Origin of the sequence: Pseudomonas sp. TH21 (assembly GCF_016651025.1) — a bacterium.
In the GTDB taxonomy this organism is placed as follows: Bacteria; Pseudomonadota; Gammaproteobacteria; order Pseudomonadales; family Pseudomonadaceae; genus Aquipseudomonas; species Aquipseudomonas aylmerensis.
Window position 1 is genome coordinate 3,610,101 of record NZ_JAEKEQ010000001.1, and the last position, 461,373, is coordinate 4,071,473.

A 461,373-nucleotide genomic window follows, 5' to 3' on the forward strand; every position below is an offset into this window, starting at 1 on the left:
TCGCGCAGGATGCCGCCGGAGTGTTCGAGGTAATCGCGGGGCGCGAGGCCGGGGTCGCGGCTGGTGATGATGACCTGGCGCACTGCGCCGATCTGCCCGGCGTCGAGGGCCTGGCGCAGGCGCAGCATGTCGGGGTCGAAGCGCCGGTTGAAGCCGAGCATCACCTTGCCGCCCTGGCGCTCCACCGCTTGGGCGGCGCTGCGGGCCTTGGCGATATCAAGATCGATGGGCTTCTCGCAGAGCACCGCCTTGCCTTCGGCGACCGCCGCCAGCAGCAGATCGACATGGGTGTCGGTGGGCGTGCCGATCACCACGGCGTCGATGTCCTTGCGCGTCAGCGCGGCGGCGCAATCGTAGGCCGCCTCGCAGCCCAGTTGCGCGCTGAGCGCATCGACGCCTTCGCGCCAGGGATCAGCCACCAGCACCAGCGTGGCATTGGGATGGGCGGCGACGTTGGCGGCGTGGATCTTGGCGATGCGCCCGGCACCCAGAACGGCGATACGTAGCATGGTCGAACTCCTGATGTTGTTATTGAGGGAGATTCAGTCCGGCAGGTTGAACGGCGTGACGATCTGCACCTGTGACGGCGCGATCGGGCCGGCCTTCCATAACCGGTGGTAGTGCAGGATGTGCAGGAACACATGGCGGGCATCGATCTGCAGGTTGTGATCGATGATCGCGGCGATTTTTTCGTCGAGCAGCAACTGGCGGTTTTCCTGGTCGAGGTCGTGGCCGATAAACACCTCCAGCGGGCGATCAAGCGCGGCGAAGGCATCGACAATCGCGCGGTTGCCGCCGCCGACGCTGTACACCGCCTTGAGGTCGGGATGCTGTTGCAGCGCCTGGGTGACCCGCTCGAACGTGCGCGCATACACGCCGTAGCCCCCGCTGATATCGAGCACGCGCAAGTGCGGGGCACGCCCGCGCAGCCAGGCACGAAAGCCCATCTCGCGTTCTTCTTCGCCGCGAAACAGCTCGCTGCCGATCACCACCGCGACGTCCTGGGGCTGCGTCGGCAACCAGCGCGACATCAGGTAGGCGGCAGTCTGGCCGGCGGTGCGGTTGTCCATGCCGACGTAGCCGATACGCTCGCTTTGCGGCAGGTCCGTGACCAGGGTCACCACCGGAATCCCCGCCGCGATCAGTTGCTTGACCGCCTGGTTCACAGCCGGCTCATCGGCCGCCTTGAGCACCACGCCCTGGCTGCCGGTGTCGAGGCAACGCAGCAGTTGGTCGTGCATGGCCTGCGGCTCGATTTCTTCGAACAGGTGAAAACGCGGGGCAATCCGAAACGGCGCCAGGCTCGCCAGCTGCGCGGTGATTGCTGCCTGCACCGCCGCGCTGAAGCGTTGCGGGGTGTGCATGATCACGTCGACATGAAACGTGCGCCCCACCGCCAGGCCGTTTTTCTCCTGGGCCTCCAATTCCTCCAGCGCCTGCTCGATCCGCCGCCGGGTCTGCGCGTGCACGCTGCCGCGCTGGTGCAGCACGCGGTCGACCGTGGCTTTGCTCACCCCGGCCTGGGTGGCGAGTTGCTTGATGGAGAAATGTTTTGCGCGTTCGAGCATGGGTTTCGCCTGAGGTGTTTTTGAGGTCTTTTTTGGGCGTTACTGAGGTTTTGCAATGCTAGTCTCAGTTTTGCCCGGCGTCGAGCCGGACGATCCACAACAACAAGAATCCAGGAGAAACTGCATGCCCTCTACCGATCTCGCCACCTCGTTTTCAGGCCAATACTTTGTCGTCACCGGCAGCACCCAGGGCCTCGGCGCGGCGGTCGCCCACACCTTGGCGCGCCGTGGCGCCGCCGGGCTGATCATCTGCGGGCGCCGCCGCGCCCAGGGCGAAGAGCAGGTGCGACTGCTGGCTCAACTCGATTGCCCGGCGTTCTTTGTCGAGGCCGACCTTGAGAAAGTCGAGGATTGTCGCGCGATCATCGAGGCGGCACGCACCCACTTCGGCACCTTGCACGGGCTGGTGAACTGCGCGGGCATGTCGGATCGCGGCACCATTCTCGACACCTCGCCGCAGCTGTTTGATCGGTTGATGGCGGTGAACGTGCGCGCACCGTTCTTCCTGATGCAGGACGCATTGAAACTGATGATCAGCAACGGCGTGGAAGGCGCCGTGGTGAATATCCAAAGCGTGACCGGGCATGGCGGGCAGTCGTTCCTCAGTGCTTACGCGGCGTCCAAGGGCGCGCTGGCGATTCTGACCAAGAACGTCGCGTTCAGCGCGCTGCGCAACCGCATCCGCGTCAATGGCCTGAATATCGGCTGGATGGACACGCCCCACGAGGATGAAATCCAGCGCCACTACCACGGTGCCGAGGATGGCTGGCTGGCCAAGGCCGAAAGCGCGCAGCCGTTCGGGCGCCTGCTCAAGCCCGAGGAGGTCGCGCAAAGCGTGGCGTTTTTGCTGTCACGCGAGTCGGGGATGATGACCGGCTCGATCATCGACCTGGAACAAGGCGTGGTCGGTTGCACCGACGGCGGCAGCCCGCAACCGCACCAGGCGCTGAGCCTGCCAGGAGGTGCGTGATGTCCGCATTCGTGACCGAAGAGGCCGTGCGCCTGGCTGACTTCAGCCGCGTCTGTGCGCAGAAGGCGCATGCCGAGGACTATCCGCTGGCCGCTGAAGTGGTCAGCAACGTGCCGATCTACCAGGCGCAGACCTTGCGCAACAGCGACCGCCTTGCGGTCATGAACGAACTGCATCGCCTGTTTCGCGACGGGCCGGGAGTGATGGTGGTGCGCCGCGCCTATGAAGACCTGGAGGTGGTGGATCGGCACAGCCAGGTGTTCGACGCGATCTTCGCGCATGAGGCCGCGCAAGGTGTGGCCGCCGACCACTTTGCCAAGGCCGGCAGCAACGGGCGCATCTGGAACGCGTTGCAAAAGGCCGCGTTGCAGTCGCCGGAATCGTTTGTCGAGTACTACGCCAACCCGTTGCTGGGGCTGATCGCCGAGGCGTGGCTGGGTCCGAGTTACCAGGTCACGGCGCAGGTAAACGTGGTGCACCCCGGCGGCCAGGCGCAACAGCCGCACCGCGATTATCACTTGGGTTTCCAGACCGTAGAGGTGGTGGAGCGCTTCCCCCTGCCCTTGCACCTGCTGTCGCAGTACCTGACGTTGCAGGGCGCGGTGGCTCACTCGGACATGCCACTGGAAACCGGCCCGACCCAGCTGCTGCCGTTTTCCCAGCAATACGCCCTGGGCTACCTGGCCTGGCGCCGCGCAGAGTTTATCGACTACTTCCAGCAACATGCGGTGCAACTGCCGCTGAACAAGGGCGACCTGCTGTTCTTCAATCCGGCGCTGTTCCATGCCGCCGGCACCAACCGCACCGCCGACTGCCAGCGCATGGCCAATCTGCTGCAAATCTCTTCGGCATTCGGCAAGCCCATGGAAGCCCTCGACCGTGACCGCATGATGCTGGCGGTGTACCCGGCATTGCTGGCCAATACCGGCCTGGACGCGCAGGCGGTTGCTGCGGTGGTGGCCTGCACCGCCGACGGCTATGCCTTCCCGACCAACCTCGACACCGACCCACCCTTGCACGGCCTGGCCCCGCAAACCGGACAGGAACTGATGCTGCAAGCCCTCGACGAACGCTGGACGCCTGCAGACTTCGCGGCGGCCGTCGCGCAGCTGCGGGCCAAGCGACAGGCGTGATGCTTTAACAACAACAAAAACAACGGAGCAATATCATGAAGAAACACCTCCTTGCGGCATTCTTCACCCTCGCCATCAGCCCCTGGGCACTCGCCGATATCCGTATCGGCGTGAGCATCGCCCAGGTCGACGACGTATTCCTCGCGCAGATGCGTGACTACATGGCCGCCCACGCCAAGGAGCTGCCGGGCGTGACCTTGCAATTCGAAGACGCCCAGGGCGATGTGGTCCGCCAGCTCAACCAGGTGCAAAACTTCAGCGCCCAGGGCATGGACGCGATTATCGTCAACGCCGTCGACACCGCCGCCACGCAGAAAATGACCCTGAATGCGCAGCAGGCCAAGATCCCGCTGGTGTACGTCAACCGCCGTCCCGAGTTCAAGGAGGTGCCACCGGGGGTGGGCTATGTCGGCTCGGATGAGATCAAGGCGGGCGAGATCCAGATGCGCTACCTGGCCGAGAAAATGGGCGGCAAGGGCAACCTCGCGATCATGCTCGGGCTGCTGTCCAACAACGCCACGCACAACCGCACGCAGGGCGTGAAAAACGTGCTCAAGGACTACCCCGGCATCAAGATTGTCGAGGAGCAAAGCGCGGAGTGGCAGCGCAGCAAGGCGATTGACCTGATGAACAACTGGATCGTGTCCGGACGCAAGATCGACGCAGTGGCGGCGAATGCCGATGAGATGGCGATTGGCGCGGCCATGGCCATCAGCCAGGCGGGCATGCAACCGGGCAAGGACATCCTGGTCGCCGGCAGCGATGGCGGCGCGGCCGGGCTGGATGCCGTGAAGAAAGGCCAGTTGCTGGTGACGGCGTATCAGGACAACAAGGGGCAGGCCGTGGGCGCAATTGACCTGGCAGTGAAGATGGTCAAGCAAGAGCCCTACGTGGCTGAGCTGACCATCCCTTATCAGCAGATCACCAAGGACAACTACCAGGCCTTCCTCAACCCTTGACTCTCCTCAACCTCCGTGGCGAGCGGGCTTGCCCCGCGTTGGGCCGCGCAGCAGCCCCAAAACCTGACACCTCTGTCTATCTGAAGAAACGAGGTGGCGATGACTGGGGCTGCTGCGCAGCCCAACGCGGGGCAAGCCCGCTCGCCACAAGGAATTGCGTCAGACCGGGGGCTGTGCGCGTCGCGAACACTGGTTGACGACGATATACAGCAGCGGCCCCACCGACACGAACACCGCCGTCAGCAAAAAATACGGCAACACCGACGCCAGCGACCGCCCTCGCCCGCGGGCATCGCGGTACATCCACACGCAGGCGAGTACTGCCATCAGGTACAGGTCAATCACCACCTGCGCGGTGTCCGGGCGCGAGATCAATTCCAATCCAAACGCCATGAGCGACTGCTCGGCCATGAGCATCGTAGCCAGGGTATACAGCGAAAACCCGAGCAAGGCGGCCAGGGCGATAGAGGGTCTGAGCATGGTTTCTTCCTTGTAGTGATCGAGCCGTCACCCTAGTGATAAGGTGGGCGCCATCGCAATGACCTCGGAGGTCATGAACACGCCATGGATACGCCTGTTACCGCCGGCGCCTACCTGCGCCAACTGCGTCGGCACGCCAAGCTGAGCCAGCTCGACCTGGCGCTGATCACCGGTGTTTCCCAGCGCCACCTCAGTTGCCTCGAAACCGGCCGCGCCAAGCCGAGCCCCGCCACCCTGCATAACTTGCTGACCGCACTGGAAGTGCCGCTGGACGAATGCAACCGCGTATTCCTCGCCGCCGGCTTCGCGCCGCGCTACACCGCCACGCCACTCGCCGCACCCGGCATGGCGGCGATTCGCGAGGCGGTCAGCCATGTGCTGCACGCCAACAACCCGGCCCCGGCGATCCTGCTGGGCAGCGAATGGCAGGTGCTGGCCGCCAACGCCAGCACCGCGGTGCTGTTCGAGCTGGTGGGCATCCCGCCGCAGGCCAGCGACGGCTTGAACCTGCTGGCCACCTTGCTGGAACCGTGCGGCCTCGGCGATCACCTGATCAATGCCGACGAAATCCGCACCCTGGCCTGGCAGCGCGCCAGCCGGGAGGCGCTGGGCAATCCGACACTGGCGGCGTTGCTGGCCTCTCTGCCGGCGCCGGCCAGCACCGAGCGGTCCGAGGCGCTGCCGCCGTTGGTGCTCACCCGCGTGCGCTCGACCCGTGGCGAACTGAACTTCCTGTCGACCTTCACCACCTTCGGCATGCCTCAGGACATCACCCTTGCCTCGCTGCGCATCGAACATCTGATTCCCGCTGACGACGCCACCTGGCAGGTGATGCGCGGCGCCCATGCGGATTATGCGGCGCTGGTTTTGTGAAATATCTGTACGTAGACTGCCGCCATACCCCCACTTGAAGGCGGCGAAAAAAATCTGATGCAAGTTACCGAAGTCTCCATTGCCCAATTGCGCGCGGCGCTTGAAACCGGCCAGACCACGGCCGTTGAACTGGTCCAGGCGTACCTGGCGCGGATCGATGCCTATGACGGTGCGCAGACCGCTACCGCACTCAATGCCGTGGTGGTGCGCAACCCTCAGGCCCTGAAAGAGGCCGAGGCGTCCGATGCGCGCCGGGCCAAGGGCGAAACCTTGGGGCCATTGGACGGTATTCCCTACACCGCCAAGGACAGTTACCTGGTCAAGGGGCTGACGGCTGCGTCGGGCAGCCCGGCCTTTGCCAAGCTGGTCGCCCAGCGTGACGCCTTCACCATCGAGCGCCTGCGCGCCGGTGGCGCCATCTGCCTGGGCAAGACCAATATGCCGCCGATGGCCAATGGCGGCATGCAACGCGGTGTGTATGGCCGCGCAGAAAGCCCGTACAACGCCGACTACCTGACCGCGCCATTCGCCTCCGGCTCGTCCAACGGTGCCGGCACCGCGACCGCCGCGAGCTTCGCGGCTTTCGGCCTGGCGGAAGAGACCTGGTCGAGCGGGCGTGGCCCGGCGTCCAACAATGGCCTGTGCGCCTACACGCCGTCGCGGGGGGTGATTTCGGTGCGCGGCAACTGGCCGCTGACGCCCACCATGGACGTGGTCGTGCCCTACGCCCGCACCATGGCCGACCTGCTGGAAGTGCTTGACGTGGTGGTGGCCGACGATCCGGACACGCGCGGCGACCTGTGGCGCCTGCAGCCCTGGGTGCCGATTCCGAGCGCCACTTCGGTACGCCCGGCGTCTTACGCGCAACTGGCGGTGACGGCCGAATCCCTCGTGGGTAAACGCTTCGGCGTGCCGCGCATGTACATCAACGCCGACCCGGACGCCGGCACCAGCGAAAAACCCGGCATCGGCGGGCCGACCGGGCAAAAGATCAACACCCGCGCCAGCGTGATCGACCTGTGGCAGTCCGCGCGCCAGGCCCTCGAAGCTGCTGGCGCGGAAGTCATCGAGGTGGATTTCCCGCTAGTGTCCAACTGCGAAGGCGACCGCCCCGGCGCGCCGACCGTGTTTACCCGTGGGCTGGTGTCCAAGGAATTCCTGCACGATGAACTGTGGGAGCTTTCCGCGTGGGCCTTCGATGATTTCCTGCGCGCCAACAACGACCCGGCGCTGAACCGCCTGGCGGATGTCGACGGCCCGCAGATCTTCCCGCACGACCCCGGCACCCTGCCCAACCGTGAAGATGACCTGGCCGCCGGCATGGACGAATACGTGCGCATGGCCGAGCGTGGCATCACCCCCTGGAACGAAATCAGCACCGTCCCCGATGGCCTGCGCGGTCTTGAGCAAACCCGCCGGATCGACCTGGAAGACTGGATGGACACACTGGGGCTCGACGCGGTGCTGTTCCCCACCGTGGCCGATGTCGGCCCGGCGGATGCCGACGTCAACGAAGCCAGCGCCGACATCGCCTGGAGCAACGGCGTGTGGGTGGCCAACGGCAACCTTGCGATTCGCCACCTCGGCGTGCCCACCGTCACCGTGCCGATGGGCGTGATGGCGGATATCGGCATGCCGGTCGGGCTGACGTTCGCCGGGCGCGCGTACGATGACTCGGCGTTGCTGCGCTTTGCGGCGGCCTATGAAGCGACGGGCAGCAAACGCCAGATTCCACCGCGCACCCCGCCATTGCCCAGCGCGTAAGCCGGTGGGAACGGAAAACGCTGGCTCGCCTGCGATTCCGTCCTGTGCCCACTGACTCGCCAGCAATATCGGTCCTGTAGGAGCCGGCAAGCCAGCTCCTACAGGCGGTGTTACACCATCGGCACGGCAATCAGCAGGATCGCCGTGCCGTGGGTCAACGTCGCGGCCAGCACGCCGTAACGCATGCGCACCAGCGCACAGGCCAGCCCCTCGATCAGGGTAAACAGCAACACCGGCCAGCCCAACTGGGTGACGCTCAAGCCCAGAAAGGCATGGCAGGCGGCAAACGCCACGCCGCTGAGCAAGGCCGCGCGCAACGGCGTGACCTGTTGTTCCAGGTAGCCCTGCAAGAACCCGCGAAACAACACTTCCTCAAGCGCATTGGCGCCATACGCCAGCACCAGCATGCCCGGCAGCCACGCCCAATAGCCGGGGATCGCCTGCACCTCAATCCCTTGATAGAGCCGCAACGGCACCCCGATCAGGCCGCCGACACCCAGCCCGACCACAAGCCCGATTGCACGCGGCCCCTTGACCCACACCACCCACCGCCATAGCTCGGGGGCGACATAGGCCAGCCCCCCGACCAGCACCAGCGACAACCCACCCAAGGCGGCCAGCACCAACGCATTGTCGGTGAAGGCGATGCTTACCGCATCGCTCAATGCCCACAGGCCCAAGGGCGTCATGGCATCGCGCATCAGCACAAATGCCGCCAGCAGGATCAGGATGCGCATCGCCGCAAGCGACCTGGGCGTCAGCGCGAACCACAGGCCAAACAGCAACAGCCCCGGCGCCAGGTAGGCACCGTAATTGACCAGAACCGCGATGCCCTGGGTGATCATCGGTTCAGTCGTGGGCAACGGCGATCATGTCGATCTCCACCGCTGCCGACTTCGGCAACTGCATCACACCGACCGACGTGCGCGTATGCACCCCGGCGCTGCCCAGAATCTCGTGCAGCAAGTCGGAGGCGCCATTGGCGACTTCACTCTGCTGATCAAAGTCCTCGGCGCTGCGCACATACACGGTAATGCGAGGGATGGCCTTGACCCGGTCCAGCGAACCCAAGGCTTGCTTGAGCAGCCCCAGGCAACGCAAGGCGCTGATGCCGGCGGCGATTTGCGCCTGGGCCAGGGTGATGCTGTCGCCAACCTTGCCCGGCAGCACGATGGTGTCGCCTACACGTGGAATCTGGCCACTGATGTACAAGTGGTTGCCGTCACGGACCAGCGGCGTGTAGTTGCCGCCCACCTTGAATTCGTCCAACTGATAGCCGAGGCGTTGCTGGGCTGCCTGGTATTTCTCATCGGGGGTCATGCGCGTGCTTCCTCGTGGCGACGTCGCCATTCATCCACGACATCGCCCAGGGTCTTGGGCACGTCGTTGCGAATCCAGGCCATAAAAGGCCGGTCGAACTTGAACCCCGGACCACAGTGTTCAAGCATGAAACGGCGAACGTTCTGGGTGTTTTTATAGTGGCGGGTGACGGGTGTGGCACGCGTGATGGGATCGCTGTGCCAATCAAAATCCATGTTGTCGTCTCCGGGCAATCAGGGTGTCCGGGCGTAGCATAGCGATGTGCTACCTGCACAGGAAGAGTCGGTAAGGATTAGCCTTGTGTTGAGACGTCGTATAAGTCGCCCAGGTTTTTTAAAGCGTCTTCAAGGCTAATCTTTTCAAGATATTTCAAAATTTCACTTTCCTTCAGCGCAGGAAATATTGCATGGTTGTACGACGACTTAACCGGTCGTGCCAGCCCCCAACAACAATAAGGAAACACCCATGCAAAACGTCAAAGTGCTGATCGGTTTTCTGTGCCTGTTCAGCGGTTATGTCGCCGCCGCGCCGGCTGCCGCCGAAAAGGATGTGGCCCAAGCGGTCGACCAACTGACCCAGGCCATGCTGCACCTGGACCTCAAGCAACTGCACGCGCTGACCGCCGATAAACTCACCTACGGCCACTCCAGCGGCAAGGTGCAGAACAAGGACCAATTCATCGCCGACCTGGAAACCCACACCAGCGCGTTCAAGACCCTGGAAATGCAAAACCAGACCATCACCCTCAACGGCGACACCGCGCTGGTGCGCAACCACTTCCACGCGCTGGCGGTGAACAGCGGCGTCGAAGTACCGACCGATATCGACAACTTCCAGGTCTGGCAGAAACAAAAAGGCAAGTGGCTGCTGATCGGGCGCCAGGCTTACAAATATTGATCGCCCGTGACTGAGGAACACTCTGCGCGAAGGTGAGGATCGGGTTAGCATCAGCACTCCGAAACTCACCGAGCCTGAATATGGACACTCACTCGATCCTGGCCTTTACCCTCGTTGCCGCTATCGCCATTGCCAGCCCAGGCCCGGCCATCCTGATGGCCCTGAACAACAGCCTGGCCTATGGCGCGCGCTCCACGTTGTGGTCAACCGCAGGCAATGCCAGTGGGTTGTTCTGCATGTCGGCGGCAGCGATGCTGGGATTGGGTGCGTTGATCATCAGCTCCGAGTGGGTCTTCAATGCCGTGAAGGTGCTCGGCGCCGGCTACCTGTTCTACCTGGGCGCCAGCAACCTGCTGAAAAAATCCGGCACACTCGCGCCCGGCTCGCAGGGCCCCGCCCGCGTCAATCCACCAAGTCGCTGGAAGCTTTACAAGCTGGCGTTCCTGACCGCAGTGACCAACCCCAAGGCGGTGCTGTTTTTCACCGCACTGTTTCCACAGTTCCTCAACCAGCACGCCCCGCTGGTGCCGCAGTTCCTGGTGTTGACCCTGATTTTCATCCTGCTCTCGGCGTTGTCGTTGAGCCTGTATGCCCTGCTGGCTTCGCAGGCCAAGGGCTGGCTGGCGCGCCCGGTGTTTTCCAGGTGGGTCAACCGCGTGGTGGGGGCGACGTTTATCGGCTTCGGCGCCGCGCTGCTGAGCCTGCGACGCCAGACGCTCTAGTACGGCCCGACAACCCGGCGCACGGTCAGCAAGGCTTCGCGCAGTGCAGGCATGTCCACCGACCCCAAGGCCAGGCGCAACGCATGTGGCACATGGGCGGAGACGGCAAACGGCTCGGCCGTCGACACGCTGACGCCCTCGCGCTGCAGGGTCATGGCGACCTGGTCGGCGCGAACCTCTTCCGCCAGGGGCAACCATAGAAAGTACGACGTGGGATGGCTGATGATCGCCAGCCCTTTTAGCACCTGCGCGGCCAGGGCTTGCCGGGCGCGGGCATCCTGGCGTTTCTGCGCTTCGAGTTGCGCCACCGTGCCGTCCTCGATCCACGCCACGGCGATGGCACTCATCACGCCGGGCACGTTCCAGGTGGTGGCCATGATGGTGCGCTCCAGCACCTTGACCCACGCCGGCGGTGCGGCAATAAAACCCACGCGCAAGCCGGTGGCGATGCTCTTGGACAGCCCACCGACATACACCGTGCGCTCGGGTGCCAATGTCGCCAGCGGTGGTGGCGGGTTTTCGACCAGAAACGCGTAGGCCGCATCCTCGATGAGCATCAGATTGTGCTGACGGGCAATGCTCACCAACTGCTCGCGCTGCGACATTTCCATCACCCAGCCCAGCGGGTTATGCAGGGTCGGCATGCAGTACACGGCCCGCACCGGGCGCTGGCGACACAACGTTTGCAGCGCCTGCAGGTCGGGCCCGGCGGGGGTGACCGGCACGGCGAGTATTTCCAGGTGCAGGGTCTCGGCCAGCACCTTGAAGCCCGAATACGTCAGCGCGTCGACGGCGATCACATCCCCCGGCTTGAGCAATCCCATCAGGGTCACCGCCAAGCCGTGCTGGGCGCCACTGACCACCAGCACCTGCTCGGCCTCGACCGTCAGCCCACGGTTGAGCAGGTGCCGCGCGACGGCAGCGCGTTCGTGCAGGCGGCCGGCGTGCGGCTGGTAACGCAGCAGCGCCTCAAGGTCGCCGGACAGCGCCAGCTGCCGCAAGGCGGTGCGCAGCAAATCGGCCTGGCCCGGCAATGAGGGGTAGTTGAAATTGAGATCGAGCAGGCCGGCCGCGACGTTCATCTGCCCACTGCCCTGCCCCGGCGGCAACGCGATTTCGCGCACGAAGGTGCCACGCCCGGTCTCGCCGCTGACCAGCCCCATCGCTTCCAACTCGGTGTACACGCGACTGGCCGTGACCAGCGCCAGGCCATGGTCGGCGGCGAGTTGCCGGTGAGTCGGCAGGCGCGTGCCGGGGGCCAGCCTGCCGCTGCGGATGTCGTCGGCAAAGGTATCGACCAGGAATTTATAACGCGCGCGCGGCATAGGTGATGTATCCATGACAATTTTTTGATTGTCCTAATACTCGCCTCTAGGATGGCGCGAACGCAACCGCAGTTTTCTTGGATACCCCTCATGGAACGCACAACCCCCTTCAGCAACCTGGACACCCGTACCCAAGGCTGGATCAACGGCTTTATCGGCGTGGTGATTTTCAGCGGCTCGCTGCCGGCCACGCGCCTGGCGGTGATGGAATTCGACCCGGTGTTCCTGACCCTGCTGCGCGCCACCATTGCCGCCGTGCTGGGCCTGCTGTTGCTCCGGCTGTTCAAGGAGAAACGCCCTGCGCGCCACCAATGGGCGCCCCTGGCGGTCGTCTCGCTGGGCGTGGTGATCGGCTTCCCTTTGCTCACGGCCCTGGCACTGCAATACGTGACCTCGGCGCACTCCATCGTGTTTATCGGCCTGCTGCCTTTGGCCACGGCGGTGTTCGGCGTGCTGCGCGGTGGCGAGCGACCCCGCCCGGTGTTCTGGCTGTTTTCGGTCCTCGGCAGTGTGCTGGTGATGGGCTATGCCGTGGCCCAGGGCTTGAGCGCCGCCCCGGCGGGTGACCTGCTGATGCTGCTGGCCGTGCTGGTGTGCGGCCTGGGGTATGCCGAGGGCGCCACCTTGTCGCGCAGCCTCGGCGGTTGGCAGGTGATCTGCTGGGCGCTGGTGGTGGCGCTGCCGGTGGTGGCGCCGCTGAGCCTGCTGCTGGCGCCGTCGACCTTGAGCGGGATCAGCCTGCCGGCCTGGTTGAGCCTGGGTTATGTGGCGCTGTTCAGCATGTTGATCGGCTTCGTGTTCTGGTACCGCGGGCTGGCCCAGGGTGGCATCGCCGCCGTCGGCCAGTTGCAACTGCTGCAGCCGTTCTTCGGCCTGGCGCTGGCGGCGGGACTGCTGCATGAACAGGTGAGCCTGGGCATGGTGCTGGTGACGCTGGCGGTGATCGGTTGCGTCGCAGGCGCCAAGCGCTTCGCCCGCTAGCGCTGTGGCGCGACCATCTTGAACTTGATGTCGATGCCGTCGGAGACCACGCTGTTGCCGGCCCACTCACCCTCGCCGATCTTGAAATCGCTGCGCTTGAGGATGAATTTGCCGTCGAACACGCCAATGCCGCCTTGCTCCTTGAGCACCACGTCGACCTCCACCTGGCGCGTGGTGCCCTTGATTGTCAGGTTGCCACTGATCTTGAAGCGGTTACCTCCCAGGGGCGTGACGGCGGTGGATTCATACACACCCACCGGGTAAGTCGCAGTGTCGAACCAGGATGCGCGTTGCAGCTCGTCGTTGGCGTCGGGGCTGCCGGCGTCGATGCTCGCCAACTGGATCTTCAGCAACGCATGCCCGGCCTCGGGCTTTTGCGTGTCAAAGCTCAGCGTGCCCTCGAAATCACCGAAGGTGCCATACACGCTCTGCCCCAATTGCTGGTAGGTAAAGCTGATCTGGCTGGCGGTGCGGTTGACGTCCGTGTACTCCACCGCCTGGGCGCTGGCGCAAACACCGAGGAGGACAGCCAGGTAAATGAAAGGCTTCATGCAACGCTCCGCAAGAGGACAGGACACAGTACTGAGCTAACACCTCATGCCACGGATTTATTCCCATCCGGCGCGCGCCCTGCTAAATAGAGTAGTCGCCCCAGAATAATAAGGACGTTGCATGCACTCCCCTTCGCTACAGGACATCACCGCGCCGCAAGGCATCTGTTACGGCTGCGGCAGCAGCAACCCACACGGCTTGCACATCAAGAGCCGCTGGGATGCCGACGGCGTCCACGTGGTCGCCGAGCACCTGCCCGACGCCCAATACAGCGGCTGGCCCGACCTGGTCTACGGCGGCCTGATCGCGATGCTGGTGGACTGCCATTCCAACTGGACCGCCATGGCCTATCACTACCGCACCGAACACCGCGAGCCCGGCAGCCTGCCGCGCATCGACTGCGTGACCGGCAACCTGGGGATCAAATTCATCAAGCCCACGCCGATGGGCGTGACGCTGACCTTGCGCGCCCGCGTCGAGGGCGAGGTGGGACGTAAGACCCGCGTGGTCTGCGAGGTCTACGCCGGCGACGTGCTCACGGCCATCGGCGACTCGCTGTTCGTGCGGGTCGACACCGGTCAATTGGCCGCCGCCGCCCATGGCCGCGCAGACTGAGGCTGGTCTACAGTGTCTGTCACCGCTAATCGAGGATTGCACCGATGACTCGTCTCACCGCGAAAGACTTTGCCCCCGAACTGCTGGAACTCTACGACGGCTACGCCCACGGCAAGATCAACCGCCGTGAATTCCTCGACCGCGCCGCGCTGTTCACCTTCGGCGGCCTCACCGCCTCCGCCCTGCTCGCCGCCCTGAGCCCCAACTATGCGTTGGCCGAGCAAGTGAAGTTCACCGACCCGGACATCGTCGCCGACTACATCACCTACCCCTCGCCCAAGGGCAATGGCAACGTGCGCGGCTACCTGGTGCGCCCGGCAAAAGCCGCCGGCAAGTTGCCAGCGGTGGTGGTCGTGCACGAAAACCGTGGCCTCAATCCCTATATCGAAGACGTCGCGCGGCGCTTGGCCAAGGCCGGGTTTATCGCGCTCGCGCCGGATGGCCTGACCTCGGTCGGCGGCTACCCCGGCAACGATGAAAAAGGCGTGGAATTGCAGCAGAAAGTCGACCCGACCAAGCTGATGAACGACTTCTTCGCCGCCATCGAATGGCTGATGCACCACGACAGCAGCACCGGCAAAGTCGGCATCACCGGCTTCTGCTACGGCGGCGGCGTGACCAATGCGGCCGCAGTCGCCTACCCGGAACTGGGCGCGGCGGTGTCGTTCTATGGGCGCCAGCCGGAGGCCAAGGACGTGCCGCGCATCAAGGCACCGATCATGCTGCACTACGGCGAGTTGGACACGCGGATCAACGCGGGTTGGCCGGCCTATGAGCAGGCGTTGAAGGCGGCCGGCACTACGTACGAAGCCTATATCTACAAGGGCGCCAACCACGGTTTCCACAATGATTCGACGCCGCGTTATGACGAGGCGGCGGCGAACCTGGCGTGGGAACGCACACTGGGCTGGTTCAACAAATACCTGGCCTGACCACGCCATGGCCGGCGATCACGGTGTGTCAGGCAGACCGCGATCGCCGAGCAAGCCGGCGCCTGCAAGAGATCAATGTTCCAGTGCGTAGCGCCGGCAATGGTTGAGATAGCCCTGCTCATGGCTCCCCACCAGTTGCACCACACTGGTCCATAACCAGGACGGTGCATCCAGCTGCTTGGAGCGATTCTCCTGCAACACTGCCATCCAGTCCTTGCGCGCGTCACGGTCCATCTGCCGGGCATGCGCGATGCCGACGACCCGCGCCAGGTAGCCGGCGGCATGCATCGCATCGGTCTCGCTCAACTCATCCAGCTCCAGCTTCATGTCCTGGGGCAGCAGTTCCCGGATAAAAAACCCATGGTCGAGAAACCGCGTCGCCACCATGCGTTCGCCCAGGCTCGGTGACAGCTGGCGCGCGCCCTCCACCACCCGACGCCCGTTATCCCGCGGCATCTTGGCACGTGCCGCACGCGGTGCTGCGGCGCCGACGGCTTCCTTGATATCGATCAGGCAATATTCCTGGTCGTCCTTGTCCCCCACCCCCAGCAACGCCGCGTAACGCAGCAGGCCCAGCGAACTGCAGCCCTTGACCCAATAGGCCGAGTCCAGCAACTCAACCTTGGCATCCTTGGGCCGCCCTTTGAGCGAGGTGACCAACTGGTGGATTTCATCGGAGGCGCAGACGCTTTCCAGCGCGGTTTTTTCGGCGCGCGACAACGACCAGAAATGCTTGCCGAGTGGAATCGTCGGCCGCGCATTTTCAATGCGCTCACGCGCAAGATTCTTCCAGGTGCGCGCCACTGCGCTGCGCATCCCGGCCTTGACCTGGGACGGACGCGGCGGCGCCTCGTCGGGCTTGTCCTTGAACGCCTGTTCGTAGCCGATCATCATTTCTTCGAGCATGCGCGCGGTGGTCACTCCGGGCAGGTCCGAGCCCCGTGCGGCGGTGGCCAGGGACAGGGCCAGGCGCACCAGGTCATGGGCCGGGTTGCCGATCACCGCCTGGTCCAGGTCGCGGATATGCATGTCGATGCGGCCCTTGGTATCGCCGGTCGGGCCCAGATTGCCGGCGTGGCAATCGCCGCAGATCCAGATGGCCGGCCCCTGCGGCAGGCGCCTGCCCATCTGGCTGTGCAGCCACTCGTAGAACTGCACGGTGCTGCCGCGCACATAGGCGTGGGCTGAGCGCGCCATCTTCAGGTTGCGCAATTGGGTGAGGTGCGGCATGCGGGCGGAGGGACGCGGTATTTTCATGGAAGAACTCAGTGCAGGTGTAGCGGTAGAGCCTCGTCCCCGGGAGAATGTTTCATTATGTTTCAAAAATAAATGGCATAACGCCGCCACCATTCATAAGCCACACCAAACAATCCCACCCCAATCGGTCTTTCTAATCGCCGTCCCCTGCGCGCTAGCATCGGTCTCACTCGATGCAGCGAGTCATAACCCTAACTGCACACATCCACAAACACTGCCGCCCTAATAAAAGAGATAACGCAGATGAATGACGTGATGAACACCGCACCCCAGGCGTCCGCCAAGATCAATCTGGTCAAGGCCCGTGGCTCGCTGGTATGGGACGACCAAGGCAAGGAATACATCGACTGCACCGCCCAGGCGTGGTCGAACAACCTGGGGGCCAATGACCCTCGCGTCGTGGAGGCGGCGATCGCGCAACTGCGCGACATGACCCACATCCGCCCCAACTTCGGCTCGCCGGCCCACACCCGGCTGGTGGCCAAGTTGCGCGAAGTCTCGCCGGCCTCCCTCAACCAGATGGGTTTCGCCCTGCATGGCAGCCTCGCCGGTGAAATGGCGATGAAGCTGGCGTTCAAGAACCGCCCCGGCGCGCAGAACCTGCTGGTGCTGCAGGACGGTTACCACGGCCGTTCCCTGGCCACGCTCGGCGCCAGCTGGCCGCACCCGAACAACCCGTTCCTGGCGATCCAGCCACGCTTCACCCGCGTGCCGCACCCCAACCCCTACCGCACCCGCTTGGGCCTGGACCCGGAAACCGAATCCCAGCTGTGCCTCGGCCTGCTCGAAGACACCATCCTCAAGGGCGTCGACGGCGGCGTGGCGGCGGTGATGATGGAGCCGATCCAGGGCAATGGCGGGCATATCGAGTTCCCGCGTTCGTACTACAAGGGCGTGCGCGAAATCTGTGATCGCCTCGGCGTGCTGTTGATTTTCGATGAAGTGCAAACCGGGTTCGGGCGCATGGGCACCATGTGGGCCGCGGACTATTACGACGTACTGCCCGACATCATTGTGTTCGGCAAGGGCGTGGGCGGTGGCTTCCCGCTGGCCGGGATCCTCGCCGATGACAAGCTCAAGTGGTTCGACGAAGGCGAAGAAGCACTGACCTTCGGCCACTTCCCGGTCTCGCTGGCCGCCGGCTACGCGGCCGTGGAGGCCATCGTCGCCGACAACCTGTGCGAGAAGGCGCGCGATTCCGGCGACTACATCACCGCGCGGCTCAAGGAGATGCAGAACCGCCATCCGCTGATCGGCGATGTGCGCTGCCCGGGCCTGATGGCGTCCATCGAGCTGGTCAAGGATCGCACCACCAAGGAGCCGGCGTGCCGTGAATCCCAGGAGGTGTATCGCCTTGGGGTGGAACGCGGCGTATTGTTCGGCGAGAGCCGCTACGCCGGCCTTGGTAACCTGATCAAGGTCAAGCCGCCGCTGGACATCGAGCGCCCGCTGCTGGCCAAGGCCCTGGATGTGCTGGACGACGTCATCGGCATCCTCGAGGAGCAACGGTCATGAGCACGATTGTCGACACCCCGGTGACCGCCCCACCGAATGCGCAGGCACCGCTGTCCGGCGACGATGCCGACCTGGCGAGCCTCGGCTACGAGCAAAAAATGCACCGCACCATGAGTGCCTTCACCTCGTTTGCGCTGGCCTTTTCCATGGTCTCGATCAACACCGGCGTGGTCACGCTGTTTGCCGACCCGTTCAACCGGGTCGGCGGTATTGGCATCCTCCTGTGGCTGCTGGTGATCCCGTTGGTGTGCTGCATCGTCATGGTCTACTGCCACCTGGCCGGGCGCATTCCGCTGACCGGCTACGCCTATCAATGGTCGAGCCGCCTGGCCGGCAATCACTTCGGCTGGTTCACCGGCTGGGTGGCGTTCACCTCGTTTGTCGCCGGCACCGCCGCCACCTCGGCGGCGATCGGCACGGTGTTCGCGCCGGAGATCTGGGCCAATCCCACGCAAGGCCAGATCCAGGGCCTGAGTATCGGCGCCACGCTGGTGGTGGGCCTGCTGAACATCTGCGGGATTCGCCTCGCCACGCGGATCAATGACATCGGCGCGATCATCGAAATCATCGGCACGGTGCTGCTGGCCATTGCCTTGTTCCTGGGAGTGCTGTTCTTCTTCGAGCACACCCAGGGCGTGGCGATCCTGACCTCGGCGCAACCGGTCAGCGGTGGCGAGATCAGCTTCACCACCCTCGCCCTCGCGACCCTGCTGCCGGTATCGGTGCTGCTGGGCTGGGAAGGCGCGGCGGACCTTTCCGAAGAAACCAAGGACCCACGCCGCGCGGCGCCCCGGGCGATGATCCGTGCGGTGCTGGTGTCCAGCGTGCTGGGCTTCGTGGTGTTCGCGCTGCTGAGCATTGCCATCCCCGGCTCGGTCAGCGACCTGCTCAGCCACAGCGAAAACCCGGTGATCAATATCGTGCGCCTGCAACTGGGCAACGCAGCGGGGGTGGGCATGATCGTGATCGCGTTCGCGTCGATCCTCGCGTGCCTGATCGCCAATATGGCGGTGGCCACGCGCATGACCTTCGCCCTGTCGCGCGACAACATGCTGCCGGGCTCCAAGGTGCTGGCGAAGATCAACCCGCACTTCGGCACGCCGGTGGCCGCCATCGTGCTGATCACCGCCATTGCCGTGCTGCTCAATCTGGCGAGCGGCGGGTTTGTCACCGCGATCTACTCGATGGTCGGGCTGACCTACTACTGCACCTACCTGCTGACGCTGATCGCGGCGTTCCTGGCCTACCGCAGCGGACGCATGCCCGGCGCGCCCGAGGGCGTCTTCAGCCTCGGCCGCTGGCTGCTGCCGATGATCCTGCTGGGCGGCGCCTGGGCCATCGCGGTAATCCTCACCCTCAGCGTGCCCGAAGAAAGCCACACCGGCGCCCTCACCACCGGCGTTACACTGGGCGTCGGTGTGCTGTGGTGGCTGTTCTCGCTGCGCACGCGCCTCAACAATGGCAGTGCCGGGCCGAGCAGCAAATTGCTGGACCACTAACCCGCACCAGGCCCTGCATAAAACCCCGTACGCGGGGTTTTGTGTTGTCACCCTCAAGGAGATTGACCGATGTTTGCACAGGCCACCTGGCTCAACCCGCCGCAACAATGGACGCGGCAGGCTGACCACCTGACCGTCGTCACCGATGCCCACACTGACTTCTGGCGTGCAACCCACTATGGATTTGTCCGCGACAACGGCCACTTCCTGCATGTGCAAACCGCCGGCGCATTCACCGCCCAGGTGAAAGTCGAAGGTGCCTTCGCCGAGCTTTACGACCAGGCCGGCTTGATGGTGCGGGTGGATGAAGCGCATTGGGTGAAGATCGGCGCCGAGCTGTCGGATGGCGTGACGCTGCTCAGCAGCGTGCTGACCGACGAGGTCTCGGACTGGGCCACTGGTGTCTTTCCCGGTGACCCGCAGGCATTCTGGATTCGCGCCACGGTGGCCAATGGCGTGCTGCGGGTGCAAGTGTCGGTGGACGGCGTGCACTGGCCGCTGGTGCGCCTGGCGCCCTTCCCGGTCGCCGCGTCCTACCAGGTGGGCCCCTACTGCTGCACACCGGAACGCGCAGGGCTGCAGGTGCGGTTTTCCGAATGGCAGGTGGGCGCGCCCAACGGCAAGTCGCTGCACGACCTGTCCTGACTAGCCCCGGCTGCGGGCGACTTCCAGCGCCAATTCGGCAAAGTTGCGCGCGGCCACGCTGGGATGTGGCGGCAAGGCCACCGCGACGGCGCACATCGGCATATCAGCGATCACCGGAAACGCCAGCCCCGGCCGCGCGTAGAAGCGTGCCGTGGACAGCGCGGTGATGCTGATGCCGCGCTCGGCGGCGACTGCCTGCAATTCGGTTTCCACCGTCGAGGCTTCGTGCACGATGCGCGCCGGCTGGCCATTGCGATAGGCGTCGGCGGTCCAGTAGCTGCGCCATACACCGCTGCCCGGCGCGGCGATGATCGGCTCGTCGAGCAGGTCATGAATGCTCACGCGACTCTCCCCGGCCAAGCGATGCCCGGACGCCAGGCAGGCCACGCACGGCTCGGTGACCAGCGTGTGCAACTCGATCTCCGCCAGGCCCAGCGGCGGGCGCAACACCGCGACGTCCATGCCGTCGTCGATGCCGGCGTGGGGCGAAGCGAAATCGTATTCACGCACCACCAGTTCAATCTCGGGATAACGCCTGGCGAACACGCTGAGGATCTGTGGCATCAGGTCAACACCCGCGCCGATCAAGAAACCGATATTCAGGGAACCGCGTACCCCGCGTGCATGTTCCTGGGCGGTGCGCACCAGGCGACTGACACCGTTGACGATGTCTCGCGCTTCCACCAGCAACGCCAAGCCCGCCGCGGTCAGTGCGACGTTGCGGGTGTTGCGCTGGAACAGCTGCACATCCAGCAGCGCCTCGAACTGGCGGATCGTCTGGGACAGCGCCGGTTGCGAGACATGCAGGCGAGTCGCGGCGCGCACAAAACTGAGCTCCTCGGCCACCACCACAAAGGCCTTGAGTTGACGGATGTCCACGCCGGAAGTTTGCATCGAGGCTCCTTGTGATAAGCCTTTGGGCCAAGGGTGAGAATCGCATGAGGCGTGACACCAAGGACAGCACAAATACTGTGGGGGGGGGTTGTCCTGGGCAGAGGGGTTGTCCTATGGCAAGGGCGCTTGTTCTGGGCAGAAGGGTTGTCCTGTGGCATGGGGACTTGTTCTGGGTAGAAGGGCTTGTCCTGTGGTGAGGGGCTTGTCCCCCGTTGGGCTGCGAAGCGGCCCCAAAAAAGCGGGAGCGCTTCGCACTCCAACGGGGGACAAGCCCCCTCGCCACAGGACAAGCCCCCTCACCACAGGACAAGCCCCATGACCACAAGAGTAGCCCCATCACCAGAGGACTAGCCCCATCACACAGGACTAGCCCCATCACCACAGGACTAGCGCCATCACCACAAGACTAGCCCCATCACCACAGGACAAAGCCCTTGCCACAGGACAAGCCCCTCACCACAGGTCGACCCAACTTCAGTGATCAGGCACTTCGCACAACCATGCCTTGAACGCCGCCATCGCCGGTGTTTCAGCCCGCGACTGCAAACGCGTCAACCAATAACTGCCCGTGGTAATGCCCACCGCGAACGGCTGGCGAATCGCATCACTCTCCAGTTGCCGCGAGAACATCATCGCCGGTGCCAGTGCCACGCCGATGCCTTGCAGCGCCGCCTCCATCATCGCCAGCGACGAGTCGAACACAATGCTGCGCGGTACCAGGGTGTCGGCGGGCAGCCCGGCGGCCTGGAACCACAGGTTCCACTCATCGGCGCGGTAGGAGCGCAGCAGCGTGTGCTTCAACAGGTCGGCCGGCGCGTGCAGTTGCTCGGCGATCTGCGGGACGCACAACACGGTCAAGGGGGCTTCGAGCAGTTGGCATGCATCGGTGCCGTGCCAGGCACCGGCGCCGAAGCGGATCGCGTAATCCAGGCCTTCGGCAGCTACGTCGACGCGGTTGTTGTGGGTCGACAGGCGCAGGTCGATAAACGGGTAGCGGCTCTGGAAGTCCGGCAGGCGTGGCAGCAGCCAGCCGACGGCAAAGGTGCCGACCGCGCCGACCGTGAGGACCTCGCGGTAATGCCCGCCCTCGAACTGGCCTAAGGTATGTGCAATGCGGTCGAACGATTCACGCACCACCGGCAGCAGGGTCTCGCCTTCGCGGGTGAGCATCAGCCCGCGTGGCAGGCGCTTGAACAAGGTGACATTGAGCTGCGCCTCGAGGCTCTTGACCTGATGGCTGACCGCCGCTTGGGTCACGCACAGTTCGATGGCGGCGCGGGTAAAGCTCAGGTGCCGGGCGGCGGCTTCGAAGGCGCGCAAGGCATTCAGCGGCAGATGGGAGCGAAGCATATTGACCCCAGAATTTCTAATGGCTGCTGCGAGATATCATCGTTTGCCCAAGGTTAGCGAACTGCATACATTTGCCTCGCCCGCGCAGGCTCTCATCAATCGATCATTCTCATGGAAGCGTTATCATGCCCAAACATTTACGGTCTGGCGTGCTTAATTTCACCGCCATCGCGGCCTTTTTCAGTGCCAGCCACTGCCTGGCCGCCGCCGACCTGCAGGCCGTAGCCGACGCCAGCATCAAACCCCTGATGCAGCAGCAGTCTATTTCCGGCCTGGTCGTCGGCGTGATCAAGGACGGCAAGGCGCAATACTTTAACTACGGCGTCGCCAGCAAAGACACGCAGCAAGCCGTCAGTGAAGACACCCTGTTTGAAGTCGGTTCGGTGAGCAAGACTTTCGCCGCGACCCTCGCCGGTTATGCGGTGGCCAGCGGCACACTCACGCTCTCCGACAAAGCCAGCCACTATTTGCCCGCACTCGCCGGCGGCACGTTCGATCACGTCAGCGTGCTCAACCTCGGCACCTACACCGCTGGCGGCCTGCCCTTGCTGTTCCCCGCCGAGGCGGATAACAACCAGCGCATGCTCAGCTACTTCCAGCACTGGAAACCCGACTTCGCGCCTGGCACCCAGCGTTTGTACTCCAACCCGAGCCTGGGCCTGTTCGGCTACCTCGCGGCACAAAGCCTGAAGCAGCCGTTCGATCAACTGATGGAAAAAACCCTGCTGCCCCAACTCGGTCTCAAGCACACCTTCATCAACGTGCCGAAAAGCCAAATGAGCCTCTACGCCCAAGGCTATGGCAAGGACGGCAAACCGGTACGCGTCAGCCCCGGCGCCCTGGACAGCGAAGCCTACGGGATCAAGACCAGTGCCGCTGACCTGCTGCACTACGTTGAAGTGAACATGCACCCGACACGCCTGAGTAAAACCTTGCAGCAGGCGATAGGCGCCACTCACACCGGCTATTACACCGTGGACGGCATGACCCAGGGGCTCGGCTGGGAAATGTACCCCTACCCGGTCCCGCTTCAGGTATTGCTCGACGGTAACTCCACAAAAATGGCCATGCAGCCGCACCCGGTCAACTGGCTGACCCCGCCACGAGCGCCGCACGCCGATACGTGGGTGAACAAGACCGGTTCCACCAATGGCTTTGGCGCCTATGTGGCCTACGTACCGAGCAAGGGGCTGGGGGTGGTGATCCTGGCGAACAAGAACTACCCGAATGGTGAGCGCGTGAAAGTCGCGCATGCGCTTTTGAGCGCGATGGATAACTGAGATCCGACATAAAACTGAACTGTGGGAGCGGCGGTGCGACTCGCCCGGCTCCCACAGGGTATTGCAGTGTTTTCCCGGGTTACATGCCCAGCCAGTGTGGCAACGCCAGTGAGATGAACGGCAGGTACGTGACCATGATCAGGAACACCAGCAGGATCATCAGCCACGGCAACGCCGCGCGAATCGTCTGCCCGAGGCTCAGGCCGGTCACCGCCGAGGTCACGAACAGGTTCAACCCGACCGGTGGGTGGACCAGGCCGATTTCCATGTTGACCACCATCACGATCCCCAGGTGAATCGGGTCAATGCCCAGCTTCATCGCAATCGGGAAAAAGATCGGCGCCAGGATCAGCACAATCGCCGACGGCTCCATGAAGCTCCCCGCCACCAGCAACACAATATTGACCATGATCAGAAAGCCGATCGGCGTCAGCCCTTCGGAGATCACCCACGCGGTGATTTCCTGCGGGATCTGCTCGGTGGTCAGCACATGCGCAAAGAGCATGGCGTTGGCGATGATGAACATCAGCATGATCGCCAGGCGCCCGGACTCCAGCAGCACCTTGGGGCAGTCGCGAAACGTCATGTCCTTGTAGATGAACAGCGCGACAAACGCCGAGTACACCGCCGCCACCGCCGCCGCTTCGGTCGGGGTGAACATGCCGCTGTAGATGCCGCCGAGGATAATCACCAGCAGCAACAGGCCCCAGAATGCACGGCGTGCGCAGGTCAGCCACTCACGAAAGGTCGCGCGCGGTTGCGCCGGCAGCTTCTTGATGCGCGCGACAATGTAGATCGCGACCATCAGCATCAGCCCCAGCAGCAGGCCGGGAACCACCCCGGCCATGAACAGCTTGCCCACCGAGGTTTCCGTCGCCGCCGAGTACACCACCATCACGATCGACGGCGGAATCAGGATACCCAGGGTGCCGGCGTTGCAGATGATCCCCGCGCCGAATTCCTTCGGGTAACCGGAGCGCACCATTCCCGCCACGGCAATCGAGCCCACCGCTGCCACCGTCGCCGGTGACGAGCCGGACAGCGCTGCGAACAGCATGCACGCCAGCACCGCCGCAATCGCCAGCCCGCCACGAATATGCCCGACACAGGCGTTGGCGAAGTCGATCAGGCGCTGCGCCACACCGCCCGTGGTCATGAATGCACCGGACAGCAGGAAGAACGGAATTGCCAGGAAGGTGTAGGCGTCCGAGGTTTCGAACAGTTTGATCGCCAGCGAACTCACCGAGTCCTGGCTGAACATCAGGATCGACACCGCGCCGGACAGGCCCAGGGAAATCGCGATGGGCACGCCGAGGAACATGAACACGAACAACAGCAGGAATAGACAGAGCACGGCCATCAGTGACGCTCCTCATGGCTGCCAGCCAACTTGCTGGCCTCACCGGCCTCGTCGGCCAGGCCCAACCCGACCTGACGGTGGGTAAAGATGCGGTAGAAAATTTCCAGGTAGCGGATAAACACCAGGGCAAAGCCGATCGGCACGATGATCACGATGTCGCCGACGTCGACGCCGTACTGGTCGAGGTCCTCGGCGCCGATATGGGCCGTCATCACCGCGCTGACCCACTTGTAGCTGGCGACCATGAACAGCCCGGCGTAGGCCAGGCAGCACAGGCACGCGAGCATCCCGAGCACGCGTTGCACCGGGCGCTTGGTCAGCTTGACCAAGGCGTCCACACCCAGATGGCCGGCGGTGCGCACGCCGTAGGAAATGCCAAAGAAGATCAACCAGCCGAACATCGCCTTGGTCAGCGCCACGCTCCAGGTCATGTCCTGGGCCCAGGTCATGGTGTGGTCGCCCAGGGCATTGAAGAAATTGCTGCTCAAGGCCCACTTGTCGGCCAGGGAGAAGAACAGCGTGTAGATGTTGTTGAGCATGACGTAGACGAACGTCACCAGGGTCATGGCGGCCAGCAGGAAGGCAATAAAGCCTTCCTCCAGGTGCTCCCAGACGCGCCTTAGCGTTTGCATGGCAAAACCTCGCGAAACTGGACGGGGGTATTCACGACAAGTCACTGACGAAACCGGATCAATGTGGGAGCTGGCTTGCCTGCGATGCGGGCGACTCGGTCTTTGAGGAACACCGAGGTGATGCCATCGCGGGCAAGCCCGCTCCCACAGGAGTCGGGTTTGTTTCAGCAATCAATTACTGGTTGGAAGCGTCGGCTGCCTTGATCAGGTCAGCCCCGATCTCACCCTCGAACTTCTGCCACACCGGACGCATGGCTTCGCGCCACAGCTGGCGTTGCTCGGGGGTCAGCTCGATGATCTCGCTGGTCTTGGCGTCGACGATCTTCTGCTTGGCCGACTGGTTCAGCGCCTCGGCCTGTTTGTTCACCTCGACGGTGACCTCGACCATGATCTGCTCCAGCGTGCTGCGGATGTCCGGCGGCAGGCCGTTCCAGAAAGTGGCGTTGGTGATCACCATGTAGTCGATCAGGCCATGATTGGACTCGGTGAAGTACTTCTGCACCTCGTTGACCTTCTGGCTCTCATAGTTCGACCAGGTGTTCTCGGTGCCATTCACGGTGCCGGTCTGCAAGCCCTGGTACACCTCGGCGAAGCTCATCTTGCGCGGGTTGGCGCGGATCGCCTTGAACTGCTCTTCAAGCACACTGGAGGCCTGCACGCGGAACTTCAGGCCACGGGCGTCCTTGGGTTCATGCAGGGCCTTGTTGGACGAGAGTTGCTTGAGGCCGTTGTGCCAATAGGCCAGGCCGAGGATGTTCTTGTCCTGCATCGAGGTCAGCAGGGCCTTGCCCTGGGCAGCCTGGAAACGGTCGACGGCAGCGAGATCGTTGAACAGGAACGGCAGGTCATAGATCTGCACTTGCTTGGTGTATTGCTCGAACTTGGCCAGCGACGGCGCCAGCATCTGCACGTCGCCCAGCAGCAGCGCCTCCATCTCCTTGCCATCGCCGAACAGCGACGAGTTGGGGTACACCTCGACCTTGACCTTGCCCGGCAGGCGTTCTTCGGCGAGTTTCTTGAACAGCAACGCGCCCTGGCCCTTGGGAGTGTTTTCGGCGACCACGTGGGCGAACTTGATGACAATCGGATCCGCCGCCTGGGCCAGGCCCGCAGCGAACAAGGTGGCGGCGCACAGCAGCGCCCGGGAAAGCTTGAGCATGGGAAATCACCTTTTTATTGTTGTGTTGTAGGGCAAGGTGCCTGATGTCATGCGTGTAGTGAATTTCGAATTTTAGATACCTGCGTTCGGCGTGGACGAACGCGGCTCCGGCACACAACGGAGATCCAATCTGGGCGCTGGCTGGCCGGCGCCTGCAGCTGGGGTTGTGTGAGTTATTTATGCGCAGCCAGCAGTCGCTGCGCACGCAACAGCACCGGCGCATCGACCATCTGCCCATCGACTTGATAGGCCCCTGCCCCGTCGGCGCCGCCGTCTACCACGCGCTTGGCCCAGGCCAGGTCTGCCGCGCTCGGCGCCAGCGCCTCGTGGATCACTGCCACCTGCCGGGGATGAATGCACAGCGCGCCGGCAAAGCCCATTTCATACGCATGCCGGATCGAACGGCGCAGGCCCTCGGGGTCATCGATGGCCGGGTGCACGCCATCCAGCGGCGCCACCAAACCCGCCGCGCGCGAATGCACGATCAACGCCAGGCGCGCCTGGTCGAGGGCGAACTGCGCGGCCGGCGAATGGCTGCTCAGGTTCAAGTCCAGCGCCAGGTCCAGGCCACCGAACGACAGGCGTTGCACCTGCGGCGCACGGGCGATTTCAGCCACCGCCAACAAACCGCGCGCACTCTCGATAATCGGCCAGATCACTTTCCCGGTGGCGGCTACCACGGCGACCTGGGCGGCACTTTCCACCTTCGGCAACAACACGCCGGCCACATTTGCATGGGCTTTGCAGAACGCCACATCTTCGAAGTGCTCGGCATGCTCCGGCGCGTTGATGCGCACCCAGACCTGGGCGCTGGGATTGGCGGTCAAAAACGCCGCGAGGTTATCCCGCGCCTGGCGCTTGAGGGGTTCTTCCACCGCATCTTCAAAATCCACGATCACTGCGTCGGCACCACTGGCCAGCGCTTTGGAAAAGCGCTCCGGTCGGCTACCGGGAACAAACAGCGCCGAGCGCACAAGAGGGTTTGGCATCACACAATTTCCTTGTTATCGCCCCCCGGTAGGCGCTGGCTGGCCAGCGATAGCGGCCCAGAGGTCAAACCAAGACTCAAGGACGCCATCGCCGGCACGCCGGCGCCTACAAAGGGTGCGGGGTCAAATGACGCCGCGTGTTTTCAGGGTTTCAATGGCTTTGGCGCTGAAGCCGAGCTGGTCGAGAATGGCTTGGCTGTGCTGGCCCAACGCAGGAACGGCATCCATGCGCGGGGTAAACGCCGCATTGCGCCCCGGTGGCAGCAACGACGGCAGCGGACCGGCCGGGCTGTCGACTTCACGCCAGCGATCGCGCGCCTTGAGTTGCGGGTGGTCCCACACACCTTGCATGTCGTTGACGCGCGCACTGGCGATCTGCGCGTCTTCCAGGCGCTGGATCAGCGCCTCGGCATCCAGCTGCGCAAAACTGTCGACGATGATCTGGCGCAGTACCTCACGGTTGGCCGAGCGCTTGAAGTTGGCGCTGAAGCGCTCGTCCATGGCCAATTGCGGGGTGAGCAGCACTTTGTCGCAGAACGCCGCCCATTCGCGCTCGTTCTGCAGGCCGAGCATCACCGTGCCGCCGTCGCCGGTGGGAAACGGCCCATACGGGTAGATCGTCGAATGCGCCGCGCCGGCACGGGGTGGCTGCGGTGCGCCGTCAAACGCGTAATACATCGGGTAGCCCATCCACTCAACCAGGCTTTCGAGCATGCTCACGTCAATGCGGCTGCCCTTGCCGGTCTTGCCACGCAGCAGCAGCGCCGAGAGGATGCCGCTGTAGGCGTACATGCCGGCGGAGATATCGGCGATGGAGCAACCAGCCTTGGCCATCTGCTCTTCACCAGGGCCACCGGTGACTGACAAAAAGCCGCCTTCGCTCTGGATCAGCAGGTCGTAGGCTTTCTTCTTCTCGTAGGGCCCGCCTTCGCCATAGCCGGAAATATCGCAGACGATCAGCCGAGGAAAACGCTCGTGCAGCGCCTCGAACGACAAGCCCATGCGCGCCGCCGCACCGGGTGCAAGGTTCTGCACCAGCACGTCGGCATCCGCCAACAGGGCTTCGAGGATATCGCCGGCCTCGTCCTGCTTGAGGTCCAGGGTCAGGCTTTCCTTGGAGCGGTTGGTCCACACGAAATGCGAGGCCAGCCCACGCACGCGTTCGTCGTAGCCACGGGCAAAATCACCGGCCCCGGGGCGTTCGATCTTGATCACGCGGGCGCCGAGGTCCGCCAGCTGGCGGGTACAGAATGGCGCGGCAATCGCATGTTCCAGGCTGACAACGGTGATGCCGTCCAGCGGTCGTTGGTTGCTCATGACAGTTCCTTCCTCAAAGCCAATCGGCCATGGACGCGGCGTTGCGCAAATCCCAGACCTTGGCGATCAATGCGTCGGCCTGGGCCGGTGTGCGCGCGGCGCTGAACTGGGTGAGGCGCTGGAATTTGTCGGCCAGTTCCGCGCGACTCAAGGTGTTGCCCGGGTCGCCCTTGGGCTCATCGATGGCGCCGTGCAGCGTGCGGCCGTCCACGGTGGTGACGGTGACGCGGCCCAGCCAGCGCTGCGGATAGGTGCGGTCGACTTCGGGATCGAGGGTCATGCTGACCTTGTCGCGAAACGCCGCCACGCCAGGATCAGTCAACGCCCGTTCGTGGAATTCGGTGAGCCCGGCCTTGCCATGCACGGCGATCAATCCCAGCACGGTGCCCATGGAGAACTTGGCCTGGTGCACGCTGGTGGGCACGTTCACTCGCCCGAGCACATCGATGGCGCCCTGGTGCACACGCGTTTGCACGTGGCTGATGTCGGCGGCGCTGAGGCCTTCGCGCTGCATCAGATCCAACAGCGCATCGGCGGCAGGATGGGTATGCCGGCACGAGGCGTGGAACTTGAACGAGGTTTCCAGCAGCGCCCAGCGGCGGCCCAGGCCGGCCGACAACTTGCTCGGCTCGGCGTCCGTGGACATGCCCGCTGCCAGGCCTTGGTCGCCTTCCAGGATATTGCGCGCGCCGGTCAGCCCATCCGCCGTCAGGTAAGCGGCGAGCAATCCGTCTGCTGCAGCCTTGGCCGTGTGCAGTTGCTTGGAGTCGGCGGCGTCGCGCAAAAACTCCCACAGCCCGGCGGCCTGGGTGCCGGCGCTGCCGAGCAGGTTGATGAATTGTTCTTGGTTGAACGCCAACAACTTGCCCACCGCCACGGCCGCCGCCAGCGTGCCGACGGTGGCCGTGGTGTGGAAGATGCGGTAGTGGGAACGGCCCATGAATTCGCCGATGCGGATCCCGGCCTCATAACCGGCCACCGCGGCCAGCAGCAACTCGCGGCCGGATTTGCCGAGGTCCTGCGCCGCGGCCAAGGCGGCGGGAAACACCACCGTTGCCGGGTGCAGCACCGAGCTGTTATGCAGGTCGTCCTGCTCCACCAGATGCGACGCGGCGCCGTTGACCAGCGCGGCGAAATACGCACTGCTGCTGCCACCGTTGACGATCACCTGCGCCGGGCCGCTGCTCGGTCCCATCTTTTGCGCATAGCGCTCGAACAACGGAATCGGGTGTGCGCCCTGGCTGGCCAGCGCCGACGCCAGCCAATCCAGGAACAGGTCTTCGGTGCGCGCCAACACCGGCTCGGGCAAGTGTTCGTAGTGCAACTCGGCAAGGAACCGACACAGGGCTTGGGTATGGCTCATGGTCAGGGCCTCAGAAGCTGCGTGGCAGTTCGAGCAAGTGCTCGGCCACGTAGGACAGGATCAGGTTGGTCGAGATCGGCGCCACCTGGTACAGGCGGGTTTCGCGGAATTTGCGCTCGACGTCGTACTCGCAGGCAAAACCGAAGCCGCCGTGGGTTTGCAGGCAGGCGTTGGCCGCCTCCCAGGACGCCTTGGCCGCCAGGTACTTGGCCATATTGGCGCTGGCCCCGGCGTTCTGGCCGCTGTCGTATTCCTCGCAGGCGCGCCAGCGCATCAGGTCGGCCGCTTCGATTTCGATATGCGCTTCGGCAATCGGGAATTGCACGCCCTGGTTCTGCCCGATGGGCCGGCCAAACACCACGCGGTCGCGGGCATACGCACTGGCCTTTTCGATGAACCAGCGGCCGTCGCCGATGCATTCGGCGGCGATCAGCGTGCGCTCGGCGTTGAGGCCGTCGAGAATGTATTTGAAGCCCTTGCCCTCCTCGCCAATCAGGCTATCGAGGGGCAGTTCCAGGTTGTCGAAAAACAGCTCATTGGTCTCGTGGTTGACCATGTTGGCGATGGGCTGCACGGTCAGGCCGTTGCCGATGGCCTCGCGCAGATCGACCAGAAAGATCGACATGCCCTCGGACTTTTTCTTCACCTCGGCCAGGGGCGTGGTGCGCGCCAAGAGGATCATCAGGTCGGAATGCTGCACCCGCGAGATCCAGACCTTCTGGCCATTGATCACGTATTTGTCGCCGCGCTTGATCGCGGTGGTCTTGATCTTGGTGGTGTCGGTGCCGGTGGTGGGCTCGGTCACGCCCATCGACTGCAGGCGCAATTCGCCGCTGGCGAGCTTGGGCAGGTAGAAGCGTTTTTGCGCCTCGCTGCCGTGTCGCAGCAAGGTGAACATGTTGTACATCTGGCCGTGCACGGTGCCGGAGTTGCCGCCGCAGCGGTTGACCTCCTCGAGGATCACCGAGGCTTCCGCCAGGCCCAGGCCGGAGCCCCCGTATTCTTCAGGGATCATTGCCGACAGCCAGCCGGCGTCGGTCAGCGCCTTGACGAAGGCTTCGGGGAAGCCCTTTTCTTCATCGATCTTGCGCCAGTAAGCGGCGTCGAATTCGGCGCACAAGGCGCGCACACCGTCGCGGATAGCATTCAGTTCTTCGTTGTCATTGGGGTGCATGTCACGGCTCTCCGCCTGTTGTTCTTGGATTATTCGAAACGTACTTCGGCGGTCTGCGCGAGGCCGTCCGCATTGCCCGCCCATAGCGCGGCGACACCCTCTGCGGTCACGCGCCCGCCGACTTCAAACGGCTGCGGCGCAATCAACGGGCGTACGCCGCGATAGGCAAAATGGCGCAAGGTCGCGTCCGGATGCGCACGGCAAAAGGCTCGCAAGCTCAAGGTGGCGATCAGCGGACCATGCACCACCAGCCCGGCATAGCCTTCGGTGCCGGTGACGTAGGGGTAGTCGTAGTGAATGCGATGGCCGTTGAAGGTCACGGCGCTGTAGCGAAACAGCAGGGTCGGCGTCGGGTCGACCGCCTCTTTCCACTCGCCCCGGGCCAGGGCATCGCCGCTGCCGGCCTTGGGTGGCGTCGGTTCGCGGTAGACGATGTCCTGTTCTTCGCGGATGGCCAGGCGGCCGTCCTGGGAGTAGTCGTGGCGCACGGTAACGAACAGCAGCGAACCGGTGCGGCCGGTCTTTTCTTCGACCTGGGTGATGGTCGACACGCGCGTCGCCGCCTCACCGGCACGCAAGGCGTGCAGGAACTCGATACGCCCACCGGCCCACATGCGATTGCGATTGTCGGCCGGCGGCAGGAAACCGCCCCGGGCCGGATGGCCGTCGGTGCCCAGGGCAGTCTCCGGCAGCGGGTCCTGGAAAAAGCACCATTGCCACAACGGTGGCAGGTCAGCACCCTGCTCTGGCACGGGTTCGCCGAAGGTGGCGGCGATTCGCCTGAGCAGGTTGGGGCTCAGGTGATCGTGGGCGGTTTCGCTTCGGCCGATCCAATCAGTGGCGCTCATCGGGTGCAGGTCCTCGGGCAGTGAGTGTCTGCCCCGGATCATGCAAGCGCGTGCCCGTTCTGAGAATTTGCATTTCAATAAACCAGCGTTCGGTTATGCTGAACGCCAGCCTCAATTACAAGCGTGTTCCTTGTAGGCGCTGGCTTGCCAGCGCCCAGTTGCCATCACCATTGCCCGAATAGGTGTCTTGCATGCACTTTGATCTCGCCGACCTGCGCCTGTTTATCCATATCGCCGAATCCCCCAGCCTGACCCAGGGCGCCAAGCGTGCGTTTCTCTCGCCGGCTGCCGCGAGTGCGCGGATCAAAGCCCTGGAGGGCCAACTCGACACGCGCCTGCTGTACCGCGACAGCCGTGGCGTGGAGATCACCCCGGCGGGCGAACGGCTGCTGCACCATGCGCGGTTGATCATGCGCCAGGTCGACTACCTGAAGAGTGAGTTCACCCAGTACGGCGTCGATTCTGCCGGGCATATCCGCATCTTCGCCAACACCACGGCGGTCACCGAGTTCCTCCCGGAGGTACTCGCGGGTTTCCTGTCGCAGCGCCCCGGTGTGACCGTGGACCTGCAGGAACGCCTGTCCCGCGATATCGTGCGCGGCGTGCTTGATGGCACCAGCGACATGGGCATCATCGCCGGCCCCGTGGAGGCCGCGGGTCTGCAGGTGCTGCACTTCAGCACCGATGAACTGGTGCTGATGGTACCGGTCGACCACCCGCTGGCGCAGTTGCCCTCGGTGACCCTGGAGCAAACGCTCGCCTACCAGCATATCGGCCTGCATGAAGGCAGCACGTTGTTGAGTTTCCTGCGTGAGCACGTGGAACGCCTGGGCAAACATTTGTCGCTGCGCATCCAGGTGTCGAGCTTCGAGGCGATCTGCCGGATGGTCGAGGCCGGGGTCGGGATCGGCATCATTCCCGAGTCGGCCGCCGTGCGGCACAGTCGCACCATGCAGTTGGTGGCGGTGAAGCTGGATGAGCCCTGGGCGATTCGCGAGCGCAGCATCCTGGTACGCGAGCTGGAAGCACTGCCGGGGACCATTCGTGCATTGATTGCCACGCTGATGCCGCAGAGCGCCTAAGCTCAGCAGTCACCTTGCCAGAGGAGACGCCCCATGCAACTCGAAGGATCCTGCCATTGCGGCGCCGTGACGTTCAGCCTGAACAGTGCCCACCCCTACCCTTATCAGCGTTGCTATTGCTCGATCTGCCGCAAGACCCAAGGCGGTGGCGGCTACGCGATCAACCTTGCCGGGGACACCCAGAGCTTGAAGGTCCAAGGCCGCAAACAGATTTCGATCTATCACGCGCGGCTCAAGCCCGAGGGCGCCAGTCGCGCCCACGCCAGCACCGCCGAGCGGCACTTCTGCTCGCAGTGCGGCAGCGCCCTGTGGCTGTTCAGCCCGGAATGGCCGGAACTGATCCACCCGTTCGCCTCGGCCATCGACACGCCCTTGCCGGTACCGCCGCAACACACGCACCTGATGCTCGGTTCGAAGGCGCCCTGGGTCGAGGTCAGCGTGCGCAAGGGCGACCTGCAGTTCGAGGAATACCCCGAGGAATCCATCGCCCAATGGCATGAGCGCCTGGGGTTGACCCGTTAACAGTCTTTGACAGTTTCCCGACAAAGCTCGCAAAGATTGTCGGACCGCGCTTCCCTAGCATTCGAGCATCCAAACGGCCATCCGGGTGCTCTTCATGTTTCGCACATTGCGCGGTATTCCGCTGTTGGGTTGCCTGCTCGGCAGTCTCGGTTGCCAAGGGCAATCGCCGGCCCCGCCGCCGATTCCCAAGGGTGACTACGGCGCCGTCATTCGCTACCTGCAGGCGCGTATCCCGCGCGACATGGCGCGCGACAATGTGGCCGGCCTCTCGATTGCCCTGGTCAATGGCCAGGAACTGATCTGGGCGCGCGGCTTCGGCCTGGCCGACAAGGCGCGGGGCGTGCCGGTCACGCCGAACACGGCGTTTCGCGCCGGCGGCATTTCCAAACTGCTGACCGCCACGGCAGCCTTGCAACTGGTCGAGCAACAGCGGCTGGCCCTGGATGCCCCGATCCAGCAGACCCTGCGCGAGTTCCATGTGCGTTCGCGCTTTCATGCCGACCCGGCCGCCGCCGACCGCGATATCACCTTGCGGCGGTTGCTCAGCCACCAATCCGGCCTGCCCAGCGAACACCTGCGCGACCTGCGCAGCGACTTCGCCATGGGCCAGATGCCGATGCGCGTCTCCGGCGTGTGGTTGAGCAGTCCACCGGGCTCTCAAGTGGCCTATTCCAACCTTGCTTATGCGCTGGTCGGGGCCGCCATCGAACGCGCCAGCGGCAACAGCTTCGAAGCCCAGTTGCAGCACAGCCTGCTCAAGCCGCTGGAGATGAACCAGTCGGGGTTTATCGGCACCCGCAGCGCGCAGGACTACCGCGCCCAAGGCTACGAGGACGGCATTGCCAGCCCCGATGCCCAGGTGCGCGACCTCGCCGCAGGCGGTTTGTGGACCAGTCCCAAGGACCTCGCGCGCTACCTGCAGATGCTGTTTGCCCACGGCATCTACAAAGATCAGCGGCTGCTGCGCAGTGCCTCGATTGAGCAAATGTTCACCCAGCAAAACACCGGCAACGCGCTGGACTTCGACTGCCAGATGGGCCTGGCCTGGTTCCTCGCGCCCTGCGGTGACGAACCGGTCGGCCCCGCCATACGCACCTACCAGCACAGCGGTGGAGGGGATGATTTTGCTGCACAGTTGACCCTGCTGCCGGACCAGCAACTGGGCGTGATCATCATGGCCAATGACAGCCATGCCGAGGAACTGGTCGCCACGCTGGCCACCGACACCCTGCGCCTGATGCTGCAGGCACAAACCGGCCAGGCAGTCTGCGCCGATGACTGCCAGGCGCCCAGCCATGGCCTCAAGTTGCGCCACGTGCCGGCGGCCATCGACCGCAAGCGCCTGGCCGGGTTCTACGCGACCGCCTGGGGCGTGTTTCGCATCAAGGATGGCCACAGCCGGCTGGCAGGCGAGCTGGCCGGCTTCGATTTCGAGCTGCTGCGCGACGACGAAGGCTGGTTGCGCGCGCAGAAAAAAGTCCTTGGCTTCTGGCTCAAGGACCTCGGCGAACTCAGCCGCATCCAGTTGGACGTTGTCACGGTGCAAGGCCGCCAGATGCTCACCGCACGCAGCCACGGCCAACGCATTGCCGTCGGCGAGCGCATCGAGCCGCCGCCCTTGCCCCTGGCCTGGGCCGACACCATCGGCACGTATCAAGTGCTCAACACCCATGAGCCCGACGCACCGTTGAGCGGTGTCAGCGTGCGCCTGGAAGACGGCTTCCTGGTGATGCGCGGCCAACGACACGACGAACCGCTGACCGACTACATCCTGCTGCCGGTCGACAACGCCCACGCGGTGCTGGCCGGTAACGGCTATGGCCTGGGCGACACCGTGAGCCGCCAGGTCAACGGCCTCAGCGCCTCGGGCTACGCCTTCAAACGCACGCAATCCCCTCATAAACCCCTGGTTCTCTAACCCCCTGGATGGACATTCTTATGCGCTCGACAACCCTGTGCCTGTCGCTCTCCTCACTGTGCCTGCTGGCCGGTGCCGACCGCGCCCTGGCCGAAGACTGGCAATACAGCCTCAAGGCCGGCGTGGCCAACGCGCCGCGCTACAGCGGCAGCGACCAGCGCATGAGCGCGCCGCTGCTGGGCGGCAAAGTCGTCAGCCCGTGGGGGATTTTCCTCGACACCGACAAAGGCCTGGGCTGGGGGTATGAAGGCAACGCCTTGAGCTTCAGCACCTACGTGGGCGCCAGCAGTTCGCGTAAAGACAAGAACGAAAGCCTGCACGCCGGCTCCAAGCGACTCAAGGGCATGGGCGAGATCAAGGCCCGCCCGCAAGTGGGGGTAAGCGCAAGCTACAACTTGGGCGGCGTAATCGTCGGCGCGACCCTGGAGCACGCGCTCAAGGAAGACGACCACAAGGACAGCGGCAAGGCCTTCACCCACCTGGAACTGAGCCTGGGCACCAACCTCTATGACGGCCGCTACGGTTCGGTCGACGCCAGCCTCAGCAGCCATTTTGGTGACCGCAACTACCTGCAGACCTGGTACGGCGTGACCACCGGCCAAGCGGCGCAAAGCCGCTTCCAGGCCTACAAGGCCGGTGCAGGCAACATCAGCAACGGCCTGAACCTGGTGTGGAGCGTGCCGATCAGCGAACACACCGAATTCTCGACCCTGCTCGATGTGCAGTACCTGGCGGATGAAGCGGGCAAGAGCCCGATTGTCGAGCGCAGGCTACAAACGTCGGTGATGGGCGTGCTTGAGTACACGTTCTAATGAGGTAGCCCCATCAACCTGTGAGAGCAAGCCCCCTCCCAGCGGTGAGTTCTGCACGATGGACGCTTGTTACTCGGCATACGCCCAGGTCATCCGGAACGACGCCCCGCCCCACTCTGAATCCAATACTTGCACCTGCCCGCCATGCCACTGCGAAACCCGCTGCACCAGCGCCAGGCCGAGGCCGAAGCCACCGGTGCGGCGGTCGCGGCTGGCGTCCAGGCGCATGAACGGCTGGAAGATCTTCGCGCGACCGTCCTCGGGCACACCGGGGCCGTCGTCGCACACGCGCACTTCATAGCCGCTGCCGAACTTGACCAGCGACACTTCGACCCGGCGCTCGGCGTAGCGGATGGCATTGCGCAGCAGGTTGATCACCGCACGTGCCATGAAGCGCGGTTCGATCTGGATAAAGTCCACCTCGCAGGTGCGCAGCGACAGCTGGATGCCAGCCGCCTCAGCCTCCAGCGCCACGCTGCCGATCACGCTGTCGAGCCAGCTGTGGGCCTCGATGCGCTCGCGGGTCACCTGGGTGGCGCCGCGCTCCAGGCTGGCATAGGTGAGCAGTTCGGAGACCATTTCTTCCAGCTCGCCGAGGTCGGCGTACATGTCGGCGATCAACGCGCGGCTCTCGCGTGGGTCGGCCTGTTGCTTGAGCTGGTCGAGCTCGAACGACAACCGCGCAATCGGCGTGCGCAGCTCGTGGGACACCGCGTTGGTGAGTTCACGCTGATTGGCGATCAGGCTTTCGATGCGTTCGGCCATCTGGTTGAAGTGCCCGGCCAGCTCACGCACGGTGGAGCGTCGCGGCAGCAGGATGCGCGAGCCGAGGTCGTTGTCGCCAAAGCGTTGCGCGGCCAGGCGGATGTGCTCCAGGTCCCGCCAGTGCGGGCGCACCCAGAAGTACAGGACGATGGCCAGGCACAACCCGAGAAACCCATAGGCCCACAGGTACAGCCATTTGGGTTCTTCCGGCAGCTTGATTTCCAGCAACTGCGGGCCACCGTCGATGCTGGTGAGAAATTCCCGGAAGTCGCCACGCACCACCAGCAACCCTTCGGCCAGCAGTTGTTGTTCACGCGCGCTCAGCGCCTGGGTGTCTTTGGGCACCAGCTTGAGGCGCAGGCCATAATGCACTTGCAGCTCGTCCAGCCGGGCCTGGCGCTCGTCCCCGCGCAGCGGCCGTAATTGCTCTACCAGCCCATAGGCCGGACCGCGCAGGGCTTCGCGGTTATAGGTTTCATTGGCCTCGGGCAACAGCTCGTCGAAGGTGTAGTTGACCAGCCAGATCGCCGCCGCCAGGCCGATCGCCAGAATCACATACAGGCGCAGAAACAGCCGCAGCATCTAGACCTCCCACGCAAACGGATTGAACAGATAGCCCTTGCCCCAGATGGTCTTGATGCACACCGGCTCGCGGGGATTGTCATTGAGCTTGCTGCGCAACTTGCTGATGTACACGTCGACGCTGCGGTTAAGGCCATCGAAGGCGATGCCGCGCATGCGGTTGAGGATGTCGTCGCGCGAGAGGATCTTGCCGGCGCTGCTGGCCAGCAACCACAGCAGTTCGAACTCCATGGTGGTGAGGTCGACCTGCTCCTCCCCAAGGCTGACCACCCGGCAACTGCGGTCGATCGCCAGCCGCCCAAAGGCGATGGAGCCGCGCACCGTCGGCTCCGGCGCCTGCCGACGCTGCAGCGCGCGCAGGCGCGCGAGCAGCACCGGGGGCTTGATCGGCTTGATCACATAGTCGTCGGCTCCGGACTCCAGGCCGAGGATGTGGTCCAGGTCATCTTCCTTGGCGGTGAGGATCACAATCGGCGTGTCAGACACAGTGCGAATCTCGCGGCACACATGCAGGCCGCTCTGCCCCGGCAGCATCAGGTCGAGCACGACGATTTTCGGCTTGAACTCGAGAAACGCCGCCAGGGCTTCGTCGCCCCGGTGCACCACGCGCACCTCGAAGCCATGCTGCGACAGAAAGTGCGCAATCAGCCCTGCCAGCTTCTCGTCGTCCTCAACGAGCAGGACCTTGCCCAGACCCAGGTTTTCCATAAGTTCTCAGTGTGCAAAGGCGGATTGAAGAGTGGGCATTATAGGTGGCAAGCTGGGCCTCTGACCCCACTGGTCAACGGCGGCTGACGAAGCTTCATGCTTTTAAGAGTTTTTAACAAATAGCCCGCACTCTTTAACGCCATTCACAGGGAGTTGTATGCGCAAGGATTACCTGGCGTTCTTCGTTTCACTGTTCCTGTCACGGCTGGCAGACCAGATCCTGCTGTTTATCGTGCCGTTGATCGTGTTTCAGACCACCCAGAGTGTGTCGTGGGCCGGGCTGGCATTTTTCGTCGAGTCACTGCCACGCTTTCTCGCCTTCCCGGTGTGCGGCGCATTGTGTGACAAGTTTTCCCCGGTGCGCATCCTGCATATCAGCCAGGTCTACCGGGCGCTGGCGTGTGGGGTGGCGGTGGCACTGTACGCGGTGTTCGAAGGCATTTATTGGATCGTGGGGCTTTCCGCGCTGTGCGGGGTGCTGACCACCCAGGGCATCATGGCCCGTGAAGTACTGATGCCGCATGTTTTCCAGCAATACAGTTATGCCAAGACCCTCTCCTACTCGCAGATCGCCGACCAGAGCGGCCTGGTGCTGGGGCCGCTGATTGCCGCACTGATGCTGCAAGTGTGGGCCTGGCATTGGGTGGTACTGGGCATCGCCGGCCTGTTTGTGCTGGCGGACCTGGCCATGTGGGCCTGGCAGCGCAGCAATACAGTGACGCTTGCACACCATGCGCAGCACCGGGATATCTGGGTGCAACCGCTGCGCATTGCCTTCGGGCATATCCAGCAGTTGGCGGGGCTCAAGCGCTTGATTGCGCTGACGGTCGGGGTCAACTTGATCATCGGGGTCACGCTGGCCACGTCCGCCGCCATGGTCATCGGTCTCTACGCGGCAGACAAGGATGCCTACGCCCTGCTGCAAGCCGCCGGCGCCCTGGTGACCATCGCGATTCTGTTTTACCTGGCGCGCAGCGCACTGCCGCTGAAAGTGCTGGGTGGCCTGTCGTACGTGTTGATCGCCGTCGGCGCATTGATCACCGCCCTCAGCCCGACGCTGTGGGCTTACACCCTGGGCTTTTTGCTGGTGATCGGCTTCGACAAGATGTACAGCGTGTACATGCGCAGCGTCCGGCAAAAAGTCATCCCGGTGCAGGACTTCGGCAAGACCGTCGGTGTGATCACCCTGCTCAACAACCTGCCACAACCACTGGCCGGCCTGGCCGTGGCGCTGCTTGCCAGCCCGTTGGGCACGCAAACGGTGATCCTGCTGCTGACCGCGATCACCGCGTTGATCGGCGTGGCCGTGGCCTCAGGCTGGTACGCCACTGTGAAAGCGGAACTCGATGTCGGGTGACTCGATCAGTTCCTGCTCGGCCGCCCGCACCCGCTCGATCACCTGGGCGATGTCCTTGGCGTCGCCGTACTGGTAGGCCAGCTTGAGGTAACCCTGGAAGTGCCGCGCCTCGCTTTTCAGCAGGCCGAAGTAGAACTTGCCGAGTTCCTCGTCCAAATGCGGCACCAGGGCTTCGAAACGCTCGCAACTGCGCGCTTCGATAAATGCGCCGACCACCAGCGTATCCACCAACTTGACCGGTTCGTGGCTGCGCACCACCTTGCGCAAACCGGAGGCATAACGCCCGGCGTGCAACTGGCGCAGTTCAACCTTGCGCTTTTTCATCAGGCGCATGACTTGTTCGTGGTGCACCAGCTCTTCGCGGGCCAGGCGCGACATCATGTTGATCAGGTCAACATGGCCGTGGTACTTGGCAATCAGGCTGAGGGCGGTGCTGGCGGCCTTGAATTCGCAGTTCTTGTGGTCGATCAGCAGGGTGTCCTGATCGGCCAGCGCGGCCTGGACCCAGGCGTCGGGGGTGCGGCAGCCGAGGAATTCGTGGATTTCGGGCAGGTTCATCGGGCTCACGGGTAAAGGATCACAAAAGGGCGCCGATTATACCGACCGCGCCGCAGACCACCAGCCACCGGCCTTGATGTGCATCAACATGACGTCCGGCGAGCAGCAACTATAGTTGTTCCAGCCCGCCCCTTTTTGGAGATCCCGATCATGCAAGCCATTCGCAGCATCCTGGTGGTCATCGAGCCCGAGCATTCGGAAAGCCTGGCCCTCAAGCGCGCGAAGTTGATCGCCGGGGTCACCGGCGCGCACCTGCACCTGCTGGTGTGCGACCGCAAGCACGAGCACTCGGCGCTGTTGAGCCTGCTTAAATCCTCCCTGCAAGAGGATGGCTACAGCGTCACCACCGAGCAGGCCTGGAATGAGAGCCTGCACGAAACCATCATCGACGTGCAGCAGGCTGAAGGCTGTGGCCTGGTGATCAAGCAGCATTTCCCCGACAGCCCGTTGAAAAAGGCCCTGTTGACCCCGGCGGACTGGAAGTTGCTGCGCTACTGCCCAACGGCCGTGCTGCTGGTCAAGACCGCTACGCCGTGGGCTGGCGGGGTGATCCTGGCCGCAATTGATGTGGGCAACACCGATGGCGAGCACCGTTCGCTGCACAATTCGATCATCGATCATGGCTTTGATATCGCCAGCCTGGCCAAGGCGCAGCTGCATGTGATCAGCGCGCATCCGTCGCCCATGCTGTCGGCGGCGGACCCGACCTTCCAGCTCAAGGAGACCATCGAGGCGCGCTATCGCGAGCAATGCAAGGCTTTCCAGGCTGAGTTCGATGTGGACGATGCGCACCTGCATATCGAGGAAGGCCCGGCGGATGTGCTGATCCCGTTCGCGGCGCATAAATGGCAGGCGGCGGTAACCATCATCGGCACCGTGGCGCGCACCGGGCTTTCCGGGGCGCTGATCGGCAATACGGCGGAGGTGGTGCTGGATGAGGTGGAGAGCGACGTGCTGGTGCTCAAGCCGCAGGAGCTGATGGATCACTTGGAGGAACTGGCCACCCAGGCCTGACACGCAGGCCGGTGCAGGCTGGCTTCAAAGGTGGGAGCTTCATCAGTGCCCAAACGCGTCCTTGAGGAACCCCGGGGCGATATAGCGCTGGTAGTGGGCCTCGGACAAGATAAAGAACTCGCGGTCGATGGCGTCGCGCAAGTCCGGCAGGTTCCAGTCACGAAATTCCGGCAACAGCACCATGCCATAGGCTTCCAGGTTGGAAATCACCCGCGCGCCCCGGGCAATCAACTGATAGGCCCAGCAGTACTCGGATTGGTGCGGCACGAAGCGAATCTTGCGCTGCTCCAGCTGGCCGCGCAGGGTCTTGGGGTCGAAAATCTCCAGTTTGCCGGCCATCACCTGCACCAACAGCTGCTCCAGGCGCAGCCACACTGCCCGTTTTTCTTCTTCGTTATAGCCATTCCACTGGATCACTTCGTGGTGGAAACGCTTGCAGCCACGGCACACGAGATCGCCGTAAACCGTGGAGCACAGGCCGACGCAGGGGGTCTTGATGGTTTGGTTGGACATGGGCAACGACACGCAAATCAGCGAAACAGTGCGCCATGTTAGCCCTTTGTCTAACCTTCATCACCCTGCAAACTTGGCGAGGCAACTTACCTTTAGAAATTTTTTGCCGTAGAATCATCCGGCCTTGTAAGGCGCCAATAATCCGCTGGAAGCTGTTTTCAAAGCGTCACGAGCACAGTCGTTCCTTCAGAACGGTGTTGGCGTGGGTTCGACCCGGTAGGTCAGGACCCTCGCCAACCCTCATCAGCTCCGTTCTGCAGGCGTAAAACTTTGAAAGCAGCTTCTGTGAGGAATGCCGGCAGCGCTGGCTTTGCGGCCCAAAAAGCCCCCGAGCGCATGCGTGCCGATCATTTCTGGATGAGCGTCCCGTGGGACCACTGATGAGGGTAATAACTGTGCTTGAAGCCTACCGCAAACATATCGAAGAGCGTGCCGCCCTGGGTATCGTTCCCCAGCCGCTTAACGCCGAACAAACCGCAGGCCTGGTCGAGCTGCTGAAAAATCCTCCGGCTGGCGAAGAAGAATTCCTCGTTGACCTGATCACCAACCGTATTCCACCAGGTGTTGACGAAGCTGCCTACGTCAAGGCCGGTTTCCTGTCTGCCCTGGCCAAGGGCGAAGCCACTTCCCCCCTGATCAGCAAGCAACGCGCTGTTGAACTGCTTGGCACCATGCAAGGCGGCTACAACATCGTGACGTTGGTCGAGCTGCTGGACGACGCCACCCTGGCACCTGTCGCCGCCGCCCAACTCAAGCACACCCTGTTGATGTTCGATGCGTTCCACGACGTCGCTGAAAAAGCCCGTAACGGCAACGAACACGCCAAGGCCGTAATCCAGTCCTGGGCCGACGGCGAGTGGTTCAAGAACCGTCCGACCCTGGCCGACAAGATCAGCCTGCGCGTGTTCAAGGTCACCGGCGAAACCAACACCGACGACCTGTCCCCTGCCCCGGACGCCTGGTCGCGCCCTGACATCCCGCTGCACGCCCTGGCCATGCTGAAAATGGCTCGCGAAGGCATCGTGCCGGACGAGCAAGGCAAGACCGGCCCGATGAAGCAGATCGAAGAGATGCGCGGCCAAGGCTTCCCGATCGCCTACGTCGGTGACGTGGTCGGTACCGGTTCGTCGCGTAAATCGGCGACCAACTCGGTACTGTGGTTCTTCGGCGACGACGTTCCCTACGTGCCGAACAAGCGCGCTGGCGGCTTCTGCTTCGGCAGCAAGATCGCTCCAATCTTCTACAACACCATGGAAGATGCCGGCGCCCTGCCGATCGAATTCGACGTCACCAACATGAACATGGGCGACGTGATCGACCTGTACCCACATGCTGGCAAAGTCACCAAGCACAACAGCGACGAAGTACTGACCACCTTCGAAATGAAGACGCCAGTACTGTTGGACGAAGTCCGTGCCGGCGGTCGTATCCCGCTGATCATCGGCCGTGGCCTGACCGAGAAGGCTCGCGCCGAGCTGGGCCTGCCGCCTTCGACCCTGTTCAAGCTGCCGGAAGCACCGGCTGAAAGCACCAAGGGCTTCACCCTGGCGCAGAAAATGGTCGGCCGTGCCTGCGGCCTGGCAGAAGGCAAAGGCGTTCGTCCTGGCACCTACTGCGAACCGAAGATGACCACCGTGGGTTCCCAGGACACCACCGGTCCAATGACCCGTGACGAACTGAAAGACCTGGCGTGCCTGGGCTTCTCGACCGATCTGGTAATGCAGTCCTTCTGCCACACCGCGGCTTACCCCAAGCCGATCGACGTGACCACCCACCACACCCTGCCTGACTTCATCATGACCCGTGGCGGTGTATCGCTGCGTCCAGGCGACGGCATCATCCACAGCTGGCTGAACCGCATGCTGCTGCCGGACACCGTCGGTACCGGTGGTGACTCCCACACCCGTTTCCCGATGGGCATCTCGTTCCCGGCCGGTTCTGGTCTGGTCGCGTTCGCCGCAGCCACTGGCGTAATGCCACTGGACATGCCGGAATCGATCCTGGTGCGCTTCAAAGGCAAAATGCAACCTGGCATCACCCTGCGTGACCTGGTGCACGCCATTCCTTACTACGCGATCCAGGCTGGCCTGCTGACCGTAGAGAAGAAAGGCAAGAAAAACGCCTTCTCCGGCCGCATCCTGGAGATCGAAGGCCTGAACGACCTGACCCTGGAGCAGGCTTTCGAGCTGTCCGACGCCTCGGCGGAACGTTCGGCTGCCGGTTGCACCATCAAGCTGTCCAAGGACTCCGTCACCGAGTACCTGAACTCCAACATCACCCTGCTTCGCTGGATGATCGGCGAAGGCTACGGCGATGCACGCACCCTGGAACGTCGTGCTCAAGCGATGGAAGCCTGGGTTGCCAACCCGGAGCTGATGGAAGCCGATGCCGACGCCGAATACGCCGAAATCATCGAGATCGACCTGGCCGAAATCAACGAGCCGATCCTCTGCGCACCGAACGACCCGGACGATGCCCGTCTGCTGTCGAGCGTTGCCGGCGAGAAGATCGACGAAGTGTTCATCGGTTCGTGCATGACCAACATCGGTCACTTCCGCGCTGCCGGCAAGTTGCTGGAACAGGTCAAGGGTCAGCTGCCAACCCGTCTGTGGCTGTCGCCGCCGACCAAGATGGACGCTCACCAACTGACCGAAGAAGGCTACTACGGCATCTACGGCAAGGCTGGCGCGCGCATGGAAATGCCGGGCTGCTCGCTGTGCATGGGTAACCAGGCACGTGTAGAACCGAACTCGACCGTAGTGTCGACGTCGACCCGTAACTTCCCGAACCGTCTGGGTGACGGCGCGAACGTCTACCTGGCGTCCGCTGAGCTGGCGGCAGTTGCCTCCACGCTGGGTCGCCTGCCGACGGTTGAAGAGTACATGGGCTACGCAGCGAAACTGGACACCATGGCCAGTGACGTTTACCGCTACCTGAACTTCGACCAGATCGCTGAGTTCCGCAAGATCGCAGCCAGCGCCAACATCCCGGTGATTCAAGCCTAAGGGTGTGTTGACGTAAAAAGACGCCGCGTACCGCAAGGTACGCGGCGTTTTTTTTGCAAGCTGCAAGCTGCAAGCCTCAAGCCTCAAGCCTCAAGCCTCAAGCCTCAAGCCTCAAGCTTAGAGCTTAGAGCTTGTCGCTTGTAGCTTGTAGCTTGTAGCTTTTAGCTTTTAGCTTTTAGCTTGTAGCTTTTAGCTTGTAGCTTGTAGCTTGTAGCTTGTAGCTTGTAGCTTGCAGCTTGCAGCTTGCAGCTTGCAGCTTGCAGCTTAGAGCTTCTAGCTTGTGCTGGCCTCCAGCGCCAGTTGCACCGCGCCGTCGACGCTCAGGCCGCTGAGCAGCACCTGCGGCGCCAACGCCTCGGGCAGTCCCTGCAGCACCTCGCGGGCGTCATGCCGCACACGGGCCAGCACCAGGCGCTTGCCCTCCCCGCGCACCTGGGCAAAAAAACCTGCCAGTGCTTCGATACTGGTGCCATCAAGGTCCGGTGACTCTTCCAGGCTCAGCACCACTGCGTCGACCGGAGACTGACGCATCAAGCGCAACGCCGCGCCCAGGATGCGCTCGGCATTCGCAAAAAACAGCGCCTCACTGGGCCGCACGATCAATACCCCGGGCACTGCCACGGCATCGGGATGGTGCAGGCGATCGACAAAGTCGTGACTGTCGCCCAGGCGCCCGAGCACCTGGAGGTCGGCTGAGGACATCTGGCGCAACATCAGCATCACGCTGATTGCAACCGACACCAGCAAGCCATCCAGCACGCCGAGCACCAGCACGGCCGCCACCGCGCAGACCACCAGCAGCCGATCGCGCCGCCAGATGAAATAACGCCCCAGGGGTTGCAGGCTCAAGCCTCGGCCCAAGGCATAGATGACGACGGCCGCCAGCACCGGCTCCGGGGTGAGCGCGACATACGGCAACACCGTCAGCACAATCACCAGGATCACCAGCGCGGCGAAGATTCCCGCCAAGCGCGAGTAGGCACCGGCCGCCTCATTGGCCGAAGTCGCCGAGTAACCGGCACCCGCCGGCATGCCGTGGAACAGCCCGGAGACCAGGTTGGCCGCACCGAGCGCGAGCAGATCACGGTTGGGTGACACCCGGTCGCCATGCTTGAGGGCGAATGAGCTGATGGAACCGTAGGACTCGGCGTACAGGATCATCACCAGCGCAAACGCCAATTCCCCCAGGCGCAGCCAGTCGGCGAACGGCAACACCGGCAAATGCCCCAGCTCCAGGCGCAGGTCGATCATACCGATCAGGGCCACGCCGTGGGCCTGCAGGTTCAGGTATTGCCCGGCCGCGATGCCAAGCACCACGACCACCAGCCCGCCGGGCACGCGCGGCATGCGTGCACACACCCAGAGCAGCAGCAACGCCACCCCGGCCACCATGGCCGCCTGCCAGTTCCACTGTGGCAGTTGCTCGAGCAATTGCGGCAGGAAGCGGACCAGGTTGTTATCGGTCAGGTGCACGCCCACCACACTCGCCAACTGCTTGAGGATGATGGTCAGCGCCAGGCCGAAGGCAAAGCCACGCAACACCGGCTTGGCGATAAACGAGGTGACGCCGCCGAGCTTGAACAGCCCGGCCAGCAGGAAAAACACCCCGGTGACCAGCACCAGCCCGAACGCCAGGGACAGCCGCAGCGCCGGGTCATCTGCGGCCAGGCTGGACGTTGCGGCCGCCAACACCGCCGCCGAAGACGAGGTGGCCGAGACAATCGCAAAACGGCTGGTGCCGAACAGGCCGTAGCACACCAGGCCGGCGAACAAGGCAATCACCCCGGCCTGGGGCGGCAGCGCGGCGATGCTCGAATAGGCCACGGCTTCCGGCAGCAGCAGGCCGGCAATCGATAAGCCGGCGAGCAGGTCCTGGGTACGGGTGGGCGGCGCAGCCACGGGAGTAGCAGGTTCAGTGTTCAAGCGGCCCGACCATCCTGGCAAATGAGGTGCGTCAGCTTAGCCTGCATTGAGGTTTTTCGAGCGCAAAAAAAAGCCGATTCGCGGTCTGCGCGAATCGGCTTTTTGGCGTGAGTCCCGCGGTCAGGACAGCAGCGAGTAAATCAACGCGGTAATCGCCACCAGGCCGACCGCCGTGACAAACACGTTGGACGCCTGCCCACGGTACTTGGCCATCGCCGGTACCTTGCGGATCGCGTACATCGGCATCAGGAACAGGATCGACGCGATGATCGGGCCGCCCAGGGTCTCGATCATGCCGAGGATGCTCGGGTTGAGCGTGGCGACGATCCAGCACACCACCAGCATGAACGCGGCGGTGATGCGGTCCAGGGTCTTCGCAGCCGGGCGCCGGCCGCTCTTGAGCACCAGGCCCTTGAGGCCTTCGCTGGCACCGATGTAGTGACCGAGGAACGACTTGGCAATCGCCACGAACGCGATCAACGGCGCGGCGAACTCGATGGTCGGGTTGTTGAAGTGGTTGGCCAGGTACGACAGGATCGACAGGTTCTGCGCTTTCGCTTCGGCCAGTTGCGCCGGCGACAGGGTCAGCACGCAGCTGAACACGAAGAACAGCACCATCACCACCATCAACAGGTGCGCGCGGGACAGGATCTGCGAGCTGCGCTCATCGGCGTGGGCACCGTACTGGCGCTTCTGGTCCACCGCGAAGGCCGAGATGATCGGCGAGTGGTTGAACGAAAACACCATCACCGGGATTGCCAGCCACAGCGTATTGAGCAGCGCGGACGGCGCCGGCACCACACTGGCGGTGCTGAGGATGCCGCCCGTCCAGTGAGGGATCAGGTACACCGCCAGGAACAGCAAGGCGACGATAAACGGGTACACCATCAGGCTCATGGCCTTGACGATTACCTGCTCGCCGCACCGCACCACAGCCAGCAGGCCGAGGATCAGCACCAACGACAGGATCGCGCGTGGCGGCGGCATGATATGCAGTTGATGCTCCATGAAGCTGCCGACGGTGTTGGTCAGCGCCACGCTGTAGATCAGCAGGATCGGGAAGATTGCGAAGAAGTACAGCAAGGTGATCAGCGCACCGGCGCGAATGCCGAAGTGCTCCTCGACCACGTCGGTGATGTCGGAGCCTTCGCGGCCGGACAATACGAAACGGGTCAGGCCACGGTGGGCAAAGAACGTCATCGGGAAGGCCAGCACCGCCAGGATCACCAGGGGCCAGAAGCCGCCCAGGCCGGCATTGATCGGCAGGAACAAGGTACCGGCGCCAATGGCGGTGCCGAACAGGCCAAGCATCCAGGTGGTGTCCTGGCGGCTCCAGCTTGTGAGGGTTGCAGGTGTCGTTGCATAGCGTTCGTCGACGCTATTGGCCTGATCATTCATCCGGTCGGATCTCCGCATTTACATAGCCGGGACGAGTCAGAAAAACCTGACAGGCAGCGCCCCGACCATAGAAGGGGCGTGATTGTCCGGGATTCTCTTGAATAAGCAAAGACTTAGCTGAGGAACGGTTTGCCGGTGCAGCCGCTCCAGGGCCGCCCTGGGCGATGGTTGCCGGGAATGTTGAAACCGTTTCGAGCGATTGCAGCGTGCTATTCGTGAATGCAGCCAAGTCTTGGCGTATTAACTGGACTCGACGTATTTAGAGAACCTACCTACAACTCAATCAGACACTAACGACTATCTAAATAAAATAATAAGCACACCACCGCGACAATTGTTACATAAGCCTACACAGCCATTGAGTCACCGCCAAACTTGAAACTAATATCGCCCGCAGCCGACCCGAAGAAAAACAACAACACCGCTCATTTAAAACAACAGGAGTTCGACCATGCGAAGACTTAACGCTGTATTTACCAGCCTGTTACTCAGCTGTTTTCTCATCCCGCACGCCAGTGCCACAGAACACGTGTTACCTGAAGCGGACATTCACGCGCTGGCGTCTTCGCCGCAATGGCTAACCACCAAAGTCTATATCGAAGGCGAGCCGGACAACGACGTCAAGGCCAACTACCCCGGCGTCGTCGGCCTATCCATGTGGGACCCACTGCGCAATCGCTATGAGTTCTTCTACACCGACACCGGCCGCTCAAAGCATGCCGATGGCGGCGGCGGATACTTCATGGTCACGGGCGACCGCAAGACGCATATCCTGATCCCGGACCTCGGCCCGAACCGAACCATCGTCAGGCGCCTGGAGAAACTTGATAACAGCGAATTCACTTACTCTCGCGAAGTTCCGCGCGACATGATCCCCACACAACCTCCCGTACGCATTTATGTAGTACACGCTCCGTATAAAGGCCCAATCAAGACAGCCATGTCGAATTAATTAAACATTGATGTTTAGCACTCTTCCAAACAACAAAGAACAAGGTGCCCGACCATGAATAGACGCAACCCTCTTCGTTTGCTGTTAATACCTGCTCTGCTGGCCGCCGCGCTGTTGCCCGCTGCAGCGACCGTTGCTGCGCCGCCAGAAAAAAATACGGCCATCACTGCCGATAACGCGGTCATGTTGACCGTGTTTCTTAAACACGATCAATCGCGCCCTCTGGGCGAGCTGAAGACGCAACTGGCCAAACAAGCGTTTCACGCCGTATTCCCACCCGCCGGGGTGGAGGTGCTGAGTTGGAACATCACCATGGGCATCGGCCAGGTCGTCGTGCTGCGCCTGCCGGCCTCGCGCCTGGCAGAGGTTAACCTCGCAATCGAAAACAGCGCGTGGGGGGTGTACACCACGGAATTTTTCCCCACCTACAATTTCATGCCCATCGCACAAGCCGAGCAGGACAAGGCGCGACGCAGCGCCCCGCAGTGATCGCCTGAGCGCTGCTGCGCCCCGAATGCGGCCAGGGGCGCAACACGTGCGGCCTCTGGGGACTAATACATTCCCGCACAAATCTATTTTAGAATGGCGCCCGTTGCTGTAGTTTTCATACAGCACCCGCCATTCTTCCTGTGAGCCCCGCCATGCCTCGCGTCTCCCGCAAACAAGCCGAACTCAACCGTGAAATCATCGTCGAGGCCGCCACGCACCTGTTTCGTGAGCGTGGGTTGCACGGCATCACCCTGTCGGATGTGATGGCCGCGGCCGGCCTGACCCACGGCGGCTTCTACGGCCACTTCGCGTCCAAGGAAGCATTGGCCACGGAGGCCTGCCAGCAGGCCTTCGAGCACGCGAACCTGGGCTGGCAGGAAAAGATCCGCACCAGCGAAGATCAGCAAGCGGCGCGCCAGGCAGTCCTGGCCCCCTATCTGTCGGCGGCCCACCGCGACAACCCGGGTGACGGCTGCCCGATCTCGGCGTTCACCCCGGATATGTGCCACGAGCCCGCCGACACAGCGCTGCAGCACACGTTCATAGACGGGGTCGAAAAGTCGCTGGAGATCTTTGCCCAGCTTCAGGATGAGGATCGCCAGGCGATGCTGGCGAAATACGCGATGATGATCGGCGCCGTCACCCTCGCCCGTGCGACACGCGGCAATCAGCTGTCGGACGAGTTCCTAGAGGCCGTACGAAACACCTTGTTGCCCGTTGACAGCCCCGCGCCTGTCCCAGCATGATCAGGCCATGAACCTGATTGCGCAGTACCTCACCCGTACCACCGCCACGACCGCTCAAGGCGGGTCGCGCGGTGGCTGTGGGTGCTTGAACTAAACATCCGCAGATTCAACCCAAGGCCCCGCCAGCAATGGACGGGGCCTTTTTATTGCTCCGCCACCTGGCAATCACAAGGAGCAACACCATGGCTGACGCCCTGCTGATCATCGATATGCAAACCGGCCTGTACGATGGCCCGGAAAAACCCTTCGAACGCGAGCGGGTGCTGGATACCATCAATCAACTGATCCAGCGCGCACGCGCGGCCCACGCGCCGATCTTCGTGGCACGCCACACCGGTCCGGCGGGTTCTCCAATCGCCGCAGGCAGCCCGTTCTGGCAGCTGTGGCCTGCGCTGGACGTCGATGCGGCCCGCGATCAGCTCTTCGACAAGACTCGCCCGAGTTGCTTCCTCGGCACCGACCTGGCGCAGCAACTGCACGCCGCGCAGGTCAAGCAACTGGTGATCGCCGGGATGAAGACCCAATTCTGCATCGACACCACGTGCCGGGTGGCCGTGGAGCTGGGCTTCGGCGTGGTACTGCCGGAAGACGCGCACACTTGCATGGACACCCCGGCGCTGAAGGCCGAGGCGATTATCGAGCACCACAACGCCACGCTGGCGGGCGCCTTTGTACAGCGGGTGAAAGCGGCCGAGGTCAGTTTCTGAACCGGCACGCGCTCGCCTTCGACCCTGCATTTTTTCTGACGCGGCGAAACGATATTACTTACAAATCGCGCATACTCGTCCCTTCAAACCCTTCAGGAAGAGCGTTCCGATGACCACCACTGTTCTGGTCCTGGTTGAAACCATCAACGAATACCTGCAAATCATCGAGAGCAATGACTTTCATGTGATCCTCGCGCCGACGCCGGCCGAACGCGCCCAGGCCATCAAGGCCCATGGTGGACAGATTAAGGCGGTGCTGACGCGCGGCCCACTGGGGTTGTATGCCGAGGAAATCGCCGCCCTGCCGCTGCTGGAGATCATCTGCGTGATCGGCGCCGGCTACGAACACGTGGACCTGCAGGCCGCGAGCAACCGCGGCATCGTGGTAACCAACGGCGCCGGGGTCAACGCGCCGTCGGTGGCCGACCACGCCATGGCGCTGCTGCTGTCGCTGGTACGCGGCATCCCGCAGACCGATGCGGCGGTGCGGCGCAGCGAGTGGCCCAAGGTGATGCGCCCGTCCCTGGGTGGCAAGCAACTGGGGATTCTCGGGCTCGGCGCCGTAGGCCTGGAAATCGCCAAGCGCGCAGCCCTGGGTTTCGGCATGGAAGTGAGTTACCACAACCGCCAGCCGCGTGATGATGTCGACTACACCTACTGCGCCACCGCAGTGGAACTGGCGCGCAACTCGGACTTCCTGATCCTGGCCACGCCCGGCGGCGCCAGCACTCGCCACCTGATCGACCGCAATGCCCTCGACGCCCTGGGCCCCAACGGTTACCTGGTGAATATCGGCCGCGGCAGCGTGGTGGTCACCGCCGACCTGGTCGCGGCCCTTGAGCAACGCCGTATCGGTGGCGCCGCGCTGGACGTGTTCGACGACGAGCCGAAGGTGCCCGACGCCCTCAAGCGCCTGAGCAATACCGTGCTCACCTCGCACGTGGCCGGCCTGTCGCCCGAAGCCGCCCACGACACCGTGCAGCGCGTGGCCGACAACCTGGTGGAATACTTTGCCGGCCGCCCGGTGCTCACGCCGGTGACCCTGCCAGCGCCCGAAAAATGACCGATCAGGCACGCTGATTATCGTCCAACACGCTAACCTATTAAGCCGCCCCGACCTTGTCGCTGGGCGGTGGTGCGCATTAGATTAGGAAATAGTCCGAGGCCTTTAGAATAAGCAGAAGGGATAAGCATGGCGCTGAACGACCAATCGACCCAGATTCGCCCAGGCGAAGAACTTGATGCCAGCCTGATCGATCCCTACCTCAAGGCCCATATCCCGGGCCTGAGCGGCACGCCCACGATCAGCCAGTTTCCGGGTGGTGCGTCGAACCTGACCTACCTGCTGGAATACCCAGGCCAGGAATTCGTGCTGCGCCGTCCACCGTTTGGCCACAAAGCCAAGTCCGCCCATGACATGGGCCGCGAATACCGCATTCTCAACCAGCTCAAAGACGGCTTCCCGTATTGCCCCAAGGCTTATGTGCATTGCACCGACGAGGCGGTGATCGGTGCCGAGTTCTACGTGATGGAGCGCGTCAACGGCATCATCCTGCGTTCCGACCTGCCAGCCGAACTGGGCCTGGACGCGACCAGGACCGAAGCACTGTGCAAGAGTTTTATCGACAAGTTCGTCGAACTCCACCAGGTCGACTACAACGCCTGTGGCCTGGCCGACCTCGGCAAACCCGAAGGCTACGTCGAGCGGCAGATCCGTGGCTGGAGCGACCGCTACGAAAAAGCCCTGACCCCCGACGCGCCGAGCTGGGAGAAAGTCCGCGCCTGGCTCAACGACAAGATGCCGGCCGACCACCCGACCTCGAGCATCGTGCACAACGACTACCGCTTCGATAACGTGATCCTCGACCCTCATAACCCGATGCAGATCATCGGCGTGCTGGACTGGGAACTGACCACCCTCGGCGACCCGCTGATGGACCTGGGCAACACCCTCGCCTACTGGATCGAGGCCGGCGACCCGGCGCCCGTGCAACTGATGCGCCGCCAGCCGAGCAATGCCCCCGGCATGCTTACCCGCCGCGAGTTCGTCGATTACTACGCTGAACGCGCCGGGATCCAGATCGACAATTTCGATTTCTACTACACCTACGGCCTGTTCCGCCTGGCCGGCATCGTGCAGCAGATCTACTACCGCTTCTTCCATGGCCAGACCCAGGACAAACGCTTTGCGCAGTTCATCCACATGAACAAGCTGCTGGAGCAGATGAGCCTGAATGTCATCGGCAAATCCGCGCTCTGATTGCACATAACAAGGAATCCCCATGTCCAAGACCAACCTGTTCGACCTCGACGGCAAGATCGCTTTTGTGTCCGGCGCCAGCCGTGGCATCGGCGAGGCCATCGCCAAGTTGCTGGCCCAGCAAGGCGCCCACGTGATCGTCTCCAGCCGCAAGCTGGAGGGCTGCCAACACGTGGCGGACGCGATCATCGCCGATGGCGGCAAGGCCACGGCCATTGCCTGCCACATCGGTGAAATGGAGCAGATCACCCAGGTCTTCGCCGGCATTCGCGAGCAGTTCGGGCGCCTGGATATCCTGGTGAACAACGCCGCCACCAACCCACAGTTCTGCAACGTGCTGGACACCGACCTCGGCGCGTTCCAGAAGACCGTCGACGTGAACATTCGCGGCTACTTCTTCATGTCGGTGGAAGCCGGCAAGCTGATGCGCGAAAACGGTGGCGGCAGCATCATCAACGTGGCGTCGATCAACGGCATTTCGCCGGGCGTGTTCCAGGGCATCTACTCGGTGACCAAGGCCGCCGTGATCAACATGACCAAGGTGTTCGCCAAGGAGTGCGCGGCGTTCGGCATTCGCTGCAACGCCCTGCTGCCGGGCTTGACCGACACCAAGTTCGCCTCGGCGCTGGTGAAAAACGATTCGATCCTGAAGATGGCCCTGGCGCAGATCCCGCTCAAGCGCGTGGCGGCCCCCAGCGAAATGGCCGGCGCGGTGCTGTACCTGGCCAGCGATGCCTCCAGCTACACCACCGGCGTGTCGCTGAATGTGGACGGCGGTTTCCTGTCCTGATCAAGCATTCGGCGGTTGCTGCCGAAAACTCACCGCCAGGCGGTTCCAGCCACTGATGCTGGACACCGCCATGGTCAGGTCCACCAGTTCCTGCTCGCTGAATTCCAGACGCACTGCCGCGAACAGCTCATCTGAAACGCTGGAGGTCGGCAGCGACGCCACCGACTCGCTCCAGGCCAACGCGGCCTTCTCCCGCGCCGTGAAAAACGGCGAATCGCGCCACACGCACAGGGCGAACAGACGTCGCTCAGTCTCACCGCGCTGACGCGCCGCCATCGAATGCATGTCGGTGCAAAACCCACAGTGGTTGAGCTGCGAGACGCGAATCTTGATCAGCTCCAGCAACGACTGTTCGATGGACAGGCCAAAGATCGCTGCCTCCAGCACGAGCATGCCCTTGAGCGCTTGCGGCGAAGCGGTGTAGTAATCCAGACGAGGTTCCATGGGGTGGCTCTCAGGCAGCGAATGCAATCACAACCTAGCCTAGAGTCCTCAAGGCATAAGCCCTATAGCCAATCCGGTGGTTTACGCAGAGACCATTTTGAGCGCGCCCCGCGAGCGAGTAGTCTTGGCGCAGATTGAATGCTCCTGGGTGAAACATGGAACTGCACATCGTGATCCACGGCCGCAAGGATCTGGCCGAACAGTTGTACCAGCAGTTGCGTGAAGCCATCGGTTCCGGACGCCTGGCCGCCGGTGCGCAATTGCCGCCCAGCCGCTTGCTCGCCGAACAATTGGGCGTGTCCCGCAAGACCGTCTCGGACACCTACGCGACCCTGACCTACGAAGGCCTGCTGGTCGGCAAAACCGGCCGTGGCACCTTCGTCAACGCCCGCGCACCGCAGACCGAACGCCTGCAAACCGGCGCCGACCTGGCCTGCGCTGCCAACCTGGCGACCTGGCAGGCGCTGCCCTCGCCCATGCGCCACCCCACGCGCGACAGCACCTTGCGCTACGAATTTATCGGCGGCGCCACCAGCCGCCATCAGTTCCCGCAGGATGAATGGCGACGTTGCACCCAGGACGCGCTGCGGCGCATCGCGCAGAACAGTGGGTTCTACAGCCAGCCCGAAGGCTTGCCGGCACTGCGCAGTGCCATCGCCGGGCACATTGCGTTTTCACGCGGGGTCAACTGCCGTGACACCGACATCATCGTCACCAATGGCGCGCAGCAGGCCCTGGACCTGATCGCGCGGGTGGTGCTGGAACCGGGCAGCATTGTCGCCATGGAAGACCCCGGCTACAGCCCCGCGCGCCAGTTGTTCATGGCCATGGGCGCGAGCGTCGCGAGTGTGCCGGTGGATGCGCAGGGGATTCAGGTCGAGCAGATCCCGGCCGGCACGCGGCTGATCTACGTCACGCCGTCGCACCAATTCCCGCTGGGCATGCCCATGAGCCTGCCGCGCCGGGAAGCCTTGTTGGCACGGGCGCTGGAGCTGGGCGCGATCATCATCGAGGACGACTACGACAGCGAATTCCGCTACGAAGGCCGCCCCACCGATTCGCTGCAGAGCATGGACACCCGTGGCCTGGTGACTTACGTCGGGACCTTCTCGAAAACCCTGTTGCCGGAGCTGCGCCTGGGTTATGCGGTGCTGCCACCGGCGATCTACGGCGCGGTGCTCAAGGCCAAGCAATTGACCGACCAGCACAGCTCGACCCTGCCCCAGTGGGCGCTGGCCAAGTTCATCAGCGAAGGCTACCTGCTCAAGCACATTCGCCGCTGCCACACGGTGTACGCCGGGCGCCGCGAACGCATCCTGCAACGCCTGGCGGGCGACCTGTCGCCGTGGTTCGAAGCAGTGCCGACCGTGGCCGGGTTCCACATGGCGGCGCTGTGCAAAGTGCCGGTGAATATTGCGCTGCTGATGCAGTTGGCGCGCCAGGTGGAAGTGGGCCTGTACCCGCTCGACGTGTTCTTCCACGACGCGCCGGTACGCCCGGGCCTGATCATCGGTTTTGGGGCGATCGAGACGCTGGACATCGACCCGGCACTGGACAAGGTGCGCGACATTCTCCAGCAGATTGGCTAGCGGCTTTTCCGCCGGATTGGACATTGGTGCTGGCGCAAACAGGCTCTAGCCTGTGCACTCCCCCAGATTCTGGAGACCCTCGCCATGACCGAATGCGCCTTCAACACTGTTCATGTCCGCGCGGCTGCCGGGCGCTCGACGCAACTGGGCCAGCGCCTGGGGCAGATCGCCGAAGCCGTGCGCAGCGCTCCCGGTTGCCTCGACTATGCCGTACAACGCAGCCAGCAAGACCCCGACCTGTGGACCGTCAAGGGCCGCTGGGCGTGTGCTGCGCAGCTCTTGGCGCACTTCGAGCTGCCGGCCCTGCAAGGCTTTATCGCGCTCACCGCTGAACAACTGGCCAGCCGCCTGCATTTCGACCATTGAGCGATTGGTCTCCTGGCCTTTTCCAGGATTGGTCATTGGTCACCCGGGGCACGCGGCGTAGGGTGAAGAGGTCTCGAACTTCTCGGAAACTTCGCCATGAAACGACTGCTCGCCACCACCCTGATGCTCGCCTCCTTCAGCGCCTTCGCCCATGAACCCGTGTACAACCAGGAATCGATCAAGGTGCTGCAGGAGCACGCCCTGACCAATGTGCCCGGCAAGAAAACCATCATGCTCACCGTCGACTACGCCCCCGGCCAGGCCACCGTGCCGCATAGCCACACCGGCACCGCCGTGGCCTACGTGCTGGAAGGCGCGATCACCTCGCGGGTGAATGATGAGAAGGCCGTGACCTACAAGGTTGGCGAGTCGTTCTACGAGCCGGCCGGCTCGCGGCACTTTGAATCGAGCAATGCCAGCCAGACCCAGCCGGCCAAGCTGCTGGTGGTGATGGTGCTGGATGACAAGGCCGAGGTGCTGACGCCGCTGAAGCAATAATCCGCCCCGCCACTGCAGGCGCAGGCGTGCCGGCGCCTACAGCTTTAACCGAGCTCAGGGGCGTTTGAACTGGCGGCGCAGGTCTTCAATTCGGGTCCGGCACGCGCAGCCTTCGAGGTGGTCGTTGACCATGCCCATCGCCTGCATCAGCGCGTACATCGTGGTCGGCCCGACGAAGGTCCAGCCGCGTTTCTTCAGCGCCTTGGACAAACGCACCGATGCCGGTGAAGTCGGGTTGCCGGTCCAGTACGCCATGTCGACCACGGCCGGACGCTCCGTCTCGTCGGGCTCGAATGCCCACAACCAGCGCGCCAGCGAACCGGTCTCGTCGACCAGTTCACACGCCCTGCGCGCATTGTTGATGGTCGAGACGATCTTCGCGCGATTGCGCACGATTCCTGGGTCCTGCATCAGTCGCTCGATATCGGCCTCGCCATACTGCGCCACCCGGCGAAAATCAAAGCCTTCGAATGCCACGCGAAACTGCTCGCGCTTGCGCAGGATGGTGATCCAGGCCATGCCCGCCTGAAAGCCTTCCAGGCAGATTTTTTCATACAGCTGGATGTCATCCGCCACCGGCACGCCCCACTCATGGTCGTGGTAACGCGGGTACTGCGGCGCAGCCGTGCGCCAACTGCAGTGGGTCTGCCCGGTTGCATCCGTGGTCAGTCCGGGTTTATCCATCCATCACCTCCAAAGCCAAGCGGCGGATGATAAGCGAAAAAAATTCCCCTCCGCCAACCGCTCAAGCATCGGTGTTGGCGACCAACTGGTCAGACCGGGACTTGTCAACCGCCCAAGAATGACTTGTTATTTCAAAAAAACCCGGCGTAGACTGGCCGCGCACTGGACTTACCGGTATGACCACAACAATTAAGCCCTGGAACCACCAGGGCACCGAATAGAGATCCCTCCCATGCTCAGATGGTGCTCGCGTTCGATTTTCCTGCAAGTCGTGATTGGCCTGGCTCTAGGCATAATCTGCGGCCTGGCCCTTCCCGAATTCTCCTCGCAACTCAAACCCCTGGGTGACGGCTTTATCAAGCTGATCAAAATGCTGATCGGCCTGATCGTATTCTGCGTGGTGGTCAGCGGTATTTCCGGTGCCGGCGACTTGAAGAAAGTCGGGCGCATCGGCCTCAAGTCGGTGATCTACTTTGAAGTCCTCACCACGGTCGCGTTGGTGATCGGCCTGATCATGGCCTTCAGTACCGGGATCGGCACCGGTGCCAATATCCACCTGGAGCAGTTGTCCTCCGCCGGCCTCAATGAACTGGCGGACAAGGGCCAGCATATCCGTGGCACCAGCCAGTTCCTGATGGACCTGATCCCCAACTCGGTGATCGGCGCCTTCGCAGACAATAATGTGCTGCAGGTGCTGCTGTTTTCGGTGTTGTTCGGCAGCGCCCTGAACCTGGTTGGCGAAGCCGCTTCCGGCATCTCGCGGCTGATCAACGAGCTGAGCCATATCATCTTCCGCATCATGGGCATGATCGTGCGCCTGGCCCCCATCGGCGTATTCGGCGCGATCGCCTTCACCACCAGCACCTACGGCCTCGATTCCCTGCAACACCTGGGCAGCCTGGTCGGCCTGTTCTACCTGACGTGCTTTGCCTTCGTCGCCGTGATCCTCGGCCTGGTCATGCGCCTGTCGGGGCTGCGCATGCTGCCGCTGCTCAAGTACCTGCGCGAAGAGCTGCTGATCGTGATGGGCACCGCCTCCTCCGACGCCGTGCTGCCACAGATCATGCGCAAGCTCGAGCACTTGGGCATCGGCAGCTCCACCGTGGGCCTGGTGATTCCGACCGGGTACTCGTTCAACCTTGACGGTTTCTCGATCTACCTGACCCTGGCCATCGTGTTTATCGCCAACGCCACCGGCACGCCGCTGTCGATGACCGACTTGCTGACCATCCTGCTGGTGTCGCTGATCACCTCCAAGGGCGCCCACGGCATCCCCGGCTCTGCGCTGGTAATCCTCGCTGCGACGCTGACGGCGATCCCGGCGATTCCGGTGGTCGGCCTGGTGCTGGTGCTGGCGGTGGACTGGTTCATGGGCATCGGCCGCGCACTGACCAACCTGATCGGCAACTGCGTCGCCACCGTGGCCATTGCCCGTTGGGAAAAAGACATCGATATCCAGCGTGCCAACAAGGTCCTGGATGGCCAGCAAGGCTATGCCTTCCAGGCCAAGAAGCCGGTATTGCCCGCGCACCAGGAGTTCTGACCGATTTCATCAGCGGCACCGCTCAAATGTGGGAGCGGGCTTGCTCGCGAAAGCGCTGGGTCAGTCACAGATGTATCGACTGAATAACCGCTGTCGCGAGCAAGCCCGCTCCCACAGTCAAGAGTCGCCATGCTCGCTAATGTATTCGCAACATAAAGGAGAGGTAGAAGTGATCAGCACCTCAACCGTCGTCAATTCAGTCGTCGAAAAACTTCGCGCCGCCCTGGCGCGGGGCCAGTGGCGCCGGGGCGAAATGCTCCCCGGCCAGCGTGAACTGGCCGAACAGATGGGCATCAGTCGCCCGAGCCTGCGTGAAGCCGTGATCGTGCTGGAAACCCTCGGCCTGGTGCGTTCCATGCCCGGCAAAGGCGTGGTCGTGCTGGAAACCAGCGTCAGCGATCCACAGTCCAGTGACGCCGTGGCCGACGCCAGCCTCGAAGACATCCTGCAACTGCGCTACACCCTCGAACCCTTCATCGTCGGCCTGGTGGCGCAGTCGATCAGCAGCAAAGAAGTCGGGCAACTGCGCCTGACGCTGATGGACATGCGCGAAGCCCTCGATGCCGGTGACGCCGAAGCGGGCATGAACGCCTACATCGGCTTCCACGAGGAATTGTTCGCCCTCACCTCCAACCCGATCTTCCAGAACGTGGTGCAGCAAACCAGCAACGCGCTCAAGCAAAGCGCCCAGGTGCTGCGCAACTCGCCGGAACACCTGGCCGAACGCCTGCAGGAAAACGAGGCCGTGGTGCGCGCCATCCGCAACAAGAACAGTGCCCTGGCCAGCGCCGAAATGCGCCGGCATATCCTGCAGGAAGGCCTGCGCATGGGCATTCGCCTGAACATCCCGGACGACCACCTGGGCAGTTGATTTTTGGAGACCGGCCATGAACGCCCACGCCTTGCAACGCGACCCCGTCCTGCCCACCCTGCGCCTGGTGGCCGGCAAGAAGCCCTCGGTGGATGACATCTACCCACGGCTGTTCGATGCCATCCTCCAGCAACGCATCGCCCCGTCCAGCCGCTTTACCGAAGAAGGCCTGGGCGAGACCTTTGGCGTGAGCCGCAGCGTGATTCGCCGGGTGCTGGCCAAGCTGTCCCACCAGCAAGTGATCATCCTGCGCCCCAACCAGCGCGCCCAGGTCGCCGCACCGGATGGCCAGCAGACCCGGCAAATCCTCGAAGCCCGGCGCATGACCGAAATCACCGTGGTGCAACTGGCCTGCGCCCAGGCAACGCCTGGACAAATCCGCCAGCTGCGCGAGCTGATTGCGCGCGAGCGCGACTGTATCGAGCGTGATCAACGGGGGCCGGCGATTCGTTTGTCCGGCGAGTTTCACCTGCAATTGGCTGCGATGGCCGGTAATGCGCCGTTGGCGCAGTTCCTCAACAGCCTCGTGCCGTTGACGTCGTTGATCATCGCCCAGTACGAAGCGCAGGCCTGTACGTACTGCGCGTGGCAGGAGCATGTAGCGATTGTCGATGCAATTGAGCAACGCGACACGGACACGGCAGTGCGCTTGATGACCGAGCATCTGGATCACCTGGAAACCAAGCTGCTGCAACTCAACTGAACGCGGCGAGCGGCTGAACACATGGCTGGCCGATGGCAGCCACCGGGTACTCGATGCACAAAGCGCGATGGATATCGATTGGCGCGCGGACGAACACCGGCTGGCGCTTGCGGTATCAGGTTTGCTCGCGCTCAATCCACTTGGCCACGGTAGGCGCCGTATAGTCGCGCACTGCCGCCAGTAAACGCTCCACGTTCGGCTCGACAATCAACATGTCGCGGTGCACCGGCTTCAAAAACGCCTCGCCGACCACATTGTCGAGGAAGGCGGCCAAGCCATCGTAGAACCCGTTGATGTTCAACAGTGCGCAAGGCTTGGCGTGCTGGCCCAGTTGCGCCCACGTCCACACCTCAAACAACTCTTCAAACGTGCCGATGCCGCCAGGCAATGCGATAAAGCCGTCGGACAGATCCGCCATCAGCGCCTTGCGCTCGTGCATGGAACCGACGATCCGCAGGTCTGCCAGGCCGGTGTGGGCCAGCTCCTTATCGGCCAGGAACGCCGGCATGACACCAATCACTTCACCGCCACTGGCCAGCGCCGCGTCGGCCACCGCGCCCATCAAACCCACCGAGGCGCCGCCGTAGACCAGGCCGATACCGGCCTTGGCGAGCGCCTGACCCAATTGAGTGGCCATTTCGGCATACACCGGCAACCGGCCTGGGCTTGAGCCGGAAAAAATACACAGTCGCATAGACCCTCGCTTGCTGAGTGTTGTTGAGTACCCGGTTGATTAAACCACGCCAGGTTCTTTGCGTATTGACTGACAGCCCTGTGGGCGAACAATCGGCAGAATGGGTGGCCGTATTATCAACATTCCTTTGCCGATGAGTGCCCCTATGCGACCCCTTATCCGTACCCTGATCGCCAGCGCTTTTATTCCAGCACTCAATGCGCATGCCCATCTCGGTGACGACGCCACGCAAGTGATCACCCCGGCACACCCCGTCTGGTTGCTTGAGCAACCTTACGCCGACGCTCCGATGCTGACGGCCCGCACCTATGGTGCAAGTGCCTATGACGGGTATAGCGTCAAGGCCAACCTGGCGATCAGCTGTCACCCGCAGAACCCATCGGCGGGTATTGAACTGGAGATCTCCCCACAATCGCTGGGCTTCGACGTCGCGCCTTTTGAAGGCAAGGGTGCCGCCAAAGACGGACCACTGCGCATCACGACGGGAGCCCGCGCCAGCGTCGATCACTCGATCAATGGCGTGTGGACCCACGGCGGGGTTTTCCAGGTCAGCACGATTTTTGTACTCCGCGGCTCCGTGCCCCGCGACGAGCTCGCCTACTGGGCCAGTGATGCCTCACGGGGTCAAAGCCTGACACTGTCATTGGTGCCGGCCCAGGAGGGGGGCAAGCCACTGACCGCAACGTTTGTACTGCCAGCCAATAACACCGGGCTGAAAAAAGTTATCCAGCCGTGCCTGGGGACTGCAACGCCATAAAAAAAGCCCCGCATCTTACGATGCGGGGCTTTCTGTCCAGCGGTTGGATCAAGCCGGTTGCAGCACCGACTGACCGCTCAACGCCAGGTCCAGCAGTTCACGGTTGGCGACCGCGTACATGGCGTAGTCCGTGCCGACCGCAGCACGAATTTCCACCATCATCGCGCGCCAGCGATCCGCCATGTCCTGGTGCTGCTCAAGCCACAGGGCCACGCGGGCTTCCATGTCTTGTGGCGCATCGGCCATTTGCAGTACCGCGATGGTGATCGCGCGTTGCTGCCAGTCCACGTCGTCGCGGAACGCTTCGCGCGCCTGGGCCTGCCAGTTGTTGGCCACTGGCAGATCGCTGATCTGCTGCAGGTACCACGGCAAATCGAGGGCGCTGCCCACGGCGAAGTAGGCTTTCGCCACTTCGGCGGCATCGTGACCGGTCACGTCAGCGGCTTCGATGATCGGCAGCAGCGTGTACAGGTGCGTCGTGCCGGCCACCATGCGTGCCAACAACTCCGGCACGCCGGCTTCGGTGTAGGCCTGGTAGCGGGTCTGCCAGCCTTCGCGGGTCGGGCCTTCCAGCAGTTCGTCGAGCTTGAGGCCCAGCGCGGCCAGGTGTGGACCGAAGTGCGCGGTATCACGCCCGGCATCCTGCTCGTTGCGACGGCTGCGCAGGAACCAGCGTGTCGCACGGCGGCCCAGGCGCATCAGCTCGTCCATCAGCTCCAGTTGCACGTCGGCAGAGACCTGGTGGTCCAGGGCTTCGATCTGACGGAACCAGTGCGGGAGATGGAAAATGTCACGCACGATCACATAGGCGCCAGCCACGTTCGCCGGGCTCATGCCGGTCGACTCCTTGAGGCGCTGCACGAAGGTGATGCCCATGTGGTTGACCAGGTCGTTGGCGATCTGGGTGCTGACGATCTCGCGCTTCAGGCGATGACGACGCATGGCCTCGGAGAACTTGGCGACCAGGCTCGGTGGGAACGCGGTCTCCATGTCACGGGTCAGGTACTCGTCGTCCGGCACCAGCGACTTGAGCAGCGCTTCCTTGAGGTCGATCTTGCTGTAGGAGATCAATACCGACAGCTCTGGACGCGTCAGGCCCTTGCCGTTGGACGCGCGCTCGGTGAGCTGCTCCTCGGTCGGCAGGTACTCGATGGCGCGGTCCAGCTTGCCACGGCCTTCCAGGTCGCTCATCAGGCGCTTGTACTCGGCTGCGCGCTCGTAGGCCTTGCGGGCGGCCAGGGACAGGGCCTGGGTCTGCTTGTAGTTGTTGCCCAACACCAGGTGGCCGACTTCGTCGGTCATGCTCGCCAGCAGCTGGTTGCGCTGCTTGTCGGTCATGTCACCGGCCTGCACCACTTCGTTGAGCAGGATCTTGATGTTCACTTCGTGGTCGGAGCAGTCCACGCCACCGGCGTTGTCGATGAAGTCGGTGTTGGAACCGCCGCCATTGAGGCCGAATTCCACACGACCCAATTGGGTCATGCCGAGGTTACCGCCCTCGCCCACCACCTTGCAGCGCAGCTCGTTGCCGTTGACACGCAGTGCGTCGTTGGCCTTGTCGCCGACGTCGGCATGGCTTTCGGTGCTGGCCTTGACGTACGTACCGATACCGCCGTTCCACAACAGGTCTACCGGCGCCTTGAGCAAGGCGTTCAGCAGTTCGGTCGGGGTCAGTTTGTCGGCCGAAATGTCGAAGCGCTCTTTCATCTGTGGCGAGATGGCAATGCTCTTCGCGCTGCGCGAGAAGATCCCGCCGCCTTCGGACATGATGCTGGTGTCGTAGTCGGTCCACGCCGAACGCGGCAGTTCGAACATGCGCTGGCGCTCGACGAAGCTGGTCGCCGGGTTCGGGTTTGGATCGATGAAGATGTGCAGGTGGTTGAAGGCCGCGACCAGTTGCAGCTTGTCGGACATCAACAGGCCGTTACCGAACACGTCACCGGCCATGTCGCCGACGCCGACCACCGTGATGCTGTCTTCCTGCACATTGATGCCGCGCTCACGGAAGTGACGCTGCACGCCGACCCACGCGCCCTTGGCGGTGATGCCCATTTTCTTGTGGTCGTAACCGGCGGAACCACCGGAGGCGAATGCATCGCCCAGCCAGAAGCCGTAGTCGATGGCGATGCCGTTGGCGATGTCGGAGAAGGTCGCGGTGCCTTTGTCCGCCGCCACTACCAGGTACGGGTCATCGTCGTCATGACGCACGACGTTGGCCGGTGGTACCAGGGCGCCGTCTTTCAGGTTGTCGGTGATGTCCAGCAGGCCGGAAATGAAGATGCGGTAGCAGGCGATGCCCTCGGCCGCGATCTCGTCGCGGCTGCCGCCCAGTGGCAGGCGACGCGGCAGGAAGCCGCCCTTCGCACCCACCGGCACGATCACCGAGTTCTTCACTTGCTGGGCTTTTACCAGGCCGAGCACTTCGGTACGGAAGTCTTCTTCACGGTCGGACCAGCGCAGGCCGCCGCGCGCAACGTTGCCAAAGCGCAGGTGCACGCCTTCGACACGCGGCGAGTAGACGAAGATCTCGAACTTCGGCACCGGCTTGGGCAGCTCAGGAATCGCACGCGGGTCGAACTTGAAGCTGAAGTACGACTTGTTCTGGCCGTTGGCGTCGGTCTGGTAGAAGTTGGTACGCAGGGTGGCCTTGATCAGGTCCAGGTAGCGACGCAGGATGCGGTCTTCGTTGAGCACCTGGACGTCGTCCAGCGCGGTGAGGATCGCTTGCTCCAGGCGTTGCTGCTTGTCTTCCAGGTCGTCGGCGGTGAGCTTGCGCGCCAGGTAGAAACGGGTCTTGAACAACCGGGTCAACTCGCGGGCGATGTCGGTGTGGTTGTTCAGGGTGCTGGCGATGTAGCCGAGGTCGAAGCCCAGGCGGATCTGCTTTAGGTAACGCGCGTAGGCACGCAGCAGCGCCACGTCGCGCCACGGCAGGCCGGCGGTGAGTACCAGGCGGTTGAACGCATCGTTCTCGGCGTCGCCATGCACGATGTGCACGAACGCGTCCTGCAGCGTGTCGTTGAGTTGCTGGATATCCAGGTTCACGCCTTCGGCGGCGATGAACGCAAAGTCATGGATCCAGAACTCACGGCCATTGGCGTGACGCAGGCGGTACGGGAATTCACCCAGCACGCGCAGGCCGAGGTTTTCCAGGATCGGCAGCACGTCGGAGAGTGCCAGCGGGGTATCGGCGTGGTAGAGCTTGCAATGCAGCTCGCGCTGGCCGGAGACCTGGCCCAGCGGCTGGTAGAAGCTCATCACCAGCGGGTTGGCTTCGGTGAGGCTGTTGAGGTGCTGCATGTCGACCACGGCCGAATGCGCAGCAAAACGCTCGCGGTAACCGGCTGGGAAGCCTTTCGGGAAGTCGGCCAGCACGTTGGTGCCCTGGGCTTCGCCGAAGCTTTCGACGACCAGGCTGGAGTAGTCGTCCTGCCAACTGCGGCAGGCCTGTACCACTTCTTTTTCCAGTTGCAGCGGGTCGATGTCCAGGCGGTTCTTCGGGTCGACCCGCAGAATCAGCTGCACGCGCGCCAGCACCGACTCGGAGAAGAAGGTCCAGAACTCGCAATCCGAAGCCTTCAGGCGATCCATCAGCACTTGCTGGATTTTCTGGCGCACTTCGGTGGAATAGATGTCACGCGGCACGTAGGCCAGGCAGTAGCAGAAACGACCGTACGGGTCTTTGCGCAGGAATACGCGGATCTTGTTGCGTTCCTGGATCTGCACGATCGACATCACGGTGCTGAACAGCTCGTCAACCGGGGTCTGGAACAGATCGTCACGCGGCAGTACTTCGACCACCTGGGCGAGTTCCTTGCCCAAATGCGCCTTGGGCTGGAAGCCCGAGCGGCGTTCGATTTCGGCGACCTTGCGACGGATATACGGGATCACCCGCACGCTTTCGCCGTACACCGAGGAGGTGTACAGGCCCATGAAGCGGTGTTCCTTGATGACCTTGCCGTCGGCATCGATCTCGCGGATCGACACGTAGTCCGGGTAGGCCGGGCGGTGCACGCGGCTTGGGTGCGCGGCCTTGGCGAACGACAGCACGGTCGGTTCACGCAGGTAGGCAACGGCATAGTCTTCGATGCGCAGGTCATCGGCGGTGAGGCCGGCGCGCAGCAGCTTGGTCAGACCGAGGAAGGAATTGGCGTCATATTCGATATGACCGCCGTCCGCCTCGTCACGTACCACGAATTCTTCATAGCCGAGGAAGGTGAAGTGGTTGCCCACCAGCCATTCCAGGAAGTTCTTGATCTCGGCTTTTTCTTCGCCGTCGATGACAAACTGGCTGGCGTCGATACCGGCCAGCAGGTCCTGGACCTTGGCTTTCATCGGTTCGAAATCGGCCACGGCCACACGCACTTCGCCGAGTACCTGCTCAAGCTCTTTGCTCAGCACGTTCAGTTCGGCGGCGTTGGCGCAGCGGTCGATTTCCAGGTACATCAGCGATTCTTGCTGGATGCCTTCGCCCTGGGTGCCCTTGGGCAGGATTTCCAGCAGCTCGCCCTTGCTGCCACGGCGTACGCTGAGCACGGTGGTCTGCAGGGTGTGGATGCTGTAGCCGCGGCGGTTCAGCTCGGTACGTACCGAGTCGACCAGGAACGGCAGGTCATGGTGCAGCACTTCGACCGCGGTGTGGGTCGACTGCCAGCCATGACGTTCGTAATCGGGGTTGTAGACCCGCACTTGCGGTTGGGTGTGATCAAAGCGCTCAAGCAGGCGCCAGGCAGACAGGGTGCAACCGGCCAGGTCGGAAAGGCGACGCTGGGTCAGTTCGTCCAGGGAAATGATGCCGAAGAATTGTTCAGCGAACAGCGCCACTTGTGGCAGTGCCTGTTCACTGATGTGCTGCGCCAGTGCCGCTTGCAGTTGATGCTGGAAGTCGGCCTTGCTGGCTGCGGTGAAGAACGCCATCTGTGGTACTCCGCTTGGGCTTGTTATTGATGGAAGCGTCGCGTGTTATCCCCTTGCGGGGAGACCGTCAGCTCTGTTCGTCGATACAAGTGGATAAGTACCTTAAACGAATCAGGGTGACAGGTGGGTGAAGCTGGACAAGACAATGAGGTCACATACAACTTCCATAAGATGCGCACCTTGCCAGGTGACGGTACGACGGGCAGGTCAGGCGCCTGGCACATGCACATCCGTTGCGCAGCTTAACGACTGTAGGAAGACAGCTGCTTGCGACGCTGCGACATATTCGGTCATCGGTAAGCAGGCCAGTGGTTGCGACTTGGGCAACCCGGTTTTTTTCGCGAAAAAACAGGGGTTTTCCCCGTCCGCGAGTACCAGAAATGACTGATTCAGCCCGTCAGGTCATGCACTGGGTCTGACACGGGATGCAGCACAAAATTCGCTGCAATGGCACAATTGCCCGCGCAACGCCCTACCCCAGACAGGATTCCCCATGCTGCAAATCAAGACCGACGCCCTGATGGCCACTCCGTGCGACGAAGAAGAAGACAACATGGCCATGCTCTGCTGCCACGGCAAAAACGGCGAGATGTTCATGCTCACCCGTTACCCCGACGAAGACGAAGTGGAGCTGACCTGGGACTACGAGCCGTCGACCCTGGACGGCCTGAAAGTCACCCTGAGTGACACGGCATTGCTGGTCGAACTCGCTGCCGGCGATGCCGATGCACTGGGTGGCAAGGATCAACTGCAGATCAGCCATGGCACTGCTGCCTCGGACCTGGCCGAAGTTGAAGCGACCTTGCAGAACATCCTCAAAGGCACGGGTACGTTTATCCGGACGTAGTGGCCGGGCAAGCGGGCTTGTTGTGATGAGCGCGCTTGTTGTGCGGTGAGCGGGCCTGTTGTGATGAGCGCGCTTGCTGTGCGGTGAGCGGGCCTGTTGTGGTGAGCGCGCTTGTTGTGTGGTGAACGGGCCTGTTGTGGTGAGCGCGCTTGTTGTGTGGTGAACGGGCCTGTTGTGGTGAGCGGGCTTGCCCCGCGTTGGGCTGCGCAGCAGCCCCATCAAGATCACCGCATTCCCCCAGGGGGACCGCGTTCTCTGGTTTTAGGGCCGCTCCGCAGCCCAACGCGGGGCAAGCCCGCTCACCACAAAGAGCCCTATTGCCACAAGAAGCCCTATTGCCACAGCAAGCTCTATTGCCACAAGAAGCCATTGCCGCAAAGAGCCTATTGCCACAGGAAGCATGCTCGCCAACGGAAGCTCGCTTGGGCCGCAAGTGCCGAGGCACTGAGTAATAACCTGGCGAAGTGCTGAAGGTGCAGCGGCCCAACACCCTTGTGGTGAGCGTGCTTATTGTGGCAATGGGGCTCTTTGTGGTGAGCGGGCTTGCCCCGCGTTGGGCTGCGCAGCAGCCCCATCAAGATCGCCGCGTTCATCCAGGGGGACCGCGTTCTCTGGTTTTAGGGCCGCTTCGCAGCCCAACGCGGGGCAAGCCCGCTCACCACAAAGAGCCCTATTGCCACAATAAGCCCTATTGCCAGAGGAAGCTCTATTGCCACAAGAAGCTATTGCCACAAAGAGCCTATTGCCACAGGAAGCATGCTCGCCAACGGAAGCTCGCTTGGGCCGCAAGTGCCGAGGCACTGAGTAATAACCTGGCGAAGTGCTGAAGGTGCAGCGGCCCAATACCCTTGTGGTGAGCGCGCTTGTTGTGGCAATGGGGCTCTTTGTGGTGAGCGGGCTTGCCCCGCGTTGGGCTGCGTAGCAGCCCCATCAAGATCGCCGCATTCCTCCAGTGGGACCGCGTTCTCTGGTTTTAGGGCCGCTCCGCAGCCCAACGCGGGGCAAGCCCACTCACCACAAAAAAAGCCCTATTACCACAAGAGACCCTATTGCCAGATAAGCCCTATTGCCACAGCACAAAGGAGCAATTTGCGCGCCCACACAAAATTCCTACAAGTTTTCCCAAAAATACTCGTCACGCCGTTAGTCGCCGCCCCCTGCCATGCATTAAAGTAGGCGCCCCAGGCTGTCGTTTGTTGCAAGACGTACAGGCTCATCTCTCCAGGAACCGTCATCGATGGAACATCGTGAAGCGCTGCTCGCGCTGCGAACCTTTCTTTCTACGCAGATTCTCGGCCAGGAAAAACTCATCGATCGCCTGCTGATCGCCCTGCTCGCCGACGGCCATATGCTGGTCGAGGGCGCACCGGGCCTGGCCAAAACCAAGGCGATCAAAGAGCTGGCCGAAGGCATCGAAGCGCAGTTCCATCGTATCCAGTTCACCCCCGATCTATTGCCCGCCGACATCACCGGCACCGAAATCTATCGCCCGGAAACCGGCAGCTTCGTGTTCCAGCAAGGCCCGATCTTCCACAACCTGGTGCTGGCCGACGAAATCAACCGTGCGCCCGCCAAGGTGCAGTCGGCGTTGCTGGAGGCCATGGCCGAGCGCCAGGTCAGCGTCGGGCGCAGCACGTACGAGCTGTCGCCGCTGTTTCTGGTGATGGCAACGCAAAACCCTATCGAGCAGGAAGGCACCTACCCGTTGCCCGAAGCCCAGCTCGACCGCTTCCTGATGCACGTCAAGATCGGCTTCCCCGACGCCGCCGTCGAACGGCGCATCCTGCAGCAGGCGCGCGGCGAGGCGCTCAACGGCGAGACCAAGCCCGAGCGCCGCGTCAGCCAGCAGGCGATCTTCGCCGCGCGCAAGGAAATCCTCGGCCTGTACATGGCCGATGCGGTGGAGGAATACCTGGTGCAACTGGTCATGGCCACGCGCACCCCGGCCAAGTTCGATCCGGAGATGGCCGAGTGGATCGCCTACGGCGCCAGCCCGCGTGGTTCCATCGCCCTCGACCGCTGCGCACGCGCCCATGCCTGGCTGGCCGGGCGCGACTTTGTCAGCCCGGAGGATATCCAGGCGGTGCTGTTCGACGTGCTGCGCCACCGCATCATTCTGTCGTTCGAGGCCGAAGCGGCCGGCATTGACCAGGACCGCGTGGTGCAACGCATTCTCGACGTCGTTGCCGTCGCTTGAACCCCATGAACGCAAGCGATGGAATCCGCGTCACACTCAGCGAATTGATTGAGATGCGCCACCGCGTGCGCGAAGTGCAGCTGTTTTCCACCCCCAGCCAGCGCAGCCCGCTGATCGGCTTGCATCACTCCAAATTGCGCGGGCGCGGTGTCGACTTCGACCAGGTGCGCGTGTACCAGGCCGGCGACGATGTGCGCACCATCGACTGGCGCGTCACCGCACGCACCCAGGAGCCGCACACCAAACTGTTTCACGAAGAACGCGAACGGCCGATTTTCATCATGGTCGAGCAAAGTTGCCGGCTGTTTTTCGGCTCGGGGCAGATGTTCAAGTCGGTGCTCGCCGCCCAGGCCGCCAGCCTGATCGGCTGGGCCGCGCTGGGGCATAACGACCGCGTGGGCGGGCTGGTGTTCGGCGACAGCGAGCACTACGAAATCAAGCCGCGACGCAGCAAGCAAAGCCTGCTGCAACTGCTCAACCGCCTGGTGCGCGTCAACCAGAGCCTCAACACCGAAAGCCGCCCGGAAGCCGACGCCCTGGGCATGGCCCTGCGCCGGGGCCGCGAAGTGCTGCGCCCGGGCAGCCTGGTTATCGTGATTTGCGACGAGCGCGCGCTGACCGAAGGCGCCGAACAACAACTGAGCCTGTTGTCACGCCATTGCGACCTGCTGCTGTTGCCGATTTCCGACCCGCTCGACCACGCCCTGCCCGCCGCCGGGCTGCTGCGCTTTGCCGAACGCGGCGCGCAGCTGGAGCTGGACACGCTGAACTTCGACCTGCGCCAGGCCTACAAGGCCCAGGCCGAAGCGCGCATCGCCCGCTGGGAACTGCTCGCGCAAAAACTGCGCATCCTGCTGATGCCCCTGAGCACCCAGAGCGAAATGGTCGAGCAACTGCGCGAGTACCTCAACCCTCAACGCCCGGTTAAAAAGCAATGAGCAGCCTCGACCAGTTGCAACCGCTGATCGCGCCGCCGAGCATCGGCTTCTGGCCGCCTGCGCCGGGTTGGTGGTTGTTGCTGGTGATCATCCCGTTGCTCGCTTGGGGCCTGTGGTCGCTGCGGCGTTTCCTGCCTGCGCGGCGTCCCGTGGCGCGCGCCGAACAACCACTGGACCCGTTGCGCATCGCCGCCCTGGCGGAGCTGGCGCTGATGCCCAAGCCCTACGACGGCGCCCCTGCCGGTGCCTGGCTGCAACAACTCAACGGCCTGCTCAAGCGCCTGTGCCGCAACGACTACCCCTACAGCCAAAGCCACACCCTCAACGGCCGCAAATGGCTGGCATTCCTCGACAACCGCTGCCCCGCCGCCGGCCTGACGCGCTGGATGGTGCTGGTCGAAGGCGCTTACAAACCCGAATGCAAACTCGACGACAAGGCCATCGCCGGCCTCACCCAGGCCGTCGACACCTGGATTCGCAAACATGTTTGAGTTCGCCTGGCCGTGGATCTTCATCCTGTTGCCCTTGCCGTGGCTGATGCGCCTGGTGTTGCCGGTGGCCGACAGCGGCGAGCCGGCCCTCAAGGTCAGCTACCTCAGCGACCTCGAAGGCCTGGCCCGGCGCCGTGCCCGTGTCAATCTGCCGGGCTGGCGCCAACAGGCACCGTTCGTGGTCCTGTGGCTGCTGCTGTTGACCGCCGCCGCGCGCCCGGAATGGCTCGGCGAGCCGTTGCCAATCGCCGCCAGTGGCCGCGACCTGCTGGTGGCGGTAGACGTGTCCGGCTCGATGGATTTTCCCGACATGCACTGGCAGGACGATGACGTCAGCCGCCTGAGCCTGGTCAAGCATCTGCTCGGCGACTTCCTCGAAGAGCGCGAAGGTGATCGCGTCGGCCTGATCCTGTTCGGCAGCCAGGCCTACCTGCAGGCACCGCTGACCTTTGACCGCCACACCGTACGCACCTGGCTGGACGAGGCGCGCATCGGCATCGCCGGCAAGAACACCGCCATCGGCGACGCCATCGGCCTGGCCTTGAAACGCCTGCGCCAGCGCCCGGCGCAAAGCCGCGTGCTGATCCTGGTCACCGACGGCGCCAACAACGCCGGGCAGATCGACCCGCTGACCGCCGCGCGCCTGGCCGCTGAAGAAGGCGTGAAGATCTACCCGATCGGCATCGGCGCCGACCCTGAGCAAACCGGCTCGCTGGGCATCCTCGGCGTCAACCCGAGCCTGGACCTCGATGAGCCCGCGCTCAAGGCGATTGCCGAGGCCACCGGCGGGCAATACTTCCGCGCCCGCGACGGCGAAGAGCTGCAAGCGATCAAGGACACCCTCGACAAACTCGAACCGGTCGAACAGCAACCAACCCAGGCCCGCCCGGCACTCGCGCTGTACAGCGCGCCGCTGGCCCTGGCACTGGTATTGAGCATGCTGCTGGTGATCCAGGAACGCTGGCCGAACAACGCGCTGCAACGGTTGTTGAACAAATTGTCGACCCGTGGGCGCTTCCTGCAGCAGCATCCCGAATGGCGCCAGCGCCTCAAACGCCTGCGTCTGCGGAGGCGTCGATGATCGACCTGTGGCCGCACTGGTTCCGTCCCTGGTGGCTGTTGCTGCTGCCCCTGCTCGGCTGGCTGCTGTGGCAACTGTGGCACCGGCAAAAACGCGCCGGGCGCTGGCAGATGATCCTGCCGCCGGCCTTTCATGCGGTGCTGCTCAGCGGCGGCAATGGCCGCGAAAGCAAATCGCCGTGGGTGGTGCTCGGCATCGCCTGGCTGCTGGCCGTGCTGGCATTGCTTGGCCCCAGCTGGCAGCGGGTCGAACAGTCGAGCCAGAAACCTTCTGATCCCTTGGTGGTGCTGCTGGAACTGACCCCGGAGATGCTCGCCACCGACAGTCCGCCAAACCGCCTGGAACAGGCGCGGCGCAAGCTGTATGACCTGTTGCAGGCGCGCACGGATGCGCAAACCGCCATCGTCGTGTACGCCGGCAGTGCCCACACGCTGGTGCCGCTGTCCGACGACCTGGCCACCAGCCGCAACCTGCTCGATGCGCTGCGCCCCTCGCTGATGCCCGAAGTCGGCCACCGCGCTGACCTCGCAGTGGAAAAAGCCCTGGGCCTGCTCAAGCAAGGTGGCCTGGGCCAGGGCCGGCTGTTGCTGATCGGTTCTTCCTTGTCCAAACAGGAACGCCAAGGCATCCGCCTGTTGCTGCAAAGCGGCCAGGCGCCGAGCTTGTCGATCCTCGGCATCGGCAGCCGCGAAGGCACGCCGGTGACTCAGGAAAGCGGCGAATTCCTCAAGGACGAACAGGGCGCGATCCTGGTGCCGCGCCTCGACAGCCCGACGCTCAAGGCCTTCGCCAGCGAAATGGGCGGCCGTTACCGCGCCGCGCGCCTGGACGACAAAGACCTGCGCCAGCTCGGCGTGCTGGACCCGCCGCAGACCCTGCGCAACGACGGCCAACTGCTGCACCTCGACACCTGGGCCGACCAGGGTTATTGGCTGCTGCTCCCCTTGTTGCTGCTCGCGGCCTGCGCCGGGCGGCGTGGCTGGCTGTTCTGCCTGCCGCTGCTGCTGTTGGTTGCACCGCAACCCAGCTATGCCTTCGGCCTGCAGGACCTGTGGCTGCGCCCCGACCAGCAAGGCCAATACCTGCTGAAGAAAAAACGCCCCGCCGAAGCCGCGGAGCACTTCGAAGACCCGCAATGGCAAGGCGTCGCACTGTACGAAGCCGGCAACTATGCCGAGGCCATCAAGCGTTTCGCCCAGAGCAATGACGCCTACGCCCACTACAATCGCGGCAACGCCCTGGCCAAGTCGGGCGAGCTGGAGGCGGCGATCGATGCCTACGAACAGGCCCTGGAAGCCCAGCCCGACCTGCAGCCGGCCCTGAAAAACAAGGCCCTGGTGGAAACCCTGATGCAGGAACAGGCAAACCCCGAGCCGCAAAAACCTGCAAAAAACCAGGATGACGAAACCACGCAACCCGGCCAAACTGCGCAACCAGGCGCCAGCGGGCAAAGTGCCACGGGTGGTGAGCAGTCGTCCCAGGGACAAGGCGAAGCCGGCACCGGTGATACCAAGGCCGGCGCCACGCCACAACCCGGCGGTAACGAAGTACCGGGCAGCGAACTCGGGGATGAGCAGACCACCACCCCGCCGCTGCGCCCTGCCGACGCCAGCCTCGACGGTGAACATCGCCAGGCGCTGGAGCAGTGGCTGCGGGAGATTCCGGACAACCCCGGCGAACTGCTGCGGCGTAAATTCTGGTACGAACAGCAACAACATCAGGACAAGACTCGATGAGCCGCCGCACGACCCTACTGCTTTTGCTCGCGCTGTCGGCAGGCCACGCCCAGGCGGCGAGCCTGGTCGCCAGTGTCGACCGCAGCCGCCTCAATTCCGGCGAGACGGTAGAGCTGACGGTGGAATCCAGCGACGTTACCCAGTTCGGCAAACCCGACCTGTCGCCGCTGGACGAGCAGTTCGAAGTCAGCGGCACGCGCCAACTCAACCAGCTCACCACCCTGGGCGGCGACAACCACGCCACCACGCGCTGGATCATCACCCTGCTGCCCAAGCAGAACGGCACCGTGGTGATCCCGCCCCTGCAAGTGGGCGAGTACAAGACCCAGCCGATCAGCCTGCAAGTGGTCGAAACCACCAGCCAGGACAGCAGCGCGGAACTGGCGCCGGTGTTCGTCGAGGCCAATCTCGACCAGACCAGCGTTTACGTGCAGGCCCAGGCACTCTTGACCGTGCGCGTGTACCACTCGGTGTCGCTGTATGACGACAGCAGCCTCACGCCGTTGCAGATCCCGGATGCGCGGGTCGAGCAGTTGGGCGAGTCGCGCACCTACGAGAAAGTCATCAACAGCATTCGCCATGGCGTGATCGAAACCCGCTACGCGATCTACCCGCAGCACAGCGGCGCCCTGGAGGTTCCCGCCCAGACCTTCAGCGCGACTTTGGTGGAATCGCGCCCGCCACAGGAAAACACCTTGCAGGGCACCAAGCCCGGCAAGCTGATCCACGTGAGTTCGACGCCCCTGTCGCTGACGGTCAAACCCAAGCCGGAGCTCTACCCCGCCGACGCCGCCTGGCTGCCGGCACGCAGCCTGACCCTGAGCGAAAGCTGGAACCCCGAGCCCGAACACGTGCAGGTCGGTGACTCGCTGACCCGCAGCCTCACGGTCAAGGCCGAGGGTTTGTCCAGTGCGCAACTGCCGGCCCTGCCGAGCACCGACATCAACGGCCTGCGGCGTTATCCGGACCAGCCGGTACTTGGCAACCAGACCAACGACCGCGGCCTGATCGGTAGCCGTGAAGACCGTGAAGCCTTGGTGCCCAATCGCGTCGGCGCCCTGGAGTTACCCGCCGTCGACGTGGTGTGGTGGAACACCCACGAGGACCATCTGGAACGCACCAGCCTGCCGGCGCGCACCCTGCAAGTGGCGAACAACCCGAGCCTGGTGGTGGACACCCCTGCCACGCCGACGATCATCACCGCTCCGGACGACAGCCGCCTGTGGCTGTGGCAACTGAGTACGCTGATCCTGGCCTGCACCACCTTGCTGGGCTTCGGCCTGTGGTGGCGTGCACGCTGGCAGCCGGCGGTGCTGCGCGCGGCGCAAACCGGCCCGAGCCCGCGCTCCCTGCTCGACGACCTCAAGCGCGCCACCCAGGCCAACGACCCGCAAGCCACGCGCCAGGCGCTGGACGCCTGGGCGCGCCAGCAGCCGGAAACCCTGGCGGACATGGCCGCGCGCTTTGTGCCGTTGTCGGATGCGCTGGATGGCCTGAATGGTGCGCTGTACAGCGAGAGCGGCCAGTACTGGCTGGGCGAAGACCTGTGGCGCGCGATCAAGGCCATCCCGATGGCCGAGCGTGAACTCGATCCTGCGACCGATACCACCAGCCTGCCGCCGCTGTACCCCAAGTAAGCCGGACTCAGCCACACCACAAAACCCTGTGGGAGCGGGCTTGCTCGCGAAAGCGGCGCGTCAGTCACTGGTGATTTGACTGACCCACCGCATTCGCGGGCAAGCCCGCTCCCACAGGGGTTAGCGCAAGCGGGATAGAACTTCGCCGCCCGTGAAGGACTCGCAGCTCATGGCCGTCATTGGCCTAGACGCGGTTGGCGTCCAGATCCGTGAAGCATCGCGGGGCACCAGTGGGCACGCTTAAAAATGTGGGAGCGGGCTTGCTCGCGAAAGCGGTCTATCAGTCCCCCCTGCACTGACTGACCCACCGCCTTCGCGAGCAAGCCCGCTCCCACATGGGTTAGCGCAAGCGGGATATAACTTCGTCGCCCGTGAAGGACTCGCAGCTCATGGCCGTCATTGGCTTAGACGCGGTTGGCGTCCAGATCCGTGAAGCATCGCGGGGCAACAGTGGCCACGGTTCAAAAATGTGGGAGCGGGCTTGCCCGCGAAGGCGGTCTATCAGTTCCCCCTGCACTGACTGACCCACCGCATTCGCGAGCAAGCCCGCTCCCACATGGGTTAGCGCAAGCGAGGCAGAACTTCGTCGCCCGTGAAGGACTCGCAGCTCATGGCCGTCATTGGCTTAGACGCGTTAGACGTCCAGATCCGTGAAGCATCGCTGGGCAACAGTGGCCACGGTTCAAAAATGTGGGAGCGGGCTTGCCCGCGAAAGCGGCGTGTCAGTCGCTAGTGATTTGACAGGACCAGCGCCTTCGCGAGCAAGCCCGCTCCCACATGGGTTAGCGCAAGCGAGGCAGAACTCCATCGCCCGTGAAGGACTCGCAGCTCATGACCGTCATTGGCCTAGACGCGGTTGGCGTCCAGATCCCTGAAGCATCGCGGGGCAACAGTGGCCACGGTTCAAAAATGTGGGAGCGGGCTTGCCCGCGAAGGCGGTCTATCAGTTCCCCCTGCACTGACTGACCCACCGCATTCGCGAGCAAGCCCGCTCCCACAGGAGACGACAGACCATCCGTCGCCACTGTCAATTCTGACAGGTAGACGCCCACCCCCGGCGGGTGTCTGATTTTCCTTGCCTCATGCGCGCCCGTTTCCGCGCGCATCCCCTCCAGCAAGGAGTCTGTTCCATGTCCAATCTACCCGTTGATCCCGCCGCCGATTCCCGCGGTGATGAAGCCCCACCGCTGCTGCTGTCACAGGACATGGTGGCCTACAACACCCACAATCCAACGGCCAACAGCCCCCGGCGGGTCGAAGACCTCGACCCGCCTTTTTCCGCCTACCCCCATATCCCCCTGCACGCCACCCTTTACCCGGAAAACGGCGTGTACGGCCTGGCCATCCGCCATATCACCCCGTATGCCTACTTCGTGTTTGAAAAGTGGTTCGATTGGAACTTTTTCGACTTTTACGCCCTTTACCTGGAGGACCTGCTTAACCCAGTAGCGGCCGATAATGTCTTCGAAGACGAGCAAAGGTATGGCCTGTTCGTGCCCAGAGAGCACGTTCCGGAAGGCGAGATACAGATCTACGGCCGGGTATTGCGCCCCAGCTCCGGCCAGGAGAGCACCTCGCCGCTGCAAACCATCCTGATCAAGACCACTCGCCCCGGCGGCACTGATACTGACCCGGGCTGCCCGTGGCATACCGGCCTGGTGATGACCGTCGAGGGCTTGCCGGAAGGCTCGACGATCAATCCGCCTATTGCCGAACGCGGGGTGTGGTGCCTGATCGAACCGTATAAACATATCCGCCAGAACGACCGCATCGAACTGTCCTGGGACGGCATCTTCGTCATACACATCGTCAGCCCTGCAGAGGCGGCCGGCAGCGGACCGATCCGGGTGTTCGTCAGCAAAGACATCATCCTCCAGGGCGGCCTAATGGGGCCCCTGAACTTGCGCTTTCGGGTGCAGGATGTGGTGGAGAACATGTCCGGGGAAAAATACGCGTATTCCAAGCCTTACATCCTGATGAGCGAACTGGACCCCAGCCTGCTGGAAGCACCGAATTTCCTGGTCGATGACGAGGAGTCCTACCAGATCGACTTCGACACCCAAAGCGACTCGATCTTTGAAGTACTGGTCTTCACCGTCCGAGAAAACCCCGCGCCAAACCCACGGCACCAGATTTTCGTCAGCCTGTTCGCCACCCTGGCCGATGGCTCAACGCGGGACTTCGCGCTGCCGGCGGCGATAGACAACAACCGAGGCTCGACCACGGTGCCCGTTGACCGTGAAATTATCCAACAATTGGTCGGCGGCTCGTTCCGGGTGTCGTTCCTCTGGCAAACCGCCGGTGGCGAATCCCTGGGCCAGTCCGGCACCAACACCGTCACCGTGATCGGCACGCCGGTATTGATGCCGGGGGTGACGATCAACCCGATCGAACTGGGCTTGATTGACCCAGCCCATGACATCACCGTCACCATACCTTTCTACGAACCGCACGACCCCGACTGGCTGGAGACCCTGCACATCGAGCGCCGCATACCCGGCGGCGGTGGCACCCCCTATATCGACTCTCAACTGGCGGGCGCCCAGGGTGGCAGCCGCCGTGTGAAGAAGGAGGACCTGCAACGTTTCAACGGCCTGGGCCTGATTTATTTCTACTACGTGGTGACTAACGGTGTCACCTCGCGCAAATCGACTGAGGTAGGCGCCCAAGTGGGCGAGCGTGTCGCTGACATGCCACTGCCACAACTGGAAGGTACCGAAGGCAACAATATCAACCCGGACCACATCATCGGACCTGACGTAGTGCTGACCTTGCCCTACCTCGGGGCTCAAGACGGCAACGTGTACCACTGGAGCTGCGTCGGTTCGGCCCTGGGCGGCTCGGCCAATGGCACCATCTTGATCAACCCCGCAACGGCCGGCCGGCCCCTGCCATTCCCGGTCAGCCGCACCATCCTCGACTTCAACCTCAACGGCAGCCTGCGCATCAGCTACAGCCTGGAACGCGTCGGACCACCCCGGCAGGTGTTGCGCTCGGAGGTGCTGAACCTCACCGTTGGCCCGGGTGTGGAACTGGAGCCTCCGGAAGTCGCTGAAGCCCAGCGCTTCCCGGATCGTCTCGACCCCTTGGCAGCCTTGTCGGGCGCGAACGTGTTGTTGAAATTCCGGCCGATGCACGCCACCGATCGAATTTTTGTCGACTGGCTCAGCCCGGATGGCATTGGTAGCTACGCCACAGACGTACAGGGCGACCCCGTCACCAACGAGGTCAGCGCCCCGATCCCAAGTGAGTTTATCGCCAAAGGTATTCGCGAAGGCGGCAACCGCATCAGCGTGCAGTACCATTTTTTCCGCGGTGCCATTCCCTACGAATCGGAAATATTGAATCTGGAACTGCTGCCGCTGACCGGATTGCCCACCCCGTTTATCCAGGGCGTCGGCGACGCCGTTGACCTGGTACTTTCGCAGTTGGTAGCCGGGGCTCGCACCCTGACATCGGTGTGGCCGTTCATTCATCCCGACAGCCGTATCTGGATGGAATACCACGGAACATTGAACAACGGCGACGCCTATCACGAGATGACCTATATCTCCCACCGCCTGGGCGAGGCTGACGCTATCGGCGGACTGCAACCGCCAACCCCCATCGAGGCTCTCCAGCGCCTCATGGACCGGTCCTCGCTGACCATCCAGGTATGGGTCGGATTCTCTCAAAGCCTGAGTAAAACCTTGGCCGTAGCCTTCCCGACGCGAATCTACAACGTCCGTGTCGATTATTTCCGCGACCTGACCGACTTCTACAACTTCAACTGGAACGGCTGGATGAACAGCGTCAACGGCAAGGGAGACCTGATGATTGAGGGCGCCGAAAATGTCGTCTGGCGCGCAACCAAAAGCAACTTTGAGGCCATTGAGCCCGGCATACAGAAAACCTTTGAAAACTTGAAGGCAGCCACCCGATACGAAGTCAGTTTCTATTGCAAAACCACCGGTAGTGCCTCCCAGACGACAGCCAAGATCAGCTTAGGTGACACGACGGTTACGAGGATCGTGACCCCGGACCGCAATTGGGAGAAGTTCAGCCATATCTTTACAACGGCTGCGACCCCGCCCACACAAACACTGCAGGCAAAAATAGCGTTCTCTATTAATGCAACCAGCACCTTTTTCATGGACCAGATCCAAATACGGGAGGTAGCCCTCGTGCAGTGAGCCACCTCGCATAGGTGAAAATGCCCAACCTGCCCACATAAACAACCCGCGACATGCGCGGGTTGTTTATGTGGGCGACTGGATAAAGAGCAGCGCTAGCGTGCAGCCCTCGGGTCGAAATACTGGTTCCTGACATTCCCGCCCCATAATACGTAAGTACCATCGACGCGACGTGCTGCAAAGGAAGGATCAGTATGCGGAGGCCTAGGAGGAGGTGGCGGTGGCAGGACCACGTAGGGGAAACGCTTGATAGAGTACAGCTCCGTTACCCCGCTGAGCAGGTATTCAGACAGCTCTGGAGGAATCTCACCGGCATCTTCCATCGCCAGTGTGGCTCCCCAGACGGATACCGCCCCGTCGGTACCTCCCTGCGTAGTGATAACGCCGTACGCACCATTGGTGCAGTAGACATCACGAATCAGGCTGGCCATCAGTATCTGGCGCACCGCCGGGTCCATTGTCCCGCCATGGGTGTTCAGCCCTGTCAGCACAATAGCGTTGGTGGTGCCGTCATCACGACGGCTCAGTAAAAAGAAGCTGACATCGTTGCCATACAGGCTGAGATTACCGTCGACAATGATCGCCGAGGACGAAACGTTCCTGCGCAGTCTCGGCGCTTCGGCGCTTTCGCCCCGCCGGCGAGGATAACCCGGTTCGGCGTTTGCACCCTCGATCACCTGTCTGTAGCTGTCTTTTTCTTGAGCCGTCAAGGGCGCGCCGCCATATTGAGGCGCTCCCCAAGCCTCCGCCTGGCCGCTACTGTTGGCCATCAGAAACGCCCAACGTGCGGACCTGCACAAAATGATGTTGCCACGTGCGGCGAGTGCAGCGGCGCTGGCATTCATATCGCCGCCTTCAGCAGCCCGGCCCCAACTGACCGCTCTACGCCTATCTCGCGTGATGGCACAGAACGATGCCGTCGCGGCAATAACCGATTGCACACCACCATCGTCGAGGATTCTGACCAATCTATCAGAGGGAATGGTTCCACCACCGTCGACGGCGCCCCACACCGCAATGTCGCCATCTCTTCCGATGGCGCAGAACGAAACCGCCGACGCGACTATTCGAGTCACAAACATCGCATCCAGTTGCGCGCGCACATCGGGCGGAATGTTGCCGCCATTATTGGGTTGCCCCCAGGCATACACCCTGCCGTTTCGAGTTCGAACCGCAAATGCATCGTCTGCCGCGTAGATGGCTTCGGGCGGGTCGAACCACAACTCTCGCTGGATCTGGTCAGGCACCGTCGAGGCCGGATTATTAACCGGGCCAATCGCAGCAATACTGTTTGCGCCTGGAGCAGGATTGTCATGGATCACGGCAAACGCACTTCGGGTGCTGTAAACCGACTTTACGCCCCGAAGAATAGGCGCCGTGGGGGGAACGGTGTTGCCCCAGCATAATAATTGATTGGTACTGCCGACACTCACCAAGGCGGCAAAACTGAACTCTGCCGAAAACAACTTTATCGCTTTATTATTCTTTAGAAAGTTCACGATCGCGGGCGGCACAGGCAACCCCCAGCCGGTCTGTCCTTCCAAATGAACATCGCCGCTGGTGGGCTCAAGCAACGCGAACACCCCACCGCTGGAAACAAACAGCCTGTCTGCGGGTTCCGGGACGTGAAATGAAAAATTACCGCGCTGTTTTAGATAACACCACTCGTTTTCCTCGTCCGATATACCCTGGAAGCCTGAAACAATTAGGTACTGAGGCGAAAAATATTCGCTGCCTGCTACGTTATTCGAGTCAACAGGCACCACCGAAAACTGCAGATACTTACCCTCATCGGAAGGCCTGATGTTGAAGTCCCGCTGCCCTTCCGCCTCCAGGCGTTGCCCATTAAGGTACCAATAAAAGCTTGACAGCCCTTCATGGCTGGCACCATTCGCGTCATACCGATAAAAACCACGCACCGTGGCGTGCACTAAGATATAGCCCAGAACCTGCACTTCACTGGCAGTGGGGACCGCATCAACAACCGCCTTTTTCTTCACGTTACTCATGACTGACTCTCCAACTCTGGGAATAAAAAGTGTTGGCAGCCCTCCGCAACGGCCTTCAAAAACGCAAGCCGCTGAGCGCCGTCCAAAACGTACGCCCTCATGAATCGACCGGGTTATACAACTCATCCGTCACACTTGTTCCGCCCCCCCACACCACGTACTGTCCATCTGTTCGCCTGGCGGCGAAGGCTGACGCTGATCGTGCGCCGGTAGGGGCATAAGGCGGCAAGAACTTCAACGCGTACAACCCACTCACATTTGCCCTCATGTACTCTTGCAGTTCACCCGGAACGTCACCTGCATCCTGATAAGCAGTGCCACCGCCAAATGCGTTGACCGCGCCACTGGCAGAGCCTTGTGTGCTAATCACGCCATAGGCGCCATTCGTGCAGTGCACATCCGTTATTAGACTGCCCATCAGCACTTGCCGGGTAGCGGGTGGAATAGCGCCACCTCCCGTGGGCTGGCCCCACGAAAACAGATCCTTGGTACTCCCATCGGATTCCTTGGCAACCATGAAGAAGCTGGAGTCATTGGAGTAAAGGCTGATGATGCCATTGGGGGTGACAATTTCGCCTAAGTTGGCACCTGGGGTTGCGCTTGGATCACAGGTGGCGTTGTGGCGTGTCGGCGAACGATGTTGTTGATACCAATCGTTGACGTGCATATCGTCGAAGAGCGCTTCAATGCGGTACTTTTCTCCGCTTTTTTCAAAGACTTTCCCCGCATCGTTATCTTGCCCATCGTCTTGACCGGCAAGCCCACCGTAACCCGCCTGGCCCCAAGAGGCGGACAGCCCGGAGTTATTGAACATGCAGAACGCCCAGGCAGACCCCCGGCATAACAGGATATTGCCGCCGGCAGCGAGTCTTTTGGCATCTTCATTCATGGTGCCTCCATAGGCTGCAGCGCCCCAACTGATCGCTCTTCTGCGGTATTTGGTAATGGCGCAGAATGCATTGCGGTTAGCCACCACCTGCTCAACACCGTCCTGGTCAAGGATGTACGTCAGGACCTCGGAAGAGATTTGCCCGCCGTTGGCTGCGTCACCCCACGCCACGACGTGTTTGATTTCAGGGTCATTGACGGTTTGCGGACCAATGGCGCAAAACGCACCGGCAGTGCTGACAATCCGCTCAACCTTCATCGCCATCAAATAGTTCTCAGCCGCCTGCGAGATACTGCCTCCGGCCGCAGCATTTCCCCAGGCATAGACGTTCCCCTTGAGAGTGACGACTGAAAATGCAGATTCCGTTGCATAGATTGCCTTGGGCAGATCGAAGAGCAGTTTGCGTTGAATATCCTCTGGTACCACCCCGCCATTCGCGGCGTTGCCAAAGGCACCGATGGTGTTTTTCCCTGGCGCCGGATTGTCGTAAATAAAGGCCACTGCGGTGCGATTGCTATACACGTACTTAATGTTATTCAAATCCAGTTGCGGGGGAATATTGGCCATATTAGTCCCCCACAACAACAGTCGCTTGGTACTGCCCAAGACCGGGACCAGTGCACCAAAATCCCGCTCGGTCGAGAACATACGCGTGGCTGGATTATTTTTCAGATAATCGCGTATTGCCTGTGGCGGTTCACCGGCATGATCAGCACGTCCTCTAACATGCACACTTTGCGTTTTGCCGTCGGTCAGCGAAAAGGCCAACGCACTCGCGACGAAGACTTTATCGTTAGGGTCGGGCACGTAATAAGAACAATGACCGCGTTGTGACATAAAACTATTACGGTGCTCTTCGTCGGAGATATTTTGATAGCCGTTTACGACGGCAATCTCCATCGAAAAAGTTTCTATACCGGTTTCACCATCGGCGTTCATCGGCGTTACCGAAAACCTGATTTTTGCCCCGCTGAGGGAGGCCTGGATTTGAAAGTCGAGGCTTCTGGCAGTGAGATAGTTAACGCCGTCTATATACCAGCGATAGATAGAGTTTTGCTCGGGAACATCATCAACGTAAAAATAACTACCGCGGACCACTGCACCCGCAACGGCCTCACCGATAATCGTCACATTAGTTGCTACAGGAATTGACATGAGATAAGCCTCAGTTATTAGAAAATCACACTAACCCTCAGACTCAGTCACCGCGCGAATAATCAGCTCCTCACCACGTTCACGCACCAGCCCTTCGCCATTGTCTTTGGGATAATGAAGTTGAATATTGTCCTGCTCTAAACACGCACAGACAGTAAGCGCTGCCGAAAATGGACTGTCTACTGTCATATTTAACAGGTGAGGCGACCGTTCATCTGATGATTCAAGATTGAAACAAGCACGTATGTACGCAATAACAACTGCCGTCCTGCGCCGACAAACGATACGAATAGCGTCTGTGACCATGCGCTATCTCTCCCTTGAGTCAGAGGTTTCCAAGGCGAACCCGCCTGACGTTCACCGTTGAGCATTCGGAGGGTGAAAGAATCGCGCCATTTACAGGTAAACTCCCCCTCCTCTTCATCTTCCCCACGGAGTTCGCCTTGCGTCTGTTCCACACCTCCGACTGGCACCTTGGCCAAAACCTGCACGGCCAGGAACGCGACTTCGAACACGCCTGCTTCCTTGAATGGCTGCTGCGCCAGATCGGCACCCAGCACCCGGATGTGCTGCTGATCGCCGGCGATATCTTCGACACGGTCAACCCGCCGCTCAAGGCCCAGGAGCGCCTGTATGACTTCATCATCAGCGCCCACGAACAAAATCCGAAACTGACCATTGTGATGATCGCCGGCAACCACGACTCCGGCTCGCGCATCGAACTGCCCGCGCCGTTGATGCGGCGCCTGCGCACTCATGCACTGGGCCGCGTGTTGTGGCTGGAGGATGGCGAACTGGACGCCGAACGCCTGCTGATCCCGCTGCCCGGCGCCAACGGCAAGGTCGCCGCCTGGTGCCTGGCGCTGCCGTTTCTGCGCCCGGCGGAAGTCACCGGCGCCCACCTCGGCGACGATTACCTGCGGGGGATTGGCCAGGTGCATGAACGGTTGATCGCGGCGGCCAATGCCAAACGCAAAAAAGGCCAGCCGTTGATAGCCATCAGCCACGCGCACATGGCTGGCGGTTCGGTGTCGGAAGATTCCGAGCGCAGCCTGATCATCGGCAACGCCGAGGCGCTGCCGGCCAGCTTGTTTGATAACAGCGTGAACTATGTGGCCCTCGGCCATTTGCACAAGCCGCAACGGGTCAATGGCGAAGAGCGCATTCGTTATAGCGGATCGCCGATTCCGCTGTCTTTTTCCGAAATCGGCTACAAGCATCAGATTCTCGATGTGACCTTCCAGGGCCAGTGCCTGGTGAGTGTCGAGCCGCTCCTGATCCCGCGTTCGGTCAACCTGCAGCGCCTGGAGGCCGCGCCACTGGCGGACATCCTCAAACAGCTGGCGGATTTGCCCGACATCGACCTGCTCGCCGAAACACAGCGCCATCCGTGGCTGGAAGTGCGCGTGCGCCTCGACGAACCGCAACCGGACCTGCGCCAGCAAATCGAAACCGCGCTGCAAGGCAAGGCTGTGCGCCTGGTGCGCATCGCCGCCGACTATGCAGGCAAGCGCGGCAGTGACGACACTGACGAAGAGCGCCTGGTCGAACTCGACCAGCTCACGCCCCAGGAGCTGTTCAGCCGCGCCTGGCAGGACAGCTACGGCAGCGAGGTAGATGAACAGACCTTGAAGGATTTCGCCGTGCTGCTCCAGGAAGTGCAACACGCGGGGGAACAGCCATGAAGATTCTTGCCATCCGCCTGAAAAACCTCGCCTCGCTGGCCGGCCCGTTCGAAATCGACTTTACCGCCGAGCCGCTGGCGAGTGCCGGGTTGTTCGCGATCACCGGGCCGACCGGTGCGGGTAAAAGTACCCTGCTCGATGCGCTGTGCCTGGCGCTGTTTGGCGCGGTGCCACGCCTGGGTGATACCGGCCAGGCCAAGATGCCGGACGCCGACACGGATATTTCCATCGGCGACCCGCGCACCCTGGTCCGACGCGGTACCGGCGGCGGCTATGCCGAGGTGGATTTCGTCGGCGTCAATGGCCGTCGTTATCGCGCGCGCTGGGAAGCCAATCGCGCCCGCGACAAGGCCAGCGGCAAGTTGCAGAACAGCCGCCAAAGCCTGATCGACCTCGACAGCGACCAACTGCTGGCCAGCCAGAAAACCGAATACAAGACCCAGCTGGAATTGGCCCTGGGCCTGAATTTCGAGCAGTTCACCCGCGCCGTGTTGTTGGCGCAAAGCGAATTCAGTGCGTTCCTCAAGGCCAATGACAACGAGCGCAGCGAACTGCTGGAAAAGCTCACCGACACCGCGCTCTACACCCAGCTCGGTCGCCGCGCGTTCGACAAGGCCAAGGAAGCCAAGGACGCGCACAAACACCTGCAGGACCAGGCCACCGGTGTGGTGCCCCTGGCCGCCGAGGCCCGCGCCGAACTCGACGAGCAATTCAACGCTGCCCAACAGCAGTTCAAGGCGCAACAGGCGCAACTCAAGCAGTTGGAACTGCAGCACACCTGGCTCAAGGAGCTGCGTGAGTGGCAAGACCGCCAGCTCAGCGCGACCGAGCAATTGCAGCGCGCCCAGGCCGAGTGGGACAGCCTGGGCCCGCAACGCCAGGACCTGAGCCGCCTGGACCAACTGGCGCCGCAGCGCCATCACTTTGCGCGCCAGGCCGAACTCGACAATCTGCTCACGCCCTTGGCCGCGCAGATTCAGGCGCATCTGGCGCAACAGGCCGAGCTGCAGACCCGCCAGGAGCAGGCACTCCAGCAGCAGGCGGCCGCGCACGCCGCGCTGGCCGAGGCCCTCAAGCAGCAAGCTGACGCCGCCCCGCTGCTGCTGCAAGCCTTCGCCGAACACAACACCCTCGCCCACTTGACCAAGGACCTGGCCAAGCGCACCGAAGACAAACTCCAGCAAGAAACCGCCTGCACCGAAGGCCAGGCGTTGCTCAAGGGCTTGCAGGACAAGCACACCCACGTTGCCGAGCGCCTGCAGCGGCTGGCCGCCGAGCTTGAGCGCAGCGCCGCCCTCGCGCCACTGAGCGATGCCTGGAGCGCCTATCGCGACCGCCTGCAACAGCTGATGCTGATTGGCAATCGCCTGAACAAAGGCCAGGCCGAACTGCCGCAACTGGAACAGCGGGCCACCCGCGCCGCAGAAAAATTCGCCGAGCAACGCGACGCCCTGGACCTGCTGTATCAGGAAGCGGGTGCCGAACCCCATGCCGTGGCCGAGCAGATCCAATTGCTGGCCAGCCTGCTACAGGACAATCGCAAGCAACAGCGCGCCTTTGAAGACCTCACGCGGTTGTGGGACAGCCAGCAACAGCTGGACCAGCAGGCCAGTGCGCTGACGCAAAAACTCGCGGACGCCCAGCGACAACGCGAACAACTGAACCAGGCCGGCCTGCAAGCCAAGGCCGAGCTGACCGTCGCCGAGCAAACCCTGACGGTGACCAAGCAATTGCTGGAACGCCAGCGCCTGGCCCGCAGTGCCAGCGTCGAGGAGTTGCGCGAGCAGTTGCAGGATGACCAGCCGTGCCCGGTGTGCGGCAGCCATGAGCACCCCTATCACCAGCCCGAAGCCTTGCTGCAAAGCCTCGGTCGGCATGACGACAGCGAAGAGGCGGCGGCGCAGACAGCCGTCGACACGCTCAAGGAAAAACTCACCGAGCTGCGCGGCGAAGTCGGCGGCCTGATTGCCCAGCAAAAGGAATTCCTGCAACAACAGGAGCAGGTGGTCAGCCAACAGCAAGGCCTCAAGCCGAGCCTGGATGCGCATCCGCTGGCGGCCACGCTGTTCAATCAGGACACGGCCAAGCGCAGCGACTGGCTGACCCAGCAACTCAGCCAACTGACCCAGAACATCGCCCAGGACGAACAGCGCCAAGGCGCCCTGCTCAACCTGCAACAAAACGCCGGCCGCCTACAGCAACAACTGCAGGCAGCCCAGGATGCCAGCCAGCAGGCCCGCCAGTTGCTGGTGGACCAACAGCGCGAGCTGTACAACGACCGCGAGCGCCTCGACGAAGAACTCAACGCCTTCGCCAGCCTGTTGCCCGCCGATACCCTCGAAGGCTTGCGCCGCGAACCGGCCGCGACGTTCATGCAGCTGGACCAGCAGGTCAGCCAACGCCTGGAGCAACTGGGCCATCAGCGCGACGAACTGGCCGAGCAGCAGGAGCGCCAGCAGGCCATCGAGAAAGAACAAACCCACCAGCAACATCGCCAGCAGCAACTCGACGCCCTGCTCCAGCAGGTCGCGGAATTGGCCGCACAACGGCAGGCCGCCGAGGAAAAACTCAGCGCCCTGCTCGGCGAGCACCCCAGCGCCGAACACTGGCAGCAGCAACTCGACCAGGCGGTGGCGCAGTCACGCCAGAGCGAAACCGGCGCCAACCAGCAACTGCAGGACACGCGCGACGCCTTGATCCAATTGGCCGCCGACCTCAAGGCCCAGCAGGAACGCCAGCAGGCGCTGCAAGCCGAGCAACAGGGTCTCGCCACGCGCCTGCAGGCCTGGCGCGCGCTGCACCCCGAACTGGACGACGAAGGCCTGGCCCGTTTGCTGGCCCTCGACGAGGCGCACATCAACGCGCTGCGCCAACAGCTGCAGCACAGCGAAAAAGCCGTCGAACAGGCCAAGGTCCTGCTGCAGGAACGCGAGCAACGCCTCGCCGAGCACCAGGCCCTGCACAACGGCAACCTGGACGCCGAACACCTCGACAGCACCCTGGCCGCGCTCAACCAGCAACTGGCCGAGGGCGAGAAACACTGCGCGGAACTGCGCGCGCGCCAGTCCGAAGACCAGCGCCGCCAGGACGCCAACCATGCCCTCGGCGAGCAGATCGCCAGGGCCTATGACGAATGGCAACGCTGGGCCCGCCTGAATGCACTGATCGGCTCGGCCAACGGCGACACTTTCCGCAAGATCGCCCAGACCTACAACCTCGACCTGCTGGTGCACCACGCCAACGTGCAATTGCGCCAACTGGTGCGTCGCTATCGCCTCAAGCGCGGCGGCAGCATGCTCGGCCTGTTGGTACTGGATACGGAAATGGGCGATGAACTGCGCTCGGTGCATTCACTGTCGGGAGGCGAGACTTTCCTGGTGTCGCTGGCCCTGGCGCTGGGCCTGGCATCGATGGCGTCGAGTACGTTGAAGATCGAGTCGCTGTTTATCGACGAGGGCTTCGGCAGCCTCGACCCCGAATCCCTGCAATTGGCGATGGACGCCCTCGATGGCCTGCAGGCCCAGGGCCGCAAAGTCGCGGTGATCTCCCACGTGCAGGAGATGCACGAACGCATCCCGGTGCAGATCCAGGTCAAGCGCCAGGGCAATGGCTTGAGCACCCTGGAGGTCAAGTGAGCGAGGCGCTGCTGTATTCGTTCCGGCGCTGCCCGTATGCCATGCGGGCGCGGTTGGCGTTGCGCTATTGCGGCGTGCCGGTGCAGATCGTCGAGGTGAGCCTCAAGGCCAAACCGGCCGAGATGCTGGCGCTATCGCCCAAGGGCACGGTGCCGGTGCTTTGCGTCGACGGTCGGGTGATCGAGGAAAGCCTGGAGATCATGCAATGGGCCTTGGCGCAAAATGACCCTGAGGATTGGTTGCTCGGGGGTGACCCGCGGGTGCTGGAACTGATTGCCGAGAATGACCAGGTGTTCAAACATCACTTGAATCGATACAAGTATGCCGAACGCTACCCGCAGCAGCCGATGGAACACTATCGGGCCGAAGGCGAGGTGTTTTTGCAGCAGCTGGAGGGGTTGCTGGCGAAAAATGACTACTTGCTGGCCGGGCATTTAAGCCTGGCCGACGTCGCACTGGCACCGTTTGTGCGCCAGTTTGCCCATGTGGATCGCGAGTGGTTTGCCGGTACTCCTTATCACAGGCTGCAAACCTGGTTGCAACGCTTTCTGGAGTCGCCGCTGTTTGCAGCGGTAATGGCAAAACCTTCAGGCTGAGCGCAGATCAAAATGCGGGAGCGGGATTCTTGGGGTGAAAGGGCCTCTCATGGTGGGCAGGCCTCCCATGGTGAAAGGACCTCTTGGGGTGAGCTGGCCTCTGATGGTGAAAGGACCTCTTGGGGGTGAGCTCGCCTCTCATGGTGAAAGGACCTCTTGTGGTGAGCTCGCCTCTTGTGGTGAGCGGGCTTGCCCCGCGTTGGGCTGCGCAGCAGCCCCAGGACCCGGCGCCTCGGTGTGTCAGGTCAAACCCGGGCGCTTGCAATGGGGCCGCTTCGCAGCCCAACGCGGGGCAAGCCCGCTCGCCACAATAGATCTGCCAACCCCACAATAGATCTGCCAACTCCACAATAGCCCCGCCCCCCAATAGACCTGCCAACCTCACAATAGACCTGACAACCCCACAATCACCTGCCCATACACAATCAAATGTGGAAGCTATGTGGCCTGGCATTCAGTGCAGGGAAGACACTGGATCTCTTACCGGCGGGCTTCTTGTGCTGAACGGGCTTCAGATGGTGAAAGGACCTCTTGGGTTGAGCTGGCCTCCCATGGTGAAAGGACCTCTTGGGGTGAGCTCGCATCTTGTGGTGAGCGGGCTTGCCCCGCGTTGGGCTGCGCAGCAGCCCCAGGACCCGGCGCCTAGGTGTGTCAGGTCAAACCCGGGCGCTTGCAATGGGGCCGCTTCGCAGCCCAACGCGGGGCAAGCCCGCTCGCCACAATAGATCTGCCAACCCCATAATCACCTGCCAGCACTCCATCACCTGACAAGCACAACCATCACTTGCCAGAACCCAGTCACCTGCCAACCACAACCACAACCATCACTTGCCAACACACCATAACCTGCCATCCACACAATCAAATGTGGGAGCTGGCTGGCCTGCGATGCTGACGACTCGGTCCAACTGATTTACCGAGTTGAGTTCATCGCAGGCCAGCCAGCTCCCACATTTGATCTGTGTTGCCTGGCAATCAGTGTTGGGTCTTGTGGTCCAGTGCGGCGTAGAAGTTGGCGCTTTGTTGCAGGTATTTCTGGGTGTAGGCGCTGGTGCTGGATTTTTTACCGGCAACGTCCACGCTGGCGGCGGCAGGCAAGGCTACGGTGGCGGAAACAGCGGAGGCGGCGATGATGGAGAAGAGGTTCAAGTTCATGTCAGTAACCCTTGTGTTCGTTTGGTTGAGTGGCCGGGGAAGGCCTTGGAACCCAACTTACGCCCGAGGGCTGAACCTTAGAAATGCTTTGAAACAGTAGCCGCTATTAATAGAATTAATACAAGGAGTCAGGCCCCGCCGTGCGGGGCCTGTGGCTTATTGACGCACCAGGAACTTGAGGTCGCTGGGCGCATCGATCGCCAGTTTCTGCACGGTTTTACCCAGCAGGCCGGTCTTGGGGTCACGTTCGACCACTACGATTGCATTGCTTTTCTGGTTGGCCACCAGCAGGAACTTGCCACTCGGGTCCAGGCTGAACTCGCGCGGGTGATCGCCTTCAACGGAGCGGCGCTGCAGCTCCTTGAGGTGCGCGGTCGCCGGGTCAATGCTGAACACCAGCAGTTGATTGGCCGTGCCGCGATTGCTCACATAGAGGAACTTGCCATCACTGGACGCATGCAGCGCGGCACCGGCCTTGTCGGACACCGGTTGCCCGGCGGCGTAATCGAGCAGTTGAGTCTGGTTGAGCTTGCCGTCGTGGTAGTCGAACACGGCGATCTGGGCGCTCATCTCGGTGGTCAGCCAGGCATGCTTGCCATCGGCGCTGAACAGCAAGTGACGCGGACCGCTGCCTGGCGGTAATTGCACGAAGGCTGGATCGGCCGGGGTCAGCGGCAGTTCGTGGTTGGCCTTGGGGTCGTAGTGGTAGACAAAGACCTTGTCCGCCCCCAGATCCTGCACAAACACGTACTTGCCATCCGGCGACGACACCACCGAATGCACATGGTTGGACGCCTGGCGCTCAGGGTTCACGCGGCTGGCCGGGTGCCCGCTCAACTGCACCGGCGCGGACAGCTTGCCACTGGCGTCCACCGGCAGCACGGCCAGGCTGCCACCCGGGTCTTCCAATACCGAATAGTTGGCCACGAACAGGTAACGGCCATCAGCCGCGACGCTGGAATACGTAGGCTCATTGCCCAGGCTTTGCACCTGGTTGACCAGGGTCAGCTGATGGTTCTGCGGGTCGATGCTGTAGCTGCTCACACGGCCCACCGGGTCTTTCTGGCCCGGGCCGTTTTCATTCACCACAAACAGATGCTTCTGGTCCTTGGACACCGTCAACCACGAGGGGTTGGCTGCCTTGGCCGCGAGCACCGGCTCGCCCTGGAACTGGCCGGTGCGGCTGTCGAACTGCAACCGGTAGATGCCTTGGCTGGTGCCGGCGGTGTAGCTGCCCACCAACAGTTCATAAGTGTCGGCCGGCGCCGCCTGTACCGACATCGCGCCGACACTGCCGGCCATCAGCAGGGGCCAGAATTTACGCATCATCATGCTCGTCTTCCTCGTCGTTATTGTTGCCGGTGAAGGCGGCCATGCACACCAGGCGGTGCTCGCCCGAATCACCGGTGAGGGTCCAACTTTGCAAGGCTTCATCAAAGGTTGCGGCCTGCACTTGCGCCAGGCTGAAGGACCAGCGTTTTTCAGCGCGGCCATCCATGCACATGATCGACAGCTTCTGGTCGTCGAGTTTGAAGTCAAAGGCATGCAGGCCATCGATTTCGAGCATGTCGCTGGTTGCAAGTTCATTAGAGAGGCTGCGGACGGTCATCAGGATCATTCATCAGTGGAAAAAACCTTGATGATAGGCCAATCCGGCGGTGCCGTCGTGTCGCGATAGCGGGCTACCGCACCCGCTGCGCCGTGGCTTGCGATTCTAGGGACTACCCCCTGACAGAATGGACTCGTTTATGCCGCAAGACACACCCGCCACCCCACTGTTGCTGCCTCATCGAAGCGACACCCTCGCCCGGGCCGTGGCCCGGCAGTTCACCGGGCGCCCGACGTTGCGCCAGGTGGTCGACCAGCACGTGCACGAACGCCTGCTGGAACAATTCCCCTCACTGGTGCTGGACATGTCCAGCGTCAAGCTGGCCGTCCCCAACCAACGACGCGGCTGGGACCTGCGGCGCTTGAGCGATGTCATCCTCGATTACCTGGGCCACGGCACGCCCCTGAACATGACCGAGGTGATCGACACGCGCCGCTGCTTCCTGTCCCAGCGCCCGCCCTTGCACTTGACCTATGAGGCCGACGGCCCGCGCGAGCCGGACATGGCGGTGATCGAACGGGTGATTGCGGACCTGCCCTTCACCCTGCCCATCGCCTTTCAAGATGCCCTGACCCGCTACTGGAACGGCGCCGCCGACACCGGTGCCAGCCGCTGGCAATGGCTCGGCGACCTGCTGGCCGACAACCTCAAGAGCACCGCCAGCCTGCTGCCAGCCGGGTTCGCCCAAGACATGCTCTACGCCGTCAGCCGCCATCCCGATCGCCGCGAACGCGAGGGTGTGCGTGCGTACTGCCTGGAGGGCTGCGTGATCCACCAGGGCCGCACCACGCGCCTGCTGAGCAGTGACCTGTTGTTGGTGCAAGGCGACCACGTGCTGCTGTGCCAGGCCTCGGGCAACGTTGAAAACTTTGCCTCAGTGGACGCGTTCAACCAGGCCTGGGGTCAACGCCTGGCCGCCGCGTTGCTGGCCGAGAAGATCCAGGTCAAGCACTACGAGCCCGATGGCAACCTGTTCGATATCCAGGCCGCCTTGCTGCTGAACCAGCAGTTGGACGACCTCGACGCCCTCCGTTTGCCGGCCACTGACGGTGTACGCGCGCTGGAGCAACGCTTCGCCGACGCCACCGACCCGGTACCGACCTTCCTCGCCGCCCCGGTCCCCGACCCGGCGCACCAGGCGCGTCTCCAGGCGGCGCTGCCGGACTGGCTGCAGGCGGCCAGCGCAGACCAGCGCTTTGCCTATCGCCAGGGGCTGGTGGACCAGGCGCGAGTGCAGCGAGAAAACGCTGGCGCGTCGTTCCTCGACGGCGTCGAGAGCCTGCAGGCCTTCACCGTGCGCGCCCTGCGCGAGCAGATGCGCCGCGATCATCCCGAGTCCAGCGTGGAACCGGAAAACCTGCAACTGACCTTCCATGTCCCGGTAGGCGACCTGCACAGCGGCTACCTGGCGCCGGTGAGCATGAGCCTGACCGAACTGGCCATCCACAACCTCGCCGCTGCGCCGCAGGGCCGCATGAGCGTGCGCGACACGTCGGGCGCCGCCCTGCCCGCCTGGTTCAATGAGGATTATGTGCTCGGGGAAAAAGGCGTATTCCACAGCACGCCGGGGCTGATTCGCCAGGTGGACATTGGCCGCCATTACCCGGCAAAAATCCGCGAGTGGCTGTTGGGGGACAGCCCTGACATACGCCGGCGCGAAGCCTTGTTTGGCGAGCAACTGAGCGTGCAGCTGCCACGCCAGGCGCTGGAACAGGCGATTCGCCAGGAGCACGGCCTGACCTTCCAGGGTTATCGCTACATCAAGGCCGTGTTGCAGCGCAGCGCACCCGGCCGGGTAGTAGAGGGCCAGGACATCGTGATCCGCCCGCTGGCCTTCGTGCGCACGCCCGACGCGCGGCCGGACAGCGTCGCGAGCATGTTCATCATCGAGCCTCGAGACCAGGGCAATGGCCCGCATCTGCTCTATCGACCGTTGTACTCCGACGCGCTGCACCAGTTCGCGAGTCGCCAGGCATTGTTCGACGCGATTGCCGAGCCTGGCGCCCTGCAAGACAGTGTGCTGGCCTGGCTGCCGGACAAGACGCGGTCGATCTATAGCCACGGCGGTTTTCAGAGCCCGCATATCCTGCGCTTCGGCCAGGGCGACGACACCGTACAGTGGCCCGCACCACCGCCCGCGCAGTTGGCGCAGGACCTCAACGGCGGCGAAGTGCCAGGCTCGCTCGCGCAATCACTGGCGACCGGCAACCTGCTGCAATACCTCTACGGCAGCAATGCCCGGGCCCTGGTGGACCTGGCTGATCGCGACTCGGTGTCGAATGCCGAAAGCCGCTGGGCCGTGCTGCTGGAGGGCGGCTGGTTGCTGTTCAACGCGCTGTTGATGCCGCTGTTGCGCGGCCCGGCGATGGCCGTGGGCTGGATCCTGCAATTGGCGGTCAGCCTCAAGCACGACCTCGGCGGCCTGCAGAGTGATGACGCGGCCGCGCGGGAACTGGCCTGGGTCGACGTGTTGCTCAATATCGGCCTGCTGGTGCTGCACGCGGCCTCGCCCACCGACACCGCGCCGCGCCTGCCCACGCGCACGCCGGGCGAGCCGACCTTGCCCCTCGCCGCCCTGCGCCGCCCGGCCTCTGCGCCGTCGGCGCCCACGCTGATCGAGCACGGCCCCATCGGCCTGCCATCCGAACCGGTGGCGGGCGACCAGACCCTGGTGGATTTTATCCATTCCAACGCCCGGGATGCCTCGCGTCGGCGCCTGCTGGACGCCCTGCGCGAACTCAATGTGGCGTGGCCCGTGCCGCCGCCGACGCCCGTAGAGATTGGTCCGCACCGAGGGCTGTACAGCATCGACCGACGCTGGCATGCCTCAGTGGGCGGCTTGCTGTTCGAGGTGAACATCCAAGCCGAAACCGACGCGTTATTCATCGTGCATCCGCAAAAACCTGAGCATCCGGGCTTTGAACTCAAGACCGACGGCCAGGGCCATTGGTCGCTGGACCTGGGGTTGAAACTGCGTGGTGGCGGGCCCAAGAACCGGTTCAAGGCCAAACTGGTGCAGATTGAAGAACAACGCGCACAAGCACACGAGCACGCCAAACGCATTGAGGGCCTTATAGCGGCGGTCAGTCGTGAGCAACTGAGCTTTGTCGACGGGATATTCCCCGCCAAGGCCCTGCTTGAATCACTCGACCAGCAGTTGCTGGTTGCCCACACAGCCCTGCGGGCCGCGCCCGAGAACCCGGTGCTTATCCAGGCGCACGCCGCCACCGCCCGTTCCAGGGCCCGCGCCAAGGTGAGCTTCCAGGTGCTGCTGGAACGTTTCGAACGTACCGCCGGGCCCCAACAGCAGCATCGCCGCGACCTGCTGGAGGCCTACCGGAAAATCAAGGTGGCGGACGGCAAGTTCGACTATGAAGCCAATGCGCAGGAGGTCTACACGAGCATGCTCGCCAGTGATGAGTTACACATCGCCTTCACGGACGCCTTGCACCGCAGCACCTTTTTCTCTGACCAGGGTGAATCCCTGGTTGAACTGGCCGGCAGGCCGGGCGACACAGCAGCCATCCGTTATGTCTATGATCTGGTGCAAACCAACTTTGCCGCCAGCGAGCGCCATTTCAAGGCGGTGCTCGACATCGAGAATGCGCTCGAAACACTCGCGGGTGATCTCAAGAGCGGGCCCGCAGAGCGCTACAAGTACCTCAGTGCAGTGCCTGCCCGACGCTTCTACAACCGCGTGACCGCGACCCTGGAAACCCTCGACCTGCTGGCACTGCTGAGCATCGACCTGACATTCGAACCGCACACCGCCGAGGAATTGTATTTCTTCCAGAACCAGCGACTGCTGCACACCGTCGAGTCCTCAAGGGTGAACACCCACCTTGACCTGCTGGCCACCGAGGGCTTCACCGTCGCCGAACGCAAGGCGGTGCTGCTCAACCTGATTGACCATTACAGCCACCGCCTGCAGATCTACCGCGCGCTGATGGACATCAATTCCCCGTTGATCATCCCGCGCTATATGCCGCTGCTGATCGAACGCCTCGAAACGGTACGCAGCGCGGCCGAGGCCGACTTGGCCGATGTGTTGCGCGAGGATGAGTTCCTGCCGCCGCAAACGGGAGTGTTCAAGCCGCTGAAAATCGCCGTTCCCGGAAAACGCGTGTTCAAGTCCCGGGACAAGGGCGCACTGGTAGGTGAGCTGCAAGCGCCTGACGCAGATACGCCTTTCCCCACCATCATCACTCGCAACCCAATCACTCAGCAGCCCAGCGGCCGGTTCATCGAACACCCGGGAGAAGGTTGGGTCGAGATCGTCGACGCGCCGCCGAGCCGCCCGGCGGAAAAGCCCCCTACCCGCTCCCTGGCCAGCTTGCGTACCCAGTCCCAGCAGTTGCTGGAGGAAGTCGGCGCGATCGAGCGCTCCATCAAGTTCCAGAAGAACAAACTCAAGGACCCGCAACGCCGCGACGACCTCAATCCCCGCGACTGGGACGACATGCTCCAGTATCAGGCCCAGCGCATCGAGTCGATTGCCGATGAGATCCAGCGGCAGCACCAGGAGCCGCAGACGGTCGAGCGCTTGCGCACACGTGCCGGCGAATTGCGCACCCAGGGCCGGCAACACTGCATCGAAGGGCTCAAGGCCCAGCGGCCCCGCCAGGCAAATATCGACTACCTGCGCATCCACGCCGCCGTGGATATCGGCCTGGTCCACGGCCCGCAACGCACCGCGGCCGGCGACTACGTGACCGAGTTTGCGGTACGCGAGAAAAACGCGCTCACGGTGCTCTGGTACGCACACTTTCACTACGCGCGTGCCGGTGTGCCGGCGGCTGAGTACACCAAGGCCCATCTCAAGCGTCCCGAACACCGCTTTATCACCTTCAAGGACTTGCTCGCCCAGGCCGGAAACGACAACCGCGCCATCGTGCGTGATGTGTACAACCCGATCACCCCGCCACTCGACCAACGCCTGTTCCTGAGCCTGCTCCCTGCCTAGAACCCGCCATGAATGGCATCGAATTGCCAAAAGGATGTGTATGCAATCCCCTGACTCTATCGCGCACGCCGTCAGCGCGCGCTTCGCTGATCGCCCGACGCTGGAAAGCGTGATTCGCCAGCAACTCGCCACCGCCCTTGGCGAGCGGTACCCGACCCTGACGCTGGACCTGAGCCGCACGCGGCTGGCCAGGCCGCAACGCCGCAGTTGGCTGCTGCAACCGTTTATGCCGGTGGTGCATGACGCCCTGGCCAGCGGCGTGCCGCTGGACTTCAAGGATGTCGGCAGCCTGGCCTGGTACCTCTCCGACGAGCCGCCCAAGCGCCTGAAACTCCCAGGATTGACCCCGGAAAAACTCGATATGCAGGTCATCGCCACGCTGATTGGCGAGATCCCCCAGACCTTGAGCATCGCACTGCAAAACGCCCTCGCCGCCTATTGGGATGCCGGCCACTGGCGCTGGCTGGCCGACGTGTTGAAGGACACCCTGCGCGTCGCCGCCCTGCGCCAGGCCGAGCTGGATCAAACGGCCCGCGAGACCCTCGACCAGGTATTGACCAACCCTGAGCGCGAGGACCGTCTCACCCTCCATGGCGAACGTGCGGTGTACGCCTACGGGCTGCAAGCCACCCTCAAGGACGCGGCGCGCAGCGTCAGCCTGCTCGGCCCGGACCTGTTGCTGGCCCGCGCGCTGAATGGCAAGACGTCGGTGCTGCTGTGCAGCCCGCAGACGGGTATCGAGACGTTCGCCAGCGTGGATGTGCTGATCCAGGCCGTGGGCCAACGCCTGGGGCGTCAGTACCAGGTCGAGGATATCCTGCTGCAACGCTACGAAATCGACGGCGATCTCTTCGAGCACCAGGCGTCGTTGATCCTCAATCACCAACTCGAAGACCTCGGCAACCTGAGCCTGCCCACCGGCCAGCCCTTCAGGGTGTGGCAGACGCTGTATAACGACATCACTGACCCTGGGCGATTCTTCCGCGACGCGCCGGCCGCGCCTGCCCTGGCAACCTTGCGCACCCACTTGCCGGCCTGGCTGCAAAGCGCCAGCGCCGACGACCAGGCCGCTTACCGCCGCTACACGCTGGCACTGGCCACCGCCAAACAGCGCGCGGGGGGCCGTACCGTGCTCAGCGATATCGACGACATCCGCACCTACACCGTCAACGCGCTGTTGCAAGCGCTGCAAGGGGATGCCGTGACCTTTGCCAATCACGCGCCGACGCCGCCGTCGGTCGCGGCCCTGCACCCCGACGACCTGCTGCTGACCTTCTCCGTGGCCGCCGGCTACCCAGGCACCGCCGGGATCATCCGCCATGAACGCGTGAGCCTGACCGAGCTGGCCATCGACAACCTGTCCAGCCGTCCCAGCGCCAGCGTGACCCTCGCCAACCGGCAAGGCCTGCCCTTGCCGGCGTGGCTGACCGCCGACTACCTGATGGGCACCGGCGGCCTGGTGGAACGCGTGGACATTGGCCAGCACTACCCACGCCTGCTCGAAACCCGGTTACTCGGCGACAGCCCCGAGGCACGCCAGCGTGAAGCGCTGTTCGCCGCGCAGCAAGCCGTGCAACTGCCGCTGCTGGCACTGGAATTGAGCCTGAAACAGCAAGCCGGGCTGAGCCCCCAGGGTGCGCGCCTGGTGGCGGCCGTGATGGAGCCGGCAGCCGCCGGCCAGCAGGTCGATCAGAATCCGGTGGTGATCCGTCACCTGGCGCTGCTGCAAATGCCCGGCGCCCAGCCGGACCCGGTCAGCGCCATGTACCTGATCGAAGCCCGCGACACCGCCCTCGGTCCTCATGTGCTGTACCGACCGCTGTACGCCGAAGCCCTGCAGGAATTTGCCAGCCGCGAGGCGTTGTTTGAAGCCATCGCCGAACCTGGGCCCTTGCAGGACAGCGTGTTGACCTGGCTGAGTGACACGGCCCGGCCGATTTACGCCAATGGCGGGTTTCGCGAGCCCCACTACGTACGCTTCGGCCAGGGCGATGAGTTCTCGACCCTGGGCACACCGACACCGGCGACGTTGTCCGCTGATGGCATCAACGACGAACTGCAGCAGTGCCTGATGACCGGACGCTTGATGACCTACCTGTTCAGCGATCATGCGCGGGCCCTGGTGCAACAAGCCGACCGCGCGTCGGTGTCCAACAGCGAAAGCCGCTGGCAGGTGCTGCGCGAAGGCAGCAGCCTGTTGTTCGGCAACCTGCTGCTGCCCCTGCTGCGCGGGCCGGCCATGCTCACCGGCTGGCTGTTGGGGCTGATGGCCAGCCTGGGTCAGGACATTCCGGCGCTGGCCGCCACGGACCCGCACGCACGGGAGCTGGCCACTGTCGACCTGCTGCTCAACCTCGGGCTGCTGTTGCTGGAGGCCGCTCCCGTGGTGGTGCCAACACCGGCACCGCTGGCAGCCGGCCTCAGGGAGCAGGCGCTGCCCTCGGCCCTCACCCCGTGGGTCGCGGAGCAATGGCCACAACCAGCCGCACCGAGCATTCGTGAAGGCGCCGTCCTGCTGGCCGGGGCGCTGGCGCAGAAACACAGCACGGTGCTGGATTTCGGCTTTGCGCAGGCACGCCAGCGCCTGACCCCGGCCCAGCGCAGCCGTCTCGCGACGTTCAAGGCGCCGCGGCCGTCGCCCCTGCCCCAACCGGTATTGAACGGGCCGCGACGCGGGCTCTATGGGGTCGAAAACCGGTGGTATGCGCTAGCCAACGGCGAGTGGTTGCAGGTCAGCCTGGAGCCGCAGGGCGAAACCCGTGTGGTGATGCCAGGCGATGCCGAAGTGTATGGCCCTTACCTGCGCAGCGATGCACACGGCGTGTGGTCGGTGGACACGCGCCTGCACCTGCGCGGCGGCATGCCAACCAAGCGGATTGCCGCCGATCGCCAACGGCGTGCGCAGCGTATCCGCGAGCTGCAGGACAACTATGAACGGTTCGTCCAGGGCCAGGCGGACCAGCAAAAGCGAATCGATATTATCCTGGGGGTCATGACCCGCACCGCCGAAGATCCACGCTTCAGCGAAGCGCAGGCGGCTGACAGCCGCCAGCGATTCGACACGGCCCTGCAAGAGCAGACCCGGGACTACCAGCAGCAACTGGACAGCCTGAAAGAGCGCAACGAATTGAACATCCCCCTGCCGCCGCATTCCGTCGCCGGCCTGTTGGAAAACATGGTCAACAACGCGCGCAAGCATGTGGTGGTGGCCGAGAAGGATCGTGGCGCGCTGTATCGCTCCCACGCTCACTTCATGGCCAAAGCGCCGCGCCTGGCCGAGGCTGTTCTCGGCGACTTCGCCGCGTATCAACAGTTTGTGCGCAGCCTGATTGCCATCAATGAACGCTCGATCCACTGGCTTGAACTGCGTGATCGCTACCTCGACGAACTGTTCAAGCTAGGCGACGACGGCAGCGACCACTACCGCCGCCTGACGCTGGATCGCCCTCCGGAAATCAGTGCGTTGGCGGTCAAGGATCTGCTGATGCGCAATTTCGAGCTGATGACCCATAAACACCCAGGTCACCCCTTGGTCACCGTGATGATCGATATCCTTGAGCCGCTGCAGGAGCACTTGCGCACCCACAGCGAGCTGAACGAGCTTGAGGTGACAGCCGAGGAACGCATCAACGTGCTCGAAAGCCTGGTGGAGCATTACGGCCGCGGCCTGGACTCCTTGCAGGGGGTCGGGATCGTGAATGTCGACGAACTGGACGGTGAGTATTTCGCCAAGCTGGTCAAGCTGGTTGAGGGGTTGTACCAGGAAGCCGCCAAGCAGCTCGCCAGTGAAATCAAACCCGCTGCCCAACCCGCTCCGCGTCCGAGCCGACGCCCGCCGATAGTCGCCGGCAAAGCGCAGAAAAAAGTCATTCGCACGGCGAAAAAAGGCACGTTTATCGGCGAGGTCAAACCCGTGGGTACCCTGGAAACTGTCGAGCTTCGTTCGCAGCTCACCGGTGAAGTGTTTGGCACCTATTCACAGCGGGGCGAGCAATGGATCCAATTCAAGGACGCGACGCCACCGCGCTCGCCAGGCGTGCCGCGCAGTTTGAGCCTGGTCAAGGGCGAGGCTCGCAAACTGTTGGGCATGCTCGAGGAACACCTGCAGCGCGGCGAGCAGTACAAGAAAGTCTCGCGACACCCGCAGGAAGTCCAGGAGGTGCTGCTGCACGAGTCGGTGCGCTACGACAAGCTGGCCACCGAACTGCACCTGGCGATCCAGGCCCAACCCGCCGAAGCCCGAGCGCCGGCCGACCTGGCCCTGGAAAATGACATGCGCCAGGCGGCGGTACGCCTGAATGAGCGTGGCCAGGCGCTGCGCATTCAACTGAGCCTGGAACTGCCGCCGACGCACGGCAACCTGGAGTATCTGATCGAACAGAAGCGCGCGAACATGGCGCTACTCGGAGAGCGCATTCAACTTCGCGGCGAGCGTCGGGATTTTGTGCAGGAATACGCCGTCAACGACGCGGGAGGCTATCCCTTGTGGTACGCCCATTTCCACTACCCGGCGGCCGATACACCCAAGGCCCACTACACCGCCGCCCACCTGAAAACCCGTGAGCAACGCAAGGTGAGTTACTACTCGCAACTGGCCCGCGCGCAAAGCCCGCAGGCGGTGGTGGACGTGCACCGCGGCTTGCTGGGCAAGGCGTTGGCCGAGCGCTGGTTCCTGCCGCTCGCGCCGTGAGGGAAAAGGCTGGCGAGCGGGCCTCCTGTGATGAACAATCCTCTTGTGATTAGCGAGGCTGTTGTGATGAGCAGTCCTCTTGTGATGAACAAAGCTGTTGTGGCGAGCGGGCTTGCCCCGCGTTGGGGTGCGCAGCGCCCCCACTCCATCCGCCGCGTTGGTTCAGGCAAACCGCAGTGCGTGAGGATGGGGCTGCTACGCAGCCCAACGCGGGGCAAGCCCGCTCGCCACAAGGAGCCGCCAGCCAAAACAATCCCACTTTTCACAAGAAGGCTGCTAGCCACAACCAATCCCACTCTCCGCTCGCGCCTTGAGGGGAAACGCTGGCGAGCAGGCCTCTTGTGATGAGCAGGGCTGTTGTGATGAGCAGCCCTCTTGTGATGAGCAGGGCTGTTGTGGCGAGCGGGCTTGCCCCGCGTTGGGGTGCGCAGCGCCCCCACTACATCCGCCGCGTTGTTTCAGGCAAACCGCAGTGTGTGGGGATGGGGCTGCTACGCAGCCCAACGCGGGGCAAGCCCGCTCGCCACAAGGAGCCCGCTAGCCACAACCAATCCCACTCTCCACAAGAAGCCCACTAGCCACAACCAATCCCACCCTCCACATGAAGCCCACTAGCCACAACCAATCCCACTTTCCACATGAAGCCCACTAGCCACAACCAATCCCACTCTCCACATGAAGCCCACTAGCCACAACCAATCCCACTTTCCACATGAAGCCCACTAGCCACAACCAATCCCACTCTCCACATGAAGCCCACTAGCCACAACCAATCCCACTTTCCACATGAAGCCCACTAGCCACAACCAATCCCACTTTCCACAAGAACCCCACTAGCCCCAAGTCCTGCCTCAGTGGGCAAACAGCGAGTTGCCCTTCTGCCCTGCGAGCTTCTCGGGCTTGATCAGGAAGCGCGCCAGTGCTGGCAGGAGCCACAGCGCACCGAACATGTTCCACAGCAGCATGAAGGTCAGCATCAGGCCCATGTCGGCCTGGAACTTGATCGCCGAGAAGATCCAGGTGCACACGCCAATCGCCAGGCACAGGCCGGTGAACAACACGGCTTTACCGGTCGACTTGAGCGTCTGGTAATAGGCTTCCTGCAACGGCAACCCTGCGCGCAGGAAACTCTCCAGGCGGCTGTAGATGTAGATGCCGTAGTCCACGCCAATCCCCACGCCCAACGCTACCACCGGCAAGGTCGCGACCTTGACGCCGATGCCCATGAACGCCATCAGCGCGTTGCCCAGCACCGAAGTCAGCACTAGCGGCAGCACGATGCACAGGGTCGCCGCCCAGGAACGGAAGGTGATCATGCACATGGTCGCCACGCACAGGTAGACCAGGATCAGGATGGTCAGCTCGGCCTCCTTGATCACCTCGTTGGTGGCGGCCTCGATCCCGGCGTTACCGGCAGCGAGCAGGAATTCCAGCCCGTCCTTGTTGTTCTCCTTGGCGAAGTCCTGCACCGCATGCACGGCGCGGTCGAGGGTCGCGGCCTTGTGGTCGTTGAGGAACACCAGCACCGGGGCGAGCGAGCAATTGTTGTTGTACAGGCCATCGGCACGGGCGATGGAGTTGTTGAGCACGTCGGGGTTGCGCGACAGGGTTTCCCATTTCAGGTTGCCCTCGTTCATGCCCTTGATCATCTGCTTGGACACGGTCACCAGCGAGATCGCCGATTGCACGCCTTCGGTGTTCTGCATCTTCCACATCAACTGGTCGATGGGATCCATGGCTTCGTAGCGCGAGCAGCCTTCGGCCTTGGTCTTGACCATCACCACCAGCACGTCGGAGCTGGTGGAGTAATTGTTGATGATGAAGTTGTTGTCCTTGTTGTAGCGCGAGTCCGGACGCAGTTCCGGGGCGCCCTGGTCCAGGTCGCCGATCTTCAGGTTCTGGCTGTACCACAGGCCGCCACCGAAGGCGATCAGCGCCAGTACGATGGACACCGGCGCGACCTTGGCGCTGGCGAAGTTCGACAGCAGGCGCCAGAACGGGTGATCGCGGTTAGCGTCCTTTTTGCTCTTGGCAATCGCGCGTTTGCTGATGCCGACATAGGAAATCGCCACCGGCAACAGGATCAGGTTGGTGAACACGATCACCGCCACGCCGATGGAGGCGCCGATGGCCAGTTCGCGGATCACGCCGATGTCGATGATCAGCAGCGTGATGAAGCCCACCGCGTCGGCGAGAATCGCGATCATGCCCGGCAGGAACAGTTGCCGGAAGGTGCGGCGTGCGGCCGTCAGCGCGTTGTCGGCCTCACTGGACTGCAGGGCGATACCGTTGATCTTCTGCACGCCATGGGAAATCCCGATGGCGAAAATCAGGAACGGCACCAGCATCGAATACGGGTCGAGGCCGAAACCGAAAAAGTGCATCAGCCCCAGCTGCCAGACCACCGCCACCAGCGTCGTGCTGAGCACCGCGATGGTACTGCGCAGGCAGTTGGTGAACCACAGCAGCAGGATCAGCGTGATGACAAAGGCCACGCCGAAGAACAGCACCACCATGATCAACCCGTCGATCAGGTCACCGACCTTCTTGGCGAAGCCGACGATGTGGATCTGCACGTTGGGGTTCTGTTCCTGGAACTTGGTGCGGATCTTGTCCTCAAGCTCGTGGGAAAACTTCTGGTAGTCCAGGGCCAGCAGCTTGCCCTGGTCCTGCGGGTCCGGGTAGGACTCCAGCAGCGGAATGTCGACAATGCTCGACTTGAAATCGTTGGCCACCAGGCGCCCGACCTGGCCGGACTTGAGCACGTTGTTGCGCAACTGGTCGAGGCTTTCCGGCGAGCCGTTGTAGCTCTGCGGGATCACTTCACCGCCGGCAAAACCTTCTTCGGTCACTTCGGTCCAGCGTACGCTGGGGCTCCACAGCGACTTGAGGCCCGAGCGGTCGACGCCGGAGATGTAGAACACCTCGTCGTTGATCTGCCGCAGGGTCTCCATGTACTCCTTGGTGAAGATGTCACCATCCTTGGCCTCCACCGAGATGCGCACGGTATTGCCCAGGTTGGCCAGGTCGTTGCGGTGCTCCATCATCTTTTCGATGAAGGGGTGCTTGAGGGGGATCATCTTTTCAAAGCTGGTGGACGGGCGAATCAGCGTCGCCTGCCAGAACAGGAAAACACTCACCAGCAGGCAGATCACGATCACTGCCGGACGGTTGTTGAAGATCAGGCGCTCAAGAAAGGTCGCTTTATCGTTGTGATGACTGCTCATTCTTTCCCCGCCTTTTTTATTGTTTTGCCAGTTCAGCGCCAGTCGCAGTGGCAACACGCACGCCACCCTGCCCGGCCAGAATCAAGTTGCCATTGCCTGCTGCCGTCACCGACGAGAGGGAAATGCGGTCCGGGCGATTGAACACGCTGAAGGTCTGGCCGTCGTCATGACTGACCACCACGCTGCCGCCATTGCCGACCACCACCAGCGATCCGTCGTCGAGCAAGGTCGCCCCCGACAGGCCAAACTCCAGGGCACCGCGTGCCGCCGGCAGTTCAACCTGCTCCCAGGTGCTGCCGAAATCGGTGGAGCGGTAGAGATTGCCGCGCAGGCCGTAGGCCAACAGGGTCTGCGGCTGCGCCGTGCTGATCACGCCAAACAGCGAGCCCTCGTAGGGGCCTTCGAGCTTTTCCCAGGTCTGGCCGTCGTCGCTGGAGCGGAACATGCTGCCCTGCTCGCCGACGATAAACAGGCCGGCGTCCTTGATGTGCGCAATGGCGTTGAGGTGGAACTGGTCTTCGTTGTCGAGGCGGTCGCTGACGTCTGCCCAGGTCTTGCCGCCGTCGTCGGTCGCGATCAGCGCACCGTAGGCGCCCACGGCCAGGCCGTGCTCGGCATCCTTGAACCACACGTCGAGCAGCGGCGCTTCGCGCTTGAGGTCCTGGTATTGCTGGGTCCAGGTGGCGCCGCCGTCTGCACTGGCGAGGATCTGTGCATCATGGCCGACTGCCCAGCCGTGCTTGTCATCGACGAAAAACACCGCCGTGAGCAGCTGCCGGGTAGGCACTTTGGCTTGGGTCCAGGTACTGCCCTGGTCATCGGAATAGAGGATATGCCCGCGATCACCGACGGCCACCAGGCGCTTGCCGGCATGGACGACATCGATCATCAGGCCTTTGGCGGCCTTGGGGGATTCAATCGCAAAAGTGGTATCGCTGGCGGCCTGGGCAACAGTCGGCAACGCGACTGCCCCAAACAGCGAGAGCGCTGCGGCCAGCAACGCAACCTTGCGTGCGGCGCGTGGGCGGCAAACAACCCAACCCATGACAGGCTCACTCATAGACCTTTCTCCCGATTTATTATTGTTAGGTCGTCTTGCCTTCCTGGCGCCTGAAACCTGCAATCTAGAGCGCCTGAAGGAAGCAGGGGCCATCCTATCGGGCTTTCGAATCGTCTGACAATCGGCGCTACGTTATCTTTTGTTAACTGGCGGCGTTTGGCCACGTGCTGAATATGGCGCCATCAGTCGCACTGATTGATCGTTTACCGCTGCCGAGGCGTGACGAGTGACGCGGAGCGTCAGGGGCTGCATTCCCACGCAGAGCGTGGGAACGATCAACTACCCGCTCAATGAATTTTTATTCCATATCTTGAATTATGAGAATTTTTATTCCATTAATAGCCACCTGAAAACAATAAACCAAAGGACCACGGCTATGCGTGAACTCGGAATCGGCTTGATCGGCACAGGCTTCATGGGCCGCGCCCATGCCCTGGCATTCAATAACGCCCGGGCGGTATTTGACCTGCCGGTACACCTCAAGCTGGCCGCCCTGGCCGATGCCGATACCGAGCGCGCCCAGCGCTGCGCCAAGGCCTGGGGCTTTGCCCAGGCCCATGGCGACTGGCAGGCGCTGATCGATGATCCTGCCGTCGATGTCGTGGCCATCACCACCCCCAACCACCTGCATTACCCCATGGCCATGGCCGCAATTGCGGCCGGCAAGGCGGTGTACTGCGAAAAACCGCTGGCCGTCAGCCTCGAACAGGCCGACGCCATGCGCCGCGCCGCCCGTGCGGCCGGGGTGGTGACGCGGGTCGGCTACAACTACCAGCACAACCCGATGATCGGCCTGGCTCGGCAGATGATTGCCAACGGCGATCTCGGCGAAATCATAAGCTTCCAGGGCGAGTTCAGCGAAGACTTCATGGCCGACCCGGCGTCGCCGTGGTCATGGCGCTGCGAAGTGGCGCATGCCGGCGGCGCGCTGGCGGACCTGGGCAGCCACTTGCTGTCGATGGCGCACTATCTGGTGGGGGATGTCGCCAGGGTGTGCGCCGACACCCAGACCGTCCACGCCCAGCGCCCTGCGGTACACGGCAGCGATGAGCGCAAAGCCATCGCGGTGGACGACCAGGTGCATGCCCTGCTGCGCTTCGCCAATGGCGCGCGCGGCACGGTGAGCAGCAGTTGGCTCAAGCATGGCTACAAGAACCACCTGAGTTTCGAGATCAGCGGCACCCTGGGCACCTTGGCCTTCGACCAGGAGCGCTTGAACGAACTGCGCCTGTGCCGTGCCGGCCAGGACGGTTTCCAGCGCCTGCTGGCCGGCCCCGCCCTGCCCGGCTACGCAGCGTTCAGCCCGGCGGCCGGGCACCAATTGGGGTACAACGAACTGAAGACGCTGGAAGTCCAGGAGTTGATCATGGCCGTGGCGGGCCAGGGGGCGGACGGCACCGACTTTGACGCGGCGTGGGCAGTGGAACGGCTGGCCACCGCGATTCGCGTCGCGGCCCGTGAAGAACGCTGGGTAACAGTGGACACGGTTTGAACATTGGAATACACCCCAAATGTGGGAGCGGGCTTGCTCGCGAAGGCGCTGGATCAGTCACCCTGTTCATCGACTGACACACCGCTTTCGCGGGCAAGCCCGCTCCCACAGTTTTGATCGTTGTTCGGCTTGGGATTCGCGGTGCTACGCCCACATTTCCACCGACGGCACAACCCGGTTCCAACCTTGGAATACAAGCCAAAAATGTGGGAGCGGGCTTGCTCGCGAAGGCGCTGGATCAGTCACCCTGTTCATCGACTGACACACCGCTTTCGCGGGCAAGCCCGCTCCCACAGTTTTGATCGTTGTTCGGCTTGGGATTCGCGGTGCTGCACTAACATTTTCAACGACGGTACAACCCGGTTCCAACCTTGGAATACGAGCCAAATGTGGGAGCGGGCTTGCTCGCGAAGGCGCTGGATCAGTCACCCTGTTCATTGACTGAAACACCGCTTTCGCGAGCAAGCCCGCTCCCACAGTTTTGATCGTTGTTCGGCTTGGGATTCGCGGTGCTGCACTAATAGTTTCACCGACGGTACAACTCGGTCCCAACCTTGGAATACACCCCAAATGTGGGAGCGGGCTTGCTCGCGAAGGCGCTGGATCAGTCACCCTGTTCATCGACTGACACACCGCTTTCGCGAGCAAGCCCGCTCCCACAGTTTTGATCGTTGTTCGGACTTGGAATCCGGAGTGCTGCACTAACTTTTCTACCGAGGGTACAACCCAGTTCCAACCTTGGAATACACCCCAAATGTGGGAGCTGGCTTGCCTGCGATAGCGGTGTGTCTGTCACCCCGCCATCGCGGGCAAGCCCGTTCCTACAGGCGGGCCGGACCGTCAGCTCCGCAAGGCGCGGCGCAGGACTTTGCCGACGGTGGTTTTCGGCAATTCCGTGGTTCGGAATTCCACATACTTCGGCATCTTGTAGCCCGTCAGGTATTCACGGCAATGGGCGAGGATCTGTTCCTGGGTCAGGTTCGGGTCCTTGCGCACCACGATGATCTTGACCTTCTCGCCGGTCACGCCATCTTCCACGCCAATCGCCGCGACTTCCCCGACGCCGGGGTGCAAGGCCACCACGTCCTCGATTTCATTCGGGTACACGTTGAAGCCCGAGACCAGGATCATGTCTTTCTTGCGGTCCACCAGGCGGATATAACCGCGCTCATCCATCACCCCGATATCACCGGTCGACAGCCAGCCTTCGGCATCCAGCACCTCGGCGGTTTCCTTCGGCCGCTGCCAGTAACCCTGCATCACCTGCGGGCCGCGCACTTGCAGTTCGCCCTGCTCGCCGAGTTCGGCCAGCTCGCCGTCTTCGCGAACAAACCGCACCCAGGTCGACGGCAACGGCACGCCAATGCTGCCGGTGAAGTCCATCTCGCGCATGCGGGCGATGTTGATCGGGCTGATGCTCACCACCGGCGAACACTCGGTCAGGCCGTAGCCTTCGATGATCGGCAGCCCGGTGACTTCCTTCCAGCGCTTGGCCACCGCCGTGTGCGTGGCCATGCCACCGGCGATCACCATGCGCAGGTCGGAAAAGTCCCGCGCGCAGAACTCCGGGTTTTCCAGCAAGCCATTGAACAGCGTATTGACCCCGGCAATCCCGTTGAAGCGCTCCTTGCGCAGGATCATCTGCACGCGCTTCACATCCCGCGGGTTGGCGATGAGGATGTTGCGCCCGCCCAGGCACATGAACATCAGGCAGTTCACCGTCAGCGAAAAGATGTGGTACAGCGGCAGCAGGGTGACGTTGGTTTCCTGCTTGTCCTGGTCCAGTTGATCGCCGACCCAGGCCTTGGCCTGCAGCAGGTTGGCAATGATATTGCGGTGGCTGAGCATCACGCCCTTGGCGTCGCCCGTGGTGCCGCCGGTATATTGCAGGAACGCCAGGTCATCAAGGTGCATGCCCACCGGAAAATGGTTCAACCCCCGGCCCTGCTTGAGCACCTGATTGAAACGCACCGCGCCGCGCAGGTTGAACGTGGGCACCTGCTTTTGCACGCGGCGCAGGATGAAGTTCATCGCCGCGCCCTTGAGCGTACCGAGCAAGTCGCCGATGGCCGCCACCACCACGCGCTTGACGCTGCTGCCACCGATGACTTTTTCCAGGGTGTGGGCGAAGTTTTCGAAGATCACCACAGTTTCGGCGCCGCTGTCCTTGAGCAAATGCTTGAGCTCATGGGAGGTGTACAGCGGGTTGACGTTGACCACCACCGCGCCGGCCAGGATCGTGCCCAACAGGCAGATCGGGTACTGCAAGCAGTTGGGCATCATCAGCGCCACGCGGTCGCCCGGCTGTACGCCCTGGCCTTGCAGCCAGGCGGCAAAGGCAATGCCTTGCACGTGCCAGTCGGCGTAGGTCATTTCAGTGCCGATGCTGACGTAGGCAACCCGCTCGCGAAACTTCTCCAGGTGCTCCACGAACACCTCGCGCAACGACGGGTAGTCCTCGATAGCGGCATCGATGTCTGCCGGTACGCCGGGCAGGTAAGCGTTCAACCAGATCCGTTCGGTTTGTTCCTGGCTTACAGCGTTCATGGCAGTCTCCTTGTTGTTGTTTTTGATAGAGCTACTTTTCGACGATGGCAGTAATGCCCAACCCGCCCGCCGCGCAGATCGAAATCAGGCCGCGACCGCCACCCCGCTCATGGATGGCCTTGGCCAGCGCAGCCAACTGCCGGCCACCGGTGGCGGCAAACGGGTGACCACAGCCCAGCGAGCCGCCGTTGACGTTCATTTTGCTGCGTTCGATCGGGCCGAGCGGAGCCTCCAAGCCTAGCCGCTCGCGGCAATAATCGGCGTCCTCCCAAGCCTTGAGCGTGCACAGCACCTGGGCGGCGAAGGCTTCGTGGATCTCGAAGAAGTCGAAGTCGGCAAAGCTCAGCCCTTCGCGCTTGAGCATGCGCGGCACTGCATAGGCCGGAGCCATCAGCAGGCCTTCGGTGCCGTCGACAAAATTCACCGCCGCCGTTTCGCCAGTGCGCAGGTAGGCCAGCACCGGCCAGCCATTAGCCGCCGCCCACTCTTCACTGGCCAGCAACACCACCGAGGCGCCATCGGTGAGCGGCGTGGAGTTGCCGGCCGTGAGCGTGCCGTTCTGCCGGTCATAGGCCGGGGACAGGCCGGCGAGCTTCTCCAGGCTCGCGTCGGCACGCAGGTTATTGTCGCGGGCCAGGCCGCGATGGGGGCTGATCAGGTCGTCGAAAAAGCCGCGTTTATAGGCAGCGTCCAGACGCTGGTGGCTGGTCAGGGTCAACTCGTCCTGCGCCAGGCGCTTGATCTGCCAGCGCTTGGCCATTTCTTCGCAGTGCTCGCCCATCGACAAGCCCGTGCGCGGCTCGCCGTTACGGGGCAGCAGCGGCTTGAACAACATCGACGGGCGCACTTTCAGCAATGCCTTGAGCTTGTCGCCCATGCCCTTGGCGCGATTGGCCGCCAGCAGCGTGTGGCGCAGGGACTCGTTGATGCCGATGGGCGCATCGGAGGTGGTGTCGGCGCCGCCGGCGATGCCCACTTCGATCTGGCCCAGGGCAATCTTATTGGCCACCAGCAGCGCCGCTTCCAGGCCGGTGCCGCAGGCTTGTTGCACGTCGTAGGCCGGGGTTTGCGGCGACAGCGTGGTGGACAGCAACGACTCGCGCGCCAGGTTGAAATCGCGCGAATGCTTGATCACCGCGCCGGCGGCGAACTCGCCCAGGCGCTGGCCGTGCAGGTTGTAGCGGTCGACCAGGCCTTGCAGCGCTGCCACCAGCAAATCCTGGTTGCTGTCATGGGCGTACACGGTGTTGGAGCGGGCAAACGGAATGCGGTTGCCGCCGATGATCGCCACGCGGCGGGTCGGGGCCGGGTTGAAGCTGTAGTCACTCATCTAAGGCTTTCCAAATAAAGAGCCCACGCATATGGGGTTTGTCGCCGGCAGCATTGCGCACCTCGAATGCACGGCGCGGGCCGGTCACGGGGTGGCTCCACAGGGCGACCTGGCCGGGCAGGTAGATCGGCAGTTTGAAATCGCAATGGGCTTCGGCCTGGTCCAGGCCTCCCGGCGGTTGCTGGGCGGCGAGCGCTCGGCCAAGGGTCCACATGCCATGGGCGATGGCGCGGCGAAAACCGAAGATTTTCGCCCCGATTACCGAGGTGTGGATCGGGTTGAAATCCCCCGACACCTTGGCGAAACGTCGGCCCAGGTCGGCCGGCAATACCCAGCGTTGTGTGCGCAAAAGGCCCTCTTCCGGCAACTCCAGCGACTCGCCCCACGGCTCGCCGAGCGGGTTCTTCACGTCGCGGCGCAGGTACAGGCTGTCGCTTTCCCACACCAGCGCATCGGCACTGTAGGCACGGGTGGCGATGCTCAATGCCTGGCCCTTGGGGTGCGCGACCCAGCGCTCGGCGAACACCTCGAGGCGCAACGCCTGGCCTGGGTGCAACCGCTGGTGCTGCCGAATGCGGTTGGCCAGATGCACCATGCCGCTGGCCGGGTACGGAAAGTTCGGCCGGGTCAACAGCATCAGGTGCAGCGGGAACGCCAACACATGCGGGTAGGACAACGGCACCCCCTGCTCGTGACGAAAGCCACACGCACGGCCATAGCCGGCAATGCCGGTGGCGCTCAGCTCCACCGCCGAGCGCACCAGGCGCTCCTTGGGCAGCATCGGCGCACCGTCGAGCTTGGGCTTGCGCAGGGCGCGCACGCCGTCCAGCAGCAGGCGGGTGCGCGAGGGTGGCGGGTCGATGATCTGCGTCACGTAGTCCATGGCTCAGGCTCCCAGCAGGCTTTGCCCGCACACGCGGACGACCTGGCCATTGACGGCGCCGGATGCCGGGTGTGCCAGCCAGGCGATGGTCTCGGCCACATCGATCGGCTGGCCGCCCTGGGACATCGAGTTCATGCGCCGCCCCGCTTCGCGAATCATCAACGGGATTTTTGCGGTCATCTGGGTTTCGATAAACCCCGGCGCCACGGCATTCACCGTCACCTGTTGCGCCGCTGCCTGCCGGGCCAGGCCTTGCACCAGGCCAATCACGCCGGCCTTGGAGGTCGCGTAGTTGCTCTGCCCGAGGTTGCCGGCGATGCCGGAAATCGACGACACGCACACGATGCGCCCACCAGCGTTCAGGCCCTGATGGTCGAGCAGCGCCTGGCTCAGTTGCAACGGCGCTTCGAGGTTGACCGCCAGCACACTGCGCCAGGCTGCCTCGGTCATCTTCGCGATGGTCTTGTCGCGGGTGATCCCGGCGTTGTGCACCACCACATCGAAGGCGCCGTATTGGCTGATATGCGTCTGCAACAACGCGGAGGCATCGGCAGCGGTGATATCCAGCGGCAGGGCCGAGCCGCCGACACTGCTGGCGGCTTGCTGCAGCGCGTCGTGGGCCTGGGGCACGTCCACGCAGACCACATGGGCACCGTCACGCGCCAACACTTGGGCGATGGCCAGGCCAATGCCACGCGACGCGCCGGTGACCAGCGCGCGGCGGCCGGCGAAGGGCTTGTCCCAATTGACCGTAACGTGACCGTCCACCGGGGCTTCCAGGCGCACCACTTGCCCGGACACATAGGCCGACCGGCGCGACAGGAAGAACCGCAGGCTGCTGTCCAGCGCCGCCTCGGCCCCCGGCGCCACGTACAGCAACTGCACGGTGATGGCCCGGCGCAACTCCTTGGCCAATGAGCGCACCAGGCCTTCGAGGGCGCGCTGCGCGATGGCCTGGGGCAAGTCGGCGCAGTGTTCCGGCGCCGTGCCGAGCACCACCACGCGACCGTGCTGGCCGAGGCGCTTGGCGTTGGCGTGGAAGAATACATACAGCTCGTCGAGTTGCTGCAGGTCGGTCACGCCGCTGGCATCGAACACCGCGCCCTGCACTTTCACCGTGGACGGAGCCTTGAGCGTGGCCGCAGTGGCGGTGACCGTGTCGGTGTCGCCGAAAATGCGCTGCACTTCGTCGGCCAGGCGCCCTGCCCCGGCCAGGATCACCGGGTTGGCGAGGCCTTGCTGGCCGCTGCGATGGCGTTGCAACGGCAAGGGTTGGGGCAGACCGATGGCCCCGGCCAGGCGGCGGCCCCAAGGAGAATTGACGAACGCTAGATAGCTGTCACTCATAGATAGATCCACTCACAACACATTCCTGCCTTGTAAACCCGATCAATGTGGGAGCTGGCTTGCCTGCGATGGCAGCGGCTCGGCTTGACTGATAGACCGAGTCGCCTGCATCGCAGGCAAGCCAGCTCCCACACTGAGCGTGTTCATTCAGTACCACTCAATTGACCGAGGCGTTTTCACCCTGGCTGGACTTGCGCTTTGCCGGCGGTTCCAGCGCTTGCTTGCGCTGTTGCAACGCCTCCAGCAAGCCGAAGTCCTGCGGGAAATCGTCCACCTGGATGCCGTGATCGGCGTATTCCACGTAGCGCCCCAGCAAGCTGTCTTCGTCGTCGCTGATCAGGTCCAGCGCCCGCGCCTTGACGCGCCAGGCGTTGAAGGCCGTGGCCGAGATCGGCATCGGCTCGATCAGCCCCTGCTTGACCGCAGGCTTGAGGCGAGCATCGATCAGCTCGACTTGCGGCAACAGGCGGAAGCCAAGTTCGCCGTAGGCCAGCTTGTCGATTTCCGGACGCGGGATGTAGGAATTGGCCAGCAGACGGTCGCGGGTTTCGCCGGGGGTCTGCACCACATCGGCCACCTGGGCCAGCAGGCGATCCGAGGGTTTGTGCAGGGGAATGCCGAACGGGAAACTCAAGCCTCGCACCACTGCGGCGGCGGCTTTCGACGGGTAGTTGTCGAGCACTTCGGCCAGCGCTTCATGGCCGCGCAACAACGCGTCCTGCGCCGCCCAATGCACCAGCGGCAAATCCGCCTGGGGCCGACCGTCGTCCTCGAAGCGCTTGAGTACGCAGGACAGGATGTACAGCTGCGAGAGAATATCGCCCAGGCGCCCGGTAATACTTTCCTTGCGCTTGAGGGCACCGCCCAGCACGCCCATGGAAATATCCGAAATCAGCGCCAGCACCACCGACAGGCGATTAGCCTGGCGATAGTAGGACGCCAACGCCGGGTCGGTCTTGGCCGGGGCGGAAATCAGCCGCCCGCCCGTCAGGGAATGCACCGCTGCACGCACGGTATTGGCCAACACAAAGCTGATATGGCCGAACATCGCGCTGTCGAAATCTTCCAGGGCCTTGCGCCGGTCCGGGTGGCGCGCCGCTTCCATCTCGCGGAACACATAAGGATGGCAGCGGATCAGGCCCTGGCCAAAGATGATCAGGCAGCGCGTCATGATGTTCGCGCCTTCCACCGTGATGGCGATGGGGCTCTGCTGGTAGGCGCGCGCGAGGAAGTTATTGGGCCCCATGCAGATGCCCTTGCCGGCGACGATGTCCATGCCGTCGTTGACGATAATCCGCGCCCGTTCGGTGACGTGGTACTTGGCGATGGCCGAGATCACCGAGGGTTTCTCACCGGCGTCCAGGGACGCCACCGAGACCTTGCGCACCGCATCGCAGGCATACAAGTGCCCGGCCATGCGCGCCAGCGGCGCCTGCACGCCTTCGAACTTGCCGATGGGCAGGCCGAACTGCTTGCGCATCGCCGCATAGGCGGTGGTGCCGCGTACTGCGACCTTGCCCAGACCGACGTTGGCCGAAGGCAGGGAAATCGCGCGGCCGGCGGCCAGGCATTCCATCAACATGCGCCAGCCGTTACCGACTTGCTCGCGGCCACCGATCACCCATTCCAGTGGGATGAATACATCCTTGCCGGTGGTGGGACCGTTCTGGAACACCGCGTTGAGCGGCCAGTGGCGACGGCCACTGTTGACGCCTGGGTGCGACGTCGGGATCAGCGCGCAGGTGATGCCGAGCGAACCGGGAGCGCCCAACAGGCCTTCCGGGTCTTCGGCGCGAAACGCCAGGCCAAGCACCGTGGCGATCGGGCCCAGGGTGATGTAGCGCTTGTCCCAGGTCACGCGAAACCCCAGGACTTCCTCACCTTCATGCGTGCCTTTGCAGACGATGCCCAGGTCGGGAATCGCCCCGGCGTCCGAGCCGGCATACGGGCTGGTCAGCGCAAAGCACGGGATGTCTTCACCCCGCGCCAGGCGCGGCAGGTAGTAGTTGCGCTGGGCATCGGTGCCGTAATGCAACAGCAGCTCGGCCGGGCCGAGGGAGTTGGGCACCATCACCGAGATCGCGGCCGCCGAGCAGCGCGTCGACAGCTTCATCACCACCTGCGAATGCGCATAGTGGGAGAAGCCTTTGCCACCGTACTGCTTGGGAATGATCATGCCGAGGAAGCCGGCGTCCTTGGTGTACTGCCAGCCTTCGGGCGACATGTCCTGCCAGACCTGGGTGGTTTCCCAGTCGTTGGCGATGTCACAGAGGGTTTCCACCTCATTGTCGAGGAAGGCTTGCTCCTCCGCGCTCAGGCTGGCCGGCGCGGCTTGCAGCAGGCGCTGCCAGTTGGGCTTGCCGCTGAACAGCTCGGCGTCCCACCACACGGTGCCGGACTCGATGGCCGCGCGTTCGGTGTCGGACATCGCCGGCATGATTTGTCGGAACATCGCCAGCGCCCTGCTACTTATCAGCCACCGTCGCAGCGGTTTGATGCTGAGGATGACGCTGGGTACCAGCAACGCCACTGTGCACAGGCACAAGCCCAACACACCTATGTCACTCAATAAGTAAATGGCTGTCAGCCAAATCAGGCTCCAGCCCGCCCAGACAACGGCCGCCGACTGCCGATACGCCAACGCCAGTACGCCCGCCATACCGACCAAGAACCAGAAAACCATACCGCACCTCGCTTTGAACATCTGCCCGGATACAGGCCATGCGCCTGTTCCTGAATAAACAATAGGCCGTTATTTAAAAAAATATTTCAAATTATTATTTAATGCCTGAACCAAACAAAACAGAGCCGCATGGCTCAGGCACAAAGGATGAATTGAGGCAGTGAAACCGATCAGGCTTTTTACAGGCGGTGATAGGTTTTCGGCTTTTTGTAAAAGCCTTGCTCCTGGCACCACCGCCGTTCAAGCGTGTGAGTTGAAGTGTTGCGTTTTAAAAGGCGTAAGTGGCGGAAAGGCTGACCACATCCCCGTGAGCATTGGCCTCGGAATCCAGACTACCCGCACCAAGCCGATCGACGTTTTGGGTCTTGAGCTTGACCTTTTCCACGAACTGGTGAGAGTAAGCGGCATCCAGCGAAAGCCCAGGGATCTGTTTGACGACGTAACCCGCACCCAACGAGGTGAAGATACGGTCGCCATCAGGAATCCGTGGGTCACGTGTAGAGTTGCGCGTCGGGGTCTGATCGAAAGCCACACCAGCCCGTACTGTCCATTGGTCGGTAAGTTTGTAGTCGCCACCCAAGGAGTACATCCAGACATCCTTGTACTTGTATGGGATGGAAACGATGGTGTAGCCCTCCGACTTCAGCGTCAGATCCTGAAAGGATGACCATTGGGTCCACATCACGCTGGCCCCCACCGTCAACCGATCATCAAACTGGTGAACCCAGTCAAATGCGGCTGTTGCAGGGATGTCCAATTGGGTCGAAGCCTTGGCACCGTTGGGGTACAGATTCAACCCTGGGTAGGCAGCCCCCAGTATAGTGCCTCCGTTTGGATTTAACGGGCTGGGCTCTGTCAACAATGACTGGGTCACTGAATCCGTATAGATGTTGTAGTTGCCCTTCATCTTGTTCTTTATCTTGGCGTGATAGTTCAAACCAAGGGAATCACGTTCGGTCGGCTGCCAGACAACCCCGGTAAACCAACCGACAGAAACATTGTCGACTTTCACGCGGATCAACGAATCGCCTATCCCGGCAGGAAGTGCAACCCCGCCAGTGGGACGATCCTTACCGATACCCGGTGAGTTTGAGGCGGCTGCAAACAAATCGATGTTCTGACTGACAAACCCTTGACTGCGCTGAACGATAGCGCCCGCTCCGATGGAAAATTCGTCATTGACCTTGAACGATAGAGACCCCGTCAGTCCCACGGTCTCGATTTTAGTGTCCACGGCAAAGTCACGGTATTTCGAATCAGTATCCCAGGTTGTACGCGCACCTTGCGGCACCACTTGGCTAAGACCGAACGCGAAACGATCACCAATAGGCATCACCAGAAAACCCGTGGGCACCCATGCAGTAAAACCGCCTTGGCCACCATCACCGGTCACGACACTGGCGTCGTCAAACAAGATGGTGCCATCGGGAGCAATAGGCGTCCTGGTCAAGGGGTCGCCATTATAATCCTTAGACTGCCCCTTCATTTTGATGCTGATCCGCGCATAGTCTACGGTGAACTGGGAAATGGTCTTATCGACAAACGCCATGGCCGCCGGGTTATTGAAGGCCGAACTTGGGTCGTTCTTGAACAGCGAACCGCCGCCAAATGCACGGCCCCACCCCGGGGCACCGTAAGTAGGTGTGGATAAACCACCCGCCTGTACCGAAGGGACGCCCGCCATCAGCCCTCCCAATACTGCAATACTTAATAAAGTACGAGCGTAGTTGTATTTATTGCTCATGCAACACTCCTTATTATTATCAGTGCCCGGCCACGCCGGTTCACCTTGCAACAACAGGCACCTCGCAAGAAGTGCCTGCCTTCAACGGGTGATCAGCCCTTTACGAAGTTCAGGGGTTAGTGATCGTGATGGTTGCACCCGAGGTGGTGATGTTTAGAGAGGTAATCGTGCAACTACCTGCCAACGCCTGATTGGTAAAACCAAGGGTGGCACTGGCACCCGGAGTGAAGGAGCCATTGATCGAGGTTAACCCGCACGTTGACTTAGGAAACGGGAATACCGCAGGGAGGTTGTAACCTACGTTATCAACTCTCACGGTCGAGAGGCCGGTAGGTACAACAGGCCAAGGCAAACCAGTGATGGTCGGTAGCGCACACAGACCACCGCCCGATGGGGCAGCAGTAAGAATTTTCGCATTACCGGCAGCATCAATACTGCCCGTCACTGACAGCGCGCAGGTGACATCCAAGTTGGCTGAAGTTGGGGACTTGGCAACGAGAGTACCGGTTCCGGAAAACGGCGTACCTCCTGTAACTTTTGGATTGAAAGTATAGGCATTCGCCATCGAGGCAGCGCCCATGCAAACAACCAAAGCAGACAACGATACGAGGGTTTTAAGGCTTTTCATTGTTTTTCCTCACATGTTATGGCGAAGTCATTTCGCCAGGGGTAATGGCCATGAACGAGAGGTCACGGTGAAACAAAGCGGAACTTCCCTTTCCAGCCAAATCTCAATTCAATTACCGCTACAACAGTCCAGTGTTATTCCACAACTTTGAAGTTCGGCGGCATCTTGATCGACACCGTCTTGATCTTGCAGTCTTCGCCAATCGGTACATTGGCCGCCTCCAACTTGCCGGTAGCGTTATCCCAGGTGCCATCGGCGGTAGAAGGCCCGCACTTGCCGCCCAGGCCGAAGGCGTGGACATCTACGCTGATCTTCGACATGGAGCCACTCTTGGTGTCTTTGGCAATCAACACCCAGGGCAAGTTGGTGGCTTCGACACGGCTGCACTTGAGGCCGCCATCGAATTCAACTTTCTCGACATCCACCGATGACCCATCGGCCGCAACTTTGCCGGCCACCTTGATGGTGCAATCGGCGCTGATCAGCGCGCCCTTGGAAAAACTGATCGGGCCTTGGGCGGTAAAGGCACTGCCGGCCGGTTCGATGCGGGCGGCCTGGGCCTGGTGATAGGCGATAAGCCCCAGCGCGGCCAATACGATGTGGGTGGTGAACTTGGCAGGTGATTGCATGGTGTACGTCCTTCCCTTTAATTATTTTTGTTCGGGTCAAACAACTTACGTGCAACTAATCTGAAAAAACTCGGGCGATAGAGGCCTGCGCGGCACGCAGGCCCCGAGTACGCCAACAACATGTGACTTACACTTAGAACGGCGTAGCGCTGTTGCTGTACTTCTCCAGGTACTTCAACCGTTGTGAGGGCTGAAGGTTGGTCAGGAAAATATCCCCGGCGTAATGATTAAGTACGCGGTGGTCCATGCGACGGCGCCACAAGTACGGCACATACGCCCAGACAATCATGCTCGCATACCCATAAGGAAGTTGCGGCGACTCATCAAAGTGGCGCAACGATTGGTAACTGCGTGTCGGGTTGGCATGGTGATCAGAGTGCCGCTGAAGTTGGAACAGGAAGATATTGGTGACAATACGGTTACTGTTCCAGGAGTGCCGAGGCGAACAACGTTCATACCGGCCATTGGGCAACTTCTGGCGTTTAAGGCCGTAGTGTTCCACGTAGTTCACCACTTCCAGCAGGGAGAAGCCGTAGATGCCCTGGATGATCAGGAACGGAATCACCGCCGCCCCGAGCCAGTAGATCATCGCCCCCCACAACACCACACTGTACATCCAGGCACTGAGTACAGCGTTCTTCCAGTGCCAGGCCGGCAGGCCGAGTTTGCGCAGGCGCTCGCGCTCCAGGTTCCAGGCCGAGCGTGCGCTGAACCACACCGAGCGCGGCAGGAAGGCCCAGAAGCTTTCACCCAGTCGCGAACTGGCCGGGTCTTCCGGTGTGGCGACACGCACGTGATGGCCACGGTTGTGTTCGGTGTAGAAGTGCCCGTAGAAGGTCGGCGCCAGGGTGACCTTGGCGAGAAACACTTCCAGCGCGTTGGGCTTGTGCCCCAGTTCATGGGCGGTGTTGATCGCAATACCGGTGGCGGCACCGGTCGACATCGCCATGCCCAGGTAAGTGAACCAACTCGGTTCGCCATGCAGTTGAGTACGGGCGGTGATGTAGCTGGCGGCGTGGGACAGCCAGCTGGAAGGGTCCAGGTTCGCGGCGGCCTGTACCAGGCCACCCTGGATGATCCAGTCGATCCCGCCGGCGGCCAGCCAGCCGGTGATCACCACCGAGGAGATCACGAACAGCACGCCCGTATAGACGATCCAACGGTAGTAGCTTTGGGATTCGAGGTGGCCAACGGCGGATTCGGGCGGGTTGCTGACGTCTTCACCGAGCAGGCCGTCGATCAGTGGGATCAGGCCGAAGATCACCAGCACGCCGACCCACCACAGTTGCTGGATACCGGTGGTGATCGCCAGAGCGCCAGACAACAGCGGAGTGGCCAGCGGCATGATCCCCAGCCACCACAGGTGACGCTTGCCGTCGGTCCATACGCTTGGGGCTGCCAGTGTCTGATTCATGGCAGCCTCCGGATGAGACGGGTTGGCAGGGTTACAAAAAACAGGTTCAGGGAGCGATGGATGCTCCGGGAATTCAACCATGCGATAAAAGACGTTTTTTTCATTTTTATTCGCTCTTAGGCATTTCAAAAATCATTTCAAAATAAATATTGAAATATTTTTTTAAATAAATAGCGCGGAATCGATAGGTCGTCAACTACTTTTTCGAGACCTTTTTTACGTGACTGAGCAGTCTCTTTTTCAGCCGTTTGGTCAGGTCTCTAGGGCAGGCATTCCGGACGTTCGAACCCGCAACGTGAGGCATGACTATTTGCTCGCAAACGCAAAGGACGGCTGCAGAATCGTCGCGGTTTCGCCGGGTCGCACGCGCTTGGCCAGGTGCTGCACCGCTTCGACCACACGCGCCGTGGCAGTGATCGGCAGCATATGGCCGCGCCCCTCCACCACCTGCATCTTCAAGCCCGGCACCTTGTCGGCGAGTGCCTGGCCGTGCTGGCGAAAGTCCAGCACCTTGTCCCGGGCCCCGTAGATCAGGCTGATGGGCAGCGTCAGCTGCGGGTAGCGCTTGACCATGCCTGGCAGGTAATCATTGACCAGCGCAATCTCGCTGGAGGCGGCGTAGAAGTTGTCCGGGCGCATGCCCAGCAGCCCGCCGCCACGGGTGGCGAAATCCTCCGGGGCCGGATCGGGCGCGAACACGCCCTTGACCACTGCACGGCGGGTCAGCAGGCCCATCGGCACGGTCAGGGTGTGCGACACCCAGCGACGCAGCCAGGCAGGGCGTACTGCCAGCGACCAGAACACCAGCGGCAAGGTCGGTTGGGGATGGGTCAGCGGCGCGACCAGGACCAGGCCCGATACGGCGTCGGGATGGTCGAGGGCCAGCGCCAGGGAAATCGCCCCGCCGAGGGAATGTCCCAGCACCAGGGGCTTATCCAGGCCCAGCGTGTTGATAAACGCCGCGACTTGTCGCGCCTGGGCCGGCAGGTCGGCAGCAGTGCCGGCATGACGGGTGGAATAACCTGACCCAGGACGATCGAGGGTGATCACCCGGAACTGCTCCCGCAACTGCCCGGACAAGGCATAGGTCAGGTTGCGACTGCTGCCCATCAGCCCGTGAATCATCACCAGCGGCGGGCCTTTACCCTCTTCTACATAATGAAAGCGCTCGCCGTTGACCTCCACGAAGCGCCCGTTGATCGGAACAGCGGCTTCAATACGCCGTGTCATCCAGGCACTGACGCCCCACAACAGCGCGCTCACGCCGATAAACACCGCCGCAGCAATCATCCATTCGACAGCCATAGCTCGGTCCTCTGCTTCCCTGCTGCCGGGAACCTGACCGGAATTGATCAGGCCTCGGCCTATCGTCCAACCCTGGACCTAAACTACGTGCAGACCCTGCTCGTCCGTCGGACAAGTCGCACATGAGGAGCCAGTGACTAGCGTAGGCGATATTTTCAGGTAGATTATTTAAAATCTTTTTTAAAATAAATAATTCAATTTTCCTTTGCAATGGTGTTCTATCTAAAAGACAAAACAAAAACAGGAGCACATCCGATGCCTACGAGGGCCTGCCTATGAATGCCCACAGTGATTTGATCGATATCGCCATCATCGGCTCAGGCTTTGCCGGCCTGTGCATGGCCATCAAGCTCAAGGAAGCCGGCTTCACCGACTTCTTTATCGCCGAGCAGGCCGAGACCCTTGGCGGCACCTGGCGAGACAACCACTACCCGGGCTGCGCCTGTGATGTGCAGTCGCACGTGTATTCGTTTTCGTTTGCGCCCAACCCGGACTGGACGCGGCAATTCGCGCCCCAAGCGGAAATCCGTGCTTACCTGGAACGCTGCGCCACGCGCTTCGAGCTCAAGCCCTACCTGCGCTTCGGCATGGGCCTGACACGCGCGGTCTTCGATGAACAGCAGCAACGCTGGCAACTGAGCTTCAACGGTGGTCGCCAGGTGAGTGCGCGGGTGCTGGTGTCGGGGATGGGCGGCTTGTCGCGACCGGCATTGCCGGATATTCCAGGGCTGGAGAACTTCAAGGGCAAGCGCTTCCATTCCCAGCAGTGGGACCACGACTACTCGCTGAAAGGCAAGCGCGTGGCGGTGATCGGCACCGGGGCCAGTGCCATTCAGTTTGTGCCGCAGATCGCGCCACAGGTGGCTCACCTGGACCTGTTCCAGCGCACGCCGCCGTGGATCATGCCCAAGCCTGACCGTGCGATAACCCCTTTCGAACGCTGGCTGTTCAAGCACTTGCCTTTCACCCAGCGCCTGGTACGCAGTGCGTTTTACTGGGCCCTGGAAGGCCGCGTGGTCGGCTTTGCGCTGCATCCGCGGCTGATGAAAATGGTGCAGAAAATCGCCCTGCGCCACCTGCACAAACAAGTCGCCCGCCCTTCCCTGCGCAAGACGTTGACGCCTGATTACACCATCGGCTGCAAGCGCGTGTTGATCTCCAATGACTACTACCCGGCGTTGTCGCGCAGCAATGTCGAGGTGGTGACCGACGCCGTGGCACGCATCGAAGCCGACGGCGTGATCACTGCCGACGGCATCAAGCACCCGGCCGACTGCCTGATTTTCGGCACCGGCTTCCAGGCCACCGATCCCCTGCCCCGCGACTGCATCATTGGGCGTAACGGCGTGGACCTGATGGACACCTGGCACGACGGCGCCCACGCCTACAAAGGCACCACCGTGCCGGGCTATCCCAATCTGTTCCTGATTGTCGGGCCCAATACCGGCCTGGGGCACAACTCGATGATCCTGATGATCGAGGCCCAGGTCACTTACATCCTCGACGCGCTTCGGCAGATGCAGCGCCATCGCATTGCCAGTGTGGACGTCAAGCCGGCGGTGGAAAGCGCCTACAACCAGCAACTGCAGGACAAGCTCAAGCGCACCATCTGGAACACCGGCGGATGCCGCAGCTGGTACCTCGACCCGCGCACCGGCAAGAACACCACCTTGTGGCCGGGTTCGACCTGGCGCTTCAAGCAGGTGACCCGCCAGTTTGCGCTCAAGGACTACGTGGCCAGCCTGGTGCCGATCAATGCGCCGGAGCGTGCCGTCCAAGCGCCTCACTCCACTGCAGAAGGGAGCCTGTCATGAAGACCTTCAATGGCCGCGTGGCGGCAATTACTGGCGCCGCGTCCGGCATGGGCCGCGCCCTGGCCTTGGCCCTCGCACGGGAAGGCTGCCACCTGGCGCTGTCGGACAAAAACAGCCAAGGGCTGGAACAGACGCTGGAGATGATCAAGGCCTCGACCCTCTCACCCGTACACATCACCCTGCAGGTACTGGATGTTGCCGACCGCCAGGCCATGCAGGATTGGGCCGCGCGCTGTGTGGCCGAACACGGCCAGGTCAACCTGGTGTTCAACAATGCCGGGGTGGCCTTGTCGAGTACTGTCGAGGGCGTGGACTACGCCGACCTGGAGTGGATCGTCGGCATCAATTTCTGGGGCGTGGTCCATGGCACCAAGGCGTTCCTGCCGTATTTAAAAGCGTCCGGCGAGGGCCACGTGATCAACACGTCCAGCGTGTTCGGCCTGTTCGCGCAGCCCGGCATGAGCGGCTACAACGCCACCAAGTTTGCGGTGCGCGGCTTTACCGAGTCCCTGCGCCAGGAGCTCGACCTGCAGCGCTGCGGCGTCTCGGCCACCTGCGTGCACCCGGGCGGCATTCGCACCGATATCTGCCGCAGCAGCCGAATCGACGCGAACATGACCGGCTTTCTGATCCACAGCGAACAGCAGGCCCGCGCCGACTTCGAAAAGCTCTTCATCACTGACGCCGACCAGGCCGCCAAGGTGATCCTGCACGGCGTGCGCAAAAACAAACGCCGCGTGCTGATTGGCCGCGACGCGTACTTTCTCGACCTGCTCGCCCGCTGCCTGCCGGCGGCGTACCAGGCGCTGGTGGTGTTTGCCAGCCGGCGCATGGCGCCCAAGCCGCGCACGCCAGTGTTTGAAACCAACGACGAGCCCAGACTCTGAACAGGAGCACGCACCATGTTGCCGATCCGTCGCGATATTCATTTCGACCTGCCTGCCGAGCGCATCACCAACTGGCACGAACAGGGCCCGTTCATCACGCATTTCTTCAACGCCCTGTCGCTGCTGTTTCCCCAGGGCGAGCTGTTTTTCATGGACAGCGTGCGCCATTACCGCCAGCGCATCGATGATCCGCAACTGAAGAAAGAGATCCAGGGATTCATCGGCCAGGAGGCCATGCACAGCCGTGAACACGTGGCCTACAACGACTTGTTGCAAGCAGCGGGCCTGCCCGCACACACCCTGGACCGGCGCCTGAAATTCATCCTCGACCTGCAAAAGAAACACTTCGCGCCGTCGTTCAACCTGGCGATCACCATCGCGCTTGAACACTACACGGCGATGCTCGCGGAAATCCTGCTGAGCGACCCGTCACGCTTTGGCGACTCGCTCAAGGGCTACCAACAGATGTGGTACTGGCACGCGCTGGAAGAAACCGAGCACAAGGCCGTGGCCTTCGATGTGTGGAACCGCGTGATCAAGCCCGGCCCCAAACGCTACCTGCTGCGCACCGGCACCATGCTGACCACCACGGTGTTCTTCTGGCTGGTGGTGCTGGATTTCCACGTGCGCCTGCTGATTGCCGACCGCCAGTCCGTGGGATTCCTCAAGGGGTTCTGGCGCATGCTGAAGTTTCTCTACGGACCCAAGGGGGTTTTCCCACGGATGCTGGTGCCCTGGCTGCACTACTTCAAACCCGGCTTCCATCCCTGGGACCACGACAACCGCGCGCGCCTGGCGGCGATCGACGGCCTGGTCGAGGACATCGAACAGACCCGGCGCAGCTATTAAACCTTCGCCAGGTCCGCGCGCTCGCGTACAAAGCCTTGCAACTGATCGCCGGGCAGCGCCTTGCTGAAATACCAGCCCTGGATGATCAATTCGGTGCCGCCGTTCAGGAAAGCCAACTGCTCGGCGGTTTCCACCCCCTCCACCACCACGCCCAGGTTCAGCGCCTCGCAAAAGCGCAGCATGCCGGTCATCACCTGGGCGCCCTTGGGGTCGTGCTGGGCGACCACGAAGCTGCGGTCGATCTTGATAAAGTCCACCGGGAACTGGTGCAGGTAGCTCAACGCCGAAAACCCGGTGCCAAAGTCGTCGATATACACCTTGGCGCCAATGGCCTGCAGCTTCTGGATGATCTGGCGGGTAGCCTGGATGTCCGAGACCAGCGCGTCTTCGGTGATCTCCACCGAGACCTGGCCATGAGCCTGGGCCAGGATCTCCACCAGACGCTCGCCATAGGCGGCGTCGGTCAGGGTGGCGCTGGAAATATTGATGGTCATCGGCAACCCGAAGCCCAGCTTCTGCCACTTCTGGTATTGGCGCACCGCCTGCGACGCCACCCACATATCCACGTCCGGCATCAGCCGCGCCTGGGCCAGCCACTGCAGGAACTCCCACGGCGAATGCACGGTGCCCTGGGCGTCGCGCGCGCGCATTAACGCCTCGCAACCGGTGCACAGCCCGGTCCGGGTCGAGACCTGAGGCTGGAATTCCAGGTAGAACTCATAGTCGCTGATCTGCTGGATATGGCTCAGCTCGCTGGCCTGGCGCGCCAGGGTCCGGTGGGACGCCAATACCGGGTCCAGTTCGCGCAGCCGGCCTTTTTCCTCCAGGCCACGGAAGGTCATGTCCAGGGACTTGAGGTAGACCGTGCCGCCTTCGGTGGCCTGGCGATGAATCGCCCGGACATACGGCGCATACACCAGCGTGCCCAGGCCCAGCAGCGCGATTTGCAGCGCGACGGCCGCGACATCGCCGTGGGTGCTGAGGTAGGCGTTGAGCAACACCGGCGCGGTAAACGGCACGCTCGCCACAGCCGGCGACACCCAGCCCATTTGCACCACCGTCAGCGCCACCGTCGCATTCAGCGCGGGCACAATCAAAAAGGGTATGAACAGGCGTGGGTTGAGAATGATCGGCAAGCCGAACAGCAGCACCTCGCTGACGTTGAACAGCGACAGCGGCACACTCGCCATCGCCACCAGGCGCATGGACTGGCTCTTGGAAAACAGCAGGATCGCCACCAGCAGGCACAACGCGCCACCGGAGCCGCCGATAAACGCAAAACAGCCCAGCAAGCCACCGTTCAACACATACTTGATCGGCTCGCCCGCCGCCAACGCCGCACCGTTGAGGGCTACCGCCTGGTCGAGCACATTGAACAGCGGCTGCATGGCGTACACGCCGTGAATCCCGAAAAACCACAACAGCGAGTTCATCAGGGTCACGAATAAACCACTGCCGTAGGGCGACTCCAGTGCATCCAGCACTTGCGGCCCCTGGATCTGCGCGACGTAAGGAACCTGCAACAACAAGGACAGCACCAGCACCAGCGCCAAGGCCGTGATCGCTCCGGGCAGCACCATGTTGATCGTGCCCCTGAGGTTGTGCCCGACCAGGTCTTCATTGACCAGGCGTGTCCAGCGGTACCGGTGCAGCCAGGCAATGGCCGGCACATTGAGCAGCGGCGAGGCGATGGCGATAAACAGCACGAACGTCGCCGAGGCCCGGGGGTATTCGCGCAGGATAAACGTCGCCACCACCACATGGGCGAGGCACAGGAATGCCACCGGCAATTGGGGCAGCCGATGCTGGATCGCCAACATGTAGCCGATGGACGCACCGACCAGCAGTGGAATCACCGAACTGATCTGGTTGTGCAGCGCGGCCAGGAACGCCACCACTTGTGGGTCGAAGCCCAGCACACGGGCGAACTCGGACAGGATCAGAAAAGCTGCCGAGACCAGCAGGCACGGCAGGATCCACAACAACCCTTCGCGGATCGCGCGCAGCGACTCGGTACTGGCCAAGGCGGCCAGACGTTGGGTAAAGAAAAGTTTGAACAGCGTTTGCGCCATGACCCGTCCCTCTGCCCATCGCACCCTGCCCGTGGTTGGCAGGCCTGAAAACCCTGCGTAACGCTACACGTCCTGATGCCGGGAGCGAAAGGCTTTTGCCGCGGCACACGCAACATTCCCCGTTCACGCTATCCGTTGGCGCTTGTCGGGTACGGTCAGTTAGCCCATCCTTTGCCGTGTCATTCTCGAACGGACTCGAGCCCAGGCCTTGCTCCGTGTGTCTTATCCGCGATCAAGGTGCCTGTTGATGCGACGAATCCTGCCCCTCATGACCGGCGCGCTGCTGGGTCTTTCAACCACCGTGGCCAACGCTGCCGAAGCCAGCTTTCCCGACGCCCAAGCCAGTGACCCGGCCCGCCTCCAGTGGATGGTCGGTGCTCCGCCACCGCCGGAGCGAACCCTGCGATTTGAAGATGGCAGCTATTTTCGCTTCCCGGCCATGCGCTGGAGCGTGGCGAACTTTCGTCAATTGATGCCCACGATCAATGTGTCCCGTGGGCTCGGTGCGAGCACGGCGTTGCCCCGGCGTCTTGACCCACGCATCGACGAACTGCGCGTCGTCCCCAATGGCGCCAGCCAAGCGTTGACCTGGCGCCAGAGCCTGGATGCCACCTACACCGATGGCATTGTTGTACTGCACCGCGGGGCCGTGGTGTACGAGCGCTATTTCGGCGTGTTGAAAGAAGACGGGCAACATGCGGCAATGTCCGTGACCAAATCGGTGATCGGCACACTGGGCGCCATGCTCGTCGCCGAGGGCACCCTCGATGCGCAGGCAAAGGTCGCGACTTATGTGCCCGAACTGGCGAACTCCGCGTTCGGCAGTGCCACGCTGGAGCAGGTGCTGAACATGACTACGGCGCTGGACTACAGCGAAGACTATGCCGACCCCACGGCAGAGGTCTGGGCCCATGCCCAGGCCGGCAATCCGCTGCCCAAGCCCAAGGACTACGTCGGGCCGCGCAGCTACTTCGAGTTTCTGCAAACCGTCAGGCAGCGCGGCGAACATGGGCAGGCGTTCGGCTATAAGACCGTCAACACCGACGTGCTTGGTTGGGTGATCGCACGTGCCACCGGCCGCAACGTTGCCCAACTGCTCAGCGAACGCATCTGGAGCCGCCTGGGCAGTGAACAGGATGCCTATTTCACCGTCGACTCCATCGGCACACCGTTCGCCGGTGGTGGCTTGAACGCCGGGCTGCGCGACATGGCGCGCTTTGGCGAGATGCTGCGTAACAACGGGCGCTACAACGGCGAGCAAATCGTGCCCGAGGCGGTGCTGAAAACGATTCGCCAGGGCGGCGACAAACAGGCTTTTGCCCAGGCAGGCTATAGTCAATTGAAAGGCTGGAGCTACCGCGCCATGTGGTGGGTCACCCACAACCCGGATGGCGCCTTCATGGCGCGCGGGGTCCATGGCCAGAGTATCTATATCGATCCCGCGGCCGAGATGGTGATTGTGCGGTTCGCCTCCCATCCGATCGCGGCCAATGCGGCCAATGACGCCGTCACGTTGCCGGCGTACGAGGCCATGGCGCGTTATCTGTTGGCACGGCCGGGGGCTTGATCTGCGCCAGTTCAGGGTTGCGGCGTCGGCGCTACACTCGACGTGCTGTTCCTCCCGAAGGAGCGGGAGTCCGACATCAAGGAGGTTCGCTCATCATGCAAGACAAACTTTTGCGTCCGTTACTGTTCAACGCCGTGCTTTGGCTGTGCGGGATCACACTATTGTTCACGGTCAGGGACATCGTCGGACGGTTCAACGCCCCTATCGACGATGGCTTGCTGGACCTTGCCCTGGTGCTGGCCGCCTACGTGCTACTGTTTTTGCTTGAACCGATACGTTGCCGGATCAGCCGCCATATGCGAAAACACCTACAGCGCCGAGCCCGTCGTCACACGCACTAAACACTACCAGCCCCACAGGAGTACACCTTTGTCACCACCCGGCGATAACCACCAGCTTGCGCTGGACAGATTCTTGAACGAACACCCGGACGTGGCCATGCAACTGGACACCCTCAACCCCTTGGCCGCCCAGGCCAAGGGCGAAACCCTGGCACAGTACCGAGCCGAACGGCTGCATGAAGCGTTCGAAGCAGAAGCCGAAAAACAAGGCCTGTTCGCCTGGGAGCTGACCCTCAAACTCACCAGCGACTCCAGCGAGGTCTTTGAAGCCCAGCGCCGCGAAGTGCACAAGGAGGTCGCGCAAATGGCCGGGCTGAGTTGGCACGAGTACTGCCAATTGCATGACTTTCCACCGGAGCCTTGAACTAGAGGAACCAGCGCCGCCGAGGGCCAGCCAGCGCCTCGCGCAACTCGGCGATGCTCACGTTCCGCTGCTCCGGATCGGCCGCCAGGGCTGAACGCAGCGCCGGCCAACAGTGCCTGGGCAAACGTCGTGGCCGTAGCAGCTGCTGATCAAGCTGGCGCCCACCGGGGCGCTGCCCCTGGGCCAAGTCATACAGCACACACGCAGCGCCATACAGATCGGTACGGGCCGACAGTGCGCCACCGGCCATCAGTTCCGGCGCCGCATACGCCGGTGTCCAGGCGTTCAAGCGGCCCCGGCTCAAGCCCGGCAGCCCCGCCGCTTCCTGCGCTTCGGCGTAACCCAGGCCGAAATCGAACAAGCGCAGCCCCTGCTCTCCCAGCATGATATTGGCGGGTTTCACATCGCCATGCAGGATGCCTTGCCGATGGCTGCAGGCGAGCGCGTCGAGCAGTTGCAAGGCCAGGGGCTGCAGTTCATGCCACGGCAATCCTTGCAAACAGCCCTTGAGCACCCGGTCCAGGGTCATGCCCTGCATCAGCTCCATGGTAAAGAATGCCAGCTGATGAACCGTATCGACCTCGAAAGCGAACGCCCGTACCACGTGGTCATGCCGCACGCTGCGGGTCAGGGCGAATTCGCTGTAGAGCAACACATGGGCATCGGAAGACGCGGACAATGTCTCGCCCAACACCTTCAGCGCGATGCCGGCGCTGGGCTCGCCAAACGCCTCATGCAGCAGGTCGCGGGCACGATAGACCACGCCCATGCCCCCACTGCCGAGTATGCGCTCCAGTTGATAACGCCCCGCCAACAGATTCGGCAAGGCTGCAGCGACGCTCATGGCTGGATCACCACAGCGGTGAGGTCATCCCGCGCCGGCCCGCGCAACACGTCGGTGAACAAGCGCTCCACCACTTGCCAGGGTGCGTCCAGGCTCATGGCGCTGCCGAGTTGACCATGGCTGAGCCCTTGATAGAGCCCATCGCTGCACAACAAAAACACGTCGCCTGGGCGCGTGCGCAGTTCCAGGACCTCCAGGCTGAGCGGTCGGCGCGCGCCAATCGCACGGGTCAAGGCCCTGGCGCTCGGATGGGCCTGGGCCTGTTCCAGGCTCAGTTGCTGCGTGTCCATCAACTGCTGTTGCAGCGAGTGGTCACGCGACAATTGGTACAGGCGCTGCCCACGCCACAGGTAGCAGCGGCTGTCCCCGGCCCAGATGCAGGCCGCACGGCTGGTTTCAAGCAGCAAGGCGACCACCGTACTGCCAACGATGCCCGGTTGCGCAAGCACCTGGCCCAACTGACTGTCGAGCCCGCGCAGGCAAACCCGGATCGCATCGATGCGTTGCTCGAAAGAGCCACCCTCAGGCAACGCCGCCAGGCTACTGATCACCCGCTGGCTGGCCACGTCCCCCGACTGGTGGCCGCCCATTCCATCCGCCACCGCCCAACAACCGGCCTGCGGTGCATCGAGAAACGCGTCCTCGTTGCGCGGGCGCGCCTTGCCTTGCAGGGTACGCCCGGCGCTGCGCCAGGCCGGTCGTTGGCTCACAATTGCTCCGGCAAGCGGAAGGTGCGCCAGGCCGCCATCTGGAACGGGCTGGGATTGCGCTGGCTGGTCAGCAGGTAATTGGCGCGCAGGCCGGCAAGGTCGGCCTTGATGATCTGCGCTTCCCTGCCGCTGGCCGGCTCACTCTGCATCAGATCGAACAGGCGAAACAGCGACCAGTCCCCGTTGTTCTTTTCAATCCCCAGTGGCCGTTGCGCACCGCGCTCCAGCACCAGGCTGCTGCGCCGGTTGTCCGCCTCGCCAGGCCAATGAAAGGCCATCGGCACGATCGGACCATGACGGTATTCCAACTGCTGCTCACCCACCTGCAGGATCGCCCGGCTCACCGCCTGGTCCAGGCTATAGGGCGCCAGGGTGAATCGAACCGCCCACTCCCCCTGCTCCTCGGTGAAAAAACCCTGGCGAATGATCTGGGCCTTGTTAAGTTGCTCCAGCAGTGAACGCGACATCGGCAGGCTGCGCCCATCCACGCTTCGCAAGCGAAAACGCGCGCCCTCGACGCTGACGAAAGGCCGCAGGTAGCCCTCATGGAAGCGCGCCATAGCCCCCCGCGGTTTGAAAAACTCCTGGAAATCGCCCAAGGCAACATCACTGCCGGCATGCGCATTGAACGGGTATCGACGCTGGATCGCCTTGGCGTAAAAGGCGTAAACTTCACTGTGGTAACGCTGGTTCACGTGCCGATACGCGTCATCGAGCAGGTGACGCCAAGTCTGATCAGCAATGCCTTCGACCCAGCCCTTGAGCGGCAACGGCAAGCGCGTAGCGGCATCGCGCAGGTTGCCCAACAGCGGCTGCTGCCCCTCCATGCGTTGCTTGACCAGTTTGAACGCGGCCTGCTCCGGCGAGCTTTCCCGGTTCAGCGCCGACAGTTGCAGGTGTAACTCATCGAGCAGGCGCAATGCCTGTGTGAGCTTGGCTCCTGGATTTTGCGTTTCATCAAGCAGCTGATGCAAAGGCTCGAAGCGACGCTGTAGCGCGCGCCGGGCGGCATCGGGGACGACCTGCGCGAGCAAGGCGCCAGGCACTGCCACACCTGCTGCGCCCGCCTGCTGGCCGATCGCCTCAAGCCGTTCATGGATCGGCAACAGCTGAGTGTTTTCACGGACCTGCTGCAACAGCTGGACCCATGCAGACTGGGCTGATGTGAGGCTTGCAAGCTGGTCGGCCATTTGCCTCAGGTCGTCGCTTTCCTGCAGCCGGATGCGGCTGAGGGCCTGGCTCCAGGCATCGGCATACTCACTGAAGTAGCGCTGCTCCAACGCCAGCATCAAGCTGCGCAAATCCATCGGACTGAGGTCGGTGCCCTCTCCGAGCACCCAGTTGTCCTGGGCGATTGCATTCACCAGCCGGGGGCCCTGCTTCTCGAAATACTGCAGGTATCTCTTGGTGTAGAAGCCGGGGATGGGCGGCTCCAGTGGGGAGAACACCGGACTCTCGGCCAACCGATAAGGTTCGAGGTTGCTGGCCTGCTCGCGCAATGTCCGGTAGACCACGTCTGCCAGCGACTCACCGCGCAATACCTGGCGCGCCTGGGCGACGAGCGCCTCGTTCACGGGCACTGCGAACGGTTGCTCCAGCAACCGCGCAAAGTGCTCATTCAACCGCGTCTGCACTGACATATCCCCGGCATAACGCGCAGACCACAGGCCAGCCAGATGCTCGGTCAACCAGCGGGTGTCGCGCCGCTCGCGCAGATTGAGCATCAGGTACGCGCGCAGGGTCTCCAGCAGTCGTTCACGCTCGCCAAGGCTGTTCTGCAACTGCTCCTCCAGCAGGCGGCTCACCTGCGGCAGCAGTTGCTGAAGCAGGGTTTGCTCATAAGCGTTGGCCAACACCGGCCGACTCACCTGCCCCTGGTACAACCCGGCCCGATCCACCCAGCGCACCTCTGCCAACGGTGCAAACACCCGCGTCGCCGCCAGGCGATTGTCCAGCAGCGCCAGCAATACCAGGGTCTCGTCTGCACCGGGTGGCGTGGGTGGCGCAGGCTTGAGCAGCTCCGGCAGTTGCGCCAGGCGTTGATGGTTGAACGAATAACTGTGCCCCCACAACACCGCCGCAGCGCCGAGGACCAACGCTGCCGTCAACGCCAGCAATCCTTGGCGTCGTCGCAGACGATGCCGTTCCGGAGCCTGCAGCCCGGCAAGGTCGGCCCCGGCAAAAATCACGCGGTTGAACAGGGCTTGGACAAAATGCGCGCGCACCTCGCTCGTCTTCGCACAGGTCAGGTAGAACCCATGCAACCCATTGATACGCTGGTAGCGATGAGCGGAAAACGCCGCCTCGACGAACAGGCACAAGCGCTCGCCGAGACGGGCAGCCTGCCGTGGGAAATCGAGAATCAGGCCACGTCGCTCGAGGTTTCGCTCCTGGTGCAAACGCGGGATCAACTCCGCCCCAAGGCGTTGCAACAGTGCCTCGAACGCGGCTCTCACCTGGGCGATCTCCACGCCGGCCCCGTCGGTCTCCAGGCGCCCGCCGAAGACGTCCTCCGGGCCGTCGCCTTGCAGCACATCAAAGAATTCGGCAAAGCCCGCCAACCGGTCGGCCTGGGTCAACACCAGGTAAACCGGCACATCCACGTGCAAACTTTGCTGGATGTCCTGCAGGCGGCTATGCACATGACGCGCCTGCATTTCCAGATCATGCTCATTGCTGCCCAGCAACGTGTCCACCGACAACGTCACCACCACGCCATTGAGCGGCCGCGCCCTGCGCCGTGCCTTCAGCAGACCCAGCAATGTCGACCATCCGGCCGCATCCACTGAAGGGTCAGGCTGAGTCAGGTAACGGCCGGCAGTCTCCACCAGCACCGCTTCGTCGGCGAAATACCAATCACAGCAGGAGGTCGCCCCCAGAGGGGCGGGCCCGGTTCGATCAAGCGGACCTTGCAGGCCACTGGCGGCCAGCAAGTGAGTCTTGCCGCTGCCCTGTTGCCCGATCAGCAAATACCAGGGCAACTCGCTGCGCCAACGCTCGCTGCGCTCACCGTAGCGGCGGGTGCTTTTCAGTGTCTGCAGCGCCTCCTTGAAGCGTCCGCGCACCTGCTGGCGTTCATTGCTGATCAGCCCTTGGTGCTGGTGCTTCGCCTGGTGTTCCGGCTGGTTGAGCCGCGCCGACCGGCGCGCATCCACCAACACCATTGCCAGCCCCCACAGCAGGAACAAGCCACTGATGGTCAGCAGGCGCGCCGTCGCACTGTGCCAGAAACGATAGTCATCGACGGCCAGCAATGGCCCGAAGCACCACACCAGCAGTGCGCCGGCGAACACCAGCAACAGGCTCCAGACCCAGATTTTGCGCAGCACCCTGCCCGCGCCCTTGAAGAATGCGTTCATTCCTTGCTCCCAGCGTTACAAGGGCGTTCGAGCCTGAGCCGACGCCAACAGTTGAAGAGGTTGCAACACCGTCATGCGCTCCTTGCCCAGCACCCAGGCAAAACTCAGGTACATCGCCAGCACAGCGGCCAACCCTACGGCCACGACCGCAGGGGTAGAGAGCATGCGAATTCGAGAATGGCGGCCCTGCGCTGCACCGGACGGTGCGGCCATCGAGGGACGATCACCCCGCACATGCTTGATCTGTCGGTACAAGGCATCCCTCACCGAATCGAGCTGGGCCCCGCCTCGCTCCATGACACGGTATTTGCCTTCAAAGCCGATCGACAGGCAGAGGTACATCAACTCCAGCATCGCCACGTGCTTGAAGGGATCACGCGACAGCCGCTCAAGCAGCTGGAAAAATTTCTCGCCGCCAAACGTTTCATTGTGAAAGCGACTCAACAGGCTTATCCGCGGCCACTCACTGCGACTGCCCCACGCCGTGGTGACCACCGCCTCGTCAATCACACTGCACAACACATAACGCGCCGACATCACCTGGCCCGCCTCGCCGCCCTGTTGCAAGGCATGCGCCTCAAACATCGCCACGCCGGATGACAGCCGCTCATTGAGGACCTGCAGGTTTTCACGCCCGGCGCTGGCCTTGAGCTGTACCACCTGCGACAGCAGTTCCCACGCCGCCGCCAACAACGCATTGGGGCCCATATTGAAGCGCTGGGCCTCCTGCAGGCGGGCGGTGTAGATCATCCGGTCTTCCAGTTGCTCGAAGCGCGGTGGCGAGGGAGCGTCCGTCAACGGCCCCTGCGCCGGTCCGACCCCGTCGCGATCAAGCAGCACGGTTTTCTCATCCTGCGCGTATTCACTTTCCCTGTTCATGGCAGTCAGTTCCTGATGGCCCAGAAGTTGAGTTCCAGCTCGGCGAACTCGCCGCTGGCATGGAAGGCAAAACCACCCGACTGCTCCAACTGCGTGATGTCACGGGCACTGAGTTCGAGCATGAAATAGGTCTTGTTGGCGTGAAACGGAATCTGTCGCGGCGCCACCGGCAGTGGCTTGACCTTGATACCGGCGAGATGCAGGTTGACCAGTTCGCGGATGCGCTCCACGGGGCCGATCTTCAGGTGGGCGGGCAGTCGATGGCGCAGCTCTTGCGCATCACACTGCGCGGCGGCTGCCAGGATAAACGTCGCCGTCCCGAGTAACTTGAGATCACTCACCGGGCAGACCAGCACCCCGTACTGGCGCGGTTGCAACACCAGCTCAATGGCATGCTGTTCGAGCACCGACGACAGCACGGCGCGCAAGCCGACCATCAAGCCGCGAAAGCTCGCACCCTGGTCGGCGTGCCGGTAATGCACGTCCCATTGCGCACGCTTGCTATCGGTCGCAAACGTCGATAGCTCGCCGAGAATCGACAGCAACTCGCGGTACACTGCCTCTGGACGAACCTGGGTCTGGCCCAGGTAGTGACGCACAATCAATTCGGCGCGATTGATCAGTTGCAGCATCAGAAAGTCGCCGACCTGTGCGCCTGCGGAGGTGCCATTACCCTGGACGCGCGCGGCGATCGCATCGCCACGGCTTGCAAGTAGACTGATCACCTCCTTGACGCACGACGACACATAGCCGGCCTCCTGGAGATAGATGAACGTCGGGACGAAATCCGTGTCCAGCCGCACCCCGCCTTCGCGGGTCGAGTCCAGCAACCGGGCGACCTGCAGTTTCACGTAGCACGGGTCACTGGCCTGTTCTCCCAGGATCAGGCGCAGGTCCGGGCGTGCACAGTTGATCTGGCAGCGCGAGTCGACGCCGGCGTTGGAATCGCCAATCTCGGTTTCACAGGCCACATAGCGCGCCAGCACATCGACTTGCTCAGGGTTGCGCACTTCAATCTGATTCAAGGTCACCAATGGCAAGGCCAGGTACACGGCTTGCGGGCCAGCGTCGGCGGGCACCTGCAACACCAGGGGTTGCATCGCGCCGCTCAGCTCGAACAAGCTGCCGTCCGGCAATACACCGCTGGCCTGGTTGACCACCACCTTGCCCAGATTGAGGTACTGCAAGTCGACTTCCAGGGTGAGGAACCCCCAGGCATCACCGGCCAGTAACCGTGTGCGGTTGAGTTGCTGATGGTAGTAGCGATCGTTGTGCTGCAAATGCTGGGGCTTGAGCAGCATGCCTTCGCGCCAGATAACGTTATGCACCTGCATTTCAATCCTCCTGCCTGTCGGTGTGCGGGACGGCGAAACGAATACCGGTCTGGTCCAGCACCAGGTCGGCACGCGTCAGGTGCGCTGGCATGACCGGCAACACCAGCCGCCATTGCACATGGGGCAAATCGCGATAGGCCGCCAGGACGCCGACGTAACGACTGTGCGGCCCAACGCCAAGCTTGAGCGCCAACCGCTCCCCGGGCCGCAGTGTCAGTTCTTCGCTGCTGACCCAGTCTTTGGGCAGGGACTGTTCGGCCCGGCCATACAGGCTGAAAAAGTCGGCATGCTCGAATGCCACGGGATGCCGCAGCTCGAGCAAATGCACGACCACCGGCGAAGGACGGCCATGAAGATCGGGGTTGACCTCGTCGCTGGCCGTCAACGTCAGGTCCAGCTTGGTCAGGGTCGAAAAAGGCGACACGCTGCTGCAACCGACCAACAGGCCCAGCGCTACTACCATTGATGCAAATCGATACATGAACATCATCCAGGGTACGCCGCGTGCAGGGTGGAGATCAGGCGCACCTGTTCCGTATAGGCTTTGGAAAAATCAATGCGCAATAGCGGCTCCTCCGGACAGGCCTCGTCGCTCAACCGACGGTAGTGGCGTTGGTAAGCGCGCCAGTGCGCGCCATCGGTGAGCAAACGACGCGGCTTACCCTCGCGTTCGAAACACAGCAGCAGATGGCCTGGCGCAAAGCGCGCGAATGCGCTGCGCACGGCGGTACGGCAAGCCACGACCAGGGCCAGTTGATGCACTTGCAATTCCTGCCACGCCTGGACGACCGCGCGCTCGGCCTGGCATTGGCGCGGATCGCCACCACCCAACAGCGACGCGAGGGCCGCCTGGGGATCGCCGCAGTCTTTCAAGGGGTTCTGACGCATCACCGGAGTGCAGCCATCCATGCCCATCTCGGTGTACAGCTCGTCGCGGGTTCGCAGACCTTGCTGCAAACCATCGATGGTTTGCCTGAGCAACCCGGCGGCCTTGATCGCCAGGGCTTCGCGCCCGGGAATATCGAGCATATCCACCTGCATGCCCAACGCCTCGCCGAACTGCGCCCAGAAGGTCTCTGTGGTTGCCGGGGCAATCCTGTCGGGTTGTGGCGACTCAATCTCCCTGACCGGCTCAGCCCACTGAGGCACGACCAGGTGGTCATGGTCCACAGCCCGGTGATCCATCGAGTGACCGACCGCGTCTGTGCACGTGTCCAACGCGTCCAGCTCTGGCGATGATTCGCCACCGCGTTGTTCACGCTCCAGCGCTTGGAGCGGGTCCAACCCCAGGAACGCATCGTCGGGAATGGGTTGCCCCGGGACGCCTGGATGGCGCTGATGTCCGATCAGCCGGGCTCGAATCTGCGTCGCGCCCAGTTGGTAAACATCGCCCTCGTTGATCAACCGCGCCTGCCCCTTGCAGAGCCGCTCCACGCTGCCGGACACACCGATACCGTTGCTGCTGATATCGGTGAGGAAGTAGCCACCGTCACGGTAGCTGACCAGGCCATGGTGACTGGAGATCAAACGCGCGGTGTCCGGAATGATCCAGTCACACGCCTTGCCACGACCGATCACGCCGCCGATGCCGTCAAACGTTTTGCGCGCCGGCAACTCACCCCTCGCGGCTTCACACACTTCAAGCACTAATTGCATTGCAGGACCTCCCGGTTCAATGGCCGCGACGAGCCGCCTGGGGATCACCCAACGGACGATAGTCAGCATCATCAAAGACATAATTGGCGTTGCAGCCACCCAGCAAACACAACACAAGCACCACGGCTTGCCACGGACGAAAAGGCATCAGGTTCCTCCCAGGGAAATCAGGTATGCACACGCACTCATTCAGCCCTCCTCGCGGGCATCGCCCATGGGAATCTTCAGGCGGGCCAGCCGATAGAGCAGCGTGCGGCGCGCGACGCCCAGCTCGCGAGCGGTACGCGTGCGATTGCCACGGTTCTTGTGCAGGCAGTCGATCAGGAATACGCGCTCCACCCTCTCCAGGCGTTGGCGCAACGTGGTGTCGACGGGTTCATCGGTGCGCACCGCTGACAAGGACAGGTGCTCCGGCAGGATCACGCCGTCGTCACAGAGCAGCACCGCGCGCTCCACCAGGCATTTGAGTTCGCGCACATTGCCGGGAAAACCATGCCTGGAGAGCTGATCCAGCGCAGCACTCGACCACTCCACGGGCGCGCGCCCCAGGGCAGTGCAGGCCTGTTGCGTGAAATCACGCGCCAGCAGCAGTACATCGCCATCGCGCTCACGCAGGGCCGGCAGTTCAATCGGAAATTGCGCCAGCCGGTAGTACAGGTCTTCACGAAAGGTCCCAAGCGCCACCATCGCGGCGAGGTCTCGATGGGTCGCGGCAATGATGCGTACATCGACTTTATGCGCCGCTGCGGACCCCAATGGGCGAATTTCACCTTCCTGCAATACCCGCAACAGTTTGGCCTGCAGCGACAGCGGCATATCGCCGATCTCGTCCAGGAGCAAAGTGCCACCGTGCGCCGTATCAAACAGCCCTGCGTGGTTGCGTTCGGCGCCTGTGAAGGCGCCCTTGCGGTAACCGAACAGTTCGCTTTCCAGCAGGCCTTCCGGAACGGCCGCGCAGTTTTGCACCACAAAAGCCTTGCTGCTGCGCGGCCCCGCGGCATGGATGGCGCGTGCCACCACCTCTTTGCCGGTACCGGTTTCGCCGCGCAGCAGCACCGTGTATGGGGTCCCCATCACCTTGGCGATCAGTCGACAGGTGGCATCCATGGCCGTGCTGTTGCCGATCAAGCCCAACGCCGCGCGAGGAACGGGCGCACAGTCCTGCGGCTGCGCGACACTTTGCGCAGTGCGCATCCGTCGCAGCAACGCCAGTTGCATCAAGGCGAAGCTCGCCAGATGGCCGAGGGAAACGCTGTAGTCCTGCAACGGTTTCGAGTGGTGGCTCGCACACAGCAATACGCCCGCGAGGGTCTTCTGCCGGTTGAACAGCGGCACGCACAACAATGAATGCCAAGGCGTCGCCATCGCGGGCAAGAACCCGGTGTCGTAGACGCTGGTCGGCAGGTCATCAATGCAAAGGCCCTTTCGCTGACTGAGCACATGCTGCAGCACTTGCTCACACTGGAAGTCCGCGTTTAAAACCGGCTCGGCGGCCGGCAGTCCCGCAGGCAAATGCTCGGCAATCAGGCGCAGTCCGCCGGTTGGCTCGTCGCGCCAATACAATTGGCTGAGTTCGCACTGACTCAGTTGCGCGGCCGCCTCGACACACAGACCCGCCAACGTCGTCTCGTCGCCATCGATGCCCAAGCGGGCGAACCAGGCCAGCAACGCCTCGGCGTAAGCCACGGGATGGGTCAGCGGGTTCAAGCGGTCATCCGTCATTGGCTGAACTCGCAGCTGGGCTCGCCACGGCTGCCCAGGCCGGCATGCACCCGCGACAGGGGCTCGCCACTGGCCATGGTCTCCAGCAACCGATCCACCACCTGTGGCAGCAAGTGGATCTCGATCCATTGATCGATATACCGGGCACCGCTGTCACCATGGGTACACCGCTCAGCCATGTACGCCACCAGCTCAGGCGTGTAGCTGAAGGCGAGCTTGCGCAGTTGCAGCCTTTGCCCGAGGCGCTCCAACTTGAGCCGGGCCATTTCATGCAGCAGCTCACCGGTGAGCGGGTAGTACGGCACCACCCGCATCCGCGCCAGCAATGCGGGCTTGAAGTGGGCACGCAGCAGCGGTTCAAGCGCTTCTTGCAACACCTGCACATCCGGGCGCCGGCCATCCGCGCACAAGTCGCCGACGGCCTCACTGCCGAGGTTGGAGGTCATCAGGAACAACGTGTTGCGAAAATCCACCTCCCGCCCTTCGCCGTCATTGGCCAGCCCTTTGTCGAAAATCTGATAGAACAGGTTCAACACGTCCGGGTCGGCTTTCTCCACCTCATCGAGCAGCACCACTGAATACGGACGTTGGCGCACGGCTTGCGTGAGCACCCCGCCCTCGCCATAGCCGATATAGCCGGGTGGTGCGCCAATCAGCCGCGACAGCGCATGTTTTTCCTGATACTCGGTCATGTTGAGGGTGGTGACGAAACGCTCGCCGCCGTACAGCAGGTCACCAAGGGCCAGGGCCGTCTCGGTCTTGCCCACGCCACTCGGGCCCACCAGCAGGAACACCCCGACGGGTGCGTCGACCTTGTTGAGCCCGGCGGCCACCGCGCGCAGGTTGCGATCAAGGGCCTGTACGGCTTGCTCCTGGCCAAGGAGGCGCGAACGCAACGCGTCGGCAAACCCCATAACCCGCTCATTGGTCTCAAGGGCCAGCTGTTCAACGGGGATGCCGGTCCAGGCGCTGATGACCTGCGCGACCAGGCGCGGGCACACGTGTTGCGCAGACGCTTGCCGCTCCAGCCACTGTTGCTCCAGCGGCTGCCGCTCGCATTCCACTGCCGCCATGCGCAGGTTCAACGCCTGCAAGGCCTGTTCATCGACGACAAGCCCGGTGTCCCTGTCACGGCTCAACGCCTGGTGCTGCAGCGCACCTGCCGCCTGTTCGGCATACAGGCGTTGCAACACTTCGGGCGCGCTGTCCCGGCTGGTGCGCAAGCGTGCACAGGCGGTGTCCAGCACATCCACCGCCTTGTCCGGCAACTGACGCCCTGCCAGGTAACGGGCGCTCAACTGTGCAGCCGCAACGACGGCATCGTCACGAACGTAGACCCCATGGCTGCGCTCATACACCGGCACCAATCCGCGCAGGATCGAAATCGCCTGGTCGACACTCGGCTCACCGATGAGCACCGGCTGAAAACGCCGTGCCAGCGCAGGATCCTTTTCAAAGTACTGTTTGTATTCCCTCCACGTGGTCGCGGCGATGGTGCGCAACTCGCCACGCGCCAGGGCCGGCTTGAGCAGGTTGGCCGCGTCCGAGGACCCGGCCTGGGCGCCCGCCCCGACCAACGTATGAGCCTCGTCGATAAACAGGATCACCGGTTGCGCCGACGCGTTGATCTCATCGATCACACCCTTGAGGCGCCGTTCGAACTCACCCTTGATACTGGCACCGGCCTGGAGCAAGCCCAGGTCCAGCGTCAGCACTCGTACACCCTTGAGAGGTTCGGGCACCTGCGAGCTGACCACACGCAAGGCGAGGCCCTCGACAACTGCGGTTTTCCCCACCCCGGCTTCGCCGACAAGAATCGGGTTGTTCTTGCGCCGGCGCACAAGGATGTCGATCAGTTGCCGGATCTCGGCATCGCGACACAACACCGGGTCGATACGCCCGTCCTGGGCCTGCCGCGTCAGGTCATGGGTAAAGCGTTCCAGCAAGGATTCGCCATTCGGTGCGCAGGGACGCCGAGGCGTCTGGGCCATCAGAAAATCCTGCACACGCCGCGTGTCCAATCGGCTCAGCACCGCCTGATAGCCACTGCCTGCGTGCTCCAACGGATGGCGCAACAGCGCCAGCAACAAGGCGCCATGATCAACTTCGGTGTGTTTGAGTTCCAGGTGGGCAACCATCCAGGCTTGTTGCAGCCATTGCACAAGCGCCAGGGCAAATACCGGATTGCGTGACGCGCTCGACTCGCCCTTGGGTTGCAAGGTGGCTTGCAGCTCGCCGGCGTCGATCCCCGCATCCGCCAACGCTCGCATCAGAAGGCCTTCGTGATCGTCCAGCAAGGCCAACAGCAAGTCTTCCACCAGCACCTGCGTGCCGCCGCGAGCCACACAACGCTCGGCTGAACGGGCAAGGTCCTGGCGGGCTTGGGCGGTCAACGTCTGGATCAGGTGTTGCAGGTCCACATTCATCATGATGATTCATCCCTAATTAGCGTTGCTGGCCACAATGACCACACCGTCAGCGCATTCATGCGTCAGCCAGCTGGTCCAACCGAGGTGGCAAACGTTCTGTTCGCCCAGGTGCAATGGCCTTATCGATTCCTTGGCCAGCACCAGGCGCAGGTCATATTCCAGAGGGTCCCGTGCGGTCAGTCGCACCAATGAACACAACAATGGATAGTCCGTGCCCGTGGGTAAAAACCCGTGAAAGCGCTGCCAGTCGAGACCTTGCACGTGCACCCTGAACTTGCCGCTGCGATCGGCAACCCGACTTCCCAGCACTTGGTCCACACCCAGCACACTGTTGGCAGTACCCAGGCGATTTCGCTGTGAATCGGCAATCACCACCGTGCGTTCAACCCATTGCTCGATGTGCACGCGACGGTGCTTGAAGTAGTAGCGCAGCACCGTTTCGATCAAGGCTGCCGAATGCGCGCGCAGGCTGAGCAAGCCCAGGTAGGGCAGCAGCCGCTTGCAGTTCAATGGCACAGCGTTGCGGATCTGCGGCCCCCGCAAGCCGATCAAGGCAAACATCTGCTCGGAAAAAGCATCTCGCGCCCCCGCCTGGAAACACGCCCGATAGCGATATTTGCGCCAGATAGGCAGCATCAGCCGCTGCAGGCGATGGTGAAACAGGTCGAGAAACTCGCGCGTCGTGTTGCCGCCTACGCTGTCGGCAAACGCCTGCTCGCCATAAAACGCAGGCAGTGGCGAACCGGCACCGCACAGGCCCAGCACGTTAAGGCGCAGCCGCGCTCGCAACAGGCCGCGCTCAACGAAAAACTCCACCCGGTCAATATCGTGACCGGGAAACCCCAGGCCCGGGTTGGCCTGAAACTCCAACTGGTCATACAGCGCGTCGTCATCCAGGGTCGGATGGGCAACACGCAGACGCTTGATCACCTGCAGAACCGCCTGGAACAGCGAGTACTCACGGATGACGCAGGACAGCGCCGTCAAAGCAGGGGTTGCTGGCCCATCCGGGGTGGCCATAGATACACGTCTCCTTGTGTGCTGATGACTCGTAGTTCGTGGAAGGCATTCAGGCTGGCGTAGAGTGCGAAGAACTCATTGAGTACCGACGCGAACACAAACACTTCGCCCTGGCCGAGAAAGCCTTGCGGATCGATCGTCAGGTCGATGCGTAACCCTCGAAACGGCAGGCCACGCTGCAATCGGTCGACGGCCACATGCCTGACGGAGTGCAATGCGCCCAGCCGTCTCTCGCTGACCTTCTGCGCTTGCCGGTCGTGGTAGCGCGGCAAGTCATAGGTTTCGAGGATGACCCTCAGGGCATTGATGTCGCTCAGTGACAGGTAGTTGAGCGACAGGTTGCTGATAAGCCGCCAGAGAAAGTCCTGGTCCAGGGGCGGTGAGAAACTCGCCGTCGGTGCACTGATGTTCCGAAACGACAACCCTTGGGGTGTCTGCTCGCATGGCTGGTTGATCATCCCGATCTGAAGCAACCTGGGCAGGTTGTGGTTGGTACAGGTCAACTCGATAGACAGCGTTTCCTGATCGTGCTCCGGCGCCCTGTCGAATCCCAGCCAGGTATCGAGCCCGGCGTGCTGTGCGGATGGGCGTTGGCGGATGCTGTAGCTGGGTGACGCCTTGGATGCCTCGGTCGCGCCGTCATGCTCGAAGGACTCGAACGGTACGTAGGTCCGATACCCCTGCCCGCCGGGCTGCCAACCGGTGATGCTGTCCACGGAAAACACACAGGCGTGTTCGCGCGAATACTCCCCCGGAATCAGCAGGTACTCGTCCTGTTTGCCGTCCAGGCGGATGGGCACCGCGTCATGCTTGAACAGGTTGACGATCGGCGTGCAGTACAGCTTCACATTCTCCAGCGTGGGGTGCCGGGCCCCATGGCACGGATTGCGCAGCTCGAAACGCATCACCACCCCACGCACCTGTCTGAGCTGCTCTGACGGCAAGCTGCGCAGCGCATTCAGCCCGCCGACGTCGACAAACAGGTATTTGTCAGGAAAGGCGAAGTACTCCTGCAAATGGCGATACCCGCGAAAAGTATTCATCGGGTAGGGAATCAACGCGTGCTCCTCGTTGAATCCCACCGGGCTCACCTGGTCGGCACCGAGCCGCAGCGCGAGCGCCTGGCCATCAACGTCGCAGACCGGCAAGCCATCCTGGCCGAAGGGCAACACCTCGATACCTTCGAGATGGCGCAACAGGTCCAGGTACAACCCTTGGCCGAGATAGCGATCGCCGGCCAGGTGCAGGCGCAATTGATCGAAGGTCCACTCACTGAAATTGCCTTCGGCACTCATCTCCAGGCGCAGGCTTAACCGGCCCTGCTGGCCCTGAACGCTGTAGTCCACAGCGTTCAGTTGCAGCGGCAGGACCTGTGTGGCGTAACAGGTACGGAAGCGACAGCACTCGCCGTTGATGGCCGCACTTTCCACCGGTGTATCCCGCGCAACACTCACTCCCGGCCCCGCATGCTTCAGCGGATCAAACTGCAGGATGCTGAAAGCAGGCATCGGCCGCATGTAGTTGGGCCACAACAAGTGCATGAGGGAATGGGTCAGCTCCGGCAACTCGTCGTCCAGTTTCTGCCGCAGGCGCCCCGTGAGAAACGCAAAGCCCTCCAGCAACCGCTCGACATCCGGATCCTGGCCGGGCTCGGCAAGAAACGGTGCGAGCGCCGGATTGCGTTCGGAGAAACGTCGCCCCAGTTGACGCAGCGCACTGAGCTCGCTCTGGTAATAGCGATTAAAGGACATCCGGCAAGACCTCGACCTGCCCGGCATCACGCAGCCGCGCGGTAAAAACCACTGGTTGCTTGCCCCCAGCGCCCGTCATCACCGCCTCAATGACAAATGCGAGTGCCAACGGGTCGTGATCCCGTGGCAGCGCGATGACCCGCACCTCCTTTAACCGCGGCTCATAAGCACGGATAAACCGCTCGATCAGCAGGCGCGACTGGCTCAATGACTCATGCAGGCTCTGGTTCATATCATTGAGGTCGGGCAACCCATAGTCCGCCAGTGTCAGAACGCTGCCCGCGCGGATGCTGAGCATTTTCCCCAGGTGGGCTGCTACAGACGTCACGCCGCAAACGGGCGCAGTATCCGGGCGATCAAGGCGTTCGAACAGGCTTCGGTTGTGGGTCATCCCCTGCCCCCTGCTCATGCTTTATCGAGCTTGCCAACAAGCGACAGGGTGAAATCCGCCCCCATGTACTTGAAGTGCGGTCGCACGCTGAGGTTCACGCGATACCAGCCAGGCTCACCGTCGACGTCACTGACAACGATGCGTGCCGCCCGCAATGGACGCCGCCCACGCACTTCGGCACTGGGGTTTTCCTGGTCGGCGACGTACTGGCGAATCCACTTGTTGAGCTCCAGTTCCAAGTCGGTGCGCTCCTTCCACGAACCCAGTTGCTCACGCTGCAAGACCTTCAGGTAATGGGCCAGGCGGTTGACCACCATCATGTAGGGCAGTTGGGTACCCAGGCGATAATTCAGTTCGGCATCCTTGCCCTCGGCGCTGATGCCGAACTGCTTGGGTTTCTGCACCGAGCTGGCGGAGAAAAACGCGGCGTTGTCGCTGCCCTTGCGCATCGTCAGGGCAATGAAGCCCTCTTGCGCCAGCTCGTATTCACGCCGGTCAGACACCAATACTTCGGTGGGAATCTTGGTTTCGATTTCACCCATGCTGTGGAAGTGATGCAACGGCAAGTCTTCCACGGCCCCTCCGCTTTGCGGCCCGATGATATTCGGGCACCAGCGAAAGCGCGCGAAGCTGTCGGTCAACCGGGTGGCGAAGGCATAGGCCGTATTGCCCCACAGATAGTGCTCGTGGCTGTTCACCACATTTTCCTGGTACCCGAAGGTCTTGACCGGGCATTCAAGGGGATCGTAAGGCGTACGCAGCAGAAAGCGCGGCACCGTCAACCCGATGTAGCGCGAGTCTTCGCTCTGGCGGAAACTTTGCCATTTGGCAAACTGCGGACCTTCGAAATGGTCTTTGAGATCCTTGAGGTCAGGCAGGCCGGTGAAGCTTTCCAGGCCAAAAAAGCCCGGCCCGGCGGCAGCGATAAAAGGCGCGTGGGCCATGCAGGCCACACTGGAAGCGTATTGCATCAGCTTCACGTCGGGCGCACTGGGGGAAAGAAAGTAGTTGGCGATCACCGCGCCCACCGGTTGACCACCAAACTGGCCGTATTCAGCGCTGTAGATATGCTTGTACAACCCCGACTGGGTGACTTCCGGTGAGTCTTCGAAATCATCCAGCAGGTCCTGCCGCGAGACGTTCAGCAGTTCGATCTTGATGTTTTCACGGAAGTCGGTGCGTTCGACCAGTAACTGCAAGCCACGCCAGGCGGCTTCCAGCGCCTGAAAATCCGGGTGGTGCAGGATCTCGTCCATTTGCTGGCTGAGCTTTGTGTCGATCTCGGCGATCATGCGGTCGACCAAACGTTTCTTGACCGGCTCGCCGCTGTTCTGCGGCTTGATCAGTTCTTCGATAAACGCCGAGACGCCCCGCTTGGCAATCCCGTACGCTTCGTCGTCGGCGCCGAGCAAAGTCTGGGCAATGATGTTGTCGAGGATGCTGTATTCATCCACGGCGTGTGCAGGCGTCGCGTTCTGTTGGGTGGTCATGCTGTCAGTGTCCTTTTAACTGAGAATGTCAGGCGGTAGGGCTGTTCAGCCCTAGCTCTGCCAATACCCTTGCGCGGGAAACGTCATCGGCCAGGGCCTGCTCGATGGCTTTGCGAAAGCTTGGCGTATTGCCCAACGGTCCCTTGAGCGCCATGAGCGCCTCACGCAACGCCATCAACTTGTGCAGCTGGGGAATCTGCTCCACCAGGTTCGCAGGGTTGAAATCCTTCATGGTGTTGATACGCACCTGGATGGCCAACTCGGCGGCGTCGTCGCCTTCCTGGAGCCGGTTGGGAACATTCAGCGTCAGGCTCAGTGCCTGCTTGGCCAGCACCTCGTCGAGCGTGTTCTTGTCGAGTGCGACGGGCTTGCGGTCTTCAAGCTTGCGCAGGTCTTCACGCTGGGTGAAATCACCGAGGACCAGCAGCTTGAGCGGCAGCTCAACCTCCTCCTGCGCCCCACCGATAGCTGGCTTGAAGGTGATATTGATACGTTCCTTGGGTGCTACCGAACCGTCTTTGGCCATGGTGCTGCTCCGTTTTCAAGTGGCTCGAAAGCCTATTCAAGTACCGCTTCAAGATCGAAGAGGCACAGCCTGCGATGGGTGTCTTCCTTGCGCTCGCGCACGGCGTGGTTTTGTGGCATCAGGTCGCAGCAGCGGTGCAGGAGCTGGGCCACCTGCAGTGCCAGCTGCGGCTCCCAGCGCTCAAGCGCCGACCGTTGCAACTCGTGATCGAGGTATTCGAGCTGGATCTTTGCCAGCTCATGCTTGCCCGCGTGTACACACACGCGGGCCTGTGCGAGACGCCAATGAAACCGGGCACGATCACTGTGGGCGCCGTGCATGCCCTGCTTGAACACAGGGATGACACTCTTGAGCCCGTCCTTGCGCAGCCTGGGCACCGCCTCCTGCAAGGCCTTCTCCCATGGTTCGGCATCGACATCGGCCGCGACTGCCGGTGACTCAGGCCTGCGCAGGTGACGGGTTACCTGCAGCGCGATCCAATCGCGGGTTGCCGTGTCGGCGAACGGTGTGCCGTCGTGAAAGCGATACTCGGGCAGGTTGGGCAAGCGTTGCAGCAACAAGGCAAAAGACACTTCCAGCTCGGTCATGGCCTGATCCGCCTGCAGCGCCTCCAGGCATTGCCAGAGCCTATGCAGCCCGTCGAACCAGAACATGGCACCGGCGAGGCTGGCCTCAAGTTCGAGCATCAGGTCGGCGTGATGCCCTTGGGCAAAACGCTCCTGGAATCGTGTGAGTTTGTCGGGGGCCAGTCCGCGCAATGAGGTGACGTGCTGGTTGTCGGCGTCCGGATAACTGACCAGCGCCAGCCATGCCAAGGTTCGATTCAGGCGTAATGCCCGCAGGTCGGTGGCGCTCTGTCGCAACCACCAGGCACACAAGGGACGAGCTTGCTCCTGCAAGGTGCGCAACACTCTGTGCGCTTGTTTTTCGTTCTCCACCACCGCTTCGGGCTTCAGCAGTTGGGTGGTGGCCTGCTTGACCTGGGCAATCGCACCGCTCAACCCGGCAGCCTGCGGCTCATCGTGTGCAACGCGTTCCAATCGCTGCGTCAGTTGTCGGCGAATCGGCAGCAACAGCGGCGCGTCATCTCCCAGGTGTTCGGTCCACAGTTCATCGAGCCGCACCAATTGTTCGAGTACGCAGTGAAACAACGGCTGCTGGCTCTGTACCGATACACTCTGCGCAAACAACGGCTCAAGCCGTAATACCAACCAACGCAGCGCTGCGCTCCGGGTGCGCAGCTTTGCGGGATACAGCGCCGCCCAGTGCTGCTCGCAGAGATAACGCAACAACCCGAGGCCGGCCAGCAACCCGGGGAAGGAGTCACGCTGATGCAATGCCCAGGTCAACCAGACGCCTACGCGCAGATCCTTGGACTGGCGACACAACAGCGACTCACTGATTTCGAGGACCTTGTGCCAATCGGGCTGGCCGCTGCCATGCAGCGATTGCGCCTTCTCCAACTCGGTCTCGAGCGCGTCATACTCATTCGAAAAGCGCATGTCGCTGCCAGCAAAACTTGTTTGCGAGCACGGCATTTTTGCGACTTCGAGATAATGATCACACAACTTGTCCGAATAAGACATTGAGCACCGCGCACAACTACCAAAGACAGCAAAGGCCAACTAAGCACATTAAATTCGTGCATCAGAATGCCACCTGACCTTCGCTCGATTCGCAACGAAGTTCGCAAACCTTAGCCATGCATTGAACATCCAGCAAGCGAGGGAAGTGCACTTAAGGAATTTCCTACAACCCTTGTAAATTGAGGCGTGCGCAGCAGATTGCACAGGTAAACAAGCATCCAAGCCGTAACTCCCGCCCCTACCCCAAATGCGGCTTATACAAAGCCTATGAGCAACTAATTGCGCACTTCTGCGCAACACACTTCACTTAAAACCGCTTAAAAACACCCCTGTTGACTCAATAGTTCGATCAAGAACCTGCCAGACCATTACTTTCATTGGCCCTCGCACTTTCCGGCACGCTTCTTGTTAAGGGTATGTCTCCGACCGGCGCACTTGCCCGTTGGAACTACCTCATCAATCAGGCAAGGAAACCGTCATGCCAACACCCGCGTATCTTTCCATCACCGGCGTCAAGCAAGGTTTGATAACGGCAGGTACATTCACCCAGGACTCGGTAGGCAATATTTATCAGGAAGGCCATGAGGACCAGATCCTGGTGCAGGCCTTTTCTCATCAGGTGATCATTCCCCGTGATCCGCAGTCCGGCCAGCCAACGGGTCAGAGGGTCCACAAGCCCCTGATGATCAGCAAGGTGTTCGATAAGTCCTCGCCACTGCTGTTCAGCGCGTTGACCAGCGGCGAGGAGGTCAAGTGCCGGCTGGAATGGCTGCGCACGTCCTCGGCCGGCACCCAGGAGCATTACTTCACCATCGAGCTTGAAGGCGCGACCATCGTCGATATCCAGTCACGCATGCCCAATTGCCAGGACCCGGACAATGCCCACTTCACTCACCTCGAGGAGGTGTACTTCACCTATCGCAAGATCGTCTGGACGCACGAAGTCTCTGGCACGTCCGGATCGGATGACTGGCGCAGCCCGGTAGCGGGCTGAGGCAACTCGTGCCGCAACGGCAGCCAGGGACGGCGCCGTTGCGGCCAGGTGGCTAGACCATGGCCAACGGGTGCTTGCGCTTGGGGGCGCCGAACACGCGGTCGATGGCGTCAAGGTCATGCTCGTCCAGCACCAGCTTGGCCGCAGCGGCGTTGAGCCGCACGTGCTCAGGGTTGACCGCCTTGGGGATGGCGATCACGCCGTCCTGGCGCAACACCCAGGCCAGGGCGACCTGGGCGGGTGAGACCTCATGACGGCGCGCAATCTGCTTGAGGGTCGTGCTGGACAACAACGCTCCGCCTTGGGCAATCGGACAGTACGCCATCAACGGCAAGTGATGTTGTTGCCACCACGGCAGCAGGTCGAATTCGATACCACGCTCTTCGATGTTGTAGAGCACCTGGTTGGTCGCGCAGGCCGGGGATGCAAGTTCCTGCAGGTCGGCCACATCGAAATTGGAGACACCCCAGCGGCCGATCTTGCCCGCCTCGCGCAAACGTTCGAAGGCCTCGACGGTTTCTTCAAGCGGGTACTGGCCACGCCAGTGCAACAGATACAGATCGATATAGTCGGTACCCAGGCGCGCGAGACTGGCTTCGCACGCACGCGGGATACCCTTCTGGCTGGCATTGTGCGGGTAGACCTTGCTCACCAGGAACACCTGGTCACGCCGGCCGCGGATGGCCTCGCCGACCACCGTTTCGGCACCGCCTTCGCCGTACATCTCGGCGGTATCGATCAGGGTCAGGCCCTCGTCGATGCCCAGTTGCAACGCCGCGACTTCAGCGCGGTGCTGGTCTGGATCCTCGCCCATGCGCCAGGTGCCCTGGCCGACGACAGGGACGGGAACGCCCGCCAGATCAATGGTACGCATGACAATCTCCTGATGAATGTGCGGATTAACAGTGTGGCATTGGCCGGACAAAAGGGTTCAATCGAAGTATGGTTGCGCTCTGCCAAGTCGCCAGGAAGGACCTGCAATGCTGTTTGTCGTGATGCTCGGGGGCAAGCACCCCAGGGCGAAAATTGAAGTGCATGATGTGGTGTTCGCTGCGGCGGACACGCTGGAAGCCACCTACCCGCAACTGCGCGACGGCTGGTTCGGCAGCCCCAAGGGCGTGCATATCGATTCGTGGATGGCAGTGGATGGCGTCGACGGCTGGAAGGTCGAACTCAGCCACCTGGCTCCCGAGGCGGGAGCGCATCACCTGTATTTCATCAACCTCGGCGGTTATGAAGCCAACAGCTTCGGCGAGGCCCATCATTACCTGCTGGTAGTCGCGCGCAACAAACAGGACGCCACCCGCCAGGGCAGGCAACAGATGCTGCGCCATTGGTCCCAGGCCCACACCGACGGCGTGCTGGATATCGACGACTGCCTGCCCATCGACCTCGTGGACGGCCGCTACCTGCACCTGGTGCAGGGCCCGCACCGGCCGATCATCCAGCGCAACGACTATATCGTCCTGCCCTGAATCCGGCGCCCTACCCGAACGGGGTATGGCGCCCTGCCCGCCACCTGCCTGACAGTGCCATCAGTCCCTTCGCCTGATAACAGCACAACACAAGGTGGGTCCCCATGCATAAAGCCTTTATCGCCCTGTTCAGCGCCGTATTGCTGGCCTTGCCGGCCCTGAGCCAGGCCGCAGACGCCGCGGACAACACCCTGCGTATCTACAACTGGGCGGATTATATCGGCGAGACCACCCTGGCCGACTTCGAGAAGGCCACGGGGATCAAGGTGATCTACGACACCTACGATTCCTACGAAACCGTGCAGGGCAAGTTGCTCTCCGGACGTTCCGGTTATGACCTGACCTTGCTCAACGCCTCGCTGGTGCCGCTACTGATCCAGGGCAAGGTGTTCCAGCCACTGGACAAAACGCAACTGCCCGACTGGAAAAACCTCGACCCGCTGGTACTCAAGCACCTGGAAGCCCATGACCCGGGTGTCACCTATTCCGCGCCGTATACCTGGGGCAGCAATGGCGTGACCTATAACGTCGACATGATCAAGGCGCGCATGCCGGATGCGCCCATCGGTTCGCTGGCGATGATTTTCGATCCGAAGATCGTGTCGCGATTTGCCGACTGCGGCATCACCTTCATGGATTCGCCCACCGACATGATCCCGCTGGCCCTGACCTATCTGCACCTGGACCCGAACAGTGTCGCGCCCAAAGACCTCAAGGCGGCCCAGGCGGTGTTGATGGCCGTGCGACCGTACATTCGCAAATTCGACTCCAGCGGTTTCATCAACGGCCTGGCCAACGGCGATCTGTGCCTGGCCACCACCTGGTCCGGCGATTACGCCACCTCCCAGGCGCGCGCGACAGAGGCCGGGGCGAAGATCAACCTGGACTACTTCATTCCCCAGGAAGGCTCGCTGATCTGGTTCGATAACTTCTATATCCCGGCGGATGCGCCGCATGTCGCCAATGCCCACAAATTCATCGAATTCCTCCTGCAGCCCGCGACCATGGCGGGCGTGAGCAACACCATCCATTACGCCAACAGCAACCTGGCATCCAAGCCGCTGGTGAATGCCGATATCCGCGACAACCCGGCGATCTACCCCGACGCCGCGACCCTGCAGCGCCTGTTCACGCAAAAAAGCCAGCCACCGGCCGCCGTGCGCCTGATCACCCGTACCTGGAATGCCGTGAAGACCGGCAAGTGAAAACCAGCCATTGAAGGTAAATGCCATGACTCTGCCAAATCCTGCTTTCTTCGCCCAGTTCGACAATGCCAAGCTGGACGCCGCCGACAAAGCTCACTACATGCACGGTTTCCATATGTTCGACGAGCACCGTGAACAGGGCTCGCTGAATATTGCCGCCGGCGACGGGGCCTACATCTACGACACCCAGGGCAATCGCTACCTGGACGCGGTCGGCGGCATGTGGTGTACGAATATCGGCCTGGGCCGCGAGGAAATGGCCGAGGCCATTGCCAATCAGGTGCGTCAGCTGGCCTATTCCAACCCGTTCTGCGACATGGCCAATGTCACCGCCATCGAGCTGTGCGCCAAGCTTGCCAGCCTGGCCCCCGGCGACCTCGACCATGTGTTTCTGACCACCGGCGGTTCAACGGCGGTGGACACCGCCTACCGGCTGGTGCAGTTCTACCAGAACAGCCGTGGCAAGCCGACCAAGAAACACATCATTTCGCGCTTCAGCGCGTACCACGGCAGCACGTTCCTGACCATGTCGATCGGCAACAAGGCCGCCGACCGCGCGCCGGAATTCGATTTCATGAGCGACCTGTTCCACCACATCGCCTGCCCCAATTACTACCGGGCGCCACAGGGGATGAGCGAGGCGGAGTTTCTCGACAGCCTGGTCAACGAGTTCGAAGACAAGATCCTTACCCTGGGCGCGGACAACGTCGCAGCGTTCTTTGCCGAGCCGATCATGGGGTCGGGTGGCGTGATCATTCCACCCAAGGGCTACCACCGGCGCATGTGGGAGATCTGTCAGCGCTACGACTTGCTGTACGTGGCCGATGAGGTGGTGACGTCCTTCGGACGCCTCGGTGCGTTTTTTGCCTCCGAGGACGTGTTTGGCATGCAGCCGGACATCATCACCACCGCCAAGGGCCTGACCTCCGGCTACCTGCCATTGGGCGCGTGCATTTTCTCCGAGCGCATCTGGCAGGTGATCGGCGAGCCGGGCAAGGGCCGTTGCTTTACCCACGGTTTCACCTACAGCGGCCACCCGGTCAGTTGCGTGGCGGCGCTGAAGAATATCGAGATCATCGAGCGCGAAAACCTGCTGGCGCATGTGGAAGATGTCGGGGTTTACTTGGAGCAACGCCTGCAAACCCTGGTCGATTTGCCACTGGTGGGCGATATCCGCTGCCAGCGCCTGATGGCCTGCATCGAGTTTGTCGCCGACAAGCACACCAAGGCGCTGCTGCCGGACGCGGTCAATATCGGCGAAAAAATCCATCTTCGCGCCCAGGCCAAGGGCTTGTTGGTACGCCCCATCGGTCACTTGAATGTGATGTCACCGCCGCTGATCATCACCCATGCGCAGGTCGACGAGGTGGTCGAGACCCTGCGCCAATGCATCCTCGACACCGCCGCCGAACTGCGCCAGACGGGCGAGTACCAGGGCCAATGAACCTCAACGCCGAGCCTGTCTCGGCGTTTTTGCCTGGGGGTTGGCCTGCGGGTAGACTGGCCAGCATGACGACAGCCCCCGACCCGACCCTGCAGCAACTGGAAGCCTGGCACCGCGCCCTGGCCCAGGCACTGATCCATGTGGACGAGGCGTGCTTCCTCGAACACCTGGCCAGCGCGCTGTGTGTGCTCACGCCCATCGAATCGATGATGATCAGCCTGGAGCGCCAGGGCCTGGCCCCGCACTTGCTCTATCAGCAGGGTATTCCCCGCGCCTATCAGGACGAAATCATCCACCGCTACTTCTCGCGCGGCTACCTGCTGGACCCGTTCTGCCTGGCAGTCGACAAGGGCCTGGCCGAGGGCTTCTATCACTTGGCCCAGATCGCCCCGGACGATTTTTTCAACAGCGAGTACTACAAGACCTACTACCTGCGCAGCGGCGGTGCCCAGGAGAGTTACTACATTGTCGACCTGGGGCCACAGAGCAAGATCTCGCTGTGCATGTTCCAGGGCCTCAGCGCCGGGCAGTTCAGCGACGCGCAACTGGCGTTGCAGCAGGCCACCCAGGCCATGGTCCGCGAATTGCTGCGCCGCTTTGGCACCACCGGGGGCCTGGCCAAGGTGATCCGTGATGAAGGGTTTACCCAGACCCAGGCGCACCAGCAAATCGAGGCGGCGTTCATGGGGTTTGCCAGTGGCGTGCTGACCGTGCGCGAGCGCGAGATCGCGCACTTGATCCTGCGCGGCCACTCGGTGAAATCCACGGCCCAGGTGCTGGGGATCTCGCCGGAAACCGTGCGCATGCACCGCAAGAACCTGTACACCAAGCTCGCGATCAATTCCCAGGCCGAGCTGTTTGCGTTGTTTATCGAATGGTTGACCCGCAGCGGCGCCATGGCCCGCGCGTGAGCCACTGGGCATTTACCGGGAACTTTGCCAGGAAATAACCGCCTGAATCCGGTACGCTCACCGTTTTTACTCAAGGAGTTAATCCCCATGGCCAAAGCCACCGCCCGTCACATCCTCGTTTCCACTGAAGACAAGTGCAACGAACTCAAGGCCCAAATCGAAGGCGGCGCTGATTTCGCAGAAGTTGCCAAAGCCAACTCCAGCTGCCCATCCAGCCGCCAAGGCGGTGACCTGGGTTCGTTCGGTCCAGGCCAGATGGTCAAGGAATTCGACAGCGTCGTGTTCAGCGCCCCGGTCAACACCGTGCAAGGCCCGGTGAAAACCCAGTTTGGCTACCACCTGCTGGAAGTGACCAGCCGCCAGGACTGATCCAGTCTGCGCTGATGCTATAAACAACGGCCCGCCTTTTGGTGGGCCGTTGTGCATGTGATGACTGGCGACGTTGATGCCGTTAGCGTACAAATCCCTAATCTTCTTCACCCGGCGTTCAAGGCTGACAATGCGATTGGCTTTTTCATCTCTGCTGAGTTCCACCCTGGCCTTGCTGATGGCCAGTACGGCCGTGATCGCGGCCCCGCAAACCTACCTGACGGTGTACGGCGAACCGGCCAAATATTCTGCCGGTTTTACCCATTTCGACTACGCCAATCCGAATGCGCCCAAGGGCGGCACGCTGCGGCGCTCGGCCCTGGAAATCGGGCGTTTCGACCACGTGTTGCCGTATATCGACAAAGGCATCGGCGTGTCCCAGGTCGACGGCTGGCTGTATGCCCCCCTCGCCCAGCGTTCCTTGGATGAACCCTACACGGTGTATGGCCTGGTGGCCGAGAAGATGGAACGCGCCGACGACGGCCTGTCGCTGCGTTTCTACCTCAACCCCAAGGCGCGTTTTGCCGATGGCAAGCCGATCACCGCCGAAGACGTGCGCTACAGCTTCGACCTGCTGATGACCCAGGGCAGCCTGCGCTTTCGCACACTGTTCGCCGACGTCAAGCACGTCGAGGTCGAAGGCCCGCGCCAGGTGCGCTTCGATTTTTCCAGCAACGAGAACCGCACCCTGCCGCTGGATATCGCCACCCTGCCGGTGTTCCCCGAGCACTGGTGGAAAACCCGCGACTTCGCCAACGGCGGCGGCTACGAAGCCCCGCTGGGCAGCGGCCCGTACAAGGTCAGCAAGATCGATTCGGGCAACACCATCACCTTTACCCGCGACCCGGACTGGTGGGGCAAGGACCTGCCCGTCAGCCGTGGCCTGTACAACTTCGATCACCTGAGCCTGGAATACTTCGGCGACACCGAAGTGGCCCGCCAGGTGCTGCGCGGCGGCGCCTACGATTTCAACCGTGAGTTCTCCGCCACCGGTTACTCCATCGGCTACAACGGCCCGGCACTCGACGATGGCCGCCTGCAACGCGCGCACTTGGCCAAAGCGATGTCGCAGCCGTCCCAGGGTTATGTGTTCAACGTGCAAAAACCGATGTTCAAGGACCGCCGTGTGCGCCAGGCGCTGGCGATGCTGTGGGATTTCGAATGGGCCAACCGGCAGATGATGCGCAATATGTACATCCGCCAGCAGAGCTACTTCTCCAACAGCCCATTGGCCGCAACCCAGTTGCCGACTCCGGAGGAACTGGCAATTCTCGAGCCCTTGCGCGGCCAGGTGCCGGACGAGGTGTTCACCCAGGTGTTCAAGGCGCCGGTCACCGACGGCAGCGGCATGATCCGCGACAAGCAACTGCAAGCCCTGGCCCTGCTTGAAGAGGCCGGTTGGAAACCGCAGGGCGACAAGCTGGTCAACGCCGCGGGCGAGCCGCTGGAGTTCACCTTCCTGAATGCCCAGAACGGCGTCGAGCGTTTGCTGTTGCCGTATAAACGCAACCTCGCGCAGATCGGCATCACCTTGAATATTCGCCGCATCGACTCCTCGCAATACGTGAACCGGCTGATGGCGCGCGACTACGACATGATTGTGACCGGCTTCCCGGTGACGACATCGCCCGGCATGGAGCTGTACAACTACTTCGGTTCGGCGGCCGCGTTTGATTCGGGCGCCAACAACTACATGGTGCTCAAGGACCCGGCCGTCGACACGCTGATCAAGGGCCTGGTCAAGGCTGATACCCAGGCGCAGATGCTCAACTACGCCCATGCCCTGGACCGCGTGCTGCAATGGAATTACCTGTGGATCCCCAATTACTACCCGCCCGGCACGTCCGCCGCGTGGTGGAACCGGTTCGGTCGCCCGGCCATCGAGGCGCAGAACGACGAGGCCCTGGAAACCTGGTGGGAGATCAGCCCGACGCCGCTGACCAATGAGCAAATGGACGCCGAGCTGAAAAAACGCGGAGGGACGCGCTGATGTTTGCCTATATCGTGCGGCGCCTGCTGCTGATCATCCCGACGCTGGTGATTATCCTGCTGGTCAATTTCGTCATCGTGCAGGCCGCGCCAGGCGGCCCGGTGGAACAAGCCATCGCCCACCTGCAAGGCATCGGCGGCGGCGCAATCGGCGGTTCATCCGGCGAGGGCATCAGCAGCGGCTCCCGCGCCAGCCGTGGCCTGGACCCGAAACTGATCAAGGACATCGAAAAACAGTACGGCTTCGACAAGCCCGCGCCGGAACGCCTGTGGCTGATGCTCAAGAGCTACGCCAAGCTGGATTTCGGCAACAGTTTCTTTCGCGGCGCCACGGTGACCGACCTGATCCTGGAGAAAATGCCGGTCACCGTATCTCTCGGCCTGTGGGCCACGCTGATCACCTACCTGGTGTCGATCCCCCTGGGAATTCGCAAGGCGGTGCGCCATGGCAGCAGCTTTGATGTGTGGAGCAGCACCGCCATCGTGATCGGTTATGCGATGCCGGCGTTTCTGTTCGCAATGTTCCTGATCGTGGTGTTCGCCGGCGGCACCTCGCTGAACTGGTTCCCGGTACGCGGGCTGGTCTCGGAGAATTTCGAAGAGCTGAGCACGCTCGGCAAGATCGCCGACTACTTCTGGCACCTGGTGTTACCGGTCAGCGCCTTGGTGATCGGCGGGTTTGCCACCTTGACCATCCTCACCAAAAACTCGTTTCTCAATGAAATCACGCGTCAATACGTGGTGACCGCGCGGGCCAAGGGCTTGAGCGAACGGCGAGTGCTGTACGGCCATGTGTTCCGCAATGCCATGCTGCTGGTGATTTCGGGGATTCCCCAGGCGTTTATCAGCGTGTTTTTTGCCGGTTCGCTGCTGATCGAGGTGATCTTCTCCCTCGATGGGCTCGGGCGCATGAGCTACGAAGCCGCCGTGTCGCGTGACTACCCGGTAGTGTTTGGCTCGCTGTTTATCTTCACCTTGTTTGGCCTGCTGATAAAACTCATCGGCGACCTCTGCTACACGCTGGTGGACCCGCGTATCGACTTCGCCGCGAGGAACGCCTGATGCTTAATCTGTCTCCGGTGGCCCGTCGGCGTTTCGAACGCTTCAAGAAGAACCGTCGCGGCTGGTGGTCGCTGTGGCTGTTCATCGGCCTGTTCATCCTGACCCTGGGCGGCGAGTTGATCGCCAATGACAAGCCCCTGGTGCTCAGCTTCAAGAACGAACTGTATTTCCCGGTGTTCAAGCGCTACACCGAACAGCAGTTCGGCGGGCAACTGCCGTTCCAGGCCGATTACCGCAGTGACTACGTGCAACAGCTGATCAAGCAGGACGGTGGCTGGATGCTGTTCCCGCCGATTGCGTTCAGCGAGGACACCCCCAACTACGAACTGACCCGCCCTGCCCCCAGCCCGCCCTCGGCGGTGAACTGGCTGGGCACCGACGATCAGTCGCGGGACGTGCTGGCGCGGGTGATCTTCGGCGCGCGGGTGTCGATCCTGTTTGCCCTGGCGCTCACCGCGATCAGTGCCGCCATCGGCATCGCCGCCGGTGCATTGCAGGGATACTACGGCGGCTGGGTGGATTTGCTTGGCCAGCGCATCCTGGAGGTGTGGTCCGGGTTGCCGGTACTGTATCTGCTGATCATCCTGTCGGGCTTTGTCGAGCCCAACTTCTGGTGGCTGCTGGGGATCATGGCGCTGTTCTCCTGGCTGGCCCTGGTGGACGTGGTGCGCGCCGAATTCCTGCGCGGCCGCAACCTGGAGTACGTCAAGGCGGCGCGGGCCTTGGGCTTGGGCGACGGCAAGATCATTCGCCGGCATATCCTGCCCAACGCCATGACCGCCACCTTGAGCTACCTGCCGTTTATTCTGACCGGGGCGATTTCGACCTTGAGCGCCCTGGATTTTCTCGGCTTCGGCATGCCGGCGGGCAGCGCGTCGCTGGGGGAACTGATCGCCCAGGGCAAGCAGAACCTGCAGGCGCCCTGGCTGGGTTTGACTGCGTTTTTCACCTTGGCGCTGATCCTGTCGCTGCTGGTCTTTATCGGCGAGGCGTTGCGTGACGCCTTCGACCCCCGCTCATGAGTAACTGCGTATGAACCTGATCGAGATCCGCGACCTCAGCGTCGCCTTCAGCGGCCAGACCGTGGTACGCAACCTGTGTCTGGATGTGCGCCCCGGCGAGTGCCTGGCGCTGGTCGGCGAGTCCGGCTCGGGCAAGTCGGTGACGGCCCATTCGATCCTGCAATTGCTGCCCGAGGCCGGTACTGCAACCACCGGCTCGGTGAAGTATCGCGGCCAGGAACTGGTCGGCGCCTCGGCCGCCACCCTGCAGAAATTGCGTGGCAACCGCATTGCGATGATTTTCCAGGAGCCGATGACCTCGCTGAATCCGCTGCACAGCATCGAAAAGCAGATCGGCGAAACCCTGCTGTTGCACAAGGGCCTGGGCGGCAAGGCGGCGCAGGCGCGCATTCTGGAGTTGCTCGAACTGGTCGGCATCCAGAAACCCCAGGAGCGCCTCAAGGCTTACCCGCATCAGCTCTCCGGCGGCCAGCGCCAGCGGGTGATGATCGCCATGGCCCTGGCCTGCGAGCCAGAGTTGCTGATCGCCGACGAGCCCACCACCGCCCTCGACGTTACCGTGCAGCGCAAGATCCTGCTGCTGCTCAAGTCGTTGCAGCAGCGCCTGGGCATGTCGCTGCTGCTGATCAGCCACGACCTCAACCTGGTGCGCAGCATTGCCCAGCGTGTCTGCGTGATGCGCGCCGGAGAAATCGTCGAGCAGGCCGACTGCCAGACCCTGTTCACCGCGCCGCAGCACCCTTACAGCCGCCTGCTGCTGGATGCGGAGCCGGCCGGCGAACCGCTGTGCAGCGATGCACGCGAGACGGTGTTGCAGGTCGACGACCTGACCGTGCAGTTCCCCCTCACGGGCGGGCTGCTGCGGCGCAAGACTTACCTGCGTGCAGTGGACGGCATCAGCCTCAGCGTGCAGCGCGGCAAGACCCTGGGGATTGTCGGCGAGTCGGGCTCGGGCAAATCCACCCTCGGCCAGGCGATCCTGCGCCTGCTGGATTCCACCGGCAGCATCCGCTTCCAGGGGACCGCCCTCGACCCGCTCAACCACCAGCAGATGCGCCCGTGGCGCAAGCAGATGCAGGTGGTGTTCCAGGACCCTTATGGCAGCCTCAGCCCACGCATGTCGGTGCAGCAGATCATCAGCGAAGGCCTGGAAGTGCATGCGCCGTGCAGCCTGGCCGAGCGTGACGCGCAAGTGATCCAGGTGCTCAAGGACGTGGGCCTCGACCCTGCCAGCCGACACCGCTACCCGCATGAGTTCTCCGGCGGGCAGCGCCAACGCATTGCCATCGCCCGCGCGCTGGTGCTCAAGCCGGCGCTGATGCTGCTCGACGAGCCGACCTCCGCGCTCGATCGCACGGTGCAGAAACAAGTGGTCGCGCTGCTGCGCGAACTGCAGGAAAAGTATGGCCTGACCTACCTGTTCATCAGCCATGACCTGGCCGTGGTGCGCGCCATGGCGCATGACATGATCGTGGTGAAGGACGGCAAGGTGGTGGAGCGTGGCGCGAGCCATGCGGTATTCGACGCGCCGCAGCATCCCTACACCAAAGAGCTGCTGGCGGCGGCGCATATTCCCTTGTAAAACGCGCCTCCTGTGGGAGCGGGCTCGCTCGCGAAAGCGCTGTATCAGTGCCGGATTTACTGGCTGGCACGCCGCCTTCGCGGGCAAGCCCGCTGCCACAGGATCGCGCCTATCCCCCATTTGTGTTGACGGCGTGAGCATGAACATCAACGAAAACCTCAAGGACTACCAACAGGTTCGTGGCCTGGCGATCCAGTCGTTGTTCGAGATTATCGAGCAGTCCAGCGAAGGCACGGTGATTGTCGACCGTGACGCGAATATCGTCTGGATGAACGAGCGCTACGCCAAGCGTTTCGGCCTGAACAGCGCCGATGAAGCCATCGGCCAGCCGTGTGAACAGGTGATTTCCAACAGCCTGTTGCGCCAGGTGGTGCGCAATGACCAGCCGATCCTGCTGGATATCCAGGACACGCCCAAAGGCCCGCTGGTGGTGATGCGCCTGCCCATTCACGACGATGCCGGCGCGGTAATCGGCGCGATTGGGTTTGCGCTGTTTGATGAGCTGCGCAACCTGTCGCCGCTGATCGAACGCTACCTGAGCATGCAGCAGGAGCTGGCCTCGACCCGTTCGTTGCTGCGCAAACGCCAGAGCAAGTACAACTTTGCGCATTTTATCGGCACCAGCGCGGCCAGCCTCGAAGTCAAGCGCCGCGCCCGGCGCAGCGCGAGTGCCGAGTCACCAGTGTTGCTGCTCGGCGAAACCGGCACCGGCAAGGAGCTGCTGGCGCAAGCGATCCACGGCGCCTCGCCGCGGGCGCACAAGGCATTTGTCAGCATCAACAGCGCGGCGATTCCGCATGATTTGCTCGAGGCCGAGTTCTTCGGCACTGCGCCCGGCGCGTTTACCGGCGCCGACCGCAAGGGCCGTCCCGGCAAATTCCAGATTGCCCAGGGCGGCACGCTGTTCCTCGATGAAATCGGCGACATGCCACTGCCGCTGCAAAGCAAGCTGCTGCGGGTGCTGCAGGAAAAGGAATTCGAACCGGTCGGCTCCAACGAGATGCTGCACAGCGATGTGCGGGTGATCGCCGCGACGTCGATGGACCTCGAAGCGGCAATCAAGCGCGGGGAATTTCGGGCAGACCTGTATTACCGGCTGAACGTGCTACCGATCCAGGTGCCGCCACTGCGTGAACGCCTGGAGGATATTCCGGCGCTGAGCGAGGCGATCCTGGAGGAGCTGCGCAGCCAGCACGAACTCGACCGTGACGCCCTGGGGTTGTTGGCGCAGCATGCGTGGCCGGGAAATATCCGCGAGCTGCGCAATGTGCTGGAGCGCGCGGCGTTGTTGAGTGATGACCTGGTGTTGGATGCCGAGGAAATTCGCGCGGCGATTGGCACCTTTACCCCGGTCGAGCGCACCGCAGTGCCGGCGGTAGCCGGTGAAACATTCAGCGCAGCACGCGAGCGCTTTGATCGGCAGGTGATTGGGGCGGCGCTTGCGGCGTGTGAAGGCAATGTGGTGGACGCGGCGCAGCAGCTGGGGCTCGGCAGGTCGACGCTGTACAAGAAGATGGTGGCGTTGGGCATTGCCCAGTCTCAATAAAGAGACACAATTCCACAAACGAAGACACCCCAGTGTAGGAGCGGGCTTGCCCGCGATTGCGGTGTATCAGTGCCCTGTAAGCTGACTGGCGCGACGCTTTCGCGGGCAAGCCCGCTCCCACAGGGGATCTCCCGCAGTCTCAAAATAGAGATAAATTTCACAAGGCGCTTAGTAAAAATACAAAATATTCTTATATTTCAACAAGTTAAATATTTGGCACACATCTCGCTATAGCCCTTCCCCACCACAACACCCCACAAAAATAACAATCCGATGGAGACACACCATGAGTGTGATCATTGCCCTGGCAGCCCTCGCGCTGCTGATGCTGGCTGCCTACCGTGGCTATAGCGTTATCCTGTTTGCCCCCATCGCCGCGCTCGGCGCTGTCCTGCTCACCGATCCTTCTGCCGTTGCCCCCGCGTTTACCGGGGTGTTCATGGAGAAAATGGTCGGCTTCATCAAACTGTATTTTCCGGTGTTCCTGCTCGGGGCGGTGTTCGGCAAGCTGATCGAGCTGTCGGGCTTTTCGCGCTCCATAGTGGCGGCGGCGATCCGCTTGCTCGGCACCCGCCAGGCGATGCTGGTGATCGTGCTGGTGTGTGCCCTGCTCACCTACGGCGGCGTGTCGCTGTTTGTGGTGGTGTTTGCGGTGTACCCGTTTGCCGCGGAGATGTTTCGCCAGAGCAATATCCCCAAGCGCCTGATCCCGGCGACCATCGCCCTCGGCGCGTTTTCGTTCACCATGGACGCGCTGCCCGGCACGCCGCAGATCCAGAACATCATCCCCAGCACCTTCTTCAACACCACCGCCTGGGCCGCACCGTGGCTGGGGTTGATTGGCACGATCTTCGTGTTCTGCACCGGCATGCTGTACCTTGCGCGCCAACGCAACAAGGCCCAGCGCGCCGGTGAAGGCTACGGCACCGAGTTGCGCAACGAGCCGGAAACCGCCGACAACCTCAGCCTGCCGAACCCGTGGATTGCGCTGTCGCCGCTGATCCTAGTCGGCGTGATGAACCTGCTGTTCACCCACTGGATCCCCCAGTGGTATGGCAAGACCCACAGCCTCAGCCTGCCGGGCATGAGTGCGCCGGTGACCACCGAAATCGCCAAGCTCACCGCGATCTGGGCAGTGCAGGCGGCGTTGCTGGTGGGGATCCTGATGGTGCTGGTGTTTGGCTGGTCGGCGATCAAGAGCAAGCTTGCCGAAGGCAGTAAAAGTGCGGTCAGCGGTGCGCTGCTGGCGGCGATGAACACCGCGTCGGAATACGGCTTCGGCGCGGTGATCGCTTCGTTGCCAGGTTTTCTGGTGCTCGCGGACTGGCTGAAGGGCATCCCCAACCCGCTGGTCAACGAAGCAATTACCGTGACCTTGCTGGCCGGCATCACCGGTTCGGCCTCGGGCGGCATGAGCATCGCCCTGGCGGCCATGTCCGAGAGCTTTATTTCGGCGGCGCATGCGGCCAATATCCCCCTTGAAGTGCTGCACCGGGTCGCCGCCATGGCCAGCGGCGGCATGGACACCCTGCCCCACAACGGCGCGGTGATCACGCTGCTGGCCGTCACCGGCCTGACCCACCGCGAAGCCTACAAGGACATTTTCGGCATCACGATCATCAAGACCCTTGCGGTGTTCGTGGTGATCGGTACTTTCTACGCCACCGGCATTGTGTGAGGTTTTCATGACGACATTGAACGGCAAGACCGCCCTGGTTACCGGCTCCACCAGCGGCATCGGCCTGGGCATCGCACTGAGCCTGGCCAAGGCCGGCGCCAACCTGATCCTCAACGGTTTCGGCGACGCCAGCGCGGTGATTGCCCAGGTGCAGGCGTTCGGCGGCAAGGTCGGCCATCACCCGGCGGACGTCAGCGACCCGGCGCAGATCGCCGACATGATCGCCTACGCCGAGCGCGAGTTCGGCGGCGTGGACATCCTGGTCAACAACGCCGGCATCCAGCATGTGGCGGCCGTGGAAGATTTTCCGGCGGAACGCTGGGACTCGATCATCGCGATCAACCTGTCCTCGGTGTTCCACAGCACGCGCTTGAGCTTGCCGGGCATGAAGGCCAAGGGCTGGGGGCGCATCGTCAACATCGCCTCGGTGCACGGCCAGGTCGGTTCGGTGGGCAAGGCCGCGTATGTCGCGGCCAAGCATGGCGTGATCGGCCTGACCAAGGTGGTCGGCCTGGAAACCGCCACCAGCAACGTGACCTGCAACGCGATTTGCCCGGGCTGGGTGCTGACGCCACTGGTGCAGAAGCAGATCGATGACCGCGCCGCCAATGGCGTCGACCCGCAGCAGGCACAGCATGATCTGCTCGCGGAGAAACAGCCGTCGCTGGAGTTTGTCACGCCGCCACAACTGGGTGAGCTGGTGCTGTTCCTGTGCAGTGAGGCGGGTGCCCAGGTCCGCGGGGCCGCCTGGAACATCGACGGTGGCTGGCTGGCCCAGTAACCCGTCCGATGCGCCAAACACCGGTGATTTCTGGCTGACTTCATACAAGAACTAGAGACCGTGCTGATGTCCGACATCCTCTGGCAACCCTCCCCCGAACGCATCCGCAACACGCGGATGGACCAGTTCCGGCGCTATATCAACGAACACCACGGCGTGCAGCTCGACGACTACGCCGCCCTGCACCAATGGAGCATCGACCAGCGCCCGGCCTTCTGGCAGGCGATCGTGGCATTCTTCGAGGTGCAATTTCGCAGCCCGCCCACGGCCACGCTGATCGAAGACCGCGAGATGCCCAGCGCCCAATGGTTTCCCGGCGCCACGCTGAATTTTGCCGAACACCTGCTGCGCCGCCGCGATGCCCACCCCGCCGTGGTTGCCATCAGCGAAGACGGCCGGCGCGAACAACTGACCTACGCCGAACTCGCGGCCCACGTCGCCGGCCTGCAGCGCAGCCTGCGTGCGGCCGGGGTCGGCGTGGGTGATCGGGTCGCCGCGTGCATGCCCAACACCTCGCAAACCCTGGTCGGCATGCTCGCCACCACCAGCCTGGGCGCCATCTGGTCATGCTCATCGCCGGACTTCGGCACCCAGGGCGTGATCGACCGTTTCGGCCAGATCGAGCCCATGGTGCTGATCACCTGCGCCGGCTACCGCTATGCCGGCAAAACCATCGACCAGAGCACCAAGCTGAATGAAATCCTGGAGCGCCTGCCGTCCCTGCAGCAATTGATCATCGTGCCGTACGCGCGGCCGCAGGCGCAGGTCGAGGACTACCGGACCCAGGCCAATGTCGCGCTGTGGGAGGACTTCTATCGCGCCGGTGGCGAGCCGGAATTTGTCCCGGTGCCGTTCGATCATCCGCTGTACATCCTGTATTCCAGCGGCACCACCGGCGTGCCCAAGTGCATCATCCACGGCACAGGTGGCGTGTTGCTCACCCACCTCAAGGAACACGGCCTGCACGCCGACCTTTCGCGTGAGGATTGCCTGTTCTACTACACCACCTGCGGCTGGATGATGTGGAATTGGCTGGTGTCGGTACTGGCCCTGGGGGCCACGGCGGTGCTGTATGACGGCTCGCCGTTCCATCCGGGGCCGGAGCGCTTGATCGATCTGATCGACGCGGAACGCATCAGCGTGTTCGGCACCAGCCCCAAGTTTCTCGCCACCCTCGAAAAGGCCGGGCTGCAACCGCGCCTGAGCCATGACCTGGGCAGCCTCAAGGGGCTGATTTCGACTGGTTCGCCGCTCTCACCGCAGAGCTACGACTACGTGTACCGCGAAATCAAGGGTGAGCTGTGCCTGTCGTCGATGTCCGGCGGCACCGATATCGTCTCCTGCTTTGTAATCGGTAACCCGGTGTTGCCGGTGCGTCGCGGTGAAATGCAGTGCAAGAGCCTGGCGATGGCCATCGAAGTCTGGGATGACCAGGGCCAGCCGCTGGTCGGCGAAAAAGGCGAGCTGGTGTGCACCCGGCATTTCCCGGCGATGCCGATTGGCTTGTGGAACGATCCGGGCCAGAAGAAGCTGCGCGCCTCCTACTTCAGCCAGTTCCCTGGCGTGTGGGCGCAAGGCGACTACGCCGAACAGCGCCCCAACGGCAGCCTGCTGATCCACGGACGCTCCGACGCAGTGCTCAACCCGGGCGGTGTGCGTATCGGCACGGCGGAAATTTATCGCCAGGTGGAAAAAGTCCCGCAGGTCGTGGAAAGCCTCGCCATCGGCCAACGCTGGCAGGACGACGTGCGGGTGGTGCTGTTTGTACGGCTCAACGACGGCGTCACGCTGGACGAGGCGCTGGAGCAGCAGATTCGCCAGGTCATCCGCGCCAACACCACGCCACGCCACGTGCCGGCGAAGATCCTTGCCGTCACCGATATCCCGCGCACCATCAGCGGCAAAATTGTCGAACTGGCGGTGCGCAATGTGGTGCATGGCGAGCCGGTCAAGAACACCGACGCACTGGCCAATCCGGAGGCGCTGGCGCAGTTTCGCGACCGTCCTGAACTGGCCTGAAGATGAAAGGTTTCAGCCCTGAAGCACTCATTTGAAGACAAAGCCCCAATGCATGCTATTTTTCGAGGGGTAGTCAGCCGTTCCCGACTCACGGGATAATCGGCCTTTGTCATTTTCAAAGCGTCATGCTCAGGGCTTTTTCATGAAAGGAACATCCACCGGTAGCGAAGCTGCTGCATTGATTGCGCGGCTGGACTGGGCGCAAAGCCCCCTCGGTGAGGCCAATGATTGGCCGCAAAGCCTGCGCACAGCCGTGGATATCGTCGTCAATTCGCCGATGCCGATGCTCCTGCTGTGGGGCAGCCAACTCACCCAGCTCTACAACGATGGCTTCGCACGCCTGGCGGGCAACAAGCACCCCGAGGCGATGGGCCAGCCGGCCCATGCGACCTGGCCGGAGCTGGAAAGCTTTACCGGGCCGGTCTACGACGCCGTCCTCAGCGGCCAGGTGCGCACCTTCAGCGAGCAGCGCTTCGTGCTGCAACGCGACCACCGCGATACCGACATCTGGCTGGACCTGACCTACAGCCCGATCCGCGACGAAAGCGGCTGCGTGGCCGGCATCCTGGTCACCGCCATCGAAACCAACGAGCGTCGGCGCGTCACCTTCGAACTGCAACAGCGCTCCGAAGACAGCCTCAAGGCCCAGCACAATAGCGAGCAACGCCTGCAACTGGCCCTGGCCGCCACCGACGCGGTGGGCACCTGGGACTGGGACATCGGCGAGGACCGCTTTATCGCCGATGCGCACTTCGCCTACCTGCATGGCGTTGATCCCGACGATGCCGGGCTGCTGCCCATCAGCGCCTACCTGCAAGGCGTGCACCCCGAAGACCGCGCCATGGTGGCGCGCAGCATCAAGCACTGCATCACCTTCGGCACCGAGTACGCCGAGGAATACCGTCTGCTGCAGGCCGATGGCCAGGTGCGCTGGGTGTTCGCCCGTGGCCGCTGCTACAAGGACGCGCACGGCCGCCCGGCGCGTTTCCTCGGCGCCGCGCTGGACCTCACCGAGCGCAAGCACACCGAGCAGGCCTTGCGCCAAAGCCAGACCGAGCTGCAACTGATCATCAACGCCATGCCGGTGCTGATCGGCTATGTCGATCACGAACAACGCTTTCGGCTGAACAACAGTGCCTACCTTGAGTGGTACGGCATGACGCCCCAGGAGCTGTACGGCAAGAGCATCCGCGAAGTGCTCGGCGAGGAGGTGTATGCCGGGCGCGCGGACAAGATTGCCGCCGCGCTCAAGGGCAAGGCCTGCAGCTTCATGACCATCACCCCGCACCGCGACGGCCGACCGCGCCATGCGCTGATGAAGTACCTGCCGCGCTTCAGCAATGACGGTTCGGTGAATGGTTTCTACATCTTTGTGATCGACGAGACCGAACGCAAGCTCACCGAAGAAGCCCTGCGCCACCTCAACGAGAACCTCGAGGAACGCGTGGCCCAGCGCACCCAGGCGCTGGCCGAGGCCAACCAGCGCCTGCAGAACGAAATGTTCGAGCGCGAACGTGCCGAAGATGCCCTGCGCCATGCGCAGAAAATGGAAGCGGTGGGCCAGCTCACCGGCGGTATCGCCCACGACTTCAACAACATGCTCACCGGCATCATCGGCAGCCTCGACCTGATGCAGCGTTACATCGCTGCCGGGCGCAGCGACGACATCGGCCGTTTCGCCGACGCCGCGGTGTCCTCGGCCCATCGCGCGGCCGCCCTCACCCATCGCCTGCTGGCGTTCTCCCGGCGCCAGTCGCTGGACCGCCGCCCGACTGATCCCAACCAGCTGGTGGCCTCGCTGGAAGACCTGTTCCGGCGCACCAAGGGCGCGCACATCAGCCTCAAGGTGCAACTGGGCCACGACATCTGGCCGGTGAACACCGACGCCAGCCAGCTGGAGAACGCCCTGCTCAACCTGGTGATCAACGCGCGTGACGCCATGCCTGATGGCGGCGAGATCCTGATCGAGACCGCCAACAGTTATCTCGACGGCACCGACATCACCACCCTTGAACCGGTGCGCGCCGGCGACTACGTGATGCTCGGCGTGTGCGACAACGGCACCGGCATGGCGCCGAAGATCCTGGCCAAGGCATTCGACCCGTTCTTCACCACCAAGCCCATCGGCCAGGGCACCGGCCTGGGGCTATCGATGATCTATGGGTTTGCCCAGCAATCCGGTGGCCACGTGACCATTCAGAGCGAACCAGGCCAGGGCACTTGCGTGCGCCTGTACCTGCCACGCCTGCACGGCACCGCCCTGGAAAGCAGCCTGCCGCCGAACCTCAGCGAGGCACCGCTGGCGCTGGCCGGCGAAGCCGTGGTGGTGGTCGAGGATGACCCGGCGGTGCGCATGCTGGTGGTGAATGTGCTCGACGAACTCGGCTACACCGCGCACCAGGCCGCCGATGCCCGCACCGCGCTGCCGCTGCTGGAATCGGATTTGCGCGTGGACTTGCTCGTCACCGACGTCGGCCTGCCGGGCATGAATGGCCGGCAACTGGCGGAAATCGCACGCCAGCATCGACCAGGCCTCAAGGTGTTGTTCATGACCGGTTACGCTGAAAAAGCTGCCGAGCGCCAGGGCTTCCTGGAGGACGGCATGGACATGGTCGCCAAGCCATTTTCCATCGACTTGCTGGCGACAAAAATCCGCAGCATGATCAGCGTCGAAGAGTGAGTTCAGGCATAATCGCGCGCCGTCGCACACCTGGTAGAGACCAATGAAAGCCCAAGCCCGCCATATCCTGGTGAAAACCAGCGAAGAAGCCGAACAACTCAAGCAGCGCATTGCCAAGGGCGAAGCGTTTGATGTGTTGGCCAAGAAGTACTCGACCTGCCCGTCCGGCAAGCGCGGCGGGGACCTGGGAGAAGTGCGGCCGGGGCAGATGGTCGGGGCGATCGATGCGGTGATCTTCAAGAAACCGGTGAAAGTGGTGCACGGCCCGATCAAGAGCAAGTTCGGGTATCACCTGGTGCAGGTGTTTTACCGGGATTGATCGCTTGTTGCTGCGGTGGTTGTGAGTAGTTGTGGTTGGTTGTGGCTAGCGGGCTTGTTGTGGTGAGCGGGCTTGCCCCGCGTTGGGCTGCGTAGCGGCCCCAAAAATCTTGGGAGCGCTGCGCACTCCAACGCGGGGCAAGCCCGCTCACCACAGAAGCCCACTCACCACAGAAGCTCGCTCACCACAACAAGACCACTCACCCCGACAAGCCCTCCCTTGCCACAACCACAAGCCCGCTCACCACACGGAGCGGCTTAAATTCGCGGGATGAGCGCACCAGGCACTTGAATCACCCGGCTCGCCAACCGATGTCCGGCCACGGCGGCCTCCTCTGGTGAGCCGCCTTTCAGCCGACCCGCCAGATACGCCGCACTGAACGAATCCCCCGCCGCCGTGGTGTCCACCACTTTCTCGACCTTCAGCGCCGGCACTGAAAAGCGCTCGCCGTTGCAGCGAATCAAGCACGCATCCGCCCCGCGCTTGAGCACCACTTCGGCGATACTCGGATAGGCCGCGAACACCTGCTCGCTGTCTGCATAGCCAAACAAGGCGCGCTCGTCATCCTCGGTGAGCAAGGCGATGTCCACCTCGGCCAACACCGTGTGATACGCCGCGCGTGCCGCTTCGACACTGGCCCACAGGCGCGGCCGGTAGTTGTTGTCGAACACCACTCGGCCGCCGCGCCGACGGGTTTCCACCAGCGCTTGCAGCAAACGCGCGCGCCCGACTTCACCCAATACCGCCAGGGTGATACCACTGAAATACACCACGTCATAACCCGGCAAGGCCGCCAGGATCGGCTCGGCGGCCGGCGTGGTGAAGCAGTCGCGCACCGCCGCTTCGTTGCGCCAGTAGAGGAATTTGCGCTCGCCATTGGCGTCAGTCTGGATGCAATAAAGCCCCGGCAGGCGACCAGGCAGGCGCTGGACCTGCGCCAGGCCAAGGCCCTCTTCGGCCCACTGCGTGCACATGGCATCGCTGAAACTGTCGTCGCCCAGGGCGGTGACGTAGTCGACGGCGCCGCTATCGCCCAGCTCGCGGCGCAGGTACACCGCCGCGTTGAGGGTGTCGCCGCCGAAGCTCTGGTGCAGGCTGCCATCGGCGCGGTGTTGCAGTTCGATCATGCATTCGCCGATCAGGGCGATGCGCAAGGGTGTGTTCATGCCTTCTCATCTCTGGTGTTCTTTGGGGCCTCATCGCCGGCAAGTGAGCGCCTGCAGGGGAAAGCGCTGCCAGGCCGGCGATGGGGCGACGCGGACTAGAAGCAGGTCTGCAGGGACTCGATCACCTGCAACTGCTCATCCACCAGGCAGCCGACCTGCCACTTGTCGAAGGTCAGGCAAGGGTGCGAAGTACCGAACGAAATGATGTCGCCGATACGCAGTTCCACGCCCGGCGCCACGCTCATGAAGGCGTGCTGGTCCATCACCGCGGTGACGGTGCAGGCGCTTACGTCATCGCCTTCCGCCGGCACGATCCCGGCCTTGTAGCGCTTGAGCGGCACCGGCAGGCCGGCGTCGTAGGCCACGTCGCGCTTGCCCAGGGCAATCACCGCAAAACCTGGCTCGGGCAGCGATTGCACATGGGCCCAGACTTCCAGTGCCGGGCGCAGGCCTTCGTTGAGATCGCTGCGGCGGTCAAGCACGCAGCACTGTGCTTGCTTGTAGATGCCATGGTCGTGGGCCACGTAGCTGCCAGGGCGCAACACACTGAGGAACCGGCCGGCGGCGTTCTGCTCTTCGAACGACTCGGCGATCAAGTCGTACCAGGCCGAACCCGAGGCGGTGACGATCGGCTTGGGCAGGTCAAAGGAGCCGTTATTCTGCAGATCGACAGCCAGGCGCACCAGGCTGGCGGCAAAGTCGCGGATACCGCTGATGGCGTGCTCGCCGTGGATCACGCCTTCATAGCCTTCGATCCCCGTGAGGGCCAGCGCCGGCTGGGCCTTGATCGCCTTCGCCAGGTCACGCACTTCCTGCTCGCTGCGGCAGCCGCAACGACCACCCACCACACCGTATTCGATCATCACGTTCAGGCGCAGGCCACGGGCAGCGAAAAACAGACCGAGGTCGGCGACATTGTCCGGGTGATCGACCATGCAGTGGAAGTCGAAATCCTGGTCGGCCAGCAGGTCGGCGATCAATGCCATGTTCGGCGCGCCGACCAGTTGGTTGGCCATCAACACGCGACGCACGCCACCGGCATACGCAGCACGGACCTGCACGGCGTTGGCCAGGGTGATACCCCAGGCGCCGGCCTCGATCTGGCGTTGAAACAGCGCCGGCATCATGCTGGTCTTGCCATGGGGCGCAAGCTCTGCGCCGCTGCGGCTGACAAAGTCCTGCATCCAGCGGATGTTGTGTTCCAGGGCCTCGCGGTGCAGCACCAGGGCAGGCAGGCTGACGTCGCGGACCAGGTGTGCACCGACGGCGGTGGCGCCTTTTTCAACGGCATTGTTGGCAGGCATGGAAGGTTCCTATTCGTTGATGCGACGGGCCAGGTTATTGGCGCTTTCGATCAGCACCCGGCGGTAGTCGTTGTAATTTTTGATCGCATCGGCGCGCGGCGCGACGATGCACAGGGTCGCAATGCTGATGCCCTGCGCGTCCCGCACCGGGGCGGCAAAGCAATGGGTAAAGGTGTCGGCCACACTGTCGAAGGAGAAGAACCCATCGAGCGTGGCCTGGCGGATCTGGGCCAGGAAGGTCTCCAGCGGCAGGCGCTGGCCGTCCGGCAGGATGAAGTCGGCGTAGTCGATCAGGTCGATGATCTGCTGGTCGCTCAAGTGCCCCAGCAACAGGCGCCCGGACGCGGTCCACGGGATCGGCGCGTTTTCGCCGATGTCCGAGGAAATACGAAAATGCCGCTCACCCTCGCGCATCAGCGCGACCGTGTATTTGCGCCCGTTGAGCAGGCACATCTGCGCGGTTTCGTGGGTCTGGCTGACGATTTCCTGCAGGGCTTGGTCGGCCTCGCGGGTCAGGTCGAAATGCCGCAAGTGCGCCTGGCCGAGGAAGTACAGCTGGCGACCCAGGTAGACGTGACCGTCCTTGCCGACCGTTTCCAGGATGCGCCGTTCGAGCAGGGACGCGACCAGCTCGTAGACCGTGGATTTCGGGCTGCCGATGCCGCTGGCGATATCATTCGGGCGCAGGGGCTGGCCGATTTCCTTGAGAAAGTCGAGGATATCGAACGCCCGGTCCAGGCCCTTGGCGCGGCGTTTGATGGTGTCTTCGGTCATGGCAGTCGTTGGTCCGGTCAGAGTGGTAATGCTGCACAGTGAACCCCTGTGGGAGCGGGCTTGCCCGCGATGGGGGTGGTTCAGTCACACTGGGGTTGCCTGACGCGTCGTCATCGCAGGCAAGCCCGCTCCCACATTGGATTTGCAGTGGTCTCAAGAAAGGGGCATTTAGCCTTTTTTCTTGTAGGCCACGCAATCGATCTCGACCTTGCAGTCCACCATCATGTTGGCCTGCACGCAGGCGCGCGCCGGGGCGTGTTCCGGGGTGAAGTATTCACCGAATACCTTGTTGAAACTCCAGAAATCCCGTGGATCTTCCAGCCAGACGCCGACGCGCACCACATCTTTCAATTCGTAACCGGCCTCTTCGAGGATCGCCACCACGTTACGCATGGTCTGGCGGGTCTGTTCGATGATGCCGCCGTTGATGATTTCACCGTCCACCGCTGGCACCTGGCCCGAGACGTAGAGCCAGCCGTCCGCTTCCACCGCGCGGGCGAAAGGACGTGGCTGGCCACCGCCGGCGGTGCTGCCGGTGCCGTAACGAGTAATGCTCATAAATATATCTCCTGCTAATAAATCGATTAAAAACGAATGTTCTTCAAAAACTCCGCCAGGCGCGGCGATTGCGGCCGCTCGAAGATGTCCTTCGAGGCGCCCTGCTCTTCAATGCGGCCCTGGTTCATGAACACGATCTTGTCGGACACTTCATAGGCAAAGCGCATTTCGTGGGTGACCAGCAACATGGTCATGCCCTCTTCCGCCAGGCCCTTGATCACGCTGAGCACCTCCCCGACCAGTTCCGGGTCGAGGGCCGAGGTAACTTCGTCGAACAGCATCAGGCTGGGATTCATCGCAATCGCGCGGGCAATCGCCACACGCTGCTGCTGGCCACCCGAGAGTTGCCCCGGGAAGTGATTGCGCCGCTCCAGCAGGCCGACGCGGTCGAGCCATTTTTCGGCGAGGGCCACGGCCTCGTCCTTGCCCATCTTCTTGACCTTGAGCAGGCCGAGGGTAACGTTCTGCAACGCGGTCAAATGCGGGAACAGATTGAATTGCTGGAACGCCATGCCCGTCATCGCGCGGTGCTGGGCAATCACCCGCTCGGGGTGACGCACGCGTTTGCCGGCAATCTCGCTGTAGCCGATGGACTCGCCATCCAGGGTGATCTGGCCGCCCTGGAATTCCTCCAGCAGGTTGACGCAGCGCAGCAGCGTGGTCTTGCCCGAGCCGCTGGAGCCGATCAATGTCACCACGTTGCCGCGCTGCATGGACAGGTCGACGCCCTTGAGCACTTCGACCTGGCCGTATTGCTTGCGCAGGCCACGGATGTTCAGCAGCGGTTGGTTGGTTTGAGGTTGGTTCATGGCAAGGCCACCCGCTTTTCAATGTAGCGCCCGAATAACTCGATGGCGTAGTTGATGACAAAGAACATAAAGCCTGCGAACAGGTAGAACTCCAGGGTCATGAAGGTGCGTGCGATCACCTGTTGGGTGCTCAGCAGCAATTCGGCCACGCCGATTACCGACAGCAAGGTCGAGGCCTTGACGATTTCCGTGGAGGAGTTGACCCAGGTCGGCAGGATCTGGCGCAGCGCCTGCGGCAACAGCACGTAGCCCAGGGACTGGTAAAACGTCAGGCCGATGGCCTTGCCCGCTTCCAGTTGCCCACGGGGAATGGCTTGCAGCGCGCCGCGCACGATTTCCGAGACGTGGGAGCCGCAGAACAGCGTGAGCCCGACGGCACCGGCCTGGAATGCGCTGATCTGCCAACCGAGCGCCGGCAGCATGTAGAAGCACGCCAACACCAGCACAAACACCGGCGTGCCACGGATCAGGTCGACATACAGGCGAAACGGCGCGCGCATCCAGAATTTGCCGTAGGTCAGGATCAACCCGGCGACGATACCGATCAGCGTGCCGAAAATAATCGCCAGCGCCGAGACATACACACTGGCCTGGAACCCCGCCCAGAGGGTGTCCCGGGCGATCCACAACTCATGCAACCAGCTGGGGGATTCGTACATGGAAACCTTCCTTAACGACGGATCGCCAGACGCTGTTCCAGGTAACGGAGCAGCATGGCAATGAGGTAACAGGCAGCCACGTAGAGCGCCGTCGTGACCAGCCAGGTTTCAATCACCCGGTAGCTTTCGACGTTGATCTTGCGGGCGTAATAAGTCAGCTCGGGCACCGCAATGGCAGCGGCCAGCGAGGTGTCCTTGAACAGCGAAATAAAGTTGTTCGACAGGGCTGGCAGCACGTTGCGCAACATCACCGGCACGGTGATATAGGCACGGATCCGCCATTCGCCCAGGCCGATGGCCAGGCCGGCTTCGCGCAAGCCCTTGGGAATATTCAACAGCCCGGCGCGGAACACTTCGGTCAGGTAGGCCCCGGCGTACAACGACAAGGTGATGATGAACGAGGGGATCTTGTCCAGGCGGATGCCCAGGCTGGGCAGCGCGAAGTAGATCAACAGGATCAGCACCAGGATCGGCGTATTGCGGATCACCGTCACATACACCGAGGCGAGCACACGCAAGACCTTGTGTTTGGACAGCATGGCAAATGCCATCAACAGGCCGATCACGCAACCGATGGCGATCGACAGCAGCGCCAGCTCGAGACCCAGGCCGAGCCCCGCCAGCAAGCTGGGGAAGTCGCGCCACACGGCGGCAAAGTTCAACTGATAGTTCATGGTCGGCAGTACCTGAATGGGGCGCCGTCAGCGACGCCCCAGCGTTTACGAATTACTTGAACTCAACCGGGAAGCCGATCGCCGGTTCTGGCAGATCCACACCGAACCATTGCTTGAACGAGGCCTTGTAGGTCGGGAACTCCACGCCGGTCATGGCTTCATGCAGCGCGGTGTTGACGAAGTTCAGCCAGTCCTGGTCGCCACGCTTGACGGCGCACGCGTAGGTTTGCGGGCTCCAGGCGTAGGTCGGGCTGCGGTAGCGGCCGGGGTTCTGCACCATCAGGTATTTGACCGAGGACTGGTCGGTGGCGGCGGCATCGGCGCGGCCGGAGTTCACCGCCTGGTACATCAGGTCGACGCTGTCGTACTGGTCGACCTTGGCCTTGGGCAGTGCCTGGTGCACCAGTTCCTCGGCGTAGACGTTCTGCAGCACGGCGACGGTGACGCCATCACCGGCGGCCTGCAGGTCTTCGATTTCCTTGTATTTGCTGTTGTTCGGCAGCAGCAGGCCCACACCTTCACGGTAGTAAGGCAGGGTGAACGCCACTTGCTGCGCACGGCTGGCGGTGACGGTGATGAACTGGCAACTCATGTCGACCTTGTCGGTCAGCAGGTTGGGAATCCGTGCGTCGGACGACTGCACCACAAACTCGACCTTGCTCGGGTCGTTGAACAGACCCTTGGCCACAATGCGGCCGATGTCGATATCAAACCCCTGCAACTTGCCATCCGCTCCCTGGAAGTGCCACGGCGCATTGGTACTGCCTGTACCCACGATCAGGTGCCCACGCTTGAGCACATCATCGAGCTTGCTGTCCGCCGCCTGCACTACGCTGGCGAGGGAAGCCGATGCGGCGAAGAGAAAAACACACGCTTTAAACACGGAAGGTCGGTGATGCATGACAAGCACTCCAGGAGTTGTGTATTCCGCTATACCGGAACTTAGTATGTAACAACGGAATAGACAGCAGAAAGTGTGCCACACGCGGTCACAGAAAAATATGACAGGACTAAATTGCTTATAAATCAGCTAGATGAAGACTCGCGATTCAACAGGCGTTGCGCCACTACCTGAAATCATTTTGCTACCCAAGGCCCCAGACGCCGGTGACAGCCACCGGCCCGTGCGCCACAACGGTGTTACCCCGCACCATCACGGTGCGCGGCAGGCATGGAAAAATCGCGGCGCTCGGCTAGCCTTGATGCAATGCCTACACGCCCCGCTGCAGGAGCCGGCTTGCTGGCGAAAATCGTCAACGCTGACGCCGGCGCCGACAGATGGGCGCCATTTGGTTGAGAGGGTCTATGTCGATAAAAGTCTGTCTTGTCGCGGGTTTGCTGACGTTGCTGGTGGCTGGCAACGCTGCGGCCAGTAACGACCGCCGTGAATGCAAGGAAGAACTGCGCAAGCTCAACGATGCCTTGAGCACCAACTACACCAGCCAGAATCATCATGGTTACCGCCAGGCGAAAGCCTCGCGGGACAACCTGGAATACAAGAAATGCGCGAGCCAGGCCCGCAAGGCGCGCGAGCGGGTGGAGCGCGACGATGACCTGTGAAGGTTGACAGTAGACGCAGGTGATATCCCGGCTTAGCGTTGGCAACACACCCACGCGGCCTGAAGGGAGATGACCATGGGAGTGGCCACGCAAGAAATTTCCAATGCGCAGGAGTTTGCCAGGGTACTTAACACACCACGCCCGGTGTTCATTCTGTTTGTTACCGAACACTGCGCTGCCTGTGCGACTGCAGGGCCGCTATTTGCCAGGACGGCCGGCAGGCATCCCTGGATCGTCAGCCTGATACTCGATTGCGCGCACACGCCGAGGCACCCTGATGTGACGGGCACCCCGACATTACTGATCTACCTGGACGGAGCCCTGGTAGACAAACTCAAAGGTTTCGGCCCTGAAGAAGAACAAGTGCAGTGTGTGCAGGCCTTGTTCAGCCGCTATGACCGCAGCCTGCGTGCAAAAGCACCTGCGTCACCCGGCGCTCCTCCACTGCGGCTACCGTCAGACGCCAGCCCTCATGCTCCAGGCTATCGCCCACCACCGGCAGGCGGTCGAGCAGGCTCATCACCAAACCCGCCAGGGTTTGATAATCCTCGGTTGCGGCAGCCTTGAAACCGGTGCGCTGACGCACCAGGTTCAGGTTCAAGGCGCCATTGGCACGGTAGCCACCCGCTTCCTCGACAATGTCCGGGCCCTCGACTTCACTGGCGTCCGGCAACTCACCGGCGATGGATTCAAGGATGTCGGTCATGCTCAGCACCCCCATGAAGTCGCCGAATTCGTTAATCACGAAGGCGATATGGGTCGACTCCTGACGCATCTGCTCCAGCGCGTTGAGGATCGAAAAACTCTCCAGCAAGTTGATCGCGCGGCGCGCCAGGTGCTCCAGGTTCGGCTCGTTGCCGGCCAGGTATTCCTTGAGCAACTCCTTCTTGTGCACAAAGCCCAAAGGCTCATCGACATCGCCGTTGCGGATCAACGGCAACCGCGAGTAAGACGAATGCATCAGTTTCAGGCGGATAGTCTCGGGATCGTCCGCCAGGTCAATACAGTCGACCTTGGCCCGCGGCGTCATCAGTGTGCGAATCGGCCGCTCGGCCAGTTGCAGCACACCGCTGATCATCACGCGCTCACGCCGATCGAACAGCGGGCCCTGTGCAGCATCCGGCTCGCCCAGCAGGTCGGCAACCTCTTCACCCACCTCCTCCACTGCCAGGCTGCGACCGCCGAGCAAGCGCATCACCGCGTGCGCGGTACGCTCGCGCACCGGCAGCACACCTTGTGCTGACTTCTTGCGACGTGCGCGGGCAATCTGGTTGAACACCTCGATCAGGATCGAGAAACCAATCGCCGCGTACAGATAGCCTTTCGGGATATGGAAGCCCAGGCCTTCGGCGGTCAGCGCGAAACCGATCATCATCAAAAAGCCCAGGCACAGCATGATCACCGTCGGGTGCGCGTTGACGAATCGCGTCAGCGGCTTGCTCGCCACGATCATCAGGCCGATGGACACGATCACCGCGATCATCATGACCGCCAGCTCATCCACCATGCCCACGGCGGTAATCACCGCGTCGAGGGAGAACACCGCGTCAAGCACCACGATCTGCGCCACGATCGGCCAGAACATCGCATAAGCCACGTTGCCGGAGCGCTGTGCCACATGCCCTTCGAGGCGTTCGTGCAATTCCATGGTGGCCTTGAACAACAGGAACACACCGCCAAACAGCATGATCAGGTCACGCCCCGAGAAGCTCTTGTCGAACACCTCGAACAGCGGCTGGGTCAGGGTGACCAGCCAGGAAATACTCGCCAGCAAGCCCAGGCGCATCAGCAGCGCCAGCGACAAACCGATCAAGCGCGCACGGTCGCGCTGCTCCGGTGGCAGTTTGTCCGCCAGGATCGCGATAAACACCAGGTTGTCGATACCCAGCACCAGTTCCAGCACAATCAAGGTCAACAGGCCGAGCCAGGCCGTTGGATCCGCTAACCATTCCATTTATAGAGTCTCTTTACAGGTTTCAGAATGCCGGGCACGACAAGGCGCGATCAGTGGATGACCGGGACAAGGTTAGCAAGCGAAATACGGGGTGCTTCAGCGGGAACAGCAACAGCGGATGTCTTGGGGAAAGACGACTGGGAGGCTCCGAGAGGGTGTTCATGCAAGTCCTGAAATGACAAAAGGACTTGAATCCTACAGCCGAAATACAAATTTCCTACAACGCAAAACTATTACAAGATCTGTACACCAAGCCAACACAAAACCCATTTAGCAGCGGGCTTGCTGGCGAGTGCGGTGTGTCAGTCAACACATGAATTAACTGAATCACCGCCTTCGCGAGCAAGCCCGCTCCCACATTTTGCCCTGCGTCGCGTCAGCTTTTACGGGTTGCATCATCCAGCGCCAAAATCGTATGCGCATTCGTCACCGTCGTCGCCAGCGTATTGATCACCCCCGACCGCAACGCCCCCAGCGTCGCCGCGGCCTTGGTGTTCTCGCTGGCAATCGCCACCACGTCTGGAATCCGAAACAGCTCCTGCACCGTCAACCCGATTACCCGCCCCTGAATCGCGTTGACCGCCGGCTGGCCGTGAATGTCGATAAAGTCATAGCCCATCATGTCGCCCACAGTGCCGGACAACCGCGCCTGGGCAATTTCCTGGGGCGAGAACCAGCCCATGCGCACCATGTTGCTGTTTTCGCTCATGTCGCCGATACCGATCAAGGCGATATCGGCACGCCGCGCCCGGTCGAGGGTCGAGCGCACCGTGTCGTTATTGATCAACACCCCGCGCAGCTCCGGGTTGGCGACCAGGGCCGGGGCGTACAGGCTTTCGCTTTCACCGCCAAACCGCAGCGCCAGGCGCCGGCAGATATGGTCGGGGTTCATGTATTCGCCCGCCTTGAGCGAACCGCCGATCGCACAGACAAACGTGCAGTTGCGCGTCACCGGCAGGAACACGTTATCGGCCACCGCACCGACGTTGCGCCCCATGCCCACGGCGACAATCATGCCGTCGCTGAGCGTCTTGTTCAGGTAGTTGGCGACCAGGCTGGCGACGGCCGAGCGCTGGGTGTCGGGCTCACTGTGATCGACGGCGATCAACGCGCGATCCAGCTTGAAGCGCTTGACCAGGGCCTGCTCCAGCTCGTTGTTCATGGCCGGATGCTGCAACACGCGCACCTCGACAATGCCCTCATCGCGTGCACGCTTGAGCAGGCGACTGACCTTTGCGCGTGACAGGTCGAAGCGCTTGGCGATGGCTTCCTGAGTGACGTTCTCAAGGTAATAGAGCATCGCCACTTCGGTCATCTGATCGATATCGCTGGCTATGCGCTGGGTACTGTCACTCATGGGGACGGGCTTCCGTTTCGGCGTCAAAGGCGCATTCTCCCGACTCTTGCCCCGTTTAGTCCACTACTGATGCCCATCGCGCTCGATTGCATTGATGCGCTCGACCTTGGCCCCGGAACGCGCCGCTTCGAACTCCGACTCCAGGAACGACTTGACGATGCTCTTGGCCAGCTCGGCGCCGATTACACGCGCACCGATGGACAGGATCTGCGCATCGTTGCTCTTGCGTGCACGCTCCGCCGAATAGGTGTCATGGGCCTGGGCCGCGCGGATGCCCAGCACCTTGTTGGCCGAAATGGCCATGCCAATCCCGGTGCCGCACACCAGCACGCCCAGCCGCTGCTGACCGGCATTGATCGCAGTGGCCACGGCCAGGGCGATGTCCGGATAAAGCACGGGCGCAGTGGAATGGGTGCCGAAGTCGGTCACCGGATAGCCCAGCGCCTCGATATGGCGCTTCAACAGCTCTTTGAGCTCAAAACCTGCTTCATCGCATCCGATAGCCACCGGGAAAGGTGTGTTCATGGCGTCTGGCTCCGCTGCCGTGATCGTATTTATGACTGATCAAATGATCATTCAGTGAAATTCCGCTCGGACATTTCGCGACCATCCAACCCCCTATGTCAAGCATGATTTAACTGACCCTGCAGTCAAAGGCGTCAAAAACGGCCTTATAGACCACCAAGATGAGAATCATCGCTTTTACATGAAAGAGATTGACTGATCAGAATTTCATTTGATACACATATGATCACAGCGAAACATGACTGTGCGACCTAATAAGAATTCACAGCACGAGGACACGCCGATGGCCACGCCATTACTGCTCCAGGCTGAACACGTCGCCAAGGCTTACGCCGGGGTCCCTGCCCTGCGTGACGGGCGCCTCTCTCTGCGGGCCGGCAGCGTCCACGCCCTGTGCGGCGGCAATGGCGCAGGCAAATCGACATTCCTGAGCATCTTGATGGGCATCACCCAGCGTGATGCCGGCAGCATTCTGCTCAACGGCACGCCGGTGCAATTCAACCGCCCGAGTGAAGCGCTGGCGGCGGGGATCGCGATGATCACCCAGGAGCTGGAACCCATCCCCTACATGACCGTTGCCGAAAACATCTGGCTGGGCCGTGAACCGCGCCGCGCCGGTTGCATCGTCGACAACAAGACCCTGAACCGCCGCACCCGCGAGTTGCTCGACAGCCTGGAGTTCGAGGTCGACGCCACCACCCCCATGCACCGCCTGAGCGTCGCGCAGATCCAACTGGTGGAAATCGCCAAGGCCTTCAGCCATGACTGCCAGGTGATGATCATGGATGAGCCCACTTCGGCCATCGGCGAACGCGAGGCAGAGACCCTGTTCAAGGCCATCCGCCGCCTGACTGCCCGGGGCGCCGGCATCGTGTATGTGTCGCACCGCCTGAGCGAACTGGCGCAGATCGCCGATGACTACAGCATCTTTCGCGACGGCGCCTTTGTCGAAAGCGGGCGCATGGCCGATATCGACCGCAACCACCTCGTGCGCGGCATCGTCGGCCAGGAACTGACCCGCATCGACCACAAGGTCGGCCGCGAATGCGCCGCCGACACCTGCCTGCAAGTCGACAACCTGAGCCGCGCCGGTGAGTTCCACGACATCAGCCTGCAACTGCGCCAGGGTGAAATCCTCGGCATCTACGGCTTGATGGGTTCGGGGCGCAGCGAGTTCCTCAACTGCATCTACGGCCTCACCGTCGCAGACTCCGGCAGCGTGACCCTGCAAGGCAAGCCCATGCCCATCGGGCTGCCCAAGGCGACCATAAATGCCGGCATGTCGCTGGTCACCGAAGACCGCAAGGACAGCGGCCTGGTGCTCACCGGCAGCATTCTTTCCAACATTGCCCTGTCGGCCTACAAGCGCCTGTCGAGCTGGTCGCTGATCAATGCGCGCAAGGAAACCCAACTGGCCCAGGACATGGTCAAGCGCCTGCAGATCAAGACCACTTCCCTGGAATTGCCGGTGGCGTCCATGAGCGGTGGCAACCAACAGAAAGTGGTACTCGCCAAATGCCTGTCCACCGAGCCGGTGTGCCTGCTGTGTGACGAACCGACCCGTGGGATCGACGAGGGCGCCAAGCAGGAGATCTACCACCTGCTCGACCAGTTCGTACGCGCCGGTGGCGCGGCCATCGTGGTGTCGTCGGAAGCACCGGAGCTGCTGCATCTGAGTGATCGCATCGCCGTATTCAAGGGCGGCCGACTGGTGACCATCAGCACCGACACCGCCCTTTCCCAGGAAGCCTTGTTGAGTCTTGCCTCATGAATGCCAAAACCCTGTCCACACCCGCCGCCGCACCTATTGCCACACCCCGCAATCGCCTGCGCCTGTCCCTCGACCGTTTCGGCCTGCCGCTGGTATTCATCCTGCTGTGCGTGGTGATGGCGTTCTCCAGCGAATACTTCATGACCTGGCGCAACTGGATGGACATCCTGCGCCAGACCTCCATCAACGGCATCCTCGCGGTGGGCATGACCTACGTGATCCTGACCAAGGGCATCGATTTGTCGGTGGGCTCGATCCTGGCCTTTGCCGGACTGTGCAGCGCCATGGTCGCCACCCAGGGTTATGGCCTGCTCGCGGCGGTCAGCGCCGGGATGTTTGCCGGGGCGATGCTCGGTGTGGTCAACGGTTTCATGGTCGCCAACCTGTCGATCCCGCCGTTCGTGGCCACCCTGGGCATGCTCAGCATTGCCCGGGGCATGACCTTCATCCTCAACGATGGCAGCCCGATCACCGACCTGCCCGACGCCTACCTGGCGCTGGGCATCGGCAAGATCGGTCCGATCGGCGTGCCGATCATCATCTTCGCCGTGGTCGCGCTGATCTTCTGGATGGTGCTGCGCTACACCACCTACGGCCGCTATGTGTACGCGGTGGGCGGCAATGAAAAGAGCGCACGCACCTCAGGCATCGGCGTGCGCAAGGTGATGTTTTCGGTTTACGTAGTCTCGGGCCTGCTCGCCGGACTGGCTGGCGTGGTGCTGTCGGCCCGCACCACCTCTGCCCTGCCCCAGGCCGGGGTTTCCTACGAACTGGACGCGATTGCCGCCGTGGTGATCGGCGGTACGAGCTTGTCGGGGGGCACTGGCAGCATTGTCGGCACGCTGTTCGGCGCACTGTTGATCGGCGTGATCAACAACGGGCTGAACCTGCTCGGCGTGTCCTCTTATTACCAGCAGGTCGCCAAGGGCCTGATCATCGTGTTCGCAGTACTGATCGACGTGTGGCGCAAGAAAAAACGCTAGAGAACGACCCACAACAATAACTGGAGTTCTACTCATGAAACTTGGTACCACCTTGGCCGCCACAGCGGCTTTCTCCCTGCTCTCCTGCAGTATCGCCATAGCTGCCGACGGCAAGACCTACAAAATCGGTGCCGCCGTCTACGGCCTCAAGGGCCAGTTCATGCAGAACTGGGTACGCGAGCTGAAAGAACACCCGGCGGTCAAGGACGGCACCGTGCAACTGACGGTGTTCGACGGCAACTATGACGCCCTGACCCAGAACAACCAGATCGAAAACATGGTGACCCAGCACTACGACGCGATTCTGTTCGTGCCCATCGACACCAAGGCCGGCGTCGGCACCGTGAAGCAAGCCATGAGCAACGACGTGGTGGTCATCGCCTCGAACACGAAAGTAGCCGATGCCGCTGTGCCGTACGTGGGTAACGACGATGTGGAAGGCGGCCGCCTGCAGGCCCAGGCGATGGTCGACAAGCTCAATGGCAAAGGCAACGTGGTGATCATCCAGGGCCCGATCGGCCAGTCGGCGCAAATCGACCGGGAAAAAGGCGAGCTGGAAGTGCTGGGCAAGCACCCGGACATCAAGATCATCGAGAAAAAGACCGCCAACTGGGACCGTGCGCAGGCGCTGACCCTGACCGAAGACTGGCTGAACGCGCACCCCAAAGGCATCAACGGCGTGATCGCGCAAAACGACGACATGGCCCTCGGCGCCGTACAGGCGCTGAAGTCTCACGGGCTGACTTCCAAAGACGTGCCGGTGACCTCCATCGACGGCATGCCGGACGCGATCCAGGCCGCAAAAAAAGACGAAGTCACCACCTTCCTGCAGGACGCCCAAGCCCAATCCCAAGGCGCACTGGACGTGGCGTTGCGCGCCCTGGCCGGCAAGGACTACAAGCCGCAGTCGGTGATCTGGGAGCGTTACGCCAAGGACGTGAAATGGGCTGACGGCACCGCCAAGAATTACATCCTGCCGTGGGTGCCAGTGACGAATGCCAACGCCGATGCGCTGTACAAACAAGTCAGCGGCGGTAAGTAGCTTTCACCCTGAAATAGGGCCAAGTGTGGGAGCCGGCTTGCCTGCGATGGCATCACCTCGGTTTGACTGAAAGACCGAGTCGCTTGCATCGCAGGCCAGCTCCCACATTGGATCTCCAGCGCTTTCGATAGAGGAGTCATGCATGTCTGGATTCTGGAACCAAGCCTTCGACCTCACCGGCCGGTGCGCAGTGATCACCGGTGGCGCCGCCGGGATCGGCCTGGCCTGCGCCACCCTGCTGGCGGAACGCGGCGCCCGCGTGGCATTGCTCGACCGCGATCCCGCCGTGGCTGAAGTGGCTGCCAGCCTGGGCGCCGGGCACTTGGGCATTGCCGTTGATCTCAGCCAGATCGGCCAGATACAAACCACCGTCGATAGCGTGTTCGAACACTTCCAACGCCTCGATTACCTGATCAACAGCGCCGGCGTGGCGCTCCTGGACAAGGCTATTGATGTCAGCGAAAGCGCGTGGGACACCACGCTGGACATCAACCTCAAGGCGAGCTTTTTTGTCGCCCAGGCCTGCGCCAAGCACATGCTCGCCAACGGCGGCGGGCGCATCGTCAACCTTGCCTCGCAGGCTGCCGTGATTGGCCTGGACCGCCACGTCGCCTACTGCGCGAGCAAAGCGGCCATTGTCGGCATGACCAAGGTATTGGCGATGGAATGGGCGCCGCACATCAACGTCAACGCCATCTCCCCGACCATCGTCGAGACCGCGCTGGGCAAAAAAGCCTGGGCCGGGGAAGTCGGCGAAAAAGCCAAATTGCAGATCCCGGCGGGCCGTTTTGCCCAGCCGGAGGAAATCGCCGGGCTGGCGTTGTACCTGCTCAGCGACGCCGCGCAGATGGTCACCGGCGCCAACATGGTGATCGACGGCGGCTACAGCATTCAGTAATTCATTTTTTGTCGTGAGGTTTTGTCATGTCCACCGTCACCGAACGCACCCCCGAACAACTGTCTCCGGTCATCCCGAAAACCATGCAGGCCGTGGTCTGTCACGGCCCTGAAGATTACCGCCTGGAAACCGTCGACGTGCCCACGCCCGGCCCCGACGAGATTCTTACCAAAGTCGAGTTGTGCGGCATTTGCATGGGCGATATCAAGACCTATCGCGGCGCCCCCTCGTTCTGGGGTGACGCCGAGCAACCCCGCTATGTGAAACCGCCGATGATTCCCGGCCATGAATTCGTCTGCCGTGTGGTTGCCCTGGGCCCAGGCGCGGAGAAACGTGGCGTGGCGGTCGGCGACCGGGTGATCTCCGAGCAGATCGTGCCGTGCTGGGGCTGTCGCTTCTGCAACCACGGCCAATACTGGATGTGCCAGAAGCATGACCTCTATGGCTTCCAGAACAATGTGCAGGGCGCCATGGCCCAGTACATGATCTTCACCAAGGAAGGCATCATCCACAAAGTGCCAGACTCCATCGCCCCCGACGAAGCAATACTGATCGAACCGCTGGCGTGTTCGCTGCACGCGGCGGAACGCGCGAATGTGGATTTCGACGATGTGGTGGTGGTCGCCGGCGCCGGCACCCTGGGGCTGGGGATCATCGGCGCGGTGCGCATGCGCAACCCGAAAAAGCTCATCGTGCTGGACATGAAACCCGAACGCGCTGCCCTTGCCTTGCGCATGGGCGCCGACGAGGTCTGGAACCCGGCCGAGGTCGATGTACTGGCGAAGATCCGCGAGATCACCGAAGGCTACGGTTGCGACATTTACATCGAGGCCACCGGGCACCACAAGGCCGTGAACCAGGGCCTGGCGATGCTACGCAAGCTGGGGCGTTTCGTGGAGTTCAGCGTGTTCAATGACGAAGCCACGGTGGACTGGTCGATCATTGGCGACCGCAAGGAGCTGGACGTGCTGGGCTCGCACCTGGGCCCGTACATGTACCCGCGCGCCATCGACTTCATCGGCAACCGCAAGATCGACATGCGCGACGTGGTGACCCACAAGTTTGCGCTGGCAGACTTCAAGGAAGCGTTCGCAGTGATGGAGCGCGGCGACAAATCACTGAAGGTAGTCCTGGAACCCTGACCCACAGGCGAACACGCCCTGGCGTTGATCCATGTTGCCCCCTAGAACAAGAACACAGGAACCCGCGTTATGAATCGAGTCATCAACGATCCGGACCAAGTGGTCGAGGACATGCTGCGCGGTATTCTGGTCGCGCACCCCGAACTGCGCCAATACGAGGCCAACCCTCGGGTCATCGTCAAGGCCAGGCCTTCGGCCCAAGGCAACGTCGGCATTGTCACCGGCGGCGGCTCGGGCCATGAACCGGCCTTTCTCGGTTATGTCGGCCCAGGCCTGGTGGATGCGGTAGCCGTCGGCGAGATCTTCTCCTCGCCCACCGCCAAGAGTTTTTTCGACGCGTTCCGCGCCGCAGACCAGGGAGCCGGCGTGGCCTGCCTCTACGGCAACTATGCCGGCGACAACATGAACGTGAAGCTGGCGATGAAAATGGCCGCCAGCAAAGACATGCGTATCCGCACCGTGGTCGCCAACGATGACGTGGCATCTGCGCCCAAGGCCGACATTGCCAAGCGCCGTGGCGTGGCTGGGGAAATCTTCATGTGGAAGATCGGCGGTGCCGCTGCCGCCCAGCACTACGACCTGGACGGGGTGATCCGGGTCGCGCAGAAAACCGTCGACCACTGCCGCTCGATTGGTATCGGCCTCACGCCGTGCACCATTGCGGCGGTGGGCAAGCCGAACTTCCAGATCCCCGACGGCCAGATGGAACTGGGCATCGGCCATCATGGCGAACCGGGCATCGAAGTGGTTCCGATCGAACCGGCCGCAGCCATGGCTGAACGCATGCTCGCGCCGATCCTCGCCGACCGTGACTTCAGCCAGGACGACAGCGTGGTGGTGCTGGTCTCGGGCCTGGGCGCCACGCCGGTCATGGAGTTGTATATTTTCTATGCCGAGGTCGAAAAACAGCTCAAGGCCAAAGGCTTGAAGATTCACCGTTGCTATGTCGGCAACTACTTCACGTCCCTTGAGATGATGGGCGTGACCCTGACCTTGCTCGGCCTCGACGCCGAGTTGAAAACCCTGATCGACCAACCCTGCCGCTCCATCGGCATGACCCAGGCGGAGTGAACCATGAGCCAGCATTTTTCCACCCGTGACGGCAGCGCCATCGTCGCCGACCTGGTCAGCGTGATCGTGGCCAACCGCGAATACCTCAGCGAAGTCGACGGTGCCATTGGCGATGGCGACCATGGCATCAACATGGCCAAGGGTTTCGCCCATTGCGGGCGCACCATCGAAGGCCGCCAACTGACCCTGGCCGAAGCACTCGACGAACTGACCCTCAGCCTGATGGAAGGCATCGGCGGCTCCATGGGCCCACTGTATGGCAGCCTGTTCATTGGCATGGCCGATGAAGTGCGCAACAGCGACGACATCGACGCCGCAACCTTTGCTCATTTGCTGCGCGGCGGCTTGACCTCGTTGCAGGACATTACCGAAGCGGGTGTGGGCGACAAGTGCCTGATGGACACCTTGATCCCGGCCGTCGAAGCCTTCGAGCGGGCGCATGCCTCCGGGGCCGCCTTCAGCGACGCACTGGACGCGATGAAAGCCGCCGCATCACAGGGCCGCGATTCGACCAAGGACCTGGTGGCGAAGATCGGCCGCGCCAGTCGCCTGGGCGAACGCTCCCTCGGCGTGCTGGATGCCGGGGCCGTGTCGTGCTGCCTGATCCTTACACGCCTGGCCGATTCGGTACAGCCGCGACTGTCTGCTTGACCTGCTGGATGTACCGCGCCACCGCCGGCGCTTTTTCGAAGCGCCGGTGAATCAGCGACAGCCACGACGACGCGTCACTGCCCTGGATGCTGCGGTACACCACGCCTGGCAAACTCACATGCCCGACCATTGACGCCGGTACCACCGCCACACCCTGCCCGAGTGACACCAGCGCCACCACCGCCACCAATCCGCCGGGCTGCGGCCCGAGGCGCGGTGCATAGCCGCCTTGCGCCGCCACCTGCAAGGTACCGCTGATTTGCTCCGGCAAGATGAACGTCTCGTTTTGCAGGTGCGCGCAACCGATGGCCTTCAGCCCCAGCAGCCAGGAATCCTGCGGCAGCGCCAAGACAAACCCTTCACTGTCCAGGCGTACCGCCTCGACACCCTCCGGCAGGGTCATGGGCGAGCGGATATAGCCGATATCGACACGCCCATCCGCTACCGCGCCAGGCAACGTCGCCATCGCACATTCGCGCACGCTCACGCTGACATCCGGAAACGCCTGGCTGAACGCCTGGATTTGCCGCTGCAACAGGCCCGAATACACCGCCGACGCCACATAGCCCAATTCGATATGACCGATCTCGCCACGGCCGGCGCGCTGGGCATTGCGCTGGGCGAACTCGAACTGGCGCACCGTCGCCTCGGCCTCGATCAACAGTGCCGCACCCGCCTCGGTGAGGCTGACTTCGCGTTGCTGGCGGATAAACAGCCGCGTGCCCAGCGTCGCCTCCATGTCCTGGATTTGCCGACTCAGGGTTGGCGGTGCAATGCCCAGCTGCTCCGCCGCGCGGGTGAAGTTTCGGTGCCGGGCAACCGCCAGGAAATAGCGGAAATGACGTATTTCCATCGCAGGATTAGCTCAAAGGTAATGAAGATCATGCTGGCGCCTAATAAAGCTCTGATGGACCGGGGATAAGCTAGGCGCACGCTCACAGTAGAGAGACCCGCTTATGTTAGTCAAATCGCTGGTACTGGTATTGACCGGCCTGAGCCTCGCCCCCGCGGCGATGGCGAACGAACCACCCGCCAGCGTTGCCCACAAGGCAACACTGACCCTGGCCACGGCTCAGCAGATTGCGGCGCAGGCACGTAAAGTCGCCGCGGATAACGGTTGGCCCTGCGCGCTGGCGATTGTCGATGACGGCGGCTGGCCGATTCTCACCACGCGCATGGACGGTGCGCCGGTAGTCGCCGGGATCGAGCTGGCCCAAGGCAAGGCGCGCACCTCGGCGCTGTTCAAACGGCCTTCGGCCGACCTCGAAAACGCCATCAACGGTGGGCGCCCGGCGGCCGTCACAGCCGGCCTGCTGATGATGAAGGGCGCGCTGCCGATCATCCTCGAAGGCCAGGTCGTGGGTGCCCTCGGCATCAGCGCCGACACCCCGGCCCACGATGAACAGATCGCCCAGGCGGCGTTGGCGGCGGTGCACCCATGAGCACCGCCAGCCCACGGTTTACCCTGCTGACCGCCTCCGGGGTCTGTTCGCTGATTGTGCTCGACACCAACATCGTCGCCGTGACCCTGCCGAGCATCGCCCGCGACCTGGGCGCGAACTTTGCCGATATCGAATGGGTGGTCAGTGCCTACATGCTCGCGTTCGCCGCCCTGCTGTTGCCAGCGGGCAGCATCGCCGACCGCTTTGGTCGCAAGAAGACCCTGGTCTGGGGCCTGGGGATTTTCATCCTGGCCTCTCTCGGCTGCGGCGCGGCGCCCACTGCGCTGTGGCTGGATATCGCGCGGGCCGTCAAAGGTGTCGGCGCAGCCCTGCTCTTGACCTCGGCGCTGGCCTCCATCGGCCACACCTTCCACGACGAGGTCGAGCGCGCCAAGGCCTGGGCCTTCTGGGGCGCCTGCATGGGCGTGGCGATGACCGCCGCGCCGACGCTGGGCGGCCTGATCACCGAATACCTGGGCTGGCGCTGGATCTTCTACCTCAACCTGCCCGTGGGCCTGGTGTTGATGAGCCTGGTGCTGCGCGCCATTCCAGAGTCCCGAGACACCCAGTCTGCACGCCTCGACCCGTGGGGCAGCCTGACCTTCAGCGCAAGCTTGCTGTGTTTGATCTGGGGCCTGATCGAGGCCAACCGCATCGGCTGGGACAACCCGCTGACCTATGCGCGGCTACTGGGCGGCGCAGCCTTGCTGGCTGCGTTTGTCCTCGCCGAACGCCTGCAACAACGGCCGATGGTCGACCTGCAACTGTTCCGGCATCCGCGCTTCATCGGCGCGCTGCTGGGGATGTTTGCCTATGCCGGCTGCGCCCAGGTGATGATGACGCTGCTGCCGTTCTACCTGCAGAACGGCCTGGGCTTTTCCGCGATTGCTTCAGGGCTGGGCATGCTGCCCTTTGCCCTGACAATGTTGATCTGCCCACGGATTGGCGCACGCCTGGCCAGCCGTTTTACCCCGTCGACAATGATGGCGACGGGACTCACGTTGGTCGGCAGCGGCAATTTGCTGAGCGCCTGGGCGGTGAACATCGGTGGTTACCTGCCCTTCGCCCTGGCCATTGCAGTCACGGGCGCCGGAGCGGGCCTGCTGAATGGCGACACGCAAAAAAACATCATGGCCTGCGTGCCACGAGACCGTGCCGGCATGGCCTCGGGCATGAGCACGACCATGCGTTTCAGCGCGATCATGCTGGCGATTGGCGTGTACGGGGCATTGCTGAGCAGCCACAGCGAGCAACTGCTGCGTGCGAGTCTCGACAGCCAGTGGCAGGCGCAGCTAGCGGGAATTGCCTCGCGGGTGGTGGCCGGGGACATGCCGGCGGCGATGGGCTTGTTGCCGGAGACGGCCCGGGCGGTAGCACAACCACTGGCGCGGCAGGCGTTTGTCGGCGGGTTCGGCGCTGTGTTGTGGGTGGCAGGGTTGTTGGGCCTGCTGGGCGCGTTGGTGGTGGGGATGCTGATGCGAAAGCCGATTCCTATAGTGCAACAGGCCTGCGTGCTAACGCAGAACTGAATGTGGGAGCGGGCTTGCCCGCGATGGCGTCAGTTCAGTCGGTAGAGGCATCGACTGGTACATCGCTATCGCGGGCAAGCCCGCTCCCACAGGGGCATCACGCAAATTACGGTGTTACCAGAAGCGCTGCTGGGTCAACCGGCTCCACCAGGTCAGCAGCACACGGTCCACCGAGCCGCTGGCCGCCAGGCCCACTCGCTCCTGCAGGCTCTTGCGCTCGGCGTAGTGCAGGTGGAATACCTCGGCGGTCTTGGCCTTGGTAGCCAGGTATTCGTCGCTGGTCTGCAGCTCGTCGACCAGTTGCTTGTCCAACGCTGCAACACCCAGCCACACTTCTCCGGTCGCCACATCATCAATCGCCAATTGCGGGCGATAGCGCGAGACGAAGTTCTTGAAGAGTTGATGGGTGATGTCCAGGTCTTCCTGGAACTTCTCGCGGCCCTTCTCGGTGTTTTCGCCAAACACCGTGAGGGTGCGCTTGTACTCACCGGCGGTCAGCACTTCAAAGTCGATGTCGTGTTTCTTCAACAGGCGATTGACGTTGGGCAACTGCGCCACCACGCCGATGGAGCCGAGGATCGCGAACGGGGCGCTGATGATCTTCTCGCCGATGCACGCCATCATGTAGCCGCCGCTGGCCGCGACCTTGTCGATGCACACGGTCAATGGCACGCCCGCCTGACGGATACGCGCCAGTTGCGACGACGCCAGGCCATAGCTGTGGACCATGCCGCCGCCGCTTTCCAGGCGCAGCACCACTTCGTCCTTCGGGGTGGCCAGGCTCAGCAAGGCAGTGATTTCGTGGCGCAGGCTCTCGGTGGCCGAGGCCTTGATGTCGCCGTCGAAATCCAGCACGAACACCCGTGGCTTGGCCTCGGGTTTCTTCTTGCCTTTTTTCTTTTCGGTCTTGCTCTCGGACTTGCGCAGGGCCTTGAGCTGGTCCTTGTCGAGCAGGCTCGACTCCAGGCGCTCGCGCAGGCCCTTGTAGAAATCATTCAGTTTGCTGACCTGCAGCTGTCCGGCGGATTTGCGACGGCCTTTACTGCGCAGCGCCGCGAAGCTGATCAGTACCACCAGAATAGCGACCACCAGGGTGACGGTCTTCGCCAGGAAACTCGCGTATTCGGCCAAAAAATCCATGTGACTCCTTACAAGTGCAGTGCGCCAGGCGCGGATTGCCCCAGCATACCGGCGGCACCGCGTTCGGGCCAGTGATCAAACCGCCAGTAAGCGGCCTCTAACGAGCTTTTAAAACAAGCGTATGTTTTTTCATTGACAGCTCCCTGGCATCCTCATAACCTCGCCAGACTTTCAACGTACCGGGAAAACGGACGTGGGCAGCATCTATCTGATTCGACATGGCCAGGCCTCCTTCGGTGCAGACGACTATGACGTCCTGTCGCCCGTCGGCGTGGAACAAGCGCAAGTGCTCGGGCGCCACCTGGCGGACCTGGGCCTGGTGTTCGACCGCTGCGTGGCCGGCGACCTGCGCCGCCAGCAGCACACCGCCACGGCCGCCTTCGATCAGTACAGCGCCCTCGGCCTGCCGGTACCGGCCCTGGAAATCGACAGCGCCTTCAACGAATTCGACGCCGACGCGATTATCCGCGCCCTGCTTCCAGACCTGCTGACCACCGAACCCGAAGCCCTGGAGATCCTGCGCAACGCCGCGCAGAACCGCAGCGAATTCCAGCGCATCTTCGCCCTGATCATCGAGCGCTGGCTGGCCGGCACCTATGATCCGCCGGGCCTGGAAAGCTGGCTGGGCTTCGTCGAACGGGTCCAGGGTGGCCTGCAACGCATTCTGGAAGCGGCGGACAACGCACAGAAGATTGCAGTGTTCACCTCCGGCGGCACTATCACCGCCCTGCTCCACCTGATAACCCGAATGCCGGCGGCCCAGGCCTTCGAACTGAACTGGCAAATTGTTAACACCTCGCTCAACCAGCTGAAATTCCGTGGTCGCGAGGTGGCACTGGCTTCCTTCAACAGTCATACCCACTTGCAACTGTTGAAGGCGCCGCAGCTCATCACGTTCCGATGAACTGCGGCCAACCGTGACCCCAAGGTCACTGGACTCTACCCTAAAGGATCGAAACCATGACTGACGTAGCCAAAGCTGTAGAAGCAATGAAAGCCAAATTCAACCCAGCCGCTGCTGACGGCCTGGACCTGGTGTTCGGTTTCCGTATCGACGACACCCAGAACTTCTCGCTGGTGGTCAAGAACAACACCTGCGAACTGCTAGAAGGCGAAAACCCTGACGCCCAAGTGACCCTGGTCACCGACGGCGAAACCATGGAAGGCATCGTCAGCGGCGACACCGACGGCATGCAGGCCTTCATGAGCGGCAAGCTGCGCACCGAAGGCGACATGATGCTGGCCATGAAACTGAGCGAGCTGTTCCCGGCCTGATAAGCCCGCGCTCAAAAAAATCCCGCCTTTCGGCGGGATTTTTCGTTCAGCCAGCCTCCCGGTCAGCGGGTGTTGGCGTCATCCATTTCTTCGAACGTGTCCATGTACGCAGGGTCATTACCATCGTTTTCACGAATCACACGCCCGTCATACTCGGCGGTGATTTCACCGGTATTGACGTCAAGCCCAACCACGATCACCAGCTTGTATTTGCCCACTTGCAAGTACATGTCATAGAGGTCCCGGGGTTCATCGGGCAGCATAAAAAAGCTGTAGCTGTAACGTACGCGCTTGGTTAACACGGGCCACTGTGCTTCAAACGCGCGGGGATCGAAGGATGGGAGCACATCGCCGATTCCACGCAGCGCGGCCTCGACCAGTTGGTCATTGTCCTTGGCTTTGAAGACCACCGGATGAGTGCGAGTCATCGTCCGCATCGGGTTGGGAACAATATCCGTTTCAAGGCGGTACATGCCGCTGCTGAACCATTTTGTCGCATCGAAGGTGTCGTCACCTTTCTCGCAATCGCGGCAATGCATCATCAGCGGCGCCGCAGCGCTTTCCCGGGGATACAGTGAAGTGATCAACACTGCGCAGGTGATCAGCAGTGCCCCTAATAGGCCTGCACTGCCAACCCGCGCGATAACATTCGCCATCGTCTACATCCTTGTCTGAAGGGGTGGCGAATTTACCTGATTCAGACCTTTCGGTGGCAGGATTTTTTGCCTGCCATTTCGCAAGCCATGAAGTTTCAAAGTGGGAGCTGGCTTGCCTGCGATGGCGTCGGCACTGCCTGCATCAATGCTATCGGCTCCACCGCTATCGCAGGCAAGCCAGCTCCCACAGAAAAGCAGATCCGTGGCGCAGCCTAGATTTTCGGCTGCAGCAACAACGCCACCAACGCACTCCACCCCGTCTGGTGCGACGCCCCCAACCCACGCCCGGTTTCGCCATGGAAATACTCATGGAACAACACCAGGTCGCGACTGGCCGGGTCTGCTTCCAATTGCGCATAACCCGCCATCGACGGGCGCAGGCCATCTTCATCGCGCAAAAACAATCGCGTGAGACGTTGGCTGAGGCTGTCGGCCACTTCTTCAAGGGACGCCAGATAACCGCTGCCCGTCGGGTACTCCACCGAGAAGTTATCCGCGTAGTAGCGGTGAAACTCGCGCAGCGATTCGATCAGCATGTAGTTCACCGGCATCCACAGCGGCCCGCGCCAGTTGGAGTTGCCGCCGTACAGGCGCGAATCGGATTCGCCAGGCTGGTAGCGCGCGCACAAGGTGTCGCCATTCATCTTCAGCCCCAGCGGCTGCTCGGCGAAGGCCTTGGACAAGGAGCGCACACCAAACGCCGAGAGAAACTCGTTGTCATCGAGCATGCGCCGCAGCAAGTCCTTGGTGCGCTCGCCCCGCAACAAAGCCAGCAACAGGCGATTGCCCTGCCCCGGTTCGTTCCAGCGCGACACCAGCTTGGCCAGGTCCGGCCGATGGTGCATGAAGCCCAGCAGGCGCTCGCGCAGACCTTCAAGGCCCTCATGCTCGCGCTGCTCCAGCACCAGCACCGCGAACAACGGCATCAGGCCGACAATCGAACGCAGGCGTACCGGCTCGCTCTGGCCATCGGGACGGTGCAGCACGTCGTAGAAAAACCGGTCCTGCTCGTCCCACAGCCCTTCGGCGCTGTCATCGACGCGGTTGATCGCGCCGGCGATATAGAGGAAATGCTCGAAGAACTTCACCGCGATGTCGACATAGACGACGTTGCGCTTGGCAAGCTCCAGCCCGATTCGCATCAGGTCCAGTGCATACGCCGCGACCCACGCCGTACCGTCGGCCTGGTCCAGTTGATAGCCCGGCGGCAACGCGGCCGAGCGGTCGAACAAGGCGATATTGTCCAGGCCGAGGAAACCGCCCTGGAACAGGTTGCGCCCCTCGGCGTCCTTGCGGTTGACCCACCAGGAAAAATTCAGCAGCAGCTTGTGGAAAATTCGCTCGAGGAAATCCATATCGCCGACGCCGGTCAGCGCCTTGTCCTGCTGATACACACGCCAACTGGCCCAGGCATGCACCGGCGGGTTGGCATCATCGAACCGCCACTCATAGGCCGGCAGCTGGCCGTTGGGGTGCATGAACCGGTCTTTGACCAGCAGCAGCAATTGTTGCTTGGCATACCCGGGGTCAATCAGCGCAAAGGCCACGGCCTGGAAGCCCTGGTCCCAGGAGGCGTACCACGGGTACTCCCAGGTGTCGGGCATGGAGAGGATGTCGAAGTTGGACAGGTGCCGCCAATGGGTATTGCGAAAATGCAGGCGTTCGGGCGGCGGCGCAGGCTGGGCCGGGTCTCCGTCGAGCCACTGGTTCACATCAAAATAGTACAGCTGCTTGGACCACAGCAATCCGGCCAGCGCCTGGCGCTGCACATTGCGCGCGTCGTCATCGGCGATGCCGTGCTGCAAGGCGGCGTAGAACTCATCCGCCTCCTGGCGGCGCAAGTCGAACAGCTTGCGCGCATTGACCTCGGGCGCGTCCGTCGGGGCAAAACGCAGGTACAGGGTTTTATGCTCAAGGCCTGCAAGTTCAAGGCTAAACCGCGCGGCGACCTTGGTGCCGGCGTCGCGGCGAATCGCCGTGGCAACGCCGTCCACCACGTAATCGTTGATGCCATCCTTGAACGGCCCCGGCGTCGGTTGTCCGTCGAGCTTGGGAAAGTTGGTCTGGTTTTCGCAGAACAGCCATTCCACCCCCTCCTGGCCCCAGGCGCTGAGATGACGATCGTCGAGTTCGTGATGCCGGGCCAGTACCCGATCAGTGTCCAGCGTCAACGCTGGCTTGGGCGCGTCGAAGGTCCAGCTCCAGTCATTGCGCGCCCACAGTTGCGGCAATACCTGCAAGCGCGTTGGCTGTTCGGAGCGGTTGTGGACGGTGACGCGCATGAAAATGTCGTCGGGCGCGTGCTTGGCGTATTCGACGCTGATGTCGCAGTAACGGTTGTCTTCGAACACGCCGGTATCGAGGATTTCATACTCGGCATCATCCAACCCGCGGCGCCCGTTCTCGGCGATCAGGTCAGCGTAGGGAAAGGCCGCGTGCGGGTATTTGTAGAGCATGCGCATGTAGGCATGGCTCGGTACGCCATCGACGAAAAAGTACAGTTCCTTGACGTCTTCACCGTGGTTGCCCTCGGCGTTATTCAGGCCGAACAGGCGTTCCTTGAGGATCGTGTCGCGCTCGTTCCACAAGGCCAGGCCCAGGCACCAGCGTTGCGCCTTGTCACTGAAGCCGGCAAGCCCATCTTCGCCCCAGCGGTAGGCGCGGCTGCGTGCATGTTCATGGGGGAAATAGGTCCAGGCATCGCCATCGGCGCTGTAGTCTTCGCGCACCGTGCCCCATTGGCGTTCGCTCAGATAGGGGCCCCACTCGCGCCAACGTTCGGCATCCGGCGTCGCCAGGCGTTGGCCTTCAATCGTGTCCAGTATTCGGGTGTTGGGTGTGGCCGTCATTGGGTCCTCCATCGCCTACCAGGTGAGGAGCAGTGTAGAACCCAATGACGCCCGGGTGCACATGAAGACTTAGAAGATCGCGTACGTGTAGTTGAAGATCAGGCGTGTCTGGTCCTGGTCGGCGGTGCCGGTGTTTTTGCCGTGGTAGGTACCGGTACGGAAGGTGGTACCGAAGCCTTTCAGAGGACCGGCCTGCACAACGTAGTCCAGGCGGAAGTCGGTTTCGTTTTCTTTCTGGTCCGGACCACCGGCCACTTTCGACTTGATGTCCGAGCCGTCCAGGTACGCCACGGACGCCTTCAGGCCCGGTACATAAGCCTTGAAGTCATACGAGTACTGACCGAAGTTGACCTGCTCGCCGGCACGGGAGAACTGGCCGACCACGGCGTCGGTGAACAGGTAGAAGTCGCTGCCGCCGGCGCCTTGCGCGTGCGGGTCGGCGATGCTGCCCTGGTTGACCCAGACAAAACCGCCATCGTCACCCACGCCAATGTGGCCCAGCATCAGGCTGCTGCCGCCCAGCTGGTAGGTGAAGGCGGCGCTGTAGGTTTTGTTGTCGACTTCGTTGGCGTGCTTGGCGTAACCGCCGTTGTTGTTGAACTGGTAGCCGCTCTCGCCGTTCTTGCCGTCGCTGGTGCTGTCGAAGTAGCGCAGGTCGGTCTTGAACGACTGGTCATTGCCCAGCGGCAGCACGTGGACGAGTCCGAAGTAGTTCTGTTTGTAGAAGTCTTGCAGTTGGGCGTAGTAGTACTGCAACGTCAGGTTTTTCGCGACGACGTTGTCGGAAGAACCAAACGGCTTGTAGTCCAACCCACCGAACTTGAAGCTGTCGCTGTCGCGCTGGCCACCGGCAACGCTCAAGCCTGTGGAGTTGCTGGAGGCACGGCCTTCGGCGCGGTTCAATTCACCGCCGGTGAACGTCACGTTGGGAATGTCGCTGGAGGTGAGGATGCCGCCGTCAAAGGTCTGCGGTGCCACGCGGCTGTCGTTGGAGACCAGGATCGGCAACACCGGCGCCAAGCCACCCCCGACGTGCAACTCGGTCTGGGAAATGCGGAACTTCACGTTACCCGCCGCACGACCAAAGGAATCGGCCGGCTCGGTGCCGTTGTTCTTGGTCGGGAAGAAACTGTTGCCGTTACCCGACAGGCCAGGGCCCGCGGTGTGGCCATCGCCGCCGTCCAGGCGCAGCGCGCCAAAGGCCATGACGTCGAAACCGACACCCAGGGTGCCTTGGGTGTAGCCGGATTTATAGTCGAAGCGCAGCAATGTCGCGGCTTCGCGCAGATCGTTGTTGGTCCCCGAGCGGTTATCCGCGCTGTAGTACATGGTCCGCGAACTGACAGCGGCGTGGCTGTCTTCGAGAAAGCCGCTGTGACCGTTGCCCGTGCCCAGCGAACCGAGCCCGAAATCATCAGCCAATGCGTGTTGTGCAAGAACGGCGGCGGTGATGGATAACGCCAGTGTAGAAATTTTCATTAACGACGGCCCCTAAACATATTTTTATGTGTGCGATGTGCGAAACGACGTTTTCATCCTTGCAAACGTGACGATTCTTTCATGGCGGATGGGGCTGACTCCGTGAAGAATTAGTTAGGAAAGGCTCGGAAAAATGAAATTTCCAGCCGGCCGTTTTTTGTCATATTCGCGTCATCTCATTCATTTGCAGAATGAAGTCCAGAGGAATCTTCGTTTGCAACCTCACCTGCAGCTCAACAAAATCCAGCGAACGGTCACCTTCATCGGCAAAGCCATCAGGAATTTTTCTATGCACACCAGCGCACATATCAGCCCCGACGAGATCCGCAAGGGCTTTTCCAAGGCCATGTCCGATATGTACCGAGATGAAGTTCCGCTGTATGGGGCGCTGATGGAGCTGGTGGCCGAGACCAATACCCGCGTATTCGAGCGCGAACCGGCCCTGGCGCAACAGCTGCAGCGCACCGGCGAAATCCAGCGCCTGGACCAGGAGCGTCACGGCGCCATCCGCCTGGGCACTGCTGCGGAGCTGGCGACCATCAGCCGCCTGTTTGCGGTGATGGGCATGCAACCGGTGGGCTACTACGACCTGACGCCCGCCGGCGTGCCGGTGCATTCCACGGCGTTTCGCGCGGTACATGAAAGCGCGCTGCAAACCAGCCCGTTTCGCGTGTTCACCTCGCTGCTGCGCCTGGAGCTGATCGAAAGTCCTGAGCTGCGCGCCTTCGCCGAAGCGGCCCTGGCCAAGCGGGCGATCTTTACCCCCGGCGCCCTCGCGCTGATCGAACAAGCGGAGCAGGACGGCGGCCTCGACGCCAACGATGCGGAGGCCTTCATCCGCCAGGCCCTGGAGACCTTTCGCTGGCACCACACCGCCACCGTCACCGCCGCGCAGTACCAGCAACTCAGCGACCAGCACCGCCTGATCGCCGATGTAGTGGCCTTCAAGGGCCCGCACATCAACCACCTGACCCCGCGCACGCTGGACATCGACCAGGTGCAGGCCGCCATGCCCGGCAAGGGCATCACGCCCAAGGCCGTGATCGAAGGCCCACCCCGCCGTCGTTGCCCGATCCTACTGCGCCAAACCAGCTTCAAGGCCCTCGACGAACCCATCGCCTTCACCGACGCCCAAGGCAGCCACAGCGCGCGCTTCGGTGAAATCGAACAACGCGGCGTCGCCCTCACTCCCAAGGGGCGTGCGCTGTACGACCAACTGCTGAACGCCGCCCGCGACGCACTCGGCGCTTTCCCCAATGAGGGCAACGCCGCACGCTATATGCAATTGATGGAGCAACACTTCCAGGCCTTCCCGGATGACCATGCGCAGATGCGCGAACACGACCTGGCGTACTTCCGCTACTTAGCCACGGACAAAGGCCTGGCGGCACGCGGCCAAGCCGATCAGCCGCGTACGCTGTCAGCGCTGATCGCGGCCGGTCATGTGGACGTGGAACCGTTGGTGTATGAGGATTTCCTGCCAGTGAGTGCGGCGGGGATATTTCAGTCAAACCTGGGGGACGCGGCGCAGAGTCACTACGCAGCCAATTCGAACAAGGCCGAGTTCGAGAAGGCGCTGGGGCGCCAGACAATCGATGAATTGCAGCTGTACGGCGAGACGCAGCAGCGCTCTATCGATGAGTGCACCCGCGCGCTGCTGGGGTAAAAAGACCGAGTGCCCACCCGGCTCACCAGCGCCGTCCTGGCGCCGCAACAGTCCCCAGAGCCGGGTGGGCGGTCGGCATCATAAGCAGCGAAGTGGAAGATGTCCCTCAGACAATTCTGAACAAAAATTACCGTTTCGTTGCAAGCGCACGGCTTATCCCAGCCGCCCCACGATCTCATCTTTGACCAACAAGCGTTTCTTCTTCAGCTTCTCCACGTCCTCATCGCTGGCACTGGCAGACTCCGCCTTCAGCACCGCGGCGTCGGCTGCGTCGTATTGACTGAACAGCGAGTCCAGGCGTTTGTCGCTGGCCCTGCGTTCGTGAACGACTTCCTTGGTAAAACCCAAGTCCTGGTATAGGTCGTGTTTCACTGGCATGGCGTACCTCCGCAAGTTGATCAATGGCTACAGCCTTGAAGCTAGCCCATTCCAAGGGGTCTTGTCATGTCCGGGGTCAAACCATCCCCGTTCGTCGCAACGCCGGCGATGCGATCAAACCTTTGCCGTGCCCTGCCCTCCACTGTAGATCGCACCCTGAGGGAGACCGGTTTCATGACTCACGCTGCCACTGCTGTCGACACCCAATGCATCAATACTATTCGCACCCTGGCCATGGACGCTGTGCAGAAGGCCAATTCCGGCCATCCGGGGACGCCCATGGGCCTGGCGCCGGTGGGCTATACGTTGTGGAGCCGCTTCCTGCGCTACCACCCGGACCATCCCGACTGGCCCAACCGTGACCGCTTCGTGCTGTCGGTAGGGCATGCGTCGATGCTGCTGTACTCGCTGTTGCACCTGGCCGGCGTGGTCGAGATCGATGCGCATGGCAAGCGCTCGGGGCAACCGGCGATCAGCCTGGACGACATCAAGCAGTTCCGGCAAATGAGTTCCAAGACCCCGGGCCATCCCGAATACCGCATGACCACCGGCGTGGAAACCACCACCGGCCCCCTCGGCCAGGGCTGCGCCAACAGTGTCGGCATGGCCATGGCCGAACGCTGGCTGGGTCAACGCTTCAACCGCGATGGCAAGGTGCTGTTCGATTACAACGTCTACACCCTGTGCGGTGACGGCGACATGATGGAAGGCATCAGCAGCGAAGCCGCCTCGATGGCCGGGCACTTGAAGCTGGATAACCTGTGCTGGATCTACGACAACAACACCATCAGCATCGAAGGCCATACCGAACTAGCCTTCAGCGAAGACGTGATCAAGCGCTTCCAGGCCTATGGCTGGCACACCTTGCACGTGACCGACGCAAATGACTTGCAGGCCCTGAGCACCGCCCTGGAGACCTTCAAGGCCAACACCGGCGCACCGACCCTGATCGTGGTCGACAGCGTGATCGGCTACGGCTCGCCCCACAAGCACAACACTGCCGCCGCGCATGGCGAGCCGTTGGGCGACGAGGAAATCCGCCTGACCAAGGCCGCGTACGGCTGGCCGCAGGATTCCAGTTTCCTGGTGCCCGATGAAGCGCGCACAGTGCTGCGTGATGCGCTGCTGGAGCGCAGCCGGCCACTGTATGACGCCTGGAAGCAGCACCTGACGCACCTGGAGCAATATGAACCGGAGCTGGCCGATGAACTGCAGCGCATGCGCGCCGGTGAAATGCCCGAGCATTGGCAGGACGGCTTGCCCAGCTTCGACACCGACGCCAAGGGAGTGGCCAGCCGCGCCGCCGGTGGCGAAGTGCTGAACGCGTTTGCCCAGCAGATTCCGTGGTTGCTCGGCGGTTCGGCGGACTTGTCGCCCTCGACCAAGACCAACCTCACCTTCGACGGTGCCGGACGTTTCAGCGCCGACGACTACAGCGGGCGCAACCTGCATTTCGGCATTCGCGAACATGCGATGGGCGCGATTGCCAATGGCATGGCGCTGTCTTACCTGCGGCCGTACACCTCGACGTTCCTGGTGTTCAGCGACTACATGAAACCGCCGATCCGCCTGGCGGCGATCATGGAGCTACCGGTGGTGTTCGTGTTCACCCACGACTCGATTGGCGTCGGCGAGGATGGGCCGACGCACCAGCCAATCGAGCATTTGACCCAACTGCGCGCCACACCGGGGTTGCTCACCCTGCGTCCAGGCGATGCAAATGAAACCCTCGAACTGTGGAAAGTCGCCCTGGCACAAACCCATCGTCCGAGCTGCGTGGTGTTGTCGCGCCAGCCGCTGCCGACGCTGGATCGGTCAAAGTACGCGCCCGCATCCGGAGCGGCCAAGGGCGCGTATGTGCTGGCCGGGGCTGAGCAGCCTAAAGTGCTGCTGTTGGCGACGGGCAGCGAAGTCAGCCTGGCGGTGGCGGCCTATGAGCAGCTCAAGGCTGAGGGCATCGCCGCGCAAGTGGTCTCGATGCCGAGCTGGGAACTGTTTGAAGAGCAGGACCAGGCCTACCGCGACAGTGTATTGCCGCCCGCCGTGAAAGCACGCGTGGTGGTCGAACAGGCAGGCCCGCTGGGCTGGGACCGCTACGTCGGCCAGACCGGCGCCAAGGTGGTGATGAACAGCTTCGGCGCGTCGGCGCCGTTGGCGAAGCTGCAGGAGAAGTTCGGCTTTACCGTGGAGAACGTGGTGAAGCAGGCCAAGCAACAGATCCAGCAAGCCTGACACGGAAGGCGCCCGGCTTGCCGGGCGCCTTCAGGGGGTCAGAGCTCCTTGGCGAGGAAGGCGGCGGTGCGGCTTTTCTTGCTTTTCGCGACCTTCTGCGGCGTGCCGCTGGCAACCACCTTGCCGCCCAAATCCCCGGCCCCGGGCCCGATATCAATCACCCAGTCACTCTGGGCCACCACGCGCATTTCATGCTCCACCACGACCACCGTATGCCCCGCGTCCACCAGATGGTTCAACTGGCTGAGCAGGCGGTCGACATCCCGTGGGTGCAAGCCGGTTGTCGGCTCATCCAGCACATATAACGTGGCGCCGCGCGCATTGCGCTGCAGCTCGGTGGCAAGCTTGATGCGCTGCGCTTCACCCCCCGACAGCTCGGTCGCCGGCTGGCCCAGGCGCAGGTAGCCCAGGCCGATATCGCGCAGTACTTGCAATGAGCGCAGTACGCCAGGCTCCTCGGCAAACACTTCTACCGCCTGCTCTACCGTGAGCCCCAGCACCTGGGCGATGCTCAGGCCTTGCCATTGGATCGCCAGGGTCTCGGGGTTGTAGCGCGCGCCGTGGCAGGTCGGGCATGGCGCATACACGCTGGGCATGAACAGCAATTCAACGCTGACAAAACCCTCGCCTTCGCAGTTCGGGCAACGGCCCTTGGCGACATTGAAAGAGAACTGCCCGGCATCGTAATGGCGTTTCTTCGCCGCCGGGGTGGCCGCGAACAGTTTGCGCACGTGGTCGAACAATCCGGTGTAGGTCGCCAGGTTGGAACGCGGCGTGCGGCCGATAGGTTTCTGGTCGACCTGCACCAGGCGGCGAATCTGCTCCAGCCCGGCACTGATGCGCCCGCCGCTGGTTTGCGGTGCATCGTCTTCCAGGCTGGGTTCCTCGTCGGTTTCCACCCGGCTGCCGAGGCCGCCACTTACCAGCTCCAGCAACGCCTGGCTGACCAGGCTGGATTTGCCCGAGCCGGAGATGCCCGTCACCGCCGTGAAGCAGCCCAACGGAAACTCCACCGCCAGGTCCTTGAGGTTATTGCGCGTCACGCCTTCCAGCTGCAACCAGCCGCTGGGCTGACGTTGCGCTGCGCTCGACGGGCGCCGTGCGGCGAACAGGTAGTCACGGGTCTGCGAGGCCTCGACCTTGGCCAAACCCGCCGGTGGCCCGCTGTACAGTACGTGTCCGCCATGCTCGCCGGCCGCCGGGCCGACGTCGATGAGCCAGTCGGCGCGGCGCATGGTTTCCAGGTCGTGTTCCACCACAAACAGCGAATTGCCCGCCGCCTTCAAGCGATCCAGCGCAGTGAACAGTGCTTCGCTATCCGCCGGGTGCAAGCCCGCCGAGGGCTCGTCCAGCACATAGATCACACCGAACAACTGCGAGCCCAGTTGCGTGGCCAGGCGCAGGCGCTGCAACTCGCCGGACGACAACGTCGGCGTGCTGCGCTCCAGGGACAGGTAACCCAGCCCCAAGTCGGTCAACGTGCTCACGCGTTCGAGCAAATCCTGGGCAATGCGCTGGGCGGCCAGGCGCTTTTCCACCGACAGCTTCATCGTGTCCTGCCCCGCCGCTACCGGGCGCAGCACTTCGGCCAGTTGGGTCAGCGAACGTTGCGACAATTCACCGATATCCAGCCCGGCAAACTTCACCGACAGCGCGGCCTTGGTCAGGCGCTTGCCCTCGCACAGCGGGCAGGCGCTGCCCTGCATGAATTGCGACACGCGTTTTTTCATCAGCGCGCTTTGGGTGTGGGTGAAAGTGTGCAGGATATAGCGCCGCGCGCCACTGAACGTGCCCTGGTAACTCGGCTCCAGTTTGCGTTTCAACGCCTCGCGGGTCTGCTGTGGGGTGAAGCCGGCGTACACCGGCACGGTCGGGGTTTCTTCGGTAAAGAGGATCCAGTCGCGCTGCTTTTTCGGCAGGTCGCGCCATGGAATGTCGACGTCATAGCCGAGGGTCACCAGGATGTCGCGCAGGTTCTGGCCCTGCCACGCCAGCGGCCACGACGCCACGGCGCGTTGGCGGATGGTCAACGAAGGGTCCGGCACCATCAGCGCCTCGGTTACCTCGTACACCCGGCCCAGGCCATGGCATTGCGGGCACGCGCCCTGCGGCAGATTCGGTGAGAAATCCTCGGCATACAGCATCGCCTGGCCCGCCGGGTAGCTGCCGGCGCGCGAGTACAGCATGCGGATCAGGCTCGACAAGGTCGTGACGCTGCCCACCGAGGACCGCGCGCTCGGCGTGCCGCGCTGCTGTTGCAGGGCCACGGCCGGAGGCAGGCCTTCGATGGAGTCCACATCCGGCACGCCGACCTGATCGATCAGGCGCCGCGCATACGGCGCCACCGATTCGAAATAACGCCGCTGGGCCTCGGCATACACCGTGGAAAACGCCAGCGACGACTTGCCCGAGCCGGACACGCCGGTGAACACCACCAAGGCATCGCGCGGGATGTCCACATCGACGTTCTGCAGGTTGTGTTCGCGGGCGCCGCGCACCCGGACGAAGCCTGGTCGCTGGGCAGTGAGGGCGGGGATGTCACGCTGTGAAGTCATGGTCAACCTTATCGAGCGGTGAGCACGCTGCGCACCCGTTGCGCCAGGGCTTCGGGGCTGTAGGGCTTGCTCAGCAGATGAATGTCGGGGCTCAGCAGGTGATTCCCGGAAAGAATGTCGCGGGTGTGCCCGGAGGTGAACAGCACCGCGATCGGTGGCTCCTGGGCGCGCGCCCAGTTGGCCAGGTCGGTGCTCTTGACCCGGCCGGGCATCACGACATCGGTGAAGATCAGATCGGGCAGCACGCCCGACTGCAGCATGTGCATCGCCTGGTCGCCGTCTTCGGCGGTGAGCACGGTGTAGCCCGCCTGCTCGAGCAGCTCGACGACCGTCACGCGCACGTCTTCGTTGTCTTCGACCACCAGCACCGTCTCATGCCCGTTGGCCGGCAGCACCGGTTCGGCGTGGGTGTCCTGGCTCTCTTCACCCAGGTTGCGCGGGAAATACATCTGCACCACGGTGCCCTTGCCCTCTTCGCTCCACACGTCGACATGCCCGCCGCTCTGGCGCACGAAACCGAACACCATGCTCAAGCCAAGGCCGGTGCCGTGGCCACTGCGCTTGGTGGTGAAGAACGGTTCGAACACCCGCGCCAAGATCGCCGGCGGCATGCCCACGCCGATATCCGTGACCGCCAGGCGCACATACTCGCCCGGCTTGATGCTTTTACCCACGCACTCGGCAGGGTTGAGAATGATATTTTCGCCGGTGATGCGAATCACGCCCTCGCCCTGCATGGCATCACGGGCATTGATCGCCAGGTTGAGCAGCGCGTTTTCCAACTGGTTGCGGTCGACGTTGATGCACCAGGAATCCTGGGGCAATTGCACGTCGATATGGATGGTCTCGCCCAGCGCGCGCTGCAGCAGCTCGCCCAGGCCTGCGTAGATGCGCTGCGGGTTGTACACCGCCGGCGACAACGGTTGGCGCCGCGCGAAGGCGAGCAGTTGCGAGGACAGCTTGGCGCCCCGCTCCACCGCCGCAATAGCCGCCGTGACGCGGCGCTGTACCTGGGGATTGTCCGGCTCATGACGGGCCAGCAGGTGCAGGTTGCCGGCGATCACTTGCAAAAGGTTGTTGAAGTCGTGGGCGACGCCGCCGGTCAGCCCGCCGATGGCCTCGAGCTTTTGCGCTTGGCGCAGTTGCTCTTCGGCGGCGGAACGCGCCTGCACTTCGGCGGCGACGCGTTGCTCCAGGTTATGCGTGAGTTCCTGGCGCACTCGTTCGGATTTCACGTGCTCGGTGGTCTCGTTCACGATCACCAAGACCCCGGCAGGTTGCTGGTGGTCATCGGCGATGGGGCTGTAGGTCAGGTCCATCCAGACCTCTTCCGGCACGCCGTTACGCAGCAACTCCAACGGAAAATTGCGGTAGGACAAGGTGCCGCCCGCCAGGCACGTATCCAGCACATGCCGGTTGAAATCGGCGACCTCAGGCCAGCCCAGCTCCACCGCCGTGCCCAGCAGGTAGGGATGCCGACCGCCGGCAAACACCGAATAGCTGTCGTTGTAAATCATGTAGCCCGCCTGCCCCCACAGCATCACCATCGGCATGGGCGAGGCCAGCAGCATCTGCACGCTACTGCTCAGGCTGCAGGGCCATTTCTCAATCGGCCCAAGCTCGGTCGAAGACCAGTCGAAGGCGCGGATCCGCTGGGCCATTTCACCGCCCCAACCTTCACAACCGTGGGTATTGGATAAAAACTGCATGGTGGGCTCTTGGCGAACGGATGGGTGAATGGGTGGGGCGATAGCCGTGATAAAACCTTGGAGCCCGGCAGCCGTGAAACGTTTCATTGCATATAACGTATCCGCAGCGGCGGCGGCAACTCCCCTCAGTGAAAATCCCGACTCCGCACCGTGATCCCCTCCAGCAGCGGCGTCAGGTCGGTCAGGCGCCCGGCAATCAGGTGCCGGACCTCGCCCACCGCTTCCCAGCGCCCGTCCACCTTGAGCAGCCGCGAGCCGACCAGGGCCTGGCGCTGACGCTCGGCCAGGTCGCGCCAGACCACCACATTGAGGTTGCCGAACTCATCTTCCAGGGTGACGAACGTGACGCCGCTGGCGGTGCCAGGACGCTGGCGACCGGTGACCAGCCCGGCGATGCTGACGTTGCGCCCATGCTCCACCGCAAGCAATTCCTGCGAGCTGCGACAGCGTCGTCTGCGCAGCTCCGCGCGCAGCAGCGCCAAGGGATGCGGGCCGAGAGTCGTGCCGACGGTGGCGTAATCGGCGTGCAGGTCCTCACCCACCGTGGGTGCAGGCAGCTCCACCTGCGCCTCGTCGGGGCTCGGCAAACCGGCGAACAACCCCAACTGTTTATGCACCCCGGCCACGTCCCAGCGCGCCTTGTGCCGGTTGCCGGCCAGGGCGCGCAAGGCCCCGGAATCCGCCAGCAAGGCCTGGGCGCGGGGATCCAGCCCGGCGCGTTCGTCCAGGTCGGCGATGTCACTGAAGGCCCGACGCTGGCGCGCCGCCTCGATGCGCCGCGCATCCTCTTCGCGAAACCCCGAGATCATGCGCAAGCCCAGGCGAATCGCCGGCTGTTCGCCGTCGCTCGGCTCCAGGCTGCAATCCCAGTCACTGGCCTGCACGTCCACCGCACGGACCTGCAAGCGATGGCGTCGCGCGTCCTGCAGGATCTGGTCCGGGCTGTAGAAACCCATCGGCCAGCTGTTGATCAGCGCGCAGGCGAAGGCCGCCGGCTCATGGCATTTGAGCCAGCAACTGGCGTAGGTCAGCAAGGCAAAACTGGCCGCATGGGACTCGGGAAAGCCATAGCTGCCAAAGCCCTTGATCTGCTCGAAAATCTGCGCGGCAAACGCCTCGCTGTAGCCATTCTTGAGCATGCCGGTACGCAGGCGCTGCTGATGCGGTTCCAGGCCGCCGTGGCGTTTCCAGGCGGCCATCGAGCGGCGCAGCTGGTCGGCCTCGCCGGGGCCGTAGTCGGCGGCGACCATGGCAATCTGCATCACCTGCTCCTGGAACAGCGGGATGCCCAGGGTGCGTTTGAGCACCGCTTCGAGCTGCGGCGACGGGTAGGTTTCCGGCTCTTCCTTGTTCCGCCGCCGCAGGTACGGGTGCACCATACCGCCCTGGATCGGCCCCGGCCGCACAATCGCGACTTCGATCACCAGGTCATAAAAGGTCTTTGGCTTGAGCCTTGGCAACATCGACATCTGCGCCCGCGACTCGATCTGGAACACGCCGATGGTGTCGGCCTTGCTGATCATCGCGTAGGTGGCCGGGTCTTCCTTGGGGATCGTCGCCAGGGCCAGGTCGCGATTGCGATGACGGCGCAGCAGATCGAAACAGCGGCGGATCGCGCTGAGCATGCCCAGCGCCAGGATATCCACCTTGAGCAGGCCGACGGCGTCGAGGTCGTCCTTGTCCCACTGGATGATGGTGCGCTCGGCCATGGCGGCGTTTTCCACGGGTACCAGGGTGTCCAGCGGGTACTCGGAAATCACGAAGCCGCCAGGGTGCTGGGACAAGTGCCGGGGGAAGCCGATCAATTGCTGCGTGAGGGTGAGCACGCGGCGCAGGATCGGGCTGTGCGGGTCGAAACCACCTTCGCGCAGGCGCTCCAGTGGCGGTGCATCATCGCTCCAGCGCCCGCAGCATTCGGCCAGGGCGTTGATCTGGTCCGGCGGCAAGCCCAGGGCCTTGGCCACATCGCGCACCGCGCCGGCCGCGTGGTAACTGCTGACCACCGCCGTCAGCGCCGCGCGGGTGCGACCGTAGCGCTGGAACACGTACTGCAGCACTTCTTCGCGGCGTTCGTGTTCGAAGTCGACGTCGATGTCCGGCGGCTCGTTGCGCTCCTTGGACAGGAAACGCTCGAACAGCATGTCGGTCAGGCTCGGGTCGATCTCGGTGATGCCCAGGGCAAAACACACCGCCGAGTTGGCCGCCGAGCCTCGGCCCTGGCACAGGATCGAACGGCTGCGGGCGAAGCGCACGATGTCGTGCACCGTGAGGAAGTAACTTTCGTAGCCCAGGTCGCTGATCAATTGCAGCTCGTGATTGATCTGCTGCAAGGTCTTGGCGTCCACCCCGTGCGGCCAGCGCTGGGCAATGCCTTCTTCGGTCACGCTGCGCAACCAGGACCTGGCGTCATGGCCCTCGGGCACCAGCTCGCGCGGGTAGTGATAGCGCAGCTGGCTCAAGTCAAAGGTGCAGCGGCGCGCGATGTTCAGGGTTTCGTCGCGCAGCGCTGGCGGATACAGCGCGACCAGGGCATCGAGGCTGCGCAAATGCCGCTCGCCGTTGGGGTGCAGGCGCGTGCCGGCTTCGGCCACCGGCACGTGATGGCGGATGGCGGTCATGGTGTCCTGCAGGGCGCGGCGACCGCGCGCATGCATGTGCACATCGCCGCAGGCCACTGCCGGGATCTGCAGGCTGGCAGCCAGTTGCAGGCGTTGCTCCAGGTGGCGTGCATCGTCCTGGCCGCAGTGCAGGTGCACCGCCAGCCACAGGCGCTCGGCAAAGGTGCGGCGCAGCCATTGGACCGAGGCCTGGGTGTCGTGGTCGTCGGCGACCCACAGCGCCAGCAGGCCGGGCAGCGGTTGTTCGAAGTCTTCCAGCAGCAGTCGGTACTGGCCCTTTTCGGCCCGGCGCCGCGCCAGGGTAATCAGCCGGCACAGGTGCTGATAGCCGCTGAGGTCCTCCACCAGCAACACCAGTTTCGGGCCGTTCTCGATGCGCATCTCGCTGCCGATGATCAGCGGCAACTCCACCGCCTTGGCCGCCTGCCAGGCGCGCACGATGCCCGACAAGGTGCACTCGTCGGTAATCGCCAGGGCGCTGTAGCCCTCGCGCTTGGCCCGCTCGAACAACTCCAGCGCACTGGAAGCACCGCGCTGGAAGCTGAAGTTGGACAGGCAATGCAGCTCGGCGTAACTCATGCGAACCAGCCTTGCAGCCACAACCCATCGCTTTGTCCCACGGTGCGATAGGCCCAGCCTTGCTGGCCGGCACGGGTCTGGATCAGGTAGTAGTCGCGGCGAATATCGGCGCCATCCCACCAGCCGGACTCGATGCGTTCCGGGCCCATCAGGATGTGCACCGCCTGCTCAGCCAGCAACGTCGGTTCGTTGAGCAGCCAACCGGGGCGTTGCACCTTGCTCAAGGTCGGGCATGCGCGACTGTCAGCCGCTGCTTGCCAGGCGCACTCGGGGCGATGATCGGCGTGAAAACGCAGGCCTTGCACCGCGTCATCCCCCAGGCGCGCGCGCAAGCGTTCGCGCAGTTGCTCCCACGGCAAAGTCTGCTGCGGACGGTCGTCGAACAGGTCCTGGCGTTGCGGGACGAAGACCGGCAAATCCTGGGCCACCAGGCGAAAACCGCGCACCGGTGACGTCACTTGCACTTGCTCCAGGCGCCCGCGGGCCAGCTCGAAGAGCATCGCCGGCTCGCGCTCGGCACTCAGCAGGCCGACCTTGATCACACTGTCGGGCGCCTGGGCATGTTCCAGGTGCAGGTCGAAACGCTGCACGCCACTGTCGCGGCCGCAAAGGAAGGCGGACAGGTCGCCGGTCAAGCGGCGCAATGGAAATAGCAAGGCCTGGTGGGATTGCACGTCGAAATTCAACTCGATGCGCACATCGAACTGGTCCGGCGGCTGATAGAACGCCAGCGCCAAGGGCCGCTGCCCGCTCAACGCATCCAGGTGCTTGAGCAGGCTGGCGTCAAAGCGCCGCGCCAGGGTATGCCGGGGCAGCGCCTGCACCTGGGCCAGGCTGCGCAGGCCCATGCGCGACAAGGCAGTGGCCGCCGCAGGGTCGAAGCCGGCGCGGTCGATAGGCAGCGGCGCCAGGGCCTGCATCAACCCCTCATCGTTGACGGCCAGGCCATCGTAGATATTCGCCAGCACCCGCGCCGCCGCCGGGTTGGGCGCAGCGACGATACGGTGGCGAAAACCCAGCTCGGTCAGCTCCGTGCGCAAGCGTGCCTCGAACTGCGCCCACGGCCCGAACAGCCCCAGGCTCGACTCGATTTCGAACAGCAAGGCGCGTGGGTAATACACACTGACCTGGGAGCTGAAGCGGTAGGCCCAGGCCGCGAGGAACTGTTGCCAACGTTCTATTTCAGCCGGGTCGTATTCGGCGCAAGTGAAGGTCTTGGCCAGCGCATGCGCGGCCGTCAGGGATTGGCCGGGGCGCAGGCCCAAGGCGCGCGCAGCGTCATTGACGGTCTGCAGCACGCGACGCTGCGGCGTGCCGGCCAGCAGCGCCAGCGGTTGATCCGGTTCGGGATACAGGCGCTGCACCCCGTCCAGCGCCAATTGCGGGAAGACAATACACACCCAGCGCATGGCAACCTCAGTGCCCCGCCAGTGCAATCGGTGCCGGGTGGGCCAGGCCGCCCCGGCATTTGAGCACCCGCACCTGCGCCGGCCTGGCTTCGACGACCAGACGCAAGGCGGCGGGCGAGGCGTTGACCGCCTCACTCAAGGCACGCCAGGCAAATGCCAGGGTCTGCCCGGTTTCCGCCGCCACCTGCAAGCGGCGCAGCGCGCGATCATCGGCCTTGCGCGGCCAGCACAGCACCGCGCCGCAACTGCCGGAGCGCAGGCATTGCTCCACGGCCCACAGGGCATCGCGCTCCTCGGCCTGGATCACCGAGAGCTGACGCAAATCCACTCCGGCGTTCTGCCAGGCATGCGGATACGGCGTGTAGGGCGGCGCCACCAGCACAATGCGCTCGCCCGCCGCCGACAGCCGCGCCAGGGTCGGCAGCACCAGCTGCAGCTCGCCCACACCTTCCTTGGCCATGAGGATTTCGCTCAAGGCCGACTCCGGCCAGCCGCCTGTCGGCAACACCGCATCCAACGCCGCCAGCCCGGTGGGCTGCACGCTGGCCGGAGGCGCGGCAGGTCGGCCCTTCCAGACACGGCCGCCATTGAACAGCGTATCCAACGCAACCACGGCGCCCATCAGCCTTGCCTCACCAGGCCGCAAAACACCCCTTCGATGGCCAGGTCCTGATCGGGCCCGACCACGATAGGTTGATACGCAGGATTGCGCGGCAGCAAGCGCACATGCTCGCCGTGACGTTCGAAGCGCTTGATGGTGACTTCGCCGTCCAGGCGCGCCACCACAATCTGCCCATTCAAGGCCTCGGCACTGCGCCGTACGCCCACTAGGTCACCGTCGAGAATGCCATCCTCGATCATCGAGTCGCCCTGCACCCGCAACAGATAGTCCGGGGTTTTCGCGAAGGTGGCGGGGTCGAGTTGCAGGCGGCTGTGCACGTCGGCATCGGCACCGATGGGCGAGCCCGCGGCGACTCGGCCGAGGACCGGGATGTCCAGCCACTCGGGGCGTGCCGGTTGGTTGAGCAGGCGAATACCACGGGCCTGGTTGGGGTTGACCTCGATAAAGCCGGCTTCGGTCAGGGCCAGCACGTGTTTACGCGCCACGCTGCGAGAGGCGAAGCCAAACGCCTCGGCGATCTCGGCGAGGCTCGGAGACTGGCCTTGCTGCGCGATACGCTCGCGGATAAAGGTCAGGATGGCGGTACGGCGGGGAGTGAGAGTCGTCATGGAGTACATTTGTACTCCTGTGGGAATTTTCTGACAATAGCCGCCAGTCTGAAGGTGGGTTTGCTCGCGAAGGCGCCAGATTAGCCACCCCCTGCAGCGACTGACCCACCGCTTTCGCGAGCAAGCCCGCTCCCACAGTTTTGATTGCTGTTCGGGCTGGGATTCGGGGTGCTGCACCAGCATTTGAGCGGACGGCACAACCCGGCTCCAACCTTGAAATACACCCCAAGTGTGGGAGCGGGCTTGCTCGCGAATGCGGTAGACCAGCCACCCTCTCCAGCGACTGACCCACCGCTTTCGCGAGCAAGCCCGCTCCCACAGTTTTGATTGCTGTTCGGGCTGGAGTTCGGGGTGCTGCACCGGCATTTGAGCAGGCGGCACAACCCGATTCCAACCTTGAAATACACCCCAAATGTGGGAGCGGGCTTGCTCGCGAAGGCGCCAGACCAGCCACCTTCTCCAGCAACTGACCCACCGCTTTCGCGAGCAAGCCCGCTCCCACAGTTTTGATCGCTGTTTGGACTGGGATTCGGGGGGCTGCACAAGCATTTGAGCGGACGGCACAACCCGGCTCCAACCTTGAAATACACCCCAAATGTGGGAGCGGGCTTGCCCGCGAAGGCGCCAGACCAGCCACCCTCTCCAGCGACTGACCCACCGCTTTCGCGAGCAAGCCCGCTCCCACAGTTTTGATCGCTGTTTGGGCTGGGATTCGGGGTGCTGCACCGGCATTTGAGCAGGCGACACAACCCGGCTCTAACCTTGGAATACACCCCAAATGTGGGAGCGGGCTTGCTCGCGAAGGCGCCAGACCAGCCACTCTCTCCAGCAACTGACCCACCGCTTTCGCGAGCAAGCCCGCTCCCACAGTTTTGATCGCTGTTCGGGCTGGGGTTCGGGGGGCTGCACAAGCATTTGAGCAGGCGACACAACCCGGCTCTAACCTTGGAATACACCCCAAATGTGGGAGCGGGCTTGCTCGCGAAGGCGCTAGACCAGCCACCCTCTTCAGCGACTGACCCACCGCTTTCGCGAGCAAGCCCGCTCCCACAGTTTTGATCGCTGTTTGGGCTGGGATTCGGGGTGCTGCACAAGCATTTGAGCGGACGGCACAACCCGGCTCCAACCTTGAAACACACCCCAAATGTGGGAGCGGGCTTGCCCGCGAAGGCGCCAGACCAGCCACCCTCTCCAGCAACTGACCCACCGCTTTCGCGAGCAAGCCCGCTCCCACAGTTTTAACCGAGTTCGACAGACAACACCGAACAACTCCAAGGCCGCCATGTTACTGAGGAAGTGGAAAGCTCACCGTCTCACCAACCCTCTTTCAACATCCGCAACTCCAGGTGCTGCAGTAGCAGGATGGTCTTCCCATCCACAATCTCCCCGGCCTGTACCATCGTCAGCGCCTGTTCGAATCCCAGCTCCAACACTTCGATATCCTCGCCCTCTTCTTCCAGCCCGCCGCCATCCCCCATCCGGTCACCCGGCTGATATTCGCCGATAAAGAAGTGAATCCGCTCAGTCACCGACCCGGGACTCATGAACGCCGCATAGACCTTCTCCACCTGCCCCACGCGGTAGCCGGTCTCTTCCTCCGCTTCCAGTCGAATGCGCTCCTCGGGGCTGGCATTGTCCAGCAGCCCGGCGGCCGTCTCGATCAAGTAGCCGGGGTAATCGTTGACGAACGTTGGCATGCGGAACTGGCGAATCAGCAGCACCGTGCGCTGTTCGCGGTTGTACAACAGGATCGTCGCGCCATTGCCCCGGTCATACACCTCACGGGTCTGGGCCTGCCAACTGCCATCACGGCGGCGCAGGTCGAAGCTGTATTTCTTCAGGATGTACCAGTTGTCCGAAAGGGTCTCTTCGGCCGTGATGCGAACGGGGCTGTTGTCCATGGTCAGGTCTTTGCTCAAGGGAGTCATCGGGTTCACGCCTGTTTGATGCGAGGCCACGCGGCGGCGACAGCTTCGGCGCTGTCCGCCTTGATCCGGGCGAGATTGCGCGGGTACTCCACGCCGGGGTTTTCAGTGAAGCGCGTGGCAGTGAATTGGCCATTGCTGGCGCGCAGGATGTAGCCCGTGTCCTCGCACTGCGCGGAGGCCAGGAAGACCACGCCCGGCGTCACCCACTCCGGCTTGAGTTCGCCAGGCTCCTCGGTGACACCCCACATGCGCGTCTTGGCCACCGGCGAAATCGCGTTGACGCGGATCCCGGCCTCGGCGCCCTCATGGCTCAACGCGTTCATGATCCCCAGTTGCGCCATCTTGCCGGCGCTGTAGGCCACCAGGCCGGTCTGCTCGTACTGCGCATACATCGCGCGGTCGGACGTGGTGAGGATGATGCGCGGCGCGGCGGATCGCAGCAGGTGTGGCCACGCGTGCTTGCACAGCCACAGCGGCGCGTAGAGGTTGATGTCCATGGCGCGCTGCAGGAACGCGGCATCCAGGTCGGCAATGTTCTGGTAACCGACCCAACCGGCATTGTGGATGAGGATATCGAGCTGCCCGAACGCCTCGATGGCCGAGGCGATCAGTTGCCGGCTGCCTTCTTCGGTGGACAGGTCACCCGCGTGACCGATCACCTGCAAGCCTTCGGCCTGCAAGGTCCTGGCCGCCGACTCGACCACCGTGACGTCGTTGCCGGCGCCGACCGGGTCGGCACCAATGTCGCTGATCACCACCCGCGCCCCGCCCAAGGCCAGCGCCCGTGCATAACTGAGCCCCAACCCGCGGGCGCCGCCGGTGACAATCGCGGTTTTGCCTGTGAAATCCATGTGCTTGCTCTCCTGTGTAGCCGCCCACCCTAACAACCGGTGCAGGGGTAATTCAATGCTGTAACACTTTGCAAGCAATCGCCGTGGACGGCTGTCGAATTAATTCCTGCCTGCGCGGGCCATCTGGTAAAACCCGTGCTTCACCTTTGTCCTGGAACCTTCATGTCTTCTCGTTTTCTGTCTCGCCTGGGCCTGCGCTGGTTTCCCCTGCTGTGCATGGCGCTGCTGATCGTCGGCCTGCCGGTGGGGTGTGCCGTGCTGCAACACAAGGAGCGCGAGCTGGTGTTTCGCATAGAGCCGGGGACTGCCAGCTGGTACAGCGGTTTGCCCAAGGCAGTGCAGGAGTTCGAACTCAAGCCTGCCAGTTTCAAGTCCGGGCAGAACATCCATGGTTGGTGGTACCCGGCGGCCAAGGCCGACGCGCCGGCGATCCTCTACCTGCACGGCGTACGCTGGAACCTGACCGGGCAGCTGTTTCGCATTGAGCAGTTGCACGCCCTCGGCTATTCGGTGCTGGCCATCGACTATCGCGGGTTTGGCCAAAGCCACGGTGAGCTGCCATCGGAAACCACCGTGTACGAAGACGCCCGCATCGCGTGGGAGCGTTTCCAGGTGCTGCAACCGGACCCCAGCAAACGCCTGATCTACGGACATTCCCTGGGCGGCGCGGTAGCCATCGACCTGGCCGCCGAACTGGGCAAGCAAACGCCGTTGCCGGTGCGCGGGTTGGTAATTGAATCGACCTTCACCTCCCTGGCGGATGTGGCCACGGCGGTGGCGAATACCTCGTTGCCGGTACGCTGGCTGCTGTCGCAGAAGTTCGATTCCATCGACAAGATCGCCGCTATCCATATGCCCCTGCTGGTGGTCCACGGGCTGGCCGATCAATACGTGCCGCCGCGTTTCAGCCAGCAGTTGTTCGAAGCCGCCCAGGAACCCAAACGGCTGTTGCTGGTGCCCGGCGCCACGCACAACAACAGCATGAGCCTGGCCGGTCGCAATTATGGCCAGGCACTCGACAGCCTGATGCAAGCGAAGATGCCGCCGCAGGTTGTCACCCACTCCACAGCGCGCAACGGCGACTCATAAAAGCGCTTTTCGGCACTGGGTTCGCGCTTGCGTGTCAAGCGCAAACCCTGCCCATACTGGCCCGCGTCGAAAGTTGATCAAATATTAACCGAGGGTTAAATCACCAACCCTGCCGGGCCTTCGCAAAGTTATCCACAGAGATACCCACGGTTTTCGTGGACAACTCTTTTTATTTTTTTACGATTTTTTTGCTCAGTAAACGTTTTCGGGAAATGTACCGGGCAACAAAATCTCGCGATTCACATCGCGTATATCTTTATAGCCGCACAACGCCATCGACACGTCCAGCTCACGCGCAATGATCTGGAGTGCCTTGGTCACGCCCGCCTCGCCCATCGCGCCCAGGCCATACAGGTGCGGGCGACCGATCATGGTGCCCTTGGCGCCCAATGCCATCGCCTTGAGCACGTCCTGGCCGGAGCGAATGCCGCCGTCGAGCCACACTTCGATGCGCTCGCCTACCGCGTCGACAATCGCCGGTAACTGGCTGATGCTCGACGGCGCACCGTCCAGCTGACGGCCACCGTGATTGCTCACCACCAGTGCATCGGCACCGGAATTCGCCGCCAGGCGCGCATCCTCCACATCGAGGATGCCCTTGATGATCAGCTTGCCGCCCCAGCACTGCTTGATCCACTCCACATCGTCCCAGCTCAGGCGCGGGTCGAATTGCTGGGCGGTCCACGACGACAACGAACTCATGTCCGCCACGCCCTTCACATGCCCGACAATATTGCCGAAGCCGCGCCGCTGGGTGCCGAGCATGCCCATTACCCAGCGCGGTTTGGTCGCCATGTTGAGGATATTCGGCAGGGTCAGCTTGGGCGGCGCCGACAGTCCGTTGATCAAATCCTTGTGGCGTTGGCCGAGGATCTGCAGGTCGAGGGTCAGCACCAGCGCATCCACGCCAGCGGCCTTGGCGCGCTCGATCAATTGCTCGACAAACGCGCGATCACGCATCACATACAGTTGGAACCAGAATGGCTGGCCGACGTGTTCGGCGATATCTTCCAGCGAGCAGATGCTCATGGTCGACAAGGTGTAGCGCAGGCCAAACGCGGCGGCGGCGCGAGCGGTGAGAATCTCGCCATCGGCATGCTGCATACCGGCCAGGCCGGTGGGTGCGAGGGCGACCGGCATGGCCATGTCCTGGCCGATCATGCGGGCGCGGATCGAGCGCTCATCGATATTGCGCGCGACCCGCTGGCGGAATTTGATCCGCGCGAAATCGCTTTCATTCGCCCGGTAGGTGCTCTCAGTCCAGGAGCCGGAATCGGCGTAATCGTAGAACATCCGTGGGACACGTTTTTGCGCCAGCTTGCGTAAATCTTCGATGGTTGTAATCAACGACATCTAGGTCACCTCTCCCTGAACTGAACACAGAGAGTAACCGCCCATCGGCTGCGCAACCAGCCATTGCGTTTAGATAGGCAGGAGACTAATCTCGCACAAACCCGCAAAAAAGCGCAAAACCATGCACACCACTCATCAAGCCATTGACCTGCCTTCGTTGCGCAAACAAAAGATCCTGTTGCTGCTCGAGCGCGATGGCAAAGTCACCGCCGCCGACCTGGTAGAGCATTTCGCCGTGTCCCAGGACACCATCCGCCGCGACCTCGGCGAACTCGCGGCTGCTGGCCTTCTGCAACGCGTGCATGGCGGCGCCCTGCCCCGGCCCAAGGACACCGGCAAGGACTTCTTCACCCGGGTCGGCGAGACCAACGACGCCAAGCGTCACCTTGCCCACCGGGCCGCCAACCTGGTGGAAGACGGCCAGATCGTGTTGTTCGATTCCGGCTCCACCACACTGCAGATTGCCCAGTCGTTGCCGCGCTCGATCCGCCTGACCGTAGTCACGCCGTCGCCGATGATCGCCATCGCGCTGGCCGATCATCCCGAAGTGAAGGTGATCCTGGCCGGTGGCCAACTCAACCCGGCGACCTTGTCCACCACGGGCCAGGACGCCGTGCGCCTGATCCAGAGCGTCAAGGCCGACCTGCTGTTCACCGGCGTATGCGCACTGCATCCGCAGGTGGGTATCAGCTCGCTGCATTTTGATGAAGTGGCGGTCAAACAAGCCCTCCTCGACAGCGCCTCGCACGTGGTGGCAGTGACCATGGCCGACAAGCTCGGTGCGGTGGAGCCGTTTGTGGTGGGGCCATGTGAGCGTATCCACACATTGATTACCGAGTGGCACGTGCCGAGCGTCGAAGCGTACCAACGGTTAGGCCTGGAAGTGCTGCAGGTGGAGGTCGAGTAGGTACAGTGCATCCGCCAGCGCATGACCACTGGCGGTGTTATCGAAGATGCACCAGGTGCAAATACCCTCTTCGACAGAGGCTCTCAACTGCTGCAAATAGGCCCGGAGCCGTTCCGGCCCATATGCGCTGTGATAGATACGTGGCGACCCATGCAGACGCCAATAGCGCACGCCCTGCCAACCGCCCGGTGCCTCACCGGTGTCGATGACCGGGGGATCTGCAGCCACGCGCCCAATGTGCAGGTCCTGCAACAATGCTTCAGCCTCAAGCCAGCTGGCATGACGCGGTTCCAGCACCACCACGCCCTCATAGCGTTGTCGCAGGGCGCGAAAAAACGTCGCGGCGACAGTGGGCTCATAGCGCAGCGAAGGGGGCAGTTGCACTAGCAGGCAGCCCAAGGTTTCACCCAATTGCAGGCATTGCTGAAGAAACTCATCCAGTGCTGTTTCGCAGTGCTGCAAGCGCAGTTCGTGGGTAATGCGCTTGGGTACCTTGACCGAAAAACGAAAGGTGGCTGGCACGGACTGTGCCCAACGCTGGTAAGTCTTGGGCAAGTGAGGACGATAGAACGAACTGTTGATTTCAACTGCCTTCAGGCGCGAGGCATAACGCTGAAGGTGCGTACCTTCCCCCTCAAATGCAGACCATTGTTCACGGGGCAAACTCCAACCGGCGCACCCCACATACAGAGCTGCTGTCAAAACAGCACCGCGGCCGCATCGCGCATGAAAATCTCAATGGTCTTGGGCCCCACGCCGTCAAATTCCCCCAGGCGTTTTTCGAACGCCTGGCGGTCTTTGCTGGCACTGCGCATGTGGGTGATCTTGCCAGCGTATTCGGCGTTGAGCTTGGCACTGAGGTCGAGCAGGCGCTGCGCGGTGCTCTCGTCATAACGCACGTAATGCGCACGCCCGAGCATCGAGACCAGCTCACGCGATGTGCAGTGCTGCAACTTGCGCGGCGTGTCGCGGCCCTGCTCTTCGACGATCACCTTATAGGCCTGTGCCGCGATGGGCGCCTGGATGCGCTTGCCCATCAGGAAACTGGCGACAAACCATTTGAACAGGCTGGCGTCATCCGCAGGCTTGAGATCAATCCCCAGTTCCGACGCGGAAATTGCCTTGGCCATGTTCAGTGGCCCAGCTTGCGCTCGGCCTTGGCGGCCTGCTCGTTGATCGCATCGGTCTGACGCTCGGTGTCCTTGATCGAGGTCGGCGTGAGCACCTTGTCGACGGTTTCGGTCTTGGGATTCGGGCGCTCCAGCGTCTCGCCCTTGGCGGCGGTGCCGGCACCTTTCTGCGCCTGTTCGGAGCTGATGGGTTCAGGGGTTTTGTCGGCGGTCTTGTGATCAGTCACGGTGTCTCTCCTGGCAGTTGAAGGCGTGCAAGAAAATCGCACGCATCTGTGCAGCAGAGGCCAACGGATTTCGATAGTTCAAGGAATTTGCCAGCCATGCCCGCTGGTGAGAAAAGCGCGAATTAATTTAAACCTTTTGCAGTCGGGCCGGCTCAACACTCAGGTAACGGCATCCCGCCATGTTCAAGGAGATCCACCATGACCACGCAACTGATCAAACAAATGGGCCTGACTTTCGTGCTGGTTGCCGGCTCGATTTCCACGGCCATGGCCGCGACGTCCAACAGCTTCGTAGAAGACGCGGCACAAGGCGGCATCACTGAAGTCGAGGCCGGCAAACTCGCCCTCGAAAAAAGCAGCTCGGCCGATGTGAAAACCTTTGCCCAGCACATGGTCACCGACCACACCAAGGCCAACGAGGAACTGGCGGCCCTGGCGAAAAAACTCGATATCGAAGTGCCGGACGATGCCGCGCTGACCGACAAGGCCAAGAAAGCCATCCTCGAGCTGCGCGATGAATCGTTCGACAAGGCCTACGCCAACAACCAGGTGGCGGCCCATGAAAAAACTGTCGAACTGTTCCAGAAAGAAGCCGCTTCCTCGGGCAACGCCGAGCTGAAAGCCTTCGCCACCAAGACCCTGCCGACCCTTGAAGCCCATTTGAAAATGGCCAAGGAACTGCAAGCCAAACACGACCATTAATCTACCCCTGACCCAAGGAGACACTCGACCATGAGCGCGCAACTCAACGGCAAGCACATCCTGATCATCACCTCCAACACCGGCATCGAGCGCGACGAGCTGGTCAAGCCGCTGGAAGCGCTGCGCGGGTTCGGCGCCACCGTAACCCACGCATCCAGCAAGGGCGGCACCACCCAGACGTTTGTCGGCGATACCGAGAAAGACAAGACGGTGGAATCCGACGTGCAGCTGTCGGACGTGGTCAGCAGCGAATTCGATGCACTGGTCATCCCTGGCGGCACCGTCAACGCCGACACCCTGCGCCAGGATGCCGCGGCGCTGCGGGTGATCAACGACTTCGTCAAGGCCGGCAAGACCGTGGCCGCGATCTGTCACGGCCCATGGGCGCTGATCGACGCCGGCGTGATCAAGGGCAAGACGCTGACTTCCTACAAAAGCGTGCGCATCGACCTGGAAAACGCCGGTGCCGCCGGTTGGGTGGATGCCGAGGTCAAGGAGTGCAAGGCCAACGGCTGGACCTTGATCACCTCGCGTACACCGGATGACTTGCCGGCATTCAACCAAGCCATCGCCAAGGCCCTGGCGGGTTGATAGCGATGGGCTGAAACGCAAACAGGCGCCTCTCGGCGCCTGTTTTTTTACCTATGAACCTTAACTTCTGCGCTGCTGCGCCATCTCTCGCTTGGGACCAAACATCGCCCAGGCAATCAGCCCCAACAGCGGCACGAAAATCAGCACTACCACCCACAGCCCCTTGGTCTCCCAGCCACCGGTGCTGCGCAATACGACGTTGATCGCCCACAATTCCAACAGCAGCAAAATCACCGCCAACGCGATCCAGATATATTCTATTTGCATGGTTCACCTCCTGAGGTCTATGCATTAGGTCAAGCATCTGGCCCGAGGGTTCCATCCGATTTGCACCCGGGCACATCGCGGGCAACCTTCTAGACTCAACCTCAGTCACCCCTCTTGCACTGAATTCCGGAGGTTCAGGATGACCGAGCATGTTATCCACTTTCACTGCCAGATCGACCAGGGCACCACCGAGCGTTTTCGCGACTGCTGCCTGGATGCGATCGACGAAGGCGCCAGTTCGCTGCTGCTGAACCTGTCGACCACCGGCGGCAGCACCAACTTCGGGTTTACCCTCTACACCTTCCTCAAGGCGCTGCCGGTGCCGCTCTGCGCGATCAACGCGGGCAATATCGAATCCATGGGCATCATCATGTTCCTGGCAGCGAACCGGCGTATCACCACGCCGCATTCGCGCTTTCTGATCCATCCGATGAACTGGTACTTCAGCCAGAGTTCGGTGGACCACCAACGGCTGCGCGAGTACCTGTCGAGCCTGGATAACGACCTCGCCCGCTACGTGAAAATCTATGAACTGGAGACGTCCCAGGCCGACACCCAGCTGGATATCTTCAAGTGCCTGTCAGCCGAGGAAAAGGTTATTGCCGCGCACGAATCGCTCGCCTACGGGATTGCCCATGAGGTCAAGCAGGTGGTGTTCGCCGAAGACATCAAGCATTGGAAAGTCAGCGGCGGCTAGGGACGGCGTAATGCAACCCAAACCTTGCACGACCATGCAAGCTGCACGACCGCCACACTGACACTCATGACATAATCGACTGATTAATAACGTATTTATAAATACGTTCAAGTTGGTATAACTGATGCACTACCTACCGGACGAGGCGCGCACTTCGACGCGCCCGCTTGCTATCCGTGAGGTTCCACCATGAATGCCATCGACCTTCTCAAGGCTGACCACGAACGCGTCAAGGCGTTGCTGACCCAACTGAGCGAGTCCACCGAACGCGGCGTCAAGAAGCGCACCGAGCTGCTGGCCAAACTCGAGATGGAGATCAGCCTGCACACCAAGCTCGAGGAAGAGATCCTCTACCCGGCCTTCCGCAAAGCCGGCGGCAAGGAGCAAGACATCATGTACCACGAAGCCAAGGAAGAGCATCGCACGGTCGACGCCCTGGTGCTGCCCGACCTGAAGCAGACCGAGCCATCCACCACCGAGTTCTCCGGGCGCGTCAAAGTGGTCAAGGAACTGCTGGAACACCACATCGAAGAAGAGGAAACCGAGATGTTCCCCCAGGCCAGGAAGCTGCTGGGCAAGGCGGTGCTGGAAGAACTCGGCGCTGAAATGGAAGCGATGAAAGCGGCGCACAAGAAATCCATGGGCGCCAAGCCGCTCGCGGCGTGACGTCCATTCGTCGCATGGTCGCGAACTTTTTCAAACTTTGCTTTCGGTTGAGTATTCCCAATTAAGCGACACCATTGATTCACTCATTGATGAGGGATTTGAAAATGGCTACCAGCGGAAAAACCACCACGGGTGCAGGCGGCAAAGCCAAGCCCGACACACAGAAAAAAAGCGGCGGTCAAGGTTCGGGCGGCAACTTTGCCAATGACCGCGAAAAGGCTTCTGAAGCCGGCAAAAAAGGCGGGGCGCACAGCTCCGGCGGCGGCAAGAAGTCTTGATTGAAGCAGTACTGGAGCCCGGATTTTTCGGGCTTCAGTCATGATCAGAGCAACAAGGGAATCGCGTCATGAAGACCAGAATGTCCCAAAGGATTTTGCTTATCGTCGGCCTGTCGGTCCTGCTGGCCAGTCCGGCCTTCGCCGCCTTCGGCGATGACACCGCGCCGTCACCGAATACGCTGAGCGACAGCAGCGCCGCGGGCTCTGCCCTGCCGCCGGGCACCTACCCCAGCAGCCCATCAGACAGCGACAAAAAAACCGAGACTGCTCCCAAGGAAAAAGCCTCGCCGAGCCCTGCGCCGCACAAACAGCCCAGCAGCAAGGCGACGAAAAAGAAAACCGCGCATACCGGCAGTTGACGCTTTACATCAGCGGGATGCTGTAGCTGACAATCAGGCGCGTTTCATCTTTGTCTGCGGTGTCATTCCCGCGCAGCACCGCACTGCGCCAGGTAAACCCCAAGCCCTTCAACGTGCCGTTGGGAATCACATAATCCAGGCGCAGGTCGCGTTCCCATTCGCTGTTATCGCGGCCGGCGGTACGGATATGGCTGCCGTGGATATAAGTCACGCTGGAGCGCAGGCCAGGAATGCCCAAGCCGGCAAAGTCATAGGCATAGCTGCCCACCGTTGCCTGCTCGCCGGCATTCACGAACTTGAGTGACTGCGAATTGGTGATCAGGTAAAGCGAGCGGCCCTGACCTTGGTTGATATGCGGGAAGTCACTTTCGCCCGTGGTCTTCTGGTAGCCAAGGCTCAACGCGTGCCCGCTCAGACCATAGGTGAACAGTGCGCTCCACAAGCGGTTGTCGACCTTGCCCGTGTTGATGCCCGGCGCGTAGTAACCCGAGCTGACATACCCTTCGCTGCGCCCCGCCGCGCTGCCATTCTTGCCATCAGCGGTGCTGTAGAAATAGCGCAGGTCGCTCTTGAACTGCCCCACCGGCAACTGCCAGTTGTGCACCAGGCCGAGGAAGTGCTGCTGGTAGAAATTCTCCAGGTTGGCGTAGTAGTACTGCAGCTGCAGCTGCTTGGTAACGCTGTAATCAACCCCGCCGTAATAGAACTGGTTGCTGGATTTCCCCTTAATCGGGTCATTGGCACCGGCAATCGACATGCCCTGGCCGTTGCTGGAATTGCGGTCGACAACCTGCTCAAGCTTGCCGGCAACCAGGTTGAAATCCTTGAAGTCCTTGGAATCCAGCTGATAGCCACGAAAGGTCTGGGGCAGCAGGCGCCCGTCTTCGGTGGTCAAAACCGGCAGCTTGGGCATCAGGCTGCCGACTTTCAATTGAGTCTGGGCGATGCGCATTTTGCCGGTGACGCCAGTCTTGCTGAAGTCATGTGAGGCCTTGCCGTCGTCCAGGGGGAAAACGCTGCCAGGAGTGTTGTCTTCACCGGCCTTGCCGGCGCGGCCCGACGCATCCAGGCGCAGGCCATACCATTGTTGCAGGTCCAGGCCCAGGCCGACCACGCCCTCGGTGAAACCGGACTGGTAATTGAACATGAAGGCCTGGCCCCACTCCTTGTCCGAGGCGCCCCTGGCATTACGGGTGTCCTGGTTGTAGTAGAAATTGCGCAGGTCGAGGCTGGCTTTGCTGTCATCGATAAAACCGGCGGCAGCCGCCTGCTGCGCCGCGCCGATGGACACGGCGAGCGCCAGGCAAGTGGTGTGCTTCATGAAGGCTCCGAGAAGTGATTGAGGCGACCCCGTCACGGCCCGACCCTGTTCTTTGTCAGTCGGGTCGGTGCCGCATTCAACGGGAGCGCGCACGGTATAGAGTTGAGCGGCACAGAAACAGCCGCCAAAACCGCCAATCACTTTTTCAGTTTGCGTAACAATCCAGGCCTACCTCCGCTCGCGTCTGCCCAGCTGTTTCCCGATCAAGCCTGATCAAACTGCTCCCGCGCCTGGCGAAACGCCTCGCCGTTCTCCACCACCCAGGTCCACAGCGGAATCATGTGCACCAACAACTGCGTGCCGAGGGGCGACAACGCGTATTCGACCCTTGGCGACACTTCCTGAAAGTCATGGCGCAGCACCAGGCCGTCGCGTTCCAACTGGCGCAAGGTGCGGGTCAACATGCGCTGGGTGACGCCCGTCATGCGTCGACCGATCTCGGCATGGCGCAGGCGACCGGACACGCCGAGCACGTGCACGATGCCCAATGACCAGCGGTTGCCGGCGTGGCTCAACACCTCGCGCTTGAGGCCGTCATCGTCGGCGCTGAGGGCGTCGCAGGCGGCCTGCGAGCGGCGGATGATTTCGTCGTTATCCATGGGGGGCTCTCGGTATCACGCGTGTGCCTTCTTATGCGCGGCGTTTAATTCTGCAAGCATGCCACGACTTTCACTGTTGACGGAGAACCCTATGACTTCCCCTTCCATCCTGGTACTCGGTGCCGGTGAACTGGGCATGGCCGTGCTGCGCGAACTGGTCGCGCTGGCGCCGCATGGCACCCGCATCGCCGTGCTGTTGCGTGCGCAGTCGACTACTGCGAATGGCTTGAGTGAGCTCGGCGTCGAGCCATTGGCCGGCGATCTGCAGAACGATAGCCAGGACACGCTCGCCGCGCTGTTCGCGCGGTTCGACACGGTGATCAGTTGCATCGGATTTGCCGCAGGCCCAGGCACCCAACGCAAGTTGGCACAGGCGGCGATCCGCAGTGGGGTCAAGCGCTATGTGCCGTGGCAATTTGGCGTGGACTACGACGTGATCGGCCGTGGCAGCCCGCAGGACCTGTTCGACGAGCAACTGGACGTGCGCGACCTTCTTCGCGGCCAACAGACCACCCAGTGGCTGATCATCTCCACCGGGATGTTCACCAGCTTTCTGTTCGAGCCGTCGTTTGGCGTGGTCGACCTCGCGCAAAACACCGTGCATGCCCTGGGCGACTGGGACACTGCCGTCACTGTCACCACGCCCGAGGACATCGGCCGGCTGACGGCGCAGATCGTGCTCGCTGAACCCGCCATCGCCAACCGGGTGGTGTACACCGCTGGCGACACCCTGACCTACGGGCAGTTGGCCGACACCGTCGACGCCGCCTTGGGCATCCAGCTCCAGCGCGAACCCTGGTCGGTGCCGGCGCTACTGGCCGACCTCGCCAGCAGCCCCGATGACAACCTGAAGAAGTACCGCGCGGTGTTCGCCCAGGGCAACGGCGTGGCCTGGGACCCCGCCGTCACGTTCAACGCCCGGCACGGCATCGCCGTGACCGACGTCGACGCGTGGATTCGCCAGCACCTTACGGCACCGGCAACCAGCCGCTGAATTCGCCCCGCGCGCCCAATGAGCCCCAGACAAAGTCCCCCGCCGGCACCGGCGTGCGCGGTGGCTCGACGGTCGCTCGCGGGGTGCCCTTCCACTCCAGTACGGTCGAACCTTGCCAGGCCAGGATCACACCCTGTGCCGGGCTGTCGTCGGTATTGATCCAGCGCGCTGCGGCGGCGGCCATGAAGGCTTCGATCGGCTCATCGTCGATCTGCGTGCGATACGACGAGCCCAGCAGCCAGCGACCGATGTTCAGGTGGTAGGTCCAGTCCTGCGCTGGCTGGTTGCGGTAAGCCCAGGTCATGAAGCTGCGAAACAGGTTCAGGCCCTCGGGTGGGTCGAGCTTGAGCAGCGCCGGGCAGATGTCGAACACGCTGTGCCAATACGGCAACAGGCGCGCATCCAGGTGTACGAAACAACGGGAATTGCTCGGGTAGTCAGGCTGCACAGGTTCCGCGCGCAGGCGACGCGACGCCTTGCGGACCAGGCGGCTGGCGCCGGCAGGCAACAGGTGGTTCATGAAACGCACTCTCAGTCGTGACGATAGAACGCCCCCTGGTTGCAGGGAGCCCAAGGCACACGTCAGAAAGTCGGGGAAGCGCGGGGGTTGGCCGAGGGCCAGGAATAACGCGGTGGCGCCTTGCTGCGCCGCTCATGCGCCGGACGCGGGGTTTGCGCCAGGCCCAACAGCCAGGCGAGACCGATCAGGAACACCAGCGCAACGGTGACCGCGTTGCACACCGGGCAGGCAAAGTAGTTCGAGATGTTGCTGGAAGACGGGCTGCCCAACCCTTTGTCGGAAAGTGGCGCCTGGCTACCGTCCACCGAACAGAACGCCCCGCCGATCCCGTTGAGTTGCTGGCCGAGCATCTGGCCATGCCCCAAACCGCACGCGAACAGGTTCATCAGCACGCAGAAGTACAGGGTCCAGACGATCAGCGGACGGGCGGGATGGCTCGATTTCATGGCGGCGACTCTACCATCAGAGCCGCAAAAGGATGAAGCGCCGCATGCCCCTGTGGCAGAACGTCGCAGATTACGTGCGCTTCCCAGGGTTGGTAGACTTGGCGCCCTCAAAGCCTGATGTGTAGATCCAGAGCAATGCAGGCGTTTCACAGGATGCACAGTTGATGAGTACGTTATTTACCCGCCGCAAGGTCCTGACCGGCATGGGCCTGCTGGGTCTGGGCCTGCTGGCCGGTTGTGACAACAGCCCCAGGTTGAACTTCAAGTACGGCAAGGACTTGAGCGACAAGATCATGGGCCGCACCTTCAAGCTCAAGAACACCGAGGGCGACACCGTCACCCTCAGCTCCTACCGTGGCCTGATGCCGGTGGTGTTCTTCGGCTTCACCCAGTGCCCGGCCGTGTGCCCGACCACCCTCGCCCGCGCCGCCCAGGCCAAAAAGCTGATGGGCCGCGACGGCGAGATCATGCAGGTGATCTTTATCACCCTGGATCCGGAACGCGACACCCCGGAGATTCTCGACAAGTACGTGAAAGCCTTCGACCCCAGCTTCGAAGCGCTGTATGGCACCCCGGAAGAAATCGCCGTGGCCGCCAAGGAGTTCGGGATCTTTTATGAAAAGATCCCCGCCGGCGACACCTACACGCTGTCTCACACGGCCACCAGTTTCGTGTTCGACACACGCGGCAACCTGCGCCTGGGCCTGCAGGCATCCCTTAACGCTAAAGAGTGCGCAGAAGACCTGCTCACCGTCATGGAGGTCTGCTAATGACTGCCGTTCAACACCTCAAGCGCACCCTGATCGGCCTGTCCCTGCTGGGCCTCGCAGCGCACGCCAGCGCCCAGGTACTGGTCACCGACGCATGGGTACGCGCCTCGGTGCCGGGCCAGCCGTCCAGCGGCGCGTTCATGACCCTGACCGCCGACAGCGACAGCCAGTTGCTGAGCGTCGCAACGCCTGCGGCCAAGGACGTGCAGATCCATGAAATGAGCATGAAGGATGACGTGATGCGCATGGGCCCGGTGGATTCCGTCGCCCTGCCGGCGGGCAAGGCCGTCAAGCTCGACCCGGATGGTTATCACGTGATGCTGATGGGCCTGACCAGCCAGATCAAGGAAGGCGACCAGGTGCCGCTGACCCTCACGGTGAAAAACGCCAAGGGTGAAAAACAAGCCATTGAAGTCAAGGCCACCGCACGCGGCCTGGATGGGATGGACCATAGCAAGATGCATTGATCTGTTGCCGCTGGGATTTCTGGGCAGCAACAGGTTTCAGTGGCAAGCATTGCTGTAGTGGTGAATTGGGTTGTTGTGGCAAGTGGGACTGTTATTGCTAGTGGGTTTGTTGTGGCTAGTGAGCTTTTTGTGGCGAGCGGGCTTGCCCCGCGTTGGGCTGCGCAGCAGCCCTGAAACCTGACAACCCAAATCCACCTGAAGAACTGCAGTGCATGCCCGGGGCCGCTGCGCGCCCCAACGCGGGGCAAGCCCGCTCACCACAATAGCCCCCGCTCATCACAACAATCTCATTCACCACAACTGCCCCCGCTCACCACAACAATCTCATTCAACACAACAGCCCTCTCCCTACAACAACCTCATTCACTACAACAGCCCCACACCCAACCCCCCTTCATTCCCCACCCACTCGAACCCTCCCAACGCCATACCTAAAACCTCTGCCTTCAACACTTACTATATATTTTCAATCTGCAAACAGACCCGATAGCCTGATCCTGCCGCCTGTGCCCTGCGCCCGGCTGGCCCCCAATTCCAAAAATAAATCGGGTACTCCTGTGAACACATCCCCCCGCGCCCTGAAAAGCCTGCTGCCTCTGGCGGTGGCCTTCGCCCTCTTCAACAGCTTCGGCGCCCAGGCGGCCAACACCGGCGAGTTGCCGTGTACCACCACCGAACAATGCGCGGCCCAGGCGGCGAAAGTCGGCGCCACGCCCGACAGCTCGCAAACCGAACACAAGGCCAAGGCCGATCCGACCCAGACGCAATTCGCCTGGCTGAATCGCATCAACAAAGCCTCGATCGTGATGCTCACCGAAGAAGGCATCGTCAAGCCGGATATGGGCCAGAAGATCGCCGGCGGTGTGCGCTACGCCATTGCCCAGGCCGATCAGCCCGGCGGCACGCGCCCCAGCGATGTGCTGCAACTGGAAAAGATCATGACCGACAAGATCGGTCCCGAGGCCTCGCTGATCCACTCCGGGCGCAGCCGCCAGGACATGCTCGCCACCTACCGCCTGGCCGCGTTGCGCAGCCAGGTGCTGGCCTATAGCGAGGCACTCAACGCCACGCGCCTGCGCCTGCTGAACATTGCCGACAAGAACGTCGACACCCTGGTGCCCGCCTACACCAACGGCGTGCAGGCCATGCCGATCAGCTATGCCCACTACCTGCTGGCATTCGAGGCCGCGTTTGACCGCGATGGCCAGCGCATCCGCGAACTGTACACACGCTTGAACAAGAGCCCGATGGGCACCGCGGTGTTGGCAAACTCGGCCTACCCGCTGAACCGCGAGCGCCTGGCCGAGCTGCTGGGGTTTGATGGCGTGCGCGAGAACTCGCTGGATTCGAGCCAGGTGTCGACCTACGACATCCCGATCGAAGCAGCCAACCTGGCGTCGTCCTCGGCGATTCGTGTCGGCGCCATGATCGGCGACATCCACACACAGTATCACCAGATCCGCCCGTGGCTGCTGCTCGATGAAGAAGCCACCTATACCAGCAGCGCCATGCCGCAAAAACGCAACCCCGGCTTGCTGATGCGGGCGCGGGAGACCGCCTCGGACGTGGTCGGTCTGGCCCAGGCCGTGACCTTGCGCGCGCATAACGTCACCACCGGCATGACCGACTACAAGTTCGCTTTCGACTCATTGGGCGTGTTCCGCTCGACCAAGGAGATGTTCCAGGCCATGGACGCAGTGCTCGACGCGCTGCAGATCAACCCACAGCGGGCCCTGGAAGAACTGGAATCGGAGTGGACCACGTCGATGGAGCTGGCCGACACCCTGGAGCGTCAATACAAGGTGCCGTTCCGTATTGGTCACAGCTTTGCCTCGCTGATCGTCACTGAAGCACGCAGCAATGGCACCACGCCGAAGACCTTCGCCTACGCCGATGCACAAAAGCTGTATAGCCAGGCGGCGGACAAGTACAAGTGGACTCCCAACACCTTGCCGCTGGACGAGGCCGGTTTCCGCGCGGCGTTGTCGCCGACCACCATGGTCCAAACCCGCAAAGGCACCGGCGGCCCGCAGCCGCAGGAGGTCAAGCGCATGCTGGTGGAGGCGCGCAAGACGCTGGAAGCGGATCAGCAGTGGCTGAAGGAGCGGCGTGAGAAGCTGCAAAGTGCAGAAGGCAACCTCGACAAGGCCTTCGACAAACTGGCCAATACCAAAGGCTGACCCCTCACCAGTAGGCGCCGGCTTGCCGGCTCCTACTGGGTGGGCAGTGCGTGTTTCAACACTTCACGATCAATCGACTTCTGCCACCCGCAAATCGCCAGGCACGCCACGCAGTTGCCGAGCACATTGGTCAGCGAGCGGCACTTCATCAAGCGCTCCACTCCCAGCAGCAGGCCCACCCCTTCCAGAGGGACCAGTTGCAGGATGTTCAAGGTGGCGATCAAGGTGAACAGCGCCGATCCCGCCACACTGGTGGAACCCAGTGACGTCACCAGGCAGATCACCAACACCGCGAGCAACTCCGGCAGGGCAATCTCGACCCCGGCCATATGCGCCAGGAACATGATCGCGGTAGTCAGGTACAGGTTGGTCCCGGCCAGATTGAAGGTGTAGCCGGTGGTCAACACCAGGCGCACTAACTGGCGATCGCAGCCCAAGGCTTCGAGTTTATCCACGCAACCGGGAAGTGCCGCCACGGAAGAACCGGTGAATGTCACCAGCAATAACTCTTCTTTCAAATAACCCATCAAACGCGTGAGCTTTATTCCAACTAAACGCGTAATAAAGGCCAATACCACGACCACAAATAACGCACTCACCAGGTATATAACCAGCACGAACTTCAACAGCGGCAAGACTGAACTAAGCCCATATTTACCCACCACAAACGCCATCGCCCCAAACGCCGCCAGCGGGGCAAACTTCAAGATTATCCGCAGTACGAAAAACACCCCCTGGACGCCCGCCTCCAGCCAGCCCAGGCAGCGATTGCCGAGGCTGCTGCCGCGCCCCAGCAGCAGCCCGCAGAGCACGGCGGCGAACATCACTTGCAGCACCAGGCTCTGGGTAAACACGCGGTACAGCGTGGAGGACGCCGACAGCAGCGACAGTTCATGCAGGAAGCTTTCGGGCGGTAACGGCGGCGCCGAGACTGCGCTGGGCTCGAGGTTGAACACCCAGCCCGTGGCCATGCCCAGCATCAGCGCGGCACACGACATCAACTGGAAATACACAATGATGCGCCGTACGACATGGCGGTGCTGCGGCGCGCGCTTGATACCGGCAACACCGGTGGACACCAATACAAACAACAGGAACGGCATCAATAAGCCGACGCACTTGATGAAACCGTCACTCAACACTTTCATTTCAACCGCCAGGCTCGGAGACACCAGGCCCAGCGTCATGCCAAGTGCGATGGCAATCAAAATAGGCAGGGTGGCGTTCTTGGCGTATCGGGTCGGCATCGGTACTCCAGCCTGTTTTTATTTATTGTTATTGTCGCTGCGCGCCGCTTTCGGCATATTGGGCGCCTGGCCGCTGCCGGCTGCAAATAATAAAGTCTTGTCACGGGATATACCACCATGGAACTTCGCCATTTACGCTATTTCATCATGGTGGCTGAAGAGCGACATTTCACCCGTGCCGCTGCGCGCCTGAACATGCAGCAACCGCCCCTCAGCCAGCAGATCCGCGCCCTTGAGCAAGAGCTGGGCTTCGACCTGTTCAAGCGCCACCCCAAGGGCGTCGACTTGACGGCCGGTGGCCTGGTGTTTCTCGATGAAGCGCGGATCATCCTCGCCCGTGTCGAACAAGGCTCGCTCAAGGCGTCCCGCGCCGCCCAGGGCATCGAGGGCACGCTGGTGATCGGCTTCACCAGCTCCGCCGCCGCCCACCCGCTGATCCCACGGATCATTCGCGCGTACCGCGAGCGCTACCCCGGCGTGGAACTGTCGATCAACGAAGGCAGCGCCCGGGAAGTGACCGAGGACAGCGTCGAAAAGCGCATCGACATCGGCATCCTCCGCGCGCCGGTCAGCACTCACCAAAGCCTGACTTTCCACCGCCTGCTCAACGAAGCAATGCTGCTGGCGCTGCCCACCGGCCACCCATTGCTGAAAGCCCCCGGCACCGACATAGCGCTCGACGCGCTCAAGGATGAACGCTTCATCCTCGTGCGCCGCCCCGGCGCGCCGGGCATGTACGCCAACCTGATCAAGGCCTGCCAGAACGGCGGCTTCGAACCGAAGATCGCCTTTGAAGTGGAACGCATGCTCACCAATCTCAGCCTGGTGGCCGCCGGCGAAGGCATCTCGGTAGTCCCTGCGTCAATGCGCGACGTACACCGCGAAAGCGTGGTGTATTGCCGGATCAAGGACGCGCGGCCGAAGCTGCTGGCGCCGATTACCCTGGTGCGGCGCACATTCAATCCATCGGCGCCGCTGCAGAACTTTATCGGGCTGGCGCGGGAATTGGCCGGGGTGTATCGCAAGCAGGCGCTCAATCCACACTAAACAGCGTCGCACCTACCTGGCGCGGCACGCGATAGACATAGATAGCGGTCGGTCATCCGGCTTGTTTGCCGGCAAGCCGCCCCCTACAAAGTGTGGTCTCAGGGGCTGAGCTGTTTGGTCATCGGGATACATGCCAGCTGCAAACCGGACGGCGAATTGTAAATCGCCTGCTCATCCCCCACGTAACCGCACGCCCGATAGAAACTGGCCGCATTCAACGTCGAGTCCAGGACCAATGCGGTCATGTCGAGCTCGCGTGCCAAGTCTTCCAGAAACGCCAGCATCGCCTTGCCATAACCGTGGCCGGTGTAATCGGGCAACACGAACAGCGCGCCCACTTCGTTATTGCGCGGGTCGAGCATTCCGGTGGCTACCGCCTCGCCGTTGACCCAGCCCAGGTAAAACGGTTGATCCAGCAGGGCGTCGTAGCCGTCCTCGGCTTTACCCCGCGTCCACAGCAGCATTTGCTCGGACGTATAGGCGCCGATGCATTGGCTGCGAATGGCCCGCAAGCGGATGTCGAACGCCACCTGGGCGTGCTCCGGGGTGGCGCGTTGTATCTCCAGCATGTGCATCTCCCTGCATGAAATCATCGTGCCACTAGCACACTTGTGCTAATCGACCGCTTCCCCCGGCGGCGCTATATTCGCCGCCACTTCCAACGTTCCCCACGCACCGCGCATTCATTGCGCGCGGGTTCGTTGTGCGTTGGAAAACTATAACAACCCAAGGAAGAATCACCATGAAACTGCACGCCTCCATTACCCGTCTCACCCTGCTCGGCGCCCTGATCATCGGCGTCGCCGGCTGCAGCAACGTCAAGCCCAGCGAAGACCACCTCAAGACCCTCTCGGAAACCAACCTGGGCGAACCGGTCAAGCGTATTTCCAATGTGCGCAGCGATTCGATGACCACCTACTACATCGCCAGCGCTGCCTCCGGCGAGTACAACTGCTCGGTGCCCAGCGGCGCCAGCGGTGGCTTGTTCACGGTGGCCAGCTTTGGCTTGATGAAGCCCGCCGCTTACTGCCAGCCCAAGGGCGCACGCGGCAACGCACTGCAAGGGTTCACCCAGTAACCGTCTCCTGGCTCAGGTCCCGCAGGGTGCCGCGCAGTTCAGCGGGACGCACGGGCTTGGAGAGAATGGCGATCTGACGGTCGTGCAAGGCGGCCTGGATTTTCTCCACATCGTGCCCGGTGAGGATCAGGGCCGGGACCGCCCAGCCGCGTTGTTCGCGCAGGGCATCGATGCATTCGATGCCGGTGGCGTGATTCCCCAGGTCGTAGTCGGCGACGATGATGTCGCAATCGCTGACCAGGTCGCGTCCCGATGATTCGGCCTGGACCACGCAGCCCCAGCGCTCCAGCAGGGCCTGGGTGGCGAGCAAGACGTTGTGATCATCTTCCACCAGGCACACTTTCAAACCGGTCAGCAGGCCCGCCTGGCGCGTTTCGTCGCGAGCGGCCGGTGCACGCGGTGCGGTGGCGAGGGTCAGGCCGTAGAGGCTCACGGAAGTACCATGGCCAACCCGTGAACGCAGGCTCACGTGTACCCCCATCAACTGCCCCAGGCGCTTGACGATGGACAGCCCAAGGCCGACGCCTTCGACGTCTTTGTCACGCAGGTGGCGTACCCGATAGAACTCTTCGAAGACCTTTGACAGATGCTCCTCGGCAATCCCCCGACCCCGGTCATGCACCTCCACCGCCAAGCCTCCGTCGCGAATGCGCACGCCGATCAACACGGGACGGTGCGCACCGTATTTGAAGCAGTTGGACAGTACGTTCTGCACCATGGTCGCCAACAGCGCCGGGTCGACCAGAACCCAGTATGCGCAAGGCCGCAGGCGCAATTCCACGCCGGCCCAACGCGCCGCCTCGGCGTTCTGGCGCACCAGATCAGCGAGAAATTCACCCAGGTGGATCGCCTGGTATTTGGGCAACAGGCGGCCGTTGTCGAGGGTGTAGAGGTCGAGGATCGAGCGGAACAACTGCGACACGTTGAGCAGCGAACGGTCGATGTTGTCCACCAGCCGCCGCTCTTCATCGCCGAGCCTGGCTTCGCGCAGGCACGCAGTGAACAGGCCGATGGAGTGGATGGGCTGGCGCAGGTCATGACTGGCCTGGGCCAGGAACCGGGACTTTTCCAGATTGGCCGCGATGGCTTGTTCGGACGCCTTGCGCGTACGTTCCAGGAGGATATGCGCGTACACCGGGATCACCGTGCTGGTGATCATCAGCATCAGCACCATGAAGGGTTGCGCCTGCCATACCGGCGTGAGCCGGTACACCACCAACAACGCCAGCAACGCCAATGCCGTGGCAATCGCCAGGTAGCGCGAGCCATAGCGCATGCCGTTGCCCAGGTTGACCCACACCATCACCGCATACAGCGGCAACGCCGCTTCACCGCCGATGACCATGCCGAACGAGGTGCCGGTGTAGTCGTGGAGCATGCCGAAAATCCGTCGCGCCGGGTAATGCCCGGGCCACCGCGCGATGACCTGGCGCAAGACGATGGAGGCCAGCAGGAACAGCACGATGTACAGGATTACCGGCAGGTAGGTGTCCAGCGACTGTCCGGGCAGGAAGCCCAGCGCGCCGATATACACGATAGCAATGGCGGCCACCACGATACGCAGGTTGGCCTGGTCGAGTTCGGAGTTGGTCTCAAGACTCATGGGGTACGTCCTTGTGCGGCAGTCAACAAATCCATCATGCCCCCCAGGCAGAACCTGGGCGCGGTGGTAAGGTAGCATGCCAGCGCACAACCTTGCCCCAGGGAGGAGCACGCCATGACCGATCGCATCATCATCGCCGACGACCATCCGATGTTCCGTGAAGGCATGCGGCGCACCGTACAGCGCTTGCTGCCCAAAGCCGTGGTGCAAGAGGCCGGCGACCTGGACACGGTGCTCGCGCTGATCGGCGACGGCCACGACGTCGATACGCTGATCCTTGATCTGCGCTTTCCCGGCCTGACCTGCATGAGCCAGCTGGTCGAGCTGCGCCAGCGACTGCGGCGCACCACCCTGGTCGTGGTGTCGATGGTCGATGACCCGGCGCTGATCGATCAAGTGATGGCCCTGGGTGCCGACGGGTTTATCGGCAAGAACATCGCCCCCGACGAGATCGGCCAGGCGCTGCTGGCGATCCGCGAAGGCGAGGTGCTGGTCAAGTTCGCGCCCTCTGGCCTGCTGCCCCTCGACACTCACACCCTCACCACCCGCCAGCAGGAAGTGCTGCGCCTGATCGCCCAGGGCAAGACCAACAAGGAAATCGCCAAGGCCCTGGATATCTCGCCGTTTACCGTGCGCATCCATGTGTCGTCGCTGCTGCGCACCTTGGATGTACCCTCGCGGGCAGCGGCAGCGGTGAAGTATTCCGGCGAGTTCTAGGCGTTTTCATTGCCCGGGCGCGTGAAGGAATACCGGTCGATATCGGTGCGCAGCTTCCAGCCTTGGCCCTGCCAATACTGGGCGGCGTGGGTGTTGGTCTTGAACACGTCGAGGTGGCATTTGTGGATACCCAACTGTTCCAGCGCCTCAAGGCAGCGCCGGGTCAACGCCTGCGCGAGGCCTTGGCGACGGTAGTCCGGCAGCACCAGCAAATGCTGCAGATACCCGCGACGCCCGTCGTGGCCGCACATGACGCACGCGATCAATTGGCCTTCGACTTGCGCGACAAAACTCATCCCGGGGTTGCGCGCCAGGTAGCGCTCGGTAGCCTCGCGGGAGTCGGCATCACGCAGGGAGATGCCGGGGGTGTTTTGCATGAGGGTAAGCACGGCGTCGTAGTCGGACGCGGTCATGACGCGGATGTCAGGCATGGCGAAAACCTTGTGGAAGCGGGCGTGCCCGCGCTGTCGGTGAGTCAGATGGAACGCTATCGCCGGGCAGATTGCAATCGCGGGCAAGCCCGCTCCCACACCGAAAGGAGGAGGCCCGGTAACGCCGCGGGCGACGGCTCTGCATCCGATATTTATGCTCACTTCCCAGCTTAATAATATTTTATTAATAACCGCCCTCCCCCTAGCCTTGAAGTCATGCCCGAGCTGAATCCAACTGCATTACGGAAGGACAGACACATGACTGTAGCGATAACAAAAATAGACACCCTGGTGGTGGGAGCCGGTCAGGCTGGCGTGGCCATGAGCGAGCATTTGAGCAAGCAAGGCGTGCCCCACCTGGTGCTGGAACGCAGCCGGATTGCCGAGCGCTGGCGCACCGGGCGCTGGGATTCGCTGGTCGCCAACGGGCCGGCCTGGCACGACCGCTTCCCTGGCCTGGAATTCGATGACGTCGCCGCCGATGGCTTTGCGCCAAAAGAACGGGTGGCGGATTACTTCGAGGCCTATGCACGCAAATTCAACGCGCCGATCCGTACCGGCGTGGACGTGACCTCAGTGGTGCGCAATGTCGGCCGCCCAGGCTTCACCGTGCACACCAGCGAAGGCGTGATCGAAGCCAACCGCGTGGTGGCCGCGACCGGGCCTTTCCAGAAGCCGGTGATCCCGGCGATTGCGCCCAAGGACACCGCGCTGCACCAGCTGCATTCCGCCGACTACCGCAACCCCGCGCAGCTGCCGGCCGGCGCCGTGCTGGTGGTGGGCGCCGGCTCGTCCGGTGTACAGATCGCCGATGAACTGCAGCGCTCCGGTCGCCAGGTGTACCTCTCAGTCGGCGCCCACGACCGCCCGCCGCGCGCTTACCGCAACCGTGATTTCTGCTGGTGGCTGGGCGTGTTGGGCGAGTGGGACCAGGCGGCGATGAAACCTGGCCGCGAGCACGTGACCATTGCGGTGAGCGGCGCCCATGGCGGCAAGACCATCGATTTTCGCGAGTTGGCCCAGCAAGGCATGACCCTGGTCGGCTTGACCCAAGCCTTCAACGGCAGTGTCGCCACCTTCCAGCCCAATCTGGTCGAGAACCTGGCGCGCGGTGACGAGAATTACCTGGCCCTGCTGGATGCGGCCGATGCCTATATCGAGCGCAACGGCCTGGACCTGCCGCTGGAGCCTGAGGCGCGCCGTGTCTTCCCCGATGCAGACTGCATCCGCCAGCCAATCCTGGAACTGGACCTAGCCAAGGCCGGCATCACCTCGATCATCTGGGCCACCGGGTTTGCCGTGGATTACAGCTGGCTGCAAGTCGACGCATTCGACGCTGCCGGCAAGCCGCAACACCAGCGCGGCGTGTCCAGCGAAGCCGGAATCTACTTCCTTGGCTTGCCCTGGCAGTCACGTCGCGGCTCGTCGTTTATCTGGGGCGTGTGGCACGACGCCAAGTACGTGGCCGACCACATCGCCATCCAGCGCCAATACCTCGAATACCGCGACGCCGCCCCGGTGGCTCACAAAACACCTGTCAGTGCCTGACCCTTATTTTTCGGAGTTTTCCAGATGCCTACCCACACTCGCATCCGCATGTTCAACACCAAGGAAACCTACCCCAACCAGAGCCTGGACAATGACCTGTGCCAGGCCGTGCGCGCCGGCAATACCGTGTACGTGCGTGGCCAGGTCGGCACCGATTTCGACGGTAACCTGGTCGGGCTCGGCGACCCGCGCGCCCAGGCCGAACAGGCCATGCGCAACGTCAAGCAACTGCTCGAAGAAGCCGGCAGCGACCTCAGCCATATCGTCAAGACCACCACTTACCTGATCGACCCGCGCTACCGCGAGCCGGTGTACCAGGAAGTCGGCAAGTGGCTCAAGGGCGTGTTTCCGATCTCCACCGGGCTGGTCGTCTCGGCCCTGGGCCAGCCGCAGTGGCTGATGGAAATCGATGTGATCGCGGTTATTCCCGAATAAGGAGCTGCCCATGACGTTTTCCATCGTCGCCCGATGCGCCGACACCGGCCAGTTGGGTATTGCCATCAGTTCCTCAAGCATTGCCGTGGGCGCCCGTTGCCCGTGGCTGCGCCCCGGCGTGGGTGCGGTGTCGACCCAGAACATCACGCTGCCGGCGCTGGGCCCGGACGTGCTCGATTTGCTCGAACAAGGCCTCGCCCCTGCCGAGGCCATCGACACCGCGTTGACGCGTAATGGCTACAGCCAGTACCGACAGCTCACGGCCATTGATCACCTGGGCCGCAGCGTGCATTTCAGCGGCAGCGAAACCCTCGGCACCCACAACGCCGTGTCGGGAGAGCAATGCGTGGCGGCCGGCAATATGCTCGCCGACCGCGCGGTGATCGACGCGATGGTCACCGCCTTTGAACAGGCCGAAGGGCAGTTGGCGGACCGACTCCTGGCCGCCATGCACGCCGCCATCGCCGCCGGTGGCGAAGCCGGCCCGGTGCACTCCGCCGCACTGGTGGTGGTGGGCGAACTGACCTGGCCGATCATCAACCTGCGGGTCGATTGGGCGGACGAGGCGCCAATCGGCGCGCTGCAAAAACTCTGGGACGCCTACCGCCCGCAAGTGCAGGACTACATCGACCGCGCCCTCGCCCCCGACCGTTCGCCCGGCTACGGCGTGGCCGGAGACGAGCGATGAGCCAGAGCCAGGCGTTGCTGCGCACGCTGGTGGGGTTCGATACCACCAGCCGCGAATCCAACCTGCAGTTGATCGAGTTTGTGCACGATTACCTGGCGAGCTTCGGCGTGGCCAGCGAGCGGATCTACAACGAGGACCGCAGCAAGGCCAACCTGTTTGCCAGCATCGGCCCGGTGCAATTGCCCGGCATTGTGCTGTCCGGGCATACCGACGTGGTGCCGGTGGACGGGCAGCCCTGGACGGTGCCGCCATTCGAGTTGACCGCGCGCGACGGCAAGTTGTTTGGGCGTGGCACGGCAGACATGAAGGGCTATATCGCCTGTGTGCTGGCGCTGGTGCCGGCGTTGGTCGAGGCGCCGTTGCGGATGCCGGTGCATATCGCCCTGTCGTATGACGAAGAGGTCGGCTGCCTCGGCGTGCGCTCGTTGCTCAAGGTGCTGGAGCAACGCCCGGTGAAACCGATGCTGTGCATCATCGGCGAACCCACCGAGCTCAAGCCGGTGCTGGGCCACAAGGGCAAGCTGGCGATGCGCTGCGACGTGCATGGCGAGGCCTGCCATTCGGCCTACGCGCCTTACGGGGTGAATGCGATTGAACATGCCGCCGAGTTGATCGGTGAACTGGGCCGCATCGGGCAACAGCTGCGCGGCACCCAGGACGCGCGGTTCGATCCGCCGTTCAGCACTGTGCAGACCGGCGTGATCAGTGGCGGCAAGGCACTCAACATCGTACCCGCCGATTGCCGCTTCGACTTCGAGATTCGCGCGTTACCGTCGCAGGACCCAGGCGAGGTGGCCGACGCGTTGAAAGCCTATGCCACGCAGCAGGTGCTGCCGCGCATGCAGGCGGTCAGCGCGCAGAGTGCGATTCACTTTACCGAGCTGTCGGCCTATCCGGGGTTGGTCACCGACGAACGCAGCCAGGCCGCGGAGTTGATTGCCGCGTTCAGTGGTTCACGTGAGTTCGGCACCGTGGCCTTTGGCACCGAGGGTGGCTTGTTCGATGCGGTGGGCATCCCCACCGTGGTATGCGGGCCGGGGAGCATGGACCAGGGGCATAAGCCGGATGAGTTTGTGAGTGTCGACCAACTGGCCGGGTGTGATGCCATGCTGCGGCGGATGCTCGACTCAATCCGTGCCTGAGCCGCCCACCTGCAGGCAACACAGGTCAACTGTAGGAGCTGGCTTGCCTGCGATAGCGGTACATCCGCCACACCTGGGGCAACTGACCCACCGCTTTCGCGAGCAAGCCCGCTCCCACATTTTTGCCCTGCGCTCACTCCAGTAAGCGCGCGCTCTTCCCGGCAACCTCCTCTACTGTGGGAGCTGGCTTGCCTGCGATAGCGGTACATCCGCCACACCCGGGGCGACTGACCCACCGCCATCGCGGGCAAGCCCGGCTCCCACATTGATCTCCAGTGCTTGCCAGAAAACCGTGCAGATTCACCCCAGCAAGCGCGCCAGTTCTTCGCGGCAGTAATCCACAAACAACTGCACCGGCTTGGTCAGCGGCGCCCGGCGCAACCACACCGCCGACAACCCCGACCCGGTCACCGTCTCCGCCAGCGGTACGCACGCGACCTTCTGCCCATCATAGGTGTACTCGGTAAATGGCTTGGTCACCAGGATCGAAAAGCCAAAGCCCCGTCCCACCATGCCCCGCACCATCTCGATCGACGGCGAGCTGAACACGATATTCGGCGTCAGCCCGCGCTCTTCAAAGATGCTCACGAAGTACGTGCGGCTCGGCAGCACGTCCAGCAAGATCATCGGTTCCAGCACCAGGTCCGCCAGGGATACCTTGGCCTGCTGCGCAAAGCGGTGATCCGCCGGCAGCAACGCGTACGGCTGCTGCGGCGGCATCAGCGGCGTGGTCTCGATGGTCGCGCCCAGGTCATGCTCGAAGAGCATCGCCACATCGATACTGCCCGCCGTCAGCGCCTGTACCAGTTCTTGCTGCTCGCCGTCACGGATGCGGATTTCCACTCCCGGCCAGCGCGCCTTGAAACCGGCGATCAAGCGCGGCAAGTACAGCGGTGCCACCGTTTCAAAGCAGCCGATATCGATCTGCCCCGCGACCACGTCATTGTCGGCCAGGGCGTTCTGTTCGAACTCATGGGCCACCCGCAGCAGCTCCAGGGCCTTGCGATAGAAGCGCGCGCCGCTGGGGGTGAGTGACACGCCCTGGGCGTGATGGCGGATAAACAACTGCACGCCAAAGCTGTCTTCGAGCTGCTTGATCGCAGTGGACACCGACGGCTGCGCGATATACAGCTTGCGCGACGCTTCGGCGACGCTGCCGCACTCGGCCGTGGTGACAAAATATCTGAGTTGGCGCAAGTTGTAGGCAGCCATCGGGACCTCCAGAAACGTGGGACTTCGCCCGCAAAACAGGTACAGGCAACATACCGGAGCGCGGCAAAGCGCGAGCGATATTTTTTAAGGTCTATAGCAACAAACTTACTAATTTACCTCCCTGCGCCCATTGCAGATGATCACTCCAACAACAAAGCGCCGCGCAGGCGGCGCACAGCGAAGTACGTCCACGTACTCACCTTGCCTTGGAGCTCGTCATGGTTACCACTGCAACATCCTCCGCCCCGCTTATCGAAAAACACACGATTGGATACGTGCCCCCGGAAGATCGCCACGGAAAGGTAAGAGACCTGTTCACCCTGTGGTTCGGCGGCAACATCGCGCCGTTGCCGATCGTCACCGGTGCGCTGGGTGTGCAACTGTTCCACCTCAACCTGATCTGGGGCATCGTCGCTATCCTCGTCGGCCACCTGGTCGGCGGCGTGCTGATGGCGCTGCACTCGGCCCAAGGCCCGCAAATGGGCATCCCGCAAATGATCCAGAGCCGCGCGCAGTTCGGCTCCCTCGGCGCGCTGCTGGTGGTGGTGATCGCCGGCGTCATGTACATCGGCTTCTTCGCCTCCAACATCGTGCTCGCGGGTAAATCCCTGCACGGCGTGGTCGATGCCGTGCCCGTGCCGGTGGGCATCGTGATCGGCGCCATTGGCTCCGGGATCATCGGCATCATCGGCTACCGCTTCATCCATGTGCTCAACCGCATCGGCACCTGGGTGCTCGGCGCCGGCATCGTGCTGGGTTTCGGCTACATCTTCACGCATGTGCAGACCACCGACTTCCTGACACGCGGCAGCTTCAACATTTCCGGCTGGCTGGCTACCGTGTCCCTCGCAGCGCTGTGGCAGATCGCCTTTGCGCCCTACGTGTCGGACTACTCGCGCTACCTGCCGGCCGACGTGCCGGTCGCCTCGACCTTCTGGACCACCTACCTCGGCTCCGCCCTGGGCTCCAGCCTGTCGTTCATCTTCGGCGCCGTCGCCGTCCTCGCCACCCCGGTGGGCATGGACACCATGGACGCGGTCAAACTCGCCACCGGCGCCATCGGCCCGCTGATGCTCGTGCTGTTCTTGCTCAGCGTGATCAGCCACAACGCCCTCAACCTCTACGGCGCCGTGCTGTCGATCATCACCCTGGTCCAGACCTTCGCCTACCGCTGGATCCCCACGGCCAAAAGCCGCGCGGTAATCTCCATCCTGGTGCTCGCCGCCTGCGCGATTGCCGCCGTGTTCGCCTCCAAGGACTTCATCGGCCACTTCGTCGACATGGTGCTGGTGCTGCTCGTGGTGCTGGTGCCGTGGACGGCGATCAACCTGATCGACTTCTACGCGATTCACAAAGGTCAATACGACATCGCCTCGATCTTCCGCGTCGATGGCGGGATTTACGGCCGCTACAACCCCCAGGCGCTGCTGGCCTACGCGGTCGGGATCGCGGTGCAGATTCCGTTCATGAACACGCCACTGTATGTAGGGCCGATTTCCGAACACATCAACGGCGCGGATCTGTCCTGGGTGGTGGGGTTGGTGGTGACGTCGCCGTTGTATTTCTGGTTGGCGAGTCGCGACAGTGCCTATAAACGCCGTATGCATGGCGGGAAATTGGTGGAAGGGGTTTGAGCTGACGGCTTGAAGTGATTCGATTGTGATGTCTGGAACCCTCCATATCGTGGCATCGAGGCCAGGGTGTGGAGGGTTTTAGTCCCCGTAATGACCGCCACGGCGATGCTCACGACCGTCGATGAACTTCGAACGCCGCCGGTAACCAGCGCAGCAGATCCACATCACTCATCGGCCGCGCGAACAGATAGCCCTGCCCTTGCGTACATCCCATCGCCAGCAGTGCCTCGCGCTGCGCCTCGGTTTCGATACCCTCCACCACCACCGACATACCCAGGGTTTCCCCCAGTGCCAGGGTGCTGCTCACGATCGCCTGGCAGCGCGGCTCATGGAGCAACGTGCGGATAAACTCACCGTCGAGCTTGATCTCGTTGAACGGCAGTTGGCACAGGCGCTGCAACGATGAGAAGCCGGCGCCGAAATCGTCGATGGACAACTTGCAGCCCATCATGCGCAGGCGCACCAGGGTTTCCAGGCTGGTCGCAGGGGCTTCCAGCAGGCCGCTTTCAGTCAGTTCAAAGGTCAGGCTGGCAGGTGCCGTACCGTGCAGGGAGAGGATGCCTTTGATAACGGCGATCAGGTTGCTGTTGGCCAACTGGCTGGTGTGCAGGTTGAACGACAGATCAAGCGGGAGCCCGCTATTTTTCGCCAGCCGCTGCAGGCTCAAGGCCTGGTTCATCTGCATGAACAGCAGCGTATCGAGCAAGTCGCAGCGTTCCAGCACCGGCATGAACACCGCCGGCGACAGGATGCCGCGCAGCGGGTGCACCCAGCGGGTCAATACCTCCACGCCGCAGACGTCATCGGTGTGCATGTCGACCTTGGGCTGATACCAGGCTTGCAGTTGCTGTTCGTTGAGCGCCCAGCGCACTTCTTCATCGCTGGCCACGCGTACCGGCGCGGCCTTGGGCAGCGCAGTGCCGGGGCCACTGGAGCGTTTTTTCAGCAGGTGCTCCAGGCTGTGTGCCTGCAACGGCTTGCCGACGTCACCGAGCATTTCAAGGCCCAGCAACGAAACGATCTGCTGCACAGTGCGGCGTACATCCGCCGACAATGAGCTGCTGATAATCACGGAGCCGACCAGACCCGAGTGCCCCACCTGCTGAAGAAACTCCAGGCCATCCATACCCTCCATGCACAAGTCGCACAGGGCAACATCCACCCTGCCCACCTGTTGCAGCACCGTCAGCGCCTGCACACCATCCGCGGCCTCATAGACCTCGTGACAGCCCAGTTGGCGCAGCATGCTCACCGCCACGGCACGTTGGAAAGGATGGTCCTCAAGTACCAGCACACGTATCGGAAGACTCGTCATTGCAGTCGGCTCATCTGAAAGGAATAAGGCCGCCCGGGTCATACACCGGGCGGGTCGCAGCGATTCAGCGCACAGGCAGCTTGATGATCTGCGCGGTGGTCATCACGTCGCCGAAGGTGTCCTCGACTTCGGCCAGTGCCGCTTGATGCAAGGCGTCCTTGTCGACGCCCTGGCCATTGACACGGGTGATCGCGCGGGTGGCGGAGGCATCGGATGCGACAATCACGTTGAAGCCCAGAGGCGCGGCATCACGGGCGGCACCGGCGACACAGGCATGGGTCATCAGGCCGCTGATGATCAGCGTGTTGATCCCGGCCTTGCTCAGTTGTGTGGCCAGGTCGGTGCTGGCGAACACGCTTACGGTGTTCTTTTGCACCACGTGATCCTGCGGGCGTGGCTGCATGGCCTTGTGAAACTTCACGGTCTCGCCATCAATGGCGAACACCGCAGCGCCGGCCGGCGACACGTGCTGCACGTGGTAGACCGGGATCTTGTGGCTGTCGGCATAGCTGATCAGCTCGCGGGCTTTCGCCAGGGCGCTGGCGCCGTCCGGGATCGGCATGCGTCCGGTGAAGTATTCGTTCTGGAAGTCGATCACGATCAACGCGGTCTTGGCAGCCGGCAATTGCTGGATTGGCTCGGCACCGGACATGGCGCGGATGGTCGGGTGATCGTTGGTCACGGTGGCACCGCTGGCAACCACGGTGGTACCACTGGCAACCACGGTGGACAGTACGCAAGCGGCCATGAAGCGACGGGTAAAACGTTGCATGGGATCGTTCCTATTTGTAGGTGATGGTGAAATTCGCGGTGGCGTTGGCAATACCGGGCTGCGGCCCGGAGGCATCGCCGGCGGTCTGGATGTAGCGGGCACCGAACTGCAGGTTGGTGGTGCCGTCCTGGACTGGCATGATCGGTACATCGACGCCCAGCGGCAGCACGGTTCCGTCCTGCTTGAGCACCTGTACCGCCACGCCGCTGGCGGTGGCTTCGGAGTTGAGCCCCAGGATTCCCTGGCCGGCATCGACAATCACCGACCCCTTGGCGCCATCCAGGCGGATGTTGGCGGTGTTGCCCTGGAAGTAGTTCCAGGTCGGATTCCCCGCGTACGTCCCGGCAATGCAGTTATTCAGCGGGATATTGAAACTTTCGGTTGGCGTGACGCTGCCGGGACCGTTGAACACGCGCTTTTCCCAGTTGTTCAACGGAACGTCGATGATGCTGCCCACGCCTTCGGGCATGCTGCAGCCGGCCACGGTCACGCTGCCGGTCAGGCGACCGTCGATCCAGTCGAACGGCGTACCGTTGTTGTTGATCGTGACGGTGTACACCTGCAGGTTGCCGAAATCATTGACGCCTGCCGGGATCGGTCCGGTTTTGATCAGGATCAGGCTGTTATTGGTATTGGAGGCGAAACCACCGGTATTACAGCTGGCGTACGTCAGCGGGAAGTACCAGTTGCCGGAGGTCCGGCACAGAAAGCTGGGGCGGCTTTCGTTGACCACTCCTACCCCGATTCCCGGTATGTTCGTCGCGTACAGTTGGCTGCCTTGCACCGCGCCAATGGCCGCGGTGACCGCGGGCAGCTTGGCACCCAGCATGTTGGCCTGGATCGAAAACGGTACCGTCGTCGTGCAGTTGATGATCGGGAAGCGGGTGTACTTGACCAGCCCGATGGTTGAGCCCACCGGCGCATCCTGAGGAATGTACACATCCCCGATGGGGTGCACGCTCTGGGTCGCGCTGGTTGCCCCACAGTCGGCCAACGCCATCTCTGAAAGGGCAAACGGTGCCACCGCCAGCGCGCTCAACAGCACGCGTTTTTTCCACTTGTTTATCGGTTTCATGGACGAACTCCTACGCACACAGCGTCCATCACCCGATAACCATCGGTGGCCGGCGTGCTGCTGATATCCAAATTGATTTCACACTGCTGCGCGGCCTTGCCACCCCACTTCATGGTGTAGGTGACGCCTTTGCCCGCCGACAGCAGCACCTGCCCTGCCTGGCCGACCACGCCGACACTGGCGCCCTGGTCGTCCTGCACGGTGGTGCCGAAAGGCAAGAGCGAGCCATCCTGCAGGCGGACGTTGAGCAGTATTTTTTCCGAACGGCTGGCGGCGAATACCGCCTTGACCACCGCACCGCGACGCGGCACCACGTTGGTCACGCCTTCGGCGATGTCGACGCTGGTGTCCAGTTCGCTGGTGTCCACGGCCACGCGGTTCTTGCGATACGGCGTGACGTACGGCACCAGGGCATACCCGCGGTCGTTGGTCAGGGTTCCCGGGGCATTCAGCAGGCCGACCTTCGGCGTGTCCTTGACCTCCACCAGCGCCACGGTTTCACCCAGGGTCTGGCCGAACTCCACACCATCGCCATGGGCCAGCACCGAGCCCGCCGCGCTGACCGAGGTCTGCCGGTAGCCCGAGCCGACGCTCACACCGGCGCCCAACTGGGCAAAAGGTGCACGGTAGCCCAGCAGTGCCGAGCCGTTGTTGCCGGTGTTTTCCACGCGGTTGGCGTTGACGTTGTAGTTCAGGTTGCCATCGCGACCACTGAGGCCGGCCCGTTGATCCAGGCTGCCGTCATTGTTGCGGGTGACGCTGAACGTACCGGTACTGCGGGTTTGTCCCAGGGGCATGGACACAGTGAAGACCACCTGGTTGTTGGAGCCGAAGTCGTCTGTCAGGGTCTTGCTGGCGTACACGCCATAGGTCACGCCCTTGTACTGGGTGTTGAAACCCAGCTGCATCTGCTTGTCTTCCCGGGACGTGCCCCAGTAGTTCTGCTTGCTCAGGTTCAAGTACAGCGAGCCATAGTTGTCCAGGGCCTGGTTGACGCTGGTCTCGACCTTGCTGCGCTTGGAGAACTGGCTGTAGTCGTTGGGTTGCTGCAAATCCACGGCTTCGCTGAAGTCGCGATAGCCTTCGGTGGAATAGCGATAACCGGCGAAGCGCACCGAGGTGCCGCTTTCAAAGGCCTTGCCGTAGCGCAGGCCGATGCTCTGGCCTTTTTTGCTGTCGCCTTGGGTGGTGACGGCCTTGGGCACGTCGGTCTGCGCCTGGGTGACGTCAACCGAGACGGCGCCGATGCTGCCCAGGCTCTTGCCCACGCCAACCACACCGGCACGGTAAAAATCAGCCCCCAGAAAGCCGCCGTACAGGGTCAGGTCGAACGGCAAGCCGTAGGCCAGGGACGCCTGGGTAAACGGAGGCCGCTCACCGCCGTTGGCCGAGTTGTATTCGCCGACTGTCGCGCTGTAGCGCCAGGTGTTTTCCCGCAGCATGTTGGCCAGGGTTGCGTACGGCTGGGTGAAACGGCGCTCGCGACCATCGGCTTCGGTGATGATCACTTCCAGGTCGCCGCTGCCCGAGGCGGCGTTGAGGTCGTTGATTTCAAACGCACCCGGCGCCACGTAAGTGGTGTACAGCGAGTAGCCGTTCTGGCGCACTTCGACCTTGGCCTGGGTTTCGGCGATGCCACGGATCACCGGGGCGTAGCCCTGCATCGAGTCCGGCAACATGCCCATGTCCGAGGCCAGTTGCACACCGCGAAACGGCACGCTGTCGAACACATCGCCAGGGGTGAAGCTCTCGCCCATCGTCAGCGTGGCTTTCAGCGGCGTGATGTCCCGTTGCGCGTAGGTATTGCTGCGCTGCCATTGGCGGCCACCTTCATCGCCCTGGCGGAACGAGGAGCTGGAGCGAAAACGCCAGTCGCCGAGGTTGAAACCACCGGTGGCATACAGGTTGTACTGATTGCCGGTGCCCCGGGCGTCGCTGTTGGTCTGCGCGGCGGAAAACTGGTAGTTGAGCATCGCGGCATTGATGCCGCGGTCCCATTCCGACGGTGCCACGTAGCCGGCCGCATCCCGGCTCAGGGCGATCTGCGGCACGCTGATATCCAAAGCCAGGTAGTTGGCATTGAAGGTTACCGAGGCGCCCTCAATGAGCGCGGCCAGGTCGATACACGCGGGGAGCGTTTCACCGGGCACCTTGAACGCATCCAGCTTAACCCCGAGCTCCTTGAGAAAGGCTTCGGACAGGCATACACGCACGTCACCACCCTGCTCATCCTTGATGAAGGTCATGTCACGCCGGTCGAAAAAGCTCTGGTTCAGGCGAATCAGCACCGGGTAGGTACCAGGACCGATGCTGCCGCTGTTGGCCACCGCATCCAGGTCGAGGTTGGGCCCGGCACCGGCGCCGCCAAACGACTGCATGAAGCCGGCATCGAACTTGGCAGGCTCACCGGCCACGGCCAATTCACCGGCACAGGCGGCCGCCACCGCAACCCACAAAGGCAAACGACTAAAGCTGAAGGAGTTATCGATTCGCATGGCAATACCCGGCCGCCGCGCCACAGCCGTGGCACGCGCAAACGTCTACAGGAAGAAAAGGAATCAGCGGTTCAGTGGCACGGTCTGCGGCTCGCTGTAGCCGCCGTAATCATTGATGGCCGAGAACACCACTTCGCCGGTAGTGCCTTTGAAGCCCGGCAGCGGATAACGCTGGCTGCTCAGCGGCGCGACCATCGTCGGCTCGTTGACCTCGACGCTCTGGCCGGCAGACTTGGCGGTGACGCCAATGAACGAAATATGGAACGGCGACGGGTTGTTGACCACCAGCACTGCCCTGCCCTGCTCCTGCGCGAGGCTCCAGGTCAGCTGCGACGGTGCTTCGATCGCATTGCCCTTGAGACCGGCCGGGCGATAGAACAATTTGACGCGGGTGCGCATGGCGATCTTCAGCGTATTGGCGTTGCCTTCGCTGGCCACCGGGATTTCCTGGGCGTTGAAATAGAGCACCGATTCACGGTCGGTCGGCAGGTTGCCGGCGACTTTCTGGATGCGCACCATTTGCTCTTTGCGCGGGTCCAGGCGGAACAGCGGCGGCGTCGACACAAAGGGCGTGGCGGTGGTCATGTCATCGGCTTCGGTGTTGACCCAGGTCTGCACCATGTACGGCTGCGCCGTGGTGTTGCTGACGGTGATCGCCGCGTCGCGTTTGTTGCCGTCGAACACGATCCGTGTGCCGCCGAGCATCACACCGGCCTGGCTGGCCGTGCTGAGCAGTACAGCACTGAGCAACAGCGCCAGGGCCGATGCTTGCTTGAAGGGGGAAACGTTCATTTCGATCATCCTCTTGCCGTGAGCGAGGGGATGGCCGCCGCGCGCATCAGCGCTGCAGCGGCGCATCAACAGGGCTTACTGGTACTCGACGGTGAACGCAGCCTTGGCGTTGGCCGGGCCGGAGGTCGCAATGCCGGTAGCGATGTAGTTGGCGGTGAAGCGCAGCGGTTGGGTCAGGTCCAGGTAAGGAGCCGACTCCAGGCCCAGTTGCACGTCCTTGTCGGTGGCGTCCTTGATCTGTACTGCAACGTTGGTGGCGTGACCGGCGTCCGGAGTGATGCCGATCCACTGGCCGCTGGCGCCGGCGGTGCCGCTCAGGGACAGGAATTTGACCACGGCGCTCTTGCCGGTGACGCTGCAACCAGGGGCAGTGGTGTCGATGGTCAGGCTGAACGCGCCGCCACCGGCAACAGCGCCGACGGTAGCCAGGGAGGTGGCAGGTACGTCGCCCAGGCCTACATCGCCGGCACCGGCCGAACCGTTCAGGTCAGTCACGACCACCGGGCAAGTGTTGTCGGTTACGGAACCGACGAAGTTGATTTCACCGTCAGCAGCCATGGCAGCCTGGGAACCAGCGGCGAGGATGACAGCGGCAAACAGACCTTTGAGCGCAAACTTGTTCATAACGTAATCCAGATAATGAGGAAAGTTCGAAGCCCAGTGAGGGCTTCAATCAGGTTGCAGGGCCCGGTCCGCTTGGTCGGCGGGGCCGTTCAACGAGGCTCAGTATCGGAGTTGGGAGGGGTTGATTACGTATGAATGGTGCCGCGTTCTTGTAGGAAATTTCCTAGTGATGACTCAAGCCAGGTAGCGCTCCAATCGCTCTTCGAGCCGCTCCATCTGTTGATGCAGCGCATCCACCGCTTCGGTCAGCTGCGCCGAGTCCAGCCCATTGCAGGCGGCCTCCAGGTCTTCACAGCAGCGAATCAGCCGCTGGGCCTTGATAATCCGCGCGCCACCCTTGACCCGATGCGCGATGTCCGCCAGGCCTTGCAGGTCGTGACGGGTAAACAGCTGCATCAGGCGCGCCATGTCCTGCTCATTGCTGGCGGCCAGGTCGCCCAGCAGGCTTTTGATCGAGTCAATGTCGCCACCGGCCAGGTGTTCAACGCTGGTCAGGTCGATATCGTCATCCGCCGAAAACCCGGCGGCGTCCCCCTGCTCGGTTGCGAGGCCTGCCAGGCGTGCACTCAAGTCCTTGAGGCTGATGGGTTTGAACAGGCAGTCGTCCATACCGGCTGCCAGGCAGCGACCCTTCTCTTCCGGCTGCGCATTGGCGGTAAAGCCCAGGATCAGGCTGGGCGGCGAGCCACGGGCAGTCTCTTCGGCGCGGATCGCCCGGGCCAGTTCGTAGCCGTTCATCAGCGGCATATTGCAGTCAGTAATCACCACATCGAACTGGCCGTTGCGCCAGGCGCGCAACCCGTGGGCGCCATCCTCGGCATCCTCGACCCGGTGCCCCAGGTAGTTGAGTTGCTGGGTGAGTAACTGACGGTTGGCCGGGTAATCATCAATCACCAGGATGTTCAACGCGTGGTTCGTGAGGGCCGGTTCGTCCTCGACCGGAACAATATCGGTCAACGGCTCCAGGGTGGTCAGGTCCAGCCGCACGTCGATGCGCGTGCCTTGGCCCAAGGTGCTGTCGAGGGTCAGGCGCCCGCCCATCATTTCGCAGAGTGTGCGGCTGATGACCAGGCCCAGGCCGGAGCCGCTGCGGGCCGACTGGTCATTGTTGCCGGCTTGGGTAAAGGGGCTGAACAGGCGTTTCTGGTCCTCTTCGCCAATGCCCATGCCGGAGTCCTCCACCTGCAGCCTGACCCCCAGTTGCTCCTTGCTCATCTGCGTTCGAACACTCAGGCGCACGTGGCCCTGGGCGGTGAACTTGATGGCGTTGCTCAGCAGGTTGGACACGATCTGCTTGAAGCGCAGCGGGTCGATCAGCACATCACCATTGACGCCGGCATCGAGGTCCAACTGCAATTGCAGCTGTTTCTGCCGCGCCAGGCCTTCGAAAATGCGCACCACCGACTCCAGCAGCTCGCGCAGGTTGGCGCGCTCCGGATTCAACGACAATCGCCCGGATTCGATGCGGGCAATGTCGAGGATGTCGCCGATCAGGTCCAGCAAGCCGCGCGCCGCGCCGGAAGCCACATCAATCGCAAAGCGATCCATCACGCCTTGGTCAGCCTTCTTCGTCGCCAGTTCGAGCATGCCGATCACCGCGTTCATCGGTGTGCGGATTTCATGGCTCATGGTTGCCAGGAAAGTGGTCTTGGCGCGGTTGGCGGCGTTAACGTCTTCCAGCAGCCGCTGGCGTTCGCTGATATCGATCCAGCCGGCGATCATGCCGCTGACGTCGCCGGTGCTGCTGCGGTACGGCAGCATCCAGTGATAGATAGTCAACACTCGGCCATCGGGCATGCTCAGGCTGCGATCCTGCAACTGTGCTTCGCCGCTGTCCATCACCCGCAGGTAGTCACGGTGATACGCGGCGGCTTCATCCGGGTCGCCGAGCACACCGTCCAGGACGGTCTTGCCGATCACCTGCTCGCGCTCCACCGCGAACACTTCCAGGTAGCCACTGTTGCAGATCAGCAGCTTGCCCTCGCGATCACGCACGTAGATCGGGTGCGGGGTGCCGTTGATCAATACGCGCATGAATTCAACCTGGTCACTCAACGCTTGCTCGGCCTGTTTGCGCTTGCGCATCAACATCCGCAGGTAGGCGATCCAGCCCAGGGCAATCACCAGCAACACGGCGGCAATCACAAAACCCTGGATGATTGCGCTGCGGTTGCGCAGCCAATAGCTGTCGCCCACCACCACTTCGCTACGCCAGCGGTTGGTCAGCTCGTCCATTTCCTCCGGGGCGATGCTGAGCAGCGCCTTGTCCAGGATCGAGAACAGCTCCAGCGAGCCGCGGGCCGTGGCAAAGGCCATGCGCGAGTTGGTAACGCCCACGGTGCTGGTGATACGCAAGCGATCGCGGTATTGCCGGGAAATCATGTAGCGGGCGGTGATCAGCGAATTGACCGCCGCATCGGCCTCGCCATTGGCGACTTTCTGCATGGCGTCGTGGGCGCTGTCGGCATCCACCAGGCGGATGTCCGGGTATTGCTCGGTGAGCATGTCGCGGCTGGAGTCACCGCTGATCACCGCCAGGCGCTTGCCGTGCATGTCGTCCAGAGTATTGGGGCTGCCTGCCGTGGTGCGACTGACCAGTACAAAGGGCGTGGCCAGGTACGGGCGGGTAAAGCGCAGGACTGCTTCGCGCTCCTCGCTGGGAGTGATGGTGATCAGCAGGTCTGCCTTGTTGCTGGTGATGGCGTCGATCATCTCGCGCACCGAACTCACCCGCTGGATATCGAACTTCAAGCCCGTACGCAGGGCCACCTTGGCCAGGACATCGGCGCTGATGCCACGAAATTCACCCTCGTCGCTGTAGAACGACATCGGCAGGAAGTCTTCGTCAATTGCTACCCGCAACCGCGGATTCCTGTCCAGCCAGCGCTGCTCACTGACGCTGAAATGCAACGGATGCTGACCGGGTATGCTCGCGCCGCCGGCGCTCCAGCGGCGCAGAATGGTCTGGCGCTCGGTGACCGGGATCGCCGCCAGTGACGCATTGATAATCCGCAGCAGGCGCGTGTTGTCGCGCTTGACCGAAAACGAAAAATTGCTGACTTCCATGCGCGAGAAGTCAGCCAACTGCACGTTGTTCAGGTAGTTGCGGTTGATCAGGTAGTTGGCACTGATCGCATCGCCCAGGTACACGTCGGCCTGCCCGAACGCCACGGCGCCGATGGCGCTGAGGGTGGAGGGGTAAAGCTGCAAGCTGGCCTTTGGGTAAAAGGCTTCGACAGCCTTGGGCGGCAGATAGTGATAGAGCATCGCCACGCGCTTGCCGGCCAGTTCCGGATCGAGGTTCTGGCTGTCGCCGACACGGCTGACCAGGGTCGGCTGGTCTTCGGCATAGGCCTCGGAGAGTTGAAGTTCCGGATCGGCTGCCTCGTAGCCGTTGGAGCTGCCGAGCATATCGACGTCGCCCGCCTTGAGCGCCGCCAGCACCTCATTGCGTGAGGCATACCGTTGCACCCGAACTTTCACGTGCAGCAATTGCTCCATCAACTGCGCGTAGTCAGCCGTGATGCCTTCGTAGTCATGACGGTTACTGGTGATGCTGAACGGCGAGTAGTCCGGCGCCGAAGAGCCGAGCACCAGCGTGCCCTTGCCGCGCAGCCAGCTCCAGTCGGCTTCGTCCAGGCCCACGCTGTAGTCGCTGACGTCGGAACGCCCGTGCAGCTTGAGCATTTGCGGCGCTGCCAGGGCATTGCCCAGGACGCCGAGCAACAGCAGGCCCAGCAAGCCATGTCGAAGAAGTGTATTCATTCAGATGAGGTTGTTGCGCTTGGCAAAGTCGGCCAGGTACACCACCGATTTGACGTTGAGCTTTTCGATAAGACGGGTCTTGTACGTGCTCACCGTCTTGTTGCTGATCAGCATGGCGTCACCGATTTCCTTATTGGTCAGCCCCTGGGACAGCTGTTGCAAGATGGTCAGTTCGCGGTCGGAGAGATTCTGGATCAACTCGTGATCCGTGGCCTCGAGGTCACTGCGACGTACCGAGCTGTTGGCCAGGTTGGGGAAAAAGGTGTAGCCGTCCATCACGGCCTTGATCGCCTTGGTCACCTCCTCCATGTCGTTGGTCTTGGAGATGAACCCGGCCGCACCGGCTTTCATGCAGCGCATGGAATAAAACAGCGCCGACTGCGAAGTGAACACGAGGATCTTGCTCTGCAGGCGCAGGGATGCCATGCGGTTGAGCACCTCAAGGCCGTCGAGCCTGGGCATGCCGATGTCGAGAATGATCAGGTCGGGAACATGCTCACGCGCCAATTGCACCGCATCTGCGCCGTTATCGGCTTCGGCCACGACTTCAAACTGAACTTGGCGCAGCAGCATTTTGACGGACGAGCGAATGAAGGGATGGTCATCCACAACCAAAGCGGTATACATGTAACCTCCTGTAAGGCGCGCCGGAAAGTTCCGGTGACAGAAGCACCCACGACGCAAAACAATGGATAAACGGCCAGCCGACGCGTTGCTCAAGTTACACGAACACGACTGAAGTGTAGGAAAATTCTGAAGTTTTGCCGCCTAAGCCACCGGCGAACTTATCGGCTGCACATCTTCGCGCGCCAGCCAATGCAGGAGGTCGTGGCCGGTCATTGGCCGGGCCAGGAAAAACCCCTGCCCGAGCTCGCAGCCAAGGCTGATCAGCGCATCACGAATCTGCCGGTTGCTCACGCCTTCGATCACCAGGCTCATGTCCAGCGAGCGGGCCAGGGCCAGGGTGCTACCGACCATGGCCTGGCTGCGCGGCTCGTTCAAGGTGTGAATAAAGTCGCCATCGAGCTTGATCTGGTTGAACGGCAATTGGCACAGCAACTTGAGTGACGAGAAGCCCACGCCGAAGTCGTCGATAGACAAGCCGCAGCCCATCAAGCGCAGGCGCAGCAGGTTTTCCTGGGTGGAAGACTGCAGATCCAGCAAGCCATTTTCAGCCAGCTCGAACACCAGCAACGAGGCGCACAGGCCGTGACGCTGCAGCGCGCCCTGAATATGCTCGATCAGGCCGTGGCGGGCGAGTTGCGAGGCATGCAGGTTGAACGACATTTCCAGCGCAGTGCCCTGGCGATGCAGCACGGCGAGCAATTTCAGCCCCTGCTCCAGCAGCTGTTTGAACATTTCATCGATCAGGTCATAGGCCAGCACCGCGGCGAGGAAATCCTTGGGTAACAACAAGCCCCGGGCCGGGTGCTCCCAACGCGCCAATGCCTCGACGCCGGCGAGGCTGCCATCACTCATCATCCGTTTGGGCTGAAACCAGCCGCGAAACTCCCCCAGGGCCAGGCCCAGTTGTATTTCTTCTTCGCTGGGCAGCGGAGCCATGGCCGCAGACTTGGGGGCTGCCGGTGGTATCGCGCGATAGCGCTTGAGCAACCTGTCCAGCACTTGCGGCTGCAACGGCGTGCTCAAGATACCCAGCAGTTGCACACCCGACAAAAATTCCAGGTGGCCCAGCGCCCGACGCAGTTCAGGACGCAATTCGTTCGACAACCCCACCGCCTGCACCAGGCCAATCTGCCTGGCATAGCGCAGGAACTCCACCTGCTCGGAGCCCTTGTTGCCCAGGTCGCACAGCACGATATCCACGCCGCCGGTGCGCTGCATCAGCAACATCGCCTGTTCGCTGTTGCTGGCCTGCAACACCTCCCGCACCCCGAGCCGTCGCAACATATTGACCAGGGTGCTGCGCTGGGCACTGTGGTTTTCCATAACCAGAACACGTGGTGGGGCCATCGTCATCAACCGTTTTGCAGACTCGAGGGCGCTCATAGTGGCGAGCCTGGATAACCTTCAGCGAAGGAAGTCGCCTGCTAAAATGTAGGAAATTTCCCTATGCATGGATGACTCGAACTGTTCCTTCGGCATCAACCATGATGAAAACCAGCGTTATGGGTTTGAAAAGCGCGCTTGGTGCTGTCTGTACCACCGCCATCGCGGCCTCGCTGGGGCTCGAGCGCTCCCACATTGAAATAAGGCCGACACCGCAAATCCCCTGTGTGAACTGTCGAGCTTTAGCGAGGCTGCGAAAGCGGCCGCATTGGCGATCGAGAGGGTGGCTGACCCAATGCCATCGCCGGCAAGCCATATATTTTGAACATGGTCTCACCACAGATCTCATCGCCATCCCTGCGATCCCCTGTGAGAGCTGCCGAGCTCTAGCGAGGCTGCGAAAGCGGTGTGTCAGCCGAAGAAAATGCCAGCAATGCCGCCGCCTTCTCCATCTCGCCGGGCTTCGACAGTTGCTCCCAGATTTTGCTTGTGTGCTCGCCGCAGCCCCCGCCATGGCGATGGCTGGGGCACGCCGTTATCATGGGGTCTTTCGCTCAACCCTCCAGGAAACGCCCATGCCCGCCCTCACCTTCCGCAACGCCCTCCCCGCCGATGCTGCCCGTTGCTTCGAGATTGAAATCACCGCCTACGAAGGCGACGAGGCGGCGACTCTGGAGAAGATCGCCACGCGCATTGCGCAGTACCCGCAGGGCTTCTTGATTCTGGAAGCCGATGGCGAGGTGGTGGGCTTTATCAACTCGGGTTGCGCCCATGAAGTGGTGATGTCGGACGAAGCGTTCAAGGAGTTGGTGGGCCATTCGGCCGAGGCACCGAATGTGGTGATCATGTCGGTGGTGGTCGACCCGGCGCATCAGGGCCAGGGCTATTCCAAGCGACTGATGACGGAGTTTGTGCAGCGCATGCAGGTGCTGGGCAAGCAGACGATTCACTTGATGTGCAAGGAACAGCATGTGCCGTTGTACACCCGCATGGGCTACACCTACGTGCGCCCTTCGCCTTCGGATCACGGCGGCATGGCGTGGCATGAAATGGTGATGGCTTTTTAATAGCAACGCTTGGAACTTATGCTTTTGGCGACGTCCAACAAGGCACCACGAATTGACTCGGAGTGCCTTGATGTCCAGGTATCGGATTAGCCGCGTTACCGCTGTGTTGTTCGCCGCCACCTTGATCTCGACCGTGCCGTTGGCCTTCGGCGCCACGGCCCAGGACATTGAACACCTACGCAACGGTTCCTTCGCACAGTTTCAGCGCGAAGCCAGCCAACGGGCCGATGAGCAAGCGCGGCAGAACCGCGAACAGATGCGTCAGTTTGCCGAGCAGAATCGCCAGCAGATGAAGGACATGGAAGCGCAAATGCACCGCGACCAACAGGCGCGTGAAGAGGCCGACAACAACGCACGCCTGGCGGCCCGGGAGAAGCCATTGGAAGAGGAGGCAATGCAGGCTAAAGTGCCTGCCTCCTCGACTGAGATACCCGACGATGACGCCACCGCTCATTGAAATCAGCGACCACGCCAACCCCGACGCCGAGCGCATCCTCGGCAACGGCCTCGCCGCCTTCAATACGGCCGCCACCGGCGGCAACGACCGCCGGCCGCTGAACGTGCTGATCAAGGATGCCAGCGGGCAAATCCTCGGTGGCATCACCGGCAAGACCACCCTGGGCACCGCCTTCCTCGACCTTTTCCACCTGCCCGAGGCCCTGCGCGGCAGCGGCCTGGGCAGCCGGTTGCTGCACGCCTTCGAAGACGAAGCACGGCGGCGCGGTTGTACGAATGCGGTGCTCTACACCCTCAGCTTCCAGGCACCGGGTTTCTACGAGCGGCATGGTTGGCTGCGCTTTGGTGAGATCCCGTGTGAACCGGCTGGCAGCTGCCGCGTATTTCTATCTAAGCGGCTGTAGCGTCCAGGGCTTTGCCGAACAAGCGATTCTCATGGGTTTCCCCCTGGAACGTGTACGTCGGCGCGCCCAGCACGGCGTAGCCGCGCCGAGGATAGAACCCCAGCGCCCGCGCATTCCCTGCCCACACCGTCGCCCACAACAACGCCGCACCCGCCGATGCCGCGCGCTGCTCCGCCGCGTGCAGCAATTGATTGCCGATACCCCGACCGGTGAACCGCTCCTGGATGTACAGACGTTGCAGTTCGGCGACGTTGGCCGCGTCGATCAGCGCGTGGCCGGCCTCGAGTTGGATCTGGGCAAAGCCGACCAAATGGTTATTCACCTCGGCCACGATCAATACCGTGCCCGGTTCGGCGATCAGTTGGGCGATGGATTCCGGTGCAAAGGCGTGCAGCGCTTCCTTGGCGATGGCGCTGCGGATGCCTTCGGTGGCGTAGGTGTCGAGGAACACCTGCATGCCCAGCACGCCGATGCACAGGGCGTCCTGGGGGATCGCGTCGCGAATCAGGCAGGTCATGGCAGGCGAGCCTTCGGCACGTGATGGCCGGCCGTTTGCGCACACAGGCCGTGGGCATCAATCATTGGAGATCAACGTGCCGGTGCCGGCGCTGGGATAGATGATCTCTTGGGAGTCAAGGTCCTTGATGCTCGAATAGGTGCGGTATTGAGTGCTGTAGTTCGGCCCCACACCGCGGGTGCTGGCGGTCAGGCGGTAGCTGACCAGGTAGCGTCTGCCGGCCTTGAACTCCACGTCGTCCGCGCCTTCGTTGCAGAACGCGCCGCCGGTGCCGAGGGCGTTCATCGACACGTTGCACCAGCGCAGCGAGTGCTTGCCTGGGCTGAGCTTGAGGGCCTGTTCGCCGCTCACGTTGAGAATCGACTGGCGACCCGCCCCCGGCAACGTCACGCCGTCGACTTCCACCGCAAGTGCCAGGCGGTGAAACGGCACGCCCAGTTCGCGTTCGCGCCAGGTGTCGAAGTACACCAGCACCGCGTCCGGCGCGTTGTTGGAGAGGTCGACAGGGTGGAGTTTTTCCGGCGCCCAGTCGCCCTGGTAGTTCTTGTAGTGATAGTCGGAGCAGGCGCCGAGCAGTGGCAGGGTCAAGATGGCAGCGAGTTTCAGCAGTTTCATCGGGGGGAACGGTCCTTGTGGTCGATGAGATCCTATCGACATCATCGTGGATTTCTTGAACCGATTGCCACTGCCGATTTGCCCCAGTAGGGTTTAGCCCTCGCCAATCCCGCAGGAGCCCTGCCATGAGCTTTTTTTCCGACCCCGACGCCGTCGCCCGTTACGCCGAAGGCCCTGTGCGCCTGGTGCCGGGCTTCGATGGCCTGCAGCGCATGACCACCCTGCTGCTGCGCGAAAGCGTGCCGTCCACCGGCACGGTCCTGGTACTCGGCGCAGGTGGCGGCCTGGAGCTGAAGCGCTTTGCCGACGCCGAGCCGGGTTGGCGCTTTGTGGGGGTGGACCCGGCGGCCGAGATGTTGAAACTGGCGCAGGCGACATTGGGCCCGCTGAATGAGCGCGTCGACTTGCATGAGGGTTACATCGACACGGCGCCGCTGGGGCCATTCGATGGGGCCACGTGCTTGCTGACCTTGCACTTCATCCCGCTGGAGCAGCGCCTGCAAACCCTCAAGGCATTGTGGCAGCGCTTGCTGCCAGGGGCACCGTTGATTGTGGCGCACCACAGCTTCCCGCAGGCCGCGCAGGACAAGGCCCGTTGGTTGCAGCGCTATGCGGCGTTCGCGGTGGATTCGGGGGTGCCGGCGGCGGACGCCGAGCGGGCGATTACCGCGATCAGCGCGCAGCTGCCGGTACTATCGCCCGAGACGGATGAAGCCTTGATGCGCGAGGCCGGGTTTGAAGGGGTGGAGCTGTTTTATGCCGGCTTCAGCTTCAAGGGCTGGGTCGGCTACACGCCGCGCTAGCAGCTTTACCAGCTCCCTGAAGCCCCGCCGCCGCCACTGGAGCCGCCGCCACCGGACGAGCTGCTGCTGGAGCTGGAACCGCTGGAGCTTGATCCGGATGAACTGCCGCCCGAACCGGAACCCGAGCCGGCGGCGGTCTTGCCAAAGATGAACAGCGCCACGAACGAAGCAATCGGAAACGCCACCAGCCAGCCGTCACGCCCGGCGTCGGCGATCAACCCGGCGGCCACGTACACCGCGACCGCCGCCAGCAGCCGCACGGCAAACCCCATGGGGCTGGTCTTCCAGGCGTCTCTCATGACCACCCACAGCGCCAGGTACGCCCCCAGCACGGCCAGCGCGCCCAAGGGCAAGGCCAGCCAATGGACAAAGCTGATCGCCACGAAACGGTCCGCCACCAGCAAGGCCGCGATGTAGGCCAGCAACCCGATCACGCAGTAAAACACCGTGCGCGCCAGCCACAAGGCGCCGAAGGTCGCGCCGCCGATCAGGATCGTCAACGGCAACAACAGCAGGTACATCGGCCAATCGCGTCCACCGGCCAGTGCCGCCAGCGCCACCGTGACCCCGACGGTGAGCATCAAGGCCTGGCGCCAAGGCAGCTTGCCGGCGGCCATCAGCACGCCGCCGATGCCGCCGACGATAAACGCCAGCAACACCGCCACCGCCTGGGGATTGATGCCGGGGCCGGCGACCTTGGGCAAGTCGCCGCCGTCCACCAGCACCACCAGGTCGTTCACGCCCTGGGCCACGCCGCCGGCGAAGTCGCCCTGGCGAAATGCCGGGGTGATGTGTTCTTCGATGATGCGGTGGGCGAGCACGTCGGTGACGGTGCCCTCAAGGCCGTAGCCGACCTCGATGCGCACCTTGCGGTCCTCCTTGGCCACCACCAGCAGGATGCCGTCGTTGACGTCCTTACGCCCGAGTTTCCAGGCGCGAAACAGCTGGTTGGCATAATCCTCGATGCTGCTGCCGCCCGTGGTGGGCACCAGCAGCACGGCGACCTGCGCGCCTTTGCGTTGCTCAAGGGCGGCAAGTTGCTCCTTCAGGCGGGTGGTGGTGCCAGGGTCGAGGGTGTTGGTGAGGTCGATGACCCGTTGGTCGAGGGCCACGCCGATCGGCGAAGTGTCGGCCTGGGCGCTGATGAACAGGCTGCAGGCCATCAACACCAGCAGACTCAAGACGGATTGCTGCAACCACCGCATCATGATTGTTACCTGAAGTTTCTTCCTGAAGGCGCCGACTTTACCTGATCAACACTCGAACGCGTAGGCGCTGCCCTGCATCACCGGCGCCACACTGCCGGTCAGCACGACACCGCCCTGCCCGTCCCAGTGCACCGTGACCGTACCGCCGTCGCACTGCACCTGCACGGTGGCGTCGAGCAGCCCACGCCGGATGCCATTGACCACCGCCCCGCAGCAGCACGAGCCGGACCCCAGCGGCACGCCGCCACCGCGCTCCCAGATGCGCAGGCGGATATGCCCGCGATCGAGCACCTGCACAAAATGCACATTGGTCTTGGCCGGGAACAACGGATGGATTTCCAGCGCCGGCCCCACCGCCGCGACGTCGACAGCGGCGATGTCCTGCACAAAAAACGTGCAATGCGGGTTACCCATGCTGCACGCCGCAGGACGTCCCTCGATGGGCAACGTGCGCGTATCCATGGCCTCGGCAAGCGGCACCGCGGCCCAGTCCAGCGATGGCGCGCCCATGTCCACCGACACTCGCCGCCCCGCCTCGCGCACGCACGTCAGCAGGCCGCGATCGGTGCGCAGCACCACCGAATCGGCGCCGGTTTCATGCATCAGCCGATCAGCCACGCCACGGGTGGCGCTGCCGCACGTGGCCAAAGGCGTGCCGTTGGGGTTCCAGAACTTGATGCGTGCGGCGGCGTCTTCGCAATCGAGCACCACCGCCAGCTGGTTGAAGCCGATGCCGGTGTGACGGTTGCCGAGGCGGCGGGCGACTTCGGGGGTGATCGGGTCATCGAGGCCACGGCGGTCGATGATGATGAAGTCGTCGCCATGGGCGTGCATCTTCACAAAGGGCAAGGTCATGGCGCGTCCTGGGATCGACCGGTGGGGGGCGCCAGCATACTGAGTTGACGGGAGTTTCATCAAACGCTCGCAGGCTGCGTGCTAGCGTGACGGGGTTCGCGTCCGGCAGAGCTTTGCATGAAAAAAACCATCTTGACCCTGGCCGCCATGCTGGCGGCGTTTACCCACGCGGCCTCGGCTGCAAGCCTTTGCCAACCCGTCGCGACAAATCCCGCCTCCCCCGCGCTGCTGGCGGCGGCCCAACGTCACGTGGGTGACCTGCCCCAGCCCCTGGCGCATGTGCACACCGAAGGCACCCTGCCGCACCACGGCATTCGCGAGCAGAGCATCGCGGCCGAGCAGGATTGGCCGGTGATGCGCCAGGCGGCACTGGCCTGGCGCTTGAGCGGCGACGCGCGTTACCTCAAGCAGGTCGATGCCTACCTCGCCGCGTGGGCCGGGGTGTACCAACCGGACTTCAACCCCATCGACGAGACCAACCTCGACATGCTGATCAGCGCCTACGCGCTGACCGCCGACCATCTGAACCCGGCTACCCGCGAGGCCAGTCGCCGCTTGATCAGCCAACTGGGCAACGGCTACATCGCGCGTATCGAACAGTTTCACCCGCCGAAAAAAGGCACGCAGACCAATAACTGGCAGAGCCACCGCGTCAAGTTGGTCAGCGTGGCGGCGGCCGCCTTGGGGGACCGGGTGATGCTGGAGCAGGCCTTTCACCTGTTCCAGCAGCAGGTCGCCGACAATATCCTGCCCGACGGCTCTGTGACCGACTTCCAGGACCGCGACGCCCTGCATTACGTGGTCTACGACCTTGAGCCGCTGGTGCAGGCCGCGCTGGCGGCCAAGCCCTACGGGGTGGGTGGCAACTGGCTGACCACCACCGCCAATGGCGCGTCCCTGGGTGCCGCCCTCGATTGGCTGGTGCCGTATGCCACGGGTGAGCGCAGCCATCAGGAGTTCGTGCACACCCATGTTCAATTCGACAAAGACCGCGCCGGCGTTGGCGAGGCTGGCTACAGCGGCGCCTGGCAGCCCAGGAGCAGCGCAAGCCTGTTTTGGCTGGCTGCGCAACTGGACCCGCGCTACCGACCCGTGGCAATGCAGCTCTCGGCCAAGCCGGCAGACTGGATCAGCGCCTGCTATTTGAAATAGGGCATCTGGATGTGCTGCCGTCGGGGCGGGAGCAGTTGCAGGGATGCACGGTGGTCGGCATCAGCCATCAGGCGGGATTGGATGTTGGGGGTGTGATGGGGCTGCTGCGCAGCCCAACGCGGGGCAAGCCCGCTCGCCACAGGAGCCCAGGGGCCAGGGTTTGGGTGGGTTAGAGGACGCTGCCCATCGCCTTCATCAATACCGGGTCACGCGCGTAGATGTCCGGCGCGTAGACCAGGTCGCCCTGGCCGTCGACCTGTACGGTCCAGTAGCCCAACAATACCGGTACCGGCGTGGCCAGGCGGAATTCGTGGGTCAGGCCGGTAGCCAGCAGTTCGTCGGTGCGCGCGCGTTCGGCCGGGCTCACCAGCAGGTCGCGCAGCAGCAACGGCTGCTCGACCCTCACGCACCCCGAACTGAACGCCCGTGGCCCTTTGGTAAACAGCGGCTGGCTAGGGGTGTCATGCAGGTACACCGAGTAGGGATTGGGGAAGCGCATCACGATCTTGCCCAACGGATTGCGCGGGCCGGCTTCCTGGCGCAGGAGGATATTGCCGGGGCGTGCCCAGTCGACTTGGTCGGGCGCCAGCGGGTGGCCTTGGGCGTCGAGCACCTGCAGGTTCTGCTGGCGCAGGTATTCGGGGTTGAGGCGGATCGCTGGCAACTTGTCCTCGCGCATGATGGTCGGCGGGATGGTCCAGGTGGGATTGAGGGTCAGGCGGGTAATGCGTGACTTGAGCAGCGGCGTCTGGCGTTCGGCGCGGCCCACTTGCAGGCGGGTTTGCCACACCGGGATGCCGCTCTGGTACACGCTCAGTTGCGCGGCCGCCACGTTGACGAGCACGCCTTCGGGTTCCAGGTCCTGGGCCAGCCAGCGAAAACGCTCGAGGTTGATGCGCAGTTGTTCGCGGCGCACGGCCGGGCTGACGTTGAGTTCGGCCACGGTGCCGGTGCCGATCACGCCGTCGGCCTGCAGCGAGTGGCTGAGCTGGAAGGCCTTGACCGCCTTGACCAACTCGTCGCGGTATTGCCTGCTGTTGCCGGTCGGTGCCTTGGCAAGGTAGCCGCCGCTGTACAGGCGCCGCGCGAGTTCGGGCACGCGCGGGTCTTCCATGCCCGGGCGCAGCAACGGGCCGGTGGCGACCGGGTCCCAATGCGGCAACGGTCGTTGGCGCACGGCGGAATAGGCGTTGCGCAAGCTGCGATAAAGATCGGCGCTGGGGCGCGCCTGGTCGAAGGCCTGGGCCATGTCCTGCAGGCCGGCGGCGGCAAAGGCCAGCACTTCGGTATCCGGGTCATGGGCCGGCGGCTGCGAGTGCCACAGGGGCTCGAAGCGCGACTGCTGCAGGCGCCCGTAATGCAGATCCTGCAGGGCTTGCAGGTACTGCCGGCTGCTGTCGATATCGCTGCACAGCACGTTAGCCGTGGCGTCCGCCGCAGGCAGGCTATAGTGGGTGGGGTCCAGGCCGTCGTCGGCGAGCATCAGCAACTGAGCGTGCAACGCTTGCCGACGCTCATCGGCGGTCCATAAAGGCACATCGCCCTGTTGCTGGTAGAAGGCTTGCAGACGGGCTTGCACGGCGGCATCGATCTGCGGCGCCAGGCTGGGGCAAACACTGGCCAGTTGCGCCAGGGCCTGCTGCACTGGCGCCGTGGCGACCAACGTTGGCGGTGCGACGGGTAACGCGGCGTCCGGCAGCGCATCGGCTGTCGCGACCAATGGTGCAACGAGCAGGCAAATGCTCAAGTAACATGCGTGTTTTTTGAACAATGGCTTTGCTCCAATCCACAGTGGGGGGATGTACTGTAGATGCTGACTTTTTTCTGCCGCCTCGGTTTGATAGCCGTAAGCCTGGCCGCGTTGAGCAATACTGCGCTCGCCGCCAATGGCAACCCTCCTTCCTTGTATAGCAGCCTGGCGCGCTCGGCTCCAGAACTCAATCCCACTGTGCTCAAAAGCGCCCTGAGCGCGGTGCAGTGCGCGGTCAACAACGGCGAGGAACGCTCAGAGCGCCTGGCCGTCATTGACTATTCGCAGCCATCGACCGCTCGTCGGCTGTGGATCTTCGACTTGCGCAAAAAGACCCTGGTACTGCGCGACCTGGTGGCCCATGGTGCCAAGTCCGGGGAAAACTTCGCCACCCAGTTTTCCAACCAGGAAGGCAGCCACCAATCCAGCCTGGGCCTGTTTCGAACCCAGGAAAGCTACCTCGGCGCCCACGGCTACTCGCTGCGCATGGACGGCCTGGAGCCGGGCTTCAACGACCAGGCCCGCGACCGCGCCCTGGTAATTCATGCCGCCGACTACGTCAGCCCCTTGTGGAGCAAGCGCGAAGGCCGTATCGGCCGCAGCCAGGGTTGCCCGGCCGTGCGCCCGCAGGTGGCACGCCAGGTGGTGGATAAGCTCAAGGATGGGCAGTTCATGTTTTCGTGGTACCCCGACCAGCGCTGGCTGAAGTCCTCTACGTACCTCAATTGCAAACCCCAACAGGTGGCGAGTAGTCGTACAATCCGTGGCGGATAGCCTGTCCCACAGATAAAAGAGAGCATCGCATGCTGCTACACAAATCCACCTGGATCGAGATCGGACAGTTTCTGGAACGCAGCCGCACGGTGGTGATCCCCATCGGCTCCAACGAACAGCATGGCCCAACCGGCCTGCTCGGTACCGACTGGATGTGTCCGGAAATCATCGCCCATGAGGCGCAGAAAAACGCCGACATCCTGATTGGCCCCACTTTCAATATCGGCATGGCCCAGCATCACCTGGGTTTCCCCGGCACCATTTCGCTGCGCCCTTCCACCTTCATTGCCGCGATTGGCGACTGGGTGCGCTCGCTGGCGGGGCATGGTTTCGAAAAGATCCTGTTCCTCAACGGCCATGGCGGCAATATCGCCACGATTGAAGCGGCGTTTTCCGAGCTGTACGCCGAGGCGAGCTTCGGCCGTCGCCCCGCCGGGTTTGCGCTGAAGCTGGTGAACTGGTGGGATCTGGAGGGCGTCAACGAGTTGGCTCACCGCCAATTCCCGGTGGGCCATGGCAGCCATGCCACGCCGTCGGAGATTGCCGTGACGCAATGGGCGTACCCGGAATCGATCAAGTCTGCCGACTACTCGCCGCAAATCGCCAACACCGGGCCGATCCGCGAAGCCCTCGACTTCCGCGCACGCTTCCCCGACGGACGCATGGGCTCCGACCCCGCGCTGGCGACCGTGGAAAAAGGCGGTGAACTGGTGACATTGGCGGCGCAAGGGCTGGTCAAGACAGTCAACACCTTCAGCAACGAAGCCAAGCCCTAGGTCCTGCACCGACTAAAAATGTGGGAGCTGGCGTGCTCGCGAAGGTGGTAGGTCAGTTGATGCATTCGCTGGCTGATCCACCGCTTTCGCAGGCAAGCCAGCTCCCACATTTGATCTGCGTACACCCGGGGTCTCAGGCCCCATCCCAATCCCCTGTGGGCAAGGGCTGGCCAACACTTTCAGCCTCGCAGCCAGCCCCCGATCCCTGCACACATCAAAAAATGTGGGAGCGGGCTTGCTCGCGAAGGCGGTGTGCCAGTTGATGCATTCGCTGGCTGATCCACCGCTTTCGCAGGCAAGCCAGCTCCCACATTTGATCTGCGTACACCCGGGGTCTCAGGCCCCATCTAAACCCCTTGTGGGCAAGGGCTGGCCAACACTTTCAGCCTCGCAGCCAAACCCTAGGTCCTGCACCGACATAAAAATGTGGGAGCGGGCTTGCTCGCGAAGGCGGTGTGCCAGTTGATGCATTCGCTGGCTGATCCACCGCTTTCGCAGGCAAGCCAGCTCCCACATTTGATCTGCGTACACCCGGGGTCTCAGGCCCCATCCCAAACCCCTGTGGGCAAGGGCTGGCCAACACTTTCAGCCTCGCAGCCACCCCCCGATCCCTGCACACATCAAAAAATGTGGGAGCGGGCTTGCCCGCGAAAGCGGTGTGTCAGTCACCGAAACTATCGACTGATCCACCGCTTTCGCGAGCAAGCCCGCTCCCACATTGGGGATGTATTTCAAGTTGGAACCGGGTTGTGCAATCCGCTCAAAGGTTGGCGCGCCCACATCCCCACACCAGGCGATGCGCTGCCGGCAGTTACTTGCATTCCTGCGCGGCAAGCTCCAAACGCGATGGCGTGATCGTCGACGCCAGCGGCTTGCGCTCGTACAAGAACACTTTGCCGCCATCCTGCGACTTGTAGGCTTCCAGCACGTCATCGGCGGCGATCTTGCTGGTGAGTACCACTTTGGCGTGACGCGAGTTTTGCGTCACGGTCGAGGTGATCCCGTGTTTTTCAAGTTTCGGTACAACACACTGCACATAGGCTTCTGGGCCCTTGCTGGTTTGCAGGGTCAGGGTGGGTGCATTCGGAGCGGAAACACAACCGGCCAGTAACAGGGAAGCAAAGGCCAGGGCCGGGACGAAAAAAGAGCGCATGAAAAATTCCTGAAAATAACTAAAAAAGGTCACATCAACTGGCACGAATCAACGCTTTGAGCGATGCATCGAACTGCTTCAAGGCATCAAGCTGTACATCGCGCTGCTGTTCGATCTGCGCAGCAATCTCCGGTGCGGCCTTGTCGTGCACCCACACCGATGGCAGCTGTTTGTGCACCGAGCCTTCGGCCTTGGCGATGTATTGCAGGTTCGTGTCATAGAACCGCGCAATAAAACGCGCCTCGACCTGGTCGTTACGCTGGGTCAGCAGTTGGTTATGGGTGTCGAGCATCACCACCACATCGGGGTGAGCCTGCATCAGGGCATCCAGGTTGTCGTACACGGTGACCGACAGGAAGGTGCCTTGCAGCGAGCTCATCAACCAATCGATGGCCAGTTCCGGGTCGGAACTGTTGACGAACGCCTCGCGGATACGCCCGTCGAGGGCATCCTTGGCGCCATTCAAGGCCATGTCGTGGTAGCGTTCAAGGTAGCTGAGATTGTCGCGGGTGTTGTCGCTCAGCAACACACCCACCGATTGCGCACGCTGCAGGGAGTCTACGCTACCGACGATAGGTAGCAAATGGCCTGTGGGCAGTTCATCAGCGATTGCCGCCGTGTTCATGACGACAGTGCCCAGCATCAGGGCCATCAAAGCCAGTTGGATAAATGTCCTCATCGCGCATTTCCTTGAGCAGCGTCTTGATGAGGCGATTTTCCGCCTTTCCTGTAAAAACAGAACTTGCGATGCTTGATGGTGACTATTATCTGAACCGATAGTGCGCACATAAAACTTATAAGGACCACGCCATGAAGCCCCACCAGAAAACCTTCGACCGCATCCGCGAGGCCGTACTGCCGGAGTTTCGCGAGCGGGTCGCCGATTACCTGGTCGACTATGAAACCGTGCTGCAGAACGACACCGCCGATGCCGAGCAGGTGAATGCCAGCGCCCAGCAACTGCGCGGCTATCTGCGCGGCTTGAACACCACACGGGTGCTGGGCATGGCGGATTGGGAAGACCTCGACCGCCGCGTGGAGCAGGCCTGGCTACGGGTGGTGGAAGCCGAATAAGCGGCTCGGCGTATCGACCAGCAACGCCTGCTCGACCTGCGCCGAACAGCCCAGGGCCTGGCGCTGCTCAACCACATTGGCATAGCCTGTGGACGCTTCATGTTGGGTGTGCGGCCAGTCACTGCCCCACACCAGCCGATGCCGACCGAAACTTTGCAGCAGCAGCGGCATGGCCTCGCGCGCAAACGCCAGGTTCTGCGCGGGCGTGCCGGCCAGGCGGTAGATACCCGAGACTTTCAACCACAGGTGGCCGCTGAGTCCCAGCTCCAGCAGCTCAGCAAACCCGCGTTGCTCAACCCCTTGCCGGGCATCGGGCCGGCCAAAGTGATCAATCACCAGCTTGACCCCGAACGGAATCAAGTGCCGAACCAGTTGCGGCAAGTCATCCACCTCGCGGTGCAATTCCACGTGCCAGCCGAGTTCGGCGATCAGCGCGAAAAACCCTTTCCAGCCCGGCCCGGCAAAATCCGGCAGCGCACGCCCCACCAGGTTCAAGCGCACCCCCACGACGCCCAGGCGGGCCATGGCCTGTAAAGCATCGCGACCGACGTCCGGGTCTACGACGACCACCCCACGCAACTGACCGGGCGCCTGCTGCAGGGCCGCGAGCAGGTATTGATTGTCGGTGCCGAGGAAGCTCGGTTGTACCAGCACGCCGTGGCTGAGGCCATTGGCGTGCAGATGGCTGAGGTAATCCCCCAGCGTGGCGTCGTACCCAGGGGTATAGCGCCGCTCACCGGCCAGGGTCAGCGCCTGGCTGAACACATGGGCGTGGGCATCGATGCCGGTGATGGGCGTGGAGCAGTTATCGAGCATGGTGGTCGTCTTTCATCCGTAAATAGGTCTCAGGCCTGCGCGCGCTGGCCGCTGGGGATGCTGTCGACCGGCGCCGCTTCCAGCACGCGGCCACGGGTTTCCGGCAGGCACAGGGCGGCAATCACGGCGACCCCGTAGGCAATCCCGGCATCAATGCCGATGGCCGAGCCCAGCGACATCGAGTCGCTCATGTGCCCCACCAGGAACGGGAACACCGCCGACAGCACGCGCCCGAAGTTGTAGCAAAAGCCCACGCCGGCACCGCGCACATCCGCCGGGTACAGCTCGTTGAACAACGCCCCCAGGCTGGCCGGAATGCCGGCGGCGAAGAAGCCCAGCGGGAAGCCTAGGAACAACATCTGCGTATTGGTCAGCGGCAGGAACACATAGGCCTGCACGGTGACCACGCAGCACAGCGCGAACAGCACGATGTTCTTGCGCCGGCCAATGCGGTCGATCAGCAAGCCACTGACCACGCAGCCACACCAGAACGCAAAAATGATCACCGCCAGGTAGCCACCCGAGTTGAGCACCGACAGGTTGCGCTCGGTCTTGAGGAAGGTCGGCAGCCAGGTCATCACCGCGTGGTAACCGCCATGTGCGCCCAGGCCCAGCAGGCCGCCAAACAGCGTGACGCGGATCAGCTCGGGGCGAAAAATCCCGGCCAGCGACTTGAAGAAGCTCTGCGGGATGACCTGCTCTTTTTGCAGGCGCTGGAAGCTGTCGGGCTCTTCCACATTGCGGCGCACCCAGATGATCAGGAACGACGGCAGCAGGCCCACCACGAACATCACACGCCAGGCCATGTCCTGCGGCACAAACGAATAGATCAGCGCGAACACCCCGACCGCCACGCCCCAGCCCACGGCCCAGGCGCTTTGCACGGTGCCCATGACCTTGCCGCGATACTTGGGGTTGATGGTCTCGGCCATCAGCACCGCGCCCGCCGCCCACTCACCACCGATGCCGAAACCCTGCAGGGCCTTGACGATCAGCAACTGGTGGAAGCCGGTAACAAACGCCGAGATAAACGTGAAGAACGAGAACCACAGGATCATCCACTGCAAGGTGCGCACCCGGCCGTAGCGGTCGGACAAGGTGCCGCCGACCCAGCCACCGATGGCCGAGGTGACCAGCGTGACCCCGCTGATCAGCCCGGCATCGCCCTTGCTCAAGGCGAACGCGGCGATCAGGGCCGGGATCGCCAGGCCGAACATTTGCACTTCCAATGCATCGAGGGACCATCCGCCGAAGCAGGCCCAGAACGTTTTGCGCTCCCGAGGAGTGACTTGGCGATACCAACTGAACATGATTTTTATCCTTATAGGTCAAACGCGAGGCAGCCGAGCACGAACCGCGCCGTTGCAAGGCCAGTGTTGGCAAACACGTGAAACTACGGGTGGTGCGTCAGCGGATATCCACGCGGTATCGGAAGTGCTCGGCGTGCCCGCGCGAGCGTCGCCACTCCAGCGGCTGCCCGGCGTAATCGCGGGCCAGGCGCTCGATCACCACCACCGGGCTGTTGACCGGCACCTGCAACAGCCGCGCGTACACCTCGTTGACCGACTCGGCGGTAAGGGTTTCCTCGGCCGAGGCCACCACTTGTCCGCAGACGCTTTCATACACCGGGTAGAGCAACGGGCCCTGCGCGGATAAGTCGATGTCGAGCAACGCCTGGAAGCGCTTGCGCGGCAGCCAGATCTCTTCCGCCAGCAACGGCTGCACGTCCAGCAGACGGGTACGCACGATACGAATCACCTGGGCTTCGGCTTTCAGGCCGAGGACCTCGCTGACTGCAGACGGTGCTGTCACGGACTCCACCGTGAGGATGCGGCTCTCGGGCACCTGGCGTTCGCCCGAGGGGCCTTGGAAACGGAAGAAGCGAAACAGCGAAGACTGGAATTGCGGGCGACGTACGAACGTGCCACGGCCCTGCTGGCGCTCAAGGATGCCCTCGCTCACCAGCGCATCCACCGCCTTGCGCACGGTGCCGGTGGAGATCTCGTATTCGGCGGACAGCACCGCTTCGGTGGGAATCGCTTCGCCAGGGCGCCAGCGATTGTTGGCGATCTGTTCGACCAGATGGTCGCGCAGGCGTTGATAGAGCGGCAGACGGGCATCACTGGAGAGCGTATTCATGGGGCCACATTCACTTTGTTTATTTAGTCATATATATGAATATGGCGAGAGTATTTGCCGCGCGGGTGACGCCTGTCAAGGGCGCCACCGCAGGCGGGGGATGAATGGTGGCTTAAAGCGCAGGGCGTGGCAGGTTGACCCATTCCTGCACAGACGGCCGCGCCCACTGGCGCTGCGCGTAATCAACCAGCCCGGCGGGCACGCTGTCGCCGTTGAGAATCAGGCGATTGAGCATCACCGCCAGGTCCACATCGACAATCGACCACGCGCCGAACAGGTACTCCGGGTTACCCGCCAGCAGCGCCTGCGCCGCACTGATCAACGTACCTGCCGCGACCTCGGCCGCCGGCGACAGCGGCGGCATTGTCTGCCCGCAGAACACCACCAGCGTCGAACGCTCCTGGCGGATCGGCAGCAAGTCGCTGCGCAGCCACGCCTGCACCTGACGCGCCCGTGCCCGCTGCCTTGGCTCGACCGGGTACACCGGCGTGTCCGGGTAAAGGTGCTCCAGGTACTCGGTGATCGCTGACGACTCCGACAGCGCAAAATCGCCGTGCACCAGCGTGGGCACGCGCTGGGTCAGGGACAGTTGGGCGAAATCGGCGGTGCGATTTTGCGCGGCGTCCAGGTCCAGGGTCACCACATCGAAGCCCAGGCCCTTTTCGCGCAGGGCGACGAACACCGACATCGCGTAGGGGCTGGTGTAGAGCGAATCAACATAGAGGCGCAACGGGGGCTGGTGCATGGCAGGGTCTCCTTGGGTGAAACCCCACGCTACGAGATGTCCGCCGAGAAAGACAATGCGCTGTTTTTATGGGGGCATTCCTCGCGGGAATAGCCGCTCAGCCGGCGAACCCGCCCTCCTCCAGAAAGCTGCGTTCGTCGGGTGTGGTGAGCCTGGCCAACACGTCGTTGCGATGCGGAAACCGCCCGAAGCGCTCGATGATGCGCGCGTGTTCCTTGGCCCAGCGGTAGGTGTTGGCGTCCAACGCCGCGTTGAGTGCCACAGAGCGTTGCTGGTCAGCCGCATCCTCCGAGTGCTCAAACGGCAGGTAGCAGAACGCACGCAACGCGAGGTCCACCTGCTGATCGAGGCCGGCATCGACCATGCGCCGGGCATACAGGCGCGCCAGCGGGTCGGTGGCGAACATGTGCGCGGTCCCGCGAAACGCATTGCGTGGATATTGGTCGAGCAGGATCAACAGCGCCAGCGCGCCGTCAGCCGTGTCCAGCCAGCCTTCCAGCTCACGCCGGGCCGCTTGCAGGTGGGTGGCGTGGAAGGTGTCGCGAAAGCTTGCGTCAAACCCATCATCCTTGGCGAACCAGCGCTTGGGGCCGGCGTGCTGCCAGAAATCGATGACGGACTGCGGCGTGTGTTCGGTCGTACTCACGGTGGCTATCTCCTGTAGGCGCCGGTTGGCCGGCACCTACAGTGGACCGTAGTGGGCGCTTAGAAGTCCAGCGTGGCCGACAGCTTGATCGTGCGCGGCTCGCCCTGGGTCAGGTAGTTGTTGGCCGTCGATGCCGACGCCCAGTACGCCTTGTTCGCCACGTTCTCGACGTTGGCGCGCAGGGTGATGTACTTGTCGTCAGCCTTGAAGCCATAGCGGGCGCCGAGGTCGACGCGGGTCCAGGCCGGGATGTTCAGGGTGTTGGTGGCGTTGACGTATTCCCCGCCGGTGCGCAGCAGCCGTGCGTTGACGGCGGCGCCCTGGAGGCCCGGGATGTCCCAGTCGGCACCCAGGTTGAACTGGAAGCGCGGCACGCCGGCGGCGCGGTTGCCATCGGTGGCGCCGTTGGAGGTGTTCTGCAATTCAGTGTGCATCCACGTGGCACCCGCCAGCAGGCGCAGGCCGTCGATGGGCTCGCCGAACACGTTCAACTCGACGCCTTTGTTGATTTGCTCGCCGTCGACATTGAACGTGCGGGTGCCGTTGGGGAACTGCGGCGTCACACTGTTGGGGTTGTTGTTGGTCGCGCTGTTGGGCTGTTCGATGCGGTAGACACCGAGGGTCGCACCGTAGTTGTCCCAATCGAGCTTTACCCCGGCCTCGGTCTGTTTGCTGCGACTCGGCGGGAACACGTCGCCGCTGTTGGTGATGTCGACCGCCGTCGGCACCGTGGGCCCCTGGGCCAGCCCTTCGATCCGGTTGGCATACAACGACACGTGCTCCCACGGCTTGACGACCAGCCCATACACCGGCGTGGTGATGGACTCGCCATAGTTCGCCGTGCGTGCGCCGCTGGTGGTGTTCCAGCCATCCACTTCGATGGTCTGGCGACGCACGCCGACGGTCAACAGCACGCGGTCGTCGATAAAGCCGAACGTGTCCGAAACGGCGGCGCTCTTGATACGGTTCTTGCCGACGACACGCGGGTCGTGAATGTCGCTGCCGAAGTTAGTGACGGTCGGGCGAGGCACCTGGGTCGGGTTGTACAGATTGCCCGGCCGACGGTTGGCCTGCAGGATCGCCTCGAACGCCGAACGCTGCTCACCCCAGATGCCAGACAACCCGAGATTGACCTGATGGGTCACCGGCCCGGTGTTGAAATGCCCGTTGAGGCCGGCCATGGCGCTCTTGTTGTCTTCATCATGGGGCGAGTACAGGAAGCCGACGCGGCCGCTGCCGTCGTTGCCCACGTACAACGATGAATACTGGCCATTCTCGCGCGTGTGCTTGGCACCGCCGCCGACATAGGCGCTCCAGTTTTCAGTCAGGTCGTACTCGGCATTGAACATGCCGTAGGTGTCTTCCAGCTCCGACCAGCTCCAGTCCTGCGCATAGTTGTCCTTGGCCGAAGGCGCCTTCGGCACTTTGGTGCCATTGGGGTACACCACCGAGCGGCCATTGTTGATGCGTTCTTTCTGGTAGCCGAAGTCGGTGGACAGGCGCAGGCGATCACCCCGGTAATCCAGGGCCACGGCCACCAGTTGCGAGCTTTTGAATTCATCCTCGATGGCAGTATCGCCGCCATGCCGGGCCAGGTTGACCCGCGCGCCGAAGCGGTTGTCTTCACCAAAGCGCTGGCCCACGTCGAGGTGGCCGCCGGCCTGGCCATCGGTGGTGGTGTCGAGGGTGACGCTGCGCGTGGCGATGTCTTCGGCGCGCTTGGGCACCAGGTTGACGCTGCCGCCAATGCCGCTGCCAGCCGGCGACACGCCGTTGACGAAGGCGTTGGGGCCCTTGAACAGCTCGACGCGCTCCAGCGCCTCGGTGGTGATGATTTGCCGCGGCAGCACGCCGTACAGGCCATTGAAGGCAATGTCATCGGTGTTCAACGGCAAGCCACGGATGGTGAACACCTGGGAGAAGTTGCCGAACCCGGAAGACTGGCGCACCGACGCATCATTGAGCAGCACATCGCCCACGGTGCGCGCCTGCTGGTCGGCGATAGTCTTGGCGGTGTAGCTGACCACGCTGAACGGCACATCATTGATCGAACGATTGCCCAACACGCCCAGCCGTGCCGAACGCGCGACCTGGCCACCGCCGTAGGTGTCCGCCTGCGCCCCGCCCTCGCCGCTGATGGTGGTAGCGCCCAGCTCCACCGCATCGCCGCTGGCCTGGGGCACCACGGTGTAGCCATTCGCGCCGGTGCTCTGCAGGGTATAGCCGCTGCCCTGCAGCAACTGCATAAAGCCCGACTGCGCGGTGTAACTGCCTTGCAGGCCTGCGCTGTGCTGGTCATTGAGCAGCTTGGAGTCGAACGACAACGGCACGCCGGACAACGCCGCAAACTGCGCCAGCACATTGCCCAACGGCCCGGCGCCGAGGTTGTAGCTGCGCGCCGCGCTGCTTGCCGGCTCGGCGGCCACGGCGCTGTGCAGCGGTGCGATGGCCGCGAGCGCGACGGCCAGGCTCAAGGCCTGCAAGGGGCGGATGGGGTGCGATGTGAAGGTCATGGGCATTCCTGTCGGCGCGGTGCAAAGTTGAGGGTTCTCCCCTACACCGCACGACAACGAAAAAGGTGTCAGCGAACAGGCAAAAAAGTTTCAGCGTGGCTCAACAGTGACCCAGTAACCGGTCAGGCTGCTGACCTTGACCGGCAACGTGTCCTGCAACAGGCGCAGGCTGGCATCGGTGTCGCGCAGCGGGAACGCGCCGGACACGCTCAACCCGGCCACACTGGCGTGACAGCGCAACACGCCCTGCCGGTAGCGGCCCAGCTCCTCGAGCAAATCCGCCAGGCGCATCTGCTGGGCCAGCAACATGCCGTTTTCCCAGGTCATTGCGCCCACCTCCAGCGGCGCCACCGCCGCCACGCTGTCACTGCCGAACGCGCTCTGTTCACCGGCCTTGAGGATCAGCCCCCGGCTGGCATGCAGCGGCAGCATTTCCACTGCGCCGTCGATCACCGCCACGCGGCTGCTCTGCTCCCCGACCCGCACACTGAAATGCGTCCCCAGCGCCCGCGCGCTGCCGTGGCGGGTCTGCACGCTGAACGGACGGTGCGTCGGCGCCGGGTCCTTGGCGGTGGTAATCAGCACTTCGCCTTGCAGCAATTCGATGCGCCGCACCTGATCGGTAAAGACGATATTCAGCGAGCTGGCAGTGTTGATCAGCAGGCGCGTGCCATCCGGCAACGTGAGGTTGCGCTGCTCGCCGATGGCGGTGTGCTGGTCGGCGGTCCAGGCCTGCCAGGGCTTGTGCTGCCAGGCCAGCCAGCTCGCCGGCCCCGCCAGCAGCAACAGCCCGAGGGCCTGGCGCCGACCCAGCGCTTTCTTGCGGCCGATGCGCTTGAGGGTGTCGCCGGCAATCGCGCCGGGCACGCTGTTGAAGTCGCCGAGGATCGCTTCCGCCCGCTGCCAAGCCTGGGCGTGCTGCGCGCTGCGGCACTGCCATTGGGCGATGGCGCGGCGATCCTCGTCGGTGGCGCTGCCGGACTGCAACTGCACCATCCAGTCAGCGGCCTCGCCGAGGATCAGCGGGTCGATTGACGGGCTCATGCCACGCTCAAGCAGGCGAGAAATGCATCGCGCATGTAGCGCTTGACCGACACCAGCGACACCTGCAGGTGCTCGGCGATCTGCGCGTAGGTCAAGCCGTCGATCTGCGACATCAGGAAGGCCTGGCGGGTGTTGTCGGGCAGGTCGCGCAGCATGGCTTCGATGCGGTACAGCGCTTCGAGGATCAGCCAGCGGGTTTCCGGCGACGGCACTTCCTGCTCGGGCAGGTGGGCAATGGTCTCAAGGTAGGCGCGCTCGACTTCCTGGCGGCGCCAACTGTCGATCATCAGGCCCTTGGCGATATGCGTGAGCAACGCACGCGGCTCGCTGCCAAAACCGTTGCCGGGCTGGCGGGTGAGCAGGCGCATGAAGGTATCGTGGGCCAGGTCGGCCGCGTCGCTGGCGTTGCCCAGCTTGCGGTCGAGCCAGCGGTACAACCATCCGTGGTGTTCGCAGTACAGGTCCTGGATAGGCAGATTAAGGGGGGACGACATGCGAGTCACCGGCGCGGGGCCAAGGAGTAATTAAGAATTGATCGCATTCTAATCTGCACGACGAAGCACGGCAACGCGCAAATTAATGTTATAGGATAACGCTCCTCGCCCGCCTGCCCTGTGATGCCGCCCATGACCGACGCTGTTCCCCAACGCTCACGCCTGCTGGCCATCGACGCCCTGCGCGGCCTGGTCATCCTGTTCATGCTGCTCGACCACGTGCGCGAAACCTTCCTGCTGCACCGCCAGGTCAGCGACCCGATGAACATCGACAGCACCGAACCCGCGTTGTTTGTGAGCCGCACCCTCGCCCACCTGTGTGCACCGGTGTTTGTGCTGCTCACGGGTTTATCCGCATGGCTGTACGGCCAGAAGTACCAGGGCCGGCGCGATGTGTCGGCGTTCCTGTTCAAGCGCGGGCTGTTCCTGGTGGTGCTGGAGTTCACCCTGGTCAACTTCGCGTGGACCTTCCAACTGCCGCCCAGCGTGATCTATATGCAAGTGATCTGGGCCATCGGCGTGAGCATGCTCGCCCTCGCCGCACTGGTGTGGCTGCCGCGTCCGTTGCTGATCGCGGTGGCCCTGGTGATCATCGCCGGGCACAACCTGCTCGATGGCCTGCACTTCACGCCGGGGTCGGCGCTGCAAAACGCCTGGGCGATTCTGCATGAGCGCGGTTGGATCGAGGTTGGCGACGCGTTGCGCCTGCGGATCACGTATCCGGTTCTGCCGTGGATCGGCGTGATTGCCCTCGGCTACGGCCTCGGCCCGTGGTTCGCGAATACCCTGCAGCCGGCGCTGCGCCAGCGCTACCTGTTGCTGAGCGGTGTGGCGGCGTTGCTGGGATTCGTAGTGGCGCGCGCGGCCAATGGCTATGGCGAGAAACCCTGGCAGGCCTATGACGACGGTGTGCGGACGCTGATGAGCTTTTTCAACGTCACCAAGTACCCGCCTTCGCTATTGTTTCTGGCGCTGACCCTGGAGCTCGGGTTGCTGCTGTTACTGGCGTTTGAACGTGCCGGACAAAAACGCTGGATCGGCGTCCTCGCCACCTTCGGCGCGGCGCCGATGTTCTTCTACTTGCTGCATCTTTATGTGCTGAAAATGCTCTATGTCCTCGGTGTGGCGCTGTTCGGGCTCAACCAGGGCAGCTATTTCGGCGCAGACAGCATCGGCGCCATCTGGCTGGTCGCGTTAGTGCTGCCTGTGGCGTTGTACGTGCCAGTGCGTTGGTTCGCCAGACTGAAAGCCCGGCGGCGGGATTTGGCTTGGCTCAAGTACCTTTGACTCAACACGGCCGAGTGTAGGAGCTGGCCGGACTCCAATACATCTGACCCAACACGAACTAATGTGGGAGCTGGCTTGCCTGCGAAGGCGGTGGGTCAGCACCAGATGCATCCACTGACACGCCGCTTTCGCAGGCAAGCCAGCTCCCACATTTTTGACCCCATTCAGCCAGCCAGATGTGTGGTGGACGCACACAGGCCACCACGCCCCGACCTGGCCGGACTCAAATACCTCTGACTCAACACAGCCTAATGTGGGAGCTGGCTTGCCTGCGAAAGGGGTGGGTCAGCACCAGATGTATTCACTGACACGCCGCTTTCGCAGGCAAGCCAGCTCCCACATTTTTGATCGCGCCCAGTCAGTCAGGTATGCAGTTGACGCACACAAGCCAAGCCCCCCGACCCGGCCGAACTCAAATACCTATGACTCAACACAGCCTAATGTGGGAGCTGGCTTGCCTGCGAAGGCGGTGGGTCAGTACCAGATGTATTCTCACGTTGAAACCAAATGCACATAGAACGCGTGAAACATGAAATACGCGCACACCGCCAGCGCCACGCCCATGCTCCGGTTGAACAGCGTGAAGGCCGACGCCCCATTGATGCGCCGCCCCAGCACCGCGCCCAGCAGCGCATACACCCACGGCGCACCAAACGCCCCGAACGCCAGCAATGCCGAGACCCCGGCGATGGATGCCCCGGTAATGTGCGCCGCCGGCAACATCACACTGGTGATCGGCAACACTGCCATGATGCCCTTCGGGTTGAGCAACTGGATCACCAGGCCATTCCAGAACGTGAGGGTCCTGGTCGCAGGGTTTGCGGACTCTTCAACTTCGGTGCGCGCGTTGAACACCTGATAGGCGAGGTACAACGTGTACACCCCGCCAATCAACGAGATGTACGGCAGCACCGCCGGGGAAATGAGCGCTTCGCCGGTGTAGCCAAACAGCACGAACAACAACAGCATCGCGCAACCAACGCCGATGAAAAACCCGGTAGAGCGCCGGAACTGGCCGGTGAGCCCGGCATTCAGGCCCATGAAATTCACCGGACCTGGGCTGTACATGACGCTGAAGGCGTAGAGGAAAATATCCATCGGGAACCTGCAATAGAAGAAGTGAAGCGAGTCTACTGAGCCGCCCTGGCGTGCTTCTTGAACGTTTGTGGTCCCAAGTGCTGGCACGCTCTGTGGTATTACGCCTACCCTGTAATAACGCCCAGTCGACGAAAGCCCCCCATGATCAAAGCCAGTCTGCGTAGTCACCTGACCCTGTGGTTTGCCGGTTTGTCGTTACTCACGTTATTGAGCGTGGGGGTCTATGTCGGCCATATCGCCACCGAACAGATGAAACAGGCCAGCGGCAACGCCCTGTTGAGCACGGCCCGCTCGACGGCGGCGCTGCTGGCGGTGCAATTGCGTGAACGCCAGTTGGAAGTTTCGCTGCTGAGCAAGGCGCCGATCATGCGCAAGGGCGACCTGGACGCGCCGGACATCCTGACCTTGATGGAGCTGCGCACCCAGTCGCGCGCCGAATACGCTTGGATGGGCGTGGCCGACGCCAACGGTCAAGTGCGCCAGGCGGTCAACGGGTTGTTGGTCAATCAGTCGGTGCAGCAGCGCCCGTGGTTCCAGGCCGGCATGCGCGGCGAGTACACCGGTGATCCTCACGAGGCGGTGCTGCTGGCCAAGCTGTTGCCGGGTTCGCCGAGTGGCGAGCCGTTGCGCTTTATCGACTTTGCCGCGCCGATTCGCAACGCACAAGGCGAAACCATCGGCGTGCTGGGCGCTCATGCGCACTGGCGCTGGGTCACACAAATCGTCGATTCGGCCGTGATGCAAAAAGATGCGATCCCCCAGATCGAGGCGCTGATCGTCGACTTCGATGGCAAGGTGCTCTACCCGGAGTTGCTGGCCGGCGAGCAAATGCCGCAAGACCAGTTGCGCAGCGCGTCCGGCTGGTCGACCGGCAATGGCTACGTCACCGCCTCCATCGCCGTGCCGAGCCCGTCCAACGCGAAAATGACCTGGTACATCATGGTGCGCCAACCGCTGGATGTAGCGCTGGAACCGGCGCGCACCCTGCTCTACAAATTGCTGGTGCTGGGCTTGCTGGCTGCGGTCGTGTTTGTGCTCGCCGCCTACTTCCTGGCCTCCTCCCTCAGCCGCCCGATCGAGCGCCTGGCCAAATCGGCCAAACAGGTGCAGAACCACCAGCCCGGCGCGGTCTTCCCTCAGGACCACCCCGTGCTGGAAATCGCCCAACTGGGTCGCTCCCTCACCGGCATGACGCAATCATTGCTCTCCAAGGAACGCGAACTGCAAGAAGCCAACGCCTCCCTGGAAGCCACCGTGGCCCAACGCACCGCCGACCTCACCCAGGCCAACGCCGACCTGCTCAAACTGGCGACCCACGACGCCCTGACCGGCGTGTTCAACCGGCGTCGCTTCGATGAAAAACTGGCCGAGAACAGCCTGCTGTTCCAGCGCACCGGGCGTACCTTCGCGCTGCTGCTGATCGACGCCGACTACTTCAAGCGCGTCAACGACACCTACGGCCACGCCATCGGTGATGACGTGCTGTGCCAGCTCGCGGCGCTGATCGAAAACACCACCCGCGCCACCGACTTCGTCGCGCGCTACGGCGGTGAGGAGTTCGCCGTGCTGCTGCCCGAAGTCGAGGAGCCGGACAGCCCCGAAGTGGTCGCCGAAAAAATCCGCGCGGCTGTGGAAGCCGCCGTGTTCCCGACAGTCGGCCACGTGACGGTGAGCATCGGCGTCGGTGTGGCCGAACCCTCGGACCGCGACTCCCTGGCGCTGCTCAAACGCGCGGACATGCGCTTGTACGAGGCCAAGGGTTCAGGCAGAAACCGCGTGGCCTGAGCGCCGTTCTGGACCGTGGCGAGGGAGCCTGCTACCGCTGAGGTGCGCAGCAGCGCCCGCCCCCGCCATGGAAAGCCCGATGCTTCAATCAATCAACCCATTCGCGTCATAAAACGGGTACGGCCCCGGATACTCCCCGAACACGCCGTTGTGGCTGATCAACCCCTGTTGCGCATCCCAGCGATGCAGCAAGTACCCCGCCGGCTCCAGGTTGAAATGCGCCGGCGCGGTATCTTGCAAGTCCAGCACGATCTGGTGCGAAGTGCCGGGACACACGCAACTCATGCTGCCGCCGAAACGCCGCTGCATCGGCCGGTGCAGGTGCCCACACAATAGGCGCTCCACTTGCGGATGGCGGGCCACGACTGCTTCCAAAGCCGCCGCATTGATGAAGGGCTCACGGTCCATATGCCCGATGCCGCTGATAAACGGCGGGTGATGCAGGATCAGCAGCGTGGGCGCGTCGGGGCGCAGTGCCAGCTGCTCGTCGAGCCACTGCAATTGGCTGTCCAGCAACTGCCCGCCGTGGCCGCCCGGAATGGTCGAGTCGAGGCCGATCAGGCGCAGTGGATGCGCGTCCACCACCCAGTCCAGCGGCCCCTCGGCCGAGGCCGGCAAATAGGCGTGATCACGGAACGCATCGAGCATCGGCCCGCGCGCATCATGGTTGCCCGGCACCAGGTAGACCGGCATGTGCAGGCGCGCCAGTTCAGGGTGCAGCACCGCGTACTCATCCGCGCGGCCGAAGTCCACCAGGTCACCGCTGACCACCACGATATCGGGCCGTGGGTGGCTGGCGTTCAGATGATCGACGGCGCGGCGCAGCGCACCGAGGGTATCGACCACGCCATAGGTGAGGCGCTGGCCGGCTTTAAGGTGCAGATCGCTGATCTGCGCAACAACAAAGGCACGATTGGACATAAGTTCTCAGGCGTTCAAGGTGAACAACATGTGCGGTGTGACCGCCAGGGCAATCGACGCGCCCACGGCGTAGAGCTGGTTGTCGCTGCTGTCGACCAGCAACGGTTGCGGACCGCCCACATCCACCAGCAGGCGGCTTTGCGCGCCCTGGAAAAACTGCGCCAGCAGATGGCCGTGCAGGTGCCCCTCGCCGTCCATCACGCGCAGGTGTTCAGGGCGGCAGTACACCGTGCCGGGCAGGTTGGCCGCCTGCCACGGCAATTCGCCGCCGCAGACTTTCAGGCCCAGGGGCGAGGCTTCGAGCACCGAGAACGCATTCAGGTTGCCGACGAATCCGGCGACGAACGCGTTGGCCGGTTTCTGGTAGATATCCCGCGGGCTGCCCAACTGCGCCACGCGGCCGTGTTCCATTACCAGGATGCGATCACCCAGCGCCATGGCTTCACCCTGGTCGTGGGTGACGAACACCGAGGTGATCCCCAGGCCCCGCAGCAGTTGATCCAACTCGCTGCGCAGGCGCTCACGCAATTGCGCATCGAGGGCCGCCAGCGGCTCATCGAGCAACAGCACTTTCGGGCGCGGTGCCAATGCACGGGCCAGGGCCACGCGCTGGCGCTGGCCGCCGGACAACTCGTGGATGCTGCGCTTGCCGTGGTGCTGCAAGCCCACCAGTTCCAGCAACTCGTCGCAGCGCTTGTTGCGTTCGGACGCCGACACGCCGCGAATCTTCAGGCCGTAGACGATGTTGCCGGCGACATCCAGGTTGGGGAACAGCGCGTAATTCTGGAAGACCATGCCCACGTCGCGACGCTCGATGGGCAGGCGGGTCACGTCCTGGTCGCCGAACAACACCTGGCCGACATCCGGACGTTCGAGGCCGGCGATCAGGCGCAACGTGGTGGTCTTGCCGCAACCGGACGGGCCGAGAATAGCCAGGGTTTCGCCGCCTTCGACGGTCAGGTTCAAGTCATGCACGGCCACGGTGCCGTCGGCGAACGCCTTGCGACAGCCTTGCAGGCGAATAGTGATAGCAGTCATCGACGTTCTCCACGGGACAAACGCGCGCTGATGGCCTGCAGCGCAATCAACAGCGGCACGATCATCAGCAAAAAGATAAGGGTGTAGGCGCTGGCGATTTCCAGGCGCGCCGAGGCGTAGCTGTCGGCCAGGCCCACCGGCAGGGTCTTGGTCATCGGTGTGTGGAGCATCCAGGTCAGGTTGAATTCACCCAGGGACAAGGTCACCACCATCAGCACACCGGCGAGGATTCCCGCGCGGCAGTTGGGCACCACCACGCTGAAAAAGCGCTTGATCGGCCCGGCGCCCAAGCTCGCCGCCGCCTCTTCCAACAGCGGCAAGTGCTGGCGCTGCATCACCGCCATCACCGGGCGCACGAGGAACGGCAAGGTGAACAGCACATGCCCGACGAGGATGAACAACCAGCTGCTGCGGAACGTGCCGAACTGGCCGTAGGTCAGCAGCAAGGCCAGCGCACTGGCCAACCCCGGCATCGCCACCGGCAGCACCATCAACTCTTCGAAGGCACGGCTGAAGCGGTTGTTCATGCGCACCAGGGCATAGGCCGCCGGCACGCCGATCACGCAGACGCACACCGCGCACGCCAGCGCCAGTTGCAACGACAGCCACACCGTCGGCGAATAGGCTTGCCACACCTGGATCAACCAGTCGAAGGTCAAGCCACTGGACAGCCCCACAAAGAAATTGCGCGTGAGCCCGGCGAGCAATGACATCAGCACCGGCACCAACATGAAGGCGCACACCAGCAAGGTGAACAGCAGTTGAATCACAAACAGCGATGAGCGCCTCACAGGACCGTCCCCGCATTTTTCACCAGCCGGCGCGTGAGCAGCAAGACCGCCCAGGTCAGCGCACCCAGCACCACCGACAACGCGGCGGCGACGGCAAAGTTGGCGTAGTTGGTGAACACGTTGTAGATCGCCACCGGGGTCACATTCAGGCGCGTGCCCAAGGTAAACGCGGTGCCGAAGGCGCCCATGGAGGTGGCGAAGCAGATCGCCCCGCACGAGGCCAAAGCCGGCGCCAGGCCGGGCACGATCACGTCGCAGACCACGCGCCAGTGCCCTGCCCCCAGCGAATGCGCGGCTTCTTCCAGGCTGCGGTCGAGGCTTTCGCACGCGGCCATCACCGTGAGGATCACCCGTGGAATCGAGAAGTACAGGTAGCCGACAAATAGCCCGGCCAGCGAGTAGGCAAAGATCCAGCGCTCACCCGCCAGTTGCAGGCCGAGGGAGGCCAGCAGGCCCTGGCGCCCCGCCAATAGGATCACTAGGAACCCCACCACCACTCCTGGAAACGCCAAGGGAAAGGTCAGCAGCGCGACCAGGGCCGAACGCCCGAAGAACTGCTGGCGCGCGAGGAACACCCCGCTGATGCCGCCGATCAACAGCGCGACCAGTGTCACTACGACCGCCAGCACCAGCGTCTGCCCCAGGCTGCCCAGGTATTGCGCACTGCTGAGTACCTGCCAGTAACCGCTGCCGAGGCTGTCGCGGCTCTCGGCGCCGAGCAGCATCAGGTGCGCCAGCGGCAACAGCCAGAACGCGAGCAGTACCGCACAGGCCGGGGCCAGCGCCCAGGCCGCATGTTTTGCCGATGCTGCCACTTACTTGACCTCGTTCAGGTAACGGGCGGCGAAGGCTTCCTGCACGGCGGCCATTTTTTCGTAGTCGACCACGCCGGCGCGGGCGTAGTCGCTGTCGGGCAGGAATTGCGCGGCGACGTCGGCAGGCATTTTCAGCGGGCGCACCGGGCGCAGATAAGCCTTGGCCCACAGTGCCTGGCCGGCGTCGGACAGCACGAAGTCGAGGACCTTTTGCGCATTGGCGCGGTGCGGCGCGTTGGCCACCAGGCTCATCACGTAGGGCACGCTGATGCTGCCTTCCGTGGGGATCACGAAGGCCACGTTGGCGTTGTCTTTGTAGCGCGCGCGGTAGGCGTTGAAGTCGTAGTCCACCAGGATCGGCAACTCACCGGAGAGCACCCGCGCGTACGCGGTTTGCTTGGGTACGATGGGCGCGTTTTTCGCCAGTTTCTGGAAGTAGTCGATGGCCGGGGCGAAGTTGTCCAGGTCGCCGCCCATTGCGCGGTTGATCGCCACGGCAGAGACGTAACCGACGAAGGCGCTGGACGGGTCCAGGTAGCCGACCATGCCTTTGTATTCAGGCTTGAGCAAGTCGGCCCAGCTGTGCGGCACCGGCAAGCCACCGAGCGCGTCGACGTTGACCATGATGCCCAAGGTGCCGGAGTGGATCGCGAACCAGTGGCCGTCCGGGTCCTTGAGGCCGGCGGGAATCTGCTCCCAGCCCTTGGGTTTGTAGCCGTCGACCACGCCGGCCTTTTGCGCCTGCAGGCCGAAGGTCACGCCGTAATACACCACGTCCGCCACGGGGGCGGCCTTCTCGGCCACCAGTTGCGCCAGGGACTGGCCGGAGTTCTTGTTGTCGAGCGGCACCTGCACGCCGGTGTCGGCCGCGATGGCCTTGAGTTGGGTGCCCCAGTCGGCCCAGTCCGGTGGGCAGTTGTAGCAAATTGCGGTGTCGGCGGCCTGGGCCAGGCCGGCCATACCGCAGAGCAGCACGGCTGCCAGGGTTTTACGCAATGCGCGCATCGAAGCTCTCCTCATGGGGTTGAGTGCTGTCGCCCGGCCGGATATGGCAAGGCAGGCAGTGGGATATCGGGTCGTTACCGGCGATCTGCGCCAGCAGTTGATCAATCACCGTGCTGGCGAGCAGTGCGATGGGCTGCACCACGCTGCACAGGGTCGGGTGCATCTGGGTGCCGAGGGCGATGCCGTCAAAGCCCACGACCGACAGTTGCTGCGGCACCTGCCAGGCATTGCGGCGCAGTTCGGCGATCAGGCTGATGGCCAGGAAATCGTTGGAACACACCAGCGCAGTCGGCGCCTGGGGCCCTTGCAGGCAGGCTTCGATAGCGGCGAATTCGGCCTGGGTGTGGGCCTGCATTTCGATCACCGGCCGGCTGGCCAGTCCGTATTCGCTCATCGCATCGCAGTAGCCCGCATAACGCAGCCGGGCCCGGTCCGACTGCAACGCGGGCCCGGCGACCATGCTGATGCGCCGGTGACCGGCTTCCAGCAAGTAACGGGTAGCCAGGGCCATGCCCGCACGGTTGTCGACCGACACGGCGCTGTAATTGGGGTTGCCCGGTTGGTGGTAGGCGAGCACGAACGGGGTTTTTTCGCTGTTCAGGCTGCTGAGGACGGTGTTGCTTTCGGCGTCGGTCACCGTCAGCACCAGGCCGTCGACGCGCTGGCGCAGCAACTCTTCGACCACGCTGCTTTCGCGCTCGCTGTCGTAGTCCGTGGTGGCGAGCACCAGGCTGTAGCCGCGCAACCGCGCCGCACGCTCCATGGCCTGGAACTGCTCGGCGAACACCGGGTTGAGCAGGTTGGGCACCACCACGCCAATCAATTGGGTGGTTTGCAGCCGCAACTGGCGGCCGAGCAGATTGGGGCGAAAGCCCAACTCGCGGGCGGCGGCAAACACTTGCTCGCGGGTGGTCGGGCGCACCTGGTCGGGGGAAGCAAAGGTGCGGGCGGCAGTGGCACGGGATACCCCGGCCAACCGCGCAACGTCTTTCAGGTCAGTCATCGTCACTCGCTTGAGATCGATCTCATTGGCGAGGACAGTAGCGAGGGAATATGGCAGTCACATGGTGGGCAGATGACAGTTTGATGTCACCGATAACCTGCAGGAGCCAGCTTGCCGGCTCCTACAGGGGGGTGTGGAGCAATCCTTTGTCGAGTGCGATCGCCAGGAGGTCCTGTGCAGGCAGGTATCGGGAAATCGCCTGACAAGCGATGTCGAATTCTCCCGTCAATGCCTGACGAAACTCGGCCAGGCCGCCCGAAGCCTCCAGCCAGTGCAATGTCCATGCGTCCATTCTCACCTCTCGTCGCCCCAGCCTGGTTCAATCACCATGACCGTTCATCATCCTCACGAGCTGTCATATTCGCAGGCCAGATTAAAGGCGGCGCAGCAAAATCCGCCCACTAACCTTTCGATCTGATCCAAGTGCGGGCACAATGCGTGTCCTTTTTTGGCAGGCACCGCCGCAGGCTCTCAAAAATGATCAAAACGCCGTACTACCTCATCGATAAACAGAAGCTTCTGGTCAACATGCAGAAGATCGCTTACGTGCGCGAACAGTCCGGCGCCAAGGCCCTGCTGGCGCTCAAGTGCTTTGCCACCTGGTCGGTGTTCGACCTGATGCAGCAATACATGGACGGCACCACCTCGTCGTCGCTGTATGAGCTCAAGCTCGGTCGCCAGAAGTTCGAAGGCGAGGCGCACGCCTACAGCGTGGCCTGGGCCGACGATGAAATCGAAGAGATGCTGGATAACTGCGACAAGATCATCTTCAACTCGATCAGCCAGCTGCAGCGTTTTGCCGAACGCAGTGAGGGCAAGACCCGTGGCCTGCGCGTCAACCCGCAGGTGAGCAGCTCCGACTACCTGCTGGCCGACCCGGCGCGCCCGTTCAGCCGCCTGGGCGAATGGGACCCGGAGAAGATCGAAGGCGTGATCGAGCAGATCTCAGGCTTCATGTTCCACAACAACTGCGAGAACGGCGACTTCAGCCTGTTCGACAAAATGCTCGGCACCATCGAAGAACGCTTCGGCGCGCTGCTGCACAAGGTCAAGTGGGTCAGCCTCGGCGGCGGCATCCACTTCACCGGTGAAGGCTATGCGCTGGACGCGTTCTGCGCGCGCCTGAAGGCGTTCTCCGAGAAGTACGGCGTGCAGGTCTACCTGGAACCCGGCGAAGCGGCGATCACCAACAGCGCCTCGCTGGAAGTGACCGTGCTCGACACCCTCTACAACGGCAAACACCTGGCCGTGGTCGACAGCTCCATCGAAGCGCACCTGCTGGACCTGCTGATCTACCGCCTCAACGCCAAGCTGGCACCGAGCGAGGGTGAACACACCTACATGGTGTGCGGCAAATCCTGCCTGGCCGGGGACATCTTCGGCGAGTACCAATTTGATCGTCCGCTGGCCATCGGCGATCGGCTGTCGTTCATCGACACCGCGGGCTACACCATGGTCAAGAAAAACTGGTTCAACGGCCTGAAAATGCCGTCCATCGTAGTGAAACAACTCGACGGTACAGTCGAAGTGGTTCGTGAATTTGGTTACGACGACTACCTGTCCAGCCTTTCGTAAGCTGGCGGATAAAGGAGAGATAAAGCAATTGAAAAAGAACGTTCTTATCATTGGTGCAGGAGGTGTCGCCAAGGTGGTGGCCCACAAGTGCGCGCAGCACAACGACGAACTCGGTCGTATTGCTATCGCGTCGCGCAACATCTCCAAATGCCAGGCCATCATCGACAGCGTCAAGGCCAAGGGTAGCCTCAAGGTACCCGCCGACATCCAGGCCTTCGCGCTGAACGCTTTGGACGTGGAAGCGACCAAGGCCCTGATCCGCGAGACACAATCGCAGATCGTCATCAACGTGGGTTCCGCGTTCCTCAACATGTCGGTCCTGCGTGCCTGCATCGACACGGGCGTCGCATACCTCGACACCGCCATCCACGAAGAGCCGGGCAAGGTCTGCGAGACCCCGCCGTGGTACGGCAACTACGAATGGAACCACCTGGAAGAGTGCAAACAGAAGAACATCACCGCCATCCTTGGCGTGGGCTTCGACCCGGGTGTCGTCAACGCGTACGCCGCGCTGGCGCAGCAACAGCATTTCGACCGCATTGATTCGATCGACATTCTCGACGTCAATGCCGGCTCCCATGGCAAATACTTCGCCACCAATTTCGATCCGGAAATCAACTTCCGCGAATTCACCGGACAGGTGTGGAGCTGGCAGAACAGCCAGTGGACCAGCAACACCATGTTCGAAGTCAAGCGCACCGACGACCTGCCGGTAGTCGGCTCGCAGAACCTCTATCTGACCGGCCACGATGAAGTGCACTCGCTGTCGAAAAACCTCGACGTGCCCAACGTGCGGTTCTGGATGAGCTTCGGCGAACACTACATCAACGTGTTCACCGTGCTGAAAAACCTCGGCCTGCTCTCCGAAAAGCCGGTTACCACTGCCGAAGGCCTGGAAGTCGTGCCGTTGAAACTGGTCAAGGCCGTACTGCCCGACCCGTCGTCGCTGGCGCCTGGCTACACCGGCAAGACCTGCATCGGCGACCTGGTCAAGGGCACCAGGAACGGCCAGCCGCACGAGGTGTTCATCTACAACGTGGCGGATCACGAAGAAGCCTTCGCCGAGACCGACAGCCAGGGCATCTCCTACACCGCAGGCGTGCCTCCGGTCGCTGCTGCGCTGCTGGTAGCCCGTGGTGAATGGGATGTGCAACGCATGGCCAACGTCGAGGAACTGCCGGCTGAGCCGTTCCTCAAGGCGCTGGACGTGATGGGCCTGCCGACTCGGATCAAAGACGAGCACGGTGATCGGGCTTGGGATGCGATTGCCTGATAGGCGATGGCTGACCGAACAAAAAATGCGCCCCAAGGGGCGCATTTTTTGTTGGGGCCAACCCAAACCTCCAACACAATGAAAATCAAATGTGGGAGCTGGCTTGCCTGCGATAGCGGTGGGTCAGAACCGTATGGGCTAACTGACCCACCGCTATCGCAGGCAAGCCAGCTCCCACACTGATCGTGTGGTTTGTTCGATAGTTTATCTATTCAAGATTGCGCGCCGAGTTACTCAACGCCCTGGAGCACTGCAACAACGCCGGCGCCAACTGCTTCTCCGCATCCGCCCGACTCCAGCGACTGGTCGGCGCCACCACATGCACCGCCGCCACTGGCCGGCCATTCGCGCCCAGCACCGGTGCGCCGATGGTCATGTCGCCGAGGAACAGCTCCTGGGCATTGACCGCATAGCCCTGCTCACGCACCTGCTGCAACGACTCCAGGATCCTGTCGACCTCGGTCAATGTCTGGCTGGTGTGCGCAATGCGCTGGCTGTGCTCGATCAGCGCCAACGCTTCATCCGTAGGCAACGCGCTCAAATACGCGCGCCCCGACGCCGTGCAGTACATCGGCACCCGCGAGCCGATCGGCATGTGCACCGGCACAAAACCCGCGCTGACGAACCGCGCGATATAGGTCATGTCGTAGCCCGCAGGCTCGGTCAGGCAGGAGGTTTCGCCGGTCAGCCGCGTCAGTTCGGACAGGAACGGGTTGGCCACTTCGATCAGCGAATGCGCGTCCAGGTAACTGAAGCCCAACTCCAGCACGCGCGGGGTGAGTTGGTAATGCCGGGTGCGCGAGTGTTTCCGAAGGTAACCCAGGCTTTCAAGGGTAAACACCATGCGCTGGGCCGAGCTTTTGGTCATGCCGGCGGCCTCGGCCACCTCTGCAAGGCTCATGCTGCGGCGCTGGGCGCTGAATGCCTTGAGCACCGACAGGCCTTTTTCCAGGGATTGGTTGTGCAAACTGTTGCGTTCTTCGGACATGGCAGACTCGCGGTCAGGACGATCAGGCGTGGCGATATTTCTACCCTAAATCGCAAAAATAGACCACAAAATATCGCATATCGATACGACAAGTTCATTTTGTCGAATTTACGTGGCGATATTCGATTTACTCCAATCGAAATGGCACAGAGCTTGCGGTTTCATCGGCAGCCGCTTGCGCTACTGACTTTCCGTTTTCCTTTTGGAGTAACCCGATGAACAGTCTTTCGCCCGTGTTTCGCCGCCTCGCCTTCGCCGTGTGCGCCACGCTCTGCGTCAGCGCCGCGCACGCAGAAAGTGCGTCCACGTACAAAGTCGGTGCAACGGCCAGTGGTTCGCCGTTCACCTTCCTCGATATCAAGAGCAACAGCATCCAGGGGGTGATGGTCGACGTGGCTGAAGCCGTCGGCAAGGCCGGCGGCTTCACCAGCCAGATCGAACAGACCAACTTCGCCGCGCTGATCCCCTCCCTCACCTCCGGCAAGCTCGACTTCATCTCCGCCGGCATGCTCAAGACCGAAGAACGCACCAAGGTCGTCGATTTCAGCGCCCCGGTGTATGCCTACGGTGAAGGCTTGATCATCAACGCCGAGGACAACACCGCCTACCCCGACCTCACCCCGTTGAAGGACCAGGTCGTCGGCGTGCAGGCCGGCACGATCTTTTACGATCAACTGAACAAGCTCGGCATCTTCAAGGAAATCCGCACCTACGACTCGATTGGCGAGATGGTCCGCGACCTGTCCCTGGGCCGCATCAAGGCCGCCGTTGGCGACCAGCCGGTGGTGGCGTACCAGATCCGCCAGAAGCTGTTCAAAGGCGTGAAACTCGCCGCCGACTACCAACCGGTCAACGTCGGCGAGGTCTGCCTGGTAGTGCGCAAGGGCGACGCACAAACCCTCGAACGCCTGAACACTGCCATCGCCAGCATCAAGGCCGACGGCACCCTGGACAGCATCCTCAAGAAGTGGGGACTTGATACCCAGGTGCGCCCATGAACCTGGCTGAGTTCCTGCAGAACGCCCAGGATTTCCTGCCGATTCTGCTGCAGGGCGCCTGGGTGACGATCCAGATCACCGTGCTGTCGTTCCTGCTCAGCAGCGCCATCGGCCTGGTGCTGGCGTTGCTCAAGCTGTCGCCGATCCGCGCGCTGTCGTGGTCGGCGAGCACCATCATCAACGTGATCCGTGGCCTGCCGATCATCGTGCAGCTGTTCTACATCTACTTCGTCCTGCCGGACATGGGCGTGCACCTCACGGCGTTCTACGCCGGGGTGATCGGCATGGGCATCGCCTATTCGGCGTACCAGGCCGAGAACTTTCGCACCGGCATCATTGCGGTCGAACAGGGCCAGCGCGAAGCCGCCGAAGCCCTGGGCATGCGCTCGGCGTTGATGATGCGCCGGGTGATCCTGCCGCAGGCGTTTCGCATTGCCTTGCCGCCCTACGGCAACACCCTGGTGATGATGCTCAAGGACTCGTCCCTGGTGTCGACCATCACCGTCGCCGAGATGACCCGCCAGGGCCAACTGATCGCCTCGTCGACCTTCCAGAACATGACCGTCTACACCCTGGTCGCCCTGCTCTACCTGCTGATGAGCCTGCCGCTGGTGTATGGCCTGCGCCGTATGGAGCAGCACCTGGGCCGGAGGAAAAAAGCATGATCGAGATTCGTCAGCTGCAAAAACATTACGGCAGCCACCGCGTATTGCACGGCGTCGACCTCGACGTGGCCAAGGGCGAAGTGGTGTGCCTGATCGGCCCCTCGGGCTCGGGCAAATCCACCCTGCTGCGCTGCATCAATGCACTGGAAGCCTATGACGGCGGCACGATCAGCGTGTTCGGTGAAACCGTGCAGCGCGGCAGCAAGACCGTGCACGCCCTGCGCAGCCGCATGGGCATGGTGTTCCAGCGCTTCAACCTGTTCCCGCACCGCACGGTGCTGGAAAACGTGATGGAGGGCCCGGTGTACGTCAAGGGCGAGTCACCTGGGCAAGCGCGCGAGGAAGCCCTGGTGCTGCTGGAAAAAGTCGGCCTGAGTGCCAAGGCCGACGCCTACCCGGAACAACTCTCCGGCGGTCAGCAGCAGCGCGTGGCCATCGCCCGCGCCCTGGCGATGAAACCCGAAGCCATGCTGTTCGACGAACCCACCTCGGCCCTCGACCCGGAACTGGTCGGCGATGTGCTGGCGGTGATGCGCACCCTGGCCGACGAAGGCATGACCATGATCGTGGTCACCCACGAGATGGGCTTTGCCCGCGAAGTGGCCGACCGCGTGTGTTTCCTGCATGGCGGCTACATCGTCGAGAGCGGCCCGGCGGAGCAGGTGCTGGGCGACCCGCAGCACGCGCGCACCCAGGACTTTCTGCGGCGCGTGCTGCACCCCACCGGCACTGCAAGGAGCCTGTCATGAAGTCGTTGTGGTCGGCGACGGCGCCGTCCGTGCTGCCAACGCCCGCGCTGGCGGAGTCGCTGAAGGTCGACGTGGCGATTGTCGGGGCGGGCTATACCGGCCTGTCGACGGCGCTGCACTTGGCCGAGCGCGGGGTCAGTGTGTGCGTGCTGGAGGCTAACGAGCCGGGCTGGGGCGCCTCGGGGCGCAACGGCGGGCAGGTCAATCCGACACTCAAATACGACCCGGAGCAACTGGTGCAGATGTTCGGACCGGAGCGCGCCGAGCCACTGATCTCGACGGTGTCGAATTCGGCGGACCTGGTGTTCAGGTTGATCGACAAGCACGGCATTGATTGCGCGCCGGTGCGCAAGGGCTGGATGCAGGTGTCGTACACACAAAAGGGCGTGGCCGGGCTGCATGCACGCGCCGAGCAATGGGCGCGACGCGGCGTGCCGGTGCAGCGCCTGGATGCAGCAGCGGTGGCCGCGCGCATGGGCAGCGAGGCGTTCGCTGGCGGCTGGCTGGACGGCCGTGCCGGGGCGATTCAGCCGCTGGCGTATGCCCGTGGGCTGGTCGGCGCGGCGTTGGCGGCGGGTGTGCGCATTCATGGGCACAGTGCGGTGACAGGGTTGCAGCGCCAGGGCGGCGGATGGCAACTGCAGACGGCTGGCGGGGCCCAGGTCACGGCCGATCAAGTGGTGCTGGCCACCAACGGCTACAGCGGCAACCTGTGGCCGGGGATGGCGCAGAGCATCCTGGCGGCGAACAGTTTTATCGTCGCCACCAAGCCGCTGAGTGGGCGCGCGGCAGAGTGCATCCTGCCGGGACAGGAAACCGTGTCCACCGCGCAACGGCTGCTGCTGTACTATCGCAAAGACAGTCATGGACGCTTATTGATGGGCGGGCGCGGGCTGTTCAACGATCCCACATCACCGGCCGATTTTGCCCACCTGGAGCGCTCCCTGGCGCTGCTGTTTCCGCAATTGGGCCCGCTGGAATTCGAGTACCGCTGGGCCGGGCGCATCGCAATCACCCGCGACTTCATGCCCCACGTGCACCAACCCGCGCCGGGGCTCACGCTGGCGTTGGGCTGCAATGGTCGCGGCATCGCGCTGTGTACCAGCCTGGGGCAGCAATTGGCCGCACGCTTGTGCGACAGCCACGCGGAGTTCGCCTACCCGGTGACACCGTTGCAACGCTTGCCGATGCACGGGTTGCAGCGGTTCTACATTGGCGCGGGGGTGGCGTGGTACAGCCTGCTGGACCGGCTCAATATCAGCTGAATCCTATTCCCAGGCACACTGCAGACTGTCAATTCTCACAGGTTGCCGCGCGCGCAAAACTCGCTAGGCTTAGTCCAGATGCATTGGCTGGCCTGCTGGGATTACGGGCGATCAACTGAGTGAGAAGGACATCCATGAACCTCGAACATCCTCCACACACCGCCCGAATGCTCGGGCTGGTGTACAGCGCCTGCTGCTACCTCGTATTCCTGTGCATCTGCGTGTACCTGATCGGCTTTGTCGGCGAGATCGGGGTGCCCAAGCACATCAACGACGGCCCACCCGGTGAGTGGCCGACCGCCGTGTTGATCGATGCCGCGCTGATCATGCTGTTCGGCGCCCAGCACACGGTCATGGCGCGCCGGGGTTTCAAGCAATGGCTGGCAGGGTTCATCCCGGCGCCAGTTGAACGCTCCACGTACGTGCTGCTCAGCAGCCTGGTGCTAGGGTTGATATTCTGGCTGTGGCAGCCCATTACGGCGAGTGTCTGGAAGGTTGAAGCCGCCTGGGCCGATGCCCTGTTGATGGGCCTGTTCTGGCTGGGCTGGGGCATCGCGTTGCTGTCAACTTTTTTGATCAACCACTTTGAGCTGTTCGGGCTCAAGCAGGCCATCGACCGTTGGCGCAAGCCCACGTCACAGCCGCCGGTGTTTACGACGCCACTGTTTTACAAGCTCGTGCGTCACCCCCTGTACCTGGGTTTCATGATGGCCTTTTGGGCAACGCCACACATGACCGCCGGGCATCTGTTGTTTGCGGTCGGAATGACGGTTTACATCTTCATCGGCGCACGCTTTGAAGAAAAGGACCTGGTGACGCTGTTCGGTGAGCGGTACCGACGCTACCAGCAAGAGGTCGCCATGATTATCCCCGGGTCAAAGCCCCCGAAAAAACCCAAAAACTAGGCCTCCCCCCTTTTTTTTGTGGTGAGCGGGCTTGCCCCGCGTTGGAGTGCGCAGCACTCCCGCTGTTTCCAGCCCAACCCCGATAAACGGTGCCCCGCGCATGCGGCTCTCGGATTTTTCCGACAAGGCTTTCAGGTTGTGGCTCGCCAAGGTGCTGGCTAACCTCTCGTCGTCGCTGCCAATTCAGCGGCCGGATTTGACCGTCCGACTTCAAAAGAGCAACTGTGCCAACACCGATCTTCGGCGTTACTTCTACGTCTGATGTATTGTGTCGCGGCAGCTGTACGCGGGATACCTTCGGGTATGCCGGTTTTGCTCCTTTGGCCGGTCGGTCAACCCGCGTATCGCTGCCACCCTCCTTCGTTTGACCGCGAAGCGTGGCAGCTCCATTTATAAAGGAGCTACGCCATGATTAAAGACAGCCCCAACCCCCCAAGCCATCCCGATTTCGACACCAGCACCCTGCACGAAGTGGCCTACCGCGCCATCGATCACTACCTCAACCCAAAACCCGCCACGCCCGAATCCAGCGACGGACTCTTCACCGTGCGCGCCGACCTGGGCACCGAAACCCTGCTGGTCAACGCCTCCCAGGACCTGGCCTGCATCAGCGACATCGCCGCTCACCTGGCGTTCGAGATCGACGGGACTCAACGCAATGTCGCGCTGGGCATCTGCCGCATGCTCGAAGGGGTGCAACTGCTGGTCGACAAGGCACTGAGCGTGGCCCATCCGGCGGCGTGACAATGGACGCGATACAGCGCCTGAGCTATCTTCGGGCGCTCTATCGAAAGCCTGAAACAGGAAGTTACCGCTTGAGCACGTCGCCCCTACTGCGAGGCCGCACCTTCGCCCTCCTCGCCGGCCTCGCCTTTATTGCCGTGGACCAACTCGTCAAACTGCTGGCCCTGGTTTCACTGCACGCCCACAGCTTCAAAATCGGCGCCAACCCGATCAACCTGGCACTCGAATTGAGCCTGAATCCCGGCGCGTTCCTCAGCCTGGGCGCCGCGTTGCCGCCGCAGGTCAAACAGCTGATTTTCATCGTCGGCGTGGCTGTCGTAGTGGCTTGGGCACTGTGGTGGTCCCTCTCGAACTGGAACCAGCCCCTGCGCAAAGTCCTGCCGCTGTACGCCATCGCCCTCGGCGGCATCGCCAACCTGATCGACCGCGTTTTTCGCGACGGGCACGTGGTTGATTACATGGTGCTGAACGTCGGGCCGGCCCATACCGGCGTGTTCAATATTGCCGATATCGCAATCACCGTGGGCGCGCTGTATTTGATGATGGATTTGTTCATGAAGCCGCGCAAAGCCTAGGGCTGTCAGTACGCCTCACCCTCGTCGCCCCTGATAGTCGCGGCAAACGATTGAGCAATAGCCTTGGCTTTCACGATCGCTTCATCGCTGTACACAAAGGCAATCTCACCACGCCGGTAGTCAAAATAGTAAGCCTGCTGCGTGGTGGGAGAGGTCCAGTAGGCGGTTTGATTTCCGCCCATGGAAATCACCGCACCGGTAGTGGGATTAATGCCGGTCACCTCGTCCTGCAGCTCCAGGGTTGGATCGCTGGCACACAACGCGCGCCACTCTTCAGGCGCAATTGCATGCCTGTCGGCACGGGCGATGTGAAGTTCGTAAGCCATGAAGATTCCTATCTGGACACTGCAGAAATGCTCGTTCCCACGCAGCGCAGGAACGGCCTGGAACACCTTTATAACCTCAAAATACCGACCAACCAATCCGCTCGCTCAACAACTCCAACGCCTTCATCCCCGCCAGCGAGTTCCCCGCCGCGTTCAACTCCGGCGACCATACGCACACCGTGAACTGCCCCGGCACCACCGCGACGATCCCGCCGCCGACGCCGCTCTTGCCCGGCAAGCCGACGCGATAGGCAAAGTTGCCCGCCTCGTCGTACAGCCCGCTGGTGGCCATGATCGAGTTGACTTGCTTGGTCTGGCGCGCGGTGAGGATCTGTTCGCCGCTGTGGGCACTCACGCCTTCGTTGGCCAGGAAGCTGAAGGCCTTGGCCAAGTCCAGGCAGCTCATCTGCAGCGCGCAGTAGTTGAAGTAACTGTGCAGCACCGCGTCGACGTCGTTATGGAAGTTGCCGAAGGATTTCATCAGGTAAGCCATGGCCGCATTGCGCGCGCCGTGCTGGGCTTCGGAGTCGGCGACGACGCTGTTCACCAGGATCTGCGGGTTGCCCGACAGGCGCCGCACGAAATCGCGCATCGACAGGATCGGCACGGCGAAGCGCGACTGGTTGATGTCACAGATCACCAGCGCACCGGCGTTGATGAAGGGATTGCGCGGGCGGCCGCGTTCGAATTCCAGCTGCACCATGGAGTTGAACGGCTGCCCCGACGGCTCGTGGCCCAGGCGCTCCCAGATGGTTTCGCCGCCGTGGTCGATGGCCTGTACCAGGCTGAATATCTTGGAAATGCTCTGCACCGAGAACAGCGTATCGGCATCGCCTGCGCAGTACGCCGAACCGTCGTTGCCGTACACCGCAATGCCAAGCTGGTTGGCGGGTACATCGGCCAAGGCGGGGATGTAGTCGGCGACTTTGCCCTGGCCGATCAGTGGGCGCACTTCGTCGAGGATCGACGAAAGCATCGCCTGCATGTCTTGTCCTGTCATCTGTCTTTGAATCAATGGGAAGCGGGCCGCGGAGGATACTTCAATGCGCGCGGAAGCCCCAGACTATCTCGACCATGCGTTCGGCAATCACCAGGTAAACCAGGATCATCAGCAGTTGCAGCACGAGGTGGTAGCGCAGTTTGGAAAGCCTGCGAATGCCGTCGCTCACGTTCAGCACCAACAACAGCGACGACAGGATGATCAGCCCCCAACCGGCCACGCTGGAGGCGAACACGCCGATAAACAAGTCACGCTGACCGAGCACTGTATTAGTCCCCGCCGCAAACAGCAGTGCGCACACCAGCAGGTTCTTCACATTGTCGAAGATTTGCGTGCTCAGGTCGTTTTCCAGCAGTGCCACATAGCGTTTCCATAACGTGTGCATGGATCAGTACCGGGAGGGATCGCTCGTCATTCAAAGTAGTCCAATTGCCCGTACACTGCACCGTTGCGCTTACTCCACGAGGACTTTTGCATGAAATTGATGATCGGCCTGGCCGCCCTGCTGTTGCTATCGGCGTGCTCTGCAACACCGCCCGCCCAGGATTCCACCGCGTCTGCCTGCCTGGCCGGCGGCGGCACCATGAAGCAAGTTGGCAAGCTGCAGAGCTGGAAGTGCGTTACACCGTACAAGGACGCCGGCAAGGCCTGCACCGACTCCAGCCAGTGCGAAGGCGAGTGCCAGACCAGCGTGACGACCCAATCCGGCAACGGCCCGGTAACCGGCGCATGCCAGGTGGACAACGGACATTTCGGCTGCTCGGCAACCGTAGAAAAAGGCCAACTGGGCCGCGCGATCTGCGTGGACTAAGGCCCACCACCGCCCCCCTGTGGGAGCGGGCTTGAACTGGTCAAGTAATCTTGGACACCGATTAAGGTTTCACGCCACCAGCTTCTCCCTGGCGACTGGTGACCGATAGTCGTTGTAGCTATGCGGCCTGGTGATGTTGTAGCGCGATACATAGCGCTGCACATCCGCTCGGGCCTCATGTTCCGACCCGTAGCCTGCTTCTGGCACCCACTCTGATTTCAAACTTCCAAAGAAACGCTCCATCGGAGCGTTGTCCCAGCATTCGCCTTTACGGCTCATGCTTTGTCGGAGTCCATGTTCCAGCAGTTCATTTCTGAATTTATGGCTGGTGTACTGGCAACCTTGGTCGGAGTGAAACAGTACGTCTTTTGGGCGACCGCGCAGTTCAATCGCCATGCGCAGGGCTTCGCAGGTCAGCGTGGCATCAGAGATCATCGAAAACGACCAGCCCACAATCCGGCGAGCGAACAAGTCCAGAACCGCCGCGAAATACAGCCAACGCTTGCCGACTTTGATGTACGTCACGTCCCCACACCACACCTGATTGACCGTCGCAACATCAAACTTGCGTTTGAGCACATGCGGTGCCACCAAAGCCTCCACGCCAGGTGACTTGTACTTATGGCGCCGGCGTTGACGGCTGACAATGCCTGCTTCTCGCATCAAGCTGCGAGCCATGAACCGCCCGACATCATGCCCGCCGGCTTGCAGCTGTTTAGCCAAGGTACGAGCGCCCGCAGACTCTCTCGACGCCCTGTGGTGCTTGACCAGCATAGCCTTGAGTTTCTCTCGCTTAGGGCTCACCTTGCCTTGGCGCTGACGCCATGCGTAAAAGCTACTGCGGTTTATTCCGAACACACGACAGCAATCGTTAACGCCGTACTGCTCGCCCAGCTCACAGATCAACGAGAGTGATCTTTGGCGTCCAAAAGCAGGAGAGCACTGGCCTTTTTTAGGATTTCGATATCCCGGTCTCTTTGCCTGAGCAAGGCTTTAAGTTCCTGGATCTCTCGCTGATCCGCGGTGATCGCCTTGGCTCCCACCGGAGTCGAGCCCAAGCGTTCCTTGCGAACTTGATCGACCCAGCGGCGCAAGGCCGTAGGGCCAATATCCAAGCTGGCACAGACCTCGGGAACCGACTGCCCCTCGTCCAGCACCATGCTGGCAGCCTTGAGTTTGAACTCACATGAATAAGATTTACGCATATCCAAACACCTCAGATTTGGACGCCATCATAGCGCCCGATTGAGGTGTCCAAAATCATTAGGCCAGTTCAGCTTGCTCGCGAAGGCGGTGTGTCAGTTGATCCATCAGTTGCCTGACACACCGCCTTCGCAGGCAAGCCAGCTCCCACTTTTTGATCTCCATACACCCAGGTGCCTGGGCGCCAGCCCAATCCCCACCTTTGATCTCCATACATCCAGATGCCTAAGCCCCACCCCAATCCAATGTGGGAGCGGGCTTGCTCGCGAAGGCAGTGTGTCAGTTGATGCATGAAGTGCCGACACACCGCGATTGCAGGCAAGCCAGCGCCCACAGGCTTGTATTGGCGCAGCTCAGAAATGCGCCACATCCGACACCTGCTCATCCAGCACATCGCGCGCGAGTGCCCAGGCCTGGTCCTTGGATTCGACCACCAGCAGCGGGTAGCCCCAGGCCTTGCCGAACATGACCGCAAACGGCTTGAGGGCCAGGCGTTGCGCGGCGCTGGGCTCGACCTGGATCATGCCTTTGACGAACGTGCGCAGCGCCTGTTTGTTTTTTTTCATCCAGATCGACGCCTGCTTGCGCTCTTCGTGGGAGTGCTCGTGATTGTTTTCATCCGCGGATTTTTCGTGCAGCAGCATGAAGGCTTGCTCCCTCGCCAACAGGCGTTCAAAGGCCAGGAACGCATCCTCCGGCCCGCCTTCGTTGGGGGCGTCAAACACGATTTTCACCACGGGGAACGTTGTACTGTCGAGTCGCATGGCCAAGCTCCTTAATGAGAGTGACTCTCACTATAGTGAGCCTGGCACTGGACGGCATTGCACAGAATAGCCAGACTGTTTCGCAATTCAGCCAAACTGCGAACGCGCCATGAGACACCACCGCCTGGACTTGCACGACCCGCTGATGGCCAAGGATGCCGACGTGTTCCCGCGTGCCGTGGTCGCGGTAGGTGCCACCAGCGCCTCGGACACCTGGGAACACGCGCAACACGCGCACCGCAAAGGCCAGTTGATGTACACCCTGCGCGGGGTGATCCATTGCGAAATCGAAGCGGGGATCTGGATCGTGCCGCCGCAATGCGCACTGTGGATTCCCGGCGGCACCTGCCATGCGGCGCGCGGCTCGGGTGAGGCGGAAGTCTATTGCCTGCTGATCGACCCCGATGCCGCCTGCGCCCTGCCCCCGCAGTGCTGCACCCTGGCAGTGTCCGGCCTGTTGCATGAGTTGATCAGCAAGGCGGTGAGTTTCCCGCAGTTGTATGACGAGGCCGGCGCCCAGGGCCGCTTGATCAACACGCTGCTGGACGAGCTGGCCGCTGCCCCCATCGAAGCGCTGCACCTGCCGATGCCCCGGGATCCGAGGCTGCGGCGCCTGGCCGACAGCCTGCTGTCCGAACCCGCCGACAAGGCCACGCTTGGCCAATGGGCGGTGCGCATCGGCATGAGCGAGCGCAGCATGACGCGCCTGCTGCTCGAGGAATTGGGCTTGAGTTTCGGCCGTTGGCGACGGCAGTTGCATGTGATCCTGTCGTTGCAGCGCCTGGCCAAAGGTCAGAGCGTGCAAGCCGTGGCCCTGGACCTGGGCTATGAGAATGCCAGCGGCTTTATCACCATGTTCCGCAAGGCGGTGGGCCAGCCGCCGGCGCGCTACCTGGCCGAGCGCGCCGGCGTGTTGAACGCGACCAGCCAGACCATTGCGCTGAAAGACGCGCGCTGACTACCAACTTTCCCCCAGCCCCAGCAGGCCAAGAATCTGCCGCCGCAGGTCGACCAGATACGGATCGTCGCGGTGCCGTGGATACGGCCTGTCGATGTGCAGTTGCGCCTGGATTTTCGCCGGGCGGTCGCTGAACACAATCACCCGATTGGCCAGCAGCAGCGCCTCTTCCACATCGTGGGTCACCAGCAATGCCGTGTAGCCCTGGCGTTGCCACAGGTCGATGAGTTCCTTTTGCATGGTGATGCGCGTCAGCGAATCGAGCTTGCCCAGGGGCTCATCGAGGATCAGCAAGCGCGGCTGGTTGACCAGCGCACGCGCCAGCGCGACACGTTGCGCCATGCCGCCGGATAATTGCCGAGGGTAGGCACGGGCAAACTGGCTGAGACCGACTTTTTCCAGCGCCTCGTCGACCTTGGCCGCATGGGTCTTGAGCAGGCCCTGGGCTTCCAGGCCAATGGCAACGTTGTCCCACACGCGGCGCCACGGGTACAGGGTCGGGTCCTGGAACACCACCACGCGGCTCGGGTCGGGGCCGAGGATGGCCTCGCCGTCGGCCAGCAGCTTGCCGGCATCCGCAGGTTCGAGGCCGGCCACCAGGCGCAGCAAGGTGGATTTGCCACAGCCCGAAGGCCCGAGCAACGCCACGAACTCGCCCGGTGCAACATCCAGGGAGACCCGCTCCAATACCGGCAGGTGCTGACCATCCAGGGCGAAGCCATGGCTGAGGTTTTCAATACGCAGTGCCAACCCCGTGGAAGCGGCGACTGCGGTTGCCAGGGCTACCATTTCATCGTTCCTTTTTGCCAGGCCAACAACCGATCGCGCACCAGGAACAACCCGGTGATCAACCCCGAACAGGCCAATGCCATGATCAACAGTGCAGCGTACATATTCGCGTAGGCGGCCCAGCCCTGGGCCCACTGCAGGTACCAGCCGATGCCGGATTTCACGCCCATCATCTCCGCCACGACCAGGGTGGAAAACGACGCGCCAAGGCCCATGAACAGGCCGACGAAAACGTGGGGCAACGCGGCGGGAATCGCCACCTTGAAAATCAGAAAGCCCTGCTTCGCGCCCAAGGTGCGCGCCACGTCGTAATAAGCTTTGTCGACGCTGGCGACGCCGGACCAAGTCAGCACCGTGACCGGAAACCAGGTGGCCAGCGCGATCAGGAACACGCTGGCGCTCCAGCTGCTGGGAAACAGGAAAAAGCACAGCGGCAACAACGCCGTCGACGGCACCGGACCGAGGATGCGCAACACCGGGTGCAGCCAGTAACCGATCCGCGTGGACCAGCCGATGGCCACGCCGGCGACAAAGCCGGTGGCGGCGCCCAGCGCCACGCCGGAACCCAGCAACACTGCCGAATGAAGCAGGCTGTCCGCCAGCCGCGCGTAGTCTTCGAGGTACACCGCGAGCAAGGCCTGCGGTGGGGCAAAGAACGGCACCGGCAACAGCGCCAGTTTGGCGGTGAGCAATTCCCAGAGGCCCAGCAGCGCCGGCAGGGCGATCAGCCAAGGCGCCGCCGTGTGCAGGCGCAGCCCGAGCCTGGTCAATTTGCGCCCGAGCAGGCTCAGCAGGATAAACACGACCGCTACGCCGACGCACAGATTCGCCAGGCCCTGGGTCATCGGCCAATTGCGCGTCGCGTTGGGCCAATAGCTGATCAACAGCGCGACGGCCACCCAGGCCGCCACCACGGCGGCGCCCTGCCAGCCGACCTTGAGGGCCACCGGTGGATTGAGGGTTGTGGCGTCAGCTGAAGACATCGGCGGTGATCTCCTTGGCGAATTCCACCGGGTCGGTGCCCTTGCTGATCACTTCGACGGTTTTCAGGTCGGTGACGTAGGTGGTGATCTCCTGGGTCAATGCCGCGCCGACCGCATGGTGGCCGTGGGTGTGATCGTGGAGGATCGCCTGCACTTCTTCGGTGGAGGTGTTCAGCGCATAGGACTGGAAGCCCTTGGCGACGGCCTCCGGGTGCTGCACGGAATAATCATGGGCTTCGAGAATCGCCTGGGTCAGCGCCGCCACTACGCGTTTGTCTTCACGCACCAGCTTGCCGGTGACACCGACCACGCAGCAGCTGAGGTTGGCGTATTCCTCCACCAGGTTGGTGGACAGCTCGCGTGCCACGCCGGACTTGATCAGGCGGTACATGAACGGGTCACTGCCGCTCACCGCCTGCACTTCCCCACGCTCCAGCGCAGTGCCCAGCAGGTCGGCCGGGTACAGGCGCCATTCGACATCGCGCACCGGGTCGACGCCGTGCTTTTTCAGCAGGATCGAAAAGAAATTGCGGTCCGGGCTGGCCATATCGGTCACGCCGATGGCCTTGCCCTTGAGGTCTTCGAGCTTGCTCACGCCGCCGTTCACGGCACTGAGCAAACGCAGGCAACCACCGTGGGTGCCGGCAGTGAGCTTCACATCAAAGCCCTGCTCCAGCGCCTTGAGCCAACGCAGCGCCATGCCCACGCCCGCATCCGCCTTGCCGGTGGCGATGGCTTCGAGCAGCACTTCGGTGGAGTTGCCGAAGTTGACCAGCTCCACGTCGAGATTGTGCTTGGTGAAAAACCCCTGGCCGTGGGCGATCACCACCGGGGCCAGGCACACGGCGTTGAGGTTGACGGCAAGTTTCAGCTTGCGCGGCGCGTCCAGGCGGATGAAGTCTCCGGTGCCGGCGGGCTCCTGGGGCGTGTTGTGGCCGGCGTGTTCATCGGCGGCAAAGCCCAGGCCGGGCAGCGACAGGCCAGCCAGGGTCAGGCCGACCATGCCGAGCAGGCGGCGACGGGTCAAGTGATCAAAAGTGGCCATGCTCAATATCCCTTTTAAATTGATATTCTTGGTTATGCGGCAAACGGGCTTTTCTGTGGTGAGCCCGCTTGGATGTGGTGAGTGGGCTTGCCTATGGTGAACCCGCTTGCCTGTGGTGAGTGGGCTTGCCTGTGGAGAGCCCGCTTGGATGTGGTGAGCGGGCTTACCTGTGGTGAGCGGGCTTGCCCCGCGTTGGGCTGCGCAGCGGCCCCAAATACAGTCACCGCGTTCTTTCAGGTACACCGCGGGGTTGGGTTTTGGGGGCGCTTCGCGCCCCAACGCGGGCAAGCCCGCTCGCCACAAAAAGCGGGCTTGCCACAAAAAAACCGTTCACCACAAAAAAACCGTTCACCACAAAAAAGCTCGGTCCCCACAAAAAAGCGCGTGTGTCGCGCAAGTTGCGGTCAGGCCTGCAGGTCAGCCAGTCCCAAGTGCTCGCGCAGCGTGGAGCCCTCATACGCTTTGCGGAACAAGCCTTTGCGCTGCAGATGCGGAATCACACTCTCGACAAACTCAGTAAACGACCCCGGCAAATACCCCGGCGAAATCACAAACCCGTCGCAACCGCCCTGCTCGAACAGTTCGGCCAGTTGGTCGGCGATCTGCGCCCCGGTGCCTACCAGTTGCGGCACGCGCACGCTGCTGGCGAAGATCCGGCCGAGTTGTTCCAGGGTGGTCTGCGGGCCTTGCATCAGCAGCTTTTCCGCAGCAGCCGGATGGATCAGCGGCGACTGCGCGATTTCCGCCAGCGTGGCGCTCAACGGGAAGGGCGACAGGTCCACATTCAACTGCGAAGCCAGCGTCACCAGGCCCAGTTCGGGTCGCGCCAGGGCGTTGTGCCGGTCGCGCTTGGCGCGGGCTTCGGCTTCGCTGCCGCCAATGAACGGCATCACCGCTGTCAGTACCTTGCAACTGTCGGCCTCGCGGCCTTGCTGCACGACCTGCGCGCGCACGTCATCGCGAAACGCGCGCATGGCTGCCAGGTGCGGGTGAATGGTGAAAATCGCTTCGGCCCAGCGCGCGCCGAACCGACGGCCACGTCCGGAGGAGCCGGCCTGGATCAGCACCGGCCGCCCCTGGGGCGTGCGCGGAATATTCAGCGGGCCCTCGACCTTGAACCACTCGCCCTGATGCTGCACCGACTGGATCAACGCCGGGTCGGCGAGCACGCCGCTGGCACGATCAAGCTTCAATGCGTCCTTGCCCCAGCTGCTCCAGAGCTTCAGCGCGACTTCGACAAACTCATCGGCGCGGTCATAACGCAGGTCGTGTTCCAGGTGCTTGTCCTTGCCAAACAGGCGCCCTTCGCTGTCGTTCATCGAGGTGACGATATTCCAGGCCGCGCGGCCCTTGGACAGGTGGTCGAGGGTGGCAAACTCGCGGGCGATGTGTGCCGGTTCGTAATAGGTGGTGGACCGCGTCGCGCCCAGGCCCAACTTGCGGGTCTGGCCGATCAGGTAGGAGAGGATCGGCAGCGGGTCGAGGCGCGTGGCGTCCTGGGCGCCGTAGCGCAAGGCCAACTCGCGGGAGCCGCCCATCTGGTCACCCACCGCCAGGCGATCGGCGAAGAACAGAAAGTCGAACAGCCCCTCCTCCACCACCTTGGCCACTCGCGCGTAGTACTCGGGATCGAGGTAATTGCCGACAGTTTCCGGATGGCGCCACACCGCATGGCTGTGCACCACGGGGCCGCTCAGCAGGAAAGCTGACAAGTGGATCTGGCGGCTCATGGCTTCGGCGTCCACACGGTGATATCAGAGACTTTCAGCGGCTTGGGAATCAGCTTGGCGGCGTAGTAGTAATCGGCGATGCGTTGCTGTTCGGCGAGGTTGTCCACCTTGACCGGAATGATGTCGTAGCTGCGTCGGCTGTTGGCGCGCTCCACCGTGGCCGGAGCGATGTTGCCCCACAGCGGACCGAGAATTTCAGCGGCTTCCTTGGGATGGGCTTTGACCCATTGGCCGGTCTCGCGCAGGGTGTCGAACGTCACCTGCAACACGTCCGGATGCGCCTTGGCGAACCGGGTCGTGGCCAGGTAGAAGCGGTTGTAATTGGCCAGGCCGTCGCTGCCGTCGGCAATCACGCGCGCGTGGTGGTCGAGTTGCTGGGTCGCGTAGAACGGGTCCCAGATCACCCAGGCGTCCACGCTGCCATTGGCGAACGCCGCGCCGCCGTCGGGGGCTTCGAGGTAACGCGGGGTGATATCGGCAAGGGTCAGCCCGGCTTTTTTCAGCGCACTGATCAGCAGGAAATTGCTGCCCGAGCCTTTGGACACGGCGACGGTCTTGCCCTTGAGGTCGGCAACGCTGTGGATCGGCGATTTATCCTGCACGATGATCGCCTGCGCGCCGGGCGACGCGTTTTCCTGCGCGTAGTAGGTCAGCGGCGCATCGGCGGCCTGGGTGAAAAGGGCGAAGGCGTCGGCCACATCGGCATGCAGGTCGACGCTGCCGGCGTTCAACGAGCTGAGCAGGCCGGTGCTGAATTCATGCCAGTTGACCGTGAACCCCAGCGGCTTGAGGCGCTGTTCCAGCTGGCCATTTTGCTTGAGCAGGATCCACAGGGTGGATGAGCGCTGGTAGCTGATATCCAGGGTCTGCTCGGCATGGGCCGCCGCTGCGGCAAACAGCAGGCTGGCGGCGAGAATGAGTTTTTTGAACGTCATGAAAAGGCCTTGGCATAGAAGAAGTGAAAGAAGCTGCATATGCCAAAACGCGGCATAAGGCCTGGCAAATAAGCGAACTTGATTATATTAATGACGAGCGATTATGAAAGAACTCTATAATTCTATGGTTATGCCGAATTCGCAGGACTGTGCGAAAAGCGCCCTAAGCTAAGATCGAAAGAGTATTTATCGAATAGTTTTTAGAACTTTATGCTTGGCGATATTTCGCTGAAGATCGAGCTCGCCATGTCCATTCGCCGTCCCCTCGCCGTCGTTTTAGGGTTGCTGGCCTTTTCCGTTGCCATCAGCGCCGAAGCCCAGGAAACCCTGCGCATCGGCTACCAGAAATCCTCGACCCTGATCACCCTGCTGAAAACCCAGGGCACCCTGGAACAAGCCCTCAAGGCCGACAACATTGATGTGAGCTGGCACGAGTTCCCCAGCGGCCTGCCGCTGCTCGAAGCGCTGAACGTGGGCAACGTCGACATCAGCGCCGATGTGGCGGATACCGTGCCGATCTTCGCCCAGGCGGCCCAGGCCAAACTCACCTACTTCGCCCAGGAAGCGCCCTCGCCTTCGGCCCAGGCCATCGTGGTGCGCAAGGATTCGCCGATCCAGCAACTGGCGGATTTGAAAGGCAAGAAAATCGCGGTGACCAAGGCGGCCGGCACCCACTATTTGCTGATCGCGGCGCTGGCCAAGGCGGGGCTGGCCTTCTCGGATATCGAGCCTGCGTACCTGTCGCCGGCCGATGGTCGCGCGGCGTTCGAGAACAACAAGGTGGATGCGTGGGTCACCTGGGAACCCTTCCTGACCAGCGTGCAGCGTCAATTGCCGACACGCACCTTGGCGGACGGCGCCGGGCTGGCCAGTTACAAGCGTTACTACCTGACCGGGACGCCGTACGCCAAGGCGCATCCGCAGGTGTTGAAAGTGGTGTACGCGCAGTTGGAGAAAACCGGCGAGTGGGTGAAGAAAAACCCGCAGGACGCGGCGAAAATCCTCGGCCCGTTGTGGGGCAACCTGGACGTGGCCACCGTAGAAGCGGCCAATGCGCACCGCAGTTATCAGGTGCAACCGGTGACGCTCGATCAGTTGGGTGAGCAGCAGAAGATTGCCGACGCGTTCTTCAAGGCCGGCTTGCTGCCCAAGGCAGTAGACGCCAAGGATGTGCAGACCTGGAAGCCCTGAGGCCGGGCACGGTCTAACTGTGGGAGCGGGCTTGCTCGCGAAAGCGGTGGTTCAATGAATACATCTTCAACTGAAAGAGCGCATTCGCGAGCAAGCCCGCTCCCACAATTTGATCTCCATACCCTGTCCAAGCAGTGACCCGATCAACTGTGGGAGCTGGCTTGCCTGCGATGGCAACCCGTCAGCCACCTCTTCGTTACTGACCCACCGCTATCGCTGGCAAGCCAGCTCCTACACTTTTGATCTCCATACCCTCTCCAAGCAGTAACCCGATCAACTGTGGGAGCGGGCTTGCTCGCGAAAGCGGTGGTTCAGTGAATACATCTTCGACTGAAAGACTGCATTCGCGAGCAAGCCCGCTCCCACAATTTGAGCTCCATACCCCTTCCAAGCCGTGACTCGATCAACTGTGGGAGCTGGCTTGCCTGCGATGGCGCCCCGTCAGCCACCTCTTCAATGCTGAACCACCGCTATCGCTGGCAAGCCAGCTCCCACACTTTTGATCTCCATACCCTCTCCCAGCAGTGACTCAATCAACTGTGGGAGCGGGCTTGCTCGCGAAAGCGGTGGTTCAATGAATACATCTTCGACTGAAAGAGCGCATTCGCGAGCAAGCCAGCTCGCACATTTTTGAGCTGCATACACCCTTAGAGCAGTGTGCGGGCCAGGGCCTTTTTCCATTCGGCGTAACGACCTGCCATCGCCGGGTCATCCTGCGGCTCGAACCGCTCGCGCTGTCGCTCCAATTGCGCCAGCGCTGCATCGCTCGCCCACACGCCCAAGGCTCGTCCCGCCAGGTGCGCCGCGCCCAGCGCCGAGACTTCCGGCGATAGGCTGCGCACCACCGGGCGTTGCAGCAGGTTGGCCAGGAACTGCATCAGCCAGCGGTTGCGCGTGGCGCCGCCGTCGACCCACAACTCCTTGAGCGGACTGCCAATGTCCTGCTGCATCGCCTCGAACACATCGCGAATCTGATAGCCGATGGACTCCAGCGAAGCACGCAGGATATGCGCACCAGACGTCGCTTCGGTCAGCCCGCAGATCAACCCGCGCGCATCGGCCTTCCAGTGCGGCGCGCCCAAACCGGACAGCGCCGGCACAAAGTACACGCCGCCATTGTCCGGCAGTTGCGCGGCCTGTTCGGTCAACGCATCCAGCGACTCACCCGCCACCAGGCGCGAGGCCCACTGCACCGCCGCGCCGGTGTGCACGATATTGCCTTCCATGCCAAAGGTGGCTTGGCTGCCGTCATGCCAGGCCAGCGTGGTCGAAAGACCGTGCGTGGACGCGATCGGCCCCTTCATGGGCGTCATCAACGAAGAACCGGTGCCGAGGGTGGCCTTCACCAACCCCGGGGCAAAACCGCCCTGCCCGTACAGCGCGGCGTGGGAATCGCCGATCATCGACATCACCGGGATGCCCGCAGGCAAGCCGCCCAGCGCGACGGTCTCGGCGAAGAAACCCGCGCTCGCACGGATCGGCGCCAGGGCCGCCAGAGGAATGTCGAACAGCGCCAGCAACTCAGGGTCCCAGGCGCAGGTGTGCAGGTTGAACAGCTGGGTGCGCGCGGCATTCGAATAATCGGTGGCGAACACCTGGCCGCCGCTGAGTTTCCACAGCAGCCAGCTGTCGACGGTACCCAGGCAAATCTCGCCGGCAGCCGCGCGGGCGTGACCGTCTTCAAGGGTGTCGAGAATCCAGCGAAACTTTCCGGCGGAGAACATCGGGTCCAGCGCCAGCCCGGTTTTTCCAGGATCACAGCCTCGTGCCCCTGCTCATGCAGCTGGGCGCACAACGCGGTGGAGCGTCGGCATTGCCAACTGATGCACGGCGACACCGGCTCGCCCGTGCGCCTGTCCCAGGCCACCACCGATTCGCGCTGGTTGCTGATGGCCAAGGCGGTGATCGGACGCTCCACCTGGGCCAGGCATTCTTCAATCGCAGCCAGGGTGCTGTGCCAGATGAACAGCGGATCCTGTTCGGAAAACCCGGCCTGCGGATGGCTGACGCTCAACGGCCGCGAGCCGCGGGCAATCACCTGCCCGAGCGCGTTGACCAGCACCGCCTTGGCGTTGCTGGTGCCTTCGTCTATCGCCAGGATCAGCGGAGTGTGGTTATTCATGGGGGTCACCGCAACCGAGTGGCAGCCGCCACGATCCCAGCCGCGTCGATGTTATGCAAGGCGCGGGTCGGTTCACGGGCGCCGGCGGCGGCGTATTCGCCGTCACCGATGCCCAGGCGGATCAGCGCGATACCCAGCCCGGCCTCGGCCAGCACTTCGGCAACCAGGCTGCCGATGCCGCCGTTGATGTTGTGTTCTTCCACGGTGATGACCGCGTGGGTGCCGCTCAAGGCACTGAGCAAGACGTCACGCTGCAGTGGCCGGACCGACGACAGATTGATCACCTGCGCCTGGATCCCCTGCTCCGCCAGCAACGCCGCGGCATCCACCGCCTCGTGCACCACCGACCCCAGGGCGACGATGCTCACATCGGCGCCCTGGCGCAGGATATCCACCTGCCCCGGCACGAATTGGTAATCGGCGCCGTGCACATCCGGCAAGGCTTTGCCATCGAGACGGATGTACACCGGGCCGTGGTAGCGCAGCGCGTAATCGACGATCTGGCGGCACTCGATCGCATCGGCCGGCGCGAAAATCTGCACATTGCCAAAGCCACGCATCACCGAAATATCGTCAAGGCTGTGGTGGGTGCTGGCCAGCGGACCATAGCTGGTGCCGGCATTCAGGCCGAACATCTTGACGTTGGCCTGGTTGTAGCAGACGTCGACCTTGATCTGCTCATTGGCGCGCGAGATCAGAAACGGCGCCGCGTTGCAGGTGGCGGCAATCTTGCCACCCAGCGCCAGGCCCGCCGCGACGCTGACCAGCGACTGTTCGGCAATGCCGACGTTGATCAGGCGCTCGGGAAAGCGCTGGGCAAACGGGCCGATCTTGGCCGTGGAGGTGGAGTCGCTGACCACCGGCACCACGTCCAACCCGGCATCGACCGCCTCAATAAACGCCTGCACCATGACGCTCGCCAGATGTTCACTCGCCATGACTCAACTCCTCCAGTGCCGCGTTGATTTCGTCACCCTTGGGCACGCGGTGGTGCCATTCGGGACGGGCTTCGATAAACGACACGCCCTTGCCTTTAATGGTGTGGGCGATCAGCACCTGGGGCGCGCCGGTGTGGGTCTGCATGTCTTCCAGAGCGTCTATCAACTGGCCGACGTCGTTGCCGTCGCACTCACTGACACGAAAGCCGAAGGCGGCCCATTTCACGTCCAGCGGGTCCAGCGGCATGATCTCGGCAGTCAACCCCGCCAGCTGCAGCTTGTTCTTGTCGACGATCACAAACAGGTTATCCAGGCCGTACTTCGCCGCCGCCATTGCGGCTTCCCAGTTGGAACCTTCAGCCAGCTCGCCGTCGCCGGTCAGCACGTAGATACGCTTTTTGCTGCCGGACATTTTCGCCGCCAACGCCAACCCCACCGCCACCGGCAAACCATGGCCGAGAGCGCCGGTGTTGAGTTCGATACCGGGGGTTTTCTGCCGCACCGGGTGACCCGGCAAGTGCGAATTGAAGTGCTGGTAAGTAGGCAACCAGTCGGTCGGAATGTAGCCCGCCTGCGCCAGGCAGCAATACAAACCGCCGACGCCGTGGCCCTTGCTCTGGATATAGATATCGCGCTCAGGGTCTTCGGTGCGTTCCGGGCCGGTATTGAGGATGCGGAAATACAGCGTGGCGAGGATGTCGGTTTCCGACAGATCGGCCCCGGTGTGCCCGCCGGCCGGTGAGTCGGCATTCAGGCGGATCACGTGGCGCCGGATCAGGCGGGCCTGTTCTTTGATCTGGTGGGCGTCGTACTGGAAGGCATTCATGCAGCGGCTCCTGTGGGCTGACCACGCGAGGTGAAAGTGCCGAAAGCTGTTTTGAATATTTATTCAGCAGTGACAATATATTTCTATTTAGACGCCGATCCGCCAGCAGGTCAAGTGAGTGATTCGCTGAAAAATGAAATAAGTCGCGCAAAAGCCCCTCGGACAGACGGCCAAAATCCCACCCGGGGTTATCTATCCCGTGGCTTTGAGGCGTATAAAAGCTGCGGTTTAGAGGCGCACATGAAAAATTAAGCGCTTGACTTTGACGCAGTGGCACTGGAATCTGAATTAACAGTCAGGCACGCATAAATATTCAAGCGACCTGAAAGCACTCCAAAAAAAATAAATCAGGAGAACACTGTGGACGCCAAAGCGATTGTCCAGCACCCGGCCGAACTCAAGCCGCCCCACCGCCCACGGCTGGTGAAACTGCTGCCCAGCAATATCGGCGGCCCGTTGATCGGGCTGGTGCTGTTGGTGCTGGTCTTCTCCTTCAGTTCCGAATTCTTCTTCTCGTTGCGCAATGGCCTGAACATTCTCGATCAGGTCACGGTGCTGGGCATCCTGGCGATCGGCATGACGGCGGTGATCGTGATCGGCGGCATTGACCTGTCGGTCGGCTCGGTGCTGGCCTTCTCGATGATGATGCTCGGCTGGCTCTATCAGGACCAGGCGGTGCCGCTGGGCTTCGCCATCCCGATTTCGATTGCCAGCGGCATGCTGGCCGGGCTGGTCTCCGGGGGCTTGATCACCTACGCCAAGCTGCCGCCGTTCATTGCCACGCTGACCATGATGTCGGTGGCCCGTGGCCTGGCAAATATCCTCACCGAAGGCCGGCAGATCGTCGGTTACCCGGACTGGTTCACCAGCCTGGCGACGGTGCGGCATTTCGGTTTTCTCTCGGCCACCGTCGGGCTGTTCCTGGTGATGCTGGTGGTGGCGTGGGTGTTCCTGCGCTTTCGTGCCGGCGGCCGCAACCTCTACGCCATGGGCGGTAGCCCGGAAGTGGCGCGCCTGTCGGGCATCAAGGTGCGCGCGATCACGCTGTGGGTGTACGCCATCAGCGGCGCCCTCGCCGGCATTGCCGCGGTGACCCTCGCCGCCCGTCTCGATTCGTCCCAACCCAGCGCCGGCCTGAGCCTGGAACTGGACGCCATCGCCGCCGTGGTAATTGGCGGCGCCAGCCTCAGCGGTGGCGTCGGCAGTATCGGTGGCACCCTCGTGGGGGTGCTGATCATTGGCGTGCTGCGCAATGGCCTCAACCTGCTTGGCGTTTCGCCGTTCATTCAACAAGTGGTGATCGGCGTGGTCATCGCCCTCGCCGTGACCATCGACACCCTGCGACGCCGTTCCAGCACTGCCCGTTAAACCTCTTCGACAGTTGACACCCTCCAACAATAAAACCAGGAGTCACCGACATGTTCAGCCCCAAGAAACTGCTAATCGCCACTGCCTTGGCTGCCGCGACCCTCGGCGCCGCCGGCACCACCTGGGCCAAGGACCTGACCATCGGCCTGGCCGTGGCCAACCTGCAGGCCGACTTCTTCAACCAGATCAAGCAGTCGGTGGAAGCCGAGGGCAAGGCCAAGGGGATCAAGGTGATCACCGTGGACGCCCAGGGCAATTCCTCGACCCAGGTCAGCCAGATTGAAGACCTGATCACCCGCCAGATCGACGTGCTGATCTACATTCCGGCCGGTGCTACCGCCGCCGGTGTGCCGGTCAAAGCCGCCAAGGCCGCCGGCATCCCGGTGATCGCCGTCGACCGCAACGCCCCCGACGCACCCGGCGATACGTTTATCGCCAGCGACAGCGTGGCCGGCGCCAAGACCCTGGCCGAGTACGTGGGCAAGATCACCGACGGCAAGGGGCGCATCGCGATCCTGCAAGGCCAGCTCGGCACCACGCCGGAAAACGACCGCGCCAAAGGCTTTGAACAGGGCCTTAAAGCCTTCCCGGACCTCAAGGTGGTCGCCCAGCAACCCGCCGAATGGGCCCAGGACAAAGGCTTCGCGGTGGCCCAGGACCTGCTCCAGCGTGACCCGAACATCACCGTATTCTTCGGGCGCGCCGACGCCATGGCATTGGGCGCGGCCCAGGCAGTGAAAGTCGGCAACCTCGATCACAAAGTCGTGGTGGTCGGTTTTGACGGCGACGTCGCCGGGCTCAAGGCCGTGGAAAGTGGTGTGCTCAACGCGACCATGACCCAGCAGACGCAGAAAATGGGGCGCCTGGCCGTAGCCTCGGCAATTGACCTGAAGGCTGGCAAAGACGTGCCCAAGGAACAACTGCTGCCCACCGTGCTGACCACCAAAGACAACGTCGCGCCGTTCCTGCAACAGCACCCGTAAGCCTCGGAGGTCGTCATGCAAGCAGCCGCTCTGGACACCGCTCAACTTGACGCGGTGCTGTGCCTGCGCAATATCAGCAAGGCCTACGGGCCGGTGCAGGTGCTGTCGCAGGTCAACGTGGATATTCGCCCTGGCGAGGTACTGGCCCTGCTCGGTGAGAACGGCGCGGGCAAGTCGACCTTGTCGTCGATCATCGCCGGCCTGGTGCAACCCGAAGCCGGCGGCAGCATGACCTGGCTCGGCGCGCCCTATGCGCCGGCATCACCGGGTGCCGCGCTGGGTGCGGGGATCGGCCTGATCCACCAGGAAATCCGTCTGCTGCCGCAACTGTCGATCGCCGAAAACATCTTCGTCGGCCGCCTGCCCATGCGTCACGGGCGGGTCGACCGCGAGTACATGGAGGCCCAGGCGCAGATCCAGCTCGAGCGCCTGGGGCTCAAGGTGCCGGCGTCGCGCAAGGTCGAAGGCCTGAGCGTGGCGGCCCAGCAACTGGTGGAAATCGCCAAGGCGCTGACCCTCAAGGCCAGCCTGTTGATCCTCGACGAGCCCACCGCGGCATTGGGCGGTGACGAAACCGAGCTGCTGTTCAAGCAGGTGGAACGGCTCAAGGCCGAGGGCGTTTCGTTCATCTATATCAGTCACCGCCTGGAAGAAATCGCGCGCATCGCCGACCGCGTGCTGGTGCTGCGCGACGGTCGCCAGATCGCCCTGCACGCCACGGCCCAGGTGCCGGTGCGTGAGTTGGTCGAGCAGATGGTCGGACGCAGCCTGGAGCGGATTTTCCCGACGCTGCAGGCACCGCAGGCGCGAGTGATGCTGCAGGTCAAGGAGTTGACCTGCCGCGAGTTTGCCTTGCACGGCATCGACTTCAGCGTGCGCGCCGGCGAGGTGTTCGGCATTGCCGGGGTAGTCGGCGCCGGGCGGACCGAACTGGTGCGCACCATCGCCGGTGCGGCCCGGGATATCCAAGGCCATATGGTGCTGGACGGTGAAGTCCGCCAGCTGCGCTCGCCGTTCGAGGCAATCCAGGCCGGCGTGGTGCTGGTGCCCGAAGACCGCAAGCAGCAAGGCGTGGTGGTGGAGCATCGGATCGAAGACAACCTGATCTACGGCAACACCGACCTGCTGGATAAACGCGGTTGGGTGTTCCCTGCCCCGCTGCGCGAATTCGCGCGCACGGCGGTGGCGCGCCTGGGTGTTAAAGGGGCACCGCAGTCGCGGATTTCCAGCCTGTCCGGGGGTAACCAGCAGAAGGTGATCATTGCCAAATGGCTGGCACGCAATCCCAAGGTGTTCATCCTCGACGAACCCACGCGCGGCATCGACGTGGGCGCACGCGCGGCGATTTATGAAGTGATCGCGGACCTGGCGGCCAAGGGCATGGCTGTGATTGTGGTGAGTTCCGACCTGGATGAAGTGCTCGGGCTGTCCCATCGGGTGATGGTGATGAGCCGAGGGCGACAGATGGGGATTCTGGAACGTGGCGAGGCCACACCGGTTTCGGTGATGGAAATGGCCACCGCATGACCACGAACGATGGAAGCGGAACCCTTTTTGTGGTGAGCGGGCTTGCCCCGCGTTGGGCTGCGCAGCAGCCCCCCCTCAGGCACCCGCGTTGAATCAGACACACCCCGGTGGCAGATCGAGGGGCCGCTTCGCAGCCCAACGCGGGGCAAGCCCGCTCACCACAGGGGGGCGGGGGTGTATTGCTAACCATTAGTAAGGGAGTCATCCATGCCACTTTTCAGTCTTCAGGGCCAGGTCGCCTTCGTCACCGGGACCGACAGTGGCATCTATCCAACGGTAAAAGCGCGACCCCTTTGTGGTGAGCGGGCTTGCCCCGCGTTGGGCTGCGCAGCAGCCCCCTTCAGGGCCCCGCGTTGAATCAAGCACACCCTAATGACAGATCGAGGGGGGGGTATTGCCAACCATGAATAAGGGAGTCATCCATGCCACTTTTCAGTCTTCAGGGCCAAGTCGCCTTCGTCACCGGGACCGGCAATGACATCTAACAACGGTAAAAGCGCGACCCTTGTGGTGAGCGGACTTGCCCCGCGTTGGGCTGCGCAGCAGCCCCCCTCAGGCCCCTGCGTTGAATCAGACACACCCCAATGACAGATCGAGGCGGGGTGTATTGCTAACCATGAACTACGGAGTCATCCATGCAACTTTTCAGTCTTCAGGGCCAAGTCGCTTTTGTCACCGGTGCAGGCAGCGGGATCGGCCAGGCCATCGCCGTCGGGCTGGCCGAGGCCGGCGCCGATGTGGCGTGTTTTGACCTGCCCGGCAGCCCCGGCATTGCCAGCACCGTAGAACGCATCCAGGGATTGGGCCGTCGTGCCCTGGCCCTGAGCGGCACCGTCACCGAGCGCGCCGCGCTGGACGCCGCCGTCGCTCGCACCGAAACCGAACTCGGCCCGCTGAGCGTGGCGGTCAACTGCGCCGGTATCGCCAACGCCCAGGCCGCCGAAGACCTCGAGCTGCAGCGCTGGCAGACCACCCTGGACATCAACCTCACGGGCATCTTCCTCAGTTGCCAGGCCCAGGCCGCCGTGATGTTGCCGCGCGGCAAAGGCGCCATCGTCAATATCGCCTCGATGTCCGGCAGCATCGTCAACCGCGGCTTGCTGCAGGCGCACTACAACACCTCCAAGGCCGGGGTGATCCACCTGAGCAAAAGCCTGGCGATGGAATGGGCCGACAAGGGCCTGCGGGTCAACTGCATCAGCCCCGGCTACACCGCGACGCCGATGAACTCGCGCCCGGAAGTCGCCGACCAGGTGAAGATTTTTGAACAGACCACGCCCATGGGCCGCATGGCCAGCGTGGAAGAAATGGTCGGCCCGGCGATTTTCCTGGTCAGCCAGGCCTCGTCTTTCTGCACCGGTGTCGACCTGCTGGTCGATGGCGGCTTCGTCTGCTGGTAAGGAGTCTTGTGATGTCGCAACGTTTCAGCGGTAAAACCATCGTGATCACCGGCGCCTGCCGTGGCATCGGCGCCGGCATTGCCGAGCGCTTCGCCCAGGAAGGCGCCAACCTGGTACTGGCTTCCAATGACCTGGAGCGCGTGACCTTCACCGCCGACCAACTGGCCCAGGAATACAAGGTCGACGCCCTGGCCCTGGCCATCGACGTCACCCGTGAAGACGACATTGAAAAGCTCTACCGCGAAGGCCACGCGCGCTTTGGCAGCATCGACGTGTCGGTGCAGAACGCCGGCATCATCACCATCGACCACTACGACAAAATGCCCCGCGCCGACTTCGACAAGGTGCTGCAGGTCAACACCACCGGCGTGTGGCTGGGCTGCCGGGAAGCGGCCAAGTACATGGTCAAGCAAGGCAGCGGGCGGCTGATCAACACCTCGTCCGGCCAGGGCCGCCAGGGGTTCATCTATACGCCGCACTACGCCGCGAGCAAAATGGGCGTGATCGGCATCACCCAGAGCCTGGCGCTGGAACTGGCGCGGCATAACATCACGGTCAACGCGTTTTGCCCCGGCATCATCGAAAGCGAAATGTGGGACTACAACGACCGCGTGTGGGGCGAGATCCTCAGCACCGAGGAAAAACGCTACGGCAAAGGCGAGTTGATGGCCGAATGGGTCAGGAACATCCCCCTGCGCCGTGCCGGCAAACCCTCGGATGTGGCAGGCCTGGTGGCGTTCCTGGCCTCCGACGATGCCGCCTACCTGACCGGCCAGGCGATCAATATCGACGGCGGCCTGATCATGTCGTAAGGGTTTGGTATCCTCACCCGCATTGATGTCACCACTGAGGCCTTCATGAGCCAAATCGAAGAACAGCGCCTGATCACCAAGATCGCGAGCCTCTATTACGAAGAAGGGCTCAAGCAGTCCGAGATTTCCGCACAGCTCGACCTGTCCCAATCCTTTATCAGCCGCGCCCTGCGTCGGGCGCTGCAGGAAGGCGTGGTGAAGATCAGCGTGATGCGCCTGCAAGGCCTGCACCTGGAGCTGGAAACCCAGTTGCAGCGCCGCTATGGCGTGCGCCGGGTGATCGTGGTCGAAGCCACCGAACCGGGCAATGACGAGAGCATCAAGCAGGCCATCGGCTCGGCCGCCGCGCATTACCTGGAGACCAGCCTGTCGCCGCAGGATCACATCGGCATTTCGTCGTGGAGCAGCACCATTCGCGCCATGGTCGGCCACCTGCATGCACAACCGGGCAAACAAGGCGCCCAGGAAGTGGTACAACTGTTGGGTGGCGTCGGCAACAAAGGCGCGTTTGAAGCGACCTTGCTGACCCAGCGCCTGGCCACCCTGCTCAACTGCCCGGCGTTCCTGCTGCCCTCGCAAAGCATCGAGCAATCGGTGGAGAGCAAGCAGCGCATCGTGCAGATGGAAGAGGTCAAGGAAGTGCTGCAACGCTTTGACAGCATCACCCTGGCCATCGTCGGCATCGGCGACCTGGAGCCTTCGCAACTGCTGCGCAACAGCGGCAACTACTACACCGAAGACATGCTGCGCCTGCTGGCCGAGCGCGGTGCCGTCGGCGATATCTGCCTGCGCTACTTCGACGCCCAGGGCAAGCCGGTACTGGAGGAAGATGAAGAGTTCGTGGTGTCGGTGGCGCTGCCCAAGCTGCGCAGCATCCACCGCGTGCTGGGCCTGGCCGGCGGGCTGAACAAGGTCCAGGCGATTCGTGGCGCGCTCAAGGGCGGCTACCTGGACATCCTGATTACCGACCTGGATACCGCACAGGCCCTCAACCAATAACCTCTTTTGGAGACTGCCGCTCATGACGTCCAAGCTCGAACAACTCAAGCAATTCACCACCGTGGTCTGCGACACCGGCGACCTGGAAGCCATCAGCCGCCTGCGCCCGGTGGACGCCACCACCAACCCTTCGCTGCTGCTCAAGGCCGCCGCCATCCCGGAATACGCCGACCTGCTGCGCCGCGCCGTGAGCCATGCCAAAGGGGATGTGGGCCTGGCCGGCGACCACTTCGCGGTGTCGGTGGGTGCGGGGATTCTCAAGGTGATTCCGGGGCGCATCTCCACTGAGGTCGACGCGCGCCTGTCATTCGACGAAGACGCGCTGTGGGCCAAGGCCAACCAGTTGATCGCCCTCTACGACCAGGCCGGCATCGGCCGCGACCGCGTGCTGATCAAGCTGGCCTCGACCTGGGAAGGCATCCGCACCGCCGAGCGTCTGGAAAAAGCCGGTATCCAGACCAACCTGACGCTGCTGTTCTCCTTCGCCCAGGCGGCTGCCTGTGCCGACGCCGGCGTGTTTCTGATCTCGCCGTTTGTGGGCCGCATCTACGACTGGTACCGCAAGAACACCGGCCTGGACTACACCGGCGCCGAAGACCCCGGCGTGCAGTCGGTCACGCGCATCTACAACTACTACAAGGCCAACGGCATCAAGACCGTGGTGATGGGCGCCAGCTTCCGCACCCTCAGCCAGATCGAACAGCTGGCCGGTTGCGACCGCCTGACCATCAGCCCGGAACTGCTGCAAAAGCTTGATGAAGACCAGGGCCCGCTGGCACGCAAACTCACCCCGGGCGCCGACGGCGAAGCGCGCCTGCAGTTGACCGAGGCACAGTTCCGCTGGGCCTCGAACGAAGACGCGATGGCCACTGAGAAACTCGCAGAAGGCATTCGCCAGTTTGCGCGGGACCAGGAAAAACTGGAGGCGGTGTTGTCGGCGCTATGACCCCCGTCCAGCCGCTCGGCCAGTCGCGCACCTTGGTGTTCCTGGCCTACCCGCACATGGGCCTGCTCGACCTGACCGGTGCCCAGACCGTGTTCTGGGCGGCCACCAAGGCCATGGTCGAGCGTGGCCTGCCGGGCTATGTGATGCACACCGCCAGCCTGGCGGGTGGCTTGATGCCAACAGCCGAAGGCTTGAGCGTCGATACCCTGCCACTGGCGCAATTTGACCCGCCACCCTCGACACCTTGATCGTACCCGGCGCCCCCGCCATTCAGCAGGCGATGGCCGCCAACACCGATCTGGTGGACTGGCTGCGTCATGCTTCCACCCAGGCCCGGCGCACGGCTTCGGTGTGCAGCGGCACGTTCCTGCTGGCCCAGGCCGGCTTGCTCCAAGGCCGGCGTGCTGCCACGCACTGGGCGATGTGCGACATGCTCAAGCGCGGGTTCCCGAGCATCGAAGTGGACATGGACGCGATCTTTGTCCAACAAGGCAATGTGTGGACGTCGGCAGGCGTGAGTGCCGGTATCGACCTTGCGCTGGCGTTGGTCGAGGCCGATTGCGGGCGTCACGTCGCCCTGCAAGTGGCGCGGGAGCTGGTGGTGTTTCTCAAAAGGCCCGGTGGCCAGGCCCAGTTCAGCCAACTGCTGCAAGCGCAGACCGATGACACTGCGGGTTTCGACGCCTTGCACCTGTGGATCGCCGACAACCTCAGCGACAGCGAGCTTACGGTGGAGCGCCTGGCAGAACAAAGCCGCATGAGCCCGCGCAATTTCGCCCGGGTCTACAAGCAAAAAACCGGGCGCACCCCGGCCAAGGCCATCGAGTTGTTTCGCGTGGAGGCGGCACGACGCCTGTTGGAAGACTCCCAGCGCAACATCGACCAAGTCGCGCACCTGTGTGGCTTTGGCGATGAAGAACGGATGCGCTACACCTTCCATCGCCATCTGTCGATTTCCCCTCGCGACTACCGCGCGCGCTTTTCCCGCTGACAGCAGGCCGGTTGGCAGTAATTCAGGGTTTTGTGTCCTACCCGACAAACAACGGCGCTCTTAGAGTAGGCCGGTAACGCATTGCACCTTGAGCAATCGTATCGACCTGGTCCCTGGAGCATCCCCATGAAGCAGCACATCCTTATCATCGGCGCCGGCTTCGGCGGTGTCTGGAGCGCCTTGAGCGCCGCACGCCTGCTGGATAAACATGACCGCCATGACGTGCAGATCAGCGTGCTGGCCCCACAGCCGGCGCTACGTATTCGTCCACGTTTCTACGAAGCCGACGTGCATGCCATGCAAGCACCGCTGGGGCCGTTGTTTGCGGCGGTCGGCGTGGACTTCATCGAGGGCGCCGCGGACCGCATCGATGAAAATGGCAAGCAGGTGACCTACCGCAATGCGGCTGGCACAGCCACCACCCTCACGTACGATCGCCTGGTTCTAGCCGCTGGCAGCCGTCTGAATCGACCACAGATGGAAGGCATCCAGCACGTGTTCGATGTGGACCAGATCGAAGATGCCACGCGCCTCGAAGCGCACATCAAGGGGTTGAACAACCTGCCCGACAGCCCGGCACGTAACACTGTGGTGGTGGCCGGCGGCGGGTTTACCGGGATCGAGACCGCGACCGAAATGCCGGCACGCCTGCGCGAAGCACTGGGTGACAACGCCAATATTCGTGTGATCGTGGTGGACCGCGGCCCGCAGATTGCGGCTTCCATGGGCGATGGTATTCGTCCGTCCATCGTCGAAGCCAGCGAACACCTGGGCCTGGAATGGAGATTGAATACCTCAGTGGCCGCGGTGGATGCCGGCGGCGTGACCCTGGCTGATGGGGAACGCATTGAGTCCAGTACCGTGATCTGGACCATCGGCTTTCGCGCCAACCCGCTGACCGAACAGGTCAGCGGCACCCTTGATCCCCAGGGCCGCCTGCATGTGGACGGCAACCTCAAGGTCAAGGGCCTGGCCGATGTCTTTGCCGCCGGTGATGTGGCCTACGCCGCCACCGATGACCTGGGTCACTTCGCCGGCATGTCCTGCCAGCACGCCATTGCCCTGGGCCGCTACGCCGGCAACAACGTCGCCGCCGACTTGATCGGTGTGGCCCCGATGACCTACAGCCAGCCCAAATACGTCACCTGCCTCGACCTCGGTGCCTGGGGCGCGGTGTACACCGAGGGCTGGGATCGTCAGCTCAAACTGGTGGGCCAGGAAGCCAAGGAGCTTAAACAGCAGATCAACACCGTGTGGATCTACCCACCCGCTGCTGATCGAGCCACCGCGCTGGCGGCGGCTGACCCGCTGATCCCGGTGGCCTGACCGCGCCTGGGGCGGCAGCTATCAACTCTGGGGTGTATTTACCGTCAGGCCACGAGCTGCCAATGCCCCCAATACCCCGCCGACCATCGGCGCCAGCCAGAACAGCCACAACTGCGCAATGTACTCACCGCCGGCGAACAACGCCGGGCCGGTGCTGCGCGCGGGGTTGACCGAGGTGTTGGTCACCGGGATCAGGACCAGGTGAATCAGGGTCAGCGCCAGGCCGATGGCAATCGGCGCAAAGCCTGCGGGCGCGCCCGGCGCGGTCACGCGCATGATGATCAGCACAAAGAAGAACGTGGCGATCACTTCGGCCAGCAACGCAGCCTTCATGTCGAACAGGCCCGGGCTCAGCTCGCCGTAGCCGTTGGCAGCAAAGCCGCCCATCTCGAAACCGGGTTGGCCGTTGGCGATCACATACAGCGCAGCTGCAGCCGCAATGGCGCCAACCACTTGCGCCGCGATATAGGGCAGCACTTTCCCCCCGCACAGGCGGCGCCCGGCCCAGAGGCCGAGGGTCACCGCCGGGTTGAAATGCCCACCGGAGATACCGCCCACCGCGTAGGCCATCGTCAACACGGTCAGGCCGAACGCCAGTGACACGCCGGCGAAGCCAATCCCCAACCCGGGGAACGCAGCCGCCAGAATGGCGCTGCCACATCCGCCGAAAGTCAACCAGAAGGTTCCGAGGAATTCTGCGGTCAAACGTCTTTGCACAAGTGACTCCATTGCTGTTCAGGTGCCGTCACCACAGGACGTGGGCGGTCCTGGGCGACGGTAGCAATGGGCATCATGGCGCCCTGTAAGACTTGTCTGGTTTTAGCGTTTTACCGCGGGGTCGCGGGCACACCCGTGCCGAACCGACGAATCGCCAGGCAATAACCGATCAACGCCACCGCCGCCAGCAAACCGCCCGCCGCGCCGATCCAGGCAAACCCGAAGTGGCTGCCGACCCAGCTGCCCATCAGCGCACCGCCGCCGATACCAATGTTGTAGATGCCGGAGAACATCGCCATCGCCACGTCGGTGGCGTCCGGCGCGAGGACCAGCACCTTGGATTGCATGGCCAGGCCGAAGCCCATGATCGCCATGCCCCAGAACACGCTGAGGATCACCAGGTAGGATTCGGCGCCGCTCAACGGCAGCAGCAGCGACAGGCACGCCGCCAGCAGGAACACCGCGCCGACCACGAACACGTGAGGGTTGAAGCGGTGCACCAGGCTGAACAGCAGCGAACCAATGATGCCCGCGCCGCCGAACACCAGCAGGATCAGGGTGACCGCGCTGCCGCTCATGCCGGCTACACCTTCGACGAAGGGTTCGATATAGCTGTAGGCGGTGAATTGCGCGGTGACGGTCATGGCCGTGAGCACGTACAGCGCCACCAGCGCCGGACGCTTGAACAGCAGCGGCAGGCTGCGCAGGGAGCCGGAGTTCTGGCTCGGCAACGGCGGCAAGGTGCGCGCCAGCCAGAACACCAGGGCAGCAGCGAAGGCGCCAATGACCAGGAAGGTCGTGCGCCAGCCCATGGCTTCGCCGAGCAGGCGGCCCAGCGGAATGCCCAGTACCATCGCCAGCGAGGTGCCGGTAGCGAGCAAGCCCAGCGCCTGCACCTGCTTGCCTTCCGGCGCCAGGCGCACGGCCAGGGACGCGGTGATCGACCAGAACAGCGCATGGGACAAGGCGATGCCGACCCGGCTGAGCATCAGGATGCCGAAGCTGGTGGCTACGCTGGAAAGAATATGGCTGGCGATAAACATGCCGAACAGCACGATCAGCAACTTGCGCCGCTCGACGTTGCGGGTCAGCAGCATCACCGGCAGCGAGGTCAGCGACACGATCCACGCATAGATGGTGAGCATCAGGCCGACACTGGCGATGGGCATGTCGAAGCTGGCGCCAATGGCGCTGAGCAGCCCCACGGGCACGAATTCGGTGGTGTTGAACACAAACGCGGCCAGCGCCAGGGCGATGACCGGTTGCCAGTTGGCTTGGGGGGTTGCGGCTGAAATGCTCATTGAAGGGCGAGGTACTCTGGCGATGATCAAGCGGCCACCCAGGACAAGCGCCGCCGCCGAGCATTCTATAGGTTTCTCGGCCGGCTGTTGACGCCCATCCCCCTCAAAATACCCTCAGCGGGGTCACGGTAAGGTCATGGTCACCACGTAGTTCCCCGACCGGATCGGCTTGCCGGCGCCATCGACGAGCACATAGCGCTGGTCGTAATACCGCCCGTTGCCACTGTCCGCGACCAGCAGCACGTGGGCCGCGTCGACACTGGCCACCGGCGCCACACCGCGTACATCGAAGTGGCTGCCGCGGCTGGCGACGGCACACTCGTGCAATTCCATCACCGCGCCACTGTGCGTATTTGTCGCACACCCGCCTTCGACGATACTGCCGTGGAACTCAATGCTGCCCTGCCCCACGATCTGCGCGGCGCCGCACGTACTCGCCCAGACACCCAGGAGGCCTGCCATTACCGAAAGACGCTTGACGCTCATGTCGACACTCCTTATTGGGCTCTTACCCACTAAGTCGTCTGCCCGAGCGTTAACTTGAGGCGCCGCGTCCAAAGGTTTGCGCTAGATCAAGGATCCACCTGCCCCATCATCTCGGGAATGCTTTCCGGGCGCTTGGCATAGCGCTGGGCCAGCGCCGCGCAGACCATCAACTGGATCTGGTGAAACAGCATCAGCGGCAGGATCAGCACCCCCATGGTCGCCCCGGCGAACAGCACCTGGGCCATCGGTACGCCGGTCGCCAGGCTCTTCTTCGAGCCACAGAACAGAATGGTGATGCGGTCTTCCTGGTTGAAGCCAAAGGCCTTGCCCAACAGCGTCGACGCCACCAGCACCAGGCCGAGCAACACGCAGCAGGCGACAACCAGGCCACCCAGTTCCCACAGAGGGATCTGGTGCCAGATGCCTTCGTTGACCGCTTCGCTGAACGCGCCGTACACCACCAGCAGGATCGAGCCCTGGTCGACGAACTTCAGCCAGGATTTATTGCGGCCCACCCACGCGCCGATCCAGCGGCGGGCGATCTGCCCGGCGACAAACGGCAGCAGCAATTGCACGCTGATTTTGAGGATCGCATCGACCGTGGAGCCGCCGTCGCCGTGCACGTTGAGCAGCAAGGTCACCAGCAACGGCGTGAGGAAGATGCCGAACAGGCTGGAGGCCGCCGCGCTGCAGATCGCCGCAGGGATATTGCCGCGCGCCAGCGAGGTGAAGGCAATCGCCGATTGCACCGTGGCCGGCAAGGCGCAAAGGTAGAGCATGCCCATGTACAGGTCTTTGCCGATAAGCGGCGAGAGCAGCGGCTTGAGCGCCAGGCCCAGCAGCGGAAACAGCACGAAGGTCAGGCTGAACACCAGCAAGTGCAGGCGCCAGTGCCCCGCACCGGCCACGATGGCCTGGCGCGACAGCTTGGCGCCATGCAGGAAGAACAGCAGCGCGATGGCCAGGTTGGTGACCCAGCCGAAGGCCACGGCAGTCTGGCCGCTGGCGGGCAGCAGGGAGGCGAGGATCACCGTGGCGATCAGCGTCAGGGTGAAGTTGTCGGGCAGAAAACGGGGGCGAGTCATAAGCGGATCTTCCGGGGGTTGCCAAGAGCGTCATCGCGACTCTAACGTAACGGCCTGTTACCGACTAACGCCAATGAGCCAGTAAATGCCGCCTAAAGGACATGCCAACACCGTGCGCCGCAGCGTGCCCGGGCTTTCCAGCCTGCCACGGCCGGTGTATGGCCGTACCGAATCGCTGCCCAACCGCGCACTGACGCGTCGGCACAGCCACCCGTGGGTGCAATTGTCCTACGCGATCTCCGGGGTGCTGGAGATCCAGACCAGCGTCGGCCGCTTCGTCGCCCCGCCGCAACGCGCGGTGTGGATCCCGGCGGGCATGCCGCACCGGGTATTCAGCTCGCCGCACACGGAGATGCGCAGTTTGTACCTCGATTGCAGCGTCACCACCTGGGCAGCCGAGCGTTGCCAGGTGCTGGAGGTGAGCAACCTGTTGCGCGAGTTGATCCGCAGCTTCAGTGAACTCCCAGTGGAGTACGCCGAGGATGGCCCGGACGGTCGGCTGGCCCAAGTGGTGCTCGACCAACTGGCGGCAGCGCCGCAGGTCGACCTGATGCTGCCGTTGCCCCACGACCCGCGCCTGCGCCAGATCTACCGCAGCCTCAACCTGCACCCCGAACAGCAGACTACCCTGGGGCAGTGGAGCCAGAAGCTGGGCGTCAGCGAGAAAACCCTCAGCCGTTTGTTCTTGAGGGACACCGGCCTGACGTTCCGGGCCTGGCGCCAGCGCCTGAGGCTATTGACCGCCCTGCCCGCCCTGGAGCAAGGCGAGCGGGTGACGGATGTGGCGCTGGGCTGTGGCTACGAATCCACCTCGGCATTCATCAACGCGTTTCGACAGCAGTTTGATGCGACGCCCGGTGAGTTCTTTCGCTGACTATAAGGTGAAGGAGATCCAAATGTGGGAGCGGGCTTGCTCGCGAAAGCGGTGTGTCAGTCGACCTCTGCAGTGGCAGATCCAGCGTATTCGCGAGCAAGCCCGCTCCCACATTTTGACATTGCCTGTACCTGCCAGGCATACCAGTCCACCTCGGCATTCATCAATGCGTTTCGCCAGCAGTTTGATGCGACGCCCGGTGAGTTCTTTCGCTGACCATGAGGTGAAGGAGATCCAAAAGTGGGAGCGAGCTTGCTCGCGAAAGCGGTGTGTCAGTCGACCTCTGCAGTGGCTGATACCGCGTATTCGCGAGCAAGCCCGCTCCCACATTTTGAATTGCATGTGTCTGCTAGGCAGAGGCCTTGGCCAGGATCGCCTGGAGCAACACGTCCGCCCCCGCCGTCGACCATTCGGGCGAAATTTCTTCCGCCTCGTTGTGGCTGAGCCCGTCCACGCAGGGCACGAAGATCATCGCGGTCGGCGCTACCTGGTTCAGGTAGCAGGCGTCATGCCCGGCGCCGGAGATCATCGGCCGCTGGCTGTAGCCGAGCTTTTCCGCGCTGGCCCGGACCACCTCGACACAGTCAGCGTCAAAGGCAATCGGCGCGTACTGGAAAATCTGCTTCACGCTGTGCTGCAAGCCAATCCCTGCGGCGATGCGTGCCACGGCGTCGCGCAATTGCTGGTCCTGGCGCGCCAGCACCGCTTCGTCCGGGTGGCGAAACTCCACGCTGAAAAACACCCGCCCCGGCACCACGTTGCGCGAGTTGGGGAAGATGTTCGCCATGCCCACCGTCGCCCGCCCTTCGGCGCCCTGCTCCAGGCCCAGGCCATTGACGGCCTCGACCACCCGGGCAAAACCGAGCAGCGCATCCAGGCGATGGTCCATCGGCGTGGTGCCGGCGTGGGCGCTGCGCCCGCTCAATTCGACTTCATACCAGCGCTGGCCCTGGGCGCCGGTGACGACGCCGATGGTGATGCCTTGGGCTTCGAGAATCGGGCCTTGTTCGATATGCAGTTCGAACGCGGCATGCACGGCCTGGCCGCCGACCGGATGAGGCCCGGCATAGCCGATCTGCTGCAAGGCCTCGCCAATGGTCACACCGGCCTTGTCCGCGCGCGACAGCCCGTATTCCAGGTCGAACACGCCGGCGTAGACACCGGAAGAAATCATCGCCGGAGCAAAGCGCGAGCCTTCTTCGTTGGTCCAGTTGACCACCTCGATGGGGCGCTCGGTTTCGATGCCCAGGTCATTCAGGGTCCGCAGCACTTCCAAACCGGCAAGCACGCCGTAGATGCCGTCGTACTTGCCGCCGAAGGGTTGCGAGTCGCCATGCGAGCCGGTCAGCACCGGCGCCAGGTCATCATGTTTGCCGGAGCGGCGCGCAAAGATATTGCCCATGGCGTCGACCCGCACCGTGCAGCCGGCGGCTTCGCACCACTGCACGAAGAGGTCACGGCCACGACGGTCTTCGTCGGTCAGCGCCAGGCGCGAGACGCCGCCCTTTTCGGTGGCGCCGATCTGCGCCATTTCCATCAGCGATGCCCACAGGCGTTCGCCATTGACCCGCGCCAGGTTACTCATGGGGTTTGGCCCGATAGCGGAAATCACAGTGGTGCGCGCCGCCCATGATGGTCTGGGTGCGGGTCAGTTCGATGTCCGGGTTGTAGCCGACGATAAACAACTCGTCGCGGTTGCACGACAGCAAGTGGCCGATCTCGCCCAGGCCCATCTCGTGGTACATCTCGGCGTAGCGGCAGCGCTTGACGTCGTAGTCATAGTGCTCGGCATCGCTGGCGATGATCTCGACCTTGAGCGCATCATCCTTTTCCCACAACACTTGCAGTTCGACAAAACTCTTGAGGTCGGCGCCCTGCTCTTCCAGCGCGGCAAAATGCTTGCCGGCCTGAATCGCCGCGTTGCCCACGGCCTCGCCGATCACGGCGGCGGCAAAGGCCTTGCCCTGCTCGCGCACCAGGATCTCGTAGATCGGCTTGATGATTTCGGCTTCGATCCGCCGCCGGGCAAGAATGCCCAGTTCACCTTCCAGATTGCTCATTGTGTGCCTCCGTCAGCTCCACAAAACCTATTGATTGCCCCCACACTGAGAGGCTTTTCTGTGGCGAGCGGGCTTGCCCCGCGTGGGGCTGCAAAGCAGCCCCAATAAGCACGCCGCGTTGTCTCAGATACACCTCGGCAGCTGATTTTGCAGCGGCTTCGCCACCCAACGCGGGACAAGTCCACTCACCACACCAGCAGTTCGCCGGCCAGACGTCGGCGGTTATTGACCGCCTGCCACACTCACCGGCTGCCATTGATTGGCCTTGACCTGGTAAACGGTGAACGACGGTTTCTTCAAGTTACCCTCGGCATCGAAGGCAATAGTGCCGGTCACGCCCGGGTAACTGATCGCGCGCAGCACCGGCAGGTACTTCTGCGGATCCACCGAATCGGCCTTTTCAATCGCCGCCACCAGCACGCCGACGCCGTCGTAGGCAAACGGCGCATGCAGTTCGATATTGGTTTTGTAGCGTTCTTTATAGGCCTGTTCGAACGCCTTGCCACCCGGCATCTGTGCAACCGCCAGGCCCGGCTCCAGGGCTATCACGCCCTCACCTTCGTTCTGCGCCAGTTGCAGGAAGGTCTGGCTGACAAACCCGCCGGCCCCCATCAACGGCGCCTTGATGCCCAACTGCTTGATGCGTCGGGCCAGCGGCGCGGCCTGGGCGTCAACGCCGCCGAAGAAGATCAGGTCGGGGTTCTGGCTGCGGATATTGGTAAGCACCGCGCTGAAGTCGATGGTCTTGTCGTCGACATATTCTCGGGCAACCACCTTGGCGTCCCCGGCCTGGACGGATTTGACGAACTGGTCTGCCAGGCCCTGGCCGAAGGCGGTGCGGTCGTCGATCACGGCAATGCGCTGCGCCTTGAGCGTATTCAAGGCATAGGCGCCGGCTACCTGACCGCCATCGTCGTCATGGCCCATGATGCGGAAACTGGTGTCGAAACCCTGCTGCGTGTAGGCATGCCCCGTGGCCACCGGCGCGACCTGGGCGATGCCGGCGTCGTGGTACACCCGCGCCGCCGGAATGCTGGTGCCGGTATTCCAGTGACCGACCACGCCGACCACGCCCTCATCCACCAGGCGCTGGGCGACGGTCACGGCCGTGCGCGGGTCAGACTGGTCGTCTTCGGACACCAGCTTGAAAGTCACCGCTTCACCGTTGATCTTCGGGTGCTGGGCGTTGGCCCGGTCGATGGCCAGTTGCGCGCCATTTTCCAGGTCTTTGCCGATCCGCGCGGACGGGCCGGTCAGCGGGCCCGCCAAGCCGATCAGCACGGTCTGGTCGGCCTGGGCCACGGCGCTTGCCAGGCTGCTCAGGGCCAGGCCTATCAATACGGTTTGCTTCAAAGTCTTCATCAGTCGTTCCTGTGTCTTTTCGGGCGGGTCGAAACACGCCGGGCGTCCGGTAGCGTCATGGTTGGGTTCTATTCACCGAGGTAGGCGCTGCGCACCTCGGGGTGTTCAAGCAATGCGGCGGACGGACCGACAAGGCTGATGCGCCCGGTGTCCATCACGTAGGCGCGGTCGGTGACCTGCAGCGCCAGCCGAGCGTTCTGCTCCACCAGCAACAACGTCATGCCCTGGCGGCAGACGTCGTCGATCACCTGGAAGATCTTCTCGACCATGATCGGCGCCAGGCCCATGGACGGCTCATCGAGGATCAACAGGCGCGGGCGCGACAGCAGCGCACGGGCCAGGGCGAGCATCTGTTGCTCACCGCCTGACAGCAGCCCGGCGGACTGTTGCAGGCGCTCTTCGAGGCGCGGGAAGTGTTCGAATAACTGGCGCATTTCACGCTGCACCTGCGCGTGATCGCGGCGCACAAAAGCGCCGGCCTGCAGGTTTTCCAGCACACTCATCCGCGCAAAAATCCCGCGCCCTTCCGGCACCATGGCGATGCCCTGGCGCAGCAGTTGGTCCGGTGCCTGGCCTCGAATCGAGCGCCCGGCAAACCTGATCGTGCCCTTGGCGGCCGGCAGCAGGCCGGTCAACGCCTTGAGGCTGGAGGTCTTGCCGGCGCCATTGGCACCGATCAGCGTCACGCGTTCGCCTTCGGCGATCTGCAGGTCCAGGGACTTGACCGCCTCGATCGCGCCGTAGCGCACCTGCAAACCGTCGACGTGCAACAGGGCTTCAGACATGTGCACTGGCTCCCAAATAGGCCTGGATCACCGCCGGGTGCTGACGTACCTCGGCCGGTGGCCCGACGGCAATGACCTGGCCGTAATCGAGCACGCTGATGCGGTCGCACACGCCCATCACCAGCTTGACGTCGTGCTCGATCAACAACAGCGTGTGGCCGTCGTCGCGGATTTTTTCCAGCAGGCCGCGCAGTTGTACCTTCTCACTGGCGTTCATGCCCGCCGCCGGTTCGTCCAGCGCCAGCAGGCGCGGTTCGGTGGCCAGCGCGCGGGCGATTTCCAGGCGGCGCTGGTGGCCGTAGCTCAGGCTGTCGGCGCGATAGTTGGCAAAGCCGGCCAGGCCCACATAGGCGAGCAAACGGTGGGCATGCGCGCGGGTTTGCGCCTCTTCATCACGGGCGCGGCGATGGCGGCTCAAGGCGGCCCACAGGCCGTTGCGGGTGCGCACATGGCGCCCGACCATGACGTTTTCCAGCGCACTCATGGCATTGAACAGGCGGATATTCTGGAACGTGCGCGCGATGCCGGCTTCGGCCACCTGGTGCACGCTGGTCGGCCGGTACTCGCGCCCGTCCAGCTGGAAGCGCCCGGAATCCGGGGTATAGAGGCCGGTCATGACATTGAAGAAGGTGGTCTTGCCGGCGCCATTGGGGCCGATCAGCCCGTAGATTTCGCCGGGCTGGATGCTCAGGCTCACGTCGGTCAGCGCCGCGACGCCGCCGAAGTGCTTGTTGACCTGGTCAATCTGCAACAACGGTGCGTTCATCGTGCCACTCCTTTGGGCCATAGCCCGGCAGGTCGGTAGAGCATCGCCAGGATCAGCGCCAGGCCGTAGAACAACTGACGGATGATTTCCGGGTCGACCAGCACCTGGCCGAACAGCGCCTGCTGCAGCGGGCCCATGCTCGCGCGCAGGGCTTCGGGCAGCGCAGCCAGCAGCACGCAGCCGAGCATCACCCCGGGGATATGGCCCATGCCGCCGAGCACCACCATCGCCAGCACCGCGATGGACTCATTGAGGGTGAACGATTCCGGCGAGACAAAACCCTGGAACGCTGCGAACAGCGCGCCGCTCACGCCGCCGAACGCGGCGCCAATCGCAAACGCCAGCAGCTTGAGGCGCACGGTATTCACGCCCATGGCCTGCGCCGCTTCTTCGTCTTCGCGGATCGCCACCCAGGCGCGGCCGATGCGCGAGCGCTCCAGGCGAATGCAGGCGAACAGGATCAGCACCACCAGCGCGGCAAACAGGTAGTAATAGAGGTATACCGACGGCAGGCGCAGGCCGAACAGCTCCTGGGGGCGCCCCAGGTTCACGCCCAGCAGGCTGACCGGATCGACTTGCGAAATGCCTTTGGGGCCGTTGGTGATATTCACCGGACGATCGAGGTTGCGCAGCAGGATGCGGATGATCTCGCCAAAGCCGAGGGTGACGATGGCCAGGTAGTCGCCACGCAGGCGCAAGGTCGGCGCCCCGAGCACCACCCCGCAGCCGGCAGCGAGCAAAGCGCCCAATGGCAGGATCAGCCAGATCGAGGTGTGCATCCCCGCCGGCAGCCACGCCACCAGCGCCGGAAACTGCTGCAACAGGTGCGGCGACGACAGCAGCGCGGCAAGGTAGGCGCCCACCGCGTAGAACGCGATAAAGCCCATGTCCAGCAGCCCGGCGTAGCCGACCACGATGTTCAGCCCGAGGGCGAGCATGATGTACAGCAAGGCAAAATCCAGGGTGCGTACCCAGGTGTTGCCGCCGGCATGCCCGACGATCCACGGCGCCAGCACCAGGGCCACGGCGAACAGCAGCAGGCCGAGGGTCGCGCGTTTGTTGGCGTTCAGAGAGTGGCTCATGCGCGCGTCGCCAAGCGTTCGCCCAGCAGCCCGGACGGCCGGAATACCAGCACCGCGATCAACACGATAAAGGCGAACACATCCTGGTAATTACTGCCGAACACGCCGTTGGTGGCGGCACCGAGATAGCCGGTGCCCAGGGCTTCGATCAGCCCCAGCAGCAGGCCACCGAGCATCGCACCCTTGAGGTTGCCGATTCCGCCCAGCACCGCTGCGGTAAAGGCCTTGATCCCCGGCAAGAAGCCCATGTAGAAATGCGCGCTGCCGTAGTTGCTGGCCATCATCACCCCGGCCAGCGCCGCCAGGGCACCGCCGATGGCGAAGGTGAGCACGATGATGCGGTTGGGGTTGATGCCCATCAGGCTGGCGACTTGCGGGTTCTCTGCCACGGCGCGCATGGCCCGGCCAAAACGGGTGCGCTCGACCAGCACCAGCAGCGCGACCATCACCGACAACGCGATGGCGATAGTGGTCAGCGCGGTGGCGTTGGTGATCGCCGGGTGCGCCGAAGCGCCGGCCAGCACTTCGATGGGTTCCAGCGGCAGCAGTTGCGGGAACATCTGCGGGTTGCGCGTCCACACCAGCATGGCGAAGGTCTGCAGCAGCAGCGACACGCCGATCCCACTGATCAGCGGCGCCAGGCGCGGGGCGTGGCGCAGGCGGCGATAGGCCACGCGCTCGATCACCACGGCCAGCAGCGCACAGAACGCCATCGCGACCAGCGTCGCCAACAGCAACACCAGCACCGGCGGCAATGCCGGCCAGGTGGCTTGCACCAGGCGGATCACCGACAGGCCCACCAGCGCGCCGATCATCAACACATCGCCATGGGCAAAGTTGATGATGCGCAAAATGCCGTAGACCATGGTGTAACCCAGGGCCACCAGCGCGTAGAGACTGCCCGTCATCAAGCCATTGAGCAGTTGTTGGATAAACCCATCCATCAGGACCCTGAACCTCAGTGCGTACAAGGGCGGCACACTAAGCATCTATTCTGTTTTTATCAAATATCAGAAAGTCATATGGTTATACCAAAGCGATAACAGGTTATTTACGCCATGTTTACGGCATTTATGGCTCTTTATTTGCGCAAAGAGTTGGTATTTAATTCAACACATGAATAAATTAGAACAGTTAGCCAATGACCCTCCCCTGCGCGCCGTGCGCACCTTCGAAGCGTTTGCGCGCCATGGCGGGGTGAATGCCGCCGCGCGCGAGCTGGACGTGTCCGCCTCGGCGATCAGCCATCAACTGCACTTGCTCGAAGATTTCCTGCAGCAGCCGCTGACCTTGCGCCAGGGCCGCAACCTGGTACTTACCGATGAAGGCCGCGAGTATTACCGTGCGATTCGCTCGGCGTTCGCGGTACTGCGCAGCGCCACCGAACACGTGCGCGAGAAAAGCGCCACGCGCCAGGTCACCATCAGCCTGATCCCGTTGTTTGGCATCAACCTGTTCATCCCGCGACTGGCCGACTTCCTCAAGGACCACCCGGCGCTGGACATTAACGTGACCTACGCCAACCACCGCAGCTACCCCAGCGACGCGGCCGACCTGTCGATCCGCTTCGGCACCGGGCACTGGCCGGGCTATCACAGCGAGCCATTGATTTGCGGCGCGGTCACACCCTATTGCAGTCGCGCATTCCTGGCACAACACGGCCCCATCGACACACCGCAGGCCCTGAGCCAACTGCCTCTGCTGCACGACGAAGAACGCGGCACCTGGGGCCAATGGTTCGAAGCCGCCGAAGTCGACGCCACGGCGCTCAATGGGTTGCTGTTGGAAGATGGCCAACTGGCACTCACGGCCACCCTCACCGGCCTCGGCTGCGCCTTGCTGCGCGAGCCGCTGGTGACGCCACATGTGGCCAGTGGTGAGTTGGTGAAGCTGTTCGACCTGCAGGTCAACGACGGCCGCCAGTACTACCTGTGCCGACGGGCCAACAGCGAATTGTCGAGCGAGGGGAATGACTTGTATGACTGGATCAAGCGCAGCTTGATAGCGGTGTAGAGCGCGATTTAAGCGGTGGGAGCGGTGGAGTTACAGCGCGGCTGCGAGGGCGGTGGGTCTGACAGTTCTTCTGTGCCTGACACACCGCCTTCGCGGCCTCGCTGGGGCTCGACGGCTCCCACAGGGGGGGGGCGGCTGTGTGGCTGGGATTTGAGCAAGCACCGGGTTTCGCTGATTGCAGTTTCTGCAGAGTGTCGCTGGGTGAGCTGGATCCCAGCGACCACTAGGTTTCGCTATGTAGCTGAGATTCCAGCCACCACACCGCCCAACTGTGGGAGATGTCGAGCTTTAGCGAGGCTGCGAAGGCGGCGGTACTGACTGTCCTTCTGTGCCTGATACACCGCCTTCGCGGCCTCGCTGGGGCTCGACGGCTCCCACAGGAGGGGGGCGGCTATGTGGTTGAAATTTCAGCTACAACACCGGTCAACTGTGGGAGATCTCGAGCTTTAGCGAGGCTGCGAAGGCGGCGGTACTGATAGCCCTGCTGTGCCTGACACACCGCTTTCGCGGCCTCGCTGGGGCTCGACGGCTCCCACAGGGGGGGGGGCGGCTGTGTGGCTGGGATTTGAGCAGGAGCCGGTTTCGCTATGTGGTTGAAATTTCAGCTACGACACCGGTCAACTGTGGGAGATGTCGAGCTTTAGCGAGGCTGCGAAGGCGGCGGTACTGATAGCCCTGCTGTGCCTGACACACCGCTTTCGCGGCCTCGATAAAGCTCCCACATTTGGCGGCGTTCGACATCAGGGTCTTGGCGGGTCAGCTGCCATTGCCGTCATGGGCCTCTTCGAAGAAGTAGTCCTTCCAGCTCGCCGCCTTGTTTTTCAGCACACCGAGTTCCTGCAATTTCTCGGCATAGATGTAGGTGCGCTGCGGCACGATGGTGAAGTCGATTTCCGGGTCTTGGACGATTTTCTCGACCAGGTCCAGCGGCAACTTCGACTGCTCTACGCGGATGTACGCCTTGGCAGCAGCCGGTTTGTCGGCCTTGATGATTTTCTCGGCCTCGGCCAGTGCGTCATAGAACGCCTTGTAGGTCTTGGGGTTTTCGTCGTGGAATTTCTGCGTGGTGTACAGCACGTTGAACGTGGCCTGGCCGCCGAGGATGTCGTAGGAACTGAGCACCTTGTGCACGTTGGGATTCAACAGCTCCTGGTACTGGAACGGCGGGCTGGAGAAGTGCGAGTTGATCTCCGAACCGCCGGCAATCAACGCCGCCGTGGCGTCGGGGTGAGCCAGGCTGATGGAGATGTCATCAAACTTCTTGTAGTTGGCATCGCCGAACTGCTTGGCGGTTTCGATCTGCAGGGTGCGTGACTGAAAGCCCACGCCGGCAGCGGGCACGGCGATGCGGTCTTTCTCGGTGAAGTCCTTGAGGGTCTTCACGTTGGGGTTGTTGGTCAGCAGGTAATTGGGCATCGAGCCGAGGGAGGCGATGGCCTTGACGTTCTGCTTGCCCTTGGTGCGGTCCCACAGCGTGAGCATCGGCGGCACACCGGCCGAGACCACATCCAGGGCGCCGGCCAGCAGCGATTCGTTCATGGCGGTGGCACCGGATATGCTGTTCCATTCCACCTTGATATCCAGGCCCTGCTCCTTGCCGTGTTTTTCGATCAGGTGCTGATCGCGCACCACGTCGAGGATCAGGTAGCCGATGCCGAATTGCTGGGCGATGCTGATGGTGCCTTCGGCCTGCGCACCGGGGCTGAGCAAGGCCGTGGCGGCGGCGAGGGATGCTGCCAGGAGGGTCAGGGAGGAACGCTTGAAAGTCATGGGGGTCTGCCGCGTTTTCGGGAAGGTGCTGGAGCGTAGCGGCGGTTTTTAAGACAGCAAAAGAATATTGGGGTCTATTGTTATGCAAATAATCCCCAAATTGGCGTGCGGCTGGTATTGTGCCGCGCTTTGTAAAACTGCCGCAGACTGCGAGGAAATGGACGTTGAACACTGACGAAAAAATGACCGGGGACCTGTTCGAGGTGGATAAGCGCCTGTCACTCAAACCCGTGGTGGACTTCAACGCCTACCTGCGCAGCGCGTTCGGCGACGGCCCCTGCACCTGCGTGCGCTGCACGGCCAGTGGCGGTGACGAGACGGGCTATGAGTTCCAGCACTCGTTCGCTTTCGACGGTAAACCGAGCCACCGCCGCTTCGCTTCGACGGCCGGCAGTGATGTGTTGCAGATGCTCAAGAAAGCCTGGCTGTCGTACACCAAGGCCGAGCTGCCGCTCAGTGGTGCGCTGGCGCTGGACACGGTAAAGGAATTCGTCGAACCGCAGTTGCACAAGCGCTTGGCACCGCTGTTCCTGGCCAGCGGCTTGGTCAAGGATGTCGACGGCGAGTTGCGCCTGCAGCCACAAGCTGCTGCCTGATCAACTCCCTGCAGGAGCCGGCTTGCCTGCTCCTGCAAGGGATCGCCTAGAACCCGGGGACGCCCTGCACGCGAATCTCCGGCGTGAGTTCTTCCAGCGGCTCGACCAGTGGCCGCTCGTCGATCCCCGGCAGCAGGATCACCTTGCGGCAATCCTCCTCGGCCTTGTCGAACAGCTCATAGCCACGCGCCGCCTGCTCCAGCGACAGGCGATGGGTGACGATCGCCTCCGGGTTCAAGTGCCCCAGTTCGATGTGCCCCAGCAGCTCCGGCAGGAACCGCTGCACATGCGTCTGGCCCATCTTGAAAGTCAGGCCCTTGTCGAACGCGTCGCCGAACATGAAGCCATGGATAAACCCGGCATACACCCCGGCCACGCTGACCGTGCCACCCCGGCGCACGGCGGCGATGCATTGGCGCAAGGCCTTGCCGCTGCTGCCTTCGAGCTTGAGGGTGGTGAGGATGGTTTCGGTGGTGCTGCCCTTGGCCTCGAAGCCGACCGCATCGACCACGCCATCGACGCCGCGCATACCGGCAGTCTGGCGGATGATGGTGTCGGCAGGGTCATCGTCGTCCTCGAAGTTGATCGGGATCACGCCATACGTTTTCTGTGCATAGGCCAGGCGATACGGGTGATCGTCGACCATGAAGATCTGCGCGGCCCCAAGCATCTGTGCGCACGCGGCGCTGAGCAATCCCACCGGGCCGGCGCCATAGATCGCCACGCTTGAGCCCTCGCCGATGCCGGCATTGGTCACCGCCTGCCATGCGGTGGGCAGGATGTCGGAAAGGAACAACACCTTCTCATCCGCGAGGGTGCCAGGCACCTTGAACGGCCCGGTATTGGCCTTGGGCACCCGTACCAGCTCGGCCTGGCCACCGGGAATGCCGCCGTACAAACGGCTATAGCCAAACAGCGCCGCGCCCGGCGGGATCGCCTTTTTATTCAGGATCGCGCCGCGCCCGTCGTTAGTGGTTTCGCAGGCGGCGAACTGCTGGAGCTGGCAGAAGAAGCAGTCACCACAGGCAATCACGAACGGGATCACCACACGGTCGCCGCGCTGCACGGCCGTCACCGCCGGCCCGGTTTCCTCGACGATGCCCATGAACTCGTGCCCGAAGATATCCCCGTGCTCCACCGTGGGGATCTTGCCCCGGTACAGGTGCAGGTCCGAACCACAGATGGCCGTGGCAGTGACGCGCAAAATGATGTCGTCCGGCTGCTCAATGATCGGATCGGGAACCGTGTCCACCTGCACCTTGTGGGCGCCCTGGAAAGTCATCGCTCGCATGCTCTGCACTCCTGCCGTTGAAGGGGTTATAGGTAAGGGCGGTTGAGCCGGCGAGCGTTCCTTCAGCGTGCGTCCACACCTGATGAGTGGTCAGCGCAAACGGGTGACGGTGAGCGCGACCACGGCAATTCGCTCCACGCGCTCATACCCGGGTTTGCCCAGCTCTTCGCCGAATACATCGGGATCGAGTTCGCGGTAGGTCCAACCGAAAGCGTCGCTGGCAAGCAGCGGCTTGACCGCCGCCAGAAACGGGTCTTCACCGGCAACGATCGCCACGCCGGTGTAGAGCACAAGGCTGCCGCCAAGGGCCAGGCGCCCGAGTGATTCGCTGGCGATACGCACCGACAGTTGCTCACCCAGCGCGCCGCCGCCATGCCGATAGGCGCGCTGACGGTCGTCGTTCATATAGGGTGGATTGGCGACGATCAGGTCGAATTCGCCCTCGACACTGCCCAGCACATCGCTGTGGTAGGCACTGACGTTGGCCAGTCCCGCCAGCTCCGCGTTCACCGCCGTGAGGCGCAAGGCACGCGGGTTGATGTCCACTGCCAGCACCTCGGCGTCGGGCCGCGCACGGGCGACCACCAGTGCGCCGACACCGGCGCCGCAGCCGATGTCCACGGCGCGGGTGATCGGCTCGCCGCGCTGTTGCAGATGGGCTTCGAGCAGGTGCGCGAAGCGGTAGCTGTCCGGTCCAAAAAACACCGCATCCGACTGTGTGGTGGGGTACGCCGAGTGGGCCAGCAGCAGATCATCCAGGCTCGACCAACGCACTGCGCTGCGCCACAGCGCGTCGTGCTTCTCGATCACATCGGCCTGCTGCAACTCTTCCCGAAATGCTTCGGGCAACAGCTGATTGTCAAACGGCATCGACCAGCCAAACACATCACGCAGGTCGACCGCCAGTGGCGTGGGCAAGCGTTGATAGACCCGCTCATGGGTCAACGGCGTCGGCGTGATGAACCGATAGCCGTGCTCCTTCAACCCCCGGCCCAGGTTGAGCAAGGCGCGGTCGGCGAGTTGTTGTGCAGACATGGGCAAGGACCTCAGCGCAGGCGCGCGCGCAATTGGATAAAACGTCGGGTGGCGTACAGACCGGCAGGCGTGCAATGGCGCCGCGCCGACAGCCAGGGAATCAATGCCTGGAGCTGCTGCTCGTCGGACAGGTTCCACAGCGAATCCACCAGCGCCTGGGTGTCCGGATCAGCCGGGCGGTGCTGCTCCCGCGAAAAGCGGCTACCGCGCCCTGGCCGTACCGGCGGCACGCGTTGGCTGCTGACCCACTCACCGGCGATCCAGTCATGCAGCAGCTGTTTTTCATAGCCGCTGAACACGCCGAACATCGCCGCGCCCGCGCCTTCGATCAATTGCCAGAAACGACTGTCGGCCGGGTCCTGGTTGCGCTTGATCCAGCCCTTGTCTTCCAGGGCCTGGAGAAACGCCCCGATCTGCCCCGGCTGGGCCAGCCACTGATTGACGGTCTGGCCCTCGAAGCGGCAGTAGTCCGAATGCATGTGCTGGCCGAACGTGCGCTTGCGTTCGAGCATCGCCACCACTTCGTCCTGCAGCTTGAACCGGCTGATCACCGCGGTGGTGCCCAGGCCGAGGTCGTTGAGCCGGTACCCGTCGGCCACCCGGCGATAGAAGTCCGCCCTGCCCTCGCCCAGCGGCAATAAATTCAGCACCGACTGCGCGGCCTTGCACGCGTGGCCGCTGCTGGCGTTGTCGATGGTCACGTGCAGGGTGAAGTAGTACGGGTCGATGCCCAGCTCGCTCAGCTCGTACGCAGTGATCAACAGGTGCAAGGGCAGCTGCTCATAACCCAGGTTGTAGCCGATGATCTCCGGCAGGAATTCCTCGGCACACAGCCCCAGCGCCAGTTGCAGCGCGCCTTGCAGGTAATGGCTGTCTTCCAGGCCGGCGTCGCTGTCGGCATCGTGTTCGCTGAGCAATTTGCGGTAGATAAGCACATGATTCTGCGCCGCCTCACCGTCGCCCAACTCTTCAAGGTAGGTGGTGAGCAGGCCGTCGAAACGCGGGTCCTGCCAATAGCGCAGCAGGCCGTTGAGCCAGGCGCCGTCGACGTGTTTGGTCGGCGCCACGCGCTGCAGGAAGTACAACGCGTGGGCCTTGTTCTGGAAATAGCGGCGTGACTGGCCTTGCTGGCGTTGCTCCAGATAATCGGCATAGGCCTGGGCCACCTCGGCGCAGCGCTGCTCGACCCACGCGGGCAATTGCTCGGGCGCCTCGGGCAACTCGCCGGGCACGTCGCGCAACTGTGCCAATTGCGTGCGAATATATGCCCGCGCGACCTCTTCTGCACCCGCAGTTTCGCCATGCAGCTGTTGATACACCCGCTGGCACTGGCCCGGCTGGGTAAGGGAGGCCGGTTGGCCCGACAGCGCTGTAAAAAGCGTCATGATGGCAGTGTCCGCAAAGTCCGATGCAACAGGCCTCCCAACAAGGAAGCCCCACAAGAGCGCTGAAAACCACACGCTTCTAACAGTGCAGAGCATCGGGGTGTGCGGAAAATTCAATCGGGGTTAAGAAGGGGCGGATCGGCGGTTATAGATGGCCCAGTCCGTACACCCGCCGAGGCGGGGATGGGTGTTTCGGCGAGCCAATGGGTACTGGAAAAACGTTACTCCGCACAAAAAAAGCTCACTTGATACACAAAGCCCACGCAACGCAGTAAGTTGCCTCTACACAAGGTGCCCCTCACCACTGGGGCAGTGTTCCCCCGCCAATCCAAGGAACGACCATGCCCGAGCCAAGCAAAAAGATGAGCCTGTTGGGCCTGACCACGCTGGTCACGATCAACATGATGGGCTCAGGCATCATCATGTTACCGGCGAGCATGGCGCAGCTGGGCGCGATTTCGTTGTTGTCGTGGGTGATCACGGCAGTGGGCTCGATGGCCATCGCATATGGGTTTGCCCAGTGCGGACTGTTCTGTACGCGCACCGGCGGGATGTCGGCGTATACCGAAGAGGCCCACGGCAAGTCGGGATTTTTCCTGTGCTCGTTTCTGTATTTTCTGTCGCTGATCATCGCCAATGTGGCGATTGCCATTTCAGCCGTGGGCTATCTGTCTTCGTTTGTGCCGTGGCTGGGCAGCGGGCCGCTGCCGTTGTTCATCGGCAGTCTGGCGCTGATCTGGCTGACCACCGTGGCCAACTTCGGCGGCCCGCGCCTGACCGGACGCATCGGGGTGGTGACGGTGTGGGGCGTGATCATTCCCGTGGTGGGGCTGTGTGTGATCGGCTGGTTCTACTTCAATGCCGAGGTGTTTGTGGCGGCCTGGAACCCTAATCAGCTGGAACTGTGGGACGCCATCGGTGCGAGTATTCCGCTGACGCTGTGGGCATTTCTCGGCATGGAATCGGCGGCGCAAGGCTATGACGCGGTGGAAGAGCCCCAGCGCACCGTGCCGCTGGCCTGCCTGCTCGGCACCCTGGGCGCGGCGTTGGTGTACGTGCTGTCGACGGCGGTGATCCAGGGCATCGTGCCAAATGCGCAGTTGGCGGAGTCTTCGGCGCCGTTTGCCTTGGTGTATGCGCAGATGTTCACGCCCTGGGTGGGTGAAGTGATCATGGCGCTGGCGGTGGTGGCGTGCATCGGTTCATTGCTGGGCTGGCAGTTCACCCTGGCGCAGACGGCCAAGATGTCGGCGGACCAGCGTCTGTTTCCGGCCTTTTTCAGCCGGGTCAGCGCGACAAATGCGCCGGTACTCGGGCTGCTCGCGTGTGCGACGCTGCAAAGCCTGATTGCCCTGTCGACCATCTCGCCAACAGCCAGCGCGCAATTCAGCAAACTGGTGAACCTGGCAGTGGTGACCAACCTGGTGCCCTACGTGACCGCCCTCACCGGCTTGCTGGTAATGATGCACAAGGCACGCGCCACTGCAGCGGTGCAGGCGCGTAATACGCTGGTAGTGCTGGTAGCCGTGGGGTACTCGCTGTACGCGATTTATGCCTGCGGCGAAGAGGCCGTATTTGGCGCGATGCTGGTGCTGGCGTTCGGGTATTTGCTGTATGGATTCCTGGCCAGGCGCTTTGTCGAGGAACAGGTCTGGCCTCTTGGTACATAAAGGTCAACTGTGGGAGCGGGCTTGCTCGCGAAGGCGGTGGGTCAGCCAACCTTTTCAGCGACTGGCACACCGCTTTCGCGGGCAAGCCCGCTCCCACAGTTTTGATCGGTGTTTGAGCTTGAGATTAGAGGCGTTTCGACAACAGTTTCGACGACGGTACAACCCGATTCCAGCCTTAGAACACACGCCAAATGTGGGAGCGGGCTTGCCCGCGAAGGCGGTGGGTCAGTCACCCTTTTCAGCGACTGACACACCGCTTTCGCGGGCAAGCCCGCTCCCACAGTTTTGATCGGTGTTGGGCTTGAGATTAGAGGCGTTTCGACAATAGTTTCGACGACGGTACAACCCGATTCCAGCCTTAGAACACACGCCAAATGTGGGAGCGGGCTTGCTCGCGAAGGCGGTGGGTCAGTCACCCTTTCAGCGACTGGCACACCGCTTTCGCGGGCAAGCCCGCTCCCACAGTTTTGATTGGTGTTTGGGCTTGAGATTAGAGGCGTTTCGACAACAGTTTCGACGACGGTACAACGCGATTCCAGCCTTGAAATACATCCCAAATGTGGGAGCGGGCTTGCTCGCGAAGGCGGTGGATCAGTCACCCTTTCAGCGATTGGCACACCGCTTTCGCGAGCAAGCTGAACTGGTCAAGTAATCTTGGACACCGATTAAGGTTTCACGCCACCAGCTTCTCCCTGGCGACTGGTGACCGATAGTCGTTGTAGCTATGCGGCCTGGTGATGTTGTAGCGCGATACATAGCGCTGCACATCCGCTCGGGCCTCATGTTCCGACCCGTAGCCTGCTTCTGGCACCCACTCTGATTTCAAACTTCCAAAGAAACGCTCCATCGGAGCGTTGTCCCAGCATTCGCCTTTACGGCTCATGCTTTGTCGGAGTCCATGTTCCAGCAGTTCATTTCTGAATTTATGGCTGGTGTACTGGCAACCTTGGTCGGAGTGAAACAGTACGTCTTTTGGGCGACCGCGCAGTTCAATCGCCATGCGCAGGGCTTCGCAGGTCAGCGTGGCATCAGAGATCATCGAAAACGACCAGCCCACAATCCGGCGAGCGAACAAGTCCAGAACCGCCGCGAAATACAGCCAACGCTTGCCGACTTTGATGTACGTCACGTCCCCACACCACACCTGATTGACCGTCGCAACATCAAACTTGCGTTTGAGCACATGCGGTGCCACCAAAGCCTCCACGCCAGGTGACTTGTACTTATGGCGCCGGCGTTGACGGCTGACAATGCCTGCTTCTCGCATCAAGCTGCGAGCCATGAACCGCCCGACATCATGCCCGCCGGCTTGCAGCTGTTTAGCCAAGGTACGAGCGCCCGCAGACTTTCTCGACGCCCTGTGGTGCTTGACCAGCATAGCCTTGAGTTTCTCTCGCTTAGGGCTCACCTTGCCTTGGCGCTGACGCCATGCGTAAAAGCTACTGCGGTTTATTCCGAACACACGACAGCAATCGTTAACGCCGTACTGCTCGCCCAGCTCACAGATCAACGAGAGTGATCTTTGGCGTCCAAAAGCAGGAGAGCACTGGCCTTTTTTAGGATTTCGATATCCCGGTCTCTTTGCCTGAGCAAGGCTTTAAGTTCCTGGATCTCTCGCTGATCCGCGGTAATCGCCTTGGCTCCCACCGGAGTCGAGCCCAAGCGTTCCTTGCGAACTTGATCGACCCAGCGGCGCAAGGCCGTAGGGCCAATATCCAAGCTGGCACAGACCTCGGGAACCGACTGCCCCTCGTCCAGCACCATGCTGGCAGCCTTGAGTTTGAACTCACATGAATAAGATTTACGCATATCCAAACACCTCAGATTTGGACGCCATCATAGCGCCCGATTGAGGTGTCCAAAATCATTAGGCCAGTTCAAGCCCGCTCCCATAGTTTTGATTGGTGTTCGGGCTGGAGGCCGAGGTGCTGCAGCGGCATTTGAGCGAGTGTACAACCCCATCCCAGCATTGGAGCACACGCCAAATGTGGGAGCGGGCTTGCCCGCGAAGGCGGTGGATCAGTCACCCAATTCAGCGACTGGCACACCGCTACCGCAAGCAAACCCGCCCCTACATCCGCTAACTGGCGCGTTTATTTACGCGCTGCCTCCCACTGCTTGAGCAGATCGCCGTAGGCCACGGTTTCGCCCTTGGGTTTCTCGTTGGCGAGTTTTGGTTTCGGCGCGCCCGGTTGGTCGAACCAGTATTGCGCGTCACGCTCGGGGTTCATCTTCGGACCGCACACCGGTTGCACCTTGGAGCGTTCCAGGCGCGTCATGATCGCGTCCTGCTCCTTGGCCAGGTTGTCGAGGGCCTGTTGCGGGGTTTTCTCGCCGCTGGCGGCGGCGGCGATGTTGCTCCACCACAGTTGTGCCAGGCGCGGATAGTCCGGCACGTTGGTGCCGGTCGGCGACCACTCGACGCGGGCCGGGCTGCGGTAGAACTCCACCAGGCCGCCGAGTTTGGGCGCCATGTCGGTCATGGCCTGGGAATTGATATCGGACTCACGAATCGGCGTCAGGCCAACGATGGTTTTCTTCAGCGAGACGGTCTTCGAGGTCACGAACTGCGCATACAGCCAGGCCGCGAGTTTCTGTTTCTCCGGGGTCGACTTGAGGAACGTCCAGGAACCCACGTCCTGATAGCCCTTCTTCATGCCCTTTTCCCAATAAGGCCCGACCGGCGACGGCGCCATGCGCCACTTCGGCGTACCGTCGGCATTCACTACCGGCAGGCCCGGCTTGACCATGTCGGCGGTAAACGCGGTGTACCAGAAGATCTGTTGGGCGATGTTGCCTTGCGACGGCACCGGCCCGGATTCCGAGAAGGTCATGCCCGCCGCTTCCGGTGGTGCGTAGGCTTTCATCCAGTCCACGTATTTCTGCGTGGCGAATACCGCAGCAGGGCCGTTGGTGTCGCCGCCACGGGTCACGCTGGAGCCCACCGGATGGCAGTCCTCCACGCGAATGCCCCACTCGTCCACCGGCAAGCCGTTGGGCAGGCCTTTGTCGCCGCCACCGGCCATGGAGAACCAGGCATCGGTGAAGCGCCAGCCCAGGGATGGGTCTTTCTTGCCGTAGTCCATGTGCCCGTAGATGCGCTTGCCGTCGATTTCCTTGACGTCTTCGCTGAAGAACTTGGCGATGTCTTCATAGGCCGACCAGTTCACCGGCACGCCGAGGTCGTAACCGTATTTTTCCTTGAACTTGGCTTTCAGCTCCGGGCGCTCGAACCAGTCGGCACGGAACCAGTAGAGGTTGGCGAACTGCTGGTCGGGCAGTTGGTAGATCTTGCCGTCCGGCGCGGTGGTGAACGAAATGCCGATAAAGTCCTTGATATCCAGGGTCGGCGAGGTGAAGTCCTTGCCTTCGTTGGCCATCAGGTCGGTGATGGATTCGGTCTTGCCATAGCGAAAGTGCGTACCGATCAAGTCGGAATCGTTGACCCAGCCGTCATAGATATTCTTGTCGGACTGCATCTGCGTCTGCAGCTTCTCGACCACGTCGCCTTCCTGCAGCAGGTCGTGGGTCAGCTTGATCCCGGTGATTTCCGTGAAGGCCTTGGCCAGCACCTTGGACTCGTACTCGTGGGTGGTGAGGGTTTCCGACACCACATTGATCTTCATCCCACGGAACGGTTCGGCGGCCTTGATAAACCACTTGAGCTCCTCGAGCTGTTGGTCGGCCGTGAGGGTGGACGGTTTGAATTCGCTGCCGATCCATTTTTTCGCCGCATCTTCGTACGCATCGGCCCAGGCCGTGGCGCTCAAACCGCTGAGGGCCAATACGGCGGCCAATGAAATGCTATGTCGCAGCTTATTGTTTTTATCGAACATAGAGACCTCCTGGTTAGTTTCAAACGGGACCTGCGAACACAATCCCTGCAGGCGCCGGCGTGCCGGCGCCTACAGGGCAAGTACTAGCCCCAACGCATCACACTCAACAGCCATACCAGGGACAGCGCGGACGCCACCCAGATGCTCCAGTCGGTAACGCCGATGACCAGCAAATGCAGGTAGGCGCTGCCGAGAAGACCGATAAACAAGCGATCACCACGGGTGGTGCTGATCGGCAGAAAACCGCGCCGGGGGATGCTCGGCGAACGCAGCTCCCAGGTGGTCATGCCCGCCAGAATCAGGGCGATACCACCAAAGAACAGCGCGGTGGGGGTGGTCCAGGCCATCCATTCCATCATCGATTCCTCTAGACCCGGCCCAGGGCAAAGCCCTTGGCCACGTGGTTGCGAACAAACCAGATCACCAGCATGCCCGGCAGGATGGTCAACACCCCCGCCGCTGCCAGCACGCCCCAATCGATGCCCGACGCCGAGACCGTGCGCGTCATCACCGCCGCGATGGGCTTGGCGTTGACCGAGGTCAGGGTGCGCGCCAGCAGCAACTCGACCCAGGAAAACATGAAGCAGAAAAACGCCGTCACGCCGATGCCGGAGCCGATCAAGGGGATAAAAATCTTCACGAAGAACTTAGGAAAGCTGTAGCCATCGATGTAGGCAGTTTCGTCAATTTCCTTGGGCACGCCGGACATGAAGCCTTCCAGGATCCACACCGCCAACGGCACGTTGAACAGGCAATGCGCCAGTGCCACGGCGATGTGCGTGTCGAACAGGCCGATGGACGAATACAGCTGGAAAAACGGCAGCAGAAACACCGCCGGCGGCGCCATGCGGTTGGTCAGCAGCCAGAAGAACAGGTGCTTGTCACCGAGGAAGCGGTAGCGCGAAAACGCATACGCCGCCGGCAGCGCCACACTCAACGAAATCACCGTGTTCAGGCTCACGTAGTACAGCGAGTTGAGGTAGCCGGTGTACCAGCTGGGGTCGGTGAAGATCACCTTGTAGTTGGCCAGGGTGAAATCCTGCGGAAACAGCGTCAGGCCGCCGAGGATTTCGGTGTTGCTCTTGAAGGACATGTTCAGCAGCCAGTAGATCGGCACCAGCAGGAACAGGATGTAGATCAGCAGCGGAATCAGCTTTCTCTTGCTCATGTTGGCGGCCTCAGCGGTTGGCGTCGGAGTGGGTCATGGCGGTGTAGAACAGCCAGGACACCAACAGGATGATCAGGAAATACACCAGGGAAAACGCGGCCGCCGGGCCCAGGTCGAATTGACCTACAGCCATCTGGGTCAGCGTCTGACTGAGGAAGGTAGTCGCGTTACCCGGCCCGCCGCCCGTCAACACGAAAGGCTCGGTGTAGATCATGAAACTGTCCATGAAGCGCAGCATCACCGCGATCAGCAGCACGCTCTTCATCTTCGGCAACTGGATATGTCGGAACACCGCCCAGGCCGAGGCCCGATCAATCCGCGCCGCCTGGTAGTACACATCCGGAATCGCGCGCAGGCCGGAGTAGCACAGCAGCGCCACCAGCGAGGTCCAGTGCCATACGTCCATCACCAGCACGGTGACCCAGGCGTCCATGGTGTTGGCCGCGTAGTTGTAGCTGATGCCCATGGCGTTGAGGGTCGAGCCGAGCAGGCCGATATCGGCGCGGCCGAAAATCTGCCAGATGGTGCCGACCACGTTCCAGGGGATCAGCAGCGGAATGGCGAGGATGATCAACACCAGCGACGACCAGCGCCCCTTGGTCGGCATGGTCAGGGCGATGGCGATGCCCAGTGGGATTTCGATCAGCAGCACGCAGGCCGAGTAGATGAACTGGCGCAGCAATGAGTCATGCAGGCGCGGGTCGAGCAGCACCTGCTTGTACCAGTCGGCGCCGACAAAGTAGCGGCTGGACTGGTCGAAGATGTCCTGCACCGAGTAGTTGACCACGGTCATCATCGGGATTACCGCACTGAACGCCACCAGCAGGAACACCGGCAACACCAGCCACCAGGCCTTGTTGTTCTGCACCTTGTTCATGGCAGCACCTCCAGCAAGTAATCGTCGGCGTAGACCATCAGCCATTGCGCCGGGAAACTGATGGACGCCGTGCCTTCAGGCACCGGTTTGTCCTCGGCCAGGCGCACTTTCAGGGGCGCGCCGTCCAGCGTTAGGGTCATGATCTTGTAGGTGCCGAGGTCCTCGACGTGTGTGACAGCGGCCTGCAAGGCGTCAGGGTTGTACTCGTCCCACACGTGGATAAATTCCGGGCGGATGCCTACCTGGAGTTTCTTGTAGTCCGTATCGGCAATGCGCTGGGTCAGTGCCGTCGACAGGGGCAGATGAGTACCGGCAAAGCACACCCCGCCGGATTCGGCCTGCACCTCGATCAGATTCATCCCAGGGCTGCCGATGAAATAGCCGACAAAAGTGTGGCTCGGCCGCTCGAACAGCTCACGCGGCGTGCCGAACTGCACGATCTGCCCGCCGTACATCACTGCGATCTTGTCGGCGAAGGTCGAGGCCTCCAACTGGTCGTGGGTGACGTAGACCATGGTGATGTTGAACTGCTCATGGATCTGCTTGAGCTTGCGCCGCAGCTTCCATTTGAGGTGCGGGTCGATCACCGTCAGCGGCTCATCGAACAGGATCGCCGACACATCGTCGCGCACCAGCCCACGGCCCATGGAAACTTTCTGTTTTTCATCGGCGGTGAGGTTGCGGGCTTTCTTGGTCAGCAGGTTTTGCAGGTCGAGCACCTCAGCAATTTCCTGCACCTTGCTGTGAATCTTCGCCTCGGCCATGCCCTGGTTTCGCAGAGGAAAGGCCAGGTTGTCGAACACCGTCATGGTGTCGTACACCACCGGGAACTGGAACACCTGGGCGATGTTGCGCCGTTCAGGCGTCAGCTCGTTGACCACCTTGTGATCGAACAGCACCTGGCCCTCGGACGGGCTGAGCAGCCCGGAGATGATATTGAGCAGGGTCGACTTGCCGCAGCCCGAGGGCCCGAGCAAGGCGTAGGCACCGCCCTGCTCCCATACGTGGTTCATTTCCCGAATCGCGTAGTCTTCAGGCCCTGTCGGTGTAGGGCTGTAGCTGTGCGCCAGGTTCTGCAAATGGATCTCGGCCATCAGGCAACCCTCGCGACACGGCGTCCGGGAGCCTGGACCAGACGGCCCTGGGCATCGAACACAAACAGTTTATGGGTGGGGATATACACGCGGATCGGCGCGTCGACGTCGTACTCGTGCACACCCGGCAGGTGCAGCACCAAGAGGAAATGCTCGCTGCGCACATGCAGGAAGGTTTCCGATCCGCTGATTTCGGCGACTTCCACGGTCACTGCCAGCTCCAGGTCATCATCGTTGCTCGGCACCAGGCTGATATGGCTGGGGCGCACGCCGAAGCGGAATTCGCCTTCGCCAATCGGGCGCAGGTCGACGTTCAGCGGGAAGTGCACAAAATTGGCGAAACTCACCTCATTGCCGCTGATGCGCCCCGGCATCAGGTTGATCGGCGGTTCGGAAAACAGCTCGGCGGCCAGCACGGTCTGCGGCTGGTGGTAGACCTCGGCGGCCTTGCCACTCTGGATCACCCGGCCTTCGTGAAGAATCGTGGTGGTGCCGCCCAGGGCCAGGGCCTCGTTGGGCTCGGTGGTGGCGTAGATGGCGATGGTATGCCGCGCCTTGAACAGCTCGCGCATTTCCTGACGCAGCTCTTCACGCAGCTTGTAGTCCAGGTTGACCAGCGGCTCATCGAACAGGATCAGTTCGGCATCCTTGACCAGCGCACGGGCCATGGCCGTGCGTTGCTGCTGGCCCCCCGACAGCTCCAGCGGGTGGCGCTGGAGGAATTTCTCGATGCGCAGCATCCTCGCGGTTTCCAGCACCTTGCTCTGGATCAGCTCGTTGGAGACACCGGCCTGGCGCAACGGCGAGGCAATGTTTTCGAACACCGTCATGGTCGGGTAGTTGATGAATTGCTGGTAGACCATCGACACATTGCGCAGGCGCACTGGCTTTTGCGTGACGTCCACGCCGTTCATCAGGATGCGGCCGCTGTCGGGCTTGTCCAGGCCGGCCATCAGGCGCATCAGGCTGGTCTTGCCGGAGAGTGTGCGGCCGAGCAATACGTTGAAGGAGCCGGCTTCGAAACGCAGGCTGGCGTCGTCGATCCAGGTTTGGCCTTCGACAACGCGGGAGACATTTTCCAGGGTCAATGACATGACACGACCTTTTTATTATTGGAATGAATCTGGCCAATTGTCAGAGCGAGTTTCGTGCCAAAACGGCAAGGGCTTGATGTGTAAGGAAATGGGAAAACCCGATGTTCGTGTTTGAACACTCCAGGTGAACAACTGAACAGTCACGGGGTTGACAATGAACAGTTCTGAACAACACTCTCACCACCAACACAGGACATTTTGATCCGGTTTCAATGGTTGGATTGTGCAACACCCCATAACAATAAAAATGCAGGTCACCCCATGGCCGAACCACTGGCTCACGACACCCTTATCCAGGAATCCTGGCGCCGCTGCCGCGCGTTTGGGCTGGACCATCAGAGCACGCCCAGCTTCGATCAGCTGCCCGCCGAGGGCATCAGCCAATTGCTCGAAAGCCAGCATTCCCTGGTGCAGACCACCCATCAGGAGGTGCTGCCCTACTACGAAAACATCCTCAGCAACTCCAACTGCCTGATCATGCTGGCCGACAACCAGGGCCAGGTGCTGACCAGTTGGGGCACCCAGCGTTTTATCGAGCCCAAGCTGGCCCGGGGGTTCAGCGCCGGCGCCAGTTGGATGGAGCGCTCCAGCGGCACCAATGCCATCGGCACTGCGCTGGCCTGTGCGCAGGCGGTGCATATCGAACATGACGAACACTTTCTCAAGGCCAACCGCTTCATGACCGGCTCGGCGGCGCCGATCTTCGACGCGCAGCGCGAGATCATCGCGGTGCTGGATGTGTCCAGCGACAGCTACCTGCCGCCCTCCCACACCCTGGGCATGGTCAAGATGATGAGCCAGACCGTGGAAAACCGGCTGATCCTCAACCTGTTTCGCGGCGAGCATTTTCAACTGACCTTCAACACCGGCCTGAGCAACCTCGACAGCCAATGGGCCGGCCTGCTGATCTTCGATGAAAGCGGCCAGGTGCTGTCGGCCAACCGTCGCGCCGACAACCTGCTGGGCATCAGTCTGTCACGAGTGATGATCGACAGTTTGTTCAAGGTCTCGCTGCTGGAGTTGCTCAATCAGCCCGAGGGCCTGCCGTTTTCGCTGCAGGCGGCTGGACGCAACCGATTCCAGTGCCTGTTGAAACGGCCCAAGCAAATGCCGGTGCAGGCGCGGGTGTTCAGCCAACCCACGCCGCCAAAGCCGGCGGCGATTGGCCTGAACACCCTGCACTTTGGTGATGCGCGCGTGGAAAAGGCCGTGCGCCAAGCCGAACGCTTGCTGGAGAAGGACATCCCGCTGCTGATCCACGGCGAAACCGGCGTGGGCAAGGAAGTTTTCGTCAAGGCCCTGCACCAGGCGAGTTCCCGCAGTCAGCAGGCATTTATCGCGGTGAACTGTGCGGCGATTCCTGCCGAGCTAGTGGAATCGGAACTGTTCGGCTACGAAAAAGGCGCGTTTACCGGCGCCAATCAAAAAGGCAGCATCGGCCTGATCCGCAAGGCCGACAAGGGCACGCTGTTTCTGGATGAAATTGGCGACATGCCGCTGCCGACCCAGGCACGCCTGTTGCGGGTGTTGCAGGAGCGCTGCGTGCAACCGGTGGGCAGCAGTGAGCTGTTCCCGGTGGATCTGCGCATCATCTCGGCCACCAACCGGGCGCTGCGCGAGCAGGTGCAGGCCGGGCGTTTTCGCGAGGATTTGTACTACCGCATCGGTGGCCTGACCCTCGAGCTACCGCCGCTGCGCGAACGCAGCGACAAGCGCGCGCTGTTCCAGCAGCTGTGGCAGCAACATCGCGAGCCGACCCAATGGGCCGGCCTCAGTGCCGAGGTGCTGGCCCTGTTCGAGCAGCACCCCTGGCCGGGCAATTTGCGCCAGGTGAGCAGTGTGTTGCAGGTGGCGTTGGCGATGGCTGAGGAGCAGCCGATTCGCCCGGAGCACCTGCCAGATGATTTCTTTGTCGATCTGAATGTCGCCGCGCCGCCGCCCACCAGCGAGTACCTGGATGACAGCATCGACCTGGCCCAGCGCCTGAAAGCGGCCGGCGGGAATATTTCCCACCTGGCGCGGGAGCTGGGGGTGAGCCGCAACACCTTGTACAAGCGCCTGCGCCAGCACGAAGGCTAGCGCGGCTTGACCACCACCAGCAGGTCGGTGAAGTACTCCACCTGAATCGGCAGGTTGTCGGCCAGGGCCGAGAGCGCCGCAGCGGTGTCGTCCAGCTTGAATACGCCGGACACACGCAGGTTCTGCAGGGCCTGTGGGTCGTAGCGCACCAGGCCGTGACGGTAACTGGCCAGGGTTTGCAGCACCTCGCTCAGCGGCTGGTCGTTGACTTTGAGCAGGCCACGGGTCCAGGCGTCCGCGTCGGTGTTGCCGACGGCTTGTGGCGGTTGGGCGCGGCCATGGTCGAGGACCGAGCGCTGGCCGGCGGTGACGCTGACCCCTTCATTGGTCTGGCCTTTGACTGCGACGGTGGACTCGATCACGGTCACCACGGTGGTGCCGTCCGGCGCACGCTTGACCAGGTAACGCGTGCCCAGGGCGGTCGCGGTGCCTTGGTCGGTGCGCACCACGAAGGGCCGTTGCGCGTCCTTGGCGACCTCGACCCACAGTTCGCCCTGCAACAACTCGATGACGCGCTGGTGGCCGTCGAATTTCACGTCGACTGCCGAATTGCTGTTGAGCTGCAGCTGGCTGCCGTCTTCAAGGGCGATCTGGCGACGCTCGCCGACGCCGGTGCGCTGGTCGGCCATCCATACCGGCAGGTGTTCCAGGCCCAGCCAGCCGCACAATAAGACGCCAAGTAGCCCGACCACCTGAGTAGCCCGCGGACGCCGGGGGGCGAAGGCCCGGTTGAGTGCCACGCGTGCCGGTTGCGCAGGCACAGCATCGAGGCTGCCCCACAGGACGCGCATGCGTTCGATAGCCACCGCATGGCGTGGATCGGCCTGGCACCAGGTGTTGAATGCCTGGCGCTCGGCGTCGCTGACGTCTTCGTCGTGCAGGCGTGTCAGCCAATTCGCCGCTTGTTGAATGATCTGTTCGGAGTTCATGCCAGCGGATCTGCCGCATGCAGGCTGTGGTAGCAGTGCACCAGGGCGCTGGAGATGTAGTTCTTGACGGTGCTGGAGGACACCTCCAGGCGCGTGGCGATTTCGCTGTAGGTCAGGCCGTCGAGGCGGCTCAACAGAAAGGCTTCGCGCGCCTTGGCCGGCAGGCCGGCGAGCATTTCGGCGATGCGCTCCAGCGCTTGCAGTGCTACATGGATGGCGGCCGGGTCGGGCATGCCGGCGTCTTCGCATTGGATTACCAGGGCTTCCATGTAGGCTTTTTCGATGCGCCGACGCCGCGCGCCGTCGATCAATAACCGCCCTGCCGTGGTGGCCAGGAACGCCCGTGGTTCCTTGATATTTTGCGGTTCGGCGAGCATCAACACGCGGATAAACGCGTCGTGGGCCAGGTCGGCAGCATACTGGGAGCAGCCGAGTTTTTTGCGCAGCCAACCGTGCAACCAGCCGTGGTGCTCGCTGTACATCGCCGTAAGGGTCTGCTGACGCTCTGAATCGCCCAGCGCGGCCGGAATGTCATGCATGCGCAAAAAGATCTCAAATGGGAAGAGTTACCAATTGCGCAAACAATGCCAGTAAATCGGTGTAGGAGCAAGAGCGCCCGCCCGATGCGCCAGGGAAAGTTTCGCCCCCTGTGGCGAGCGGGCTTGCCCCGCGTTGGGCGGCGAAGCAGCCCCTGTCACTGCTGGCGATGAGTGTCAGGTTTGTTGCGTTGAGTCTTAATGGGGCGGCTTCGCCACCCAACGCGGGGCCCGCTCGCCACAACAAGCCTGGCAGCTACAACAAGCCTGCCAGCAACAACAAGCCAAGCCCTTCATCACAATGAGCCTATTCACCGCAGGGGGCGGTCGCTGCAGGTTGATGCTACGTTCACGCTCCGCCGGTGACACGGCTCCGTGCCGAGATCAAGTGCGCCAGACCCCGCCCCTTGTGGTGAGCGGGCTTGCCCCGCGTTGGGCTGCGAAGCAGCCCCTGTCACTGCTGGCGATGAGTGTCAGGTTTATTGCGTTGAGTCTTAATGGGGCGGCTTCGCCACCCAACGCGGGGCAAGCCCGCTCGCCACAACAAGCCAGGCCCGTTATCACAATGAGCCTATGGCGGCTGTCGCGGCAGGTTGATGCTACGTTCACGCTCCGCCGGTGACACGGCTCCGTGCCGAGATCAAGTGGGCCAGGCCCCGCCCCTTGTGGTGAGCGGGCTTGCCCCGCGTTGGGCTGCGAAGCAGCCCCTGTCACTGCTGGCGATGAGTGCCAGGTTTATTGCGTTGAGTCTTACTGGGGCGGCTTCGCCACCCAACGCGGGGCAAGCCCGCTCGCCACAACAAGCCAGGCAGCAACAACGAGCCTGCCAGCAACAACAAGCCAAGCTCGTCATCACAATGAGCCTATTCACCACAGGCGGCGGTCGCTGCAGGTTGATACTACGGTCACGCTCCGTCTGTGCCACGGCGCGCTGCAGAGATTAAATGGGCCATGCCCAGCCCCCTTGTGGTGAGCGGGCTTGCCCCGCGTTGGGCTGCGAAGCAGCCCCTGTCACTGCTGGCGATGAGTGCCAGGTTTATCGCGTTGAATCTTAATGGGGCGGCTTCGCCACCCAACGCGGGGCAAGCCCGCTCACCACGACAAGCCTGGCAGCAACAACGAGCCTGCCAGCAACAACAAGCCAAGCTCGTCATCACAATGAGCCTATTCACCACAGGCGGCGGTCGCGGCAGGTTGATGCTACGTTCACGCTCCGCCGGTGCCGCGGCTCCGCGCCGAGATCAAGTGGGCCATGCCCCGCCCCTTGTGGTGAGCGGGCTTGCCCCGCGTTGGGCTGCGAAGCAGCCCCTGTCACTGCTGGCGATGAGTGTCAGGTTTATTGCGTTGAGTCTTAATGGGGCGGCTTTGAACTGGCCTAATGATTTTGGACACCTCAATCGGGCGCTATGATGGCGTCCAAATCTGAGGTGTTTGGATATGCGTAAATCTTATTCATGTGAGTTCAAACTCAAGGCTGCCAGCATGGTGCTGGACGAGGGGCAGTCGGTTCCCGAGGTCTGTGCCAGCTTGGATATTGGCCCTACGGCCTTGCGCCGCTGGGTCGATCAAGTTCGCAAGGAACGCTTGGGCTCGACTCCGGTGGGAGCCAAGGCGATTACCGCGGATCAGCGAGAGATCCAGGAACTTAAAGCCTTGCTCAGGCAAAGAGACCGGGATATCGAAATCCTAAAAAAGGCCAGTGCTCTCCTGCTTTTGGACGCCAAAGATCACTCTCGTTGATCTGTGAGCTGGGCGAGCAGTACGGCGTTAACGATTGCTGTCGTGTGTTCGGAATAAACCGCAGTAGCTTTTACGCATGGCGTCAGCGCCAAGGCAAGGTGAGCCCTAAGCGAGAGAAACTCAAGGCTATGCTGGTCAAGCACCACAGGGCGTCGAGAGAGTCTGCGGGCGCTCGTACCTTGGCTAAACAGCTGCAAGCCGGCGGGCATGATGTCGGGCGGTTCATGGCTCGCAGCTTGATGCGAGAAGCAGGCATTGTCAGCCGTCAACGCCGGCGCCATAAGTACAAGTCACCTGGCGTGGAGGCTTTGGTGGCACCGCATGTGCTCAAACGCAAGTTTGATGTTGCGACGGTCAATCAGGTGTGGTGTGGGGACGTGACGTACATCAAAGTCGGCAAGCGTTGGCTGTATTTCGCGGCGGTTCTGGACTTGTTCGCTCGCCGGATTGTGGGCTGGTCGTTTTCGATGATCTCTGATGCCACGCTGACCTGCGAAGCCCTGCGCATGGCGATTGAACTGCGCGGTCGCCCAAAAGACGTACTGTTTCACTCCGACCAAGGTTGCCAGTACACCAGCCATAAATTCAGAAATGAACTGCTGGAACATGGACTCCGACAAAGCATGAGCCGTAAAGGCGAATGCTGGGATAACGCTCCGATGGAGCGTTTCTTTGGAAGTTTGAAATCAGAGTGGGTGCCAGAAGCAGGCTACGGGTCGGAACATGAGGCCCGAGCGGATGTGCAGCGCTATGTATCGCGCTACAACATCACCAGGCCGCATAGCTACAACGACTATCGGTCACCAGTCGCCAGGGAGAAGCTGGTGGCGTGAAACCTTAATCGGTGTCCAAGATTACTTGACCAGTTCACTTCGCCACCCAACGCGGGGCAAGCCCGCTCGCCACAACAAGCCTGGCAGCCACAACAAGCCAAGCCTGTCATCACAATGAGCTCGGTCATCACAACAAGCTCGACCTCCACAACAAGCCCAACCTCCACCACAAGCCTGGCAGCCAACATCAAGCGCATTCATCACCACAAGCTCACCACGGCGGGGCGGTCGCGGCGGGTTAACGCCAGCTCCACGAGACGCCGGTGTAGATGCCGCGACCGTCTGCCGGGGTCGAGCGGGCCGTGTCCAGGCCTTTGTCGTCGTAGCCGGGGGTGACGGTGTTGGCGTAGCGCCGGTTGGTGAGGTTGCGCAGGTCGACCCACGCTTGCCAGTCCTGCTTGGGCGCGTCGTAGCCGAAGGTCGCCCCCAGGGTCGTGTAGGACGCGGCGTAGTACGAGTTGGCGTAGTCCACCGCCACACGCGAGGAATACTCGGTGTTGAGGCTGGTGTAGAAACCGGTCGGGTGGATGTAGCGCAGTTGGGCCTGGTAGTAGTGCTTGGGAATGCCCGGCAAGCTGTTGTAGCCGAAACGGTCGTCGTCGCGGTAGTGGAAGTCACTGAAGGTGTAGGCCTGGCGCAGGGCCACCTCGCCGCTGCGGCCGCCTTCCCATAACGGGCTGAGCAGGCTCAGTTCCACGCCCTGGTGCACGGTGGGGCTGGCGTTGGATTCGGCAATGATCGCATTGCTGGAAGAGGTCTGGGCCTGGGTTTCCACACTGAGCAACTCGTGGCGTACTTCTGAACGGTACAGCGCGAGGTCCCACTGGCCGATCCACGCCTCGCCCCGACTGCCGACCTCCAGGGTGGTCGCGGTCTGGTTTTTCAGGCTGACGCCTTCACGCTGCAGGCCAGTAGCCGGGCCGCTGCCTGGGCCGAAGTATTTGTTGGAACCCCAGATCATCGACCAGGCGTGCGGCGGCTCGACCGAACGGCTCAGGTTGCCGTACACCTGCAATTGCGGGGTGAAGTCATAACGCAGGCCGATGCGCGGGGCGTAGTCCCAGTCATGCTGGCTCAGCGGCGCCTGGCCTTCGGGGTAGGTCACCTGGGTTTCGCGGCGGGTGTAGATCGCCGCCAGGCCGGTGGTCAGCCACAGGTCCGGGACCAGTTCCAGGTCGTTACCTATATGCAGCACGGTGTCGGAGCCCAGGTAGCTGTAGTCGCGGGTCTTGGTTCCGGGTGCGTAGGTGGCCGTATTGCCGGCGGGCGTGCGTACATATTCCGACGCGCCGTTGTTGGGCATCGCTTGCGTGGTGCGCAGGCCGACCGTGGTGGTGCTGTCGTGGCCGAACAGCGTGTCCTGGCGGATGTAATTGAGGGTGCTGCTGATGTCGGTGTAGGCAACCTTCAGGCGGTTGGTGCCTTCACGCAGGTCCATCGGATAGTCGTGGTAGGCCAGTCCGACTTCGACGCGGGAGCTGTCGTCCAAGTGCAGGGTGGTCTTGTTGGCGATCCAGGTCGAGCCCGGTTGTAGGCGCTTGGAGTCGCGGGCGGCGTTAAGGCTGTTGGCCGCACGCGGGTCGTGGCTGATCTGCGCACGGGTAAGTTTGCCGGGGGTGTCGTTGGTGGTTTCGCGGTAGCGGAAATAGAAACGGGTTTCCAGGTCCGGGTTGAAGCGGTAGCCGAAGTTGGCCGCCACGCCCTTGCCCGTGGCAGCGCTCTGGCGTTGGTAGCCGTCGGACTCGGAGTCGGTGAGGCTGATGTAGTAGTCGGCATCCCCCAGCACTTGCCCGGAGCTGATCTCGCGTTGGGCGTAGCCACGGCTGCCGGCCTCATAGCGCAGCTGCAGCTTGGGCGCATCGTAGCCGGTGCGGGTCACATAATTGACCGCGCCGCCCAGCGCTAATGCGCCCTGGTCAAAGCCATTGGCACCGCGCAGCACCTCGACGCGGCTTTGCCACAAGGGGTCCTTGAGCTCATAAGGGGTCCCGCCGGGGCCGGTCAGCGGCAAGCCATCGAACATTTCATACAGCCCCGAGGCATGCGAACCCGGGCTGCGATTGAGGCCGGAACCGCGAATCGACAGCTTCACCCCTTCATTATTCGCCGCCTTGGCGTACACCCCAGCCTGGTACCTGAACACATCTTCGTTGGTGCTCACCCGCCCCTGCTGCACGCTGTTCATGTCGATGAAATTGGTGCCGCCGGGCACGCTCTTGAGTTGTGCCTGGGCGACTTCACCAGCACTCGCCTCGCTGCTGGTGACTTCGACCGGGGCCAGTTGCAGGTCTTCGGCCTGCACCAGCGAACTTAAGGTCAGGGCGGCAAAAAAGAGCGGGGGTTGGCGCAGCAGCATCGAGGCAGGTCCTTGGAATTCGGGGGCGTGGCAGGCTGGACCTGGCACGCGAACAGTGTTGGGAAGGCAGGCGCGCCCGCCAGGTCACGCCTTATTAACGGACCAGACGCTTCCCACAACAGTGTCGGACCCAATTTATGGGTTAAGTCCAAAATCGAATTACCACATGCAAACTCAGTATTTAAAGAAATAACCGGCAGGCATTACTGTGGAGCCACTGAACCAACCACGCCGCACGAGACTGCCCCCATGCAAACATCCGCCACCGTCATCGACTTCACGCTCCATCGCAAACGCCGCCAGGCGCGTGCCGCGGCTGAGCTGATGTGGGCGATGTACGCGGCGCGTGCCGGGCTGGCGGTGTTTACCGCGCAGGCGACACCGTCCAGCGATACTCGCCGGGCGTAAGGCCGATGAATTTCCTGCACGTGCTCCCCGAACCACCCGAACCCCTGCCCAAACCCACTGTTGACGACGACGTGATCAGCTTGTGCGTCGCGCATAACCTGCAACGCCTGCGCAGCAAACGCCATCTGTCACTGGATGGCCTGGCGCGTGTGTGCGGGGTCAGCCGGGCGATGCTGGCGCAGATTGAATCCGGGCGCAGCGTGCCGTCGATCAAGGTGCTGTGCAAGATCGCCAAGGGCTTGAAGGTGTCGGTCGCGGCGTTCCTGGAGGACCGCGCGTTCGAAGGCGTCGAGGTGCTGCCGGCACACCAGAGCAAACGCCTGGTGAGTGCCGACGGCGCGTTTACCAGCCGCGCGTTGTTTCCCTACGATACGGCGCGTCAGTCGGAGTTCTACGAGATTCGCCTGCGTGCGCTTGGCGAGGAAGTCTCCGAAGGCCACGGCCCCGGCATCCAGGAGAACCTGGTCGTGGCGCAAGGTGTGCTGGAGGTCAGTGTCAACGATGAGCGCTACCTGCTCTCCACCGGCGACTCGATCCTGTTTTATGCCGACCAGCCCCACCGCTACCGCAACCCGGCGGACAGCGAAGCCGTGGCGTTCCTGGTGATCACCTACCCCGAACGCCTGGATTAATCCCGGCAAAAAAAACGCCCCGAATCATCGGGGCGTTTTTTATTGCGCTACCTGTCAGCAGGTGCAGCACATCATCGGCATGCCGTTGCAGCTCATCATCATCGGCATGGCGCAGTCGTTCATCATTTTATTCATGAGCATGCAGCAGTTTTTCATCATGTCCATGCTCATGCCCGGCATCGGCATCATTTTGCACATCATGCCGTCAGCCTGCAGGGTGCATTCCATCACGCACTTCATCATCGGCATCATCATGCCCATCGACATCATCGGCATGTTCATGCCCGACATCATCGCCATGGTCTCGGCGGACATGCACATCATCGACATGTTGGCGCACTGCATCATCATCGGCATGCCGCAGTTCATCATCATCGCCATCATTTCGGCGTTGGTCTTGAACTGAGCCATGTCCATGCCCGCCGCCGGCTTCATGGTGCACATCATGGCGTCAGCGGCCATTTCGCATTTCATGGTGGCCATCATCATCGGCATGCCCATCATCGGCATCATTGGCATGGAAGTGTTCATCGGCATCTGCATTGCATTCATCATGTTCGAAACTCCGTAATCGACAGGAAATGAGTAAGTTCTGGGGCCGATTCTAGAGACGCCAGGCAGCGGCGCAAGACGGCGACAGAGCAGCAGGATCGGATGTTCGGAGGGAAGCTTAGTCGATCAAGACAGCTGTGCCGGCTGTGATGGTGGGCATTTCGTTGTTATCGCGTCGTGGATGTCCGTGACACGCGCCAATTCGACGTCATGGATATTCGATCCAGGCATGTCGTCCAATCTTATGGAAATAAACGGTCTAACGACGGCGTTCAATCGCTAGGCTGCGCCAGTAAGTCCAGCAATTCCTGCGCTTCTGATCCCGGCGCAAACCTGAACCCGTACATTTCTTCGGCGGCAAGGATTTCAACCAGCGCACCCAGCAGCTGCGCTTCGGTTGGCGAACCTTGCAGCAGTGCGTGCGCGGGCAGTAACAGCTCCGCTGGAACACCCTGGACACTCGCGGCATCGATCACGGCAAAGAGCATAAAGCGCAGGCGTATTTCGCGGTCTGTCGGCCAAACCGTTTTTCGCTTACCCAAGGGAGGGCCTCATTTTTTCGGAAAAGTCCGAGGCTATTGCGCACTGAGGGGTGATTCAAGCGGCGGGATGCAAGATAGGCCGTTTCCTACAGAGAAAAGAGACATAGCCCAGCAAACCACCTTGATGGGTTCAGGCTCTGCTGCGCTGCAATTCCAGCGTAGTGCCGATGAGCCGCGTAAAGATGCTCAGGATTTCGAGCATTTGGGTGTTTTCAAACTGCCTGGGCAACACGTCCAACGCGCACAAGGTGCCAAAAAAAGTGCCGTCGGAGAACACGATGGGCAACGAGATATAGCTCTCGAAGCCATGCTCCTTGGGCAACGGGTGCTCCCAGAATACCGGGTCGCGACTGGCATGCTCGATGACGATCGACTTGCGATTGGCGCGTAACTGGTTGCACAACGTGGCCTCCACGAGCAACTCGTCGCCGGCCTCCAGCCCGAACTGCAACTCGTCATGAACCGCACACGCCACCCAGTGCGTGTCCGTCATCTTGGAAATGGCTGAAAAGCGCATTCCGGTCAAACGCGAAGTCAGTCGCAAGATATTTGAAGTGGTTTCGATCTCTGTGATCGCGTCCAGCTCTTCAATGGTTAGATGTTTGATAACACGCTCCTCACATGACAGGTCTCCCCCCTGCATCGGCCATTGGCGATGAGGCTTAAATCCACGCCGACGAAATGCATCACTGCACCGGCAGGAAATTCATCAGCAACAGGCTCTGCGCGTAATTGAGCCCAATGCGCCGGTAGCGTTCATCCAGCATCTGGGTCAACAGGTCGAGGCGCGCGACGATCTTGCCGAACTCCACGGCGAAGCTGAGGTTGCTGCCCTCCTCCGAAATTTCGTTGGAAAACAGCAGCAGCACGCCATTCGCATCCTGGCGCTTGCCGAGCAGCCAGGTGGCCTTCTCGATATTGCGCGCGGCGTTGCTGACGAACTGCGGGTTGATCGAGTCGGTGATGTAGAACTCGGTGCGGCCACCGTGGGCCGTCACAATCATGCTGCCGATGGCATAGATAAAGGCGCCGACCCGGTCGCCTTTGAACTCCGGACTCAGCGAATAACTCAACGCGGCCAAATCGCGGCGGTCGCCAAGGGCCGGCAGTGATCGACGCTGCTCAATGGCCTGGCGAATTTCCCGCGCGGCGCTCACCGCATCCGGGTAACCCGACTGGCGCCACTGGTTGGGGTTGCGCAGGTAGAGCTTGTTCATCAGCAAATACAGGCTCTGCAAGTTGTCGCGCATGCCCAGGGTGGCCATGCGGTCGACACTCGTCTGGAAAAACTCATCGGGTTTACCATTGCTGAACTGCTTGGCGATATCTTGCCCTTGCTGCTGCGTACACCCGCCAACACAGAGCATTAACACTGCCGCCAGCCACAGTGGCTGGCGCCTCCATCGAATCTTGAATAACAGTAACGTGCGATCCATCGGCACCCGATCTGGTTCTCATGCCCCGCGCGGGGGATCGGCGGGGCTGCGACAAAGATAGATAGGAGAAATGCCAAAAAGTGCAATAGGGGCCGGCAGATAGTTGTAAACCGTACGCCTGGGGATCAAACGTGAAGAATTCGGCGCAGGCACTATACTCAGAGGAACAGTTGCGAGTGACTTTGGCGAGCCAAGGAAGATTGACAACACCCATCTCTCTCTTAACAGCAACTGTACTGGAGGGTCGCGGCGATGAAACACCCCATTAGAGCTCAAATTTTTGTTCAGGTAATTTGCTTGCTTTCGGTGGCTCAGCTTTTCTGCTGAGCAGTGCGTCACTGCCTTTTAACTCTGCTGCTGGTGCGGCATGGAGGGCTGTTGCCGTTTACCTGGAATCGCGCCGATTACGCCCGCCAGGCAAACTGGCGCGTAGTGCGGTCCAAAGGATGTTAAGAACATGCAGGCCAACCGCAGGCCCCGTTGAAGATTGCCCAATGGCGCTGGACTCAAACCAGCCCCGGGCAAGCGCAGACACCACTTCAGCGTCGCGGGGCTCGGGAGCCTTGGTTTAGATAAATTGCCGGGGTTCCTCGGATGAAGCCGAAATCCTTTTCAGGCATTAAACTTCGAACGACTCCGTCACTGCGAGGAGAACTTTCTCCGATTTTATAAGGCAGTCACAGGAGTCCTCTTTCGATAGTGGCGTAATGACACTTCTGCAGCCATGCGTCGTGTACAACGTGAAAGGATTCACACTTATGGAACTTCAGCGTTGAAGGCCAATAACCGACCCAATAGTATTTTTCCCGCCCGGGCGCACCTCTTATACGGATATTGTTCTGCGCCAGCTCGGGACTTCTGCGTTGCGCAGGCAATAAAACATTGAGGTTTGCCATGCGTCTTTCCAAACTCGCACCCGCCGCCGCCCTGTTCAGCCTGTTCACCCTGCCCGCCCACGCCGCCGACCTGAGTGCTCTCACGGGTGCGCTATCGTCTGCCCTCGGTGGTGCCAACAACAGCACCGTCAACGCCAATAACAGCAACAGTGCCTCCTGCCAGCAACAGGTTCGCGACCTGCAGGCAAACATCAATGCCGCCAATGCCAAGGGCGACACCTTGCGCGCAACCGCTTACCAGGCGGCGCTCACGCAAACCAACAAAAGCTGCAGCAACTCTACCTACAACGCCCAAGCGCAGGTCGACACCAACCCGCAACGCCAGCAGAACGTCAACAAGGCGGCGGATGCTATCAACGCCATTGGCGGATTGTTCAAGTAGTCCGTAACACGCAGTGAAAAAGGCCCGCGAATGCGGGCTTTTTCATGGGCATCCGTCCACCCTGGACACCGCTGGAAGCGATAGATCAGGCGCGATGTGTGGTGCGATTTGGAAACTTCGCCTGCCGGCGGCCAGCGTTCTGGGGCTGCGTAGATGCCTTGGCCAAACGGATGTGATCGGCGCATCCGTCACCCCTAGGCATCAACATGCCACTAGCACATCTGTTCTATGTTACTGCCCCCATCATGATGCTAGTTTCTTGACCCCTTAGATAGCCACTTCGCAAGTTCAAGGAGTTGAACAACCGATGTCTTTTTATTCTGGAATCAATCAACGTCGTCTCCTATTGGTTGCGCTCCTATCAGTGTTTACTTGCGCATGGGCCAATGACTCAAGTCCCACCGGAGATTGGTGGATCATCTACGGGGATGGCGCGCCCGGCAAGAATGTGACCTATGTCGCAGATCGAACTTCCGTGACGCCCTCTAAAAAAACCAAGGGAGCCCAGTTAGTCGCCGTTACTTTAGTTTATGAAGAACTGGGCAAGCCCATGATTGACGTCTACAACATGGAGGTCCAGTGCCCAACGCATAAGTTTCGATTTATCAATGGTCAATCTGTCTCGCGCATGGGTAGCCTGCGGCACTTGAAAGTATCGGAAAAATGGCAGGACGTGAAAGACCCCTGGGTCCAGCGCAGTGCTGAGTTCGTCTGCTCGCCAAAGAGCAAAGATATGATTGCGATGGGCAAGATGGAATATATGCAGATGATTAATATTACCCAGCAGATGTTCTTTAAGCTGGCGCCCATCCGCGAGAAAAGTCAGATGATGGAGGACCTGGACTCCATACTGGGCAATAAATAGCAAATCGATCCGCACGCTGACGGAGACGGATACTTAGGGGTTGCGAGCGCGTCAACTTGAACGGGCATCGCGATGGATAAGTATCCGCTAAACCCCAATACAGACATCAGATGTAGTTTTTTACTTTTAGCGAGACAGAGGGCGTCGGGATGGAGAAGTTGGCTAAAACAGTGTTGCTAGGGGTGGTCATTTCATCAGTACTGCTTTTGAATGGTTGTAGCACCATTGCCCAGTCTCGCTGGGAAGGGCGAGACCTCCAGGAGGCACTGGATTTATTTGGCAAGCCCGATTCAATGAAAAAGCAAACAGGCCCGAACGGCGAGGCGCTAGCGGTACTGACTTGGTATAAGTCCTCAAGTTGGACCAATACTGAAGCAGCAGGAACCTCGATGAACCACACGGGCAATGGCATGGTGTACACGGAACATTATCAAACGGTCGGACATAGCTCTTCCTGCAAACTTGAGGCGACGGTCAACAAAGCCAAAAAAATCGTACTTTTTAGAATCGAGGATGGGCGCATCCTCCATGGCAAGTGCACGAACGTCCCTTATGTACCTGGGTATATCCCCCCAGGCTTTTAAAAACTGAGCCATCCAATGATAGATGGCTCACCGCGGGTTTCTGAACGCCTTACCCATTTTATAGAGTGTGAGTCTGTCGATCTGAATGAAGCCTTACAAGCTTCTGTGGAGAAGATAACTGCAACAGCGTTTGGGGTTTTGCCTCAAACAGCTTCCGAGCATCCAAGCCAAAAACTCACCCCATCCTTCTCAACGCGCGATGGCCCTGACATACGCCTGAGACGGCCGTAGGGCGATCAATCCTTGGCCCCCCGTCATCGGTGATGGCGACAGCTCGTTGCGCATGTGCTGGGGCAAGCCTGCATCCAACAGATGGGTATAGGCTTCTTTGTGAATGCTGCCGGTGCTGACAAGGTTTTTGGGCTGAAGTCAAGCGCATACGACAGTCGGAACGTTCAGACAACTCCCGCAGTGATGCCGGCGGCACTAGCTGGTTTAGGCGTCCTCATTGCCGTTGTGAAGGAAAGGTCATCGGCCTCGCCAAAGGCCGTGGCAAGCGCAAGCCAATACCAGCCGATCAGCTCCTATCGAAGTCATCCACGAACTGCCGGGAATGAACTGACAGGCTTCTGCAGCCGCCGCAAACACGTCATCGGCGAGGGAATCAGCAAGCAGCTTGAGTGGTGTCGATGCAGATACGGATGATCAGGCACGTCCGTAAAGTCTACGGTTAACGCAACTGCGAAACGATGCCGGTAACGACGGACAATCCAGCTCAACGAATTAGCCGACCGCAAACATACCGCATAAATAATAGAACTTGATTCTTGTAAATGAACCCACTCAACAGCCCCACCCCCCCCAAAAGATTACCGTAAGGAGTGCGTTAAAAACACCGACAGCTGTAGCTATCGCGAGCGCCATACAAAGAAATGTGAAGCAGTACAGTTTTAATCGAGGGATACGTTCCCAAAGTAGACAGGAGAGCTCGGTGCGACATACAAAGAAAATCCAAAACGAAAATGCCGTTGAGCCTGCCGCACCAGCAGCACCATAGGCAGGTATCAAGCAATAACAAAGTATAAGATTTGTTAGCATCGATGCCACACTCGCATAAATAGAATACGATGTTTTACGTATAATAGTTACACCGATGCCGGTGACCTCAGACAAGGTATAAAACAACGGCCCTGAAACACAAGCAACTACCAAATACTTCACAGACGAGTACTTCTGTGGAAGGATGAACTCAAGCAGTCCAGAGAACATTCCAACCGACACAAAAGCAAAAATGACAACTACTGTAATACTATCAAGAAATTTTGATATTTTTGCCACATCCTCCCCAGCAGCGGACCATTTATAAACGACAGGGGCCCAGACAGTAGAAAATATACTTTGAAATATTATTGCCACTCCAGCGAAACTTGCCGCAACGGAATAAACCCCCAATTGATCCAAGGTTGAAAAAAAACGAAGAAAAATTCTATCTACTGCTTGCATCCCCCAATACGCGACACCGCTAGCCACCAATGGCATACCAAATTTTAAAGCACTTGCATAATTCAAAAATTCAACTTTTTTTGAAAAAATCCCTAACCACTCCCCCCTTGTGCGCCATGTAAAAAAAATGAAAACACTTAATGCTGATAAAGAGTAAAAAGTTAGAAGCTCGAGGAAATCTCTTACACCAGTGAAAACACTGACTAAACACAGCATGACAAACATGAGGAATTTCGGAATCACTTGACTAAGCGAATACTCAAAGGCACGCTCCTGCATACGCAACACAAGCGACAAAAATGAGGAACAGAAACCAACAACCAAACATAAAACAATCAACAATGTAAATATTCCACCACTGATATCAAATAGAATACTTGAGATAGACCACGGCCCCAACAACATAACCAAAACAACTAGCCCAAAGAACCCTAACCCTGGAAACAAGCATACACGAAGGAGCTGAACTTTATCTAATGACTGGTGATACTCTCGAACGTAAGTCTGATCCAGACCCAGACCAAATAAAAGTATACAAAAGCTGTTAGTAACTTGCAGCATTGATATTCGACCAATATCTTCTGCTGAATAAATCCACGTCATGAGTGGCAACGTGACAAGAGCAAGCAACGCCCCACCCACTGGCCCAAGAGAAAACTCCACTATTTTTCTTGGCCCCATTAATAGAATTCTTTTATAGAATTTACTACGTGATCCACTTGGGCCTCTTTCATTCCATACCAAATGGGCAGTCTAATAAGACGTTCACTCTCGGCAGTGGTGTAGTTATCTACACCATGAAATCTACTGTGGAGCTTCCCCGCCAATGATGAGTGTAAAGGAACATAATGAAAAACCGCCATCACTCCACACGTTTTCAAATGATCAAGCATCTGAGTTCGCTGGTTTATATCCTTAAGCTTGAGATAAAACATATGCGCATTGTGCGTTCGATCTTTATGCACTTCAGAAGTCACCAGGATATTCCGGCCCACCAAGGCACTCAAGCCCGAAAAGTACCTATCCCAGATCGCCAGCCTCGACGCATTTATTTCATTTACCTTTTCAAGTTGCCCCCATAAAAAGGCAGCCTGCAAATCGCTCATCAAATAGCTACTACCTATATCCACCCAGCTATACTTATCTACTAATCCTCGAAAAAACTTGCTTCGATCAGTACCTTTTTCTCTAATAATTTCCGAACGCTCTACGAACTGAGCATCGTTAACAATTAGTAACCCACCTTCACCTCCGCTCGTGTAGTTTTTAGTCTCATGAAAACTAAACGCCCCAATATGCCCAATGGTCCCCAAAGCACGACCTTTGTAAGTAGACATCATTCCTTGCGCAGCGTCTTCGACCACGTATATACCGTATCGGTCAGCAATTGACATAATGACGTCCATATCACATGCCACACCCGCATAGTGGACCGGGACGATTACCTTTGTTTGAGCAGTAATTGCAGACTCAATCAACTGCTCATTTATATTCATCGTATCAGGCCGAATATCAACGAATACTATTTTTGCTCCGCGAAGGGCAAAAGCGTTCGCCGTACTAACAAAAGTAAAACTAGGCATAATTACTTCATCACCTGGCCCCACCCCAATAAGAATAGCCGCCATTTCTAATGCATGAGTGCACGAGGGGACAAGTAGTGCTTTGGAGCACTTCAATTCACCCTCAAACCACGCTTGACATTTTTTACTATAAGGACCGTCTCCCGAAATCTTAGAACTTCTCATCGCAGACAGCACATGCTCATCTTCTGAACCCGTATAAGGCGGCACATTAAAATTTATCATACTTAACGAAACCTTGTTCTAAATGGAATATTTTGCAACTCGAGAGACGACCCCGGTAACTCAGCAGAAGTTATTTTCAACAACCCCTCGCCACATATCACAATCGGCAAGCCCTCATCCTTAAAAATAATTTTTCCAACATGACTCTTACGGTCTTCTATATTTACATCTGCGACAGGGCAAGCTTTGAGAATTCGGATAACGCCATTATTGAAATTAGACTTCGCGCCTCGATAGGGCGCTCCAACCGCATCACAGAAGCGCGCAATAAATTCGGCACTTCTCTGCCAATCTATACTATAATCTTCCTCGTCTCGCCACAGGCTATAACTTGCTTCAGACTCTTCCTGAACTATACAATTTTCGTTACCCGAATGAAGCCCTCTGTAAACGTTCAACACCAACTCACTATAAAGAGGAATAATTTTCTCAATCGCCTCAAAAATAGTTATAGGGTAACTAACATCAACTGACGCCGATGCTAATATATCACCAGCATCGTATTTTTCCGACGCTTTAAGCGCCGTTAAGCCAATCTTGGGCTCTCCATTTATTAACATATTCGGCAGAGGCGAGAAACCTCTATACTTAGGCAGTAAAGAGTCGTGAAAAACTACGACTTGTGCCGTTACTGACAATATCCAACGCCACCCTATGCAAAAAATCCAGTCTCCAGAGGGAATATCGCTTGCTTGTCGATCAAAGAATCTAACCCCTGCAGTTAAACATAGATGTTTAATCTCGACATAGAAATCTTTGTCTACATTCTTATCTATAGCTGCGACTACAAAGGCTACTGAGGTGCCACCTTCCACAGCAATGAAATCCTCAAGGACCTTATACCCTTTTTTTCCGAGCAGATAAAAACCCAGACTTTTATCGGCCATCAAAGACACCCTTCCATTGCGAGTAAAGCCTATCAAAGCTGTAAGTTTCCCTGATGATATCAGAGTTATATCTTGCTTCGTCTGGGGTTAGCAAACTCAAGTCAAAATTTTCAACATCGCCAATTATCAGACCCTGGCTTACAAACAAACGCCACGGAGTAACATCACTTCTAATGAATACTTTTTTACCCATACCCAAAAGACTTATCGTATTACCCATCGCTTGCTGCCGACGATGATTAAATATCGCAATATCTACTTTTGATAAGTAACTCATATACTCTTCGAAAGACATTAGCTTTGTCAACGCATGAAAATTCCCACCGAACACTTCAGCACCATAATCTATGACTTGGCGAGCACTTTCTTCATCACCATAGGAAAGTGGCACAAAAACCTCAACTGCACCCTTGTATGCCGAGAGCTTATCTAAAATCTCGAAATGATAGTTACCTGGATCTGCAGAGTTTCCAGCTTGAACACATATAACTTCAGATCCTTTTTCGCTAACCACATCTCCTACAAATACGTTACTTGGATACATTACACATTCATGATAAGCGGCTTTTGCACCATACCACTTCACTGCAAGCTCATAATCACCAGGAATATAAGTGACAATATGAGCTAACGACCTAATCACTGGACGCCGGAAAAACTCCATAACAGTCCATTTTCTATTTCTAGGCTCGTTGTATTGATATAGATCCCCCCCCAGATCACCCAATAGGTTTTTTTACATAACCCTCGAAAAAAGAAAAGCATAATAGCAATCCTAATGTCCGACATTCCGTGAAGAACGATCTTTTCGGCAATCAATCCTTTGAAGAGAAAATTAAAGAACCACGCCAGACCGCCAACGGTTGAACTCTTTAAATTCACACCTAAATTGCCAGGACGCCCTACATCCCTAATCAGTATTTCATGCTCACTCACATCAAACTTTTCTTGGATAAACTTAAAATACCTTTCCGTAATTAAGTCAGGCTGAGTAATGTGCAAAACTTTAATATGCTTGGCGAGCAGCATTTGACCTCATCCTTACCACGTTTTTCTTCCAAACGCAGGAACACTATAAAAATTTTCAATCAAAAATACGATGGCGCTCTATTTTATAGCAATTGATTCAAAAAAACAGCCAAAAACCAGCAAAGTGCCATCACTAAAAACCGCCAGATAGACCGCTTTGTGTGAATTTTCTGTCAGCCTCCCCCCCCCCCATTTTTGAACGTTTGGAATCAAACGCATCGACACGTTACAGATGAGGAGTATTTTTCTTGAAATCAGAGCTTCCACTACCAAGACACATTTTCCGAAACATCTCTCACATAGGCCTAACAGGCCGAAGAGCGCCAATCTTCCACACTGCTACCTTTTTGTGACCGATGGTCTGGCTCAGCCCACGACCGCGAGCTGGCCGTCACCTTGTGCGGCCAGAGTATTCCCGCTATTACAGCTCGAAGACTATGAGCTCCTTAGATTTCTGCTTTTACTTACTGGCCTCGTTGGCCTTACCCTTCTTCCCTGCGCTGCATTAGCGGTTGTGCACTGGCCAGGCTGGGTGAACACCTGCGCCACAGAGTCCACCAACCCCATCTTGAAGCCGAGGGCGTTGACCTGCGGCTCGGCAAATAAATCTATACGTTCTACCATCTCCAGCCGAACCTCGGCATCGGCCCCATTGAAAGCCGGGCCTGGGCGGCCTGCTCAGCCGAAGATTGGTTCAGATGGATATGCCGATCGTTATGAACCCGCGACAAACCTGTAGGTAAATATCGTTGTCCAAGGTCAGGTTGGCCGACTCGCCGGTTTTCTTGCCCTGGCACTTCGCCTATACAGCCTTCTGGTTGGAGCGGTCGGCGAAGCGAAATTTCCAGCAGCCGACGTCACTGCATCGAATGTAATCGCCGGTAGACTCTTGCGACTGGCCGCCCGCCCTTTCTGGCGCGGTGGCACCAGAAAATTGCTATCGGACCATGGCCGTGCAGTCGTGATCCTTGGCAAGCCGCAGAATGAAGTTGTAGTCCGACTCGTTCATCTAATCAGTCCTGGTTACAGCCGTGGCGAACGCGCCTTCAAACTTTAAGTCATTGCGTACGGCAATAACGCCGATGGTCTTGATCAGCTACACATTTCCCCAACTGCCACTGCGGGTGGTTTTGTCACTGCGCGCATGTCGCTGGCCTTGCCGGGGATTAGCAGAGTGTCGGGCGGGCCAGATACTTCGATTGGGACTCGTCCAACTCTATTCAAGGCTTGTCGAGGGTACGCAGCAAAACAGACACTTGTTGATCAGCGCTGTGATGTCCGATCCATCGGCGAAGGTTCTGAAACAGGTTTCAAAAATGAATACCTCATAAACGCAAAAACCCCGCAAAGGCGGGGCTCGATCTGCAGCGAATGACTTAGAAGGATTCGATCGGTTTGCTCGCAGCTTCGGTTATTTTTTTGCTTCGAGCTTTGGGAAATTTAACTTGATCTCTAGAGCCGCACCTGGTCCCTCGCCAGTGTGAACAATCTCCGCAGCCCGCACGTTATCGGCTAGCGCGATGAGCTGACTTGTCATGTGTGGGAACCTTTTATTTTAGTCAACATCTTCCAAAAACGTGTAATCACCGTACCGCTGTTGATGGCCTTACTCTCGTAATTTGAAAGCTTTGACGCAAGATCCTCTCGACTCTTGACATTCGCCGTAGCTTGAATGACATCGAACAGTGACTTGTCATCTGAAACCGCCGAAAGCTTAAAGGTCTTTGCAATCGCCCCGATAGCCCTGGCGTCCCGATCAGAATCGAAAGGGCTGATCAACAAAACCATAATCAGCTTCGAACCGGAAAAATAAGAGCTGCCGTGAACTTATGCCCGATGAAATCCACGTCTTCAGGCAGCGCGCAACTCCTCCTAGGTCCTCGGAACAGTCGTAATAACCCTGCGCTTCTTTGAAAGTGGATAACGGCGCGCCGTAGGCATAGTTTTGAAAAGATTGTCGGCGGCTAACGCGCTCCAAGAACTGAATAGGAGCCCCATGCCCAGCAGGGTACCCGCCATCAATATTTCCTCATCAGATCACTTCCCTATGAGGAACTGCAACCGTCAGTGGCCGGATGCTACCAATCTTATCAATCAGTTGTCTTGCCCAATATGGGTGTCCGTAATACTGCTAACACAACGTACTGGCCAGGCTCGGGCTGACCGTGCCGGAGAATGGATCGATTTACAGGAGCAGCAGAGCAACCACTGGACCCTAACCATAGGCAAAGTTTGGGCCACCTGTGACAACCCGCCTTTCTACCCAACTCCTAGAAACACAAAAGCCCAGCATTGCGGGGCTTTCGTTTGAATCTTGGCGGGAAACCAGGGATTCGAACCCTGGAGACGCTATTAACGTCCGCCGGTTTTCAAGACCGGTGCATTCAACCACTCTGCCAATTTCCCTTGTGCATCACAGGATTATAGTAGCCTATCCCGTCTCAGCGGGCGCCATAATACCCGAATGAAACACACTGTCAAACTCTCGCCATCGCTTGTTACAGAGCGTCTGTTATGATCTTTGCGACTGAACGTTTCAAAACCGAAGGAGTGTCGCCATGCGCGAACAGAATTACGCAGTGAATGGTAACGCGCAGGCTGAGCAGCTTGAAGTCAGCCGCGTGTTGCGCAACACCTATGGCTTGCTTGCCCTCACCCTCGCCTTCAGCGGCGTGATGGCGTTCGTGGCCCAACAGATGCGCGTCGGCTACCCGAACATCTTTGTCGTGCTGATCGGCTTCTACGGTCTGTTCTTCCTGACCAACAAGCTGCGTGACTCGGCCTGGGGCCTGGTGTCGGCGTTTGCCTTGACCGGTTTCATGGGCTTTATCCTCGGCCCGATCCTCAACCGTTACCTCGGCATGGCCGGCGGCGCGGAAGTGGTCAGCTCGGCGTTTGCCATGACGGCCCTGGTGTTTGGTGGTCTGTCGGCCTACGTGCTGATTACCCGCAAGGACATGAGCTTCCTGGGTGGCTTCATCACCGCGGGCTTCTTCGTGCTGCTGGCGGCCGTGCTCGCCAGCATGTTCTTCCAGATCAGCGGCCTGCAACTGGCGATCAGCGCAGGTTTTGTGCTGTTCTCCTCGGTGTGCATCCTGTTCCAGACCAGTGCCATCATCCACGGCGGTGAGCGCAACTACATCATGGCGACCATCAGCCTGTATGTGTCGATCTACAACCTGTTTATCAGCCTGTTGCAGATCTTCGGCATCATGAGCCGCGATGACTGATTCATCCGCGCAATAAAAAATGCCCCGTATCGAAAGATACGGGGCATTTTTGTTTTCAGCGGTTCAGTACTGGTTGGGTTCCATTTCCAGGTCGACCTTGAATCGCTCGGCGATGTCCTGCTGGATACGCCTGGCCAGGTTGGCAATGTCGTGCCCTGACGCAGCGCCATAGTTGACCAGCACCAGCGCCTGCAACTTGTGCACGCCCGCATCGCCTTCGCGAAAGCCCTTCCAGCCTGCCTTGTCGATCAGCCAGCCGGCGGCGAGTTTCATCTGCCCATCGGCCTGGGGATACGCCACCAGGTCCGGATACAGCTCCTGCAGTTGCGCAGCCAGCGCCTGGGACACCAACGGGTTCTTGAAGAAGCTGCCGGCATTGCCAAGCTCCGCCGGGTCCGGCAGTTTCTCGCGACGAATGCTGCAGATTGCCCGACTGACATCACTTGGCGTCGCCTCGGTGATGCCCTGCCCGGCCAGGCGCTGCTGCACCGGGCCGTAGTCGAGCTTGAGGTGGCTGGCGCGACTCAGGGCAAAGCGCACCCGCAGGATCAGCCAGCGCCCGGTCTCGTGCTTGAACAGGCTGTCGCGGTAGGCAAAGTTGCACTCTGGCAGGCTGAAATCGCGCAGCTCGCCCGTGTGCCGGTCCAGGGCAGTCAGGCCGGCGAATACGTCCTTGATCTCTACACCGTAGGCACCGATGTTCTGCATGGGGGCAGCGCCCACCGTACCAGGGATCAGGCTGAGGTTTTCCAGACCGCAGAAGCCCTGCGCCAGGGTCCACAGCACGAACGGGTGCCAGGCTTCGCCCGCTTCGGCTTCAACCACCACCTGCACGCCGTCATCGCTGAGCACGCGGATGCCTTGGGTTGCCATACGCAGGACCAGTGCAGGAATATCCTGGGTCAGCAGCAGGTTGCTGCCGCCACCGATGACCAGCACCGGCAATGCCTTTGCGGCGCCGTAGGCCAGGGCCTCGCGCACGTCGTCATCGCTGTGCGCTTCGGCGAACAGTTGGGCACGCACATCGATGCCAAAGCTGTTGAATGGCTTGAGCGATACCTGCGAAAGCACCTGCAAGGTCATAACCGCCCCTTCAATTCGATCACCAATAAGTCACAGGCGCGCTCGATCAGGTCCAGCACCCGCTCGAAGCCTTGTTCGCCTTCGTAGTAAGGGTCCGGCACTTCGTCGACTTCAGCCTCAAAGCGGCGCAGGAACAGGTCCAGCTCGGCCTTGCCCTGCGCTGGCTGCAGGGCCTTGAGGTTGCGCAGGTTGCTGTTGTCCATCGCGAGGATCAGGTCATAGCGCGCAAAGTCGGCACGTGATACCTGCTGGGCACGTTGCGCCGACAGGTCGTAGCCGCGAACCAACGCTGCACGCTGGCTGCGCTGGTCGGGCGGGTTGCCGATATGCCATTCACCGGTACCGGCCGAGGCCACTTCCACCTGCCCCGCCAGCCCGGCTTCGCGCAATTTATGGCGCAGCACACCTTCGGCAGTCGGCGAGCGGCAGATATTGCCCAGGCAGACAAACAGAACTTCCATCAAGCCCCCAGCAGGCGCCGGACGCGCTCAAGGTCTTCCGGGGTATCGACGCCGGCAGGAGGCGCTTCCAGGGCATCGCCCACGTGGATACGCACGCCGTGCCACAGGGCACGCAGTTGTTCCAGCGATTCGGTGTTTTCCAGCCAGCACGGGCCCCAGCTGACGAAGTCATGCAGGAAGCCGGCGCGATAGGCGTAGATGCCGATATGGCGGCGATACGGCACGCCTTGCGGCAACACGTCAGGCTGCTTGGCAAAGGCATCGCGGGCCCACGGCAAGGTCGAACGGCTGAACGTCAGCGCCAGGCCATTGATGTCACTGACCACCTTGACCACATTGGGGTTGAACAGTGTGTCGATGTCTTCGATCGGCTCCGCCAGCGTGGCCATGCGCGCTTCGCCATGGGCGGCCAGGTTGGCGGCCACCTGATCGATCACGCTCGGCGGGATCAGCGGCTCGTCCCCCTGCACGTTGACCACGATCGCATCCGGGGCCAGGCCCAGCTGGGTGGCCACTTCAGCCAGGCGGTCGGTGCCGGAGTTGTGGTCTTCGCGGGTCAGCACCGCTTCGGCGCCGAAACCTTTGCAGGCGTCGATGATGCGTGGATCATCGGTAGCCACCACCACGCGCTCGGCGCTGCTCTTGCAGGCCTGTTCCCACACCAGCTGGATCATCGGCTTGTGGCCGATCAGTTGCAGCGGTTTGCCCGGAAGCCGGGTCGAGGCGTAGCGCGACGGAATGACAACGGTAAAGGCTGTGGTCATTTATCCAGGCGCTCGTCGGTGGTCAGGGTGCGGGCTTCGCTTTCCAGCATCACCGGGATGCCATCACGGATCGGGTAAGCCAGGCCGGCGCCTTTGCTGATCAGCTCGGTTTTGTCGGCGCTGAGCTTGAGCGGGCCTTTGCAGATCGGGCAAGCGAGGATGTCGAGCAATTTGGTGTCCATGAGTGTTTCCTGGATAGCAGCGTTTAAGGCAAGAGACGAGCGGGCAGCAGACGCATCAACTGCGTGTCGAACCAGGCGACGAACGCTGGCGACGGCACGGCATCCACTGCAAGGTACCACCAGTCTGGCCGGGCAAAGGCGCGGCACTTCACCGCGTCCTTCTCGGTCATGACCAGCGGCAATGACGGCGTAAAGTTCAGGACCTCGGCGCTGTAGGGCGCGTGGTCGGCAAAAGCATGGGGTATTGGTTGCCAGTGTAGCGTTTCAAGGGTATTGAAGAAACGTTGCGGGTTGCCGATGCCGGCGACCGCGTGCACCTGCTGGCCCGCCGGGAAGTAATCGACCGGCTGGCGCTCGCCGCTCTGCAGGTTGACCAATGCGCTGGGTTGCAGGCGAAAGGCGAAGCCGTCCTCACGGTCCGAGACGGCGCCGTTGTACAGCAACGCATCGACACTCTGCAGGCGCTCCACCGGCTCGCGCAACGGTCCGGCCGGCAGGCAGCGGCGATTGCCCAGGCCACGGGCGGCGTCGATCAGTACCAGTTCCAGGTCACGGGCCAGGCGGTAATGCTGCAGGCCGTCGTCGGAGAGGATCAGGTCCAGGGTTTCACTCGCCAGCAAGGCCCGGACCGCGCGACTGCGGTCGGGGTCAATCATCAACGGGACACCGCAGCGCTGCACGATCAACAGCGGCTCATCACCTGCCACGTCGGCGCTGTGACTGGCCTCGACCCGCCACGGCAGCTGCGGCGGCTTGGCACCATACCCCCGACTGACCACGCCAACGCGCAAACCGCTGCGCCGGCAGTGTTCGATCAGCCACAGGATCAACGGCGTCTTGCCGGTGCCACCCACGGTGATATTGCCCACCACCACCACCGGCACAGGCGACTGGTAGATCTCGCCCTCGCCCGCCAGGAATCGCGCACGCTTGCGCTGCACCACGCGGCGATACAGGGATTCCAGCGGCCGCAACAGGGCGAGCGCCGGATGGCCGGTGTACCAGGCCTTGAGCAAACGATCGGACATGGCCATCAGGGTTGGCTCGCCGCCTCGACAGTGGTCATGCGCAGATGGCTGAAGCCGAGCTTGCCGGCCGCGTCCATGGCGGTGATCACGGCCTGGTGCTGGGTCTTGCCGTCTGCACTGATCGACAGCGGCATCTTGGTATCACCGCCGGATTCCTTCTGCAGCGCGTCCATCAGGCTGTTGAGGTCGTTTTTCTCGAGCAACTGGTTATTCACCGAGAACACCCCGTCGGCGCTGATGGCGATGTCGAGTTGCTTGACTTGCTGGTCTTCGGCCGGCGAACCGCTCACGGCTTCCGGCAGGTCGACACGCAGCTGGGTTTGCCGGGTGAACGTGGTGGTGACGACAAAAAACAGCAGCAGGATGAACACCACGTCGATCAGCGACGCGAGGTTGATATCGACATTTTCCCGTTGCTTGCGGCGAAATTTCACGCTCTGCCCTCGACCAGGTCCACATCACGGTCGCCCTGCACCACTTCCACCAACTTGATGGCTTCCTGCTCCATGCCAACCACCAGTTCATCGATGCGGCGTTGCAGGAAGCGATGGAAGAACACCGAAGGAATACCGACCATCAGGCCTGCGGCCGTGGTGATCAAGGCCTTGGAAATACCACCGGCCAGCACCGCGGCGTTGGTGGTCATGCCCGAGCCCATGAACGAGCTGAAAATATCGATCATGCCCAATACCGTGCCCAGCAGCCCCAGCAACGGCGCCATGGCGGCGATGGTACCGAGGGCGTTGATATAGCGTTCCAGTTCATGGATGACGCGGGCCGCGGCTTCCTCGATGCACTCTTTCATGATCTCGCGACCATGCTTGGAGTTGGCCAGGCCCGCGGCGAGGATTTCACCCAGCGGCGAGTTGGCCCGCAGCTCCTTGAGCTTGTCCTTGTCCAACTGTTTGTTCTTGATCCAGCCCCAGACCTGCCCCAGCAGATGCTCGGGGGTGACGCGACTGGCACGCAGGGTCCACAGGCGTTCGGCGACGATGCCGAGTGCGGCGATGGAACTCATGATGATCGGCAACATCATCCAGCCGCCGGATTTGACCAATTCCCACACAGTGAATGTCCCCTCGAAAAAGTGCGCCACTTTACCATATAGGTTCGCCGGCGGGGTCCGCCGGCCATGCAGCGGTCGACGGTACGATCAGGGTAACCACTCGCGCCAGAACCGGCGTTGACTGCGCGCAACAACCGGTGCTGCAAAGGCCCCCAGCTGCAGGCGCACGGCCCCCTGCTCGGCACTGTCGTAGACCTGGCTGCCCAGCGCCTGATAGCGCTGCAGCACCTGCGGATGGGGATGGCCGAACGCGTTGCCACGCCCCCGCGATATCAGCACCGAACCGGGTGCCAATCGTTGCAGGAAGGCCTTCGAAGACGAACTGCGGCTGCCATGGTGGGGCGCTTGCAGCCAATCGGTCGGCACGGCCAGCGGCGAAGCCAGGAAAGCCTGTTCGGCGGCGCGATCAATGTCGCCGGTGAGCAACAGGCGCTCGCCATTCGCCTGCACCTGCAACACGCAGGACTTCGCGTTACCGTTGTCGGCGCCTGGCCATTGCCACAGCTCGAATGAAACACCGTCCCACTGCCATTGTTCACCGCTGACGCAAGGCTGGGTGCCGAGGAACGCCGGCAGGCCTTCGACTTCACCGCCCACTACACGCTGGATCGGCATGCCCCCGGCAATCGCCGCCGCGCCGCCCGCGTGATCCGCATCGGCATGGCTGAGCAACATCATGTCGAGCCTGTCGACCCCGAACTTTCGCAGCGACGGCAGCACCACCCGCGCGCCGAGGTCAAATGTTCCGGTACGCGGGCCGGCATCGTAGAGCAAGGTGTGATGGCGGGTTCGCAGGATCAGGGATTGCCCCTGCCCGACATCCAGCTGAACCACGTCCACCTGCCCATGGGGCACCCGCTCCTGCGGCGGAAAGACGGCAAGCAGCAGCATCGGCAACCCCAGCAGGCGCAACGGCACACCGTTGGGCAACAACAGCAGCACCGTGCCCAGCAGGCTCAACCACCAGTAACCCAGCGGCACCTCGGCCGGGACCCACGCCGGCTGCAGTCCGGCGAGCCAGGCCAGGCCCTCGAACAGCCCGGCCAATGCACCGCCGGCCAGCCACAACAGGCTCTCCCCCAACCACGGCAACGGCAGCAAGGCCGTCCCCAGCAAGGCCAGCGGCAATACCACCAGGCTGATCCAGGGCACCGCCACCAGATTGGCCAACGGTGCACTCAGGCTGATCGGCAACCCCAGCACCAGCAATACCGGAAACAGGCCGATGGCGATCAGCCACTGCGGTCGGGTCCATGCCTGCCACACACTCCAGGGTCCCAGCCGCCCGGCGAAGGCCAGGATCAGCACCGCCACAGCGGCAAAGGACAACCAGAAGCCTGGCTGCAAACTGGCCAATGGCTCCAGGATCAGCACGCCATTAAGCGCCAGCAACAATGGCCACCACACCCCCAGGTGACGAAAGCGCAAACGCCACACCAGCACCAATCCGACCATCACACACGCACGCTGGACCGGCACGCCGAACCCTGCCAGCAGGCCGTACCCCAGGGCTGCGCCGAATGCCAGGCCGCACGCCCATGGCAGCCACGGCCAGGTGCGCGGCCAGCACCCGTAGCGCGCCAACCCGGCGATCAGTCCGTAGACCAGCCCCGTCAGCAGGCCGATATGCTGGCCGGAAATCACCAGCAGGTGCACGGTGCCGGTAGCCTGCAAGACCTGCCAATCTTCGGCCGCCAACCCCGAACCGTCGCCCAACACCAACGCAGCCAGGCCCGCCTCGCGACCTTGGGCATCCACCGCCATCAGGCGTTGGCGCACGCTGTCGCGCCAGGCATTGCGCGCCGGCGCCAGGCGCTCGCCGTCCTTCACCGACGCGGTGGCACCGATGCGCTGGGCCAACAGCCAGGCCTCTTGATCGAACCCGTGAAAATTCAGCAGGCCCGAGGGCCGCTTGAGGCTGACTGCCAGGCGCCAGCGCTCGCCACTGCGCACCTCGGGCCCGCCCCGCCAGGACACGCGGATACGCTTGGGCAGCCGCGCCTTTCGCGAGCGGCTGTCGGTCAGTTCAAAACGTACGCCCTCGCCGGTTCGTTGCGGTAACCCGGTGACCCGCCCTTCGACCCAGCGGGTCTGGCCGTCCAGCGCCGGGTCGAGACGATCATCCAGGGCCGATTGCGCGCTGAGGCAAGCCCAGCTCAAACCGAACAGCAAGAACGCCAGCGGGTAGGTGCGAAACGGCAACAGCATCAGCGCCACCACCAGCAGCATCACCAGCCATCCCGTCGACGGCAGCACCGGCAACCAACGCAAGGCCAGCAACCCCAGCGCCAGCGCAAACATCCCTGTCTTCATGAATCATCCTTTGCAAGTGATCCACTCAGTCTTAGCGGGTTGCCGGGCAGCGCCTATGATGTTTTGTCACAAAGTCTGAATTTTCTGTTTATAGAATGCGGGCATACTTGCCCCTCGAACTGACCTGGACCCCTTATGCCCCGGCGCTTATTCAAACGGTACATGCCCGACCCGACCAGTATCAGGGAACACAAGTCATTACAGTTTCTCGGCACGCTGCTGCATGACCCGAACCTCTGGCACCTGAACCGGCACTCGGTGGCCCGGGCCATGGCGGTCGGCCTGTTCGCGGCCTTTATCCCGATCCCGTTGCAGATGCTGCTCGCGGCCATCCTGGCGATTACGGTGCGCGGCAATATGCCCATCGCGGTCAGCCTGGTGTGGCTGACCAACCCGATCACCATGCCGGTGGTGTTTATCTGCACCTACCTGACCGGCGCGTGGCTGATGAATGTACCGCCACGCAGCCTGCCCGATGACCTCACCTGGGAATGGATCAGCAGCCAACTGAGTACCTTGTGGCAGCCCTTCCTGCTGGGTTCGGTGGTATTGGGGCTGGTGTTGGGGGCGCTGGCCTATTGCCTGACCATGCTCTATTGGCGCTGGTGGGTGGCGCACCAATGGAAGAAACGCAAACAGCGTCGCGCGTGAAGTTAGCGCGCCCGCAGACGCAGGTGCACGCGCAGGCCGCTGCCGGTGTTTTCCGCCCACAGGCTGCCTTCCTGGCGCTGCACGGCGTTGCGCGCGATGCTCAAGCCCAGGCCGAAGCCACCGTCGCCGGGGCGTGAACCGTCCAGGCGGGTAAAGGGCGCGAAGATTCGCTCCAGGTCCTGCTCGTCGATCCCCCCGCCCTGATCTTCCAGCCAAAGGTGCCAGTACTCGCCATCACGCTGCCCGTCCAGGCTGACAATACCGTCCACTGGCGAATGCCGGATGGCATTGCGCAGGATATTTTCCAGGGCCTGGGCCAGGGTATTCAGGTTGCCACGCACCCAGCAATCGGCGCCCAGCAGGCACGGCAGGCGCGACGGCGACCAGTCACTTTCAAAGCACGCGTTTTCGCGCAGCATGTCCCACAGCGCCTGGAGCTGGATGTCTTCCTGCGGCAACGGCGCCCGCTCGGTGTCCAGCCAGGCCAGTTGCAGGCTGTCTTCCACCAGGCGCTGCATCGCGTCAATCTCGCGGCCGAGTCGCTCGCGCAGTTGCGCCAGGTCCTGCTCACTGTCACAGGCCACGCGCAGGCGGCTTAACGGGGTGCGCAGTTCATGGGACATGTCTCGCAGCAATTGCTGCTGCAGTAGCACGGTCCCTTGCAGGCGCTCGGACATCTGGTCGAAAGCCCGGCCCAGCTCGCCCAGTTCATCCTGACGGCTGGTGGCCGCGTGGGACAGCCGCGTATTCAACTGATCGGCACGCCAGGCATTGGCCTGCTCGCGCAGTTGGTTGAGCGGCATGATCAGCAGCCGGTACAAGCCCACACACAGCAGCAAGGTAAACAGGCCGGGGATCACGCCGTTGGTCACCACCCGCCAGAACAGTTGATAACGCCCCGGCATGAAGCGCTGCGGCAACTCGATCACCAGTGAGCCCGCGTTGGGGTCCACGGGGAATGGGATTTTCAACCACGGCAGGCCTTTGACATGCCGGCTGACCGGCCATTCCAGGCCACGCAGGAAAGTCAGGCGCTGGCTTTCCTTGACCGCCAGCGGCGTACTGCTCAGCGATTGCAAGTCGTTGCCGATCACACCGATCCAGGTCGACTCGCGCTTGGCCATGACCTGCAACCACGCGTCCACTCCGGCACGTCCCTGGGTACTCCAGGCCAGCTCGGCGCCTGCCGCGTAGCCCTTGAGAATTTCGCGGGGTTCCTCGGCCAGATAGGCGTTCTGCTCTTCCATATAGCGCCCCCAGGACCAACTGAGCCAGATCATCAGCAGACAGAAGGCGATCAGCAGGCAAGCCAGCTTCCAGAATAACGAGTGCTTGCCCGGCAACCGCTTCAACGGACGATCAAAGTCCGTCATCAAGAGCACTCAGCACATAACCCTTGCCCCACACCGTGCGCACTTCGCGCTCGGCATAGCCGATGGCCTTGAGCTTGCGGCGGATCTGGCTGATATGCATATCGAGGCTGCGGTCGTGAGGCGCATAGCCACGTTGCAGCACATGCTGGTAGAGGAAGGCCTTGCTGAGCACTTCGTCGCCATTGCGGTGCAGGGTTTCGAGCAGGCGGTATTCGCTGCGGGTCAGCCCGGCCCAGTGTTGCTGGTAGAAGACGTCGCACAGTTCATCGTCAAAACGCAGCGTGCGTGCATCATCGCGCGCCAGGGTGAGGCTCGGCAGCGGGCGCCGATCCAAGGCCACTCGGCGCAGGATGGCTTCGATGCGCACGCGCAACTCGATCATGCTGAACGGCTTGGGCAAGTAATCGTCGGCGCCCAGGCGAAAACCACTGACGCGGTCGGCTTCGGCGCCCAGGGCCGACATCAGGATCACCGGGATCGAATGGCTCTGGCGCAGGTGGGTCAGGATCGACAGGCCATCCAGCCCCGGCAGCAGGATATCCATCAACACCACGTCGAACGCCTGGTCGCGGGCCATCTGCAGGCCTTGCTGGCCGTTCTGGCACCAGGTGACCTGGAAACCACAGCGGCCCAGGTGCTCATGCACGTAGGCGCCGAGCACGGGATCGTCTTCGATGGTCAGGATACTGGGTAGGCCAACTGCTGCGGGATTCATTAGCGTCTGCAAGTCATTCTCAATGACTGATTATTCAAGATTACCCCGCGCCAGGCAATCGCCACCCGGCGCCAAATGGCGCGTAGATTGCCGTATGTCATTAATTTGCAGGATTCCTCGCCGTGCAAATGGCTACACTGCGCAGGTGGTGCGGGCCGGATGCCCGTGCAGAAATTCGATAACACTGTGGTAGCAGGAGAGTGGCGTGCTTAGAAGAATGGGGATAAAGGGCCGCGTACTGTTGCTGACCTTATTACCGACCAGCCTGATGGCCTCGTTGTTGGGGGGCTATTTCACCTGGATGCAGCTCTCGGAACTGCAGTCGCAATTGCTGCAGCGCGGCGAAATGATCGCCGAGCAGCTGGCACCGCTGGTGGCACCCGCCTTGAGCGCGCGCAACACGGACCTGCTGGAGCGCATCGCCACGCAATCCCTGGAACAGCCGGACGTACGCGCCGTGTCCTTCCTCGCCCCAGACCGCGCGTCACTCGCCCACGCCGGCCCGACCATGCTCAACCAGCCGCCGGTCGGCAACAGCTCGCACTTGCTGCAGCGCACCGGCAATGACGCCACGCGGTACCTGCTGCCAGTGTTTGGCCGCCATCGCAACCTCGCCGGCGACCTGATTCCCGATGAGGCCGACCGCCTGCTCGGCTGGGTCGAGGTGGAGCTGTCCCACAACGGCATGTTGCTGCGTGGCTACCGCAGCCTGTTCGCCAGCCTGCTGCTGATCGCCATCGGCCTGATCTGCACCGCGGCCCTGGCGCTGCGGATCAGCCGCACCATCAACTCCCCGATCGGCTTGATCAAGCAAGCCGTGGCCCAGCTCAAGGACGGCAACCTGGAGACCCGCCTGCCCGCCCTCGGCAGCCAGGAACTGGACCAGCTCGCCTCGGGCATCAACCGTATGGCCGAGACCCTGCAGAACGCCCGGGAAGAGTTGCAACACAGCATCGACCAGGCCACTGAGGACGTGCGCCAGAACCTGGAAACCATTGAAATCCAGAACATCGAGCTGGACCTCGCGCGCAAAGAGGCGCTGGAAGCCAGCCGCATCAAGTCCGAGTTCCTGGCCAATATGAGCCATGAAATCCGCACGCCGCTCAACGGCATCCTCGGCTTTACCCACCTGCTGCAAAAAAGTGAATTGACCCCGCGGCAGCTGGACTACCTGGGCACCATCGAAAAATCCGCCGACAACCTGCTGGGCATCATCAACGAGATCCTCGACTTCTCGAAAATCGAAGCCGGCAAGCTGGTGCTCGACAGTATCCCGTTCAACCTGCGCGACCTGCTGCAGGACACCCTGACCATCCTCGCCCCCGCCGCGCACGCCAAGCAGCTCGAACTGGTCAGCCTGGTGTACCGCGACACCCCGCTGGCACTGGTCGGCGACCCGCTGCGCCTCAAGCAGATCCTGACCAACCTGATCAGCAACGCGATCAAGTTCACCCGTGAAGGCACCATCGTCGCCCGGGCGATGATCGAGGACGAGCAGGAAGACAGCGTGCAACTGCGCATCAGCGTGCAGGACACCGGCATCGGCCTGTCCAGTCAGGACGTGCGCGCGTTGTTCCAGGCCTTCAGCCAGGCCGACAACTCGTTATCGCGCCAGCCCGGCGGCACCGGGTTGGGCCTGGTGATTTCCAAGCGCCTGATCGAGCAGATGGGCGGTGAAATCGGCGTCGACAGCACGCCTGGCGAAGGCTCGGAATTCTGGATCAGCCTCAACCTGCCCAAGACCCGCGACGATGTCGAAGACCTGCCGTGTGCGCCGCTGCTGGGCCATCGCGTGGCCGTCCTGGAAAACCACGAACTGGCGCGCCAGGCCTTGCAGCACCAACTCGAAGACTGTGGCCTGCAGGTCACGCCGTTCAACAGCCTCGAAAGCCTGACCAACGGCATCACCAGCGCGCATCAGACCGAACAGGCCATCGATCTTGCGGTGCTCGGCGTGACCGCCAATGACATTCCGCCGGAACGCCTCAACCAACACCTGTGGGACCTCGAACACCTGGGCTGCAAAGTGCTGGTGCTGTGCCCCACCACCGAGCAGATGCTGTTCAACCAGTCGGTGCCCAACCCCAACAGCCAGTTGCAGGCCAAGCCGGCTTGCACGCGCAAGCTGCGCAGGGCGCTGTCCGACCTGATCAGCCCGCGCCCTTCGCGCAGCGAACCTGGCGAGCCGCTGTCCAGCCGTGCACCGCGCGTGCTGTGTGTGGATGACAACCCGGCCAACCTTTTGCTGGTGCAAACCCTGCTCGAAGACATGGGCGCACGGGTGCGTGCCGTGGAAAGCGGCTATGCGGCCGTCGACGCGGTGAAGCAGGACACCTTCGACCTGGTGCTGATGGACGTGCAAATGCCCGGCATGGACGGTCGCCAGAGTACCGAGGCGATTCGCCAGTGGGAAAGCGAGCGGCACGGCACGCCGTTGCCGGTGGTCGCCCTCACCGCCCACGCCATGGCCAACGAAAAACGCGCGCTGCTGCAAAGTGGCATGGACGATTACCTGACCAAACCCATCAGCGAGCGGCAACTGGCGCAAGTGGTGTTGAAATGGACCGGCCTGGCCCTGCGCAATCAGGGCCCGGAACGCAGCGCCGATGGCCTCGGCCCTCGCGAGCAACTGCCGGTTCTGGACCACGAAGAGGGCCTGCGCCTGGCCGCCGGCAAGACCGACCTCGCCGCCGACATGCTCGCCATGCTGCTGGCGTCGCTGGAAGCCGACCGCCTGGCTATCAACGTCGCCCGTGATGCCAATGACAACAACGCCCTGATCGAACGCGTCCACCGCCTGCATGGCGCCACTCGCTATTGTGGCGTGCCACAGCTGCGCGCGGCCTGCCAACGTGCCGAAACCCTGCTCAAGCAGGACGACGCCAAAGCCATGCACGCGCTGGACGAACTGGACATGGCTATCGCCCGGCTCGCCAGTGAAGCGCGGGTCAGCGCCTGAACACCGCTGCAGGAGCGCGATTGCTGTGCCAAGGGAGGTGGCGAGAGCGCTTGCTCGCCACGACAGCCCCTCTGCAACACACTTGCTGCAGCAAGTCGCGCCTACGAGCAACGCAACCATTCTACGATCGCAGGGAGCTATTCAATGCGCGTGATTCTTTTCAGCAGCCAAACCTACGACCGCGACAGCTTTCTCGGCGAGCCCTTGCCCGATGGCCTGGAGCTGCAGTTCCAACCGGCCCGGCTCAACCTCGACACCGTGGCCCTGGCCGAACATCACGAAGTGGTCTGCGCATTTATCAATGACGACCTCAGCGCGCCGGTGCTGGAGCAATTGGCCCAGGGCGGCACACGGCTGATCGCCCTGCGGTCGGCCGGCTATAACCATGTGGACCTGCCGGCCGCCCAGCGCCTGGGCCTGACCATCGTGCGTGTGCCCGCCTACTCGCCCCATGCGGTGGCCGAACATGCAGTGGCGCTGATCCTCGCGCTCAATCGCCGCCTGCACCGCGCCTATAACCGCACCCGCGATGGCGATTTCAGCTTGCACGGCCTTACGGGTTTCGACCTGGTGGGCAAGACCGTCGGTGTGGTCGGCACCGGGCAGATCGGCGCCACGTTCGCCAAGATCATGGCCGGCTTCGGGTGCCAGTTGCTCGCCTACGACCCCTTCCCCAACCCGCAGGTCGAGGCCCTCGGCGCCCGCTACGTGAGCCTGCCCGAACTGCTCGCCGAAGCGCAGATCATCAGCCTGCACTGCCCGTTGACTGCCGACAGCAAACACCTGATCAACGCGCGTTCGCTGGCACAGATGCAACCCGGCGCGATGCTGATCAACACCGGTCGCGGTGGCCTGGTCGACACGCCGGCACTGATCGAGGCGCTCAAAGACGGCCAGCTCGGCTACCTCGGCCTGGATGTGTATGAGGAAGAAGCCCAGTTGTTTTTCGAGGACCGCTCCGACCTGCCGCTGCAGGACGATGTACTCGCGCGCCTGCTCACCTTCCCCAACGTGATCATCACCGCGCACCAGGCTTTCCTCACCCGCGAGGCCCTGGCGGCGATTGCTGGCACGACCCTGGCGAACATTGCAGCGTGGGCCGATGGCCGCGCCCAGAACCGCGTCGAAGGATGATCAGCGGTCATATACCAGGCGCATGATCGGCAGGCACCCGTGATAGGATGCCGCGCCTATTTGGAGGATCCATGGCCGAACACGATTTCCGCTTCAGCTTGCTGAGCCCGCAACACACCCTGATCGAATGCCGCGCCCTGGTGCCGGGCCGTTACCAGGTCACCGGCAACGGTGGCTCGATCAAGCACGGCGACGTGCTGATCGTCACCCTGCGAGGCAGCAAAACCCTGTCGATGCGCCTGACCGTCGAAGGTGACGCGCGCTACTCCATCCGCCCGGCAGGCCAGTGGGTCGCCATGGCCCAGGGGCCGAAATTCGGCGAACTGGAAATTCACACCTGGAAGGTCAACTGCGACAGCTGCGACGCCGTGCTGGAGTTTGAATTCGCGGTGGAAACCAAGCTGACCAAAGAACCGCTGCAACCGGCCGCCAATGCGCGCATCAAGGAACTGGGTTGGGCCAGCGAGGGCGACAAACACCGCTGCCCGAAATGCCAGCAGGCCGCGCAATGAAAGGCCTGCTTCTGCTCGCCGCCCTCGGTGCGGCCCTGACGGGTTGCGCCGGTGACGCGGTCCGGCTCAAGCAGGATCACAGCTACGTAGTGGAGTGGATTGGGGAGCGGCCGCTGATGGATTACGCGCACCTGACCGTCACCCTCGGTGCCGACGGGCGCGCCTACGGCAATGGCGGTTGCAACCACTGGTTTGCGCCGTACACCGTCGACGGCGACAAGCTCAGCTTCGGCAAGATCGGCAGTACCCGCAAACTCTGCGCCGAGGCCCTGATGGAGCAGGAACACCGCTTCTTCCAGGCCCTGCAAGGGGTGCAGCGCTGGGACATCTCGCCGATCGAACAGACGCGCTTCTGGCCAGCCGAGGGCCAGCCCATCCGCCTCTGGCTGGAAGAAGGCTGACCCACTCCATCCAGAGATGGCTGAGGTCTAAATGTGGGAGGGGGCTTGCCCCCGAAGGCAGTGTGTCAGTCAGCACGTGTATTGGCTGATGCACCGCATTCGGGAGCAAGCCCCCTCGCACATTTGATCGGGGCCCGCCTTTAGCCGCGCAGGGCCTTGAGCTTGGCCAATACGCCTTCCGCAGTCTGCTCACCCATCAACTGCTCGCGCACCTTGCCCTTGTCATCGATGATGTAGGTCACCGGCAATGCTTCGCTGCGCGGAATATCGAAGATCCCGTCCGGGTTCTGCGCCAGCACCGTGAACTTGATGCCCAGCTTGTCGCTGGCTTCCTTCAGTTCTGCGCCTTGCACATTGTCGAAGTTGACCCCGAACACACCCACGCCCTGCCCCTTCAACTGCTCCGCCAGGGCGTTGAGTTCAGGGATTTCCGTGCGGCACGGGCCACACCATTCCGCCCAGTAGTTGACCACCAGCCATTGCTTGTCCAGGCGCTCGGCCGCCACCTTCTGGCCGTTCTGGTCAACGCCGTAGTCATTACCGCAGCCGCTGAGCAGCAGGGTTGTGATGATCGCCAATGCACCGATCAGTCGCCTAGTCATGGGGTAATCCTTCGCAAAAATGAACGTAGGCTGCGACCTATCGCCTCTAACCGTTTAAGGACCGGGCGCAGCGCAGGTAGAATACCTGCCACCTTACGCAAGATGCGACCCGCACATGACCGATCTGACGCTTTATCACAACCCGCGCTGCTCGAAATCCCGCGGTGCGCTCGAACTGCTGGAAGCCCGTGGCCTCGCCCCGACCGTGGTGCGCTACCTGGAAACCCCGCTCGACGCCGCGCAATTGCAGGCCTTGCTGGCCAAGCTCGGCATCAGCGCCCGGCAACTGCTGCGCACCGGTGAAGACGAATACAAGGCCCTGGGCCTGGCCGATGCCAGCCTCAGCGAAGCGCAATTGATTGCCGCAATCGCCGCGCACCCGAAGTTGATGGAACGCCCGATCCTGGAAACTGCCGACACAGCCATCATTGGCCGCCCGCCGGAAAACGTGCTGGAGATCCTGCCGTGACGTCGCCGTATGTGCTGGTGTTGTATTACAGCCGCAATGGCTCGGTGAGCGAAATGGCCCGGCAGATTGCCCGGGGCATCGAGCAAGGCGGGATGGAGGCGCGCTTGCGCACCGTGCCGGCGATCTCCACCGAGTGCGAAGCCGTGGCGCCGAGCATCCCGGAGGAAGGCGCGCTGTATGCCAGCCTCGATGACTTGAAACACTGTTCCGGCCTGGCCCTCGGCAGCCCCACGCGCTTCGGCAATATGGCCGCGCCGCTCAAGTACTTCCTCGACGGCACCAGCAACCTGTGGCTCACCGGCGCGCTCGTCGGCAAGCCGGCCGGGGTGTTCACCTCCACCGCCAGCCTGCACGGCGGCCAGGAAACCACGCTGATGTCGATGCTGCTGCCGCTGCTGCACCACGGCATGCTGATCACCGGCCTGCCGTACAGCGAACAGGCGCTGCTCGACACCCAGGGTGGCGGCACCCCGTATGGCGCCAGCCACCATGCCGGGCCGGATGGCAAGCGCCTGCTCGATCAACACGAAATCAGCCTGTGCCGCGCCCTCGGCCTGCGCCTGGCCACCACCGCCACGTTGCTGGAGAACGGCCGTGGCCAGAAAGCCTAAGGTCCTGCCGCCCGAGGCGTGGCTGGAGCCACGGGTCAAGCTCGCGCGCACGCTGAGCCTGCTGGCGTTTTTCGCCCTGGTGGGGTTGCTGTGCGTGTACTACCTGTTCATCGCCGACCTGCACGGCGCCCGCCCGTGGGTGATCCTGCTGATCGAACTGGTGCCGCTGCTGATCCTCGCGCCGGGCATGTTGCTGGGCAGCGCGCGCGGACATTCGTGGATGTGCTTTGTGGTGAACCTGTATTTCATCAAGGGCGCGCTGGCGGCGTACGACCCGAACCGCCAGTGGTTTGGTGTGCTGGAGATGCTCGCGAGCCTGGCGGTGTTCTGTACGGCGTTGCTGTATGTGCGCTGGCGGCATCAGTTGAATCGAAGACTGGCAGCAGAACCTGTGTCTACCTGAGGTCCGCTATCGCAGGCAAGCCAGCTCCCACATTTGACCGCGGCGCCGATCAAATGTGGGAGCTGGCTTGCCTGCGATGGCCTCACCACAGCCTCAATGATTCACTGTGTAAGCCAGCATCATCGACAACTGGCACATCGGCCGGCCGCTCTCGGCATGCCATTGGTTGAACGCGCCCTGCACCGTCGCCAGGTCGCGCAGGCTGGTCGGCGCCTTGTCGACGATCTTCTGCGCATTCAGCGCGGCCACCACGTCATAACTCGGCACAAACGTATCCTTGCCGACCATGCGCAAAAAGCGCGGCGCCGACAGCCCGCCCAATTGGTGGCCGTGCTTGCTCAGGTACTTCCACAACCCAACGATATCGGTCACCGGCCAGTCGGCGACGAACGCACCAAAGCTGCCCTTTTCCTGCTCGATGTCGAGGATCATCTGCGCGTTGCGCGGCACGCTCTTGAGCTTGCCCAGGTGGCGGATGATGCGCGTGTCCTGCATCAGCCGCTCCAGGTGCTCGGCGCCCATCAACACGACTTTTTCCGGATCGAAGCCGAAGAACACTTGCTCGAACGCCGGCCACTTGGCGTCGACCACGCTGTGTTTCAAGCCAGCGCGAAAGACCCGCAGCGCCAGGGTCGACAGGTAGCGGTCATCACTGATCTTGCGCAACTGCGCCGGGGTCTTGGGTACAGGCAGGTGGGCTTCCAACTCGGCCGCTGAACCGAAGCGGTTCAGACAATATTCGTGCAGCCACTTGTAATCGCGCATGCCCTCTCCTGGCAATGGAATTGAAAACGGCGCCCGCAAGCGCCGTGTGTCAGAGCGTTAAATCGGCTCAGAGGTTCACAACATTGACGAAGCGCGACGCGGCGGTTTCGTCAATCTTCAGGCTGGTGAAGTCAAACAGGTTGCGGTCGGCCAGCTGTGACGGGATCACGTTCTGCAGGCTGCGGAAGATGCTCTCGGTACGGCCAGGGGTCTTGCGCTCCCAATCCACCAGCATCTCCTTGACCACCTGGCGCTGCAGGTTTTCCTGGGAGCCGCACAGGTTGCACGGGATGATCGGGAATTGCTTGAAGTCGGAATAGGCCTGGATGTCCTTCTCATTGCAATACGCCAGCGGGCGAATCACCACGTTGCGCCCGTCATCGGCACGCAGTTTGGGCGGCATGGCCTTGAGCGAGCCATTGAAGAACATATTCAGGAAGAAGGTCTCGACGATGTCGTCACGATGGTGCCCCAGGGCCATCTTGGTCGCGCCGATCTCATCGGCGAACGTGTAGAGCGTGCCACGGCGCAGGCGCGAGCACAGCGAGCAAGTGGTCTTGCCTTCCGGGATCAGGTCCTTGACCACCGAGTAGGTGTCTTTCTCGACGATGTGGTATTCGACGCCCAGCTCCTTGAGGTAGGCCGGCAGCACGTGCTCAGGGAAACCCGGTTGTTTCTGGTCCATGTTGACGGCGACGATCTCGAACTGGATCGGCGCGACCTTTTGCAGGTGCAGCAGCACGTCAAGCATGGTGTAGCTGTCTTTGCCGCCGGAGAGGCAGACCATGACCTTGTCGCCATCCTCGATCATGTTGAAATCGGCGACCGCTTCACCGGCCAGGCGACGCAGGCGTTTTTGCAGTTTGTTCTGATTGACCGTAAGAGTGCCCATGGCGCTTGGATCCGCTAGAGGTGTGTGACGAAAAGCGCGGTATTTTACCGATAAGCACCACCGAGTTCCATTGTAGGCGCTGGCTTGCCAGCGATAGCGATGGTTGCCGTTCCGTGGCAGCCCGTTATAGCGCAATCGCCGGCAAGCCGACGCGTACACAGACCTCACCGCGATTAGGGCCAATGTTTACAGCGCGATTTGCTCTAAAGCCCTACAGTTTTTCCGGTCATCCCTTCCTATACTGCGACTTGAGGTCGCACATCACTATCCAGACCTTTCAGGCCAATTGGCCGGTGGGCGCTCCGATGGGGGGCGATGGTAATAACGACAGGAGTGACTGGCATGATCCATCACGTCGTGGGGCTGTTTACCCATCCCGACCAGGAATGGCGGGAAATTCGTGGCGATAAAGAAGAAAGCATCAGCCACATGTACCTCACTCACACCTTGATTCTCGCGGCGATCCCCGCCGTGTCCGCCTTTATCGGTACCACCCGGGTCGGTTGGGTGATCGGCAGCCGCGCGCCGGTCATGCTGACCCAGGAAAGCGCGTTGTGGATGACCATCATGTCGTACGCGGCCATGCTCGGCGGCGTGGCAGTGATGGGCGCGTTCATTCACTGGATGGCCCGCACCTACGACGCCAACCCCAGCATGGCGCGGTGCGTAGCCTTTGCCACCTACACCGCGACACCGCTGTTTATCGGCGGGCTGGCGGCGCTCTACCCACATATGTGGCTGGGCATGGTGGTCGGGACGGCGGCGATTTGCTACACGGTGTACCTGCTGTATGTGGGGCTGCCCACCTTCATGAGCATTGATCCCGACGAGGGCTTCCTGTTTTCCAGCTCGGTACTGGCCGTGGGCCTGGTGGTCCTGGTGGCAATCATGGCGTTTACCGTGATTGTCTGGGGGCTGGGCGTCGGCCCGATCTATACCAACTGACCGGTCAAAGGGGTAGGCAAAGCCGCCGCAAGGTGGCTTTGTGCGTTATGCATGACCATTCGGCGCCTGACAGATTCGGAAACACCCGGTTTTGCGGCATACTGGACGTCTCTGGAGATATGGTCAGCATGCCCGAGCAACTCAATACCCGCGTCGAAGATTGTTTCCTGCAAGCCGAATCCTTTTTCAAACGAAGCTTCAAACGCCCCCAGGTCAGCCTCAAGCTGCGGGGCCAGAAGGCCGGTGTCGCGCATTTGCACGAGAACCTGCTGCGCTTCAACCCACAGCTCTACCGCGAAAACAGCCAGCACTTCCTCAAGCAGACCGTGGCTCATGAAGTGGCGCACCTGATCGCCCACCAATTGTTTGGCGAGCGCATCCAGCCGCATGGCGAGGAATGGCAACTGATCATGCGCGGGGTCTACGAACTGCCGCCGGACCGTTGCCACACCTATGCAGTCAAGCGCCGCCAGGTGATGCGCTATATCTACCGTTGCCCGTGTGCGGACAGTGATTTTCCGTTCTCGTCACAGCGCCACGGAATGGTGGCCCAGGGGCGGCGGTATTTGTGCAGGCGGTGCCGGCAGACCTTGGTGTTTACCGGCGAAACCCGGGTGGAGTGAGAGCCCCTTCGCAGGCACGCCCACGCCCCCATTTGAATGCATTGCAAGGATAGGGCGCGGTCAAAACGTGGGAACGGGCTTGGCCGCGAAAGCGCCTGTTCAGTCACCCCACAACTTTGGCCTGCCGCAAATCGGCTATCCGCTGCGCACTCAAGCCCAGCTCCGCCAGCACTTCATCACTGTGCGCCCCTACGGCGGCGCCGATATGCCTAGGCTGCGGCAATGCCTCGGAGAACTTCAACGGGCAGGCAATCTGCGCCTGGGTCGAGCCATCGCCCCGTGGCACCTGGGTGACCAACACCCGTGCCTTCAACTGCGGATGCTCCACCGCCTCACTTAAAGCGAGGACAGGCTCCACACACGCGTCCACCCCGGCAAACAACGCGCACAGCTCATCAAAACTGCGCTTCTCGAACTCGACCTGCAGTGCCAGCTTCAAGGCTTGTTGGGCCTCCGGTTTGGGTGACAAGCCTTGCGCCGCCAGCTCCGGGCGGCCCAATGCAGTACACAGTTGTTGCATAAACCCGGGTTCCAGGCTACCCACTGACATCCAGCGCCCATCCCGCGAGCGGTAATAGTCGTAGAAACTGCCGCCATTGAGCACATGCCCCTCCCACGCCGGCTCGACGCCACACGCCAGGTAACCGGCGCCAGCCATGGCATTCAGGCTGAACGAACAGTCGGTCATGCTCACATCCAGGTACTGGCCGAGGCCACTGGTTTGCCGGGCAATCACTGCCGCCAGCAGTCCCACCACCGCATGCAGCGAACCGCCGCCCACATCCGCCAATTGCACGCCCAAGGGCAGCGGCCCGCTGTCCTGGCGACCGGTGTAGCTGGCGACGCCGGCCAGGGCGAGGTAATTGATGTCATGCCCGGCGCGATCCTTGTAGGGGCCGGTCTGCCCGTAACCCGTGATGGAGACGTAGATCAGCCGCGGGTTGATCGCCTTCAACACTTCATACCCCAGGCCCAGGCGCTCCATCACCCCGGGGCGGAACTGTTCGAGCACGATGTCGTACTCCTTGACCAGCGCGTGCACGATCTCAAGCGCCTCGGCTTGCTTGAGGTCCAGCGCCAGGCTGCGTTTGTTGCGATTGAGGTAGGCGTGGCTCGCCGATGTGCCGTGATCGTGCGGCGGCAATACCCGCAACAGGTCCATGCGCGTGGGCGATTCGATACGCAGCACCTCGGCGCCCATGTCGGCGAGCATCAATGATGCAAACGGACCGGGCAGCAAGGTGGAAAAATCCAGCACTTTGAGGGACGCCAAGGGACCTGACATGAACACTCCAGTTGTGTTTCGGGTTCCCACAGACTAGGCAGCCTGGCGCCGACCGGCAATCGTCAGAACGATCAGCGAGGGTGACCGTTTTGATCACGGCGGGCTTTTTCGTGCAGGCGGCTTTATCATTGGCCCACGTTTGCTTGCAGAGTGTTCCATGAAGTTTGCGATTGCAGTGTTTTCCGCCGCCCACGCGCCCTCCTCGCGCCGCGCCCTGCGCTTTGCCCAGGCCGTGCTGGCCGGCGGGCATGAGATTGTGCGGCTGTTTTTCTATCAGGACGGCGTCTACAGCGCTGCCAATAATATCGTCGCGCCCCAGGACGAGCAGGACATCGCCCGCCAGTGGCGCGAGTGGGTCAGTCAGCACCAACTCGACGGTGTGGTCTGCATCGCCGCCGCGTTGCGCCGTGGCGTGCTCAACACCGAGGAAGCCACGCGTTATCAACGCAGCGCAGTGAACCTGGATGCGCCGTGGGCGTTGTCGGGCCTGGGGCAATTGCACGACGCCGCCCAGGCCGCCGACCGCCTGATCTGTTTTGGAGGGCCGTGAGATGTCCAAATCCTTATTGGTGATCAGCCGCCAGGCACCGTGGTCCGGGCCGGGCGCGCGCGAAGCACTGGATATCGTGCTGGCCGGCGGCGCGTTTGATCTGCCGATCGGCCTGCTGTTCCTCGATGACGGCGTGTTCCAGCTGGCGTCGCACCAGGACGCCAAGGCCGTGCAGCAGAAGGACCTCAGCGCCAACCTGCAGGCACTGGGCCTGTTCGGCATCGATGATGTGTTCGTCTGCAGCCACAGCCTGGCCGAGCGCGGGCTTATCTCCCCGGCCAGCGCCCAGCCATTGGACAGCGCCGCCATTTCCACGCTGATTGACCGTTACGACCAGGTGATGACCCTCTGATGTCGACTTTACATGTGGTTTCCCACTCGCCGTTCACCGACAGCCGCCTCGCCAGTTGCCTGCGCATCTGTGGCGCCGACGATGCAATCCTGCTCTGCGGCGACGGCGCCTACGGGCTGCACAACCCGGCCCTGCAGACCAAGGGTGTGAAGGTCCTGGTGCTGGCCGAAGACCTGCTGGCGCGCAATCTGCCGCTGCCGGATTGGGCCGACAGCGTCGACTACCCGGGTTTCGTGCAACTGTCGATCGACTACGACAAGGTCAACACCTGGCTATGAATACCCTGACCGTCGGCGCACGCACCCTGGAACTGGACAAGGACGGCTACCTCGTCGACCTGAACGAATGGTCGACAGAGGTGGCCCACGCCCTGGCTATCGCCGAAACGCTGGAGTTGACCGCGGACCACTGGGAAATCCTCACGCTGCTGCGCCAGTTCTATGCCGAATTCCAGCTGTCTCCCGCCACGCGCCCGCTGATCAAGTACACCGCCTTGAAGTTGGGCCCGGAAAAGGGCAACAGCCTGCACCTCAACAAACTGTTCAACGGCACTCCCGCCAAACTCGCCGCCAAGCTGGCGGGCCTGCCCAGGCCGACGAATTGCTTATGACCGACTTTGCCCCGCTGACCCTTGAAACCCCTGCCGAGCACCCGTTTGCGCAATTCGTGCGCATCCTGGGCAAAGGCAAGCGCGGCGCGCGCAACCTCACCCGCGAAGAAGCCCGCGAAGCCATGGGCATGCTGCTCGACGAAAAAGTCGAAGACACCCAGCTCGGCGCCTTCCTGATGCTGCTGCGCCACAAGGAAGAAAGCCCGGAAGAACTCGCCGGCTTCACCGAAGCGGTGCGCGAACGCCTGCACGCCCCGGCGTTGAACGTGGATGTCGACTGGCCGACCTATGCCGGCAAGAAGCGCCACCTGCCGTGGTACCTGCTGGCGGCCAAGTGCCTGGCGCAGAACGGTGTGCGCATCCTCATGCACGGCGGCGGCGCACACACCGCCGGCCGCCTGTACACCGAGCAATTGCTGGAGGGCTTGCAGATCCCGCTGTGTCGCAATTGGCAGCAGGTCGGCGCCGCGTTCGAACAAGGCAACCTGGCATTTATTCCCCTGGGCGACTGGGCGCCGCAACTGCAGCGCATGATCGACCTGCGCAACACCCTGGGCCTGCGCTCGCCGATCCACTCCCTGGCACGCCTGCTCAACCCGCTGAATGCACGCTGCGGTCTGCAAAGCATCTTCCACCCCGGTTATCAGGGCGTGCACCGCGATGCCAGCGGCCTGCTCGGCGACAATGTGATTGTGGTCAAGGGGGATGGCGGCGAAGTCGAGATCAATCCCGACACCATCAGCCACCTGTACGGCACCACCGGTGGCGAAAGCTGGGACGAAGAATGGCCCGCCCTCTCCGCCCAGCGCCATGTCAAACCCGCGAGCCTTGAGCCGGAACATTTAAAAGCCGTGTGGCGCGGCGACGCCGAAGACAGCTACCCGCAACTGGCGCTGATCGCGACCATGGCCCTGGCGCTGCGTGGCCTGGGCCACCCACGGGAACAGGCGTTCACATTGGCCCAGCAGTACTGGGATGCACGAGATAAATCGATTTAATCGATGATTCACGCCCGGTCTTTGCGCTTTTAGTTCGAACTCATCTCTTTAGACTGGTCTCCAACGCTTATTAGCCAAGGAGCCAGTCATGGGTTTGCTGATCGAAGGGCACTGGAAGGACCAGTGGTACGAAAGTAGCGCCGACGGCGCTTTCCAGCGTGAACAGGCGCAACGCCGAAACTGGGTGACCGCCGATGGTGCGCCCGGCCCCAGCGGCGAAGGCGGCTTCAGGGCGGAAGCCGGTCGCTATCACCTCTACGTCTCCCTTGCCTGCCCTTGGGCGCATCGCACGCTGATCCTGCGCAAGCTCAAGGGCCTGGAAAGCCTGATCGACGTGTCAGTAGTCAGCTGGTTGATGCTGGAAAACGGCTGGACCTTCGACAAGACCCACGGCTCCACCGGCGACACGCTGGATGGCTTCGACTTCATGCACCAGCGTTACACCGCCGACACCGCCGACTACACCGGGCGCGTCACCGTGCCGGTGTTGTGGGACAAGAAACTGCAGCGCATCGTGAGCAATGAGTCAGCGGAAATCATCCGCATGTTCAACAGCGCCTTCAACGAGCTGACCGGCAATACCCTGGACTTCTACCCGCAGGCACTGCGCCCGAGCATCGACGCGCTGAACGCGCGGATTTACCCGGCCGTGAACAATGGCGTGTACCGCGCCGGCTTTGCCACCGCGCAAAAGGCCTACGAAAGCGCATTTGATGATGTGTTTGCCGAGCTGGATCACCTGGAGCAGCACCTGCGAGTACATCGCTACCTGGCCGGTGAGTACCTGACCGAGGCGGATGTGCGCCTGTTCACCACGCTGATCCGTTTTGATGCGGTGTATTACAGCCACTTCAAATGCAACCTGCGGCGGATTGCCGATTATCCGAACCTGTCGAATTGGTTGCGGGAGATGTACCAGTGGCCGGGCGTGGCCGAGACGGTGGATTTTGCGCATATCAAGGGGCATTACTATGCGAGCCACCGGACCATCAATCCGACGGCAATCGTGCCGAAGGGGCCGTTGCAGAGTTTTGATGCCGCCCATGATCGGGCTCGCCTTGCCGGGAAAGGGGTCTTTAGCTGAGGCGACCCGGTGTCTGTGGGGCGGGGCTTGCTATGGCTAGCAAGCTTCTCGGAGCCAGTGGGCATCTTGAGGCTAGTGGGATTCTTGAGGTCAGTGGGCTTCTTGAGGTTAGTGGGCTTCTGGAGGTCAGCGGGCTTCTTGAGGTCAGCGGGCATCTTGAGGTCAGTGGGCTTCTTGAGATCAGTGGGCTTCTTGTGGCGAGCGGGCTTGCCCCGCGTTGGGGCGCGAAGCGGCCCCAAAACCTGCCTACACGGTCTTCCTGAAACTGCGCGGCGAGTGTACTGGGGCCGCTTCGCGCCCCAACGCGGGGCAAGCCCGCTCGCCACAGGAATCTTCACTGGCCTCAGAAATCTCCACTGGCCTCTGGCCACTGACCTCAGGAATCTCCACTGACCACAGGAATCTCACTGGCCTCAGGAATCTCCACTGACCACAGGAATCTCCACTGCCCACAGGAATCCCACTGGCTTCAGGAACCTCCACTGACCTCAGGAATCCCCACTGACCTCAGGAATCTCACTGGCCTCAGGAATCTCCACTGACCACAGGAATCCCACTGGCTTCAGGAACCTCCACTGACCTCAGGAATCCCCACTGACCTCAGGAATCTCACTGGCCTCAGGAATCTCCACTGACCACAGTAATCCCACTGGCCTCAGAAATCTCCACTGACCACAGTAATCCCACTAGCCACAACAACTGCGCAGCCTCAACAAGCCCGGCAATCACACAGGCCTAAACCTGCGACTGCGCGCCCTCAAACCACTTCAGCTTCTCGCGCAACACCACCACTTCACCGACGATTACCAGTGTCGGTGCATGCACTTCATGCTCCGCCACCATGCGCGGCAAGTCCGCCAGGGTGCCGGTGAATACGCGCTGGTTGGAGGTGGTGCCCTGCTGGATCAACGCAGCGGGGGTGTCCGCCGCGCGACCATGCTTGATCAGTTGTTCGCAGATGATCGGCAAGCCAATCAAGCCCATGTAGAACACCAGGGTCTGCGACGGTCCCACCAGGTCATGCCAGGGCAGGTCCGAAGTGCCGTCCTTCAGGTGCCCGGTGATAAACCGCACCGACTGCGCATAGTCACGGTGAGTCAGCGGAATCCCGGCATACGCCGCGCAACCGCTCGCCGCCGTGATGCCGGGCACCACCTGGAACGGAATGCCATGGGCTGCCAGTTCCTCGATCTCTTCGCCACCCCGGCCAAAGATGAACGGGTCGCCACCCTTGAGCCGCAATACACGTTTGCCCTGCTTGGCCAGGTCCACCAGTTGCTGGTTGATCTGGTCCTGCGGGACGGCGTGATCGGCGCGACGCTTGCCGACATAAATACGCTCGGCATCGCGGCGGCACAGCTCGAGAATCGCCGGGGCCACCAGGCGGTCGTACAGCACCACGTCGGCCTGCTGCATCAGGCGTAAGGCGCGGAAGGTCAACAGGTCCGGATCACCCGGCCCTGCCCCCACCAGGTACACCTCGCCCGGTGCATACGGCGGCGCGCCGTTGACCTTTTCGATCAGCAGGCGCTCGGCCTCGTCACCCTGCCCGGCCAATTGACGGTCGGCAATCGGGCCCTGAAACACCTCTTCCCAGAACGCACGGCGTTGTTGCACATCCGGGTACAGGCCTTTGACCTGGGCGCGAAAACGCGCCGCGAGCCCGGCCAGTTGCCCGTAGGTGGATGGAATCCAGGTTTCCAGCTTGGCCCGGATCAAGCGTGCCAGCACCGGCGCATCGCCACCGCTGGACACTGCGATCACCAACGGTGAACGGTCGACAATCGCCGGGAAGATCACGCTGCACAAGGCCGGCGCATCCACCACATTGACCGGCACGCAACGACGCTTGGCATCGCTGGACACTTGCGCGTTCAGCGGCTCGTCATCGGTGGCGGCGATAATCAGGGTGCAGTCGTCGAGATCGGCCTCCTGATAACCGCGCAAAATCAATTCCCCGCCACTGCCCAGCACCAACACACGCAGCTGGTCTTCGATCTGGGGAGCAACCACCCGCAGCACTGCACCGGCGTCGGCCAGCAGCCGGGATTTGCGCAAGGCAATCTCCCCGCCACCGACGACCAACACACGGCTGCCGCGCAGGTTATGAAACAGCGGCAGAAACTCCATTTAGCGGATGACCTCGACGCCCGCCATGTACGGCTTGAGCACTTCCGGCACACGGATCGAGCCGTCAGCCTGCTGGTAGTTTTCCAGCACGGCCACCAACGTACGGCCTACCGCCAGGCCCGAACCGTTGAGGGTGTGGACCAGTTCCGGCTTGCCGGTTTCCGGGTTGCGGAAGCGCGCCTGCATGCGACGGGCCTGGAAATCGCCACAGTTGGAGCACGACGAAATCTCGCGGTATTTGTCCTGGCTCGGCACCCACACTTCGAGGTCGTAGGTCTTCACGGCACTGAAACCCATGTCGCCGGTGCACAGCGCCAGCACGCGGTACGGCAGCTCCAGCAGTTGCAGGACGCGTTCGGCGTTGGCGGTCAGGCCTTCCAGGGCTTCCATGGAAGTCGACGGCTCGACCACCTGCACCATCTCGACCTTGTCGAACTGGTGTTGGCGGATCATGCCGCGGGTGTCACGGCCAGATGCACCCGCCTCACTGCGGAAGCACGGGCTGTGGGCGACAAACTTGATCGGCAGTTGCTTGGCGTCGAGGATCTCGCCGGCGACGATGTTGGTCAGCGACACTTCAGCGGTCGGGATCAGGTACAGATCGGCTTCGCCATCGCGGCTGATCTTGAACAGGTCTTCCTCGAACTTCGGCAACTGGCTGGTGCCCATCAGCGCCGGTGCCTGCACCAGGTACGGGGTGTAGGCCTCTTCGTAGCCGTGCTCGCCGGTGTGCAGGTTGATCATGAACTGCGCCAGGGCGCGGTGCATGCGTGCGATCGGGCCGCGCAGCAAGGCAAAGCGCGCGCCGGACATCTTCGCGGCGGTTTCGAAATCCAGGCCGCCGGTCAGTTCGCCCAGGGCGACGTGGTCCTTGATCTCGAAATCAAAAGTCGTCGGCGTGCCCCAGCGGCGCACTTCGACGTTACCGTCTTCGTCTTCGCCGACCGGTACGGACTCATGGGGAATGTTGGGAATGCCCAGCAGGATCGAATCCAGCTCGGACTGAATCTTTTCCAGCTCGACTTTGCCGTCGGACAGCTCGGTGCCCATGCGCTCGACATCCGCCATCAGCGGCGCGATGTCTTCGCCGCGCTGCTTGGCCTGACCGATGGATTTGGAACGCGCATTACGCTCAGCCTGCAGTGCTTCGGTGCGGGTCTGGACGGTCTTGCGCTGTTCTTCCAGCGCTTCGATGCGCGCAACATCCAAGGCAAAGCCACGGGATGCCAGGCGGTCCGCTACGTCCTGAAGGTTGCTACGTAACAGTTTGGAATCGAGCATGTCGGTCTCTCGTTTATCAAAGTTTGGTCAAGGACAGGCCGGCCCAGGTGGCGAGCAGCCCGCCGAACACGCTGATGCCCAGGTACCCGAAGGCGACCAGGGCCTGCCCGCTTTCCAGCAGTCGCAGCGTGTCCAGTGAAAAGGATGAAAAGGTCGTCAGACCGCCTACAAAGCCGACAATCAAGCCGGCGCGAATTTCAATCGGCACTTCCGGACGCAACAGGAACCAGCCGTACAACAACCCGATGATCAAACAGCCCACCAGGTTGACCGCCAGGGTCGCCGCATAAAAATGCTTGGGCCAGTTAGCGCTGACCCAGTTACCGGTGGCGAAACGCAATAATGTACCAGCGATGCCGGCTGCGGACACGGCAAGAATCGTCTTGAGCACTACTTTCTCCGTTGTTTGGGGCTGAGGCGATCGAGTTGGGCCAGGTGATTGAGCTTTTCGCCGATCTTCAGCTCCAGGCCACGCGGCACCGGCTGATAGAGCGGCAGCGGCTCAAGCTCATCGGGGAAATAGTCTTCACCGGCCGCGTAGGCATCCGGCTCATCGTGGGCATAGCGGTATTCGTCGCCGTAGCCCAGTTGTTTCATCAACTTGGTGGGCGCGTTACGCAGGTGCAACGGCACTTCGAGGGAGCCGTATTCGGCAGCGGCGCGCAGCGCGGACTTGAAGCCCATGTACACCGCGTTGCTCTTGGGCGCACAGGCCAGGTAGGTAATGGCCTGGGCCACGGCCAATTCGCCTTCGGGGCTGCCGAGGCGCTCCTGCACGTCCCACGCGGCCAGGCACAGACTCAAGGCGCGCGGGTCGGCGTTACCGATGTCTTCGCTGGCCATGCGCACCACGCGGCGGGCCAGGTACAGCGGGTCGCAGCCGCCGTCGATCATCCGCGCAAACCAGTACAACGCGCCGTCCGGGTTGGAGCCGCGCACGGATTTATGCAGCGCCGAGATCTGATCGTAGAAAGCTTCACCGCCCTTGTCGAAGCGCCGACGCGTATCGCCGAGCAGGCTTTGCAGGAGATCGACGCCGATTTCGCTGCCGTCTTCGGCCAGGTCGGAGGCGTTTTCCAGCAAGTTGAGAAAGCGCCGGCCATCGCCATCAGCGGCAGTCAGCAAAATCTTGAAGCCTTCGTCGCTGACGCTCAGTTGGCGCTTGCCCAGGCCCTTGTCTTCGTTCAACGCGCGGTGCAGCAGCTTTTGCATCGCCGCTTCATCCAGGCTCTTGAGCACATAGACTCGCGCCCGCGACAGCAAGGCGTTGTTGAGTTCGAACGAAGGGTTTTCGGTGGTGGCGCCGATAAAGATCAGCGTGCCGTCTTCGACATAGGGCAAGAACGCATCTTGCTGCGACTTGTTGAAGCGGTGCACTTCATCGACAAACAGGATGGTGCGCTTGCCGTATTGCCCAGCCTGCTGCTTGGCGACCTCGACCGCCTGGCGGATCTCCTTGACCCCGGCCAGTACCGCCGAGACCGTTTCGAAGTGCGCATCCGAGACTTTTGCCAGCAGCCGCGCCAGGGTGGTCTTGCCCACGCCCGGCGGCCCCCAGAAAATCATCGAGTGCAGCGCACCCTGCTCCAGGGCTTCGCGCAAAGGCTTGCCGCGAGCGAGCAGGTGTTCCTGCCCGACATACTCATCCAGGTTGGTCGAGCGCAAGCGCGCGGCCAGTGGCTGAGCAATCGGGTCACTTCGAAACAGGTCCATGGGCAGCGTTTGAAACCTCTTGGCAGATTATTCCTGGATCACGTCGGCACCCTTGGGGATGTCGAACTTGAACTTGGACGCCGGCACCGGCTCATTGGCCTTGACCCCGGAGAACAGGATATCGGTGCGCTGGCCGACGCTGTCGACCAGGCGCATGTTGTTGATCACGCCATTGCCAAACGACAGGGACAGCGTGTCAAACAGCGTGTCCTTGGATTTTGGCTTGAGGGTGAACTCGATCACATTGCTGGTTTGCTTGGAGGTGATGTCGAAACTCTCGTTGATTTTCGACACATCACCCGACAGCAGCAGCGCTGGCGTCTGGTTCAGGCGCGGGTCAAGCTTCTTGATGGTCGCCTGCTCCAGGTCCGGGTCCCACAGCGTGACTTTCTGGCCGTCGGAGACGATGGTCTGCTCCGCCTTGCCTTCGGTGTGCCAGTAGAACAGCCCAGGGCGCTGCACGGCCATTTCACCGGCGGTTTCCTGCAACTGGGTGCCGCCCGCGTCCAGGGTCAGCTGGGAGAAGCGCGCGGTCAGGGTCTTGGATTTGTCCAGCAGGTTGGTCAGGCTGGCCACGGAGGCCGGGTCGGCGTGCGCCGAAACAGCAGTCAGGGCCAGTGCTGGCAACAACAGCATGCGGATAAGACGCATGGGAGTCCTCATTGAGTCGTTAGGGCGTGCCGCGTGCTGCCACGCGGCACGTGATCAGTCGCGCATCTGCCCAGGGGCGATGACTTCGCGCGAGCCGTTGGTGTTCATTGCGGTCACGACGCCAGCCATTTCCATGGCTTCGATCATGCGCGCGGCGCGGTTGTAGCCGATTTTCAGCTTGCGCTGCACCGCGGAAATCGAGGCGCGGCGACTTTCCAGCACAAACGCGACGGCCTCGTCGTACAGCGCGTCGGTCTCGGCATCGTCGTCGCCACCGCTGCTGCCGCCGTCGAAGCCGCTGCCGGCTTCTTCGACGCCCGCGAGGATGTCGTCGTTGTATTCCGGAGCGCCACGCAGTTTCCAGGCTTCCACCACGCGGTGCACTTCGTCATCGGAAACGAAAGCGCCGTGCACCCGAATCGGCAGGCTGGTGCCCGGCGGCATGTAGAGCATGTCACCGTGGCCGAGCAGCTGCTCGGCGCCACCCTGGTCGATGATGGTCCGCGAGTCGATCTTGCTCGACACCTGGAACGCCATCCGCGTCGGAATGTTGGCCTTGATCAAGCCGGTGATCACATCCACCGACGGACGCTGGGTCGCGAGGATCAAGTGAATACCCGCCGCCCGCGCCTTCTGGGCGATACGCGCGATCAGTTCTTCGACCTTCTTGCCGACGATCATCATCATGTCGGCGAATTCGTCGACCACCACCACGATGGTCGGCAGCTTGCTCAGCAGCGGCGCTTCGTCGTGGATGCTCTCGCGCTTGTACAGCGGGTCGGTCAGCGGCGTGCCGGCGTCCTGGGCTTCCTTGACCTTGGCATTGAAGCCCGACAGGTTGCGCACGCCCATCTTCGCCATCAGCTTGTAGCGACGCTCCATCTCGGCCACGCTCCAGCGCAGGGCGTTGGCGGCGTCCTTCATGTCGGTGACGACCGGGCACAGCAGGTGCGGAATGCCTTCGTAGATCGACAGTTCGAGCATCTTCGGGTCGATCATGATCAGCTTGGCGTCTTCCGGGCCGGACTTGAACAGGATCGACAGGATCATCGCGTTCACACCCACCGACTTACCCGAACCGGTCGTACCGGCAACCAGCAAGTGCGGCATTTTCGCCAGGTCGGTAATCACCGGCTTGCCGCCGATGTCATGACCCAGGGCCAGGGTGACCGGCGATTTGAAGTTGTCGTATTCCGGCGTCGAGAGTACTTCGGAGAAGCGCACGATCTGGCGGTCCTCGTTGGGAATCTCGATACCCACGGTGGTCTTGCCGGGGATCACTTCGACCACGCGCACACTGGTCACGGCCAGGGAGCGCGCCAGGTCCTTGGCCAGGTTGGCGATACGGCTGACCTTGACGCCTGCCGCCGGCTGGATTTCGTAACGGGTAATCACCGGGCCGGGGTGGATCGAGTCCACCGACACTTCGACGCCGAACTCCTTGAGCTTGATTTCCAACAGGTGGCCGACAGCCGCCAGGGATTCAGGGGAGTAGTTGAGTTGCTTCTTTTCGGCCGGGTCGAGGATCGAGATCGGCGGCAAGGTGCCTTCGACGGCGCTGTCGACAAACAACGGCGCCTGTTTCTCTTTCTGCACGCGATGGCTTGGCTCGGCGGGCTTGGGCGGTGCCGGAGCAATCACCGGCGGCACCTGCTTCTCGCGGTCCGACATGTGCTTGCTCAGGGCCTGCTCGCGCTCGATCAGGCGCTCCTTGACCTTGGCCTGCTCGCGGCGGTCCGGCGTACTCGGGGCGACCACCTCGTTGACGCGGGTGTCGACCTCACGCAACTGGGCGACCATGCGCTTGCGCTCGACCCGGGCCGCCCACCAACGGTTGGCAGCGCCCTGGAACAGCTCCAGCAGGTCGAGGGTGATCTTGCCGGTCACGTCCATCACCTTGAACCACGACAGGTCGGTGAACACGGTGAGGCCGAACAGGAACAGCGCGATGAACATCAAGGTGCTGCCCTGGATATTCAGGGTCCTGCGCGCCAGGTCGCCAAGGCTTTCGCCCAGCGCCCCGCCCGCGCCCGCCGGCAGGCCGGTAGGCGCATGAAAGTGGATATGCGCCAGCGCCGCGCCGGACAACACCAGGAACACCAGGCCGATCAGGCGCCAGGAAAACAGCCAGCCGCTCCACTGCCACGGCTCATGCCGCTGGCGGAAGATCTGCCAGGTCTTGATCGCCAGCAGCAAGGGGAAGATATACGCGAAGTAACCGAGCACCATGAACAGGATATCGGCGCTGTAGGAGCCGGCAGGTCCACCGAAGTTCTGCACGTCTTCGATCTTGCTGTTGTGGCTCCAGCCCGGATCGTCCTTGCCATAGGTGAGCAAGGCCATCATCAGGAACAGGCACAGCGCGCCGATAGCGATCAGCGCACCTTCCTTGAGTCGGTAGTGCAGGTGCTGGCGCCAGGCCGGCACGACTGCTGCTTTGGGTGTTGCGGCGGATTTCTTCAAAACGGGTCTTTTCCTGCGCCTTTAGCGCGTCCATCTGTTGAATAACTGTAAATACTGCCCAATCCGAGCAGCTGAAAAATGAACGAACGTCGTTGAATCTACTTTTAACACTGGGCGATTGCTGGATGAAATGGCGATAACGCCACAATCGCCGCATTGTACGGGTTTGTGCCCCTGATGCCACACCACTTGGCGCTCTTCAAGCAGCATAGCCAATTGTGTGTCACAAGATGTTCAATTTGAGCATGCATTGTCTTTGCTGACAAAGGCTTATGAGCTGTTTTTACCAATCCAGGCAAGCTTGGCAAATGGCCTGCATCGGCCAGACCCGATTACGACCACGCCTCAGGCACAGAGTTGCAGAAACACGCGCTCACGCTAATGCGCGCCGATGGCCGATTCGGGCTGGCCCCACAGCGCTGTGTCGACAATAATCACGCTCTCGGTGCAGGCGACATTCCTGCCACTCCCCTCCCCTTCCGTAAGCCTGGATGCCATGCTGACCTGGTTACAACGCGACACCCTGACATTCCCGCCACTGGCCAAAGCCATGCGCGAACCCAATGGCCTGCTCGCCGCCGGCGGTGACCTGTCGGCCGAACGCCTGGTCCAGGCCTATCGCCACGGTTGCTTCCCGTGGTTCTCCGAAGGCCAGCCGATCCTCTGGTGGTCGCCCGATCCGCGCACGGTGATCTTCCCCGACGAGCTGCACGTCTCGCGCAGCCTGGGCAAATTGTTGCGCCAGCAGCGCTACAGCGTGACATTCGACCAGGATTTCGCCGCTGTCATCCAGGCCTGCGCCGCGCCGCGCGCCTACGCCGATGGCACCTGGATCACCGAGGGCATCCAGAGCGCTTACCTGGAGTTGCACACGCGCGGCTATGCGCACTCGGTGGAGGTATGGGACGACGGCGAACTGGTAGGCGGCCTGTATGGCCTGGCGATGGGCCAATTGTTCTTCGGCGAATCCATGTTCAGTCGCGCCGACAACGCCTCGAAATTCGGCTTTGCCACACTGACTCGGCAACTGCAGGCCTGGGGATTTGTGCTGATCGACTGCCAGATGCCCAACGATCACCTGCACAGCCTGGGCGCCCGCGCCATCCCCCGCAGCGAATTCGCGGGCCTGCTGCGCGACCATCTGGATCAACCCAACACTGGACCGTGGGTTTCCTAGGCGACTTGCGCGCACCTGGCTTACACTTATTTCAAAGCTTACCCGAGGGTTGATCATGACCGAGTTGGCGCGTTTGAAGTTTTATGCCACTCAACCCCACTCTTGCAGCTATCTGCCCGACGAGCAGGCCACCACGCTGTTCCTCGATCCCAGCCAGCCAATGGACGTGCATGTGTATGCCGATCTCTCGGAAATGGGCTTTCGGCGCAGCGGCGACCACCTGTACCGGCCCCATTGCCAGAACTGCAATGCCTGTGTCCCGGCGCGCATCCCTGTGGCGCAGTTTGTACCGGACCGAAACCAGAAACGGATTCTCAAGCGCAACGCCGACCTGACGGTGACCTCGGCCAAGCCGAGGTTCAGCGAAGAATATTTCGACCTTTACCAGCGCTACATCGAGCAACGCCATGCTGACGGCGACATGTTCCCGCCCAGCCGCGATCAGTTTTCCACCTTCCTGGTGCGTGAGCTGCCGTTCTCGCGATTCTACGAGTTTCGCCTCGACGGTCGCCTGGTGGCCGTCGCCGTGACCGATTTACTGCCTAACGGCCTGTCGGCGGTCTACACCTTCTACGAACCAGCCGAAGAACGCCGCAGCCTGGGGCGCTTCGCGATCCTCTGGCAAATTGGCGAAGCCATGCGCCTGGAACTCGAGGCGGTGTACCTCGGATACTGGATCAAGAACTGCAAAAAGATGAACTACAAGACCCAATATCGGCCTATTGAACTGCTGATTAATCAAAGATGGGTCACGCTTAACTAGAACCCCTTGGCTTAAACACCCTTTTTCGGGCACAATGCACGCCGCTTTTGCCTGGCGCAGTTGCACCGGGCCATTCACTGGATACCGAGGGCTTTACTGCATGTCGAAAGAAGACAGCTTCGAAATGGAAGGCACTGTCGTCGACACCCTGCCCAACACCATGTTTCGTGTGGAGTTGGAAAATGGGCACGTCGTAACCGCGCATATCTCCGGCAAGATGCGCAAGAACTACATTCGTATTCTTACCGGTGACAAAGTGCGCGTCGAGCTGACGCCCTATGACTTGAGCAAAGGGCGCATCACTTACCGCGCTCGTTAAGCAAGTCAATACAAAACGCCCGGTTATGCCGGGCGTTTTTGTGTGCGCGCTATTTATGCAGGGCTGCAGGGCTCATGTGGGAGCGGGCTTGCCCGCGAAGGCGATCCGTCAGTTGATGCATTCGCTGGCTGATCCACCGCTTTCGCAGGCAAGCCAGCTCCCATATTTGATCTGTGTACACCCGGGATCTCAGGCACCACCCCAACCTCCTGTGGGAGCGGGCTTGCCCGCGAAGGCGATCCGTCAGTTGGCGCATTCGGCGGCTGACCCACCGCTTTCGCAGGCAAGCCAGCTCCCACATTTGATTTGCATACACCCGGGGTCTCAGGCCCCACCCCAATTCCCTGTGGGAGCGGGCTTGCTCGCGAAGGCGATCCGCCAGTTGATGCATTCGCTGGCTGACCCACCGCCTTCGCAGGCAAGCCAGCTCCCACATTTGATCTGCGTACACCAGGGGTCTCAGGCCCACCCCAATCCCCTGTGGGAGCGGGCTTGCCCGCGAAGGCGATCCGCCAGTTGATGCATTCGCTGGCTGACCCACCGCCTTCGCAGGCAAGCCAGCTCCCACATTTGATCTGTGTACACCCGGGATCTCAGGCCCCACCCCAATCCCCTGTGGGAGCGGGCTTGCTCGCGAAGGCGATCCGTCAGTTGATGCATTCGCTGGCTGATCCACCGCTTTCGCAGGCAAGCCAGCTCCCACATTTGATCTGAGTACACCAGGGGTCTCAGGCCCACCCCAATCCCCTGTGGGAGCGGGCTTGCTCGCGAAGGCGATCCGTCAGCTGATGCATTCGCTGGCTGACACACCGCTTTCGCAGGCAAGCCAGCCCCCACATTTGATCTGTGTACACCCGGGATCTCAGGCCCCACCCCAATCCCCTGTGGGAGCGGGCTTGCCCGCGAAGGCGATCCGTCAGTTGATGCATTCGCTGGCTGACCCACAGCTTTCGCAGGCAAGCCAGCCCCCACATTTGATCTCCACCAACATCAAGACAGCAAAAAGGCGCCTTTCGGCGCCTTTGCTGTAGTGCAGTCAACGATCAGGCCATTTCCGCCGTGGTTTCGAAGTCGAAGGTCAGCTCGCCATCCTTCAGGTCGATATGCACCACGCCGCCATGGTCGGACAGCTCGCCGAACAGGATCTCTTCGGCCAATGGCCGCTTGATCTTGTCCTGGATCAGACGCGCCATCGGGCGAGCGCCCATTGCCGCGTCGTAACCACCTTCGGCCAGCCAGTTGCGCGCCGCGTCCGTCACTTCCAGCTGCACGCGCTTGTCTTCCAACTGCGCCTGAAGCTCGGTGAGGAACTTGTCCACCACGCTCTTGATAACCTCATGGCTGAGGCGACCAAACTGGATGATGGTGTCCAAACGGTTGCGGAACTCCGGCGTAAAGCTCTTCTTGATCACTTCCATGGCATCGGAAGAGTGATCCTGATGGCTGAAGCCGATCGAAGCCCGCGCGGCCGTTTCGGCACCGGCGTTGGTGGTCATGATCACGATCACGTTGCGGAAATCCGCCTTGCGCCCGTTATTGTCGGTCAGGGTGCCGTGGTCCATCACCTGCAACAGCAGGTTGAAGACTTCCGGGTGCGCCTTCTCGATTTCATCGAGCAGCAATACGCAATGCGGCTGCTTGGTGATCGCTTCGGTCAACAGGCCGCCCTGGTCGAACCCGACATAGCCCGGAGGCGCACCGATCAGGCGCGACACAGTGTGACGCTCCATGTATTCGGACATGTCGAAACGCACCAGCTCAATGCCCATGGCCTTGGCCAACTGCCGTGCCGCCTCGGTCTTGCCGACGCCGGTAGGACCGGCGAACAGGAACGAACCCACAGGCTTGTCCGGCGACTTGAGGCCCGCACGCGACAACTTGATCGCGGTGGACAGCGAGTCGATGGCCGCGTCCTGGCCGAACACGGTCAGCTTGAGGTCACGCTCCAGGTTACGCAGCAGTTCCTTGTCGGAACTGGTGACGTGTTTTGGCGGAATCCGCGCGATCTTCGCCACGATGTCCTCGACCTGAGGTACGTCGATGCGTTTCACACGCTTCTCGACCGGCTGCAGGCGCTGATAGGCACCCGCCTCGTCGATCACGTCGATGGCCTTGTCCGGCATGTGCCGGTCATTGATGTAGCGCGACGCCAGTTCAGCGGCCGAACGCAGGGCCTCATCGGTGTACTCGATGCCATGGTGCGCTTCGAAACGCCCCTTGAGCCCGCGCAGGATGCCAATGGTGTCTTCAACCGAAGGCTCGGACACGTCGACTTTCTGGAAGCGACGCGCCAAGGCGCGGTCTTTCTCGAAAATGCCGCGGAATTCCTGGAACGTGGTCGAACCGATGCAGCGGATATCACCCGACGACAGCAGCGGCTTGAGCAGGTTCGAGGCGTCCATTACCCCACCGGATGCCGCACCGGCACCAATGATGGTGTGGATTTCATCAATGAACAGGATCGCCTGCGGACGTTTCTTCAGCTCACCAAGCAACGCCTTGAAGCGCTTCTCGAAATCGCCACGGTACTTGGTCCCGGCGAGCAAGGCGCCCAGATCAAGGGAGTAGACGACGCTGTTGGCCAGCAGGTCAGGCACCTGATTGTCGACAATGCGTTTGGCCAGGCCCTCGGCAATCGCGGTTTTACCCACGCCTGCCTCACCCACCAGCAACGGGTTGTTCTTGCGACGACGCGCGAGGATCTGCGCTACACGCTCGACCTCAAGCTCACGCCCCACCAGCGGATCGATCCGCCCCTGGCGCGCCAGCTCATTAAGGTTACTGGCATAGGCATCCAGTGGATTGCCCGAAGAAGAAGACTCACCGCCCTCGTCGTCCTGCATATCCTGTTCACCCTCGGAATGATCGCCGTGCCCAGGCACCTTGGAGATTCCGTGGGCGATGTAGTTGACGACATCAATACGGGCAACGCTCTGCTGCTTGAGCAGGAACACTGCCTGGCTTTCCTGCTCGCTGAAAATTGCCACCAGCACGTTGGCGCCTGTGACTTCACGCTTACCGGAGCTCTGTACGTGGAAAACAGCACGCTGCAATACCCGCTGGAAGCCCAGGGTTGGCTGGGTCTCGCGGTCCTCGTCATGCACGGGGATCAGTGGCGTGGTGGAGTCGATAAACTCCTGCAGGTCATGCTTGAGTTTGTCGAGGTTGGCGCCGCACGCACGTAGAACGGTGGCGGCAGCTTCGTTATCCAAAAGTGCCAGCAGCAGGTGCTCGACGGTCATGAATTCATGACGCTTCGAACGGGCCTCCTTGAAGGCAAGATTGAGGGTGACTTCGAGCTCGCGGTTTAACATAGCTTCACCTCATACCCAAGTGGTCGGCGTTAACCGTCCTTCTCGATTTCACAGAGTAGCGGATGCTGGCTTTCCCTGGCGTACTGGTTGACCTGCATGGCCTTTGTCTCGGCGATGTCGCGGGTAAACACTCCACATACTGCCCGTCCTTCTGTGTGAACGGCCAGCATTACCTTGGTCGCCAACTCGCGGTTCAGGTTAAAAAACACCTCGAGTACTTCGACCACGAAATCCATCGGTGTGTAGTCATCATTGAACAAAACCACCTTGTACATCGGCGGCGCCTGTAAAGCAGGCTTGGCCTCCTGAACAGCAATGCCTGCAGAACCGTCGTCATCGTGTTCGTGATCCGGTCGATCCTGATTGAATGTTAGTCGAATCTGGCTGATTGCATGCATGGAAAGAAAGGTTCGTCAGTGGTTCAAATACAGTGGTGGGGGCGACCTGTCAGAATTTCAACTACTGACCGGCCAGTCGCCTTGACTATCGGCAAAACGGTGTTACAACCAATAGAACCCACAGTGGGTAAAAAAGGTCCGCGCAGTCAACCTTATTTATTCGGGTTAGGACGGATAAACTGGATGATACTCCAGTGATGGAGTCTGGTGCAGAGGGATATGGGCATGGCAAGTGGTAAGGTCAAGTGGTTCAACAATGCCAAAGGCTACGGTTTCGTCGTAGAGGACGGTAAGTCCGAAGATCTCTTTGCGCATTTTTCAGCGATCAAGATGGATGGGTACAAGACGCTGAAAGCGGGCCAACCTGTAAGTTTCGAAATCATTCAAGGACCGAAAGGGTTGCATGCCGTGGAAATCGTCGCCAAGGCACCTGAACCCACCGCGGGGTCGACCGCTCATAACGAAAAGAAGCAAACGGCCTGATCCGCCGTCGAGCGCGCAAACGCAATAAAAAACCGGCCACCCCAGCAAGATTGGGACGGCCGGTTTTTTTATGCCTGCGCCTTACATATGCGAAATCAGCGCATCACCAAAACCCGACGACGACACCAACTTCGCGCCGTCCATCAGGCGCTCGAAGTCATAGGTCACGGTCTTGGCCGAAATCGCGCCATTGGTGCCCTTGATAATCAGGTCAGCCGCCTCGGTCCAACCCATGTGGCGCAACATCATCTCCGCCGACAGGATCAATGAACCCGGATTGACCTGGTCCTTGCCCGCATACTTGGGCGCGGTGCCGTGGGTCGCCTCGAACATGGCCACGGTGTCGGACAGGTTGGCCCCCGGCGCAATGCCGATACCGCCCACCTCTGCCGCCAGTGCGTCGGACAGGTAGTCGCCGTTCAGGTTGAGTGTCGCAATCACGTCATATTCGGCCGGACGCAGCAGGATCTGCTGGAGCATGGCGTCGGCAATCGCATCCTTGACCACCACATTCTTGCCGGTTTTCGGGTTCTTGAACTGCATCCATGGACCGCCATCGAGCAGGGTCGCGCCGAATTCCTGCGCCGCCACTTCGTAGGCCCATTCCTTGAAGGCCCCCTCGGTGAACTTCATGATGTTGCCTTTGTGCACGATGGTCAGCGAATCGCGGTCGTTATCCACTACATATTGCAGGGCTTTACGCGCCAGGCGCTGGGTCCCCTCTTTGGAGACCGGCTTGACGCCGATGCCACAATCCTGGTCGAAACGGATCTTGGTCACGCCCATTTCTTCCTTGAGGAACTTGATCACCTTGATCGCTTCGGGCGAGCCGGCTTTCCACTCGATCCCGGCGTAGATGTCTTCGGAGTTCTCACGGAAGATGGTCATGTCCACATCGCCTGGCTTCTTGACCGGGCTCGGCACGCCTTCGAACCAGCGCACCGGGCGCAGGCACACATACAAGTCGAGTTGTTGGCGCAGGGCCACGTTCAGCGAACGGATGCCGCCACCGACCGGGGTGGTCAGCGGGCCCTTGATGGACACCACGTAATCCTTGACCGCATCCAGGGTTTCCTGGGGCAGCCAGGTGTCCTGGTCGTAGACTTGAGTGGCTTTCTCGCCGGCGTACACCTCCATCCAGGAGATCTTGCGCTTGCCGCCGTAGGCCTTTTCAACAGCCGCGTCGACCACCTTGATCATCACCGGGCTGATGTCGACGCCAATACCGTCCCCTTCGATATAAGGGATGATCGGTTGGTCAGGAACATTGAGAGAATGGTCTGCATTGACGGTGATTTTGTCGCCGACTGCCGGAACCTGAATCTTCTTGTATCCCATGCTGAACTCCATCTATGGATTGAACATCTGGCTGCGTTCGAGCCTACTCCAGATAAATGGCGACTGAAACCTCACGCCATGCTCATTTGCATCGAAAACAGCATAAATTGTCGCCTACAAGCCTGAAAGCAAAGGCAAAATCGCCAATCTTGAGCACTGCATGCGACCTTGGTAGCACGTTGGGCCCTGCGACCTTTAGACCAATGGACGACACACCTTTTGTATGAAGGCTCGGCGTAAGCATAGCGACCTATGTATAATGCCGCCGCTGACCAAAGAGTCACGACGGCGGACCGCTCTAGAACACAGCCTTCCGCTACAAAGCAGGACTAATACAATAGTCCACCCGCTTGACGCTCGACTGATGCAACCCAACATCACCGCGAAGAAACCTCGACATTTCGCTCATGGATGACTTTGAACGAACGCGCTCCACCCGGCGCATCTCGAGTTTCTGCGCACGCTTTCAGCAAAGAAGAGAGTTAATCCGAATATGCCCACCCGCTCGAAGATCATCTACACCTTCACCGACGAAGCCCCAGCCCTCGCCACCTATTCACTGCTGCCTATCGTAGAGGCCTTCACCGCTTCCGCTGATATTGCCGTGGAAACCCGCGACATCTCCCTCGCCGGGCGCATCCTCGCAAGCTTCCCTGAGCAACTGGGTACCAAGGCCATCCCGGACCACCTCGCCGAACTGGGCGACCTGGCCGTTACGCCTGAAGCCAACATCATCAAGCTGCCTAACATCAGTGCCTCGACGCCTCAGTTGCAAGCTGCGATCAAGGAACTGCAGGCCCAGGGCTACGCCCTGCCGGACTACCCTGAAACCGTAACCACCGACGCGGAAAAAGAAACCCGTGCACGTTACGACAAGGTCAAGGGCAGCGCCGTGAACCCGGTCCTGCGCGAAGGCAACTCCGACCGCCGCGCCCCGCTGTCGGTCAAGAACTACGCGCGCAAGCACCCGCACAAGATGGGCGCCTGGGCTGCCGACTCCAAGTCCCACGTGGCTCACATGAGCAGCGGCGACTTCTACGGCAGCGAAAAAGCCGTTCAGATCGAAGCCGCCGATGCTGTCAAAATCGAGCTGATCGCCAAGGACGGTACCGCGACCGTCCTCAAGGAAAAGACTTCCGTACAGGCTGGCGAGATCATCGACAGCGCCGTACTGAGCAAGAACGCCCTGCGCAGCTTCATCGCCGCTGAAATCGAAGACGCCAAGAAGCAAGGCGTGCTGCTCTCGGTTCACCTGAAAGCCACCATGATGAAGGTCTCCGACCCGATCATGTTCGGCCAGATCGTTGCCGAGTTCTACAAAGACGCGCTGGCCAAGCACGCCACCGTGCTGGAGCAGATCGGCTTCAACCTGAACAACGGCATCGGCGACCTGTACGCTCGCATCAAGGCCCTGCCGGCCGACCAGCAAGCACAGATCGAAGCTGACATCCAGGCGGTCTACGCCGCTCGCCCTTCCCTGGCGATGGTCAACTCCGACAAAGGCATCACCAACCTGCACGTGCCGAGCGACGTCATCGTCGACGCCTCGATGCCAGCCATGATCCGTGACTCCGGCAAGATGTGGGGCACCGACGGCCAGCTGCACGACACCAAGGCAGTGATCCCGGATCGCTGCTACGCCACCATCTACCAAGCGGTCATCGAAGACTGCAAGGCCAATGGCGCTTTCGACCCAACCACCATGGGCAGCGTGCCAAACGTTGGCCTGATGGCGAAGAAAGCCGAAGAGTACGGCTCCCACGACAAGACCTTCCAGATCAAGGCTGACGGCGTCGTCCGCGTCACCGACAGCAAGGGCAACCTGCTGATGGAACAGAACGTCGAGGCCGGCGACATCTTCCGCATGTGCCAGACCAAAGACGCGCCGATCCAGGATTGGGTCAAACTGGCCGTCAACCGTGCCCGCGCAAGCAACACCCCAGCCATTTTCTGGCTGGACCCGAAGCGCGCGCACGACGGCGTCGTGGTCGAGAAAGTTCAGGCCTACCTGAAAGACCACAACACCGAAGGCCTGGACATCCGCATCATGTCGCCGGTCGACGCGATGAAGTTCACCCTGGAGCGCACCCGCAAGGGCCTGGACACCATCTCGGTGACCGGTAACGTACTGCGTGACTACCTGACCGACCTGTTCCCGATCATGGAACTGGGCACCAGCGCCAAGATGCTCTCGATCGTGCCGCTGATGAACGGTGGCGGCCTGTTCGAAACCGGCGCCGGCGGTTCGGCTCCCAAGCACGTGCAGCAGCTGCTGGAAGAAAACTTCCTGCGCTGGGACTCCCTGGGCGAGTTCCTGGCCCTGGCCGCTTCCCTGGAACACCTGGGCGTCACGTACAACAACCCGAAAGCCCTGGTGCTGTCGAAAACCCTGGACCAGGCGACTGGCCAGTTCCTCGACAACAACAAGTCGCCATCGCGCAAAGTCGGCAACATCGACAACCGCGGCAGCCACTTCTACCTGGCGCTGTACTGGGCTCAAGCCCTGGCCGCCCAGACCGAAGACACTGCACTGCAAGCACAGTTCGGCGAACTGGCCAAGACCCTGGCCGCGAACGAAGCAACCATCGTTGCCGAGCTCAACGCCGTGCAGGGCAAGCCAGTGGACATCGGCGGCTACTACGCGCCGAACCCTGAGCTGACCAGCAAGGCCATGCGTCCAAGCAACACCCTCAATGCGGCGATTGCTGCACTGGTGTGATGCGCTGATGTGACGATGCTTGATTGATCGTCACACCACAGCAAAATCCGGAACCCGAAAGGGTTCCGGATTTTTTTTGCACTTTTTTCCGCAAGTGGGCGCAGGACTTGCTTTGTGTTTTTGCTCAAGCCACTCCAGAAAACAACAAATAAGGAAGTTTTTATGCAAAGAGCTCACTTCCAGGCGCTGGCCTGGGCCTCGGCAATCGCCCTGCTGACCGCCTGCGCGAGCCACTCGCCACCCTACCCGCATGCACAGGAACCGATTGGCGACGTGCAGACCATGTACGACGGCAAACTCAGCCCCGACGCTGCGGTCAGCACCTTTCGCAATATCGACCGCTTGTTTCCGGTGCGCACCATCAAGGCCGGCGGCCACCCTTTCCCACTGCCGCACAGCAGCCGGGCGTTGGGACCGGTTGCATTCGATTACGAAGGCAAACGCTATAGCCTCGATGACTACGTCACCCTCAACCGGGTAACAGGCCTGCTGGTGATCAAGGATGGCCAAGTCGTTACTGAACGCTACGAAAAAGGCAATACCGCCGAAACCCGCTGGATGTCGATGTCGGTGGCCAAGTCGATTACATCGACCCTCGTCGGCGCGGCCTTGCAGGACGGCTCGATCAAGAGCCTGGATGACAAAGTGACCGAGTATTTGGCTGCACTGGCCGGCAGCGGCTACGACCAGGCCACCGTGCGCCAGGTGCTGGCGATGCGTTCGGGGGTCAAATGGAGTGAGAAATACGCCGACCCGACGTCGGATCGACGCATGATGCTCAAGCTGCAGACCGAACAAGTGCCCGGCTCCGCCCTCAAGTTCATGGCGAGCCTGCCCAGCGCCGCGCCGCCTGGCACCCGCACCAACTACAGCACCGGCGAGACACAAGTGCTGGGCCAACTGGTCAGCGCCGCCGTGGGCAAGCCCCTGGCGAACTACCTCAGCGAGAAAATCTGGGCGCCGTATGGCATGCAGACCGATGCGAATTGGTGGCTCGACGGCCCGAACGGCAACGAAGTGGGCGGCAGCGGCATCAGCGCAACACTGGAAGATTACGGGCGCTTCGGACAGTTCGTACTCAGTGGCGGTAAAGCCGGCGACAAGCAAGTGCTGCCCAAAGGCTGGATGAGCTTTGCCAGCGCCACCACCGGCACCGACGCCGCCTACGGCGACTTTGCCTCCATGTGGTGGCCGGCCTGGACTGCCGCGTCAAAAGCCGACAAAGCCTTCACGGCTGCCGGCATTTTCGGCCAGTTCATCTACATAAACCCTACGCAAAACGTGGTGATCGTCGTGTGGCAAGCGCAGACCAAAGCCACCGGCGGTGAAGTCATTGACGACATGGTCGCCTTCGACGCCATCACCAAGGCCGCCCGGTAACCAAGCGCAACACCCGGCGGGCGCCCCTGTATGATGGGCGCCTGCCCCACTGATCGCTTGAGAGCCCTCCATGACCTGGCAACCCCACATCACCGTCGCCACCCTCGTAGAAGACAACGGCCGCTTCCTGATGGTCGAGGAACTCAAGGGCGGCCGCGCCGTGCTCAACCAGCCTGCCGGCCACCTCGACCCACACGAAACCCTGACCGAAGCCGCCGTGCGCGAAACCCTCGAGGAAACCGGCTGGGACGTGGAAGCCACCGGCATCGTCGGCATCTACCTGTACACTGCCCCCAGCAATGGCGTGACCTATCAGCGGGTATGCTTTATCGCCAAGGCGCTGAGACACCATCCCGACTATCAGCTCGACGAAGGCATCCTGCGCGCCCGCTGGATGACCCGCGACGAACTGATGGCCGTGCGCAATGACTGGCGCAGCGAGCTGATCATCCGCTGTATCGATGATTATTTGGCCGGCCAGTGCCACAGCCTCGAACTGATCCGCCCTTCTCTTTAGCCTTGCGGGCCCAGGCCTGCTAGAATCGCGTCCTTTTTCAAGACACCCGTTGAAATCCTATGCGTGATCCAGCCCCTTCTGACACACAAAAGAAGCGCGTCATCGTCGGCATGTCCGGCGGCGTGGATTCTTCCGTTTCCGCCGTTCTGCTCATGGAGCAGGGTTATGAGGTGGAAGGCCTGTTCATGAAGAACTGGGAAGAAGACGATGGAACGGAATATTGCACCGCCATGGACGACCTGGCGGATGCCCAGGCCGTCTGCGACAAGATTGGCATCAAGCTGCACACCGCCAACTTCGCCGCCGAGTACTGGGACAATGTGTTCGAGCACTTCCTGGCCGAATACAAGGCCGGCCGCACGCCGAACCCGGACATCCTGTGCAACCGCGAGATCAAGTTCAAGGCGTTCCTCGACTACGCCATGATGCTCGGCGCCGACCTGATCGCCACCGGCCACTATGTGCGCCGCCGCGACGTTGATGGTCGCACCGAACTGCTCAAGGGCCTGGACCCGAACAAGGACCAGAGCTATTTCCTGCACGCCGTCGGCGGCGAACAGATCGCCAAGACCCTGTTCCCGGTGGGCGAGCTGGAAAAACCCGAAGTGCGCAAGATCGCCGAGAAACACGGACTGGCCACTGCCAAGAAGAAGGACTCCACTGGTATCTGCTTTATCGGCGAGCGCCGCTTCAGCGACTTCCTCAAGCAGTACCTGCCCGCGCAACCCGGCGAGATCAAGACCACCGAAGGCGAAGTGATCGGCCGCCACCATGGCCTGATGTACCACACCATCGGCCAGCGCCAGGGCCTGGGCATCGGCGGTTTGAAAGACGCCGGCGAAGAGCCGTGGTACGTGCTGGTCAAGGACCTCGAGCACAACGTGCTGATCGTCGGCCAGGGCAATGAGCACCCGTTGCTGTTCTCCGGTGCGCTGCTGGCGTCGGAGATCTACTGGGTCAACCCGATCGACCTGAGCACCCCGCGCCGCCTGACCGCCAAAGTGCGCTATCGCCAGAGCGACCAGCCCTGCACCCTGGAAAAAACCGCCAGCGGCTACCGCGCCACCTTCGATGACCCGCAACGCGCGGTCACGCCGGGCCAGTCCGTGGTGTTCTATGACGGCGAGATTTGCCTCGGCGGCGGCGTGATTGAAGTCGCCGAGCCCTGGAGCAACCCGGCATGAGCCCGACCCAGGAGCAATTGACCGCCCTCGGCGGGGTATTCCTCGCCGCAGTGCTGGTCGACAAGATCGCCAAGACCGGCCAGGTCACCGAGGCAGGCCTGACCTGCATGCTCGGCAGCCTGCTGATCCGCGACCCCAAGGACACGCTGGAAGTGTATGGCGGCGACGACCTGGCGCTGCGCGAAGGTTACCGCGCGCTGATCGGCGCCCTGGAGCGCGACCCGAGCACCTTGCAGCGCGAGCCGCTGCGCTACGCCCTGTCGATGCTCGGCCTGGAGCGCCAACTGGCCAAGCGTGAAGACATGCTGGAAGTCATCGGCAAGCGCCTGCCGCAGATCCAATCCCAGGTAGAGCACTTCGGCCCGGCCCACGAAAACGTGATTGCCGCCTGCGGTGCGCTGTACCAGGACACCTTGAGCACCTTGCGCCAACGGATTCAGGTGCACGGCGACATGCGCAACCTGCAGCAACCGAACAACGCCTCGAAAATCCGCGCCCTGCTCCTGGCCGGTATTCGTTCGGCACGGTTGTGGCGCCAGTTGGGCGGTCATCGCTGGCAACTGGTGATCAGCCGACGCAAATTGCTCAAAGAGCTTTACCCGTTGATGCGCAACGAATAAGTCGCAACAACCACGTTTTTTATAGCCCCACGCGTAATACGCCGGTCAGTTGGCAACGGACCGGCGGATTTTTTCATGTATGATACGCGCCCCATTTCGTTGCCCGACTGTCCGAGAACACCCCATGCAGCTTTCTTCGCTCACTGCGGTTTCCCCTGTTGACGGCCGCTACGCCGGCAAAACCCAGGCCCTGCGCCCTATTTTCAGCGAATACGGCCTGATCCGTGCTCGTGTACTGGTTGAAGTGCGCTGGCTCCAGCGCCTGGCCGCTCACCCCGCCATCAGCGAAGTGCCGGCGTTCTCCGCCGAAGCCAACGCTGTGCTCAACACCCTGGCGGAAAACTTCTCCCTGGAGCACGCCGAGCGTGTGAAAGAGATCGAGCGCACCACCAACCACGACGTCAAGGCCATCGAATACTTGCTCAAGGAGCAAGCGGCCAAGCTGCCGGAATTGGCCCAGGTCAGCGAGTTCATCCACTTTGCCTGCACCAGCGAGGACATCAACAACCTGTCCCACGCCCTGATGCTGCGCGAAGGCCGTGATGACGTGATGCTGCCGCTGATGCGCCAGACCGCCAACGCCATCCGCGAACTGGCCATCCGTTTCGCCGACGTGCCAATGCTGTCGCGCACCCACGGCCAGCCGGCGTCGCCAACCACCCTGGGTAAAGAACTGGCCAACGTGGTGTACCGCCTGGAGCGCCAGATCGCTCAAGTGGCTGCCGTCCCGCTGCTGGGCAAGATCAACGGCGCTGTCGGCAACTACAACGCCCACCTGTCGGCCTACCCCGAGATCGACTGGGAAGCCAACGCCCGCGCCTTCATCGAAGACGAACTGGGCCTGGGCTTCAACCCGTACACCACGCAGATCGAACCGCACGACTACATCGCCGAGCTGTTCGACGCCATTGCGCGCTTCAACACCATCCTGATCGACTTCGATCGCGATATCTGGGGCTACATTTCCCTGGGCTACTTCAAGCAGCGCACCATTGCCGGTGAAATCGGTTCGTCGACCATGCCGCACAAGGTCAACCCGATCGACTTCGAAAACTCCGAAGGCAACCTCGGCATCGCCAACGCGCTGTTCCAGCACCTGGCCAGCAAGTTGCCGATCTCCCGCTGGCAGCGCGACCTGACCGACTCCACCGTACTGCGTAACCTCGGCGTGGGCTTTGCCCACAGCGTGATCGCGTACGAAGCCAGCCTCAAGGGCATCAGCAAGCTCGAGCTCAACGAGCAGAAGATCGCCGCTGACCTGGACGCGTGCTGGGAAGTATTGGCCGAGCCGATCCAGACCGTGATGCGTCGCTACAACATCGAAAACCCATACGAGAAGCTGAAAGAATTGACGCGCGGCAAGGGCATCAGCCCCGAGGCGTTGCAGACTTTCATCGACGGCCTGGACATGCCAGCCGCGGCCAAGGCCGAGCTGAAACTGCTGACCCCGGCCAACTACATCGGTAACGCTGTAGAGCAAGCCAAGCGCATCTGATCCACGCACGACCCCTTGAGACGCCCGGCCGCGCCGGGCGTTTTTATTCCAGTCTGAAAAGTGCTTTTTTTCAATAGGTTACACATGAATCCTGATATCCCTCTTCAACTTCTGGGCGGCATCACGGCACGGGAATTCCTGCGCGACTACTGGCAGAAAAAACCACTGCTGATCCGCCAGGCCATCCCTGACTTCGAAAGCCCGATCGACGCCGACGAACTCGCAGGCCTCGCGCTGGAAGAAGAAGTCGAATCGCGCCTGGTGATCGAGCACGGCGAGCGCCCGTGGGAACTGCGCCGCGGCCCGTTCGCCGAAGACGCTTTCAGCACCCTGCCCGAGCGCGAGTGGACCCTGTTGGTACAGGCCGTCGACCAGTTCGTGCCGGAAGTCGCCGAATTGCTCGAACACTTCCGCTTCCTGCCCAGCTGGCGCATCGACGACGTGATGATCAGCTTCGCCGCACCGGGCGGCAGTGTCGGTCCGCACTTCGACAATTACGATGTGTTCCTGCTGCAGGCCCAGGGCAAGCGCAACTGGAAGATCGGCCAGATGTGCAACGCCGAAAGCCCGCTGCTGCAACACGCCGACCTGCGCATCCTGGCCGAATTCGAAGAGAGCGCCGAATGGGTCCTGGAACCGGGCGACATGCTCTACCTGCCGCCGCGCCTGGCGCATTTCGGCATTGCCGAAGATGACTGCATGACCTACTCGGTCGGCTTCCGCGCGCCGAGCGCAGCTGAAGTGCTGACCCACTTCACCGACTTCCTCAGCCAGTACCTGACCGACGAAGAGCGCTACACCGACGCCGATGCCCAGCCGGTCAGCGATCCGCACCAGATCCAGAGTGATGCACTCGACCGCCTCAAGAGCCTGCTGGCCGAGCACATGAGCGACGAGCGCATGCTGCTGACCTGGTTCGGCCAGTTCATGACCGAACCGCGCTACCCGGAACTGGTAGCCGGCGAAGAGCTGGGCGAAGACGACTTCGTCACCAGCCTGCAAGACGGCGCGATCCTGGTGCGCAACCCGAGCGCGCGCCTGGCCTGGTCCGAAGTCGACGACGACGTGCTGCTGTTCGCCAGCGGCCAGAGCCGTTACCTGCCGGGCAAATTGCGTGAGCTGCTGAAGCTGGTGTGCTCTGCCGATGCGCTGCACAGCGAGAACCTTGGCGAATGGCTGGCCGACGAAGATGGCCGCGACCTGCTGTGCGAGCTGGTCAAGCAAGGAAGCCTGGGGTTTGCCGATGAATAAGATTCACGTAAGTGTCGCGGACTGGCAAAAGGATATCGCCGAGATTCGGCGCATTCGTGAAGCGGTCTTTGTCGCTGAACAATCGGTCCCACCTGAGCTGGAATGGGATGCGGACGACGCAGACGCAGTGCATTTCCTAGCCTTCGAAGGCGACTTTCCGATCGGTACTGCGCGCCTGCTGCCCAGCGGCGAGATCGGCCGCGTGTCGGTACTCAAGGACTGGCGCGGCCTGAAGGTCGGCGACAAGCTGATGGAAGCGGTGATTGGCGCGGCCGAGCAACGCGGCCAGACCCGGCAATTTCTCAGCGCACAGGTGTATGCGGCGCCATTCTACGAGCGTCTGGGTTTCAAGATCGTCAGTGACGAGTTCCTTGAAGTCGGGATTCCGCATGTGGATATGGTGCGCGGGGACTGATCCAATACCGCGCCGCTGCTATCGCCGGCAAGCCAGCTCCCACATTTGACCGAGTACATCCTTGGGAATGCGGTCAAGTGTGGGAGTGGGCTTGCCCCCGATAGCTATTTCAGCAACACCAACAATGCCCTGCCTTGCCAGGGCATTTTGCCGTCTACGATTCAACTTGCGCCCTGCCAGGCCGACAAACTGGCACTATCACGCCTAAATGACTCGCAGAGATAACGGACATGTCCCTACGCACCCTGCTCACCGCCCTCCTCCTGGCTGCCAGCTGTTCGGCCATGGCCGACACCGAAGTCGTCAACCTCAGCAACCGCACCAGCGCCGACCTGCTGCCGGTGGCGCAGAATTTCATCGGCAAGGACGGCACCGTCAGCGCCTACGGCAACCAGCTTATTGTTAACGCCGACCCCGGCAAGATCCAGGACCTGCGCGCCCTGCTCGCGCAGCTGGACACGCCGGCCAAGCGCCTGCTGATCACGGTCGACAGCAATGAAAACAACCAGCAGAACAGCGGTGACAGCCAGACCCGCATCATCAGCTACGGCACTGCCAGCCGCGACGGTGGCATCCAGCAGATCCAGGCGAGCGAGGGTGTGCCCGCGCTGATCCAGGTCGGCCAGAGCGTCCCCCTGACCACCACCCAGCCGGATGCCTACGGCCGCCCGCAAAACCAGACCCAGTACCGCAATGTCACCCAGGGTTTCTATATCACCGCCAGCGTTACCGGCGAGACCGTGCACCTGGCGATCAGTACCAACCGTGACCGCATGAGCCAGGAACGTCCCGATGTAGTGAACGTGCAAAGCACCGACACAACCATCAGCGGTCGCCTTGGCGAATGGATTCCACTGGCCGGCATCAATCGCGAGACCCAGGCCGACAAATCCTCTACAACCCGCAGCTACTCTACTCAAGGCCGCGATGACCTGACTCTGCGGGTCAAGGTCGACACCCTGAACTGAAGCACCAAAAACTGACTGATGAGTCGTATTAGACTAAAGATGTAGTGCTTGAAAAAAAGCACTACAAAACATTTGACGATCCAAAAAAGCATGGGCATGATGGCCTCGCTCCCGCTAATCAGGGGCCCTGGCAAGGGCCTTCGGATCGCCGCTCTAAGCTACCCACCTGAGCCGATTCGTGTCTGTACCGCCCACAAGGTGTGTTTGACGAGGTTGCGACTGGAACGAAGTTGTCCCGAGGGACGGAAGCTAACCAGGTAACCCGGCAACACGCTGTTGGATCGTACAAAGGCCCACGACGCCCGAAGACCGTTCGCAGTTCGCCCTTACCTGCTCAACTCTCCCTTGAGCCCCATCGTTCATCCCGTCGCCTTCTCCGTCGAACCTGTCTTGAGCGCCTACGCTTCTGATCAGCGAGCAGCCCTGCCCACGCAATGAATGCATGGCTGGCAAACGGATACTTCAAACAAGACGCGACGAGGTTTTTCCCCATGGCACTGACACGCGAACAGCAAATTGCAGCCCTTGAAAAAGATTGGGCTGAAAACCCACGCTGGAAAGGCGTGACCCGCGCTTATTCCGCTGCTGACGTCGTCCGCCTGCGTGGCTCGGTTCAACCTGAGCACACCTTTGCAAAACTCGGCGCCGAGAAGCTGTGGAACCTGGTCACCCAGGGCGCCAAGCCGTCCTTCCGTCCCGACAAAGATTTCGTCAACTGCATGGGCGCCCTCACTGGCGGCCAGGCAGTCCAGCAGGTAAAAGCCGGTATCCAGGCGATCTACCTGTCCGGCTGGCAAGTGGCAGCGGACAACAACTCCGCTGAATCCATGTACCCCGACCAATCGCTGTACCCGGTGGACTCCGTGCCAACCGTGGTCAAGCGCATCAACAACTCTTTCCGCCGCGCCGACCAGATCCAGTGGAAAGCCGGTAAAGGTCCGGGCGACGAAGGCTACATCGACTACTTCGCACCGATCGTGGCTGACGCCGAAGCCGGTTTCGGTGGTGTGCTGAACGCCTACGAACTGATGAAGAGCATGATCGAGGCAGGCGCTGCCGGCGTGCACTTCGAAGACCAACTGGCCTCGGTGAAGAAATGCGGCCACATGGGCGGCAAGGTACTGGTTCCTACCCAGGAAGCTGTACAGAAGCTGACCGCTGCTCGCCTGGCTGCTGACGTTGCCGGTACCCCGACCATCATCCTGGCCCGTACCGACGCCAACGCCGCTGACCTGCTGACCTCGGACTGCGACCCGTACGACCAGCCGTTCGTGACAGGCGAACGCACCCAGGAAGGCTTCTACAAGGTGCGCGCCGGTCTCGACCAGGCCATCGCCCGTGGCCTGGCCTACGCGCCGTACGCCGACCTGATCTGGTGCGAAACCGCCAAGCCGGACCTGGACGAAGCGCGCCGCTTTGCCGAAGCGATCAAGAAGGAATACCCGGACCAACTGCTGTCCTACAACTGCTCGCCTTCCTTTAACTGGAAGAAGAACCTGGACGACGCGACCATCGCCAAGTTCCAGCGCGAACTGTCCGCCATGGGCTACAAGCACCAGTTCATTACCCTGGCCGGCATTCACAACATGTGGCACAGCATGTTCAACCTGGCGCACGACTACGCCCGCAACGACATGACTGCCTACGTGAAGCTGCAGGAGCAGGAATTCGCTGACGCCGCCAAGGGCTACACCTTCGTGGCGCACCAGCAGGAAGTGGGCACTGGCTACTTCGACGACATGACCACCGTGATCCAGGGCGGCACCTCGTCCGTGACCGCGCTGACCGGTTCGACCGAAGAAGAACAGTTCCACTAAGCACCGCGTACACGGCCACTGCGGCCCCAAGGAAGACCTAACCGCAGTGCCGCACAACAATCACGCCCCGACTGGTTCGGGGCGTTTTTTTATTTAAAGAACCCCAAAATCCAAGGTGGAACTGGCTAGAGGGAGCTGGGGATGAGGCCTAGGTCCCCGGGTGCATGGAGATCAAATGTGGGAGCTGGCTTGCCTGCGAAAGCGCTGGGTCAGTCGCCGAATGCACCAACTGACGGATCGCCTTCGCGGGCAAGCCCGCTCCCACAGGGGATTGGGGATGAGGCCTAGGCCCCCAGGTGTATGGAAATCCAATGTGGGAGCTGGGGATGAGGCCTAAGTCCCCGGGTGTATGGAGATCCAATGTGGGAGCTGGCTTGCCTGCGAAAGCGCTGGGTCAGTCACTGAATGCATCAACTGACGGATCGCCTTCGCGAGCAAGCCCGGCTCCCACAGGAATGCTGGCTACCTGGGGATTTTGCGCAAAACATTGATCCAGAGCGGTATTTACTCGACTCAAATCAGTTAAAAGATCCCCTCCACCAACTAGCGCCACTCCAGCAAGTAACGGCAACTTCCCCCGCCACATGAGAAACAATCGCTTAAACCCCACGCAAACAATATTCATTATCATTTAGCGCATGAAAACTTCGTTACAGGTTAAACAAAACATAATTGGTGAAAAGCCCGCTAATGCCCACACCGCAAGGGCTGCAGCCCCACAAAGGTGCACTATGTCCTTATTCCATCGAATAATTTCGCTATAGGAATTTTACTTGCCCGGTGTTTAGCCATAAAATCACCGCGATTGATTGCAGTGCGACATATCGTCACTGCATCGTTACTTTTTCGAGCTCAGAGACCTTTGCTCTCTGTTAAGGATTTCCAGCATGACCGAAGCGACAGGACTCATGGCCCACAACTGGGGCTTTGCCATTTTCCTCCTCGGTGTTGTCGGCCTGTGCGCCTTCATGCTCGGCGTCTCCAGCCTCCTCGGGTCAAAAGCCTGGGGCCGCAGCAAAAACGAACCGTTCGAGTCCGGCATGCTCCCTACAGGTGGCGCCCGCTTGCGGCTCTCAGCCAAATTCTATCTGGTCGCGATGCTCTTCGTGATCTTCGACATCGAAGCCCTCTTTCTCTTTGCCTGGTCTGTGTCCGTCCGCGAAAGCGGCTGGACCGGATTCGTCGAAGCCCTCGTTTTCATAGCAATTCTGTTGGCAGGCCTTGTCTACCTATTCCGAGTGGGCGCCCTTGACTGGGCTCCGGAAGCTCGTCGTAAGCGGCAAGCGAAGCTGAAACAATGAGGCTTTGGCGATGCAATACAATCTCACCAGGATCGACCCGGATGCTCCTAACGAGCAGTACCCCATCGGCGAACGGGAAACCGTTTCCGACCCGTTAGAAGACCAAGTCCACAAAAACATCTACATGGGCAAGCTGGAAGACGTGCTGAGTGGCGCGGTCAACTGGGGGCGTAAAAACTCCCTGTGGCCGTACAACTTCGGCCTTTCGTGCTGCTACGTGGAAATGACCACCGCCTTCACGGCGCCCCACGACATCGCGCGCTTTGGCGCCGAAGTTATCCGGGCATCGCCGCGCCAGGCGGATTTCATGGTTATCGCCGGAACCTGCTTCATCAAGATGGCGCCGATCATTCAGCGTCTCTACGAGCAAATGCTCGAGCCGAAGTGGGTTATCTCCATGGGTTCGTGCGCCAACTCCGGTGGCATGTACGACATCTACTCCGTGGTTCAGGGGTGGACAAGTTCCTGCCCGTGGACGTCTACGTGCCTGGCTGCCCGCCTCGCCCTGAAGCTTTCCTGCAAGGCTTGATGCTGTTGCAGGAGTCGATTGGCAAGGAGCGTCGCCCGCTTTCCTGGGTCGTCGGCGATCAAGGCGTGTACCGCGCCGAGATGCCTTCGCAAAAGGAACAGCGCCGCGAACAGCGAATCGCAGTCACCAACCTGCGCAGCCCCGACGAAGTCTGATCCAGCCCCGCTTCTTTTATAGAACGAAAACCTGGCTTCATTCTTTACGTTGACCGAAAGCGATAAAAAACCATGACTACAGGCAGTGCTCTGTACATCCCGCCTTATAAGGCAGACGACCAGGATGTGGTCGTCGAACTCAATAACCGTTTTGGCCCTGACGCCTTCACCGCCCAGGCCACACGCACCGGTATGCCGGTGCTGTGGGTGGCGCGTGCCAAGCTTGTCGAAGTCCTGACCTTCCTGCGCAACCTGCCCAAGCCGTACGTCATGCTCTATGACCTGCATGGCGTGGACGAGCGTCTGCGCACCAAGCGCCAGGGGCTGCCGAGCGGCGCCGACTTCACCGTGTTCTATCACCTGCTGTCGATCGAACGTAACAGCGACGTGATGATCAAGGTCGCCCTGTCCGAAAGCGACCTGAGCGTGCCGACCGTGACCGGTATCTGGCCGAACGCCAGCTGGTACGAGCGTGAAGTCTGGGACATGTTCGGGATCGACTTCCCGGGCCACCCGCACCTGACGCGCATCATGATGCCGCCGACCTGGGAAGGTCACCCGCTGCGCAAGAACTTCCCTGCGCGCGCCACCGAATTCGACCCGTTCAGCCTCAACCTCGCCAAGCAACAGCTTGAAGAAGAGGCTGCGCGTTTCCGTCCGGAAGACTGGGGCATGAAGCGCTCCGGCACCAACGAGGACTACATGTTCCTCAACCTGGGCCCGAACCACCCTTCGGCTCACGGTGCGTTCCGCATCATCCTGCAACTGGACGGCGAAGAAATCGTCGACTGCGTGCCGGACATCGGCTACCACCACCGTGGTGCCGAGAAGATGGCCGAGCGTCAGTCCTGGCACAGCTTCATCCCGTACACCGACCGTATCGACTACCTCGGCGGCGTGATGAACAACCTGCCGTACGTGCTCTCGGTCGAGAAGCTGGCCGGCATCAAGGTCCCGGACCGCGTCGACACCATCCGCATCATGATGGCCGAGTTCTTCCGGATCACCAGCCACCTGCTGTTCCTGGGTACCTATATCCAGGACGTCGGCGCCATGACCCCGGTGTTCTTCACCTTCACCGACCGGCAGCGCGCCTACAAGGTCATCGAAGCCATCACCGGCTTCCGCCTGCACCCGGCCTGGTACCGCATCGGCGGTGTCGCCCATGACCTGCCTAACGGCTGGGAACGCCTGGTCAAGGAATTCATCGACTGGATGCCCAAGCGTCTGGACGAGTACCAGAAAGCCGCGCTGGACAACAGCATCCTCAAGGGCCGCACCATCGGCGTCGCCCAGTACAACACCAAGGAAGCCCTGGAATGGGGCGTCACCGGTGCTGGCCTGCGTTCCACCGGCTGCGATTTCGACCTGCGTAAAGCGCGCCCGTACTCCGGCTACGAGAACTTCGAATTCGAAGTCCCGCTGGCGGCCAATGGCGATGCCTACGACCGTTGCATCGTGCGCGTCGAAGAAATGCGCCAGAGCCTGAAGATCATCGAGCAGTGCATGCGCAACATGCCGGCCGGCCCGTATAAGGCGGATCACCCGCTGACCACGCCGCCGCCGAAAGAGCGCACGCTGCAGCACATCGAAACCCTGATCACGCACTTCCTGCAAGTTTCGTGGGGCCCGGTGATGCCGGCCAACGAATCCTTCCAGATGATCGAAGCGACCAAGGGTATCAACAGTTATTACCTGACGAGCGATGGCGGCACCATGAGCTACCGCACCCGGATTCGTACCCCAAGCTTCGCGCACTTGCAGCAGATCCCTTCGGTGATCAAAGGCGAGATGGTCGCGGACTTGATTGCGTACCTGGGTAGTATCGATTTCGTTATGGCCGACGTGGACCGCTAAGCATGAACAGCACGCTTATCCAGACAGACCGTTTCACCCTCAGTGAAACCGAGCGCTCGGCCATCGAGCACGAGCTGCATCACTACGAAGACCCGCGCGCGGCGTCGATCGAAGCCTTGAAGATCGTCCAGAAGGAACGTGGCTGGGTGCCGGACGGCGCCCTCTACGCCATCGGCGAGATCCTCGGCATCCCGGCCAGTGATGTTGAAGGTGTGGCAACGTTCTACAGCCAGATCTTCCGCCAGCCCGTGGGCCGCCACATCATTCGCGTGTGCGACAGCATGGTCTGCTACATCGGTGGCCACGAGTCGGTGGTCAGCGAAATCCAGAACAAGCTGGGCATCGGCCTTGGCCAAACCACCCCGGACGGCCGCTTCACGCTGCTGCCGGTGTGCTGCCTGGGCAACTGCGACAAGGCGCCGGCGTTGATGATCGACGACGACACATTCGGTGACGTGCAGCCTGCTGGCGTGACCCAATTGCTCGAGGGCTACCCATGACCCTTACATCTTTCGGCCCGGCCAACCTGATCAAGCGTTCGCCTGAGACCCACCCACTGACCTGGCGCCTGCGTGACGATGCCGAGCCGGTATGGCTCGACGAGTACCAGGCCAAGAACGGCTACGCCGCTGCGCGCAAAGCCTTCGCCGACATGGCCCAGGACGATATCGTCCAGACCGTGAAAGACGCCGGCCTCAAAGGTCGCGGCGGTGCAGGCTTCCCCACGGGCGTGAAGTGGGGCCTGATGCCCAAGGACGAATCCATCAACATCCGCTACCTGCTGTGCAACGCGGATGAAATGGAGCCGAACACCTGGAAAGACCGCATGCTGATGGAGCAACTGCCCCATCTGCTGATCGAAGGCATGCTGATCAGCGCCCGCGCGCTGAAAACCTACCGCGGCTACATCTTCCTGCGTGGCGAATACACCACCGCCGCCAAGCACCTCAACCGTGCCGTGGCAGAAGCCAAGGCCGCAGGCCTGCTGGGCAAGAACATCCTCGGTTCGGGTTTTGACTTCGAACTGTTCGTGCACACCGGCGCCGGGCGTTACATCTGCGGTGAAGAAACCGCACTGATCAACTCCCTCGAAGGCCGCCGCGCCAACCCACGCTCCAAGCCGCCCTTCCCTGCCGCCGTGGGCGTGTGGGGCAAGCCGACCTGCGTGAACAACGTCGAGACCCTGTGCAACGTACCGGCGATCATCGCCGACGGCGTCGACTGGTACAAATCGTTGGCCCGCGAAGGCAGCGAAGACATGGGCACCAAGCTCATGGGCTTCTCCGGCAAGGTCAAGAACCCGGGCCTGTGGGAGCTGCCTTTCGGCGTGACCGCCCGCGAGCTGTTCGAGGACTACGCCGGCGGCATGCGCGATGGCTACACCTTGAAAGCCTGGCAGCCAGGCGGAGCCGGTACCGGCTTCCTGTTGCCCGAGCACCTCGACGCACAGATGTATGCCGGCGGCATTGGCAAGGTCGGCACCCGGATGGGTACCGGCCTGGCGATGGCGGTGGACAACACCGTGAACATGGTCTCGCTGCTGCGCAACATGGAGCAATTCTTTGCCCGTGAATCGTGCGGTTTCTGCACCCCATGCCGCGACGGTCTGCCGTGGAGCGTCAAGCTGCTGATGGCCCTGGAAAATGGCGAAGGCCGCGAGGGTGACATCGAGACCCTGCTGGGTCTGGTCGGTTTCCTCGGCCCAGGCAAGACCTTCTGTGCTCACGCACCGGGCGCCGTGGAGCCATTGGGCAGCGCAATCAAATACTTCCGCTCGGAGTTCGAAGCCGGCATCGCGCCTACCAGCGCCGCCGTCCCGCCTCTGGCGAGGCCGATCGTAGTCGGCGCGTAACGCTTAAAGAGCGAAGGGTCCGTGCCCTTCGCTTTCTCATGTGCTGACGCCGTCAAGGCTGTGTAGATGCACATGAATAACAAGATTCCATTAGCCACGCCCGCTGACAACGGGCCAACGAAGAACTTTGAACCATGGCCACTATCCACGTAGACGGCAAAGCGCTCGAAGTCGATGGGGCGGACAACCTGTTACAGGCGTGTCTGTCACTAGGCCTCGACATCCCTTATTTCTGCTGGCACCCCGCGCTTGGTAGCGTCGGTGCCTGTCGCCAGTGTGCGGTCAAGCAATACACCGACGAGAACGACACCCGTGGTCGTATCGTCATGTCCTGCATGACCCCAGCCACCGACAACACCTGGATTTCCATCGACGATGATGAATCCAAGGCGTTCCGCGCCAGCGTTGTCGAATGGCTGATGACCAACCACCCCCACGACTGCCCGGTCTGTGAGGAAGGCGGTCACTGCCACCTGCAAGACATGACGGTGATGACCGGCCACAACGAGCGTCGTTATCGCTTCACCAAGCGTACCCACCAGAACCAGGACCTCGGCCCGTTCATTTCCCACGAGATGAACCGCTGCATCGCCTGCTATCGCTGCGTGCGCTTCTATAAAGACTACGCCGGCGGCACCGACCTGGGCGTCTTCGGCGCCCACGACAACGTGTACTTCGGTCGCGTTGAAGACGGCGTGCTCGAAAGCGAGTTCTCCGGCAACCTCACCGAGGTCTGCCCGACCGGTGTGTTCACCGACAAGACTCACTCCGAGCGCTACAACCGTAAGTGGGACATGCAGTTCTCGCCGAGCATCTGCCATGGCTGCTCCAGCGGTTGCAACATCTCCCCGGGCGAGCGCTACGGCGAACTGCGTCGGATCGAAAACCGCTTCAACGGTTCGGTCAACCAGTACTTCCTGTGTGACCGTGGCCGCTTCGGCTATGGCTACGTCAACCGCGAAGACCGCCCACGCCAGCCATTGCTGGCCGATGGCGCCAAGCTGAGCCTGGACGCGGCGCTGGATAAAGCCGCCGACCTGCTGCGCGGGCGCAACATCGTCGGTATCGGTTCGCCACGCGCCAGCCTTGAAAGCAACTACGCGTTGCGCGAGCTGGTCGGTGCCGAGCACTTCTACTCCGGTATCGAAGCCGGTGAACTGGAGCGCATCCGCCTGGTGCTGCAAGTGCTGAACGACAGCCCGCTGCCCGTGCCGAACATGCGCGACATCGAAGACCACGACGCCATCTTCGTGCTCGGTGAAGACCTGACCCAGACCGCTGCCCGCATCGCCCTGTCGCTGCGACAGTCGGTCAAGGGCAAGGCTGAAGACATGGCCGAGGCCATGCGCGTACAGCCGTGGCTCGACGCCGCCGTGAAAAACATCGGCCAGCACGCGCTGAACCCGCTGTTTATCGCCAGCCTGGCTGAAACCAAGCTCGACGACATCGCCGAAGAATGCGTACACGCAGCCCCCGACGACCTGGCCCGCATCGGTTTCGCCGTGGCCCACGCCCTTGACGCCAGCGCGCCTGCCGTCGACGGCCTGGACACTGAAGCCGTCGAACTGGCCCAGCGCATCGCCGACGCCCTGCTCGCGGCCAAGCGCCCGTTGATCATTGCCGGGACCTCGCTGGGTTCCAAGGCGCTGATCGAGGCGGCTGCCAACATCGCCAAGGCCCTGAAGCTGCGCGACAAGAACGGTTCCATCAGCCTCGTCGTGCCGGAAGCCAACAGCCTTGGCCTGGCCATGCTCGGTGGCGAATCGCTGGACGCGGCGCTGCAAACCGTGATCGACGGCAACGCCGACGCCATCGTGGTGCTGGAAAACGACCTGTACACCCGCACCGATGCCGCCAAGGTTGATGCTGCGCTCGACGCCGCCAAGGTGCTGATCGTTGCCGACCACCAGAAGACCGCCACCAGCGAACGTGCCGACCTGGTCCTGCCAGCCGCCACCTTCGCCGAAGGCGACGGTACCCTGGTCAGCCAGGAAGGCCGCGCCCAGCGCTTCTTCCAGGTGTTCGATCCGAAGTACATGGACGCCAGCATCCTGGTTCACGAAGGCTGGCGCTGGCTGCATGCCCTGCGCGCGACCCTGCTGAACCAGCCGATCGACTGGACCCAGCTCGACCACGTCACCGCTGCTGCCGCCGCAAGCGCACCGCAGCTGGCACGTATCGTCGATGCTGCACCGTCCGCCTCGTTCCGCATCAAGGGCTTGAAACTGGCCCGCGAACCGCTGCGTTACTCCGGTCGTACCGCCATGCGCGCTGACATCAGCGTGCACGAGCCGCGTACCCCGCAAGACCCGGACACCGCGTTTGCCTTCTCCATGGAAGGTTACTCGGGTTCGGTCGAGCCGCGTCAGCAAGTGCCATTTGCCTGGTCGCCGGGCTGGAACTCGCCGCAGGCCTGGAACAAGTTCCAGGACGAAGTCGGTGGTCACATCCGTGCTGGCGACCCGGGCACCCGCCTGATCGAAAGCACAGGTGATTCGCTGAACTGGTTCGCCGCGGTACCGCGTCCGTTCAACCCGGCCCAGGGCACCTGGCAGGTTGTGCCGTTCTTCCACCTGTTCGGCAGTGAAGAAACCTCTTCCAAAGCCGCGCCGGTACAAGAACGCATTCCAGCCGCCTATGTGTCCGTGGCCAAGTCCGAAGCCGACCGCCTGGGCGTCAACGACGGCGCCCTGCTCAGCCTCAACGTGGCTGGCCAGACCCTGTGCCTGCCGCTGCGCATCAACGAAGAGTTGGGTGCCGGCCTGGTTGCACTGCCCAAGGGCTTCGCCGGTATTCCAGCGGCGATCTTTGGCAAAACCGTTGACGGTCTGCAGGAGGCAGCGCAATGACCTGGTTCACCCCTGAAGTGATCGACGTGATCATCGCGGTCGTCAAGGCCATCGTGATCCTGTTGGCCGTGGTCGTCGCGGGCGCCCTGCTCAGCTTCGTCGAACGTCGCCTGTTGGGCTGGTGGCAGGACCGTTATGGTCCGAACCGCGTTGGCCCGTTCGGTATGTTCCAGATCGCCGCCGACATGCTGAAAATGTTCTTCAAGGAAGACTGGACCCCGCCGTTTGCCGACAAGGTGATCTTCACCCTGGCACCCGTCGTGGCCATGAGCGCCTTGCTGATCGCCTTCGCGATCATCCCGATCACCCCGACCTGGGGCGTCGCGGACCTGAACATCGGCTTGCTGTTCTTCTTCGCCATGGCCGGCCTGTCGGTCTACGCGGTGCTGTTCGCCGGTTGGTCGAGCAACAACAAGTTCGCCCTGCTGGGCAGCTTGCGGGCCTCGGCCCAGACCGTCTCCTACGAAGTGTTCATGGGCCTCGCGCTGATGGGCATCGTGGTGCAGGTCGGCTCGTTCAACATGCGCGACATCGTCGAGTACCAGGCGCAGAACCTGTGGTTCATCATTCCGCAGTTCTTCGGCTTCTGTACCTTCTTCATCGCTGGTGTGGCCGTGACTCACCGTCACCCGTTCGACCAGCCGGAAGCGGAACAGGAACTGGCCGACGGTTACCACATTGAATACGCCGGCATGAAATGGGGCATGTTCTTCGTCGGTGAGTACATCGGCATCATCTTGATCTCGGCCCTGCTGGTCACGCTGTTCTTCGGCGGCTGGCACGGTCCGTTCGGCATCCTGCCGCAGTTGGCGTTCTTCTGGTTCTTCCTGAAGACCGCGTTCTTCATCATGTTGTTTATCCTGCTGCGCGCTTCCATTCCGCGTCCACGGTATGACCAGGTGATGGATTTCAGCTGGCGTTTCTGCCTGCCGCTGACCCTGATCAATTTGCTGGTGACGGCTGCCGTTGTGTTGTTGAACACGCCAGCCGGCGCGGTTCAGTGAGGATTTGACCCATGTTCAAATATATTGGCGACATCGTTAAGGGTACCGGTACCCAGTTGCGAAGCCTGGTGATGGTTTTCGGCCATGGCTTCCGCAAACGCGACACCCTGCAATACCCGGAAGAAGCGGTGTACCTGCCGCCGCGCTATCGCGGCCGCATCGTGCTGACCCGTGACCCCGATGGCGAGGAGCGTTGCGTAGCCTGCAACCTGTGCGCCGTGGCGTGCCCGGTGGGTTGCATCTCCCTGCAGAAAGCTGAAACCGAAGACGGTCGCTGGTACCCGGACTTCTTCCGCATCAACTTCTCGCGCTGCATTTTCTGCGGCCTCTGCGAGGAAGCTTGCCCGACCACCGCAATCCAGCTGACACCGGATTTCGAGATGGCCGAGTTCAAACGTCAGGACCTGGTGTACGAGAAAGAAGATCTGCTGATCTCTGGTCCCGGTAAAAACCCTGATTACAACTTCTATCGTGTTGCGGGTATGGCCGTTGCCGGTAAGCCGAAAGGCGCCGCACAAAACGAAGCCGAGCCGATCAACGTGAAGAGCTTGCTGCCTTAAGGAAGAAAGATGGAATTCGCTTTCTATTTCGCATCGGGTATTGCAGTGGTGTCCACGCTTCGCGTGATCACCAACACCAACCCCGTGCACGCCCTGCTCTACCTGATCATTTCGCTGATCGCCGTGGCCATGACCTTCTTCAGCCTCGGCGCACCGTTCGCCGGTGTACTGGAAGTGATTGCCTACGCCGGCGCCATCATGGTGCTGTTCGTGTTTGTGGTGATGATGCTCAACCTGGGGCCGGCCTCGGTCGCCCAGGAGCGCGTCTGGCTCAAGCCCGGCATCTGGCTCGGCCCGGTGATCCTGGCAGCCCTGCTGCTGGCTGAACTGCTGTATGTGCTGTTCGCTCACCAGAGCGGCCAGGCCATCGGCCACACCACCGTGGACGCGAAAGCCGTGGGCGTCAGCCTGTTCGGCCCGTACCTGCTGGTGGTCGAACTGGCTTCGATGCTGCTGCTCGCTGCAGCCATCACTGCCTTCCACTTGGGCCGCAACGAAGCCAAGGAGCAATGACGATGCCTGCTATCCCTTTGGAGCATGGTCTGGCGGTCGCCGGCATCCTGTTCTGCCTTGGCCTGGTCGGCCTGATGGTCCGCCGTAACATTCTGTTCGTGTTGATGAGCCTGGAAATCATGATGAACGCCGCTGCACTGGCATTCATCGTGGCAGGTGCACGTTGGGGCCAGCCGGATGGACAAGTGATGTTCATCCTGGTGATCAGCCTGGCAGCCGCCGAGGCCAGTATCGGCCTGGCGATCCTGCTGCAGCTGTATCGTCGCTTCCACACGCTTGATATCGACGCTGCCAGTGAGATGCGCGGATGAACATGATCTTTCTGACTTTCGTATTTCCCCTGATCGGTTTCCTGCTGCTGTCGTTCTCCCGTGGACGCTGGTCGGAAAACCTGTCTGCCCTGATCGGCGTGGGTTCCATTGGCCTGTCGGCGATTGTCGCCGCCTACGTCATCTGGCAATTCAACGTGGCACCGCCGGAAGGCGGCCACTACACCCTGGTGCTGTGGCAGTGGATGTCGGTGGAGGGCTTCAAGCCCAACTTCGCCCTCTACATCGACGGCCTGTCGATCACCATGCTCGGCGTGGTCGTCGGCGTGGGCTTCCTGATCCACCTGTTCGCGTCCTGGTACATGCGCGGTGAAGCCGGTTACTCGCGCTTCTTCTCGTACACCAACCTGTTTATCGCCAGCATGCTGTTCCTGGTGCTCGGCGATAACCTGTTGTTCCTGTACTTCGGCTGGGAAGGCGTGGGCCTGTGCTCGTACCTGTTGATCGGTTTCTACTACAGCAACCGCAACAACGGTAACGCGGCACTCAAGGCCTTTATCGTGACCCGGATCGGCGACGTGTTCATGGCCATCGGCCTGTTCATCCTGTTCCAACAAGTGGGCACGCTGAACATCCAGGAACTGCTGGTGCTGGCACCGCAGAAATTCCAGGTCGGCGACTTCTGGATCACCCTGGCGACCCTGATGCTGCTGGGCGGCGCCGTGGGTAAATCGGCGCAACTGCCGCTGCAAACCTGGCTGGCGGATGCCATGGCCGGTCCTACCCCGGTTTCCGCACTGATTCACGCGGCAACCATGGTGACCGCCGGTGTCTACCTGATCGCACGTACCCATGGCCTGTTCACCCTGGCGCCGGAAATCCTGCACCTGGTGGGCCTGGTCGGCGGCGTGACCCTGGTACTGGCCGGCTTCGCCGCGCTGGTGCAGACCGACATCAAGCGGATCCTCGCCTACTCGACCATGAGCCAGATCGGCTACATGTTCCTGGCCCTGGGCGTCGGCGCCTGGGACGCGGCGATCTTCCACCTGATGACCCACGCCTTCTTTAAAGCCCTGCTGTTCCTTGCTTCCGGTGCGGTGATCGTTGCCTGCCACCACGAGCAGAACATCTTCAAGATGGGCGGCCTGTGGAAGAAACTGCCACTGGCCTACGCCAGCTTCATCGTCGGTGGTGCCGCACTCGCTGCCCTGCCACTGGTGACCGCAGGTTTCTACTCGAAAGACGAAATCCTCTGGGAAGCCTTTGCCAGCGGTAACCAGAACCTGCTGTACGCAGGCCTGGTCGGTGCCTTCATGACCTCGCTGTACACCTTCCGCCTGATCTTCATCACCTTCCACGGTGAAGCCAAGACCGAAGCACACGCAGGCCACGGCATCTCCCACTGGTTGCCACTGTCGGTGCTGATCATCCTGTCGACCTTCATCGGCGCCATGATCACTCCGCCACTCGCCGGCGTCCTGCCGGAAAGCGCTGGCCATGCCGGCGGTGCTGCCAAGCACAGCCTGGAGATCGCCTCGGGCGCCATCGCCATCGCCGGTATCCTGCTGGCGGCCCTGCTGTTCCTCGGCAAGCGCCGCTTCGTCACGGCCGTTGCCAACAGTGGCATTGGCCGCTTCCTTTCGGCCTGGTGGTTCGCCGCCTGGGGCTTCGACTGGATCTACGACAAACTGTTCGTCAAGCCCTACCTCGCCATCAGCCATGTACTGCGCAAAGACCCGCTCGACCAGACCATCGGTTTGATCCCGCGCGCCGCCAAGGGTGGTCACACTGCCCTGAGCCGCAGCGAGACTGGCCAATTGCGTTGGTATGCAGCTTCCATGGCGGCTGGTGCCGTCCTGGTGATCGGCGCCATTGTTGTGGTAGCGGTCTGATATGAACTTTGCGAACTTGCGAAAGGAAACGAGCCCGTCATGATTCTGCCCTGGCTAATCCTGATCCCCTTTATCGGCGGCCTGCTCTGCTGGATGGGTGAACGCTTCGGCGCCACCCTCCCCCGCTGGATTGCGTTGCTGACCATGTCCCTGGAACTCGCTCTCGGCCTCTGGCTGTGGGCCCACGGCGACTATTCATTTGCTCCGGCGCCTGGCGCCGATCCGACCTGGGCGCTTGAGTTCAAGCACGTCTGGATCCAGCGCTTCGGCATCAACGTGCACCTGGCCCTCGACGGCCTGTCGCTGTTGATGATCCTGCTGACCGGCCTGCTGGGTATCCTCTCGGTACTCTGCTCCTGGAAAGAGATTCAGCGTCACGTGGGCTTCTTCCACCTGAACCTGATGTGGATCCTGGGCGGTGTGGTCGGCGTGTTCCTCGCCCTCGACCTGTTCATGTTCTTCTTCTTCTGGGAAATGATGCTGGTGCCGATGTACTTCCTCATCGCGCTCTGGGGTCACAGTTCTTCGGACGGCAAGAAAACCCGGATCTACGCGGCGACCAAGTTCTTCATCTTCACCCAGGCTTCCGGCCTGATCATGTTGGTGGCGATCCTGGGCCTGGTACTGGTCAACTTCAACAACACCGGCGTGATTACCTTCAACTACGCCGACCTGTTGAAAACCAAGATGTCGCTGACCACCGAGTACATCCTGATGCTGGGCTTCTTCATCGCTTTCGCGGTGAAGCTGCCGGTGGTGCCGTTCCACTCCTGGCTGCCGGATGCGCACGCCCAGGCGCCAACCGCAGGTTCTGTGGACTTGGCCGGTATCCTGCTGAAGACCGCTGCTTATGGCCTGCTGCGTTTCGCCCTGCCGCTGTTCCCGAATGCCTCGGCCGAGTTTGCGCCGATCGCCATGACCCTGGGTCTGATCGGGATCTTCTACGGTGCCTTCCTGGCCTTCGCACAAACCGACATCAAGCGCCTGATCGCCTTCTCGTCCGTTTCCCACATGGGCTTCGTACTGATCGGCATCTACTCCGGCAGCCAACTGGCGCTGCAAGGCGCGGTGATCCAGATGTTGGCCCACGGTGTTTCGGCGGCTGCCCTGTTTATCCTGAGTGGCCAGTTGTACGAGCGCCTGCACACCCGTGACATGCGGGAAATGGGTGGCGTGTGGTCGCGCATCGCGTACCTGCCGGCGATCAGCCTGTTCTTCGCCGCCGCGTCCCTGGGCTTGCCGGGTACCGGTAACTTCATCGGCGAGTTCCTGATCCTGATGGGGTCGTTCGTCCAGACGCCTTGGATCAGTGCCATCGCGACGTCCGGCCTGGTGTTCGGTTCGGTCTACTCGCTGATCATGATCCACCGCGCGTACTTCGGCCCGGCCAAGTCCGACACCGTCCTGCAAGGGATGGATGCTCGCGAACTGATCATGGTGCTCGGCCTTGCGGTATTGCTGATCTACATCGGCGTGTACCCGCAACCGTTCCTGGACACTTCTGCCGCAACGATGCATGGCGTGCAGCAGTGGTTCGGCACCGCCTTCTCTCAACTCGCTTCGGCCCGGTAAGAGCGCTATGGAATTCACGATCCAACACTTTATCGCGCTTGCGCCGCTGCTGATCACCAGCCTCACCATCGTGGTGGTGATGCTGGCGATCGCCTGGCGCCGCAATCACTCGCAAACGTTCCTGCTGTCCTGTGCCGGTTTGAACCTGGCCCTGCTGTCGATCATCCCGGCCCTCAAGGTCGCGCCACTGGCGGTCACCCCGCTGATGATGGTCGATGACTTCGCGCTGCTGTATATCGCGTTGATCCTGGTGGCGACACTGGCCTGCGTCACCCTCGCCCACGCCTACCTCGGCGAAGGCGGCACCGGCTACCCAGGCAACAAGGAAGAACTGTACCTGCTGATCCTGCTGGCTGCGGCCGGCGGTATCGTGCTGGTCAGCGCGCAGCACCTGGCTGGCTTGTTTATCGGCCTGGAACTGCTGTCGATCCCGACCTACGGCCTGGTGGCCTACGCCTTCTTCAACAAGCGCTCCCTGGAAGCCGGCATCAAGTACATGGTGCTGTCGGCGGCCGGTTCCGCGTTCCTGTTGTTCGGCATGGCCCTGCTCTACGCCGAAGCCGGCAGCCTGAGCTTCACCGGTATCGGCCACGCCCTGGCCGCCACCAACAGCCCGGCGCCGATTGCCCAGTTGGGCCTGGCGATGATGCTGATCGGCCTGGCGTTCAAGCTGTCGCTGGTGCCGTTCCACCTGTGGACCCCGGATGTGTACGAAGGCGCCCCGGCGCCGGTGGCCGCGTTCCTGGCGACCGCGTCGAAAGTGGCGGTGTTTGCGGTGATGGTGCGTCTGTTCCAGATCTCGCCAGCGGCCAACACCGGGGTGCTGAGCAACGTGCTGACCGTGATCGCCATCGCGTCGATCCTGTTCGGTAACCTGCTGGCCCTGACCCAGAACAACCTCAAGCGTCTGCTCGGTTACTCGTCCATCGCCCACTTCGGCTACCTGCTGATCGCCCTGGTGGCGAGCAAAGGCCTGGCCGTGGAAGCCATCGGCGTGTACCTGGTCACCTACGTGATCACCAGCCTCGGCGCGTTCGGCGTGATTACCCTGATGTCCTCGCCGTACAAAGGCCGTGACGCCGACGCCCTGTACGAATACCGCGGCCTGTTCTGGCGCCGTCCGTACCTGACCGCCGTACTGACCGTGATGATGCTGTCCCTGGCCGGTATTCCGCTGACTGCAGGTTTCATCGGCAAGTTCTACATTGTCGCTACCGGTGTCGAAGCCCACGAATGGTGGCTGGTTGCCTCGCTGGTGCTGGGCAGCGCCATCGGCGTGTTCTACTACCTGCGCGTGATGGTCACCCTGTACCTGATCGAGCCAAACCTGCGCCGCGTGGACGCCGAGCTGCATTGGGAACAGAAGGCAGGCGGCGTGATGCTGCTGGCCATCGCCCTGCTCGCGTTCTTCCTGGGCGTGTACCCACAACCGTTGCTCACCCTGGTGCAGCACGCGGTACTGGGCGTTTGATCGCTTAGCAGGATGCAGTCAACAGAAACGGCACCTTCGGGTGCCGTTTTTGCGTTCTGGGCAATCACCAGGCAAAGCTTACGCGACGGACTACGCCGCCCCTCCCCCGTCACCGCGAAACGCACTGGGGCTCACCCCCGTCCAGCGCTTGAACGCCCGCCGAAAACTGCGCACGTCGCTGTAGCCGACTTCCTCGGTGATGCGCTCGATAGACAATCCCGGATTGCCCAGCAGCCCCATGGTCCGGGCGCGACGAACCTGCTCCAGCAAGGCCTCGAAGGTCAGCCCGTGTTCGGTCAGGCGCCGACGCAGGGTGCGCCCGCTCATGTTCAGGTCACTCGCAACCTTCTCCAAGTGGCTGCCCTGCAAGTCGCGGGAAATTGCGCGCTCCACCGCCTGGATCAGGTCCATCTTCTGGTGCAGCTGGGCACTCTCCAACTCCAGCAACTCCAGGGCCTGGCGCAGCGCCAGGGCATGGTGATTGGGCAAGCGCACATCCAGCCAATGGGGCGCCAGCACCATGCGGTTGTGCAAGCAGCCAAAACGCACATCGGCGCCAAACAGCTGCGGGTACTGCGCCGCATAAGGCGGTGCGGCATGCACGAACTCCACGCGCAGCGGCATGAACTCAGCCCCCACGAGTGCGCGGCCGTACACCATCAGGCTGGCGAAGAACTCCTCGGCGGCAAACACCTGGACCTCGGCATACGGCAGCAGGCACTCGACGTCGATAAACACCTCGTGGGGCCCTTCATGCGTGCGGGTGGTGGCGATGCCCCCGGAGGTGTGCTGATGGCGCTCGCCGATGGTAAACGCATCGCGCAAGGTCTTGCACAAGGAAATCACGTGGCCGAGCAAGCCGAGGGTGCCGAGCACATTCTGATGGCCCACCCACAACCCCAGGCCCTGGTCGGGCAACACCCTCAGCGCACGCTGGATCATCGCCACGGCCTGGCGATAGGAAATGCGTTGGGCCGGGTCATCCAGGTCAGCCAGGGTGAACCCCAGGCCACGGCACAGGGCCTCGGCATTGGCGCCTTTCTGCGCCACCACCTGCCCGAGCGTCTGCAACAGGAACGGTGACACAAGCGCCAACTCGAAGTGCGGGTCTACGGCTTTCCTTTGCATGGCTCACGGGTTCCTGACTGAGTGCTTCAGTTCTTGTTTTGGAAACATCCTGTTAATCATAGGCGCTTGCAAGAGCCGCTGCACCATGAGTGAAAGCTGTCCGGCAAAGTCCCCCTATCTGGCCGCCAAAACCCTGCCCTGCCGGGCGCCCAGGGCTTATTTCTATGGGCCAGCGGTGCCCTAACAATAATAAAGAGGCCAGACATGAACCCCACCCGTGCGTTTCACCCACTGCCGTTCGCCCTGTTGAGCCTGATCAGCCTGCCGGCCCTGGCCACCGAAGGCGGCGTCGACAACATCGGCCCCGGCACTGACGGCTTCTACATCCTGCCCCTGGATGTGAACAACCTGCCGGACCATATGTTCGCCTTCAACCTGTACTACAACCACTATGAAGCGCGGAAATTGGACATCAGCTCCCTGGGCGGCAAGGTGCCGGACGTGCGCATCAAGTCCGACGCGATCATCCCGCGCCTGGACTACCTGAGTCCGGTGCGCATTTTCGGCGGGCGCCTGGGCGGCTACATTGCCCAGCCCTACCTCAAGCAACAGGTGGCGCTGTTCGGTATGTCGGACCAGCGCGAAAGCATGGGCGACACCACGGTGGCGCCGATCATCCTGTGGGACATGGGCCCCCGCCTGACCTTGGCCACCGCCGTGGAGATCACCCTGCCCACCGGCGAATACGACGCCTCGCGGTTGGCCAACACCAGCAACAATTTCTACACCTATAAACCGTTGGTCTCGGCGACCTGGATGCCTGACGATCGCACTGAACTGTCGATCAAGGCTACCTACAGCTTCAACCAGGAAAATCACGACACCGACTACCGCTCCGGGCAGATTTTTCACTTCGATTATTCGGCCAGCTACAAGGTCACTGACAACCTGAGCCTGGGGGTGAATGGTTACTACCTCAAGCAGACTACCGACGATAAGCAGTACGGGCACACTGTGGTGAATATCTTTGGTGAGGAGGTGAACGACGGGGTGCGCGGACAGGTTTTTGCGATCGGCCCGGCGGTGTATTTCACCTTTCTCAAGTACGCCAGCGCAGAGGTGCGGTGGGCCAAGGAGTTTGATGTGGAGAATCGGCCGGAGGGGGATATGTTGTGGGCCAAGGTGACGATTCCGTTTGCTTTGTGAGGGGTGGTGTACATATCCGATGTTGCGGTAATGGCTGATATTGGTTCCGCTCTTACAGCGGGTCACTTTTGGAAAAGAGCCCCAAAAGTAACCAAAAGGGCTCTTGCCCCAACACTCGGCACCTCGCCTAGGCTCGGTGTGCCCTCACTCCGGCTTGAATCCGTGGGCCGCCGCAATGGGCCATCCTTGGCCCAGTGCGGCTAACCCGGCGTCCTGCCGGGTTACCCACGGATCCAAGCCTGCGTTCGGCCAGCGTGTTTGATGGGGCGCCTGGATCAAGATCAAGATCAAAAGCGGCTCGCTTCGCATCGTGGGTTGTGTTTGTTTGCGCCAGGCCGGTATTGAGGCCGACACTGCCGATCCCTTGTGGGAGCCGTCGAGCCCCAGCGAGGCCGCGAAAGCGGTGGGTCAGGCACTAAATTCATCGGCAATGCCGCCGCCTTCGCGGCCTCGCTTGGGCTCGACGGCTCCCACATTTGATCTTCGGGGCGGCGGATTATGGGAGGCGACTCAAGGCTGCTTGCGACAGGCCGGTATCGAGGCCCACACCGCCGATCCCTTGTGGGAGCCGTCGAGCCCCGGCGAGGCCGCGAAAGCGGTGTGTCAGGCGCGAAATTCATTGGCAATGCCGCCGCCTTCGCGGCCTCGCTGGGGCTCGACGGCTCCCACATTTGATCTTCTGGGCGGCGGATTATGGGGTGGGACTCAAGGCTGCTTGCGACAGGCCGGTATCGAGGCCGACACTACCGATTCCCTGTGGGAGCCGTCGAGCCCCGGCGAGGCCGCGAAAGCGGTGGGTCAGGCACTAAATTCATTGGCAATGCCGCCGCCTTCGCGGCCTCGCTGGGGCTCGACGGCTCCCACATTTGATCCTTTGGGGCGGCGGATTATGGGGGGTGACTCAGGGGCTGCTAGCGGTAGGCCGGTATTGAGGCCAACACCGCCGATCCCTTGTGGGAGCCGGCTCGTACAGGTTTCTGCTTTTGATCTAACCACTCAGGCCGGCTGTCAGGCCGCCGTGCTTTTGCTTTTGATCTTGATCTTGATCTAGGCGCCCCATCAAACACGCTGGCCGGAATTCGATATTGATTTGGGGGGTAAACCGGCAGGGATGCCGGTTTAGCCGCCCCGCGCCATGGATGGCGCGTGGCGGCGGCCCCCCAAATCAATGTCGGATTACGGGCACACCGAGCCTAGGCGAGGTGCCGAGTGTTGGGGCAAGAGCCCTTTTGGTTACTTTTGGGGCTCTTTTCCAAAAGTGACCCGCCGTAAGGGCGGAACCATAGGCAGCCATTACCCCAACAATGGATCCACCCACAAAAGTCAGCCATAAACAGCCCAAGCATCAACAACCCTCCCCCCCCGAACCGCCAGCAAATCCCCAAACTGCAACAACACAAACTCACTCTGGGTCGGCCGCAAAAACACCTGGTCCTCCACCCTCAAGCCCACCGCAGGCGAGCCATTGACCATCTCCTGGTTAGAACTACGCCCAAACACCTCGTTGCTCTGCAACCCCTGGGGCGATTCAAACTCCGCCATCCAGTTCCCGCCATAAATAAACAACGTCTCCCGCTGGTTCGGGTCCCACCACGAAAACAACCGCGACGCACCCTCCAGCGCCGGAATCTCCACCGGGCCCGTGCTTTTCAACACCGGCGTGGCAATAAACGCCGCCGGCACATGCTCACTCAGCGATGGCAAATCGTAATGCGTAGGCTTGAGCAACGCCGTGCCCACCGACACCTCGGTACTCAAGCGCTCCTGCTCATGAATGCGATAACTCGGACTGCCCGCCGTGTTCAGCGTCAACCCGTCGCGCCATAACCCGGGGAACTGCTGGCGAGTAAAATCCACAGCGCCGTTGTAGCGTTGCATCACCTGCTCGAACAACGCCTGGGGCGAGCCGAGGATACCCGGCACCCCCATGCCCACGAACGGGTCATAACCCATGAAACCCGCAAACACCAAGTGCTGCGGGTGCGCGCCGATCAGCGTGAGCATCTGCCCCAGCACCGCGTTGTCACGGATACCACCGCGGTGCAGCCCCACATCCAGTTCGATATTCACCCGCAAACGCGTGCCCAGGCCCTGGGCCAGCGTCAGGTACTGCTGCAACCGCTCAGGCGTATCCAGCAGCCACTGCAACTGCCGCGAGGGGTCGAACGGCCCTTTATGCGTTTGATAAAACAGCTCGGCCGAGCGCACCGGCAATGGCTTGCCCATCAGAATATCGGCGTCGGGAAATACCTGCGCATCGTGATTCAGAAACGGCTGGTGAAACGACATCAACCGCTGAGTGCCAGCACGCTTGGCGATATACGCCAGCAGCCCCGGCGACGGCAGTGACTTCTCCACCAGCCGCAGCTGCTTGCCGCCGCGCTGCACCGATTGCATGACCACGTCGATATTGTGATCCAGGCGGTCGAGGTCGATCAGCATCACCGGCCGCATCGGGCCATGGGCCTTCAACTCATTATTGAGGTTGCGAAAGTATTCGCTGTATGGCGCGCCGCGATCACTCGGACGCAGCAGCCAGGCACCCGCCGCGACTAAAGCCGCGGTGCCCAGCACAAAATGTCGGCGGTTCATCGGGCCACTCCCAGGATCGATTGCAGGTGCGCATTGAGGAATTTGCCGCTCGGGTCCAGCTCGCGGCGCACGCGGGTGAATTCATCCCAGCGCGGGTACAGCGGCTGCAGCGTGCGGGCATTGAGGGTGTGCAACTTGCCCCAGTGCGGGCGTCCGGCGTATTTCCAGAAGATCGGCTCCACGGCGGCGAAGAAGTTGTGGTGGTCCATGGCGTAGTGCTGGTGCACGGAGATCGAGCAACTGTCGCGGCCCTCGAACATGCTCAAGGGAATGTCATCCGCCTTGACGTAGCGGTACTCGATGGGAAACCAGGTGCGCAGGTCCTTGTCGTTGATCAGCTTGAGGATCTCGCGCAGGCACGCCGGGCCGTGTTCGGCGGGCACCGAATACTCCATCTCGTTGAAACGCACGTTGCGCACATTGGCGTAGACCTCGAACGACTCGGCCACCCGGTCCTCGAAACTGGCGAAAAAACGCAGGCTGTTGAGCAAGGTGCGACGCGTGTCCGGGAAGTCGCTGGCGTACTTGTCGAGCTTTTCGATGATCGACACGAATTCGTTGCCGCCCGCCTCGGCCGGGTCGATGGGCGGCGTCGGCGCATCGCCGGTTTCGTTGAGGGCGATGGACAGCGCGTAGTCGGAATGGGTCACCACGAGCATTTCCCAGTGCTGGTTCTCGCGGGTGTTCTTCTCGACGTCTTCCAGCAGCTCTTCGGTCCTGGCGATCCATTGGCGTTCACGCAGGCGGTAAGGCGCGCGGTTCTGCGAGCGGATCCGGGTGGCCACGCCCAATGCGCCAAGGGAGACTCGGGCAGCGTTGAACACCTCGGCATGGCGCTGGGCGTCGCAGTCCAGGACCTCGCCCTGGGCGGTCACCAGTTGCAGCCCGGTGACGCAGCCGGAATACGAGGTAAAGCCGACACCGGTGCCATGGGTCGAGGTGGAAATGGCGCCGGCCAGGGTCTGGTAGTCGATGTCCGCCATGTTCGGCAGCGCCTGGCCCACGGCCTTGAGCGCCGGGCCCATGCGCGACATCGGCGTGCCGGCGGCAAAGGTGGCCTGCAACGTGGACGGGTCGTGGTCCAGCAGCCCGTTGAAATAACTCAACGACAGCAACGTGCCGTCGGTGGGCACCAGCGCACTGAAGGAATGCGCCGAGCCTACCGGACGGATCTGCCCCGGCGCCTGGCGAATCACCTGCACCAGTTCGTCCAGGTCCTTGGGGGCCAGCCGCGCCAAGGGCAGGCAGGTCTGCGCCCCCGACCAGTTGCGCCACGGAATCAGGCGCGGCGCCCGCGCCAACTGGGCGAGTGTCGGGTTACTCGCCAGTGCCAGGAACGCCCCGGCCAGTGCCGAGCCTTGCAAGAGTTGCCGCCGTGAAAGCGTCATCCACCACCCCTTTTATTCTTGTTGGAGTTGAACACCGGCCATAAAGCTGATCAGCGCCACAAACTGCTGTTCAGAACACTGCATGCACAGGCCCATCGGCGGCATGCCGTTGAAGCCGTTGATGCTGTGGTCCAGCAGCGTGTCCACGCCCTGGGCCACACGCGGGCTCCATGCAGACTTGTCGCCGCTCAGCGGCGCGCCGGACGCCGGGTTGGCGTGGCACAGCTTGCAACTGCTGTCGTAGACCTGGGCCAGTGCCGGGTCGACGGGCATGGCAATCGCGGCCGTGGCACGTGCGGGGGGATGTTTGGGGGTGTCGTCACAGGCGGCAAGCAGGCCGGATACGGCCAACAACAAGGCGATGCAACGCATGGCCAGCCTCTCTTCTTATAAGGTGGAAAGCGATTCCACACTAAGGCAGCGGCGGCGCGGCGTTGAGGGTTTTGCGGGACACAAAGGGGGGCATTAACGGACAGCCGGATGCGGGGCGTTGGCCTCCCTGCATCCGGCCGTTGGGCTTAGAACGCGATACCGACCTTGAAGCCGTATTCATCACGCTTGAGCTTGGTGTTGTCGGCCACTGCCGAGTCTTCGTCGAGCTTGTACTCGGTGCGGGTGTAGTACAGGCCCGCCATCACTGGCAGGTCGCCCTTCTGGTTCATCAGCAGGCTGACCTCGGCGTACGGGTTGGTGCGGTCCTTGAGGTCCACGGTGTCGCTGCCGACGTCATCTACCTTGAGCTTGGCGCGCCCGTCGAGGGTGCGGCGCGCACCGGCTTCGACACGCAGGGTCATGTCATCGAACTGGTGGTTGTAACCCAGCGCGGCCTTGGCGAACGGCGATTTGTTGGTGAGCTTGACGTCGTAGTCGTTGGTGTCCGGCTCGTAGCGGGTCCAGCTGTAGCCACCGCCCACGATCACGTCGACGAAGTTGCGCGCATCCAGCGCGGCACGCCAGCCGAGGTCCAGGTCGGCCTGGCCTTCCTTGAGTTTGTTGTCACTCTTTTCGCCGTATTTGGCCTCGATACCGGCCTGGTAGATAAACCCGGATTCGCCGGTCAGCTTGTTGCCGAAGGTGTAGAACAGGCCCGCTTCGGGCATGTGGTCCTTGTCGCTTTCGCTGCCGCCTTCGAGTTTGAAGTCGTTGTAGCTGCCCTGGATCCCGAAGGTCGAAATCGGGTCGGTGGACGGGGCCGCAAACACCACGGCAGGCGCGGCAACCAGTGCCAGTACCGAGGTGTTCTTGAGGAATTTTCCGAATAGCTTGGACATCGTTTTACATCTCCTTATCTGGTGAGCAAATTATTCAGGAACCGGTTCGAACCCCCGCTTGCGCCAAAGGTTCGAATTAATTTGCCCGGTTTTGGAGGTAAAACGGTTCAGCGAAGGCTCTAGATCAATACTCTTACGCAGTTGACACTATTAAGCCATCAAGCGCCGGACGCAACACAGCCGCTGGCGGCAGACGAATACCAAAGGTCTCGCTGAGCAACGTCGACAGCTCCTCCGCGCTCTCAAGCGTGCGCTTGTCACTTGGACGATCCAGGTAATGCACCGCGTAGTGGGCGTTGTTCAGGGTATGGCGTTTGCCCGCGGCCAGGCGCGCGACTTTCAGTTGGCCCACAAACGGCGATTGCGGGTGCGTGGAGACGTACCAGTTGCCGATTTCGTAGTCGATGGCCGCCTGCACTTGCAGGTCGAACACATACAACCCACGCCACTCCCCGCTCACCTGCGCCCACAAGGTGTAACTGCCCTGCCCGTCGCAGCTCAGCCGATAGGGTTCGTGGGCGGTGGCCTGCACCGCCTCGCTGTCCAGTTGCAACGGGCTGCTGGGCACCATGCCGCCGAAACCGACATCGGTGATGTAGCGCACGCCGTCCAGGGTCACCAGGCTCAGGCGATGGGTGCGCGCGGTGTGCGCATCCGGCGGCCCGCCCATGACAACGCGGCCGGTGATGCCGCGCGCATCGAAACCCAGCTCCTGCAACAACGCGAGGAACATCTGGTTGAGTTCATAGCAATAGCCGCCCCGCCCATCGAACAGCACTTTTTGCTCGACGCTGGGCAGGTCGATCGGCACCGGCAGGCGCAGCAGGGTCGACAGGCTTTCAAAGGCAAAGGTGCAGACGTGGCGCAGCTGCAACTCCTGCAGTGTCTGCAAGGTCGGCGGTGGCACGGTGTCGTAGCCCAGGCGTTGCAGGTATAGCTGGCTATGAATCAGTCGCGGCATGACACGGTCCTTGGGCACGGGGCGGGTGCGTCACTATGCCGTGCCGACGTGCGGATTGTCATTTTGAATGAACCTTTTTGAACACTCCCATATCCATCTATAACAAGACAGGGAGGCAACATGAGTACCGCAAAAATCTACACCATCCACTATCAGCTGCACGGTCAACCGAAGTCCTTTGTAGTGCGCGCCGAAGTGATGAACAACGCCGAGGCCTGGCACTGGGCGGCCGTTGATGCCGACATTGCACACGTCAGCCGAATCGGCCGCGTGGGTCACGAGCAGGTGAAGAAAACCACGCGTCCCTGGGCAGAAAAATACGGGATTACCGAAGTGACCTGGACACCACCCAAGTAAACAAAAGCCCCGCTCAATGGCGGGGCTCGTTTACTTCTTCAAGTCGCCCAACGGATCGTAGGGCGGCTTTTTTTTTGCCTCATCCTTATCCTTCTGATCCAGCGGCGCGATTGCCGCACCGATGGGGTCGACCTGCGGGTCGGACACGTCCGGCGAGTCCGGGTCGAAGCCCAATTCATCCTTGTCACGCGCCTGTTCGTTGGAAGCCGGGCCATCTGGGCGTTTGTTCATTACCGTCTCCTGTTACAGCGGGCGAGCCTGGTCGTGGAGGTTTTCGAGGTCTTCCTCGACGCGCTCGACATCATCGTGTTCGTCACGCTCTTTCGGGTCATTGGGGCGCAACGCATCGTTGTCGCGCTCTTCTTCACCGGGTGTGCGATCGGGGTCGGGGGTACCGGGTGGCGGCTGCTTGTAGTCGGGCATGATGGTTCACCTCACGGGGGTTGTGGTGTACCCAGGTTTAGAGAAAGCCCTGGGAACCATCGTTCAACTTGATTGCGCAAAGCATGCGAAGATGCCAGCCCTATGTGGAGAAATGACCCGGATGTTCGAACTCAAACCCTGCGACCCCGTCACCTACCGCCAACAGACCCGCCGCAGCACGCTGATCGTGGCGGTGCTGTTCCTGGCCTTGGCGATGCTGCTGTCGAGCCTGGCGGTGATGCTGTTCGGCGAGCCCGGCGGTGACAACGTGCGTTTCAATGTCGGCGGCGTCTTTGCCGGGGTGCTGGTTACCGTCGCCCTGGTGCGCGGGCTGTTCTGGAACCAGCCGTGGCTGGCGGCAGCGGTGTATGGCTGGCAGCTCAAGCGCAGCCTGATGAGCGTGACCAATGTGATGCACACCGTCACCGCGCGCGTGCAGGCCGATGATCCGACTGCGATCAAGCTGCTGCGCTTCTACCACCTGGGGCTGACGCAGATGCACGCGTTGGACGCCAACTCCAGCGCCCAGGCGCAACTGGCCGGGGAGATCCAGGCGCACGCTACGAAAATGCAGGCACTGGGGATCGACCCCGAGCAAACCCGCCTCGATCCCGCCTGGCTGGAACGTCTTAAAAGCGCTTAAGCCAATACGCCGATACGTTGCCGATCCGGCCAGAACAGCGCCGCCTGGCCGCAGGGCCGGTCCGCCGCATCGAGCAAGGTCCACACCACCCCGGCATAAATCATGAAGGGCTGGTTATGCGCGTCCACCCGCCAACCGCTGTAGCCCTCGGCGATGCCATGGGCGCTGACCTGTTCCAGCAGCGCCTGGCGCGCGGCGCGGTCCAGTTCCGAGGCACTGAACCGCGACGGCATGCCGATAAAGCGCTCGCGCGGGTATTTGAAGCACTGCAAGGCGCATTCATTCGCGTAGGTAAAACACGGGTCCGCTGCGCCATCATGGGCCAACAGACTGTAGGGCGCCTGGGTGTGCAGCCAGTCCAGGCGTTGTTGCGGATCCAGGTGAGCGGGCGCCGGCAGTCCCTGGCCGGTCCAGTGGCGATAGGCAGCGTCCAGCACCTGTATCAAGGGTTCTTGTCGGGACACACACAACCTCAGCTTGTCAGTTGGAAATCCTCGCGCGCCAGCAGAACACCGCGCTCACGGCAATCGCCGCGCCGGCCACGCCGAACACCCACGGTGCCGAGGCGATCGGCAGCAGCAGGCCCGCCAGCAACGGCCCGAGGCCCGCGCCGATATCACGCCACACCGCATTGGAGGCCAGGGCCGACACGCGCATCGAACCGGGGTTGCGCTCGGCCACCAGGGTGGTCACCAACGGCAGTTGCAGCGCACGCAGCACCAGCACCGCCGCTGCGCCGACAATCACCCAATAGCTGCCGAACGCGGTGAGGGCCAGGGCACTCAGGAACGAAAACAGCAACAGCATCGACGTCGCACCAAAGCGCTGGGCCGCATGGCCGCCGAGGGGGCTCAGGAGCATTTCGGAGACATAACGCAGCGCCATCAAGCCACCGGCGATCAACACCGCATCGCCGCCGAGCAGCTTCTGCGCCTGGATCGACAGGCCAAAGATAAACAGCCCGTCGAGTGCTACCCCTTCGATAAACGACCACAGCGCCACACTGTCGGGCCACTTGAAACGCCGCCCCGGGGTGCTGTGCAAATCATGTCCGACAGTAGGCAGGCCGCGCGCCATCCACAAGCCCACCAGGCAGCACCCGGCCAGAATCAGAAAAATCGGACGCGGCCCGGCCCACATTGTCAGCCAGCCCCCCAATGGCAACGCCAGCATCGGTCCAAGGGCGATCAACGCCCGCGACCGCCCTGCCCGGCGCGCGGCACCGGCCGGTTCCGCGGTCGCCAGCACTTGGGTCGAGAGGTTCAACGCGGCAAAACACAAGCCCCAGACCAGTCGCAGCCCGAGCAGCGCCGCAAAGCCCGACAATACCGAATTGCCCAGCGCACACAGCGTGGCGGCCCCGGCGGCGATCATGCAGGTCAGCCGGTCGCCGTTGCGCGCGTAGAAATTCAACACATGGCGGTAACCGAAAATCCGCACCAGGCGGTTGGCTGCCAGCAGCACCCCGGCCTGCGCCAGGGTGATGCCGAAGGCCTGGGACTCCATGGGCAGCAACAGGTAGAGCAGCACGTCACTGGGCAGGCATAAGGCGAGGGTCAGCGCGGCGCGGCGGGACTGGGTATCAGCGGTACGGAGGGCCAGGCTGGACATAAATCTGAAACATCCCGAAATATTCAGGTCGCCACGGTAGCCTTCCCACCGCGGCTTTTACAACGGCTTTTTCCCGTAGGGCAGCAAACGCAAGCCACTGGCCACGGCGCCCACCAGCGCGAATACACAACCCAGCCACAACGCATACTGCGGGCCGCTGCCGACAAACAGGTGGAAACACAAGGCCACCAACGACGCCCCCAGCGTCTGCCCGAGCAAGCGTGAAATCGCCACGATACCGCTGGCGCCGCCGCTGCGAGCCAATGGCGCGCTGGTCATCAACGCCTTGAGGTTGGGCGACTGGAAGAAACCGAAACCGGCGCCGCACAACGCCATGCGCCAACCGATATCGAACGCCGAGGCGCCGCTGCCCAGGCTCGCCAGTGCGGCCATGCCGACACTCAGCATCAGCAGGCCGATGCCGCACAACGCGCCCAGCGACACGCGGTCCGCCAGGCGTCCGGCCACCAGCGCCATCACCGCAACCACCGCTGGCCACGGCGTCATCAGGAAACCGGTTTCCACCTGGCTATGCCCCAGCACCGCCTGCAACAGGAACGGCAGTGACACAAACGCCAGGCCCTGGGCGCTGAAGGCACAGATTGCCGTCAGGGACGACAAGGCAAACACCGGCCGCTTGAACAGGTCCAGGGCCAGCATCGGCGCCGGGTGCCCGGCCTGGCGACGCAACAGCAACGCACCGCACACCAGCGCCACGGCGATCAGGCCCAGGGTCAGCGCGCCCTGGGCGCCATGCACCGCCGTGCCCAGGCCCAGCACCAACAGGGCAAACAGCCCGGCACACAGCACCGCCGCCCACCGGTCGAAGGCGTGCCCGGTCATCGGCAGGGTCGGCAATGAGCGCAATCCCAACGCCAAGGCCAGCAGCCCCAAAGGCACGTTGATCAGGTACAGCCAGTGCCAGGTCGCCACCGAGAGGATGGCCGACGCTGCGGTCGGCCCCAGGGTAAACGCCAGCCCGACGACCAGCGAGTTATAGCCGAGGCCACGCCCGAGCATTTTCGACGGGTAGATATGCCGCAGCAGCGCGGTATTCACGCTCATGATCGCCGCCGCCCCCAATCCTTGCACCACCCGCGCAGCGGTGAGCGTGACCAGCGAACCGGCCAGCCCGCAAAACAGCGACGAGAGGATAAACACCAGCAACCCGCCGAGGTACACGCGGCGATGCCCCAGCACATCACTCAGGGACGCGAATGGCAGCACCGTGGCGATAATCGCCAGTTGATAGGCGTTGACCACCCAGATCACCGAGGCGGAATCGGTGCCGATCCCTTCGGCCAGGGTTGGCAGTGCGGTGTTGACGATGGCCGTGTCCAGGGTGGCCATGCCGATCCCCAGGGAGATCGCGATCACGGCCGGCAGGCGTTTGTTGAGGGGCAGCCCATCGGCAACAGAAGACATGAACAATCCGCACAGGTGGCAAAGGTGTCTAGATTACGGGCAGATCGGGATTTTTTCAGTGAGTGATTGCCTGGCTGTCGAAATTTTCATGTTCGCCAGTGCGCGGTGTTCGCCATCAATGCCACCGCTTCGGCGAAACCGGCCTGTGCCGAGGTGTTGAGCGTGACCATACCCACACACCGACTCGGCTTCAGGCTGGCCGTCCGGGCCGCCACCCGCGCGCCCAGTTCCAGGCCGGCCAGCAGCGCCTCGGGGATGTGCAGGGCGTTCATCAGTTCCAGCACGTCCTGGCCAAGCACCGCCTCGTCGGCGCTGCGCAGGGACGGCACGATCACGCGAAAGCCCTGGGCCGCCAACGGCGCTGTCATTTCGGCGAACGCGCCGACATCCGCCGCCAACAACAGGATCGCGTGGCCCTCCTCCGGGCCTGCGGCTTCATAACGCATCTCGAATTCATCGGTGCTGACCTGTTGCAGCGCCAACGTCGGCATCGACACGGTCACGCCGGCCAACAGTAAAAAACCACGCCGATCAACCATCACTCACCTCCACGATCAATTCACTGCCCAGCCATCCGGCCAGGTATTCACCGGCCCGCGCCACGCCGACCTCTTCGCCCAGCCGCGCCACCAGCCCTTCGCACAACCCGGCAAAACTGCCGTCGCCCTGAAGCTGCGCAAGCGCTTGAAACTCCAACGCATCCACCTGGCGCAAACGCGAGGTGAACTGGCGCCGCCACACCAGCACGCCGCCCGCCGCCTCCAGCATCTGCGCCGGCGGTGCGGGCTGCGCCTGCCAGAGCGCCGACCAGATGGCATCGGCATTGGTGGTCAGGGCGTGGCAACGCAGGGACGGCGCGAGGCGCAGTACCGCCGTGTCCCACTCCAGCGTGGCCAGCGCCTCCAGTGCCAAAGGCTGGGCATCGGCGGCGACAAAGGCCTGGTTGAGGGCCGATTCGATCCAGGCCAGCTCATGCACATCCGGGTTGTGGGGGAACACCTCCAGCAACGTCGGGTAAAACCCCTCGGGATAGGCATCCAGGGTCCAGGCGTGCGGCGGATTTCGGTCGATATGGGTAATGCTGGCGGCCAGGAAGGCCTCGTCACCGAGCCAACGGCGCAGGTGGGGAAACGCCTGCTCCAGGCACGCGACCAATTGCGCGCGATAGTTGTTCTGGTACACCGCCAGGCCCGCGCGGTGATTGCCCAGCGCGCTCGCAGCGTCATCCGCCGCACTGACCAGCCAGTGGCGAAAAGTCTGTTGGAATTCGGCCAGGTTCATCGCCGCGCCCCCACCGCACGCGCCATCGACAACTCATGCAGCAGCTCGGTGAGAGGCGGGAGGTGATCGTCGCGCTCGATCATGGTCGCCACCGGCCCGACCCGTGCGATGGCCTCGGCGTACAGGTCCCAGACCCCGCTGCACACCGGGCTGTCATGGCTGTCGATCAATAACTCGGCGCCCTGGCTGTGGCCGGCCAGGTGAATCTGGCGCACGCGCTCGGCCGGGATCCCGTCGAGAAAATCCCGTGCATCAAAGCCATGGTTGCTGGCACTGACATACACATTGTTGACGTCCAGCAGCAGCTCACAACCGGTGCGCTGGGCCATGGCGGTGATAAAAGCCCACTCACTCATGGACGCGCCCTCGAAGGCCAGGTAGCTGGAGGGGTTTTCAAACAACAGGGTGCGGCCCAGCGCTTCCTGGGCCTGGTGGATATTCGCGCACACGCGGTCGAGTGCTTCGTCGGTGTAGGGCACGGGCAACAAGTCGTGGGCGTTGAAGGCGCCGCTGCGCGACCAGCTCAGGTGG

General features: G+C 62.1%; 415 protein-coding genes, 1 tRNA gene and 5 pseudogenes (2 of these 421 running past the window's edge). 196 read left to right on the forward strand and 225 right to left on the reverse strand.

Annotation, left to right across the window (positions count from 1 at the left end):
* Both iolG and JFU04_RS15845 read right to left on the reverse strand, forming a co-directional pair.
* On the reverse strand, positions 1-509 hold the 5' portion of the coding sequence (gene iolG / locus JFU04_RS15840) for an inositol 2-dehydrogenase (protein ID WP_120448782.1). Its footprint begins 496 nt before the window's first position; the window shows 509 of its 1,005 coding nt (coding positions 1-509); it begins with the start codon at positions 507-509; the stop codon falls past the left edge of the window.
* Between the two features lie 33 nt (positions 510-542).
* Positions 543-1,568 carry a LacI family DNA-binding transcriptional regulator gene (locus JFU04_RS15845; RefSeq protein WP_106803663.1) on the reverse strand — a complete coding sequence of 342 codons (1,026 nt, stop codon included), beginning with the start codon at positions 1,566-1,568 and terminating at the stop codon, positions 543-545.
* A 124-nt stretch (positions 1,569-1,692) separates the two neighbouring features.
* On the opposite strand from JFU04_RS15845, the gene JFU04_RS15850 reads away from it, so the two are divergent.
* From JFU04_RS15850 to JFU04_RS15860, 3 genes are read left to right on the forward strand one after another with little or no spacing between them, the layout of a single operon-like run.
* Positions 1,693-2,538, forward strand: coding sequence for an SDR family oxidoreductase (locus JFU04_RS15850; protein WP_120448784.1), 846 nt, complete (start codon positions 1,693-1,695; stop codon positions 2,536-2,538).
* Positions 2,538-3,671, forward strand: a complete 1,134-nt coding sequence (locus JFU04_RS15855) for a phytanoyl-CoA dioxygenase family protein (RefSeq protein ID WP_201144854.1) — start codon at positions 2,538-2,540, stop codon at positions 3,669-3,671. The genes JFU04_RS15850 and JFU04_RS15855 overlap by 1 nt, the downstream gene beginning before the upstream one ends.
* Positions 3,672-3,706: 35 nt before the next feature.
* A complete protein-coding gene (locus JFU04_RS15860; protein ID WP_120448786.1) occupies positions 3,707-4,630 on the forward strand; it encodes a sugar ABC transporter substrate-binding protein in 924 nt (307 codons plus the stop codon).
* Between the two features lie 159 nt (positions 4,631-4,789).
* Here JFU04_RS15860 and JFU04_RS15865 read toward each other — a convergent pair whose 3' ends face one another.
* Positions 4,790-5,110 carry a DUF2834 domain-containing protein gene (locus JFU04_RS15865; RefSeq protein ID WP_065908001.1) on the reverse strand — a complete coding sequence of 107 codons (321 nt, stop codon included), beginning with the start codon at positions 5,108-5,110 and terminating at the stop codon, positions 4,790-4,792.
* A gap of 84 nt (positions 5,111-5,194) precedes the next feature.
* Here JFU04_RS15865 and JFU04_RS15870 point away from each other — a divergent pair, with 84 nt between their 5' ends.
* Complete coding sequence (locus JFU04_RS15870; protein ID WP_201144856.1) at positions 5,195-5,983, forward strand: helix-turn-helix domain-containing protein; 789 nt, start codon at positions 5,195-5,197, stop codon at positions 5,981-5,983.
* Positions 5,984-6,037: 54 nt separating this feature from the next.
* Positions 6,038-7,747 (forward strand): amidase, encoded by a 1,710-nt coding sequence (locus JFU04_RS15875; RefSeq protein WP_201146414.1) that lies wholly within the window; start codon positions 6,038-6,040, stop codon positions 7,745-7,747.
* 110 nt (positions 7,748-7,857) lie between these two features.
* Here JFU04_RS15875 and JFU04_RS15880 read toward each other — a convergent pair whose 3' ends face one another.
* The 3 genes from JFU04_RS15880 to JFU04_RS15890 are packed head-to-tail and all read right to left on the reverse strand — an operon-like array spanning position 7,858 to position 9,282.
* Complete coding sequence (locus JFU04_RS15880) at positions 7,858-8,592, reverse strand: CPBP family intramembrane glutamic endopeptidase (protein ID WP_201146415.1); 735 nt, start codon at positions 8,590-8,592, stop codon at positions 7,858-7,860.
* A gap of 4 nt (positions 8,593-8,596) precedes the next feature.
* On the reverse strand, positions 8,597-9,067 hold the full coding sequence (locus tag JFU04_RS15885; RefSeq protein ID WP_065907995.1) for a RidA family protein: 471 nt from the start codon (positions 9,065-9,067) through the stop codon (positions 8,597-8,599).
* The gene (locus JFU04_RS15890; RefSeq protein WP_065907993.1) at positions 9,064-9,282 is read right to left on the reverse strand and encodes a DUF6434 domain-containing protein; all 219 of its coding nucleotides are present in this window, start codon (positions 9,280-9,282) and stop codon (positions 9,064-9,066) included. Before JFU04_RS15890 ends, JFU04_RS15885 begins: the two co-directional genes overlap by 4 nt.
* A gap of 250 nt (positions 9,283-9,532) precedes the next feature.
* On the opposite strand from JFU04_RS15890, the gene JFU04_RS15895 reads away from it, so the two are divergent.
* Both JFU04_RS15895 and JFU04_RS15900 read left to right on the forward strand, forming a co-directional pair.
* Complete coding sequence (locus tag JFU04_RS15895; protein ID WP_065907991.1) at positions 9,533-9,964, forward strand: nuclear transport factor 2 family protein; 432 nt, start codon at positions 9,533-9,535, stop codon at positions 9,962-9,964.
* A gap of 80 nt (positions 9,965-10,044) precedes the next feature.
* The gene (locus JFU04_RS15900) at positions 10,045-10,686 is read left to right on the forward strand and encodes a LysE family translocator (RefSeq protein ID WP_120448792.1); all 642 of its coding nucleotides are present in this window, start codon (positions 10,045-10,047) and stop codon (positions 10,684-10,686) included.
* Here JFU04_RS15900 and JFU04_RS15905 read toward each other — a convergent pair.
* Entirely contained in the window at positions 10,683-12,011 is a 1,329-nt protein-coding gene (locus tag JFU04_RS15905) for an aminotransferase-like domain-containing protein (RefSeq protein WP_201146416.1), read from the reverse strand. The two genes, JFU04_RS15900 and JFU04_RS15905, sit on opposite strands and share 4 nt — an antisense overlap.
* 90 nt (positions 12,012-12,101) lie before the next feature.
* Between JFU04_RS15905 and JFU04_RS15910 the strand changes: the two genes are divergently transcribed.
* Entirely contained in the window at positions 12,102-12,992 is an 891-nt protein-coding gene (locus tag JFU04_RS15910; RefSeq protein WP_065907988.1) for a DMT family transporter, read from the forward strand.
* On the opposite strand, the gene JFU04_RS15915 is transcribed toward JFU04_RS15910, so the two are convergent.
* Entirely contained in the window at positions 12,989-13,543 is a 555-nt protein-coding gene (locus JFU04_RS15915; RefSeq protein ID WP_106803656.1) for a YceI family protein, read from the reverse strand. The genes JFU04_RS15910 and JFU04_RS15915 overlap by 4 nt on opposite strands.
* A 121-nt stretch (positions 13,544-13,664) precedes the next feature.
* Between JFU04_RS15915 and JFU04_RS15920 the strand changes: the two genes are divergently transcribed.
* Both JFU04_RS15920 and yghX read left to right on the forward strand, forming a co-directional pair.
* Positions 13,665-14,159, forward strand: a complete 495-nt coding sequence (locus JFU04_RS15920) for a PaaI family thioesterase (RefSeq protein WP_120448794.1) — start codon at positions 13,665-13,667, stop codon at positions 14,157-14,159.
* A gap of 44 nt (positions 14,160-14,203) precedes the next feature.
* Positions 14,204-15,091 carry a YghX family hydrolase gene (gene yghX, locus JFU04_RS15925; RefSeq protein WP_201144858.1) on the forward strand — a complete coding sequence of 296 codons (888 nt, stop codon included), beginning with the start codon at positions 14,204-14,206 and terminating at the stop codon, positions 15,089-15,091.
* A gap of 72 nt (positions 15,092-15,163) precedes the next feature.
* Here yghX and JFU04_RS15930 read toward each other — a convergent pair whose 3' ends face one another.
* Positions 15,164-16,348 carry a DUF2252 domain-containing protein gene (locus JFU04_RS15930; RefSeq protein ID WP_201144860.1) on the reverse strand — a complete coding sequence of 395 codons (1,185 nt, stop codon included), beginning with the start codon at positions 16,346-16,348 and terminating at the stop codon, positions 15,164-15,166.
* 243 nt (positions 16,349-16,591) lie between these two features.
* Between JFU04_RS15930 and JFU04_RS15935 the strand changes: the two genes are divergently transcribed.
* The 3 genes from JFU04_RS15935 (at position 16,592) to JFU04_RS15945 (ending at position 20,007) form a co-directional block, all read left to right on the forward strand.
* Entirely contained in the window at positions 16,592-17,863 is a 1,272-nt protein-coding gene (locus tag JFU04_RS15935) for an aspartate aminotransferase family protein (RefSeq protein ID WP_201144862.1), read from the forward strand.
* Entirely contained in the window at positions 17,860-19,362 is a 1,503-nt protein-coding gene (locus JFU04_RS15940) for an APC family permease (RefSeq protein WP_065907977.1), read from the forward strand. The genes JFU04_RS15935 and JFU04_RS15940 overlap by 4 nt, the downstream gene beginning before the upstream one ends.
* Positions 19,363-19,431: 69 nt before the next feature.
* Positions 19,432-20,007: a DUF1349 domain-containing protein gene (locus JFU04_RS15945; RefSeq protein ID WP_201144864.1), complete on the forward strand. Its 576-nt coding sequence runs from the start codon at positions 19,432-19,434 to the stop codon at positions 20,005-20,007.
* Here the strand turns inward: JFU04_RS15945 and JFU04_RS15950 are convergent, their stop codons facing one another.
* Both JFU04_RS15950 and JFU04_RS15955 read right to left on the reverse strand, forming a co-directional pair.
* Positions 20,008-20,901 carry a LysR family transcriptional regulator gene (locus JFU04_RS15950; protein WP_201144866.1) on the reverse strand — a complete coding sequence of 298 codons (894 nt, stop codon included), beginning with the start codon at positions 20,899-20,901 and terminating at the stop codon, positions 20,008-20,010.
* Positions 20,902-21,375: 474 nt separating this feature from the next.
* Positions 21,376-22,251, reverse strand: coding sequence for a LysR substrate-binding domain-containing protein (locus JFU04_RS15955; protein ID WP_106803651.1), 876 nt, complete (start codon positions 22,249-22,251; stop codon positions 21,376-21,378).
* 125 nt (positions 22,252-22,376) lie between these two features.
* Here JFU04_RS15955 and ampC point away from each other — a divergent pair, with 125 nt between their 5' ends.
* A complete protein-coding gene (gene ampC / locus JFU04_RS15960; RefSeq protein WP_201144868.1) occupies positions 22,377-23,531 on the forward strand; it encodes a class C beta-lactamase in 1,155 nt (384 codons plus the stop codon).
* Positions 23,532-23,610: 79 nt separating this feature from the next.
* On the opposite strand, the gene dctM is transcribed toward ampC, so the two are convergent.
* The 8 genes from dctM to JFU04_RS16000 form a co-directional block, all read right to left on the reverse strand.
* Positions 23,611-24,891 carry a C4-dicarboxylate TRAP transporter large permease protein DctM gene (gene dctM, locus JFU04_RS15965; protein ID WP_201144870.1) on the reverse strand — a complete coding sequence of 427 codons (1,281 nt, stop codon included), beginning with the start codon at positions 24,889-24,891 and terminating at the stop codon, positions 23,611-23,613.
* Positions 24,891-25,523: a TRAP transporter small permease gene (locus JFU04_RS15970; RefSeq protein ID WP_065907970.1), complete on the reverse strand. Its 633-nt coding sequence runs from the start codon at positions 25,521-25,523 to the stop codon at positions 24,891-24,893. The genes dctM and JFU04_RS15970 overlap by 1 nt, the downstream gene beginning before the upstream one ends.
* Positions 25,524-25,698: 175 nt before the next feature.
* Entirely contained in the window at positions 25,699-26,682 is a 984-nt protein-coding gene (locus JFU04_RS15975) for a TRAP transporter substrate-binding protein (RefSeq protein WP_065907969.1), read from the reverse strand.
* Between the two features lie 173 nt (positions 26,683-26,855).
* Positions 26,856-27,671, reverse strand: coding sequence for an HpcH/HpaI aldolase/citrate lyase family protein (locus tag JFU04_RS15980; protein WP_201144872.1), 816 nt, complete (start codon positions 27,669-27,671; stop codon positions 26,856-26,858).
* 123 nt (positions 27,672-27,794) lie between these two features.
* Positions 27,795-28,988 carry a CaiB/BaiF CoA transferase family protein gene (locus JFU04_RS15985; protein ID WP_201144874.1) on the reverse strand — a complete coding sequence of 398 codons (1,194 nt, stop codon included), beginning with the start codon at positions 28,986-28,988 and terminating at the stop codon, positions 27,795-27,797.
* 13 nt (positions 28,989-29,001) lie between these two features.
* Positions 29,002-30,351, reverse strand: a complete 1,350-nt coding sequence (locus JFU04_RS15990; RefSeq protein ID WP_201144876.1) for an MmgE/PrpD family protein — start codon at positions 30,349-30,351, stop codon at positions 29,002-29,004.
* 10 nt (positions 30,352-30,361) lie between these two features.
* On the reverse strand, positions 30,362-31,525 hold the full coding sequence (locus JFU04_RS15995) for an acyl-CoA dehydrogenase family protein (RefSeq protein ID WP_106803645.1): 1,164 nt from the start codon (positions 31,523-31,525) through the stop codon (positions 30,362-30,364).
* 29 nt (positions 31,526-31,554) lie between these two features.
* Positions 31,555-32,373, reverse strand: a complete 819-nt coding sequence (locus tag JFU04_RS16000) for an FAS1-like dehydratase domain-containing protein (RefSeq protein ID WP_201144878.1) — start codon at positions 32,371-32,373, stop codon at positions 31,555-31,557.
* Between the two features lie 191 nt (positions 32,374-32,564).
* On the opposite strand from JFU04_RS16000, the gene JFU04_RS16005 reads away from it, so the two are divergent.
* The 4 genes from JFU04_RS16005 to JFU04_RS16020 all read left to right on the forward strand — a co-directional run bounded on the left by JFU04_RS16005 (position 32,565) and on the right by JFU04_RS16020 (position 36,707).
* Positions 32,565-33,455 (forward strand): LysR family transcriptional regulator, encoded by an 891-nt coding sequence (locus JFU04_RS16005; protein WP_065907961.1) that lies wholly within the window; start codon positions 32,565-32,567, stop codon positions 33,453-33,455.
* A 33-nt stretch (positions 33,456-33,488) separates the two neighbouring features.
* Positions 33,489-33,977, forward strand: a complete 489-nt coding sequence (locus JFU04_RS16010) for a GFA family protein (RefSeq protein WP_106803643.1) — start codon at positions 33,489-33,491, stop codon at positions 33,975-33,977.
* Between the two features lie 94 nt (positions 33,978-34,071).
* Entirely contained in the window at positions 34,072-35,895 is a 1,824-nt protein-coding gene (locus JFU04_RS16015) for a serine hydrolase domain-containing protein (protein WP_201144880.1), read from the forward strand.
* A gap of 20 nt (positions 35,896-35,915) precedes the next feature.
* A complete protein-coding gene (locus JFU04_RS16020; protein ID WP_083221476.1) occupies positions 35,916-36,707 on the forward strand; it encodes a MipA/OmpV family protein in 792 nt (263 codons plus the stop codon).
* A gap of 69 nt (positions 36,708-36,776) precedes the next feature.
* On the opposite strand, the gene JFU04_RS16025 is transcribed toward JFU04_RS16020, so the two are convergent.
* Both JFU04_RS16025 and JFU04_RS16030 read right to left on the reverse strand, forming a co-directional pair.
* Positions 36,777-38,054, reverse strand: coding sequence for an ATP-binding protein (locus tag JFU04_RS16025; protein ID WP_120448804.1), 1,278 nt, complete (start codon positions 38,052-38,054; stop codon positions 36,777-36,779).
* A complete protein-coding gene (locus tag JFU04_RS16030) occupies positions 38,055-38,762 on the reverse strand; it encodes a response regulator (RefSeq protein ID WP_201144882.1) in 708 nt (235 codons plus the stop codon).
* A 157-nt stretch (positions 38,763-38,919) separates the two neighbouring features.
* Here JFU04_RS16030 and JFU04_RS16035 point away from each other — a divergent pair, with 157 nt between their 5' ends.
* Positions 38,920-40,119 carry an MFS transporter gene (locus JFU04_RS16035; RefSeq protein ID WP_201144884.1) on the forward strand — a complete coding sequence of 400 codons (1,200 nt, stop codon included), beginning with the start codon at positions 38,920-38,922 and terminating at the stop codon, positions 40,117-40,119.
* On the opposite strand, the gene miaE is transcribed toward JFU04_RS16035, so the two are convergent.
* Positions 40,075-40,677, reverse strand: coding sequence for a tRNA-(ms[2]io[6]A)-hydroxylase (gene miaE, locus JFU04_RS16040; RefSeq protein WP_078048732.1), 603 nt, complete (start codon positions 40,675-40,677; stop codon positions 40,075-40,077). The two genes, JFU04_RS16035 and miaE, sit on opposite strands and share 45 nt — an antisense overlap.
* A 150-nt stretch (positions 40,678-40,827) precedes the next feature.
* On the opposite strand from miaE, the gene JFU04_RS16045 reads away from it, so the two are divergent.
* Complete coding sequence (locus tag JFU04_RS16045; protein WP_065907943.1) at positions 40,828-41,691, forward strand: universal stress protein; 864 nt, start codon at positions 40,828-40,830, stop codon at positions 41,689-41,691.
* Positions 41,692-41,733: 42 nt separating this feature from the next.
* Here JFU04_RS16045 and JFU04_RS16050 read toward each other — a convergent pair whose 3' ends face one another.
* Positions 41,734-42,204, reverse strand: coding sequence for a DUF1289 domain-containing protein (locus tag JFU04_RS16050; RefSeq protein WP_065907941.1), 471 nt, complete (start codon positions 42,202-42,204; stop codon positions 41,734-41,736).
* A 395-nt stretch (positions 42,205-42,599) separates the two neighbouring features.
* Between JFU04_RS16050 and acnB the strand changes: the two genes are divergently transcribed.
* Positions 42,600-45,209, forward strand: a complete 2,610-nt coding sequence (gene acnB, locus JFU04_RS16055; protein ID WP_065907939.1) for a bifunctional aconitate hydratase 2/2-methylisocitrate dehydratase — start codon at positions 42,600-42,602, stop codon at positions 45,207-45,209.
* A gap of 273 nt (positions 45,210-45,482) precedes the next feature.
* On the opposite strand, the gene JFU04_RS16060 is transcribed toward acnB, so the two are convergent.
* Positions 45,483-47,132 carry a SulP family inorganic anion transporter gene (locus JFU04_RS16060; protein WP_207200660.1) on the reverse strand — a complete coding sequence of 550 codons (1,650 nt, stop codon included), beginning with the start codon at positions 47,130-47,132 and terminating at the stop codon, positions 45,483-45,485.
* Between the two features lie 120 nt (positions 47,133-47,252).
* Complete coding sequence (locus JFU04_RS16065) at positions 47,253-48,530, reverse strand: serine/threonine transporter (RefSeq protein ID WP_065907935.1); 1,278 nt, start codon at positions 48,528-48,530, stop codon at positions 47,253-47,255.
* 451 nt (positions 48,531-48,981) lie between these two features.
* Between JFU04_RS16065 and JFU04_RS16070 the strand changes: the two genes are divergently transcribed.
* The 7 genes from JFU04_RS16070 (at position 48,982) to JFU04_RS16100 (ending at position 54,474) form a co-directional block, all read left to right on the forward strand.
* The gene (locus tag JFU04_RS16070) at positions 48,982-49,482 is read left to right on the forward strand and encodes a DUF4822 domain-containing protein (protein WP_201144886.1); all 501 of its coding nucleotides are present in this window, start codon (positions 48,982-48,984) and stop codon (positions 49,480-49,482) included.
* Between the two features lie 54 nt (positions 49,483-49,536).
* Positions 49,537-49,971: a hypothetical protein gene (locus tag JFU04_RS16075; protein ID WP_201144888.1), complete on the forward strand. Its 435-nt coding sequence runs from the start codon at positions 49,537-49,539 to the stop codon at positions 49,969-49,971.
* A 152-nt stretch (positions 49,972-50,123) separates the two neighbouring features.
* The gene (locus JFU04_RS16080) at positions 50,124-50,717 is read left to right on the forward strand and encodes a TetR/AcrR family transcriptional regulator (protein ID WP_106803637.1); all 594 of its coding nucleotides are present in this window, start codon (positions 50,124-50,126) and stop codon (positions 50,715-50,717) included.
* Between the two features lie 182 nt (positions 50,718-50,899).
* The gene (locus tag JFU04_RS16085; RefSeq protein ID WP_120448809.1) at positions 50,900-51,424 is read left to right on the forward strand and encodes a cysteine hydrolase family protein; all 525 of its coding nucleotides are present in this window, start codon (positions 50,900-50,902) and stop codon (positions 51,422-51,424) included.
* A gap of 109 nt (positions 51,425-51,533) precedes the next feature.
* Complete coding sequence (locus JFU04_RS16090) at positions 51,534-52,487, forward strand: 2-hydroxyacid dehydrogenase (protein ID WP_065907927.1); 954 nt, start codon at positions 51,534-51,536, stop codon at positions 52,485-52,487.
* A gap of 129 nt (positions 52,488-52,616) precedes the next feature.
* Positions 52,617-53,684 (forward strand): phosphotransferase family protein, encoded by a 1,068-nt coding sequence (locus JFU04_RS16095; protein WP_106803634.1) that lies wholly within the window; start codon positions 52,617-52,619, stop codon positions 53,682-53,684.
* Between the two features lie 22 nt (positions 53,685-53,706).
* Positions 53,707-54,474 carry an SDR family oxidoreductase gene (locus tag JFU04_RS16100; RefSeq protein WP_003190816.1) on the forward strand — a complete coding sequence of 256 codons (768 nt, stop codon included), beginning with the start codon at positions 53,707-53,709 and terminating at the stop codon, positions 54,472-54,474.
* On the opposite strand, the gene JFU04_RS16105 is transcribed toward JFU04_RS16100, so the two are convergent.
* Positions 54,475-54,918 carry a carboxymuconolactone decarboxylase family protein gene (locus tag JFU04_RS16105; RefSeq protein WP_065907921.1) on the reverse strand — a complete coding sequence of 148 codons (444 nt, stop codon included), beginning with the start codon at positions 54,916-54,918 and terminating at the stop codon, positions 54,475-54,477.
* 155 nt (positions 54,919-55,073) lie between these two features.
* On the opposite strand from JFU04_RS16105, the gene pdxR reads away from it, so the two are divergent.
* From pdxR to JFU04_RS16120, 3 genes are all read left to right on the forward strand, one after another.
* Positions 55,074-56,507 (forward strand): MocR-like pyridoxine biosynthesis transcription factor PdxR, encoded by a 1,434-nt coding sequence (gene pdxR / locus JFU04_RS16110; RefSeq protein ID WP_065907920.1) that lies wholly within the window; start codon positions 55,074-55,076, stop codon positions 56,505-56,507.
* 84 nt (positions 56,508-56,591) lie between these two features.
* Positions 56,592-56,873, forward strand: a complete 282-nt coding sequence (locus JFU04_RS16115; RefSeq protein ID WP_065907918.1) for a putative quinol monooxygenase — start codon at positions 56,592-56,594, stop codon at positions 56,871-56,873.
* Positions 56,874-56,969: 96 nt separating this feature from the next.
* Positions 56,970-57,371 carry a cupin domain-containing protein gene (locus JFU04_RS16120; RefSeq protein WP_065907916.1) on the forward strand — a complete coding sequence of 134 codons (402 nt, stop codon included), beginning with the start codon at positions 56,970-56,972 and terminating at the stop codon, positions 57,369-57,371.
* Between the two features lie 54 nt (positions 57,372-57,425).
* Here JFU04_RS16120 and JFU04_RS16125 read toward each other — a convergent pair whose 3' ends face one another.
* Entirely contained in the window at positions 57,426-58,055 is a 630-nt protein-coding gene (locus tag JFU04_RS16125) for a DNA-3-methyladenine glycosylase I (RefSeq protein ID WP_201144890.1), read from the reverse strand.
* Positions 58,056-58,272: 217 nt separating this feature from the next.
* Here JFU04_RS16125 and JFU04_RS16130 point away from each other — a divergent pair, with 217 nt between their 5' ends.
* From JFU04_RS16130 to JFU04_RS16140, 3 genes are all read left to right on the forward strand, one after another.
* Positions 58,273-59,598 carry a C4-dicarboxylate transporter DctA gene (locus JFU04_RS16130; protein WP_177343961.1) on the forward strand — a complete coding sequence of 442 codons (1,326 nt, stop codon included), beginning with the start codon at positions 58,273-58,275 and terminating at the stop codon, positions 59,596-59,598.
* Positions 59,599-59,767: 169 nt separating this feature from the next.
* Positions 59,768-60,469, forward strand: coding sequence for a FadR/GntR family transcriptional regulator (locus JFU04_RS16135; protein ID WP_065907910.1), 702 nt, complete (start codon positions 59,768-59,770; stop codon positions 60,467-60,469).
* A 16-nt stretch (positions 60,470-60,485) separates the two neighbouring features.
* The gene (locus JFU04_RS16140) at positions 60,486-61,172 is read left to right on the forward strand and encodes a GntR family transcriptional regulator (protein ID WP_201144892.1); all 687 of its coding nucleotides are present in this window, start codon (positions 60,486-60,488) and stop codon (positions 61,170-61,172) included.
* Between the two features lie 115 nt (positions 61,173-61,287).
* On the opposite strand, the gene JFU04_RS16145 is transcribed toward JFU04_RS16140, so the two are convergent.
* A complete protein-coding gene (locus tag JFU04_RS16145; protein WP_201144894.1) occupies positions 61,288-61,866 on the reverse strand; it encodes an LOG family protein in 579 nt (192 codons plus the stop codon).
* 145 nt (positions 61,867-62,011) lie between these two features.
* Between JFU04_RS16145 and JFU04_RS16150 the strand changes: the two genes are divergently transcribed.
* Positions 62,012-62,623: a hypothetical protein gene (locus tag JFU04_RS16150; protein WP_201144896.1), complete on the forward strand. Its 612-nt coding sequence runs from the start codon at positions 62,012-62,014 to the stop codon at positions 62,621-62,623.
* Positions 62,624-62,671: 48 nt separating this feature from the next.
* Here the strand turns inward: JFU04_RS16150 and JFU04_RS16155 are convergent, their stop codons facing one another.
* Positions 62,672-67,540, reverse strand: coding sequence for an NAD-glutamate dehydrogenase (locus JFU04_RS16155; RefSeq protein WP_065907896.1), 4,869 nt, complete (start codon positions 67,538-67,540; stop codon positions 62,672-62,674).
* 493 nt (positions 67,541-68,033) lie between these two features.
* On the opposite strand from JFU04_RS16155, the gene JFU04_RS16160 reads away from it, so the two are divergent.
* The 8 genes from JFU04_RS16160 (at position 68,034) to JFU04_RS16195 (ending at position 80,639) form a co-directional block, all read left to right on the forward strand.
* On the forward strand, positions 68,034-68,387 hold the full coding sequence (locus tag JFU04_RS16160) for a hypothetical protein (RefSeq protein ID WP_065907894.1): 354 nt from the start codon (positions 68,034-68,036) through the stop codon (positions 68,385-68,387).
* Between the two features lie 1,237 nt (positions 68,388-69,624).
* Positions 69,625-70,584: an AAA family ATPase gene (locus JFU04_RS16165; RefSeq protein ID WP_017739127.1), complete on the forward strand. Its 960-nt coding sequence runs from the start codon at positions 69,625-69,627 to the stop codon at positions 70,582-70,584.
* Positions 70,585-70,589: 5 nt separating this feature from the next.
* Positions 70,590-71,522 (forward strand): DUF58 domain-containing protein, encoded by a 933-nt coding sequence (locus JFU04_RS16170; RefSeq protein WP_049712996.1) that lies wholly within the window; start codon positions 70,590-70,592, stop codon positions 71,520-71,522.
* Positions 71,519-72,013, forward strand: a complete 495-nt coding sequence (locus JFU04_RS16175) for a DUF4381 domain-containing protein (protein ID WP_065907893.1) — start codon at positions 71,519-71,521, stop codon at positions 72,011-72,013. The genes JFU04_RS16170 and JFU04_RS16175 overlap by 4 nt, the downstream gene beginning before the upstream one ends.
* The gene (locus JFU04_RS16180) at positions 72,006-73,094 is read left to right on the forward strand and encodes a vWA domain-containing protein (protein ID WP_106803625.1); all 1,089 of its coding nucleotides are present in this window, start codon (positions 72,006-72,008) and stop codon (positions 73,092-73,094) included. The genes JFU04_RS16175 and JFU04_RS16180 overlap by 8 nt, the downstream gene beginning before the upstream one ends.
* Positions 73,091-74,830 (forward strand): tetratricopeptide repeat protein, encoded by a 1,740-nt coding sequence (locus JFU04_RS16185; RefSeq protein ID WP_120448813.1) that lies wholly within the window; start codon positions 73,091-73,093, stop codon positions 74,828-74,830. Before JFU04_RS16180 ends, JFU04_RS16185 begins: the two co-directional genes overlap by 4 nt.
* Positions 74,827-76,467, forward strand: coding sequence for a BatD family protein (locus JFU04_RS16190; RefSeq protein ID WP_201144898.1), 1,641 nt, complete (start codon positions 74,827-74,829; stop codon positions 76,465-76,467). The genes JFU04_RS16185 and JFU04_RS16190 overlap by 4 nt, the downstream gene beginning before the upstream one ends.
* A 1,130-nt stretch (positions 76,468-77,597) precedes the next feature.
* Positions 77,598-80,639, forward strand: coding sequence for a hypothetical protein (locus JFU04_RS16195; RefSeq protein WP_201144900.1), 3,042 nt, complete (start codon positions 77,598-77,600; stop codon positions 80,637-80,639).
* Positions 80,640-80,734: 95 nt separating this feature from the next.
* On the opposite strand, the gene JFU04_RS16200 is transcribed toward JFU04_RS16195, so the two are convergent.
* The 3 genes from JFU04_RS16200 to JFU04_RS16210 form a co-directional block, all read right to left on the reverse strand.
* On the reverse strand, positions 80,735-82,648 hold the full coding sequence (locus tag JFU04_RS16200) for a hypothetical protein (protein ID WP_201144902.1): 1,914 nt from the start codon (positions 82,646-82,648) through the stop codon (positions 80,735-80,737).
* Between the two features lie 97 nt (positions 82,649-82,745).
* Positions 82,746-84,692 (reverse strand): hypothetical protein, encoded by a 1,947-nt coding sequence (locus JFU04_RS16205; protein WP_120448816.1) that lies wholly within the window; start codon positions 84,690-84,692, stop codon positions 82,746-82,748.
* Between the two features lie 30 nt (positions 84,693-84,722).
* Positions 84,723-84,998: a hypothetical protein gene (locus JFU04_RS16210; RefSeq protein ID WP_162946100.1), complete on the reverse strand. Its 276-nt coding sequence runs from the start codon at positions 84,996-84,998 to the stop codon at positions 84,723-84,725.
* A 137-nt stretch (positions 84,999-85,135) separates the two neighbouring features.
* Here JFU04_RS16210 and JFU04_RS16215 point away from each other — a divergent pair, with 137 nt between their 5' ends.
* The 3 genes from JFU04_RS16215 to JFU04_RS16225 are packed head-to-tail and all read left to right on the forward strand — an operon-like array spanning position 85,136 to position 90,608.
* Positions 85,136-86,377: an exonuclease SbcCD subunit D C-terminal domain-containing protein gene (locus tag JFU04_RS16215; RefSeq protein ID WP_065907877.1), complete on the forward strand. Its 1,242-nt coding sequence runs from the start codon at positions 85,136-85,138 to the stop codon at positions 86,375-86,377.
* Positions 86,374-90,012 carry an SbcC/MukB-like Walker B domain-containing protein gene (locus JFU04_RS16220; RefSeq protein WP_201144904.1) on the forward strand — a complete coding sequence of 1,213 codons (3,639 nt, stop codon included), beginning with the start codon at positions 86,374-86,376 and terminating at the stop codon, positions 90,010-90,012. The genes JFU04_RS16215 and JFU04_RS16220 overlap by 4 nt, the downstream gene beginning before the upstream one ends.
* A complete protein-coding gene (locus tag JFU04_RS16225) occupies positions 90,009-90,608 on the forward strand; it encodes a glutathione S-transferase N-terminal domain-containing protein (RefSeq protein ID WP_201144906.1) in 600 nt (199 codons plus the stop codon). The genes JFU04_RS16220 and JFU04_RS16225 overlap by 4 nt, the downstream gene beginning before the upstream one ends.
* A gap of 975 nt (positions 90,609-91,583) precedes the next feature.
* On the opposite strand, the gene JFU04_RS16230 is transcribed toward JFU04_RS16225, so the two are convergent.
* The 3 genes from JFU04_RS16230 to JFU04_RS16240 all read right to left on the reverse strand — a co-directional run bounded on the left by JFU04_RS16230 (position 91,584) and on the right by JFU04_RS16240 (position 93,372).
* A complete protein-coding gene (locus tag JFU04_RS16230; protein WP_065907868.1) occupies positions 91,584-91,763 on the reverse strand; it encodes a hypothetical protein in 180 nt (59 codons plus the stop codon).
* 156 nt (positions 91,764-91,919) lie between these two features.
* Entirely contained in the window at positions 91,920-93,095 is a 1,176-nt protein-coding gene (locus JFU04_RS16235; RefSeq protein ID WP_065907866.1) for a lactonase family protein, read from the reverse strand.
* Positions 93,082-93,372, reverse strand: a complete 291-nt coding sequence (locus JFU04_RS16240; protein ID WP_201144908.1) for a DUF5629 family protein — start codon at positions 93,370-93,372, stop codon at positions 93,082-93,084. Before JFU04_RS16240 ends, JFU04_RS16235 begins: the two co-directional genes overlap by 14 nt.
* Positions 93,373-93,511: 139 nt before the next feature.
* On the opposite strand from JFU04_RS16240, the gene JFU04_RS16245 reads away from it, so the two are divergent.
* Both JFU04_RS16245 and JFU04_RS16250 read left to right on the forward strand, forming a co-directional pair.
* On the forward strand, positions 93,512-98,335 hold the full coding sequence (locus JFU04_RS16245) for a dermonecrotic toxin domain-containing protein (protein WP_201144910.1): 4,824 nt from the start codon (positions 93,512-93,514) through the stop codon (positions 98,333-98,335).
* Between the two features lie 40 nt (positions 98,336-98,375).
* Positions 98,376-103,025 (forward strand): hypothetical protein, encoded by a 4,650-nt coding sequence (locus JFU04_RS16250; RefSeq protein ID WP_201144912.1) that lies wholly within the window; start codon positions 98,376-98,378, stop codon positions 103,023-103,025.
* Positions 103,026-103,876: 851 nt separating this feature from the next.
* On the opposite strand, the gene JFU04_RS16255 is transcribed toward JFU04_RS16250, so the two are convergent.
* Both JFU04_RS16255 and JFU04_RS16260 read right to left on the reverse strand, forming a co-directional pair.
* A complete protein-coding gene (locus JFU04_RS16255) occupies positions 103,877-106,252 on the reverse strand; it encodes an efflux RND transporter permease subunit (protein WP_201144914.1) in 2,376 nt (791 codons plus the stop codon).
* Positions 106,253-106,268: 16 nt separating this feature from the next.
* The gene (locus JFU04_RS16260; RefSeq protein ID WP_177410370.1) at positions 106,269-107,297 is read right to left on the reverse strand and encodes a WD40/YVTN/BNR-like repeat-containing protein; all 1,029 of its coding nucleotides are present in this window, start codon (positions 107,295-107,297) and stop codon (positions 106,269-106,271) included.
* 391 nt (positions 107,298-107,688) lie between these two features.
* On the opposite strand from JFU04_RS16260, the gene JFU04_RS16265 reads away from it, so the two are divergent.
* Positions 107,689-108,804, forward strand: a complete 1,116-nt coding sequence (locus tag JFU04_RS16265) for a Gfo/Idh/MocA family protein (protein ID WP_201144916.1) — start codon at positions 107,689-107,691, stop codon at positions 108,802-108,804.
* 840 nt (positions 108,805-109,644) lie between these two features.
* Here JFU04_RS16265 and JFU04_RS16270 read toward each other — a convergent pair.
* From JFU04_RS16270 to JFU04_RS16315, 10 genes are all read right to left on the reverse strand, one after another.
* Positions 109,645-111,351: an AMP-binding protein gene (locus JFU04_RS16270; protein WP_065907856.1), complete on the reverse strand. Its 1,707-nt coding sequence runs from the start codon at positions 111,349-111,351 to the stop codon at positions 109,645-109,647.
* Positions 111,352-111,382: 31 nt separating this feature from the next.
* Positions 111,383-112,681, reverse strand: coding sequence for an acetyl-CoA C-acetyltransferase (locus JFU04_RS16275; RefSeq protein ID WP_065907854.1), 1,299 nt, complete (start codon positions 112,679-112,681; stop codon positions 111,383-111,385).
* A complete protein-coding gene (locus JFU04_RS16280) occupies positions 112,674-113,564 on the reverse strand; it encodes a MaoC/PaaZ C-terminal domain-containing protein (protein WP_201144918.1) in 891 nt (296 codons plus the stop codon). The genes JFU04_RS16275 and JFU04_RS16280 overlap by 8 nt, the downstream gene beginning before the upstream one ends.
* A gap of 3 nt (positions 113,565-113,567) precedes the next feature.
* Positions 113,568-114,911 (reverse strand): 3-oxoacyl-ACP reductase, encoded by a 1,344-nt coding sequence (locus JFU04_RS16285; protein ID WP_201144920.1) that lies wholly within the window; start codon positions 114,909-114,911, stop codon positions 113,568-113,570.
* A gap of 157 nt (positions 114,912-115,068) precedes the next feature.
* Complete coding sequence (locus tag JFU04_RS16290; RefSeq protein WP_201144922.1) at positions 115,069-117,594, reverse strand: acyl-CoA dehydrogenase; 2,526 nt, start codon at positions 117,592-117,594, stop codon at positions 115,069-115,071.
* A gap of 268 nt (positions 117,595-117,862) precedes the next feature.
* On the reverse strand, positions 117,863-119,338 hold the full coding sequence (locus tag JFU04_RS16295) for an outer membrane protein transport protein (RefSeq protein ID WP_201144924.1): 1,476 nt from the start codon (positions 119,336-119,338) through the stop codon (positions 117,863-117,865).
* Positions 119,339-119,447: 109 nt separating this feature from the next.
* Positions 119,448-119,966, reverse strand: coding sequence for an alkane oxidation protein activator PraB (praB, locus tag JFU04_RS16300; RefSeq protein WP_120450756.1), 519 nt, complete (start codon positions 119,964-119,966; stop codon positions 119,448-119,450).
* A gap of 134 nt (positions 119,967-120,100) precedes the next feature.
* Entirely contained in the window at positions 120,101-120,595 is a 495-nt protein-coding gene (gene praA / locus JFU04_RS16305; protein ID WP_065907845.1) for an alkane oxidation protein activator PraA, read from the reverse strand.
* A 133-nt stretch (positions 120,596-120,728) separates the two neighbouring features.
* Positions 120,729-122,009 (reverse strand): alkane 1-monooxygenase, encoded by a 1,281-nt coding sequence (locus tag JFU04_RS16310; RefSeq protein WP_201144925.1) that lies wholly within the window; start codon positions 122,007-122,009, stop codon positions 120,729-120,731.
* 306 nt (positions 122,010-122,315) lie between these two features.
* The gene (locus JFU04_RS16315; protein WP_201144927.1) at positions 122,316-123,314 is read right to left on the reverse strand and encodes an alpha/beta fold hydrolase; all 999 of its coding nucleotides are present in this window, start codon (positions 123,312-123,314) and stop codon (positions 122,316-122,318) included.
* Between the two features lie 275 nt (positions 123,315-123,589).
* Here JFU04_RS16315 and JFU04_RS16320 point away from each other — a divergent pair, with 275 nt between their 5' ends.
* Genes JFU04_RS16320 through JFU04_RS16330 form a run of 3 tightly spaced genes read left to right on the forward strand, consistent with a single transcriptional unit; the run spans position 123,590 to position 126,864 of the window.
* Positions 123,590-125,128, forward strand: a complete 1,539-nt coding sequence (locus JFU04_RS16320; protein ID WP_201144929.1) for a flavin-containing monooxygenase — start codon at positions 123,590-123,592, stop codon at positions 125,126-125,128.
* Positions 125,125-126,015 (forward strand): SDR family NAD(P)-dependent oxidoreductase, encoded by an 891-nt coding sequence (locus JFU04_RS16325; RefSeq protein ID WP_065907834.1) that lies wholly within the window; start codon positions 125,125-125,127, stop codon positions 126,013-126,015. The genes JFU04_RS16320 and JFU04_RS16325 overlap by 4 nt, the downstream gene beginning before the upstream one ends.
* A gap of 15 nt (positions 126,016-126,030) precedes the next feature.
* Positions 126,031-126,864 (forward strand): metal-dependent hydrolase, encoded by an 834-nt coding sequence (locus tag JFU04_RS16330; RefSeq protein ID WP_201144931.1) that lies wholly within the window; start codon positions 126,031-126,033, stop codon positions 126,862-126,864.
* Here the strand turns inward: JFU04_RS16330 and JFU04_RS16335 are convergent.
* On the reverse strand, positions 126,861-128,936 hold the full coding sequence (locus JFU04_RS16335) for an EAL domain-containing protein (RefSeq protein ID WP_120448835.1): 2,076 nt from the start codon (positions 128,934-128,936) through the stop codon (positions 126,861-126,863). The genes JFU04_RS16330 and JFU04_RS16335 overlap by 4 nt on opposite strands.
* A 247-nt stretch (positions 128,937-129,183) precedes the next feature.
* Here JFU04_RS16335 and JFU04_RS16340 point away from each other — a divergent pair, with 247 nt between their 5' ends.
* The 3 genes from JFU04_RS16340 (at position 129,184) to JFU04_RS16350 (ending at position 131,208) form a co-directional block, all read left to right on the forward strand.
* Positions 129,184-130,503, forward strand: coding sequence for a serine hydrolase domain-containing protein (locus JFU04_RS16340; protein WP_201144933.1), 1,320 nt, complete (start codon positions 129,184-129,186; stop codon positions 130,501-130,503).
* Positions 130,504-130,598: 95 nt separating this feature from the next.
* A complete protein-coding gene (locus JFU04_RS16345) occupies positions 130,599-130,844 on the forward strand; it encodes a hypothetical protein (protein WP_201144935.1) in 246 nt (81 codons plus the stop codon).
* Between the two features lie 28 nt (positions 130,845-130,872).
* Positions 130,873-131,208, forward strand: a complete 336-nt coding sequence (locus JFU04_RS16350; protein ID WP_065907827.1) for a DUF6388 family protein — start codon at positions 130,873-130,875, stop codon at positions 131,206-131,208.
* 1 nt (position 131,209) lies between these two features.
* Here JFU04_RS16350 and JFU04_RS16355 read toward each other — a convergent pair whose 3' ends face one another.
* The 16 genes from JFU04_RS16355 to tssA are packed head-to-tail and all read right to left on the reverse strand — an operon-like array spanning position 131,210 to position 150,905.
* The gene (locus tag JFU04_RS16355) at positions 131,210-132,052 is read right to left on the reverse strand and encodes a serine/threonine-protein kinase (RefSeq protein WP_201144937.1); all 843 of its coding nucleotides are present in this window, start codon (positions 132,050-132,052) and stop codon (positions 131,210-131,212) included.
* Complete coding sequence (locus JFU04_RS16360; RefSeq protein ID WP_201144939.1) at positions 132,049-132,762, reverse strand: protein phosphatase 2C domain-containing protein; 714 nt, start codon at positions 132,760-132,762, stop codon at positions 132,049-132,051. The genes JFU04_RS16355 and JFU04_RS16360 overlap by 4 nt, the downstream gene beginning before the upstream one ends.
* Positions 132,759-136,121, reverse strand: coding sequence for a type VI secretion system membrane subunit TssM (gene tssM / locus JFU04_RS16365; protein ID WP_201144941.1), 3,363 nt, complete (start codon positions 136,119-136,121; stop codon positions 132,759-132,761). Before tssM ends, JFU04_RS16360 begins: the two co-directional genes overlap by 4 nt.
* Positions 136,122-136,136: 15 nt before the next feature.
* A complete protein-coding gene (icmH, locus tag JFU04_RS16370) occupies positions 136,137-137,000 on the reverse strand; it encodes a type IVB secretion system protein IcmH/DotU (RefSeq protein ID WP_201144943.1) in 864 nt (287 codons plus the stop codon).
* A 5-nt stretch (positions 137,001-137,005) separates the two neighbouring features.
* Positions 137,006-138,334 carry a type VI secretion system baseplate subunit TssK gene (gene tssK, locus JFU04_RS16375; RefSeq protein ID WP_201144945.1) on the reverse strand — a complete coding sequence of 443 codons (1,329 nt, stop codon included), beginning with the start codon at positions 138,332-138,334 and terminating at the stop codon, positions 137,006-137,008.
* Between the two features lies 1 nt (position 138,335).
* Complete coding sequence (gene tssJ, locus JFU04_RS16380; RefSeq protein ID WP_065907870.1) at positions 138,336-138,815, reverse strand: type VI secretion system lipoprotein TssJ; 480 nt, start codon at positions 138,813-138,815, stop codon at positions 138,336-138,338.
* A gap of 5 nt (positions 138,816-138,820) precedes the next feature.
* Complete coding sequence (gene tagH / locus JFU04_RS16385; protein WP_201144947.1) at positions 138,821-139,990, reverse strand: type VI secretion system-associated FHA domain protein TagH; 1,170 nt, start codon at positions 139,988-139,990, stop codon at positions 138,821-138,823.
* A gap of 16 nt (positions 139,991-140,006) precedes the next feature.
* A complete protein-coding gene (locus JFU04_RS30285) occupies positions 140,007-140,138 on the reverse strand; it encodes a type VI secretion protein (protein WP_242485911.1) in 132 nt (43 codons plus the stop codon).
* Positions 140,139-140,179: 41 nt separating this feature from the next.
* On the reverse strand, positions 140,180-141,712 hold the full coding sequence (locus tag JFU04_RS16390) for a sigma-54-dependent Fis family transcriptional regulator (RefSeq protein WP_201144950.1): 1,533 nt from the start codon (positions 141,710-141,712) through the stop codon (positions 140,180-140,182).
* Positions 141,709-144,141, reverse strand: coding sequence for an AAA family ATPase (locus JFU04_RS16395; RefSeq protein WP_201144952.1), 2,433 nt, complete (start codon positions 144,139-144,141; stop codon positions 141,709-141,711). Before JFU04_RS16395 ends, JFU04_RS16390 begins: the two co-directional genes overlap by 4 nt.
* 12 nt (positions 144,142-144,153) lie before the next feature.
* The gene (gene tssG, locus JFU04_RS16400) at positions 144,154-145,161 is read right to left on the reverse strand and encodes a type VI secretion system baseplate subunit TssG (RefSeq protein WP_065907802.1); all 1,008 of its coding nucleotides are present in this window, start codon (positions 145,159-145,161) and stop codon (positions 144,154-144,156) included.
* Positions 145,125-146,912 carry a type VI secretion system baseplate subunit TssF gene (gene tssF / locus JFU04_RS16405; RefSeq protein WP_201144954.1) on the reverse strand — a complete coding sequence of 596 codons (1,788 nt, stop codon included), beginning with the start codon at positions 146,910-146,912 and terminating at the stop codon, positions 145,125-145,127. Before tssF ends, tssG begins: the two co-directional genes overlap by 37 nt.
* The gene (tssE, locus tag JFU04_RS16410) at positions 146,902-147,303 is read right to left on the reverse strand and encodes a type VI secretion system baseplate subunit TssE (protein WP_201144956.1); all 402 of its coding nucleotides are present in this window, start codon (positions 147,301-147,303) and stop codon (positions 146,902-146,904) included. Before tssE ends, tssF begins: the two co-directional genes overlap by 11 nt.
* Positions 147,304-147,317: 14 nt before the next feature.
* Positions 147,318-148,793, reverse strand: coding sequence for a type VI secretion system contractile sheath large subunit (gene tssC / locus JFU04_RS16415; RefSeq protein WP_065907797.1), 1,476 nt, complete (start codon positions 148,791-148,793; stop codon positions 147,318-147,320).
* A 28-nt stretch (positions 148,794-148,821) separates the two neighbouring features.
* On the reverse strand, positions 148,822-149,319 hold the full coding sequence (gene tssB / locus JFU04_RS16420; protein ID WP_065907795.1) for a type VI secretion system contractile sheath small subunit: 498 nt from the start codon (positions 149,317-149,319) through the stop codon (positions 148,822-148,824).
* Positions 149,320-149,351: 32 nt separating this feature from the next.
* Complete coding sequence (tssA, locus tag JFU04_RS16425; protein WP_201144958.1) at positions 149,352-150,905, reverse strand: type VI secretion system protein TssA; 1,554 nt, start codon at positions 150,903-150,905, stop codon at positions 149,352-149,354.
* Between the two features lie 478 nt (positions 150,906-151,383).
* On the opposite strand from tssA, the gene JFU04_RS16430 reads away from it, so the two are divergent.
* The gene (locus JFU04_RS16430) at positions 151,384-151,899 is read left to right on the forward strand and encodes an Hcp family type VI secretion system effector (RefSeq protein ID WP_106803590.1); all 516 of its coding nucleotides are present in this window, start codon (positions 151,384-151,386) and stop codon (positions 151,897-151,899) included.
* A 52-nt stretch (positions 151,900-151,951) separates the two neighbouring features.
* Here JFU04_RS16430 and JFU04_RS16435 read toward each other — a convergent pair whose 3' ends face one another.
* Entirely contained in the window at positions 151,952-152,773 is an 822-nt protein-coding gene (locus JFU04_RS16435) for an aldo/keto reductase (RefSeq protein WP_065907784.1), read from the reverse strand.
* Positions 152,774-152,879: 106 nt separating this feature from the next.
* Here JFU04_RS16435 and JFU04_RS16440 point away from each other — a divergent pair, with 106 nt between their 5' ends.
* The 15 genes from JFU04_RS16440 (at position 152,880) to JFU04_RS16510 (ending at position 171,981) form a co-directional block, all read left to right on the forward strand.
* A complete protein-coding gene (locus JFU04_RS16440; protein WP_201144961.1) occupies positions 152,880-153,374 on the forward strand; it encodes a DUF1543 domain-containing protein in 495 nt (164 codons plus the stop codon).
* 104 nt (positions 153,375-153,478) lie between these two features.
* Positions 153,479-154,579 carry a polyamine ABC transporter substrate-binding protein gene (locus JFU04_RS16445; RefSeq protein ID WP_201144963.1) on the forward strand — a complete coding sequence of 367 codons (1,101 nt, stop codon included), beginning with the start codon at positions 153,479-153,481 and terminating at the stop codon, positions 154,577-154,579.
* Positions 154,580-154,604: 25 nt separating this feature from the next.
* On the forward strand, positions 154,605-156,023 hold the full coding sequence (locus JFU04_RS16450) for an aminotransferase (protein WP_201144965.1): 1,419 nt from the start codon (positions 154,605-154,607) through the stop codon (positions 156,021-156,023).
* 65 nt (positions 156,024-156,088) lie between these two features.
* Complete coding sequence (locus JFU04_RS16455) at positions 156,089-156,934, forward strand: helix-turn-helix domain-containing protein (protein ID WP_065907777.1); 846 nt, start codon at positions 156,089-156,091, stop codon at positions 156,932-156,934.
* 87 nt (positions 156,935-157,021) lie between these two features.
* Complete coding sequence (locus JFU04_RS16460; RefSeq protein ID WP_065887453.1) at positions 157,022-157,303, forward strand: peptidylprolyl isomerase; 282 nt, start codon at positions 157,022-157,024, stop codon at positions 157,301-157,303.
* Between the two features lie 130 nt (positions 157,304-157,433).
* On the forward strand, positions 157,434-159,293 hold the full coding sequence (locus tag JFU04_RS16465; RefSeq protein ID WP_065907775.1) for an extracellular solute-binding protein: 1,860 nt from the start codon (positions 157,434-157,436) through the stop codon (positions 159,291-159,293).
* Positions 159,293-160,354 (forward strand): microcin C ABC transporter permease YejB, encoded by a 1,062-nt coding sequence (locus JFU04_RS16470; RefSeq protein WP_201144967.1) that lies wholly within the window; start codon positions 159,293-159,295, stop codon positions 160,352-160,354. The genes JFU04_RS16465 and JFU04_RS16470 overlap by 1 nt, the downstream gene beginning before the upstream one ends.
* On the forward strand, positions 160,354-161,376 hold the full coding sequence (locus tag JFU04_RS16475; protein WP_065907762.1) for an ABC transporter permease: 1,023 nt from the start codon (positions 160,354-160,356) through the stop codon (positions 161,374-161,376). Before JFU04_RS16470 ends, JFU04_RS16475 begins: the two co-directional genes overlap by 1 nt.
* Positions 161,377-161,386: 10 nt before the next feature.
* Positions 161,387-162,958 carry an ABC transporter ATP-binding protein gene (locus JFU04_RS16480; protein WP_201144969.1) on the forward strand — a complete coding sequence of 524 codons (1,572 nt, stop codon included), beginning with the start codon at positions 161,387-161,389 and terminating at the stop codon, positions 162,956-162,958.
* Between the two features lie 139 nt (positions 162,959-163,097).
* Positions 163,098-164,504 (forward strand): sigma-54 interaction domain-containing protein, encoded by a 1,407-nt coding sequence (locus tag JFU04_RS16485; RefSeq protein ID WP_201144971.1) that lies wholly within the window; start codon positions 163,098-163,100, stop codon positions 164,502-164,504.
* Between the two features lie 286 nt (positions 164,505-164,790).
* Positions 164,791-166,182 carry a GntP family permease gene (locus JFU04_RS16490; protein ID WP_065907757.1) on the forward strand — a complete coding sequence of 464 codons (1,392 nt, stop codon included), beginning with the start codon at positions 164,791-164,793 and terminating at the stop codon, positions 166,180-166,182.
* Positions 166,183-166,189: 7 nt separating this feature from the next.
* Positions 166,190-166,963, forward strand: coding sequence for a 3-hydroxybutyrate dehydrogenase (locus tag JFU04_RS16495; protein WP_106803580.1), 774 nt, complete (start codon positions 166,190-166,192; stop codon positions 166,961-166,963).
* A gap of 66 nt (positions 166,964-167,029) precedes the next feature.
* Entirely contained in the window at positions 167,030-168,982 is a 1,953-nt protein-coding gene (locus JFU04_RS16500) for an acetoacetate--CoA ligase (RefSeq protein WP_201144973.1), read from the forward strand.
* Positions 168,983-169,124: 142 nt separating this feature from the next.
* Positions 169,125-171,662: a PAS domain-containing protein gene (locus JFU04_RS16505; protein ID WP_201144975.1), complete on the forward strand. Its 2,538-nt coding sequence runs from the start codon at positions 169,125-169,127 to the stop codon at positions 171,660-171,662.
* 43 nt (positions 171,663-171,705) lie between these two features.
* Positions 171,706-171,981, forward strand: coding sequence for a peptidylprolyl isomerase (locus tag JFU04_RS16510; RefSeq protein ID WP_003174397.1), 276 nt, complete (start codon positions 171,706-171,708; stop codon positions 171,979-171,981).
* A 257-nt stretch (positions 171,982-172,238) separates the two neighbouring features.
* Here the strand turns inward: JFU04_RS16510 and JFU04_RS16515 are convergent, their stop codons facing one another.
* The 8 genes from JFU04_RS16515 to JFU04_RS16550 form a co-directional block, all read right to left on the reverse strand.
* Positions 172,239-173,147, reverse strand: coding sequence for a sugar kinase (locus tag JFU04_RS16515; RefSeq protein ID WP_201144977.1), 909 nt, complete (start codon positions 173,145-173,147; stop codon positions 172,239-172,241).
* Between the two features lie 95 nt (positions 173,148-173,242).
* The gene (locus tag JFU04_RS16520; RefSeq protein WP_201144979.1) at positions 173,243-174,451 is read right to left on the reverse strand and encodes an amino acid deaminase; all 1,209 of its coding nucleotides are present in this window, start codon (positions 174,449-174,451) and stop codon (positions 173,243-173,245) included.
* Positions 174,452-174,460: 9 nt separating this feature from the next.
* Positions 174,461-175,225 (reverse strand): IclR family transcriptional regulator, encoded by a 765-nt coding sequence (locus tag JFU04_RS16525; protein WP_065907743.1) that lies wholly within the window; start codon positions 175,223-175,225, stop codon positions 174,461-174,463.
* Between the two features lie 168 nt (positions 175,226-175,393).
* Positions 175,394-175,783 carry a RidA family protein gene (locus tag JFU04_RS16530; RefSeq protein WP_032896881.1) on the reverse strand — a complete coding sequence of 130 codons (390 nt, stop codon included), beginning with the start codon at positions 175,781-175,783 and terminating at the stop codon, positions 175,394-175,396.
* A gap of 26 nt (positions 175,784-175,809) precedes the next feature.
* Positions 175,810-176,592: an amino acid ABC transporter ATP-binding protein gene (locus JFU04_RS16535; RefSeq protein ID WP_201144981.1), complete on the reverse strand. Its 783-nt coding sequence runs from the start codon at positions 176,590-176,592 to the stop codon at positions 175,810-175,812.
* The gene (locus JFU04_RS16540; RefSeq protein ID WP_065907739.1) at positions 176,589-177,251 is read right to left on the reverse strand and encodes an amino acid ABC transporter permease; all 663 of its coding nucleotides are present in this window, start codon (positions 177,249-177,251) and stop codon (positions 176,589-176,591) included. Before JFU04_RS16540 ends, JFU04_RS16535 begins: the two co-directional genes overlap by 4 nt.
* An 11-nt stretch (positions 177,252-177,262) precedes the next feature.
* The gene (locus JFU04_RS16545; RefSeq protein ID WP_065907738.1) at positions 177,263-177,925 is read right to left on the reverse strand and encodes an amino acid ABC transporter permease; all 663 of its coding nucleotides are present in this window, start codon (positions 177,923-177,925) and stop codon (positions 177,263-177,265) included.
* A gap of 52 nt (positions 177,926-177,977) precedes the next feature.
* Positions 177,978-178,826: a transporter substrate-binding domain-containing protein gene (locus tag JFU04_RS16550; RefSeq protein ID WP_065907736.1), complete on the reverse strand. Its 849-nt coding sequence runs from the start codon at positions 178,824-178,826 to the stop codon at positions 177,978-177,980.
* Positions 178,827-179,230: 404 nt separating this feature from the next.
* On the opposite strand from JFU04_RS16550, the gene JFU04_RS16555 reads away from it, so the two are divergent.
* Together JFU04_RS16555 and JFU04_RS16560 are read left to right on the forward strand one after the other, a co-directional pair.
* Positions 179,231-179,485, forward strand: a complete 255-nt coding sequence (locus JFU04_RS16555; RefSeq protein WP_065907734.1) for a hypothetical protein — start codon at positions 179,231-179,233, stop codon at positions 179,483-179,485.
* Positions 179,486-179,560: 75 nt separating this feature from the next.
* A pseudogene (locus JFU04_RS16560) lies at positions 179,561-179,842 on the forward strand (thioredoxin family protein); the annotation flags it as partial.
* Between the two features lie 28 nt (positions 179,843-179,870).
* On the opposite strand, the gene JFU04_RS16565 reads toward JFU04_RS16560, so the two are convergent.
* From JFU04_RS16565 to rpiB, 3 genes are all read right to left on the reverse strand, one after another.
* The gene (locus JFU04_RS16565; protein ID WP_120448868.1) at positions 179,871-181,439 is read right to left on the reverse strand and encodes a TerC family protein; all 1,569 of its coding nucleotides are present in this window, start codon (positions 181,437-181,439) and stop codon (positions 179,871-179,873) included.
* A gap of 376 nt (positions 181,440-181,815) precedes the next feature.
* Complete coding sequence (locus tag JFU04_RS16570) at positions 181,816-182,796, reverse strand: sugar-binding transcriptional regulator (protein ID WP_025857542.1); 981 nt, start codon at positions 182,794-182,796, stop codon at positions 181,816-181,818.
* A 63-nt stretch (positions 182,797-182,859) separates the two neighbouring features.
* Positions 182,860-183,321, reverse strand: coding sequence for a ribose 5-phosphate isomerase B (gene rpiB, locus JFU04_RS16575; protein ID WP_016969738.1), 462 nt, complete (start codon positions 183,319-183,321; stop codon positions 182,860-182,862).
* 283 nt (positions 183,322-183,604) lie between these two features.
* Here rpiB and JFU04_RS16580 point away from each other — a divergent pair, with 283 nt between their 5' ends.
* From JFU04_RS16580 to dhaL, 7 genes are all read left to right on the forward strand, one after another.
* Entirely contained in the window at positions 183,605-185,092 is a 1,488-nt protein-coding gene (locus JFU04_RS16580; protein WP_201144983.1) for a sugar ABC transporter ATP-binding protein, read from the forward strand.
* Complete coding sequence (locus tag JFU04_RS16585; RefSeq protein WP_025857540.1) at positions 185,089-186,075, forward strand: ABC transporter permease; 987 nt, start codon at positions 185,089-185,091, stop codon at positions 186,073-186,075. Before JFU04_RS16580 ends, JFU04_RS16585 begins: the two co-directional genes overlap by 4 nt.
* A 34-nt stretch (positions 186,076-186,109) precedes the next feature.
* Entirely contained in the window at positions 186,110-187,117 is a 1,008-nt protein-coding gene (locus JFU04_RS16590; RefSeq protein ID WP_201144985.1) for a substrate-binding domain-containing protein, read from the forward strand.
* Between the two features lie 142 nt (positions 187,118-187,259).
* Complete coding sequence (locus JFU04_RS16595) at positions 187,260-188,015, forward strand: SDR family oxidoreductase (protein ID WP_065907725.1); 756 nt, start codon at positions 187,260-187,262, stop codon at positions 188,013-188,015.
* 26 nt (positions 188,016-188,041) lie between these two features.
* Positions 188,042-189,157: an MDR/zinc-dependent alcohol dehydrogenase-like family protein gene (locus tag JFU04_RS16600; protein WP_065907723.1), complete on the forward strand. Its 1,116-nt coding sequence runs from the start codon at positions 188,042-188,044 to the stop codon at positions 189,155-189,157.
* A gap of 69 nt (positions 189,158-189,226) precedes the next feature.
* Entirely contained in the window at positions 189,227-190,228 is a 1,002-nt protein-coding gene (locus tag JFU04_RS16605) for a dihydroxyacetone kinase subunit DhaK (protein ID WP_201144987.1), read from the forward strand.
* 3 nt (positions 190,229-190,231) lie between these two features.
* Positions 190,232-190,879 carry a dihydroxyacetone kinase subunit DhaL gene (dhaL, locus tag JFU04_RS16610; RefSeq protein ID WP_120448870.1) on the forward strand — a complete coding sequence of 216 codons (648 nt, stop codon included), beginning with the start codon at positions 190,232-190,234 and terminating at the stop codon, positions 190,877-190,879.
* Here dhaL and JFU04_RS16615 read toward each other — a convergent pair.
* The gene (locus tag JFU04_RS16615; RefSeq protein ID WP_201144989.1) at positions 190,836-191,732 is read right to left on the reverse strand and encodes a LysR family transcriptional regulator; all 897 of its coding nucleotides are present in this window, start codon (positions 191,730-191,732) and stop codon (positions 190,836-190,838) included. The two genes, dhaL and JFU04_RS16615, sit on opposite strands and share 44 nt — an antisense overlap.
* A 103-nt stretch (positions 191,733-191,835) precedes the next feature.
* On the opposite strand from JFU04_RS16615, the gene JFU04_RS16620 reads away from it, so the two are divergent.
* Both JFU04_RS16620 and JFU04_RS16625 read left to right on the forward strand, forming a co-directional pair.
* A complete protein-coding gene (locus JFU04_RS16620; protein ID WP_201144991.1) occupies positions 191,836-192,321 on the forward strand; it encodes a heme-binding protein in 486 nt (161 codons plus the stop codon).
* Positions 192,318-193,850, forward strand: coding sequence for an MFS transporter (locus JFU04_RS16625; protein ID WP_201144993.1), 1,533 nt, complete (start codon positions 192,318-192,320; stop codon positions 193,848-193,850). The genes JFU04_RS16620 and JFU04_RS16625 overlap by 4 nt, the downstream gene beginning before the upstream one ends.
* 114 nt (positions 193,851-193,964) lie before the next feature.
* Here JFU04_RS16625 and sohB read toward each other — a convergent pair whose 3' ends face one another.
* Positions 193,965-194,990, reverse strand: a complete 1,026-nt coding sequence (sohB, locus tag JFU04_RS16630) for a protease SohB (protein ID WP_065907712.1) — start codon at positions 194,988-194,990, stop codon at positions 193,965-193,967.
* A gap of 193 nt (positions 194,991-195,183) precedes the next feature.
* Here sohB and JFU04_RS16635 point away from each other — a divergent pair, with 193 nt between their 5' ends.
* Together JFU04_RS16635 and JFU04_RS16640 are read left to right on the forward strand one after the other, a co-directional pair.
* Complete coding sequence (locus tag JFU04_RS16635; RefSeq protein ID WP_065907710.1) at positions 195,184-195,894, forward strand: histidine phosphatase family protein; 711 nt, start codon at positions 195,184-195,186, stop codon at positions 195,892-195,894.
* Positions 195,895-195,950: 56 nt separating this feature from the next.
* Positions 195,951-196,265 carry an SCP2 sterol-binding domain-containing protein gene (locus JFU04_RS16640; RefSeq protein WP_016969749.1) on the forward strand — a complete coding sequence of 105 codons (315 nt, stop codon included), beginning with the start codon at positions 195,951-195,953 and terminating at the stop codon, positions 196,263-196,265.
* Positions 196,266-196,327: 62 nt separating this feature from the next.
* Here JFU04_RS16640 and JFU04_RS16645 read toward each other — a convergent pair whose 3' ends face one another.
* From JFU04_RS16645 to JFU04_RS16655, 3 genes are all read right to left on the reverse strand, one after another.
* The gene (locus JFU04_RS16645) at positions 196,328-196,921 is read right to left on the reverse strand and encodes a hypothetical protein (RefSeq protein WP_106803566.1); all 594 of its coding nucleotides are present in this window, start codon (positions 196,919-196,921) and stop codon (positions 196,328-196,330) included.
* 212 nt (positions 196,922-197,133) lie between these two features.
* Positions 197,134-199,770 carry an MGH1-like glycoside hydrolase domain-containing protein gene (locus tag JFU04_RS16650; RefSeq protein ID WP_201144995.1) on the reverse strand — a complete coding sequence of 879 codons (2,637 nt, stop codon included), beginning with the start codon at positions 199,768-199,770 and terminating at the stop codon, positions 197,134-197,136.
* A gap of 69 nt (positions 199,771-199,839) precedes the next feature.
* Positions 199,840-201,249, reverse strand: a complete 1,410-nt coding sequence (locus tag JFU04_RS16655) for an OprD family outer membrane porin (RefSeq protein ID WP_065907705.1) — start codon at positions 201,247-201,249, stop codon at positions 199,840-199,842.
* A gap of 289 nt (positions 201,250-201,538) precedes the next feature.
* Here JFU04_RS16655 and hglS point away from each other — a divergent pair, with 289 nt between their 5' ends.
* Positions 201,539-202,915, forward strand: coding sequence for a 2-oxoadipate dioxygenase/decarboxylase HglS (hglS, locus tag JFU04_RS16660; RefSeq protein WP_106805648.1), 1,377 nt, complete (start codon positions 201,539-201,541; stop codon positions 202,913-202,915).
* A 153-nt stretch (positions 202,916-203,068) separates the two neighbouring features.
* Here the strand turns inward: hglS and JFU04_RS16665 are convergent, their stop codons facing one another.
* A complete protein-coding gene (locus JFU04_RS16665; RefSeq protein WP_065907703.1) occupies positions 203,069-203,293 on the reverse strand; it encodes a DUF465 domain-containing protein in 225 nt (74 codons plus the stop codon).
* Positions 203,294-203,467: 174 nt separating this feature from the next.
* Here JFU04_RS16665 and tkt point away from each other — a divergent pair, with 174 nt between their 5' ends.
* On the forward strand, positions 203,468-205,525 hold the full coding sequence (gene tkt, locus JFU04_RS16670; protein WP_201144997.1) for a transketolase: 2,058 nt from the start codon (positions 203,468-203,470) through the stop codon (positions 205,523-205,525).
* Between the two features lie 38 nt (positions 205,526-205,563).
* Here the strand turns inward: tkt and uvrA are convergent, their stop codons facing one another.
* The 8 genes from uvrA to JFU04_RS16710 form a co-directional block, all read right to left on the reverse strand.
* The gene (gene uvrA, locus JFU04_RS16675; RefSeq protein WP_201144999.1) at positions 205,564-208,080 is read right to left on the reverse strand and encodes an excinuclease ABC subunit UvrA; all 2,517 of its coding nucleotides are present in this window, start codon (positions 208,078-208,080) and stop codon (positions 205,564-205,566) included.
* A gap of 8 nt (positions 208,081-208,088) precedes the next feature.
* The gene (locus JFU04_RS16680; RefSeq protein WP_201145001.1) at positions 208,089-209,789 is read right to left on the reverse strand and encodes an ATP-binding protein; all 1,701 of its coding nucleotides are present in this window, start codon (positions 209,787-209,789) and stop codon (positions 208,089-208,091) included.
* Between the two features lie 125 nt (positions 209,790-209,914).
* Positions 209,915-213,007 carry an error-prone DNA polymerase gene (locus JFU04_RS16685; RefSeq protein ID WP_201145003.1) on the reverse strand — a complete coding sequence of 1,031 codons (3,093 nt, stop codon included), beginning with the start codon at positions 213,005-213,007 and terminating at the stop codon, positions 209,915-209,917.
* Positions 212,983-214,395, reverse strand: coding sequence for a Y-family DNA polymerase (locus tag JFU04_RS16690; protein WP_065907694.1), 1,413 nt, complete (start codon positions 214,393-214,395; stop codon positions 212,983-212,985). The genes JFU04_RS16685 and JFU04_RS16690 overlap by 25 nt, the downstream gene beginning before the upstream one ends.
* A gap of 7 nt (positions 214,396-214,402) precedes the next feature.
* A complete protein-coding gene (gene imuA / locus JFU04_RS16695; protein WP_065907693.1) occupies positions 214,403-215,017 on the reverse strand; it encodes a translesion DNA synthesis-associated protein ImuA in 615 nt (204 codons plus the stop codon).
* Positions 215,017-215,634 carry a transcriptional repressor LexA gene (gene lexA / locus JFU04_RS16700; RefSeq protein WP_201145005.1) on the reverse strand — a complete coding sequence of 206 codons (618 nt, stop codon included), beginning with the start codon at positions 215,632-215,634 and terminating at the stop codon, positions 215,017-215,019. The genes imuA and lexA overlap by 1 nt, the downstream gene beginning before the upstream one ends.
* Before the next feature lie 1,304 nt (positions 215,635-216,938).
* Positions 216,939-217,526: an NUDIX domain-containing protein gene (locus tag JFU04_RS16705; RefSeq protein WP_065907769.1), complete on the reverse strand. Its 588-nt coding sequence runs from the start codon at positions 217,524-217,526 to the stop codon at positions 216,939-216,941.
* A 32-nt stretch (positions 217,527-217,558) separates the two neighbouring features.
* Positions 217,559-218,404, reverse strand: coding sequence for an SDR family NAD(P)-dependent oxidoreductase (locus tag JFU04_RS16710; RefSeq protein ID WP_201145007.1), 846 nt, complete (start codon positions 218,402-218,404; stop codon positions 217,559-217,561).
* A gap of 162 nt (positions 218,405-218,566) precedes the next feature.
* Here JFU04_RS16710 and JFU04_RS16715 point away from each other — a divergent pair, with 162 nt between their 5' ends.
* Entirely contained in the window at positions 218,567-219,493 is a 927-nt protein-coding gene (locus JFU04_RS16715) for an alpha/beta hydrolase (RefSeq protein ID WP_065907690.1), read from the forward strand.
* A gap of 192 nt (positions 219,494-219,685) precedes the next feature.
* On the opposite strand, the gene JFU04_RS16720 is transcribed toward JFU04_RS16715, so the two are convergent.
* Positions 219,686-220,846: an alpha-hydroxy acid oxidase gene (locus tag JFU04_RS16720; protein WP_201145009.1), complete on the reverse strand. Its 1,161-nt coding sequence runs from the start codon at positions 220,844-220,846 to the stop codon at positions 219,686-219,688.
* Positions 220,847-220,967: 121 nt separating this feature from the next.
* Between JFU04_RS16720 and JFU04_RS16725 the strand changes: the two genes are divergently transcribed.
* Positions 220,968-221,753: a DeoR/GlpR family DNA-binding transcription regulator gene (locus tag JFU04_RS16725; protein ID WP_065907687.1), complete on the forward strand. Its 786-nt coding sequence runs from the start codon at positions 220,968-220,970 to the stop codon at positions 221,751-221,753.
* On the opposite strand, the gene JFU04_RS16730 is transcribed toward JFU04_RS16725, so the two are convergent.
* The 3 genes from JFU04_RS16730 to JFU04_RS16740 are packed head-to-tail and all read right to left on the reverse strand — an operon-like array spanning position 221,718 to position 223,110.
* The gene (locus tag JFU04_RS16730) at positions 221,718-222,455 is read right to left on the reverse strand and encodes a DUF72 domain-containing protein (RefSeq protein ID WP_242485912.1); all 738 of its coding nucleotides are present in this window, start codon (positions 222,453-222,455) and stop codon (positions 221,718-221,720) included. The two genes, JFU04_RS16725 and JFU04_RS16730, sit on opposite strands and share 36 nt — an antisense overlap.
* Complete coding sequence (locus JFU04_RS16735) at positions 222,452-222,883, reverse strand: DNA methylase (protein ID WP_106803554.1); 432 nt, start codon at positions 222,881-222,883, stop codon at positions 222,452-222,454. The genes JFU04_RS16730 and JFU04_RS16735 overlap by 4 nt, the downstream gene beginning before the upstream one ends.
* A gap of 2 nt (positions 222,884-222,885) precedes the next feature.
* A complete protein-coding gene (locus JFU04_RS16740; protein WP_201145013.1) occupies positions 222,886-223,110 on the reverse strand; it encodes a hypothetical protein in 225 nt (74 codons plus the stop codon).
* A gap of 198 nt (positions 223,111-223,308) precedes the next feature.
* On the opposite strand from JFU04_RS16740, the gene JFU04_RS16745 reads away from it, so the two are divergent.
* Together JFU04_RS16745 and JFU04_RS16750 are read left to right on the forward strand one after the other, a co-directional pair.
* The gene (locus tag JFU04_RS16745; protein ID WP_201145015.1) at positions 223,309-223,812 is read left to right on the forward strand and encodes a DUF4142 domain-containing protein; all 504 of its coding nucleotides are present in this window, start codon (positions 223,309-223,311) and stop codon (positions 223,810-223,812) included.
* A gap of 30 nt (positions 223,813-223,842) precedes the next feature.
* Entirely contained in the window at positions 223,843-224,403 is a 561-nt protein-coding gene (locus JFU04_RS16750) for a type 1 glutamine amidotransferase domain-containing protein (RefSeq protein ID WP_106803552.1), read from the forward strand.
* Positions 224,404-224,463: 60 nt separating this feature from the next.
* Here JFU04_RS16750 and JFU04_RS16755 read toward each other — a convergent pair whose 3' ends face one another.
* Positions 224,464-224,670: a PLDc N-terminal domain-containing protein gene (locus JFU04_RS16755; protein WP_065907680.1), complete on the reverse strand. Its 207-nt coding sequence runs from the start codon at positions 224,668-224,670 to the stop codon at positions 224,464-224,466.
* Positions 224,671-224,809: 139 nt separating this feature from the next.
* Between JFU04_RS16755 and JFU04_RS16760 the strand changes: the two genes are divergently transcribed.
* From JFU04_RS16760 to JFU04_RS16775, 4 genes and pseudogenes are all read left to right on the forward strand, one after another.
* Positions 224,810-225,367, forward strand: coding sequence for an ATP-dependent Clp protease proteolytic subunit (locus JFU04_RS16760; protein WP_065907679.1), 558 nt, complete (start codon positions 224,810-224,812; stop codon positions 225,365-225,367).
* A 189-nt stretch (positions 225,368-225,556) separates the two neighbouring features.
* Positions 225,557-226,033 (forward strand): hemerythrin domain-containing protein, encoded by a 477-nt coding sequence (locus JFU04_RS16765; protein ID WP_065907677.1) that lies wholly within the window; start codon positions 225,557-225,559, stop codon positions 226,031-226,033.
* Between the two features lie 170 nt (positions 226,034-226,203).
* Positions 226,204-226,311: pseudogene (locus JFU04_RS30290) on the forward strand (general stress protein); the annotation flags it as partial.
* Positions 226,312-226,391: 80 nt separating this feature from the next.
* On the forward strand, positions 226,392-226,670 hold the full coding sequence (locus JFU04_RS16775) for a hypothetical protein (RefSeq protein WP_446739686.1): 279 nt from the start codon (positions 226,392-226,394) through the stop codon (positions 226,668-226,670).
* A 4-nt stretch (positions 226,671-226,674) separates the two neighbouring features.
* Here JFU04_RS16775 and JFU04_RS16780 read toward each other — a convergent pair whose 3' ends face one another.
* Both JFU04_RS16780 and JFU04_RS16785 read right to left on the reverse strand, forming a co-directional pair.
* Complete coding sequence (locus tag JFU04_RS16780) at positions 226,675-227,991, reverse strand: OprD family outer membrane porin (protein ID WP_065907672.1); 1,317 nt, start codon at positions 227,989-227,991, stop codon at positions 226,675-226,677.
* A gap of 203 nt (positions 227,992-228,194) precedes the next feature.
* Positions 228,195-228,590 carry a winged helix-turn-helix transcriptional regulator gene (locus JFU04_RS16785; RefSeq protein ID WP_201145019.1) on the reverse strand — a complete coding sequence of 132 codons (396 nt, stop codon included), beginning with the start codon at positions 228,588-228,590 and terminating at the stop codon, positions 228,195-228,197.
* A 91-nt stretch (positions 228,591-228,681) separates the two neighbouring features.
* On the opposite strand from JFU04_RS16785, the gene JFU04_RS16790 reads away from it, so the two are divergent.
* A complete protein-coding gene (locus JFU04_RS16790; RefSeq protein WP_201145021.1) occupies positions 228,682-229,584 on the forward strand; it encodes an aromatic alcohol reductase in 903 nt (300 codons plus the stop codon).
* Here JFU04_RS16790 and JFU04_RS16795 read toward each other — a convergent pair.
* Together JFU04_RS16795 and JFU04_RS16800 are read right to left on the reverse strand one after the other, a co-directional pair.
* Positions 229,559-230,104: a putative natural product biosynthesis protein gene (locus JFU04_RS16795; RefSeq protein WP_201145023.1), complete on the reverse strand. Its 546-nt coding sequence runs from the start codon at positions 230,102-230,104 to the stop codon at positions 229,559-229,561. The two genes, JFU04_RS16790 and JFU04_RS16795, sit on opposite strands and share 26 nt — an antisense overlap.
* 62 nt (positions 230,105-230,166) lie before the next feature.
* On the reverse strand, positions 230,167-230,550 hold the full coding sequence (locus tag JFU04_RS16800) for a DUF2946 domain-containing protein (protein WP_201145025.1): 384 nt from the start codon (positions 230,548-230,550) through the stop codon (positions 230,167-230,169).
* Between the two features lie 164 nt (positions 230,551-230,714).
* Between JFU04_RS16800 and JFU04_RS16805 the strand changes: the two genes are divergently transcribed.
* The 3 genes from JFU04_RS16805 to JFU04_RS16815 all read left to right on the forward strand — a co-directional run bounded on the left by JFU04_RS16805 (position 230,715) and on the right by JFU04_RS16815 (position 233,967).
* Entirely contained in the window at positions 230,715-231,320 is a 606-nt protein-coding gene (locus JFU04_RS16805; RefSeq protein ID WP_065907664.1) for an SCO family protein, read from the forward strand.
* Entirely contained in the window at positions 231,320-231,787 is a 468-nt protein-coding gene (locus tag JFU04_RS16810) for a copper chaperone PCu(A)C (RefSeq protein ID WP_065907662.1), read from the forward strand. Before JFU04_RS16805 ends, JFU04_RS16810 begins: the two co-directional genes overlap by 1 nt.
* A 557-nt stretch (positions 231,788-232,344) precedes the next feature.
* Complete coding sequence (locus JFU04_RS16815) at positions 232,345-233,967, forward strand: lyase family protein (protein ID WP_201145028.1); 1,623 nt, start codon at positions 232,345-232,347, stop codon at positions 233,965-233,967.
* Positions 233,968-233,999: 32 nt separating this feature from the next.
* On the opposite strand, the gene JFU04_RS16820 is transcribed toward JFU04_RS16815, so the two are convergent.
* Entirely contained in the window at positions 234,000-235,214 is a 1,215-nt protein-coding gene (locus JFU04_RS16820) for a cation:dicarboxylate symporter family transporter (RefSeq protein ID WP_201145030.1), read from the reverse strand.
* 117 nt (positions 235,215-235,331) lie between these two features.
* Between JFU04_RS16820 and JFU04_RS16825 the strand changes: the two genes are divergently transcribed.
* On the forward strand, positions 235,332-236,261 hold the full coding sequence (locus JFU04_RS16825; RefSeq protein ID WP_201145032.1) for a LysR family transcriptional regulator: 930 nt from the start codon (positions 235,332-235,334) through the stop codon (positions 236,259-236,261).
* A gap of 98 nt (positions 236,262-236,359) precedes the next feature.
* On the opposite strand, the gene JFU04_RS16830 is transcribed toward JFU04_RS16825, so the two are convergent.
* Positions 236,360-236,830, reverse strand: coding sequence for a GNAT family N-acetyltransferase (locus JFU04_RS16830; RefSeq protein ID WP_201145034.1), 471 nt, complete (start codon positions 236,828-236,830; stop codon positions 236,360-236,362).
* A gap of 173 nt (positions 236,831-237,003) precedes the next feature.
* On the opposite strand from JFU04_RS16830, the gene JFU04_RS16835 reads away from it, so the two are divergent.
* Complete coding sequence (locus tag JFU04_RS16835; RefSeq protein WP_201145036.1) at positions 237,004-237,339, forward strand: hypothetical protein; 336 nt, start codon at positions 237,004-237,006, stop codon at positions 237,337-237,339.
* Here JFU04_RS16835 and JFU04_RS16840 read toward each other — a convergent pair.
* Positions 237,329-238,942 carry an ATP-binding response regulator gene (locus tag JFU04_RS16840; RefSeq protein ID WP_065907650.1) on the reverse strand — a complete coding sequence of 538 codons (1,614 nt, stop codon included), beginning with the start codon at positions 238,940-238,942 and terminating at the stop codon, positions 237,329-237,331. The two genes, JFU04_RS16835 and JFU04_RS16840, sit on opposite strands and share 11 nt — an antisense overlap.
* A 114-nt stretch (positions 238,943-239,056) precedes the next feature.
* Between JFU04_RS16840 and JFU04_RS16845 the strand changes: the two genes are divergently transcribed.
* The gene (locus JFU04_RS16845; RefSeq protein WP_201145038.1) at positions 239,057-239,659 is read left to right on the forward strand and encodes a LuxR C-terminal-related transcriptional regulator; all 603 of its coding nucleotides are present in this window, start codon (positions 239,057-239,059) and stop codon (positions 239,657-239,659) included.
* Here JFU04_RS16845 and JFU04_RS16850 read toward each other — a convergent pair.
* Positions 239,656-240,090, reverse strand: a complete 435-nt coding sequence (locus tag JFU04_RS16850; RefSeq protein WP_201145040.1) for a GNAT family N-acetyltransferase — start codon at positions 240,088-240,090, stop codon at positions 239,656-239,658. The genes JFU04_RS16845 and JFU04_RS16850 overlap by 4 nt on opposite strands.
* A 216-nt stretch (positions 240,091-240,306) precedes the next feature.
* On the opposite strand from JFU04_RS16850, the gene JFU04_RS16855 reads away from it, so the two are divergent.
* From JFU04_RS16855 to argE, 4 genes are read left to right on the forward strand one after another with little or no spacing between them, the layout of a single operon-like run.
* On the forward strand, positions 240,307-241,638 hold the full coding sequence (locus tag JFU04_RS16855) for a flavin-containing monooxygenase (RefSeq protein WP_446739687.1): 1,332 nt from the start codon (positions 240,307-240,309) through the stop codon (positions 241,636-241,638).
* A gap of 24 nt (positions 241,639-241,662) precedes the next feature.
* Positions 241,663-242,073, forward strand: coding sequence for a RidA family protein (locus JFU04_RS16860; RefSeq protein WP_010171793.1), 411 nt, complete (start codon positions 241,663-241,665; stop codon positions 242,071-242,073).
* A 10-nt stretch (positions 242,074-242,083) separates the two neighbouring features.
* Positions 242,084-242,761 (forward strand): DUF1028 domain-containing protein, encoded by a 678-nt coding sequence (locus JFU04_RS16865; protein ID WP_106803538.1) that lies wholly within the window; start codon positions 242,084-242,086, stop codon positions 242,759-242,761.
* A complete protein-coding gene (gene argE, locus JFU04_RS16870; protein ID WP_120448898.1) occupies positions 242,758-243,903 on the forward strand; it encodes an acetylornithine deacetylase in 1,146 nt (381 codons plus the stop codon). Before JFU04_RS16865 ends, argE begins: the two co-directional genes overlap by 4 nt.
* A 300-nt stretch (positions 243,904-244,203) precedes the next feature.
* Here argE and JFU04_RS16875 read toward each other — a convergent pair whose 3' ends face one another.
* Positions 244,204-245,115 (reverse strand): LysR substrate-binding domain-containing protein, encoded by a 912-nt coding sequence (locus JFU04_RS16875; protein ID WP_065907639.1) that lies wholly within the window; start codon positions 245,113-245,115, stop codon positions 244,204-244,206.
* Positions 245,116-245,333: 218 nt separating this feature from the next.
* On the opposite strand from JFU04_RS16875, the gene JFU04_RS16880 reads away from it, so the two are divergent.
* A complete protein-coding gene (locus JFU04_RS16880; RefSeq protein WP_065907637.1) occupies positions 245,334-246,749 on the forward strand; it encodes a purine-cytosine permease family protein in 1,416 nt (471 codons plus the stop codon).
* 109 nt (positions 246,750-246,858) lie between these two features.
* Here the strand turns inward: JFU04_RS16880 and JFU04_RS16885 are convergent, their stop codons facing one another.
* The 9 genes from JFU04_RS16885 to JFU04_RS16925 all read right to left on the reverse strand — a co-directional run bounded on the left by JFU04_RS16885 (position 246,859) and on the right by JFU04_RS16925 (position 259,537).
* A complete protein-coding gene (locus JFU04_RS16885; RefSeq protein ID WP_106803536.1) occupies positions 246,859-248,064 on the reverse strand; it encodes an EAL domain-containing response regulator in 1,206 nt (401 codons plus the stop codon).
* Between the two features lie 64 nt (positions 248,065-248,128).
* Positions 248,129-248,812 carry a cysteine hydrolase family protein gene (locus JFU04_RS16890; RefSeq protein WP_242485977.1) on the reverse strand — a complete coding sequence of 228 codons (684 nt, stop codon included), beginning with the start codon at positions 248,810-248,812 and terminating at the stop codon, positions 248,129-248,131.
* A gap of 34 nt (positions 248,813-248,846) precedes the next feature.
* Positions 248,847-249,911, reverse strand: a complete 1,065-nt coding sequence (locus JFU04_RS16895; RefSeq protein ID WP_106803534.1) for a fimbrial protein — start codon at positions 249,909-249,911, stop codon at positions 248,847-248,849.
* On the reverse strand, positions 249,908-252,406 hold the full coding sequence (locus JFU04_RS16900) for a fimbria/pilus outer membrane usher protein (RefSeq protein ID WP_201145042.1): 2,499 nt from the start codon (positions 252,404-252,406) through the stop codon (positions 249,908-249,910). The genes JFU04_RS16895 and JFU04_RS16900 overlap by 4 nt, the downstream gene beginning before the upstream one ends.
* Positions 252,407-252,469: 63 nt before the next feature.
* Complete coding sequence (locus tag JFU04_RS16905) at positions 252,470-253,198, reverse strand: fimbrial biogenesis chaperone (RefSeq protein WP_242485913.1); 729 nt, start codon at positions 253,196-253,198, stop codon at positions 252,470-252,472.
* 75 nt (positions 253,199-253,273) lie between these two features.
* A complete protein-coding gene (locus JFU04_RS16910; RefSeq protein WP_201145044.1) occupies positions 253,274-253,822 on the reverse strand; it encodes a fimbrial protein in 549 nt (182 codons plus the stop codon).
* A 174-nt stretch (positions 253,823-253,996) separates the two neighbouring features.
* Positions 253,997-257,587 carry a transporter substrate-binding domain-containing protein gene (locus JFU04_RS16915; protein ID WP_201145046.1) on the reverse strand — a complete coding sequence of 1,197 codons (3,591 nt, stop codon included), beginning with the start codon at positions 257,585-257,587 and terminating at the stop codon, positions 253,997-253,999.
* Positions 257,588-258,214, reverse strand: a complete 627-nt coding sequence (locus tag JFU04_RS16920) for a response regulator transcription factor (RefSeq protein WP_106803530.1) — start codon at positions 258,212-258,214, stop codon at positions 257,588-257,590. It abuts the gene before it with no gap.
* A 141-nt stretch (positions 258,215-258,355) separates the two neighbouring features.
* Entirely contained in the window at positions 258,356-259,537 is a 1,182-nt protein-coding gene (locus JFU04_RS16925; protein ID WP_242485914.1) for an EAL domain-containing response regulator, read from the reverse strand.
* A 635-nt stretch (positions 259,538-260,172) separates the two neighbouring features.
* Here JFU04_RS16925 and JFU04_RS16930 point away from each other — a divergent pair.
* From JFU04_RS16930 to JFU04_RS16940, 3 genes are all read left to right on the forward strand, one after another.
* A complete protein-coding gene (locus JFU04_RS16930) occupies positions 260,173-260,664 on the forward strand; it encodes a GNAT family N-acetyltransferase (RefSeq protein ID WP_201145048.1) in 492 nt (163 codons plus the stop codon).
* Positions 260,665-260,734: 70 nt separating this feature from the next.
* Positions 260,735-261,121 carry a hypothetical protein gene (locus JFU04_RS16935; RefSeq protein ID WP_201145050.1) on the forward strand — a complete coding sequence of 129 codons (387 nt, stop codon included), beginning with the start codon at positions 260,735-260,737 and terminating at the stop codon, positions 261,119-261,121.
* Positions 261,102-261,524 carry a GNAT family N-acetyltransferase gene (locus JFU04_RS16940; protein ID WP_201145052.1) on the forward strand — a complete coding sequence of 141 codons (423 nt, stop codon included), beginning with the start codon at positions 261,102-261,104 and terminating at the stop codon, positions 261,522-261,524. Before JFU04_RS16935 ends, JFU04_RS16940 begins: the two co-directional genes overlap by 20 nt.
* Here the strand turns inward: JFU04_RS16940 and JFU04_RS16945 are convergent.
* A complete protein-coding gene (locus tag JFU04_RS16945) occupies positions 261,511-262,041 on the reverse strand; it encodes a GNAT family N-acetyltransferase (RefSeq protein WP_240435230.1) in 531 nt (176 codons plus the stop codon). The two genes, JFU04_RS16940 and JFU04_RS16945, sit on opposite strands and share 14 nt — an antisense overlap.
* Positions 262,042-262,098: 57 nt before the next feature.
* Positions 262,099-262,656, reverse strand: a complete 558-nt coding sequence (locus JFU04_RS16950) for a hypothetical protein (protein ID WP_083221467.1) — start codon at positions 262,654-262,656, stop codon at positions 262,099-262,101.
* Positions 262,657-262,781: 125 nt separating this feature from the next.
* On the opposite strand from JFU04_RS16950, the gene JFU04_RS16955 reads away from it, so the two are divergent.
* Positions 262,782-263,459 (forward strand): class I SAM-dependent methyltransferase, encoded by a 678-nt coding sequence (locus tag JFU04_RS16955; protein WP_201145054.1) that lies wholly within the window; start codon positions 262,782-262,784, stop codon positions 263,457-263,459.
* Between the two features lie 5 nt (positions 263,460-263,464).
* On the opposite strand, the gene JFU04_RS16960 is transcribed toward JFU04_RS16955, so the two are convergent.
* Entirely contained in the window at positions 263,465-264,667 is a 1,203-nt protein-coding gene (locus JFU04_RS16960) for a TPM domain-containing protein (RefSeq protein ID WP_201145056.1), read from the reverse strand.
* Positions 264,668-264,712: 45 nt separating this feature from the next.
* Positions 264,713-265,522, reverse strand: coding sequence for a diaminopimelate epimerase (gene dapF, locus JFU04_RS16965; protein WP_201145058.1), 810 nt, complete (start codon positions 265,520-265,522; stop codon positions 264,713-264,715).
* Positions 265,523-265,639: 117 nt separating this feature from the next.
* Here dapF and JFU04_RS16970 point away from each other — a divergent pair, with 117 nt between their 5' ends.
* Positions 265,640-266,674, forward strand: a complete 1,035-nt coding sequence (locus JFU04_RS16970) for an alginate lyase family protein (protein WP_201145060.1) — start codon at positions 265,640-265,642, stop codon at positions 266,672-266,674.
* Between the two features lie 169 nt (positions 266,675-266,843).
* On the opposite strand, the gene JFU04_RS16975 is transcribed toward JFU04_RS16970, so the two are convergent.
* Complete coding sequence (locus JFU04_RS16975) at positions 266,844-268,445, reverse strand: L,D-transpeptidase family protein (protein ID WP_201145062.1); 1,602 nt, start codon at positions 268,443-268,445, stop codon at positions 266,844-266,846.
* A gap of 39 nt (positions 268,446-268,484) precedes the next feature.
* Between JFU04_RS16975 and JFU04_RS16980 the strand changes: the two genes are divergently transcribed.
* A complete protein-coding gene (locus JFU04_RS16980) occupies positions 268,485-269,198 on the forward strand; it encodes a murein L,D-transpeptidase catalytic domain family protein (protein ID WP_065907619.1) in 714 nt (237 codons plus the stop codon).
* Between the two features lie 29 nt (positions 269,199-269,227).
* Positions 269,228-269,974, forward strand: coding sequence for a creatininase family protein (locus JFU04_RS16985; RefSeq protein WP_201145064.1), 747 nt, complete (start codon positions 269,228-269,230; stop codon positions 269,972-269,974).
* 811 nt (positions 269,975-270,785) lie between these two features.
* Here JFU04_RS16985 and JFU04_RS16990 read toward each other — a convergent pair.
* Positions 270,786-271,127 carry a hypothetical protein gene (locus JFU04_RS16990; protein ID WP_065907613.1) on the reverse strand — a complete coding sequence of 114 codons (342 nt, stop codon included), beginning with the start codon at positions 271,125-271,127 and terminating at the stop codon, positions 270,786-270,788.
* 34 nt (positions 271,128-271,161) lie between these two features.
* The gene (locus JFU04_RS16995; protein ID WP_065907612.1) at positions 271,162-271,806 is read right to left on the reverse strand and encodes an ATPase; all 645 of its coding nucleotides are present in this window, start codon (positions 271,804-271,806) and stop codon (positions 271,162-271,164) included.
* Positions 271,807-271,937: 131 nt separating this feature from the next.
* Here JFU04_RS16995 and JFU04_RS17000 point away from each other — a divergent pair, with 131 nt between their 5' ends.
* Complete coding sequence (locus tag JFU04_RS17000; RefSeq protein ID WP_065907610.1) at positions 271,938-272,201, forward strand: hypothetical protein; 264 nt, start codon at positions 271,938-271,940, stop codon at positions 272,199-272,201.
* Here the strand turns inward: JFU04_RS17000 and JFU04_RS17005 are convergent.
* The 8 genes from JFU04_RS17005 to JFU04_RS17040 form a co-directional block, all read right to left on the reverse strand.
* Positions 272,178-273,017: an amidohydrolase family protein gene (locus tag JFU04_RS17005; RefSeq protein ID WP_201145066.1), complete on the reverse strand. Its 840-nt coding sequence runs from the start codon at positions 273,015-273,017 to the stop codon at positions 272,178-272,180. The two genes, JFU04_RS17000 and JFU04_RS17005, sit on opposite strands and share 24 nt — an antisense overlap.
* Positions 273,018-273,046: 29 nt before the next feature.
* On the reverse strand, positions 273,047-274,327 hold the full coding sequence (locus tag JFU04_RS17010; protein WP_106803517.1) for an MFS transporter: 1,281 nt from the start codon (positions 274,325-274,327) through the stop codon (positions 273,047-273,049).
* Positions 274,328-274,424: 97 nt separating this feature from the next.
* Positions 274,425-275,156 carry a GntR family transcriptional regulator gene (locus tag JFU04_RS17015; protein ID WP_065907604.1) on the reverse strand — a complete coding sequence of 244 codons (732 nt, stop codon included), beginning with the start codon at positions 275,154-275,156 and terminating at the stop codon, positions 274,425-274,427.
* Positions 275,157-275,268: 112 nt separating this feature from the next.
* Positions 275,269-275,901: a glutathione transferase gene (yfcF, locus tag JFU04_RS17020; protein ID WP_201145068.1), complete on the reverse strand. Its 633-nt coding sequence runs from the start codon at positions 275,899-275,901 to the stop codon at positions 275,269-275,271.
* A gap of 97 nt (positions 275,902-275,998) precedes the next feature.
* Positions 275,999-276,547, reverse strand: a complete 549-nt coding sequence (locus JFU04_RS17025; protein ID WP_065907601.1) for a DUF924 family protein — start codon at positions 276,545-276,547, stop codon at positions 275,999-276,001.
* 59 nt (positions 276,548-276,606) lie between these two features.
* Complete coding sequence (locus JFU04_RS17030; protein WP_201145070.1) at positions 276,607-279,060, reverse strand: TonB-dependent receptor; 2,454 nt, start codon at positions 279,058-279,060, stop codon at positions 276,607-276,609.
* Between the two features lie 90 nt (positions 279,061-279,150).
* The gene (locus JFU04_RS17035) at positions 279,151-280,104 is read right to left on the reverse strand and encodes a FecR domain-containing protein (protein WP_201145072.1); all 954 of its coding nucleotides are present in this window, start codon (positions 280,102-280,104) and stop codon (positions 279,151-279,153) included.
* Positions 280,101-280,598, reverse strand: a complete 498-nt coding sequence (locus JFU04_RS17040; RefSeq protein ID WP_106803512.1) for a sigma-70 family RNA polymerase sigma factor — start codon at positions 280,596-280,598, stop codon at positions 280,101-280,103. The genes JFU04_RS17035 and JFU04_RS17040 overlap by 4 nt, the downstream gene beginning before the upstream one ends.
* Positions 280,599-280,730: 132 nt before the next feature.
* Here JFU04_RS17040 and JFU04_RS17045 point away from each other — a divergent pair, with 132 nt between their 5' ends.
* Positions 280,731-281,885: a DUF1624 domain-containing protein gene (locus JFU04_RS17045; protein ID WP_201145074.1), complete on the forward strand. Its 1,155-nt coding sequence runs from the start codon at positions 280,731-280,733 to the stop codon at positions 281,883-281,885.
* A 492-nt stretch (positions 281,886-282,377) separates the two neighbouring features.
* On the opposite strand, the gene JFU04_RS17050 is transcribed toward JFU04_RS17045, so the two are convergent.
* Positions 282,378-282,983: a LysE family translocator gene (locus JFU04_RS17050; RefSeq protein ID WP_065907594.1), complete on the reverse strand. Its 606-nt coding sequence runs from the start codon at positions 282,981-282,983 to the stop codon at positions 282,378-282,380.
* Positions 282,984-283,124: 141 nt separating this feature from the next.
* On the opposite strand from JFU04_RS17050, the gene JFU04_RS17055 reads away from it, so the two are divergent.
* A complete protein-coding gene (locus tag JFU04_RS17055; RefSeq protein WP_201145075.1) occupies positions 283,125-284,768 on the forward strand; it encodes a sensor domain-containing diguanylate cyclase in 1,644 nt (547 codons plus the stop codon).
* Between the two features lie 84 nt (positions 284,769-284,852).
* On the opposite strand, the gene JFU04_RS17060 is transcribed toward JFU04_RS17055, so the two are convergent.
* From JFU04_RS17060 to JFU04_RS17090, 7 genes are all read right to left on the reverse strand, one after another.
* Positions 284,853-285,689: a phosphodiesterase gene (locus tag JFU04_RS17060; protein ID WP_120448917.1), complete on the reverse strand. Its 837-nt coding sequence runs from the start codon at positions 285,687-285,689 to the stop codon at positions 284,853-284,855.
* A 6-nt stretch (positions 285,690-285,695) separates the two neighbouring features.
* Positions 285,696-286,727 carry an ABC transporter ATP-binding protein gene (locus tag JFU04_RS17065; protein ID WP_201145077.1) on the reverse strand — a complete coding sequence of 344 codons (1,032 nt, stop codon included), beginning with the start codon at positions 286,725-286,727 and terminating at the stop codon, positions 285,696-285,698.
* On the reverse strand, positions 286,724-287,518 hold the full coding sequence (locus tag JFU04_RS17070; protein ID WP_201145079.1) for an ABC transporter permease subunit: 795 nt from the start codon (positions 287,516-287,518) through the stop codon (positions 286,724-286,726). The genes JFU04_RS17065 and JFU04_RS17070 overlap by 4 nt, the downstream gene beginning before the upstream one ends.
* Entirely contained in the window at positions 287,515-288,333 is an 819-nt protein-coding gene (locus tag JFU04_RS17075) for an ABC transporter permease (RefSeq protein WP_120448920.1), read from the reverse strand. The genes JFU04_RS17070 and JFU04_RS17075 overlap by 4 nt, the downstream gene beginning before the upstream one ends.
* On the reverse strand, positions 288,334-289,338 hold the full coding sequence (locus JFU04_RS17080; RefSeq protein ID WP_201145081.1) for an ABC transporter substrate-binding protein: 1,005 nt from the start codon (positions 289,336-289,338) through the stop codon (positions 288,334-288,336). It abuts the gene before it with no gap.
* Complete coding sequence (locus JFU04_RS17085; RefSeq protein WP_201145083.1) at positions 289,322-290,341, reverse strand: LacI family DNA-binding transcriptional regulator; 1,020 nt, start codon at positions 290,339-290,341, stop codon at positions 289,322-289,324. Before JFU04_RS17085 ends, JFU04_RS17080 begins: the two co-directional genes overlap by 17 nt.
* A 121-nt stretch (positions 290,342-290,462) precedes the next feature.
* On the reverse strand, positions 290,463-290,633 hold the full coding sequence (locus JFU04_RS17090; RefSeq protein ID WP_201145085.1) for a hypothetical protein: 171 nt from the start codon (positions 290,631-290,633) through the stop codon (positions 290,463-290,465).
* A gap of 185 nt (positions 290,634-290,818) precedes the next feature.
* On the opposite strand from JFU04_RS17090, the gene JFU04_RS17095 reads away from it, so the two are divergent.
* Both JFU04_RS17095 and JFU04_RS17100 read left to right on the forward strand, forming a co-directional pair.
* Complete coding sequence (locus tag JFU04_RS17095; RefSeq protein ID WP_106803504.1) at positions 290,819-291,916, forward strand: carboxynorspermidine decarboxylase; 1,098 nt, start codon at positions 290,819-290,821, stop codon at positions 291,914-291,916.
* A gap of 28 nt (positions 291,917-291,944) precedes the next feature.
* A complete protein-coding gene (locus JFU04_RS17100) occupies positions 291,945-293,189 on the forward strand; it encodes a saccharopine dehydrogenase family protein (RefSeq protein WP_065907580.1) in 1,245 nt (414 codons plus the stop codon).
* A gap of 208 nt (positions 293,190-293,397) precedes the next feature.
* Here JFU04_RS17100 and JFU04_RS17105 read toward each other — a convergent pair whose 3' ends face one another.
* Positions 293,398-294,177, reverse strand: a complete 780-nt coding sequence (locus tag JFU04_RS17105; RefSeq protein WP_065907576.1) for an IclR family transcriptional regulator — start codon at positions 294,175-294,177, stop codon at positions 293,398-293,400.
* Positions 294,178-294,392: 215 nt separating this feature from the next.
* Here JFU04_RS17105 and JFU04_RS17110 point away from each other — a divergent pair, with 215 nt between their 5' ends.
* The 7 genes from JFU04_RS17110 (at position 294,393) to JFU04_RS17140 (ending at position 300,078) form a co-directional block, all read left to right on the forward strand.
* A complete protein-coding gene (locus tag JFU04_RS17110; RefSeq protein WP_065907574.1) occupies positions 294,393-295,175 on the forward strand; it encodes an ABC transporter substrate-binding protein in 783 nt (260 codons plus the stop codon).
* Positions 295,172-295,840 (forward strand): amino acid ABC transporter permease, encoded by a 669-nt coding sequence (locus tag JFU04_RS17115; protein WP_201145087.1) that lies wholly within the window; start codon positions 295,172-295,174, stop codon positions 295,838-295,840. Before JFU04_RS17110 ends, JFU04_RS17115 begins: the two co-directional genes overlap by 4 nt.
* Complete coding sequence (locus tag JFU04_RS17120; protein ID WP_065907571.1) at positions 295,837-296,589, forward strand: amino acid ABC transporter ATP-binding protein; 753 nt, start codon at positions 295,837-295,839, stop codon at positions 296,587-296,589. Before JFU04_RS17115 ends, JFU04_RS17120 begins: the two co-directional genes overlap by 4 nt.
* Positions 296,586-297,854 carry an NAD(P)/FAD-dependent oxidoreductase gene (locus JFU04_RS17125; RefSeq protein WP_201145089.1) on the forward strand — a complete coding sequence of 423 codons (1,269 nt, stop codon included), beginning with the start codon at positions 296,586-296,588 and terminating at the stop codon, positions 297,852-297,854. Before JFU04_RS17120 ends, JFU04_RS17125 begins: the two co-directional genes overlap by 4 nt.
* A 134-nt stretch (positions 297,855-297,988) precedes the next feature.
* A complete protein-coding gene (gene mddA / locus JFU04_RS17130) occupies positions 297,989-298,759 on the forward strand; it encodes a methanethiol S-methyltransferase (protein WP_201145091.1) in 771 nt (256 codons plus the stop codon).
* A gap of 408 nt (positions 298,760-299,167) precedes the next feature.
* Positions 299,168-299,503 carry a DUF6124 family protein gene (locus JFU04_RS17135; RefSeq protein WP_065907566.1) on the forward strand — a complete coding sequence of 112 codons (336 nt, stop codon included), beginning with the start codon at positions 299,168-299,170 and terminating at the stop codon, positions 299,501-299,503.
* Between the two features lie 71 nt (positions 299,504-299,574).
* Positions 299,575-300,078, forward strand: coding sequence for a signal peptidase II (locus tag JFU04_RS17140; protein WP_201145093.1), 504 nt, complete (start codon positions 299,575-299,577; stop codon positions 300,076-300,078).
* 5 nt (positions 300,079-300,083) lie between these two features.
* Here the strand turns inward: JFU04_RS17140 and JFU04_RS17145 are convergent, their stop codons facing one another.
* The 3 genes from JFU04_RS17145 to JFU04_RS17155 form a co-directional block, all read right to left on the reverse strand.
* Positions 300,084-300,404 carry a hypothetical protein gene (locus JFU04_RS17145; protein WP_201145095.1) on the reverse strand — a complete coding sequence of 107 codons (321 nt, stop codon included), beginning with the start codon at positions 300,402-300,404 and terminating at the stop codon, positions 300,084-300,086.
* 76 nt (positions 300,405-300,480) lie between these two features.
* Entirely contained in the window at positions 300,481-301,389 is a 909-nt protein-coding gene (gene glsB, locus JFU04_RS17150; RefSeq protein ID WP_201145097.1) for a glutaminase B, read from the reverse strand.
* Between the two features lie 55 nt (positions 301,390-301,444).
* Positions 301,445-301,789 (reverse strand): hypothetical protein, encoded by a 345-nt coding sequence (locus tag JFU04_RS17155; protein WP_065907561.1) that lies wholly within the window; start codon positions 301,787-301,789, stop codon positions 301,445-301,447.
* A gap of 90 nt (positions 301,790-301,879) precedes the next feature.
* Between JFU04_RS17155 and JFU04_RS17160 the strand changes: the two genes are divergently transcribed.
* On the forward strand, positions 301,880-302,215 hold the full coding sequence (locus tag JFU04_RS17160; RefSeq protein ID WP_065907552.1) for a hypothetical protein: 336 nt from the start codon (positions 301,880-301,882) through the stop codon (positions 302,213-302,215).
* Between the two features lie 69 nt (positions 302,216-302,284).
* Here JFU04_RS17160 and JFU04_RS17165 read toward each other — a convergent pair whose 3' ends face one another.
* The 3 genes from JFU04_RS17165 to JFU04_RS17170 form a co-directional block, all read right to left on the reverse strand.
* Entirely contained in the window at positions 302,285-303,121 is an 837-nt protein-coding gene (locus JFU04_RS17165) for an IS3 family transposase (protein WP_065899479.1), read from the reverse strand.
* On the reverse strand, positions 303,118-303,420 hold the full coding sequence (locus JFU04_RS30295; RefSeq protein WP_065899480.1) for an IS3 family transposase: 303 nt from the start codon (positions 303,418-303,420) through the stop codon (positions 303,118-303,120). Before JFU04_RS30295 ends, JFU04_RS17165 begins: the two co-directional genes overlap by 4 nt.
* Before the next feature lie 351 nt (positions 303,421-303,771).
* Entirely contained in the window at positions 303,772-304,182 is a 411-nt protein-coding gene (locus JFU04_RS17170; RefSeq protein WP_065907546.1) for a hypothetical protein, read from the reverse strand.
* A 109-nt stretch (positions 304,183-304,291) separates the two neighbouring features.
* On the opposite strand from JFU04_RS17170, the gene JFU04_RS17175 reads away from it, so the two are divergent.
* Entirely contained in the window at positions 304,292-305,140 is an 849-nt protein-coding gene (locus JFU04_RS17175) for an AraC family transcriptional regulator (RefSeq protein ID WP_201145099.1), read from the forward strand.
* Here the strand turns inward: JFU04_RS17175 and JFU04_RS17180 are convergent, their stop codons facing one another.
* From JFU04_RS17180 to JFU04_RS17200, 5 genes are all read right to left on the reverse strand, one after another.
* Entirely contained in the window at positions 305,141-305,929 is a 789-nt protein-coding gene (locus JFU04_RS17180; protein WP_120448928.1) for an ABC transporter ATP-binding protein, read from the reverse strand. It abuts the gene before it with no gap.
* Entirely contained in the window at positions 305,923-306,912 is a 990-nt protein-coding gene (locus tag JFU04_RS17185) for an ABC transporter permease (protein ID WP_065907539.1), read from the reverse strand. Before JFU04_RS17185 ends, JFU04_RS17180 begins: the two co-directional genes overlap by 7 nt.
* Positions 306,899-307,957, reverse strand: coding sequence for an ABC transporter substrate-binding protein (locus JFU04_RS17190; protein WP_201145101.1), 1,059 nt, complete (start codon positions 307,955-307,957; stop codon positions 306,899-306,901). The genes JFU04_RS17185 and JFU04_RS17190 overlap by 14 nt, the downstream gene beginning before the upstream one ends.
* Before the next feature lie 404 nt (positions 307,958-308,361).
* A complete protein-coding gene (locus JFU04_RS17195; protein ID WP_106803495.1) occupies positions 308,362-309,687 on the reverse strand; it encodes an LLM class flavin-dependent oxidoreductase in 1,326 nt (441 codons plus the stop codon).
* Positions 309,684-310,622, reverse strand: coding sequence for an aliphatic sulfonate ABC transporter substrate-binding protein (locus tag JFU04_RS17200; RefSeq protein WP_065904577.1), 939 nt, complete (start codon positions 310,620-310,622; stop codon positions 309,684-309,686). The genes JFU04_RS17195 and JFU04_RS17200 overlap by 4 nt, the downstream gene beginning before the upstream one ends.
* A 246-nt stretch (positions 310,623-310,868) precedes the next feature.
* Between JFU04_RS17200 and JFU04_RS17205 the strand changes: the two genes are divergently transcribed.
* A complete protein-coding gene (locus tag JFU04_RS17205) occupies positions 310,869-311,813 on the forward strand; it encodes an aliphatic sulfonate ABC transporter substrate-binding protein (protein ID WP_106805641.1) in 945 nt (314 codons plus the stop codon).
* Positions 311,814-312,460: 647 nt separating this feature from the next.
* Here JFU04_RS17205 and JFU04_RS17210 read toward each other — a convergent pair.
* The 3 genes and pseudogenes from JFU04_RS17210 to JFU04_RS17220 form a co-directional block, all read right to left on the reverse strand.
* Positions 312,461-313,935 (reverse strand): annotated as a pseudogene (locus JFU04_RS17210) (FGGY family carbohydrate kinase).
* Positions 313,936-313,940: 5 nt separating this feature from the next.
* Positions 313,941-314,873 carry a transketolase family protein gene (locus tag JFU04_RS17215; protein WP_201145103.1) on the reverse strand — a complete coding sequence of 311 codons (933 nt, stop codon included), beginning with the start codon at positions 314,871-314,873 and terminating at the stop codon, positions 313,941-313,943.
* Entirely contained in the window at positions 314,863-315,699 is an 837-nt protein-coding gene (locus JFU04_RS17220; protein ID WP_065907316.1) for a transketolase, read from the reverse strand. The genes JFU04_RS17215 and JFU04_RS17220 overlap by 11 nt, the downstream gene beginning before the upstream one ends.
* Positions 315,700-316,059: 360 nt before the next feature.
* Between JFU04_RS17220 and JFU04_RS17225 the strand changes: the two genes are divergently transcribed.
* The 9 genes and pseudogenes from JFU04_RS17225 to JFU04_RS17265 all read left to right on the forward strand — a co-directional run bounded on the left by JFU04_RS17225 (position 316,060) and on the right by JFU04_RS17265 (position 326,051).
* Entirely contained in the window at positions 316,060-317,067 is a 1,008-nt protein-coding gene (locus JFU04_RS17225; protein ID WP_012724867.1) for an ABC transporter permease, read from the forward strand.
* Positions 317,068-317,117: 50 nt separating this feature from the next.
* Positions 317,118-318,050: a sugar ABC transporter substrate-binding protein gene (locus JFU04_RS17230; protein ID WP_201145105.1), complete on the forward strand. Its 933-nt coding sequence runs from the start codon at positions 317,118-317,120 to the stop codon at positions 318,048-318,050.
* 15 nt (positions 318,051-318,065) lie between these two features.
* Complete coding sequence (locus JFU04_RS17235) at positions 318,066-319,577, forward strand: sugar ABC transporter ATP-binding protein (RefSeq protein WP_201145107.1); 1,512 nt, start codon at positions 318,066-318,068, stop codon at positions 319,575-319,577.
* Between the two features lie 635 nt (positions 319,578-320,212).
* Complete coding sequence (locus JFU04_RS17240; protein ID WP_065907322.1) at positions 320,213-320,977, forward strand: SDR family oxidoreductase; 765 nt, start codon at positions 320,213-320,215, stop codon at positions 320,975-320,977.
* 11 nt (positions 320,978-320,988) lie between these two features.
* Positions 320,989-321,789, forward strand: coding sequence for an SDR family oxidoreductase (locus JFU04_RS17245; RefSeq protein ID WP_201145109.1), 801 nt, complete (start codon positions 320,989-320,991; stop codon positions 321,787-321,789).
* A 45-nt stretch (positions 321,790-321,834) separates the two neighbouring features.
* A complete protein-coding gene (locus JFU04_RS17250; RefSeq protein ID WP_065907327.1) occupies positions 321,835-322,788 on the forward strand; it encodes a sugar-binding transcriptional regulator in 954 nt (317 codons plus the stop codon).
* A gap of 22 nt (positions 322,789-322,810) precedes the next feature.
* Positions 322,811-323,734 carry a transaldolase gene (tal, locus tag JFU04_RS17255; RefSeq protein ID WP_106803488.1) on the forward strand — a complete coding sequence of 308 codons (924 nt, stop codon included), beginning with the start codon at positions 322,811-322,813 and terminating at the stop codon, positions 323,732-323,734.
* Positions 323,731-324,725 (forward strand): annotated as a pseudogene (locus JFU04_RS17260) (GlxA family transcriptional regulator). Before tal ends, JFU04_RS17260 begins: the two are co-directional and overlap by 4 nt.
* A gap of 126 nt (positions 324,726-324,851) precedes the next feature.
* Entirely contained in the window at positions 324,852-326,051 is a 1,200-nt protein-coding gene (locus tag JFU04_RS17265) for an NAD(P)/FAD-dependent oxidoreductase (protein ID WP_201145110.1), read from the forward strand.
* A gap of 21 nt (positions 326,052-326,072) precedes the next feature.
* On the opposite strand, the gene aqpZ is transcribed toward JFU04_RS17265, so the two are convergent.
* The 4 genes from aqpZ to JFU04_RS17285 all read right to left on the reverse strand — a co-directional run bounded on the left by aqpZ (position 326,073) and on the right by JFU04_RS17285 (position 329,640).
* On the reverse strand, positions 326,073-326,780 hold the full coding sequence (gene aqpZ, locus JFU04_RS17270; RefSeq protein WP_106803485.1) for an aquaporin Z: 708 nt from the start codon (positions 326,778-326,780) through the stop codon (positions 326,073-326,075).
* 98 nt (positions 326,781-326,878) lie between these two features.
* Positions 326,879-328,069: a sugar transporter gene (locus tag JFU04_RS17275; RefSeq protein ID WP_065907348.1), complete on the reverse strand. Its 1,191-nt coding sequence runs from the start codon at positions 328,067-328,069 to the stop codon at positions 326,879-326,881.
* 123 nt (positions 328,070-328,192) lie between these two features.
* Positions 328,193-328,555 (reverse strand): type 1 fimbrial protein, encoded by a 363-nt coding sequence (locus tag JFU04_RS17280; RefSeq protein ID WP_120448939.1) that lies wholly within the window; start codon positions 328,553-328,555, stop codon positions 328,193-328,195.
* An 86-nt stretch (positions 328,556-328,641) separates the two neighbouring features.
* Positions 328,642-329,640, reverse strand: coding sequence for a bile acid:sodium symporter family protein (locus tag JFU04_RS17285; protein WP_065907352.1), 999 nt, complete (start codon positions 329,638-329,640; stop codon positions 328,642-328,644).
* Between the two features lie 85 nt (positions 329,641-329,725).
* Between JFU04_RS17285 and JFU04_RS17290 the strand changes: the two genes are divergently transcribed.
* Positions 329,726-330,514, forward strand: a complete 789-nt coding sequence (locus JFU04_RS17290) for an AraC family transcriptional regulator (RefSeq protein ID WP_065907354.1) — start codon at positions 329,726-329,728, stop codon at positions 330,512-330,514.
* A gap of 349 nt (positions 330,515-330,863) precedes the next feature.
* On the opposite strand, the gene JFU04_RS17300 is transcribed toward JFU04_RS17290, so the two are convergent.
* The 7 genes from JFU04_RS17300 to JFU04_RS17330 form a co-directional block, all read right to left on the reverse strand.
* On the reverse strand, positions 330,864-332,099 hold the full coding sequence (locus JFU04_RS17300) for a Zn-dependent hydrolase (RefSeq protein ID WP_201145112.1): 1,236 nt from the start codon (positions 332,097-332,099) through the stop codon (positions 330,864-330,866).
* Positions 332,092-332,574: an L-2-amino-thiazoline-4-carboxylic acid hydrolase gene (locus JFU04_RS17305; protein WP_106803480.1), complete on the reverse strand. Its 483-nt coding sequence runs from the start codon at positions 332,572-332,574 to the stop codon at positions 332,092-332,094. The genes JFU04_RS17300 and JFU04_RS17305 overlap by 8 nt, the downstream gene beginning before the upstream one ends.
* Positions 332,575-332,796: 222 nt before the next feature.
* Positions 332,797-333,936, reverse strand: a complete 1,140-nt coding sequence (locus JFU04_RS17310) for a branched-chain amino acid ABC transporter substrate-binding protein (protein ID WP_201145114.1) — start codon at positions 333,934-333,936, stop codon at positions 332,797-332,799.
* Between the two features lie 68 nt (positions 333,937-334,004).
* Positions 334,005-334,721: an ABC transporter ATP-binding protein gene (locus JFU04_RS17315; RefSeq protein WP_065907359.1), complete on the reverse strand. Its 717-nt coding sequence runs from the start codon at positions 334,719-334,721 to the stop codon at positions 334,005-334,007.
* On the reverse strand, positions 334,714-335,487 hold the full coding sequence (locus JFU04_RS17320; protein WP_065907360.1) for an ABC transporter ATP-binding protein: 774 nt from the start codon (positions 335,485-335,487) through the stop codon (positions 334,714-334,716). Before JFU04_RS17320 ends, JFU04_RS17315 begins: the two co-directional genes overlap by 8 nt.
* Positions 335,484-336,569 (reverse strand): ABC transporter permease subunit, encoded by a 1,086-nt coding sequence (locus tag JFU04_RS17325; protein ID WP_201145116.1) that lies wholly within the window; start codon positions 336,567-336,569, stop codon positions 335,484-335,486. The genes JFU04_RS17320 and JFU04_RS17325 overlap by 4 nt, the downstream gene beginning before the upstream one ends.
* Positions 336,566-337,513 (reverse strand): branched-chain amino acid ABC transporter permease, encoded by a 948-nt coding sequence (locus JFU04_RS17330; protein WP_106803476.1) that lies wholly within the window; start codon positions 337,511-337,513, stop codon positions 336,566-336,568. Before JFU04_RS17330 ends, JFU04_RS17325 begins: the two co-directional genes overlap by 4 nt.
* Positions 337,514-337,685: 172 nt before the next feature.
* Here JFU04_RS17330 and JFU04_RS17335 point away from each other — a divergent pair, with 172 nt between their 5' ends.
* The gene (locus JFU04_RS17335; protein WP_065907366.1) at positions 337,686-338,582 is read left to right on the forward strand and encodes a LysR substrate-binding domain-containing protein; all 897 of its coding nucleotides are present in this window, start codon (positions 337,686-337,688) and stop codon (positions 338,580-338,582) included.
* Positions 338,583-339,338: 756 nt separating this feature from the next.
* Here JFU04_RS17335 and JFU04_RS17340 read toward each other — a convergent pair.
* Positions 339,339-340,352 (reverse strand): ABC transporter substrate-binding protein, encoded by a 1,014-nt coding sequence (locus tag JFU04_RS17340; RefSeq protein WP_120448944.1) that lies wholly within the window; start codon positions 340,350-340,352, stop codon positions 339,339-339,341.
* A 164-nt stretch (positions 340,353-340,516) separates the two neighbouring features.
* Between JFU04_RS17340 and JFU04_RS17345 the strand changes: the two genes are divergently transcribed.
* Positions 340,517-340,948, forward strand: a complete 432-nt coding sequence (locus JFU04_RS17345) for a hypothetical protein (protein WP_106803473.1) — start codon at positions 340,517-340,519, stop codon at positions 340,946-340,948.
* A gap of 46 nt (positions 340,949-340,994) precedes the next feature.
* Here JFU04_RS17345 and JFU04_RS17350 read toward each other — a convergent pair whose 3' ends face one another.
* The 3 genes from JFU04_RS17350 to JFU04_RS17360 all read right to left on the reverse strand — a co-directional run bounded on the left by JFU04_RS17350 (position 340,995) and on the right by JFU04_RS17360 (position 344,659).
* Entirely contained in the window at positions 340,995-342,239 is a 1,245-nt protein-coding gene (locus JFU04_RS17350; protein WP_106803472.1) for a zinc-dependent alcohol dehydrogenase, read from the reverse strand.
* Between the two features lie 90 nt (positions 342,240-342,329).
* The gene (locus JFU04_RS17355) at positions 342,330-343,274 is read right to left on the reverse strand and encodes a methyltransferase (RefSeq protein ID WP_065907377.1); all 945 of its coding nucleotides are present in this window, start codon (positions 343,272-343,274) and stop codon (positions 342,330-342,332) included.
* An 11-nt stretch (positions 343,275-343,285) separates the two neighbouring features.
* Entirely contained in the window at positions 343,286-344,659 is a 1,374-nt protein-coding gene (locus tag JFU04_RS17360; protein WP_201145118.1) for an iron-containing redox enzyme family protein, read from the reverse strand.
* Between the two features lie 341 nt (positions 344,660-345,000).
* Between JFU04_RS17360 and potE the strand changes: the two genes are divergently transcribed.
* Complete coding sequence (gene potE, locus JFU04_RS17365; protein ID WP_201145120.1) at positions 345,001-346,329, forward strand: putrescine-ornithine antiporter; 1,329 nt, start codon at positions 345,001-345,003, stop codon at positions 346,327-346,329.
* A 673-nt stretch (positions 346,330-347,002) separates the two neighbouring features.
* On the opposite strand, the gene JFU04_RS17370 is transcribed toward potE, so the two are convergent.
* From JFU04_RS17370 to JFU04_RS17400, 8 genes are all read right to left on the reverse strand, one after another.
* Complete coding sequence (locus tag JFU04_RS17370) at positions 347,003-347,839, reverse strand: IS3 family transposase (RefSeq protein WP_242485881.1); 837 nt, start codon at positions 347,837-347,839, stop codon at positions 347,003-347,005.
* Positions 347,836-348,138 carry an IS3 family transposase gene (locus JFU04_RS30300; RefSeq protein ID WP_065899480.1) on the reverse strand — a complete coding sequence of 101 codons (303 nt, stop codon included), beginning with the start codon at positions 348,136-348,138 and terminating at the stop codon, positions 347,836-347,838. Before JFU04_RS30300 ends, JFU04_RS17370 begins: the two co-directional genes overlap by 4 nt.
* Positions 348,139-348,422: 284 nt before the next feature.
* The gene (locus JFU04_RS17375; RefSeq protein WP_065907385.1) at positions 348,423-350,165 is read right to left on the reverse strand and encodes an ABC transporter substrate-binding protein; all 1,743 of its coding nucleotides are present in this window, start codon (positions 350,163-350,165) and stop codon (positions 348,423-348,425) included.
* Positions 350,166-350,248: 83 nt separating this feature from the next.
* Positions 350,249-350,521 (reverse strand): DUF2160 domain-containing protein, encoded by a 273-nt coding sequence (locus tag JFU04_RS17380; protein WP_003232363.1) that lies wholly within the window; start codon positions 350,519-350,521, stop codon positions 350,249-350,251.
* An 11-nt stretch (positions 350,522-350,532) separates the two neighbouring features.
* Positions 350,533-351,333, reverse strand: a complete 801-nt coding sequence (locus tag JFU04_RS17385) for a carbohydrate ABC transporter permease (protein ID WP_003232361.1) — start codon at positions 351,331-351,333, stop codon at positions 350,533-350,535.
* A gap of 10 nt (positions 351,334-351,343) precedes the next feature.
* Positions 351,344-352,210 carry a carbohydrate ABC transporter permease gene (locus JFU04_RS17390; protein WP_005789024.1) on the reverse strand — a complete coding sequence of 289 codons (867 nt, stop codon included), beginning with the start codon at positions 352,208-352,210 and terminating at the stop codon, positions 351,344-351,346.
* Positions 352,207-353,304, reverse strand: a complete 1,098-nt coding sequence (locus JFU04_RS17395) for an ABC transporter ATP-binding protein (protein WP_201145122.1) — start codon at positions 353,302-353,304, stop codon at positions 352,207-352,209. Before JFU04_RS17395 ends, JFU04_RS17390 begins: the two co-directional genes overlap by 4 nt.
* Positions 353,304-354,398, reverse strand: a complete 1,095-nt coding sequence (locus JFU04_RS17400; protein ID WP_065907391.1) for an ABC transporter ATP-binding protein — start codon at positions 354,396-354,398, stop codon at positions 353,304-353,306. Before JFU04_RS17400 ends, JFU04_RS17395 begins: the two co-directional genes overlap by 1 nt.
* 261 nt (positions 354,399-354,659) lie before the next feature.
* Here JFU04_RS17400 and JFU04_RS17405 point away from each other — a divergent pair, with 261 nt between their 5' ends.
* On the forward strand, positions 354,660-356,477 hold the full coding sequence (locus JFU04_RS17405) for a sigma-54-dependent Fis family transcriptional regulator (protein ID WP_065907394.1): 1,818 nt from the start codon (positions 354,660-354,662) through the stop codon (positions 356,475-356,477).
* On the opposite strand, the gene JFU04_RS17410 is transcribed toward JFU04_RS17405, so the two are convergent.
* On the reverse strand, positions 356,474-357,406 hold the full coding sequence (locus JFU04_RS17410; protein ID WP_120448948.1) for a FecR family protein: 933 nt from the start codon (positions 357,404-357,406) through the stop codon (positions 356,474-356,476). The genes JFU04_RS17405 and JFU04_RS17410 overlap by 4 nt on opposite strands.
* Complete coding sequence (locus JFU04_RS17415) at positions 357,403-357,945, reverse strand: sigma-70 family RNA polymerase sigma factor (protein WP_065907399.1); 543 nt, start codon at positions 357,943-357,945, stop codon at positions 357,403-357,405. The genes JFU04_RS17410 and JFU04_RS17415 overlap by 4 nt, the downstream gene beginning before the upstream one ends.
* 1,434 nt (positions 357,946-359,379) lie before the next feature.
* On the opposite strand from JFU04_RS17415, the gene JFU04_RS30305 reads away from it, so the two are divergent.
* On the forward strand, positions 359,380-359,682 hold the full coding sequence (locus tag JFU04_RS30305; RefSeq protein WP_065899480.1) for an IS3 family transposase: 303 nt from the start codon (positions 359,380-359,382) through the stop codon (positions 359,680-359,682).
* Entirely contained in the window at positions 359,679-360,515 is an 837-nt protein-coding gene (locus tag JFU04_RS17420; RefSeq protein WP_065899479.1) for an IS3 family transposase, read from the forward strand. The genes JFU04_RS30305 and JFU04_RS17420 overlap by 4 nt, the downstream gene beginning before the upstream one ends.
* Before the next feature lie 238 nt (positions 360,516-360,753).
* On the opposite strand, the gene JFU04_RS17425 is transcribed toward JFU04_RS17420, so the two are convergent.
* Positions 360,754-362,871, reverse strand: a complete 2,118-nt coding sequence (locus JFU04_RS17425) for a TonB-dependent receptor family protein (protein WP_201145124.1) — start codon at positions 362,869-362,871, stop codon at positions 360,754-360,756.
* Positions 362,872-363,120: 249 nt separating this feature from the next.
* Here JFU04_RS17425 and JFU04_RS17430 point away from each other — a divergent pair, with 249 nt between their 5' ends.
* On the forward strand, positions 363,121-363,279 hold the full coding sequence (locus JFU04_RS17430) for a hypothetical protein (protein ID WP_168167070.1): 159 nt from the start codon (positions 363,121-363,123) through the stop codon (positions 363,277-363,279).
* Positions 363,280-363,284: 5 nt separating this feature from the next.
* Positions 363,285-363,911 carry a helix-turn-helix domain-containing protein gene (locus JFU04_RS17435; RefSeq protein ID WP_106803462.1) on the forward strand — a complete coding sequence of 209 codons (627 nt, stop codon included), beginning with the start codon at positions 363,285-363,287 and terminating at the stop codon, positions 363,909-363,911.
* Between the two features lie 54 nt (positions 363,912-363,965).
* Here the strand turns inward: JFU04_RS17435 and JFU04_RS17440 are convergent, their stop codons facing one another.
* The 4 genes from JFU04_RS17440 to JFU04_RS17455 all read right to left on the reverse strand — a co-directional run bounded on the left by JFU04_RS17440 (position 363,966) and on the right by JFU04_RS17455 (position 366,441).
* Positions 363,966-364,466, reverse strand: a complete 501-nt coding sequence (locus JFU04_RS17440) for a hypothetical protein (RefSeq protein WP_201145126.1) — start codon at positions 364,464-364,466, stop codon at positions 363,966-363,968.
* 269 nt (positions 364,467-364,735) lie between these two features.
* On the reverse strand, positions 364,736-365,005 hold the full coding sequence (locus tag JFU04_RS17445; protein WP_120448951.1) for a hypothetical protein: 270 nt from the start codon (positions 365,003-365,005) through the stop codon (positions 364,736-364,738).
* Between the two features lie 130 nt (positions 365,006-365,135).
* Complete coding sequence (locus JFU04_RS17450) at positions 365,136-365,648, reverse strand: GAF domain-containing protein (protein WP_201145128.1); 513 nt, start codon at positions 365,646-365,648, stop codon at positions 365,136-365,138.
* Positions 365,649-365,691: 43 nt separating this feature from the next.
* Entirely contained in the window at positions 365,692-366,441 is a 750-nt protein-coding gene (locus tag JFU04_RS17455; protein ID WP_065907416.1) for a hypothetical protein, read from the reverse strand.
* 894 nt (positions 366,442-367,335) lie between these two features.
* Here JFU04_RS17455 and JFU04_RS17460 point away from each other — a divergent pair.
* The 3 genes from JFU04_RS17460 (at position 367,336) to JFU04_RS17470 (ending at position 369,168) form a co-directional block, all read left to right on the forward strand.
* Entirely contained in the window at positions 367,336-367,719 is a 384-nt protein-coding gene (locus tag JFU04_RS17460) for a DUF1090 family protein (protein ID WP_120448952.1), read from the forward strand.
* 307 nt (positions 367,720-368,026) lie between these two features.
* Positions 368,027-368,584, forward strand: a complete 558-nt coding sequence (locus JFU04_RS17465) for a hypothetical protein (RefSeq protein WP_201145130.1) — start codon at positions 368,027-368,029, stop codon at positions 368,582-368,584.
* Positions 368,585-368,733: 149 nt separating this feature from the next.
* The gene (locus tag JFU04_RS17470) at positions 368,734-369,168 is read left to right on the forward strand and encodes a hypothetical protein (RefSeq protein ID WP_201145132.1); all 435 of its coding nucleotides are present in this window, start codon (positions 368,734-368,736) and stop codon (positions 369,166-369,168) included.
* A gap of 783 nt (positions 369,169-369,951) precedes the next feature.
* On the opposite strand, the gene JFU04_RS17475 is transcribed toward JFU04_RS17470, so the two are convergent.
* The 7 genes from JFU04_RS17475 to JFU04_RS17505 all read right to left on the reverse strand — a co-directional run bounded on the left by JFU04_RS17475 (position 369,952) and on the right by JFU04_RS17505 (position 376,741).
* Positions 369,952-371,274 (reverse strand): oligosaccharide flippase family protein, encoded by a 1,323-nt coding sequence (locus JFU04_RS17475; protein WP_201145134.1) that lies wholly within the window; start codon positions 371,272-371,274, stop codon positions 369,952-369,954.
* Between the two features lie 17 nt (positions 371,275-371,291).
* Entirely contained in the window at positions 371,292-372,419 is a 1,128-nt protein-coding gene (rffA, locus tag JFU04_RS17480) for a dTDP-4-amino-4,6-dideoxygalactose transaminase (protein ID WP_201145136.1), read from the reverse strand.
* Positions 372,420-372,421: 2 nt separating this feature from the next.
* The gene (locus JFU04_RS17485; RefSeq protein ID WP_201145138.1) at positions 372,422-373,306 is read right to left on the reverse strand and encodes a methionyl-tRNA formyltransferase; all 885 of its coding nucleotides are present in this window, start codon (positions 373,304-373,306) and stop codon (positions 372,422-372,424) included.
* A complete protein-coding gene (locus JFU04_RS17490; RefSeq protein WP_242485915.1) occupies positions 373,296-373,970 on the reverse strand; it encodes a TDP-N-acetylfucosamine:lipid II N-acetylfucosaminyltransferase in 675 nt (224 codons plus the stop codon). Before JFU04_RS17490 ends, JFU04_RS17485 begins: the two co-directional genes overlap by 11 nt.
* The gene (locus tag JFU04_RS17495; protein WP_201145142.1) at positions 373,946-374,335 is read right to left on the reverse strand and encodes a hypothetical protein; all 390 of its coding nucleotides are present in this window, start codon (positions 374,333-374,335) and stop codon (positions 373,946-373,948) included. The genes JFU04_RS17490 and JFU04_RS17495 overlap by 25 nt, the downstream gene beginning before the upstream one ends.
* Before the next feature lie 1,533 nt (positions 374,336-375,868).
* On the reverse strand, positions 375,869-376,123 hold the full coding sequence (locus tag JFU04_RS17500; protein ID WP_201145144.1) for a hypothetical protein: 255 nt from the start codon (positions 376,121-376,123) through the stop codon (positions 375,869-375,871).
* A gap of 527 nt (positions 376,124-376,650) precedes the next feature.
* A tRNA-Ser gene (locus JFU04_RS17505) sits at positions 376,651-376,741 on the reverse strand.
* Positions 376,742-376,893: 152 nt separating this feature from the next.
* Here JFU04_RS17505 and JFU04_RS17510 point away from each other — a divergent pair.
* Entirely contained in the window at positions 376,894-377,565 is a 672-nt protein-coding gene (locus tag JFU04_RS17510) for a Bax inhibitor-1/YccA family protein (RefSeq protein WP_065907428.1), read from the forward strand.
* A gap of 63 nt (positions 377,566-377,628) precedes the next feature.
* On the opposite strand, the gene murB is transcribed toward JFU04_RS17510, so the two are convergent.
* The 8 genes from murB to JFU04_RS17550 all read right to left on the reverse strand — a co-directional run bounded on the left by murB (position 377,629) and on the right by JFU04_RS17550 (position 384,462).
* On the reverse strand, positions 377,629-378,648 hold the full coding sequence (murB, locus tag JFU04_RS17515; RefSeq protein WP_120448955.1) for a UDP-N-acetylmuramate dehydrogenase: 1,020 nt from the start codon (positions 378,646-378,648) through the stop codon (positions 377,629-377,631).
* Entirely contained in the window at positions 378,645-379,109 is a 465-nt protein-coding gene (locus tag JFU04_RS17520; protein WP_106803449.1) for a low molecular weight protein-tyrosine-phosphatase, read from the reverse strand. The genes murB and JFU04_RS17520 overlap by 4 nt, the downstream gene beginning before the upstream one ends.
* Positions 379,109-379,873, reverse strand: coding sequence for a 3-deoxy-manno-octulosonate cytidylyltransferase (gene kdsB / locus JFU04_RS17525; RefSeq protein ID WP_106803448.1), 765 nt, complete (start codon positions 379,871-379,873; stop codon positions 379,109-379,111). The genes JFU04_RS17520 and kdsB overlap by 1 nt, the downstream gene beginning before the upstream one ends.
* Complete coding sequence (locus JFU04_RS17530; RefSeq protein WP_003174668.1) at positions 379,870-380,055, reverse strand: Trm112 family protein; 186 nt, start codon at positions 380,053-380,055, stop codon at positions 379,870-379,872. The genes kdsB and JFU04_RS17530 overlap by 4 nt, the downstream gene beginning before the upstream one ends.
* Before the next feature lie 23 nt (positions 380,056-380,078).
* A complete protein-coding gene (lpxK, locus tag JFU04_RS17535; protein ID WP_065907436.1) occupies positions 380,079-381,089 on the reverse strand; it encodes a tetraacyldisaccharide 4'-kinase in 1,011 nt (336 codons plus the stop codon).
* Positions 381,089-381,517, reverse strand: coding sequence for an ExbD/TolR family protein (locus tag JFU04_RS17540; protein ID WP_065907438.1), 429 nt, complete (start codon positions 381,515-381,517; stop codon positions 381,089-381,091). The genes lpxK and JFU04_RS17540 overlap by 1 nt, the downstream gene beginning before the upstream one ends.
* A complete protein-coding gene (locus JFU04_RS17545) occupies positions 381,514-382,149 on the reverse strand; it encodes a MotA/TolQ/ExbB proton channel family protein (RefSeq protein WP_065907440.1) in 636 nt (211 codons plus the stop codon). The genes JFU04_RS17540 and JFU04_RS17545 overlap by 4 nt, the downstream gene beginning before the upstream one ends.
* An 87-nt stretch (positions 382,150-382,236) precedes the next feature.
* A complete protein-coding gene (locus JFU04_RS17550; protein WP_201145146.1) occupies positions 382,237-384,462 on the reverse strand; it encodes a DNA internalization-related competence protein ComEC/Rec2 in 2,226 nt (741 codons plus the stop codon).
* A 135-nt stretch (positions 384,463-384,597) separates the two neighbouring features.
* Between JFU04_RS17550 and JFU04_RS17555 the strand changes: the two genes are divergently transcribed.
* Positions 384,598-385,113, forward strand: coding sequence for a DUF2062 domain-containing protein (locus JFU04_RS17555; protein ID WP_065907443.1), 516 nt, complete (start codon positions 384,598-384,600; stop codon positions 385,111-385,113).
* Between the two features lie 2 nt (positions 385,114-385,115).
* On the opposite strand, the gene JFU04_RS17560 is transcribed toward JFU04_RS17555, so the two are convergent.
* Both JFU04_RS17560 and JFU04_RS17565 read right to left on the reverse strand, forming a co-directional pair.
* A complete protein-coding gene (locus JFU04_RS17560) occupies positions 385,116-386,486 on the reverse strand; it encodes a sensor histidine kinase (protein WP_201145148.1) in 1,371 nt (456 codons plus the stop codon).
* A complete protein-coding gene (locus JFU04_RS17565) occupies positions 386,473-387,201 on the reverse strand; it encodes a response regulator transcription factor (RefSeq protein ID WP_201145150.1) in 729 nt (242 codons plus the stop codon). Before JFU04_RS17565 ends, JFU04_RS17560 begins: the two co-directional genes overlap by 14 nt.
* A gap of 205 nt (positions 387,202-387,406) precedes the next feature.
* Here JFU04_RS17565 and JFU04_RS17570 point away from each other — a divergent pair, with 205 nt between their 5' ends.
* From JFU04_RS17570 to JFU04_RS17585, 4 genes are all read left to right on the forward strand, one after another.
* Complete coding sequence (locus JFU04_RS17570; RefSeq protein ID WP_106803445.1) at positions 387,407-390,160, forward strand: response regulator; 2,754 nt, start codon at positions 387,407-387,409, stop codon at positions 390,158-390,160.
* A 144-nt stretch (positions 390,161-390,304) separates the two neighbouring features.
* Positions 390,305-391,294 carry a 2-hydroxyacid dehydrogenase gene (locus tag JFU04_RS17575; RefSeq protein ID WP_201145152.1) on the forward strand — a complete coding sequence of 330 codons (990 nt, stop codon included), beginning with the start codon at positions 390,305-390,307 and terminating at the stop codon, positions 391,292-391,294.
* Positions 391,295-391,365: 71 nt separating this feature from the next.
* Positions 391,366-391,806: a hypothetical protein gene (locus tag JFU04_RS17580; RefSeq protein ID WP_032880639.1), complete on the forward strand. Its 441-nt coding sequence runs from the start codon at positions 391,366-391,368 to the stop codon at positions 391,804-391,806.
* Positions 391,803-392,207 (forward strand): META domain-containing protein, encoded by a 405-nt coding sequence (locus JFU04_RS17585; protein ID WP_065907455.1) that lies wholly within the window; start codon positions 391,803-391,805, stop codon positions 392,205-392,207. Before JFU04_RS17580 ends, JFU04_RS17585 begins: the two co-directional genes overlap by 4 nt.
* A gap of 140 nt (positions 392,208-392,347) precedes the next feature.
* Here JFU04_RS17585 and JFU04_RS17590 read toward each other — a convergent pair whose 3' ends face one another.
* Positions 392,348-392,809, reverse strand: coding sequence for a TlpA disulfide reductase family protein (locus JFU04_RS17590; RefSeq protein ID WP_106803443.1), 462 nt, complete (start codon positions 392,807-392,809; stop codon positions 392,348-392,350).
* Positions 392,810-392,924: 115 nt separating this feature from the next.
* Here JFU04_RS17590 and arsC point away from each other — a divergent pair, with 115 nt between their 5' ends.
* Genes arsC through JFU04_RS17605 form a run of 3 tightly spaced genes read left to right on the forward strand, consistent with a single transcriptional unit; the run spans position 392,925 to position 394,292 of the window.
* Entirely contained in the window at positions 392,925-393,278 is a 354-nt protein-coding gene (gene arsC / locus JFU04_RS17595; protein ID WP_065907458.1) for an arsenate reductase (glutaredoxin), read from the forward strand.
* Positions 393,275-393,889 carry an NAD(P)H:quinone oxidoreductase gene (wrbA, locus tag JFU04_RS17600; protein WP_065907460.1) on the forward strand — a complete coding sequence of 205 codons (615 nt, stop codon included), beginning with the start codon at positions 393,275-393,277 and terminating at the stop codon, positions 393,887-393,889. The genes arsC and wrbA overlap by 4 nt, the downstream gene beginning before the upstream one ends.
* Positions 393,873-394,292, forward strand: coding sequence for a DUF2069 domain-containing protein (locus JFU04_RS17605; RefSeq protein WP_201145153.1), 420 nt, complete (start codon positions 393,873-393,875; stop codon positions 394,290-394,292). Before wrbA ends, JFU04_RS17605 begins: the two co-directional genes overlap by 17 nt.
* Positions 394,293-394,385: 93 nt before the next feature.
* Here the strand turns inward: JFU04_RS17605 and JFU04_RS17610 are convergent, their stop codons facing one another.
* Positions 394,386-395,057 (reverse strand): DNA-3-methyladenine glycosylase I, encoded by a 672-nt coding sequence (locus tag JFU04_RS17610; protein WP_010209632.1) that lies wholly within the window; start codon positions 395,055-395,057, stop codon positions 394,386-394,388.
* A gap of 67 nt (positions 395,058-395,124) precedes the next feature.
* Positions 395,125-395,949 carry a tRNA 2-thiocytidine(32) synthetase TtcA gene (gene ttcA, locus JFU04_RS17615; RefSeq protein WP_201145155.1) on the reverse strand — a complete coding sequence of 275 codons (825 nt, stop codon included), beginning with the start codon at positions 395,947-395,949 and terminating at the stop codon, positions 395,125-395,127.
* 342 nt (positions 395,950-396,291) lie between these two features.
* On the opposite strand from ttcA, the gene JFU04_RS17620 reads away from it, so the two are divergent.
* Both JFU04_RS17620 and JFU04_RS17625 read left to right on the forward strand, forming a co-directional pair.
* A complete protein-coding gene (locus tag JFU04_RS17620; protein WP_065907465.1) occupies positions 396,292-396,894 on the forward strand; it encodes a Yip1 family protein in 603 nt (200 codons plus the stop codon).
* 128 nt (positions 396,895-397,022) lie between these two features.
* Positions 397,023-397,517 carry a SprT family zinc-dependent metalloprotease gene (locus JFU04_RS17625; protein WP_065907486.1) on the forward strand — a complete coding sequence of 165 codons (495 nt, stop codon included), beginning with the start codon at positions 397,023-397,025 and terminating at the stop codon, positions 397,515-397,517.
* A 103-nt stretch (positions 397,518-397,620) separates the two neighbouring features.
* On the opposite strand, the gene JFU04_RS17630 is transcribed toward JFU04_RS17625, so the two are convergent.
* Positions 397,621-398,802 carry a CaiB/BaiF CoA transferase family protein gene (locus JFU04_RS17630; RefSeq protein WP_201145157.1) on the reverse strand — a complete coding sequence of 394 codons (1,182 nt, stop codon included), beginning with the start codon at positions 398,800-398,802 and terminating at the stop codon, positions 397,621-397,623.
* Between the two features lie 157 nt (positions 398,803-398,959).
* Between JFU04_RS17630 and tusD the strand changes: the two genes are divergently transcribed.
* The 6 genes from tusD (at position 398,960) to JFU04_RS17660 (ending at position 402,396) form a co-directional block, all read left to right on the forward strand.
* Positions 398,960-399,352, forward strand: a complete 393-nt coding sequence (gene tusD, locus JFU04_RS17635; protein WP_065907471.1) for a sulfurtransferase complex subunit TusD — start codon at positions 398,960-398,962, stop codon at positions 399,350-399,352.
* A 1-nt stretch (position 399,353) separates the two neighbouring features.
* Entirely contained in the window at positions 399,354-399,704 is a 351-nt protein-coding gene (gene tusC / locus JFU04_RS17640; RefSeq protein ID WP_120448963.1) for a sulfurtransferase complex subunit TusC, read from the forward strand.
* Positions 399,704-399,982 (forward strand): sulfurtransferase complex subunit TusB, encoded by a 279-nt coding sequence (tusB, locus tag JFU04_RS17645; RefSeq protein ID WP_201145159.1) that lies wholly within the window; start codon positions 399,704-399,706, stop codon positions 399,980-399,982. Before tusC ends, tusB begins: the two co-directional genes overlap by 1 nt.
* Entirely contained in the window at positions 399,979-400,314 is a 336-nt protein-coding gene (locus JFU04_RS17650) for a TusE/DsrC/DsvC family sulfur relay protein (protein WP_201145162.1), read from the forward strand. Before tusB ends, JFU04_RS17650 begins: the two co-directional genes overlap by 4 nt.
* Complete coding sequence (locus JFU04_RS17655; RefSeq protein ID WP_201145164.1) at positions 400,311-401,312, forward strand: glycosyl transferase family protein; 1,002 nt, start codon at positions 400,311-400,313, stop codon at positions 401,310-401,312. Before JFU04_RS17650 ends, JFU04_RS17655 begins: the two co-directional genes overlap by 4 nt.
* A gap of 88 nt (positions 401,313-401,400) precedes the next feature.
* Positions 401,401-402,396 carry a glutathione S-transferase family protein gene (locus tag JFU04_RS17660; RefSeq protein WP_201145166.1) on the forward strand — a complete coding sequence of 332 codons (996 nt, stop codon included), beginning with the start codon at positions 401,401-401,403 and terminating at the stop codon, positions 402,394-402,396.
* A 735-nt stretch (positions 402,397-403,131) separates the two neighbouring features.
* On the opposite strand, the gene cysG is transcribed toward JFU04_RS17660, so the two are convergent.
* The 6 genes from cysG to JFU04_RS17690 are packed head-to-tail and all read right to left on the reverse strand — an operon-like array spanning position 403,132 to position 410,634.
* A complete protein-coding gene (cysG, locus tag JFU04_RS17665) occupies positions 403,132-404,526 on the reverse strand; it encodes a siroheme synthase CysG (RefSeq protein WP_065907487.1) in 1,395 nt (464 codons plus the stop codon).
* Complete coding sequence (serS, locus tag JFU04_RS17670; protein WP_065907488.1) at positions 404,527-405,807, reverse strand: serine--tRNA ligase; 1,281 nt, start codon at positions 405,805-405,807, stop codon at positions 404,527-404,529.
* A gap of 16 nt (positions 405,808-405,823) precedes the next feature.
* Complete coding sequence (gene crcB, locus JFU04_RS17675; RefSeq protein ID WP_065907493.1) at positions 405,824-406,198, reverse strand: fluoride efflux transporter CrcB; 375 nt, start codon at positions 406,196-406,198, stop codon at positions 405,824-405,826.
* A complete protein-coding gene (locus JFU04_RS17680) occupies positions 406,198-407,520 on the reverse strand; it encodes a replication-associated recombination protein A (RefSeq protein WP_065907495.1) in 1,323 nt (440 codons plus the stop codon). The genes crcB and JFU04_RS17680 overlap by 1 nt, the downstream gene beginning before the upstream one ends.
* A gap of 27 nt (positions 407,521-407,547) precedes the next feature.
* Positions 407,548-408,171: an outer membrane lipoprotein chaperone LolA gene (gene lolA, locus JFU04_RS17685; RefSeq protein ID WP_065907498.1), complete on the reverse strand. Its 624-nt coding sequence runs from the start codon at positions 408,169-408,171 to the stop codon at positions 407,548-407,550.
* Between the two features lie 54 nt (positions 408,172-408,225).
* Positions 408,226-410,634, reverse strand: a complete 2,409-nt coding sequence (locus JFU04_RS17690) for a DNA translocase FtsK (RefSeq protein ID WP_065907501.1) — start codon at positions 410,632-410,634, stop codon at positions 408,226-408,228.
* Between the two features lie 496 nt (positions 410,635-411,130).
* Between JFU04_RS17690 and aat the strand changes: the two genes are divergently transcribed.
* From aat to infA, 3 genes are all read left to right on the forward strand, one after another.
* Positions 411,131-411,811 carry a leucyl/phenylalanyl-tRNA--protein transferase gene (gene aat / locus JFU04_RS17695; protein WP_065907502.1) on the forward strand — a complete coding sequence of 227 codons (681 nt, stop codon included), beginning with the start codon at positions 411,131-411,133 and terminating at the stop codon, positions 411,809-411,811.
* A 55-nt stretch (positions 411,812-411,866) separates the two neighbouring features.
* Entirely contained in the window at positions 411,867-412,574 is a 708-nt protein-coding gene (locus tag JFU04_RS17700; protein ID WP_065907503.1) for an arginyltransferase, read from the forward strand.
* 100 nt (positions 412,575-412,674) lie between these two features.
* Complete coding sequence (infA, locus tag JFU04_RS17705; RefSeq protein WP_002553999.1) at positions 412,675-412,893, forward strand: translation initiation factor IF-1; 219 nt, start codon at positions 412,675-412,677, stop codon at positions 412,891-412,893.
* Between the two features lie 1,043 nt (positions 412,894-413,936).
* Here infA and clpA read toward each other — a convergent pair.
* Positions 413,937-416,207 carry an ATP-dependent Clp protease ATP-binding subunit ClpA gene (clpA, locus tag JFU04_RS17710; RefSeq protein WP_201145168.1) on the reverse strand — a complete coding sequence of 757 codons (2,271 nt, stop codon included), beginning with the start codon at positions 416,205-416,207 and terminating at the stop codon, positions 413,937-413,939.
* Between the two features lie 29 nt (positions 416,208-416,236).
* Positions 416,237-416,605, reverse strand: a complete 369-nt coding sequence (clpS, locus tag JFU04_RS17715) for an ATP-dependent Clp protease adapter ClpS (protein ID WP_010567912.1) — start codon at positions 416,603-416,605, stop codon at positions 416,237-416,239.
* 219 nt (positions 416,606-416,824) lie between these two features.
* On the opposite strand from clpS, the gene cspD reads away from it, so the two are divergent.
* The gene (gene cspD / locus JFU04_RS17720; RefSeq protein ID WP_106803430.1) at positions 416,825-417,088 is read left to right on the forward strand and encodes a cold shock domain-containing protein CspD; all 264 of its coding nucleotides are present in this window, start codon (positions 416,825-416,827) and stop codon (positions 417,086-417,088) included.
* Positions 417,089-417,169: 81 nt separating this feature from the next.
* On the opposite strand, the gene icd is transcribed toward cspD, so the two are convergent.
* Positions 417,170-418,426: an NADP-dependent isocitrate dehydrogenase gene (icd, locus tag JFU04_RS17725; protein ID WP_201145170.1), complete on the reverse strand. Its 1,257-nt coding sequence runs from the start codon at positions 418,424-418,426 to the stop codon at positions 417,170-417,172.
* A 493-nt stretch (positions 418,427-418,919) separates the two neighbouring features.
* Between icd and JFU04_RS17730 the strand changes: the two genes are divergently transcribed.
* The 23 genes and pseudogenes from JFU04_RS17730 (at position 418,920) to nuoN (ending at position 446,616) form a co-directional block, all read left to right on the forward strand.
* Entirely contained in the window at positions 418,920-421,145 is a 2,226-nt protein-coding gene (locus tag JFU04_RS17730) for an NADP-dependent isocitrate dehydrogenase (RefSeq protein WP_065907507.1), read from the forward strand.
* 162 nt (positions 421,146-421,307) lie between these two features.
* Positions 421,308-422,525: a serine hydrolase domain-containing protein gene (locus JFU04_RS17735; protein ID WP_242485916.1), complete on the forward strand. Its 1,218-nt coding sequence runs from the start codon at positions 421,308-421,310 to the stop codon at positions 422,523-422,525.
* A 70-nt stretch (positions 422,526-422,595) separates the two neighbouring features.
* On the forward strand, positions 422,596-423,042 hold the full coding sequence (locus tag JFU04_RS17740) for an NUDIX hydrolase (protein WP_120448969.1): 447 nt from the start codon (positions 422,596-422,598) through the stop codon (positions 423,040-423,042).
* Between the two features lie 59 nt (positions 423,043-423,101).
* Complete coding sequence (gene mnmA, locus JFU04_RS17745; protein ID WP_106803428.1) at positions 423,102-424,226, forward strand: tRNA 2-thiouridine(34) synthase MnmA; 1,125 nt, start codon at positions 423,102-423,104, stop codon at positions 424,224-424,226.
* On the forward strand, positions 424,223-424,846 hold the full coding sequence (gene hflD / locus JFU04_RS17750) for a high frequency lysogenization protein HflD (RefSeq protein WP_058425015.1): 624 nt from the start codon (positions 424,223-424,225) through the stop codon (positions 424,844-424,846). The genes mnmA and hflD overlap by 4 nt, the downstream gene beginning before the upstream one ends.
* 124 nt (positions 424,847-424,970) lie before the next feature.
* Complete coding sequence (gene purB, locus JFU04_RS17755) at positions 424,971-426,341, forward strand: adenylosuccinate lyase (RefSeq protein ID WP_010209589.1); 1,371 nt, start codon at positions 424,971-424,973, stop codon at positions 426,339-426,341.
* Between the two features lie 84 nt (positions 426,342-426,425).
* The gene (locus JFU04_RS17760) at positions 426,426-427,592 is read left to right on the forward strand and encodes a ribosomal protein uL16 3-hydroxylase (protein ID WP_065907517.1); all 1,167 of its coding nucleotides are present in this window, start codon (positions 426,426-426,428) and stop codon (positions 427,590-427,592) included.
* The gene (locus tag JFU04_RS17765; RefSeq protein ID WP_065907519.1) at positions 427,585-428,007 is read left to right on the forward strand and encodes a GNAT family N-acetyltransferase; all 423 of its coding nucleotides are present in this window, start codon (positions 427,585-427,587) and stop codon (positions 428,005-428,007) included. Before JFU04_RS17760 ends, JFU04_RS17765 begins: the two co-directional genes overlap by 8 nt.
* Positions 428,008-428,237: 230 nt before the next feature.
* Positions 428,238-428,975 (forward strand): secretin N-terminal domain-containing protein, encoded by a 738-nt coding sequence (locus JFU04_RS17770; RefSeq protein WP_201145172.1) that lies wholly within the window; start codon positions 428,238-428,240, stop codon positions 428,973-428,975.
* A 491-nt stretch (positions 428,976-429,466) separates the two neighbouring features.
* Positions 429,467-430,792, forward strand: coding sequence for an isocitrate lyase (aceA, locus tag JFU04_RS17775; protein ID WP_025858968.1), 1,326 nt, complete (start codon positions 429,467-429,469; stop codon positions 430,790-430,792).
* 887 nt (positions 430,793-431,679) lie between these two features.
* Complete coding sequence (locus JFU04_RS17780) at positions 431,680-432,093, forward strand: NADH-quinone oxidoreductase subunit A (RefSeq protein WP_003219575.1); 414 nt, start codon at positions 431,680-431,682, stop codon at positions 432,091-432,093.
* A gap of 10 nt (positions 432,094-432,103) precedes the next feature.
* Positions 432,104-432,777 (forward strand): annotated as a pseudogene (locus tag JFU04_RS17785) (NuoB/complex I 20 kDa subunit family protein).
* 72 nt (positions 432,778-432,849) lie between these two features.
* Entirely contained in the window at positions 432,850-434,634 is a 1,785-nt protein-coding gene (nuoC, locus tag JFU04_RS17790; protein ID WP_201145173.1) for an NADH-quinone oxidoreductase subunit C/D, read from the forward strand.
* A 2-nt stretch (positions 434,635-434,636) separates the two neighbouring features.
* On the forward strand, positions 434,637-435,134 hold the full coding sequence (nuoE, locus tag JFU04_RS17795) for an NADH-quinone oxidoreductase subunit NuoE (RefSeq protein WP_003174721.1): 498 nt from the start codon (positions 434,637-434,639) through the stop codon (positions 435,132-435,134).
* Entirely contained in the window at positions 435,131-436,486 is a 1,356-nt protein-coding gene (gene nuoF / locus JFU04_RS17800; RefSeq protein ID WP_099587018.1) for an NADH-quinone oxidoreductase subunit NuoF, read from the forward strand. Before nuoE ends, nuoF begins: the two co-directional genes overlap by 4 nt.
* A gap of 134 nt (positions 436,487-436,620) precedes the next feature.
* Positions 436,621-439,335 (forward strand): NADH-quinone oxidoreductase subunit NuoG, encoded by a 2,715-nt coding sequence (gene nuoG / locus JFU04_RS17805; protein WP_201145175.1) that lies wholly within the window; start codon positions 436,621-436,623, stop codon positions 439,333-439,335.
* Positions 439,332-440,339, forward strand: coding sequence for an NADH-quinone oxidoreductase subunit NuoH (gene nuoH / locus JFU04_RS17810; RefSeq protein ID WP_003219563.1), 1,008 nt, complete (start codon positions 439,332-439,334; stop codon positions 440,337-440,339). The genes nuoG and nuoH overlap by 4 nt, the downstream gene beginning before the upstream one ends.
* Positions 440,340-440,350: 11 nt before the next feature.
* Complete coding sequence (nuoI, locus tag JFU04_RS17815) at positions 440,351-440,899, forward strand: NADH-quinone oxidoreductase subunit NuoI (RefSeq protein ID WP_003174725.1); 549 nt, start codon at positions 440,351-440,353, stop codon at positions 440,897-440,899.
* A 9-nt stretch (positions 440,900-440,908) separates the two neighbouring features.
* Positions 440,909-441,412, forward strand: a complete 504-nt coding sequence (gene nuoJ, locus JFU04_RS17820) for an NADH-quinone oxidoreductase subunit J (RefSeq protein ID WP_065907526.1) — start codon at positions 440,909-440,911, stop codon at positions 441,410-441,412.
* 2 nt (positions 441,413-441,414) lie between these two features.
* Entirely contained in the window at positions 441,415-441,723 is a 309-nt protein-coding gene (gene nuoK, locus JFU04_RS17825) for an NADH-quinone oxidoreductase subunit NuoK (RefSeq protein WP_003174727.1), read from the forward strand.
* The gene (gene nuoL, locus JFU04_RS17830; protein WP_065907528.1) at positions 441,720-443,573 is read left to right on the forward strand and encodes an NADH-quinone oxidoreductase subunit L; all 1,854 of its coding nucleotides are present in this window, start codon (positions 441,720-441,722) and stop codon (positions 443,571-443,573) included. The genes nuoK and nuoL overlap by 4 nt, the downstream gene beginning before the upstream one ends.
* Before the next feature lie 39 nt (positions 443,574-443,612).
* Entirely contained in the window at positions 443,613-445,145 is a 1,533-nt protein-coding gene (nuoM, locus tag JFU04_RS17835; protein ID WP_065907529.1) for an NADH-quinone oxidoreductase subunit M, read from the forward strand.
* A gap of 7 nt (positions 445,146-445,152) precedes the next feature.
* Positions 445,153-446,616: an NADH-quinone oxidoreductase subunit NuoN gene (gene nuoN, locus JFU04_RS17840; protein ID WP_003192122.1), complete on the forward strand. Its 1,464-nt coding sequence runs from the start codon at positions 445,153-445,155 to the stop codon at positions 446,614-446,616.
* Positions 446,617-446,706: 90 nt separating this feature from the next.
* Here nuoN and JFU04_RS17845 read toward each other — a convergent pair whose 3' ends face one another.
* A complete protein-coding gene (locus tag JFU04_RS17845) occupies positions 446,707-447,744 on the reverse strand; it encodes an AraC family transcriptional regulator (protein WP_201145177.1) in 1,038 nt (345 codons plus the stop codon).
* 204 nt (positions 447,745-447,948) lie between these two features.
* On the opposite strand from JFU04_RS17845, the gene JFU04_RS17850 reads away from it, so the two are divergent.
* Complete coding sequence (locus JFU04_RS17850) at positions 447,949-448,890, forward strand: SphA family protein (protein WP_120448974.1); 942 nt, start codon at positions 447,949-447,951, stop codon at positions 448,888-448,890.
* A 1,323-nt stretch (positions 448,891-450,213) separates the two neighbouring features.
* Here the strand turns inward: JFU04_RS17850 and JFU04_RS17855 are convergent.
* From JFU04_RS17855 to JFU04_RS17875, 5 genes are all read right to left on the reverse strand, one after another.
* Positions 450,214-451,422 (reverse strand): DSD1 family PLP-dependent enzyme, encoded by a 1,209-nt coding sequence (locus tag JFU04_RS17855; protein ID WP_201146421.1) that lies wholly within the window; start codon positions 451,420-451,422, stop codon positions 450,214-450,216.
* Between the two features lie 56 nt (positions 451,423-451,478).
* A complete protein-coding gene (locus JFU04_RS17860) occupies positions 451,479-452,810 on the reverse strand; it encodes a D-arabinono-1,4-lactone oxidase (RefSeq protein WP_201146422.1) in 1,332 nt (443 codons plus the stop codon).
* A gap of 72 nt (positions 452,811-452,882) precedes the next feature.
* The gene (locus tag JFU04_RS17865) at positions 452,883-453,242 is read right to left on the reverse strand and encodes a c-type cytochrome (protein WP_201145179.1); all 360 of its coding nucleotides are present in this window, start codon (positions 453,240-453,242) and stop codon (positions 452,883-452,885) included.
* A 146-nt stretch (positions 453,243-453,388) separates the two neighbouring features.
* Complete coding sequence (locus JFU04_RS17870) at positions 453,389-454,141, reverse strand: outer membrane beta-barrel protein (protein WP_065900920.1); 753 nt, start codon at positions 454,139-454,141, stop codon at positions 453,389-453,391.
* Positions 454,142-454,274: 133 nt separating this feature from the next.
* Entirely contained in the window at positions 454,275-455,102 is an 828-nt protein-coding gene (locus JFU04_RS17875; protein ID WP_201145181.1) for an arylamine N-acetyltransferase family protein, read from the reverse strand.
* Positions 455,103-455,222: 120 nt separating this feature from the next.
* Here JFU04_RS17875 and JFU04_RS17880 point away from each other — a divergent pair, with 120 nt between their 5' ends.
* Complete coding sequence (locus tag JFU04_RS17880) at positions 455,223-455,459, forward strand: DUF6555 family protein (RefSeq protein ID WP_065900922.1); 237 nt, start codon at positions 455,223-455,225, stop codon at positions 455,457-455,459.
* A 30-nt stretch (positions 455,460-455,489) separates the two neighbouring features.
* Here the strand turns inward: JFU04_RS17880 and JFU04_RS17885 are convergent, their stop codons facing one another.
* Together JFU04_RS17885 and JFU04_RS17890 are read right to left on the reverse strand one after the other, a co-directional pair.
* Positions 455,490-455,690 (reverse strand): DUF6021 family protein, encoded by a 201-nt coding sequence (locus tag JFU04_RS17885; protein ID WP_065900928.1) that lies wholly within the window; start codon positions 455,688-455,690, stop codon positions 455,490-455,492.
* A gap of 12 nt (positions 455,691-455,702) precedes the next feature.
* A complete protein-coding gene (locus JFU04_RS17890) occupies positions 455,703-455,882 on the reverse strand; it encodes a hypothetical protein (protein WP_065900931.1) in 180 nt (59 codons plus the stop codon).
* A gap of 121 nt (positions 455,883-456,003) precedes the next feature.
* Between JFU04_RS17890 and JFU04_RS17895 the strand changes: the two genes are divergently transcribed.
* Entirely contained in the window at positions 456,004-456,525 is a 522-nt protein-coding gene (locus JFU04_RS17895) for a DUF3087 family protein (protein ID WP_065900933.1), read from the forward strand.
* On the opposite strand, the gene JFU04_RS17900 is transcribed toward JFU04_RS17895, so the two are convergent.
* The 6 genes from JFU04_RS17900 to bufB form a co-directional block, all read right to left on the reverse strand.
* Positions 456,522-456,962 carry an MEKHLA domain-containing protein gene (locus JFU04_RS17900; protein ID WP_201146423.1) on the reverse strand — a complete coding sequence of 147 codons (441 nt, stop codon included), beginning with the start codon at positions 456,960-456,962 and terminating at the stop codon, positions 456,522-456,524. The genes JFU04_RS17895 and JFU04_RS17900 overlap by 4 nt on opposite strands.
* A gap of 43 nt (positions 456,963-457,005) precedes the next feature.
* The gene (locus JFU04_RS17905) at positions 457,006-458,136 is read right to left on the reverse strand and encodes an MFS transporter (RefSeq protein WP_106803414.1); all 1,131 of its coding nucleotides are present in this window, start codon (positions 458,134-458,136) and stop codon (positions 457,006-457,008) included.
* A 57-nt stretch (positions 458,137-458,193) separates the two neighbouring features.
* Positions 458,194-459,561 (reverse strand): MFS transporter, encoded by a 1,368-nt coding sequence (locus JFU04_RS17910; protein ID WP_201145183.1) that lies wholly within the window; start codon positions 459,559-459,561, stop codon positions 458,194-458,196.
* Positions 459,562-459,647: 86 nt separating this feature from the next.
* A complete protein-coding gene (locus JFU04_RS17915; protein WP_120448981.1) occupies positions 459,648-460,100 on the reverse strand; it encodes an alpha/beta fold hydrolase in 453 nt (150 codons plus the stop codon).
* Positions 460,093-460,842, reverse strand: coding sequence for an HvfC/BufC N-terminal domain-containing protein (locus JFU04_RS17920; protein WP_201145185.1), 750 nt, complete (start codon positions 460,840-460,842; stop codon positions 460,093-460,095). The genes JFU04_RS17915 and JFU04_RS17920 overlap by 8 nt, the downstream gene beginning before the upstream one ends.
* On the reverse strand, positions 460,839-461,373 hold the 3' portion of the coding sequence (bufB, locus tag JFU04_RS17925; RefSeq protein ID WP_201145187.1) for an MNIO family bufferin maturase. It continues 290 nt past the right edge of the window; only the last 535 of its 825 coding nucleotides appear in the window; its start codon lies beyond the right edge, outside the window — the gene reads right to left on this strand; the stop codon is at positions 460,839-460,841. Before bufB ends, JFU04_RS17920 begins: the two co-directional genes overlap by 4 nt.

Bases quoted from the DNA above. Each gene is read 5' to 3' on its own strand.
- JFU04_RS15845 (WP_106803663.1), bottom strand. From the start codon at position 1,568: ATGCTCGAACGCGCAAAACATTTCTCCATCAAGCAACTCGCCACCCAG.
- JFU04_RS15850 (WP_120448784.1), top strand. From the start codon at position 1,693: ATGCCCTCTACCGATCTCGCCACCTCGTTTTCAGGCCAATACTTTGTC.
- JFU04_RS15855 (WP_201144854.1), top strand. From the start codon at position 2,538: ATGTCCGCATTCGTGACCGAAGAGGCCGTGCGCCTGGCTGACTTCAGC.
- JFU04_RS15860 (WP_120448786.1), top strand. From the start codon at position 3,707: ATGAAGAAACACCTCCTTGCGGCATTCTTCACCCTCGCCATCAGCCCC.
- JFU04_RS15865 (WP_065908001.1), bottom strand. From the start codon at position 5,110: ATGCTCAGACCCTCTATCGCCCTGGCCGCCTTGCTCGGGTTTTCGCTG.
- JFU04_RS15870 (WP_201144856.1), top strand. From the start codon at position 5,195: ATGGATACGCCTGTTACCGCCGGCGCCTACCTGCGCCAACTGCGTCGG.
- JFU04_RS15880 (WP_201146415.1), bottom strand. From the start codon at position 8,592: ATGATCACCCAGGGCATCGCGGTTCTGGTCAATTACGGTGCCTACCTG.
- JFU04_RS15885 (WP_065907995.1), bottom strand. From the start codon at position 9,067: ATGACCCCCGATGAGAAATACCAGGCAGCCCAGCAACGCCTCGGCTAT.
- JFU04_RS15890 (WP_065907993.1), bottom strand. From the start codon at position 9,282: ATGGATTTTGATTGGCACAGCGATCCCATCACGCGTGCCACACCCGTC.
- JFU04_RS15895 (WP_065907991.1), top strand. From the start codon at position 9,533: ATGCAAAACGTCAAAGTGCTGATCGGTTTTCTGTGCCTGTTCAGCGGT.
- JFU04_RS15900 (WP_120448792.1), top strand. From the start codon at position 10,045: ATGGACACTCACTCGATCCTGGCCTTTACCCTCGTTGCCGCTATCGCC.
- JFU04_RS15905 (WP_201146416.1), bottom strand. From the start codon at position 12,011: ATGCCGCGCGCGCGTTATAAATTCCTGGTCGATACCTTTGCCGACGAC.
- JFU04_RS15910 (WP_065907988.1), top strand. From the start codon at position 12,102: ATGGAACGCACAACCCCCTTCAGCAACCTGGACACCCGTACCCAAGGC.
- JFU04_RS15915 (WP_106803656.1), bottom strand. From the start codon at position 13,543: ATGAAGCCTTTCATTTACCTGGCTGTCCTCCTCGGTGTTTGCGCCAGC.
- JFU04_RS15920 (WP_120448794.1), top strand. From the start codon at position 13,665: ATGCACTCCCCTTCGCTACAGGACATCACCGCGCCGCAAGGCATCTGT.
- yghX (WP_201144858.1), top strand. From the start codon at position 14,204: ATGACTCGTCTCACCGCGAAAGACTTTGCCCCCGAACTGCTGGAACTC.
- JFU04_RS15930 (WP_201144860.1), bottom strand. From the start codon at position 16,348: ATGAAAATACCGCGTCCCTCCGCCCGCATGCCGCACCTCACCCAATTG.
- JFU04_RS15935 (WP_201144862.1), top strand. From the start codon at position 16,592: ATGAATGACGTGATGAACACCGCACCCCAGGCGTCCGCCAAGATCAAT.
- JFU04_RS15940 (WP_065907977.1), top strand. From the start codon at position 17,860: ATGAGCACGATTGTCGACACCCCGGTGACCGCCCCACCGAATGCGCAG.
- JFU04_RS15945 (WP_201144864.1), top strand. From the start codon at position 19,432: ATGTTTGCACAGGCCACCTGGCTCAACCCGCCGCAACAATGGACGCGG.
- JFU04_RS15950 (WP_201144866.1), bottom strand. From the start codon at position 20,901: ATGCAAACTTCCGGCGTGGACATCCGTCAACTCAAGGCCTTTGTGGTG.
- JFU04_RS15955 (WP_106803651.1), bottom strand. From the start codon at position 22,251: ATGCTTCGCTCCCATCTGCCGCTGAATGCCTTGCGCGCCTTCGAAGCC.
- ampC (WP_201144868.1), top strand. From the start codon at position 22,377: ATGCCCAAACATTTACGGTCTGGCGTGCTTAATTTCACCGCCATCGCG.
- dctM (WP_201144870.1), bottom strand. From the start codon at position 24,891: ATGGCCGTGCTCTGTCTATTCCTGCTGTTGTTCGTGTTCATGTTCCTC.
- JFU04_RS15970 (WP_065907970.1), bottom strand. From the start codon at position 25,523: ATGCAAACGCTAAGGCGCGTCTGGGAGCACCTGGAGGAAGGCTTTATT.
- JFU04_RS15975 (WP_065907969.1), bottom strand. From the start codon at position 26,682: ATGCTCAAGCTTTCCCGGGCGCTGCTGTGCGCCGCCACCTTGTTCGCT.
- JFU04_RS15980 (WP_201144872.1), bottom strand. From the start codon at position 27,671: ATGCCAAACCCTCTTGTGCGCTCGGCGCTGTTTGTTCCCGGTAGCCGA.
- JFU04_RS15985 (WP_201144874.1), bottom strand. From the start codon at position 28,988: ATGAGCAACCAACGACCGCTGGACGGCATCACCGTTGTCAGCCTGGAA.
- JFU04_RS15990 (WP_201144876.1), bottom strand. From the start codon at position 30,351: ATGAGCCATACCCAAGCCCTGTGTCGGTTCCTTGCCGAGTTGCACTAC.
- JFU04_RS15995 (WP_106803645.1), bottom strand. From the start codon at position 31,525: ATGCACCCCAATGACAACGAAGAACTGAATGCTATCCGCGACGGTGTG.
- JFU04_RS16000 (WP_201144878.1), bottom strand. From the start codon at position 32,373: ATGAGCGCCACTGATTGGATCGGCCGAAGCGAAACCGCCCACGATCAC.
- JFU04_RS16005 (WP_065907961.1), top strand. From the start codon at position 32,565: ATGCACTTTGATCTCGCCGACCTGCGCCTGTTTATCCATATCGCCGAA.
- JFU04_RS16010 (WP_106803643.1), top strand. From the start codon at position 33,489: ATGCAACTCGAAGGATCCTGCCATTGCGGCGCCGTGACGTTCAGCCTG.
- JFU04_RS16015 (WP_201144880.1), top strand. From the start codon at position 34,072: ATGTTTCGCACATTGCGCGGTATTCCGCTGTTGGGTTGCCTGCTCGGC.
- JFU04_RS16020 (WP_083221476.1), top strand. From the start codon at position 35,916: ATGCGCTCGACAACCCTGTGCCTGTCGCTCTCCTCACTGTGCCTGCTG.
- JFU04_RS16025 (WP_120448804.1), bottom strand. From the start codon at position 38,054: ATGCTGCGGCTGTTTCTGCGCCTGTATGTGATTCTGGCGATCGGCCTG.
- JFU04_RS16030 (WP_201144882.1), bottom strand. From the start codon at position 38,762: ATGGAAAACCTGGGTCTGGGCAAGGTCCTGCTCGTTGAGGACGACGAG.
- JFU04_RS16035 (WP_201144884.1), top strand. From the start codon at position 38,920: ATGCGCAAGGATTACCTGGCGTTCTTCGTTTCACTGTTCCTGTCACGG.
- miaE (WP_078048732.1), bottom strand. From the start codon at position 40,677: ATGAACCTGCCCGAAATCCACGAATTCCTCGGCTGCCGCACCCCCGAC.
- JFU04_RS16045 (WP_065907943.1), top strand. From the start codon at position 40,828: ATGCAAGCCATTCGCAGCATCCTGGTGGTCATCGAGCCCGAGCATTCG.
- JFU04_RS16050 (WP_065907941.1), bottom strand. From the start codon at position 42,204: ATGTCCAACCAAACCATCAAGACCCCCTGCGTCGGCCTGTGCTCCACG.
- JFU04_RS16065 (WP_065907935.1), bottom strand. From the start codon at position 48,530: ATGAATGATCAGGCCAATAGCGTCGACGAACGCTATGCAACGACACCT.
- JFU04_RS16070 (WP_201144886.1), top strand. From the start codon at position 48,982: ATGCGAAGACTTAACGCTGTATTTACCAGCCTGTTACTCAGCTGTTTT.
- JFU04_RS16075 (WP_201144888.1), top strand. From the start codon at position 49,537: ATGAATAGACGCAACCCTCTTCGTTTGCTGTTAATACCTGCTCTGCTG.
- JFU04_RS16080 (WP_106803637.1), top strand. From the start codon at position 50,124: ATGCCTCGCGTCTCCCGCAAACAAGCCGAACTCAACCGTGAAATCATC.
- JFU04_RS16085 (WP_120448809.1), top strand. From the start codon at position 50,900: ATGGCTGACGCCCTGCTGATCATCGATATGCAAACCGGCCTGTACGAT.
- JFU04_RS16090 (WP_065907927.1), top strand. From the start codon at position 51,534: ATGACCACCACTGTTCTGGTCCTGGTTGAAACCATCAACGAATACCTG.
- JFU04_RS16095 (WP_106803634.1), top strand. From the start codon at position 52,617: ATGGCGCTGAACGACCAATCGACCCAGATTCGCCCAGGCGAAGAACTT.
- JFU04_RS16100 (WP_003190816.1), top strand. From the start codon at position 53,707: ATGTCCAAGACCAACCTGTTCGACCTCGACGGCAAGATCGCTTTTGTG.
- JFU04_RS16105 (WP_065907921.1), bottom strand. From the start codon at position 54,918: ATGGAACCTCGTCTGGATTACTACACCGCTTCGCCGCAAGCGCTCAAG.
- pdxR (WP_065907920.1), top strand. From the start codon at position 55,074: ATGGAACTGCACATCGTGATCCACGGCCGCAAGGATCTGGCCGAACAG.
- JFU04_RS16115 (WP_065907918.1), top strand. From the start codon at position 56,592: ATGACCGAATGCGCCTTCAACACTGTTCATGTCCGCGCGGCTGCCGGG.
- JFU04_RS16120 (WP_065907916.1), top strand. From the start codon at position 56,970: ATGAAACGACTGCTCGCCACCACCCTGATGCTCGCCTCCTTCAGCGCC.
- JFU04_RS16125 (WP_201144890.1), bottom strand. From the start codon at position 58,055: ATGGATAAACCCGGACTGACCACGGATGCAACCGGGCAGACCCACTGC.
- JFU04_RS16140 (WP_201144892.1), top strand. From the start codon at position 60,486: ATGAACGCCCACGCCTTGCAACGCGACCCCGTCCTGCCCACCCTGCGC.
- JFU04_RS16145 (WP_201144894.1), bottom strand. From the start codon at position 61,866: ATGCGACTGTGTATTTTTTCCGGCTCAAGCCCAGGCCGGTTGCCGGTG.
- JFU04_RS16150 (WP_201144896.1), top strand. From the start codon at position 62,012: ATGCGACCCCTTATCCGTACCCTGATCGCCAGCGCTTTTATTCCAGCA.
- JFU04_RS16155 (WP_065907896.1), bottom strand. From the start codon at position 67,540: ATGGCGTTCTTCACCGCAGCCAGCAAGGCCGACTTCCAGCATCAACTG.
- JFU04_RS16160 (WP_065907894.1), top strand. From the start codon at position 68,034: ATGCTGCAAATCAAGACCGACGCCCTGATGGCCACTCCGTGCGACGAA.
- JFU04_RS16165 (WP_017739127.1), top strand. From the start codon at position 69,625: ATGGAACATCGTGAAGCGCTGCTCGCGCTGCGAACCTTTCTTTCTACG.
- JFU04_RS16170 (WP_049712996.1), top strand. From the start codon at position 70,590: ATGAACGCAAGCGATGGAATCCGCGTCACACTCAGCGAATTGATTGAG.
- JFU04_RS16175 (WP_065907893.1), top strand. From the start codon at position 71,519: ATGAGCAGCCTCGACCAGTTGCAACCGCTGATCGCGCCGCCGAGCATC.
- JFU04_RS16180 (WP_106803625.1), top strand. From the start codon at position 72,006: ATGTTTGAGTTCGCCTGGCCGTGGATCTTCATCCTGTTGCCCTTGCCG.
- JFU04_RS16185 (WP_120448813.1), top strand. From the start codon at position 73,091: ATGATCGACCTGTGGCCGCACTGGTTCCGTCCCTGGTGGCTGTTGCTG.
- JFU04_RS16190 (WP_201144898.1), top strand. From the start codon at position 74,827: ATGAGCCGCCGCACGACCCTACTGCTTTTGCTCGCGCTGTCGGCAGGC.
- JFU04_RS16195 (WP_201144900.1), top strand. From the start codon at position 77,598: ATGTCCAATCTACCCGTTGATCCCGCCGCCGATTCCCGCGGTGATGAA.
- JFU04_RS16200 (WP_201144902.1), bottom strand. From the start codon at position 82,648: ATGAGTAACGTGAAGAAAAAGGCGGTTGTTGATGCGGTCCCCACTGCC.
- JFU04_RS16205 (WP_120448816.1), bottom strand. From the start codon at position 84,692: ATGTCAATTCCTGTAGCAACTAATGTGACGATTATCGGTGAGGCCGTT.
- JFU04_RS16210 (WP_162946100.1), bottom strand. From the start codon at position 84,998: ATGGTCACAGACGCTATTCGTATCGTTTGTCGGCGCAGGACGGCAGTT.
- JFU04_RS16220 (WP_201144904.1), top strand. From the start codon at position 86,374: ATGAAGATTCTTGCCATCCGCCTGAAAAACCTCGCCTCGCTGGCCGGC.
- JFU04_RS16230 (WP_065907868.1), bottom strand. From the start codon at position 91,763: ATGAACTTGAACCTCTTCTCCATCATCGCCGCCTCCGCTGTTTCCGCC.
- JFU04_RS16235 (WP_065907866.1), bottom strand. From the start codon at position 93,095: ATGATGATGCGTAAATTCTGGCCCCTGCTGATGGCCGGCAGTGTCGGC.
- JFU04_RS16240 (WP_201144908.1), bottom strand. From the start codon at position 93,372: ATGACCGTCCGCAGCCTCTCTAATGAACTTGCAACCAGCGACATGCTC.
- JFU04_RS16245 (WP_201144910.1), top strand. From the start codon at position 93,512: ATGCCGCAAGACACACCCGCCACCCCACTGTTGCTGCCTCATCGAAGC.
- JFU04_RS16250 (WP_201144912.1), top strand. From the start codon at position 98,376: ATGCAATCCCCTGACTCTATCGCGCACGCCGTCAGCGCGCGCTTCGCT.
- JFU04_RS16255 (WP_201144914.1), bottom strand. From the start codon at position 106,252: ATGAGCAGTCATCACAACGATAAAGCGACCTTTCTTGAGCGCCTGATC.
- JFU04_RS16260 (WP_177410370.1), bottom strand. From the start codon at position 107,297: ATGGGTTGGGTTGTTTGCCGCCCACGCGCCGCACGCAAGGTTGCGTTG.
- JFU04_RS16265 (WP_201144916.1), top strand. From the start codon at position 107,689: ATGCGTGAACTCGGAATCGGCTTGATCGGCACAGGCTTCATGGGCCGC.
- JFU04_RS16270 (WP_065907856.1), bottom strand. From the start codon at position 111,351: ATGAACGCTGTAAGCCAGGAACAAACCGAACGGATCTGGTTGAACGCT.
- JFU04_RS16275 (WP_065907854.1), bottom strand. From the start codon at position 112,681: ATGAGTGACTACAGCTTCAACCCGGCCCCGACCCGCCGCGTGGCGATC.
- JFU04_RS16280 (WP_201144918.1), bottom strand. From the start codon at position 113,564: ATGGACTACGTGACGCAGATCATCGACCCGCCACCCTCGCGCACCCGC.
- JFU04_RS16285 (WP_201144920.1), bottom strand. From the start codon at position 114,911: ATGAGTGACAGCTATCTAGCGTTCGTCAATTCTCCTTGGGGCCGCCGC.
- JFU04_RS16290 (WP_201144922.1), bottom strand. From the start codon at position 117,594: ATGGTTTTCTGGTTCTTGGTCGGTATGGCGGGCGTACTGGCGTTGGCG.
- JFU04_RS16295 (WP_201144924.1), bottom strand. From the start codon at position 119,338: ATGAGCAATAAATACAACTACGCTCGTACTTTATTAAGTATTGCAGTA.
- praB (WP_120450756.1), bottom strand. From the start codon at position 119,966: ATGAAAAGCCTTAAAACCCTCGTATCGTTGTCTGCTTTGGTTGTTTGC.
- praA (WP_065907845.1), bottom strand. From the start codon at position 120,595: ATGCAATCACCTGCCAAGTTCACCACCCACATCGTATTGGCCGCGCTG.
- JFU04_RS16310 (WP_201144925.1), bottom strand. From the start codon at position 122,009: ATGAATCAGACACTGGCAGCCCCAAGCGTATGGACCGACGGCAAGCGT.
- JFU04_RS16315 (WP_201144927.1), bottom strand. From the start codon at position 123,314: ATGGCTGTCGAATGGATGATTGCTGCGGCGGTGTTTATCGGCGTGAGC.
- JFU04_RS16320 (WP_201144929.1), top strand. From the start codon at position 123,590: ATGAATGCCCACAGTGATTTGATCGATATCGCCATCATCGGCTCAGGC.
- JFU04_RS16325 (WP_065907834.1), top strand. From the start codon at position 125,125: ATGAAGACCTTCAATGGCCGCGTGGCGGCAATTACTGGCGCCGCGTCC.
- JFU04_RS16330 (WP_201144931.1), top strand. From the start codon at position 126,031: ATGTTGCCGATCCGTCGCGATATTCATTTCGACCTGCCTGCCGAGCGC.
- JFU04_RS16335 (WP_120448835.1), bottom strand. From the start codon at position 128,936: ATGGCGCAAACGCTGTTCAAACTTTTCTTTACCCAACGTCTGGCCGCC.
- JFU04_RS16340 (WP_201144933.1), top strand. From the start codon at position 129,184: ATGCGACGAATCCTGCCCCTCATGACCGGCGCGCTGCTGGGTCTTTCA.
- JFU04_RS16345 (WP_201144935.1), top strand. From the start codon at position 130,599: ATGCAAGACAAACTTTTGCGTCCGTTACTGTTCAACGCCGTGCTTTGG.
- JFU04_RS16355 (WP_201144937.1), bottom strand. From the start codon at position 132,052: ATGAGCGTCGCTGCAGCCTTGCCGAATCTGTTGGCGGGGCGTTATCAA.
- tssM (WP_201144941.1), bottom strand. From the start codon at position 136,121: ATGAACGCATTCTTCAAGGGCGCGGGCAGGGTGCTGCGCAAAATCTGG.
- icmH (WP_201144943.1), bottom strand. From the start codon at position 137,000: ATGAACAGGGAAAGTGAATACGCGCAGGATGAGAAAACCGTGCTGCTT.
- tssK (WP_201144945.1), bottom strand. From the start codon at position 138,334: ATGCAGGTGCATAACGTTATCTGGCGCGAAGGCATGCTGCTCAAGCCC.
- tssJ (WP_065907870.1), bottom strand. From the start codon at position 138,815: ATGTATCGATTTGCATCAATGGTAGTAGCGCTGGGCCTGTTGGTCGGT.
- tagH (WP_201144947.1), bottom strand. From the start codon at position 139,990: ATGCAATTAGTGCTTGAAGTGTGTGAAGCCGCGAGGGGTGAGTTGCCG.
- JFU04_RS30285 (WP_242485911.1), bottom strand. From the start codon at position 140,138: ATGCCTTTTCGTCCGTGGCAAGCCGTGGTGCTTGTGTTGTGTTTGCTG.
- JFU04_RS16390 (WP_201144950.1), bottom strand. From the start codon at position 141,712: ATGACGGATGACCGCTTGAACCCGCTGACCCATCCCGTGGCTTACGCC.
- JFU04_RS16395 (WP_201144952.1), bottom strand. From the start codon at position 144,141: ATGATGAATGTGGACCTGCAACACCTGATCCAGACGTTGACCGCCCAA.
- tssG (WP_065907802.1), bottom strand. From the start codon at position 145,161: ATGGCCACCCCGGATGGGCCAGCAACCCCTGCTTTGACGGCGCTGTCC.
- tssF (WP_201144954.1), bottom strand. From the start codon at position 146,912: ATGTCCTTTAATCGCTATTACCAGAGCGAGCTCAGTGCGCTGCGTCAA.
- tssE (WP_201144956.1), bottom strand. From the start codon at position 147,303: ATGACCCACAACCGAAGCCTGTTCGAACGCCTTGATCGCCCGGATACT.
- tssC (WP_065907797.1), bottom strand. From the start codon at position 148,793: ATGACCACCCAACAGAACGCGACGCCTGCACACGCCGTGGATGAATAC.
- tssB (WP_065907795.1), bottom strand. From the start codon at position 149,319: ATGGCCAAAGACGGTTCGGTAGCACCCAAGGAACGTATCAATATCACC.
- tssA (WP_201144958.1), bottom strand. From the start codon at position 150,905: ATGTCTTATTCGGACAAGTTGTGTGATCATTATCTCGAAGTCGCAAAA.
- JFU04_RS16430 (WP_106803590.1), top strand. From the start codon at position 151,384: ATGCCAACACCCGCGTATCTTTCCATCACCGGCGTCAAGCAAGGTTTG.
- JFU04_RS16435 (WP_065907784.1), bottom strand. From the start codon at position 152,773: ATGCGTACCATTGATCTGGCGGGCGTTCCCGTCCCTGTCGTCGGCCAG.
- JFU04_RS16440 (WP_201144961.1), top strand. From the start codon at position 152,880: ATGCTGTTTGTCGTGATGCTCGGGGGCAAGCACCCCAGGGCGAAAATT.
- JFU04_RS16445 (WP_201144963.1), top strand. From the start codon at position 153,479: ATGCATAAAGCCTTTATCGCCCTGTTCAGCGCCGTATTGCTGGCCTTG.
- JFU04_RS16450 (WP_201144965.1), top strand. From the start codon at position 154,605: ATGACTCTGCCAAATCCTGCTTTCTTCGCCCAGTTCGACAATGCCAAG.
- JFU04_RS16455 (WP_065907777.1), top strand. From the start codon at position 156,089: ATGACGACAGCCCCCGACCCGACCCTGCAGCAACTGGAAGCCTGGCAC.
- JFU04_RS16460 (WP_065887453.1), top strand. From the start codon at position 157,022: ATGGCCAAAGCCACCGCCCGTCACATCCTCGTTTCCACTGAAGACAAG.
- JFU04_RS16465 (WP_065907775.1), top strand. From the start codon at position 157,434: ATGCGATTGGCTTTTTCATCTCTGCTGAGTTCCACCCTGGCCTTGCTG.
- JFU04_RS16470 (WP_201144967.1), top strand. From the start codon at position 159,293: ATGTTTGCCTATATCGTGCGGCGCCTGCTGCTGATCATCCCGACGCTG.
- JFU04_RS16475 (WP_065907762.1), top strand. From the start codon at position 160,354: ATGCTTAATCTGTCTCCGGTGGCCCGTCGGCGTTTCGAACGCTTCAAG.
- JFU04_RS16480 (WP_201144969.1), top strand. From the start codon at position 161,387: ATGAACCTGATCGAGATCCGCGACCTCAGCGTCGCCTTCAGCGGCCAG.
- JFU04_RS16485 (WP_201144971.1), top strand. From the start codon at position 163,098: ATGAACATCAACGAAAACCTCAAGGACTACCAACAGGTTCGTGGCCTG.
- JFU04_RS16490 (WP_065907757.1), top strand. From the start codon at position 164,791: ATGAGTGTGATCATTGCCCTGGCAGCCCTCGCGCTGCTGATGCTGGCT.
- JFU04_RS16495 (WP_106803580.1), top strand. From the start codon at position 166,190: ATGACGACATTGAACGGCAAGACCGCCCTGGTTACCGGCTCCACCAGC.
- JFU04_RS16500 (WP_201144973.1), top strand. From the start codon at position 167,030: ATGTCCGACATCCTCTGGCAACCCTCCCCCGAACGCATCCGCAACACG.
- JFU04_RS16505 (WP_201144975.1), top strand. From the start codon at position 169,125: ATGAAAGGAACATCCACCGGTAGCGAAGCTGCTGCATTGATTGCGCGG.
- JFU04_RS16510 (WP_003174397.1), top strand. From the start codon at position 171,706: ATGAAAGCCCAAGCCCGCCATATCCTGGTGAAAACCAGCGAAGAAGCC.
- JFU04_RS16515 (WP_201144977.1), bottom strand. From the start codon at position 173,147: ATGAACACACCCTTGCGCATCGCCCTGATCGGCGAATGCATGATCGAA.
- JFU04_RS16520 (WP_201144979.1), bottom strand. From the start codon at position 174,451: ATGCCTGCCAACAATGCCGTTGAAAAAGGCGCCACCGCCGTCGGTGCA.
- JFU04_RS16525 (WP_065907743.1), bottom strand. From the start codon at position 175,225: ATGACCGAAGACACCATCAAACGCCGCGCCAAGGGCCTGGACCGGGCG.
- JFU04_RS16530 (WP_032896881.1), bottom strand. From the start codon at position 175,783: ATGAGCATTACTCGTTACGGCACCGGCAGCACCGCCGGCGGTGGCCAG.
- JFU04_RS16535 (WP_201144981.1), bottom strand. From the start codon at position 176,592: ATGAACCAACCTCAAACCAACCAACCGCTGCTGAACATCCGTGGCCTG.
- JFU04_RS16540 (WP_065907739.1), bottom strand. From the start codon at position 177,251: ATGTACGAATCCCCCAGCTGGTTGCATGAGTTGTGGATCGCCCGGGAC.
- JFU04_RS16545 (WP_065907738.1), bottom strand. From the start codon at position 177,925: ATGAACTATCAGTTGAACTTTGCCGCCGTGTGGCGCGACTTCCCCAGC.
- JFU04_RS16550 (WP_065907736.1), bottom strand. From the start codon at position 178,826: ATGCATCACCGACCTTCCGTGTTTAAAGCGTGTGTTTTTCTCTTCGCC.
- JFU04_RS16555 (WP_065907734.1), top strand. From the start codon at position 179,231: ATGTCGATAAAAGTCTGTCTTGTCGCGGGTTTGCTGACGTTGCTGGTG.
- JFU04_RS16565 (WP_120448868.1), bottom strand. From the start codon at position 181,439: ATGGAATGGTTAGCGGATCCAACGGCCTGGCTCGGCCTGTTGACCTTG.
- JFU04_RS16570 (WP_025857542.1), bottom strand. From the start codon at position 182,796: ATGAGTGACAGTACCCAGCGCATAGCCAGCGATATCGATCAGATGACC.
- rpiB (WP_016969738.1), bottom strand. From the start codon at position 183,321: ATGAACACACCTTTCCCGGTGGCTATCGGATGCGATGAAGCAGGTTTT.
- JFU04_RS16580 (WP_201144983.1), top strand. From the start codon at position 183,605: ATGGCCACGCCATTACTGCTCCAGGCTGAACACGTCGCCAAGGCTTAC.
- JFU04_RS16585 (WP_025857540.1), top strand. From the start codon at position 185,089: ATGAATGCCAAAACCCTGTCCACACCCGCCGCCGCACCTATTGCCACA.
- JFU04_RS16590 (WP_201144985.1), top strand. From the start codon at position 186,110: ATGAAACTTGGTACCACCTTGGCCGCCACAGCGGCTTTCTCCCTGCTC.
- JFU04_RS16595 (WP_065907725.1), top strand. From the start codon at position 187,260: ATGTCTGGATTCTGGAACCAAGCCTTCGACCTCACCGGCCGGTGCGCA.
- JFU04_RS16600 (WP_065907723.1), top strand. From the start codon at position 188,042: ATGTCCACCGTCACCGAACGCACCCCCGAACAACTGTCTCCGGTCATC.
- JFU04_RS16605 (WP_201144987.1), top strand. From the start codon at position 189,227: ATGAATCGAGTCATCAACGATCCGGACCAAGTGGTCGAGGACATGCTG.
- dhaL (WP_120448870.1), top strand. From the start codon at position 190,232: ATGAGCCAGCATTTTTCCACCCGTGACGGCAGCGCCATCGTCGCCGAC.
- JFU04_RS16615 (WP_201144989.1), bottom strand. From the start codon at position 191,732: ATGGAAATACGTCATTTCCGCTATTTCCTGGCGGTTGCCCGGCACCGA.
- JFU04_RS16620 (WP_201144991.1), top strand. From the start codon at position 191,836: ATGTTAGTCAAATCGCTGGTACTGGTATTGACCGGCCTGAGCCTCGCC.
- JFU04_RS16625 (WP_201144993.1), top strand. From the start codon at position 192,318: ATGAGCACCGCCAGCCCACGGTTTACCCTGCTGACCGCCTCCGGGGTC.
- sohB (WP_065907712.1), bottom strand. From the start codon at position 194,990: ATGGATTTTTTGGCCGAATACGCGAGTTTCCTGGCGAAGACCGTCACC.
- JFU04_RS16640 (WP_016969749.1), top strand. From the start codon at position 195,951: ATGACTGACGTAGCCAAAGCTGTAGAAGCAATGAAAGCCAAATTCAAC.
- JFU04_RS16645 (WP_106803566.1), bottom strand. From the start codon at position 196,921: ATGGCGAATGTTATCGCGCGGGTTGGCAGTGCAGGCCTATTAGGGGCA.
- JFU04_RS16650 (WP_201144995.1), bottom strand. From the start codon at position 199,770: ATGACGGCCACACCCAACACCCGAATACTGGACACGATTGAAGGCCAA.
- JFU04_RS16655 (WP_065907705.1), bottom strand. From the start codon at position 201,249: ATGAAAATTTCTACACTGGCGTTATCCATCACCGCCGCCGTTCTTGCA.
- hglS (WP_106805648.1), top strand. From the start codon at position 201,539: ATGCACACCAGCGCACATATCAGCCCCGACGAGATCCGCAAGGGCTTT.
- JFU04_RS16665 (WP_065907703.1), bottom strand. From the start codon at position 203,293: ATGCCAGTGAAACACGACCTATACCAGGACTTGGGTTTTACCAAGGAA.
- tkt (WP_201144997.1), top strand. From the start codon at position 203,468: ATGACTCACGCTGCCACTGCTGTCGACACCCAATGCATCAATACTATT.
- uvrA (WP_201144999.1), bottom strand. From the start codon at position 208,080: ATGACTTCACAGCGTGACATCCCCGCCCTCACTGCCCAGCGACCAGGC.
- JFU04_RS16680 (WP_201145001.1), bottom strand. From the start codon at position 209,789: ATGCAGTTTTTATCCAATACCCACGGTTGTGAAGGTTGGGGCGGTGAA.
- JFU04_RS16690 (WP_065907694.1), bottom strand. From the start codon at position 214,395: ATGCGCTGGGTGTGTATTGTCTTCCCGCAATTGGCGCTGGACGGGGTG.
- imuA (WP_065907693.1), bottom strand. From the start codon at position 215,017: ATGGGCGCCGTGGTTGCGTTGGATACGCTGTTCAATGGCGGCCGTGTC.
- lexA (WP_201145005.1), bottom strand. From the start codon at position 215,634: ATGTACTCCATGACGACTCTCACTCCCCGCCGTACCGCCATCCTGACC.
- JFU04_RS16705 (WP_065907769.1), bottom strand. From the start codon at position 217,526: ATGGACAACAGCCCCGTTCGCATCACGGCCGAAGAGACCCTTTCGGAC.
- JFU04_RS16710 (WP_201145007.1), bottom strand. From the start codon at position 218,404: ATGGATTTCACAGGCAAAACCGCGATTGTCACCGGCGGCGCCCGCGGG.
- JFU04_RS16715 (WP_065907690.1), top strand. From the start codon at position 218,567: ATGTCTTCTCGTTTTCTGTCTCGCCTGGGCCTGCGCTGGTTTCCCCTG.
- JFU04_RS16720 (WP_201145009.1), bottom strand. From the start codon at position 220,846: ATGTCGTTGATTACAACCATCGAAGATTTACGCAAGCTGGCGCAAAAA.
- JFU04_RS16725 (WP_065907687.1), top strand. From the start codon at position 220,968: ATGCACACCACTCATCAAGCCATTGACCTGCCTTCGTTGCGCAAACAA.
- JFU04_RS16735 (WP_106803554.1), bottom strand. From the start codon at position 222,883: ATGGCCAAGGCAATTTCCGCGTCGGAACTGGGGATTGATCTCAAGCCT.
- JFU04_RS16745 (WP_201145015.1), top strand. From the start codon at position 223,309: ATGACCACGCAACTGATCAAACAAATGGGCCTGACTTTCGTGCTGGTT.
- JFU04_RS16750 (WP_106803552.1), top strand. From the start codon at position 223,843: ATGAGCGCGCAACTCAACGGCAAGCACATCCTGATCATCACCTCCAAC.
- JFU04_RS16755 (WP_065907680.1), bottom strand. From the start codon at position 224,670: ATGCAAATAGAATATATCTGGATCGCGTTGGCGGTGATTTTGCTGCTG.
- JFU04_RS16760 (WP_065907679.1), top strand. From the start codon at position 224,810: ATGACCGAGCATGTTATCCACTTTCACTGCCAGATCGACCAGGGCACC.
- JFU04_RS16765 (WP_065907677.1), top strand. From the start codon at position 225,557: ATGAATGCCATCGACCTTCTCAAGGCTGACCACGAACGCGTCAAGGCG.
- JFU04_RS16775 (WP_446739686.1), top strand. From the start codon at position 226,392: ATGTCCCAAAGGATTTTGCTTATCGTCGGCCTGTCGGTCCTGCTGGCC.
- JFU04_RS16780 (WP_065907672.1), bottom strand. From the start codon at position 227,991: ATGAAGCACACCACTTGCCTGGCGCTCGCCGTGTCCATCGGCGCGGCG.
- JFU04_RS16785 (WP_201145019.1), bottom strand. From the start codon at position 228,590: ATGGATAACGACGAAATCATCCGCCGCTCGCAGGCCGCCTGCGACGCC.
- JFU04_RS16790 (WP_201145021.1), top strand. From the start codon at position 228,682: ATGACTTCCCCTTCCATCCTGGTACTCGGTGCCGGTGAACTGGGCATG.
- JFU04_RS16795 (WP_201145023.1), bottom strand. From the start codon at position 230,104: ATGAACCACCTGTTGCCTGCCGGCGCCAGCCGCCTGGTCCGCAAGGCG.
- JFU04_RS16800 (WP_201145025.1), bottom strand. From the start codon at position 230,550: ATGAAATCGAGCCATCCCGCCCGTCCGCTGATCGTCTGGACCCTGTAC.
- JFU04_RS16805 (WP_065907664.1), top strand. From the start codon at position 230,715: ATGAGTACGTTATTTACCCGCCGCAAGGTCCTGACCGGCATGGGCCTG.
- JFU04_RS16810 (WP_065907662.1), top strand. From the start codon at position 231,320: ATGACTGCCGTTCAACACCTCAAGCGCACCCTGATCGGCCTGTCCCTG.
- JFU04_RS16820 (WP_201145030.1), bottom strand. From the start codon at position 235,214: ATGCCGACCCGATACGCCAAGAACGCCACCCTGCCTATTTTGATTGCC.
- JFU04_RS16825 (WP_201145032.1), top strand. From the start codon at position 235,332: ATGGAACTTCGCCATTTACGCTATTTCATCATGGTGGCTGAAGAGCGA.
- JFU04_RS16830 (WP_201145034.1), bottom strand. From the start codon at position 236,830: ATGCTGGAGATACAACGCGCCACCCCGGAGCACGCCCAGGTGGCGTTC.
- JFU04_RS16835 (WP_201145036.1), top strand. From the start codon at position 237,004: ATGAAACTGCACGCCTCCATTACCCGTCTCACCCTGCTCGGCGCCCTG.
- JFU04_RS16840 (WP_065907650.1), bottom strand. From the start codon at position 238,942: ATGAGTCTTGAGACCAACTCCGAACTCGACCAGGCCAACCTGCGTATC.
- JFU04_RS16845 (WP_201145038.1), top strand. From the start codon at position 239,057: ATGACCGATCGCATCATCATCGCCGACGACCATCCGATGTTCCGTGAA.
- JFU04_RS16850 (WP_201145040.1), bottom strand. From the start codon at position 240,090: ATGCCTGACATCCGCGTCATGACCGCGTCCGACTACGACGCCGTGCTT.
- JFU04_RS16855 (WP_446739687.1), top strand. From the start codon at position 240,307: ATGCCCGAGCTGAATCCAACTGCATTACGGAAGGACAGACACATGACT.
- JFU04_RS16860 (WP_010171793.1), top strand. From the start codon at position 241,663: ATGCCTACCCACACTCGCATCCGCATGTTCAACACCAAGGAAACCTAC.
- JFU04_RS16865 (WP_106803538.1), top strand. From the start codon at position 242,084: ATGACGTTTTCCATCGTCGCCCGATGCGCCGACACCGGCCAGTTGGGT.
- argE (WP_120448898.1), top strand. From the start codon at position 242,758: ATGAGCCAGAGCCAGGCGTTGCTGCGCACGCTGGTGGGGTTCGATACC.
- JFU04_RS16875 (WP_065907639.1), bottom strand. From the start codon at position 245,115: ATGGCTGCCTACAACTTGCGCCAACTCAGATATTTTGTCACCACGGCC.
- JFU04_RS16880 (WP_065907637.1), top strand. From the start codon at position 245,334: ATGGTTACCACTGCAACATCCTCCGCCCCGCTTATCGAAAAACACACG.
- JFU04_RS16885 (WP_106803536.1), bottom strand. From the start codon at position 248,064: ATGACGAGTCTTCCGATACGTGTGCTGGTACTTGAGGACCATCCTTTC.
- JFU04_RS16890 (WP_242485977.1), bottom strand. From the start codon at position 248,812: ATGGCCGCTTGCGTACTGTCCACCGTGGTTGCCAGTGGTACCACCGTG.
- JFU04_RS16895 (WP_106803534.1), bottom strand. From the start codon at position 249,911: ATGAAACCGATAAACAAGTGGAAAAAACGCGTGCTGTTGAGCGCGCTG.
- JFU04_RS16900 (WP_201145042.1), bottom strand. From the start codon at position 252,406: ATGCGAATCGATAACTCCTTCAGCTTTAGTCGTTTGCCTTTGTGGGTT.
- JFU04_RS16905 (WP_242485913.1), bottom strand. From the start codon at position 253,198: ATGAACGTTTCCCCCTTCAAGCAAGCATCGGCCCTGGCGCTGTTGCTC.
- JFU04_RS16910 (WP_201145044.1), bottom strand. From the start codon at position 253,822: ATGAACAAGTTTGCGCTCAAAGGTCTGTTTGCCGCTGTCATCCTCGCC.
- JFU04_RS16915 (WP_201145046.1), bottom strand. From the start codon at position 257,587: ATGAATACACTTCTTCGACATGGCTTGCTGGGCCTGCTGTTGCTCGGC.
- JFU04_RS16920 (WP_106803530.1), bottom strand. From the start codon at position 258,214: ATGTATACCGCTTTGGTTGTGGATGACCATCCCTTCATTCGCTCGTCC.
- JFU04_RS16925 (WP_242485914.1), bottom strand. From the start codon at position 259,537: ATGGAAAACCACAGTGCCCAGCGCAGCACCCTGGTCAATATGTTGCGA.
- JFU04_RS16930 (WP_201145048.1), top strand. From the start codon at position 260,173: ATGCCCGCCCTCACCTTCCGCAACGCCCTCCCCGCCGATGCTGCCCGT.
- JFU04_RS16935 (WP_201145050.1), top strand. From the start codon at position 260,735: ATGTCCAGGTATCGGATTAGCCGCGTTACCGCTGTGTTGTTCGCCGCC.
- JFU04_RS16940 (WP_201145052.1), top strand. From the start codon at position 261,102: ATGACGCCACCGCTCATTGAAATCAGCGACCACGCCAACCCCGACGCC.
- JFU04_RS16945 (WP_240435230.1), bottom strand. From the start codon at position 262,041: ATGACCTGCCTGATTCGCGACGCGATCCCCCAGGACGCCCTGTGCATC.
- JFU04_RS16950 (WP_083221467.1), bottom strand. From the start codon at position 262,656: ATGAAACTGCTGAAACTCGCTGCCATCTTGACCCTGCCACTGCTCGGC.
- JFU04_RS16955 (WP_201145054.1), top strand. From the start codon at position 262,782: ATGAGCTTTTTTTCCGACCCCGACGCCGTCGCCCGTTACGCCGAAGGC.
- JFU04_RS16960 (WP_201145056.1), bottom strand. From the start codon at position 264,667: ATGATGCGGTGGTTGCAGCAATCCGTCTTGAGTCTGCTGGTGTTGATG.
- dapF (WP_201145058.1), bottom strand. From the start codon at position 265,522: ATGACCTTGCCCTTTGTGAAGATGCACGCCCATGGCGACGACTTCATC.
- JFU04_RS16970 (WP_201145060.1), top strand. From the start codon at position 265,640: ATGAAAAAAACCATCTTGACCCTGGCCGCCATGCTGGCGGCGTTTACC.
- JFU04_RS16980 (WP_065907619.1), top strand. From the start codon at position 268,485: ATGCTGACTTTTTTCTGCCGCCTCGGTTTGATAGCCGTAAGCCTGGCC.
- JFU04_RS16985 (WP_201145064.1), top strand. From the start codon at position 269,228: ATGCTGCTACACAAATCCACCTGGATCGAGATCGGACAGTTTCTGGAA.
- JFU04_RS16990 (WP_065907613.1), bottom strand. From the start codon at position 271,127: ATGCGCTCTTTTTTCGTCCCGGCCCTGGCCTTTGCTTCCCTGTTACTG.
- JFU04_RS16995 (WP_065907612.1), bottom strand. From the start codon at position 271,806: ATGAGGACATTTATCCAACTGGCTTTGATGGCCCTGATGCTGGGCACT.
- JFU04_RS17000 (WP_065907610.1), top strand. From the start codon at position 271,938: ATGAAGCCCCACCAGAAAACCTTCGACCGCATCCGCGAGGCCGTACTG.
- JFU04_RS17005 (WP_201145066.1), bottom strand. From the start codon at position 273,017: ATGCTCGATAACTGCTCCACGCCCATCACCGGCATCGATGCCCACGCC.
- JFU04_RS17010 (WP_106803517.1), bottom strand. From the start codon at position 274,327: ATGTTCAGTTGGTATCGCCAAGTCACTCCTCGGGAGCGCAAAACGTTC.
- JFU04_RS17015 (WP_065907604.1), bottom strand. From the start codon at position 275,156: ATGAATACGCTCTCCAGTGATGCCCGTCTGCCGCTCTATCAACGCCTG.
- yfcF (WP_201145068.1), bottom strand. From the start codon at position 275,901: ATGCACCAGCCCCCGTTGCGCCTCTATGTTGATTCGCTCTACACCAGC.
- JFU04_RS17030 (WP_201145070.1), bottom strand. From the start codon at position 279,060: ATGACCTTCACATCGCACCCCATCCGCCCCTTGCAGGCCTTGAGCCTG.
- JFU04_RS17035 (WP_201145072.1), bottom strand. From the start codon at position 280,104: ATGAGCCCGTCAATCGACCCGCTGATCCTCGGCGAGGCCGCTGACTGG.
- JFU04_RS17040 (WP_106803512.1), bottom strand. From the start codon at position 280,598: ATGTCGTCCCCCCTTAATCTGCCTATCCAGGACCTGTACTGCGAACAC.
- JFU04_RS17045 (WP_201145074.1), top strand. From the start codon at position 280,731: ATGACCGACGCTGTTCCCCAACGCTCACGCCTGCTGGCCATCGACGCC.
- JFU04_RS17050 (WP_065907594.1), bottom strand. From the start codon at position 282,983: ATGGATATTTTCCTCTACGCCTTCAGCGTCATGTACAGCCCAGGTCCG.
- JFU04_RS17055 (WP_201145075.1), top strand. From the start codon at position 283,125: ATGATCAAAGCCAGTCTGCGTAGTCACCTGACCCTGTGGTTTGCCGGT.
- JFU04_RS17060 (WP_120448917.1), bottom strand. From the start codon at position 285,689: ATGTCCAATCGTGCCTTTGTTGTTGCGCAGATCAGCGATCTGCACCTT.
- JFU04_RS17065 (WP_201145077.1), bottom strand. From the start codon at position 286,727: ATGACTGCTATCACTATTCGCCTGCAAGGCTGTCGCAAGGCGTTCGCC.
- JFU04_RS17080 (WP_201145081.1), bottom strand. From the start codon at position 289,338: ATGCGCGCATTGCGTAAAACCCTGGCAGCCGTGCTGCTCTGCGGTATG.
- JFU04_RS17085 (WP_201145083.1), bottom strand. From the start codon at position 290,341: ATGACTGACCTGAAAGACGTTGCGCGGTTGGCCGGGGTATCCCGTGCC.
- JFU04_RS17090 (WP_201145085.1), bottom strand. From the start codon at position 290,633: ATGGACGCATGGACATTGCACTGGCTGGAGGCTTCGGGCGGCCTGGCC.
- JFU04_RS17095 (WP_106803504.1), top strand. From the start codon at position 290,819: ATGATCAAAACGCCGTACTACCTCATCGATAAACAGAAGCTTCTGGTC.
- JFU04_RS17105 (WP_065907576.1), bottom strand. From the start codon at position 294,177: ATGTCCGAAGAACGCAACAGTTTGCACAACCAATCCCTGGAAAAAGGC.
- JFU04_RS17110 (WP_065907574.1), top strand. From the start codon at position 294,393: ATGAACAGTCTTTCGCCCGTGTTTCGCCGCCTCGCCTTCGCCGTGTGC.
- JFU04_RS17115 (WP_201145087.1), top strand. From the start codon at position 295,172: ATGAACCTGGCTGAGTTCCTGCAGAACGCCCAGGATTTCCTGCCGATT.
- JFU04_RS17120 (WP_065907571.1), top strand. From the start codon at position 295,837: ATGATCGAGATTCGTCAGCTGCAAAAACATTACGGCAGCCACCGCGTA.
- JFU04_RS17125 (WP_201145089.1), top strand. From the start codon at position 296,586: ATGAAGTCGTTGTGGTCGGCGACGGCGCCGTCCGTGCTGCCAACGCCC.
- mddA (WP_201145091.1), top strand. From the start codon at position 297,989: ATGAACCTCGAACATCCTCCACACACCGCCCGAATGCTCGGGCTGGTG.
- JFU04_RS17135 (WP_065907566.1), top strand. From the start codon at position 299,168: ATGATTAAAGACAGCCCCAACCCCCCAAGCCATCCCGATTTCGACACC.
- JFU04_RS17145 (WP_201145095.1), bottom strand. From the start codon at position 300,404: ATGGCTTACGAACTTCACATCGCCCGTGCCGACAGGCATGCAATTGCG.
- glsB (WP_201145097.1), bottom strand. From the start codon at position 301,389: ATGCAGGCGATGCTTTCGTCGATCCTCGACGAAGTGCGCCCACTGATC.
- JFU04_RS17155 (WP_065907561.1), bottom strand. From the start codon at position 301,789: ATGCACACGTTATGGAAACGCTATGTGGCACTGCTGGAAAACGACCTG.
- JFU04_RS17160 (WP_065907552.1), top strand. From the start codon at position 301,880: ATGAAATTGATGATCGGCCTGGCCGCCCTGCTGTTGCTATCGGCGTGC.
- JFU04_RS30295 (WP_065899480.1), bottom strand. From the start codon at position 303,420: ATGCGTAAATCTTATTCATGTGAGTTCAAACTCAAGGCTGCCAGCATG.
- JFU04_RS17170 (WP_065907546.1), bottom strand. From the start codon at position 304,182: ATGCGACTCGACAGTACAACGTTCCCCGTGGTGAAAATCGTGTTTGAC.
- JFU04_RS17175 (WP_201145099.1), top strand. From the start codon at position 304,292: ATGAGACACCACCGCCTGGACTTGCACGACCCGCTGATGGCCAAGGAT.
- JFU04_RS17180 (WP_120448928.1), bottom strand. From the start codon at position 305,929: ATGGTAGCCCTGGCAACCGCAGTCGCCGCTTCCACGGGGTTGGCACTG.
- JFU04_RS17185 (WP_065907539.1), bottom strand. From the start codon at position 306,912: ATGTCTTCAGCTGACGCCACAACCCTCAATCCACCGGTGGCCCTCAAG.
- JFU04_RS17190 (WP_201145101.1), bottom strand. From the start codon at position 307,957: ATGGCCACTTTTGATCACTTGACCCGTCGCCGCCTGCTCGGCATGGTC.
- JFU04_RS17195 (WP_106803495.1), bottom strand. From the start codon at position 309,687: ATGAGCCGCCAGATCCACTTGTCAGCTTTCCTGCTGAGCGGCCCCGTG.
- JFU04_RS17200 (WP_065904577.1), bottom strand. From the start codon at position 310,622: ATGACGTTCAAAAAACTCATTCTCGCCGCCAGCCTGCTGTTTGCCGCA.
- JFU04_RS17205 (WP_106805641.1), top strand. From the start codon at position 310,869: ATGTCCATTCGCCGTCCCCTCGCCGTCGTTTTAGGGTTGCTGGCCTTT.
- JFU04_RS17215 (WP_201145103.1), bottom strand. From the start codon at position 314,873: ATGGCGAGTGAACATCTGGCGAGCGTCATGGTGCAGGCGTTTATTGAG.
- JFU04_RS17220 (WP_065907316.1), bottom strand. From the start codon at position 315,699: ATGAATGCCTTCCAGTACGACGCCCACCAGATCAAAGAACAGGCCCGC.
- JFU04_RS17230 (WP_201145105.1), top strand. From the start codon at position 317,118: ATGTTCAGCCCCAAGAAACTGCTAATCGCCACTGCCTTGGCTGCCGCG.
- JFU04_RS17235 (WP_201145107.1), top strand. From the start codon at position 318,066: ATGCAAGCAGCCGCTCTGGACACCGCTCAACTTGACGCGGTGCTGTGC.
- JFU04_RS17240 (WP_065907322.1), top strand. From the start codon at position 320,213: ATGCAACTTTTCAGTCTTCAGGGCCAAGTCGCTTTTGTCACCGGTGCA.
- JFU04_RS17245 (WP_201145109.1), top strand. From the start codon at position 320,989: ATGTCGCAACGTTTCAGCGGTAAAACCATCGTGATCACCGGCGCCTGC.
- JFU04_RS17250 (WP_065907327.1), top strand. From the start codon at position 321,835: ATGAGCCAAATCGAAGAACAGCGCCTGATCACCAAGATCGCGAGCCTC.
- tal (WP_106803488.1), top strand. From the start codon at position 322,811: ATGACGTCCAAGCTCGAACAACTCAAGCAATTCACCACCGTGGTCTGC.
- JFU04_RS17265 (WP_201145110.1), top strand. From the start codon at position 324,852: ATGAAGCAGCACATCCTTATCATCGGCGCCGGCTTCGGCGGTGTCTGG.
- aqpZ (WP_106803485.1), bottom strand. From the start codon at position 326,780: ATGGAGTCACTTGTGCAAAGACGTTTGACCGCAGAATTCCTCGGAACC.
- JFU04_RS17275 (WP_065907348.1), bottom strand. From the start codon at position 328,069: ATGAGCATTTCAGCCGCAACCCCCCAAGCCAACTGGCAACCGGTCATC.
- JFU04_RS17280 (WP_120448939.1), bottom strand. From the start codon at position 328,555: ATGAGCGTCAAGCGTCTTTCGGTAATGGCAGGCCTCCTGGGTGTCTGG.
- JFU04_RS17285 (WP_065907352.1), bottom strand. From the start codon at position 329,640: ATGACTCGCCCCCGTTTTCTGCCCGACAACTTCACCCTGACGCTGATC.
- JFU04_RS17290 (WP_065907354.1), top strand. From the start codon at position 329,726: ATGCCGCCTAAAGGACATGCCAACACCGTGCGCCGCAGCGTGCCCGGG.
- JFU04_RS17300 (WP_201145112.1), bottom strand. From the start codon at position 332,099: ATGAGTAACCTGGCGCGGGTCAATGGCGAACGCCTGTGGGCATCGCTG.
- JFU04_RS17305 (WP_106803480.1), bottom strand. From the start codon at position 332,574: ATGAGCAATCTGGAAGGTGAACTGGGCATTCTTGCCCGGCGGCGGATC.
- JFU04_RS17310 (WP_201145114.1), bottom strand. From the start codon at position 333,936: ATGAAGACTTTGAAGCAAACCGTATTGATAGGCCTGGCCCTGAGCAGC.
- JFU04_RS17315 (WP_065907359.1), bottom strand. From the start codon at position 334,721: ATGTCTGAAGCCCTGTTGCACGTCGACGGTTTGCAGGTGCGCTACGGC.
- JFU04_RS17320 (WP_065907360.1), bottom strand. From the start codon at position 335,487: ATGAACGCACCGTTGTTGCAGATTGACCAGGTCAACAAGCACTTCGGC.
- JFU04_RS17325 (WP_201145116.1), bottom strand. From the start codon at position 336,569: ATGAGCCACTCTCTGAACGCCAACAAACGCGCGACCCTCGGCCTGCTG.
- JFU04_RS17330 (WP_106803476.1), bottom strand. From the start codon at position 337,513: ATGGATGGGTTTATCCAACAACTGCTCAATGGCTTGATGACGGGCAGT.
- JFU04_RS17335 (WP_065907366.1), top strand. From the start codon at position 337,686: ATGAATAAATTAGAACAGTTAGCCAATGACCCTCCCCTGCGCGCCGTG.
- JFU04_RS17340 (WP_120448944.1), bottom strand. From the start codon at position 340,352: ATGACTTTCAAGCGTTCCTCCCTGACCCTCCTGGCAGCATCCCTCGCC.
- JFU04_RS17350 (WP_106803472.1), bottom strand. From the start codon at position 342,239: ATGCGAGCGATGACTTTCCAGGGCGCCCACAAGGTGCAGGTGGACACG.
- JFU04_RS17355 (WP_065907377.1), bottom strand. From the start codon at position 343,274: ATGTCTGCACAACAACTCGCCGACCGCGCCTTGCTCAACCTGGGCCGG.
- JFU04_RS17360 (WP_201145118.1), bottom strand. From the start codon at position 344,659: ATGACGCTTTTTACAGCGCTGTCGGGCCAACCGGCCTCCCTTACCCAG.
- potE (WP_201145120.1), top strand. From the start codon at position 345,001: ATGCCCGAGCCAAGCAAAAAGATGAGCCTGTTGGGCCTGACCACGCTG.
- JFU04_RS30300 (WP_065899480.1), bottom strand. From the start codon at position 348,138: ATGCGTAAATCTTATTCATGTGAGTTCAAACTCAAGGCTGCCAGCATG.
- JFU04_RS17375 (WP_065907385.1), bottom strand. From the start codon at position 350,165: ATGTTCGATAAAAACAATAAGCTGCGACATAGCATTTCATTGGCCGCC.
- JFU04_RS17380 (WP_003232363.1), bottom strand. From the start codon at position 350,521: ATGGAATGGATGGCCTGGACCACCCCCACCGCGCTGTTCTTTGGTGGT.
- JFU04_RS17385 (WP_003232361.1), bottom strand. From the start codon at position 351,333: ATGAGCAAGAGAAAGCTGATTCCGCTGCTGATCTACATCCTGTTCCTG.
- JFU04_RS17390 (WP_005789024.1), bottom strand. From the start codon at position 352,210: ATGAACAAGGTGCAGAACAACAAGGCCTGGTGGCTGGTGTTGCCGGTG.
- JFU04_RS17395 (WP_201145122.1), bottom strand. From the start codon at position 353,304: ATGGCCGAGATCCATTTGCAGAACCTGGCGCACAGCTACAGCCCTACA.
- JFU04_RS17400 (WP_065907391.1), bottom strand. From the start codon at position 354,398: ATGTCATTGACCCTGGAAAATGTCTCCCGCGTTGTCGAAGGCCAAACC.
- JFU04_RS17405 (WP_065907394.1), top strand. From the start codon at position 354,660: ATGGCCGAACCACTGGCTCACGACACCCTTATCCAGGAATCCTGGCGC.
- JFU04_RS17410 (WP_120448948.1), bottom strand. From the start codon at position 357,406: ATGAACTCCGAACAGATCATTCAACAAGCGGCGAATTGGCTGACACGC.
- JFU04_RS17415 (WP_065907399.1), bottom strand. From the start codon at position 357,945: ATGCATGACATTCCGGCCGCGCTGGGCGATTCAGAGCGTCAGCAGACC.
- JFU04_RS30305 (WP_065899480.1), top strand. From the start codon at position 359,380: ATGCGTAAATCTTATTCATGTGAGTTCAAACTCAAGGCTGCCAGCATG.
- JFU04_RS17425 (WP_201145124.1), bottom strand. From the start codon at position 362,871: ATGCTGCTGCGCCAACCCCCGCTCTTTTTTGCCGCCCTGACCTTAAGT.
- JFU04_RS17430 (WP_168167070.1), top strand. From the start codon at position 363,121: ATGCAAACATCCGCCACCGTCATCGACTTCACGCTCCATCGCAAACGC.
- JFU04_RS17435 (WP_106803462.1), top strand. From the start codon at position 363,285: ATGAATTTCCTGCACGTGCTCCCCGAACCACCCGAACCCCTGCCCAAA.
- JFU04_RS17440 (WP_201145126.1), bottom strand. From the start codon at position 364,466: ATGATGAATGCAATGCAGATGCCGATGAACACTTCCATGCCAATGATG.
- JFU04_RS17450 (WP_201145128.1), bottom strand. From the start codon at position 365,648: ATGCAGGGGGGAGACCTGTCATGTGAGGAGCGTGTTATCAAACATCTA.
- JFU04_RS17455 (WP_065907416.1), bottom strand. From the start codon at position 366,441: ATGGATCGCACGTTACTGTTATTCAAGATTCGATGGAGGCGCCAGCCA.
- JFU04_RS17460 (WP_120448952.1), top strand. From the start codon at position 367,336: ATGCGTCTTTCCAAACTCGCACCCGCCGCCGCCCTGTTCAGCCTGTTC.
- JFU04_RS17465 (WP_201145130.1), top strand. From the start codon at position 368,027: ATGTCTTTTTATTCTGGAATCAATCAACGTCGTCTCCTATTGGTTGCG.
- JFU04_RS17470 (WP_201145132.1), top strand. From the start codon at position 368,734: ATGGAGAAGTTGGCTAAAACAGTGTTGCTAGGGGTGGTCATTTCATCA.
- rffA (WP_201145136.1), bottom strand. From the start codon at position 372,419: ATGATAAATTTTAATGTGCCGCCTTATACGGGTTCAGAAGATGAGCAT.
- JFU04_RS17485 (WP_201145138.1), bottom strand. From the start codon at position 373,306: ATGGCCGATAAAAGTCTGGGTTTTTATCTGCTCGGAAAAAAAGGGTAT.
- JFU04_RS17490 (WP_242485915.1), bottom strand. From the start codon at position 373,970: ATGGAGTTTTTCCGGCGTCCAGTGATTAGGTCGTTAGCTCATATTGTC.
- JFU04_RS17495 (WP_201145142.1), bottom strand. From the start codon at position 374,335: ATGCTGCTCGCCAAGCATATTAAAGTTTTGCACATTACTCAGCCTGAC.
- JFU04_RS17500 (WP_201145144.1), bottom strand. From the start codon at position 376,123: ATGGTTTTGTTGATCAGCCCTTTCGATTCTGATCGGGACGCCAGGGCT.
- JFU04_RS17510 (WP_065907428.1), top strand. From the start codon at position 376,894: ATGCGCGAACAGAATTACGCAGTGAATGGTAACGCGCAGGCTGAGCAG.
- murB (WP_120448955.1), bottom strand. From the start codon at position 378,648: ATGACCTTGCAGGTGCTTTCGCAGGTATCGCTCAAGCCATTCAACAGC.
- JFU04_RS17520 (WP_106803449.1), bottom strand. From the start codon at position 379,109: ATGGAAGTTCTGTTTGTCTGCCTGGGCAATATCTGCCGCTCGCCGACT.
- kdsB (WP_106803448.1), bottom strand. From the start codon at position 379,873: ATGACCACAGCCTTTACCGTTGTCATTCCGTCGCGCTACGCCTCGACC.
- JFU04_RS17530 (WP_003174668.1), bottom strand. From the start codon at position 380,055: ATGGACACCAAATTGCTCGACATCCTCGCTTGCCCGATCTGCAAAGGC.
- lpxK (WP_065907436.1), bottom strand. From the start codon at position 381,089: ATGGCCATGTCCGATCGTTTGCTCAAGGCCTGGTACACCGGCCATCCG.
- JFU04_RS17550 (WP_201145146.1), bottom strand. From the start codon at position 384,462: ATGAAGACAGGGATGTTTGCGCTGGCGCTGGGGTTGCTGGCCTTGCGT.
- JFU04_RS17555 (WP_065907443.1), top strand. From the start codon at position 384,598: ATGCCCCGGCGCTTATTCAAACGGTACATGCCCGACCCGACCAGTATC.
- JFU04_RS17560 (WP_201145148.1), bottom strand. From the start codon at position 386,486: ATGACGGACTTTGATCGTCCGTTGAAGCGGTTGCCGGGCAAGCACTCG.
- JFU04_RS17565 (WP_201145150.1), bottom strand. From the start codon at position 387,201: ATGAATCCCGCAGCAGTTGGCCTACCCAGTATCCTGACCATCGAAGAC.
- JFU04_RS17575 (WP_201145152.1), top strand. From the start codon at position 390,305: ATGCGCGTGATTCTTTTCAGCAGCCAAACCTACGACCGCGACAGCTTT.
- JFU04_RS17580 (WP_032880639.1), top strand. From the start codon at position 391,366: ATGGCCGAACACGATTTCCGCTTCAGCTTGCTGAGCCCGCAACACACC.
- JFU04_RS17585 (WP_065907455.1), top strand. From the start codon at position 391,803: ATGAAAGGCCTGCTTCTGCTCGCCGCCCTCGGTGCGGCCCTGACGGGT.
- JFU04_RS17590 (WP_106803443.1), bottom strand. From the start codon at position 392,809: ATGACTAGGCGACTGATCGGTGCATTGGCGATCATCACAACCCTGCTG.
- arsC (WP_065907458.1), top strand. From the start codon at position 392,925: ATGACCGATCTGACGCTTTATCACAACCCGCGCTGCTCGAAATCCCGC.
- JFU04_RS17610 (WP_010209632.1), bottom strand. From the start codon at position 395,057: ATGCGCGATTACAAGTGGCTGCACGAATATTGTCTGAACCGCTTCGGT.
- ttcA (WP_201145155.1), bottom strand. From the start codon at position 395,949: ATGGGCACTCTTACGGTCAATCAGAACAAACTGCAAAAACGCCTGCGT.
- JFU04_RS17620 (WP_065907465.1), top strand. From the start codon at position 396,292: ATGATCCATCACGTCGTGGGGCTGTTTACCCATCCCGACCAGGAATGG.
- JFU04_RS17625 (WP_065907486.1), top strand. From the start codon at position 397,023: ATGCCCGAGCAACTCAATACCCGCGTCGAAGATTGTTTCCTGCAAGCC.
- JFU04_RS17630 (WP_201145157.1), bottom strand. From the start codon at position 398,802: ATGTCAGGTCCCTTGGCGTCCCTCAAAGTGCTGGATTTTTCCACCTTG.
- tusD (WP_065907471.1), top strand. From the start codon at position 398,960: ATGAAGTTTGCGATTGCAGTGTTTTCCGCCGCCCACGCGCCCTCCTCG.
- tusC (WP_120448963.1), top strand. From the start codon at position 399,354: ATGTCCAAATCCTTATTGGTGATCAGCCGCCAGGCACCGTGGTCCGGG.
- tusB (WP_201145159.1), top strand. From the start codon at position 399,704: ATGTCGACTTTACATGTGGTTTCCCACTCGCCGTTCACCGACAGCCGC.
- JFU04_RS17650 (WP_201145162.1), top strand. From the start codon at position 399,979: ATGAATACCCTGACCGTCGGCGCACGCACCCTGGAACTGGACAAGGAC.
- JFU04_RS17655 (WP_201145164.1), top strand. From the start codon at position 400,311: ATGACCGACTTTGCCCCGCTGACCCTTGAAACCCCTGCCGAGCACCCG.
- JFU04_RS17660 (WP_201145166.1), top strand. From the start codon at position 401,401: ATGGGTTTGCTGATCGAAGGGCACTGGAAGGACCAGTGGTACGAAAGT.
- cysG (WP_065907487.1), bottom strand. From the start codon at position 404,526: ATGGAGTTTCTGCCGCTGTTTCATAACCTGCGCGGCAGCCGTGTGTTG.
- serS (WP_065907488.1), bottom strand. From the start codon at position 405,807: ATGCTCGATTCCAAACTGTTACGTAGCAACCTTCAGGACGTAGCGGAC.
- JFU04_RS17680 (WP_065907495.1), bottom strand. From the start codon at position 407,520: ATGGACCTGTTTCGAAGTGACCCGATTGCTCAGCCACTGGCCGCGCGC.
- lolA (WP_065907498.1), bottom strand. From the start codon at position 408,171: ATGCGTCTTATCCGCATGCTGTTGTTGCCAGCACTGGCCCTGACTGCT.
- aat (WP_065907502.1), top strand. From the start codon at position 411,131: ATGCTGACCTGGTTACAACGCGACACCCTGACATTCCCGCCACTGGCC.
- JFU04_RS17700 (WP_065907503.1), top strand. From the start codon at position 411,867: ATGACCGAGTTGGCGCGTTTGAAGTTTTATGCCACTCAACCCCACTCT.
- infA (WP_002553999.1), top strand. From the start codon at position 412,675: ATGTCGAAAGAAGACAGCTTCGAAATGGAAGGCACTGTCGTCGACACC.
- clpA (WP_201145168.1), bottom strand. From the start codon at position 416,207: ATGTTAAACCGCGAGCTCGAAGTCACCCTCAATCTTGCCTTCAAGGAG.
- clpS (WP_010567912.1), bottom strand. From the start codon at position 416,605: ATGCATGCAATCAGCCAGATTCGACTAACATTCAATCAGGATCGACCG.
- cspD (WP_106803430.1), top strand. From the start codon at position 416,825: ATGGGCATGGCAAGTGGTAAGGTCAAGTGGTTCAACAATGCCAAAGGC.
- icd (WP_201145170.1), bottom strand. From the start codon at position 418,426: ATGGGATACAAGAAGATTCAGGTTCCGGCAGTCGGCGACAAAATCACC.
- JFU04_RS17730 (WP_065907507.1), top strand. From the start codon at position 418,920: ATGCCCACCCGCTCGAAGATCATCTACACCTTCACCGACGAAGCCCCA.
- JFU04_RS17735 (WP_242485916.1), top strand. From the start codon at position 421,308: ATGCAAAGAGCTCACTTCCAGGCGCTGGCCTGGGCCTCGGCAATCGCC.
- JFU04_RS17740 (WP_120448969.1), top strand. From the start codon at position 422,596: ATGACCTGGCAACCCCACATCACCGTCGCCACCCTCGTAGAAGACAAC.
- mnmA (WP_106803428.1), top strand. From the start codon at position 423,102: ATGCGTGATCCAGCCCCTTCTGACACACAAAAGAAGCGCGTCATCGTC.
- hflD (WP_058425015.1), top strand. From the start codon at position 424,223: ATGAGCCCGACCCAGGAGCAATTGACCGCCCTCGGCGGGGTATTCCTC.
- purB (WP_010209589.1), top strand. From the start codon at position 424,971: ATGCAGCTTTCTTCGCTCACTGCGGTTTCCCCTGTTGACGGCCGCTAC.
- JFU04_RS17760 (WP_065907517.1), top strand. From the start codon at position 426,426: ATGAATCCTGATATCCCTCTTCAACTTCTGGGCGGCATCACGGCACGG.
- JFU04_RS17765 (WP_065907519.1), top strand. From the start codon at position 427,585: ATGAATAAGATTCACGTAAGTGTCGCGGACTGGCAAAAGGATATCGCC.
- JFU04_RS17770 (WP_201145172.1), top strand. From the start codon at position 428,238: ATGTCCCTACGCACCCTGCTCACCGCCCTCCTCCTGGCTGCCAGCTGT.
- aceA (WP_025858968.1), top strand. From the start codon at position 429,467: ATGGCACTGACACGCGAACAGCAAATTGCAGCCCTTGAAAAAGATTGG.
- JFU04_RS17780 (WP_003219575.1), top strand. From the start codon at position 431,680: ATGACCGAAGCGACAGGACTCATGGCCCACAACTGGGGCTTTGCCATT.
- nuoC (WP_201145173.1), top strand. From the start codon at position 432,850: ATGACTACAGGCAGTGCTCTGTACATCCCGCCTTATAAGGCAGACGAC.
- nuoE (WP_003174721.1), top strand. From the start codon at position 434,637: ATGAACAGCACGCTTATCCAGACAGACCGTTTCACCCTCAGTGAAACC.
- nuoF (WP_099587018.1), top strand. From the start codon at position 435,131: ATGACCCTTACATCTTTCGGCCCGGCCAACCTGATCAAGCGTTCGCCT.
- nuoG (WP_201145175.1), top strand. From the start codon at position 436,621: ATGGCCACTATCCACGTAGACGGCAAAGCGCTCGAAGTCGATGGGGCG.
- nuoH (WP_003219563.1), top strand. From the start codon at position 439,332: ATGACCTGGTTCACCCCTGAAGTGATCGACGTGATCATCGCGGTCGTC.
- nuoI (WP_003174725.1), top strand. From the start codon at position 440,351: ATGTTCAAATATATTGGCGACATCGTTAAGGGTACCGGTACCCAGTTG.
- nuoJ (WP_065907526.1), top strand. From the start codon at position 440,909: ATGGAATTCGCTTTCTATTTCGCATCGGGTATTGCAGTGGTGTCCACG.
- nuoK (WP_003174727.1), top strand. From the start codon at position 441,415: ATGCCTGCTATCCCTTTGGAGCATGGTCTGGCGGTCGCCGGCATCCTG.
- nuoL (WP_065907528.1), top strand. From the start codon at position 441,720: ATGAACATGATCTTTCTGACTTTCGTATTTCCCCTGATCGGTTTCCTG.
- nuoM (WP_065907529.1), top strand. From the start codon at position 443,613: ATGATTCTGCCCTGGCTAATCCTGATCCCCTTTATCGGCGGCCTGCTC.
- nuoN (WP_003192122.1), top strand. From the start codon at position 445,153: ATGGAATTCACGATCCAACACTTTATCGCGCTTGCGCCGCTGCTGATC.
- JFU04_RS17845 (WP_201145177.1), bottom strand. From the start codon at position 447,744: ATGCAAAGGAAAGCCGTAGACCCGCACTTCGAGTTGGCGCTTGTGTCA.
- JFU04_RS17850 (WP_120448974.1), top strand. From the start codon at position 447,949: ATGAACCCCACCCGTGCGTTTCACCCACTGCCGTTCGCCCTGTTGAGC.
- JFU04_RS17865 (WP_201145179.1), bottom strand. From the start codon at position 453,242: ATGCGTTGCATCGCCTTGTTGTTGGCCGTATCCGGCCTGCTTGCCGCC.
- JFU04_RS17870 (WP_065900920.1), bottom strand. From the start codon at position 454,141: ATGTCCAAGCTATTCGGAAAATTCCTCAAGAACACCTCGGTACTGGCA.
- JFU04_RS17875 (WP_201145181.1), bottom strand. From the start codon at position 455,102: ATGCCGCGACTGATTCATAGCCAGCTATACCTGCAACGCCTGGGCTAC.
- JFU04_RS17880 (WP_065900922.1), top strand. From the start codon at position 455,223: ATGAGTACCGCAAAAATCTACACCATCCACTATCAGCTGCACGGTCAA.
- JFU04_RS17885 (WP_065900928.1), bottom strand. From the start codon at position 455,690: ATGAACAAACGCCCAGATGGCCCGGCTTCCAACGAACAGGCGCGTGAC.
- JFU04_RS17890 (WP_065900931.1), bottom strand. From the start codon at position 455,882: ATGCCCGACTACAAGCAGCCGCCACCCGGTACCCCCGACCCCGATCGC.
- JFU04_RS17895 (WP_065900933.1), top strand. From the start codon at position 456,004: ATGTTCGAACTCAAACCCTGCGACCCCGTCACCTACCGCCAACAGACC.
- JFU04_RS17905 (WP_106803414.1), bottom strand. From the start codon at position 458,136: ATGTCCAGCCTGGCCCTCCGTACCGCTGATACCCAGTCCCGCCGCGCC.
- JFU04_RS17910 (WP_201145183.1), bottom strand. From the start codon at position 459,561: ATGTCTTCTGTTGCCGATGGGCTGCCCCTCAACAAACGCCTGCCGGCC.
- JFU04_RS17915 (WP_120448981.1), bottom strand. From the start codon at position 460,100: ATGGTTGATCGGCGTGGTTTTTTACTGTTGGCCGGCGTGACCGTGTCG.
- JFU04_RS17920 (WP_201145185.1), bottom strand. From the start codon at position 460,842: ATGAACCTGGCCGAATTCCAACAGACTTTTCGCCACTGGCTGGTCAGT.